A 459249-nucleotide genomic window follows, 5' to 3' on the forward strand; every position below is an offset into this window, starting at 1 on the left:
GGGGCAGGGCCCGCGCCTCGTGTCATCCGACACGAAACAGGACGCGACACACACCCCGCCGTGGCCCCGATGCCCGGTCGCACGATGACGCTTGCGTGGAAGACAGGCGATGGCCGTGAACCGGGCGCCGACCCGTTAGGATGCGATTTCTAATCCAACGTCCTAAATCCTCATCATGAACAAAGCCGCGCGATGGGTCGCTGCGGTTCAAGTGCAAACCAATGTCAGGACCATCATCATGGCCAAAGCCAAAACCCCGAAGAAAACCGCCCGGAAAACCACCCGGAAAACCACCAAGGCATCCGAAACGTCCACGCTGCGCAAGGGCGCGCTCGCCTATGTCGGTCTGTACGGTCTGGCCTATGAGCGGGCGCAGTTCCGTGCCGATCAGTTGAAAGCCAAGTCGGGCGAACTGTTCGACACGCTCGTCAGGAAAGGCGAGACGCTCGAGGCGCAAGGCCTCGAGCTGACGAAGGACGCGCGCGCCAAGGCGTCGGACCTGGTCGAGGACGGGGTCGAGACCGTGCGCAACGTCGTGCCGTTCGGCGGCCGCGACAACCGCGTCGAGGAGCTGGAAGCCGAAGTGGCCGCGCTCAACAAGAAGATCGCCGCCCTGTCAAAGAAGGCGTCGACGCCGCGCAAGACCGTGAAGACCGAAAAGACGGACGCGAAGGCAGGCGAGAAACAAGCCGCCTGAGCGTTCTTCCACTAGACATCGATCACCGGACACCGATCCGGAGCGCCGCGCCCGCCCTTCCGGCGGATGGCGTCGCGATCGCCGACATTCTGCGGCGCATGCGGCTCTCCCCGCATGCGCCGTTTTTCGTGGGCGGATGGCTGTGGCCGGATCGACGACCGGACCTACGACCAAGGTCCGTTTGTCACCTGCGCCGTCTCTGTCTAAGGTGGGTCCATAACCGGCAAAAGCCGGACGGCCCGGAGAGAACGGGCGGGTGGAACCGGGAGAGGCGCATTCATGGCCATGAAGAAGGAAAAGGTCGCCGACCGGGCGGCCGAGAATACGGTGGCGGTCAATTCACTGGTGGGGTTCCGTCGCTCCGAAGTGGTCAAGAGCCTCGGCATCATGGCGGGCTATATCGCCAAGCAGCCCAAGCCGTTCGCCAAGCATGTCGGCGCTTACGGGCGCGAGCTGTTCGACATCGTCAAGGGCGACAGCGATCTGGCGCCCCATCCCAAGGACCGGCGGTTCCAGGACCCGACCTGGTCCAAGAACCCGCTCTACAAGCGCGGCCTGCAGAGCTGGCTGGCGATGCGGCGCGAGCTCAACGGGTGGATCGCGGAGAGCCAGATGCATCCGGCCGACAAGGCGCGGGCCAGGTTCGTGACCGATCTGATCGGCGACACGTTGGCCCCGACCAATTCGCTGCTGGGCAATCCGGCGGCGATGAAGAAGCTCTACGAGACCGGCGGCCTGTCGCTCGTCGCGGGCTTGAAGAACGCCTATGACGATCTGACCAAGAATGGCGGCATGCCCAGCCAGGTCGATGGCCGCCCCTTCAAGGTCGGCGAGAACATCGCCAACACGCCCGGCGCGGTCGTGTACAAGACCGAGATGCTGGAACTGATCCAGTACCGGCCGATGACCGAACAGGTGTCCAGGACGCCGCTGATGATCATCCCGCCGCAGATCAACAAGTTCTACGCCGTGGACATGGCGCCGGACAAGTCGATGATCCGCTTCCTGCTGGGCCAGGGGATCCAGGTCTTCGCCGTCTCGTGGCGCAATCCGGGGCGGCAGCATTCCCATTGGGGCCTGGAGGCCTATGTGGAGGAGCTGATCGCCGCGTCGGACGTGGTGCGCAAGATCACCCGGACCAAGCGGCTCAACCTGTCTGGCGCGTGTTCGGGCGGCATGACGATGGCGCTCATGCTGTCGGAACTGGCGGCGCGCGGCGACGACCGGATCAATGCCTTCACGCTGATGGTCAGCGTGCTGGACGGCAAGAAGTCCGATAGCGAAATCGGCCTGTTCGTGACGGACTCCGCGATCGAGGCGGCGCGGCGGCATTCGAAGAAGAAAGGCATTCTGGCCGGGGACGAACTGGCGCGCAGTTTCGCCTGGATGCGGCCCAACGACCTGATCTGGAACTATGTGGTCAACAACTACCTGCTGGGCGAGGATCCGCCGCCCTTCGACGTGCTCTATTGGAACAACGATTCCACGAACCTGCCCGCGCAGCTGCACAGCGATTATCTGGACACGTTCCAGCTCCGGTCCTTCCGGCCGGACAAGTCCGAAGTCTTCATGGACCACATCATCGACCTGAGCGCCGTCACGCAGGACAGTTTCATGGTCGCGGGCGTGACGGACCACATCACGCCGTGGAAGGCGTGCTACCGCAATGTGCGGCTGTTCGGCGGGGAGACCACCTTCGTGCTGTCCAATTCCGGGCACATCCAGTCGCTGCTCAACCCGCCGGGCAATCCCAAGGCGCAATATTTCGTCAATGAGGATTTCCCGCCCCGGGCCGACCGCTGGCTGGAAGGGGCGGAAAGCTTCGGCGAAAGCTGGTGGCTGCGCTGGGCCGAATGGCTGGGCGAACGGTCGGGCGAGACGAAGGCGGCGCCGAAATCGCTCGGCAACAAGGCGCATCCGCCGACGGTGCAGGCGCCCGGAGAATACGTCTTCACATAGGCGTCGGGCGCGCTTCGTTGACGTTCCAGACGAGGCCCATGCGGCGCAGGGCGCACAGCACCCACCAGCCGGGATCGGGCTGGCCCGGCAACAGCCCGAGGCGGGCGCTTTCCGGAAAGGCGTGGTGATTGTTGTGGTAGGCCTCGCCGAAGGTGATCAGGCCGAAACCGCGCACATTGCGGCCCTGCGTGCAGTGCCCCGCATTGTGGAACCGGCCGCTCTGCCAGCGTTGCGGCGTGGGATTATGCGCGACCCAGCCGACCGCCCAATGGCCGAAGATGCCGAGGCTGACCCGTCCGCACACCGCCCAGGCGACCCAGCCGGGCCCGCCGATGAGAAACAGCGCGGCCGCGACGGGCAGTTGCTGCGCAAAAGCGCCGGCCTGCAGGAATTGCAGGGCGCGGCTGTCGCGGTAGAGCGCGCTTGGTCGGAAACTGGGCGGGCTGTCCAGAACCAGGCGGCCATGCACTTGCCACCAGAAGTCCCGCCATGGTCCGTGACCATGACGTAGATAGGGATGGCAGTCGGGCTGCCGCTGCGCCCAATCGCGCAGGTCGTGGGTGTGCATCATGGTGCGCGGTCCGCCGAGCCCGACCAGCGTGCCGAGCCAGGCGCCTGCCAGCGTCAGCCAATGCGGACAGTCGAAGCTTTCATGGATCAGCCGCCGGTGCATGCCGAGCGAATGACCGCCGCACAGCACGACGGCGCAAGCGACGAGAAAGGCGCCGACCGCGCCCCAGCTGAACCGGAGCGCGCCGCCGACGATCCAGCCCGCCGTCATCGCGCTCCACCAGAGCGATTTGACCGGATCCCATCGCACGCACCCGGCCACCGGATCGCAGCCGGGCGTCACCCGGATGCGCTCCATGATGTCCCTCATCCGTCTGCGCTCCGACCCGGATCCGGATCTGCGCCGAGAATGTGCGCCAGCGCGTAATCCAGCCCATCCGACATGGCCCGGCGCTGCAACGGGCCGAAATACCAGGACGGCGCGAGGCGGCGCTCATAGCCGACGCTCAGCGTGGCCTGCGTGCGCCCGTCGGGCTGCGGCGCGAGATCCAGCGTCCAGCTATCGAAACGCATGTAGTGCGACAGATAGCTGTCGTCGCGGACGAAGCGCGCATGTGCCGGCCCAGCTTGGCCCAATATCCGCGTCCCTCGGGCTGCGGGATGACGACATAGATCAGGATGCCGATGAGGAAGGGCACGAGCATGTAGAGTATCGCACTTTCGCGCAGCCAGCGCGTGTCGAGCGATAGCCGGACCAGACCCGTCGCCAAGGCGATCAGCAACAGATAGCGCAACCAGACTGGATTGGGATTTTTGCTCATCCACCCTCGCAACCGGGTCACGGCTTTAGCTCTTGCTCAGGCCGAGCAGGGCGACGATGCGGTCGCCGAGGCGGACGAGGCGCGTCAACGTCTTGACCGGCAGGCCCTGCATCTGGCTGTACCAGCGGTCCATGTCGGCGGTGAACGCATGCATTTCGCGCAGGCGGCGGCGCTGTTCGTCGCTGACCTGCAAGTCGCCTTCGGCATCGGATAGACAATGGGACAAAGTCTCCAGAGCGGGATCGATTTCCCGCGCCTTGCGGATGGCGGCGATACGCCGGGCCAGTTCCCAGACGTCGGTCTCGGCCGTGAAATGATCGCGCCGCTCCCCGGCGACAGGCACGCGTTGCACGATGCGGAAGGACATGAGCTCTTTCAAGCTGTTCGACACGTTACTGCGGGCGATGCCCAGCGTCTCGCTGATGACATCGGCGGGCAGAGGGCGTTCGCTGATATAGAGCAGAGCGTGGATCTGCGCGATGGACCGGTTCACGCCCCATTGTTGGCCCATATCGCCCCAATGGAGAATAAAACGCCGCACGGCCTCCGGCATGACGTTGATAGTTTCGGTTCTTTCTGTCATGACAGAAACATATGAAACTCCATGGTTCGATGCAAGCGTCTTCGGAGACATTGAATCCGAAGGATTTTGGAGAAGCGAGCTTGAGAGCAAGCTTTCGCAGTAAGTGAAAAGCTGTGGGGTGACAAATCCGCACGATGCGGGTAGACAAATATCAACAATCGCCGATTGTCGGGTTCAACCTCGATGGGTCGGTCAGTGCTCGCCAGACAGCGGAGGAGCCATGCCAGTATCCAACAGAGGAACCGGACTGCGGTCGAATGCGACTCCATCCATTCTGAATGGCGACGCAAAGGCGACGGCTGTCGCGACCGCCGAAATCGAGGCCGAACGCGCTCCGGCCCCTCCCAAACGTGCCGCGCCTCAATCCGAGAAGGCCCTATCCGCCTCCAAGCGCGATGCGATCTGGCTTCAAGCCATCGCCCAGAACCGCGACGCCAAGGCCCTGACCGATCTGTTCGACGTCTACACGCCCAAACTCAAAGGGTGGCTGATGGCCCGCGGCGCAGGCGGTGCGACGGCCGAAGACGTGGTCCAGGACGTCATGCTCAAGGTCTGGACCGGCGCGAAGATGTTCGATCCGGCCAAGGCGTCGTTTGCGACCTGGGTCTACCGCATGACCCGCAATCGCTGGATCGACCATCAGCGCAAGCACGGACGCATGGATGTGCGCGATCCCGACGCGATGAAAGTCATCGCCGACGACGAGGTTCCGAGTGCCGAACAAGGCTATGTCGACCAACAGGACAGTCACTGGCTCAATGCCGAGATCGACCGGCTCACCCCATCACAGCAGGTCGCCATCCGCATGGCCTACATGCAGTTCAAGACGCACAAGGAAATCTCCCGGGAAACGGGACTGCCCCTCGGCACCGTCAAGACCCGCATCCGCTCCGCCATGCAGGCGTTGAAAGCCAATATGGGAGAGCGGGAACCAGGCTGAGAAGGTTTCCCGGCGCGGCGGACCGTGAAGTTCGAGTGTTAGGGGCCATGACTTTGGTCGCGGCTATGCATTCGGATCAACTGTGCATCCGGGTTCAATTCGTCTCCGGCGATGATGTCCGGAAACGGCCCTGGGTCGGAGTCCCACCCAACATTCAGATCTCTCCGGGGCGCGGGTAATTCACTCCTCATCCTCCGCCTTCTCCGGGTCATACTTTTCGAACCAGCCCATGATGTTGTCCACCTTGGCGATCAGGCGGCTCGGGCGGCTGGCGATGGAATGCGACGAGCCTGGAATGCGGATCAGCGCCGTGTCCACGTCGTTCATCTTCAGGGCCGTATAGAACTGCTCCGCCTCCCAGGTCGGGGTGCGCCAGTCCTCTTCGCCGACCATCATCAGGGTCGGCGTGGTGACATTGTCCACCAGCATGATCGGCGAAAAATCCAGATAGGCTGCCGGATCTTCCCACGGATCGGCGCGGATCCAGTGGCGCCGGACGAACTGTCCGATATCGGCGGCCAGCGCCATCGTCATCCAATTGATGACGGGCTTGACGGACGCCGCGGCTGCGAAGCGGTCCGTCTTGCCGACCGTCCAGGCGGTCAGAATGCCGCCGCCCGATCCGCCAGTGACGAACAGGCGGTTCGGATCGGCGTAGTTCTTCGCGACCAGCGCGTCGACGACATCCATCAGATCCTGGTAGTCCTCGCCCGGATAGGCCAGGTCAATTTCCTGCGCGAAAGCCTCGCCGTAACCGGTGGAGCCTCGCGGATTCACATAGACGGTGACGTAACCTTCCGCGGCGAAGCGCTGGATCTCGCTGGCGAAGAAGGGCGCGTACATGGTGTTCGGCCCGCCATGGATTTCCAGGATGAGCGGGAAGCTGCCATCGGCCTCGAAGTCCGGCGGCAGCGCCACCCAGGCTTCGATCTCCAGCCCATCGATGGAGGACGGCACCTGGATTTCCTCCAACGGCGCCATATCGAGGAACGGCAGGATGTCGCCGTTCAGATCGGTCAGAACGCGCGGCTGCGCACCAGGGCGCTGTACCGCGATTTCGGCTGGGCGGTCCTTGAACCCGGCCGTATAGGCCAAGGTCGGTGTGGCGGTGCGCGAGGCGCTGAAGCTTCCCGACGCATAGGGCCGCCCGATCGACGTGCCGCCCAAGCCGGTTGCGACCCTGCTGACGCGGTTGGCGTTTGTGTCGACGCTCAGCACGTCTATGGCACCGGCATTCTCGACTTGCGTGTAGAGCGTGCGGCTGTCCGGACCCCAGACGAGGCCGCCGAAGCTGAAGTCCTGGTCCGCTGCCAGCTGGCGCTTGTTCGCGCCGTTCGCGTCCATGACGTAAAGGCGCGATTGCTGGTAGGCTTTAAGCGCGTCGTCATAGCCGACATAGGCGATCCGTCGTCCGTCCGGCGAAACGGTCGGGCCGCCGTCCGGGCCGTCGCGGTCGGTCAGGGCGCGCATGGACAGGTCGGACAGATTGACCGCGTAGATCTCGCTTTCGATCGGATCCATGTCACGGTCCTCGGCCTGATTGCCGACGACCAGCAAGGTGCGATTGCCCAGCCAGGCCGGGCTGCCGTAATCGACCTCGCCGGACGTGATCTGGCGCGGCGATCCGCCGTCCGCGGAGATGGTGAAGACGTGGGTTGCACCTTCGCGCAAATAGCCCGCGCCGTCGAAGCGGAAGGTCAGGTCGTCGAACACGCGCACAGGATCCGACCATTCCGCCCCTTCGGGTGTCGCGGGCGCTTGGGCGAAAGCGGGGGTCTCGCCGGGCACGAAGCTGGTGAAGGCGATAGTGCGGCCGTCCGGTGACCAGACTGCATTCCCCGGCCCTTCGAAGAACTGCCCGAGCGAGACATCGCTGCCCGTATCCAGGTAGTGGACGCGCATGTCGGGTTTGCCGTCCGTCGTCGTGGTGTAGAGCAGACGCGTGCCGTCCGGAGACCAGCGCGGATTGCCCTTGGACGCCTCGCCCACGATCAGCGGGCGATGCGCGCCCGAAGCCACGTCCAGCCGCCACAGATCGCCGCGGTTGGTGTCGGATTTGCGGTCCATCGACCGGCGGACATAGACGACACTGCGCCCGTTCGGCGATATCTGCGGGTCGGACGCATATTCGATGTCGAAGACACGCTCGGCGGTGAAGCGTTTGGACATGTCGTCCGTGTCCTGCGCCAGGGCCGGGGCGGCCAGCAGCATCGCTAGTCCGCAAGTCGCTGTCAGCAGAGTTTTCATCGTATCAATCCCTTATTCAACTCAGTTCAATCCGCACGGATCGTCCGGCGTCAACTCTTGCCCTCGCGCCGTTGAGCCAGCTCGGTTTCCAGCGTTTCGCGCAACAAGGCGCGCGCTTTCTCGGCGCGTTCCGCCAAGGCACCGAAATCGCCGCGCAGATGATAGGTTTCCTGGATGTTCTGATAGTCGAGTTCCAGGAACTTCTGCGCGAGCATCTCCGATTCCTCTTCGCTATAGCCCATCGAGGTCAAGACGGATTCACCCAAAGCGAGCGCGCCACGCACGGTTTCGCGTTCGGCGAAATGGACCTCCTCGGCCAGCAGGTCGAACAGCTGCACCCGGCCCTTGGCACGCACGATCAGCTTGGCGTCCGGAAAGGTCTCCTTGATCTGGCGGACAAGTTCCACATTGTCGGCGATGGCGACGACGATGATGCAAGCGCTGCCCGCGCCGGCTTGGCGGAGCAATTCCATATCGGTCGCGTCGCCGTAGAAGACGCGGTGGTGGAACTGTTTGAGGAACTCGATGTGATCGCCATTATTGTCGATCAGCGTCGTCTTGATGCCTTGCGCTTCCAGCAAGCGGCCGATGATCTGCCCGATCCGGCCATAGCCCAGGATCAGCACCGGATGGCGCTGATCGAACGGCGCTTCGCCCGTCGTGACGGATCGGGTGACGAGACGCGGCAGGACGAACTTGTCGAAGACCAGCAGAATCAGCGGTGTGAGCGCCATGGAGAGCGCGATGACCGCCGTCAGGATTGCGGCCGTTTCAGGCCGGATCGCACCTTCGGTCGTGGCGAAGGTGAAGATGACGAAACCGAATTCGCCCGACTGGCAGAGCAGCGCCGAAAAGAACAGGCGGGCGCGGCGTTTCAGCCCGGACATCTTGCCGATCAACATCAGGATGACGAACTTCAGACCCATCAATCCGACCACCAGACCAGCGACGAGGGCGGGCTGGGACGCGATGAAGGCCAGATCCAGGCTCATCCCGACGGAGATGAAGAACAGGCCGAGCAGCAGCGCCTTGAACGGTTCGATATCGCGTTCGAGCTGATGGCGATATTCGCTATCGGCCAGAACCATGCCGGCGATGAAGGCGCCCAGCGCGGCCGACAGGCCCAGCCACGCCATCAACAAGGCGGCCCCGACGACGAGCAGCAGGGACACGGCCGTGAACGTCTCGCGCACATTGGCCCTGGCGATCAGTCGGAACAGCGGGGCGAGCAGGTAGCGTCCGCCCAGGAACATGCCGACGAAGACAGCCAGAGCCGCAACGGCGCGCCAGATGCCGGTCGGCGCGAACGGCGCGCCTTCATCCGCGCCGTAATCGCTGATAACGCCGTCGAACGGGGTCAGGGTGGCCAGAATCGGCATGGCGGCGATCATCGCGATGACGATGACGTCCTGGAACAGCAGGACGGAAAATCCGCTTTGTCCTTCCGGCTCGGCCATCAGGCGGCGGTTCTGCAGGATCTGCAGCGCCATGGCGGTCGATGACAGGGACAAAGCCATGCCGACCGCCAGCGCTTCGCCGGTGGACAGGCCGATCAGCAGGGCGATTCCGGCGATCGCCAGCATCGTGATCGCGACCTGCGATCCACCCAGGCCCAGCAACTTGCCCCGCATCGACCAGAGCTTTCGCGGTTCCAGTTCCAGGCCGATAAGAAACAGCATCATGACGACGCCGAATTCGGCAAAATGCAGGATGGTGATCGGGTCGGAGATGAGGCCCAGCACGCTAGGCCCGATTAGAATGCCCCCGATCAGATAGCCGATGACCGAGCCGAGGCCCGACAGTTTGCTGATGGGGACGAGCAGGCAGGCGGCGCAGAGGAAGACGAATACGGAAAAGAGGAAGCTGCCATCCATATGACATGCCTAGGGGGTCATCGAAAAAATGGCCAGACAGGATTAATCGAGTATTGCCGCCAATCCGCCCAGGGTCGCCGTTTCCGTCCGCAGGGCCAGACGCGCGGCGAAAGCCTCTTCGTCCCGACCCCAGATTTCCTCGCGGTGGAGCTCTTCCAGGCGCGACAGATCGAATGCATCTTCCGGGGGCAGCGCACCTTCCATCACGGCCATGGCCAGAACGGCCGATCCGTAAACGGCAACAAGATGTACGAAGAGCGTAAGGGCGAAATCGGACAGGTCGCGCGCATACTCGGCTACCGCATCCAGGCTGGCGTCCGGTTGATCGACGGCGCGAATGGCGTCCGTCGTCTCCAGCCGCACCCCCCGCTCCGCCGCCCAGTCCAGCCAAGGATTCCAAGCCGCTGCCTGCCGCGCGACATATTCAACCGGATCGGGCGCGCGGTAGGAAAGCAGGTCGGTTCCGGCATAGTTTCTCGCTTCGCCGATCAGCGCGTCGCGCCGGTCGGCGACGCGCTCGCTGGCGACATTGGCCAACCGCGTGACCGGCATGGTCGTGGGGTCGATCTCTCCGTCTTCGGCCGCCGGAACGGCGTCCCACTCATGCTTCAACTGGGCCGCGATAGCCGCACTGGGCACCCGGACCGGCCGTTTGCCGGGTGTCTTCAGGGCGCGCCCGTCCAGCCGGATGAAATGACCGTCGTCGTCGCTATCGAGCGTCACATCCGCCCAGAACCGCTTCGCCATCACATCAACGCGTCCCAATCCACCTGCGCCTCGGCCGGGTCGAATCCGAACAAGTCGAAAGCTCGCTCCATATGGTCGGGCAGAGGTGCGCTGAGCGAGAGATCGGGCCGCCCTTCACGCGGGATGGTGAGCGCCCTGGCGTGCAGGTGCAGCTGCTTGTTCAGTCCGCCAGGCAGGGGGCGGTCCGTCATGTATTTCGGATCCCCCGCCAGCGGCGCGCCCAGAATCTGCATGTGCAGGCGCAGCTGGTGCGTGCGCCCGGTCAGCGGTTTCATGACGACGAAAGCCGATTTCGCCCCGGCCGTCGCGACCGCCTCATAAAGCGTGCGGGCATGCTTGGCGTTGGGCGTGCCGTGACGGACGGCCATCATGACTTCCTTGCCCATGTGGATGTTGCCGAAGCGGTTATCGAGTTCGCCCTTGGCCATATAACCGGCGATTTCGCCGGAAAGGGGTCTCGGCACGCCGTTCGTCACACCCCAGTAGATCTTCTCTGCCTTGCGGCTCTGGAAGGCGCGCCCAGCCCATTTGGCGGACGCCGCCGACTTGGCGATCAGCAGTACGCCGGACGTATCCCGGTCGAGCCGGTGGACGAGGCGGTAGCCATCCGGCAGCATCCCGTCGATATGGTGCGTCGTCTTCGATCCGCCCTGAACGGCCAACCCCGCAGGCTTGTTGATGGCCAGAAGCTCGTCATCCTCGTAGAGCGCGATTTCACCCAGCTTGTCCCGATCGCGGCGACTCGCCGTGCGCTTGATCTCGGCAGGGTCGGGCAAAGGCGGGATGCGGACCGTTTGTCCGGCTTCCAGTCGCAGACTACCCTTAGCGCGTTTGCCGTCCACGCGCAGTTGGCCGGTGCGCAGCAGTTTCTCGACCTTGCCATGCGCGATGTGCGGGAAAAGCCGCTTGAACCAGCGATCGAGCCGCTGTCCGGCATCGTGATCCGGCACGTCGAGTTGCTGGACGCCGCTCATGCGAAAGCCTTTCTGGCGACCATCAATCCGAAACCAAGGGCAATGACGGCCAGCAGGACCGATCCGCCGACATAGGCGGCCAAGGCGCCGTAGCGGCCCTTTTCCAGCATCAGCCACGCTTCCAGCGAAAAGGCCGAGAACGTGGTGAACCCGCCTAGCAGGCCGACGCCCAGCAGGAGCCGCAGATCATTGCCGCCGTCCTTGGTCGCCAACCAACCAGCCAGCACTCCCATCAACAATCCGCCCAGCACATTGGCCGCCATCGTGCCGACCGGGAAGCCGGGACCGAAGGCGCGCAAGGCCAGCTGTCCGAGACCGTGCCGTCCCACGGCACCGATCCCGCCACCGAGCGCGACGAGCAGATAGGTTTGCATGGGCGCGGCTATAAGCCCCCTGCACGAGGAGGCAAGATCAAGTCGGGTTAGGCAGCGCCCGAACGGGCAGAAGCGCGATCCGGCCCTGTCGGTCGATCTCGATTTCCCACAGATCCGCACCCCCTTCAGCATCCAGTACGCGTTCGGCGTCGCGCGTCGTTCTGATGGCCCGGTCATTGACGCTGACGATGATGTCGCCGGGGCGAAGCCGGTTGTAGTGGGCGGCGGCGCGGCGCTGCACCTTCATGACCATCACGCCGCTCAGATAGGGATCGAAGCCGAGCTCCTCTCCCAACGCGGGGCTGAGATTGACGACGGTCGCCCCGTCCAGCGGGTGCATGCCGAGCAAAAGCCGTTCGTCGCGCGGCGGATCTTCCTTGGGCGTGTCGATACGGACATTGGCGGTGCGTTCACGGCCGTCGCGCATATAGGCGATACGCGTGCTGTTGCCGGTGCGCAGGGTCGCGAGTTTGAATCTCAGCCCGTTATCGTCGTTGACCGGCGTGCCGCCGACCGAAAGGATGACATCGCCCTTGCGCAGGCCGGCTTCGGCGGCCGGACCAGCGTCCAGCAATTCGTTGATGACGGCGCCGCGTGCCCGGTCGAGGCCGAGCGCGGCCGCCATGGTCGCATCGACGGCATCGGTCCGGGCGCCGATCCAGGGCCGGACGATCTCACCGGTGGACAGGGCGCTGTCCACGGCGCGGCGGACCAGTTCGGCCGGAATGGCGAAGCCGATGCCGTTGGAGCCGCCGGAGCGCGAGAAGATGGCCGTGTTCACCCCGATCAATTCGCCCGAGAGATTGACCAGCGCGCCGCCGGAATTGCCGGGATTGACCGCCGCGTCGGTCTGGATGAAGGAACTGGAATTCGACACGTTGGTCCGGCCGAGCGCGGAGATGATACCGCTGGTCACAGTCTGGCCGACGCCGAACGGATTGCCGATGGCCAGCACGATGTCGCCGATCTCACGGTCGCTATCCTGTTGCAGCCGCAAAGTCGGCAACGGCTCGCCGTTCGTATCGATCTGCAATACGGCGATGTCGAGGTCTTCGTCCTGCGCCACGACCTTCGCGTCGAATTCTCGCCGGTCGTTGAGCACGACGCGCAATTCGTCCGCGCCGCGGATGACGTGGGCGTTCGTCACGACCGTGCCGTCGGAGCGCACGATCACGCCCGAGCCGAGCGAGTTCTCGACCCGCTCCTGCGGCGCGCGGCCCATGCCGAACATGCGGTCGAAGAAGTCCGATCCCGTCGTCTGACGCCGCCGCACGGTGCGCGACGTGAAGATGTTGACCACGGCCGGCGCGGTCTCCGCGACGACCGGCGCGTAGGAAAGCTGCACCTCCATCTGGGAAGACGGCACTTGCCGCATCTGCGTGGAAGGCGACAGCGGCACTTGTGCGGATGCGCCGATGGGCAGGGCGAGTGCGGCTGTGGCGAGAGCGGCGGTCAGCGATCGTTTCATAGACGCGCTATAGGCGATGCCCCGCCTGCGGTCCAAGCGGGACGTGCCGGTCATGGTGAAGAATTAAGACGGACGCCGCATCGCTACGCCCGTTTGGGCAGATCTACTCGCCGGCGCTTTTGGTGATGGCGGCTTTGGCCTTTGCCAGTGCCTTGCGGGCCTTGGCCAGTTCGCGTTCGGCGTCGCGCAGGTCGCGGTCTTTGCCCCCGTCGGCAGTGCTGCGCAGATCGGAGACCATGCGGTCGGTCGCCTCGATCATGGACTGGGCGGAGCGCAGCCGGGCTTCGGCCAAGGCCGCAGGCGCCGGGTCCCCGGATCCGAGCCATAAAGCCTGCCCCTCTGCGCCCGGCATCCTCTCGAACCGCTCGGAGACGTCGAAGCCTCCAAGCGTCTCACTCTCGGGCAGTTCGAAGGAGATGGTCCCGTTTCCCGCTTTGAGGTGCTCGAAGATCTCCTGTGCGGATCCGCTGCCTTCGGCGAAGAAACGGCGCATGGCGGCGTCGGCTTCGGCGTCGCCCTCACCCGACAGGCGGTGCCTCAGGATGAAGGTCTTCACGCCTTCATTGTCCTCACCTTCCTGCAGGGCGCTCAGGCCCGGCTCCCCGTCCACACTTTTCCGGGCGCGCAGTCCGTCGATTAGGGCGGATAGGTCGGCGGTGGTCGAGGACGAGACCGCGTCGACATCGATGCCGTATTCGGCCTTCACCTGCTCGCGGGTCAGATGTTCCCGCGTGCCGTCCGGCGATGTGCGCAGATAGACGCGCTCGCCATTCTCGTCGCGGATCTCCAAGTGCTTTGTCTCACCGTCGGCCTGCGTGATGACTCGGACGGTAGACACGTTCTCGACCTGCGGAGCGGGGGCCGGATCGGCGAGGCTGAGCGGCGCGCACAGGGCGGCCCCGCTCAGCAGGCTGGCGGCCAGCGCCCAGCGAGCTGTGTCGCGGCGGCCTTCGGGATTGGATCTCAGGGTCATCAGTCTCTCCTTCACGGGATGATGCAGGGACAGGCAAAGGGCCGTCCCCTGGGTGGGTGTCGTGTCTTGCCGCGCGGCGACCAGTAGCGTCTCGGCATAGTCGGCGCGGCAGGCCTCGCCCGTCAGGCGCAGCACGGCGGCGTCGCAGGCGGCTTCCTGGTCGGCGCGGAAGCGCGGCCAAGCCCAGTGAACCAGCGGGTTGGGCCAGTTCAGCAGGCGGAAGCCCAGCATGGCACTGGCCGCCCACAGGTCGCCGCGGCGGATATGGGCCATTTCGTGCAGCAAGGCGAAGCGGCGCTGCGCCGGGGTGAACCGGGCTTCGAAGTCCGCGGGAAGCAAGATGACGGGCTGCAAGAGGCCGGATACGGCCGGGCCGCTCCCAGTGCGGCCGATCCGGACGTCGGGTGCGCGGTACAGGCCGGCCAGGTGGGCGGCGCGGTCGATATCGACTTGCAACGCCGAGGGCGCGGCCTGCGTCTCGCGCATCAAAGCGGCGCGGTAGGCGCATTGCCGCATCCAGACCAGCATCGTCCCCGCGACGATTCCGGTTAGCCAGACCCAGACGGCCACCGTGGGCAGGACGTCTAGCCAAGCGGTCTCGACAGGACCCGGCGCCGGCGGTGCGGCGATCCAGTCGCTCGGCGGCAAGGAGTCGAAAGCGGGCGGCGCGGCAGGCGGCGACGCTTGTGGCAATAGCGACCGGATCGGCGCTGTCAGCGCGGCGGGCAGGACGATGGCGGGTGTGAACAGGCGCAGCACCGGCAGCGCCCAGAGCGCATAGGCGGCGCGCGGCCCGAAGCGTCGCGCGACTGTTCGACGGCTCACCAGAACCAGGACGAGCAGGGCCGTGACGGCGAATGCGGTCGATGTAACAGTGTCGAGGAGGTCGGATGCGGCCAGATCAGTCACGGGACTTCAGCTCCCGGATGATGGCTTCAAGTTCGGCGATATCGTCATTCGACAGTCCGTTATCTTCCGCGAGATGGGCAACGATCGGTGCGGCCCGGCCGCCGAACAGCCGATCGGAAAAACGGCGTGTGGCACTGGCAGCATAGTCGTCACGGGTCATTGTCGGATGGTAAAGATAGCGTCGGCCTTCGGCTTCGGTCTGAAGCGCGCCCTTGTCCACCAGTCGCGACAAAAGGGTCTTGATGGTCTGCAGGGAACGCGTGTCGGTGTCGGAAAGCCCAGCGTGAACCGCACTGGCGGCAAGTCCAGGCCGGTCCCAAAGGATGCTCATGACATCGAGTTCCGATTTTGCGATGTTTCGTTTCATGGACGCCCCAAGACTGATTACGTTTGTAGCCGATAACGCCGATTACAACTGTAGTCAACTATCTTCCGAGTCTGTCCGTCACTGCAGAATGTAGAAGAAGAAACCCGAGTCTCAGTTGTTGAGGCTGGCAGCGTGGGGCATGTCGTTGAAGATCGGATCGAGATAGGCGACACGGTTGCCCGCTTCCCATCCCGTGATGTCCTTGATGCAGAAATGAGCGATCATCGGATCCGCGCCTGCGGCTTTCGCCTGTCGTTCGGCGGCTTCGAAAGTCCTGATTTCATCGAGCGTCGCAGCCTGCCCCGTGGCGCAGGCACCGACCAGGGAGTCGGGCGTCGTATCGTCGATCTGGATGAATTCGGAACGGTTATAGGCCTTGTAGGCAACGCTCACGGTCTCGCCGTCGAGATATTTCACGAACACCATGCGGCGGTAATCGGGATTGTCGCTCGGCCCGGTCTCGATCAGCAGGACGGGTGAGAGGTCCGAGGATTGCGCGGAGGCTGGCGCCGGTCCGCCTAGAGCGGCGGCCAGACAGAACAAGGCCATGGTCGTCATCGCGAATTTCATAACGGTCTCCATTCTCCCCCGCCCGCGCTCATAGCATGGCGCATGACACCGTATCGGACCGGATGCAGTTGCCCGGAAGCGGAAGCCCTGAAAGTCAGATCAGCAACAGGATGGCGGCGAGAACGGCGACCACGGCAACGGCGATAGCGATGGTCGTCGGGCTGAAGCGCCTGTGACGCGCCGCACCCTTGTGCGCGTCGCTGGTGCGAGTCTGAAGATGGTCGGGCATAATGGTTTCCTTTGCAACGGAACGTTTTCGCTATTCGCGCGGTTCCGTTAGTCGGATGGTTCGTAGGGGATCACCGCAGCTGGGATGTCCGCACGTGATCGAAACCATTCTGTCCAATCCTATCGCCTGTTTTTATGCGGTGATCGGATTCGCCCTGTTTGGACTGACGTTGCAGCCCGGATTGGCGCGCCGTTACCATGTCAATCTTCCGGCCGTTTATATTGCGCTCGGAGCGGTGGTCACGTTGCTGGGATTTCCGCACATCTCCCCGCTCGGCTCCGAGCTCCAGGCCAACATCATCACCCATGCCTCCGAATTGATCGTCATCGTCAGCCTGACGGCGGCAGGGCTCGCCATCGATCTCAAAGCCGGCTGGCGGCGCTGGAACGCGACCTGGCGCTTGCTCGGCATCGCCATGCCGCTGACCATTCTCGCCTTGATTTTCCTGGGTCAGTGGGCCGGATTGGGATTGGCAGGAGCCGTCCTTCTGGGCGCATCGCTCGCGCCGACGGATCCCGTGCTCGCTCGTTCGGTCCAGGTCGGCGGGCCCGGGGAAGAGGAAGACCCCACCCGTATCGCCTTGACGGCCGAAGCGGGACTGAATGACGGGCTGGCCTTTCCCTTCGTCTGGGCGGCGATCGCCTTGGCGGCGGGCAGCTTCGACTGGACCGGCTTCCTGACCTATGACGTACTGTACCGCGTCGGCATGGGTGTGGCGATCGGCTGGGGCGTCGGCTGGGTCATATCGCGCCTGGTGTTCTCGAAGGTCGGCGACGCAACAAACGAACGCAGCAACCCGCTCATCGTGATGCTGGCGGCGACATTCCTGGCTTACGGTCTGGCCGAGTTCGTCCATGCCTACGGTTTCCTGTCCGTTTTCATCGCCGCCCGGTCGGGCCGACGCCACGACCAGGACGCGGAGATACGGGGGCATGACGACGAAGCCTATGCCACGGAAGCGCACGAATCGGCCGACCAGTTCGAAGGCATATTGATGGTCCTTCTGCTGCTGTGGTTCGGCACGTTCGTCGCCGCCGAACTCTGGCATCAATGGCGCTGGAGCGACCTTCTCATCGCCATCGCCCTGCTCTTCGTGGTGCGACCCATAGCCGGATGGCTGGCGCTGACGGGCATGCACTGTGCGGCATCGGAACGGTTCAAGATCGCATTCTTCGGCATTCGCGGCATGGGGACGATCTTCTATATCGCCTACGCGCAGACCCATGCACCGTTCGACGACATCGATGCGGTGTGGCGGATCGCGGGTCTCTGCATCCTGATTTCCGTGCTGATGCATGAAAGCCTGGCCGGATGGCTGTTCAACCGCTCCAAGGTCGCCATACCGGCGGGCGGCACGACGGATGCGGACACGCACAAGGTCTAGCGTCGGTTGCCCGTCTCGAACCCGAAAAGGTTCGCCAGATGGACGACCAGCATGAAGCCGACCGCGACGGACACCAGTGCAATGATCATCCAGGGCATGCGGTAGGGACGGATATCCGTCTTCTCGGTGAAGCGGAAACGGATGCCGAGGGCCGCCAGAACCGCGCAGACGGCGACGCCCGCGAGCGTAAGGATCAGGTCGAGATTGGCATCCATGGCACCGGCACGTTCAGTCGCCCGCAGTCGAGGGCGGCGCGCCCGTAACACCATGCTCCGTCTTGTGCCAGTGGAACGGACGGATCTGAAGCTCGATCAAGGCCTGGATCAGAGGCGGGAACAAAATCAGCCAATAGATCGGCATGAACGGTACGGACCAAAGCAGTCGCCTGCGCCCGGACCGGACAGCACCCAACGCGCCGACCGCCATGCCGCAAAAAAGGCTGAAGCCAAGGGCGATGAGATAGATTGCCGGTATGGCGGCGTCTGTCACGCCGATGAGCTTCGCCAAGCCAAGCAGGCCCAGACCCAGCATGACAGGTGCGAAGAAGGCGACGGAGAGGAGTGAGAGACCCAGCGTGAGCTGTAGCATCAGCGCCCGACGCCAGCCGCCCGTGACCGGCGCGTTCATGTGCACCATCCAAGTCTGGATATAGCCTTTCAGCCAGCGCGAGCGCTGCTTGAACCAGGGATGCAGTCGGGACACGGCCTCTTCGCCTGTCGGCAAATCGATCCATCCGACCGTGCCGCCCTGCGCGCTCAATCGGAACGCGAGATCCGCATCTTCCGTGACATTGTGCGGATCCCACCCGCCGGCCTGCTCGAGCGCGTCACGGCGCATGTGGTTGGACGTCCCTCCAAGCGGGAAAGGCAGCCCGAGCCGGTCGAACAGCGGCAGCATGACATGGAACAGACCTGCATATTCCAATCCGAACTGCGCAGCGAGCCAGCAGTCGCGCGTATTGAAATAGTCCAGCGGTGCCTGCAGCGCCGCCCAATCCGGATGCGCGGCAAAGGCGCTGGCCGCTTGCCGGAGCTGCTGCGAATGCGGGCAGTCTTCCGCATCATAGATGGTGACGAGCGTACCGCTCGATCGTTCCAAGGCATAGTTGAGCGCCCTCGGTTTGGTCTGGGGCGGACCGCCCGGCACGGTTGGAGGCACGACCAGGACTCTAAAGGGCGGTTTCGCCAAGGCTTCGGCTGCGGAGACCGTGTCCGGATCGTCGCTTTCGCAGACGAGGATGATGTCGAGCCGGTCGGGCGGGTAATCCAGGGCCGAGAGTGATCGTATCAAGCCGGCGACCATATGCGCTTCATGGAAAAGGGGCAGGATGACGGTATAACGTGGCAGGCGATCACGGGGCAGGAGCGCCGGCGAGTGGCGCGGCGGGGTCATGCAGGCCAAGAGCCGCAATCCGCCCAGCGCCACGCTGACCCATGCGACCATAACGGTAAGGTTGAGCAGAAAGGTGCCAATACTGAATTGGGTCGTGACGCCCGCCCCGAACAGCAGCGCCACAAAAAGAGCAAAACCGCTGCTGGTGACGGCCGAAGCCGGCCTCAGCCTATCAGCATGTCCCAGGACGGATTGTCCATCTCGATCTTCCTGTTCGTTCCGATGCATACCCGATACCTCCTGATGCATCCGCGATACCTCCCGACCGGGAGACAAGAAGCAGTATGCTGTATTCGCAACGCCTAGTTGGCCCGACTTAACCGATTGCAGGCCCATTCGGCCGCATTTCTGACGACCTCCACATCACTGTGCGTGTGTTCTCCAGCAACTTCAATCAAGGCGGGTGTTCCGGAATTGCCGATCGCGTAGAGAACATTGCGCAGGAATCGCGGCCAGCCGATACGCTTGATCGGCGATCCGGCGAAGTGGCTGCGGAAACCCGCGTCGCCGAGCGCGGCCAGATCGGCGAGAGCGGGAGCGTCGAGATCGTTCCGGGCGGCGAGTTTGGCCTCCCGTCCGGCTTGGGCGAATTTATTCCACGGACAGACGGCGAGGCAGTCGTCGCAGCCATAGATCCGATTGCCCATCAGCGGTCGCAAGGCTTCGTCCACCGGCCCCTCATGTTCGATGGTCAGGTAGGAGATGCAGCGTCTCGCATCCAATTGGTACGGGGCCGGGAAGGCGTCGGTCGGACAGGCATCCAGGCAAGCACGGCAAGTTCCGCAATGGTCCGCTTCCGGCAGTGTCGGCTCCAGCTCGGCCGCGCTCAGGATCGTACCGATGAAAAGCCAGTTGCCCCATTCGCGCGACAGCAGATTGGTGTGCTTGCCCTGCCAGCCGAGACCGGCCGCCGCGGCCAACGGCTTTTCCATGAGCGGAGCCGTATCGACGAAGACTTTGACGTCCTGCCCCGTATCACGGGCCAACAGGCCGGCCAGTTCCTTCAACCGGCCTTTCATCACATCGTGATAGTCGCGGTTCCGGGCGTAGACCGAAATGGTCGCCCGATCGGTTTGCTCCAGCGTTATCAGCGGATCGGTTTCAGGGCCGTAGTTCAACCCGAGCACGACCGCCGACCGGCCCTCCGGCCATAGCGTGTTCGGATGGCCGCGACGCTCCAGCGTGGCTTCCATCCACGCCATCGTGCCGTGACGGCCCTGCGCGACGAAATCCTGCAACCGCGCACCTGGCCTGGTGCCGATGTCGGAAAGCCTGGCGACATGCGGCGCCGTGAAACCGAGTTTCCGGGCGCGGACGGACAAAGCCGATAGCGGGTCGGGGCGAATCTCGCTCATGAAAGCAAACTGATAAGGCGGGCGGACACTCCCCAGCCATATCGCGCCGGGTTTCTAGAAGTCCAGATCGCCGTAGTGGCGCGGCGGGCGGAGGCCCGGCACCCGGTCCTTGAGCAGCGGCTGGAAAGCGGGGCGGGACTTTATGGTCTGGTACCATTCCTGGACGTCCGGAACTTCGCGCCAGGGGATCTCGCCCAGATAGTCGAGACACGACAGATGCGCCGCCGCCGTCAGATCCGCCAGCGTGAAGGCCGGACCGGCCAGCCCGTCGCGGATGCTCAAAAGCCAACCGATGTAGGACAGATGATCGCGCAGGGCTGTCCGTCCCTCGCGAAGTGCATCCGTATCGGGCGTTCCGCCCAGAATGACGGTTTCGAGTTTTTCCGGAAGGATGAATGCGTTGACCTCCTGGTCGAAGCGCTGGTCGAACCAGTTGCAGAGCCTGCGGATTTCGGCCCGGTCGTGGCGTTCGCCCGGCAGGAGCGGATTGCGCGCGCTCGCTTCGTCCGCATATTCGCACAAGGTCTGGCTGCCGACGACCGTCACGGTTCCGGCCTGCGTGACGTCCGTCATGACGGGAGGAACGTTCTCCACGGACAGGGACAGGAACTTTTCGTCCGGTGTCCACGGATCGATCACGACCTCGCGCAGTTTGAGCTTCTTTTCGGCAAAGCACAGCCTGACGGCGCGGCTGCCGGGGTGAAGCGGGTAGTGGTACAATGTCCGCATGTCGCAGCGCCTACGATGGGCATGGAAAATGAAAGTTTAAGGAGCAGGGTTAAAACCTGCTATCCCGTGTTGAACCGGGCATTTCCATGCATTTGCGCACATCCGGCCGGGTGAGGATGTATCAATATGTCTGCGGCCGGGAAGGTGGTCATCAGACGGGCTTCGGCCGCAACGACGATATCGTGGCTTTCCGACAGCGAAAGACCGGGGTCCAGGTCGAGCCGCATCTGCATGTGCAGATGCGGTCCGGAGGCCCGCGTGCGCAGGTCCGTCACGGCGCGGATCTGTGGATCCGACATGACACGTCGGGTGATCAGTTTGCGTTCGTCCTGCGTCAGCTCCCGGTCCATCAATTGCGCCCAAGCCAGCCGGGCGACGCGATAGCCGGTATAGAGCAACCACGCCGCCATCAGCATGCCGACGGCTGCATCCGCCCAGTAGGCCTGTGTCCATGTCGACACGGCCAATCCGAGCATGACGAACAGGTTGCCCAGAAAGTCGGCTGTATAATGAGCGCGGTCCCCACGCACGGCGATCGAACCGGTGGCCCTGATCGCCCAGCTCTGCGCGATCAGAAGCCAGAGCGTCAGGACGGAAAAAACGCCCATGACGACGATGGCCGTGGTCGATCCGTCGATGGCATGAAGATGGCCATGACCGCCACCCGCACCGTTATGGACACTGTGATCATGGGACGGATCGTAGACTGGCGCGAACGCAGGAGCGTCCGAGGCAAGACCGCCACTGTCCAGCAACGCTTCGCCGGCGGCACCGAAGAGATGAAACGCCGCGAGGCTCACCAGGCAGACCTGGAAGACGGCCGAAAAGCTTTCGGCCTTGCCGAACCCGAAGCGGTAGGTTCCAGTAGGGCGTCGTGCGGCGAAGCGGACGGCGATGAACGAACTCGCCGCCGCGACCATGTCCAGCGCGCTGTGGACCAGCGACGACAGGATCCCGACCGATCCGGTCAGCTGGTAGAGCCAAAGCTTGCCAAGCGCCATGAACACGCCGAGCGCGAGCGCCACAGCGGTGATGCGGCGCGTGATGACGGCCGAGCCTTCGGGGGCGAGCCGTCCGGGACGGCCGCGGCGCATCGATTCATCCGGCTGGTCTTCCGACCCGACCGGCATGAACGGCTCTTCTGTCTGACCCATGACGGACATGGAGTCTCTCTAACATGAAAAAATCGTTATACCATCACCGTGATCGCAAGGGTCGCTGTTCGTTATCAGATTGGCCATGCGTAATCCAAATGGATCGCCAGACGCTTCGCAATGTCAAAGCCTCGCCATCCTGCCGTTTCCCTCCGGGCCGACTTGTGTCAGGGGAGCGCCAGAGGAGGGCGCATCGCTCTTCTCCGGACTCCATTCGCGATAGGCGCCGACATGACATGGTGGCAGGCACTCCTTCTGGCCCTCATTCAGGGCCTGACCGAATTCCTGCCCGTTTCCAGTTCCGCTCATCTGATCTTGCCTCAAGCCGTGTTCGGCTGGACGGAACAGGGCGTGCTGATCGATGTGATGGCGCATTTCGGAACGCTTTTCTCCGTCCTGCTCTATTTCCGTCGCGATGTGGCGGAGATGCTGGCCGGGCTGGGCGATCTGTTGGCCCGCCGGTTGACGCGTGGGGCGGTCCTGGCGCTCAATCTGATCGTCGCTACGCCGCCCGCACTCCTGATCGGTGTCCTGCTCGCCAGCGGCGGCTGGGACGAAGCGCTGCGCAGTCCCTGGATCATCGCCGTGGCGACCATCCTCTTCGGCGTCGTGCTGTGGCTGTCCGATGTGATGGCCCGACAGGACCGCGACATGGATACGCTGAGCTGGCGCGGGGCGTTCATCATGGGGGCGGCGCAGGTGCTGGCCTTCATTCCGGGAACGTCGCGGTCGGGAATCACCATGACGGCTGGCCGGGCTATCGGTCTGTCTCGCGACGCGGCGGCGCGCTTTTCCATGCTGATGAGCCTGCCCGTGATCGGGGCGGGTGGTGCCTACGCACTGGTGAAACTCGCCACAGGCGAAGAGACAGGCGGCGCGACGCTGGGTCAGGGATTGCTTGTTGCGGCCCTGTCCTTCATCGTCGCCTACGCGGCGATCGCGCTTTTCCTGCGTTTCGTGACGCGCATCGGTTTCCTCCCCTTCATGATCTACCGCGTGCTGCTCGGCGTCGCGCTTATCGTCTGGTTGGTGATCTGAGGTATCTGTAATGCACCTTACGGGCGAGCGGCCTCGACAGTCCCCTGCGATCCGCCTATCGCCGATTGCATGGGAATTCGGCTGATACTGCTTTCGATCATGGCCTCGACGCTGTCCGCGCTGCCGCTGGCGGCCGCGGCACAGACACCGCCGCACCCCCAGCTCAAGCCTCCAGCGCAACGTCAGGTCCAGCCCCAAACACAAACCCAAGCCCAGGTTCCAGCCCAAGTCCAGGCTCAAGCCCAAGCCCAAGCCCAAATCAGATCCCAATCGCGCATCGACCTCCGCGAGATCCACGACCGCGCCGTCCGCTTGATGCAGAAGGAAAAAGGGATGACCGGCCTGGCGGTGGCGGTCGTCGAAGACGGCAAGATCACCTTTGCGCGCGGCTACGGCGAAACCGTCAAGGGCAGCGGCCAGCTTGTGGACAAGGACACCGTTTTCCGTTGGGCGTCCGTGTCCAAAGGCGTGGCGGCGGCGGCTCTGTTGGGGTTGGTCGAACAACGGCGCGTCGATGCCACCCTACCGGTCGAAGTGCTGGCCCCGTCGCTGGTCCTGCCGCCGACCCCGGTCAAGCACGACATCGTTGATCTGCTGTCCCACCGGATCGGCGTGACGCGTAACGCCTACGACTACAAGATCGAGGAGGGTGGGAACGCCCATCTGCTGCGCGCCAGGCTGAGCGAGCTCGACTATGTCTGCCCGCCGCGCACTTGCCACACCTATCAGAATGTCGCCTTCGACGCGGCCGCCGAGATCATCGAGGAGGCGACCGAACTGCCCTACAAGACCGTCGTGCAGCGCGAGATCTTTGATCCGCTGCAAATGCGCACGGCAACGCTGACGCTCGAAGGCATGACTGGCAGCCGCAACTGGGCACGCCCGCACGGTCGTCGCGGCCAGCGCATCAGCCGCGTCAAGCCGACTTATTACCGCGTTCCCGCCGCCGCCGGGGTCAACAGCTCGGTCGAGGATCTGGCCCGCTGGATGGTGTCGATGATACCGCCCCAACCCGGTCAGCCGCTCAATACGCCGTTTCCGGCCGAGCGACTGGAAGCGATGCAGACGCCGATCGTCGCGACCCCGCGTGAGCAGCGCTATCTGAATCGCCGCCTGCCGGCCTTGCGCAACAGTCATTACGGCCTCGGACTGCGGGTCTACGATTTCGAAGGCCACAAGCTGGTCGGCCATCGCGGCGGCGTCCAGGGTTACCGCTCGCTGATGCTGTTCGACCCGGCCGAGCGCTCCGGCATCGCCGTAATGTGGAACAGCCCGCACAGTCGTCCCGTCGGCCTTCAGCTCGAATTCATGGATCAGCTGCACGGCCGCCCCAAGCGTGACTGGCTCCGCCTGAGCGAAAACGGCCGCAGCTGATTGGCGCTAGCGTGCTGTCGCGCGGAGCATCCAAGCCGTCTTTATACTTTGGCGTCTCCGCCGGCTCGTTGTTGGCTGATCCTTAGCAAGGTCAATCGGCGCAAAATGCCGCGATGCGCGAACACGCCTGTGTGAGCGTCTCCATCGAGGCCGCATAGGACAGACGCAGATGTCCCGGTGCGTGGAAGGCCGACCCCGGCACAGTCGCGACTCCGGCCCGGTCCAGGATCGCCATGGCGAGGTCGGCATCCGTCCCGACGCCTTTGGCGGCCATGATATCCCGGCAATCCGCGAAGATGTAGAAGGCGCCGTCCGGCAGGCTGCAGGACAGGCCTGCCGCATTCATGGCCTCCGTCATCATCGCGGCGCGGGCGCGGTATTGCGCGCGCCAACCGTCCAGGAAATCCTGCGGTCCGTTCAGGGCGGCGAGCGCGGCCCATTGGCTGGGCGCGGCCGCGCATGACGTCGTCTGGCCCATGAATTTCCGCATGGCATCGATCAGCCAGACCGGCCCGCCCGCATAGCCGATGCGGAAACCCGTCATGGCGTAGGCTTTCGACACGCCGTTCATGGTCACGATCCGGTCAGCCAGATCGGGCGCCACTCGCGCCATCGTCGCGAAGCGGACGTTGCCATAGACCAGCGCTTCGTAGATGTCGTCGGACAGCACCATGACCTGCGGATGACGGCGCAGCACATCGGCCAAAGCGCCCAGGTCTTCAGCCGAATAGACGGCGCCTGTCGGGTTGGACGGAGAGTTCAGCATCAACCATCGCGTGCGCGGCGTGATGGCGCGCTCAAGCGCTTCGGCCGTGATCTTGAAGTCATCGCCACCTGCCAGCATAACCGGCGTTGCGCCCGTCAGTTTGACCATGTCGGGATAGCTGACCCAACACGGCGTCGGGACGATGACCTCGTCGCCGGGTCCGACGCTCACGGCCAGCACGTTCCACAGTACGGCCTTTCCGCCTGGCGATACATTGATCTGGTCCGTCGTGAATGCCAATCCGTTGTCGCGCTCGAATTTGGCCGCGATCGCTTCCTTGAGTTCCGTGATGCCGTCTGCGGCCGTGTAGCCGGTATGGCCGTCCGCCATCGCCCGCTCGGCGGCCGCGATGATATGGTCCGGGACGGCGAAATCCGGTTCTCCGACGCTCAGGGAAATCACGTCCCGTCCCGCTTCGCGCAGGGTGCGCGCCGCTTGCGTCATGGCCATGGTCGCGCTGGGCGCGACGCGTCGGATACGGTCTGAAAGCTGCATGGTCGCGGCGCTGCTAACGTCCGGTCGGCGGCGCGGCAAGCCCGGCGCTCTAGAACCGGCCGGTGCGCAACTGTACCAAATCGTCACGCCCCTGCCATAGTCCGACCATGTGCCGCGGCTATGAAGATGGCATGACCATCCAATCCGGCTCCTTTTCCCGACGGCGGATCCATCCGGGCGCAAGCTTCGAACGCACCGTGTTCTGGCTCAGCCTGGCTCTATCGGCCGTCTTGCTGCTCGCACTCTGAAAGCCTGCCCTGCCGGTGACAATCCGGTAAGCGGTGCAGCGCGCGGCTTGGCGTGGGCGCGAACCCTGCTAAGCGGGCAGTGCGACTTGAGACGCGCGGGCGGCCGCGTTGCCGGGGGAGGGCCGATCTCGCGTGACCGCGTATTCCGCATATGACCCCGGCTTTCCGAGCCCGTCCGGCCGCGGCGGTTTTTCGCCCTATCACGATGCCGATCCGGTCGCGGACTTCTTCGAGGACGATGCCCAGCGCGGCACGGGAACGGTGCTGGCCGCGCTGCTCGTCCACAGCGCATTGTTCTTCGCCCTGTCGTCCAATTTCGTCGTCCCCGACCTGAAACCCGACGAACCGGAGATCGTCCCGGTGCGGATCGTCTCCTACGAGGCGCCCCAGCCTCAGCCAATCCCGGAAACCGAGCCGGTGCCGGAGACCCAACCGGTCGAAGCGCCGCCGCCGGTCCCGACGCCCGCTCCGTCACCACGCCCGGCCCCGGCTCCCCCACCCGTTCCGGAACCCCAACCCCAACCCGAGCCCCAATCCGACCCAGAGCCCCAACCTCAACCCGAACGTGAATCCGAGCCAGAGCCAGAGCCCGCTCTTGAGCCTACGCCGGTCCCGCCTCCGCCGGAGATCCTGTCGCAGCCCGTCGTCGACCCGGAGCCGGACGTCTTGGCCCTTCCCGACCCTGAGCCGATTCCCGAACCGATACCCGAAACGGTTATCGATCCCGTTCCAGAACCGGCCCCTATCCCCGAACCCGATCCGCAGGCCGTGATCGAAACCGCTCCGCTTCCCGACATCATGCCCGATCCGGTCATCGACCCGGCCCCTATCGTCCCGGAGCCGGCCCCCATCGTCATGCCCGATCCCCTGCCGAAACGTTCCATAGAGACATCGCCTATCCCCGAGCCCGATCCGCGACCCCAAACGGCTATCATGCCAGACCCTGTTCCGGAGCCGGAACCGCTCGTTGCCGAGCCACTTGTCGCCGAGCCGCTTGTTCCGGAGCCGATGGAGCCGGACGTGGTCACCGTCCCGCAAACCATTCTCGCCTCGCCCGAAGCGCCGGAAACGATCACCGAACAGCGCCGTGCCGTCTCCGAGGACGAGGCCGACCCGTTTCTCGACCTGATGCGGCGCGACCGCCCGCTCGGTCCGGCCAACCCGGCACCGGTCCAGCCGGCGCCGCAACGATCTCTCTCCGGCCCGGCGACGGGCGGCGGCAATATCGGCGATCCGCCCGGTGGCGGCACGCAGCGGGCCACGCCTGGAGCCGGTGGCTGGACGCTCGCCCCTGGCAGCTACGGCAACTCGCCGGGCGCCGGCTATGACGGTATCAATCTGGATATGCGCTGCCGAGAAGCGAACAAGACGCATTTGGAATGCCCGGAATATATTCGCACTTTCCAGGGTCGCGACGCGGCCGGGTTCGAAGATTACGACCGCTACCGTCCGCGTGGAACCGACCGGGGCCCGCAGGACGAAACGCGGGCCACGGGCCGGGGCATTGTCAGTCGCCGGGCCGTGGGCGAATTCGGCTCCACGCCGGGTTCGTCCATGAGCAATATCGATGATGGACCGGAAGTGGATTTCAGCCGCGAGTTCCTCGGCAATCCCGTCACGATCCGGGACGACCCGCGCCGCTTGCGCGACCTCTTGACCGAACCGGAAGACGATGAGGACGTCATCGAGATCGAGGAATTCGTTCAACCCGATCCGGAAGACGGGCCCTGACATCCGGTTGTGCCGACCGGCCTGCATCCCTAAACGCCAATTCATGACCGATTTTCCTTCCGGGCACCGGATCGACCCGTGCTGGCTCGACCGCGAGCTCTATCACGCGCACATCGCCGTGCGGCCGCGATTCCAGGATCTGGACCCGCTGAACCACATCAACAATGTCGCTATGGCGGCGATGTTCGAGGATGCGCGCGTGCGCTTCAACCATCCGATGCGCGACCATTTCCAGACGGATACGGTACGCACCATGGTGGCGGGGCAGACGCTGAACTACGTCAAGGAATGCCACATGCGGCCGGACCTCGATTTCCACATCGGCATCGGCCGGATCGGAACGTCGTCCTGGGTGACGCAGGCCTGTGCCTGGCAAGGCGACACGCCGGTCCTGCTGGCTGTGGCAACGCTGGTCGCGACGCGCAGCGGCCGGGCCTGCGCGATTCCGGAAACGCTGCGCGACATGCTGGCCGAGCGACGCATGAAACCGTTATCATGAGGCCGCTCTACGGCGTGTTCGGCGCGGTCGGGACCTGGCCCGATTGGCAGCGCTTCTTCGATTTGTCGCGCGCCGGCGTGGTCCGGTCCTTTCTGGCGTTGCTGGTCTGTTTTCCGGCGCTTTGGCTTGTCATGACCGGTCTGGAGACGCGGCGCGCGGAACTGGCCGGAACAGCGGCGCCGGATTTCCAAGTTGGTCCGTTCATCCTCATCGTCGGCCTCTGGCTGCTCTCCTTTCCGGTCACGTCCGCGCTGGTGGCGATCCTGATGAGCCAAACGGACCGGCTGGCCACCTGGTGGGTCGCGCGGAACTGGGCGCTGGCCTGGCTCTGCATCGCGCTCGGCCTGGTCTTCCTGGCGGTCGTCTTTGCAGGCCTGCCGACGATCATGGGCTACGGCGCGCTGTTGGCCGCCTATCTGGGACTGTTGCCGATCGATATCCGCCTGGCGCAACGGGCCGGAGGATTCCCGCTGACGACGGCGATCCTCGTCGGTTGCGTCGTCGTCTCGACCGGCATGATGGTGCTGCTCAGCGGTCTGTTGCAGGTGATCCAGCCCTAAGCTGCCGGGTAGGCGACGCTGACCAGATAGAGCCCGTCCGGCGGGCTGACGGGACCGCACATCTGCCGGTCGCGCGCCTCCAGCGCCGCTCTCATATCGCGCGCGTTCCACTTGCCCCAGCCGACTTCGACCAGGCTGCCGACCATGGAGCGCACCTGCTTGTGCAGGAAGGACCGTGCGGCGAACTCGCAATGGATTTCCGCCCCGATGCGGGCCACCCGCGCCATATCCAGCGTCTTGACCGGATCCTTGGCCTGACACTGCGTGTCGCGGAAGGTCGTGAAATCGTGCCGCCCGATAAGCGTCTGAGCTGCCGCATGCATGGCGTCCGCGTCCAACCGTACCGGCACGCGCCAGACGCGCCCCCGGTCCAGCGCCAGCCGCGGACGCCGGTCGATGATGCGGTAGAGATAACGCCGTTCCGTGGCGTTGAACCGCGCATGCCAATCGTCGGGCACGACCGCCGCCTCGAGCACGCTGATCGGATGATCGCCCAGATGATGGTTCAGCGCGTCGCGCACCTTGTCGGCACGCAGATCCTTGACCAAATCGACGTGCGCCACCTGGGCGAGCGCATGCACCCCGCTATCCGTCCGCCCGGAGCCATAGACCTCCGAGCCGTCTGGATCGAGACGGCCCAAGGCCTCTTCCACCGCGCCCTGAACGGACGGGCCGTGGTTCTGCCACTGCCAGCCCATATAGGGCCCGCCATCATATTCGAGGGTGAGCTTGTATCGCGGCATCGGTCAGGCGTCCGGGCACGCCAAGGCCCGGCGGCGCAGGGCTAGGTCGTCGAATATTGCTCGACCGCGTCGGCCAGTTCCTGATGCAGGATCCACTCGCCGCTGTCTTCGTCGGTGCGCGCGACGGCGTTGATTTGCGCCTGCGCATCGTCCGCGTCGATATCCAGGGCGAGCTGTTCGGCCAGACGGCGGCCCAGCTTGCTGTAATGGGTCTTGGCGGAGCTGTCGCGTTTCCAGCCGACCAGGTCGGCCAGCGCCTGCGCGCTCATCCGCCGGTCCGGCGCGGCGGCGTGCGCGCTCAACATGGTGTATTCCTTCTTGTTGGGCGGTTGCGTGGTCAGCGCCTCGAGATAGCCTTCGACCGTGCCGATATGGCCGGCGCGGCGCTCGCCCTTCAGCTCGGACAGATGGGTGTCGATCCACGCTTTGGCGCTGTCCAGATCGTCGAACGTGTCCGGGTGGGCGAGGCTGCCGTCCCCGGTCAGCAGGCGGGCCCCCGTCTTGTTGTAGACGATGGAATAGCCGTGATAATCTTCGAATTGTCTGCTCATCGCCTTGTCTTACGACAGCTTTTCGCCTTTGGCCACTCTTGTTCCTTGCAGGAAGGCATCCGCCGGCATTTTCGCCTTGCCCGCCGGTTGCACGGACAGCAGTCTTAGCGCGCCTTTTCCGTCATCGGCCTTGGAGCCGCAGGCGATCAGCAACGCGTCGTCGAGCACTTCGCCGGGCCGCCCTGCGCCCGTTTCGGGTCTGGCCAGATGGACTTTCACGCGCTTGCCGCCGATCTCGCACCAGGCCCCAGGGAAGGGGGCCAGGCCGCGAATGTGGCGGTCCAGTTCCGCTGCCGGCCGGCTCCAGTCGATCCGCGCTTCCGCCTTGTCGATCTTATGCGCATAGGTCGGCTCGCCCGTCTGCGCCGCGGGCCGGGTCGCGCCGCGCTCCACCGCGCCCAGCACGCGCGGCCACATTCCCGCACCGACGCGCGACAGCCGGTCCGACAGGCTGGCCGCCGTGTCGTCCTCGTGGATATCGACCGTTTCGGACAACAGCACGTCGCCCGTATCCAATCCCTTGGCCATCTGCATGATCTGAACGCCGGTCTGCGCGTCGCCCGCCATGATGGCGCGCTGCACCGGTGCCGCTCCGCGCCAGCGCGGCAGCAGCGAAGCATGCAGGTTCAGGCACCCGTCGCGCGGTGCGTCCAGGGCCCGCTGCGGCAGGATCTGCCCATAGGCGACGACGCAGACGACATCCGCCTGCAACGCCTCCAGCCCGTCGATCACCGACGGCTTGCGGAAGCTCTCCGGCGTTTCCACGGGCAGGCCCATAATTTCGGCGAATTGATGAATCGGCGATTTGGTCAGGCTCTGCCCGCGCCCCGCCTTACGCGGCGGCTGCGTATAGACGCGCCGCACCGTATGGCCGTTCGCCACGATTTCGGCGAGGCTCGGCACGGCGAAGTCCGGCGTGCCCATGAAAACGAGGTTGAGCGGCAAGGGTCGGATCCTTTCAAACGGGGATGGGCGGAAATAGGGCAGTGAGGGGATTGTTCAAGTGGAGAGCGGCGGTGCGGACCGGGCAGGGTGCAATAGCGTGCCTCCGCTTGCCTCCCCTTCTCGGTTTCATCGTCTTGAATGGATGCCGATAAAACCTCTTCTCAATCCTCATCCTGAGACGAGCCGGGGCGCAAACTTGGGCGTCTGGCCGCAAGGCATGCTTGCATCCCACATGCATCCTCGGCATGGCGTCCGGCGATGAATCGGGTCTCTTCGACATCCGCGCCGCGGCGCCGTCTTCCGCCCGAAGCGCGGCGGGCGCAATTGCTGGACATGGCGGTGGACGTGTTCGCCGAAATGGGGTTGGAGCGGGCCGGGCATGGAGACATCGCCAAACGGGCCGGGGTGTCGACGCCGACCGTGTTCAACTATTTTCCGACGCGGGACGCGCTGGTCGCTGCGGTGCTGGAACGCATCTCTGGCGTCGTCGAGGAGATGTTCGACCGCATTCCGGCGGACGCCGACGACCGCCGCCATCGCATCCTGCAATTGGCCGCCGCCTTCCAGCGCATGGTCGAGGCGCGTCCGGCCGAAACCAAGACGTTCCTGAAGTGGGGCGTGTCCTTCGATCCGGCGCTGCGGCCCGCCTATCTGGCGTTTCAGGACCGGATGGTGGAGCGCCTGATCGCCGTCCTGCCCGCCAATCCGTCCGACCCGGCCAAGGCGCGCGCCGAAGCGCGCATCCTGCTGGGCACGTCCAGCCTGTTCGCAGCCATGACGTTCGACGACTACCAACCCGCCGAGCTGGTCGATTTCGTCGGCCGCATCGCCGACGTGCTGAGCCCATCCGAATGATCCGACACATTCTTCCGACATCTGCCGCCCTGCTCGCGGCAACGTCCGCTCTGGCGCAGCAAGCGGACGTTCCGGTCTATGAAGACGACGCCGTTATCTTGCCCCTCCAGGTCGGTGCGCAGGGCGAGGACGTCATCACCGTGATGGACCGGATCCGATCGCCCGCAAACGGACCGGAGAGCGTGGACATCGTTCCCGCCGCCGAAACCCACGTGCTGGTCCATCCGTCCGAGGCCCTGAACGTGGTGGCGGGCGTCAATATCCACCGCGGTTCGGGGCAGGAGCATCTGACCGCGATCCGCTCGCCTGTGCTGACGGGCGGGGCGGGGGCAGGCAGCTTCCTGTTCCTGGAGAACGGCGTGCCCCTGCGCGCGGCCGGTTTCGCCAACGTCAACGGCCTGTTCGAAGCAGGCACCGAGTTCGCGCGGCAGGTCGAAGTGCTCAAAGGGCCGGGCCCGGCGGAATACGGCTCCAACGCGGTGCACGGTCTCGTCAATGTCGTGACGCCAGCGCCCGGTTCCGGCAGCATGGCGACCATCATCGGTAGCACGGACGGCTATGGACGGATGACGCTCGGCCATGACGTCACGGACGCTCTTCGCGCTTCGCTGAGCCTGGCGCATGATGACGGGTTTCGCGACGAGAGCGGGTTCGACCAGCAAAAGGCGGAGTTGCGCTACGTGACGCAATTTGGTGCGTGGGACGTGGACGCCATCGCCGCGCTGAACAATCTCAATCAGGAAACCGCCGGGTTCATCCAGGGGCAGGACGCCTACCGCGACGACGATGTGCGGTTCGACAACCCCAATCCGGAAGCCTTCCGCGACGGGCGGAACTACCGCGCGCAGGTCAATCTGTCGCGCGATCTGGAAGGCAAACGCCTGGTCCTGACGCCCTATGCGCGGCGGGCCGAGCTACGCTTCCTGCGCCATTTCGTGCCGGGCCAGGCGCTAGAGAAGAACGGCCATACGTCGGTCGGCTTGCAGACGGCGCTGATCGGCGACGACTGGTCGGTCGGGGTGGACGCGGAATATACGGATGGATTCCTCTATGAATTCCAGGAAAATCCCTCCCGCTTCAGTTTCGTGCAGGGCCTGCATTTCGACTATGAGGTCGGGGCGGTCGTGCTGGCGGCCTATGCGCAGCGGAGCTTCGAGTGGGACCGCCTGCGCCTCGATCTGGGCGCGCGGGGCGAATACACCCATTACGACTATGACACCCAGGCTGCGCCGGGCCGGTCGGGGCGCTTCCTCCGCGCGCCCGACCGGACGGATGACTTCTTCACCCTGACGCCCAAGCTCGGCCTGACCTATGCGGCCGCGCCGGGCGTGACCCTGTTCGGCCGCGCCGCCCGCGGATCGCGCGCGCCGCAGACGACCGACCTCTACGCCGTGGTGCAGAACCAGGAGCCGGGCCAGGCCGACGTGGAGACGCTCGACAGCCTGGAAGGCGGGGTGCGCTTCGCCGCCGGCCCGGCGCGCTTCGCGGTGACGGGCTACACGATGTGGAAGGACAATTTCTTCTTCCGCAACGCCGCCGGGTTCAACGTCACGGACGGAAAGACGCGCCATACCGGTGTGGAATTGTCCTTCACCGCACCCTTGCTGGATTGGCTGAAGGCGTCCGGCGAATGGGCGGTCGCGGACCAGCGCTACGATTTCGCCGACGCCGCCAGCGGCATTCGCGACGGGGCACGCATGGACAGCGCGCCGGTCACGCTGGGAACGATGCGGCTCACCGGCGATTGGGGTCGCCTCGGCGCGGAGGTCGAATGGCGCCATGTCGGGCGCTACCTCACCAACGAGGCCGGGACGCAGTCCTATCCGGGTCACGATATCTTCGTGGCCCGCGCCGGTTACGACCTGTCAGACAGCCTTCGCCTGTTCGGCCGGATCGATAACGTCTTCGATGCGAAATATGCCGACAGGGCGGATTTCGCCTTCGGGAACGAGCGTTATTTTCCAGGGCGGCCGCGCACTCTGTTTGTCGGTTTGACGGCGAACTATTAAAGCCCTACCTGCCGCGTCCTATGCATATTCCCGACGAGAAACTCCGCCAGGTCGTCGACCGGTTCGAACAGATCGAGGCCCGCATGGGTGCGACGACGGACGGGGAAGAGATCGTGCAGCTGGGCAAGGACTATGCCGAGCTGAAACCCGTCGCCGAAGGGGTGCGCCGACTGCAGGAAGCGCGGACCGAGATGGCCGATCTGGAGGAAATGGCGGCCGATCCCGAAATGGCGGCCATGGCCAAGGACGAGCTGCAGGCCTTGAAGGACTCCTTGCCGGAGCTGGAGCGCGAAGTCTCGCTGCTGCTGCTGCCCAAGGACAAGGACGACCAGGCGGCCGTCGTGCTGGAAATCCGGGCCGGGACCGGCGGCGACGAAGCCGCGATCTTCGCCGGCGACCTGTTCGCCATGTATCAGCGCTACGCGTCGCTCAACGGCTGGAAGGTGGAAGTTGAGACGGCGGCCGAGGCCGATATGGGCGGCTTCAAGGAGATCAGCGCGTCCATTTCCGGCACGGGCGTGTATGGCCGCATGAAGTTCGAGTCCGGCGTCCACCGCGTCCAACGCGTGCCGGTCACGGAAACGCAAGGCCGCATCCACACATCCGCGGCGACCGTGGCGGTGCTGCCGGAGGTCGAGGACATCGACATCGACTTCAACATGAACGATGTGCGCGTCGACACGATGCGGGCGTCGGGCGCGGGCGGGCAGCACGTCAACAAGACGGATAGCGCCGTGCGCATGACGCACGAACCGACTGGCGTGGTCGTGCTGTGCGACGCCAAGTCCCAGCATCAGAACCGCGCCAACGCCGAACGGCTGCTGAAGATGAAGCTCTACGACATGGAGAAGGCGCGGCAGGAGTCCGAACGGGCCGAAGAGCGCGCGGGGCAGGTCGGCTCCGGCGACCGCTCCGAACGCATCCGTACCTACAACTATCCCCAAGGCCGCGTCACCGACCACCGCATCAACCTGACGCTCTACAATCTCGACAAGATCGTCGCCGGCGACGCGCTGGACGAAGTGATCGGCGCGCTGGTGGCCGAAGACCAAGCGGCGAAGCTGGCGGAGATGCAGTGAGCGGGAGTGGTTTTTGCTTCATTCTCGCGCCATCCTCACCCCGGACTTGATCCGGGATCCATCTCCCGACCGTCGACCTGGTGCCGACGTTCCGTGATGGACCCCGGATCAGGTCCGGGGTGAGGGAAAGAGCGGGAAAAACTCGTCATTGTGTCAGGATCGCGGCACCCCGAACGTCTTATTCATGGACAGGCCATTCCGGCCCGTCGAAAACGAGACACGGGAGACCGACATGCAATACATGCTCGCCATCTATGAAGACCACGCCGCCTATGCGGACGAACGGGCCATGGCGGACATCATCCGCGCGCATGGCGCCTATAGCGAAATGCTGGCCAAGGCCGGGGTGATAAGGGGCGGGGAAGGGCTGGCCGGGTCGGAGGACGCGAAAACGGTCCGCCGCACGGGCTGCCGCAATGCTATTCACGACGGCCCCTATGCCGAAATGCAGGAACAGCTCGGCGGCTTCTACATCATCGAGGCGGACTCGATGGACGAGGCGCTCGATTGGGCCGCGAAGATGCCCATGGTCGGCGACGGCAGCGTCGAGGTCCGGCCTTGCCTCGATGTCCCGTCCGACTGAGAGATCCGACGGGGCGCCCGCGATCCTGAAGGCGGCCTGGGCGGACCACCGCGTTCCGCTCATGGCGGCCCTGACGGCCAAGCTCGGCGATCTGGAAACCGCCGAAGACGCGCTGGCCGAGGCCGCGTTGCGCGCCCATCGCAGCTGGACGGCGGCGATCCCTTCCAACCCGTGCGGCTGGCTCTACCGCGTCGCGCTGAATGCGGCGCGGGACGGGCAGCGCCGCTCCGCGCGTCATGCGGGCGCGTCCCCAGCCCTGAAACACCATCAAAGGACGACCCAGCTTGACGGTCTCGACGTTTCTCCAGACGCCAGGCTTGCCTTGTTCCGACGCTGCGCCGACCCCAGCCTGTCATCCGAACAGCGGATCGCCCTGATGCTGTTCCATTTGGCCGGACTGGACTGCGCGGCGATCGCCAAGGCGTTCCTGGTCCGGGAGGTCGCCATCCATCAGCGGTTGTCGCGGGCGCGCAAGAAATTGAAGGGCGAGAAGGGGAACGACGGCGGAACGGCAGATCTGTCCGCCGTCCGGTCCGCGCTGGAGGTGATCTACCTGCAGAGCTACCGCAATATCGGCGGCGGCGTGGAAGCCGAAGCGCTGGGCCGCGACGCGCTGCACCTCGCCGGCGCTTTGTGCGAGGCCGGGCCCGACGAGCCGGAGAGCTGGGCGCTGCTGGCGCTGATGCATCTGCTGGAGGCGCGGCGTCCCGCGCGCCTGACGGACGAAGGGGATTTCGTCCCGTTCGACCGGCAGGACGTGGGCGACTGGTCCGCGCCGCATCTGCGCGCCGGGGCGGCCGCGATGCGCCGCGCCGCGTCCCGGGCGGAGCGGGCCGAGCCCTACGGCCTGCGGGCTCAAGTCGAGCTGACGCGCATAATCGCGCGCCAGAAGGGTGAGCCCTGCGACGCGGCGCTGCTGGCGCTGCATGACCGGCTTGTCGCGCTGACGACGTCCCCGTTCGCCGCCGTGGACCGCGCGCTGGTGCTGGCGCGTCTAGACGGGGCGCGGGCCGGATTGGACGCGTTGGACGGGATCGACGCCGACCTGTCCGGCCATGCGGGCTGGCATCTGGCGAAGGCGGAGCTCCACACCCGCCTGGGCGAGGCGCCGCAAGCCCGGCTGCATCTGAAGGCGGCGCTGACGCTGATGGAGGAGGGGGCGGAAAAGGCTTTCGTCGCAACCAAGCTCGATTCGCTTCCGGCTTGACGGGCCCGCCGTCGGCCGTCACTTGAAAGCCATGCTGAAATATATCGCCGCCGCCCTGATGCTGTCCGCCGCCACGCCCGTTTTCGCGCAAGGCTCGCCCGCCTGCGACGCGCAGGAGACCTTCGCGATCATCGTCCATGGCGGCACCTCGTCCGGAGAGGTTCGGCAGGAGCGGCTCGATTTCATCGAAACCATGCTGGCCGAACGCCGCGCGGACCTGGCGGACGGGGCGAGCGCACTGGACATGGTGGAAGCCGCCATCGTCGCGATGGAGGACAGCGGCCTGTTCAATGCGGGCAAGGCGGCGATCACCAACGCGCAAGGCTTCGTGGAAACGGATGCGTCCATCATGGACGGGCGCGACCTGGATGCGGGCGCGGTGGCGTCGCAGCTGCGGATCAGGAACCCGATCCGGGCGGCGCGCCTGGTGATGGAAAACACCCGCCATGTCATGATGGTCGGCGACCGGGGCGAGGCGGCCGTGACGGCGCTGGGCGCGGAAACGGTGGTGCCGGAGGAGTATTTTACCCGCGCCATCGAAAAGGTCAAAGAACCGAAGGAACACGGCACCGTCGGCGCAGCCGTGCTGGACCGCTGCGGCGATCTGGCGGCGGGCACGTCCACGGGCGGCTATGATAGCAAGATCCCGGGCCGGGTCGGCGACAGCCCGATCATCGGGGCGGGCGTCTATGCCGCCAACGGCATCATGGCCGGGTCGGCCACGGGCCACGGCGAGTATTTCATTCGCCACACGGCAATCCGGTCCGCCGCCGCGCGCATGGAGTATGGCGGGCAGTCTCTCACGGAGGCCGTGCGGGCCAGTATCGATACGATGGACGCATCCGGCACCGGTCGCGACGGCCGCGATGGGCGCGGCGGCATCGTCGCCGTCGATGCGGACGGTAACTTCGCGGCCGTGCATTCCACGGTCGGCATGATTCACGGTATGGCCAGCGATGAAATGGCGCCCACGGCCGACATGACGAACGACTATCGCGGCAAGCCGTAGGATCCGTTCGCGGGGGCGGGGCCCGCCATTCGAAAAGGCTGGACGCGTTTGGCGGAGTTGCTAGGGACCGCAGCGTTGTGACGCGTCCCGCTTCGAATATGCTGCGCTGCCTCTTGGCGGCCGCTCTGCTGGTCCAGCTGGCCATGCGCCCGGCGGTCGCGACACCGGATATGTCCGGCTATCTCTGTTCGGAAACGGGACGGGCATCGGCCGAGGCGGTCGCGGCTGTGCGCGACCTGCTGGCCCTTGTCGGTGAAACGGAAAACGACAGCGATCCAGCGCCCCATTGTCCGGATTGCATCGCGCCGAACATCATCGCCGGGGCTCCGCCGCACGGTCTGCTCGTCCCGGCCTCGCGTCCCCGCTCCGACCAGACGTTCCCGGCACAGGCGCATGCTCGCCCTTGTGTTCGCGGACCGCCTTTGGGATCGCGCGCACCCCCTCTTTCGTCCTGAAGACACGCATCCGAATTCCTTCGTCTTTCAGAACGGACACCTCCAATGACACATCCCTTTCGCGCTGCGGCCCTCGCCGCCGGCGCTCTTTTCGCCTTGCCGCCAGCCTTCGTCCAGGCTCACGACACGGACCCGACCGCACCTCACGCGCTGGACCACGCCCCGATCGGGGTGATGGCCGATCACCGACACGGCGCCGGGGAGTTCATGCTCTCCTACCGCTTCATGACCATGGACATGGACGGCAACCGGCAAGGCACGGACCCGATCTCGCCCGAAGCCATCGCCACGACCGTGCCCAACCGTCTGGCGGGCCAGCCGATGCAGCCGCCGACCCTGCGCGTCGTGCCGACGGACATGCGCATGGACATGCATATGGTCGGCGCCATGTACGGCCTGTCCGACCGCATCACGCTGATGGCGATGGGAAGCTATCTCGACAATTCCATGAACCATCTGACGTTTGCCGGTCCCACGGGTCCGACCGTGCGGGGCGGGTTCGAGACCGGATCGCGCGGCTTCGGCGATACGACCCTGTCCGCCATCGTCGGACTGGACGACGGATCGCATAAGAGCCGTCAGGTCAATCTGGTGCTCGGCCTGTCCGTCCCGACCGGGTCGAACACGCAAACGGACCAGGTCCTGGCGCCGACCGGCATGACCCCGACGCTGCGCTTGCCCTATCCGATGCAACTGGGCAGCAGCACGTGGGACGCCAAACCCGCGATCAGCTATCTCGACCGGAACGGCCGCTTCGGCTGGGGCGGGCAGCTTTCGGCGCGCGTGCCGCTCGAGCGGAACGCGAAAGGCTACCGCTTCGGCTCGCGCGGCGAGGCGACGGCTTGGGTCGCTTATGAACCTGCGCCCTGGATATCGGGCTCGCTGCGGATGAAAGGCGCGACGCAAGGTCGGATCAACGGCGAAGATCCCGTGCTGCGCGCGCCGGTCCAGACGACCGATCCCCGCAATCAGGGCGGCGAGACGCTGGATCTGCTGTTCGGCGTCAATCTCGCCGCTCAGACCGGAGCCTTGCGCGGACACCGCCTGGGCGCCGAGCTGGGCCTGCCCCTTCACCGCGACCTGAACGGGGTGCAGCTGGAAACCGACATGACGCTCACGCTGGGCTGGCAATACGCCTTCGGCGGCTAGGCGGAACGTAAGTACGAAGATCCGTCCTGACGGGCGGGTCTTCGCCGGCGTATCGGGTCGTTTGACAGCGTCTTCAGTCCCGGCGTAGCGTGCATTCATGCGCACCGCTCTTGCGATCATCCTCCTGCTCCCATTCGTTCCGCTTTCGGCCGCGGCCGGATCACGCGGACACTGGTCGCCGCCCAAGAGCCAAGCGTCGATGGAGCGATGGGCCGACCGGAAATTGTCGAAAGCCGAAGCCTCCCGCCTCGAGCGGGTCAGGGAAACGCATCCCGATTTCAGTTTCGCGCGATTCGCGGCGGAGGGCGCTCCCGAATTCGGCGCGACGCGATTGATCCATTTCGAGGCCAGAGCGTCGCTTGTCGGCCAAGCCAAGCCAGACGCCGTCCTGTCCCTGCATGACGGCGTGACCGGCGCGTTTCTGAAATCCTGTCGATTGCCGTGCGGGATTCCGACCTTGCCGGACCGGGACTATCTGCTGGGAATCACGGCTCCCGGTTACTATTCGACGACGCGCCGCCTCAAACGCAACCGTAGCGCGGACAAGCCGTTCGTAATCCGGATAGGCAAGGATCTGCACCGCTATGCGCGCGACGTATGGACCTGCTGGTCGGATCACGAGAAGGCCGGTTTCCCGGACACCGAGGCCACGCCTTGCCTGCGCTTGCCGCCGAAAATGCCGAGAGAGGCGAAAGAATCCGGCCATTGCCAGGTGCAATTCGATGTCTCTGCCGCCGGATGGCCAGACAATGTCCGCACCTTGCGCTGCAGCGACCCCGTGTTCGCGAAACCGACCATCCGGTCCGTCGAGCAGTGGTATTACGTTCCCGAAACGCAACGCGGTCAGACGCTCGTCAGACAGGGTGTCACATCGAAAGTCACGTTCCGCCTGACCGATCGTGACGGAAACATCATTCCGGAAAACGGATGGGACAATCCCTAGCGCAGGTCCATATCCACAATGCAGCGCCCCGATGCTTGATCGCGCTCGCAGTTCGCCTATCTTCGGCCCATGTACTGCATCGTCTATCGTTTCAAACTGAGCGACCCGTCGAAAGACACGGAAGCGCGATTCGTCGAGACCTGGTCCGGCATCACCGACTATCTGAAACGCGAATGCGACGCGCTGGGATCGCGCCTGCACCAAGGCTCGGACGGCGTGTTCTTCGCCTATGCGCAATGGCCCTCCATCGAGGTGTTCGAGCGTTCCGCCGCGCACGAACCGAAGCTCGAATTCGTGGAGATGCGCCTGGACTGGGCTGATCTGTGCGAGCCGACGGAGATCGTGTTCGCGGGATCGTTGCTGGCGGACCTGTCCAGCTAGCCTCGGACCCTATCCACGAGTGCGCGCGCGCCGTCCCCGATCTCCGGATGGTCCAGCGCGTGGGCCAGCACGGCCTCGAAATAGCCGAGCTTGGACCCGCAATCGTAATCGTCGCCTCGATAGGCGAAGGCATGGAAAGGCGATCCGGCGTCCATGGCACGGGCCATGGCGTCGGTCAGCTGGATTTCCCCGCCCGCGCCCGTTTCCTGCGTTGCCAGCAGGTCCATGACTTCGGGTTGGAGGATGTAGCGCCCCGTGATCTTGTAGCGTGAGGGGGCGTCTTCCATGGCCGGTTTCTCGACCATGCCGGACATGGCGATCAGGGGTCCGTCCGGAGGGCTTCCAGGATTTCTGGCTGGCGCGATCACGCCGTATTTGCTGACGTCGCGTTCGGGCACTTCGTCCACGGCGATGATATTGCCACCGGTTTGCACGTAGGCGTCCATCATCTGTTTCAGGCAGCCGGGCTCAGACGGACCGAGGGGCTTGACGATCACATCGGGGAGCAGCACCGCGAACGGCTGGCCGCCGACGATGTCGCGGGCGCACCAGACGGCATGACCGAGGCCGCGCGCCGATTGCTGGCGCACGAAGCTCATCGTGCCTTCCTTGGGGCGCAGGCGCTTCAGCTCGGCGGCGATATCCGTCTTGTTCCTGCGCGCCAGCGCCTCCTCCAGTTCGAAGGCTTCGTCGAAATAGTCCTCGATCGCGTTCTTGTTGCGGCCGGTGATGAAGACGATATGCTCGATCCCGGCCTCCAGCGCCTCGTCGACGACATATTGCAAGGCCGGGCGGTCCACGACGGGCAGCATTTCCTTCGGGATGGTCTTGGTGGCGGGCAGGACGCGCGTGCCGAAACCCGCGACCGGCAGGACGGCGGTCTTGATCGGGGCGCTCACTGCGCGGCCTCGGCTTCCGCAGGCGCCGGATACCCGACATTGGTGTAGGAAAAGCCCAGATCGCGCATCCGCTCGCCGCGGTAGATGTTGCGCAGATCGATCAGGTTCGGGGCGTTCATCAGGCGTTTGACGCGGTTCATGTCGAGGGCGCGGAACTCGTTCCATTCCGTGATGATGACGACGGCGTCCGCGCCTTCGATGGCTGCAAAGGCGCTTTCGGCATAGTCGATGTCCGGCATGTGCTTGCGCGCTTCCTCCATGGCCTCCGGATCATAGGCGACGATGTCGGCGCCCTTGTCCACCAGGCGCGGAATGATGGTGAGCGACGGCGCGTCGCGCATATCGTCCGTGTTCGGCTTGAAAGCCAGGCCCAGCACGCAGAGGCGCAGGCCGTGCACGTCCCCGCCCAGCGCGGCGACGATCTTGTTCGCCATGCGCCGCTTGCGCGCTTCGTTGGCGTCGATCACCGATTCCACGATGGACAGCGACACGTTCGCCTCTTCGGCGGTGCGGGCCAGCGCCAGCGTGTCCTTGGGAAAGCACGACCCGCCATAGCCCGGTCCGGCATGGAGGAACTTGGCCCCGATCCGCTTGTCCAGCCCGATGCCCCGGGCCACTTCCTGCACGTTGGCGCCGACCGCCTCGCACAGATCGGCGACCTCGTTGATGAAGGTGATCTTGGTCGCCAGGAACGCATTGGCCGCGTATTTGATGAGCTCCGACGTGCGGCGTTCGGTGAAGACGATCGGCGTCTCGTTGAGAAAAAGCGGGCGGTAGAGTTCGCGCATCACGCTTTCGGCGCGGCTGTGCTTGGTGCCGACGACGACCCGGTCGGGTCGCTTGAAATCGTCGATGGCCGCGCCCTCGCGCAGGAACTCCGGGTTGGACACGACCTCGAACGCGTCGCGCGGGGCATGTTCGGCCATGATGCGTTCGACCTCGTCGCCCGTGCCGACGGGCACGGTGGATTTGGTCACCACGACCGTGAATCCGTCCTTGGGAATCAGGCCCGCAATCTCTTCGGCGGCCGCATAGACATAGGACAGGTCGGCATAGCCATCGCCGCGGCGCGACGGTGTTCCGACCGCGATGAAGACCGCATCGGCGCCGTCCATGGCATCGGCCAGATCCGTGGTGAAGGACAAGCGCCCCGCCGCCATGTTGCGTTCGATCAGCGCGTCCAGCCCGGGCTCGTAGATCGGCACGCCGCCCGCATTCAACGTTTCGATCTTGTCCGGATCCTTGTCCACGCAGACGATCTCGTGACCGAAATCCGCAAAGCAGACCCCGCTCACCAGACCTACATAACCCGTTCCGACCATCGCGACTTTCATGCTCACCTCATAGGGCCGCGACTGCGATGCGTCACGTGTGACAATTGACAAATTTTTTGTGACGGTGTGGGGTCGCGTCCGGATGGAGACCGATCTTTCATTTCCCTTGGTGCTGGCCTGGGCCGTGCCGTTCTTCGCGGCGACGGTGGCGCTGGAATGGGCGATGGTCGCGCAGGGGCGGGCGCGCGGACGCTATGAATGGCGTGACGCGGTCACTTCCATGACGATGGGACTGGGCAATCTGGCCACGGACCTGCTGTTCGGGTTTCTCAGCCTGGCCGCTCTGATGTGGCTCTGGCAGTTCCGTCTGTGGGATCTGGGGGTGAGCCTGCCGATCATCCTGCTGGCGCTGGTGGCGCAGGATTTCGTCTATTACTGGAAACACCGCGCCAGCCACCGCATCCGCTGGTTCTGGAGTGCCCATGTGGTTCATCATTCCAGCGAACACTACAATCTGACGACGGCACTGCGCCAGCCCTGGACCGGTCATTTCACCGGCTTGGTGCTGCTCTCGACCCCGCTGGTCCTGATGGGTTTCCATCCGTTGCTGATCGGTTTCGTCGGATCGCTGAACTTGCTCTACCAGTACTGGATCCACACGGAGGCGATCCGCAAATTGCCGCGCTGGGTGGAAGGGATAATTAACACGCCCTCGCACCACCGCGTTCATCACAGTACCCATCCGACGCATCTAGACATGAACTATGCGGGCATTTTCATTGTCTGGGACCGGCTGTTCGGCACATTCATCGAAGAGCGCGACGACGAAGCCATGACATACGGGCTGGTCGAGAATGTCGGCACATTCAACCCGCTACGGGTCGCTTTCGCCGAATGGATCGCGATTTTCCGCGACGCCGCCGCGCCGGGCCTGACCTGGCGGCAGCGTCTGGCCTATATGGTCGCGCCGCCCGGCTACAGCCATGACGGGTCGCGCCAAGGCAGTGACGCGATTCTCGCCGCTTGGCGGGCCAGGCCGGAATCATCGACCGACATGTCCGCACCAGGCCCTGCACCTTCATCTGCGCCTGCCGAGGGGTGAAAACCGCGTCGCTTCCTTCCAAAGCTGCAAGCCTGTCGCAACTGGCTGCGGCCAAAGTGCGCCGCGTCACAAATTGCGGCGGAATGACGCCATTCCCGACTGGTCATCGTCATTATATGACGTTAGAGACGCGGCGCACGCAGGAGCCGCCGGACGGTTCCATCGGGCGCGTGCCGCACAATGTGCGCCAAGGGATTGCATAGAGGTTTTACCGATGGCCGAGATTGGCTTGATCCATCACGACGACATCGTCGAAGACGACGGAAAACGCGATTTCATCTTCCTGCTGGCCGGTGCCGCCGGCGCGGTCGGCGCCGCGTCGATCGTCTGGCCGCTGGTCGCGCAGATGGGCAAAGCGGCCGATACGCTGGCTTTGGGCTCTATCGAGATCGACATCGGTCAGATCGCCGAAGGCGAACAACTCAAAGTGCTGTGGCGCGGTGCGCCGGTCTTTGTGCGCCACCGCACGGCCGCCGAGATCGCCGAAGCCGAAAGCGTGAACCTGGCAGACCTGCCCGACCCGGCGACCGACGCCGACCGGCTGGTTCCGGGACCCGACGGCGCGCTGAAACCCGAATATCTCGTCCAGGTCGGCGTCTGCACCCATTTCGGTTGCGTCCCCGTGGGAGAAGCGGGCGACTATGACGGCTGGTATTGCCCGTGCCACGGCAGCCATTACGACACGTCCGGACGCATCCGCAAAGGCCCCGCACCGCGGAACCTCGACGTGCCCCCTTACGAATATCTCTCCGACACCGTCATCAAGGTCGGATAAAGAGGCAAGCAGAAGAGACGACGATCATGGCCGGACCGAGTACATACGAACCCAAGGGCGCGGTGATGCGCTGGATGGATACGCGCCTGCCCATCGTGCGCATGGGCGCGGACTTCATGACGTTCCCGACGCCGCGCAACCTGAACTATTGGTGGACCTTCGGCGGCATCCTGCTGCTCTGCCTGATGATCCAGATCGTCACCGGCGTCATTCTCGGCATGCATTATGTCGCCCATATCGACCACGCTTTCGACTCGGTCCAGCGCATCCGCCGCGACGTGCCTTATGGCTGGTTGATGCAATCGGCCCATGCGGTCGGGGCGTCCATGTTCTTCTTGGCCGTCTACATGCACATGTTCCGCGCGCTCTATTACGGGTCCTACAAGGCGCCGCGCGAAGTGCTGTGGATCATCGGCTGTCTAATCTACCTCGTCATGATGGCGACGGCTTTCCTGGGCTATACGCTGCCTTGGGGCCAGATGTCCTTCTGGGGCGCGACCGTGATCACCGGCTTCTTCGGCGCCGTTCCGGTCGTGGGCGAGGGCCTGCAGCAATGGCTGCTGGGCGGCTACGCCGTCGACAACGCGACGCTGAACCGCTTCTACAGCCTGCACTATCTGTTGCCCTTCATCATTGCGGCCCTGTCGGGCCTGCATGTCTGGGCGCTGCACGTGACGGGGTCCTCCAACCCGATCGGCGTGTCGTCCAAGGTCAAGACGGATACGCTGCCCTTCCACCCCTATTTCACGGTCAAGGACATGTTCGCGGTGACGGTCTTTTTGATCATCTTCGCCTTCTTCCTGTTCTATCTGCCCGACGCGCTCGGACATGCGGACAACTACATCAAGGCGGATCCGCTGAAGACGCCGCCGCACATCGTGCCGGAATGGTACTTCCTGCCGTTCTACGCGATCCTGCGCGCCGTGCCGGACAAGCTGGCCGGAATCCTGCTGATGCTGGGCGCGATCGCCGTGCTATTCGTGCTGCCCTGGCTGGATACGTCGCGCGTGCGCTCCATGCGGTTCCGCCCCATCGCCCGCTGGTTCTTCTTCTTCTTCGTGATCTTCTGCTTCATCCTCGGCTGGTGCGGCGCGGGCGTGCCGGACGATTATGCGATCAAGATCGGGGACGGCGGGATCACCTTCTACCGTCTCGGTCAGATCAGCACGCTCTACTATTTCGCCTATTTCATCGTGATCCTGCCCATTCTCGGGCTGATCGAGGATCCGGTGGAGCGACCGGCCTCCATCACCCAGGCCATCCTGGATTACGGCGACAAACCCGAACCCGAAAAGGTGCTGGTGCCCGCCGAATAGGCGTGCCGGCCCTGACGACCCCGGACTTCAAGAGCGAGCGGTAAAGACGACCATGGCATTCAAGACCGTCAGAAACTTCCTCATCGCGGGCGGCGTCGCCGCCGCGTCGCTGACCGGTATCGCGATCGCTGCCGGCGGCAGCGGCCCGGCCGACGGCTATGAGATGATCCACAAGCACTGGCATTGGCAGGGCATGACCGGAACCTATGACAAGGAAGCCATGCAACGCGGCTTCAACGTCTATGCCAATGTCTGCCGGTCCTGCCACAATCTGGACCATCTGGCCTTCCGCCATCTGGGCGACGAAGGCGGGCCGTTCTATGACGAACGCTTCCCCAATCCGAACGACAATCCGCTCGTCAAGAACATCGCCGCGGAATACGAGATCACGGATCTGAACCCGGAAGACGGCTCCGAAATCACGCGCCCCGGCATTCCGGCCGACTATTTCCCGCCCATCTACCGCAACGACTCCGAAGCGCGCTTCGTCAATAACGGTGCTTTGCCGCCGGATCTGTCCGTCATGGTCAAGGCGCGCAACAACGGCGCCGATTACATGTACAACCTGCTGCTCGCCTACGAGCATCCGCAACCCGATACCGTCTCGCTGAGCCCCGGCCAGTACTACAACCCGGTCATGGAAGGCTCCAAGATCGCCATGCCGCCGCAGTTGCAGCCGCAGGAAGGCGTATTCGAATATCAAAGCGACACGGAAGGCCAGAACCCGCCCGAAGCCACCGTCGAACAGATGGCGGCGGACCTGACGGAATTTCTGGCCTGGTCGGCCGACCCGAAGCTGGCCGAGCGCAAGTCCGCCGGTCTGATGTCCATGGTCTATCTGCTGATCCTCGCCGTTCTGCTGTGGCTGGCTTACAAGCGCATCTGGCGCCGCCTGAAGCAACCCGTCGGCGGCTAGGCCGGATCGCCGGACCCGTTTTCGAGACCCGCCCTTGTTCGGCGGGTCTTTTTTTTGCGGTCTTCATCGCGGGGAAAGCCCTGTCATTGTCGGCCTGCAGACCCTATCGTTTCCCATGGGCTCGACGCGACTCATCGGCATTCTGGCGACCCTTGTCGCGATCCTGATCGCCGCCGTGGCAGGTACGGCGCTCTATACCTCCGTGCGCTTCGCGGATGCCGAACGGGAAGCTCGGACCGCGATCGCCGAGGCAACCGCCTATTCGCGCGTCCTCGACCGGTTGAAGGATGCCGTGCTGGATGCCGAAACCGGCCAACGCGGCTACCTCCTGACCGGGGAGCGCGATTATCTCATCCCCTATGTCGAAGCGCGCGCACTGATGGGCGATTCCATCGACGATGGATGGGTTCTGCAAGCTCTGCGCGGCGGCGAGGACGAGGAACTGCGCCGGCTGATCGACTTCAAGATGACCGAGTTGGACGAGGTTCTACGCCTGTTCGACAGCGGCAATCCGAATGCGGCGCTCAGCATGGTGCAAACTGATCGCGGCCGCGAACTGATGCGCGATATCCGCATCGCCATCCGCATCCGCCAGTCCGAGGCCCAGGCCTTGGCAGACACGGCCGCGGCGCGGTCGCAGAACTATAGCGACCGGTCCGGCGTGGTGTCCACGCTGTTGGCCGCTCTGCTTGGATTGGCCACGCTCATGGGGGCCGTGACGCTCTATCTCTGGAGCCGGACGGACCGCGCCGTGGCGGAAGCGGAGGAAGCGACCGATACGGCCGAGCGGATCGAGATCGTCGCGCGCGAGCTCAACCACCGCATGAAGAACCTGTTCGCCGTCGCCCAGGGCATGTTGCGCCAGAGCGCGCGCGGCCGCGGGGAGGGGATCGAACGGTTCGCCGACGAGGCGTCCGCCCGGATCACCGCCATGTCCCACGCCTACTCCGCGACGCGCGATCTGGGCGATCAGCGTACCTTGTCGTCGGACGAATTGTTCGACCGGGTCGTGCGCGTGCAACTCTTGGACGGACACCGGTTGAGGACGTCGGGCGCGTCGCGCGACCTGCCGGAAGAGGCGATTACCCCGCTCGCCCTGATCCTGCACGAATGGACGACGAACGCCCTGAAATACGGGGCCTGGAAAGAGGATGCGACGCCGACCCCGGAGGCCCAGGTCACCGTCACGCTCGGTGAGACGCCGGACGGCGATCTGGAATTGCTCTGGGACGAGCGTAGCGAACGCCGCGGCCTGCCCGTTCCCGAAGGTCGCGGATACGGCTCCAAACTCATCAAGGCCTGCGCGGCGCAACTCGGCGGATCCGTCGATTACGATTGGCACGATGAAGGCGTGCGTATCCGCCTAACGGCCGATGCTGCGCGGCTGGCGGTCGTTCCACAAGCCGAACACGCCGACTGAAAGACACGGTCACCGATCTTGTGGGGCCTGTGGCGAGCCCGGCGTTATGAAGGTGACATGACTTTCGACTTCCAGCCCGTGCTTTCCGATGACCTCGTCCGTCTGCGCCCGATGCGGCAAGAAGATTTCGAACCGCTCTTCTCCGTGGCCTCCGACCCGGCGATCTGGGCTCAACATCCCGCCAGCGATCGCTATCTCGAACCCGTCTTCCGCACTTTCTTCGATGGCGGAATGCAAGGAGGCGGCGCGTTTGCCATCCTGGAGGCCGATGGGAGCCGGATGATCGGGTCCACACGCTACCACGGATATGATCCGGACGCCTCGGAAGTGGAAATCGGCTGGACATTCCTGGCCCGGTCCCACTGGGGCGGGCCATGGAACCGCGCCGTGAAGCATCTGATGCTGGATCATGCCTTCCGTTTCGTGGACCGCGTCATCCTCCATGCGGGGCCTGACAACCACCGCTCCTGGCGCGCCATCGAAAAGATCGGCGGCCGACCCGTCGGCGAACGATCCGGAGACGATGGCAGGGTCAGCCTGCGCTATGCCGTGACGCGTGAGACGCTCGCGATCTGATCAATTGTCCAGCTCGAACCGGTAGCGCTTGCGGATGCCGCGCGTTTCGACGGGAACGCCGTTCACGGTGCGCGGGTGGAAGCGTGTCCGCATCGCGGCGCGTTCGGCCTCCCGGACGAAATCGTTGGTGTATCGGTCGGCTTGCACATCGATCACATCGGCGCGCGAAACGCGGCCATCCGCATCGATCGTCAGCGACAAGGTCACGACGGCCTCCTCGCCCCGGCGCATGGCCCGGCGCGGATAGCGTGGGGTGGCGTTGCGGCGCACCTGCGGTGCGGTTCGGTCGCCGCTCACCGGCGATCCGCCCCGCATTCCGTCGCGCGCATCGTTGCGTGAAGGACGGAAGATGACACTCGGGGAGAAGCCGTCTCCGAACCGGCTGGGGCCGCCGGCCAGCCGGTCGTCGGGGACTCCGGCATATTGCGCGGAGTCGCGCTCGCGCGTGCGCTCCGGCAGACCCTCCAATATGGCCGTTTCTTCGATGTCGGCGCGCAGGGCGGCAATCTCTTCGTCGCGGGCACCCAAATACTGGCCCCACTTCTGCTGATAGGCTTCGACGGCGGCCCGTCGCCGGACGACGCTGTAGCGCGGATCGTACACGGTCGTCAGCGTCGCCTGCCAGTCACGGTCCGCCGCGCCGTCCAGCACGTCCAACTGCGCACGCACGGCGTTCCGGCGCGGATGGTCGGGGTGTTGCGTCAGGAAATCCGTCAACCGGGCCCGCCGCAGGGCGGGATCGGTTTCGCCCAGAGCGCGAAGATAGGATTGCCGGGCTTCGGGCATGGGATCCACGGTTTCGGCTTGTCCATGGGGGGCCACGGAGCCGGACAGGCTCCACCAGACTGCGATGAGCACCAGCAGGCCGACGGCCGACACGGCGAGCCACAGCGCGGGGCCGGCATCGGAAACGGCATTTTCGCCTAGGGGTTCGTCTTCGATCGATTGATACACGGGTTCGCTTATAGGGCGAATGGGCATGCGCGGTATAGACAGGATGCGCGGCGCATCGCACAAGCCGCTCCATGAGCGAAATCAAGCCCGTCACGCCGCAGTCCCATGTCGTCCTCGTGGACGGGTCCGGCTATATCTTCCGCGCCTTTCACGCGCTGCCGCCCCTGACCCGCAAGTCGGACGGCCTGCCCATCGGGGCGGTCGCCGGGTTCTGCAACATGCTGTTCAAGATGCTGAAGGACCAGAAGGACGAAAACCGCCCGACCCACTTCGCCGTCGTGTTCGACAAGGGCAGCCATACCTTCCGCAACGACATCTACGATGCCTATAAGGCCAACCGCGGCGAGCCGCCCGAAGACCTGGTCCCACAATTCCCGCTGACCCGCGACGCATCCCGCGCCTTCGGTGCCCCGGCGGTGGAGATGGAAGGGTTCGAAGCGGACGACCTGATCGCGACCTACGCCCGGCAGGCGGAAGGGTTCGGGGCGCGCGTGACCATCATCTCGTCGGACAAGGACCTGATGCAGCTGGTTTCGGAACGCATCTCCATGCTCGACCCGATGAAGAACAAGCCCATCGGCCCCAAGGAGGTCGAGGAGAAGTTCGGGGTCACGCCCGACAAGGTCATCGACGTGCAATCCCTGGCGGGCGATTCGGTCGACAACATACCCGGCGTGCCCGGCATCGGCGTGAAGACGGCGGCATTGCTGCTCGAGGAATATGGCGACCTCGAAACGTTGTTGGAGCGGGCCGGGGAGATCAAGCAAAAGGGCCGGCGCGAAAAGTTGATCGAGCATGCCGAAAGTGCGCGCGTGTCCAAGGAATTGGTGACGTTGAAGACCGATGTCGCGGTCGATCCGCCGCTCGAGGAACTGGCCGTGACCGATCCCGATGTGGAGGTGCTGTTCGACTTCCTCGAAGCGATGGGCTTCCGCACGCTGACGGCCCGTGTCCGCCAAGCGCTGGGTGACGGCGAGAGTGACGGTCTGCGCTCGGACGACACCAAAGAGGCGGTCGTCTCGCCCGCCCTGCGCGATACCTATCCCAACGTGACCTTCGATCACACGCAATATGAATGCGTCCAAAGCGAGGACCGGCTGGCGCACTGGATCGAACGCGGGTTCGAAGAAGGCGTGATCGCGGTCGATCTGGAAACGGACAGCCTGGACAGCCGCGCGGCCAATCTGGTCGGGGTCTGCCTGGCGGTGGACGATAATGAGGCGTGCTACGTGCCGCTGGGCCATAAGGGCGAAGGTGACCTGCTGGGCGAAGAGGCACCGGAGCAGCTTGGCATTGAGAGGGCGCTCGCCATGTTGCGACCGCTGTTGGAAGATCCGTCGGTGCTGAAGGTCGGGCAGAACTTCAAATACGATCTGGGCGTCTTCCTGCGCCACGACCTGGAGCCGGCCCCCTATGACGATACCATGCTGATCAGCTACGCCATCGAGAACGGCGTGACCGGTCACGGCATGGACACGCTGTCCGAAACCCATTTCGGCCACAGCCCCGTGCCGTTCAAGGAGATCGCTGGGACGGGCAAGAACAAGAAGACGTTCGACCAGATCGGCCTGGAGGACGCGACCCGCTACGCCGCAGAGGATGCGGACGTTACGCTGCGTCTGTGGAAGTTCCTCAAGCCCAGGCTCGCCCCGATGCAGGTCACGCGCGTCTATGAGAACATCGACCGCGACATGCCGCACGTCGTCGCGAAGATGGAAAATGAAGGCATCAAGGTCGACCGGGCCGAGCTGGCGCGCCTGTCGGGCTATTTCTCCCAGAAGATGGCCGGGCTGGAAGCCGAAGCTTACGAGACGGCGGGCGAGACGTTCAACCTCGGCAGTCCCAAGCAAATCGGAGAAGTGCTGTTCGACAGGATGGGGCTGAGCGGCGGCAAGAAGACCAAGACCGGCGCCTGGCAGACCGGCGTCGACATCCTCGAACAATTGGCGGATGACGGCGAGACCTTGCCGCGCACGATCTTAAACTGGCGGCAGTTCTCCAAGCTGAAATCGACCTATACGGACGCGCTGCAGGCGCAGATCAATCCGGACACGGACCGGGTGCATACCAGTTTCAGCCTCGCAGCGACCACGACGGGACGCCTGTCCTCATCCGATCCGAACCTTCAGAACATTCCGATCCGCACCGAGGAAGGCCGAAAGATCAGGGACGCCTTCATCGCCGAATCCGGCCATCTGCTGGTCGCCGCCGACTATTCGCAGATCGAATTGCGCCTGCTGGCCCACATGGCGGACCTGCCCAGCATGAAGCAGGCTTTCGCCGACGGGATCGACATCCACGCCTTGACGGCGAGCGAGATGTTCGACGTCAAGTTGGACGAGATGACGCCCGACATCCGGCGTCAGGCCAAGGCGATCAATTTCGGCATCATATACGGCATTTCCGCTTTCGGGCTGGCCAAGAACACCGGCGTGGACCGCGGGACGGCCGCCGACTTCATCAAGACCTATTTCGAGAAGTTCCCCGGCATCCGTGCCTATATGGACGAGACCAAGGCGGAAGCGCGGGAGCGGGGCTACGTCACGACCCTGTTCGGCCGCAAGTGCCATATCGGCGGCATTCGCGAGCGCAATCCGCAGCGCCGCGCCTTCGCCGAGCGCCAGGCCATCAACGCCCCGATCCAGGGCACGGCCGCCGACATCATGCGCCGCGCCATGATCCGCATGCCGGGCGCCATTCACGCGGTCGAAGGCGCGCGAATGTTGTTGCAGGTCCATGATGAGCTGGTCTTCGAGGTGCCGGAAGGGCGGGAGGCGGCGCTGATCGGAACAGTGCGCGAGGTGATGGAACACGCGCACGAACCGGCGGTGAGCTTGAGCGTGCCGATCGACGTGGAGGCGCAGGCGGCGAAGAACTGGAACGATGCGCATTGAAAGGGCGCGCTTCGCGCGGGTTTTGGATTTGTCCCCCTCCGACCTCCACCGGATCAAGTCCGGTGTCTGCCACCTCCCCCTCGCGGGGGAGGATCTTGTTTCGCTGGCATCTCTGACCTGAGTTCCTCCCCCGCAAGGGGGGAGGGGACCGCCGCAGGCGGTGGAGGGGGGCAAGCAGATGAGCCCGCCGCTAGGCGGTCGTGACCCACTCCGGGATCGGACAGCTCACCCCGTCGGGCCATAGTTGCAATAGCCGTGCGGGCCCTTTGCCAAATATTGCTGACGGTAATCCTCACCAGCCTCACCCCGGGCTTGACCCGGGGTCCATCACAGGACCGACAGGCTGGCCGCGCCTTCTGGGAGATGGATTCCGGGTCGAGCCCGGGACGAGGATATGGCTTGGCCTAAGCTGTGACCCTCTCCGGGATCGGACAGCTCACCCCCGTCGGGCCGTGGTTGCAATAGCCTTGCGGGTTCTTCGCCAGATATTGCTGATGGTAATCCTCCGCCGGATGGTATTTCGGCGCGGGCGCGACTTCAGTCGTCACGGTGCGGCCGTAAGCCTCCTCGTAGCGCTCTTTCGCCTCTAGGGCCGCGTCGCGCTGATCGTCCGAATAGGTGTAGATGACGGACCGGTATTGCGAACCGACATCGTTGCCCTGCCGGTTGCCTTGCGTCGGGTCGTGGTTTTCGAAGAAGACCTTCAGCAGCGCGTCATAGCTGATCTTGCTGGGATCGAAGACGACATGCACGACTTCGGCATGGCCCGTCCGGCCGGAGCAAACGCTCTTGTAGTTGGGCGCGTCGTCCGTCCCGCCGGCATAGCCGACGCTCGTCACGTGGACGCCGTCCAGTTTCCAGAAGATGCGCTCCACGCCCCAGAAGCAGCCCATGCCGAACAGGGCGTCTTGCATGCCGGCGGGGAAGTTTCCGAACATGTCGGCACCGTTGATGTGATGTTTGTGGATCGTGGCGAGCATGGAAATCTCCTAGAGTAGCGGGCGGATCGCGCGGGCGAGCCTGTCGGCCATTCTTACGGCGTCCGCCTCCGTGCCGATGTGGTCCTGGCGCAATTCGATCGCAAGATGGCGAAGCCCGCGCGGCACGACATTGTGATCGACCGTGTGGTTCAGATCGAAGGCGGAATAGGGCTCGTTGACCTCGACCAGGAAGTCCGGCGCGATGTCCCGCATCGCCGCGATGAAGGCGACGGCGGTCTCGCTGTCATCCTTGACCAGCAGGCCGATATCGGTCCGGCGCGGCGGTTGGCCGACCAGCTGCGGCGTGAAACTGTGGATCGACAGCGCCAGACAGCCAGGCCGGTCGTCCAGCGCCGCGCCGAGCGCGGCGTGATAGGCGTCGTAGAGCCGGGACGCCCGTTCATCGCGCGCGACATCCGACAGTTCGTGATTGCCCGGAATGTCCGTGCCGTCGCTGGATTCCGGAATCAGGCCGGGCGCTTGCGCGTCGCGGTTGACGTCGATCACCAGCCGGGAAAAGGCGCAGACCATGCCGGCGCAGCCCAGCCGGTCGCACAGGGCGCGCGTCACCGCTTCCGTGCCGATGTCCCAAGCGATATGGCGGGTCATGTCGGCCTCCGGCACACCCAGATCGCCGACCCAGTCGGGGACATGGTTGGACGCGTGATCGGCGAAGACGAAGGCCGCGTCGTCGCGGCCGGAAATGGTGATGAAAGCGCTCAAGATGAGGGGTGCATTAGGCGCAATCGCGCGATTGCGAAAGCGGTCTTGTGTCGCTATAGCGCCGCTCCGCTTGGCAAGCCCTCTGGAGTGAGGGGGCCGAGCGGTCGAAGGCGTCCCCCTGTGAAGCGGGAGGGCCAAAAGCTTTGCTTTTGGCCGATCTGTGTCTAAGAGGCGCGCGCCTCGGTCGGCTCATGCCGAACCGGGGCGCAAAAGAGTCTAGCAGGCCCTCCTGGAGTGAGGTGGCCGAGTGGTTGAAGGCGCACGCCTGGAAAGCGTGTATACGGTAACCCCGTATCGAGGGTTCGAATCCCTTCCTCACTGCCAGAGGCCTGCTAGGACGCATCCCTGACCTATCCGCCCGATCTGCCCAGCCCGTAGAGGCGTTCGGCGGACAGCGACCTCACATCCATCGGCTCCGGCGGTGTGGTGAAGTCCGGGACGCTCTAGCGCGGCCGTTCCAGCGTGCCGAAGCCCGGACAGCGGTGCGACCGGCCCAGCCCGACGAGATAGCCGATGCGGTAGCGCGCCCGGTCGGACGCGCGGTCGGCCCGCTGTTCGAACTGCGCCGCGCCCGATGCTTGCCGCACCACGCTGCGGAACGGGATCGGGCTGCGCGCCAGGGCGGCGATACCGGCATCGCGCAGATTGCCGGTCCGGCCCTCGAACGTCTCATTGTCGCGGCGAAAGCCCACGCGCCGACCTTCGTTCCGCGACAGGGCCGCTTCGAGGTCGTCGATCTCGCGCGACCAAGCCGGACAGCCGCTCCGGCCGATGTGGCCAAAGGGCTGGTGCAGCGCGTCGAGCTGCCCGGGGATGGGCGACTGGGCCAGGTTGAGGTCGCGCAACGGCGCGGTCGCGGCAAAGCCGAAATGATCCGTTTCTTCCGGAAAGCTGGCGCAGGAGGACAGCAGCGCGGCGCACAGGGCCAGGACGAAAGAGGCCTTCCACATGCCGGGTGTCCTTCCTGTCCTGTCGCGCCGATGTCGCGGTGCGGCCGGGATTGCGACGCCGGTCCCGCTCGCCTAAGCGCGCCGTCGTGAACGACGTTTCCCGATATGATTTCGATGTGGTCATCGTCGGGGCCGGGGCCGCCGGCCTGATGGCCGCCATCGTCGCCGGACGGCGCGACCGGCGCGTCCTGCTGATAGATCATGCCGAACGGCCGGGAGAGAAGATTCGCATTTCAGGAGGCGGGCGCTGCAATTTCACCCATCTTTTCTCCTCCCACGAGAATTTCATCAGTGCGAATCCGCATTTCCACAAGAGCGCCCTGTCCCGCTACACGCCCCACGACTTTCTGGAGCTGGTCGAACGCCACGGCATCGCGTGGGAGGAAAAGGCCAAGGGACAGCTGTTCTGCCAAGGCAAATCGACCCAGATCGTGGACATGCTGGTCGCCGAATGCCGGGAAGCGGGCGTGGAGCTGCGGCTCGGCACGGACGTGCTGGGCGTGTCCAAGCCCGGCCCCGGCTTCGCCGTGACGACGCCGACCCAGACCGTCTCCTGCGAAAGCCTGGTCATCGCGACAGGCGGGCCGAGCATCCCGAAGATGGGCGCGAGCCGGTTCGGCTACCGCGTAGCGGAGCAGTTCGGACTGGACATCGTGGAGACGGTCCCGGCGCTCGTGCCGCTGACGTTCACGGACGAGGCCGCGGCGCCGCTCAAGGCGCTGTCGGGCGTCGCGGTGGATGCCGCCGTCGTCAACGAGCGCATCCGCTTCGACGAACCTCTCCTGTTTACCCATCGCGGCCTGTCGGGCCCGGCGGTGCTGCAGATCAGTTCCTATTGGGAACCGGGCGAGGCGTTCATCGTCGATCTGGCGCCGGGCACGGATGTGCTGGCGACCCTGAAGCAGGACCGGGAGGCCCGGCCGCGCCTGTCCCCGTCCGCCTGGCTCTCCGAGCGACTGCCGGCGCGGCTGGCGGAGCATCTGTCGGCCGGACTGCGTTACGACCGGCTCGCCGACATGCCGGATACGGCGCTGCTGAACCTGGCGCTGCAGGTCAGTGAATGGCGGGTCAAACCGGCTGGCAGCGAAGGCTACCGCAAGGCGGAAGTCACGCGCGGCGGGATCAGCACGGACGAACTGTCGTCCAAGACGATGGAAACGAAATCCGTGCCGGGCCTCTACTTCATCGGCGAGGTCGTGGACGTGACCGGCCATCTGGGCGGGCACAATTTCCAATGGGCCTGGGCAAGCGGGGTCGCGTGCGGCGAGGTGTGTTGAGCGGGCTCATCTTGCGCTTTCTCGCTCTTACGCCTTTCCGCCTACTTCCCTCCCGCGACGAACCTGCTACAGCCGGTTCGATGAAGACGATCGACCTCAACGCGGATATCGGCGAAGCCGACACGCCTGAATGGGCGGCGGCCGAGGCCGCGATCTTGCGCCACATCAGTTCCGCCAACATCGCTTGCGGCGGTCATGCCGGGGACGACGAAACGATGCGCCGCACCGTCCGCGGCGCTTTGGAGAACGGCGTCGCCATCGGCGCGCATCCGGCCTATCCGGACCGTGAGAATTTCGGTCGCCGCTCGCTGGTGCTGGACGAAGACATCGCCGAAGACGATCTGGTCCAGTCCATACGCGCGCAGATCATGCGCCTGTGGGAGATCGCCGAAGAGGAAGGCGGCCGGATCGCCTATGTCAAACCGCACGGCCAGCTTTATAACGACGCGGTCGGGGATCGTCGCAAGGCGGATCTGATCGCGCGGACCATCGCGGAGACCGACCCCGGCCTGATCCTGCTGGGCGGGCCGAACTCGCGCATGGGCGAGGCGGCCGCCGCGCAGGGCCTGGCGTTCGTCGCCGAAGGGTTCATCGACCGGCTCTATTCCGATGACGGTCATCTGGTCCCCCGCGGGCAGCCCGGCGCCGTGATCGCCGATGCCGACGCCCGGCTGGACCAGGCGCGCCGCCTGGCCACGACCGGGGAAGTACGCACCGTGTCGGGGCGCATGCTCGACATCGAAGCGCGCTCGCTCTGCGTCCACGGCGACAGTGCGGGCGCGGTGGAAACGGCCCGTCAGGCGCGCGCCGCGATCGAGGCCGAAGGCGTGACGATCGAAGCTTTTTCGACCGGAGACGCGACAGCATGAGCGGGCCGAATTTGCGCGAATATGGCGACCATGCCGTGCTGGTCGAATGGGAAGCGGACGGCTACGACGCCGATGTCGGCGACGCGGTCCATGCGCTGGCCGCGCGCCTGCGCCGCAAGGGCGGCTTCACCGAAGTCATGCCGGGCTATGACAGCCTGGTCGCCGCGTTCGACGCGGCGCGCCTTGACCAGTCCGTGGCGCTGGAACGTATCCGCGACGCGCTGTCGCGTGGGCCGTTGAAGGCCGACGAAGGCGATAGCCGCCTGATCGAAATCCCTGTCGCTTACGGCGGAGCGGACGGACCCGATCTCGACGCCATGGCCGAGCGGATCGGCCGAAGTGCGGACGAGGTGATCGCCCTGCATTCCGGGCGCGACTACCGCGTCTGCATGATGGGTTTCATTCCGGGTTTCGCCTTTCTGTCGGACGTCGATCCGGTCCTGCGGCATCCGCGTCATGAGACGCCGCGGGCCAAGGTTCCGGCGGGCAGTGTCGGCATCGCCAACTGGCAGACCGGGATCTATGGTCTGGAAAGCCCCGGCGGGTGGCAGATCATCGGCCGCACCGATGCGCTCATGTTCGATGCGGATCGCGACCCGCCCTTCCTGGTGGAGACCGGCGACCGCATCCGGTTCGTGCCGCGATGAGCGCGAAAGCCGCGATCACGGTCCTGAACGGCGGCACGCAGACGACCGTGCAGGATGCCGGGCGGCCGGGCCACCGCCATCTGGGCATTCCGCGTTCGGGTGCGGCGGACCGGCTGTCCTTCGCCGTGGCCAACCATCTCGTCGGCAACGCCTGGGACGCGCCCGCGCTGGAATGCGCGCTGGGCGGGCTGCATCTGCGGTTCGAGACGGAGGCGACCATCGCCATCACCGGCGCGCATATGGGCGCGCAGGTCCAGGGCATGAATGTCGAACGCAACCGCGCCGTCGGGGTTGACGCGGGCGACATCCTGACCCTGTCCTATGCGCGCGAAGGCTGCCGGGCCTATGTGGCGATCGCGGGCGGGCTGGCGGCCACGTCCTTCCTCGGCTCCGTTTCGACCTACATGCCCGCCGCGCTGGGCGGAATCGAAGGCCGCGCGCTGAAGGCCGGGGACGGCCTTGGCCTCGCCGGACCGGCCCAAGGCCCGGCCCGGACATTGCCCAAGGGCTATATTCCGTCCCTGTCCAGCCATGCCGTGCTGCGCGCGCGGGCCGGCCCGGAGTTAGACCGGTTGAGCGCCGAAAGCCGCCGCTACCTGTTCAACACGCCCTTCATCGCCACGCCCGCGACCGACCGGATGGGATCGCGCCTGCGCGGCGACCGGATCGTGACGGATGAGCCCTTGTCGATGACCAGCGGACCCTTGCTGCCCGGCACGCTGCAATGCCCGCCGGACGGCCAGCCCATCCTGGCATTGGCGGACGGGCACTGCACGGGCGGCTATGCGCGCGGCCTGCACGTGATCCAGGCCGACCAATGGCTGCTGGGCCAGATCGCGCCGGGCATGCAGATCAGCTTCCGCCGTGCCTTGGACGGCGAGGCTCCGGACATATTGCAGACGCGCAACGCCGTCTGGGGCACTCTGATCCCGGGGTTCGGCTTCTAGCCCGTGTTCGTCCTGCTGGATGATCAGGCGACGCATCGGCAGCTTCATTTCACGCAAAGCCGTGGCCTACTCACATATCGCATGGGCGACCCGGTCGAGCCGTTTTTCGAGGCCATGGAGACCGCGCTTGCCGACGGGCAATGGATCGCCGGATCCTTCGCCTATGAATTCGCCGCCGCGCTGGAGCCAAGACTCGCCCATTTGGCCGCACCCGGCACCGAGCTGGTGCGGCTCGGACTGTTCGATGCGCCGTCCGGCCATCCGCCTGCCGATTTGCTCTATCGGGCGGCGCCGCCTGCCGTGGACCTTTCGCCCGATTGGTCGCAGGCGGACTATCTCGAGCGGTTCGACGCCGTGCAACGCTACCTGCGCGCGGGCGACGCCTACCAGATCAATCTGACCTTTCCGATGCGCGGCACGACCGATGCGGGCCCTGCCGCACTCTATGCGGGGTTCCGCCGCCGCCAGCCGGGACGCTACGGCGCGGTGCTCAGCCTGCACGGGGACGAGGGTCCGGACATCGTCAGCTTCTCGCCCGAACTGTTCTTCGAACGCCGCGGCACGGACATGCGGATGCGCCCGATGAAGGGCACCCGCCCCAAGGGCTCGACCGACGACATGCGCGACGACGCCAAGTCCCGCGCCGAGAACCTGATGATCGTCGATCTCTTGCGCAACGATTTGTCGCGCCTGTGCGAACCGGGCAGCGTCGCGGTGCCGGAGCTGTTCGCGGTCGAGGATTATCCGACGCTGACCCAGATGACGTCATCGGTCACCGGGCGGCTGCGCCCCGATGCGCGCTGGTCCGATATCTTCCGCGCGCTGTTCCCCTGCGGCTCCGTGACGGGCGCGCCCAAGATCCGCGCCATGGAGATAATCGCCGACCTCGAAGCCGGGCCGCGCGGCGCCTATTGCGGAGCGGTCGGATTCATCGCGCCCGACGGCGACGCGGCGTTCTCCGTCGCGATCCGCACCGCCGTCCTGCAGGACGGAACGCTGCGCTACGATGTCGGCAGCGGTGTCGTGCTCGATTCGGACGGTCCCGACGAATACCGCGAATGCCTGCTCAAGGCCGCGCTGCTGACGCCCCAGCCGGAACACGCGATCGAAACGCTGCGCCTGGATCCGGACGGAACCCGCGTTCGCGACGCCCGTCACGCGGCGCGCTTCCATCAGGCCCGGCCCAACGGATCCTTCTACAAAGCCATGGACACGCTTCCCAAGTCGGGCGTCCCGATGCGGGTGCGGGTTTCCGCCGGGACCGACGGCGTCACCCATTGCGGCCTGGAGCCCCTCCAGCCCATGACGGAACCCGTCCGCCTGGCCCTGTCGCGCTATGCGCTGACCGACGCGGTGCAGCGCACGGACATCAAGACCTCGCGCCGCGATTTCTATGACGGCGAACGGGCGCGCCTGCACGTGCTGTGCGGCGCGGACGAAGCGCTGTTCCTCGGCCCGGACGGCGATCTGCGCGAAGGCTCGTTCACGACCCTGTTCGTGCAGAGCGGCGAACGCCTGCTGACCCCGCGCGCGCCCGGCCTGCTGCCGGGCGTGCTGCGCGCCGAGCTGCTGGACCGCGGGCTGGCCGTCGAAGCGCGGGTGAGCCTTGCCTCCCTGCTGGCCGCGGATGCGGTTTTCGTCGGCAACAGCCTGCGCGGGCTTCTGCGCGCGGAATTGATCTCGCCGGAGCCGCAATGAGTCCGATCGGGCTAGGCGCTTCGCCCCATCCGCGTTAAGGCCGGGCTCATGAGCGGCATTCTCCACGCCTGGACGATCGACGAAGCCGGGCAGGCGAGTCCGGCGCCGACGGACGTTTTCGGCGATCCGCTGGACGCAGGCTATGCGTGGTACCATTTCGACCGCAACGATCCCGAAACGCACGCGCTGTTCACCGCCGACGAGGGCGTGGACGCCATCGCCACGCGCACTTTGCTGGCGTTCGACACGCGCCCGCGCACGATTGTGCGCGGCAAGGACGTGCTGATCAATCTGCGCGGCGTGAACTTGAACGAGGGCGCCAATCCGGAGGACATGATCCCCTTGCGCTTCTTCATCCAGTCCGGCCGGGTGGTGAGTTGCAACGGCAAGCCGATGAAGGCGATCGGCGACATGGTCGAACGGCTCGGCAGCCAGACCGTCTCGCGCACGCCGGGCGGGTTCATCGCCTCCTTCGCGCTGGCCCTGATCGAGCGGATGAGCCCGACCATCACGGACCTCAACGAGCGGGTGGACACGCTCGAGGAGCTGCTCGAAGGCAAGGACCCCTCCCAGCGCGACGCGGCGCGCGGCAAGGTCGCGGAACTGCGCCGCCAGGCCATCATGCTGCGCCGCTACCTCGCCCCGCAGAAGGACGCGCTGACCGCCCTGTCGCAGCAGCAGCTGCCCTGGATCAACGGCGACGACCAGCTGCGCCTGCGCGACGCCGCCGACCAGGCGACCCGCGTCGCCGAGGAGCTCGACGCGGTCCGCGAACGCTGCGCCGTGGTCAAGGACCAGCTGACCGACATGCGCGCCGAGGAGATGAACCGCAACATGATGGTCCTGTCCGTGGTCGCGGCGATCTTCCTGCCACTGGGCCTGGTCAGCGGCATGATGGGCATCAATGTGGGCGGCATGCCATGGGTCGAGGACGGGAACGGCTTCTGGTACGTGACCGGCATCATCGTCGTCATCGGCATCGTCCAGTTGGCCGTGTTCCGGCTGGTGAAATGGATCTAGGCATGGCAGGGCGGGCGGAGCCGTCCGCCTCAGGCGGCGCGTAAGGGAGGTTGAAGCGCCGTGGACCTGCTTCTCGATTTCGCCAACAGTTTCGTCACGCAGCTGCGCTCGCCGACCCTCGCCTTCCTGATCGGCGGGGCGTTGCTCGCCGCGCTGGGCTCCAAGCTGACCGTGCCGGACGCGATCTACCAGTTCATCATTTTCGTCCTCCTCATGAGCATCGGCCTGCATGGCGGGATGGAGATCCGCGATGCGGATCTGGCCGCGCTGGCCCTGCCGGCGCTGATGGCGACCCTGACGGGGGTCGTCTGCGTGCTGCTCGGCTGGCTGACCCTGGCCCGGCTTCCCGGCATCCGGTTCGACGACGCTATCGCCACGTCCGGCCTGTTCGGCGCGGTCAGCGCCTCGACGCTCGCCGCCGCCATCGTGGTGATGCAGCAGGAAAACGTCGCCTACGAAGCGTGGGCGCCGGCGCTCTACCCGTTCATGGACATCCCCGCGCTCGTGCTCGCCATCGTGATGGCCAGCCTGCACAAACAGAAGGCGAAGGCCCGCGAGGCCGCGGCGGCGGGCGGCGAAGTCGTCGCGGTGAAGCGCGAACGCGTCAAGGTCGGCAAGATCGTCAAGGACAGCTTGCGCGGCTCCGCCCTGTCGGCCCTGATCCTGGGACTGGCCATCGGCCTGCTGGCCGAACCGGGCCGCGTCTACGAGGAATTCTACGAGCCGCTGTTCCGCGGCTTCCTCTCGATCCTGCTGCTGATCATGGGCATGGAAGCCTATTCGCGACTGTCGGAGCTGCGCGGCGTGGCGCACTGGTTCGCGGTCTATGCGCTGATCGCGCCGATCGCGCACGGGCTGATCGGGTTCGGCCTAGGCTATGTCGCCCATGTGCTGGTCGGGTTTTCGCCCGGCGGGGTCGTCATCCTGGCGATCATCGCGGCGTCCAACTCCGACATTTCCGGACCGCCGACCTTGCGCGCGGGCATCCCGTCGGCCAATCCCGCGTCCTTCATCGGGTCGTCCACCAGCATCGGCACGCCGATCGCCATCGCCGTCTGCATCCCGCTCTTCCTCGCGCTGGGCGAGATGGTATTCGGCGCGACATAGGAAAGGCCCGCCATGTTCTCGAACGCCACCAAGCTGACCGTCATCGCCGAACGCCTGCTGCAGGACCGCCTGATCGACATGCTCTATGCGGGCGGGGCCAAGGGCCACACTCTGTTCGACGGCAGCGGCAAGGGCGAACACGGGGACCGCGTCGGCGACCGCGCCTCGGTCATCCACGACTTCACCATCGTGCAGATCGACGCCGTCTTCGGAAAGGACCACCAGGCCCGCAAGGTGGCCGAGGAGATCGCCGAAGACGTCTTCATCGACTATGCCGGGATCGTCTATCTCTCGCCTGTCGAGGTGATCCGCGCCAAGCGGTTCTGAGGACGCGGGCGGAGCTTCCCGTTTCCCTCGATCCGGGATCCATTTCCCAGCCGTTCCGGTCATCCCGGCCGGCCTGTGACGACCCCCGGTCGAGTCCGGGGTGAGGAGCGTGTCGTCATTCCGGACACGGGGTGCCGGGGGTGGAATTCCGGGGCTGTTCGTCGAGGTGGACGCGATACTGTCATTCGCGCACGCCTTCGCGTGCGACCGGACCGCCCCGTCCGGCAAGGAGTGCTGCGTGTCTTGCGCCGCCGGCGATGGGCGGCACGAGGCGCAGGCCCTGCCTCCCGCGACGGGAAGGAAGGGAAGATACCGTTTCTCACGAGGGCAGGGCCCGCGCGGGGAAGTCCGGCCTTTTCGCCGTCACCCGTGGCCGCCCCTTCGTCCCCCGGCTTGCGCCCCGTTGGGGGCGACCGCGGTCTCGGCCGGGGAGTCCGCGTAAAACGGCACGGTCCCGGCGTCCAAGGCGCGCGCGGCCCGGTCGGACCAGCGGCGGCACACCGATGAAGCGTCGGGGGAGAGATGCGGCGTGTACGACGCGCGGACCTCTCACCGGTCTGTCCCGGTCCCCCTACCGTCCGCCCGGCCGGTGGTCTGCTACACCACGGTCCGAAGCGACAGCGAAGGATCGGCGCGGACGAAGGGACGGGGTCGCCCGCCTTTTCGTGTTTTCCCGCTCGGACCGACCAGCCCTGGCTTCCGGTCCCCGCCGTCCGAAGGGTCGTACACCCCCCTCGTGCCTGGCGAAGAACGGGCCCAACATACCGCACATTCGGGTAGTTAGGATATAATTCCCAAATTAATTTCGCAAACCCAATGATTTCAACGCCGAGCGCGGGCCGATTAAGGGGCATAAACGCGGATGGATTGCATTCGGCCCCGTTTCAGGGCCCTGCTCCGTTTCAGGGCCGTATTCCGTTTCAGGGGCGTCGAACGCTTCGACGCGCCATCGCGCCGTGCGCCGCGTGAACACCGCCGGGCCGGGCCGCATCGCTCGCGTCAACAGGTCGTGCACCCGGGCCGGCCGGCTCGACGTGTCGGCGAAATCGACATGGTGGTGCGCCAGCACCAGCCGCCCACCCGGTGCCAGCCGCAACCGCCGGCCGAGCCGGGCGATCTCCCGCGGCGTCAGGTAATAGAGGACTTCCGCGATCACGATCAGGTCGAACGGCGTATCCGGCGCGCCGTCCGGCAACAGCGCCCGTTCGATGCTGACGCGCGGACTGCCGGCGCGCGCCCGGGTCAGGGCCACCGCGCTGGGCGCGCCGTCCAGCGCGTGCAGGCGCAGCGCCCGCGCCGCGAGCAGGCGCGTGTTCGACCCGTTCCCGCAGCCCAGTTCCAGCCCGCGCCCGCGCGTGCGGCCGCAGGCGTGGGCGACGGCGCGACGCTTCACCGCTTCGTCGCGGCGCTCATACGTTCCCCACGGGTCGGGATCGGCCCGGAACACGGCCTCGAACCCGTCGATGCGGATCGGGGCGCTCACAGGTGGAACCGTTCCACCGGCGCGGTGAAGCGCTGGAACAGAGGCTGGTCGATGGCGAAATTCCAGTCCGCATCCGTGATCGCGCCCAGCTGCGTGGCGTAGTGCAACAGCGCTTCGGCCTTGCGCACGCGGTAGGGCGCGATGTCGATCGCCAGCTCGGCATCCGGCGGCGGGCGGCGGCCGTCTTCATGCGGCCAGACCAGATAGTTCAGTACCCGCGCCCGCGTCCGGCCCCGGCATATATGGTGCGCCGCGCGGTGGTCGGCATGGTTGTCGAAAGGCGACGGCAGGGCGACCGCGTCGAAGGGCCGGGACAGCAGCGCGTCGAGCCGGTCCGGCCGGTCCCACCGGTCCGATCCGCCGTCCGGCAGGTCCATGAAATGCACCCGGTCCCCGGCCACGCCCAGATGGGCCAGCGCGGCCCGGCTTTCGCGGCGGCGCGCGGCGCGCAGGCGGTGCGGCGGATAGGCCGCCGATCCCGGATGGGACGCCGCGCCGTCGCTGACGATGGCGACCGTGACCCGCCCGCCTTGCGCGCGAACGTGCTGGATCAACCCGCCGCAGCCGATCACCTCGTCGTCCGGATGCGGCGCGACGACCAGCAGGTCGCTGATGGTCGCAGGGTTCATGCCGTGTTGAAGTCCAGACCGCCCGTCGGTCCGTTCGCCAGCACGGCTTCGGCGACCGCGTCCAGACTGCCGTCCGGGTTGGGCTGGCGGATATAGACGGCCAGGTCAGACAGGTGCGTGGCCAGCGGATGCGGGTGCATCAGGCCCGACAGGCCGACGGCGCGCTGCACGCGCATGATCTGGCGTTCCGCGCACTCCAGCACGCGGTGCCGCGCCGCGTCCACGCGCGGCAGCAGGTCCGGATCGGACGGCTCGTAGGCATGGGCGGCCATCATCACCGCGTCGATGGCGGTCTGGGCCTCCGAGAAACTTTCGGCGATGCGGCGCCGTTGCACCGGGTGCCCGGCGCGTTCGCGTTCCGTCAGCGCCGCCACCAGCCGGTCGTGCAATCCCGCCACCGCGCCCGCCTGCACGGCGGCGAAACGAAGCCCGCCGCCGGAAAAGTGCGGCTGGCGCTGATACAGCCCCGGTCCGCCCACGGGACCGGCGCGCGCCGGGCGCGCTCCGTCCCAGCTTACGATATGGGTTTCCGAACGCTGCATCCCGACCGGCTGCCACCAGCTGCGGTCCGTGCGCGATGTCGCCTCGTCCAGTTCCACCAGCCACATCCGCACATGGTCCGGACTGTCGGCGCGGGTCGTGACCAGCGCGTGGGTCAGCAGCCCCGCGCCCGAGGCGAAGCTCTTGGCCCCGCGCAGGCGGCCCTCGTCCTCGCGCAGCGGATTGCCGCGATGGTCGTTGTTCCAGACCCCCGCGCGGTGGCCCCGGCGCTGGGCGGTTTCGGCCCAGCCGCGCTGGTCTTCGCTGCCATAGAGGCGGACCAGTTGCAGCGCGTTGACATGGCCTTCGAACAGGCGGCCAAGTGCGGCGTCTTTTCGCCCCGCCGCGATCATGCGGCGGATGGTGCGCGCGACGCTGGCGGGATCGTCATAGGTCAGGATGTCGTCCGTGCCGAGCGCGGCGAAGCGGGATTGCAGTCCCTCCGGCGTGAACGGCAGGCGCGGGTCGTCGGGCCTGTCGTCGGCCAGTTTTCCGGCTGGGGCGGAGTCCGCGTCCGACGACCTGTTGCGAAGATCGGGCATCAGACCGCCGCCATCTGCCGGGCGGGCGCGTCCATTTCGCGCGCAAGGATCGCGCGCGCCTGATCCAGCGCCATGTCGGGGGTTAATTGCGGATCGGGCAGGGCCTGCGTGACAAAGGCGTCGGCGGAACGGGCCCGGTTCCAGGCCCGCTGCACGGCCATCCGGTCCAGCCCGAGCCGGTCGGCCGCCCGCGCGACCCGGCCGGCATCGTCATGGGCGAAGCCCCGGCGCAATTCCGCCGACAGCTGGTAGAGGTGCAGATAGCGGCGCGGATCGACGACCTTGAAAGGCTCGCCGCGCGCGGCCTGTGCGTCCTCGCGCACCAGCGCTTCGGCCAGCCCGCCGCACGCCCGGCCGGTGCGGCGCGAACTGGTCAGCACGCGCACGGACCGGTCCTGGCGCACGCGGTAGCCCCAGCGGCGGGCCTCGGCGACCATGCGCGTATCCTCGTCGCTGGGAACGGACGGGCAGCCGCCGATGGCGTAGTAGACGTCGCGGCGCAGGGCGATCGACGCGCCGTAGCCCTGGGGGTGGGGATCGGGACTGTCATGGGCGACCGGGTCGATGCGGCGGCGCGCCCGGTGCAGGTCGTGGTAATGATGCTCGTGCGGGGCGCGGATGACGTTGCCCTGATTGTCGTCGCGCCAGATGTCGCCGCAGACCATGTCGGCCTCGCCCATCAGGGCGCGCGTTGCGCTCAGCCAATGGCGGTCCACCAGCGTGTCGGCGTCGGTCGTGAACAGGATCGCCTCCTCGACGGGAAAGGCGCGCGTGCCTTCCTGCAGCGCGGCCCGGCGCACCCGGCCGGCATGCGGCTGCGGATGGGCGGGCAGGTCCAGGATGCGGATCTCCACCGGGAAATGGCGTTTTCGTTCTTCGAGGATGTCGCGGCTGTCGTCGCCGTTTCCGTCCAGTGCGACGACGAGGCAGCCGCGCGGGTCGCGCAGGTCCCGGAACGCCGTCGCCAGCGCCGACAGAAAGCCGGGCAGTCGGCGCGCCTCGGCCTTGGCGGGCACGCAGACGATGCAGGGCGCGCGGTCATAGGCGCGCGGCCCGTAGCGGCCCGTGCGGGGCGGGACGAAGTCATATAGGTCGGCGTCGTTCATGATCCGGCTCTCCCATGTTCCTGTCCGCAGGCGGTTTCCCGGACAGTTTCTCAGTCAGACAGTTTTCGGGCGGTCCGCCCCGACCGGGAGCCGGACGGATGTCGCCACCTTGTATTACGAACGAGGCGGCGATCCGTTCGCGGCCAAATCCGAACCGAATGCCTGCGGTTAAGCGGTCGCGTTCGAAAACAGCCGCGGACTTATCAACGCCTTCGAAGGATTTTGCGATTATGACGGCGCGCGCGGGGGAGAACGGGATAGACCGTATGAAAGCCTTGATTGCACGGTGGGAAGCGTTTCTCCGCCTGGACCGCCTGACGACCGCGTCGGCGAAATTCCGCGCGCGCACCGTCTATGTGACGGCGCTGGCCTTCCTGGCGACGCAGATCGTCAACGCCGTCCAGATGTATTTTTCCTATGGCGGGTGGATCCTCGACCATACGCTGCTGGTGCTGGCCGTGACAGGGCTCAGCGGATCGGCGCTGACGCTGCGCTACCATGCCGATTTCGATGTGTTCGCGGTGCTGTGGGGCGGGATCATCCTGATCGGGGTCGGCGGCACGGCCATTCCGGCCGGGGTCGGCATCAATTCGGCCCTGCTGTCCAACATGGTCGTCGGCATCGTGCTGGTCGCGATCCTGGGATCGCGCAGATCGTTGCTGCTCTACTGCCTGGGCGCGGTCGTGCTGACGGGCTGGCTCCACGTCAATGCGGCCGGGACCGACATCGCCGTATGGTCGGACCCGGACTATGTGGCGTTGCGCAACACGCAGCGCACGATGCAGACCGGCATCGCGATCGTGCTGGTCGGGGTGGTGATGGCGCTGCTGTCCGTGTCGCTGAACGGCCTGTTCCGGTCGCTGGAACGCAGCCTGGCGGCCGCCCGCGCCGCCGAAGCGGCCAAGACGCAGTTCCTGGCCGATATGAGCCACGAGCTGCGCACGCCGCTCAACGGCGTGCTGGGCATGAACCAGCTGCTGCTGCGCAGCGATCTGGACGACCAGCAGCGCGGCTATGCCCGCATCGTCGACGAATGCGGCAGCGGCATGATCCACGTGATCGACGACATTCTCGACCTGTCGCGGCTGGAAGCCGACCGCATCACGCTCAAGCCGACGCCCTTCAATCCCGCCAAGATGCTGGATTCGCTCGTCGCGCTCCACCAGGCCAATGCGCGCGCCAAGGGCTTGCGCCTGCACCTGTCCGTCGAACCGGGCCTGCCCGACATGTTCGTGGGCGACCATGGCCGCCTGCGCCAGATCGTCGGCAATCTGATCGGCAATGCGGTGAAGTTCACCGACGCAGGGTTCGTCGCGGTGAGCCTGCGCGGCCAGGCCATGGCCGATGAGCGCTGGTGGCTGAACGTCTTCGTCCAGGACAGCGGCATCGGCATCACGGAAGACCGCCTCACGCGGATCTTCCACCGGTTCGAACAGGCCGAAGACGGGCTGGCCAACACGGTGCGCGGCTTCGGTCTGGGCCTCGCCATCTGCCGCGAGCTGGCCGATCTGTTCGGCGGGGAGATCACCGTGCGGTCCGAGCCGGGGCGCGGCTCGCTGTTCTGCGTCGCGGTCCCGCTGGAGGTCATGCGCCGGGAAGACGGCGCCCCGCCGCTGATCGAGGATGCCGCCGCGCCGCCAGGCGAGCGCCTGACCGGCTAGGCGCCGTCCAGGATGGCGGCGACGGCATTCGACAGCGACGTGTCGTCGATCGGCTTGGTCAGCACGCGGGTGCCGTCGAGCTCCGCCGGAATATCCAGCCCGGAGCCGTAGCCCGTGACGAACAGGAACGGCACGCCGTCCGTCTTCAGGCGGCGGGCGATGTCGAAGGACACGACCCCGCGCAGGTTCATGTCCAGCACGGCGAAGTCGAACGTCTCCCGGTCGAGCATTCGCATCGCTTCCTTGACCGTGCTGCAGGTCTCGACCACCTCCGCGCCCAGCTCGGTCAGGCTCTCCACCATGTCCATGGCCAGCACCAGATTGTCCTCGACCAGCAGCACGCGGCGGTCGCTGGCCGCCATCTCGACCTTGCCGATCATGCCGACGACGCCGCCGTCCGGCGCGGTCTCGTCCTCGCTGATTTCCGTCAACGTATCGGGCGGCAGGGTGAAGTCGAAGGTCACGCCGCCTTCCGGGTAGGCCAGATCGGCGGTGCCGTCGAATTCGTAGGGTATGGCGCGTTCGATCAGCGACCGGCCGAAGCCCTGGCGCTCCGGTTCCGTCACGCGCGGCCCGCCCAGTTCCTGCCAGTTGAAGGCCAGCCCGGCGTCCGAAAGCGACCAGCGCGCCCGCACCAGCCCGTCCGGCGTGCTGAGCGCTCCGTATTTGGCGGCGTTGGTGACGACTTCGTGGAAGACGAGCGCGACGATCGGCGCGACATCCGGGCGCAGGCCGATGCGCGGCCCAGCGAGCAGGTATTGCGCGCCGTCCGGGCTGGCATAGGGTTTGAGCTCGGTTTCCAGGATGCGGCGCAGCGAAACGCCCTTCATCGTGTTCGACACGGCCAGGTCGTGCGCGGCGGCCAGGGCCGCGATGCGCTGCTCCAGCGCCTGCGCGTAGCTTTCCAGCGAGGCGGACGAGGACTTGGCCTGCCGCGACAGCGAACGGATCAGGGCGAGGATGTTCTTCACCCGGTGATTGAGTTCGGCGATCATCAGGTCCTGCTGGCGCTGGTGGTTGACCAGGTCCTTGTGGCGCAGCATCTGCGCGCGCTCGCCCTTGGCCGTGATCTGGGTCAGCAGGATCTGCAGTTCGCGCCCGGCCTCCTTGTCGAAGGCGGACCAGTCCATGCTCCAGCCGTCCTGTTCTTCCAGATAGGCGGCGAAGCTCTGGCGCGGGTGCAGGCGGGCGCCAAAATGGCCGGTGACGATGGTCTTTTCCGGCTTGCCGGCCCAGTTGACCTTGCGGGTCTTGCCGTCCCGGAAGAACATGAGCTGCAGCGGGTAGGCCGCCGTGCAGCGGATCAGCATGCAGCCGGCCGAATGGCCGGCATCCGCGTCGCCCACCCATTTCCCGTGCACCAGCGACGACGTGCTCTCGATCAGGTCTTCTTCGTCGGGCTTGCGCGCCGCGATCACGCGAATGAGGTCGGAAGACGGTGTGGAGCCCAGGACCTGCACCCGGTCGTCGCGGATGACCGCGACGCCGTCGCTTTCGACGACACCTTGCAGGATCGGGCCGAGGTCCGCGAAGGCGTGCAGCAGATCGGTCGCCGCGTCGGTTTCGGCCAGGATCCGGCTGCGGCTCTGGCCCGCCATGGCCCGGGCCGAGGACCGTTCGACCTCGATCTTCTGCTGGATGACGAGGGAGATGAGCTGCCCGAACAGTTCGACCGCGATGCGCAGGTCCGATCCGATCGTCTTGTCGCTCATATGGTGGCAGGCGAACATCCCCCACAGGCGTCCCGCGACCACCAGCCCGATGGTCAGCGTCGCGCCGACGTTCATGTTCTTCAGATATTCGATATGGATGGGCGAAACGCCGCGCAGATGCGCCAGGCCGAGGTCGAGCGGCGGCAGGTCATCGGTCACGGCCAGCACGGGCACGGGGTCGGCCGCGACGTCCGTCAGGATGCGGACGGGGTTCTTGATCTGCAGCGCCCGCGCCTGGACCGGCACGTCCCAGGCCGGGTAACGCAAGCCGAGAAAGCTGTCGGCCTTGGCGGCACGCGATTCGGCCACGACTTCGCCGTCGCCATTGTCGGCATAACGGTAGGCCTTGACGCGGTCATAGCCCGTCAGATCCCGCAGGCCGTGCGTGCAGACCTTCAGCAGGCCCTGGATCGTGCGCTGGTGGCTGGCCTTGTCGAGCAGGACGCGCATGCGTTCGACCGGCGAGCGGCGGTCCTCGCGCGGCGGCTCGGCCGGCTCGAATTCGATCACGGCGAGCTTGTCCGGGTTGCGGTGCGCGAACAGCTCCACCCGGACGCCGTCGCGCATCATCGACCCGACACGTTCGCGCTGGCGCGCCGCCGTGGACATGCTCAGCATGTTGCGGATGTCGTGGACGAGCTGGCGCCCCAGCAATTCGACGAAATCCGTGCCCAGCAGGGTGCGCGCCGGAAGGCCGAGCACGTCGGCCGTGTTCGCGCTCGCATAGTCGATGCGGACCATGTCGAGATCCCCGGCCAGCAGGCAGCCGAACGGCTGGATCTGTCCGGGCGTATGGATCGGTTCGGCGTCGCAATTGTCGAGCGCGAGCTGTTCGTCCTGACTCAGAAAGGCTTTGGCCATCCGTTCCTCGATCTATTGGGCCGCGCCGTCCATCGCAGACTTGAGCGCGCCTGTTAACAAAGCGGTCCGGCGGGCGATAGGGCGCCATCGCAGCCCTTTCCTACGGGCTCTGAAGCGGAGCGTTATCCTCTGGCCACACGCCCGCCAAGCGCTATAGGCCACGGTCGTGAGCGAATTGAGACAAAGATTGCGCCGGGACACGGCGGACAGCCACAATCGCATCGATGCGCGCATGGGTTCGCTCGACCTGACGACCGTGGGCGGCCTGTCGAAGCTCCTGTCGGCGCATTACCTGGTGCAAAGCCTGTTCGGCGCCCTGGCGGACGAGAGGTTGGAGTTCCTGCCGGAGCTGAGGCGCGATCTCGATGCGCTCGGCACGGCCCGTCCGGTCTGGACGGACCCGCCGGGCGCGCAGGGCGTCCATCCGCTGGGCTACCGCTACGTCGTGTCGGGCAGCCATATGGGGGCGCGGCTGCTTCACAGAGACTGGATGCAAGCACGCGACCCGCAGGTCCGTGCCGCCGGACGCTACCTGCAGGCCAATCTGGACAGTCGCGCCTGGCCGGACCTGCTGGCGGAAATGAAGGCGGCGGACCCGGCCGCCATCGACGCCGACCATGTCGTGGCGTCGGCGAACCGGGTGTTCGAAGCCTATGACCGGGCCGCGACGGAGCTGGGGATCGGTCGGGGCGGGGGTGGCCGTCCGGCCGCTCCGCCTCAGTCCGCCGGGGTCGGGCCGAAGACGAGCGACTGATGAGCGGATCCCCCTGCCGCGCTGCCGGTGCCCCTAGCCATCGGCACGTTGACGGGCGGCGTGGCAAGGGGCTGAGCGATATCGAGAGGATCGACATGGAGCCGCACCTGCGAAACTGATACGCGGCCTTCCTCGCCCGGCCGAGCATGCCCCGTCACAGCTATCCGACCATGATGAAGGGCCTCGCCAAGGAACTTCCCCGCACATCGCAAGTCGACTGGGCGGCTTGAGATAGCTTCCGGACGCGCCCGCCGATCTCGCGGAGTTGGCTTTTCGGATCGGTTTGCGGCGTCGCCGGTCAAGCGACCGGAAGCGCCGGGCTGTCTCACACGAATGACTGCCGGACCGCCAATCCATTACGGCGTGAGCCCATGCGGGAATTAAACTTACGACAGGCGTCGTTATGGGGTTTACATCACGACACCTGTCGTCTAACAGGCGGGCATGACATCGATCGCCAAACCGTCTCCGGCCGAAACCGCCATCCTCCAAGTGCTGTGGGAGCATGAGCCCTGCAGCGTGAAGGCCATTCACGAACGTCTCAGCCAGACCAAATCCGTCGGATACACGACGACGCTCAAGCAGATCCAGCGCATGCACGACAAGGGCCTCGTCACCCGCGTGCCGGGCGAGGGAAAATCCTACGATTACAGCGCGGCCGTGGACGAGGCGTCCACCAAGTCGCGGCTGTTCGACCGCTTCGTCAAGACGGCGTTCGAGGATTCCGTGCCCGATCTGGTGATGCACGCGCTCGGCACCGACAAGGCCAGCCCGGACGATATCGAGAAGATCCGGGAGTTCCTCGAAAAGCTCGACAAGACATAAGCGCATCGCGCTCTAGAACCGCCCGAAGGACCGGGCGGACAGGACATAAGGGGAAGACGCCATGTCGCTCAACATTACCGCACTTTGGGACGCGCTCGGCTGGGCAATCCTGCACAGTCTCTGGCAAGGCGCGCTGATCGGGCTTGTCGTCTGGCTGCTGCGGACGCTGGCGACGCCGCGTCGCGCCTGGCTCGGCTATCTGATCGGCATGGGCGGTCTGGTCGCGACGCTGGCCGCCTTCCTGGCGACCTTCGTCGTTCTGACCTACCGCCACGCCGCAAGCTGGACGCCCATCACGTTTGCAAGCCCGGCCGGGGCGGGCCCAGCCGACATGGGCCCAGCCGATATGGGCCACGCCGGTGCAGGCCTCGGCGACGCCGCATCGGTCGGCATGACCGGCATGAGCTTCAACGTGTTGCCCGTTGCTGGACCGCAGGGCGACCTGGCCGCGGCCATCGTGCCGTGGCTCGGCATGATCTGGGCGGTCGGTTTCGTCTTTCTCGGCCTGCAGGCCTACCGTGCCTGGGCGCTGACGCGCGAACTGGCGACGCAGGGTCTGCGCACGCCCGGCGACCGCTGGACCGCGCGGTTCGACGCTCTGATCGCCCGCAGCCGGGCGACCGCGCGTGTGCGTCTCTTCGTGTCGGACCGGGTCGCGGGGCCGATGACGGTCGGCGCCTGGCGTCCGGTCGTGCTGGTGCCGCTCGGGTTCCTGACGTCGCTTCCGCCCGCGCAGGTCGAAGCCATATTGCTGCACGAACTGGCGCATATCCGCCGACACGACTTCCTGATGGGACTGATCCAGACGGCGATCCGCACCGTGCTCTATTTCAACCCGGCCGTGATCCTCATGTCGCGTCAGATCGACGAGGACCGCGAACAGGCCTGTGACGACGTGGCGGTGTCCGTCACCGGCGCACCGGACGCGCTGGTGCGCGGGCTCGCCGCCTTGCGTCTGGGCGCAGAACGGCCGATGGCGCGCGACATGGCGCCGAACGCCGCGCTGGCCATGGCGGCCGATGGCGGCGCCGGGGCTGGCGGACCGGGGGCAGGTGGATCGGGGGATGGTGGCCCGTTGCTGGCGCGCCTGAACCGCCTGATGGGACAGCCAGCGCCGCGCCGCGCCTCCAACCGCCTGTCGGCCGCGGCCGTCTCGGCCCTGATGCTGGGCACGGCCGCCTGCGGCACCGTGTCGATGGCGCAACCGCAAGCCGACGCCGCGGCGACCGGTCAGTCCGCGCAAGGTCTTTCCTCCGAGGGCCACTCCGCCGAAGGTCTGCCCGACACGGTCGTGCTGGCCGACGCCGCGAACGCGGTCGTCTCGACCAGGACCGACGCGCCGAAGGTCTGGACCACCCCTCCGAGCGTCGTTCCGCCGGTCGTCTCGGTCGGAAGTGACTCCCAGAACGTGTGGATCGCCCCTCCGGGCGTCATTCCGCCGATGCCGGTCATGCCGCCTATGCCCGATATGCCCCCCATGCCGCAAATGCCCGACGTTCCGAACGAGCCGGCCCCGCCCGCGCCCGATTTCGCCGACTATGGCAGCGAAGTGGCGTTCGAAACCGCGATGGAGGCTTGGAGCGAGAAGATGGAAGACTGGTCCGAGCGGTTCGAGGACAGCTTCGACGCCGACTGGGAATGGCGCATGGAGGCGTGGGAGGACGAGGTCGAGGCCCGCTTCGAAGGCGACTGGGAAGCGAAGATGGAAGCCTGGGGCGAGAAGATGGAGGACTGGGCCGAAATCGTCGAGACCGTCTCCGAAGATCATGCCGAGGCGATGGTTCGGAAATGGGTGAATGTGGACACTGACGCCATCCGCGAGCAGGCCCTGCGATCGGTCGAGCAGTCGCTTGACCATCTCAAAGGCGAAGCCGACCGGGCCAAAGCCCAGGTGGACCGCGAAGCCGACCGGGCCAAAGCCCAGGTGGACCGCGAAGCCTCCCTTGCCGAAAGGGCCAGGGACAGGGCGCAGCACGAAAAGGCGCGCGCCGAACGTGCCAAGGGCGAAGCAAAGCGCGAGAAAGCGCGGGCCCAGCGTGCCAAGGACAGGGCGCAACGCGAGAAAGCGCGGGCCCAGAGCAGGGCGCGGAAGACCCAGGCGAAACATATCGAGGCCTCGAACGGCACGCTCATGATGAACGGCCGCCAGATGGACATGGAATCGTTCCATGCCGACTTGGTCGAGGCCCTGGTGTCCGACGGCTTGATCCCGAACAGGAACAGCGCAGCCAAAGTGTCTCTGAGCGACGGGGTCTTCGAAGTCCAGGGTCGCGAGGTTGGTCAGGCCGTGTCCGCTCGCTATGCGGAGATATTCCGGCGGGCCGGCTTCCGTCTCGAAGACTGCATCGACATCCGGTTGCGACCGGGTACGATGAGCACGACCTTTTCCGGCAATGCCATCGAGAAAACCCACGAAGACGGGGTAACCATCACGGTCTCCACCGCCGGTTACAAACACACCCAGTAAGGCCCTTTCCATGTCCATCTTCAACAGGCCGCTTCTGGCGGCAACGGGATCCCCTTGCCTGATTTCCGGGCTTTTCGCGGGCCTGATCGTTTCCCAAGCCGTTTCAGTCACCGCCGCCGCGCAGACCGTCGATACCCTTCAGGCCGATGCGCGGACGACGGAGGGAGGCACGGGTCAAACCGTGCCTCCCGCTCCGGCGGACAATGCCTACCCGGCGGATTATTTCGCGCTCTACGTCCCGCGGACTGCGCTGGACATGGTGCGGCGCATTCCGGGCTTCCAGATCACGCGCGGCGATACGGGTCGGCGCGGCCTCGGCCAGGGCGGAGCGAACATCCTGATCAATGGCGAGCGGCTGACCGGCAAGACCGATCCGTTCGACCAGCTGTCCCAGATCCAGGCCGAGAGCGTGGTGGAGATCCGCATCCGCGACGGCGCGACCTTGTCCATCCCGGGACTCTCCGGCCAGGTGGCCGACGTGACCGTGGAGCGCACGCGCGCCCTGAAAGGCACTTGGGAGTGGAACCCGCAATTCCGCCGCAGGCTGGAACCCAATCTGACCAATGGTGAGCTGACCTTGTCCGGCGAGCTCGGCGAGGCGGGCGGCCTGACCTATGCGCTGACCTTGCGCGACTATGGCTTCCGGTCCGGCGCGCGGGCGACGGAAACGCTGCGAAACGCGGACGGCGTTCTCTTCGAGACGCGCGACGAAGACTTTCAGAACGGCGCGCCGCAGCCCGGCGCCGCGCTTAATCTTGGCTGGACGCCGAGACCCGACCACAAGGCCAATCTGAACGCCGAATACTGGCAGTTCAATTTCAGCCGGTCCGCGCGCGCGGTCCGCACGCCGGTCACGTCGGCTGGCGACGACACGCTGACCTTCTCCGGCCGGGGCGAGGACGAGTGGAACCTGGAGATGGATGCGGATTACGAATTTCCGGTCCTGTCGGGCACCCTCAAATTCATCGGCGTGCTGGACCGGGAAAGTTCGCCCACTTTCAACAGCTTTTCGCGCACGAGCCCTCGAACCGGCTTCCTCGGCGCCAGCCGGTTCGACCAAGAGGCCGAGGAAACGGAGGTGATCGGCCGGGCCGAATATGGCTGGAGCCCGTCGGAAGGGCGCGATTGGCAGATCGCCGCGGAAGGCGCCTTTAACGAGCTCGATGTCGAGCAGCAGCTCTTCCTGCGCAGACCAGGCGGCGTTCTGGAGGGCCAGGGCCTGTCGGCGTTCAACGTCAGCGAGGACCGGGCGGAAGCGTCTTTGACCCACAGCCGCCCGCTGGGGCCGCGCCTCGACCTGCAGGCGTCGGCCGGAGTGGAATATTCCAGCCTGTCGCAGTCGCGCCTCACGGGTCCCCAGACGGAAGCGCGCGAATTCGTCCGGCCCAAGGGCTTCGTGTCGTCCACCTATAAGGTGGACGACAGTTTCGACATCCGCGCGCGGCTGGAGCGCGAAGTCGGACAGCTCAACTTCTTCGACTTCGTCGCGGCCGTGGATCTGGAAGACAATCTGAACCGGACGTCGAATTTCGACCTGGTCCCGTCGCAGAGCTGGCTGGGCAGCGTGGAATTCGACAAGGACTTCGGCGACGGCAACACGTTCCGGATCGAGTTCTACGGCGCCGTGATTTCCGACACGGTCGACCGCATTCCGGTCGGGACGGACGGCGATGCGGTCGGCAATATCGGCAAGGCCCATCGTTATGGCTTCGATATCGTCTCCACGATCAAGGGCGACCGGTGGGGCTTGCCGGGCACGGAGTTGAACATCGAGTTCGACTGGCGCGACTCCTCCGTCGACGATCCGCTGCTGGGCTTTCCGCGACGCCTCAACGGCGACAAGGAAATCGCCTATGACGTGGAATACCGCCATGACGTCACCGGGACGGACTGGGCCTATGGCGGGTCCGTGTCGCGTTTCATCTCGGCGGAGCGGTTCCGGCTGTTCTCGATCGACCGCAACGGCGTGGACGGGCCGAATTCCAGTCTGTTCGTCGAACACAAGGACGTCGCCGGGCTGACCTTGCGCGCGACACTATTCAATGTGCTGGGCAATGAGGAGTTCTTCGAGCGCACGCGGTTCGACGGTCGCCGCGACGCCGGGATCGTGCGGCAGACCGAAGAGATCAAATACAATTTCGGACCGATCTTGAGCCTGTCCGTCGAGGGCAGCTTCTAGCGCGGACCGCCCAGACCGCCCAGACCGCCCAGACCGCCCAGACCGCCCAGACCGCCCAGACCGTCTGCGTCATGCAATCCCTACGCCTGAATCCGGAACTGTCCCATGGCGTCCGCGCCGGGCCTGCTTTATGAACGCGCGAACGCGCCAGTCTGGCAGGTAGGGCAAGAGGTCGGGATGAAGACGTTGCTGATCGCGGGCGGCAGCGCCTCCGGCAAGACGTGGCTGGCGGAACGCGTGCGCGAAGCCCTGCCGGCTGCCACACTGGTGCCGCAGGACGCCTTCTACCACGACCGGCCCTCTGGCAGCGCCGCCGACCGACACGCTTTCGATTTCGACCAGCCTTACGCCATCGACTGGGCGGAAATGGCCCGCGTCGTGACCACGCTGCAGGCGGGCCGCACGGCCGACATTCCGGTCTACGACTTCTCCGTCTCCGCGCGCCGGGGTTACGAACCGCTCGAGCCACAGGGCGACACGCTGATCGTGGACGGGACGCTCGTGCTGACGCAGCCCTCCATCGTCGCGCTGGGTCATGCCAGCCTCTATGTGCGCTGCCCCGAAGTGCTGCGCCAGGCCCGGCGCGAACGCCGCGACGTGGAAGAGCGCGGGCGCGATATCGCTTTCGTGCGTCAGCAGCTGACCGGGCAGGTCTTTCCCGCGCACGAGGCGCATGTGCGCCCGTCCGCCCGTCATGCCGATCTGGTGATGGCGGCGCAGGATATTCTGGCCGATCCGGACGGTGCGGTGGAACGGGTTCTGGAACTGGTCGCCGGGAGCGGCTAGGGCACGCCATCGATGCGTGTCCTGTCCGGCCGGACGGTCGCGGCGCAAGGGGATATGTTCATGGATCATCCTGCCTTCGGGCTGTTCGGCGTCGTCGTGCTGTTCGCCATCGCGGTGCTGTTTTCCAGCGACCGCCGCTCCATTTCTCTGCGCATCGTCGGAGCCTGTTTCGCGCTCCAGGTCGCGATCGCGGTGCTGGTCCTCTACATCCCGTTCGGGCAGGCCGCACTGGCGACGGCCGCGAACGGAATGAGCACGCTGCTGTCCTATTCGGACGCCGGGATCATGATGATCTTCGGGCCGCTCGGCGATCCGGACCAGTTGGGCTTCATCTTCTTCACCCGCGTCCTGCCCGTCATCATCTTCTTCGCCGCACTGATGGAGGTGCTGTACCATCTGCGCGTCATGCCCTTCATCGTGAAATGGGGCGGTCGCTTCATCCGGTTCGTGACCGGCACCCGGCCGATCGCCAGCCTGAACGTGGTGGCCAACATCTTCGTTGGGCAGGTCGAGGCGCCGCTGTCGCTCAAGCCCTATCTGGGCAAGATCTCACGCTTCGAGCTGTTCACCATCATGGTGTCGGGCCTGGCCTCCATCGCCGGGTCCGTCATGGCGGGTTACATCGCGCTGGGCATCAGCGCCGACTACCTTATCGCCGCCGCTTTCATGAGCGCGCCCGCCGGATTGATGATGGCCAACATCTTCATGCCGGAACCCCGCGCATTGGCGGCCGGACCGGTCGAGGACCCGGAACCCGAAATGGACAAAGGGCACGAGCGCGAATATTCCAATGTCTTCCTGGCAGCCGCGAACGGTGCGCAGAACGGCGTCCAGATCGCCATTGCCGTCGCGGCCATGCTGATCGCCTTCGTGTCGCTGATCGCGATGGTCAATGGCATGCTCGGCTGGGCGGGCGGTCTGTTCGGCGCGGACGATCTGAGCCTGCAATCCATTCTCGGCGTCCTGTTCGCACCCTTGATGTGGTCGATCGGCGTGCCGTGGGACGAAGCGCGCATCGCCGGATCGATTTTCGGCGAAAAGATCGTGCTGAACGAATTCATCGCCTATCTCAGCCTGGCCGACGTCCAGGACGGTTTGTCGGAACGCACGCAGACGATCATGACCTTTGCGGTATGCGGCTTCGCCAATTTCGCATCGATCGGCATCCTGCTGGGCGGTCTGGGCACCATCATTCCGGAGCGCAAACCCGAGATCGCGCGCATGGGCCTGAAGGCGGTCTTCGCCGCGAGCCTCGCCAATCTGATGAGCGCCGCGCTCGCCGGGATCCTGGTCGGGCTTTAAGCCGGTTTACGCTTTCGCCAGCCCGATCTCGCGCAGCCGCTCGTCCAGATAGCCGCGCGCCGTGATGGGGTCTTTGGCCTTGCCGCCCATCTCCAGGCACGAGGGCAGCGCCTCCAGCGGAAAGTCGTTGGCCGGATGCAGGAAGAACGGCATGGAATAGCGCGAATGGGGCGAACGGTCCGTGGTCGGGTTGACGACCCGGTGCGTGGTCGAGGGGATGACGCCGCCCGTGAGCCGGTCGAGCATGTCGCCGGCATTGACAACCAGCGATCCGGCCGGCGCATTGATCGGCAGCCACACGCCGCTCCGGTGCTTGACCTCCAGCCCGGCCTCCTCGGCGCCCAGCAACAGCGTCAGCAGGTTGATGTCCTCATGCTCGGCCGCGCGGACGGATGATCCCGTAGCGGATCCGGGGCGCTCCGGCATGGGCGGATAGTGAAGCAGCCGCAGGATCGAATTGCCGTTCTCCAGCGCCGCGCGCAGCGCTTCGGGCGTCATGTCCAGCGTCTTGCCGATGGCGACCATCAGCGTGCGGGCGAAATCGTCCATGGCGTCGAACAGGGTCCGGCCGGCCGAATCGAACTCCGGCACTTCGCCGACGGACGGCGTGCCGGGCAGGCCGGGAATGGTGGACCGGCCGACATGCCAGAACTCCTTCAGGTCCGGCGCGTCGCGCCCCTTGGCGGACTCCTGGCCGAACGGGGAATAGCCGCGCTGGAAATGATGCTCCGGCAAGGCGTAGCGGGTCTTGGCGGCCTCAGGCAGGGCGAAGAAAGTCTCGCTGGCCGCTTGCGCGGCTTCGATCGCGGGCTGGGGAAGCGCATGGTTGCGGATGACGATGAAACCCGTCTCCCGCATGCCGTCCACCAGCCTGCGCCCGAACGCCGCAGGGTCGCCGGCATGGTCCCGGAAATCCAGTTCCGCGATCCGGGGTTGGGTCATGGGAGGCGTCCTTTCGGTCTTGAATCCGCGCGTTTCGTCCTCCCATAGCGCCCCGCACGCGAAAGGCCAGCCGCGACTGTGGCCTTATTGCAACATCGAAACGTTTCTCCCGATACATTGCAGCCCTGTCATATAAGTGTTGGAAAGCGCTGCTACGGGCCGCCGCAATGCGAGGCGGGATCCTCCCGTTTCGCCGCAACGAACAACACGCTTCCACTTACAAAAACAGACCTTCGGAGTGTCTTCCAATGTCCACACGCCTCTCCCTCGGCGCAGCCTTCCTGCTCGGCACCAGCACCCTCGCCGCCACCGCCCTCATCCCGACGATCGCGCAAGCGCAGGTGACGGCTTCTTCCGTGAATGGCGTCGTTCGTACGAACACGGGTCTACCCGTAGCAGACGCGAACGTCACGATTACCTACCTGCCAACAGGCCGTGTCGATCGCGCTACGACATCGGCCAATGGAACCTTCTTCGAGACTGGCCTGTTGGTCGGTGGACCCTATACGATCAGCATTACGTCTGCGGAAGGCAATTTGCTCCGGGAGAACGTGCGTCTCCTACCATCGACGAATTCGTTCCAACTCGTGGTATCGGGTCTGCAAGATGAAGTCGTCGTCACGGGCACACGTGTAGACACGACCGACATCGGAGATGGGTTGGGCTCTGCGTTTTCCAATGAAGAAATTATTGGCCAGCCTTCCGCTACGCGAGATCTGATCGCGACATTGGTGCGCGACCCGCTCGCTAACTCGACAGGTGTGGGAATCCTTTCGATCGCGGGCGCCAATCCACGCTTTAACGCCCTTTCTATCGACGGCTCGCTTCAACAGGCCGATTTCGGTCTTGGTCAATCAACCTATGCCACACGGCGCTCTCCCATCTCTTTGGATGTGATAGAAAGCGCAACCGTCGTGGCGACCGACTATTCTGTCACCCAATCCGGCTTTACGGGGGGACTCGTCAACGTCGTGACGAAGTCCGGCACCAATGAGTTCGATGGTGTCCTCTATTTCTATAAACAGAATGAGGATTTTTTCGGTGATGAGACGGAAAACGACGAAGGCGAGCGCGTAACCGTTCCCGTCATCCCATTCGATGAAGAGGAATATGGCTTCGTTCTTCGCGGCCCCATCGTTAAGGACAAGCTATTCTTCCTAGCTTCTTACGACGAGTTCAAATCCGCATCAGGTGCAGAATTTTCTCAAAATGATAGAAATACGGGTCTTGACCCGGCCATCTTCCCTGCGTTGGCAAATATCGTTCAGACAGGCCTTGGCTACGACATTGGGGAAAGGCCATTGAGTCTATCGAACCCGGTCAAGTCGGAACGCATGCTTGGAAAGATAGACTGGAATATTAATGATTTCCATAGGGCTGCCTTCACATATCAAAATACGCAGGAAGATCAGGTCAATAATGTCGGAAGCCGGACTTTCAGCACAGCCTATTACGATTCTCCGAGCGAATTGACGGCTTATTCCGGGCAGCTCTTCTCTGACTGGACCGAGGATTTCTCGACGGAGTTGCGTGTTAATTACAAGGAATTCGACCAAGAGCAGAATTGTCGGGCGGGATCCGGCGTGGGTGCTGTAACGATCGAGCTGTCTACCGCCGATCTGGTTGGAACGTCTCTAGAAGGTTTCATCGAGGACACCGCAGGCGAAGTGGAATTTGAAGGCGGATGCGATGAATTCAGGCAGGGCAACACATTTTCTGACGAACGCCTGCAAATTCAGGGCGTAGGCCGCCTGACAGCTGACGATCACTTGCTCACATTCGGTGCGGAATTCCAGAACTACCAACTGGCAAACCTTTTCGCGCAAAACTCTGTTGGCACGTTTTTCTTCGACAGTATTGACGGACTGCAGAACGGCATCGCTCAGACGGCTTCCGTTCGTCTGCCCCAATCCGGAAACCGCGCCGATACCTTGGCCGAATGGGGCTACGATCAGATTGCCCTGTTCCTTCAGGACAGCTGGCAGGTCACCCCGAATCTCCGCGTTGACGGCGGTGTGCGGTACGAACGCATCATGCAGGACGACATTCCGGCAGAACGTACGTTCGTTCAGCAACTCTACGGCATTCCCAACACGTTGAACCTGGATGGCAACGACCTAGTCATGCCACGCTTTTCGTTCGAGTGGAATGCGCTCGATCGCACGACGCTGACCGGTGGTTTCGGCGTTTATGGCGGCGGCGATCCGAAAGTCTGGACCTCGAACGCATTCACTCCGCCGGTTTTCTTCTCGCGCTTGAACAATTTCGCCGTCGGAAGCCCCGCCGATGGAACGCCCCAAGCTCTGATCGATCTCGCAACGGCCAACGATGCCAATGACCCTGGCCCCATCGACATCATTGCGCCAAACTTCAAGACCCCGTCCGATTTAAAGGCTAGTCTGCGTCTGGATCAGGGCTTTAATCTTAACTTCGGCGATTTCAATCTCGGTGACGACTACACATTCAGCGCACAAGTGCTGTATACGGACAGCCAGAACGGTTTTGGCTGGCAGAACATCGCACAAATTCGGAATCCCGAAGCACTACCGACAGGAACTGCGCCTGACGGACGTCCGATCTATGCGGATCTCGACGCACTTCGTCTGAACAACGTCATCGCCTTGACCAATGTCGATCAAGGCGAAAGCTGGGTTTATACGGCATCACTGGCAAAGGATTGGGACTTTGGACTTAGCGGTTATATATCCTACGCTTACCAGGATATTGAATCCGCAACGCCTGGTAGTTCCTCACGGGGCATATCGAACTTCAGGGGCACACAGGACATTAACCGCAATTTCCCAGTTCCGGGACGTGCAGTCTATGAGACCGAGCATGCCTTCAAAGTGGGTTTGACATTTCAACGCGATCTAATCGCGGGCCTGGAGTCCCGTTTCTCGCTGTTCGGCAATATTACGTCGGGTGAGCCTTTCAGCTATACATTCGATGTCGATCGCAGCAATGCGTTGTTTGGGCGCTCTGGCGACCGTGAAAGCCCGCGTGACAACGACTTGCTGTATATTCCGGCGATCTCTGGCGGTGCCATTAACGACCCGAACGTCGTCGTGGCATCAGGCTTCAACCAGGCAGACTTTATCGACTTCGTAAATCGGGAAGGGCTTTCGGCTGGATTGCAAGACAAGAACGAAGGCAATTCGACATGGAACCAGCAATGGGATTTCCAGTGGCAGCAGGAAATTCCGTTCTTCAATAAGCAAGCCGAAAAGTTCCTCGGCGAGAATAAATTGAAGTTCGTTCTCGACATCAACAATATTGCCAACTTGCTGAACAGTGATTGGGGAACGCAGTACAATGGCCCCCGCTTCGATGCGAACGGCGTCGTTCGCGCGGATCTAGTGAGTGCGACAGACGTCGCGGCCAATGGTGTTGATGGTGCAACCGCGCTTGAAGGCGATGCGCCACGCACGACCTGTATCAACGCCGGAGATTGCGTCTATCGTTACAACAGCTTCCGTGACCGGGATGCCAACTTCCAGCAGTTGTTCAGATCCGTTTATGAGATTCGTGCTGGTATCCGCTACGAATTCTAGCGACCCTCCGCACATCTTTACCAAGGCCCGCCTTTCCGGAGGCGGGCCTTTTTGTTAGCGGGTGAGCGACTTGCCCGAAGGACCGTCCATGACATTCGATCGTCGCACACTTCTCGCTTCGCTGGCCGGGACGGCCGGTTTGGCGGCTTGCCAGACGACGGGTTTGGCGGCTCCGGCGAAGCTGTCTCACGGGCGCGGCTCCCTGGGCGAGGACACGCTGTTCCCGCTCGGCGTGGCGAGCGGGGATCCGCTGTCGGACGGGTTCGTGATCTGGACGCGGCTCGTGCCGGACCCGCTGGCGCTGGACGATCCGTTACCGGGCTCGATCGACGTCGATTGGGAAGTGGCGGAGGACGAAGGGTTCTCGCGCATCGTGCGCCGCGGCCGGCGCCGCGCTGTCGCCGACTGGACGCATAGTGTGCATGTCGAAGTGGCGGGCCTGCGACCCGGGCGGCCCTATTTCTACCGCTTCATCGCGGATGGCCAGAAAAGCCCGACCGGACTGTCCCGGACCGCGCCGACCTATCTGGCGCCGGTCGACCGCGCGCGTTTCGGCGTCGTCACCTGCCAGCATTTCGAGCAGGGCTTCTTCAACGCCTATGACGATCTGCTGGAGATGGATCCCGACTTCGTCCTGCACATGGGCGACTATATCTACGAGGCCAGCTGGGGTCCGCAGGTGCGCCGCCAGGTCGAGGTCGAAGCGCTGAGCCTCGGCGACTATCGCCGCCTGCATGCGCAGTACAAGCTCGACCCGTCGCTGCAGGAGGCGCATCGCCGCGCACCCTGGCTGATGATCTGGGATGATCATGAGGTCGTGAACGACTATGCCGGGTTCAACGACGAAAACTACATGGCGCCCGAGGCGATGCGCGCGCGCCGCGCCGCCGCCTACCAGGCCTATTACGAACACATGCCCGTGCGCGCCCGGTCTCGTCCCCGCGGGGCCTTCATGCATTTCCACGACCAGTTCCAGTGGGGCGACCTGCTGTCGATCACGTTGACGGATGCGCGCCAGTACCGCGACGATCAGGCGTGCCAGATGCCCGACGACGGCGGCGCGCAACTGGTCAGCTGCGACGCGCTTCTCGATCCGGCCCGTTCAATGTTCGGCGAGGCGCAAGAACGCGACATTCTGCGCGCCATCGGCCGGTCGGGAGCGCGCTGGGAAGTGCTGGCCCAGCCGACCCTGTTCGGGCGGCTGAACCAGTTCGACCGCGACGGCAACCCCGGATCGTGGAGCGATGGCTGGGACGGCTATGCGCCGACGCGCGAGCGCTTGCTCGACATGGTGGAGCGCCGCAAGCCCGACAATTTCATCAGCATCGGGGGCGACATGCACAGCTGGTGGGTCGGCGATCTGAAACCGCGCTTCAACGATCCGGCCTCGCCGGTCGTGGGTTCGGAATTCGTGACGACATCGATCACGTCGCACAGCTATGCCTATGGCCGGTTCAGCCGGATGCTGCCGGACAATCCGCACATCAAGTTCTTCGACGACCGCGAACGCGGCCATACTGTCATGGACGTCACCAAGGACCGCTGGACCGCGACCCTACGTGCCATGGACACGGTCTACGACCCGAAATCCCCGGCCACGACACGCGGAACATGGGTCGTAGAAAACGGCAAGCCCGGCGTGATCGAAGCCTGAACCCGCCAGAGACGGAAACATTTCAATGCGCAAGACAATGATTTCGGCAGGCGCCGCCGCGCTTCTCCTGGGCGGTTGCGCCACGACGCAAACCGCATCCCCCTATGAAAGGGCGCAGGGCGTTCTGGCCGAACGCATCGACTATCGGCCAGTGAAAAGCCCGGCCAAGAACGTCATCCTGTTCATAGGCGACGGCATGGGCATTTCCACGGTGACGGCGGCGCGCATTTTCGAAGGCCAGCAGCGGGGCATGACCGGCGAAGAGAACCAGCTATCCTGGGAGGCCTTTCCACACACAGCCCTGTCCAAGACCTACAACACCAACCAGCAAGTGCCGGATTCCGCCGGGACCGCGACGGCCATGTATACCGGCGTGAAGACGAGCGCGGGCGTGCTCGGCGTCGGTCCCGAGGTCGCGCGCGGCGACTGCGCGGCGGTTAAGGCTGGGGAACTGGAGACGTTCTGGGACGCGGCGCGGGCGCACGGCCTGAAGCTCGGCCTCGTCACTTCCACCCGCATCACGCACGCGACACCGGCCGCGGCCTACGCGCATTCCTCCGAACGCAATTGGGAATATGACGGCGAGCTGTCGGTGGATGCGAATGCGGGCGGATGCCGCGACATCGCCGCCCAGTTCGTGGAGACCAACATCATTGACGTCGCCATGGGCGGCGGCCGGCGCGGCTTCCTGCGCGATGCCGACGAAATGCCCGACTATCCGGGCGAGATGGGCCGCCGGATGGACGGGGTCAGCCTGATCGATGTCTGGAAGGACAAAAATCCGGACGGCACGGTCGTGTTCGACCAGGCCGGGTTCGATGCGCTGCGTCCGGGACAGGCCTCGCGCGTGCTCGGCCTGTTCGAGCCCAGCCACCTGAAATTCGATTCCATGAATACAGGACCCGGCAAGGATCCGTCGCTGGCGGAGATGACCCGCAAGGCGATCGAGCTTCTGTCTCGAAGCGGCGAGGGCTTCGTGCTGATGGTGGAAGGGGGCCGCATCGATCATGCCCATCACGGCGGCAACGCTTTCAACGCCCTGTCCGACACGGTCGCCTTCGCCGAAGCCGTTGCGGTCGCCGACCGGATGACTTCCGATGCGGACACAACCCTCCTCGTGACCGCAGACCACAGCCACGTCTTCACCATGGCGGGCTATCCGACGCGCGGCAATCCGATCCTCGGTCTGGTGAAGGGCAACGACAAGACGGGGCGTCCGACCGGCGAACCCTATCTGGCTCGGGACGGAAAACCGTACACCACGCTGGGCTACGCAAACGGTCCAGGCGCGATGGAGGGTCCGCGTCCGTTCCTGTCCGACGACGATGTCGCCGAACACGACCACCGCCAACAATCGCTCATCCCGCTGGGCAGCGAGACCCATGCGGGCGAGGATGTGGCGATCTACGCCAAGGGGCCGCGCAGCTTCGTCGTTTCGGGCGTCGTGGAGCAGACCTTCGTCCACGACGTGGTCCGCTATGCGCTCGATCTGGACTAGGGCGCGCCCATCAGGCCGCAATGCCCAGAGGCGAGAACAGCAGGTAGATGCCGATCACCATGGCGACCAGCAACATCGCCACGGGCCGCGCGTAGCGCCAGGGGGCGAGGTCCACCTGGTGCGCGTCGCGCGGTTTCCCCGGATTTCCGCGTGGGGCCAGCCAAGTTGCGATGGCCAGAATGCCGATTTCGATCAGGAACAGCACCGCATAGAGATGAAGGAAGTGCAGCGTGACGATGTCCGCGAAGACGAACCGGGTCAGACCGTAGGCGACGACGTGGAAGAGGATGACCGCTTTGGCCCCGACGGCCGGAACACGCGTTGTGAACAGCCCGGCCAGCACGATGGTGACGATCGGGATGTTGTAGAAACCGGTGAAGATGCGGATGATCTGCCACAGCCCTTCGGGCGCGCGGGAGAGCATCGGTGCGACCGCGAAAGAGAAGACGGCGATGACCGCGCCGACGATCATGGCGACACGCACGATCCGGGTCTGCGACGGCGGCGTTTTACGGGTCGGCATCCACACATCCAGCACGAACAGGGTCGCCGCGCTGTTGAGCAGCGAGTTGAACGAGGAAAACACCGCGCCGAGCAGCACGGCTAGGAAGGCGCCCATCAACCATATCGGCAGGAGATCCTGGACCAGGGTCGGGAAGGCGAGGTCGATCGTCGCCAGGCCGGGGCCGTAGAGGTGATAGGCGATCACGCCCGGGATCATCATGAAAAGCGGCACGAGGATCTTGAAGAAACCGGACAGCAGCACGCCTTTCTGCCCTTCGGCCAGGCTGCGGGCGGCCAGCGTGCGCTGAATGACATATTGATTGGTGCACCAGTAGAATAGGTTGGCGATGATCATGCCGGTGAAAAGCGTGCCGAACGGGGTCGGCGCCTGAGCGTCGCCGATGGCGTTGAGCTTTTCCGGATGGTCCGTCAGCAGGCGCCGGATGCCGCCGCCCATGTCGCCAGCGCCGAGTGCGTGCAGCCCCAGGCCGAGCACCAACCCACCGATCAGCAGCAGTCCCAGCCCGTTGATCGTATCGGATACCGCGACTGCTTTCATCCCGCCCAGCACCGCATAGAGCGCGCCGACGCCGCCAATGACCCATATGGTCGCGACAAGACCGCCGAACTCGCTCAAGCCCAGCAGCGCCGGCACGTCGAAGATCTTGATGACGGCCAGGGAACCCGAATAGAGCACGGACGGAATGGTCACGAGGCCGTAGCCGAGCATGAACAGGATGACGGACCAACGGCGCACATCCGCATCGAACCGCTCGGCGAGGAACTCCGGCAGTGTGGTGAACGCGCCCTTCAGGTAGCGCGGCAGGAAAATCATCGCCATGGCGATGGTGGAGATCGCGGCCGTGACCTCCCAGGCCATGGACGACATGTCGTGGCCATAGGCCGAGCCGTTCAGTCCGATCAGCTGTTCCGCCGACAGATTGGTCAGCAGGAGAGACCCGGCGATGAACAGCCCGCCAAGGTTCCGGCCTGCGAGAAAGTATCCGTCTGCCGTGTCGACCTCGCCCCGCGCCGACCGGTAGGACAGCCACGCCACCGTCGCCATCACGGCGAGACAGCTCAGCAAGACGAAGGCGAGGTCGGCGCCGCTCACGGCGGTTTACTCCGGCGCGCCGTATACAATCTCGACCAGATCGGCGAAATAATCGCGCACATTCCCGCCCAGCACTTGCGTCATCAGAACGCCCGTCGTGTCGGTTTCCGGATCGATCCAGTAATAGGTCGAGGCCGCCCCCGACCAGTATAGCCCGCATTGCGGGAAGGTGGCCCTGTCACGGGTCGGGTCGGTGCGCAGGGCGAAGCCCAGACCGAAGGTCCGCTCGTCAAGCCATGTCGCGCTGCGGTCCACGGTCTCCGGCAGCTGGTCCGTGCGAACCTGCGCCCACATGTCGTCCGAGATCAGCCGGCCGTCGAGCAGAGCATTGGCGAACGCCAGATAGTCGTCGGCGTCGGACACAAGTCCCGCGCCCCCGAACTCGATGGGTTGGGGCAGAAGGTAGAGCGACCGGTTCCACGGATCGACGCGCTGCGGCGTGATCGCCTCGAACGTCTCGACCGGGTTGGATTCGTCGATCTTCAGATCCAGCTGCCCCTGACCTTCCGCCGTGTAGAGGCTGGTGAAGTCCGACGTGCGGGCCGGGTCGAGCTGGAACGCCGTATCCGTCATGCCGGCGGGCGCGAAGATGTTCTCCGCCATATAGTCCCCCAGCGATTGTCCGGTGACTTCCGCAACAATGATTCCCAGCACGTCGGTGGAGTTGGAGTAGGTGAAGGCCGTGCCCGGATCATGGACGAGCGGGGCCTGCACGATGCGGTCGATGAAAGCCTGATTGCCGACGACCGGTTCCATACCGTTGGCCGGAGCCTCCGTTAATCCCGGTCCGCCATGCACGCCCAGTTGCAGATAGAGATCGGCAACGGGGCCGGAACCGACCCCCGTACGATAGGTCAGACCCGATATATGGGTCACCAGGTCGCGTATGGTCGGTGCGCGCGCCGGGGCGCGGGTCTCCGTCGCCTCGGCGTTGGCGCGGACCTGCACGGTTTCGAACGCCGGCAGGTAGGTGCTAACCGGCGCGTCGAGATCGATCCGGCCGTCCTCGACGAGTTGCAGCGCGGCGACCGTCGTGATCGCCTTTGTCATGGAATAGATGCGGAAGAGCGAGTCTTCCTTCATCGGCTTTTCCTCTTCCAGATCGGCATGGCCGTAAGCGCGGCTGAACACCGTCTGCCCGCCCTGGTCGATCCGGACGACCGCACCGGGCGCGATGTTGCGCTCTACCATGTGCGCCATGAGGGCATCGATGTCGGCTTCGAAGTCACTGTCGAATTTCGTCGTCCGGAACGGCTCCGTGACTTGGCACACTTCCGACGACAAGGGTGCCTCTGGGGATGTCTGGCAGGCGCCTAGGACCGCGACGGCAAGGCCCGTCGTCAATACATGCTTGGTCTTCATCCCTGTGTCCCCTGCAGTTGTTCCGGTTCGGCCTATCCGCCGCGCCCGCTGGAGTCCAACGACGCGGACCGCGCCCCGAACGGGAAATTAAACCCCGTTCTTGGGTCCTGACGAAACAGGTGCGGCCCACGAGGCCCATTGTAAGCTTGTAACTGTGTTATCGTTTTGCGATAAGGTGCCCGCATTCATACTCAGGAGACGCCCGTGACACGACCCGCAAACCGACCCCTTCTGCTCGCCAGTTCCATGATCGCGCTGGCCGCCGCGCCGGCCGCCCATGCCGTGGAAGGCATGTTCACGCCGGACCAATTGCCGGAGATCGCCGCCGATCTCCGCGCCAAGGGCCTGCAACTTGCGCCGGAGCAGATTTCGGATTTGACCGGCTTTCCCATGGGTGCGGTCGTGTCGCTGGGCGGTTGCACGGCCTCCTTCGTTTCGCCGCAGGGGCTGGTCGTGACCAACCATCACTGCGCCTACGGTTCGATCCAGTACAATTCGACCGAGGAGAACAACTATCTGGACGAAGGTTTCCTGGCCGCCAGTTTCGATGCCGAACTGCCCGCAGCGCCCGGTTCGCGCGTCTATGTCACCGTCGATCTGGACGATGTGACGGACGACGTCACGGGCGGTCTGTCCGACAGCCTGACCGGCGAAGCGCGCTTTGCGGCCATCGATTCGGCGCGCAAGGCGCTCGTGGCCGAGTGCGAAGAAGACGAAGGCCATCGTTGCCGCGTCGCGTCCTTCCATGGCGGATTGCAATACAAGCTGATCAAGCAGCTGGAGATCAAGGATGTCCGCCTTGTCTATGCGCCCGCCGGTCCGGTCGGCAAATATGGCGGCGACATCGATAACTGGATGTGGCCGCGCCATACCGGCGATTTCTCCTTCTACCGCGCCTATGTCGGTTCGGACGGCAAGTCGGCGGAGTATAGCGAGGACAATGTCCCGTTCGTGCCGCCGCATACGCTGAAGGTCTCCGGCGCGGGTCTGGACGATGGCGACTTCGTCATGGTCGCGGGCTATCCCGGCAGCACGTCGCGCTACACGCGGCTGGCCGAAGTGCGCAACACGTTCGACTGGGGCTACCCGACCTATCAGAAACTGATGGAAGACTGGATCGGGGCGATCGAAGGCGCGTCCGAACCCGGCAGCGACGCCCGGATCAAATACGAGTCGCGTCTGGCAGGCCTCAACAACTATATGAAGAATCTGGGGGGACAGATCGACGGGGCGCGCCGGGTCGGCCTGGTCCAGCGCCGCGCGCAGCGCGAAGCGGCGCTCAATAGCTGGATCGCGGCCGAGGCGCCCGATGCGGGTTATGCCGAAGCCATTCGCGCGCTCGACGCGCTCAGTGCGGAAAGCGCCCGGGCGCAACGGGCGAACTATTGGTACAACAACGCCACGCGTCCGCAGCTGCTCGGCGTGGCCCAGCGCCTCTACCGCCTGTCGCAGGAACGGCTGAAACCCGATGCCGAGCGCGAGTCCGGCTATCAGGAGCGCGACATGGACCGCATGCGCGAATCGCTGACGGCGCTGGACCGCCGTTACGATCCGACCGTGGACAAGGCGGAATGGATGACGTTCCTGCGCGGCTATCTCGCCCAGCCTTCCGCGCAACGCGTCGCCGCGCTCGACAATGCGTTGGGTCTGCGCGACGGGATGAGCGATGCCGCCCTGTCAGCGGCGCTCGACCGCTATTACGCGTCGAGCCGTCTCGGCGATCTGGACACGCGTCTGGGTCTGATGGACGCAACACCCGATGCGCTGGAAGCCAGTGCCGATCCGTTCATGCGCTTGGCCGTCGCACTCTACGATCACGAACTCGCGATGGAAGCGGCGTCCAAGGACCGGGCCGGCCGCCGTGCGGTCTTGCAGCCCAAATATATGGAGGCGATCATCGCCTGGCAGAAGGACCAGGGCTTCACCGCCTATCCGGACGCCAACTCCACCCTGCGCGTGACCTACGGCAACGTCATGGGTGGCTCGCCCAAGGACGGGATGCGCTACGATCCCTTCACCAAGTTGGAAGGCATATTGGAGAAGGATACGGGCGAGGATCCGTTCAATTCCCCGGCCGAGCAGCTCGCGCTGATCCGGGCAAAGGATCATGGACCCTACAAGCTCGACTCCATCGATTCCGTCCCCGTCAACTTCCTGACGGATCTGGATTCGACCGGCGGCAATTCCGGTTCGGCCACGCTCAATGCGCGCGGCGAACTGGTCGGCCTGCTGTTCGACGGCACGATCGAGAGCGTGAACTCCGACTGGGACTTCGATCCGCGCACGACGCGGTCCATTCATGTCGATAGCCGCTACATGTTGTGGGTGATGGACAAGCTGAACGATGCCGATCACCTGCTCGATGAAATGGACATCGTCGGCGCGCGTGGACAGTCGATGCGTTAGGGCCCGGTCATCAACGAAGCAAGAAAGCCGCCCCTCCGGGCGGCTTTTTCTTAGCGGAACAGCGGTTCGTCGAAGGACCGCAACTTGCGCGAATGGAGCGTGCCGGCGTCCGATTCCTCGCGCAATATGTCGATCGCCCGCAAGCCGATCTGCAAATGCTGCTCGACGCGTTCCTGATAGAAGGCGTCCGCCATGCCGGGCAGCTTGATCTCGCCGTGCAGCGGCCGGTCCGACGCACACAGCAGCGTTCCGTAGGGCACGCGGTAGCGATAGCCGTTCGCGGCGATGGTCGCAGACTCCATGTCGATGGCGATGGCGCGCGACTTGTTCAGATCGACGGCGTAATCCTCGAAGGCCAGCTCCCAGTTGCGGTCGTCGGTCGTCACGACCGTGCCGGTCCGCAGCAGCGCCTTCAGCCGGCTTTCATCCACACCCGAGACGTCGCTGACGGCTTCGGACAGCGATAGCTGCACCTCGGCCAGGGTCGGCAACGGGATGTGCGGCGGCAGGACGTGGTCCAGCACCTTGTCCTTGCGCAAGTAAGCGTGGGCCAGCACGTAGTCGCCCAGCCGTTGCGTCCGGCGCAGCGCGCCGCAGTGGCCGATCATCAGCCAGACATGCGGTCGCAGCACGGCGAGATGGTCCGTGATCGTCTTGGCGTTGGACGGACCCACGCCGATATTGACCAGCGTGACGCCGCGATGGCCGTCGCGGACCAGATGGTAGGCGGGCATCTGCGGCACCTTGGCGATGGGATCTTGGCTCGGCACGCCGTCGGCCGCCGTTTCGCGCCCGCCCGGTTCGACCAGCTTGCTCGCCCGTCCCGCCTTCACCTCGTCCACCGCCCAATCGACGAACTCGTCGACATAGCGCTGATAATTGGTGAACAGGATGAAGTTCTGGAAGTCTTCGGGGCGGGTCGCCGTGTAGTGGCGGATCCGGTGCAGCGAATAGTCGGTTCGTTCCGCCGTGAACAGCGCCAGCGGCATGGCGGTGCTGCGGTCCAGAATGTCGCGCCCGTCCACGATGTTGTCGTTCGTCGCGACCAGGTTGGGCGTGTAGAAATAGGTCGGCAGGGCTTGGCGGGCTTCCAGGTCCAGCCCGGCCGTCGCGGATTCCAGCGCGAAATTGAGCGGGATCGGGCTGTCGGACAGGCCGACCTGCACCTTGGCGGAGAACTGTTTCAGCACCTTGGCGATCTGCAGTTCCAGATAGGGGCGGAACAGATGCGGCTGGGTGATGGTGGTGGAGAATTCGTGGCGGCTGGCGACGCGGCCCAGCGCCAGATTGCTGGTCATGACCGCTTCTTCGGCCGGGATCGAAACGGTGATTTCGGGATAGACGGCATGGACGGTGTCGAGGCTGTCGATGCGTCCTTCGGCATAAGCGTCGAAACGGGCCCGCAAAAGCGAGACCTGCTGGTCGTACAGCTCGACGAGCCGGTCCACGGCATCGCTGGGTTGGGTGTCGGTATGGGTATCGTCTGACATATTGGTCGCCTTTTTCTTGTTCTTATGGCTTGGGATACGAATAAAATTCGCCGTCCTTAACGGGACGGACCGGCTTTGCCAAGCAAGCGTGACGGCGGCGTGTCAGTCTGATGAGGCGTCTGCGAAGCGCGGCACGGAGACCTGACGCGCGCCCGCGTCGCGGATGGCCCCCTTGCCGCGTTCGGTCATGTCGCTGACGAATTTGAATTGGTCGCGCATGTCGAACGGGTAGGCCTTGAGGCTGTATTTGGTCGCGAACTCCGTTTCCTTCAGCACGACCAGCACCGGTTTGCGGTAGTCCAGATAGGCGCTGGTCAGGGCGACATCGACCAGTTCGCGGCGCACATCGGCCGCGTCGTGGTCCGGTTCCAGATAGAAATCGGCGACGCACATCAGCGTCTGCGACCCCGTATTGGCATTGGAGATGTTGTGCGACCAGATCATATCGTGCGGGACGGTGATCACGTCGTCCGCCGCCGTGCGCAGCCGGATGGCGCGCATGCCCAGGCTGATGACCTCGCCGTAATCGCCTTCGATTTCGACCCAGTCCCCGGGCCCGTAGGGCCGTTCGAAAATGGCGACGATGCCCGCGATCAGGCTGCTGACATAGTCCTTGAAGGCAAAACCGATGGCCACGGAGGCCGCGCCCGCAATGACCAGGAAGTTCTGCAATGTGATGTTGAAGATCAGCGGCGTGATCCACAGGATCGCCGTGACGATGATCGCCATGCGCAAGATTGGCACGGCCCGCAGCAGATAGAGGCGCAAGCGGCTGGGCGCCCGGTCGGCCAGGAAGGGGATGATGCGGCGCACAAGCCAGACCGCAGCGAAGCTGAACAGCAGGATCAGCGCGATCTGGACGAAGCTGATCTCCTGCAGGTCGTTCAACAGGTTGGCGGCCCGCTCCCGTGCCATATCGGCCTGTTCTTCCATCTAGAGCACGTCCACCGGATAACCGTTGTTCTTCAGCCCGTCGCGCACGGCCGGGTAGGCGGCGGGGTGGCAACGGTAGAGCCCGTCCGTTTCATCGATCAGTCCGCCCCGCAGAAGCGATGACAAAACGTTCGTGTAGGTGACCAGTGGGACGGTCTGCACGATCTGGTCGTCCGTCAGCCCGCCATGGATCAACAGCGCATGCAGGATCAGCAGCGCGTTCTGGTCGCTGCGGCTGGGCACGGACGGGCTTTGCAATTCGGCGACCCAGAGTGTGTTCGGCTTGCAGTCCCGCATCGCGTCTTCGTCGTCATGGATCGGTATTTCTGTCCGCAGGCTGTCGCGCCAGAGATGCCATGCGACCCAGGGAATGCCGAGGCTGCGCTTGGCCAGATCGGTCATGAAGCTCGACACTTCCGCCTCGCCGTCGCCGTTGCCGAACACGTCGCGGCCTGTCGCGGCGGCGCGGAAGCACAGGGCGGTCTCGTCAGCCGGCGCGTGGGCCAGCGTGCCGAGCCAGGCGCGCAGCCGTTCGCGGTCATAGGCCCGGAAAGTCACGGGATCGCTGAACACCAGGTCGATCTCGCAGCTTTTGCGCAGAAACTGCCACGCCCAGCTGTTGCAGCCGACGATGAGGCTGCGTTCCATCCGCGCCATGCGGTCGATTAAGATGCGCATGCGCACCAGTCCGTCGCGCGTGCGCAAGAAATGACGTTCCAGCTTCGGCACGACGAGCGGTTCGGCGGAAGCTGTGTCCAGCGCGTCGAGTTCGCCGACGCCGCGGTCGAGCCCGAAGACAGGCAATCCGCGGTCTCCGGCCCAGCGTCCGAGCAGGTCTTCGCGGTCGCAGGGCGGCAGGACGATGGTCTGGTGGCGGGGTCCGTTCTCCGGAGCGTCCAGCCATCCGCTCAGCGTTGCGTCCAATTCCGAAACGACGGGCTGATGCGCCGGCGGTTCGGACAGGTCGTCCAGAAGCGCCTGTGAGGGCCGTTCCAACCGGCCTGTATCGATCCCGGAGGCATCGCCGCGATTCAGCAGGGGTCGAACGGCCTCGCGCAGCCGGTCCAGCCCCCTGTTCACGGGCGTGCTGGGCCAGTCATATTTGCCGAGCGATCGAAACGGGATGGTGTTCATCGAGCCAAACCCACCCCCATGTCGTGAAAGCCTTGCATGTTCGAAAGTCTTACTGCCGGTTCGAGCGTCTGTCGCCTGCAATCCCGGACCCGCGGGAAAAAATTTTCCCGTGAGCCTAGAAGGTCTGGCCGAAACGGAAGAAGAATTTTAGGTCTTCATTGCTGCCATAGGCCGTGCCGAGGAAAACCGGGCCGAGCGGTGTCTCCGCACCCAGGTAGAGCGACCCGGAATACACATCCCTGTTGGCAAGCCCGAAGTCATCCGCCTCGACCCTGCCATATTCGGCCAGAGCCCCGACATAGACCGGTATGTCAAACAGGAAGCCCGTCTCTGAAATGCGGTGATACGCCTCGACGGAACCGAATGTCAGCGTCTCCATCTGCAGCGAATCTTCCAGGAATGCGGTGAGTTGGCGAAAGCCGCCCAGTTCGAAAGCCGAATCCGTTCCGAGGACGACATCGTCTGCAATCAGATCCCCATAGCGCGCGTTCAGCAACATACCGATTTCGCCGATCTCGAAGGCATAGAGCAGATCCGTTTCGAGGCGGATGGAGTCGATGTTGAAATCGCCGGCTTCAGCGGTATCGAATTCTTCCATGAACTGCTGGCCGCGCCCGCGAAGACGCAGTCCCCGCGTCGGCCAGTCCAGGCGATCCAGCGTGTCGACCGCGACATAGGCACCGACCGATGCGCTGCTGTAGGACAGGGTTTTGAAATCGGTGAGGGAGGTGACGATGTCGCTCACGGAATTGTGGCGGTATTCGGCTTCGAGCGCAACCAAACCCCATTGGGAAAGTTCGCGGCCCAAGCGGGACCGCGCGCCGTAACTTTCGATCTTGAAATCGCCTATCCTCTTTTCGCCTTCGTTGATCGTCTTGAGTTGCGAGACCGCGAAGATTTCCGGCTGGAAGAAATAGCGCGTATGGCGGCCGAAGGGCTGGTAGAATTCCAGACTGACCCCATTGTCCGTTCCGATTTCGGTCGAGAGCGTCAGATCCGCCCCCAATCGGTTCAGGGGTTGGCGCGTGACCTGCGCCAGAAGCGAATAGGTCGACCCGCCTTGGAAGTCGTTCGTCGCGTTGACGCCGATCCGCGCCCGGTTGCGCCCAAGCGGGTGCCGTCCGACACGCAAGGTGGGCCGTCCTTCATTGTAACCCAGATCGACTTCGCCGACGCCGCCGAACGAAGCGAGCTCGCGCAAGCGACGTCGGACGATTTCCGGATCCGGGTCCTCGGCATCCAAGGCCGAAAGGCGCGAAATGAGGACGGTGTCGTCCAGCTCGCTTTCGTTGCGGATGTCCGCTGCGATCCGGGCGACCCGTTTTTTCGGCGCCGCGCGATCGCGTGCCGGAGCGGCCCTCGCCTTGATGGCCAGCAATGCGTCGGCATGGTCCTGCCCGACCGCACGGCCGGCTTCCAGGCCTTCCTCCGCCCGGTCGTAGCCGGCCGTGGCGATGCCGAGCGTATTGGCGAAGATGTAGAGGTCATCCTCGCTCAGCTTGGCTTTGTCGGCTTGGGCGTTGTTGTAGATCAGCAGGGTCGTGATCTGGCGCAGCGTATCCACGACCGTCCCCAGATTTTCGGCGGATTGGGGCAGGCCGGTCGTATCTATGGCTATAACGATGTCCGCGCCCATGTCCTGGACCGTCTGGACCGGCAGGTTGGATGCCACGCCGCCATCGACATAGGTGACGCCGTCGATCCGGCGCGGTGCGAAGACCCCGGGAACCGCCATGCTGGCCAAGATCGCCTCGACCAGGTCGCCGTCCTTGAATGCGACCGCTTCGCCGGTATCGAGCCGGGTGGCGACGACTCGCAAGGGAATGCCGAGCGCATCGAAATCCGTGTTCAGGGGAACGCCGCGAAGAAGGCGCCTGTAGAGGCTCTTCAGGCCCTGCATGGACCGCATTCCGCCGGGAACCACGATCTTACCTTCGTTCAGTCCCAATATGTCGCCGGAAAAATATTCTTCTTCCCGTTCCTTTTCGATAAAGGACTTGTCGCGCCTCGCCAGGTCGCTGCGGAAAATCGTGCCCCAGTCTTCCCGCTCCAATATGTCGGCGATTTCATCGGCGCTGTAGCCGGCGGCGTAAAACGCTCCCACGACGGCGCCCATGCTCGTGCCGGCGATGCAGTGCACCGGGATGTCGAGGTCTTCCATGATCTGCAGCACGCCGACCTGCGTGCTCGCCTTGGCGCCGCCGCCGCTCAGGACCAGTCCGACATCCAAACCGTCCCGGTCGTCATCGTCGCAGGCCAAAGCCGGGAAGGCGGAGGCCAGCCAGGCGCATGCCGTCAAGGCGATCGCACGGTGCCCTGTTCGTCTCAGGAAAGAAGAGGTCATATCGGTATGGCGTTGTGCGGAACGGAACGGGGTCGCGTCAACACCTGCAATGTCGCCGCATCGAGCGGACGTTTGAATTTCAGCCCTGCATAATGGGCGTTGGTCCAGCGGACCTGCGCCTTGTGCCAGTTGCCGCCCAATTCGATACCGATCTCGGCCCCGTCGGTGATCGTTCCTCCGTGCCCGAGTTTGGCGCCGTTCATCGACACATCGATCAGGCGCATGGCCTGGGACGAGCCGTTCATGAAGACCATGACCGGCCGATCCAGCATCCGGCGCGCCTCCCGTACGGTGCGACGGCGTAGCCTGCGTTGCGCCAGAAAGAGGAAAGCGGCCAGGAGCACGCCCAGCACGGCCATGACGAAGACCATCATGTCGGCACGAACGATGGCGCCCCGGCCGAAATAGGCGCCTGTCCCGCTCGGTTCGGACGCTGTGGGCCGGTTGCGTCCCGGTGTGCCCGACGCGGCCGGATTGGCGGCTTGTCCAAGCGAGGAAGACGGCCCGCCATTCTGTCCGCCCTGCATACCCTCTGACGCCCTTGCGCCGAGACTGGAGCCGAGATCGGAATTTGGATCCATAGCCTCTGGCGCGTCCGTGCGGCAGCTCCAGCGGGCTTCCAGCGACGACAGGCTGGCGAACAGCTGCGGGGTCACGCGACCGTCCAACGCCAGACGCGCATGGGCGTCATGGCCGTTCTGGATATTGGCGGCGGCTTCCCGCAGCCCCGAAACGTAGCCGGTCAGGGCGCGTCTCTGGTCGGTGGGCAAGGCGTCAGGCCCGCCGGGGATAAGGTCGGGAAGGGAGAGCCCGGCAACGACCCTGTCAAGGCGCGGCGCCAGGTCCGGCGTCGGTGCGCCGATCTCCAGCGCCTGTGTCAGCGACAGGCTCTCGACCAGACCGTCCAGCTGCCCGCAGACGTCCTGCGCGAAGGCATGGGGCGAAACGCCCGCGACGGCGGCGAGCCCGAGCATGGCGGCTTGGATGGTGCGGTGCGGAGACATGATGCGCCGTGTGTCGCCGGACACGGTTAAATTAGGCTTTATACCGGACCCGGTTCACAGCGGGTCCGGCATGGACGCGTCGGGCTATTTGGCCTCGTAGGTCCGGATCAGCTCGTCCATGAACCGCACGCCCCAGCCGGCATGGCCCTTGGGCGCGGTCGGCGTGGCGCTCTCGCGCCAGTCCACGCCGGCGATGTCCAAGTGGACCCAGGGCTGGTCTTGGGCGACGAAGGTGCCGACGACGGCGGCGCCGATGGACGCGCCCGGCGACCCGGCCGTGGATTTGATGTCGGCGATGTCGGAGTCGATCTGGTCGAAGTGGCTGTCATGCAGGGGCAGAGGCCAGACTTCTTCGCCGGCGCGCTTGCCGACCTCCATCATCTCCATGGCCAGGTCCCAGTCGCGCGTCAGCATGGCGCCGTAGTCGTCGCCCATGGCGCGGGCCGCGGATCCCGTCAGGGTCGCGATGTTGACCAACAGTTCTGGGTCGTATTTGGCTTGAGCATAGGCGACGGAGTCGGCCAGCAACAGGCGCCCTTCCGCATCGGTGCTCATCACTTCGATCGTGGTGCCGTTATAGGTGGTCAGCACGTCGCCCGGACGGATCGCGCTTGGACCCGGCATGTTCTCGGCCAGCGGCATTAGCCCGACGACATTGACGTCCGCGCCGCGCTTGGCCGTCGCCAGCAGCGTCCCGGCCACGGCGGCCGCGCCGGACAGATCGGACTTCATCAGCCATTGCCCCGCATTGGGCTTCAGGCTGATGCCGCCTGTATCGAAGGTGATGCCCTTGCCGACGAGGGCGATCGGCGCGTCGGACGCCGGCGCGCCGCGATATTCCAGGATCAACAGGCTCGGATCGTGAACGGACCCCTGACCGACGCCGAGAATGCCCCCCATGCCTTCGCGTTCCAGTTCACGCAGACCCAGCACGGTCAGGCGCAGGTTCGGCACGCCGCGCGCCGCCGCCTGAACGCGCTTGACGAATTCCTCGGGATAGACGCTCATGCCGGGTTCGTTGCCCAGATCGCGCGTCAGGGTGACGCCGTCGATCAGGGCAGTGTATTCGCGGTCCATGCGCGACTGGTCCGCCGCCGGATTGGACACGATGAACTTGACGTCGCGGTCGTCGTCCGGCCGGTCGATCACGCCCTTCTGCCCGGTCATGCCGGTTTTGTAGGTCGTGAACGTGTAGTCGCCCAGACCGTAGCCGACGGCGATCTCGGATGCCGGGGTCGGCACCGACGTGTTCAATCCGGCCGTGACGACGGCCAGGTTGCCGTCGCCGGGTGCGGCTGCGGTGTGGCCGCCCAGATCGTGCAGCTGGCGGCGGGTCAACGGCCCGTCGCCCGTGCCGATCACCGTCACCGCGTCGAAGTCGCCCAGCCCGTAGAAGGTCTTGTGCGTGCCGAAGCCGCCGTCGAAGCCGGAGGCGCGGATCGCGCGGTTCAGCGCATTCAGATCGGACGTGCCCATCATGTCGCCGATAGCGGGCAAGGACAGGCCGTCATTGAGGTAGAGGACGACATTGTCGGCCTCCGTGCCCTTGAGCGACCCGAAGGTGACGGTGTCGGCGGCCATTGCAAGCGGGGCGGCGGAGAGGGCGAGCGCCAGCGATCCGGCGATGATTGATGTGCGTTTCATGGAAGAGCGTCCTTTCTTTGGTCTTTCCGGCAGAATGACGCGTCAATGGCGGTCTGCCAACCTATACGGTCTATAGGCTGTCCCTTTCGGCGGTCGGGCCCGGCTCCAGCACGTCGGCGGCGGCCTGTGTCAGCAACTCGCCGATCGTCTGGAATTTCTCGGACAGAGGCGAGGTCGGCCGCCAGATCAGGGCGATATCGCGTTCGGCTTCGGGCGCGTCGATGCGGCGCACGGCCAACCCGGGATCGTCATAGGCTTCGGAGCGCATGTAGAGGCTGGGCATGATCGCGACCGACCCGCCCATCGCGGCCATCTGGCGCACCGCATCCAGGCTGGTACCCTCATACTCCGTGCTGATCTTCGCCCCCGCCATATCGGCCAATCGGCGCACGATGATCGATAGCTTGTGGCCGTAGCCCAGCGTCAGCAGATCGCGCCCGGCCAGATCGGCGGCCGGGACGGGTCCGGATATGCGCGCCAGCGGATCGTCCGGCGCCACGCCGAGATAGAGGTCTTCGTGGAACAGGGTCATGATGCGCATGCCGACATGGTCCTCCGGTGTGGAAATGATCACGTCGAGGCGGCCGTCCTCCAGATGGGCGTGCAGATCGACCGTCCGTTCCTCGCGCACGACGATGCGCAGGTCCGGATAGAGCCGGTGCAGGCGCCGGACCGCCAACGGCAACAGGTAGGGCCCGATGGAGGGCAGGGTGCCGAGCCGGATGCGCCCCGCCAGGGTCTGCCCGGCTTCGCGCGCCGTGGTGCGGAAGGCGTCCATGTCGCGCAGGATGATGCGCGCCCGGGCCGCCAGCTCTTCGCCGATCGGGGTCAGCGGAGCGCCGCCGCGGCCGCGTTCGACCAGGACCGTGCCCAGTACGTCCTCCATGTCGCGAAGCTGCGTGGACAGGCTGGGCTGCGAAACATGGGCGAGCTTGGCTGCACCGGAGAAGGTTCCGGCTTCGTCGATGGCGACCAGATATTGCAGCTGGCGCAAAGTCGGTTTCATGAAAGTGCACGCCCCTCGAATACGGGCGAGACGCCCGGATTGCGTATAGGCTTGGCCTATAAGCTATATTCGATACTTATGCTAACCCTAAAACCGATCCATGCGTATCTTTGTCGAGCGAACACGAAAGGAGATCAGACCATGTTTCGCCTGACATCTGCAACCACCCCCGTTCCGGGCCATGCCGGGTCCGCCCCGTCCTGGCGATCACACCCGGCCGACCGGGTGGGTTTGCCCGATCGCTTCGAAAACGTTCCCTTGCGTCTGTCGAGCCGGCGCCGCAAATCCCGCGTCGCCGTTCAGGTCAACGGCCTCTGATATCCGCTTGTGTCGAGCAACGGAAAAGGGCCGGGGCCGGCTTCGTCGCACCATGGGCGCGACGGCATGATGGCCCCATCCTTTCCGGGCGCGAAGATGCCACCCTCATGCTTCGCGCCACTTTCCAAGACCGTGTCCGGCATCCCTACCGGACGCGGTCGTTCGCTTGTTTGTGGACCTGTCGCTTAACTCCGGATAAGTCATTCACAAGCTCCATTTGAAATCATAGCAAAAGTTAAGTTCAGCGGTTCTCTCCTGTCGCCCGATCGACTAGGCCTATGCCGTAACGTTTACAGAAAGCCCCGTCATGAGCGACAATCCGGCCCTAAGATCGCCGTCCCGCACGATCCGTACACGCGTCATGGATTTCATCCATCTGGAAGCGTCGGGCGGCATCGTGCTGATGTTCACCGCCTTGCTGGCGCTGATCGCCAACAATTCGCTTCTGGCATCGGGCTACTCCGGCATCCTCAACACGCCGGTCGTCGTGCAGTTCGGCGCCTTCGAGATCGCCAAGCCGTTCCTGCTCTGGATCAATGACGGATTGATGGCGATCTTCTTCTTCCTCGTCGGGCTGGAGATCAAACGCGAGGTGCTGGACGGCGAACTGTCGTCCCTCGACAAGGCGTCCCTGCCGCTTTTCGCCGCCGTCGGTGGCATCGCCGCTCCGGCGCTGGTCTATCTTTTCTTCAACTACAACGATCCGGTGACCGTGTCGGGTTGGGCCATTCCGGCCGCGACCGACATCGCGTTCGCGCTGGGCATTCTGGCGCTGCTGGGGCCGCGGGTCCCCGCGTCGCTGAAGATCTTCCTGCTGGCCGTGGCCATCATCGACGATCTGGCGGCCATCATCATCATCGCGCTCTTCTACACCGAAAACCTGAGCCTGGTCGCCCTGTCCTGGGCGGCGGCCGGCACGGTCGGCCTGTTCGCCCTGAACCGGTTCAAGGTCATGCGCATCCTGCCTTACGCGCTGATCGGCATCTTCGTCTGGGCGGCCGTGTTGAAGTCCGGGGTCCACGCGACCTTGGCGGGCGTCATCACCGCGCTGGCCATTCCGCTGGCCCGGCCGAACCCGGACGAGCCGTCACCCTTGCGCCGGGCCGAACACGGTCTGCACATCTGGGTCGCCTTCTTGATCCTGCCGCTCTTCGCCTTCGCCAATGCGGGCGTTTCGCTGGCCGGATTGTCGTTGGCCGACGTGCTCGCCCCCGTGCCGCTCGGCATCGCGCTGGGCCTGTTCTTCGGCAAGCAGATCGGCGTGTTCCTGCTGTCTTTCGTGGCCGTTAAAATGGGGCTGGCCAAGCTGCCGCAGGGCGCGAACTGGATGCAGGTCTACGGCGTCGCCTGCCTGACCGGTGTCGGCTTCACTATGTCGCTCTTCATCGGCACGCTCGCCTTCGACGATGCCTATCTGCTCAACGGCGTGCGCCTGGGCGTGCTGATGGGGTCCATCGCGTCCGGCCTGCTGGGTTACTTCCTGTTACGGATGTCGTGCAAGGACTGCCCGACCGACGATTCCGTCGTGGACGCGATCGAGGAACTGGGCGAAGAGGTGCGCGAAGCGACAGGCAGTTCGGCTTAGGCCGGATTCGCGTCGGATACGCACTGGAGACATGATGGCAAGTTCTGCGGAAACCCCGTCCATTGACGTGGTCGACACCGGGGCCGGCGAAGGGACGGCGGGCGGCAAGAAACTCGCCCGCAATCTCGGCCTGTTCGACGTCTATTCGATCTCGACCGGCGCGATGTTCAGCTCGGGACTGTTCCTGCTGCCGGGCATCGCGGCCGCCGCGACCGGCAATTCGGTCTTCCTGGCCTATTTCTTCGCCGGGTTCCTGATCCTGCCCGCCATGTACTGCATGGCGGAACTGGCGACCGCCATGCCCAAGTCTGGTGGAACCTACTATTTCCTCGACCGGGCCATGGGTCCGCTGGTCGGAACGATCGGCGGGTTCGGCTCCTGGATCGCGGTCGTGTTCAAGGCCGCCTTCGCCCTGGTCGGCATGGGCGCCTATATCGGCATCTATCTCGACCTGCCATTTTCCATCACCGCCATGGTCCTCGCGATCGCCTTCGGCTTGATCAATGTTTTCGGCGCGAAGGAGACAACCAGGCTGCAACGCTGGCTCGTCACCACGCTGGTCGTCATCCTGCTGGGCTTCACGCTGCTGGGTCTCGTGGCCGCCTCGCGCGGGCCGGAGCCGTTCCTGCAGCTCAATGCCGATTACGGCGACTTCTTCCTGTCCGGCACGGTCGGCTTCGTCTCGACCATCGGGCTGGTCTTCGTGTCCTATGCGGGCCTGACCAAGCTCACCAGCGTGGCCGAGGAAATCAAGGATCCGGACCGCAACATCCCGCTCGGCATGACCCTGTCGCTCCTGACGGCGACGGTGCTCTACACGCTCGGCACCTTCGTGCTGATCAAGGTGCTGGAACCCGAAGCCCTGTTCGGCAGCCTGACGCCGATCGCCGATGCGGGCCGGGTCTTCATGGGCAACTGGCCGCTCGACCTGGGCGTGATCCTGATCGTCGTCGCCGCCATCGCCGCTTTCGCGTCGACCGGCAATGCCGGGATCATGAGCGCGTCGCGCTACCCCTACGCCATGGCCAAGGACAAACTGCTGCCGGACCGATTCGGCACGCTGGGCAAGTTCAAGACGCCGACCGTATCGATCATCTTCACCGTCCTCGTCATGATCGCCGTCATCGCCATCTTCGACGTGGCCGAGGTCGCCAAGCTCGCCTCCGCCTTCCAGCTGCTGCTGTTCATCTTCGTCTGCATCGCCGTCATCGTGATGCGCGAAAGCCGCATCCCGACCTACAAGCCGGGTTTCCGCACTCCGCTCTATCCGTGGGTGCCGATCGCGGGCGTGCTGATCGGGTTCTGGCTGATCATCGAGATGGGCGTGCTGGCCATCGGATTCACGGGCATGCTCGCGATCCTGGGCGTGCTCTGGTACAATTTCTACGCCTCCAAGCGGGTCGAGCGCCGCGGCGCCATCTTCCACGTGGCCGACCGCATGGGCCGCAACGTCTATGAGGGGCTGGAACATGAATTGATGACCATCATCAACGACCGGACCCAGGGCGAGAACCTGTCCTACGAGGCCGTCATCGCGCGGTCCCTCGTCACGGACTTCCGCTACGGCCGCTACGATTTCGACCAGCTGGTCGATCTGATGGCCGAGGAAGGCGAAGATCGCTACGGCATGGCGCCGGATCTGACGCGGGCCATCATCGCGACCTTCCCGCCCGCCTTTCGCCCGATCAGCGACGGGGTGCGCCTGACCCGTTATGTCGATCCGCGCGTGACCGAACCGGAACTGTACATCTTCCGCTTCGGCCCCAAGGCCCGGATCGAGATCGACCTGCCCGACACGGACGATATCCACACATTGATGGTGCTGATCGCGCCGGCCAAGCCGGCCGGGCTCGACATGCGCATCGCCGGTCACCTGGCCGAGATCGTCCAGGGCGAAGGGTTCGAGCGCCGCTGGCTGTCCGCCCAGTCCGAAGCCGAGCTCACCGATGTCCTCGTCCGTGACGACCACTTCCTCCACGTACCGGTCGAAAAGCTGCCACGCGTCAAGGCACAGATCGGCAAGACCGTCCGTGAACTGACCGGCATGGGCGATGTCGTCGTGGCGTTGATCGAACGGGGGTCCAAGACCATGATCGCGACGCCGGACAATGTGCTGATGGCGGGCGACATCGTTGCGCTGGTCGGCGAACCGGACGATCTGATCCGACTGCGCCGCGCCCCGGCCAAACAGACCCCCGAAGAGGAATAGACCGCGCCTATGGGCGCGGATGAGAGGGGAGGCTCATGACCGCACTCGACACGCTTCTCTCGCCGGTCGTGATGTTCTTCGCGCTCGGTCTGGTCGCCGCGCTGCTGCGCTCGCCGATGGACGTGCCGCAGGCCTTCGCCAAGGGTCTGGCCGTCTATCTGATGATGGCGATCGGGCTGAAGGGCGGCGTGGAGATGTCCAAGACCGCGATGGACGCGCAGGTCTTCGCCGTGTTCGGCGCGGGCATCGGTCTGTCGTTCGGGCTGCCGCTGATCGCTTATGCCGCTCTGCGCCTGACTAGCGGCCTGTCCAAGACCGATGCTGCCGCCACGGCCGGCCATTACGGCTCCATCTCCATCGTGACGTTCGTGGCCGCCATCGACGCGCTGCGCATCGCGGACATCCCTTCTTCCGGCTATCTCGTGGCCGTCGCCGCGCTCATGGAAACGCCCGCCATCATCACGGCACTCTGGCTCGCCCTGCGTGGGTCGAAAAAGGACGCGGCGGAGGATGCGGTGCGCGACCGGGGCGAGTTGGCCCGCGAAGTGCTGCTCAACGCGTCCATCGTCGTGCTGATCGGCGCGCTGTTGATCGGACTCACGGCCGGAGAGGACGGCTACGAACGGCTCGCGCCTTTCTTCACCGCGCCGTTCCAGGGCATTCTCTGCCTGTTCATGCTCGATATGGGTCTGAACGCCGGACGGGGCCTGCGCCGCGGCTGGCGCAAGCTGGGCGTCGCGCCGATCGCCTTCGGCCTCTATATGCCGCTGATCGGCGCCTCCATCGGTGCGGGCCTGGCCGTGTTGATCGGACTGCCGCCGGGCGACATGGTGCTGTTGATGGTGCTCTCGGCGTCGGCGTCCTACATCGCCGTGCCCGCGGCCATGCGGCTGGCCTTGCCGGAGTCCGATCCGTCCGTCTATCTGACACTCTCTTTGGGCGTGACGTTCCCGTTCAACATCGCGTTGGGCATCCCGCTCTATATCGGCGCCGCGACCCTATTGGCGGGAGGATGATGCCATGCCCCTGACAGCGAGCGGCAACGACAAGCTCCGCCTCGAACTGATCATCGAACGCCCGGCCTTGCGGCGGGCCGAAGACCTGCTGCGCGAAGCGGGCGTGACCGGCTGGACGGTCGTTCCCGCCATGAGCGGCTTCGGCGGCCAGACGCGCTGGTCGCGCGGCACGGACCTCAGCGGCTCGACCGACATGGTCGTGCTGATCTGCATCGCGGACGAGGATGCGCTCGAACCCGCACTCAAGCGCATCTTGGAGCTGCTCGACAAACGCATCGGCGTGGTCAATGTTTCCGACGTGCGCGTGCTGCGGCCGGGGCTGTTCTGACCTATTTGCGGTGCTTCTTCAGAAAAGCGGCGAGGTCGTCATAGAGCCCGTCGCGATTGGCGTGGGTGGCATAGGCGTTGGCTTGGCTGAACCATTCGCCGGTCGACGGCCGCACTTCCGCCAGCCCTTCCTTGAAATGTTCCGCGTTCAGCGGGACCAGATCGCCCGCCGCGTCGCTCTCCTCGATGGCATAGTCCAGTGCCGTATCGACCACGTCGATCAGGTCGGCACCCGAAAAGCCCGACGTGCGCGCCACGACGTCCGACAGGTCCAGCCCGTCCGCGACAGGCCGCCCGACCAGCGCGCGGTTCAGGATGAAGCGCCGCGCCACCTTGTCGGGCGGCGGCACGAACAGGGTGCGGCCGAACCGGCCCGGACGGCGGAACGCCCCGTCCAGCGACCAGGGCACATTGGTCGCTCCGAGCAGCAGCACGGCCTCGTTCTGGCCGTCGAACCCGTCCATTTCCGTCAGCAGGGCCGAGACGCCCGTATTGACGCGCGCATGGCTGTCATGCTGGCGCTTCTGGGCGATGGCCTCGACCTCGTCGAAGAACAGCACGGTCGGCGCGCGGCGGCGGGCCTCGTCGAAGATCTCGACGATGCGGTTTTCCGTGCCGCCGATGTAACGGTCGAGCAGGTCGGCGGCTTTGACATTGAGGAAATGGGCGTTGCACTCATGCGCCAGCGCGCGCGCCATCATGGTCTTGCCGCACCCGGGGGGCCCGTACATCAGCACCCCGCCGCCGGACTTGCGCTTGAAGCGCGCGAACAATTCCTGTTTCAGGAAGGGGTTGATGATGCGGCGGCGGACCTGTGTCTTGACGTCTTCCAGCCCGCCAATATCGTCGAAGCCGATGACCGGTCCCTTCGCCTTGGCGCGTCCGCCGGAGACCGGCGGCAAGGGCCGCGGCGCGCCGCCCGAAGACAGATGGGCCATGACCGGATCCCACGCGCCCGCCATCTCCAGCGCGCCCGCATCGCGCAACAGCCCGGCGACCTTGGTGCGCAGCTCGTCATCGGAATAGGCGTCCGGGTCGATCCCGGCCAGCCCGTCCACGATCAGCGCGCTGTCCGGCGCGGTCTCCAGCAACGCGACATAGCCGGCCAGCAGGCCGTCCGTTCCGGGGCTCGCATCGAGCGCGGCGCGCAGTTGGGCCACGCTGGCATTGAAACTCTCCGACATGATGCTTGGCCTCAATAATCCTTGGACAGTCCGACGGGGCGCTTGCGCGCCCGCCAGCGTCCGAAACTGCCGAACCCCCAGATGACGTAGAGCGCCCAGGCGACATTGGCCAGAACCAACACGCCGCCGATCCTGTTCGCCGTCACTTCCGACACGCCCGGGATCGCCCTGATCGGTGCCAGGATCGCGCCCAGAACGGCAATGGACAGAACGGCCAACAGATAGTTCGTGGCGATGCGGATGAACCACGGAAAGCGCGAGGTCAGCGATCCGGTCAGCGTGATGAAGAGCTGCGCGCCCCAGAAGGCCGGGATCAGGCCGAGAGTCGCCGCGAACCGTGTTTCCGCATAGACCGGACGGCGCGCCGGATCGACATCGATGGCTTGGCCCGCCAGCCGCCGCGCGGAGATGAGCCGCCCTTGCAGATAACGCACGACGGCCTGGTCGTGCAGCGTGTCGCCATCGACGCGGCCCGCTTCCAGATCCTGCTGCTGCAACTTGCCGAGCCGGTGGATATGGCCGGAGCCCGCGCGCGCCGTCTGCTCCAGCCGGTGCAGGTCGAACACGCCCCGATAGCCGTTCTTGCGGACTTGCCGGATGCGCTTGATGACGGCGCGGTTGCGGCTCGTCGTGGCGTCGAACATGAAGTTCGCGTCGTGGACCATCATCGGGTCGTCGGGGAAGTGGGCGATGGTCTGCGCCCGCGCCTGTTTCGCCAGCCCCGCCCGCCCAAGCCCGCCCAGCGCCCTGATCAGTTGCAGATGCGCCCAGCGGCAGTCCGGCACGCGGTTCAGACGCTCTTCGGTGATCCGCACGGCTTCGACCAGACGGTTCTTGTCGTGCAGGAGGTCGTTCTGCAGCTCATAGGCGTCGACATGGTCGGGCGCTATGTCGAGCGCGGCCTTGCAATGCCGGACCGCCGCATCGAGATTGCCGGCCCGGCGCATGGCGGCGCCGGCCGCGATCTCGCGGTGGAAATGGTCCATTGTCGCCATGCGCGTTGTCCCTTCGGAGCGAAACGGTAACGCGCCGCCGCGTTCCGCTCAATCCTGCATGCCAGAGAGGGCCAACAAAAAAACCCGCCACAAGGGCGGGTTTCTCATCTCGTAGCGGCGTGGGGACCTAGTGGTCGTCGCGGCGCTCGAACTCGGTCGCGGCGGCACAGGCTTCGGCGTGGGCTTCACGCAGCAACGTGGTGCCGGCGGCGTCGAGCTGGCCGTCTTCGATGCAATCCTCGATGCGGCTGGCCAGGAAGCGCTCGCCATTGGCGACGCTGCTCATCGCGCCGTGCTCGTCGTCGCGGAACACATTGGCGAAATTGACCCAGCCGCGATGGACTGCGCCGCGGGCCGTGCCGTGGGTGGACGGCTCGCCGCCCAGTTCGCGCACATGGTTCTGGACTTGTGCGATCAGTTTGGAGCGGTGCTCGGCGCGGTTGGCGAACTCGCTCTTCAGGGCGAAGCTGTCATCGGCTTCGTCGGCCGCTTCCTTGTAGCCCTTGTAGCTGTCGATCATCAGGCGCGTGACGTCGTTCAGCTCTTCGATCGTGTCTTCCTTGGTCAGAACGCCAGGGGTCGGTGTGTTGGTGATATCCATTTGGGGAAATCCTTTCTCTTTTCAGTGTGCGCCATTGCAACGGAAAGACCGGCGGGAATGTTCCGAAAACGGTTTTCAGCCCTGCAGGCGCAACCATCCGGAAAACGCCTCGCGCTCCGCCCGGTCCATGTGCAGGCCCTGTTTCGTGCGGCGGAACAGGATGTCGTCCGCGGTGCGCGCCCACTCATGTCTCAAGAGATAACGCGCTTCGGCCTCGCTCAGCTGTGCGCCGAATCGCCGCCCCAGTTTCGGGCTCGGACCGTCGCCCAGAACCAGCGTGATGCGCGTGCCGTAGGCCCGGCACAGATGGCGCAGCACGTCATCCGGCACGTCCGGATAGCGGGCGGCCTGGTCCCGTACGAAGCCGTCGAAATCGTCCGCCGGAATGTCGCCGCCCGGCAATTGCGCCTGCGCCGTCCAGTCGCCGCCCGCTTCGCCGTAATAGTCCGAGAGCTTTTCCATCGCATGTTCGGCCAGTTTGCGCGATGTTGTGATCTTGCCGCCATAGATGGACAGCACCGGCCGCTGTGCGGACAATTCGTCGATGTCGAGCACATAGTCGCGCGTGACGGCCGACGCGTTCTCGCTCTGGTCGTCATAGAGAGGGCGGACCCCGGCATAGGACCAGACCACGTCGCTCGCCGCGATGTCGCGTGCGAAATATTCGCTCGCCGCCGCGCACAGATAGTCCGTTTCCGCCGGGCTGACGTCCATCGGACCGGGCGCCGTATCCCACGGCACGTCGGTCGTGCCGATCAGGGTGAAGTCGCGCTCATACGGGATGGCGAAGACGATGCGGTTGTCGGCGTTCTGGAAGATGTAGGCATGATCGCCGGGAAAGAGCCGTTGCGTCACGATGTGGCTGCCCTTGATCAGGCGCAGCCCCGCCTCGTTGCGGTCCCGCTTGATCTTGAACAGCACCGCGTCCACCCAGGGCCCGGCGGCGTTGACGACGCCGCGCGCGATTACCTCGGTCCCGTCGGACAGCACGGCCCGGTAGCCTTCCGGATGGGCGGACAGCGCCGTCACTTCGACGCCGACGCGTATGTCCGCGCCGCGATTATGCGCATCGACCGCGTTCAGCACGACCAGCCGCGCATCCTCGACCCAGCAATCGCTATATTCGAACCCGGTCTTCAGCCGCGGGTCCAGCACGCCGGCATGGGGCGGCTCGTGCAGATCCACGGATTTCGTGCCGGGCAGCAACTCACGCCCGCCGAGATTGTCGTACAGTAGCAGGCCCAGCCGCAGCATCCAGGCCGGCCGCATCCCTTTTCCGTTCCGGCCCTTGTCATAGGGAAGGACGAAGCGCATCGGCCAGATGATGTGCGGCGCGGCGCGCAGCAGCACTTCACGCTCGATCAGGGCTTCGCGCACCAGGCGGAACTCGCCATATTCCAGATAGCGCAAGCCGCCATGGATCAGCTTGGTCGATGCGCTCGACGTGTGCCGGGCCAGATCGTCCTTCTCGCACAGCACGACGCTCAGCCCGCGACCGGCCGCGTCGCGCGCGATCGCCGTTCCGTTGATGCCGCCGCCGATGACCAGCAGGTCGCACGGTGAATGACCCGAAGAGCTCATGGGGGCGCGCATAGCGCAGGGGCGGGCGGTGGCAAGCGGGCGCGCCCACAAGACGCGCCTGATGGGTGCGCCGGACCGGTCAGGCGGCGGACGCTTCCAGATCGGACAGTTTCGACAGCATGGCGGCCGCGGAATCCTTGATTTCCTTGGCATAGGTCTTGAGGTCGCGGGCCTGGCCGCTGTCGCACACGCTGAGGATCAGATCGGCGAGAAGCTGGTTTCGGGCGATGTCGCCGCGCAGGCCGTCCACCGTGGCCTGTGCGTTATCCGCCATGGCGCAATTCTCCTCTTCCAGTTTGCGCCGGGCCTCGCGTTCGGCGACCTCCGCCGTGATGTCGCGCGACGAGGCGATGATCATGCCGTTCAGCTGTCCGCCCTTCACGGCGCTGACCTTGACGCGCCAATGCTTCATCGTGCCCTGGGCCGTCGGGCAAGGGGCTTCGAAGGTTGCACCCATGCCGCGCCGCGCCGCGTCGACCGCATCCTTCAGGGTTTCCTTGAGGTCCGTGGGCCAGAGGGCCCACCACATCTGGCCCTCGACCTTATCAAAATCCTCGATTTCCATGACCGTCATGCCGTTCTCGCTCATGAAACGCAGCTCGCCCGTATTGTCGAGCAGCTTGACGCATTCCGGCGATTGGCGAAGCATCGCCTGGGCGACACCGCCGTCGATGCCGTCGTGGATGGTGGATTTCTGAGCGGACATGCAGACCTCGTTCGCTGGGTTTCAATACGATCTAGTTTAAAACCGTGAATCAAATCCTGATGAGGCTCCGATAAGGCGAAGAGGGCTCGAAAGATTTTCCCGGTCCGGCGGCCCGCCTGAATTTCCGCCTGAAACGCCGCCCATGCAAAAGAATGGTAAAAAACGTCCGCGTCCATCCGCCCCGCAAACGCCGCCGCCATGGCGCTTTTGCGTCGCCCCATCCGCGGGAATGCGGAAATATCGCCGAATCGATCCGCGCCAATGCCGGGCGGCCCTATAACGGAATGGTCCGCAACAGACACGAGGGGGAAGCCTGTTCCTTCGGCGTTGCGGGCGGTGGAGTGCGGTTTCCGGATGGGGCGAACGACCCATCCGCCGCCGGACGTGCCGGGGAAGATCCGGCCGCCTGGCGCGCGGAAACATCCGGAGGCGGACGAGGCGCGGTCGCAGGCTGATCGCATCCCGTCCCGAGCCGCGCACCGCCGCAAAGCCGTCGGGGCGACCCGTTGGCGGAGCGTGCGCCTTGGAGCCTCCGACGGATGCGTTGTCCGAAGGAGGGGAGACCGTTCCAGCCAATGAACCGACCCCGCCGACGATGCGGCGCGTGCGCCAGCACGCTCCATCCGCGCGGGCTCCGGCCTGTTGTAAATTAGTGTGTTCTTGCTTCCATCCATCAACGGATCGGAGCCCGCGCCTCGTGTCCCTTCTATCGGGACGATGACCCATGCCGGACCGGGCCCAAAGCCCGCAACCCGGTCGCACCGTCCCGCATGAGTAAAGCACGATCACCCTCATCCCGGACCCGATCCGGGGCCCTCGCGGGGCGGCCATGACGGCCGAAACGTTCGGGGGATGAGGAACGAAGGAAAACAGATCCGGCGATATGCCGGACCGACAGAAAGCAGAAGGAAACCCATCATGCGAGTCCCCAATGACGACGATAACCGCCCCGTACCCTACAATGCCGCGCGCTGCCGCGAGACGCGGCGGATGCGCAACAAGGTGGACGAGTTGCTGGACCGGATCCGGGCCTTGAAACGGGAGCTGGCGGAGACGCGGGCCGACTTTTCGGACGAACGCGAGGCGATGATCGCGCAGCTGGAAAGCCCTGAGACGACGCGCGACATCATGATCGTGGCGCAGCACCTGCTGCGCGAGGAAGTGATCGCGGCGATCGGCCTGCTGGCGCCGCGCGGGCTGTGTCCGCAATGCGGCGGGCTGGGACGCGGCATGACGAACGGGCTGCTGGTGAAACGGATCAACGACTATTGCGCCGCGCACGGTCTGCCCGAAGACAGCGAACCGGTGGACGACTCGTCCTGGCCGCATGTCGGGGCGGGCTACCCGCGCATCAATGACTGGCTGCGCCAACCGGAGCGGCCGCGGCTGGAATCGTCGGGTCTGATCTGGTGACCGCGCGGTGCGCGTCAGCTCGTCCCGGCAAGCGGCAGGTGTGCGGGTCGCACGGCCGGGGCGGCTTTCGGTCCGGCTAGCTCCGGGACCAGATCGACGACGGTTTTCGCTTCGGCCTCTTCATCCACCGCGTCCAGCCAGAAATGGGCGACGAAGCGGCTGCCCTGTCCGGGTCGGCTTTCCACGGTCAGGTCGCCGCCCATGGCGCGTGTCAGGCCGCGGCTGATGTTCAAGCCCAGACCGATGCCGCCATGTTCGCGCCGGATGCTGCCATCGGCTTGCGTGAACCGTTCGAAGATCAGGGACAGCTGGTCGCGGTCGATGCCGGGGCCGGTATCGGTCACGGACAGGGCGACGACGTGGCGCCCCTCGTCCTGGCTGGCGGCGATGCGGATCTCGACGCGGCCGGTGTCCGTGAACTGCACGGCATTGTCCAGCAACTCGCAGACGAGGCGGACGACGCGTTTGCTGTCGCCGATCGCGCGGCCGGGCAGCTGCGTCGAGAGCCTTTCGTCGAAGACGAGGCCCTTGGCGCGCGCGGCCAGTGCATGCGGGGCGATCGCCTCGCGCAAAGCCTCGATCAGCTCGAACGGGCTGTGATCGAGCTTCAGCCGGCTGGCATCCAGCAAAGCGTAGGTCAGCACGTTGGAAATGGTGCGTTGCAGCATTTCGCCCGAATGGCCGATCGTCTCCACGAAGGACCGCTGTTCGTGGCCCAGCGGCGTGCGCCGCAACGCATCCGACAGGCCGACCACGGCGTTGAGCGGGGTCAGCAATTCATGGCTGATGGTGGAGAGGAATTCGGTCTTGGCCCGGTCGCTGTCGCGCGCGCGCCGCAGCGCGGCTTCGAGCTTGGCGAAGGCGCGGTCCATGTAGCAGGCGAACAGGGCGCTGGCGCCGGTGACGCAGACGATGGCCAGCGTGGTCTGCATGGCGCGTTGGAACAGGCGGATGTCCGCCCGGTCGACGAAGATGGTCGGGGAATGGGCATGGTTGCTGTGCCAGTAGAGCGCCCAGGTCAGGGCCAGGGCGATCGCGCCGAAGCCGAGCGCGGCGCGCCAGCCCGCGACGAAGCCGTTCAGCACGATGGCCAGGATCAGCATGGGCAGCAACGACGTGTTGATGCCCAGCCCGGTCGGCCAGGCCGACGCGATGATCCCGCCGACGACCATGACGGAATAGATGCTGGCGACCAGCCACATGCGCTTGCTCCAGCGCAGCGACACGATGGTCGCGCCGACGACGAGGATGGCCTTGACCGAGATGAGGTGGTCGGCCGTGAGCGTCCGGTAGGCCCAGCTCATGTTCACGAGGTTGATCAGCTGCGTGACGATGAACATCAGCCCGATCAGGTAGCAGGCGCGCGCCCGCATGAGTTCGCTCTGCGTGTGCGGCGCATCGTGCAGGCGCAGGAAGTTCTCGAAACGTCTGAAGGGAGCGGCAAACATGCTGGCAGAAATCTTCCGGTTGCGCACGCCCGGATCCGACATCCCGGCCTGCTCGTTAGAATTTCCCACCTGTCTTCCATGATGACAAAGCGTTTAGATTTCCTGAAAGGGACAGGCCCGGATGGACCGTTGTGCCGCCCCGCATCGATGATAGGGTCCGCGCCATGAGCAGCCTGTTCGAAGCCGCCGGCCTGTCCGACGCCGCGCCGCAACCGCTGGCCGAACGGCTGCGCCCGTCCGATCTGTCCGACGTGATCGGGCAGGATCACCTGCTCGGTGCGGACGGTCCGATCGGGCGGATGCTGGAGCGCGACCGGCTGTCGTCCTGCATCCTGTGGGGGCCGCCGGGCGTGGGCAAGACGACGATCGCGCGCCTTCTGGCCGGCCGGGCCGGGTTGGATTTCGTGGCCCTGTCGGCGGTGTTCTCCGGCGTGGCGGACCTGCGCAAGGTGTTCGACGCGGCCGAGGCGCGGCGGCAGGCGGGGCAGGGGACGCTGCTCTTCGTCGACGAGATCCACCGTTTCAACAAGGCGCAGCAGGACGGCTTCCTGCCTTACGTCGAGGCCGGGACGGTCACGCTAGTCGGAGCGACGACGGAAAATCCGTCCTTCGAGCTGAACGCCGCCTTGCTGTCGCGCTGCCAGGTCTTCGTGCTCGATCGGCTGGATTCGGACGCGCTGGGCGGACTGTTGGCGCGGGCGGAGCGCTTGCTGGACCGCAAGCTGCCGGTCACGGGTGCGGCGCGGGCGCAGCTGATCGATTTCGCCGACGGTGACGGGCGCTATCTGTTAACGCTGGCCGACGAGGTGTTCGCGCAAGACGCCGAGCTGGACGAGACGGCTCTGTCGAAACTGTTGCAGAAGCGCGCGCCGGTCTACGACAAGTCGGGCGAGGCGCATTACAACCTGATCTCGGCGCTGCACAAATCGATGCGCGGATCGGACGTGGACGCCGCGCTCTATTGGCTGGCGCGCATGATCGCGGGCGGCGAGGATCCGCGCTACATCGTGCGCCGCGTGATACGCTTCGCGAGCGAGGACATCGGCGCCGCCGATCCGGTCGCGCTGATGATCAGCATGGAAGCCGCGCGCAGCTATGAGCGGCTCGGCTCGCCGGAAGGGGAACTGGCGATCGCGCAAGCCGTGGCGCATTGCGCGACCGCGCCCAAGAGCAATGCGGTCTATATGGCATGGAAGGCGGCGCTTGCGCTGGCGAAGACGACGGGTTCGGTCGCGCCGCCCAAGACCATTCTCAACGCGCCGACCCAGATGATGAAGTCGCTCGGCTACGGCGCCGGCTATGAATATGACCACGACAGTGCGGACGGCTTCTCCGGCGCGGATTACTGGCCGGACGAGATGGACCGCGTCGCGCTGTACGCACCGAAGGGGGCGGGCCGGGAAAAAGCGATCGCGGAACGCCTGGAACGCTGGACGGAATTGCGGGCCGCCAAGCGTGGGGGTGCGGGATCGTGACGCTCCTGTATCGCGCATCTCTGGAATCGATGCCGATCAAGCCGGCGACAGCGGACAGGGTGTTGGACTGGGAAAAAGCCCTCAGCGCAGATTGGATGACGTTGCGGCCTTCGTGGACGCCGTAGAGCAGGACGGCTAGGCGGTCATGCAACCGAAGAAGGAAACATGATGAGCGAAACTGACGACATCGTCCTGTCCGGACGCGACGCCGACGTCGGCTCCGTCGCCATCGTCACGCTGAATCGGCCGGGCGCGCTGAACAGTTTCAACGCCGCTGTCTTCGAGCGCATGCTGGCGATCTTCGACGACTTGGAGCGCGACGATAGCGTACGCGTCATCGTGTTGACAGGGGCGGGGCGGGCTTTCTGCGCGGGGGCGGACATTTCGGACGGGTTCGGGTCGGCTGGCCTGGATGTCGACGCGGAACGGGTGGACGGTGTGCCGCGTGACACGGGCGGCGTGCTGAACCTCGCAATCTCAAAGCTGGACACGCCGGTGATCGCGGCGATCAACGGGGCCGCCGTCGGGGTCGGCCTGACGATGACCCTGCCGTGCGACATCCGCATCGCGGCGCGCGGGGCCAAATATGCATTCCCCTTCGTGCGGCGCGGCATCGTCTTCGACGGAGTGGCGTCGTTCTTCCTGCCGAAACTGGTGGGCTTTTCGAAAGCCGCGCAATGGTCGCTGACGGGACGCTATATCGATCCGGAAGACGCCTTGCGGTCCGGTCTGTTTGCGGAACTGCACGACGCGGCCGACATTCTGCCGCGCGCGCTGGAGCTGGCGCGCGACATCGCGGTCAATTGCTCGCCTGAAGCCGTGGCGCAGAACAAGCGCCTTCTGCGGCGCACGATGCTGGGACACGGCGCGCTGGACGGTGAACCCTTCGCCGCGCATATGGAAGAGAGTGCGTTGTTGGAGACCGCCTTCGCCGCGCCGGATTGCGAAGAAGGGGTGCGGGCCTTCCTGGAAAAACGCGAGCCGCGCTTTGCGGACCGAAGGACCCAAAAGCCGTGACCGATAGGAAACCGACCCTGATGACATCGACCCGCCGCACCGTTCTGCTGTCCCTGTCCGCCCTGCCGCTCGCCGCCTGCGAGACGCTGGATCCGGCGCTGATCGAAGGCGTTCTCGGCGCGGGCACATTGAGCGAAGGCGATGCGGCGCTGGGCATCCGGGCCGCGCTGGACAACGGGGTCGGCAACGCCCTGTCCAAGCTGGGGCGGCGCGACGGTTTCTTCGGCAATCCGGTCGTGCGCATTCCGCTGCCGGCCGTGCTGCAGGATCTGCAAAGCTATCTGGCGCCCGTCGGGGCGGACGGGTTGCTGGTGGAATTGCAGCAGCAGCTCAACCGCGGTGCGGAAAAGGCGGCGCCGGTCGCGCGCGACATCTTCATCGGCGCGGTGCGCGACCTGACCATCCGGGACGCGATCGGGATCGTGCGCGGATCGGACACGGCCGCCACGGACTATCTGCGGACCCGCACGTCCGCCGACCTCACGACATTGTTCGCGCCGATCCTGCAGGACGCCCTGGCCGATACGGGCGCTCTGCGCCTGATCGACGAGGTGGAAAGCCAGATCCCCGTCGCGCTTGTCACGGGCGCCGATGTCGATCTGAAACGCGACCTCGTCCGACACGGCGTGGACCATGCCCTGCGCGGCGTGTTCCATTACATCGCCGAAGAGGAAGTGGCGATCCGGCGCGACCCGGCCGCCCGGACTTCAGCGATTCTTAAGCGTGTTTTCGGATAGGTTTTCCGCGATTTACATTTTTTCATGAATTTCATGAAAGTTTCGCTTTGCCCGCGTTGGTATTTGTGCTGACGAGATAACCGGGATTGCGAGGTCGGGCTTGGGCCGGTTTCGAAATTCCGATTGTGGGGGCGGACTGTCAGGGGGAGTCCGATGGTGTTTCGAGGCTTTTTCAGAAGAGTGCATCCGGTCGCCGCCGTGGCGACATTGGATCATGTCGTGGAAGATGCGGATCGATGTCCGCAATCCATTTCCGGTCAGTTCGTGACCAGCGGCCTGCGCGCCGCGCGCGGGGCGCAGGCCTCGCACCGCCGCTCGATCCTGAAGGACCTGGCCGACGTGCTGGGCTGCAGCGCCGACGAACTCGGCTTCCTGTTCCTCGATCCCGTGATTGCCGCCAATGACAGCCGGCCCGTCGAGATGCCGGATTACAGGACGCGCCTGCACGAAGACATGCGCGCCGTCGCGCTCTAATCCGCCTTAATTGGCCGACCGGCCTCATTCCGACCGGAACATGGCCTCGCCGTCGCTGGACTTGCGGCATCGTCCGGCCACAAGCTCCGGTCATGGCGTCTTTGATGATCACTGATAGAGACGCCTCATGACCGACCCCACCCCATCGACCCGACTGCTGCCCGGACCGCGCGGCGGCCTGCCCCGCTCGCTCGGCCTCAAGCTGATCGCCATCCTCGTGCTGACCGTGTTGATGGCGGTGCCGGTGATGTTCATCTCCGTCGTCAGCTTCGAACGCTCCTCGCGCGCCGACGAGGTCACGCGCGAGGTCAGCCAAATCTATGGCGGTCAACAGCGCCTGCTCGGCCCCGTGCTCGTCGTGCCCTACCGGGAAACGCTCGCCAACGGCCGCATCCGGGAAGGCGATTATGTCGTTTCGGCTCTGAGCGGCACGGCCGTATTCGACGATGTCCGCGTGGAGGAAAAGAGCCGCTCGCTCTACAAGGTGCCGATCTACACGGCGTCGGGCGAACTCTCCGCGACCCTGCCGTCGCTCCGCGATCTGCCGCGCGAAGGGGGCCTGTCTTTCGATGTGGACCGCGCACGGATCATCGTCGGCTTGGGCGACGTGACCGGCTTGCAATCGGACGTCACGCTCGACACGCCAAGCGGGACGCTGACATTCGAGCCCTATGCGGCGTCGTCGCGTTTCGCCGGGGCCGCGGTCGACCGCGATATCGATATCGAAGTGGCTTCCGAGCCGACGCGTCGCGTCAGGTCCGGTCCCGATATCGTCTATGACCGGCTCGACCGCGGCGCGCTGACGCTCCTGTCCGTTCCGGCCGGCGAGTTGATCGAAGCGGGCGAACAGGCGGTCACGGCGCGGCTGTCCTTCACGGGCGCAAGCGCTCTATCCGTCATTCCGTTTGCCAAGAGCACGGAGGTGCGGATCGCATCCGACTGGCCGCATCCGGGTTTCGCGGGCCGTTTCCCGCCATCGTCGCGCGATATCGGCGATGCGGGTTTTTCCGCCGACTGGTCCGTGCCCTATCTGCGGCGCGGCATTCCGGACAAAGGCCGGGCCATGCAGATGGGGGAACTGGTGCATGGGGGACCGGGGGCGATGACGGTCAATTTCGTCAGCCCGCTCAATCCGTACCAGACCGTCAACCGGGCGCTGAAATATGCGGTCCTCTTCATCGGCCTCGTCTTCCTCGCCTATTTCCTGATGGAAACCCTGCTCGGCGTCCGCGTGCATCCCGCGCAGTATCTGCTGATCGGCATCGCGCAGGCCGTGTTCTACCTGTTGCTGCTGGCTTTTGCCGAACATGTCGGTTTCACGCCCGCCTTCGTCTTGAGCGCGGTCGCGACCGTTGCCTTGACGGCCGGTTACGCCGGGGCCGTGTTCGGGCGCGGGCTGATCCTGAAATCCGCGCTTGTCTTCGGCGCCGTCTATGCGCTGCTCTTCGTGCTGATGCGGATCCAGGACTTCGCCCTGATGGTCGGCGCGCTGATCAGCTTCGTCGCCATCGCCGCCACGCTCTACCTGACGCGGAACATGGACTGGTACGGCGACAAAATGCCTGACTCGCAATAGCGCAACCGGCTGACTAAGTCCTTCGTTTCTGAAACGAACCCCGCTATAGGGCGGGGTTCGTAAGGAAAAGAGGACGTCCAGATGGTTCAGCTGACGCTGCCCAAGAATTCGAAAATCGGCAAGGGCAAGGTCTACAAGGCCGCCCGGTCCGGTGCGAACCTCCGCACCTTCAAGATCTATCGCTACGATCCCAGCGACGGCGGCCTGCCGCGTTGGGACAGCTATCAGGTCGATCTGGACGATTGCGGGCCGATGGTTCTGGACGCGCTGTTCAAGATCAAGAACGAGATCGACCCGACGCTGGCCTTCCGCCGGTCCTGCCGCGAAGGCGTCTGCGGCTCCTGCGCCATGAATATTGGCGGCCGCAACACGCTGGCCTGCACCCGCGCCATCGAGGACGTGCCGGGCAGCGGGGACGTGACGATCAGCCCGCTGCCGCACATGCCGGTCGTGCGAGACCTCGTCCCCGACCTGTCGCAATTCTACCAGCAATACGCTTCCATCGAGCCCTGGCTGCACACGACCGAAGCCGAACCCAAGGAAGAGTTCCGCCAGAGCCCGGACGACCGCGAGAAGCTGGACGGTTATTACGAGTGCATCCTGTGTGCCTCCTGCTCGACCTCGTGCCCGTCCTATTGGTGGAACGGCGACCGCTATCTCGGGCCGGCGGCCCTGCTGCAGGCCTATCGCTGGTTGGTGGACAGCCGCGACGACGCGACCCATGCGCGCCTCGACGAGCTCGAAGACCCGTTCAAGCTCTATCGCTGCCACACGATCATGAACTGCGCCAATGTCTGCCCCAAAGGCCTGAACCCGGCCAAGGCCATCGCCGAAATCAAGAAGATGATGGTGGAGCGGGCCTAGATCTTTTCGCCAGAGAAGTGCCTGTTCATTGGACAGATGCAAAAGGCGTCGACGTTCTTTTTTTCGCGTCTCGGACGGCCCTAGAGACTGAAAGCCTTCTTTCGCAATAGCGCCGTTGCCGCGTCGGCATTGTCGGGCAGGGTCTCGGGCGCGACGGCCTCGCCGAATGTCAGCCTGAAGAGGCGGTGTTTCTTGTTCAGCATTTCCCGGAACAGGGTGATGTCGCGCAGCTCGGGACTGATCCGGTGGAAAGTGTAGTAGAGCGGGGAGTTCCTCGCCTCTATCCGCAAGGGAATGACCGGTACGCCGTATTTCTTCGCGACCATGGCGGCGGAGCTTTCCCACGGCTGTTCGCGTAGACCGCGCCAGCTTATCCGGGCCAGCCGTCCAGACGGAAATATGACGATGCATTGTCCGGCCTCGATGGCCTTGCGCATGGCCAGCAAGGTTTCGCGCGTCTTGGCGAGGCTGCGTTTCTCCGGCACCCATTCGACCGGAATGATGATGTCGTCACCCTTTGGAACGACGCGCAACGCGTCGGCATTGGCGAGGAAGACGTGATCGCGGCGGCGGTCGCGGATGGCCTGGAAGACAGCCAGCCCGTCGGCCAGTCCCGTCGGATGGTTCGCGACCACGATGCAGGCCCCCTTGCGCGGGATATGGTGCAGCCCTTCGACGGCAGTGCGCGGCGAGATGTGGTTGGCGACCATCCGGAACGCCGCGTGCCCGCTCATGGGCCGGACGGCGTCGGCCAGGAAAACGGCGGCATCGTAGGCAAGCAAACGGTAGAGGAGGGGGCGCACCGTGCGCCAGAGGCGGGGACGGCCGATGAGCTTGGGCGCTCGCTCTTGGATCAGCTGTTCGACGATATGCACGGCGGATCTCTTGTCTGTCCGCCCGGGCGTTGGCAAGCGCCGCGCCGTGTCCGGTCCGATTGGAGGCCTGTTCCTCCACACAGGCAATTCCGCCCGCAGCGCTCTTAAGGCGGACACGAAAAAAAGCCGCCTCCGGAGAGGCGGCTTTCATAATCCGATACGGGTCGGCCTAGACCTTTGGCGGGGTCTTGCGGCGGACCGGCACCTTGCGCGCCGCCGGTTTTGCAGGCGTCTTTTCGACCGGCTTGCTCATGTCCTTGGGTGGGAAAAGCTTCTGCAGAACCTGTCCGGCCCAATCGCGGCCGCCAAGGCCGAAGGCGAGCGAACCTGCCACGGCCGTGCCGATGACGAGCGCACCGAAAGCGGTCGGGATGATGTCTCCGGCCGGGTCGAGCGAAGACAGACCCAGGAAGACGAAGATCAGGATCGCGACATAGCGGAACAGTTCCGCGATGCGCGGGCTGATCATACCGGCCATGATGCGGCTGATGAAGTTCGCCAGGAACACGCCGATCATGATGAGCACGGCGGCACGCAGCAACTGTCCGCCGAAGGCGACGATGTCGTCGAAGGTGGCCGACAGGAACTCGATGCCCAGAATGTCGAGCGCCGCCGTCAGGCCGAGCACCGCGATGATCAGGAAGGCCAGATTGCCGGCGACGACGGACGGGGCGAAACGCAGGCCCTTGCCGTCATCGATCGACATCAGCGTGTTGATCGAATTGTCGAAACCGAGCGTCGGCAGCAACCCCTTGAGGAAGTTCGACACGAACCGTCCGATGAAGATCGCCAAAGCCAGCACCACGGCGGCGCTGATCAGTTCGGGGATGAAGTCCAGGAAGTCCTGCAGCAGGTTGCTGAGCGGTATGGAAATCTCGTCGATGTCCAGCACGCCGAGCGCCCCGATCAGGACCGGCACGATAACGAGAATGAAGATGAGCGTGCCGGCGGCCGATGCAAGCGAACCCTGCGATCCCGTCGCATCTGTAACGCCGAAGCGCGTCATCAGATTGTCGATCTGCATGGCTCTGAGCGTCGTCGTCGTGGCGTTCTGCGCGATCTTGGCGATGACGTAGCCGATGCCGAGGATCAGGGCCGCACCGATCAGGTTCGGCAGGAAGCCCCAGATGTTGCGGAACATGTCGTCGATCGGTCGTCCGTATTCACCGAGTTCGAGGAAGCCGAGGAACGGTGGGACGAAGAACAAGAGCGTCAGCCAGAAACCGGCCCGTCCCAAGGCGCTGCCCAGATTGCCGCCAGTCGTTCTGGCTTTCGCGCCGAGACGCGTCTTGTTGACGATCGTGGTGATGACGATCTTGACGATGAAGGCGATGACGATCGCCACGACGGCAGTGATGACGGCGGCAAGCCAGCCCGGCATCTCCGCCATGAATTGGTTGATCTGGTCCATCTTGTGGAGTCCCCTTTCAAAAGCCTGGTGGTATCAGCCCGTTGCATAAGACGCCGAGATGCGCCCCTTCCACCTTACCAGAAATTTAACGTCGGCCGACCGATGTAGTTCCCGGCAAAAGACGACCGCCGGCGCTTGACGGTCCGCACCTTTATGAGGGATGGCGCGCGCGTGACGCGACTTCCCGATCCGAAGCCAGATGACGGCCCCGCCGTGCCGCCGATCCGGCGACCTGTCCTGTTCTACGCGACTGTTGCCGTGGCTTACGGCCTGCTGGCGGCCGCCATCCTCGTCCTGGCCTTATGAGCGCGTCGCCCCGCACGATGCGTGGCTGGCTGCGCGACAAGGTCGAAGCCGGGGCCCTGACGGCCGATCCGGTCCAGGAGAGAGCGGCTGCGGCGCTCGATGACACGCTCGACCGGTTGTCGGGCTACGACGCCGATCCGGGTTTTCTCGGCCTGTTCGGCCGTGACGAGACTCCCAAGGGATTATATCTGTGGGGCGGGGTGGGTCGCGGCAAGTCGATGCTGATGGATGTCTTCTTCCGCTTCGCGCCGCTGCAACGCAAACGCCGCGTCCATTTCCACGCCTTCATGATCGACGTGCATGCCCGCATCCGCGATTGGCGGCGGCTAGACCGGGCGGGCCGCCGGGCCAGCCCGCACCACAAGCGTGGCGACGGCGACGATCCGATCCCACCCGTCGCCCGTTCCATCGCGGCAGAGGCGGTACTGCTCTGCTTCGACGAGTTCCAAGTCAACGACATCACCAACGCCAGCATTCTGGCGCGACTGTTCGAAGCATTGTGGGAGGAGGGAGTCGTGGTCGTGGCGACGTCGAATCGCGCGCCGCGCGATCTCTACAAGAACGGCCTAAACCGGTCGCTTTTCGAACCTTTCATCGCGATGATGCCGAACCATCTGGTGATTTTCGATTTCGACGGAGAGACCGACCATCGCTTGCGCCAGCTGACGGCCGCGCCGGTCTATCACTGTCCGTTGGGTCCTGGAACCGACACGGCAATGGACGAAATCTGGACGCGCATCACTGGCGACGCCAAGATGAGGCCGACGACACTGAGCGTCCAAGGCCGGGAAATCGATCTGGACCGGACAGGCAGCGGCGCCGCCCGGGCCGGCTTTGCGGAACTCTGCGACCGCGCTTTGGGAGCTGCAGACTATCTCGGAATCGCTGAGACGTTTCACACGCTTATGCTGGAAAACGTTCCCATCATGGGGCCGGACATGCGCAACCAGGCCAAGCGTTTCGTGGCGTTGATCGATGCGCTCTACGAGACGAAAACGAAATTGATCGTCAGCGCGGCGGCTGAGCCTGCGGACCTCTACGCCTCCGGAGACGGATCGTTCGAGTTCGAACGCACGGCGTCGCGCCTGATCGAAATGCGCTCGCAAACCTATCTGGCCGAAGCCCGGCGGGTCGCGCCCGAAGAGGGCTAATCCCAGTAGGCGGATTTCTGATTGGACCGACGGGCCTTGCCCCAATCCTTGCCCTTGGGGCGCTTGCTCTTGGGTGCTTCATAGCCTTCGAAGCCTGTCTCGATGACAGGATCGTCGAACATCCGGGTTTTCCGGCGGCGCTTTGACATACGGGTCTCCATCAAAGCCGTTGGACCTGAGACACCCATTATCGCGGAAACCGGCCCGTCCCTAGACAAAATTTCGTGACGAGCTCCACGCCAGGTTTCATGCCAGGTTCAAGCCCGGAGTTTCAGGGCGCGAAGGCGTCTCGGAACGCGCTCACGAAGCGCGGCAGGTCGTTTTCCGCCAAAGCGTCGATGCCCGCCGCGGCCGTGCGGCCGCCGCCGCCAAAGGCCGCCGCCAGATCGGCGGCCGAGCGCGTGGTACGACCTTTCGGCGCCCGAATGGAGACGCGGTATTGCACGCCGTCGGATAGTTCCGTCAGTACGGCGAAGGCATGCTGCGGATCCTCGTCCACCAGCGCGTTTCCGAACAGTCCGGCGATGCGGTTGGACGGCGCACCCGTCGGCAGTGACAGGATTTGTCCCGCCTCGCTCACATCGACCTCGCGCGCACTCTGCGCCACGTCCCAATCCTGCTTGTGACCTGTCTGCAACGTTTCGAAGATCGGATGTCCGTCATCCAGGAACGCGACGGGATCGGGATAGTCGAGCAGGACGGCGTATAGCGCGGCAGGATCGATATGCAGGTCCTCCACGGTCGTTCCGTAGGCATTGTAGTTGACCAATTCGCCCAACTCGCGCAGCCGTCCGAGCGGCAGGGTCAACCCGCGGCTTTCGGCGATGCGGGCGGCCAGCGCCTGGAAATTGTCGCCATAGGCGCCGCACACGGCCCAGGCGGCCTTGGCCCCGTCCAGATGGCGGTCGATCAAATAGGCGGTGCAGGTTTCCTTGGCGTCGTCAGTGATGACGCTCAGGCGGTCATGATCGAGAATGTCCCCGGTCTGGTGGTGATCGACATAGAAAACGTCCGCTCCGTCCGAGATGACACGCTTCAGCGCATTCGCGTTCTTGGCCATGCTGATGTCCAGTGCTGTTACGCGGTCGCCATGACCGGCGCGCCCTTCGATCCGTTGGAACAGCTTGATATCGCGTTTGACGCCCGTCACGCGCTCCGCATCCGGACGCGGGTCGACCTGCCGCAGCTGCAGCAGGGAGAAGATGCCGTCCGCGTCGCCGTTGAACAGGTCGAAGTCTGCCATCAGATACCACCCCCGTCGCCAACGACATTGGCAGGGTCGTCCAGACGGTAGCGGCTGCGCAGCAGTTCCAGCACCCGGTCGGCGGCGTCTTCGGGCGACAGTTCGGTCGTATCGATTCGCAGGTCTGGGTCGTCCGGCGGCTGATATTCGGAGTCGATGCCGGTGAAGTTCTTGATCTCCCCGGCGCGTGCCCGCTTGTAGAGACCCTTTACGTCCCGTTCCTCGGCGACGTCGAGCGGCGTGTCGATGAAGATCTCGAAGAATTCGTTTTCGCCCAGCATGTCGCGTACCATACGCCGCTCGGCGCGGTAGGGGCTGATGAAGGAGCACATGACGATCAGCCCGGCATTGCTCATCAGCTTGGCGACTTCGCCGATGCGGCGTATGTTCTCGATCCGGTCTTCTTTTGTGAAGCCAAGATCGCGGTTCAGCCCGTGGCGGACATTGTCGCCGTCCAACGTGTAGGTATGGTGTCCGCGCTCGAACAGCGCCTCGTCGACCAGATTGGCGATGGTCGATTTGCCGGATCCCGACAGGCCCGTGAACCATAGCACGGTCGGTTGCTGGCCTTTCTGGGACGCGCGCGCAATCCGGTCCACGATCAGGTCCTGCCGCACGATATTATGCGCGCGGCGTAGCGCGAAATCGATCATGCCCGCGCCGACCGTGCGGTTCGTCGTTCGGTCCACGACGATGAAGGCGCCGGTTTTGCGGTTTTCCGTATAGGGATCGAACGGGATCGGTTTGGATAGGGACAGGGTGACGACGCCGATTTCGTTGAGGTTTAGCGTCTTGGCTGCCGCTTCGGACAGGTCTTCGATGTCGGTCCGGTGCTTCAACGACGTAACGGATCCGGACGCCGAACTATTCGCCGTGCGGATGATATATTGCCGTCCGGGGAACAGACGCTTGTCGTCCATCCAGATGAGATGCGCTTGGAACTGATCGGCGACTTCGGGCGGGCGGTCCGTCCCGCACAGCATGTCGCCGCGCGATACGTCGATCTCGTCCTCCAATGTCAGCGTGACGGACTGCCCTTGGCGGGCGTGGTCGAGACTGTCCGTATGCAGGAGGATGTCCTTGATGGCGGACCGCTTGCCCGAGGGCAGGGTGATGACCTCTTGGCCTTTGGACACCGTGCCGGACGCGATGGTTCCCGCAAATCCGCGGAAGTCGAGGTTGGGACGGTTGACCCACTGCACCGGCAGGCGGAATGGCGCCTCCAGGCTTTCGCGGTCCACTCGGACGTCTTCCAGAAAGCCGAGCAGACTCGGGCCCTTGTACCAAGCCGTCTTGTCGGACGACGTCGTGACATTGTCGCCGTCCAGCGCGCTGACCGGGATGGTCATGATGTCCGCAAAGCGGAGCTCGGACGCAAAAGCACGAAACGATACATCGATGTCGTTGAAGACGCTCTGGTCGAAACCGACCAGATCCATCTTGTTCACTGCGACCACGACCTGCGGAATGCCCAGCAAGCTCGCGATGAAGGCATGGCGGCGGGTCTGTTCGACCACGCCGTAACGCGCGTCGATCAGCAGGACGGCCACATCGGCCGTGGAAGCCCCGGTCGCCATGTTGCGCGTATATTGCACATGGCCGGGCGTGTCGGCGATGATGAATTTGCGCTTGTCGGTCGAAAAGAAACGGTAGGCGACATCGATGGTGATGCCTTGTTCGCGCTCTGCCGCCAAACCATCGACGAGCAGCGCTAGATCCGGTTTTTCGCCTGTCGTGCCGGAAGTCTTCGAATCCTTCTCGATCGCCGCCATCTGATCTTCGTAGATCAGCTTGGAATCGTAGAGCAGCCGCCCGATCAAGGTGGACTTGCCGTCATCGACGGAACCGCAGGTAAACACGCGCAGGAACGACTTGCGCTCTTGCGCGGACAGGTAGGCCGCGATGTCTTGGGCAATGAGGGGGTCGTGATGAGCCATCAGAAATACCCTTCCTCTTTCTTTTGTTCCATCGACGCGCCCGAATCCGAGTCGATGACCCGGCCTTGGCGTTCGGACGTCGTGGCAAGCAGCGTTTCCTGAATGACCTCTTCCAGCGTATCGGCTTCGGACTCCACCGCGCCGGTCAACGGATAACAGCCCAGCGTGCGGAAACGCACGGAACGCATTTCCGGCTCCTCGCCCGGCTTCAGTGGCATGCGGTCGTCGTCGCGCATGAACCAGATTCCGTCGCGTTTCACGACGGGACGTTTCGCCGCCAGATAGAGATCGGGGATCTGGATCCGTTCGCGATGGATGTATTGCCAAATATCGAGCTCGGTCCAGTTCGATAGCGGGAAGACCCGCATGCTCTCGCCCGGCTTCACGCGCGCATTATAGATGTCCCAGAGTTCCGGGCGCTGGTTTTTGGCGTCCCAGCGATGGGCATCGTTGCGGAAGGAAAAGATACGCTCCTTGGCACGGGATTTCTCCTCGTCGCGGCGGGCCCCGCCGAAGGCCGCGTCGAACTTCCCGGCGTCCAGCGCCTGTTTCAACCCCACCGTCTTGGTGATGTGTGTGTGCTCGGCGGAGCCATGTGTGAACGGGCCGACATCGTCGGCGATCGCATTCGGATTGACATGGACGATCAGTTCCATGCCGACCTCCTTGGCGCGTCGGTCGCGGAAGGCGTACATTTCCTTGAACTTCCAGCGCGTATCGACATGCAGCAATGGGAAAGGCGGCGGCGCCGGATAGAAGGCCTTCACCGCCAGTTCCAGCATGACGGAACTGTCTTTGCCGACGCTGTACAGCATGACCGGGTTGTCGCACTGAGCGACGACTTCGCGCATGATATGGATGCTTTCGGCTTCCAGCCGGTCGAGATGGGTCAGGTCGAGCCCGAGCGGTCCAGCCGCCTCGCATTTGAGCCGATCTAATGCGTCGCGGGCTTTCTCCAGCGTACGAGGGGTCAATTGCCCGCCCTTCTTCAGACGCGACAGTGTCTTGCCGTCGTTGAAGACCTTGCGCGACAAGGTCGACGCCGATTGGCCGGTCCTGTCGGCGAACTGTTCGATGTCCGAAATGAGCGTTTTCATATCCATGTGGGATAATTCCCACGAATGATCCGGGGGGTCAATCGATATGTGGGGTTGACCTGGCGAGATTGCGCGACGCGCCCGCTATACAGGCGCGGAACCTTCGGACATGATGCTGCCATGACGGACACCACACCGCGTGAGCTTCCTTTGATGGATATGGACGATCTGGTCGGTCGCATCACGACTTTCGTGAAGCGCAGTGGGCCGATCCAGGGCAATCGACTATCCGAAAAATTCTCAGACGTGGCGCCGATCCAACTTTGGCGGGCCTGTTACGTCTCGCGGCAAATCCGGATCCGCAACTGCGCACGCTATTATCTCCGCTATGACGTGACGCGTGACAACGTCTTGCGTCTGTCCCCTTCGATCCTCCGAGACTTCCTGACGTTCAGCCTGATCTATCTGCCCGATCAATCCGTGATGGCTGTGGAAGACGGGACGATCATGGCCAATAAATTTCGAAACATCTCGTTGCGCAAGCTCAGCCGCGCCCGACAAGCCCTGCTCGCACTCCAACCCGAACTCAGAGCCGAGATCAATGCGCATTGCGTCGTATTCCTGTCCGGCGACATCGCCTATTTCCTCGCTCACGACACGCCGCGCCAGCACAAGACGCTGGACGTTCCGATCCTGGGGTCGGACATCGATCTCGTCATCGTCACCAACAACGAGGCCGATCCCGAAATCATCGCCGCAGCGGAGAACGAGTTGTTGAAAATCAAACGGCAATTCCTCCTATCGCCGTCCATCCGGGAAGAGCTCGACTTCATCGTCAAGCCGGTGGACCGGATGATCGAACAGCTCGCCTATGGCGATATTCACGAGAAGATCGCTTCCAAGATTCTGTATGAAAGCTACTTCTTGATGGGACGCGTCGACGTGTACGAGTCGCTGATGAAGAACCTCGAAATGCGGGGCACGCGGGCGCTGATCGAACAGGATTTCGAAATCGCCTTGTCGGAACGCAAGAACACGATCCGCAAGATCCTGTCCCTGTCGGCCGATGAAAGCGTCAAGGATCCCGAAGTGGCTTCGCTTTTCTTCGCGTCGCAGGAACGTCTTGAGTTCCAGTAGTCCCTAGGCGGCACCTTGGCTGAGTCGCATATTGACCACGTCAAGCACTTCCAGAGCGGCTTCGGGGATGTTCGTGCCGGGCGGAAAGACCGCCTTGGCGCCCATCGACTTCAACGTCTCGATATCTTCGGGCGGGATCACGCCGCCGACGATGATCATGATGTCGCTGCGTCCATGCGCGGCGAGAGCGTCGCGCAGTTCCGGAACGAGCGTCAGGTGCCCGGCCGCCAATGACGATGCGGCGATGACGTCGACATCGTTGGCTATGCCCAACTGCGCGGCTTCGTCCGGTGTCTGGAAAAGCGGGCCGATCGTCACGTCGAAGCCCAGATCGGTGAAAGCTGTGGCGACGACCTTCTGACCCCGGTCATGGCCGTCCTGACCCATCTTGGCGATCAGGATGCGTGGCTTGCGCCCTTCCAATTCGGCGAATGCTTCGACCCGTGACAGCGCATCTTGGTAGGCCGGATTGCGCGGATCGAAAGCCGACGAATAGACGCCGGTCACGCCGGCGGGTTCGGCTTCGAACCGGCCATAGACCTTCTCCAGCGCGTCGCTGATCTCGCCGACGGTCGCCTTCTTGCGCGCTGCGTCGATGGCAAGGTCCAGCAGATTGCGCCCCTGTCCAGAGCCCGTACCGGCTGCGTGCGTCAGCGCATCCAGTGCATCGGCGACGGCGTCCGGGTCGCGGTCGGCGCGCAGCTGCCGCAGGCGCGCGATCTGACCGTCCCGCACGGCGGCATTGTCCACCTTCAATATCGGAATGTCGTCCGCATCGTCCGCCACGTATCTGTTGACCCCCACGACCGTCTGCGCACCACTGTCGATGCGCGCTTGCGTCCGGGCAGCGGACTCCTCGATGCGCAGTTTGGGAATTCCGGCCTCGATGGCCTTGGCCATGCCACCATAGGCTTCGACCTCGCGGATATGGGCGAGTGCCTTGTCGGCGAGCTGATGGGTCAGCGCCTCGACGTAATAGCTGCCGCCCCATGGATCGATGGTCTGGGTGTGGCCGCCCTCGGTCTGCAGGAAGATCTGCGTGTTCCGCGCGATCCGCGCAGAGAAATCGGTCGGTAGGGCCAGCGCTTCGTCGAGCGAGTTGGTGTGCAGGCTTTGCGTGTGACCGTCCACGGCCGCCATGGCCTCGATATGGGTGCGGCCGACATTGTTGAAGACGTCCTGGGCGGTCAGCGACCAGCCGGACGTCTGGCAATGGGTGCGCAACATGGTCGATTTCGGATTTTCAGGACCAAATGGCGAAATCAGTTTGGCCCAGAGCAGGCGCGCGGCGCGCATCTTCGCCACTTCCATGAAATAGTTCATGCCGATGGCCCAAAAGAAGGAGAGCCGCGGGGCGAAGCGGTCAATGTCCATTCCGGCGGCCAAGCCGGTACGGACATATTCCAGCCCGTCGGCGAGCGTGTAGCCCAGCTCGATATCCGCCGATGCGCCCGCCTCCTGCATGTGATAGCCGGAGATGGAAATGCTGTTGAACTTCGGCATGTGCTCGGACGTGTAGGCGAAGATGTCGCCGATGATCCGCATGGAAGGCCCGGGCGGGTAGATGTAGGTGTTGCGGACCATGAACTCCTTCAGGATGTCGTTCTGGATCGTCCCGGCGAGCTGTTCGGGCTTTACGCCCTGTTCCTCTGCCGCCGCCACGTAGAGCGCGAGGATCGGCAGCACTGCGCCGTTCATGGTCATGGACACGCTCATCTTGTCCAGCGGGATTTGGTCGAACAGCACGCGCATGTCGTAGATCGAATCGATCGCGACGCCTGCCATGCCGACATCCCCGGCCACGCGCGGGTGGTTCGAATCATAGCCCCGGTGCGTCGCCAGATCGAAGGCGACCGAAAGGCCTTTCTGCCCACCCGCCAGATTGCGACGATAGAAGGCGTTGGAATCTTCCGCTGTCGAGAAGCCCGCATATTGCCGGATGGTCCAAGGGCGCTGGACGTACATGGTTGGATAGGGTCCACGGACGAACGGGGCGAGGCCGGGATAGGTGTTCAGATTATCAAGATCCGCCACATCGCCGGGGTCGTATGCAGGCTTGATCTCGATGCCTTCGGGCGACGTCCAGGCCTGTCCCGTCCGAGGCCGGTCTGGCGCGGGGCCGAGAGGCAACGCGGTAAAGTTGGGGAATGTCATCTAGCGGACCTCCGGCACGGGCGCATTGTCGCTGGCATGCAGCGTCACGCCGAGAACCGGTTCCGCCCTATCCGCACGGGCTTGTCGGTCGGCGGCTACCGCGCTCTCCAGGTCACCCCTCTGCCGGTAGGGTTCGATCCCGCCTGCAGCTTCGATGATCTGGAACGTCGACCAGGCAGACTGTGCCAGGTCTTCCGTCATACGCTCATGGAAATAGCTGCCATAGGCCGCATCGCGGACTTGTCCCAGATGGCTTTCCTCCATCATCAGCAGCTGCTGATTGCGCGCGATTCGGTAGCCGAACGGTGTGGCGTTGCCGAGGCGGCGGTGGTCGGGCGTGTCGGTGAAAGGGCGGATTGTCACATAGTCCGCGCCACCGATCACGGCACCGAATCCCGCGCTGGTCGTGCGCAGCATGTTGGTCCAGCCATCCTCGCTCTGCATCATGCGCTGGCTTGTAACGGCATGGATCGGCAGGGCCGGATCATCGATGCCGAAAGCTCCGGCGACCGCGGCATGCAGCCGTCTTGCGGCTCGGATCTTGACGATGCCCATATGCGCATCCGTTCCCAGTGCGAAGAGGGCGCTCATATGCGGCTGGGCACCGGACCCGTGCCGCCTGAACGTTTCGGCCAGGGTTGCCGCGAAAACCGCCAGTTCGGTCCCGTCGCTTCCGCCCGCTTCAAAAGTGGCCGCCGCATCGATCGTGAAAGCGCGCCATCCTGCCGGGATATCGGGCTTGTCGCCGAGCGGGTCCAGGCCGAGCGTGACCGCCGTGCCATAAAGCTCATCCAGACCCGCAGCATGGATTGCCGCGCTGCTGCCCGGCGCGAAAACGATCGGAACGAGATCCAGCAAAACGCCTTCGAGCAAGCGCCGCAGGTCGGCGCGTCTGGTGATCGGGAGACTGCCGATGCGAATGGCGCTAGCGCCGCCCTTCAAGTCATCGAGCAATTGCATGTTAGCGAAATGAAGGTCGGGATCCGTGACGGGCGCGCAGACATGCCACGGCCTTCCGGCCAGAAGCGGCGAGTCGGGACCAGTCAGTGCGGCATGTGTCTGCGGTCGTTGCGCAGCGTCGAATAACGGCCCGCGTTGCAAGCCGTTCTCGGTCCGACTGATGAGTGTTTCGAAATCGGCGCCGCGCAAGCCCTTGTCGGCGAGTGCGCGCCAATCACGACGGTCGTGGTCCGGAAAGTCGTCCTGCAGCTTCATCTCACTCATCCGGCTTGCATAGAAGATGTCGGCGCATGCGTCTTGAGGCATATCACCGAAATTGCGGGACGAACCTATCGAAAAACATGGTTGCCAGAGATCGACGCCGTTCTATATAAAGAACACTCGTTCTGTATGTCGGTAGTTGAAAGCCAAGCCGGGGCCCGTTAGAGGCCCGGCGCCGCGATAGGGCGGCCAAAGAGGAAGTCCCTTCGAATGTCCAATGCGCCCACCGAAGAAACGGTGCTCGAAGTCGAGCATTTCACCGACCGCCTCTTCGCCTTCTCGATCACGCGTCCGTCGTCCTTCCGTTTCCGCACCGGCGAATTCATCATGATCGGTTTGCCCAAGACCGAGGAACAGAAGCGTCCTGTCATGCGGGCCTACTCGGTCGCCAGCCCGGCCTGGGACGACAAGCTGGAATTCTACTCCATTAAAGTGCCGGACGGCCCGCTGACCTCGCGGTTGCAGGCAATCAAAACGGGCGACACGGTTCTACTGGGGCGAAAGCCTGTCGGCACGCTGGTGCTCGATGCCCTGTTGCCGGGCAAGCGTCTGTGGATGTTCAGCACGGGCACCGGCTTCGCGCCGTTCGCCTCGCTGATCCGCGATCCGGAAACCTATGAGCGGTTCGACGAGGTCATCGTGACGCATACCTGCCGCGAAGGGGGCGAGTTGCAATATTCGCAGCGTCTCGTGGCCGATTTGGTCAACGATCCGCTGGTCGGCGAAATGGTCGTCGGCGAGGACGGCTCGCCCAAGCTGAAGCTGATCACGTCCCTGACGCGCGAGGATCATGCGCTGAAAGGACGGATCACGACGCTGATCGAAACCGGCAAACTGTCCGAGATCGCCGGCACACCGCCGCTCGACCCTGCCCATGACCGCGTCATGATCTGCGGCTCCAAGGACATGATCGACGATACAGCCGCCCTCGTCGAAGGCTTCGGACTGCGCGAGGGCTCGAACTCCGAGCCACGCGAATTCGTTATCGAAAAGGCGTTCGTCGGTTAGCCTTCCGCACGGGCCTCGGCGAGGTCCAGCACTTCCGTCGCGCTCATTCCGCTGTCGCGCAAGGACCGGATCGTTTGCGATCCCGTTCGCTTGCTCATCTTGCGTTCCGCCGTTTCCATCACCAACGGGTGGTGATGATAGCGCGGTTCCGGCCAGCCCATCAGTGCCTGGATCAACCGGTGCACGCCAGTCTCGGAAAACAGGTCCGTTCCGCGTACAATATCCGTGATGCCCTGCAGAGCGTCGTCATGAGTGACGGCCACATGATAGCTGGTCCCGATGTCGCGGCGCTCCAGCGTGGGGTCGGGCAGGGCTCGAAGATCGACCGGAATGTCGCGTCCGCGATCCGAAAAGGACAGGCTCGCCGCGCCGAGCACGTCGATGCAGCGATCGACCGATAGTTTGATGGCGGGCGGGCGGCTCATGTCGGCTTCGCCTCTCCGGGTCGTGTAGTCGTCATAGGTCAAGTCCCGCGCCCCAAGTGCCGCGACGACGCCAGCATAATCCGCAAGATGGCCACTCTGGACACGGACCGGCTCGGGCCAGTCGAAACCCAGCCATCTCAGATCCCGAAAGATAGCGTCGCGGAAGCGCGGGCGACTGCGCGTGTGATCGATGTCCTCGATCCGCAACAAGCAGTGCCCGAACTCGAAGGCGCGCGCCGCGGCATAGGCGTGGCCAAGATGCAGATAGCCCGTTGGCGACGGGGCGAAACGGGTCAGCATCGAGCCGACCTAGCGCCGCATCATTCCGCCCAGAACGCCGCGCACGGCGTTGCGCATGGCACGCCGCATGATCAGTCGGCCTTCGCGTTTCAGTTCGCGGGTGACTTCGCGCATGATGACGTTGTCGGACGATTTGGTCGTGCGGGTTCGGCTCGACGCTTTGGGTTTCGCCTTTTCCCTTTCGGTCCGTTTGGCTTCGGCGGCATCGCCTTTGTCGCGGGCCTGGGCGCGGCGTTCCAGTTCTTCATAGGCGCTGTCGCGGTCCACGGCCGTGTCGTATTTCGCCCCCACCGGACTATCGTCCTGGACAGCGCGGCGTTCGGATGGCTTGGCCGGGCCGAGGCGCGATGCGGGTGGGCGGATCAGGGTGCGCCCGACGATGGCCGGTGCGCCGCGTTCGTCCAGCAAGCTGACCAGGGCTTCGCCAACACCCAGATCCGTGATGACGTCTTCCGTGTCGAAGGCGGGGTTTTCACGAAAACTCGTGGCGGCGGCGCGCACGGCGCGTTGTTCGCGCGGCGTATAGGCGCGGAGCGCGTGCTGGATGCGGTTGCCGAGCTGTCCCAGCACGCTGTCCGGGATGTCCATCGGAGTCTGGGTCACGAAAAACACGCCCACGCCCTTGGACCGGATCAGGCGGGCGACCTGTTCGATTTTCTGGATCAACGGCTTGGACGCGTCGTCGAACAACAGGTGCGCCTCGTCGAAGAAGAAGATCATCCTCGGTTTGTCGGGATTGCCGACCTCGGGAAACTCCTCGAACAATTCGGACAGCAGCCACAGCAGGAAGGTGGCATAGAGCGCCGGGCTGTTGATCAGCGTGTCCGCCGCCAGGATGTTGATCATTCCCATGCCGCCTTCATCGACGTGCATGAAATCTTCGAGCTCCAACGCGGGTTCTCCGAAGAATGCTTCCGCGCCCGCGCGCTCCAGCGTCAGCAGATTGCGCCGGATCGCGGCCACGCTCTGGCTCGTGACATTGCCATAGTCGCGGCTGACCGCTTCGCGGTTCTCGACCAAGTGGTTCAGAAGGCCGTTCAGATCCTTCAGGTCCAGCAGCAGCATGCCGTTGTCGTCGGCATATTCGAACGCGATCGTCATGATGCCTTCCTGCGTCTCCGTGAGACCCATCAAACGCGACAACAGGACGGGACCCATTTCGGAAATCGTCGTGCGGACCGGATGTCCCTTTTCGCCGTAGAGATCCCAGAAGATAGTCGGGAAGGCGCGGTAGGCGTAATCGTCCAGCCCGATCTTTGCGGCCCTGCTCGACAGTTTCTCGTGCAGTTTGTGGTCCGCCGAGCCGGACTGGGAAATGCCGGACAGGTCGCCCTTGACGTCTGCGGCGAAGACAGGAACGCCGTTGGCTGAAAATCCTTCGGCCAGGATTTGCAACGTGACTGTCTTGCCCGTTCCGGTCGCTCCGGCGATCAGACCGTGACGGTTGGCCTTGTCGAGCCGGAGGTTTTGACGTCCGCCATCCGTGTCCGTGCCGATGAAGATCGTTCCACTCATATCCATCCTCGCTCGCATGCCGGAAAATGCGTATGGGTCTCGGATATACAATGCAATAAGGGGCTCAGCATGACGTCCGATACCACCATCCGTTCCGCGCTGTTGCTGATCGCGGCGATCGCCTTGTTCTGGACGCTCTATGTAACCCGGCATCTGGTCGCGCCGTTCGCGCTGGCCGTGTTCTTCTGGCTGGCGATCGATGCCTTTGCGCGCTGGATCGACGGTCTGTCGAAGCGCATCCCCTACTGGTTCGCTCTGACCATCGCGATCCTGGTCACGGTCGCGGCCCTGATCGGACTGATCGTAGTCGTGGCCGACACGGTCGGTGACGTGGTTGATCAATCGCCGCGCTACAACGCCCGCATCAACGAAATCTTCGCCTGGATCGGCAGCGTAACGGGCCAAGAGGATCTGTCCTATGCGTCGATCAACGAACGGTTCGGTATCGGCGAACGTCTGCAGGGCGCGATCGGCGGCTTCGCCCAGACCATTCAGGCCGTGCTATCGGATTTCATGCTGATCGCCATCTACGTCGTTTTCCTGTTCGTCGCGCAGGCGAGTTTTCCGGATAAGATGGACAATCTGTTCCCCGACCCGGTCCGGCGGGCCAAGGCGATACGCATTGGCACCTCCATCCGCCATTCCATCGAACAATACATCACCGTCCAGACGCTGGTTTCGCTGATCCAGACGGTCATCAGTTATGTTGCCATGGTTGCGTTGGGGCTGGACAATGCGCTGTTCTGGGCGCTGGTCATCTTCATTCTCAACTACATCCCAATCGTGGGCGGGTTCGCGGCGGTCGCTCTGCCGGTCATGTTCGGTCTGGTTCAGTTCGAAAGCCTGACCCGGGTCCTGGTGCTGGGCGGCGTGCTGTTCGGCGCGCAGTTCGTCGTGTCCAACACGGTCCAGCCCAAGATGATGGGCGACAGCATGAATATGAGCGCACTGGTCGTGGTGCTCAGCCTGACGGTCTGGGGCGCGCTATGGGGTGGGGTCGGAGCGTTTCTGTCCGCGCCCATGACCGTCATTCTGATGATCATCCTGGCGCAGTTCCCGACCACACGTTGGATCGCGGTCTTGCTATCGGCGGATGGCGATCCGGACATGGACGGCGATGGGAAGGCGGACAAAGCGCCGGTACCGTCGCTGTGACGCGCCTGACGTTCACCGCAACGTGATGCAGCCGTTGTTGGTGCGTTCATTTCCGTTTCTGTAGGCAAAGGTTATGCAATCGACCTTTTCTCGCAGGGCCTTGCCGGCCGCAGCGTTTCTATTTGCCGCGACCGCACCGGCGATGGCCGAAACCCTGACGCAGCCGACCACCGTCGTGGAACTGTTCACCTCGCAAGGCTGCTCGTCCTGCCCGTCCGCCAATGCAGCGCTGGTGAAGCTCGATCAGCAGCGTCCCGCAGCGCTGACCCTGACCTATGGCGTGACCTATTGGGACTATCTGGGTTGGGCCGATACGTTCGGCGATGTGAATTTCACGAAGCGTCAGCGCCAGTATGACGCCGCGCTGAAGTCGGGCGTCTATACGCCCATGATGGTTGTGGCCGGGCGGAGACATGCCTCCAAATTCAAGCGCGACATGTTGCAACGAGCCTATGTTCCCGAAACGGTGTCGCTGGTCCGCGAAAGCGGCGAACTATGCATCGAAGCGGATTTGCCACGCGGGGCAAAGCTCGCGCTCGTGGATTACGAACCCGGCATCCAGATCGTCCATGTCGAAAAAGGCGAAAATAGCGGCCGCAAGCTGACCTTGGCCAATGTGGTCAGATCCATCGATTACCGCGACTGGGACGGGCACATGATCTGCGGTCTGCACCCGACTTCCGCGCTGGCGGTTCTGGCGCACGATCCGGACACGGCGGCCATCATCGGCGCGGCGCGATTGGAACCCTGATCATTTAGGAAATGGTGCCGAGAGAGCAAAGACGTTTTCGACATGGGGGCTGGGGGGCTGAAAAGAACCAGGTCGGTCCCGCTCCACTCTCTCGACAAATCCTGTTTCGCGTCGGAACAAGTCTGTGGAAGGGCCGGAATAAGGCAATTTCGTGGCGCTTCGTTTATAGAGGGTTAACGCGTGTCCCGACGGACAGTGCGTAACGCTTTGCAACTCCGGTGCGGGTCGGTCTATATCGGTTCCGATGAACAAGGTTGTGCGCATCGGCAATGGCCATAGGGCTCCGTCACAGGTCAGCTTCGACCGGCACGAACTGTCCCAGATCCTCAACGTTTACGGCCAGATGGTCTCCAAGGGCGATTGGAAGGATTACGCCATCGATTTCCTGCCGGACCGGTGCGTCTTTTCGATCTATCGCAAGGCGTCCGAACACGCGCTCTACCGGATCGAGAAGGTGCCGGCCTTGCGCAACCGCCAAGGCCAGTTCGCTGTCGTTGCGCCGGGCGGATTGATCCTGAAACGCGGACATGATCTGTTGCAGGTATTGCGCGTCTTCGACCGCGCCCGCTTCCGCAGCGTCTGAGCCTATTCGACCGTGACGGACTTTGCCAGATTGCGCGGCTGGTCCACATCCGTGCCCAGCGCTACCGCCGTGTGATAGGCCAGTAGCTGCTGGCCGATCGCTTGAACGATGGGCGCTGTCAGCGACGGCGCATCCGGTAAGGACAGGATCGTGTCGGAAAGCTCCGAAGCGGCTTCCGCGCCGGCCGCATCGGTGAACAGCACGATCCGTGCGCCGCGCGCCGCGACTTCCTGAAGATTGGACACCGTCTTCTCAAACAATGCGTCTTCCGGGGCGACGATGATGACGGGTGTTCCGTCCTCGATCAAGGCGATGGGACCGTGTTTCAGCTCGCCCGCCGCATAGCCTTCGGCATGAATATAGGAGATTTCCTTGAGCTTGAGCGCGCCTTCCAACGCGATCGGCACCATTGGGCCGCGGCCCAGGAAAAAGATGGACCTGGCCTGCGTCAGTGTTTGGGCCGTCCCACGGATCGCCTCGCTTTGTTGCAGCGCTTCGCTGACACGCTGCGGCAGGACGGCCAGATCGCGGCAATGTCGTCCGGCCTCGTCCGTGTCGATACGGCCGCGCTGAACGGCCGCGCCAACGGCCAGGGCGGCCAGGGCGCAGGCCTGCGATGTGAAGGCCTTGGTCGACGCCACGCCGATTTCGGGTCCGGCCTTGATCGGCATGGCCACGTCGGCTTCGCGCGCCATAGTCGAACTCATGACGTTGACCAGCGCGGCCGTCTTCAGTCCGGCTTCCTTAGCGTAGCGTAACGCCGCCAGCGTGTCGGCCGTCTCGCCCGATTGAGACACAACGATCATCAGGCTGTCGGGACTGAGCACGGGATCGCGGTAACGGAATTCGGATGCGATATCGATATCGGTCGCCAGGCCTGCCACCTGTTCGAGCATGTATTTGCCCAGCATCCCGGCAAGATAGGCCGTGCCGCAGGCCACAATCACGACCCGGTCAACGCCTGCAAAGTCGAGGCCCTTGGGCATGTCCACGCGCATTTCGCCCAGATCGAGATAGTGCGACAGCGTCTGCGCCAATGTCTCGGGCTGCTCGTGTATCTCCTTGAGCATGTAGTGCGGAAATTGTCCCTTGTCGGCGATTTCGTCCACGCCGGAGACTTCCGTGATAGGGCGCTCGACCGGGTTGTTGTCCTTGTCGAAAATCTCGACCGCGTCGCGGCGTAGAACCGCCCAGTCGCCTTCTTCCAGATAGACGAGCTTGTCGGTGAGGGGCGCGAGCGCGAGCGCGTCGGAGCCGAGATACATTTCCCCGTCGCCGTAACCGATGGCGAGAGGCGAGCCGTGCCGGGCGCAGTAGATCTCGTCTTCCGCCCCTTCGATCAGCACACCGAGTGCATAGGCGCCGCGGAATTGCGACAAGGCATGGCCGACCGCCGCGCGCGGGGAGAGGCCGCGCTCCAACGCATCATCGATCAGGTGGGCGGCAACTTCCGTATCGGTTTCAGTGACGAAGTCGCGATGCGGCAGGGCTTTGCGGATTTCGTCATAGTTTTCGATGATGCCGTTATGCACGACGGCAACCCGGCCCGCCCGGTGCGGGTGGGCATTGATCTCACTCGGCGCGCCGTGCGTCGCCCATCGGGTGTGTGCAATGCCGGACGGTCCGTCGATCGGGTCTTTTCCCAGGCAGGTTTCGAGGTTGGCGATCTTGCCCTTGGCGCGGCAGCGTTGAATGGCGCCGTCGGTCATGACCGCGATGCCCGCACTGTCATAGCCGCGATATTCCAGGCGTTTCAGGCCGGAAACCAGACGCTCCGTCACGCTTTTGCGGCCGATGATGCCAACGATTCCACACATAGATGATGCCCGAGAGAGTGCTCTTACTGTGGCGCGGGCGACTAACAGCCGGTAGCGATGCCGACAAATGGATTATCATGACGGTTTGCAGCGTTCGGTTGAACCGCTGAAACTCGTCCTTGAAGATGACGGGATCGCCGTAGTGGGAGGGAGACTTGAACTCCCGACCTCAGGATTATGAGTCCTGCGCTCTAACCAGCTGAGCTACCCCACCACGGCAAGGCGCGCCCTATAAGGCGCGCGTTCCTGGGCGGCAAGCCTTGTTTGACCGCTAAGCCGATCCCGATGCAGATGGACTTTCTAGGCCAGGAACATCTCCATCGGATCCTGAAGACGACGCTTGATGTGCTGCACCATCTGCGCGGCGTCGTAGCCGTCGATGACACGATGATCGCAGGAGACGCTGAAATTCATGACGAGTCGTTCGACCACTTCGCCGTTTCGCATTTCCAGCTTGGGCCGGATCTTGTTGGGGCCGAAGATGGCGACCTCGGGCTTGTTGACGACGGGTGTGGTGACGATGCCTCCCAATGGTCCGAGCGAGGTCAACGTGGTCGTCGCACCCTGGAAGTCCGCGGGCATCAATTTGTTGTCGCGCGCGCCGTTGGCGAGTCGGGTGATCTCCTCTGCCGTCTCCCACAAAGTTAGTGTCTGCGCCTGTTGGATCACGGGGACCACGAGGCCGATATCGGTTTGCGTAGCGATGCCAAGATTGATGTCGGCGAACTGGGAGACGAACCCGCCGGGCCGGCCATCGGAGCCATCCTGATAATGCGCATTGAATTGCGGCCAGTCCTTCAACGTCGCGGCCAAGGCGCGGATGATGAAGGGCAGAACGGTCAGCTTCGGGCGCTCGTCCTTGTGTTTGTCGTTGGCGCGTTTGCGAAGCGCCTCCAATGCCGTCACATCCACCTCGTCGACATAGGTGAAATGGGCGATGGTGCGCTTGGACTCGGCCATGCTCTGTGCGATCTTGCGGCGCAGGCCGATGACCTTGATGCGGGTTTCGCCCTCGACCGGCTCCAGCGCGGTTTCGAGCTTGTCGAGATCGGCATGGGTGACGTTGCCTTGTGCGCCGGTCGGTTTGGCGGCGGACAGGTCCAGCCCGGCATCCTTTGCGCGCTTACGCACGGCGGGGGAGGCGAGGGGACGATTGCTAGGGGTCACGACCGGGACCGGCGCGACAACGGAAGGCGTGGATGTCGGAGCAGCCGTTTTCACCCGTTCGACTGGGGTAGACTGTTCGATATTGCCGCCACCTTCGACCGCGAAGCTGACCAGCGTCGCTCCGACGGCGACGGTGTCGCCTTCATCGCCCGCAACCGACTTGACCGTCCCGCTGACCGGGCTGGTGAGTTCGATGGTGGCCTTGTCGGTCATGGCGTCCGCGACCGGATCGTCTTCTTCTACCGCATCGCCAACGGCGACATGCCAAGCCGTGATCTCGGCTTCGACCACGCCTTCGCCGATGTCGGGCAATTTGAATTCGTATGTGCCGGATCCGGTGGAGGCTGGCGTTTCGGCGGCAGGCTCGCTTTCCGTCCCGGCCGGTGCGGTCGCTTCGCCGCCATCCGTGTCGAACACGACCAGGTCGGCGCCGACGGCGACCGTCTCGCCTTCTTCGCATGCAACCGTGCGCACGACGCCGTCCACCGGGCTAGTCAGCTCGATCGTGGCCTTGTCGGTCATGGCGTCGGCTAGCGGCTGGTCCTCTTCGACCGTCTCGCCGGGGGCAACGTGCCACGCCGTGATCTCCGCCTCGACGACGCCTTCGCCAATATCGGGAAGCTTGAAACTGTACGTGCCCATCTACGCGGCCTCCAGAACCTCGCGGACCGCATGGGTCACGCGTTTCTGACCCGGAAAATAGGCCCATTCCTGGGCGTGCGGATAAGGCGTATCCCAGCCGGTGACGCGCCTTATCGGGGCTTCTAGATGGTAGAAGCAGCGTTCCTGGACCTGGGCCATGAGTTCCGCACCGAAGCCGGATGTGCGCGTCGCCTCGTGCAGGATGACGCAACGGCCGGTCTTCTTCACACTGGTCTCTATGGCGTCGAGATCCAGCGGGACAAGCGAGCGCAGATCGATGATGTCCGCACGGATGCCGAGGTTCTTGGCCACCGCTTCGGCAACCCAGACCATGGTGCCGTAGGCGATGAGGGTCAGGTCGGACCCCTCGCTGATCATGCGGGCCTTGCCGAGCTCGACAGTATAGTGGCCGTCCGGCACCTCGCCTAGGTCATGACCTTTCCAAGAAACGGACGGAGTTTCATGGTCGCCGTCGAACGGGCCGTTGTAGAGGCGCTTTGGCTCCAGGAAAAGGACTGGGTCGTCGCTTTCGATAGCGCTGATCAGCAAGCCCTTGGCGTCATAGGGATTGGACGGGATGATCGTCTTCAATCCGGCGATGTGCGTGAACAGAGCTTCCGGCGATTGGCTATGCGTCGGGCCGCCGAATATGCCGCCCCCAACGGGCGTGCGGATCGTCAGCGGGCAGATGAAGTCGCCGTTGGAGCGGTATCGCAGGCGCGCGGCTTCCGACGCGATCTGGTCGTAGCCGGGATAGATGTAGTCGGCGAACTGAATTTCCGCGACAGGGCGCAACCCGTTGGCCGCCATGCCGATGGCGATGCCGACAATGCCGCCTTCGGAAATCGGCGTGTCGAAGCAACGGTGCAGCCCGTGCTTTTCCTGCAAGCCGGCCGTGCAGCGGAACACGCCGCCGAAATAGCCGACATCTTCGCCAAAGGTCAGGACGGATGGGTCCTGGCTCATCTTGACGTCCATCGCATCGCGGATGGCTTCGATCATGCTCATTTGCATTATTCGTCTCCAATTCCGGGCCTGGCTCGGCACGAAATAGAATGATGCCGCGCGCTACTGCGCACGGTCAGATATAAGATATCCGAGCGCAGGGAGGCCATCCTATCCCAGCTCCTTCCGGAACATCTCGCGTTGCTCCAGCAGCAGTTCCGGCGGATCGGCATAGACTTGTTCGAACATGGTAAAGTCGTCCACTTGCGGTCCGGTTTCCACCGTCCCAAGCGCTTCGGCCTTCTTGTAGGTTTCGCGCACGAACAGCTTGGCTTCCTTTTCATAGGCCGCGTGCCGCTCGTCGTCCCATTCGCCGATATGGACGAGGTGCGTCTTCAACCGCTCGACCGGATCGCCGAAGGGCCAGACTTCGGCCTCGTCCTTGGGACGGTATTTTGACGGATCGTCGGAGGTCGAGTGGCCTTCAGCCCGGTAGGTGAAATGTTCGATCACGGTTGCGCCGCCGCCTTGGCGTGCGCGCTCCGCCGCCCATTTCGTGGCCGCATAGACCGCCAGCGCGTCGTTGCCGTCCACGCGCAAGGTCGCCAGACCGTAGCCCGTGCCTCGCGCCGCGAAGCTTTCCCCTTCGCCCATGGCGATGCCCTGGAAGCTCGAGATCGCCCACTGATTGTTGACGACATTGATGATGCAAGGCGCGCGGTAGGTGGACGCGAAGTTCAGCGCATAGTGGAAGTCGCCTTCCGCCGTCGCGCCTTCGCCTGTGAAAGTGGACGCGATGCCGTCCTCGTTTTTGTAGGCTTCGGCCATGGCCCAACCGACCGCCTGGATCAGTTGCGTGCCGAGATTGCCGGAGATCGAAAAGAAGCCGTGCTTGCGGAAGGAATAGAGCACCGGGATGTTCTTGCCCTGGAGCGGGTCGCCGGAGTTGGACAAGCACTGGTTCATCATCTCCAGCATCGACGCGCCGCGGCTGATCAGGATGGCCTGCTGGCGGTAGGTCGGAAACACCATGTCGGTATCGCGCAAGGCTTCGGCATGTCCGACCGAGACGGCCTCCTCGCCGCGCGACTTCATGTAAAAGCTCATCTTGCCTTGGCGCTGCATGGCGAACATGCGGTCGTCCATGGCGCGGGTCAGCATCATATCGCGGAGCATCTTGCGCTTCACTTCCGGTTCCAATCCCGGCACCCAGTCGCCGGCCGTCTCTCCGTTGAAGCGCATCACCCGGATCAGTTTTAGCGCATGTTCGGCCGTCTCATAGTCATCGCAGAGCGGATCGGGACGGGGCGGCGTGTGATCGGTCGGGACGGCGATATGACTGTAGTCCGGCGTGTCGCCCGGCCGGAAAGGCGGTTCGGGCACATGGAGGCGGGACTGATTGCTCTGTTGTTTCGCCATGAAGAGATAAGCCTTGAAGGGGGAGGGCGTTCCGGAGCGCCCAATCGCTGCTCTCCTAAAGCTTTGCCGCAGATTTTGCATGGCGGCAATGGCAAGATTATTGGCAAATTATTCCAGAACCGGTTAAAGGGTAAGGAAAGTTAGCCGCAGTAGCCTGCGACAATGGTGACTTGGGGATTCCATCATGAAGAATAACGGCCAGATCGACAATATTGACGCCAAGATCCTGCATCTGCTGCAAGGCAATGCCAGCCTGTCCGTCGCAGAGATTTCCGAACAGGTCGGCCTGTCGTCTTCGCCCTGCTGGCGCCGCATCAAGCGAATGGAGGAACTCGGCCTGATCGACCAGCGCGTGACCCTGCTAGACCGGCAGTTGCTGGGTTTGGACTTCGAGGTTTTCGTCGCCGTCAAACTGTCATTGCCCAACCGCGACAATATGGAAAAGTTCGAACGCGAAGTCGCGCGGATGCCCGAAGTCGTCCAATGCGCCGTCGTAACCGGCGCGGTCGATTTCATGCTGCGCATCGTCACGACGGACATGCATGCCTACGAGACGTTCTTGCGCGAAACGCTTCTGTCGATCGATCTGATTAGCGACGTTCAAAGCCGCATCGTCCTGCGCCAGGCCAAGGACACGACCGCCCTTCCGCTCAACCTGATCAGCCCGGCGATCCCGCGTTACTAGCGTCAGCGGTAGGCTGGTCGCCAGCTCAGCGCTGCGACGGCGAACCACAGGAAAGTCACCAGAGATGCGAGGCGCTGCGTCAGGCCGCGCCAGGCTTCCGGGTCGAACCCGAAGATAAGCGCCCAGATGTAGAGCAGCCCGATCAGGGATGTCAGCAGCGAGTAGCCGACGAAAGCGGGAAAGGTCGAACCGGTGCCGAACTCTGCCGCGTAAAAGGTGGGCACAAGGACCAGGAACACCGCCAGCCCGTGAAGCCCGTGCATGGGCGTTCCTGTCGTGAACACGCCGTTGGACAGCATGGCCAGACCGAAGACCAGCGCGGCGACGAACGTCCATGAAAAGCGGAAACGACCCGTCCCGAACAGGCAGCCGATAGCGAACAGGCTGACCGATAGTCCCGTCACGACCGTACTGTAGCGGGAGATGGTCGGCAGCAAACCGTCCGTCGCCTCGTATTCGCTCATATGTTGCGTCAGCGAATTGTGATCCGCATCCAGCAGGCTGAAGATAATGGGTACGAGCATCATCACGGCCGCGATCCACCCCTGCCGGATCATCCAGTTCTTTCGCATCCCGCTTCCCCCTGATGGCCGTTTGCAGTCGGTCAATGGCACAGTCCGTGCCGCCTTGCAGCCCCTATGTGAAAAACGGGCCCTTCGATTGCCACCCCGCCTGCGCTTTGGCAGGGGATGGATCCCAACGGCGAAAAGGAAACCCGACATGATCGGTTATGTAACGATCGGCGTTCGCGACATGGATGCCGCCAAAACCTTCTACACGACCCTGACGGGCCAGCCCGTCCAGTTCGACGGCGGCCGGATTGCCTTCATCGGCGAAACCATGGGTGGGCCAATGATCGCCGTCTGCGTGCCCTATGACGAAAACGACCCTCATCCCGGCAATGGTACGATGATCGCGCTGCGCGGCGGCAGTCAGGACGGATGCGACGCGATGTACAAGAAAGCGCTGGAATTAGGCGCGAGCTGCGACGGGAAACCGGGGTCCCGCATTCCGGGACAGTTCTACGGAGCCTATGTCAAGGATCCGGACGGTAACAAGCTCTGCTTCTACGATTTCAGCTAGGACAATTGCCGCAAAGAACGACATCCAGGACTGGCCCGTACTTCCCATGACCGGTAGCAGCCGACCGGGGCTGCGCTAGACGTTACTGCGATCCCGGCCAGCCGGGCGTGCCAAGACGGTTCGGCTAGACACTGGCGGCTTCGCCCTTGAGCTGAACGAGTTCGTCGCGCAAACGCGCAGCTTCCTCGAACTCCAGATTTTCGGCCGCCTCGAACATGCGTTTTTCCAGATCGGCGGCGACGGCGATCATGTTGCCGCCCATATAGGGCTCCTGGCCTTCGGCCGCCTCCAGCACGCCGCGTCGGGCCTTGCCGGCGGAGCCGCGCTGCTTCTTGCGGCCGGACGGCGTGTAGCTGTCGCGTTCGTCCTTGATCTTCTGGGCCGCTTCGCTGTCACCGACCATGTCTGCGACACCACGCAGGACGGTCTGCGGGATGATGCCGTGTTCCTGGTTATGGGCGATCTGACGTTCCCGGCGGCGGCTGGTTTCGTCCATGGCCCGCTTCATGCTGCCGGTGATCTTGTCGCCGTAGAGCACGACACGGGCTTCGCTGTTGCGCGCCGCCCGACCGATCGTCTGGATCATGGACGTCTCCGAGCGGAGGAAGCCTTCCTTGTCCGCATCCAGGATGCCGACGAAGGCGCATTCCGGGATATCGAGCCCTTCGCGAAGCAGGTTGATCCCTATCAATACGTCGAACACGCCCAGGCGCAGGTCGCGGATCAGTTCGATCCGTTCCAACGTATCGACATCGGAGTGCATGTAGCGCACGCGGATACCCTGATCGGCCATGTATTCCGTCAGGTCTTCCGCCATCTTCTTGGTCAATGTCGTGACGAGCGAACGATAGCCTTTCTCGGTCGTCTTGCGGACTTCGTCCACGACATCGTCGACCTGGTTGTGGTGCTCGCCGGATACCGGCCGGACTTCGACAGGCGGGTCGATCAGACCGGTCGGTCGGATCACTTGCTCCACGAACACGCCGCCCGTGCGCTCCATTTCCCAGTCGGCGGGCGTTGCGGAAACGTGGACCGTCTGCGGCCGCATCGCGTCCCATTCCTCGAACTTCAGCGGGCGGTTGTCGATGCAGGACGGCAGGCGGAAGCCGTGATCGGCCAGCGTCGATTTGCGGTTGAAGTCGCCTCGGCTCATGCCGCCGATCTGCGGCACGGAAACGTGGCTTTCGTCCATGAACAGAAGCGCGTCTTCGGGGAGGTATTCGAACAGCGTAGGAGGCGGCTCGCCGGGCGCGCGGCCTGTCAGGTAGCGTGAATAGTTCTCGATACCGTTGCAGAATCCCGAAGCGGCCATCATCTCCAGATCGAACTCGGTTCGCTGGGCCAAGCGTTGCGCTTCCAACAGCTTGCCTTCGCTCTCGAACAGGTTCAGCGTCGCATCCAGTTCCGCCTTGATGCCCTTCATGGCGCTTTGCACGGTCGGGCGCGGCGTGACGTAGTGACTGTTGGCATAGACACGCACGCTCTCGATGCTTCGGCCCGTCTTGCCCGTAAGCGGATCGAATTCGGTGATGGTGTCGATCTCGTCGCCGAAAAAGTCGAAGCGCCAAGCCGTGTCGTCATAGTGAGCGGGAAACAGTTCGATCGTATCGCCGCGCACGCGGAACGAACCGCGCGCGAAAGCCAAGTCGTTGCGCTTGTATTGCAGCCCGACCAGCTGCGCCATCAATTCGCGCGGATCGATGGCCTGCCCGCGCGACAGGTCGATGGTCATGGCCGTATAGGTCTCGACCGACCCGATGCCGTAGATGCAGGACACCGAGGCGACGATGATGCAGTCGTCGCGCTCCAAGATCGCGCGGGTCGCGGCATGGCGCATCCGGTCGATCTGTTCATTGACGCTGCTGTCTTTCTCGATGAACGTGTCCGTGCGCGGAACGTAGGCTTCGGGCTGGTAATAGTCGTAATAGGACACGAAATACTCGACCGCGTTTTCGGGGAAGAAGGCTTTGAACTCCGAATAGAGCTGCGCGGCGAGCGTCTTGTTGGGTGCCATGATCAGCGCCGGTCGCTGCGTCTGTTCGATGATCTTGGCCATGGTGAAGGTCTTGCCGGATCCCGTGACGCCGAGCAGCACCTGGTCGCGTTCGCGTTCCGATATGCCGTCCACCAGCTCCGCGATCGCTTTGGGTTGGTCGCCCTTGGGTTCGAAGGGCGAATTCAGCACGAAACGCTTGCCGCCTTCCGATTTGCTAGGGCGGGCGGGCTTGTGTGGCGTCCAGAGAGCCGGGGCTTCGCGGACGGTGATTTCGGCGGTGTCGGGCATGAGGGATAGATAGGGGAACGGACCGCGAACGCCAAGGGTTCCGGACGCGTTTCGGACAGCCTCGCGGCTCGCGTTGCAACGGCTTTGTCAGAAAACCGACACGAAAACATGATGCGGACGGGCGGCGATCTTAGGGGTCTCGTAACGGACGGATGAAAAAGGATGTTCACCAGGTCGGACGAAAGTCCGGCGTCGTTTCGGAAATGGCCCCATAGCCCATGACTTTCATCGATGACGCTTCGGCAGACCGGACGATTGCGCGGCGCCCCGGCAGGCCGACATTGAGAGAGTTGAGCGCGGCAGCGCCCCACGGCGACGACTGGGTCGTCAAAGCGTGGCGGATCCTGCGCTACCGGATGTTGGACCACGCGTTCCTGCCATTGCAACACCGGCCGGCTGCGGCATCTGCGACCCTGTTGACCGGTATCGACGCAGCAGACGCGCCGATGCGCAATGCGGCCGGTACGGCGCCGGACGACCCGTCCGGAAAACCGTGGGACTCGTTGAAAGACGTGTTCACCGGTCGATTAATGCTGACCTATGCCGCGGTCATCTCGGCGATGGTCGCGACCTGCGTGGTCGTACTCGGCGCTTTCTACTACATGCAATTCCGCGAACTCGTCACCCGGAACGACGTGGCGGTCCGGCAGATCGTGCTGGCTCAGCTCGAGGATTTCGAGATGGGGCGCGGCTACGGCTTGGCCGCCGCTGCGCAGCGCATCGCAGTGCCGCCGCTCCTACAAGGCGATATGGACAGGTTCGAAACGGGATTGAAAGGGTTGATCGAGCGGCAGGACATGACCCTGCTGCGCATCATGAACGCGACGGGCGAGCCGCTGTTCGAAGGCGGGTCCGGGCTGGGGCTCGAAAAGCTCCATGGTCTGGAGCGGACAGGCGTAGTCGATATCCGGCTGGACGGCGACATGCTGATCGGGACAGGTCCGCTCGTTCATGACGGGCGGTCCATGGGCGATTTCGTCTTCGCCCGGCGCATGGGCGAAGTGGACGCAGCGTCCGCCAAGATCGATGCGGCTTTCGACCGTGCTTTGCATGACAATCAGCGCCGCATCCTGACGGCCATCGTACTGGCGGGCCTGCTTGCGCTGCTCGGCGGTATGATCGCCGCGATCCGCATCGCGCGCCGTCTCAGCCGTCCGATCCGACAGTTGGCTAACGCGGCCGGTCATATCAGCCGCGAGGAATTCGGGCATGAACTGGTCATCGACCGCAATGACGAAATCGGCGATCTTTTCGACGCCTTCAATGCGATGAGCCGCAGTTTGCAAGCTGGTCGCGAAGCCCAGCTCAAGGCGAGCGAAGCTGAGATTGCCCGTCTGGAGGCGGAAAATGCCAGTCAGGCCAAATCGCAGTTTCTGGCCAATATGAGTCACGAGATCCGCACGCCCATGAACGGCGTGCTGGGTATGGCGCAGATCCTATCCGACAGCGGTCTGAACGCCTCGCAGAAGCAGCAGGTCGACATCATCCTGCGTTCGGGCGAGGCATTGATGACGGTCATCGACGACATTCTGGACATCTCCAAACTCCAATCCGGTCAATTGCGCCTGGATCCGCAGCCGTTCCACTTGCGAGACCTGGTTCGGGATGTCGCTGCGCTGCTCGAACATTCGGCGCAGGACAAGGGACTGAACCTCATCATCGATGTGCCGGGCGACGTGCCGACGCACCTAATCGGCGACCAAGGGCGCATCCGCCAGATTTTGATCAACCTCATCGGCAACGGGCTGAAATTCACGGAAAGCGGCCATGTGAAACTGTCGGTCCGCCGCGTGCAGACCGAAGTGGGTCTGGACCCGTCCGATGTCGACTTGCGCTTCGATGTCGAAGATACCGGCATCGGTATCCCCGCCCAGAAGCTGGATCGCATCTTCAACCAATTCGAACAGGCCGACAACACCATGACGCGACGTTTCGGCGGCACAGGCCTTGGCCTGTCAATCAGCCGCCAGCTGGCGGAGACGATGGGCGGAACGATCGGCGTGACCTCACAGCTAGGTCAGGGGTCCACCTTCACTTTCGCGGTTCGTCTGCCTCTCTCCAACGACAAGGAAAGCGCCAAACCGGCGGGTTTGCCCCGTCTGACACGCAAGACGCCGATCCTGGTGGCAGCCGCCACGAGGGCCGACCGCGACCGGTTGATGGAACAATTGGGTCACATGGGGGCCAGTCCCGTTTGTGTGCCCGATGGGACTGCGGCGATCGCCCTTATGCGGCAGGCGCAGGCTCGGCACGGCTTCCGCTTCCCGCTCGTCATTTCCGACAACGCCATGCCCGGCATGGACGGACCGGACTTGCTGCGGCACGTGCGCGCCATACCGGAAATCGCCGACACGCCTTTCATGATATTGAGCGCGGTGGCTGTGGAAACCATGACTACAGACGACAAACCGTGCGGCGTGGTCGACGTCATTGAAGAGCCTTGGGACGCAGCGCGATTGCGCGATGCCGTCATGGCCCATCTGGCCGAGACATGGCTGGCCTTGCCGGGACCGGACGCAACGACGGAACGCCGCGCGGCGGCTTGAAACTTCAGCCTGCGATCACAGGCCGCATACATCGGGCGGAGCAGGATCCGCTTGCACTCTATCGGTCGCAAATGACGCTTCGCTTTGCGGTGGAGCGTGAAAGACAAGGGTTTCGTAAGGCGCGCGCCTCATGGCTGCGCTTGCGCCTGGATGCAGTCCAGTGACGCACACTCTGCGACCGCTGATGTGAAGCGACACGTGGTGATCGCCATCCGTTGATGCCGGTGAGGCTATAAGACCTGGCTTCCCTTCGACGGCCGCAAGATGGTCGAGCTGCGAGCGCATAGCTGCTTCGAAATCCGGCTCGCTCGCGGCGACGGCGCCGGGAAAAACGGCCACGAAAGGCTTCAGGCCGAACTTGGCGAGATGACAGGTCAGATCTGCGTAAAGCTGCGCGGTCTGCGCATCACCGCCCAGTACATCGTAAAAGCGAACGGCTTGACCGTTCCGGCCGCTTGCTCCGAGGGCTCCTAGCGGCGGAAGGAACGCGTCGCGCAACAGGCCGCGCGGGTAAGCGATGGCTTGGGCCTCATCGGTATTGGACGGGATCGTCATGCCGCCACCGTGCCAGAGACGGCAGAAACAAGTCTTATCCGATGTTAACGCATCGGTCCGCCGGTCAGCCCGCCTCGAGATCGGGCGTGTCGATCAGACCGGTCCGCGCTTGCAACCCTTCGGGGTCGAGGATCGTGATGACGTTGCGATTGAAAGTGACCAGTTTGTCCCGACCGAATTTCGTGAAGATCCGGCTGACCGTGACGTTGGAAAGACCCAGCGCATCGGCGATGTCGTATTGTGTCAAAGGCAGGCGCAACACGTTGGGGTCGTCGAAACCGTTGCGCCTCTGCTTGTCGCGGAGTCCCAGCAAGAAGCTGGCGATCTTGGCCGGAGCGCTGGCGAAAGCGAAGACCGACATCTGGCGCTGCAAGGCGATATATCCGCCGGCCAGCGTCTTCAGAACGGCCACCGACGCGGTTTCGTTGCGGGCCAGCGCTGCGGCGAACGGCTCGATCGGAATGCGCACGATCCGAGACGGTTCGAATGCGATCAGGCTCGACTCCGCGCGACGTTCGGCGAGGAACTCCAGGCCTGTCAAATCCACGGGCACGTGGAAATCCAGCAGCAGGCGTTGCCCGTCCACACGATTCATGACGGTCGTCAGCCAACCTTCCAGCACGATATAGAGGCTGTCGACATCGTCCCCGGCATGATGGACGGCTTGCTTGGCTTTCAGCCGCGTGCTGCTGAGCTCGATCCCCTGCAGCAAGGTCCGGCCTTCGCCTTGCAGTCCGAAATTGTGATCGAATGCCTCGAAGGCGAAATCGAGATTGCTGGCTTCCACGGCGGTTCCTCCTGACTCGTTTTGGCGTCTAGGCAGGCTGGACGGCGATCACAAGGGACTCGGGCCGTACTGTCGGCTTGCCGGATCGATGGCCTTCCGCCTTGCTCTTCGGGGCCAGCTTTGCCATTGCGCGCAATCCACATTTCTCCGGACTGCTGCTCCCATGCCCACGCTGACTTTCCCCGACGGTGCCTCCCGCGACTTCGATCCCGGCGTGACTGCGCTGGATGTCGCCAAGTCCATCTCCAAAAGCCTGATGAAAAAGGTGCTGGCGGTGAAGCTGGACGGCGAGCTGCATGACGCGACCCGCCCTATCGAACAGGACGCCAGGATCGAACTCGTCACCGCCAAAGACCCGGAAGGGCTGGAACTGATCCGCCACGATGCTGCCCATGTGATGGCTGAAGCAGTGCAGGAATTGTTCCCCGGCACTCAGGTCACGATCGGGCCGGCTATCGAAAACGGATTCTACTACGACTTCCACCGCGACGAACCCATTTCCGCAGACGACTTCGCTGCCATCGAGAAGAAGATGGCCTATATCATCAATCGTAACGACAAGTTCGAGCGCCAGGAGATGGACCGCGACGAAGCGATCGCCCTGTTTCGCGATATGGGCGAGGCCTTCAAGGCGGAGCTGATCGAAGACCTGCCCGAAGACGAAACCATCACCGTCTACAAACAGGGCAAGTGGTTCGACCTCTGCCGCGGCCCGCACCTGCCCAGCACGGGCAAGATCGGCAAGGCGTTCAAGCTGATGAAGGTGGCCGGGGCCTATTGGCGCGGTGATTCCAACAATCCGCAGCTGCAGCGTATCTATGGCACGGCTTGGGCGACGCAGGAGGATCTGGACGCGCACCTAAAGCAGATCGAGGAAGCCGAAGCGCGCGATCACCGCCGTTTGGGACGTCAGCTCGAATTGTTCCACTTCCAGGAGGAAGCGCAGGGTCAGGCCTTCTGGCATCCGAACGGCTGGACGCTCTACACCACGCTGATGGCCTACATGTCGCGCCGCCAGAAGGAATATGGCTATCAGGAGATCAAGACGCCGCAGATGATGGACCGGAAGTTCTGGGAACAGTCCGGCCATTGGGAGAAATATCGCGAGAACATGTTCGTCGCGGAGATCGCGGACGAGGACAAGGTGCTGGCCTTCAAGCCGATGAACTGCCCGTGCCACGTGCAGGTCTTCAATCAGGGCATGAAGTCCTATCGCGACCTGCCGCTGCGCTATGCCGAATTCGGTTCCTGCCATCGCTACGAGCCGTCGGGCGCGCTGCACGGGCTGATGCGCGTGCGCGGTTTCACGCAGGATGACGGCCACATCTTCTGCACGCTGGAACAGGTGACGGACGAGGTGAAGGCGTTCACGGAAATGCTCAAGAGCGTTTATGCCGATCTTGGCTTCGACGACGTAAAGGTGAACTTCTCGACCCGCCCCGAGACGCGTGTCGGCTCGGACGACTATTGGGATGTGGCCGAGGAGGCGTTGGGCAAAGCCGCAGATGCGTCTGGTCTCGAAGTCGTGCTGAACGAGGGCGACGGCGCGTTTTACGGTCCGAAGCTCGACTTCGTTCTGCGCGATGCCATCGGGCGCGAATGGCAGGCGGGCACGATCCAGCTCGATCCCAACATGCCGGAACGCCTCGACGCCAGCTATATCGGTGCGGACGACCAACGCCACGCCCCGCTCATGCTCCACCGCGCCGTGTTGGGCAGTTTCGAACGGTTCCTCGGCATCCTGATCGAAAATTATGCAGGCAAATTCCCGCTCTGGCTGTCGCCCGTGCAGGTCGTCGTCGCGACCATCACGTCCGACGCGGACGGTTATGCCGAAGAGGTCGCGGCGAAACTCAAGGCGGCGGGCCTGCGCGCCGAGCTTGATACGCGCAACGAGAAAATCAACTACAAGATCCGCGAACTGTCGGCCGACCGCAAGATCCCGGTCATCGCCGTGGTCGGCCGCCGCGAGGCCGAAGAGGGCAAGCTCGCCTTGCGCCGGCTTGGATCCAAGGGACAGCAGATCGTCACGGTCGAGGACGCCATTGCCGATCTCACCCATGAGGCCATGCCGCCGGATCTGAAGCGGTAGCGCCCCGCGTGTTACTTCGTCGTCTATTGGACGCGTTTGCAAGCGGTTGGCTGCTCTTCTGGCTAGCCTTGATCGCCGTCTATATCCATTTCGGCGCGCTCGCCTTCGCCGGTCTCGTCATATTGCTGGGCGCAGTCGGCTGGCCCGTCTGGCTGCTGCATCGAAAGCACCTGCCGGTCACGACTTGCAATCTGTTGATGCCAATGGCGGCATTCGCCGCCTTTTTCATCTGGTTGGCCGCGACGAGCGGCTGGAGCGATCACGGCCCCGATACAGCGCTGCGCCTAGGTGGTCAGATGGCGCTGGCCGCCGCGGTTCCGGCCTTGATCGCCACGCGTGCCGTGTGGACGCGCATCTTGCTGTCGCATCTGTTGATGGCGATGGTGATCGGCGGAGTCGCCGTGCTGGCGATGGATGTGGCGTCCGGCTACGGCATCAATATCTTCCTCAGCCCGATCGACGAAGGTGCCGACCTCAATCAGCGCCAAAGCGAAGCGGAGATGAATATCGGTCGCGGTCATGTCGCCTATGCGGTTCTGGCGCCGCTGGTGATCGCGCTCTTCGCGACCCGCTTGCCGCAGGGCCGGGCCGGACCCGTGGCGATCGGGTTCGTGGCGCTTCTGCTGGTCGGAACCCTGTTGAACCGGTTGGCCATCGCCCCGATTATTTTGGTCTCCGCTTTGGCGTTTCTCTATATCGGCTATCATCGGCCGACTGCCGGGTTGCGTTTGTCGCTAGGTGCACTTGTCGGATCCGTTCTGTTCGCGCCGCTGGTCGGGATCGCGGCGCGATTGAGCGGCGAAGGCCTGATGGCGCGTTTGCCGATGAGTTGGGACCACCGCCTGCGTATGTGGGATTATAGCTTGTCGCGCATTGGCGAAGCGCCTTGGTTCGGGCACGGGCTCGACCGGTCGCGCACCATGGCAGGCGATTTCACGACACGCATCGGCGTGGATATCCCCTTCGTATCGTTGCATCCGCATAATGTTGGCTTGCAAACCTGGATGGAGACGGGACTGGTCGGCGCGTTTCTGCTCACCCTTGCGCTTGTGTCGCTTTACAGGCCTCTGAAGACGTTGGCGGGCGGCTCGCCATGGCGCGCGGGGGCCGTGTCCGGCCTGCTGATGGGTGCGACCGTGGGCGGCGCCGTGACGGTCGGGGCGTGGCAATATTGGTGGTGGGGCCTGATCGTGTTGGCGCTATCGCTTGTTTTGCTGATCCCGGCCGGAGCGCGGCTAAGCGAACGCGACATCATATCCGCATGAACGGCAAACCGCGCATCAGCGTCGTCATGGTCTCCTACCGGACCGGACCGGCTCTGTTGGACGCGGTGCGCGCAATCGGTGCCGATCCAGACATCGCCGAACTGATCGTCGTGGATAACGGCAATAGCGCCGCAGACCGCGTGGCCCTCCTCGGAACGGCCCAGACGACGGGAAAGGCGCGCCTGTTGCAGGGCCACGGCAATGTCGGCTTCGCCCGGGCCTGCAATTATGGCGCGCGGCTGGCGGGCGGGGACTATCTGCTGTTTCTCAACCCCGATGCAGTGGTCGAACATGGTGCGGCCTGCAAGCTTGTCGAAGCGGGCAGGGACTGCGCGCGTCCCTGGATTGCAGGGGCGCTGATATTGGACGCGCAGGGCCGAGAACAGCGCGGCGCCCGCCGCGGCGCGCTGACGGTCGTGTCGGCTCTAGCAGGTTTCACCGGCCTGCACCGCTTGCCGGGTTTGCCTTCTATTCACCGTCATGCCGAACCGATGCCGGTAGGCCCCGTGCCGATGCCGACCGTTTCGGGAGCGGCAATGATGATGAACCGCATGGGCTTCGAGGCCGTCGGCGGGTTCGACGAAGGCTATTTCCTGCATGTCGAAGACATCGCCCTGTGCCGCACGGTTCGGCAGGCGGGCGGGACGGTTCTGTTCGTCCCCGGCGCACGCGTAATGCATCATGGCGCGACATCGGACGTGGCGCACTGGCGGGTGGAACGGCACAAGCTGCGCGGTTTTCTGCGCTATTTTCGCACGGCCGGTCCGGGGGCGGGGCCGCTAATCGCCACAGTCCTACTCGCTCCATTGATCGCCGGGGCGATCACGGGACGCCTGATCTGGACGGCGTTGCGTCGGCGATGAGTATGCCCACTCGGTCAACGCTGCGGCCGAACACTCCGTCGTGTCGAACATTGTCAGCGTCATCTGTCGTCCTTTGGCGTAGTTCGTTCCGGATACGCTCTCGCCCGCACCGGCACAGGCGGGTGGCGGCGTGCCGGATGCCAGCACCAACACATCGCCGGGACGAGCGCCGCGGGTCAGCTGCGTATCGGTACCTGCCATGAAGACCAGTGAAGGTTCGCGGTAGTCGGGGGACACGATGCGTGCGCCAGCCGGCGATTGCGCGACCAGGCGCGGCGTCAGGTCCAGCAACGGGCTGCGCGACAGGGCGGTAAAACCCAGTCCGACGAACAGGGCGGCCAAGGCAAGCGCGACCCGGTCGCGTGCTTGCCGGACAAACCAGAGAGCGGCGACGGAGAGTGCGGTCAAACTGGCCGCCACGCTGACAGACAGGACCGGACCGGCGCGCTCCCAAATCGCTGCTCCTGTGCCGACCGACAGCAGGGCGGCGACGAAAGCGGCGACCGCGAGTCCCGCTATACGCGTTCGCCCCGCCTCCGTCAGGCGAACCCAACCCGCTCCAGCCAGCAGCGCCAGAGCCGGATAGAGCGGCAGCGTGTAATGCGGCAATTTGGTCGGAACGAATTCCAGCAAGACCCACATCGGCAGCGTCCAGGCGACAAGCAATCGCACAGTTGCATTTCGCCGCTCCCGCCAGGCGAACATTGCCGCGACGGGCAAGGCGAGCACGCCTGGCCAGAACATGGCCAGCGTCGTCAGGGCGTAGTAGCCCGGCGTCCCGCCATGCGTTTCCTGTGCGCCCGCGATCTTGCCGCCCAGGTCGCGGCCCAGCGCTTCGGCGAAAAACGCGCCGTCCGTCTCGATGCCGATGGCGATGAACCAGGGCAGGGTGATACCCAACGCGACGAGGATCGGTAGCGGCCGGGCCAACGCGCGCAAACGTTTCGCCGAACGGGTCCAGAGCGCGTCGGTCAGCAAGGCAAGCCCGCCCACGCCCAGCAGGATAGGACCCTTGATCAGCGTCCCGACTGCGATAGCGAACCAGGTCTGCCAAGCCTTGCGCGCCGCGATCCCGTAGAGCGCGACCGCTGCCGCGCCCGCCAGAAGGGCATCCGTTTTGGCGATATGCGCTTCGAAAGCGAGCGAGACCGACACGGCGATCCATCCTGCGCCGAGCAGGGCTTCGCGCCGCCCGAACAGAGCCGCACCCGTCAGATAGGTCGCCCAGACGGCGATCAGGGCGCCGATCACGCTGGGCAGGCGGTGCGCCCAGGCCGCGCGCTCGCCGCGTCGCACATCGTCCAGTTGACCCGTTGCCGTCAGACTCGCCAGCTGCGCCCAGTACGCACCCGCCGGTTTCTTGTAACGCGCCTCGTCCTGGAAGCGGATGTCGATCAGATCGCCTGTCTCCGCCATCTGGACGGTGGCCTGCATATAGCGGGCCTCGTCCCGGTCCACAGGCGGCAGGGCGGCCAGGCCGGGCAGGTAGGCGACCAGCGCGATCAGTGCCAAGAAGGCGAGGTCCAGCCATCTATGCGCACGCGTCTGGGTCACGAACGGCGCATGGACCGATGGGCGCGCCAGGGCAAGACTGCAGGCCGCCGCTTGCCTGCACGGCACGCGCCTGCCAAAGCGCGTTCATGTCAGAGGAAGTGGAAACTGCGGAAACGAAAACCGCGCCGGATCTGGCGGTCGTGCTGCCGGCTTATAACGAATCCGGCAATCTCGGCACGCTCATCGCGGAGATCGACGCGGCGCTCGCGCACGTACCGCACGAAATCGTCGTGACCGACGACGGCTCCACAGACGACACACAGGCCCGGCTGCTGGCGCTCAAGGCCGACTATCCACAACTGCGCGTGCTGTCCCATCGAAGGAATGCCGGGCAGTCGCGCGCCCTCAGGACCGCGATCATGGCGGCCCGCGCACCGGTCATCGCCACGATGGATTCGGATGGCCAGAACGTGCCCGCCGACATTCCCGCCCTGTACGCGCAGCTGAGCCGGTCCGACGCGCCTGATACGCTTGCCATGGTCGGCGGGCGCCGTGCCAAACGCCGCGATACCGTCGCAAAGCGGCTCGGTTCGCGCGTCGGCAACGGCGTGCGCAAACGGCTGCTCCACGACGAGGCGGACGATACGGGTTGCGGATTGAAGGTCTTCCGGCGGCAGGCCTTCCTGGAGCTGCCCTATTTCGATCACATCCACCGATATTTACCGGCATTGATGCTGCGCGAAGGTTACACCTGCGAATATCGCGACGTTGACCACAGGCCGCGCGGCGAAGGCGAAAGCAAATACACAAATTTTGGCCGCCTCAAGGTCAGCCTCGCCGATCTGCGCGGCGTCCGGTGGCTCAATAGCCGCGCACGGCAGTCGGGCGGTTACGACGAATTATAAGCGCGCGCGCCGGACCCTCAGATCCAGAACGGAAAGTTGCGTGAATGAACGTGGAACGGTTGCACTTCGGGCGGACAAGCGTCCAACTCCTACACCTGAAGAAAGGATGCATCGGGACGCTTCACAACGAATGCATCGCTTTACCCGACTTTAACGCGTCTACCCTTATCGTTAGCGCTGGTTAACCACATTTCGCGAGGGCTGCCATGGGCGCTCTGTCCGTTTTCCCGCTCATGATCATCCCGGTGGTCATCTACAACCTTCTGGCCCTAACGGGTCAGGCTTTGACGACCGTGGATCAGATGCGCCTGAGGCTCGATACGGACTTTCTCAGCGTGCCCATGTCCAGCGGCGTCGTCTGGTCGATCACGCCGGGCCATGCGCTGACGGGACTGGCGCTGGTCTGCCTCTTCTTCGAACTGATCAAATCGACCGGCACGGGCCGCGCCGCCGTGATGAACCATGCCTTCTCGCTCGTGCTGTTTGTGCTCTGCCTCGTGCAGTTCCTGCTCATGCCCGCTTTCGCCACCTCGGTCTTTTTCCTGATCGGGACGATGGCGCTGCTGGATGTGCTGGCCGGCTTCATGGTGACCATCGCCTCGGCGCGTCGGGACATCGGCGTCGATGGCGCCTTCGCCGACTGAGCCCGTGGACAGCGCCCCCATCGTTGCGGAGGTAGTGGACCGTAAAGCCCGCTCCCCCTTGCTTGAACCCGCATTGCTGTCCGATGCTTTGGCTCTAGCCGGGGCCTTTGCTTTCGACATGGATGAAGATGGCCGCATGGACTTCGCCGACACGGCGCGGTTGGAGGCGTTCCTCGTCGAACGCCCGGGCGAGGCCGCCACCGGGCAGGCGGACTGGGAAGCCCGGATGCGGCCCGAAGACGTCCGCGCCCGCCGTCGGGCGGTCGCCTCGCTGTCGTTCGACGGGGCGCGCTACCGGCTCGATTATCCGTTGCGCGACGCGATGGGCGAAGTGCACCATGTGCGCGAAATCGCCCAAGCCGTGGCTAGCATCGATCAGCGCGCGACTTTGGTCCGCGGTGTCCTGATCGATCGCACGGACGATGTCCATACAGACGAAGCGGTCATCTGGCGCGCGCGCCACGACCCGTTGACGCGCCTGCCGAACCGCGTCGCCTTGGCCGAAGCCGGAACGCAATTGGCGGAATTGGGCGAACGGATCGGCATCCCGGTTCACCTGCTCCGGCTTCGCCTGCGCAATCTGGACAGGCTTAGTGCGACTTTCGGCGAGGATTTGCGCGATCGGATGCTGCGTCAGGCAGGCGAACGGATGCAAGCGGCCTTGCGCGCGCCGGATCTGGTGGCGCGGCTGGACGGGGCGGATTTCGCCGCCGCGACCTTGAATTCCGATCCCGATACGCTGGGCTTGCGCCTGCGCGCGGCCGTGACGGCAGAACCCTACATGACGCCGTTCGGGCCATTGTCGCTGGAACTGGATGTTGCGCGCGCGCCGTTGGAGACGGTCGCACATGCACTGGACGCAACGCGACAAGACCTTTCGGGGGACGAAGCGGACACTCATCCCGAAGAAACCTTGCCGAGTGTGGACGAAGCGCTGGCCGAAGACAGGCTGAGCGTCGCGTTCCAGCCCATCGTCCATGCGGACGGCCATGCATTGCACCATTATGAAATGCTGTTGCGTCTGCGCGGCCTGGATGGTCGGCCCGTCAGCGCGTTTCCCTTCATCGTCGCGGCCGAGGATGCAGGCGAGGTCCACCGGCTCGACACCCACGTGCTGAGCCTCGCGGCAGGTCTGCTGGATGAGGACCCGGACCTGCGTCTGGCGGTCAACGTCTCGGCCGGAACGGTCGGCGATCCGGGCCACAGCGACGCCTATGTCGCGGCGATTCAGACCATGGGCGCGGCGGCCCAGCGGCTGACGCTGGAATTGACCGAGACGCTTGCCGTGGACGATCCAGCGAAGGCGGCGCATTTTTCCGCCGAAGTGCGCGCGCTGGGATGCCGCTTCGCGGTGGATGACTTCGCGTCCGGACATACGAGCTTCCGCAATCTTCTGGCGGTCGAAGCCGATTGCATCAAGATCGATGGCTCGCTGGTGCGCGGCGTGGCGCTAGACGCCCATAAGCAGGCCTTTATTCGCATGATGGTCGATCTGGCCGCGACCTTCTCCGTCGAAACCGTGGCCGAGATGGTCGAGGACCGCGCCGACGCGCTGGTTCTGACGCGTCTCGGCGTGACCTATCTGCAAGGCTACCATTTCGGCCGCCCTGGTCCTGTTCCGGTCTGGGAGGGACCTGTCGGATAGGCTGGGCGGCGCAATAGCCATGACGTGTTGACGCGTCCGTGCTAGCGCCCGCCTCATGCGAGAAACCGCCGACCAGCTGGAGAGTTTCTACGCCGCCCCGCTGGGACGCATGGCGTGCGACATGGCGATGCGGCGCCTGCATACGCTGTGGCCCGATCTGGCGGGCAACAATGCGATGGGGTTCGGTTATGCCGCGCCCTATCTCGATGCGTACCGCAAGAGCGCCAACCGCATCGTGCTGGTCAACCCGGCCGGGCAGGGGGCGATCGCGCATCGGTCCTCTCGCGGCGTGATGGGCTGCGTGGCCGACGAGACGCAGCTGCCCTTCTCCGACGCGACGTTCGACCGGGTGCTGTGCGTCCACGCGGTCGAAGAAGCCGACGATCTGCCGGGTCTGTTGCGCGAACTCTGGCGCGTGACCCAACCCGAAGGGCGCATCGTTGTCATTGCGGCCGGGCGGTCGGGACTTTGGTCGCGCATGGACCATCTGCCTTTCGGGGCGGGGCGGCCCTTTTCGCGCGGACAGCTGCGGGCGCGGTTGCTCAAGGCCGGTTTCACGCCCACGGTCGGGGCCGGGGCGCTTTACGGGCCGCCGGTCGCGCGCCTGTCGGGGCCGAAAATCTCTTATGGGTTCGAGCGCTTCGGAGAAACGGTCTGGCCGGGCTTCGCCGGCTTGGTGATGGTCGAAGCGATCCGGCGTCTCTATGTCGAACCCGACCGGCTGGAAACCGCCAAGGTGCGCGCGCCCCTGTTCGGCGCGGCGACGCGGCCGACTGTCGAGAAAAAGGCGAAGGCGGAAAGAGTGGAATGAACGGCAATTCCGATCTGGAGCGTGTAAGGCGGGATATCGACCGGGTGGACCGGGCGATGCTGGACCTGATCGCCGAACGGCTGGCCCTGTCTGCGGATGTGCGCCGCGCCAAGGCTGGATCGAGGCTTTGGCGCCCTGCGCGCGAAGACGGCCATGTCGCCGATCTGGCCCGTATGGCACAAGACACAGGCACGCCGCCCGCGCTTATCTCGCGCATCTGGGCGGAATTGATGAGCGCCTCGATCTCTGTACAGGGTTCGACCCGGATTCATGTCGCTCTGGAGGGCGACGGCCGCGCCAACCTGTCGCTGATCCGCGACCGTTTCGGCGGCAGCTTGCCTCTGCTATCCTACCCGACCAGTTCCAATGCGCTCGCCGCCGCCTACGGCGAAGACGAAGGGATTGCCGTGCTGCCGGCGCCTGGCGGCATGACGCGCTGGTGGACGGCACTCGCCCCGGGCGGGGCCATGCCGGAGATGAAGATCGTCGCGCCGCTGCCGCGTGTCGACGCGGATGACTGGCCTCAGGCTGTTGCGGTCGCCGCCATCGGTCTCGACATGCCGGTTGCCAAGGGCGGGCGTATCCTGTGTGCGGTGCGGGGCGACATGACCGGGACCCTGCGCGCCGAAAGCGCCGATCTGCGTCTCTACGAAGTCGCGGAGGCGGAAACGGTGGATATGGAAGACGTCATCGGCTACCTGCCGCCGCCTGTTAGCGCATAAGGCACGATCCATGGCGTTCAAAACCATCCTCATCATCGGTTCCGGCCTGATCGGCAGTTCGGTCGCCCGCGCCGCGCGTGCCAAGGCGGGCGTCGAGACCGTCTGGATGGCGGACCGGTCTGCGGTGGTCATTGGAACGGTGGACCGGCTCGGCATTGCCGACGGAACGGTCGAGGGTGCGGCCCACCACTATGCGTCCCAAGCCGATCTGGTCCTGCTCTGCGTGCCGCCTGCCAAGATCGCGGAGGTCGCTGCGGATGTGCTGCCCGTCATGAAGGCGGGTGCAGTCCTGTCGGATGTCGGGTCGATCAAGGCCTCTGTCATCGAGGCGGTGCGGCCATACTTACGCGACGACGTCTCCGTCATTCCCGGTCATCCCATCGCAGGAACCGAGTTCTCCGGACCCGAAGCCGGATTCGCCGAGCTGTTCGAAAACCGGTGGTGCGTACTGACGCCCATCGACGCGGACGATCCGGCCTTGCCTGCGCTGACTGCCTTCTGGGAAGCGCTGGGATCGCGCGTGGCCGTCATGGACGCCGCGCGGCACGACACGGTGTTGGCCACGACCAGCCATGTCCCGCACCTGATCGCCTATACGCTGGTCGGGACCGCCGTGGACATGGAACAGGTGACGGGCGACGAGGTGGTGAAGTTCTCCGCCGGAGGTTTTCGCGACTTCACCCGCATCGCGGCTAGCGACCCCGTCATGTGGCGCGACGTTTTCCTGAGCAACCGCGACGCGACGCTGGAGGTCGTGGACCGCTTTATCGAGGATCTGACGGCATTGAAGCGTGCCATCCGCTGGTCGGATGGCGAGACGCTGCTCGATCATTTCGCCAAGACGCGCGACATTCGTCGCCGCATCGTGGAGAGCGGTCAAGACGAACCGAATTTCGGACGCGACGATTAATCAGCCGCGGCCTTTGTCGGCGTTGCCAACCCTTCTTCCGGCAGGACCGGTTCGCGCGCCGCCTCGCTCTCGGACCGGCCGCGTGCGAGGGCGAGCAGGTATTTGCCATATTCGCCCAGCACGCGCTCAAACCTGTCGCGGTCTTTCCACCAAGGCGTGTGAGCCTCGCTGCGCACTGGGACGGGGGTGATGCGCAGGGCCGCCATCTCGCTGCCGATTTCGACCTGGGCACGCGGCATATGATAGGACGAGGTCACGAGGATGACATGGCGGTAGCCCAGCGCCTCGGCCCAGTCGGCGGTTTCGCGCGCATTGCCGCGAGTATCCAGCGCGGCATAGTCCACATCCATGCAGCAACCGGCTTTGCGGGCCGAAAGCCCGACTAGATCCGCGACATCATCCTCCGACAGGCTCGTGTTGACGCCGGAGACGAGCAGGCGTTCGCCCAGTCCGCGTTCGAGCAGATCCCCGGCCTTTTCAAGTCGTCCGCCGCCGGGCCCGGTCCAGACCACGATGCCGTCGGCTTCCAGCGGATCGGCTGGTGCGTCGAGACCGTCCACATGGCTGGCGAAGGCGATGAAGCCGCCGACGAAAGCGCCGATCAGGAGCAGCAGGAGGAAACCGAACAGCCGTCGCCGCCCGCTGGCACGCTTGCGCGCCCGGCTGAAGCGCAAGGCCATCAGGCGCGGCGCCTTTCATAAGCGAGCTGGCGCATTGCCGCCCATCCGGCCGACAGAGCGCAGATCAGGCCGAACAGGGCGCACAGCCCGACCAGGACGGCTGCGTCCAACGCTCCGTCGCCAAGTCCGGCCCACCCGACCGTGCCGCGAGCCGGGCCGAACGACACGACGGCCCAGAGCATCACGGCAAGCGCGGCGCCGACCGCTCCCCCCAGCAATCCTCGCTGCGCAGCTTGGCCGACGAACAGTTTGGCGATGAAACCGTCGGTCGCTCCGGCTTGCACCAGAACATGGATGATGTCGCGTTGGGCGGACAGACCGGCACGCGTGGCGAACATACTGACAGCGGTGGCGGCCACGCCGATCATGACAAGCAGGCCTAGCCCCAGCAGGACGAGACGCTCGACTGTCCGTTCGAGCTGGCCGGAGAAGCGCGAATGGTCGTCCATGACCGTCGTCAGCCCGGCTTCGCCGAACCGGCGTTCCAGCGTTTCCCGGGGCAGAGCGACCGGCGAATCGACCCGGATCACGCCGGGTATGGGCAGATCGGGCGGCAAGTCGCCGTCGCCGAGCCACGGTTGGATCAGCGCGCCGGACTGCGCCCGCGATAGGGACGTCAGCGCTGCTTCGGGCAGAGTGTCGCGCAATATGTCGCGCGCGGTGCTCATCTGTGCCTCGCGCGCACCCTCGTCGCTCAGCAGGATCTGGACGGTCGAGCTTTGCGACAGCTGTGCGCTCCAGCGATCCGAGAGCCGGTCGGCCCCGCGTGAGAACAGAAGGGCCAGCGCGGCCAGGAAAGCCATGACGATTAGAACGGTCAACAAGGCGCGACCCTGTTCCGGGCGGGCCGGCAGAAGGGTCTGCGGCGCAGGCGGCGTCGTTCTGACGGGAATGTCGGTCATGCCGCGCGCAAGGGACCGAGCCCCTCTCCCAACTTGCCGTCGGCCAGATGGACCGTGCGGGCGCTGACCTCGTCGATCAGGCCGAGATCATGCGTCGCGATCAGCACGGTCGCCCCCATCCGGTTCATTTCAGCGAACAGGCGCAACAGGCGCGCGCCGATGGCTGGATCGACATTGCCGGTCGGTTCGTCCGCGATCAGCAAGTCCGGTTTGGCGATGATGGCGCGGGCGATGGCGCAGCGCTGTTTCTCCCCGCCTGAGAGGGTCGGCGGCAGCGCGTCGACGCGGTGGCCGAGCCCGACCCAGCTCAGCAATTCGTTCACATCGGTCAGATAATCCGCCCGCGCCCGTCCGGCGACGCGCAGTGGCAACGCGACATTTTCCCAGACCGACAGATGGTCGATCAGACGAAAATCCTGCAGCACGACACCGATGCGCCGCCGCAGAACCTGCAACTGTGACGGTTTGAGCGTGGAGACGTCTTGCCCGAACAGATTGATCAGCCCGCGCGACGGCTTGAGCGACAGGTAACAGAGTTTCAGCAGGCTGGATTTGCCCGCACCCGATGCGCCGGTCAGGAAGGTGAAACTGCCCGGAGCAAGGCGCAAGTCGACGCCGGACAGCACTTCGGGCCCGCGCCCGTAGCGAAGGCCGATCCGCTGCAGGTCGATCGTCGGCGCGGTCTCGGGCATCACGCGGAGCGGCCTCTGAATTTCTGTAATGTTTGTAAGGTCTGACTGATCATGATCCGGCAATAAGGCTGGCTCGTTCGCTGGACAATCCCGGCGCTCTGGTCAAGAACATCCGCATGGTTGGGATGCAGCGATTTGCCGTCGGGACGGAAGGCGCGTGCCTGTGAGCGGCGCGATCATAACTTGTCCGGAGTGCGGAACGCGTTACAGCGTGACACCGCAAAGCCTGGGTCCGGCCGGGCGGATGGTGCGCTGCGCCCGCTGCAAGACGAGCTGGTTCGCCGTTGCGGAACCGGCCGAGACCCTGATGTATGATCCGGACGCTCTCTTCCATGCCGACAATCTGCGCGATGCGGGCGTGTTGGACGCGCGGACGGACGATGCGGTCGAACCTGTTCCCGAAGCTGACGCGCCCGTGATGCGGCCCACGGCGCGAATCGGTGCGGATGCGATGATGCGCGATCACGTCGATGCCGCGCGGTTAGCGCGCCGCCGCCGCACGATCCAGCTCATCTGGGCCGTGCCGGTCCTGCTGGTCGTCATCGGTGCGGTCATCGCGGTGCTGAACCGGCAGGATATTGTGAACCGGCTTCCGCAAATGGCGTCGGTCTACAAGCTGGCCGGAATCGATGTGCGTGTCGGCGGGCTCGATATCGATCCGCCCGAGGCGCGCACCATCCTGGTGGATGGAGTGCCGATGATTCGGGTAGACAGCGTCGTGCGCAACCTGACACGCGAGACCAAGATCGTGCCCCTGATCGAGCTGACCCTGCACGATGCGAACGGGCAGGGACTTCTGCAATGGTATGTGGAAACGCGGCCCGACCGGATCGAGGGGCAAGGAAGGCTGGCTTTCACAACGGAGATCGCCGATCCGCCTGAGGGCGCCGTCGGCCTGCGCTACCGATTCTTCGAAGACGACAAGTTCGCGCAAGGCTGACCGGTCAGCGGATGATGGCCAGGCCGACGCCCTGCCGCCCGGCGGACAGGCGGCGCAATAGTTCCCCGCTTTCGAAATCCACTTCCGCAACGGTATCCGTGCCGGTTTCCGCAATGTATAATCGCCGGCCATCGTCGGAAAACAGGATCGTGACCTGCGCGCTTTCCGGCCCGTCGCCGACGGCAATGGTGCGGACCGGTTCGCGCGTCTTGACATCGATCACCGACAGGCTGGCGTCCTCTAGACTGGAGGTCACGGCGTAGCGGCCGTCGGGCGATATCTGCAGGCGCAGGGAAACTGTCTGACGGCGAGGTCGGCCAGCCGCTCCAGCGTATCGGCGTCTTAGACGATCACTGTGTCCGCTTCGCGGTTGCTGATCCACAATTCCCGCCCGTCGGGCGTCAGATCGATCCCTTCCGGGCCCGCACCGGTCCGGGCCGCATTAATGAGCCGGTCTGCCTCCAGATCGATGGTCTCGACGATGCGTTGGCTATCCAGGTCGAAAATGTTGATATGGTGGTCACCGTAATTGACGACCGCCGCTTGCGTGCCGTCTGGCGACGGCGCGATCTCGTGCGGCGAACGATGGCTGGTCGGCACGCGGGCCAATTCCTCGCCGCTGTCCAGATCGATGAAACTGACGGTGTCCTCGCTCTTGTTGCCGACCAGCAGGATCGGGGCATCCCCGTTTGCAAATGGGTCGGAGCTGCAAGCCGAGCGTAGAAACAGGCCAAGCAGACCCAAGCCAGGCAGAATTGGTCGTTTCACAACCCCGCTTTTTTCCGCGGGCGCCGCTTCGCTTTCGGGCGCCGGGGTACGCCTTCGCGGGCGAGCGCATCGGCGCGTTCGTTGCCGGCATCCCCCGCATGGCCTTTAACCCAGCGCCAGTCGATCTCGCGCGTCTGTGCAAGCGTGTCGAGTTCGCGCCAGAGATCTTCATTCTTGACCGGTTTCTTGGCGGCCGTCTTCCAGCCGCGGCGCTTCCAGCCCGGCAACCATTCCTGTAGTCCCTTCAGCACGTAGGTCGAGTCCGAGAACAGGACGGTCTTGCCGCAGAAACCGGGTTTGATCGCTTTGAGCGCTTCGATCACGGCCTGCATTTCCATGCGGTTGTTGGTCGTCGCCGGGTTTCCGCCCTTGAGTTCCTTCTGGCGCTTGCCGTGGAACATGACCACGCCCCAGCCGCCGGGACCGGGATTGCCGGAGCAAGCCCCGTCCGTATAGATCACGAGCGCGTCCTCGAGGTCGCCCGCCGCGGACCCGTTGGCGCTCATTCCGCCGCTTCCGGCGCGGCTTTCTCGGGCAGGAGCTGGCGCGGCAGACGGAAGACGACCCTTTCTTCCGTAACGCGGATTTCGCGGATTTCGATCTCGTAGCGCGACCGCAATGCGGCGAGCACGCCGTCCACCAGATATTCGGGCGCGGACGCCCCGGCCGACAGGCCGATCGTGTCGGCGCGGTCCACTGCCGCCCAGTCGATCGATGCGGCGGAACTGATCAGATAGGCTTCGTCGGCGCCGACCTTTTCGCCCACTTCGACCAATCGTTTGGAATTGGACGAGGTCACGGACCCGATCACGAGCATCAGATCGCATTCCGCCGCGATGGCCTTGACCGCCGCCTGGCGGTTGGTCGTCGCGTAGCAGATGTCTTCCTTGTAGGGCAGGGCCAGGTTGGGAAAGCGCGACTGCAGGATGGCGATCAGATCGGCCGTGTCATCGACGGACAGGGTCGTCTGCGTGACGAGGGCCAGATTGTCCGGATCGCGCGGCGCATAGGTGCGCGCATCGTCTTCGGTTTCTATCAGCGTGATTTCGCCGGGCGCAAGCTGTCCCATCGTGCCGACGACTTCCGGATGGCCTTCATGCCCGATCAGCAGGATGTGCTTGCCCGCACCGTGGTGGCGTTCGGCTTCGACATGCACCTTGGAGACGAGCGGACAGGTCGCATCCAGGAAATTCATGTCGCGGGCCGCCGCCGCCTTGGGCACGGACTTCGGAACGCCGTGCGCGGAAAAGACGACCGGACGATCGTCGGGGCATTCGTCCAGCTCCTCGACGAAGATCGCGCCCAGACCTTCCAACCGGGTCACGACATGGCGGTTATGGACGATTTCATGACGGACATAGACCGGCGCGCCGTATTTCTTCAGACTTTCCTCCACGATCTGGATCGCCCGGTCCACGCCGGCGCAAAAGCCGCGCGGGCTGGCCAGCAGAACCGTTTTCGTCTTGCGGGAGGCGGTCATGGGATCCTTGTCTTAAGCTTACGTCACATCCAGCCTATCGGCGTGCGCAATTGTTGCGCGGACACGGCGCGGCGGTTAAGCAGCGCCCTAACAGACGCGCCGCGATCCTGCCAAGGTCTATACTGAGATGGGGTTTCGTCGGTTGCGGCGATCGGCGGCGGCGCTATCCGGCACGCCCAGCATGATGGTTGAACACGCTCGATGAAAAAACTCATTACATTCGCATTGCTCGGCGCGCTTGCCGTGACAGGCTGCCGGTCCACTCAGGAAGCGCTGGAAATCGGCGAGGCGGGCGAGCGCAACGCCGGCCCGTGCCCGCGCGCCTTCGCCCTCTTCGATGCCTCGCGGATCGTGGAAATCCGCGGTGCCGAAGAAAAGTACGACAATGTCGGTTTCACCGGAGAGATCGCCGCCGTGCGTTCTCTTTGCCGGTATGTCGGAGATAATCCCATCACGGGTGATGTGGACATCACCTTCGATTTGGGCCGCGGTCCGGCGGTCGCAGGCCAGTCCGAGGCCGTCTACCAGTACTTCGTCGCCATCACGCGCAAGAATGTCGCCGTGATAGACAAGCAGACCTTCCCGCTGCAGGTCAGCTTCCCCTACGGGCAGGACCGGGTCCGGATCACAAAATCGATCGAGGATTTCTCCATCGCCCGGGCGTCGGATACGACATCCGGCGAAAACTTCGAAATCGTGGTCGGTTTCGAACTGACGCCGTCGCAGCGCGCTTTCAACCGCGAAGGACGCCGCTTCCGCGTGAATGCCGGCCAAGGGTAGCCCCATGCCGCTCCAGGACAGGCTCAGCGACGCCTTCGGCGAGGCTTTTGCCGCGCTCGGTCACGAGTCGGCTCTGGGAGCCGTGGTGGAGAACCTGAAAGGCGATGCGCCGTTTCAATGCAACGGCGCCATGGCTGCTGCGGGGGCGGCGAAGAAACGCGGCGAAAAAGCCAATCCGCGAGAGATTGCAACGGCGGTGGCCGCCCGCTTGTCCGATCACCCTCTGATCAAGGCCATCGACATCGGGGGGCCGGGCTTTCTGAATATCGTGCCGTCCTCCGAAGCGCTGACCGAAACCGCGCAGGCAATTATGGAGGGTCCGGTGAGCGGCCTGAAGGCCGGCGCGGAACTGACCATCGTCATCGATTATGGCGGCGCGAATGTGGCCAAGCCCATGCATGTCGGCCATCTGCGCTCCGCTGTGATCGGCGAGGCGATCAAACGTCTGATGCGCGCGCGGGGCCATACCGTGATCGGCGATGCCCATCTTGGGGACTGGGGTCTACAGATGGGCCACCTGATCAGCGAGCTGGAGAGCGAGCAGCCGGGTCTGGTCTATTTCGATCCCGATTATGACGGGAACTATCCCGATGAACCGCCCGTCACGATGGACGATCTGGGGCGGCTTTATCCGCAGGCGTCCAACGCCGCCAAGTCGGACAAAGCTCGCATGGAGCGCTCCCGCGTCGCCACGGCCGAGCTGCAGGCCGGACGGCGCGGCTACCGCGCCTTGCTGGATCATTTCATTGCCGTCTCCGTCGCTGTGCTGAAGGAAGGCTATGGTGCGCTCGGCGTGGAATTCGACCTATGGAACGGGGAGATGTGCGTCGACCCGCTCATCCCCGGCATGATCGAGGATCTAGATGCACAAGGCCTGACGCGCGAGGATGACGGAGCGCTGATCATCGACGTCGATCCGGACTACGACCAGGATAAGCGCAAAGGCACACCGCCCCTGATGGTCAAGGCGCGCACGGGGGCAGTGCTCTACGCGACGACGGATCTCGCCACACTCATCGACCGCAAACGCGAAATAGACCCGGACCTGCTGCTCTATGTGGTGGACCAGCGCCAGGCGAACCACTTCGAACAGGTCTTCCGCGCCGCGGCCCGTGCGGGCTGGTTCGAGCGCGACCAGATGGAACATCTCGGTTTCGGCACGATGAACGGCAAGGACGGCAAGCCGTTCAAGACGCGCGACGGCGGCGTGCTACGCCTGGAAGACCTGCTGGAGACGATGCGGCAGGCGGCCGAAGCTCGCTTGGCCGAATCCGGCATGGGTGCCGGTTTCGACGATGAAGAACGCGCCGATATCGCCCGTCTTGTCGGGCTGGCGGCGCTGAAATTCGCGGATCTGCAAAATGCGCGCCTGACGAATTACGTTTTCGACCCGGAGCGTTTCACGGCCTTCGAAGGGAAGACCGGACCGTATCTGCTCTATGCGGCGGTGCGGATCAAATCGATCCTGCGCAAGGCGGAAGCGGCGGGCGCGGAATTCGGACCCGTCTCACCCGATCACGAAGACGAAGCCTCCCTGGTCCTGGCGCTGGACGCCTATCCCAAAGCGGTCGCGCTAGCCGCGGAAAAACGTGCCCCGCATATCCTCTGTGATCATGTCTACGGCCTAGCCCAGACCTTTTCGCGCTTCTACACCCATTGCCCGATCCTGGCCGACGATGTTTCGCCGGAGGTAAAAGGGGCTCGCCTGTCGCTGGCGAAGGCGACGCTGGAACAATTGGAGCATGGGCTGGATATTCTGGGAATCGAGGTGCCAGAGCGGATGTGAGGTCTGACTTTGGTCCGGAGAACCAAATCAGACCGAACCGCGCACCCGCGCGGCAAAAGAGTTTATCGATAAGCGATCGTATTTGGACATGCGGACCGGGTCGCTCCACTGGCCGGTCTTCCCTTGACTGGCCGTTCTTCCCATGAATAGCTTTCGTCATGACGGTTCGTGTCTTGACCACCATGTTCTTCGCTGCGTCTCTTATAACAGGGTGTGGCGCGTCGATTGATGTCAAAGATAACGTACTGGCCCACGAAACGCCCGTGATACCCGAACTCGCGGTGAGCCTCTTGCCCGATGGCGAGACCGTCCGGGTAGACTACCGCGCTGCACAGCCTGTCTCACGGATCGATTTCCGCCGTGTCGCCGGTCCCGCGCGATCCGAGGATTGGGAAACACCCGACGGCTTCGCTCTCATTCACGATAGCGATGCAGGGACTGACGTCCTGAGTCGCGTCGACGGCAAACCGTTCTCGGACGTCCGTCTCGTCGTTCCGGCCGTCTACAGAAACCTGCCCAAGGACTACGCGCCTTTCTCACCCTTCAGCGATGCGGGGCTGCTCATCCACAGTGGTCGATTCCAGGCCTGTCCCAATACATGTCCCGAAGACGATACAGGCTGGAGCCAGCATATGAGTCTGATTGTTCCGGACGGCTCCCATGCGATCGTGGACGGCGAAGTCGTCCATGCCGAGGTTGCGAATTGGGTGGACCGGCAAGACGGTCAGATGGTCTATCTCGGCAAGGCGGTTCCTGTGGAAACCGAGCAGGTGATCGGCGTGATCGATCCGGCATTGCCGCCTTCTGTGTCGGTGCCCCTATCCAGACTGCTTCCGCAATTGATCACGGCCTATTCTGCACGGTTCGGCGCGCTGCCTGTCAAACCCCAGCTCTTCGTCTCCATCGAGCCCCCTCCGATGCTGCCGGAGGGCCAAATCTCCTTTTCGGTGCAGGGCGGAACGCTTCCCGATCAGATATTCATGCATCTCATGGGAAATTTCTGGGCGCTTCCCGTCGAGGAGTGGGGAGAGGACCACAAGCGATTCCTGCCTGTATTCTTCGCCCATGAGGCCGCACATCTCTACCAGCGAGTGGACGGAGTGGAGCGCGAGCCCGACGATAGCTGGATCCATGAAGGGGGCGCCGACGCGCTGGCGCTTGTTGTGCTACGCGACCTCGGTGAGCTGTCCGACGCCGGGCTAATGGCCGAGACGGACACCCGACTGAAAAGCTGTGCAGAAGGTCTGGCCGACATGCCATTGCACCGCGCCGTGGAAGAAGGCCGATTCGATCTTCACTATTTCTGCGGTATGGCCGTCATGCTCTCGGCGGTCGCCGAGGGGGCCGACCTGTATGCGGTTTGGAACGCCTATCTATCCAAATTGCAGGACGGCAAGCCTTATGGGGGTGACACGCTGCGATCGGTCTTTGGGGACTTCGGTGCAGAGCAAGCCGAGAAACTCTCTGAGCGGATCAATGCCGATGCCGAGCGTCCCGACTATATAGAACTGCAGCCACTTGTCGACGAATGGTGGAAGCAAGCCGGCAGGCCAAGTCCGGCCCGAGATACCCTGTCCGACAAATAACCGTTTTCCCAGAACTTTCCTGATTCGCGAACCCCCTTCCACATTGCAGCCGATTGACTCCGCCTCTGATCCGTCGCATCTGCCTGCCAATCCCGACCCGTGGGAGAGAGCGCGAGGACCCGTCCCGCGCCGCCGAAGGCGCAAGCGCCGCCGCTAAACGCTCAGGCACCCCGGACCACGGGCCGGTCAAATCGCTGGAAAGAGGCGCGGTTGGTGAAACGCGTCCGCCGACGGAGTAAATCTCTCAGGCCCTCGGAGACAGCAGGTGGCACATTCGCGGGCGCGACCCGCAAGCTGGATGTGCGAATATGACCGATACGCTCAAGACAACCGCGTTGCACGATCTGCATGTCGATCTGGGTGCCAAGATGGTGCCGTTCGCGGGTTACGACATGCCGGTGCAATACCCGATGGGCGTCATGAAGGAGCACCTGCACACGCGCGCGGCCGCCGGACTGTTCGATGTCGGCCATATGGGCCAGTGTTTCATCACGGCGCAGGACGGCACGTGGGAAACGGCAGCGACCGCGCTCGAAGCGCTGGTGCCCGCGTCGATCACGGATATTCAACCGGGGCAACAGCGATACACGCAGCTGCTGGACGACGATGGCGGCATCCTGGACGACCTGATGGTCAGCCGCATCGACATGCCGGGCCACGAACACATGCTCTATCTGGTCGTGAATGCAGGCTGCAAGACGGCCGACTATGCGCATCTGGACACGCATCTGCCGGATGATGTGACCCTGTCGGTCAAGGACGACATGCTCTCCCTCGTCGCGCTGCAAGGGCCGAAAGCGGTGGAGATCGTCAGCGCCATGAACCCGCTGGTCGGGAAGCTGACCTTTATGACCCACGGAGAATTCGAACTGATGCTCGATGACGGGCCGATCTTCGCCCACGTCTCGCGTTCCGGCTATACGGGCGAGGACGGCGTCGAGATCAGCGCCAAGCATGACGACATGAAGCGCCTGGTCGGACAGCTGCTGAGCCATCCGGACGTCAAGCCCATCGGTCTGGGCGCGCGCGACAGCTTGCGCATGGAAGCCGGGCTATGTCTCTATGGCAACGATATCGACACCACGACCAGCCCCATAGAAGCGGGCCTGATCTGGTCGGTGCAGAAGCATCGCCGCACGGGCGAAGGCTATAAGGGCGCGCACCGCGTGGCGGGCGACCTGAAGACGAAGACGCGCCGCCTTGTCGGCCTCAAGCCCGAAGGACGCGCCCCGGCCCGCGCGCATACGGAAATTCAAGATGAAGACGGCAACCGCATCGGCGAAGTCACATCCGGCGGTTTCGGCCCCAGCGTCGGCGGGCCGGTCGCCATGGGTTATGTCGACGTCCCGCACAATAAACCTGGCACGTCCGTCAATCTGATGATCCGCGGCAAGACGAACCCGGCGACGGTCGTCAAACTGCCGTTCGTTCCGAACAACTATTTCAGGGGAGAGTAGAATGCTCAAATTTTCCAAGGACCATGAGTGGATCAAGGTCGAGGGCGACACCGCCACGGTCGGTATTAGCGATTACGCACAAAAACAGCTCGGCGACGTCGTCTTCGTGGAACTGCCGCAGGTCGGCGACGAGGTGGATGCCGGCGGAGAACTGGCCGTGGTCGAGTCCGTCAAGGCGGCGTCCGAAGTCTACGCGCCTGTTTCCGGCGAAGTGACCGCCGTGAACGACACGCTCGAAGGCGCGCCGGAAACGGTCAACGCCTCGGCCACAGGCGAAGGTTGGTTCGTGAAGATGACGGTCGCGGACGCCGCCCAGCTCGATGCGTTGATGGACGAGGCGGCGTACAAGACCTATTGCGACGGGCTCTAGCCTTGTCCGAGGAGCGTTTTTCCGCCGACGGGTCGCACATCGCCCTGGCCATCTGTGCCGGGAGCTTCGTCTGGCTTGTCTTCGACTCGCTCGTCTTCGGTGCTCTGGCGAGCGTCGCCACCTTCCTGCTCCTGATCCGAGACGCCAAGGCGGACGGCGAGGGTGGCGAAGAGTGAGCCTGCGCGCGCACAGGATCGGCTGGGCCGGGGCTTGCGCTGTGGCCTTGCTCGCGCCTCTGGCGATCTCGGCATTCCACGGAAGCTTGGACGGTTTCACCGAAGGGCTTGGCGGGACGGCGGGGTGGCTTCAGGAGGCCGCCGCCTTCGCTCTCGGCACCCTGTTCACCGTCTGGATCGTCATGGCCGTATCCGCTGCCCTCGCGCGTCGCCGCAGACGGATGAGTTGAGACTATGAAACGGCTTGTCCCATTCCGCGACGACGTGCCCGACGCCAAGGGTGGCGGGCTGATCCTCATCGCCTTCTTCGTGATCCTGGGCCTCGTCGTCAGGCTGGACCTGGTGAAGTCCGCCTGGCTCGATATGCTGCTGGGCGGGCTGATCGGGGCGGCGGCGATGCTCCTCGTGCTTTGGCTTGTCAAACGGCTGGGCTGGACCCGCCCGCGCCGCGACGGGGAGTGGCTCTGACATGGCGGACGAGCCGACAAAACCTCAATTTTCGGCGGTCGGTTTCGCGATCGGCCTGCCATTGGGTCTGCCCATCGCGATGGCCCTGGACGATCTGGCCCTGTTTCCGGCTTTCGGGATCCCGTTCGGCCTCATCTTCGCCTATGCGTTGACGCCGGAAAAACCGAAATGACCAGATTCCCGCCTATCTTCTTCGGCCTGCGCCCCGTCGCCCTGCTCCGGGCCGTGTCCATCACTGCGACACGTTGGCCCGTGCTGATCGGCGCGGCTATGTCGAAGGGCAGGTCCGGTGTAATCGCTGCCCTGCGGGGCGGGCCGTGCGGAGCCCCAGGCTCCGAAATGATCGCCGCCGCGCGTGCGGCTCTTCCCTGGAAAGGCTAACCCGATGCGTTATCTTCCCCTCTCTGAGTCCGACCGCACCCAGATGCTGGATGTGATCGGCGTGGCCTCGGTCGACGCCCTGTTCGAGGACGTGCCGAAATCGGCGCGCCTGTCCGATCTCGTCGACCTGCCCCAACACGCCTCCGAACAATCGGTGGAACGCCACATGGCGAAGTTGTCAGCCAAGTCGGTTTCCGCCGGGTCTGTCCCGTTCTTCTGCGGCGCGGGCGCCTATCGCCACCACATTCCGGCGACCGTGGACCATCTGATCCAACGCTCCGAATTCCTCACCGCCTACACGCCCTATCAGCCCGAAGTCAGCCAGGGCACGCTAATGAGCCTATTCGAATTCCAGAGCCAGGTTGCCGCCCTGACCGGCATGGATGTGGCCAACGCGTCCATGTATGACGGCTCCACCGCCTGCGCCGAAGCCGTGGTTATGGCGCACCGCGTCGCGCGCGGGAAGAAGGCCAAGGCCGTCCTCGCGCCCGGTCTGCACCCGCACTACGCGGCCGCGACGCAGACGCTGGCCAGCACGCTGGGCATCGAGATCAACGAACGCGACTGCCGCCCCGGCCGCGACGACAATGTCATCAGCCACCTCGACGGCGACACGGCCTGCGTCGTCGTGCAGTCGCCCAACGTCTTCGGCGAGATCGTGGACCTGCAACCCATCGCCGACGCCGCGCACGAAGCGGGCGCGCTCCTCATCGCCGTGTTCACGGAACCCGTCGCGCTGGCCGCCATCACCCCTCCGGGAGAGCAAGGCGCGGACATCGTGGTCGGCGAAGGACAGGGGTTGGGTGTCGGCCTGAACTTCGGCGGACCTCACGTCGGCCTGTTCGCCTGCACCCAGAAGCTGGTGCGGCAGATGCCGGGCCGCGTCTGCGGCGAAACGGTCGATGCGAACGGCGAACGCGGTTTCGTCCTGACGCTGTCGACGCGCGAGCAGCACATCCGCCGCGAGAAGGCGACGTCGAACATCTGCACGAATAGCGGCCTCTGCGCGCTGGCGTTTACGATACACATGACGCTGCTCGGCGAAGCCGGGATCACGCGGCTGGCCGCGCTGAACCACGAAGCGGCCTGCGATCTGGCGGAGCGGTTGGAAGCCATCGACGGTGTGGAGTTGGTCAATGACACCTTCTTCAACGAATTCACCCTGCGGCTGAACAGGCCTGCAGCGGATGTCGTGGACGCGCTGGCCGACAAGGGCATCCTCGGCGGCGTCCCACTCACGCGGATCCAGCCGGATGGGGACGAGCACCTGCTGCTGGTCTGCGCGACGGAGACGAATGACGAGCATGATTTTGAAGCGTTTGAGATGACGCTTGCTGAGGTGTTAGCGTGATACGGCCCATTCACGCAAAAGACCGTCCGGACTGGAGCAGTCTTTGGGAAGGTTATCAGGCTTTTTATGAGGCGGAGCTGAGCCGCGAGCAAAGTGAATTGACGTGGACCCGCCTATTGGATCCGTCCGTACCGCTTTACGGAACTGTGTATGAGCATGATGGTAAAATTGTTGGGTTTGCGCATGCTCTGGTTCACCTGTCCTCATTCTCCAAAAATGGCCAAGTCTATCTGGAGGATTTGTTCGTTTCGCCTGATTTTCGGGGAAGGTCGATTGGACGCGCGCTTATCAATGCCGTGATCGCCTTTGCTCACGAGCGGAAATTAAGCTGTGTCCATTGGGTCACCGGCAGCGATAACCCGGCCCGCAAACTCTACGACAGTGTCGCCGATCTCCGCGACTATGTTCAATATCGTCACGTCTTGGAGCTTTCCGAATGACCGACCCCGTGAACACGCAACTCCGCTCCGCGCTGAACAACCAAGGCCGACCCACCCGCCCCGTTAAGAACGCCGCCTCTGTCGCGCCCGTCACCGCGTCCGGCTCCTACGCGCTGGACCAGCAGGCGAAGCTGATCTTCGAAATTGGCGATCTGGAGACGACAGGTGTGGACTTGCCGGAACCTAAAGGTGGCAAGAGCCGCCTCGGCACCCACGCGCGCAAGGCCCCCATCGGTCTACCCGGCCTGTCCGAGCCGGAAACCATGCGCCATTATGTGCGGCTGTCTCAGAAGAATTACGCCATCGACCTCGGCGTCTATCCGCTCGGTTCCTGCACGATGAAGCACAATCCGCGCTTGAACGAGAAAGTCGCGCGCATGCCGGGCTTTGCGGACGTGCATCCGCTGCAGCCCGTTTCCACCGTGCAGGGCGCGCTGGAGCTCATGTCCGAGCTGTCCCACTGGCTGATGACGCTGTGCAACATGCCCGCCGTCGCGCTGACGCCGAAAGCCGGAGCCCACGGCGAGCTGTGCGGCATGATGGCGATCCGCGCGCGCCTGCTCGCCGATGGTCAGACGCAGCGCACCCGCGTGCTGGTGCCCGAGTCCGCCCACGGCACCAACCCGGCGACCGCTGTGCAGTGCGGCTTCACCGTGGACCAGATCCCGGCCAGCGGGAACGGCCGCGTCGATCTGGACGCGCTCAAGGCCCGCATCGACAGCAATCCGGACGACGTGGCCGGCATCATGCTGACCAACCCCAACACGTGCGGCCTGTTCGAACGCGACATCATCGAGATCGCGGACGCCATCCACGCGGCAGGCGGCTATTTCTATTGCGACGGGGCGAACTTCAACGCGCTGGTCGGCCGGGTACGCCCGGGCGATCTGGGCGTGGACGCCATGCACATCAACCTGCACAAGACCTTCTCTACCCCGCATGGCGGCGGCGGCCCCGGCTCCGGCCCGACCGTGCTGTCCGAGGCGCTTATGGATTACGCGCCCTTGCCTTACGTCGTGAAGGACGGCGAGAGCTTCACGCTCGTGGAGAATGCCGACGACAAGTCCTTCGGCCGCATGTGCGCCTTCCACGGCCAGATGGGCATGTACACCCGCGCCCTGACCTACATGATGAGCCACGGCGCCGACGGCCTCAAACAGGCGACCGAGGACGCGGTGCTCAATGCCAACTATGTCCAGGCGAGCCTGTCCGACGTCATGACCCCGGCCTTTGGCGGCGTCTGCATGCACGAAGCCCTGTTCGACGACCGCTTCCTCAAGGACACGGGCGTGGAGACAATCGACTTCGCGAAAGCCATGATCGACGAAGGCTACCACCCTATGACCATGTACTTCCCCCTCGTCGTCCACGGCGCTATGCTGATCGAGCCGACCGAGAGCGAGAGCAAGCAGGAGCTGGACCGCTTCATCGGGAGCGTGCGGCATCTGGCGGAGCGCGCCCAAGAAGCGAGAGAGACGGGCGACACGGATATGTTCAAACAGGCGCCAGTCTATGCGCCAATGCGTCGGCTGGACGAAACGCAGGCAGCACGGAAGCCGGTTTTGCGATGGATAAAGACAAACGAAGATCTTAAGTTGATTAGCTTTTGATCTTCTAGTTTTACACTTTGTGTGATATGGTTGAAATATGTTTAAAAAAATACTAATTGCGCTTTCATATCTTCTGATCTCAATTAATACCTACGCGAAAAATGCTTCTAATTACCTGTCAGAATTTGCAGCAGGTAATTTTATAATTGCCGAATTTGTTGACGATTATGCGGCGGCTTTTGATGCTGGTGATCAAATTATTATGGGTCTCTCCGGGGGCGAGAATCATGTGAAGCTAATGGGCTCTGTGAAAGCAGTTGCCTATCCAAACACAAATTTCGAGGTGCTAAGCTCGAAAGTCGTCTCGATTTGGGGCGCTCGATTTACTGTTGAGGATCGGCCGGACGGCTCCGTATGCCTGGTTTTGTACAATCACTGCTACGCGGTAGTTAAAGGGATTGTTTTTGACTCTGATTATACAAAGGCGGATTTCTATAATATTGTCAATTCGTCTATTAAGGAGCTGAGACGTAATCGTAGACCTGGTCCTGTTTCTGGGGCTTGCAACGTCACTCAAGACTTTGTGAGCTATCGGAAGACCGGCGAAGCGTTGTTCCGTGCCGCGCAGTTGTTAGATGCCATACCGTTTGAAACAACTAATAATGTTTATGTAGCTGAGCTTGAGGCCGCGGTAGACTGGCTCATGAGTAATTACAGCTCAGATTTCCACAAGACAGAATATTATACATGTTTTGGCTCGTCTGAATTCATGACGGCACACCTTGTCGTAAGAGGTATTTATGAGTACTACAAATATAGACCCAAGACTATTTACCGCACCTACCTTGCAAATGTTTTGCAGCATGTCGGGAAATCTGACCACGCCAAAACTATTATTGCTAGTGCCGCCGTCGCCCCTGATCAAACTCAAAAAATATATGCGAACATGCATGCGCAATATATCAGCGCTATGGTTATTGCGGACGAGTTAAAAGTTTTACCTCTTCCCTCTCATGTTGATGGTGTCTTTCGAAACATTCTCTCTGCCCAGTCGCTTGCTGATTCCCGTCAAATTTGCACAGAGAAAAGAATTAAAGGTATCGGCACTAAAGATTATTTGCACGTTTTCGGAGGGTGGGCGCACAGTGTAAACTGGTCAGCTTTATCTGGACCGAGTGATGCAAAAAAATGTCGCCAAAGTATGGGTTATCATGTGCTCACAACTGACGCACTGTTGATCTTTGAGAAATGGTTGAATGCTGCATCCCCGTCTCAACTCACGAATTTCCCTCTGTCGTCTAGCCAGCTAAAATGGAGCCTTAGAGCCTCCATGGCATATTTTAAGTCTCCGTTCGTTGTCGAAGATAATCCACAATCGATAGACTTCGGCATGTATTTTGGTCATGCAGAAGGGAGTGTCGATCCTATCATGTTTTCTGAAGGAAACGCTTTCGGCGGCACGTCACAGTTTGCTATTGATTTTCTCTATCGCGCTTTCGTTACTGCAAATTGGAATAGCACTCCTAGTGGTACTCATGGAGAACGAGTGAGTATGTCTGAGCTCAAAGTCAAGTCGCAGAATGCTCGATCCTATGTTGAAGGTGAGTTAGGAAGCCGTTTTGATTTCTGGTTGGCGTCCTATGTAAATTGGAAAATTAGAATGATTGCTGACTCTTGATTGTATTGCCATAAGTTGACTGTTGTTCGCTTTCATTCGACAGTTTTAATTTCAGCAAAAGCGCAATTTTCGAAAATGTTTTCACTCTTTCAAATATTGTAATTCTTCGCCCCATTCCATTGCCGGTCACGAGGTGGTTGCATGACCGTGGTGGGAGTGGGGGTTTTTTTTCCGGAAGGTCCGGCAGGCGGGTAGGTTGGCAGCAGCCTGACTCGAGGCTCGCAGGAGCGTCGTGACAAACTCTCTAGATGGCTAAACGATATTTATGCAATGTACTGATCGACCGACCTTCAGTGTGGAGAGCAAACCCCCGCCCCCGCCCGGCCAGACCGGACGCGACCTTTGCGGGCGACCGCATCCGCGACCCGACGCGCAGGCTTTCGTCCGTCGTAAATTGATGTGTTTTTCTTTCATCCATCGAGGGATGAAAGCCCGCGTCTCGTGCATCTTCCATTGAGATGCGCTGCCCTTGGAGAGCCGGGCCGCTCAGTCGCACGGACAGGCGTGCGCGATTATCAATTCCAACCCTATAATCCCAACTCTCACTCCGGACCTAGTCCGGGGTCCATCACCCAACTGTCGAGGCCAGCCCGACCCGCAGGAGATGGATCCCGGGTCGAGCCCGGGATGAGGTGTGGAGAAGACAGACATTACTAAAAGAACCGTCCCGGCACGTGTTGCCGGGTCTGTTGTCGGGCTTTTCCACAAGACGAGGGTAAGCGGAATGACGGCGGCTTATGGACCCAGAAGAGGCCAGACCCCGGCAACATGTGCGGGGACGGGTATGTGTGGAACTCGAGGAGTGCCGAGGATCGGGTTTATAGGGGGCTCGATCAATGCCGGGACCGGAAGAGTGAGGCGGCGAGTATGGGGGGTCCAGCCATCTGGGCGAAGCGGCAGGGGCACCGTTTTCCGGGTTCCGAAGGCCCGGTTTGGACTTCCGGCATGGCCATTAGGTCGCAAATTCTAGTGCCGGTCCCCATATCCGGTCCGTTATGCGATCGTTTCGCCCATATGATCTTCGGCGTCTGCCGGGATTTAACCTTTTGCAAACCTCGGTTAACGCAATACTGTCACCTGTGAGAGACGGATCGGGGCGCAAGACCTACGACCGCGGGGGAGACGGCCGGACGAGACGTCCGGCCGGGAAAGACCAAAACATGAGTTTCCAGCCCAACCTGCCGCGCATCTTCTTTTCGAAGATCGGCAACCAGCAGCTTCGCACCGCTATCTGGACCGGCACGGACAAGGGATTCGGCAAGCGCACGCCGTTGCTGTTCTTCAACGGCATCGGGGCGAACCTCGAAATCGCGCAGCTCTTCGCCGACACGTTTACCGGCCGCGACATCATCACCTTCGACATGCCGGGCGTGGGCGGTTCGCCCGATCCGAAACTGCCTTATCGTCCCTGGTGGGTGGCCAAGGCGGCCAAGCGGATCTTGCGCGACAACGGCTATCACCGCGTGGATGTGCTGGGCGTGTCCTGGGGCGGTGGGCCGGCGCAGCAATTCGCCTGGCAGAACAAGTCGATGACGCGCCGCCTGATCCTGTGTGCGACATCGCCGGGCTGGACGATGGTGCCGGGCAATCCGAAGGCGCTGTCCAAGATGATGAGCCCGAAGCGCTATATCGACCGCGACTTCCTGGCCAAGAACTTCGAAACGCTCTACGGTGACGCGTCCGACAAAGCCGGCGACTTCGCGGTCAACATGGTGCCGCCTTCGATCAAGGGCTATCTGTACCAGCTCGGCGCCATGGCGGGCTGGAGTTCGCTTCTCTTCGCGCGCCGCATCCGGGCGCGCACGCTGATCATCATGGGCGGCAACGACCATATCGTGCCGCCGATCAACGGCCGCATCCTGCACGCCGTCTACCGCCGCTCGCGGCTGGAGATCCTGCCGGATGCGGGGCATCTGTTCCTGCTGACGCGCCGCGACGAAACGGTGGCGCTGATCCGCGATTTCTTCGGCGAACCGGACATGCCGGTGCCGCATGCGGAACCGGCCGAAGTGCCGTCCGTCGCCGCCAGTTTCATTCACGCCAACGATCGGCATTCCGCCGTCGCCTAACCCGAAGGAGCCCCGACCATGTCAGACGACAAGAAAACCGACGACAACAAGGCGTCCCGCAAGACATCCGACATGGCGCGCCGCATCTGGCTGGCGGGGATCGGCGCCTACGGCAAGGCGTTCGAGGAAGGGCGCGACATGGTGCGCGGCTTATCGGAAAATCTGTCCGACAGGACGTCGGACACGTTCGAAACGCTGGCCGAGAAAGGCGAGAAGATCGAGACCGCCGCCAAGGTGCAGGGCGCGAAGCTGGCCGGCCGGGCGTCCGGTCTGACCGAAGAGCTGCAATCCACCCTGGCGATCGACGAGAGGATCGCGGCGATGCGCGAACGGCTGTCCGGCAATGCCGAGGATCGCCACGACGTCATCGAAACGCGCCTGGACGCGATCGAGGCGAAGCTGGACAAGCTGCTGAAGGCGCAAGAGGCGCCGAAAAAGCCTGCGGCGAAGCGCACGACCACGACTCGGACGAAAAAAGCACCGGCTAAGAAACCCGCTGCGAAGAAGCCCGCCGCGAAGAAACCCGCGGCGAAGAAGTAGAAAGCCTCATCCCGGGTTCGACCCGGGATCCATGACGGGAGGACCGGTCTTGGCAGCACGGTCGGGAGACGGACCCCGGGTCGAGCCCGGAGTGACGGATGTAGTCGGGTCCGAGGGCAGGGTCTCATGACCGAGCGTTCCGAGACCAAGAAGACCATTCTGCGCACGGCGCAAGCGCTGTTCAACAATGAGGGCGAGCAGACCGTGTCCTCCGTCGATATCGCCTCGGTCATCGGAATTTCGCCCGGCAATCTCTATTATCACTACAAGGGCAAGGATCCGATCATCCGCGAGCTGTTCGCGGATTTCGAGGTCGAGCTGCGCCAGGTGCTGAGCGCGCCGATCAACGAGCCGCTCGCTCTGCAGGACAATTGGGTCTATCTCTACATCATCTTCGAGGAGATCTGGGATTTCCGCTTCTTCTACCGCAACCCGGCCGAATTGGTCGAGCGCGTGCCGGAGCTGCGCGGGCCCTTCTCCAGCCTGCTGACGCTGAAGGAACGTACGGCGTTTTCGCTGCTGTCCGATCTGGAAGAGGACGGGCATCTTGACTTCGGCGAAGGCGAAAAGGCAGCCCTGTCCGCGCGGCTGGCGCAGCATTTCACATTCTGGCTCCAATACCATCAGCTGCGCGAGGGCGACGTGCCGACCAAGGCCCTGATCGACCGCGGCGTCTATCAGAGCCTGGCCATGATCACGCCCTACTGGGCGCATGGCGAAGGCTTCGCCGAATTGCTGCGCGAGGTGGTGGACGGCGAATGATGCGCTGACCGATCCGTGATCCGGTTTGGCTTCCGATTTGCGCCATGTTGCCCTAAGGACGCGAGCGAGAAAAAGAGCCAGTTCGGGAAATCATATGCTGTCCACCTTCAAGCGCGAAGCCGGTTACCTGTCGGGCATGTTGCGCATGCTGAAATCGGTCAAGGACGTGGACGCGGCGTCGAACCACCTGCTGGCCGACGAGCTGGAAATGCGCGTCGATGCGTTCGGTCCCAACATCGCCTTCATCGAGGACGAGCGCGAATGGACATACGACCAGACGGAGGATTACGCCAACCGGGTCGCCGGATGGTGCGAAAGCCTCGGCGTCGTCAAGGGGGACACGGTCGCGGTTTTCGTGCGCAACCGGCTGGAATATGTCGCGCTCTGGTTCGGGCTGTCCAAGCGGGGCGTCATTCCGGCCCTGATCAACTTCCAACTGGCGGGGCAGGCATTGGCTCATTGCGTCAATATCAGCGACGCCAGCCACGTCGTGGTCGATGTCGACCTCATCGACAGCTGGAAGAGCGCGCGCGAGCATCTGGATGACGGGCTGACCGAATGGGCCGCTTTCGGCGAGGTCCCCAAAGGCCATAAGCGCAAGATGAAGAGCTTCGACGCCGCCCTGTCCGACATCGTTCCAAACCGCCCGCCCAAAGCCGTGCGGGAAGGCCTGACCGCCGGAGGCCAGGGCATGAAGATGTTCACCTCGGGCACGACGGGCCTGCCCAAGGCGGCCAAGGTCACGCATGTGCGAGCGCAGAACTACATGCGCGGTCTCGGCGCGGGCGCGAAGGCCGGGCCGAAGGACAGGATGCTTCTGGTTCTGCCGCTCTATCACGCGACGGGCGGGCTGGTCGGCATGGGCTCGGTTTTCTCCAATGGCGGAGCCTGCATCATCCGCCCGAAATTCAGCGCCTCGACCTTCTGGGACGATGCGGTGCAGTACGGGGCGACCATGTTCACCTATGTGGGCGAACTGTGCCGCTTCCTGCTCTCGACGCCGCCGCACCCGCTGGAGCGCGATCACAAGATCGAGTGGATCATCGGCAACGGCCTGCGTCCGGAAGTGTGGGAGAGTTTCACGGCGCGCTTCAACATTCCGCACGTCATCGAATTCTACGGCGCGACCGAAGGCAATGTCAGCCTGATCAATCTGGACGGTCCCGTCGGCGCGGTCGGCCGGGTGCCGTCCTATCTGAAATGGAAATTCAACATCGACATCATCCGCTACGATGTCGAAACGGGCGAGAACCCGCGCGGGTCCGACGGCTTCGCACTCCGCGCCGATGACGACGAGGTGGGCGAAGTGATCGGGGAGATCCGCGAAGACGATCCGCGGTTCCGCTTCGACGGCTACCAGACCAAGGAAGCGACGCAGAAGAAGATCCTGCGTGACGTGTTCAAGCCGGGCGACGCCTGGTTCCGCACGGGCGACCTGATGAAGCGCGACGGCCACGGCTATTACTATTTCATCGACCGGGTCGGCGACACGTTCCGCTGGAAGGCCGAAAACGTCGCCACCAACGAGGTGGCGGGCGTGCTGTCCGGATTCGAGGGCGTGACGCAGGCCAACGTGTACGGCGTCGAAGTGCCGGGCTATGACGGGCGCGCCGGCATGGCGGCCCTCGTCTCAGACACGCCGCCGGATTTGGAAAAGCTGAAGGCCTATCTCGACACCGAGCTGCCGCACTATGCACGCCCGGTCTTTCTGCGCTTGAGCGACGAGTCCGAGACGACCTCGACCTTCAAGTTCAAGAAGACGAACCTGGTCAAGGCGGGGTTCGACCCGAACCGGATCAGCGAACCGGTCTATTATTGCGACCCGCAGACCGGGGCCTACGAGCGGGTCGATGCGGAAACGTTCGAGAAGATCAACAGCGGAGCGATCCGGCTGTGAGGATGAAGACTCCTCAGGACATTCTTGACGTCTGGTTTTCCGACTCGGCTCGCCCTCGCTGGTTTGACAGTACGCCCGACTTCGACGCCCGCATCCTGCAGCTGTTCGAGGATACAGCGCGAACTCTTGCCAAGGGACCGTTCCCGTATCCGGAATGGGAAGAGGAGGCGGAGAGCGCACTGGCTCTTGCCATCGCGCTCGACCAGTTTCCACGCAACATGTATCGCGGCACGCGCCAGGCGTTTGCGTGGGACCGTCACAATCTGGGCGTGGCGGAGAGGGCCGTGGACCGGGGCTTCGATCTCGAACTGGACGACCCGGACCGACGCAAGTTCCTCTACATGCCCTTCATGCATGCCGAAGACCTGGCGGCGCAGAACCGCTGCGTGGAACTGACGGGCTCGCGCCTGAACGACGGTGGCAGCACGCTGCGCCATGCCAAGGCGCACCGCGACGTGATCGAACGGTTCGGCCGGTTTCCGCACCGCAATTCGGTGTTGGGACGCGACAGCACGGAAGAAGAAGTCGAATTCCTCGCAAGCGGAGGCTACGACCCGTCCTGACGCCCTAGCCGCGATGAAAATCCACCTAGCCGCGATGAAAATCGACGCGCCGCGTCAAATCTCTGCAATATCATGGTTCCGCGACTTACGCCCGGTGCGCCGAGACGCTATCATGATACGGTATGACGCCGAAAACCCTCATTGTGTCGCTGTCGGAAACGATTTCCGAACAGGTCTCCAAGCTGACTCCGGACGATCAGTTCCTGGATAGGTTCCAGGACAATTTCCGCCGCATGACGCGGCGCTTCGACTCACCCGGACCGGAAGTGCGGATGACCGAGAGTTTCGCCGTGGACGGCGTGAAAGTGCAGCTTTTCGTACCTTTCGGACCTCTGCCGGATGTCGGACCGACCCTCATCTACGCTCATGGCGGCGGGTTCGTGACCTGCGATACGGAAACGCATGAAGGCATCATCCGCCGCTTGGCGAATGCGTCGCTCTGCCGGGTGCTGTCGGTCGAGTACAGGCTCGCGCCGGAGCATCCGTTCCCGGCCGCGCCGGACGATGTGAAGACGGTGCTCGACTGGGCATTGTCGGGGCAGGGCGAACCGCGCGGCATCGACGCCGGTCAGCTGGCGCTGGCGGGTGACAGTGCGGGCGCCAACATCACGGCTTGGCTGTCCCAGGTCTATCGCGACCGCATCAAGGCGCAGCTGCTGTTCTACCCACTGATGCAGCTCAAGGACGTCAAGCCGGCCAATCCCGGACCGCAGGATTGGCTCAACATCGGAACCGTGGCGCTGAAATACATCCAGGACCATTATGTCTGCGGGGCGGATCCGATGAACCCGAAAGTCTCGCCTCTCTTCGAGAAGGATCTGGATGGCCTGCCACCTGCCTTCGTCCTGACCTGTGGGCTCGATCCGTTGCGCGACGAAGGAAAGCTCTACGCGGACAAGATGGAAGAGGCGGGCGTGACGGTCCAACACTGGTACGAAAAGACCATGCCGCACGGCTTTCTGAACTTCGCCAAGGCTTTCCCGAAGGCGCAGACCCTGCCGATCGAGGCGGCGGAGTTCCTCCGTGCGCAATTCCCGTCCCTGCCGCAATCCACGTCGCGTCCGTGATCGACCGTCTGCACGGTGCGGAGGCGCGGCCATAGACTTCCGCCCCGACAAGGCGATTCTCGAACTGGGCGCGGATTTCTACGATCCGGTCGCTCCGGCCGAGTTTCCGCAGGCAGCGCTTCGCTATGCGGACGATCACAGCGCACGGGCGATCGGGTTGCAAGACGTGGACTGGATCCGGCGCTTCGCCGAATTCGAGCCATTCGAAGACTCGCTGCCGGATCCGCTGGCTCTACGCTATCACGGACACCAGTTCCGCAGCTACAATCCCGAAATCGGAGACGGGCGCGGTTTTCTCTACGCGCAATGCCGGGACGCGGCGGGACGATTGCTCGACTTCGGCACGAAAGGCTCCGGCCAGACGCCTTTTTCACGCCGCGGCGATGGACGGCTGACCCTCCTTGGCGGGGTGAGGGAAGTGCTCGCCACGCGCTATTTGGAGCATCTGGGCGTGAACACGTCGCGCTCCTTCTGCCTGATCGAGACGGGCGAGGCGCTGCAGCGCCATGACGAACCGTCCCCGACCCGGTCCGCCGTGCTGACGCGGTTGCAACACAGCCATATCCGCTTCGGCACGTTCCAGCGGCAGGCCTTTTTCGGACGAACCGACAATCTGGACGCGCTGGTCGACTATTGCCGCCGCCATTTCTACCCGGAAATCCAGCGTCCGGCCGATCTCCTGCGCGAGGTCGCGCTGCGCAGCGCGGACCTGGTCGCCAGCTGGATGGCGGCAGGCTTCGTCCACGGCGTGATGAACACGGACAATATGAACATGACGGGCGAGGTGTTCGACTTCGGCCCGTACCGTTTCCTGCCTCATTACGATCCGGCCTTCACGGCCGCCTATTTCGACCATGGCGGTTTGTACGCCTTTGCACGGCAACCCGAGGCGATGGGCTGGAATCTCGGCCAGCTGGCGCAAAGCCTCAGCCTGATCGAGGAGGACGACGTGCTGATCGCCGCGCTCCAGGCCTATGCGGACACTTATGAAGCCGCGCTTGTCGGGCACATGTTCCGGCGTTTGCGCCTGAGGCAAGCGGACGGGGCCTCGGCCTTCGTGAAACTGACTTTCGACACGTTGCGGGACAGCCGCGCCAATTGGCCGTTCTTTTTCCACGATTGGGCGGGCGGCGCATCGCCGGCGCCGTTGCAGGATTATCCGGATGGCCGATGGTCGGAATGGAAGCGGATCTACGCGCAGTTCGAGCCGTCGGGCCCGCGCCCGTCGACCGACCGGCCCGCGACACTGCTTTACGACGAAATCGGCGCGCTCTGGGCGCCGATCGCCGAAAGCGACGATTGGTCAACTTTTCGCGACACACTGGAAAGCTTCGACAGACACGACTACGGAGAGGGCTGAACGGCAAACTGAACTCGGAGTCCTCCCATGAAAAAACTGCTTCTTCCCGCAATCCTCGCGATCGCCCTCTCGGCCGGAGCGCAGGCGCAGACACCGGACGATGCGGCTGCACCTGAGACATTCGACTTCTCCACCATCCCGGCCGGAACCTACACGGACGACAACGGGCACGCCTACATCCAGTTCTCCTACGATCACCAGGGCTATTCCCGCCCGATCCTGCGCTGGAGCGAGTTCGACGCGACCGTCGAGTTCGATCCGGAAAACCTGGAAGAGTCCACGCTGAACGTCGTCATTCCGGTGGATTCCATCGACTCCATGGTTCTGGACTTCGACGATCACCTGAAGAGCGACGATTTCTTCGATGTCGAAACCTATCCCGAAATCACCTTCCGCAGCACTTCGCTGGATATCGCGCCCGACGGGACCGGCACGATCACGGGCGATCTGACCATCAAGGACATCACCCGCCCGATCACCTTCGACGGCCGGATCAACAAGGCCGGGAAGCACTTCATGAACGGCAAGGACATGTTCGGCATTTCCGGGACGGGAACCCTGCTGCGTTCCGACTACGGTGTCGGCAAGTACGCACCGAACGTCGGCGATGAAGTCGAACTCGTCATGGAAGTCGAATTCCAGAAAGCCGACGAGTAGAACCATGGCAATGGCGGCCGCGTCCGACCGCTATACGCGGGTCGCGGTCGCCCTGCATTGGCTGATCGCCCTGATGGTGATCGGCCTAATCGTTTTCGGCTTGTTGATGACGAAGGAGTGGATGCCGAACCGTTTCGCCGTCTATCAGCTGCACAAGAGCTTCGGCATCGCCGTGCTGGTCCTATCGCTGGGGCGGCTGGTCTGGCGGTTGCGCCATCGCCCGCCGCCGCTTCCGACCGCCATGCCGGTCTGGCAGATACGCATCAGCCATGCCACGCATTGGCTGTTCTACGGGCTGCTCGTCGCGATGCCGCTATTGGGCTGGGCCATGGTCAGTGCGTCCACCTTGCCGGTGCCGACCCTATTGTTCTGGCTGGTGCCGCTGCCGGACTTGCCGGGGATCGGGGAGTCGGAAGCGGCGGAGGCGTTCTTCAAGGACCTGCACGAAATCGGCGCCTACCTGTTCATCGCCCTGATCGCCTTGCACATCGGCGCGGCCTTGAAGCACCAGTTCGTGGACCGGGACGGGTTGCTCCGCCGCATGTCGTGGCGGCGGTCTCCAGCTAAAGCGCCTCGACCCTGACTTTGATGATCTCGCTGACCCGTTCGACCGGGAATGCGTCGTTTCCCGTTCTGAGCTGCATGATCAGACTATCGCCGAGCACGCAGAGCTGTTTGCGGGTGAACGGCAGGTCGCGCTCCAACAGGCGCGCGCCGAGCGACAGGCGGAAAGCCGCGAAGCGTTTCCGGTCGGGCCGCATGTGCGGTTCGCGAAAATCGAGCGCCAATGTGCAGATTTCGGCCAAATCCGCCTTGGTGGCTGCGATCTGGAAGCCGTGCCACGACAGGGACCGGCCGATGGGAAACCCTCTCAGCAAAGGTCCGAATTCGCGCATTTCGCGATAGACGCGCGACAGGAAATCTTCCCGATGAAACGGATTGATGGAACGAACGCGTATGATTGCCATGATTTTGACCCTCCCCGTGACAACCCTGTGACGACAAGGTTAACGGAAGGTCAATGGATTTGACATGAACGGACGACCTGCGAGGCCGTAAACGCCCGATATTTATGCAGATCAGGTCCCGATCGGGGCATTGTCCGCGCGTTTCAGCGCCATGACGGACGGGCGCGGCGGCACATCGGACTGAAAGTCCGGCCAGCGAGTCGTCGGATTCTCGAATGTCGCATCCTCGCCGTCGCCTGGATGCTGCACGGCGACGAACAGCGTGCGCCCGTCCGGGGCGAATTTCGGCCCGCAGACTTCCGCGCCGATGGGCGCCCTGAAGAAAGCCTTGCCCGTTCCGCGGCGCTCGCCAGTCGTTTCCATCGCCCAGACGCCGTCGGCGGCACCCGTCCGTTCATTGCCGTCGGTGGCCACCCAGAGGCGACCGGACGGATCGACCGCGCAATTGTCGGGGCTGCCGAACCAGCCATTCTCGCTGGTCAACGGATTCCAGACAGCGCCGACGGAGGGATCCGACGGATCGCCGCAGCGCACCAGGATCTCCCAGCGAGACTGTGTCGCCGCGAAATCGCCGTCCGGTTCTTTGATCTCTATGATGTGACCGGTGCGGTTTTCCGCGCGCGGATTGGCCGGTCCGACCTGGTCCGCTTGGCGGCGGTGATTGTTGGTCAGCATGACCCAGACGGAGCCGGAGGCCGGATCGGGTTCGACATCTTCGGGCCGGTCCATCGGCGTGGCTTCCAGCAGGTCGGCGGCGCGGCGGGTTTCGATCAGGACATCGGCTTGGGAGGCGAAGCCGTTTTCCGCCGTCAGCGGTCCTTGCCCGTGGATCAGCGGCATCCATTGGATGACACCGTTTGCATCGAACCGGGCCACGTAAAGCGTGCCGTGATCCAGCATGTCGCGATTGGCGTTCCGGTCGGCAGGGTCGAGCCTGTCGCGCGTGACGAATTTGTAGACGTAATCGAAGCGCTGATCGTCGCCCATATAGATGACGACCCGGCCGTCAGGCGCGACGACCGTTTCTGCGCCTTCATGCTTGTAGCGGCCGAGCGCGGTACGCTTCTTCGGTGTCGATGCCGGGTCCATCGGGTCGACTTCGACCACCCAGCCGAAACGGTTGGGCTCGTTCGGTTCCCGGCCGACATCGTAGCGGTCGACGAACCGGCCCCACTGGTAGCGGCGGCCCGGTACGCCGTAACGGTCGTGGTTTTCGGCTTCCGGATGCCCAGCGGGCACGTCGCCCAGGAAATTGCCGTTGAAGTTCTCTTCCGCCATCAGGTAGGTGCCCCAGGGCGTGATGCCGCCGGCGCAGTTGTTCATGGTGCCGGCCACCGTCCGGCCGGTCGGATCTTCCGTGGTGACGAGGCGCGGCGACCCGGCCGCCGGGCCGGTCAAGGTCATCGGCGTGGCGTGGGCCGTGATGCGGCGGTTGTAGCGGCTGCCCACGACCGGCTGCCATCCGGCTGTCGTTTCGCTGATCTCGACGACCGTGCCTCCATGCGCCGCCATTTCGATCCGGCACAGGTCTTCGGTCATGGATTCGGGATAGGCCTGCATTATACCGGGGAACATCAGCCGGCCCGTCGTATATTCGTGGTTGACGCAGAGGAGGCCGCGCTTCGTTCCGTCCGCCGCATCCGGCAAGGCGACGAAACCAATATAGTCGTTATTGTAGCCGAATTGCCGCAACTGGCTGGCTTCGGACTGGTTTTTCGGATCGAAGGCCGGGCTGTCGGCGAACAGCGCATCGCCCCAGCGCAGCATCACATCGGCTCTGTAGCCGCCGGGCACGTGATGCGTGTCGTCCATGCCGCGCTCGATTTCCGCGAACGTGAAGGCGGGCGCCTCCGTATCCCGGGACCGCAGGCCGGACGCGCAACCCGTCACCGTTAGGGCCGACACGGCCGCCAGACCGCCGAGCAGGCCGCGCCGGCTCAACCGGGCATCGACGATGTCGGAGATGGACGGCGTTCCTGTTGCCATCCGCGGATTGCTGGTGATGTTTTCGGAATCGTTCATGTCTCTGATCTTCTCACGTTGTCGAGGCTGTGTATGTGAGGCGTGCAACGGTTTCATTACGCACGCTGAGAAAAACTGGCGATCCCGGCGCGATTCGAACGCGCGACCTACAGATTAGGAATCTGTTGCTCTATCCTGCTGAGCTACGGGACCGCTTGCCTGCCGTTAGCGAAGCGTTCGAGCCGCGCCAAGACGGATTCGACAGTGCGTCCGGTCCGGCCTAGCATCGGGCTTGTGAGGCGTCCCGTTCATATCACGCGCCGGGCCGGGATCATCGGCGGCGGAGCCTTGGCCCTCTCCCTTGCCGGGGCGATGCGCGCATCCGACCTGACGGCCGGAGAGACCGGCCGCGTCGCGGCCGTCACGAGCGGTCAGACGTTCACGCTGGACTCCGGGTTGCGCGTGAAGCTGGCCGGGATCGCCGCGCCGCGCCGGGCGCAAAGTTGGGGCCGGGAGGCGCATGAGGGCTTGGCGGGCCTGCTGCGCGGACGGCGGGTGCGTCTGTCCTATGGCGGCGATAGCCGGGATCGTTACGACAGAGCGTTGGCGCAGGTGCATACGCTGAGCGCTGACGGCTCGGAAGACCTTTGGGTCCAGGCCGAACTCGTCCGTCTGGGCTTGGCGCGCGTCTATACTTGGCCGGACGAGTATATCGACCACGCGCCTCTCTACCGTATCGAGACGGAAGCGCGGGCGCGAGACCGCGGTCTCTGGAGCGATGCGAGTTATGGCGTTCGCGACCCGGAGCCCAATGCGCTGGCCCAGCATGTGGACAGTCTGCAACTGGTCGAAGGCATCGTGACGAGCACGGCGGATGTGCGCGGGCGCGCCTATCTGAATTTCGGCGCGGATTACCGGACGGATTTCACGGTTGCGGTGGCCAAGAAGCACCGCAAGCGCTTCACCGCCTACGATCCCGTATCGCTCGAAGGCGCGCGGGTCCGGGTGCGCGGTTGGGTCGAGCTGATCAACGGCCCCATGATCTGGGCCAGTCACCCGGCCCGGATCGAGGTGCTGAGCTAGCGGTCGAGTGGAACGCAGTCCGACGTGTCGGGCAGACGCAGGGGCGGCACGCCGTCTTGGTCAGCGACCAGATGACAATGCTCGGCGCCGTCTATCGAAACCAGTTCCAGCCGGAACGTGACATCCGGAACGAGCTTGGGCTGACCCGTCACTATGCCGCGACCCCTATCCTTGGCGATCATGCGGCCATTCCGGGCGAGCTCCCCCGGATCGGCGATGTAATCGTCTCCGATCGTGTCGAACAGATGGGTCCTGACGAAGTCCCGGAACTGTCCGCCCGGATCCTGGACAAGCCGGGCGGGACGCACACTGTCCGGCTCGGCTGTCGCCGTCGTGCAGGATGCCGTCATGGCGGCCGCGACGATGGCGAAAGACCGAACGATCACTCCGGCAATCCGTAATCCATTGCGACACGGTCCATTTCCATGGCCTGGACGCGTGGATCTTTCAGCAGATCGAGCTTCGGATCGTAAGCGAACGAAAAGGTGTCGGCCTTGGCGGACGCAACAGCCACCGTGTTCGCCGGGCAGGCGCCCGTTTCGGCATAGGTCACGGCGGACGACAGCAGAGCTTCGCTCGGATCGCCCAACGCATTCCCGAAATCGTCAGGGACCTGGCAACCCGGCATGACATCGCCGGCCGTGCTGATGACCTGGCCCGGCGCGAAACCATCCGCATACTCGCCGAAACCCTTGGCGTTCACGCTCTTGAACTGGATCGTGTGGTAGGTCGTGCCGCAATTGTCCGTCCCGTAGAAACCGAACGGCTTGCCGCAGGTTCGCGTGCCGATCTGGATGACTTCCACATCGATCCCGCGCAATCCGTTCATGACGGCTTCCGAGGCAGAGCAGGTCCGGCCCGTCGTCAATACGAAAACGCGCGGCTTGTTCACGCTCGGCGCATCGACACTCGTTGCGACGGTGAAATCGACGCCCGTCTTGTAGAAGGGCGTGGGCCGGAGCACGGCTCCCGTAACGGGATTGATGCCATTGGCCTTGTTGTTGAACACCTGCTCGCTGAACGTCTTGTTGTTCGTCCGGTCGGCACCGGCGATCATGTAGGACAGCTGTGAGGCGATCGCGAGAAAACCGCCGCCATTGTAACGCAGGTCGAGCACGATGTCGTCGATGTTCTGGGATTGAAGATCGGCGAAGGCATCGAACAGCGCCTTTTCGGCCGGTTCGGAACCGAAGGTGGTGAAGTGAACATAGCCGTATTTGCGGCCGCCTCGTTCGAAGGTCTTGGACTCGTTGACAGGCGCCCGTGTGACTTCGGCCGATGTCACCGATACCGTGGATTGCGTACCGTCCAGAGCTTCAATCCCTAGAGTATGCGTTTCGCCCGTCGCATCCGGGAACAGACCCCCGTTCAATTTGGCGACATTGGTGCCGTTTTCGACATCTTCACCATCGACCGAGATGATCTTGAGACCGCGCGTGAGGCCCGCAGCCGCTGCAGGAGAGTTCGGTTCGACATAGGCGATCCGGATTTCGCGCGGCGGCGCGCTCCGGATGAAAGTGAGCGCGATCCCGTAACCGGCGCTTGTCGCGGTCAGTCTGTTCTTGAGGTCTTCCGCCGTATCGCGGGTGAAGTGGAACTGGTCCTTGTCGTTGCCATTGACGGTTTTGGCATTGGTCTTCAACTCGTCGAAGTAGGTCTGTGTGCTGCTGAAATTATTCGGGTTCTGGTCCGTGATTTCATTGTACCAAAGGTATGTTTCGTTGGACCAAGAGCGGAGCCAGAACAGCTCGTCGGACAGCGTGCCCTTCGTGTCGGGGAAGGCTCTTCCCGCAAGGTCGGTTCCGGTTCGCGGGGAGGCGCACTGATTCTTGAACGACGACGCGGGCGCGAACTGTCCCTGCGTCCAAGTGTTATCCGTCGACGGAGGCGGGGGCGGCGGCGGAGTTGTCAAAACGGGCGGTGGAACAGCCGCTGCGGGTGGCGGAGAATTTCCTCCGCCACACGCTGCAAGCGTGCAGGCTGCCAAGGCGGCTGTGACCAATGTCTGCTTCGAGTTCATGATACCTCCCATATCGTTCCCCATTATCTTTTTTTACGACCTTATAACGAAAAAACCTCCGCACAAGCGGAGGTTTCATAACATGTGAAGGTTTCGTGAGGCGACGCCAAGGTCTAGGCTGCGGCTTCGTTCTCGCCATTGTCGTTGTCCTCGGCCTGCTTGGCGGCCTTGGCTTCCTGGCGCGACCGGGCCTTGGTCAGCGTGTCGAGAATGTCGTCCATGGCCGCGTCGCGCGAGATTTTGCGGATGGCGGCGACTTCCCGGACCATGCGGTCGAGCGCGCGCTCATAGAGCTGGCGTTCGGAATAGGATTGTTCCGGCTGGGCTTCGGTGCGGTGCAGGTCGCGCACGACTTCGGAGACCAGGATCAGATCGCCGGAATTGATCTTGGCTTCGTATTCTTGCGCGCGGCGCGACCACATGGTGCGCTTGACGCGGGCGCGGCCCTTCAGCGTGGTGAACGAATCCTTGAGGATCAGATCGTTGGACAGGGCGCGCATGCCGGAATTGCCGGCCTTGGTCGTGGGAACGCGCAAGGTCATCTTGTCCTGCTCGAACTTCACCACATAGACTTCGATGTCGAAGCCCGCGATCACTTCCTGTTCGATGCCGATCACTTCGCCGACGCCGTGGGCCGGATAGATGACGTGCTGTCCGACCTTGAAACTGACGGGTTTCTGCTTCGCTCTGGATTTCTTTTTCGTCGCCATAAGGGGAGGAGCCTCGTTTTGCTGCCCGGTCCGGCGCTGCGGTCCGTCGGGCTGTTGATCGCCAAAAACAACGGCGCGAGCGCCCCCGCCAAAAGGTTCGGGAGAGACGCTCGGCGCCGTGTATGACGATAGTATAACACAAAAACGTCACGGATGCGAATCCGTATGCAGGCCGCTCTTCCGTAGGCAGTCCGCCCGGGGCTGGCCTCCGACGGCTACCCCTCGATATGGCCGAGCGACGTGACGCTTTTCTCGGAAAGGCGTTTGCGGTCCCCGGTCTCGTCTATGGCCGATCCCATCGAATTGACGAAATCGATGGTCACGACCGTGCCCCTGTCCGACGAAATGACATGCAGTTTGGCGTCGATCGAGCGCGCCAAGTTGCGGACCAGCCGTGCGCCGAGATTGCCCTCGTTCGGCCAGTCCGTGTCGCCCATGCCGACACCGTCATCGGAGAAAGTCATCCTGAAATTGTCTTCGCCCTGTTCCTTCAGCCTGACTTCGAGAATGCCTTCCTCGCGGCCCTCGAACGCATGCTGGAGAACGTTGGACATGATTTCCGACGTGAGCAATCCCAACCGCGCGGCCCGTTCCGTGGGCATGTAGACCGGATCGCAATCCGTATTGACGCGGATACCCGTGCGGCCGTCGAGCGAGGCGATGGTCGCGACGACGCGGCTGACATAGGCGCCGGCCGAGACGACGTCGTAATCGAAGTCCCGGTTCGTCGGCGGTTGCGAAAACTCGTCGTAGAGCAACGACAGCGCCTCGACCCGGTTGGACAGCTGCTTGAACATGTCCGTGGCGGACACGCCGTTCTTGGCGCGTTTGCCCTGCAGCCGGATGAGACCGGCGATCATGGACAGATGGTTTTTCACCCGGTGCTGCGTTTCCTGCAGGACGGCTTCGAGCTGCCCGACGGTCCGGCTTTCGGAAGCGATCACCGACTGAATGCCCATGAAGGCATAGATGTCACCGCTTTCGGGCGGATCGTCCCATTCGCTCCAGACGTCGCTATCGATCTGCGCTTCCGAGGCGCGGAGCGGCGTGACCATGAGACGGTTCCTGAATGGTGTGCCGTCCAAGCGGTAATTGGTCAGATCGACCGTGACCGGCTCCCCGGCCTGGATGGCCTTGCGCAGTTCCTCGAGCTCCGGCTGGTCTTTATCCTCGCCTTGCAGGAACCGGCAGTTCCGCCCGACGGCATAGCTTGCTGCATAGCCGGTCGTCTTTTCGAAAGCGCGATTGACATAAACGATCGGATTGTCCGGCAAGGCCGGGTTGGAGATGACGATCGACAGGGGAAAATCGGAGACCAGTTCGCGGTGCGTGGCTTGGACGACTTTATCGTTATCTGGTTGTTTCATGAGCGCGCCTGGTTCGGATCATCTGTCGAAAGACTGCGGTCGCAGCCCTATGATCGACCGACATTATCATCGTTGCGGTCTTGCTATTGCAGATTTTAAGCTGCGGCGCATCCACCGAAGTCCGGAAAACGGGCAATCCGTTCATGGGCTGCTTATTCGTCGCCCGTACCGGGCTTTTCCGAAAAGTACTTCTCGAACTTGCCGGTCTCGTCTTCGTACTTCTCGCGGTCTCCGGGCGGGTCCTTCTTGACCGTGATGACGGGCCAGAGTTCGGCATACTTGCTGTTGATGGCCAGCCATTTGCCGTCCGGATCGTCTTCCGTGTCGGGCACGATGGCATCGACCGGGCATTCCGGTTCGCACACGCCGCAATCGATGCATTCGTCCGGATGGATGACGAGCATGTTCTCGCCCTCGTAGAAGCAGTCCACGGGACACACTTCGACACAGTCCATGAACTTGCATTTGATGCATTCGTCTTTGACGATGTAGGTCATGCGCGGCGCTTTGGCGGCGGCGGCCATGGGTGTCAACCGGAGGGCTGAGGTCCGTCGCCCTGGGTGAGATCAAGATAGAGTGAGCGGGCTTCGGACGCGGGTCCGCGGCGCGTGCCTGGCGCGATCATCTCGACATGGACGAGGGCGCGGTGGCGCATGAACGAGACCCGGTCGCCCGGCCGGATCCGGAAATGCGGCTTGCCGATCCGCAGCGTCTCCGCCCCGCGCGTCAGGCGCAGCCGCTTCTTGCCGATGATGGCCTGCGCCTCGGTGCGCGTCTTGGTCAGTCGCGTGCGGAACAGCCAGACATCCAGCCGGCAGGTCTGCTCGTCCGGCTCGCTCAGGACTTGTCGTCCGGCGTGCCGCCGGTCTTCAACGCGGCCAGCGCGGCGAAAGGCGAGTTCTCGACGGAACGGCGCGGCGCTTTGTCCGGCGACCGCTTCGGTTTGCCGCCGGGCTTGCCGCCTTGTCCGCGCGGCGGCTTGGATCCGTGCGGCTTGCGGTTGTGATGCGGCTTGCCGCCGCGGCCGCCCTTATGGCCGCGCGGTTGGCGGGCCGGCAGCGTCCAGTATTCCAGGCTCGGCACGTCGCGCGACGTGCCGTCTTCGAGCTGTTCGCGCGGCACATAGACCGAAAGCGGCGCGCGCTGGCGGTCGCGCATGCGCTTGGAGGGTTTGGGCGCTTCCGTCGCCGGAGGGTCGGTCTTGATCGTATCGGTCTTGGTCGCATCGGTCTTGGTCGCATCAGCCTGGGGGATATCGATCTGGGGCGCATCAGCTTGGAGGACATCGGTCTGGGGGGCGTCAGGCGCGCCGCCCGGTGCGGTCTGCGTCGCGACCACGGCATCTGGCGAGAGGCCCGCCGCCGGTTGCGGCACGCCGCCGTCCGGAACCGACGCTTCCCCGGAGGCTGCATCCGGCACCTGGGCGGGGTCGGGCGCCGTTGGCGGTTCGGGCGTCGCCCCGCCTTGATCCCGCGCGGCCACTTGATCCCACGCGGCCGGTGTCTCGTCTTGGGCTTCGGGCCTTTCCGCTTCGGGCGCTTGCGCCTGCGCTGTCTCGAGCGGCGCGTCGGCCGTGAAGGATTTGAAGCCCAGCGCGGCCAGCACGCCGCGCGTCTCCTCGTGCGAGGCGCCCAAAATGGCGAGCATCTCGCTCATGATCTGGAAGGTCGGACGGCCGGGCTTGTCCTGCGCGACTTTCTCGAACTGGCCTTGCGCGTCGCGGATCTGCGTCGCCAGCCGGTTGAGAATGTCGAAACGCACGATGCGCGGGCCGACCGCCTTGTAGCCCGCCAGCGACAGCGCCTGCGGCGCGAAACCGTCGGACTTCAGATCGCCTTCGTTCGGGATGGAGGTGACGCCCGCGAACGGGACGAAGGGCTTGCGGTCGCCGCCCGCCCCGTAGGCGACCAGCAGCGAGAGCAGCCGCGCGGGTTTGGGCTTCATCAGTTCGGGCATGAAGACGTTGTACTGGCCGAACACCACGCCGGCGCTGCGGAGGTCGCGGCGTTCCTGCTGGCCCAGATCGCGCACGATCTTGCCGTGCTGGCGCCGGTCGAGCGAGCCGTGATGTTCCAGCAGCGTATAGGCGAAGCCCTTGGAGGCGGGCAGCATGTCGTCGCGCTCCTGAAGATCCTTGAGCTTCTTGAGCGGCGCCAGATGGGTCTGCACTTCGGCGCGCAGGAATTCGCGCATCCGGTCCTCGGCCAGCTGGCGCAGCGTCGGATTGCCCAGCTCCCCGCCGATCACTTCGACGTCCGGGGTGAAGACCGACCCGCTCTTGGCGATGCGGCCCACGGCCATGCCGCCCCACAGGATCTCGCCCGCGTCGGACAGGGTGAAGATGGCGTGCTGGCCAGACGATAGCGACGTCAGGCGGCGGTCCACTTCGGGCGTGACGGCCTTCACGGCCGCCGCTTCCAGCGCCTTGGCTTCCAGGTCCGACGCGTCCGCGTCGCGCGTGAAGCGCAAGCCTTCGAGCTGGCCGATGAGGTGGCCGTCGACGAATACCGATCCATCGTCCTTGATTGACGCGTCCATGGGAGCTCCTGATCCGATCCCTTTGAGCAGCTGGGAGGTGCGGCGATCGACGAAACGGGCGATGAGGCCCTCATGCAGCGCGTCGGACAGGCGGTCCTCGACCGCCCGGGCCTGCTGCGCCCAATGTTCGCCGTCATGCATCCAGCTGGCTTTGGCGGCGCAATACGTCCAAGTGCGGATGTTCGCAAGCCGTGCCGACAAGGCATCGACGTCGCCGGACGTGTCGTCGCAGCGGGCGACCCGGCGCGCCATGAAGTCGTTCGACAGCTTGCCGCCCCCGGATACGAGCGTGCGGTAGATGTCCTGGAGCAGCCGCACATGCGCGTCGATGGTCAGATTGCGGAAATCCGGCACCTGGCAGACATCCCATAGCTGCTTGACCTGCACGGGCAGATTGATGCCTGCCGCGATCTCCGGAATGGCCATCATCCGTTCCAACGACAGCTCGTCTTCCGTGCCCTTGATCCGGCGCAGCCGCTTGGTCGGGCGCGGCGCGTGCAGGCTCTCGACCAGCGCGGCGAGCGAGGCGAAATCGAGGTCGGAATTCCGCCATTCGGCGTAGTTCAGCATCTCGAATTCGTGGCCCACGATGCGGTCCACCAGCGCGTCGTCCATTTCCGGGCAGTCGCCGGTCGTGCCGAACGTGCCGGCCTGCCGGAACCGGCCCGCGCGGCCTGCGATCTGACCGGCCTCCATCGGGGTGAGGTAGCGCCGCCGGCGCCCGTCATATTTGGACAGGGACGCGAACGCGACATGGTGCGTGTCTAGGTTCAGCCCCATGCCGACCGCGTCCGTCGCGACCAGGAAATCGACATCGCCGCTCTGGAACAGCTCGGCCTGCGCGTTGCGGGTGCGCGGGCTCAGGCCCCCCATGACGACCGCCGCGCCGCCGCGCAGGCGCCGAATCGCTTCGGCCAGCGCATAGACCTCCTTGGCGGAGAAGGCGACGATGACCGAGCGCTTGGGCAGGCGGTTCAGCTTGGTCGGCCCGGCATAGGACAGCTCGGAGAAGCGCTCCCGCCGGTCGAACCGGATGTCCGGGACCAGGGTGCGCAACACGTCGCGCGCCGTTTCCGCGCCGAGGAACAGCGTCTCTTCGTAGCCGCGCGCATTGAGCACCCGGTCGGTGAAGACGTGGCCGCGTTCGTGATTGGCCATCAGCTGCACTTCGTCCACGGCCAGGAAGGCGAAGCGTTTTTCCACCGGCATGGCTTCGACCGTGCAGACGTAATAGCGCGCATGGGGCGGGACGATCTTCTCCTCGCCCGTGACCAGCGCGACACTGTTCGCGCCGACACGCGCCACGATGCGGTCATAGACCTCGCGCGCCAGCAAACGCAGCGGCAGGCCGATCACGCCGGAGCTGCGCCCGAGCATGCGCTCGACCGCATAATGCGTCTTGCCCGTATTGGTCGGGCCTAGGATGGCCCGGAGAATGGGTGAGAGAATCGGCTGGACCGCCATGGGCGCTATGTTGGGGGAGGGCGCGCGAAAGGCAAGGCGGCGATCCGTCCGGGCGCTGTCGTCCTCGGTCCCGGCTTCTGTGAAGATGACGTTGATCTGAGAGGAGGATTGGCCGGGCCGGCCGAGTGAACTCATGGGTCCGGCTGACTGCCCGGTTTTTTTCGGGGCCTTGTTGTTCGCCCATGCCTTCAGGTGCGACCGGGCGGCCTGGCCCGGCAAAGGTCTCATATCGTGTCCCGTTTCCCTTTTCGGGTGGCACGGGGCGCGGGCCCTGCCCGGCGATGGACAGGGAAGAGGATTACCATTTCACGCTCGGGCAGGGCCCGCGCGGTGAAAGCTCGGCCGGTCGCCGCCGTTCGCAACGCCCGCACACCCGCCCCATAGGGGGGGATCGCGGTCTCACCCGGTGTCCGGCCGGAACTCTGGCCGGGACCGGGGTCCAAGGCGCGCGCGACCCGGTTTGCAGGCCAGCGGCACGTCGCGAACGAAGCTCGTGAGGCCGGAACCGTGCGGTACGACGCACGGGCCCAGGCCGCCCGGTCGGGGGTGGCGGCCGCCTGGCACCGGGATGGCCGGGTCGGTGGTCTGCTACACCACGGTCCCGCCCTCCAGCGCCGCTGCGGCCTTCCCGGCGACGAGAGGCGCGGCCATCGCCGGATGGCCTTGCCCGTTCCTGTTCGTCGCCGGACCCGTCCGGGCCCTCGCTTCCGTCCGCTGACATCCAGGTGGTCGTACTCCCCCCGTGCCTGCAGCGGACAGGTCCAGCATAACCCGCCTTTCCGAAAGGGGGGATACGATTTCCGATTCTCGCGGATTGATTTGGCGGGAAGTCCGGTGCGGTGGGGGATTGCGGCGCGGATAAGCGCGGATGGGGCGAGGGATTAACGAGGATGGCCGTCCGGAACCGCCTCCCGGTTCTCATCCATACTTCCCTCATCAATCCGTGCCACAAGGCCGTCATGCGGCGCCTGCTTCTCGTCCTAACCGTTCTGCTCCTCTTCGCCGCGCTCGCGGTGGGGGGTCTGCTCGCCCGCGGCTTCCATATTGATGAGGGCGTCGTGTTCCTGCCGGTGCAGCGGCCGGACCGCACGGAGCTGAACATCCGGGGCGAGGCTTCGCTCGACCGCGTCCGGCACGAACGGTTGTCCTTGGAAAGCGGCCATCAAGATCGCGCCGTTCGGACAGGTCCTGCTGTGGGACTATCCGGGTTACGGCGACAGTTCGGGCGTGGCCGACGTGGCGTCCGTCGAACGGGCGGCGGCCGCGCTGGTCCCGCTGATCGAGGCGCGCGCCGCCGGGCGGCCGCTCGTTTATTGGGGGCATTCGCTGGGCGGCTTCGTCTGTTCCAGCCTGGCCGCGCGGTCGGCCCGCGTGGATGCGGTCGTGCTGGAGACCACCGCGCCGAGCGTGCGCGCGGTGGCGGAGGCCTGGACGCCGGGCGGGTTGCCGCTGCGCGTGACTTACGACGAGGCGTTGTTGGCCTACGACATCCCGGCCGCGCTGGCGGATGTGGACGCGCCGGTCCTGATCCTCGGGGGCGGGCGGGACCGCGTCCTGCCCGTAGGGCTGTCGCGCCAGCTCGCCGCCGCCCTGCCGGAGGCGACCTATCTGGAACTGCCCGACGCGACGCATTTTTCCACCGGGTTCCATCCGGACGCGCGGGCGGCGGTGGCGACGTTGCTGGCGCGCTAGCTCACGCCTTTTCGTGGACGACCGTGCCGTCCGGCGCGATCAGCACCAGTTCCGACATCTTGATGATCGCCGTGAACCCGCTGACCTTGTAGGAAAACCGCACCGGCACATGCAGGTCGGCGGACGGATAATAGCGGAAATACACGTCCACGGGCGTGCCCGCCTCCTCGGCGTCGGGCAGGTCTTCCGGGTCGAAGCCGGCGACCGGTTCGTAGAAAGCGTGGCAATGGATGGCGGGCTGGGTGTCGCCCAGGAACTTGGCGCGTCCGTCGCCGACCGGTTCGAGCCGCAGATTGTAGTGCTGTTTGGAATCGAACACCGGCACGCGGCCCCGGCACAGATCGGCCGCGTCGCCGCGCCCGCGCCGCGCCATGTGGAGCAGCGTCGTGATCGTATCGAATGCGCCGTAACGCTGTTCCGGGCTGGCGGGGGGCACACCCTGGCTGCCGAGCGGCGGCACGATGGCGACGTCGATGGTCCGGGCCGCATTGTCGTAATTCATCTCGACGCGCCGGTTCTTCTTGTCCGTGTTCTGCTGCACATGGAAATCGGGGCGCATCGCTCCGTCCGGCGCGATCCGGCCGCGCGTCACCGCCCAGATGTCCATCTTCTTCAGCAGCGCGCCGAGGCCCGACGTGCGCATATCCGTATAGGCGGCGTAGGTTCGGTCCGATTCGTACCCCAGATAGCTCGCCTTGATGAGGCGCAGGCCGAACACATAGCCTTTCAGCGTGAACGCGAACTGCGTCGCCCCGTCCGGCGCGGGCGGCACGACGTAAGTCCCGTCGCCGAAGGTCTGGTCGTTCAACGCGGCCATGTGGCGGCCCTGATCGATGACGTTGACCGGGGCGGGCGGCGGCGATTGCGTCAGCGCCGGGGTCGGCAGGGCCAGGACGAGGAGGCCCGACAGGAGGGACAGGGTCTGTTTCATCCGCTCCCTATAGGCCGGAAAGCCTGTGGCTTGCATGAACAAGGCGCAATTCGCGCAAGGGCCGGAGCTGGGGCTTAGGCGCTGGGGCTTGTGCGCTGGGGGTTGGGCCAGGGGGGGCAGAGGGCGAAGGGATGCGAGACGCGCTTGACGGGCCGCGCCAGTCCGACTAACAGCCGCGCCTGATCGCCCGCGCCTGCGGGCCTTTTTCGTTTTCCGACGCTACGAACCTTTTGAGGCAAGCATCATGTCCCGCACCTGCGACCTTCTGGGCACCGGCCCGATGAGCGGCCACAATGTGTCCCACTCCAACATCAAGACCAAGCGCCGCTTCGACGTGAACCTGTGCAACGTCACCTTGCGTTCCCAGGCGCTGGGCCAGGACTACCGCCTGCGCATCGCCGCCAAGACGCTGCGCACCGTCGACTTCAAGGGCGGTCTGGACGGCTTCCTGATGGGCACGAAGAACCACAAGCTGACCGACAAGGCGCGCAAGCTCAAGAAAAGCGTCGCCGCCAGCCTGGAAGCGACGGGCGAAGCGGCCGCGTAGGCCTCACGACCGGCCAAACGTTCCGAGCCCGCCTCTCCTGGCGGGCTTTTTTGCATCCAGGTCCAAGCGGGCCTATGACAGATACATGAAGCGGCGCGACCCCCTCATGGCTGCCTTCCGCTGCAGTTCGGGCGGACACATCGTCTTCCGCCCGTTGGGACTAATCTCGCCGCTTTCGGTGGTACTGGAGTCGGCGGACGACATCCCGATGGCCAGACGCATCTATTGGACCGTGGGAGCGGTGACGGTGCCGCTCTTAGCCTTGTATGCCAAACTGGCCGAGACCGGGCCGGCGATGACACTGTTGGTCACGCTATTGGTGATCTACGGCGCGAGCCTGCTGATGCTTCTGGGCGTCAGTCTCTATATTCCGGGTCATGAAATCTATAGACCGAAACGGCATGGCAAGCTGACTGGGCCTTATCGGTCCTAGACCTCCACCTCCGCGAACTGCGCGTGTTCCTGGATGTATTCGAACCGCAGATCCGCCTTCTTGCCCATCAGCGTGTTGATCAGGCTTTCCGTCGTGACCCTGTCGTCGCCGTCGATGACGACGCGGGCCAGCGTGCGGGTGGCAGGATCCATGGTGGTGACCTTCAGCTGCGACGGGTTCATCTCGCCGAGGCCCTTGAAGCGGCCGATATCGACCTTCTTTCGGTCCTTGAATTCGGTTTCCATCAGCTCGGCGCGTTGCAGATCGTCCAGCGCGTACGCCGTCTTGCCGCCCGCGCTCAGCTTGTAGAGCGGCGGCATGGCCATGTAGAGCCGCCCCGCCTCGATCAGGCCGGGCGTCATGCGGAAGAAGAAGGTGATGAGCAGCGCGGCGATATGGGCGCCGTCCACGTCGGCGTCGGTCATGATGATGACGCGTTCATAGCGCAGATCGTCCAGATCGAACTGCTTGCCGAGGCCTATGCCCAGCGCGGTGCACAGATCGCCGATCTCGTTATTGGCTGCGATCTTGGCGTTGGTCGCGGACTCCACATTGAGGATCTTGCCCTTGAGCGGCAGGATGGCCTGCGTCTTGCGGTCGCGCGCCTGTTTGGCCGACCCGCCGGCCGAATCGCCCTCGACGATGAATAGTTCCGTATTCTCGCTGCCTTTCTGCGAGCAGTCGGCGAGCTTGCCGGGCAGGCGCAGCTTCTTGGTCGCGCTCTTGCGTTTGACGTCGCGCGCCTTGCGGCGGCGCAGCCGTTCGTCCGCGCGCTCGATGGCCCAATCCATCAGCTTTTGCGCCTCGTTGGGGCGCGAGGCGAGGAAATGGTCGAACGGATCGCGCATCGCGCTCTCGACTAGGCGCGCGGCCTCGGAATTGGACAGGCGGTCCTTGGTCTGTCCCTGGAATTCCGGCTGCTTGATGAAGGCGGACACCAGCGCGCCGGCGCCGAACATGACGTCGTCGGGCGTGACGCTCGACATCTTCTTGCCCATGCCGGTGAGCTCGGCGTGAGCGCGCAATCCCTTGGTGATCGCGGCGCGCAGACCCTGTTCATGCGTGCCGCCGCCGGGCGTCGGGACCGTGTTGCAGTAGGAGCGCACGAAGCTGTCGGCTTCGCCGTAACCGGCCGGCGACCAGGTCACGGCCCATTCGACGCGGCCATGGCCGCTGTCCGTCTTGGACTTGCCCGCGAAGATTTCGGTCAGGGTCGGTTTTTCGCCGAGGGTCTCGCCCAGATAATCCTTCAGCCCGTCCGGGAAGTGGAACACGGCCTGCTGCGGGATCGGGCTGCCCTCTTTGAGTTTGGCCGGATCGCAGGACCAGCGGATTTCCACGCCGGGCTGAAGGTAGGCCTTGGCGCGCGCCATCTGGAACAGGCGCGGCGCGCGGAAGGCCGCCGTCTTGCCGAAGATCTCCGGATCGGGATGGAAGCGCACGGTCGTGCCGCGGCGGTTGTTGACCGGACCGAGTTTCTTGAGCTTGCCCTGCGGCTTCCCGCGCGAAAAATCCATGCGGTAGAGCTGCTTGTTCTTGGCGACCTCGACCGACAGGTCGTCCGACAGGGCGTTGACGACGCTCACGCCGACGCCGTGCAGCCCGCCGGAGGTTTCGTAGGCGCCTTCGGAGAACTTCCCGCCGGAATGCAGCTCGGTCATGATGACTTCCAGCGCGGTCTTGGGTTTGTGCTTGGGGTGGACGTCCACCGGGATGCCCCGGCCGTTATCCGTGACCGAAATGTAGCCGTCCGCGTCCAGATGGACCTCGATGCGCGTGGCGTGGCCCGCCACGGCCTCGTCCATGGCATTGTCGATTACCTCGGCGAAGAGATGGTGCAGCGCCCGGTCGTCCGTGCCGCCGATATACATGCCGGGCCGCAGGCGGACGGGCTCCAGCCCTTCCAGCACCTGGATGTCCTTGGCGGAATAGCCGCTTTCGGCCTTTGCGGCGCCGGAATCGGACAGCAGGTCTTTGCGGGCAGCGGGCATGGAGGCGTCCAAGTGGGGAACGAAGCGTGAATCAGTGTGGTTGATATGGGCGTTCGCGTCCACCCGGCAAGCGCATTCGGCGCGGGATAACAGATCGGAAACAGTGGTGATTCAGGCGATTACCGCCAGCGGACGGGGCGCATGTCGGCGCTCGGTGCCGTGTCCGCGTAACGGGCGACGGCCATGCGGACGCGATCTTCAAGCGCGGCCTGCCGGGTGGGCAGGTCGCCGGGCATGAATTCGGCGTAGGCGTCGGGGACGGCCGCGACAGGCAACCCCGTAAGGCCGAGCAGCCGTTCCCAATAGAGCAGCTCGGTCCAGCCGTCCTGTGCTTGCGTCAGGCGCGGCCCGTCTGCGAGCCGTCCGACGGCGCTCCAGAAGTCCGCCATCATCATGCCGCCGTCGCGCAGCTTGGTGTCGAACCGGTCCGCCGGAACCGGGTGGATGCGTTCGGAGACCAGCTTGCCCCACATGTAATGGGCGTCGGCGACGAACTGGTCCGGATCGCGCGGCCGGTCGAGGATCCGCGCGACCAGCGCGTCCACCTTTTGGACAAGCGCCGGATCGCCCGCCACCGTCCGGGCGGGAACGAGCGCGATATGCTCCCAGCTTCGCGCCGTGGTGTCGTGGTGGCGGCGGAAGGCGGACAGGGTGACGGCAGGCGGCCCGGACCGGCCGGACGGGCGCAGCCGCATGTCGAGGTCGTAGGCGATGCCTTCGCGCAGCGGCGTGCTGAGAATGGTGGTCAGACGGCGCACGGCCTTGGACGCCAGATCCCGGTCCGCATCGTCCCCGAACAGGAAGACCAGATCGATATCGGATTGCGGCGCCATGCGCGCCTGGCCCAGCTTGCCGAGTCCCAGCACGGCGATGGGCAGGCCGGGTGCGTCCAGATCGTCGCGCGTGATCGAGAGCGCGGCCTCCAGCACCGTTTCGGCCTGCGCGGTCAAGGCGGCGGCCAGCGCCCGCCAATCCTGCATCCCGGTCAGGAAGGCATGATAGTTCTGGAATAGCCCCTCATTGACGTAGCGGCGCAGCCGTTCCAGCCGCGTCTCATAGTCCGGCTCGGCCAGGACGAAACCGATGTCGCCCGGCGCCGGGTCCAGGAAGGTGTCGATGATGTGCGGGCTCTGCTTCAACAGGACGGACATGTGCGGGCTGTGGATCAGCGGCCCGACCAGCGCGTCGAGCAGGGCCGGATTGGCGGCCAGCAGCGACAGATATTGTTCGGACCGCGACAGGCTGCCCAGATAGGCATCGACCCGGCGGATGGCGTCATCCGGCGACTCCGAGGCCATGACCCGGCGCGACAGGGCCGCGCCCAGCGGCTTGAGGCGTTGCCGTTTGGAAACGCGCACATTGTAGCGGCGGAACCCCGACAGCCAGTCATCCACGATGCGCTGCGCGTCCGCCCCCAAGGCGGGCATCGCCGCATGCACCGGATCGACGGGACCGGCGATGTCGGGCGACGTGTCGAACATGGCGGAAAACCGCCGGCTGACTTCGCGTCGATGCCGCGTCGTCTCGTCCATCAGCGCGTCCGCCGGCCGGCCCATCAGGGCGGCGATACCGGACCAGTCCTCCGGCGTGCTGGGCAAGACATGTTCGTGGCCGTTGCGCATCATCTGCAGCGCGTTTTCCAGGCTGCGGTGATGGCGGTAGGCCCGGCCGAGGGCCTCCGTGTCGGGGTCCTCGAACTGGTCCTGCGCCCGCAGCGCGTCGAGCGCGTCCAGCGTGTTGGTCGTGCGCAGCGCGTAATGCTTGCCGCCCCAGATCATCTGCAGGGCGTTGGCGATGAACTCGACCTCGCGGATGCCGCCCGTGCCGAGCTTGACGTTGAAGCCCAGCGGCTGTTCGCCGATCGGGTCCTTGGCCTGCCGTTCCAGCTTCAGGCGCGGATGCTCCAGATTGATGCGGGTCTTCAGGTCGGCGAGTTCGTCGATCGTGCGGAAGTCGAGGTTCTGCCGCCAGATGAAGGGCGACAGGTCGGCGATGAAGGCGTCGCCCGCCGCCCGGTCCCCGGCCACGGGGCGCGCCTTCAGCAGGGCGAGCCGGTGCCAGGACAAGGCCCGGAAGAAATAGAAGTCCTGCGCGCGCGTCGTGCTCATCGCCAGGCCGGACACGGACGCTTCGGGGCGCAGCCGCCAATCGACGCGGTAGACGAAATCCGGGTCGTTGGGCGGCATCAACGTCCTGGCCAGACGCTTCAGCACGCGACCGGCGACATAGGACTGGCCCTTCGCGGCGGGCACGGGCAGCGTTTCCGGGTCGTAGTAGGAGATCAGGTCAATGTCGGAGGAGAAGTTCAGGTCGTGGCCGCCCAGCTTGCCGAGACCCAGGATGAAGAGGCCGACGGGCTTGCCGGGCAGTTTTTCGGCGCTCCAGGCGTCCCACAAGGCGAGATCGACCGCGCGGTCGGCGAACGCGCTCTGCAGGCGGCCCAGCGCGGGGAAGGACCGGCGCTCGCCCAGCGCCAGATGCGCCCAGCCCAGATTGAAACGCGCCTTGAGGTCGGGCAGGTCGGCCGCGCCTGCGCCGGCCAGCGCATCGATTGCATCTTGCGCCGTGTCGTCGCCGGGCGGGCCGAACCGTTCGGCCAGCCGCGACAGATAGGGGCTGGTCTCCAGGGCGCTCGCCTGGCGCGTCATGCGCGTCCGGCCGGGTCGGCGCGGATCAGAACAGCAGCCGCACCACGACGCGCCCCGTATGGCGGATGAACCCGTCGCGGATGTCGCTGTCGAAATCGAAGGCGACGGACGAGAAGCCCGACCCGGCCGCGACCGAGAAGCCGAGCAGCATGCCGGAGGTCGGGAAGTCCGCCGACTGGGTCCGGGCCATCGCGGCATTGGTGATGCCGGAGAAGCTGTAACTGGTCAGCACGGGGTCGGACAGGAACTCGTTGCGGTAGCCGATGCGGATGGACGGCCGGATCCAAGTGCGTTCGCCGGTGAATTCGGCCCCGAAATTCAAGATGCCGGAGACGGCGCCCATTTCGGACGTGCGGTCTTCGACGCTCAGCGCCACGCCGACATCGCCGGTTTCCTGGTAGCCGTCTTCGCTGAGACGCACATAGTCGAGGCTGACGACCGGGCGCGCCCAATAGCGCTTGCCGAAATCCATGTCGTAACCGGCGCGCAACGACCCGGACAAGTGCGTGCCGTTCCAGTCGCCCGAGCTGCGGCCGGAAAAGTCGCCGATCCGCACACGGCGGTTCTGTTCGAAATCGTTAAAGCCGCCGCCCAGATAGGCGTCGATGCCGAGCTTGCCGGACATGTAGCCCGCATAGATGCCGGCCAGCACGGACGTCACGTCGAGCGGTTCGTCCACGCCGACCACGTCCTCGATTTCCGTCGAGGCGAAGCCCAGATTGACGCCGACCGCGTGGAACGGCCCCCAGGCCGTGTCCAGACCGCCAGTGAAACCGAAGCCTTCGCCGCGATATTGTTCCGACAGGCCCGCCTTGTCGCGATCCGCGAAATAGGCGAATTGCTGGATCCAGGCGCCGCCCGGTTTGTCCGGGGACCGGCGAGCCGCGTCCAGATGGTTGCCGACCGCGCCGATCGCGCCGTCGGAATTGGCGATGACGAATTGGCGCGCGGCGGCCGCGAATTCGGGCAGCAGCTGGTTGTAGGCCGAATAAAATTCGTCGGCCGTGGCCAGGTTGGCGATTTCGTTGCCCAAAGCGGTATTTGTCTGAAGCGCCTGCAGGGTCGCGCCATAGGCCGATTGGTCCAACCCGGTCTGCGTCCGGTCGAGGCCGAGCTGTTCGGCGTTGCGCAGATCCAGCGTGATGAACAGCGTCTCGCCCGTGACCGAATAGTTGGTGTCGAACAGGAAGCTGCCGTCGTCGACCGCGTTGAGCGCGCCGAGATCGCCGATGGTCAGGTCGCTGGCCGACGCAAGCGCGAAGGACGCCGCCTCGCCGCCGACCACGCCGGTATTGACGGCATTACGAAGGACGGGGGTGATCTGCGCGCCGTTGGCGAAGCTGATCGCGCCGGTGGCCTGCAAGGTGGCGGCCTGACCCGAAGCGCCGTCCACGAGCGGGCGGAAGGTCGATCCGGAATCGAAACTGGCCGATGTGATGCCGACGGGGCCTTCGGACAGGACAGTCACGGTCGAATTCACGGCCTCGATGGCCAGGCCGCCCTGGTTGGCGATGGCGCCCGAGAATTCCGTATTGGTCAAGGCCAGCCGGTCGTCGCCCGCGCCGAAATCGACGTTGCCCGCGATGGTTCCGGCCGTGCTCGTCAGCGTATCGTTGCCCGACCCGAAACGGATGTCGCCGCGCAACGCGGGCGGGTTCGGCGTGGCGGTGTCCGTCGTGTCCGGATCGGGCCGCTGTTCCTGCAGGAAGGTCACGCCGGACGTGTTGGCGGACAGGTCCAGTGCTACGAGCGTGAAATCCGTTTCCTGCGCGCCGGTGGCGTCCGAATTCCGACCGACGGCGGCGATGCTGCCGCGATTGACGATGTTGGACAAGCTGCCCGACGCATCGTTGACCACGGTCGCCGTGCCGTTGCGTCCGATCAGGATGGCCGACAGCGTACCGTCATTCTCGATCGAAGGAAGGCTGGCATTGGCGCCGATGTCGATGGCGGTCGCGACGACGGGGCGGGGCGCGGGAACATTGTCGCTGTCGAAATAGACTTCATCCGTCGCTTCGGAGACCTGCGCGATGATCAAGCCGCTATTGTTGAGCCGTTCGACGATGGCGTTGTCGCCCAGAACGAGGACGCGCGCCAGACCCGTTCCGAGGTCGACGCCGTCGATCGGGCGTCGCACGGATCCGACGAAGGTTTCGGCCTGGATCGTGCGTGCATTGCGGATGCCGCCGTCCAGCGTGGCATCGGAAATCGACACTGCGGTCGCGTCGAAATCGTTGTAGATGCCGTTGGCGCGCACCGTGCCCAGATTGATGAAGGCGAACAATTCGTCGGCGTCGTAGCCCGCGGCGGCAGGATCGGTGATGGCCGAGACCGTTCCGATCATCAGCGGGGTGCCGTCGCCGTCGATCAGGATGGCGGGCGCGGATCCGGACTGCGTCACGGCGCTGCGCGATGCGACGGTTGTGACCGGATTGCCCTGTGCGTCATTGGCCGTGGTCGTCCGTTCCGTCAGATTGATGCCGCGTGCGATATTGGCGCGCACCGCGATGGCCGAAGCCGCCTGGCCGAGATCTTCGGCTCCCAGATCGGTCCGGTCAGCGGCCGCATTGGGATTGAAGGCCGGGCGTGTTCCAAACCGGAAACCGTTGCTGGTGACCGAGCCGGTGGAGGCGAACCCGCCGCCAATGTCGGCCCCGATATCGAACGCCCCGCTACCCGCTCCGACCACTTCGACTAAGCCGTCGCTGGTGAGGTTGCCCGTGATCGCGCTGCCGACGCGTACGCCTGTACTGTTGTTGCCCCGTACGGATGTGCGCCCGTTCAGCGCAAGATTGCCGTCGAGCCCGGCCCCGAGCGGAGTGTTGGACAGATCGACGCCGGCGCTGTTGTTGCCTTCGATGATGATGTTGGACGTTTCCGCCAGCGTGATGTTGCCCTGGAACGGCGAGGCGCCGGACACGAGGATGCCCGTGCGGCCGGTGCCGGACGCGAACGGCGTATCGGCGAAGGGATCGGCGTCCGTGTTGGCGTCGTCGAAATTCTCGTCGATGCGGATCGTGCCGGAATTGGTGAAGTTGCGGTCCGCGCCCCCTTCCAGCGACACGCCGGTGGCGTTGTCCACATCGGTGATGCGGATCTGCCCCGCATTGGTCAGGTCGTTGGCGGAATCCAGCGTGACGGCTGGACCGGCCGTGGTGAGCACCACGGATCCGTCCGAGGTGATGGTGACGTCCGCCGGGGCGCCGCCGTCTCCCGCCGTGGACGTTCTGACGGGCGCGGTGCGGTCGTCGGCGATCTCGACCTGGGCGAAGGCGGGCGTGGCTGCGAGGAGCGCGGCACTGCAAAGCAGGAACGGCCGGATCGAGATCGGGCGGGTGTGGCGAACCATGATAATGTCTGTCCCTGCAAAGTTTCGGCCCATCGCGACCGTCCATCGCCGTCAGGGCGTGCGGACATCTCGGCCTTGTCGTTTCACCGGCTTTAGCCTGCGGCCCCGTCCCCGCCAATGAAAGAATGGTCATCAACGCAGTTCGGCCGGCGCGCCGTCGGCACGCCTGCTTGCCGTCGCGCAACAAGCGTGGCAGTCGCGCCCGCATGAGCCTGCCCGCCACAATCCGACACGCGATCCGCCGCATCCCGCCGCTTTGGGGCCTGTGGGTGCCCGCGGCCATCGTCACGGCCGACCAGCTGAGCAAATGGGCGGCGACGCGGGCCTTCGACCGGCCGATGAGCGTCTGCGCGCACGATCCCTACATCACGGTCACGCACGAGATCAGCCCGGTCGTGGATCTGACGCTGCTGTGCAACCAAGGCGTCAGCTGGGGGCTGTTGCAAGGCGATTCGGCAATCAAGCGCTGGGGATTGTTGGCCTTCGCCGTCGTGATGGTGTTCGTCCTGCTCGGCGCGCTGTCCGGCGCGCGCGACGCGTTCACGCGTCTATGCCTGTCGCTCGTGATCGGCGGGGCCGTCGGCAACGCCATCGACCGGGCGCTGTTCGGCGCGGTGACGGATTTCGTCAACGCATCCGATATCGGGTTCAACTACGTGTTCAACCTGGCCGACTCGGCGATCACGATCGGCATCGCCGGCTTGCTGCTGGCGACGGTGCGCGACTGGATGGCGGAGAGCAAAGCGGCGCGCCAAGGCCGATGACATCAGGGCCGCTGACATCCGGGCCGCTGATAAATGACGATCTGCTCACTTGGCGGCCCGCGACGGGGCCGTTAAGGCGTTGCCGCAACATGTCCCTCTCTTCTATAGGACCGGGATCAAAGCAACGGAACACCTTCATGCCGACTTTTCCCAACGCTTCCCGTCTGAAAGCCTGCACCCCGTCCCTGACTGCGGTTCTGGCCGCGGGCCTGATGCTGTCGGGTTGCGCGTCCGCCTCGCGCACGCTCGGCCTGACCAAGGAAGCGCCCAACGAGTTCAACATCCTGACCAATGCGCCGCTGATCGTGCCGCCGGAGTACAATCTGCGCCCGCCCGCCCCGGGCGCGAGCTCGCTGGACGATAATTACTCGCAAGCCAGCGCGCGCGAAGCGCTGATCGGCGACATCGACGCGGCCGAGCCGAGCCAGGGCGAGATCATGCTGCTGACCCGTGCCGGGGCCGCCCGCGCCGACCAGGAAATCCGCCTGAAGATCGACGGTCAGAACTCGGTGGAACGCAAATCCGATTCGCTGACCAACCGCATCCTGTTCTGGCGCGACGGCCAGCAGTTCGACGGCGACGGCAATCCCGTTCCGCTCGATGCGGACGGCGAGCGACGCCGCCTGGAATCCGTGCGCAACGTCACGGGCGGCGGCGAAGTCACGGTCACGCGCCGTCCGCCCCGCGCCAAGCTGCCGGGGCTCTAGCCATTCGCAGCCTGGGCATGCCTCCCCACTGGTGCGCGCCCGTCTCCTGACCTAGGGTCGCGCTCGTGACCTCCCGCCCATCCATCCGGAAACTGCCCGCCCAGACCGTCAACCGCATCGCGGCGGGCGAGGTGGTGGAACGCCCGGCGTCGGTCATCAAGGAGCTGGTCGAGAACGCCATCGACGCGGGCGCGGGCCAGATCGACATCCGCTACGAGGATGGCGGCCGGACCCTCATCGTCGTGACCGATGACGGCCACGGCATGGGCGCGGACGACATTCCCGTCGCGCTGGAGCGCTACGCCACGTCCAAGCTCAGACCGACCGACGCGGGCGAGTGGGACTTGCTGAACATCGCCAGCTTGGGCTTTCGCGGCGAGGCGCTGCCGTCGATCGCGTCCGTCTCCCGCCTGACCCTGATGAGCCAGACGGCGGACGCCGACGAGGCGGCCGAGATCAAGGTCGATGCGGGCGCGGCGTCCCGCGTGCGTCCCGCGCCGCGCCAGGGCCTGCCGGGCACGCGCATCGAGGTGCGCGACCTGTTCCACGCCACGCCGGCGCGGCTGAAATTCCTCAAGTCCGAGCGGTCCGAAACACTGGCCATTTCCGACATCGTCAAGCGCCTCGCCATGGCCAATCCGGGCGTCGGCTTCACGTCCGGCACTCAGGCACGGACCTCGCTGAAGCTGGTCGGACGAACCCACGACGATGACGGGCGGCTGGCGCGTCTGGCTGATGTGCTGGGGCGGGCGTTCGGCGAAAACGCCGTGCCCGTGGACCAGACGCGCGACGAGATCCGCCTGTCCGGTTTCGCGGGTCTGCCGACCTTCTCGCGCGGCAACACCCAGCACCAGTTCCTGTTCGTCAACGGCCGGCCCGTGCGCGACCGGCTGCTGCTCGGCGCGATCCGGGGCGCCTACCAGGACTTTCTCGCCCGCGACCGCCACCCGGTCGCCGCGCTCTATCTCGACGTTCCGCCCGAAATGGTGGACGTCAACGTCCATCCGGCCAAGACCGAAGTGCGCTTCCGCGCCCCCGGCGTCGTGCGCGGCCTGATCGTCTCGGCCCTGCGTCATGCCCTGGCCGAAGCGGGCCACCGCGCCAGCACGACCGTGTCGGATTACGCGCTCGGCAAGATACAGGCGGGGCAGGGACAATATGCCTATCAGCGCGACTACCGCGCTCAGCCCCACGCCGCGCCGCCGCCGGACATGCAGCGGCTGCTGGACGGGCAGAGCGCCAAGGTCGAGGCCCATGACCCGCTCCAAGGCTATGACGCGCCACCCGCCTTCGATCCTGAAACCGGCGAAATCGCCCCGCCGCCGCAGACCTCCGACCATCCGCTTGGCCTCGCCCGCGCGCAATTGCACGAAACCTACGTCGTGGCGCAGACGGCGGACGGCATCGTCATCGTCGATCAGCACGCCGCTCACGAACGGCTGGTCTACGAGGACATGAAGCGCGCCATGGCCGGGCAGGGCGTGACGCGCCAGGCGCTGCTGATCCCCGACATCGTGGAGCTTGGCGAGAGCGACGCCGCGCGCGTCCTTGCCCGCGCCGATGAGTTCGCCGAGATGGGCCTGATCCTCGAACCCTTCGGCACCGGCGCCGTGCTGGTCCGCGAAACCCCGGCGTTGCTGGGCAAGGTGGACGCGGGCGCGCTGCTGCGCGACCTCGCCGACGACCTCGCGGAATATGACGAGGCGCTGAGCCTGAAGGAACGGTTCGAGCACGTCTGCGGCACCATGGCCTGCCACGGCAGCGTCCGCGCCGGGCGAAGGCTCAACAGTCAGGAAATGAACGCCCTGCTACGCCAGATGGAAGCCACGCCCCATAGTGGCCAATGCAACCACGGCCGCCCGACCTATGTCGAGCTGAAGCTGGCGGACATAGAGCGGCTGTTCGGGCGGCGTTAGGGGGCGGGCTTATTCTTGGCTCTATTCAAAGCGCTGAGCAATTGCTCGGCGAGCAAGGCTTCGAACAGGTTCGACATTGCAGCCACATCGATGTCGCCTGTGGCCTCGAGCGCTGCATCGGCAGCTTCCAGGGCCTCATAATAGGGTGTCTTGTTCCGTTCGATCAGTTCGGGAATGGTCGTCGTTCCCGATAGCCGTTCCCTAGCCGCGACGTTCAGGACGAGATAGGAAAGCGCCCGAGCCGTTCTGCCGTTTCCATCGGTGAAGGGATGGATCCAGCACATGCGCCAAAGTACGTAGGCTCCCAGTTCGATCGGACTCCAGTTTTGCCAATTGTCGTTGACGGTGTCGCACATCTCTTCGACCAGTTCCGGCACCAAGGCGGCCTCTGGCGGAACATGACGGCTTTTCGTGATCTTCACGGGTCCGGGCCGGAAGGCTCCGGCGAAGGCTTCCAGCCCATCTACGGCCAGACGGTGCAAAGCGAGGATCGTGGATAGGCGCAACCTGTACGCGCCGCCGCGTTCCAGTTCTGTTTCGATCTCTGCTAGGGTCGCTTCCCACTGGCGGAAGCCGTTTTCGACCTCGCGGCGGGCAATCTCCGAGTCATCGTCGAGCAGTTTCGGCGCTTCGGCCTGTGATGACCGATCGTCACCCATGGTGAAAAATTCCGAGAGCTAGGAGGCGCGATCCGCCATATCTTCGGCGATTTCGTCCACCATGTCACGCGTGATGTGCGAGTTCTCGATGCGCGTATTGCCGTAAACGAAACTGCGACGTTGCGCCTCCGCATCGGCAGGAGACATTTCTAGCTTCGACGCGGCGGCCATCAGGTCTGTCAGGGCTTGGCTCATCTGTCTTGTCCTCATGCCTTGCATATGCCGCTCCTCTCTTAACAGGAGCCTATCGTGCCGGATCCGGATTCGTCAAAGCGAATCTGGATCGTCATGCGAGTGCAAATTCTCGTGACAGGCGAACAACGCCGCCGCCCTATGGGCGTTGCGTGGAATGCGGCCTGTGCGACAGTCTGACTCAGATGAAGAGGGGCGTGTCCTCGTCCTCGTCCGAAGCCGGTTGTTCGGCCCGGAGCTGGCGCTCGGCCAGCATCAGCAGGGTCGCCTGTTCGATCAGATCGTTCATCGTTCAGCCCTCCTTGTCGTCGAAGCTATCACGCAAACGCAACAAACTCCTTAACGGGCCTGCGACATTTTATATCTGTTGAAGGAACAGCACCCGCGAGGCGCCCCAGACCTTGTCGGCGCGGACTATCCAGCCGCGCGGCAGGATGTCCGTCTCCGCGCTTTCCTCCAGTATGATGACGGCGTCCTCGGAGAGGTAGGGCGGCAGGCGGCGCAGCACGGGCGCCCACAATCCCTTGCCGTAGGGCGGATCCATGAAGACGTGGGTGAACGGCGCCGGACGATTGGCCGGGGCGAGCTTGAGGCGGGTCGCGTCGAACCGGTGCAGGCGCGCCTCGTCGCCCAGGCCGAAATGGTCGATGTTCCGGCGGATCGCTTTGAGCGCGTCGGGATGGCGTTCCACGAAGACGCAGAAGGCCGCCCCGCGGCTGATCGCTTCCAGGCCCAGCGCGCCGGATCCCGCGAAGATGTCCAGCACGTGCGCGCCGTCCAAGGGCGGCGCCCAATCGGCATGGTCGAGGATGTTGAAGATGGACTCGCGCGTCTGGTCGGACGTGGGGCGCGTATTGCGCCCGTCGGGCGTGGCGATGGTGCGCCCGCGATGGGTGCCGGAAACGATCCTCATTTCAACAAGGTCCGTCCCCGGCACCTGTTGCCGGGGCCAATGAAATGCCAGGGCCAATGAATGCCGGAGACGAGATCGGGTTGGAGCGGGGACTCATTTTCGGCGCCTCGGTGGTCCTTTCTTCCGCCCGCCTTGCGCCTTCTTCGGGGGCGGGCGTTTCGCGTTCTGCGCCGCGGCGTCCTTGGCGGCCGCCTGTTTGCGCGCGCCGGGCTGGGCATCCGTCTTCGCCTTCTTGCTGGCATGCGTCCCGCGCTTGGGCGGCCTGCGCTTGTGCCGGTCCTGCTCGCGCGGAATGTCGACCAGGTGGCCGACCTGGTCGCGCATCTGCTTGCGCCCGACTTCCTCGACCGCGCCGCGTTGCAAGGTCAGCAACTGGAACGGGCCGTAGCTTGTGCGGATGAGGCGGTTGACCTTGAGGTCGAGCGTTTCCAGCGCGCGGCGCACCTCCCGGTTCTTGCCTTCGCGGATCATCACCTCGATCCAGACATTGTCGCCTTTTTCGCTCTCCAGCGTGGCCTCGATCGGCCCCGTCCGGCGGCCGTCGATCTCGATGCCCTCTTTCAGCCCGTCCAGTTTTTCCTGGGTGGTCTTGCCATAGGCGCGGGCGCGGTAGCGGCGGCTCCAGCCCGTGCTGGGCAGTTCCAGCTGGCGGGCCAATTCGCCGTCATTGGTCAGCAGCAGCAAGCCTTCGCTGGTCAGGTCGAGCCGACCGACACTGATCACGCGCGGCAGGGTTTCGGGCAGGGCGTCGAACACGGTCTTGCGGTCGCGCTCGTCGCTATGGGTCGTCACCAGGCCCGGCGGCTTGTGATAGCGCCACAGGCGCGGCGGTTCCTTGGCGGCGAGGGGCTGGCCGTCCACCTCGATCGCGTCCCGGGCCGTGACGGTGAAGGCGGGCGTGTCGAGCCGCTTGCCGTTGACGCTGATCCGGCCCGCCTCGATCATGCGCTCGGCCTCGCGGCGGGACGCGACCCCGGCCCGGGCGAGGCGCTTGGCGATGCGTTCGCGGTCGTCGGTCATGCGGCCAGCCTGACGGGCAGGGACTTCAGGGCGCGGTGGCCGGCACGCTCATGATAGGCGGGCCGGTCGTCCGTCAGGCGCAGGTCCGGAAAGCGGGCATAGAGGCGCTGCAGCGCCACGCGCAGTTCCAGCCGCGCGAGCTGGTTGCCGAGACAGAAATGCGGGCCCGCCCCGAACCCCAGATGCGGGTTGGGCAGGCGGTCCAGGACCAGTCTTTTGGGGGCGTCGAACATGGCCGGGTCATAGTTGGCCGCGATCGGCAAGGCCATGACCAATGCGCCCGCGGGCACGGTGATTCCCTGCACGACGGCCTCGCGCGCGGCGAAGCGCGGTTTCGATCCGGCGACGGCGCTGACATGGCGGACCAGTTCCTCGATCCCGCGCGGATGGGGATCGGCCAGCCAAGCCGCCTTGGCGGCCGGATTGCGTTCCAAGGCCAAGACGCTGCCGGAGATCAGGTTGGTTGTGGTCTCGAACCCGGCGAACATCAGCAGGAACACCATGGAGACCAGCTCGGCCTCGCCCAGCGGGTCGTCGTCCGACAACAGGTCGCGCAGCAGGCCGTCGCGGGGCGTCTTCCGCGCCTCCCCCACCATGGCGCGCACGAAACGCACGAACCCGCCCGTGCCGAGGACGGAAGACAGGGTCCGCATCGGGGTGGACGTATCGGCGAAACCGGCGGCGCGGGCGACGAAGGCGTCGCGCCGCGCGGCCCCCACACCCAGCAGGTCCGCGATGACGTCCGCGGGGAAAGGGCGGGCATAGTCGGCGACCAGGTCGATCTCGCGCCGCTCCGCCAATGGACCGAGCAACCGGTCGGCCCAGGCCGCAACCCTGGGCTCCAGCGCTTCGATCCCGCGCTTGGCGAACGCCCGGTCCACCTTGCCCCGCAAGCGTCTATGGGCGTCGCCGTCGCGTCCCAGCATGTTGTCGGCCAGCAGCCGCACGCTGCGCGGCATCCACCATTGCAGCCCGGCGGGCCGTTTTCCGGCCTTGGTCATGCGGAAATCCTCGTCGCGTTTCAGCACGTCCTTGGTCGCCGCGTGGGTCGTCGTCACCCAGGCCCGGCCGATGAGGGGCAGCCGGATCCGAACCAGCGGGCCTTGGGCCTGCAGGGCGAGCACACCGGCGGCGGGATCGCGCAGAAACACCTGGCTCGCAATGTCGGGCGTGGCGATCTGCTTTGCAGCCATGGCGGTTGACCTGCGCCAAGCCCGGCGCGATGGCAAGCCATGACGGGTCGAGCCATGACGGACGAGGAGGGGATGCGGCGCGCGCTGGGGCTCGCCGAAGCCGCCGCCGCGGCCGGCGAAGTGCCGGTCGGCGCGGTGATCGTGGACGCGGACGGCCTCGTCGTGGCCGAAGCCGCCAACGCGCCGATCCGGCTCAGCGATCCGACCGCCCATGCCGAGGTGCTGGCGATCCGCGCGGCCTGCGAGGCCGCCGGAAACTACCGCCTGCCGGGCCACACGCTCTACGTCACGCTGGAACCCTGCACCATGTGCGCCTCCGCCATCGCCCATGCCCGCATCGCGCGGCTGGTCTACGGGGCGTCCGATCCGAAAGGCGGGGCGGTGGAGAGCGGCGTGCGGTTCTTCGAACAGCCCACATGCCACCACCGGCCGGACGTGGTGTCGGGGCTGGAGGCGGAGCGGGCGGGTGATCAGTTGCGGAATTTCTTCCGGGCGCGGCGACGCTCGTGAAGTCGTCCTTTCGCGAAGTGCAAGGCGCGGCGGCGCTGAACGGGAGCGACCCGCGCCTCGACGGGGCCGGTATCGCGCTGGGCATGATCGGCGCGGTGCTGTTCTCCATGAAGGCGATCCTGGTGAAGATGGCCTACGACGTCGTGCCGGACCTGCCCGCCGTGACGCTGATGGTGCTGCGCATGGGGTTGTCTTTGCCGGCCTATGTGCTGATCCTGCTGATCGCGCGCCGGGCCGGGGAAGGGCGGATCGGGACGAGGGAAACCCTGGCCGCGATGGCGGCGGGCGTGCTCGCCTATTACGTCTGCACTTTCCTCGATTTCCAGGGGCTGAAATACATCACGGCGCAGCTGGAGCGATTGCTGCTGTTCACCTATCCGGCCTTCGTCGTGATCTTCGGGGCGCTCTTCTTCGGCGGGCGGATCACGCGGGCGGGGCTGGCGTCGGTCGTGCTGGCCTATGGCGGGTTGGCCGTCGTGTTCCTGCGCGGGGACATCACGCAATCGGACAATCTCTGGCTCGGCGCCGGGCTGATCCTGCTCTGCGCGGCGCTGTTCGCCCTGTTCCAGCTGATCGCCAAGGGGTTCATCGACCGGATCGGGGCCCGGGTCTTCACCTGTCTGGCAATGATCGGCGCGGCGACGGCCTTGTTCCTCCACTTCTTCGTGTCCAGCGGCGGTCCGGCGGGCATGGTCGCCGCCTTGCGGCTGCCGCGCGAAATGTGGGTCATCGCCGCCGCCTTGGCGGTCTTCTGCACGCTGGTTCCCAGCTTCTTCATCAATATCGCCATCGGGCGGATCGGGGCGCAGGCGGTGGCGATCCTCGGCATGGTCGGGCCGCTGGCGACCATCGTCGCGGCGATCGTGGTGCTGGGCGAGCCGTTCGGTCTCTGGGATGGGATCGGCACGGCGATCACCCTGCTCGGGATCGGACTTTACACTTATAGCAGCGCCAGATCCAAGAGAGAGAGACCGCGCCAGACATAGACCGCGCCGATCCCGGTGACCAGCCAGCGCGTATAGCGTTTGAACCCCATATCCGAAAACCGCCGCAGCAACCGCGTGCCGACATAGGTTCCTGCGATGGAGACCGGCACGGCGGCGACGAAGAACCAGAGCGGCGGCAGGCCGGACAGCCCGGCGCTCTTGGCCAGCGGCACGCCGAAATAGACGATCTTGACCAGATGCGACGCGAACATGGTCACGGCCTTGGTCGCGACGATCTGCTGCCGGGTGAGCCGCGTCTTGACGTAGAAGAAGTCCAGCGCCGGACCGGCCACGCCCGCGCTCAGGTTCAGCCCCATCACCATCGCGCCGCACAGCACCGCATGGCCCGGTTTCTCCGCATCGCCCGCCAGCCAGCCGCGCGGCAGCCACAGCAGGAGCGGCAGCAGTCCGAGCGCGAGATAGAGCTGCGCTTTCGAGGGCAGGAAGGCCACCGCCAGCATCAGTCCGGCCGCCGGGACCGCGCCGACCGCCGTCCAGCCGAGGATGTCCCAGCGCACGTCGCCGCGCAGCATCCAGGCGCGCGACGAATTGGAAACGGACTGCACCGCCCCGTGCACCACCATGGCTTCGGCCACGCCGAGAAAGACGGCGATGACCCCCATGAACACCAGCCCGCCCGCCATGCCGAACAGGCCGGAGATGACGGCCGTGAAGAAGGCGGCGGCGAGAATGAGGGCGAAGGGGTTCACGTTGGAAAAAAAGACAGCATAGTCAACAATATCCGCTCATCCCGACGAAAGTCGGGATCCAGGTCGGAGGTCAGGGACGGGATCAAGCCTGGGGCAAAGGACGCGCTTGCGCGGTCCTGTTTGCCAGGACGAGCGGAAAGGAACGTAAGGGAAGGGAAGGGCCGCACTACTTCTCGTGCTTGTAGACCACCCCGCCCTTCATGACGAAATCCACGTCCATGAGGGCCGCCACGTCTTTCAGCGGGTCCTCGTCCACGGCGATGATGTCGGCATGCTTGCCGGGCTCCAGGCTGCCGATCATGTCGTCCATGCGGATATGCCTGGCGGCGACCGTGGTGGCGCTCTGGATCGCTTCCATCGGGCTCATCCCGGCGGCGACCATGTATTGGAATTCCTTGGCGTTGTCGCCGTGGGCGGACACGCCGGAGTCGGTGCCGAACGCGATGGTCACGCCGTTGCGCCAGGCCAGCGTGGCCATGTCCTGCATGGCCGGGCCGACGGCGCGCGCCTTGGCGACCTGGAAGGGCGACAGGAACGTGTCGGGATCGGCCGCCCATTCGGCGACCGTCATCCCGGCCAGCACGGTCGGGACCAGCACGGCGTCGTTGTCGCGGAACAGGCGCGCCGTCTCCTGGTCCATGAAGGAACCGTGTTCGATCGAATCCACGCCCGCGCGCAGGGCCGCGTCGATGCCGCCCTTGTCGTGGGCGTGGGCCGTGACCTTGCGGCCCATCGTGGCGGCGGTCTGGACGATGGCGTCCAGCTCGTCATCCATCAGCTGCTGGCCGGTGCCGGCATTGGTGTTGGACAGCACCCCGCCGGTGGCCGTGATCTTGATGACGTCGGCGCCGTTCTTGACGGCCTGGCGCACGGCGCGGCGGCAATCGGACACGCCGTCGCAGATGGTCGGCGAGCGGAACATGTGCAGCACGTCGCCGCGATAGCCGTGGAAATCGCCGTGCCCGCCCGTCGCGCTGATCGCGCCGCCGGACGCCCGGATATGCGGCCCCGGGACGAGGCCTTTGTCGATGGCCCGGCGCAGGGCGAAGATTTCCGGCGGCCCGCCCACATCCTGCACGGCGGTGAAGCCCGCCATCAGCGTGGTGCGCGCATGGGCGGCGGCCTGCAACGCCACGTCGCCCGCTTCCAGCTTCACGACGTCGTCGGGTTTGCCGGTCGCCCTGTCGCCGCGCAGATGGACATGGCTGTCGATCAGGCCGGGCAGGACGGTCATGTCCTTGAGGTCCACCACGTCCGCGCCGCGTTCGGTGATGAAGCCGTCCGCGATGCGTTCGACCTTGCCGTCGCGCACGACCACGGTCTTGTTGCGCAACGGCGTCTCGCCCGGCACGGCGATCAGCGTTCCGGCGTGGATGAGGGTGTGGTCCGTATCGTCCGCCGTGGCCGACAAGGGCAGGGCCAGCAAGGCGGCGGTCGCGAGTAGCAGTTTTTTCATGATGTCTCTCCCTGTCCGGAAAGTGACGCAAACGCTCGGGGAGGTCCAGAGCGTTATGGCCGGAACTCCGTGCAGGATGGACCGCTCGACTCCTCCACCCCCGGCATTCGCCTAAAGCGCCCGGTGCGCGATGTCCGTGCGGTACTGCATGTCCGGCCAGTCGATATCGTCTTCGATCGCGCGGTAGGCCAGATCGACCGCGTCCTTGAGCGTCTCGCCCGACGCGGTCACGTTCAGCACGCGCCCGCCATTGGCTTTCAGCTTGCCGCAATTGCGTCCGCGCCGCGTTCCGGCGTGGAAGACGACCACGCCGTCGCGCGCGTTCGCGGCCTCAACGCCCTCGATGACCGTGCCTTTGTCGTAGGACCCCGGATAGCCCTGGGCGGCCAGCACGACGTTGACGACCGGGTCGGTCAGCCAGCGCGGCGGCTCGGCGGTGGACAGCTCGCCGGCTTGGGCGGCGAGCATCAGCTCCAGCAGGTCGCTTTGCATCCGGCGCATCACGACCTGGCATTCCGGATCGCCGAAGCGGACATTGTATTCGATCAGCTTCGGGCCTTCCTCCGTGACCATCAGCCCGGCGAACAATATGCCGGTGAAGGGGCGTCCATCCGCCGCCATGCCGAGCAGGGTCGGCTGGATGATGCGCGCCATCGTCTGCTCGAACACCTCGTCCGTGAAGACCGGCGCGGGGCTGTAGGCGCCCATGCCGCCCGTATTCGGCCCTTCGTCGCCGTCGAAGGCGCGCTTATGGTCCTGCGCGGCGATCAGCGGCACGGCGGTGGTGCCGTCGCAGATCGCGAAGAAGCTCGCTTCCTGGCCGCGCATGAACTCTTCGATCAGCACGGTCGATGACGCCTCGCCGAACTTGCCGGAGAAGAAGGCGTCCAATTCGCGTTCCGCCTGGTCCAGCGTTTCCGGAATGACCACACCCTTGCCCGCCGCCAGCCCGTCGGCTTTCAGGACATAAGGCGGCTCCATCGTGCGCAAGTAAGCCTTGGCCTCGCCCGCGTCGGTGAACACGCCGTAGCGCGCCGTGGGAATGTCGTGGCGGTCGCACAGATCCTTGGTGAACGCCTTGGAGCTTTCCAGCTGGGCCGCCGCCTGGGTCGGCCCGAACGCCCGGATGCCGCGCAGGGCGAGTTCGTCCACCAGCCCCAGCGCCAGCGGCTGTTCCGGCCCGACCACGACCAGATCGTACCGACCGCGCTGCGCCAGCGCGACGATGCCCATCACGTCGTCGGCGGGCACGTCCGCGATGTTGGCGATCTCCGCGATGCCCGCATTGCCCGGGGCGACGGTCACGTCCGAGACGCGCTCGCTTTGCGCCAGTTTCCAGGCCAGCGCATGTTCGCGGCCGCCCGATCCGATGAGAAGAATTTTCATGGCGCCGCCCTTAGCCGGGCCGTCCGGCAGGGGCCAGAGGAAAGAAAAAGGCCGCCCCGAAGGGCGGCCGGGTCGGTCTTGGATCGACGCTTGTTGTTCTGTTATTTCCGTTCGGCATGGGCGCCGACGAACCAGGCGTCCTTGTCCACGGTGCGGCTGATTTCGGTGAACAGGTCGGCCGTGTCTTCGTCACCGGCTTCGCTGGCCTTTTCCATGGAATCGCGCATCAAAGCGCCGAAGGCCATCAGGCGGTCCATCAGGGCTTCGACATGTTTGCCCTGCCAGGTGATGTCTCCGGGATAGGGCTCGACGCTCGATCCGTCCGCGACCTGTTCGAGCGTGCCATGCGTATGGCCGCCCAGAATAATGCAGCGCTCGGCCAGCATGTCGGCGGCGTCGCCCATGCGGTGTCCGACCTCGTCCATCAGCTCGTGCAGCCCGATGAAGCTCGGACCCTTCAAGGTCCAGTGCGCCTGCTTGATGGCCAGGCCGAGCGTGATCGCGTCGGTCAGCGCCTTGTTGAGCAGGTCGATGGAGGTTTTGCGCGTCTCCGCATCCAGACGCGAAACGTAAGGAGTGTGAGTGGTCATTCGGTGTCTCTCTTGGTGTCAGGTTTCTGTTCGGGCGACGGTAGCGGCGATCTCCCGCTAGGGTCGACCTATCTACGCGGCACACCCGTCATGTGTTTCAGGACTTATCCGGCCAGCGGGTTGGAGACGCCAGAACTTAGGTGCGCGGGCGCCCCCTTCGAAAAAAGTCCTAACCGTAATTAACCAAACTTTACCGAATCGTCGCATGGACGAAACATGCCCGACACGGGGGCGTTGTCGGGAGGAACCCGCCGGAATCACTCCGGCGCCACATGTGAGGGCCTATGCGCTGCGCCTACGGGCAACATGCCTTTCGACCGCCAACCCGGAATGCCGGAGGATTGCGAGGGAGGATGGCCAAGCTGCGCCGGGCCTGTTCGCGCAATTCCGACAGGCAGAGGGCCTATTGCCGACCGTGAGTGAATGAGGGCCGCCCGTGGGGCGGTCTTTTTCGTTCGTGCGCTTGCAGCCGTTTCACGCAGGAAGCGGCAAAGCCTTTTTCCGACTGCGCGTCCCTACTTCCCGGCGACCCGCAGGAACCGGTCCTGCAAAGCGGGGTTCGTCTTGAATTCGCCCGTGAACTGCGTGGTGATGGTGGACACGTCGGGATGGTGCACGCCGCGCGTGGTCATGCATTGATGCGCCGCGTCGATCATCACGGCGACGCCGCGCGGGCGTAGCGCGCCCTCGATCGCGTCGGCGATCTGAGCGGTCATGGTCTCCTGCGTCTGCAGGCGCTTGGCGTAGGCATCGACGACCTTGACCAGCTTGGAAATGCCGACCACCTTGTCCGTCGGCAGGTAGGCGACCCAGGCCTTGCCGAGGAACGGTGCGATATGGTGTTCGCAGTGGCTCTCCACGTCGATGTCGCGCAGCACGACCATGTCCTCGTAGCCCGATACGTCCTCGAAGGTGCGCGACAGCAATTCGGCCGGGTCTTCGTCATAACCCCGGAACCACTCCTTGTAGGCATTGACGACGCGCTTGGGCGTGTCGCGCAGGCCTTCGCGGTCCGGGTCGTCCCCGGCCCAGGCGATCAGCGTGCGCACCGCCTCCATCGCCGCTTCGGGCGTGGGGCGTTCGGCGGCGGGAACGGGTTTGAGGGTCGCAGCCTGCTTGGCCGGATGGATCGAAGGATGGGTCATGGCGGGCATATAGGGGGTGCCCCGCATCCGCGTAAGGGCGAAATACCGCCGGTCGGCCATGCGCTCGCCGCGACGATGGGCGTTCGAAGGGCGGGAGCGCGATAGGGTTTTTCGGAACATGTGCCGCCCGGTTCCGTTGATCGGATACGGAAATGACGGGCTTTCGGTCGCATGTGAATGCGCGAAAAAAGCGCGTCGTCCCGACCACGAACCGATATTCGCGTATCCATATTCAAGGACCGACCATGACTTTTCTGAAAACCGCTCTCGCCAGCGCCGCCGCTTTGGCGCTCGCCGCCCCCGCATTCGCCGGCCCCGACCCGGTCAAGGTCGACCATGACGCCGAAGCCAAGATGATGCAGTCGGATAGCGTCGCGGAAAGAAAGGCCAGGATGAAGGCCGAGATGGACGCCCGGGTTCGGGCCGAAATGGGCATCAAAGCCAACATGAAGGACGGGATGCATCCGTCCAAGGTCAACGATACGGTCGGCGAGATCCTGCAAGCCGACGGAGAGCCGAGCATGCAGTCCGACGACGACATCATCGTCATGGACGATACGGTCGACGAAGCCATTTTCCGCGCCGCCGACGATGACGGCATGATCGCCGACAATGCCATCGTCGTTCCGGGATCGAACGACACACTGTCCACCGTCACCTGCCCGGCGGGCACGACGGCCCAGCCCGACATGACCTGCATGATCACCGGCGACTACACCCCCGACTTGACGAACTAGACGATCCCGAAACTCCCATTCGACCCTTAAAGGGGAGGAGTGGAGGCCCCTGGCACTTCGGTGCTGGGGGTTTTTTCGTTTTCGCTACCGGCAATCGACCGGCGCGGTGGCCACGCGCCAGCGCTCGATCTCGTCCGCGCTCAACCAGTGCATCTCGTCCGTCCCGGCCGCCTGGGTGCGGAAATCGTAGAAGTCCGGGTCGATGCCCATGTCGGACAGGAAGCCGCGCGAATGGCGACGGTGAGTGTCCCAGACCGCGTCCTGCGCGTCGAACCCGGCCCCGCCCCAGGCATGGACGCCGACCATCGCGCCGCAGGCGACGATGCGCTCCGTTCCGGCCAGGAACAGATCGACCGCCCCCGACGCGATGCGCGAATCAGGCCGCAACTCCGTGTTCAGCCCGGCGCGGCGGATGTCGCGCGCCAGCCGGTAGTTCGACGTCACGTCGCGCGTGCCGGGCATGTCCACGAAGACCAGCGTATCGACGTCCGGGTGATCGCGCCGCAACCGGTCCACCACGCCCTGCGACCGGCCGTCCGTGAACCCGTAGCCATAGGCGCGCTCGCCCTCGACCTCGAAACGCAGCAGGTCCGGATTGGGCCGCTGCGTCAGCAGGGCGATAAACAGCACGACGATCACGCCGCCCAGGGCCAGCCAGTCCCAGCGCATGTCGCTAATCCCACCCGGGCAGGAAGCCGAACCAGTCCGCCGGTTCGCACGCCCCGTCCGTCAGCAGGCCGAACCGTTCCAGATCGTCGCGCGACAGGAAATAGAGCGTGCTGTGCGGCGCGGCGTCGCGCGCGAACGCATAGAAGTCCGGATCCACGTCCAGCGAGGCGTGGAAGCGCTCCATCCGGTCCTGGATCGGATCGTGGCCCAGCGTGCGCGGACTCTCGCCGTGCTGGTTCTGCCAGCTATGCACGCCCAGCCGCGCGCCGCACTCCATCGTGCGTTCCCGCCCGGCCAGGAACAGGTCCACCCCGCCCGACGCGATGAAGCTGGTGGACTCCAGATGGGTGTTGAGGCCGCGGGCGCGGATCATCTGCGCGATGCGGGTATTCTCGCCCAGATGGGTCGTGCCGGGCACGTGTTTTAGAACGATCGTTTCCAGCTGCGGGTTTTCGTCCAGCTGGCGGCGCACATCGGCGAAGCTGTGGTGATCCGTGCCGCCGTAGGCGTAGGCGATGGTGTCCTCGACCACCAGGTTGAAACGCGCATCCGGGTCGGGCCGGGGCTGCACCGCCTCCCACATGAAGATGACCGCGATCAGCAGGCCGATCAGCAGCCCGACCGGTGAGCGCTTGCGGCGCGGCATCGGCTCGGTCCAGCTGTCCGTCCAGTCGTCGGCGTCACGGCGGGCATGGAGGGTCTGCACGGGGCGTGGACGGCCGGAATGGCGGCGCGGACTGTGTCCGGGGCGGCCGTCCAGGCTGCGGGGGCGATCATCGGGGTTCCAACTCATACCGACCCCATATAGGGAGGGTCGCCATGTCAGACCAAGAGCACCCCTTGCGCCTCTACGACTCACTATCGCGTGATGTCCGCCCCTTCGTACCCCAGGACGCGTCGCGCGTGACGATGTATAATTGCGGGCCGACCGTCTATTCCTACGCCCATATCGGCAATGCCCGCGCCGCCGTCGTCGCCGACGTGCTGTTCCGCGTGCTGCGCCACATCTACGGCGAAGAGGCCGTCGTCTATGCGCGCAACATCACCGACGTGGACGACAAGATCATCGCCGCCGCAATAGAACAGGGCGTTCCGATCAGCGAGATCACGGAGAAATACGCCCGCATCTACAATGAAGACCTCGCCGCGCTGAACTGCCTGCCGCCGACGCACCAGCCCAAGGCGACGGAACACATCCAGCAGATGGCCGACCTGATCGTGACGCTGCTGGATAAAGAGGTCGCCTACGAAATGGACGGCCACGTCTATTTCGACGTGACGAAGGACGAGGATTACGGCGACCTTTCGGGCCGCCGGCTGGAGGACAATCTCGCCGGGGCGCGGGTCGAAGTGGCCAGCGTCAAGCGCAACCCGGCCGACTTCGTGCTGTGGAAGCCGGCCCGCGACGGCGAACCGGGCTGGAGCCAGCAGGAAAGCTCATCCAGCTACCGCGTCGATTGGCGCAATCACGCCAACAAGCCCTTCGCCAACGTGCCGGGCCGCCCCGGCTGGCACATCGAATGCTCCGCCATGATCCGCGAGGTGCTGGGCGAGACCATCGACATCCACTGCGGCGGCATCGACCTGAAATTCCCCCACCACGAGAACGAGATCGCGCAAAGCGAATGCGCGACCGGGGAAAAACTCGCCCACTGGTGGGTCCACAACGAATTCCTCAACATGTCCCGGCCCGACGGCAATAAAGAAAAAATGTCCAAGTCGCTGGGGAACGTGGTGCTAGTGCACGACCTGCTGAAGGACTGGGACGGGGAAGTGATCCGGCTGGCGCTGTTGAAGGCGCATTACCGGAATGAGCTGGTGTGGAGCGAGGATTTGTTGCGGGAGAGCAAGACGCAGTTGGATGGGTGGTATCGGGCTAAAATGCTAATTCATGAGGCCGCTTCGAATTCGGGTGTACAATTGAATGAATTTCATGACCCCATGGAGTTTGCAACCAAAACCAAAGTTTTGAGAAATAATGATGGGGAAATTTTGAATCCCGGAGAAATGGATAAAATCTACACGCAGTGGTCAACTACATTTCTCTTCGATGACCTGAATATGATCGGGTCTGCAATGCTGTTGGAACAGAAGTTACAAGGACTCCGGAAATTCTACTCTATTGACCGAAACTGGTCCTCAGATGAGGAGGCTTACAGCTTTATCAAAAGGGCAATTGGCCAAATCTTGTTTGTAAATGAGAATTTCGGCCTCCTCCAACGCGACCCAGAGGACTGGTTCCGCGGCAACGCCTCCACCGACGAAACCGCCGAGTTCGAAACGCTCGCCGCCGCTCGCCAAGCCGCTCGCCAAGCCAAGGACTGGGCGGAGGCCGACCGCATCCGGGACGAAGGCACGGCGCGGGGAATCGTGTTCGAGGACGGGCTAGACGGGACGACGTGGCGGAAAGCCTGAAAGGGCGCGCTGGCGCGCGGCTGATTTGGCTGTCCCTCCTTCGCGGCGACTCATTCTGTCCGCGGGGCATCGAGAGTGACCTACCGTCGCCGGTCCATCATTGAGACGTGCTGAAAGATCCCCTCTCGTCCTCATCCCGGACTTGATCCGGGGATCCATCACGGAACGCCGCCGCCAGCTCGACGGGCGGGAGATGGATCCCGGATCAAGTCCGGGATGAGGGATGTGGATAGGTCGCTCCGCGCGATAGCGCGTCGGTCCTTAATCCGGCGTCACGCAATCCCCGGCCAGAGCCACCGTGCCCAGCGGACAGGTGATCGGCACGTCCTTTTCCACCTGGCCGGGCTTTTCCAGACGCGGGGCGACGCCCATCGTGCGCTTGCGGTCCAGCTCCGCCAGATCGTCGTCGTCGATGTCGTTGAATTCGGTCGCTTCGCGGTTGGCCCGCTTCAGCAGGGCGGATTCCTCGCGGGCGGTCAGGTCGGGCGCCGGAGTGTAGCGGTCGGGACGGATGGCCGTCTCGTCCTGGTCCTCGAAGAAGTCGCGCAGCTCCTCTTCGGTCTCTTCCAGCTCTTCCATCACGGCGGCATTGTCGGTCTGCACGTCGAAAGTCGGGTCGGGCTCGACGATCTGGCCGTGCGCGGAACCGGCGAACAGCGCCAGGATCAGCGCGAGCGAGGAGGAGGTGAGGCGGGTCAGTTTCAGCATGGGAGTAGAACGCATGAGCGCGTCATTTGGTTCACGCGCCCGGCTCCGCTAGGGTCCGGCCATGGCCGATATCGACATCCACCTCTTCCCCTGCCTGAACGACAATTATGGCATCCTGGTGCATGACCGCGCCTCGGGCCGCACGGCCGTGATCGACACGCCCGACGGCGAGGAGATCGCGCGCCAGGCGGACGCCAAGGGCTGGCGGCCGACGGAGATCTGGAACACGCATTGGCATCCCGACCATACGGGCGGGAACATCCTGCTGAAGGAGCGCTACGGGCTGACCATCTACGGCCCTGGCCGGGTCGACGGGCGCATTCCGGGGATCGACGTGAAGCTGGGCGAGGGCGACAGGTTCGACTTCGGCGACCATCCGGTGCGCGTGATGGAAACGCCGGGCCATACGGAAGAACACATCGTCTTCCATCTGGAAGCCGCGACCGCCTGTTTCGTCGGCGACACGCTGTTCACGCTGGGCTGCGGGCGCCTGTTCGAAGGCACGCCGGAGCAGATGTGGGAGAGTTTCGGCAAGATCCTGGGCCTGCCGGAGGAGACGAAGCTCTACTGCGCGCACGAATACACGCTGAGCAATGCGCGGTTCGCCCAAAGCGTCGATGGCGGCCTGCCCGCGCTTGAAGAGGCGGTGGCGCGGTACGAGGCGATGCGCGAACGCGGCGAACCGACCGTGCCGACGACGGTCGCGGTGGAACGGGCGACGAACCCGTTCTGGCTGGCCGGCAGCGCGAAGGAGCTCGGCCGGCGGCGGGCGCTGAAGGACGCAATGTAAGGGAACGGTCTGCGCTTCGCGCGACATGGTTCTAGTCTTCTCACCCCGGACTTGACCCGGGGTCCATCACCCAACAATCGAAAGCATGGTCAAAGGCTATGTCTACATTCTCTGCAACCGCAAGAACGGCACGCTCTATGTTGGTGTGACCAAGGATATCTTTGCGCGATTGTCCGAACACAAGGCACAGGCCGACCCCGATAGTTTCACCGCGAAGTACGGCGTGACGCGTCTGGTCCATCTGGAAACCTACGACTTCGTCAGCGAGGCGATCGCGCGCGAGAAGCAGATCAAGAACTGGAAGCGCCAGTGGAAGATCGCGCTGATCGAAGAAGGCAATCCCGACTGGGAGGAAATCCGTCTGGATTGGCGCGACGTCAGGTGATGGACCCCGGGTCGAGCCCGGGGTGAGGGTGCTCGAGGGGTTTGGAGTGTGCGCTTCGCTCTTCGACTACAGTCCGCCATCCCGCAGCTCCCATCCACGTTCATCTTCGTTCCCAAAGGCACGGGGAAAGGGATTGCGTGTGAGGACGGGTCGGCGTGACGAAAGGCCCGAATTGCTTCCTTTCTCCCTCATCCCGGACTTGATCCGGGATCCATCTCCCAACGGTCAGGTCGGCCTAGAGGGTTCGTGATGGACCCCGGGTCAAGTCCGGGGTGAAGGAAACAGTAACCAGAAAACGCAAAAAAGCCCGCGCTACGCGCGGACCTTTCATTCGGGACCGACGCCTCGTCCGAGGCGCGCCGGGCTGCCTTATGTCTTCGCGCGGCCCTTTTCCATGCCGCGGCCGGTGGTGCGCTCGGCGATGCGGGCGGATTTGCCCCGGCGCTCGCGCAGGTAATAGAGCTTGGCGCGGCGGACGCGGCCGCGGCGCTTGACTTCGATTTCCTCGACCAGCGGGCTGTAGAGCGGGAAGACGCGCTCGACGCCCTCGCCATAGCTGATCTTGCGCAAGGTGAAGCTCTCATGCAGGCCGGCGCCCGACCGTGCGATGCAGACGCCTTCGAAGGCCTGCAGGCGGGTGCGGCTGCCTTCGGTGATGCGGACCTGCACGACCAGCGTGTCGCCGGCGGAGAAGTCGGGGATGGTCTTGCCCGACGACAGGAGGCGTTCGGTTTCGGCCTTTTCCAGCTTTTCAATCACGTTCATTGTCTTCACTCCGTAAGGGGCTTTCGCCCTTTCGTTCCAGATGCGCGTCCCACAGGTCGGGGCGGCGCGCCTTCGTAATCTCTTCCATCTGCGTCCGCCGCCAGCGATCCACGGCCCCGTGGTCGCCGGACGTCAGCACGGCCGGGATCGCCCGGCCTTCGAACTCGCGCGGACGGGTGTAGAGCGGATACTCCAGCAAGCCGTCCTCGAAACTCTCATCGAGCGCGCTTTCGCTGTTGCCCAGAACCCCGGGCAGCAGACGCACGCACGCCTCGATCATGGCCTGTGCGGCGACTTCGCCCCCCGCGAGCACGAAATCGCCGATGGAGACTTCCTCCATGCCGCGCGATTCGATGACGCGTTGGTCGAGGCCTTCGAACCGTCCGCAAAAGCAAACAAGACCCGGCCCGGATGCGAGCTGCCGCACGCGGTCTTGCGTGAGCGGCCGGCCCCGGGGGGTCATGTACAATAGCGGGCGGTCGTCACGGACCACGCTGTCGATGGCCTTGGCGGAGATATCGGGCTTCAGGACCAGTCCCGCGCCGCCCCCCGCCGGAGGGCCGTCGACAGTGCGGTGCCTATTAACGGCAAAGTCGCGAATATCAACCGTTTCCAGCTGCCAGAGTCCGTTTTGTTCAGCTGTGCCGATGACGGACGTTCCCAGCACGCCCGGAAAGGCGTCGGGGTAGAGGCTCAGCACGGTGGCGCGCCACGTTATTTTCGCCGCATCGGTCATGGGAGGGGCGCTGTAGGCGCAACGCGACGTGGAGGGAAGAGTGGGAAGGGCGAAGCGGGACCAAACGGGGGAGGGAAGTCGGGCTTCGCCCTTCCGGGATGTGGGCGGCCTCGGAAGAAGGGGAGGAACCGGGCCGCTCGCGACGGCTCTTAGCGCAAATCCGCATCCTGTCCCATGACATCTTGGTCACGGCTTCGTCAGATGGATTGCCATGTCGTTAACATCCTCCGGAGCGTGTGGACGCAGGGGCGGATGTTAAGGCCCGGTTAACCCTGATCGGCGATTGACGCAGCCATGCGCGCCCCGGCGGTCCTGATAGCGTGGACGGCGATGTCCCTGGTTGCCTTGTCCTTGGTTCCCTTGGCGGGTTGCGCGTCCGGTCCGGCCGCGACCCCTGCGGCCTTCCAGCCCCGGCCCGCTCAAGCCCAAGGGCAGTATGTCCGCCCGGACTGGCTGCGCCCCGCCGCGACCCCGCGCATCCCGGCGGCCGACCCCTGCCGCTCGCAACTCTACGCCGCCTTGCTGGGCGTCAATGAGGGCGCGATCTACATTCCCGGCCTGCCGGGCCGCAAGCGCATCATCCGCCCGGCCGTGTTCGAAGGGCCGGACAACGACTTCCTGAACGGCGAGATGATGTCCGAAACCTATGTGCAGGTGCAGACCTACCAGGCCGGGCAACAGCTCTACGCCCCGTCCATCGGCACCATCACCGACCGCATCACGATCGGCCCGGAGGATACGGACCGGCTGACCCTGACGCTCGACCGGGACGGTTACGTGCAGGAGGTGAGCTGCGGGTGAAGGGCTGCGCTTTCCCCGGGGATCGGACGGCTGCCAAAAAAGGAATCCGTTTTCTTTCCTCATCCCGGGCTTGACCCGGGATCCATCGCCGAACCGATAAGGTCGGTCCGGCCCTAGCGTGATGGTCCCCGGGTCAAGCTCGGGGTGAGGGGAAAGAGACCCGAGCTTCGGGACGTGCCGCTTTCCGTTTCCCCCTCGCCTCTTCTATCCTCGCCTCTTCTATACAGGCTGCCAAGCGCCCCTCACCGGCCCGAAACTCCGCCGGTGCACCGCGCACGGTCCCAGCCGGATCAGCGCTTCGCGGTGCGCCTGGGTGGGGTAGCCCTTGTGACGCGCGAAGCCGTAGCCCGGCCAGCGCCGGTCCGCCTCGACCATCAGCCGGTCGCGCGCGACCTTGGCGGCGATGGACGCCGCTGCGATGGCCAGGCTGCGCGCGTCGCCCTTGACCACCGCTTCGCCGGGGCATGTCAGGCCGGGCGGCAAGCGGTTTCCATCGATCAGGGCGTAGTCGGCCTGCAGGGCGCCGACGGCCCGGCGCATTCCGGCCAGACTGGCCCAGAGGATGTTCATCGCGTCGATTTCGACCGGTTCGATAACCGCGATTGCGATTTCGGCGCGCGATTCCAGCGCGTTCAGGAGTCGTTCACGGCGCGTGGGCGACAAGGCCTTGCTGTCGTTCAGACCTTCCGGGACGGACGCCGCATCCAGGATGACCGCCGCGCAGACCACTGGCCCCGCCAGCGGCCCGCGACCGGCCTCGTCCACGCCGCAAATGCGCGAAAACCCTTTCGCGCGGGCGGCGTCCTGGTGCGCGTGGTCCGGCTGGGTCGGGATGGGCGGCCTCGAGATCCGGCACGGACCCTGCACATGATTTCCATGATTGCAGGGCTTTGCGTGCCGCGTTAAACTTTCTAATAGGGGCCTAACCGGATTCCCGCAGGAGACAACCATGCCCGACTTCAAATTCACCGCCATCATAGCGGCCGCCGCCCTCGCCCTCTCGACCGGCGCCTTCGCCCAGACAACCGATGTCGACGCGACCGTCGACGCCGACGTCGAGATCCAGGCCGATGCCGAAACCCGCGCCCAGGCCCAGCTGATCCAGGCGCCGTCCACCGAAGGCGTCGTCACCGACCGCACGTCCTGCGAATATGAAGGCGGCTCCATCGCCGAACTGCGCGAAGGCACGGTCTGCTTCATCCAGATCCGCGGCGAAGAGGCCTCGACCAAGATCTATGACGGCCAGGGCCTCGGCGTGATCCGCTGCGCGGGCAACGGCGCGTTCCCCAACGAAGTGTCCGCCACCACGCCGGGCTTCTGCAACGTCTATCTGACGGAAAAGAAGAAGCTCAAGACGCGCGCCGAACTCGAAGCCGAACTCGAAGCCATGACCCAGGCGGAGCTGGAAGGCACCAACTAGGGCGCGGTTGCGCACTCGACAGTCAAAGCCCGGTCCCGGCGACCGGGCTTTTTCGTGGGCGCTCTACAACGTCCAACCCATCCTTATCCCGGGCTCCATCACCCAACCGTTTCAGCCGGACGAAAGCGCAGGAGATGGGCGGGCCGATCAAGTCGGCCTGAGCGGGAAACGAGAGCATAGGGCAAGCCTGTAGGGGCGATGGAGGCCATGGCGTTTTCTCCGCTCTCGCCGGCCTGACCGGCGAGCCCATCGCCCAACCGTTCCGGCCGACTGAAACGGCAGGAGGGAGGCAGCCCGGTCGAGCGGATTTGCAGGACCGAGGGTGTCGTGCCTGCCTGTTTCCCGTCCTCGGACTTGTCCGGAGCTGTGCACCGATCCTTCACCTCATCCCGGACTTGATCCGGGATCCATCTTCCGACGGTCTCGGCCAGCCTGAAGGTCCTGCGATGGACCCCGGGTCGAGCCCGGGGTGAGGGATTGGGAGATAGGGCAAGCGATCGAAACGCCGATCAAGTCGGCCTGAGCGGGAAGGGGCAAAAGGTCGTGCCACGGTCTTTTCCTTTCTCTCACCTCATCCCGGACTTGATCCGGGATCCATCTCCCAATGGTCTCGGCCAGCCTGACGGTCCTGTGATGGACCCCGGGTCAGGCCCCGGGTGAGGGGATTGGGGGACGGGGTTGTATGGATCGTGTTTCAAGACCGGATCCGGGCGGGTAGCGAAGCGACCCGGCTGCAAGCCGCTTGACCGGATGCAGCACAACCCTAATCGCATCCGCGTGCTGCACGTCGTCATTCCCACCTACCGAGCCGAAGCCGGTCTTGCCCGGTTGCTGCCGCAGCTGTCGGGCGACCGCGTGATCGTGGCGGATGGCGGCTCGGATGACGGGACGCTGGGTGTGGCCCTGCGCCACGGCGCGGTGCTGGCGGTCGGCGCGCGCGGGCGGGGGGCTCAGCTCGCCCTTGGCGCGAGGCTTGCCGGTCTGTCGGGACGTGCTGAGGACTGGTTCCTCTTCCTGCACGCCGATTCGCGGCTGCCCGAGGGGTGGCGCGAGGCCATAGACGCCGCCATGGGCGACCGCGATCCGCGTTATTTCGGTTTTCGCGCGGATGCGGACGGTCCCAAAGCCCGGCTGATGGACGCGATGGTCGCTCTGCGCTGCGCCGCGCTCGGTCTGCCCTATGGCGACCAGGGGCTGTTGGTGTCGCGCGCGCTCTATGAGCGGGTCGGCGGCTATGCCGACATGGACCTGTTCGAGGATGTGGAGCTGGTCGAACGGCTGCGCCGCGTGGCGCGCTTGCGGCCGCTGCCGCTGGCCCTGACGACCGATATCTCCGAACATGAGCGCGACGGGATCTGGCGGCGCGGGGCGCGCAATCTCGGCCTGCTGTGGCGCTACAAGCGCGGGGCGGAGGTGGCCGACCTTCTGGCGCGGTACAAGCGGTGACCCCGGACCTCTATGTCTTCGCCAAGCGGCCGGCCATGGGCGCGGCCAAGACGCGGCTGGCGCGCGATATCGGGCCCGCCCACGCGCAGCGCCTCTACCGCGCCATGACGGCGCGGATCCTGCGCCAGGTGCGGGATCCGCGCTGGAACACGGTCGTCTATGCCGCGCCCGCTAACGCCATCGGCACGGTCCCGGCGTGGGACGGCTTCGACCAGCGGCCGCAGCCGGGCGGGTCGCTCTCGCCGCGCCTGGCGGCCGCCTTTTCCGGCCCGCGCCGCCCGGTCTTGGTCATCGGCACGGACTGCCCGCAGGTCGGCGCGCGCGACATCGCCGACGCGCTCGCCGCCTTGCGTCGCGCGCCTTTCGTTTTCGGTCCGGCCCGCGATGGGGGCTTCTGGCTGATGGGCGCGGTCGCGCCGCTGCCGCCCGGCACGTTCGACGGGGTGCGCTGGTCGAGCGAGCACACGTTGGCCGATCTGGAAGCGCGGCTGGACGGGCCCATCGCGCGGCTGCGCACGCTGAGCGATGTGGACGACGCGCAAGGGCTGGCGGCGTGGCGGGCCGGGAGACATTGAACCCATAGGGCCGCTCCCGAAAATGAACGTCGGGGGCCATGAACGACAGGGACGATGAGATCGTTCAGTCGGTCTCTTGCGCCGCCAGCCGTGCATCGATCATCGACACGGTCGCATCCAGCAGCGCCATCCCGCCGCCCTTGCCGTGGCCGGGGACGACCATGTCGGCGTCGGGATAGGTGGTCTTCGTCCAGAGCATAGCCTCGCGCCATTCGTCCAGATCGGCATCCGCGATGTTGCCCAGCGAGCGGGCTTCGCCGCCGCGCACGGCGCAGCCGCCGAACAGGATCTTCTCGTCCGGGAGCCAGGCGACCAGATTGTCCGGCGCGTGGCCGTGGCCGGGATAGGCGACCTCGATGCGCCCGACGCGAGTGCGCGCGCCCTTTTCCTTCAAGGCGGCGACCGACGTGTCGGGAACGGGCTGGCCGATGGCGACGGCGAGGCGCGGCGTGTCGGGATGGGTGAAGACCTCGATGCCTTCGCGCTCGGCCACGTCCACGCCGGCATTGCGGTCGGCATGGTGGTGCGTGACGATCAGGCGCGTCACCGGCTTGCCGGTCTCGGCCCGCACCGCCTCCAGCAGCGACAGGGTCGCGATCTCGCCCCAGGCCCCGTCGATCAGCGTCACCGCCTCGCCGTCCACCACGACCAGCCCGTTGGACGAATAGGGCATCTGGCCGGGGAAGACGTAGACGGAAGTGTGGACCCAGACGCCCTCGGCGATGGGCGACAGGGTGACGGGGTAGTGGACGAGGAGGTCGGAGAGGGAGGTGTCCGCCTGTTCGCTTGTCGTGGGTTCCGGCGTAACCGGCTCGGGTGGCGCGGCGTTGCAGGCGGCGAGGAGGAGGGTGGTGGCAAGAAGAGCGCGAGTCATGGCAGGGGCGTTAGCAAAGGATGCGGGGCGGAAAAAGGACCGCCTTCGGCGGACTTGTTCAATCGGGTCCCCCTCCGACCTCGCCTATGGCTCGGCCACCTCCCTCTTGCGGGGGCACGGAGTGGCCGTGGGCGGCCCGGGGGGCCGACCGCAACGCAGTGCCGCACGGCTTGGGCCGTGCGGACCGAAACGCATCCGCGTTTCGGCACTCCGCTATCGTCCGTCCCCCGGACGGCCGATCGAAGACGCTCCGTGCCCCCGCAAGGGGGAGGTGGCACGAGCGTCAGCGAGTGACGGAGGGGGACGCAATAAGAAAGCCCGCCGCAGGCGGCCCTACCCCTCCGCCAAGCGCTCCCGCAGCGTCAGCAGATCCTGCCAGGCTTCCGCCTTCAGCGCAGGCTGGCGCAGAAGGAAGGCCGGGTGGTAGATCGGCAGGGCCGGGATGTCGCCCGTGCCGACATTGACGCTCTGCCACTGGCCGCGGTTCTTCATGATCCCGCTCACGCCCGTCATCACCTGCATCGCCGTGCCGCCCGCCAGCAGGATGACCTTGGGCCGGGCCAGTTCGATGTGGCGGTGGACGAAGGGGCGGCAGAGCTCCAGCTCCGCCGGGTCGGGCTTGCGGTTGTTGGGCGGCCGCCAGAAGCAGACATTGCCGACATAGACGTCGTCCTCGTCGCCGCCGCCGGAGGCCAGCCCGATCGCGCCCAGCATCTTGTCGAGCAACTGTCCCGATCGGCCGACGAAAGGCAGGCCCTCGCGGTCCTCGTCGCGCCCCGGCGCTTCGCCGATCACCATCAGGTCGGCGTCCGGATTGCCGCGCGCCAGCACGGCCTGCCGCGCGCCGTCCGACAGCGGGCCCGCATCGAACGCGTCCAGCGCGGCCTTCAATTCGGCGATGGTCTTGCAGGCGGCCGCGACGGGCGCCGGGTCGGCGGCGGTGAAGGCGGTCGGTTTGGGCGCGGGCGGAGGCGGGGCCTCGGCCTTGACGGGACGCACGCGCCGCACCGACCGCGCCGGCGGCAGGTCCGGCACATCGACGCCGGCGCGCTCGTACCAGTCGAGCAGGGATCGGAGGGATTTCTCCATAAGGGCCGTATAGAGGCAAAGCGGCGCCCGCGCTCGCCACTTATGCACAGGCTGAGATGCGACGCCATCGGGCACGGCGCGGCGGCAAATCGCCTTTACAGGCGGGGGCGGCCTGGCGATAGGAGCGAAGGGAGAGGGCGAGAGGAGGCGGGACATGAGACGGGTTTCCATCGCGATTGTCGCAGCGATCTGCATCCTGCGCCCGATGAGCGGCTCTGCCGGCGAAATGACCTTCGGTCCGTTGGAGGTGGGGGCCACCTCGTGCGACGATGCGGTGCGGATGTCGGAGCGCGACGCGGTCGTTGCCAACCGCAGCGTCGATGCCTTCACGGGCGGCACCCAGCTCGACCTGGGAGAGCGCCCGTTCGGCGTGGACTATGCCGAGCGCGTCCTCCTGTCGTGCGACGGCGACGATAGCCGGGTCGAATCGATACATGTCGTCGTCCCCCACCTCGATGTCCCCAGCGCGGTAAGGGAGCTCGAGGCGGCGCACATCGAGACCGACCGGTCCCCGCTGGACCGCGGGCAGGGCAATGCAACGTTCTTCTCTTCGTCGGGCCGATCGCTCGGCGTCCTGCTCTATCAGGGCGAGGCGCCCGGCACGGCGACGCTGTCCCTCATGTCGCGCTACTATCTGAACATGACGAATGGCGGCGAATATCTCGCCCTGAACCCGGCGCAGGACACCGGCGAGATCGCGCTCGGCCCCATCGAAATCGGCGTGACGTCCTGCGACGACGCCCTCGACCTGGCCGGACGGACGGGCGTCCTGCAGGAGACCGGCACCAGCGAGGTCTCGGGCGCGCGCAAGGCCACCCTCGGCGCGGCGCCGTTCGGGCAGGACCATGTGACCGGCGCCGAACTTCACTGCGACCCGACGGACAGCCATGTCGACGCGGTGCTCATCCAGGTGGACGATGCGGACCTCGCGCGCCTCGTCGAGACGTTCGACCGGGCCTATCGGCGCGTCCGCTTCGAGGTCACGGATACGGGGCAGTTCATAGCGGCGCACTGCTCGGACACGCACGAAAGCTGCACCAGCCTCATCCGGTCGCCGGGTTCGAACGGTTTCAGCGTGATGCTGAGCACGATGGACCACGCCAAGCGCGGGATGGAAGCGTCGCAGGCGGGCCGCTGAGTTCCAATCGGGGACGGACGCAAATCCCGCTTAATCCATGACTTTCGGCGCAAACCCCCTTTCCGGCCTGACGGCGGTTCGCTAAGCGGCTATCGATGTTGCGTTTCGCCACCATCCTCCTGTTCGCATTGGCGGCCACCTGGTGGGTCCTGTCGGGCTATACCAAGCCGCTCTTGCTGAGTCTGGGCGCGATCAGCCTGGCGCTGGTGCTGGTCATCTGCGCGCGGATGCGGATCCTGGACCGCGAAACCGCGCCCTACATGACCGTGCCGCAGACGCTGGCCTATTTCGGCTGGTTGTTCGTGGAGATCATCAAGGCCAACATCGCCGTGGTGCGCCAGATCGTCTCGCCGGACATGGAGGTCAGCCCGACGCTGACGCGGATCCCGGCGCGGGGCAAGACGGATCTGGCCAAGACCATGTTCGCCAATTCCATCACGCTGACGCCCGGCACGGTCTCGCTCGACGTGGCCGACGATCATATCGTCGTCCACGCCCTGCTCGAAGAGATGAGCGCGCCGGAGGATTTCGCGGAGATGAGCGACCGCTCCGCCTGGGCCGTCGGCGAACCGGACGACCCGCACGTGCGCGAGGGGCTCTAGCATGCGCGACCCCATGCCCTACATCATGCTCGGCGCAACGCTGTTGCTGGTCGTGGCGATGGTGCTGATGCTGGCGCGGCTGATCGGCGGCCCGTCGCTCTATGACCGGCTGCTGGCGGTCAACAGTTTCGGCACCAAGACGGTGCTGTTCCTCTGCGTCTTCTGCTTCATCATCGACCGGCCGGACGGGATCGACATCGCGCTGCTCTATGCGCTGATGAACTTCATCGCGACCATCGCCGTGCTGAAATTCTTCAATTACGGCGCGCTGACCGTGGACCTGCGCGACGTGGACACGGCGCGCGAGGCGCCGGATGCGGAGGGGCCGCCATGAGCCTGGCGACGCTCATCCTGGCGGCCGAACCGGTCGCGGCGGACGCCGTCCGCGCCGGGCTGGACTGGGCCGTCCTGGTGGAGAACGCGCTGGACGTCTTCACCGTCGCTTTCCTGCTGGGCGGGTTGTTCTTCGTGCTGGCCGGGTCGATCGGCGTGCTGCGCCTGCCGGATTTCTACACGCGCCTGCACGCGGCGGGCGTGACCGACACGCTGGGCGCGGAACTGATCCTGTTCGCCCTGATCCTGCAGGCCGACAATTGGCAGGTCGTCGCCAAGCTGCTGATGGTCGCCTTCTTCCTGTTCGTGACCTCGCCCACCGCCACCCACGCCGTCGCCCACGCCGCTTGGCGCGCGGGCGAAAAACCGCGTCTGGGCCGCTGGAAGGCACCGGCGCTGGAGGACGAAGGGTGAGCGCGATGCGGGGGAGTGTATCCATATCTTCGTCCCCGGGAATGAATGCCGGGGACGGGTTTTTCGGAGCTGCGGAATGATCTTGATATCCGAGCCGCTTTCATCCTGTTACCTGGCACTGGTTGAAGAGTCCGTCATCCGGTCGGCCCTGTTCTGTCGGCCGATCAGCTACGTTTTCGACGGCCGGTTCTTTCCCGCGATCGAATGGGTGCCTGCGGTGGCGGCGCTGGCGAGCGTTTTAGTGGTGAAGCCCGGTTGGGTCTGGCGCAAGGATTTCGATCGGGCCGACGATCCTTTCACAGTACCGGACGAGCTGCCCGCATGATCCTCGCGCTTCCCATCCAGGCCGTCCCCACATCCCCCCTGATTTCCACGCTCTTGCTCGATCTGGCGCTGCTGAGCCTGCTCGTCATCGTCGCCTTCGCCATCGTTCGGATGCGCTCGCTGTTCGCCATCGTCATGCTGCAGGGCGTGTTCAGCCTGGTCGCGGCGGCCTGGTTCGTGACGCTGGACGCGGTGGACGTGGCCTTCACCGAAGCGGCCGTCGGGGCGGGCGTGTCGACCGTGCTGATGCTCGCCGCGATCCTTCTGGCGCAGCGGCGGACCTCCTACGTGCCGATGAAGCAGCAATGGGGGCCGCTCGTCGCGGTGCTCGTCGCCGGGGCGGCGCTGCTCTACGCCGTGCCGGACCTGCCGGCCTACGGCGACGCGGACAGCCCGGCCAACGCCTATGTCGGGACCGACTATCTGGCGCGCACGGCGGTCGAGGTGGACATTCCCAACGTGGTGACGGCGGTGCTCGCCTCCTACCGGGGCTACGACACGTTCGGCGAGGTGGTGGTGATCTTCGCGGCCGGGCTGGGCGTGCTGCTGCTGCTCGGTTTCGACGGTCTGGCCGGAACGTTCCGCGCCCGCGTCATGGGCCGCCGCCTGTCGGATCCGTCCGCGCCGTCGGGCGTGCGCAAGCGCGACGCCGGCACCGAAGTCGTGCCGCGCGAAAGCGATGCGAGCGGGGAGGGCGCGACATGAACGGCGATCCGCATGTCCTGCTGCGCGTGATCGCGAAGTTCCTGATCCCGCTGATCGCGCTGTTCGCCTTCTATGTGCAGTTCCACGGCGAATACGGCCCCGGCGGCGGGTTCCAGGCGGGCGTGATCCTGTCGGCCTCGGTCATCCTCTATTCGCTGATCTTCGGGCTGAACGCGGCCAAGCGGGCCTTTCCGCCCGTCTTGATCCGCATCGGCATGAGCCTGGGCGTGCTGCTCTATGGCGGCACGGGCGTGCTGACCTGGATCCAGGGCGGGGAATTCCTGAACTATTCGGTGCTCGCGCATGACGCGATCCACGGCCAGCACTGGGGCATCATCGCCGTCGAGCTGGGCGTGTTCGCGACCGTGACATCGGTGATGCTGGCGATCTTCTACGCGTTCGGGTCGCGCCAGCCCTCGATCGAAGACCAGGACTGGTGAGGGGCGGCTGAGCGTGGATTACCTGTTTTCGCACTTCAACTATGTCGTCGTGATCATCCTGATGATGACGGGGCTCTATGTCGTCTTCGCCTCGCGCAACCTGATCAAGAAGCTGGTCGGGCTGTCCACCTTCCAGACGTCGGTCTTCCTGTTCTACATCACGCTGGGCAAGATCGCTTCGGGCCAGCCGCCCATCCTGGAATACGACCCGGCGACCAAATCCGGCTATGACGAACATACGGCGTATGTCGACCCGGTCCTGCTGGCGGCGTCGGGCAAGTCCTACGCCTTGCCGGGACAGGGCAGCGAAATCCTCTATTCCAACCCGCTGCCGCACGTGCTGATCCTGACGGCCATCGTCGTCGGCGTCGCGACGCTCGCCATCGGCCTGGCGCTGATCGTGCGCATCCGGGAAGTCTACGAGACCATCGAGATGGACGAAATCGACGCGCAGGACCTGCAGTACAATCTCGAAGGGCTGGACGAAGATGCGCTGCTGGCGCTGATGCCTGAGCGCGGGACATGAGTGCGGCACGGTTTCAGGGGCGGGTTTCGCGCGGCGAAGGCGGGTTTCGTGCGGTCTCGCACGGGGGCATCCCGAACCAGGGGGACATGCTGAACGAAGACCGCGCCGCCGCGCGGACATCCCCGGATCGGCCAGCTTCGTGAGTTGGCTGTTCGAACACGGCGTCGCCTTCGCCATCGTCCTGCCGCTGCTCATGGCGGCGGCGGTCGCGATGCTGCCGCGCTCGCGCTACCTGGCCTGGACGGTGGCGCTGGCCGTCGTCACGGCCGTCACCATCGCGGCCATCGCCGTCCTGCTGACCCAGGCCGACGCGGGCGAGATCGTGTACCGCATGGGCGGATGGGAACCGCCCTACGGCATTTCCTTGCGCATCGACGCGGTGAACGCGCCGATCCTGCTGCTGATCGCGGCGATGGCGCTGGCGAGCTTCCTCTATGCCGAACCGGCGGTCGCGGCGGAAATCGCGCCGGAGCGACGGGGTCCGTTCTACGCCGCGCTGCTGCTCTGCGTCGCCGGGCTGATGGGGATGGTGGTGACGGGCGATGCGTTCAACGTCTTCGTCTTCCTCGAAGTCAGCTCGATCTCGACCTACACGCTCGTCGCGATGGGGGCGAACCGGGACCGGCGGGCGCTCTCGGCGGCGTTCAACTATCTCATCCTCGGCTCCATCGGCGCGACCTTCTTCGTCATCGGCGTCGGCTTCCTCTATGCCGAGACCGGGACGCTCAACATGGAAGACATGCGGACCATCCTCGCCGCGATGGAGGGCGGATCGCGCGTCTCGCAGGTCGCCTTCGGCTTCATCGTCGTCGGGCTAGGGCTGAAGCTCGCCTTGTTCCCGCTGCACACCTGGCTGCCGGGCGCCTATGCCTACAGTCCCACCGTGGTGACGGCGTTCCTCGCCTCGACCGCGACCAAGGCGGCGCTCTACCTGCTCTACCGCTTCTGTTTCACCGTGTTCGACCCGAGCTTCGACTATGTCGCCGTGGTGCTGGGCTATGTCGTGACGGGGCTCGCGGTGACGGGGATGATCTTCGCCTCGCTGCAGGCCTTCTTCCAGACCGACGTCCGCCGCACGCTGGCCTTCTCCTCCGTGGCGCAGGTCGGCTACATGCTGCTCGGCATCGGTATCCTGACCACGGCGGGCCTGGCCGGATCCTATCTGCACCTGATCAACCATGCCGTCATCAAGGGCGGGCTGTTCCTGGCGCTGGGCGCCATGTGGTACCGCTTCGGCATCACGCGCACCGCCGACCTGGCCGGGATCAGCAAGACCATGCCGGTCACGACGGCCGCCTTCACCGTGCTGGCCTTCTCGCTGATCGGCGTGCCGTTCACGGCCGGGTTCGTCTCCAAGGTCGCGCTGGCCGAAGCGGCCGCCGAACGCGGCTGGTGGTGGGCGGTCGGGGTCATCATGATCACCTCGATCCTGGCGCTCTTCTACATGGGCCGGATCATGATGGTCGCCTATTTCAGCGACCCGCCCGCCAGCTGCCGCCGTGCCGACGGCACGGTCGAACGCCGCGAAGCCCCCGCCCTGATGCTGATCCCGATGGTCGGACTGGCGGCGGTTTCCGTCCTCATCGGCATGCGCGGCAATGTGGTGCTGACCCATGTCAGCGAAACCGCCGCGCAGGTGCTCATTCCGGGGGCGGGGCTGTGACGATGTCCGCGGAACTCCTCATCCTGTCGATGATGCTGATCCCGCTGGCGGCGGCCGCGCTGATCCCGTTGGTCGGCCGCCGGGCGCCGAACCTGCGCGAAGGGGTGACCTTCGCGGCCGGCCTGGCCTTGCTGTTCGTCGTCGTGCAGCTCTGCATTCTGGTGGCGGGCGGGGCGCGGCCGGAGCTGCTGATCGGCAGTTTCGCCGGCCTGTTCGAGATCCGCTTCCGGCTGGAGCCGCTGGGCGCGACGTTCGCCGCCATCGCCAGCTCGCTCTGGATCGTCAATTCCATGTTCACGCTGGGCTATATGCGTGGCAACAAGGAAGCCAACCAGACGCGCTTCTACACGTTTGTCGCCATCGCCATCGCGTCCGCCATGGGCATCGCGGCGAGCGCGAACCTCATCACGCTCTTCATCTTTTACGAAGCGCTGACGATTTCGACCTTCCCGCTGGTCAGCCACAAGGGCGACGCCAAGGCGCGGCGCGGACTGACCATCTACACGCTGATCCTGATGGGCACGTCGCTCGGCCTGCTCCTGCCCGCCATCATCGGCGTGCAGGTCGTGGCGGGCACGACCGATTTCGTGCCGGGCGGCGTGTTCGGGCCGGACGTCTCGCTGACGGCGACGTCGATCCTGCTGGTGCTGTTCGCCTTCGGCATCGCCAAGGCGGCGTTGATGCCGGTCCATCCCTGGCTGCCCAACGCCATGGTCGCGCCGACGCCGGTCTCCGCCCTGCTGCACGCCGTCGCGGTGGTGAAGGCGGGCGTGTTCACCATGCTGAAGGTCGTGGTCTACACGTTCGGCACGGACGTGGCGTCGATCACGCCGTCGTCCGACTGGTTGGCCTGGATCGCGGCGATCTCCATCGTGGTCGCGTCCATCATCGCGCTGCGGCAGGACAATCTGAAGAAGCGGCTGGCCTATTCGACCGTCTCGCAGCTTTCCTACATCACGCTGGGCGCGATGCTGGCGACGTCGTGGGGCGTGCTGGGCGGCGGACTTCAGATCGTCATGCATGCCTGGGGCAAGATCACGCTCTTCATGGTGGCGGGCGCGATCTACACCATCGCGCACCGGGACAGCGTCTCTCAGCTGGACGGGCTCGGACGGAGCCTGCCTTGGGTGTTCGGCGCGTTCCTGGTCGCCAGCGTCAGCTTGATCGGCGTGCCGCCCTTCGGCGGGTCCTGGCCGAAATTCTACCTCATGTGGGGCGCGCTGGAGAGCGGGCAGGCGGTGCTGATGGCGGCGCTGATCGTGTCGTCGCTGCTCAACATCCTCTACCTCATGCCGATCGCGATCCGGGGCTTCATGAAGGCGCCCGCCGATCCGGCCCGGGATGCCGCCCTCGCGCTGGAGGCGCGCAACCATCGCTGGGTCGTCATCCCGCCGGTCATCACCGCGGTCGGCACGCTGGTGCTGTTCTTCGCCGCGCCCTGGATCATCCGCTTCCTGGAGCCGATCTTATGACCGACACTCCAAGACGCCGCGCGTCCGACGATCCGGACTATGTCCACCCGGCCGCCCGGCCGTTCCTGTTCCTGGGCGAGGCCAAGGTGAAGCGGAACTTCATCTGGCTGCCGTTGGCCGGGCTGGTCATCGCGTCGGTCCTGGGCGTGTTCCATCCGGCCAAGCATCCCGCGCCGTGGGAAACGATCGGCGGCACGCCGATCCCGGGCAGCTGGGCGATCTTCGGCTTCCTGGCCTATTCATTGATCGTGTTCGCGGCGGGGCCGCTATTCCGGCTGCTCGGCCGGCGCGAAGACTTCTACGGCGAAGGCGGCCTGCCGGACCCGGACTATTCGACCGACCCGATGCTGGTCCCGCCGGCAGGAGACGCGCCGGTGGGCAAGAACGCAGAAGACTTCCCGCCGCAGCCGCTGAGCGGGAAAGCGCACAGCGTGGACGATCTGCCGGAGGACGGACGATGACGGCTTCCCATGAAGTCCTCATCCCGGACTTGATCCGGGATCCATCTCCTGTCCCATCGGCTAGCCGAGACATCCGGAGATGGATTGCGGATCGAGCCCGCAATGAGGGAGTGTTTGAACGCGCGCCCTGTCATGAAGGGACCGCCGCATGACCGACGCGCTTCCCCTCCTCGCCCAGATCAACCCCGGCCTCTGGGTCATCCTCGCGGGGCTGCTCGCCGCGCTGCTGCCCGTCGGCCCGGCCCGCAAGGCGCTGGCCATCGCCGCGCCGCTCTTCGCGGCGGTCATGATCTTCGACATCTACGACAGCACCGAAGTGCTGGCCGGGCAGTTCGAGATCATGGGGGTGGAGCTGACGACCCTGCGCATCGACAATCTGTCGGTCGTCTGGGGCTATCTGTTCTGCCTCGCCGGGCTGATCAACGCCATCTACGCATTGCACGAGGACAGCTGGATCACGGACAGCTCCGCGCTCGTCTATACCGGCGCGGCGATCGCGGGCGTGCTGTCGGGCGACATGCTGAGCCTGTTCCTGTTCTGGGAGCTGACGGCCATCTCTAGCGTCTTCCTCGTCTGGCAGGGGGGCGACCGGGCCTATCACGCCGGGATCCGCTACCTCGTCATCCAGGTGCTGTCCGGCGTGTTGCTGCTCGCGGGCGCCGTCATGTTCGCCAATTCGCGCGGCGGCGATTTCATGTTCGACTATGTCGGGCTGGACGCGCCGGGCGGCTGGCTCTTGCTCATCGCCATGGGCATCAAGGCGGGTTTTCCCATGCTGCACATGTGGATGCAGGACGCCTATCCGAAGGCCTCGATTACCGGCACGGTCATCCTGGCCAGCTTCACGACCAAGTTCGCCATCTACGCGCTCGCCCGCGCCTTCCCGGGCACGGACATATTGATCTGGATCGGCTGCATCATGACGATGTTCCCGGTCTTCTTCGCCGTGGTGGAGAACGATCTGCGGCGCGTCCTGGCCTACTCGCTCAACAACCAGCTCGGCTTCATGGTGGCGGGGATCGGCATCGGGACGACCTTGGCCATGAACGGGGTGGTCGGGCAGGTCTTCGTCCACGTCATCTTCAAAGGGCTGCTCTTCATGTCCATCGGGGCGGTGATCTACCGCACCGGAACGGCCAAGGCGTCCGAGCTGGGCGGGCTGTTCCGGTCCATGCCCTACACGACCGTGCTGTGCCTGATCGGGGCGGGCTCGATCGCGGCCTTCCCGCTGCTGGCGGCGTTCGTCACCAAGGCGATGATCCTGAGCGCGGCGCTGGAGGAGCATCTCTGGGTTCCGTTCGCCATGATGCTGTTCGCGTCCGCGGGCGTGATGGAACATAGCGGCATCAAGGTGCCGCACTTCACCTTCTTCGCCCACGATAGCGGGCGGCGCGTGCGCGAGGCGCCGTGGAACATGCTTCTGGCGATGAGCCTGGCCGCGCTGCTCTGCATCGTGCTGGCCTGGCCGTGGGGCGGGTACGAGCTGCTCTATTCGATCATGCCGTACCCGACGGACTACAAGCCCTACACCTGGGACCATGTGGTCTTCCAGATGCAGCTGCTGTTCGCCGCCATCTTCGCCTTCACGCTGCTCAAGCGGTTCCGTCTCTACCCGGCCGAACGGCGGGCGGAGATCGTCGATATGGACATTCTCTACCGAAAGATCGGCCGGGGCGCGGCGGTCTGGGCGGACGCGGTCTGGACGCGCCTGTCGGCGCGGATGTCGCTCGGTCGCGGCAAGGCCGCGCGGCGGCTCGGGCGGCGGCTCTACCAGGCCTTCTCGCCGGCGGGCGCGCTGTCGCATGCCGCCCCGTCGGGACTGGCGTCGGTCATGACGGTGACGGTCCTCGCCCTGGTCCTGGTGTTCGCCTATGTCGCCGGACGATAGGCACGACCCGCTGCTGGGCGCGGTGGCGCGCGTCCTGGCGGCCTATGTGCGCAACCACGAGGTCGCGCCCGACGCGCTGCCCGGACTGGCGCGCACGATCCGGCGCGCGCTGGCCGAGGCGGCGGACGCCCCGCCCGCCGCGACCGGGCAGGCGCCCGCCGTGCCGATCGGCGAGTCGGTCACGGACAGCCACCTGATCTGCCTGGAAGACGGCAAGCCCTACCAGTCGCTGAAACGCCATCTGCGCGTCGCCTACGGCCTGTCGCCGGAGGACTACCGCCGGAAATGGGGCCTGCCGCCGGACTATCCGATGGTCGCCCCGGCCTATGCGCGGCGGCGCAGCGCGCTGGCGAAGCGCGCCGGACTGGGCAAGACCGGTCGGAACCGGCCATGATGGGCAAGTGTCGGATCGGCGGCTTTTAAAAAAAGATAGCCCTGAAACCGCAACCGCCGTTATCGAATTTATCGCATTTTAAAGGTTTGGCGCCTCCGAAGACCGCGTCGCCCCCGGAACGAATCGCCCCCGAATCGAAAAACCCGGCCAATCGCTGTGTTTGCATCCCGATATGGTTAACGAACCCTTGCTGCGGAGTCCCCGAACCCTGATGGTCTGATTCGTGGGGGCCGTGCGATAATCGGGACACAAGGGGAATGGCGTGATCAATGACGGATCGCTGCGGCACCAGATGGTGCTTCCGCAGCAACAGGAATTCTACGATATGTGGCGGGCCAAATGCGTCGGCGGGCGATTGCCCGCCCGCAGCGACATCGACCCGCGCGAAATCAAGGCCCAGCTTCCCATGATCACGCTGACGGAGCGCCGGGCCGCGCCGGACACGACGGCGGGCCATCGCTACAAGTTCCGCCTCGCGGGCACCGGCTTCTGGCGCTTCTACAATGACGAGATCCAGGGCCGCCATGTGGACGAGCTGCCGATCGGCTGCCGCGCGGATTACTGGCACCGCGTGCTCGACATGGTCGTCGACGAAGCCCGGCCCTTCTGCGGCGTGACCAAGCCCAACACGCCGATCGGCTCGCACATGGCGCAGTTCTGGATTCGGCTTCCGCTCTCCTCCGATGGTCGCAATGTGGACACCATCCTCGGTTACGATCACATCTGTCCGCTGGAATCCGCCGCCCAGACCCAGGTCGCGCGCCAGAAAATCTACGCGTAAATCAATCCGTTCCACTTTTGTTCTCACGTGCGACATGAGATGACTCGCCATGCGCGTGCAAAAGATATAGGAATATAATCCTCGCTATCCGCTTTGTGGGCTATGATGCCCTCAAATGGAATTGGAGGATGACTTGGCCCGTAAACGAGAGATCAACCCGCTGGATCCGGCCTGCGCCCGGCTGGCGACCGCCGCCGTCGCGCTGGAATTCGGCGTTCCCGAACTGGCCCTGAGCCGGCCCGGCACGCGAAGTCCGCTGTGCGACTTCGCCCGGCAGGCGGCCATGTATCTGACCTATTGCAGCTACGACATGAACAAGGCGCGGGTCGGCGAACTGTTCGGGCGCCACAGCAGCACCGTGCGCCACGCCATCGAGGTGATCGAGGAGAGCCGCACCGATCCGGTGCTGGACGAACAGCTCCACCGGCTCGAACGCTGGCTCGGCCAGGCGGTGCGGCCATGAATGGCGAGCAGCACCGGCTGCACACCGAACAGCTGATCCGCAGCCTTCTGAAAGGCCGCGCCCTGATCCGGCGCGAAGCCGGGGCCGCGCTCTGGCCGGCCTACCGGGGCGGCGACCGGCGCACCCGCGCGCTCTTCTGGGTCAACAGCGCCGACGTGGAGGATCTGATCCGGGACGGGGTCCTGGTCGTGACCGATCGCGGCGTCGATCTGGCCCCGCCGACCCGGCGCCGCCTGCTCTACGGCCAGTCGGCGCGCGAAGTGGTCGAACGCACCGAATATGTCCGCGGCGGGGCGGAACGCCCCGTGCGGCGCAATGTGCGCGGCTCCGTCGTGCTGCGGCTGGCCAGGCGGCAGGACCGGGACGGCACGCCGCTGCTGAGCGACGCGCAGATCACGGCCGCCCACCGCTACACCGCCGATCTGATGCGCGCCGGGGAAGGCCGTATCGGCACGTCGGACGTCGCCGCGCCCCGGGTGGACGGCACGCGCCGGCATGACGCCGCCGAAGACGCCGCCATCGCCCGCATCGACGGCAGCCGCTCGCTGCGCGCGGCCCGCCAGATGCTCGGGGCGCGCATGAGCCGCCTGCTGAACGCCGTCTGCGGCGCGAACGAACGGCTGGAGGCGATCGAACGCGCCGAAGACTGGTCGCGCGGCACCGGGTTGACCGTGTTGCGCATCGCGCTGGACCGGCTCGTGGTCCATTACGGCACGGTGCCGGGCGAAGCGTCGCCAGTCGACGCGCTGCCAGTCGACGCGCCGCCAGTCGACGTGCCGCAAGCCCTGGCGCAGCGCCGGGCCGGGTGAGGGGAGACGATCATGTCCGACACGACGACACCGACGCCCGATGTGGGCGACATCATCGGCCAGCTGCAAGGCAAGCTGATCGCGCTGGGGCGGGCAGTGGACACGCTGCCCGCCAAGGAGATCGAGGCGACCGCCAAGTCGATCAACCTACTCATCACCAGCCTGGAGAAGGCGGACGGCTATCTGCGCCGCCACGCCCCGCCCGCGCCGGGCGGCGGACTCAGCGCGCCGTCGCGGCTGGACCTGCTGCGCCGCATCAAGCGCATGGTGGAGAACGGCGTGCTCCGGGAATTGGACGAACCGGGGCGGACCGATGCATAGCGGCCTTTCGACCCGGCGGTTCCGGACCTCGGACCTGTCCCCGGAACACCGCGCCTATGTCGCGTCCAACTGGCACGGCTCGGCGCGGCCCGACCAGGTCGAACCGGACGACCCCGACTGGGCCGTCTGGCTGGTGCTGGGCGGGCGCGGGTCGGGCAAGACGCGCACCGGCGCCGAATGGGTTCTGGACCGGGTCCGGCGCGGCGCGCGCCGCATCGCCCTGGTCGGGCCGACCCTGCACGATGCGCGCGAAGTCATGCTGGGCGGGCAGAGCGGGCTGATGCGCGTGGCGCAGGCCAATCTGCGTCCGCGGTTCGAGCCGACCCGGCGGCGCGTCGTCTTCCCCGACGACGACCACGGCCCGGGCGCCGTCGCGCACCTTTTTTCGGCGCATGAGCCGGACAGCCTTCGCGGCCCGCAATTCGATTGCGCCTGGGGCGACGAATTCTGTGCCTGGAAGGATCCGGACGCGGTGCTGTCCAATCTGCGGCTGGGCCTGCGCCTGAGCACGAAGACGGGCGCCAGGCCGCGCCTGTGCCTGACGACCACGCCCAAGCCGGGCACCGCGCTCGACCGGCTGGCGGCGCAGTCCGGAACGCGGCTGGTGCGCTCGCGCACGCGCGACAATGCGGACCATCTCGCCCCCGGCTTCGTCGAACGGATGGAGGAGACGTACGGCGGCACGGCGCTGGGGCGCCAGGAACTGGACGGCGAGATCGTGCGCGACCATCCCGGCGCGGTCTTCGCCCGGACCGACATCGACGCGCACAGGGTCGCCGAAGCGCCGCCGCTGGACCGCATCCTCGTCGCGCTCGACCCGCCCGCCACGTCGGGCCCGAAGGCCGATGCGTGCGGGATCGTCGTCGCAGGCGCCGCGGGCCGGGGACGCAAGGCGCAGGCCTACGTCCTGCACGACGCCAGCGTGGCGGGCGCCACCCCGCAAGCCTGGGCGGAGCGCGCCGTCGCCGCCTACCGCGAATTCGGCGCCGAAGCGATCCTGGCCGAAACCAATCAGGGTGGGGAGATGATCGAAGCGGTGATCCGCGAAGTCGGTCCCGACGTGCCGGTCCTGCGCCGCCATGCCCGCCGCTCCAAGCGTGGCCGCGCCGTGCCGGTGGGATTGCTCTATGCGCGCGGCCGGGTCCGTCACGTCGGCCGGATGGACGCGCTGGAGGACGAGCTGTGCAGCTTCGGCGGCCCCCACGCGTCGGGCAGTCCGGACCGGATGGACGCGCTGGTCTGGGCCGTGAGCGAGCTGTTGCTCGACCGGCCCGCGCCCAAGGTGCATCTGTTCTGACGCGACCCCCCGTCCCGGGTCGGACCCGGGATGGGAACGGACCGCTGTTTCGAGAGGGGACGGTCGCGCCCTGAACTTTCCGCCCGTCTCCTTATTAACGTCGCATTTACGCTGTTCGTGCAGGGCTGGACCGCATAAGGGGCTGGCCGCAGGATGCGTCCGGTAAGCAGGCATGGGGAGGCAAATCATGATTGCACGCAAACGCAAGACGGCGGGGACCACCGACACGCGGCGGCAGATGGCCGAATTGCAGATCGAGCTGCGCGAGACCGACCGCGAGCTGGGCAAGCTCAACTGGGATCTGGCGACCGAACTGATCCGCCTGTCGGACGAAACGAATGACCCCGCCGCCCTGATCGAAGCCGTCGAGGCCCTGCGCTCCGCCACCCGCTACTACACGTTCGAGGATGCGCCGCGCGAACACGCGCTGGTGCAGAAACGCCTCGCCGACACGTTGCTGGTCCTCGGCCAGCGCACGGACGACCGCGACGCTCTCGCCAGTGCCCGCGACGCCTATCGCGGCGCGATCACGCTGGCCTCGCTGCTGTCGGACGACGCGCTGCGCGAAGACCTGCGCGCGACCTACAAGATCACGCTGGCCCTGCTCGGCGACGCGCCCAAGACGGCGCCTCTGTTCCGGGTGGCGTAGCGATCCGGCAAAGCCGCCGCGAGCGCCCCTGAGCGCTCTGAACACTCCGAATAAACGGACGGTGCGGACAGACGGCACATGCCCGGTCCGATGAACCGACCCTCCTCCGCGGCCTTGTCTCCAGACCTCATCCCGGATCAATCCGGGATTAGGGGATGAGGGGGCGCGGGGCCGGGACGCGGGTCCGGCCCTGTTTCCACACAAGCGAAATGCTCTGACTGCTGGAGACGGCCGGTCGTCGGTCGGCTTTGCCGCGTGTCCCTTTTGATCCTGCTGGCGCTTGTCGCCGCTCGCAGCGTCCCTTCGATAATCCATCCTCGTTAATGCGTTTGGAAAATCCTGCGATAACAGACGCATGACGAAAAAACCGGGAAAAAGATCCGGGTTATAGGAAAGTGGTCCTATAAAGAGTTTATCGCTGCTCAAAAGGTTTGGGCACGACAGGAACCTCTCTCATGAAACTTCCCTTCACCGGGCGCGCCAGCGCGTCCGCGCCTTTTCCGCTGCCGGACGGACGAGCCGGCGAAACCAAATCCACCCCGCTGGTCGCGCTGGAACTGGCGCGCCAGGCGTCCTTCACCGCGCCGGACTTCGCCTCGCTCTGCCGCGAGGGGTTCGCGAACAATCCGGTCGTCTATCGCTGCGTGCGCATGATCGCCGAAAGCGCGGCGTCCGTCCCGCTGACCGGAGCGCAATTGCCCAATGGGGCGATGGAGGCGCTGGAGCGCTTCCACGGCTACCTGCAGGTCGCGGGCGCCGCCTATCTGCAGGCGGTGGTCCTGGACGGCGACGTCGTGGCGCTGCGCGCCCTTCGGCCGGACACGGTCAAGGCGCTTGGCGACGCGCAGGGCCGCCCGGCCGGATACGAGGTCGCCGCCGACCTGTCCCGATCCAACAGGGGCCGCGCCGTTCACCGCCGCGATCCCCTGACCGGGCGCTGCGCGGTGATGGGGCTCGCCCTGTTCAATCCGATGGACGAGGCGAACGGCCAGTCGCCCCTGCGCGCCGCCGCGACCAGCGTGGACCTGCACAATCAGGGCACGCGCTGGGCCAAGGGGCTGCTCGACAATTCGGCGCGGCCGTCCGGGGCGCTCGTCTATGACGGGGCGGGGACGCTGACCCGCGAACAGCTGGAGTCGATGAAGGCCGAGCTGGAACAGGGCTTCACCGGTCCGGCGCGGGCCGGGCGGCCCATGGTGCTGGAAGGCGGGCTGGACTGGAAGACGATGGGGATGAGCCCGTCGGACATGGACTTCACGCAAGGCCGGCGGGAGGCGGCCAGAGACATCGCGCTGGCCTTCGGCGTGCCGCCCATGCTGCTCGGCATTCCGGGCGACAACACCTACGCCAACTATGCGGAGGCCAACCGCGCCTTCTGGCGGCAGACCGTGCTGCCGCTGGTCGCGCGCACGGCGCGGGCCCTGTCGGTGTGGCTGTCGGCGTTCGGAGAGGAGGCGGCGCTCTCGCCGGACCTCGACGCCGTGCCGGCCCTGTCGGGCGAACGCTCGGCGCTGTGGGCGCGGCTGGAGGCGGCGAGCTTCTTGGACGAAGACGAGCGCCGCGCCTTCGCGGGGCTGCCGCCTCATCCCAAACATAATGGGGGAACGATCCAATGAGCGGCGTGCGTCTGGAGCGCACGGTGACGCTCGGCCTGATCGCGACCGTCTTCCTGCAGACGGCGGGCGCCCTGATCTGGGTCGGGGCGGCGGAAGCGCGCATCGAGCAGCTGGAGCGCGAAGTCGAGACCAGCTGGGCGATCAGCGAACGGCTCGCCCGGCTGGAGGGCGAAACGGCCGTCATGGCGCACACGCTGCGCCGCATCGAGGAGGCGCTCCACGATGCGGATTAGCGGTTACGCGTCTCGCTTCGACGAGCGCGACGCGGGCGGGGACACGGTGCGGCGCGGGGCGTTCGCCGCCTCGCTGCTGTCGCGCTCCGGGGCGCTGCCCATGCTGTCGGACCATCAGCGCCGGGTCGGCACCTGGACCCGCGTGGTCGAGGACGAGACGGGCCTGCGCGTCGAAGGCGAGGTCGAGGATGCCGCGCTGGCCCGGCTGATCCGGTCCGGCAAGGTCGGCGGCCTGTCCATCGGCTACCGCACGCGGCGGTCGAGGGACGGCCGGGCACGAGCCCGCCCACGCGCGAGCTGCTCGACCTGGATCTCTCCGAGGTCTCGGTCGTGGCCTTCCCGATGCTGGGCTCGGCCCGGATCGACAAGATGGTCGCGGCTCGCGCTCGGCGTCATGACGTCTCCGCTTCCGTCGCTCGCTGACGCGCGACGGATCGCAAGGGGACACCACAAGACATGTCCGCGCCTGAAGGCGCGGGCCACTCATCACACCCACACGCAACATAAAGGATATCCGCGTGACACATATCGAAACCAAAATGGCGACCCCGACCTTCTCGGAGGACTTCGCCGCCACGTTCGCCGCCTTCCGGCGCGCCAATGACGAACGCCTCGACGAGATCGAGAAGAAGGCCGCCGCCGATCCCTTGCTCGACGCCAAGGTGGACCGGATCAACAAGCGGCTGGAGACGCTGTCCGTCAGCCTCTCGGCCCCGGGCGGGGCGCCCGCAGCCGAGCCTGAGTCCAAGACCGCCTGGTCGCGCTTCATCCGCACCGGCGACGAGGCCGCGCTGGGCGAATTCAAGTCGCTCTCCACGGCGGACGGCCAAGGCGGCTTCGTCGCCCCCGTCGAGACCGAAAACCGCATCGACGCGGTGCGGCGCGATGCGGGGACAGGCTCAGCCTGGATAGCGGGGCCAACCCCGATCGCCGGACCGCCGCCCTCCTATGCGGGCGCGGCGCAGCTGCTCGCCTTCGACCTGCCGGACCGGGCCGGGATCACGGTCGGCGCGCTGCTGGATCCGTTCGAGCCGGTCACCGTGCGTTGGAACGGCCGGGAGGCGACGCTGGACGCGCCCGTGCGCATCGGCGCGACGCTGAGCGACCTGCCCGCCCGGCCCCCTCATCTTCGCGACCGCGGCACCGTTTTGGAGGTGCGCCTTCCAGGACTGGCCCTGGCCTCGCTGGAGGACGACGCCTTCCTGGCGGGCGGCAACCGTTTCGCCGTGGAGACCGCGACCGGATGGGAGATAATCGCCGCGCGCGACGCCGTGCTGAGCGCCCCGCAGACCTACCGCCTGTCGCATTTGCTGCGCGGTCTGGACGGCAGCGACGCGTTCATGGACGGCGATGTGCCGCCGGGCGCGCGCATCCTCTGGCTGGTCGCGGGTCTGGTGACCCTATCGGGGGCGGACGACTGGCGCGGGAGCACTGTCGAAGTCCTCGGGAAGACGGACCGGCGGGAGGCCCGCCCGGCGGAGCTGGTCTGGACGGACCGGAACGGCTGGCCGCTTTCGCCCGTTCATCCGCGCTGGAACGGCGCGGCGCTGTCCTGGACCGGGCGCGATTCAAGCTTCACGGACTGGACAGAGGACGCATCGCATCTGCGCTACCGCGTGCGCCTGGTCCGTGGCGGCGTGACGGAAACGATCGACACGGCGCTGACCGCACTGAGCGTTCAGCCGTTCGACCGGGCCGAAATCGTCCAGCTGGCACCGGATGGCCGCGAGAGTCTTTTCCCGGCGGCGTTGAATGTGACGGGCGGGTGACTAAATAGGCCCCCATGGCCACGAAGAATCCCTATGACCTGCTGGGCGTGAAGAAGACCGCGACGGACAAGGAGATCCGCTCGGCCTATCGCAAGCTCGCCAAGAAACTGCACCCGGACGTCAATCCCGATGATGAGGCCTCCGCCGAACGCTTCAAGGAGGTCACGGCCGCCTACAACCTGCTGTCCAACGAGGATCTGCGCAAGCAGTACGATACGGGCCAGATCGACGAACAGGGTCAGCAGAAGAACCCGTTCGCGGGGGCCGGCGGCTTCGGCCAGAGAGGGGGCAGCGGCGGGCCGGGGTTCGATACCGGCTTCGGCGGGTTCGAAGGCTTCGGCGCACGCGGCGGCGGCGGGACGCAGATGGGCCAGGACGAGATGTCGGATCTGTTCGGATCGCTGTTCGGCATGAATACGGGCCCGTTCGCGGGCGGAATGCGTGGCGGCATGAACCGGCCGCGCAAGGGGGCGGATGTCCAGTACACGGTCGCGCTCGACCTGTCCGAAGCGTTAAAAGGCGGAATGCGCCAATTGCCCAGCGGCACCAAGGTCCGAATCCCGGCCGGCGTGCGCGATGGCCAGAGCCTGCGCGTGCGCGGCAAGGGCCAGCCCGGCGCGGGCGGCGGTCCGGCGGGCGACGCGTTGGTCAAGGTCTCGGTCAAGGACCATCCCAATCTGACGCGGCGCGGCGACGATCTGCATCTGCGCCTGCCGATCAGCCTGCACGAGGCGCTGAGCGGCGGCACGGTCCGGCTCGACATGCCCAGCGGAGCGGTCAAGCTGAAGATCGCACCGGGCTCCAACACCGGCAAGAAGATGCGCCTGAAAGGCAAGGGTGCGCCCAGTGCGGGCAAGGGCAAGGCCCGCGGCAACCTGATCGTGGAGCTGGTCGTGACCTTGACGGAGGCCGAGCTGGACAAGGCGTCCGATATCGCCGGATCCCTGCCCGAAGAGGGCGGCGAGGGCCTGCGCGACGGGCTGATTTGACGCGCGCGGACAGGGTTTGTCCCACGCAGATAGGGGTTGCTCAACACGGGGTAAACACCGCATTCAGTCTTCGTTCAGAGGCCCGGTCCTACAGGCAATTCCCATGACTCGCTCGACCTTCATAACCGCCGCGTTGCTGGCTCTGCTGAGCGCGACTCCCGCGCTGGCGGCCCCGCAATGGGACCGCCCCGGCGAACGTGCGTCCGCGCCGGCGGCGGCCAGCTGGCATGAAGCCCAGCGCGAGATCAGCCCGCAGGAGGCGCGGGCCATCGCCCTGCGCCGCGTCCCGGGCGGCGAAGTGGTCGATATCCGCCGTCTGCCGGACGCCTACCGCGTGCGCATCATCACCCGCGACGGCCGCGTGGTCGATATCGTGGTTGACGCCCGGACCGGCCGCGTCCGATAGCGGAGCCGGTGGGCGCCGACCCATCCCAACGCGGAGACCGTACATGCGTATTCTCGTCGTCGAAGACGATCCCGACCTGTCGCGCCAGCTCAAGCAGGTGCTGAAGGAACAGGGCTATGCCGTGGACGTGGCGACGGACGGGGTCGAAGGGCATTTCCTGGGCGATACCGAACCCTATGACGCCGTCGTGCTGGATCTCGGCCTGCCGCAGATCGACGGTGTGTCGATCCTTCAGAAATGGCGCGCCGACGACCGCAAGATGCCGGTGCTGATCCTGACCGCGCGCGACCAGTGGAGCGAGAAGGTCGCCGGGTTCGACGCCGGGGCCGACGACTATCTGACCAAGCCGTTCCACACGGAGGAATTGCTGGCCCGCCTGCGGGCGCTGCTGCGCCGGGCGGCCGGGCATACGACTGATACGATCGAGCTGGGCGACCTGGTCGTGGACAACCGGGCGGCGCGGGCCTTCGTCGGGGGCATGGGCATCAAGCTGACCAGCCATGAATTCCGCCTGCTGGCCTATATGGCCGCGCATAAGGGCCGGGTGATCTCGCGCACCGAGATGGTCGAACATATCTACGACCAGGATTTCGACCGCGACAGCAACACGATCGAGGTCTTCATCGGACGGCTGCGCAAGAAGATCGGCACGGACCGGATCGAGACCGTGCGCGGCCTGGGCTATAGGCTGGTCGATCCGGACGCGCCGGACGACGCGCCTGCCGCCGGATAGGGTGCCGGACGGCCCCAATCCGTCGCTCGTCTCCCGGCTCGTCCGGGCGGCGCTGTTATGGACCGTCCCGGCGCTGCTCATCACATTGCTTCTGCTGACCTGGTTCTATCGCAATACGGTCTACAGCTCTTTCGACGATCCGCTGGAATCGGCCGTGACGGCGCTGATCGCGTCGGTCGAGGTCTCACCGGACGATGGCGGGCTGACGCTGACGCGCCAGCCGCTCGACCCGCGCTATCAACGCGCCTTGTCGGGACGGTACTGGCTGATCGGGCGGGTCGGCTCCGACGGGACGGTCGTGCCCGTCATCGCCTCGCGGTCGCTCTACGGCGAGAGCGTGCGGTTGGCGGCGGACGCGCGGGCCGAACTGGCCGCCTCCAGCGGCGAACCCGTGCGCGTCTCCGCGCAAGGCCCCAATGCGGACGAGCCGCTCCGGGTCGTGGCGCGCGAAGTCTTCCTGTCCGGAATGCCGGCGCCGGTCGCGGTGCTGGCGGCGGCCGACCGCCGCCCGGCCACCCGTTCGATCCAGCGCTTCGCCGGGGCGGCGCTGCTGCTGATGGGGCTGCTGACGGCCGGACTGCTCGCGGCCGTCTATGCACAGGTGCGGCTGGGATTGCGCCCGCTCTTCGAGCTGGCTAGTCGCGTGGCCGCCGTGCGCGAAGGGCGCGTGACCAGTGTCGGAGGCCGCTACCCGGCGGAGATCGCGGGCGTCGCGGACGAGCTGAACTCCCTGATCGCCCATAACCGCAACGTGGTCGAACGGGCGCAGACCCATGTCGGAAATCTGGCGCACGGGCTGAAGACCCCCATTGCCGTATTGCGCAACGAAGCCGGGCTGGAACCGACCGTCGCCGCCGACGTCGTGCGGCGCCAGACCGAGGCCATGTCGGCGCAGGTCGATCATCATCTGCGCCGTGCCCGCGCGGCCGCGCGCGGTCAGGCCATCGGCCTGTCCTGCGAGGTGGACGACGTCATCGGCGCACTGGCCCGGACCTTGCCGCGTATCCACCGCGACAAGGACTTCATCATCGAGGTGGACGGCCAGGCGGGGTTGCGCTTCCGTGGCGACAAGCGCGATCTGGAAGACATGGTCGGCAATCTGATGGACAATGCGGCGAAATGGACCGGATCGCGCATCGACGTGGTCCGTCGAGGGGACGGTCCCGATCTATGCATTTCCATCGACGATGACGGTCCCGGCATTCCGGAGGAAGAGCTGGAAACGGCGTTGAAGCGCGGCGCGCGGCTGGACGAAGCCACGCCCGGTTCCGGCCTCGGCCTGGCCATCGTCAGCGATCTGGCCGAAGCCTATGGCGGGACGCTGTCGCTGCGGCGCTCCATGCTGGGCGGCTTGCAGGCCGAACTGCACCTTCCCCGCGCCTTGAAGGACGGACGATGACGGATAAGCCGATCGCGCTGGAAAATCGCGCGCAGGAGGGGAACCGGCTGTTCTCGCCCAGCGCGGGCCGCAACAAGGCGGTCATCGCGGACTGGTTGGCGGCGCAGCTGCCGCCCGCTGCGCGCGTGCTCGAAGCCGGGTCCGGCACGGGCGAACACGGAGCGGCGCTGGGCGAACGACGGCCCGACATCACCTGGCAGTATAGCGATCCGGACGCCGCGTCGCGCGCCAGCCAGGAAGCATGGGCGCGGGAGGGATGGCCTAAACCGCTCGCGCTCGATCTGGCGCAGGAGGCGTGGTGGTCCGGACTGGGGCGGTTCGATGCCGTCTTCTGCGCCAACATGATCCACATTGCGCCGATCGAGGCGGCGCAGGGCCTGGCGGCGGGGGCGGCGCAGCTGACCGACACGGTCATGCTCTACGGGCCGTTCCTGTTCGGCGGCGACAGCGCGCCGTCCAATCTGGAATTCGACGCGTCGCTGAAGCGGCGCGACCCGCGCTGGGGTGTGCGGGAGTGGGAAAGCGTTAAGCATATCTTTCGGAATGCGGGCTTTAATCGCGCCGAACGCCATGACATGCCCCGCAACAACCACATTGTGAGGCTATCGCGGCATTGAAAACTCACGGAGCCCGCGATGCGCCATTTCCGCAAAGCCGCCTTTATCGTCGCCGCCAGTCTCATCGGCTGGGCCGGGCCGGGCCACGCCCAGACCGTCCCGACGATCGACATCCGCACGCCACCCGCGCCGCAGGCCTATGAGCCGTTGCGCGACGGGGCCGGCGGGGCCGTCGCGGCGCCGCAGACCGTGCCGCAAGCGCTGACCGGGCAGCCGCAGATTCCGCAGTCCCTGATGCAGACGCCGATCTCCGGCCTGCCGTCCATTGCCGATCTGGTCGAACGGGTCAGCCAGTCCACGGTCAACATCATCGTGACCACGGCGACCGGCGAGATGCTGTCCGAAGGGCAGGGGTCCGGCTTCATCATCAGCGCGGACCGCGAAGTCGTCACGAACTACCATGTGATCGAGGGCGGGGAGACGATCGAGGTCGAGTTCAATGACGGCCGCCGCTTTCCGGCGCGCATCCTCGGCACGGACGAGGAGACCGATCTCGCACTGCTGACCTTCGATGCGGCCGGGGCCTTTCCCCATGTCGCCTTCCACCGCGGGGCGCCGACGCGCATCGGCGACTGGGTCGTGGCGATCGGCAATCCGTTCGGCATCGGGCAGAGCACGTCGCTGGGCGTCATTTCCGCCATCGGGCGCACGCGCGTCGATAGCGGGTCCTTCGTGGACTACATCCAGACGGACGCCACCATCAATCGCGGCAATTCCGGCGGTCCGCTGTTCAATCTGGACGGCGAGGTCGTCGGCGTGAATTCGGCGATCTATTCGCCGACCGGCGCATCGGTCGGGATCGCCTTCGTCATTCCGCATGAAACGGCCGAGACCGTGGTCACGGCGATCCGCCGCGACGGACGGGTGCGCCGCGGTTACATGGGGGCGGGGCTGCGCGACGCCGTCTTCGAAATGGACGGCCGTCCCGGCATTTTCAAATCCGGCGCCATGGTCAACAATCTCGTCCCGGGCAGCCCGGCGGAAGTCTACGGCCTGAAGATCGACGACATCATCCTGCGCATCGACGACGCGCCGGTGCGCAACTCGGTCGAGGCGACCCGCGCCATCGGCAAACTGGCTCCGGGCGACGTGGCGACGATCATCTATGAGCGCGACAAGAAGACGTACGAAGTGCAGGTCGCCATCGGCGAACGTCCGGAAAAGGCCGATGTGGAGCGCGCCGCCGCGCTGAGCCGCGGCCTGCCGCCGCCCGCGCCCAAGGCCGCGCCCCACGCCAAGGTCAATATCGACACGGGCGTGCACGTGCTGGACATTTCCGAAGAATTCCGCACCGCCATCGGCATGAGGGCGAACCAGACCGGCGTCTATGTCGAAAGCGTCGATCCGGGGTCGGAAGCCGAAGCGGCCGGGTTCAAGATCGGGCAGGTCCTGCTGGCGGCGGAGGCCGCGCCGATCGCGGATGCGGATGCATGGCGCTCCATCGTGCTGAATGCGAAACTGGCCAAGAAAGGCGGGCTCCGCATCCGCCTGCGCCGCAAGGAAGGCGGCGAGGCGACCCTCAACCTGCCTTTATAGGGTCTTTGCCGCTCGCGCTGGCCGAGAGGGCCGGATTGCCGATTTTACATCTTGGCGGCCCCAACCTTACCGAATGGTCGTTATCTTTTTGCCGAGGCGTGCTTTACCCACATGGACAAAGCATTACCGGGCATTGGCGTCCGGAGGGTAGATGGAGACCGTCCGATGAGGATTTTGGTAGTCGAAGACGATGAGGTCGCGGCCGAATACGTCAAGAAAGGCCTGACGGAGGCCGGGCATGTCGTCGATCTGGCCGGCGACGGAGAGGTCGCCCTGGAAATGGCCAACGCGGCGGATTACGACGCGCTGATCCTGGACCGGATGCTGCCCAAGCGCGACGGGCTGGAAGTGCTGTCGGACTTGCGCGAGGCGGGCGACGCCACGCCCGTGCTGATCCTCTCCGCGCTCGGCGAGACCGACCACAAGGTCGAGGGCTTGCGCGCCGGCGGCGACGACTATCTCGCCAAACCCTATTCCTTCACCGAACTGTTGGCCCGCGTCGAGGCGATCGGCCGCCGGTCCGACCCGACTGCGGCCGTGACCAAATTGAAGGTCGGCGATCTGGAAATGGATCTTCTGGCCCGCACGGTCCACCGCGCCGGACAGAAAGTCCTGCTGCAACCGCGCGAATTCCGCTTGCTGGAATGCCTGATGCGCAACGCAGGGCGGGTCGTGACCCGGACCATGCTGCTGGAGAAGGTGTGGGATTACCATTTCGACCCCCAGACCAATGTGATCGACGTCCATATCTCCCGTCTGCGCGGCAAGATCGACAAGGAGTTCGACACGCCGTTGCTGCACACGGTGCGCGGGGCGGGATACCGCCTGCAGCCCTGAGGCGACGTCCGGATTGCCCAAGCCTGACAATCGTCACGATACCCGGACGTCCGGCGGTTTCGCCCGGACGCTCGGGCGTCTGTTCCGCAATACGGTCTTCCGGCTTACTCTGGTCGGGTCGTTGCTGTTCGGCGTGTCGCTGCTGGTCGCGCAACTGATCGTCTACGACCGGATCGTCACGTCGGAACTCCGTCTGGTCGATGAAGGGTTGCGCGACGATCTAGCCGAGATCGACCGGCTATTCGTCATCAGCTCGCAAGTGGCCATCCAGAGAGCCAAGGAGCGCGGACTCCTTCCCGCAGACGCTACATTGCAATCGCCGGAAGCCCAGGAAATCTCCGGACGGATCGCGCGCGAAGTGGTTTCGGAGAGGCTGACCCAGCGCGATTTGGCTGAGGACAGATACTCGATGTTCGTTCTGGACGAAGTCAGGGTCGGTAAACTCATCACGGACGAGATCCTGGAAGAAGGGATCGAGGCCGATGTTCTCGAACAGTTCAAAAGCGAGAATCCCTTTCGCTACCGGGCAGTGTCATCCAATATGAATTTGACGACGGGTGAGATCGAGGACAGCCGCATCCAGGTGCTCGGACTCGTGCTTTGGAACATGGACCAGCGGATCGGCATCCTCATGGTCGGCCGCGACATCGAGCCGATCCTACGGAGCGGCGAGCGCATGCGCGCGGCCATCACGACCTCCTCGCTCATCGCCGTGCTGCTCGGCATCCTGTCCTCGATCTTCGTCGCCCGCCGTTTCGCCCGGCGCGTGGACAGTCTGAACAAGCTGGCCCGCGACGTTCAAGCCGGTCATCTGGACCGCCGCGCGCCGCGCACCTATTCCGAGGACGAAATGGACCGGCTGGCCGGGCACCTGAACGGCATGCTCGACCATATCGACCGGTTAATGCAGGCGATGCGATATGCCGGCGACTCGGTCGCGCACGATCTGCGCACGCCCCTGACGCGCCTGCGCACGCGGCTGGAAACGGCGGCCGTCGAAGCGGGCGAAGGGCGCGAATCCGACGTCCTTTACGCCGCCGCCGCCGATGCGGACGAACTGCTCGGCACATTCGACGCCGTCCTGCGCATCGCGCGGCTGGAGGCGGGCGAACGCCGCGAATTGCTGCAGCCGCTCGATCCGAAGCCGGTTCTGGACGATCTGGCCGAACTGTACGAACCGGCCTGCGAGGACGCCGGACTGACGTTTTCGCACGATATCGGCAGCGGGCTGACGATCCTGGCCGATCGCGGGCTCTTGTCCCAGGCCGTGTCCAACCTGCTCGAAAACGCGATCAAATATGCGGGCGGCGGAGGCGGCACCCATATCGCCCTGATCGCGCGCAAGGGTCCGCGCGGGCAGGTCGAAATCGCCGTGGCCGATGACGGTCCCGGGATCCCGGCCTTCGAACGCGAGCGGGTGCGCGAACGTTTCGTGCGCCTGGACAAGAGCCGGACCCTGCCCGGTTCGGGCCTCGGCCTGGCATTGGTCGATGCGGTGGCCGAATTGCATCAGGCCGAGCTGCGGCTGGATGCGGGTCTCGGCACCACGGACGAACAGCCGGGGCTGAGCGTGCAGTTAATCTTCCCGAAGGCGAAACCGGCCAAGGCGGGCAGCGCCCGGGAGACTCAGCCAGCGGACCGCTAGGCGGCTTCGTCAGCCGGGCCGGGCCGGATCGTCCCATTCCGCATCGGCTTGGGCGGCACCGGTGAGGACTGGCTGCCCCTTTGCTTTCTGGCAACCTGTCCATTGTCCCCTGGCCGACTGTCATGGCCGCTTGGATGGTCGCCTTGTCCCAGCACGTTGGCGATATCCTGTGCCAGCCGGGTGATCTCGTCGCCGACTTCCGTCTGCTCGACGACCGTTTCGCGCCTGACCGGCTGGTTGGGCAGGGTGAAGGTGACGGTCGTGCCCTGGCCCAGATCCGACGAGATGCTGAGATCGCCGCCATGCAGTTCGACCAGCGACTTGGACAGGGCCAGGCCCAGTCCCGTGCCTTCGTGCTTGCGCGAATGCTGGCTGTCGATCTGCTCGAAGGGCTGCGCCAGCCGGGCGATGTCCTCTTCGGAAATGCCGATGCCCGTATCGGACACGTGCACGACGATGCCTGCCGATCTCTCTTCCACCGACAGGGTCACCGTGCCGCCTTCGGGCGTGAACTTGATGGCGTTGGTGGTGAGGTTCAGCAGCACCTGCTTGACGGCGCGCGGGTCGGCCTCGATGTCGCGGGCCTCGATGTCGTCATAGACGAGCTTCAGCCGGTTTTCGTCCGCGCGCCCGCGCACGATGCGCAAGACCTGGGTGATGATGTCGGAAATGGAGAGCGTCTCTGCATTCATCGACATTTTACCCGCCTCAATCTTGGACATGTCGAGAATGTCGTTGATGAGGCTGAGCAGGTGCTGGCCGGAGAACAATATGTCGGAGATGTATTCGCGGTAGCGCGGATCGCCCAAGGGCCCGAACATCTCCTTTTTCATGATGTCCGAAAAACCGTTGATGGCGTTGAGCGGCGTGCGCAGCTCGTGGCTCATATTGGCGAGGAATTCCGACTTGGACTGGTTGGCTTCCTCGGCGCGGATCTTTTCCTGCTCGTAGTTTTCGGCCAGCTCGACGATGCGGGTCTGGGATTCGCGCAGGATGTCGATCGTGGATTGGAGCCGGTCGCGATTGGCTTCGAGTTCGGTTTCGCGCGTCCGGATCGCTGTCACGTCCGTGCCCATGGAGACCCGGCCGCCGTCGACGGTGCGCGTTTCGATGTAGCGCAGCCAACGCCCGTCGGCGAGCATGATCTCCTGCCCGGTGCCGTCCTCCGTCTCGCGGCTGGCTTCGACCGCCTGCAGGGCGTAGTGCGCGACGACGGCGTGATCCATGCCGGGCTGCAGGTTGCCGGCCTCGAACCCGAAAAAGTCCTCGAACTTGCGGTTCCACAGCACCAGCCGGTCCATCTGGTCCCAGATCACGAAACTGTCGTTCATCGAGCGCAAGGCATCGAACAGGCGCGCTTCGGCCGCCTGCAGCCGTCTTTGCGTGCTGCGGGCTTCGGTAACGTCGATGGCCATGCCGATGATGATCTTGGCTTGGTCGTAGCCGCGCGTGGACGGCACGCCCCGGCAGGCCACGATCATGTCGCTGTTCTCCAGCGACAATTCCATGTCGAACGCGCCTGCGACATGGGCGCGGCGGATCGTGTTGTAGAGCCGGTCGCGGTCGGAGGCCTGGAACAGGCAGAGGAATTCCGACAGGGTGATGAGCTTTTCGCGGTCGCCCGTATCGAGCAGCTTGCCGAGCGAGGTGCTGACATAGGCCATGTTCCGCGTCAGGTCGATTTCCCAGACCCCGCCGCCCGATCCTTCGACGGCGGCCTGGTAGCGCTGTTTGGAGATTTCGTCTTCGTTGCTGCGTTCCTTCAAGGCGCGCATCTGGGCCAGCAACTGGTCCACCAGCATCCAGCCGAGCCAGACCAGCCCGGCGAACAGCAGGCCGAACATCAGGATGTTCTGACCGAGGAAATGCGGCATGCTGCGGTCCTGCTGGTCGAGCAGGAGCATCGATCCGCCGGATTTGGGAACCGGGGTCGCGCCGAGCCAGACCGGCGCCCCGGCCCGTTGCGCCTGCAGCACTTCGGTGCCTTCCAACCGGGCATAGCGGTTCATGCTGGCCGGGCCGAGACCGAAGTGAGAATAGGCGCCGACCTTGCCGATATGGGCGGGCGCGTCGATCAGCCGTCCGTTGGAAAGCACGAGCGCGCCGTCGCGGGCCGACGGCCCGATCAGCGTTCCGGGCTGTAACGCCGCCAGCACGTAGAGATCGCGCGCGCGTTGCACGATGACGGGCGTCGTTTCGCCGCTTTCCGGCTGGATCAGGGAGGCGATGCGGGTCTGGCCCGCGCCGATGCCGTTCAGGTCGATCTGTGCCAGCGCCGGTCCGGCCCCGTCCGTCTCGGCCAGCACCTCGCCTTGCGCGTTCAGCACGGCGACGCCGCGGACCGTCTGGGACTGCCGCACCAGCTGGGCGATGACGGCCGGGTCGCCGGTCATGGTCAAGGCGAGGGTCATCAACCCCGTCTGGGCGTCGATGGCGGCGGACACGCCTTGCGCCCTGACGTCCAGATCCGACGTCAGGGCAGCCTGCGTCTGATTGTTGTAGCGATTATAGTCGGTCAGCGTCTTGGTGGTGAACAGGATAACGAAGAGCAGGGCAAACGCCGCCGCCGCGATCATCAATCGCCGCAAGCCGCGCCCCCCGCCGATCGTGTCGGACAGCTTGTGCTTGATCGTGGCGTCGCCGGTCTCGGGCGTCGTGGGCGCGAAGGTGCGCCGACCGCCGACCGGCACCTGGCTGCGCACGGGAACGCGTTCGGTAGGACCCTGGCTCGCAACCCCCGGCGCGGTGGCATAGGGCTGCGGAAAATGGTCCGGCCGGTCTTCGCCCGGCCTATCCGGACCGGCACCGCCTGCGGATTGGATCGCCAAGCCGGTGCGGGCCGCATAGGGATTGGGCGGGCTCGTGTAAGGAGGCGGGGTATACGGAGCCTGCGGGGCTGCGGGGCCGGATGAGGGGCGCGCAGAGGTTGGCGGCGCATGGGCGTCGGCCGTCCGGCCTGCGGGTTGGGCGTCGCTGGGGGCGTTTCGTGGGGCGGGGCCCGGGGGATATGTGCGGTTGGCCGCTGTCATTGGATACAGTGAGCCTCCCCGTGCCGAATCACCCCAAATGAGTAACGGGCCGCCATGGCACTGTCGAACCAAAACAAGGTTAACAGTCCGGTAAGTCCGGCGGCCGGGCGCCGCAACCGACGGCTCAAATGCGACGCGCTCAGATGCGGCTTTCGATCTCCGGTGCGCCGATGGCGTAGCCCTGCGCCGCATCGATGCCCAATGCGCTGACGAAATCGAGCAGGTTCTGCGTCTCGATGCCTTCGGCGATGAAACGCACGCCGAGCGGTTCGCGCAGGGACAATAGCGCTTTCAGGATCGCCAGATCGCGCGCATTCGCGCTGGCGGCGGCGACGAACCCGCCGTCGATCTTCAGCCAGCTGGCGGGCAGGGCGCGCAAGTAACGGATCGAGGCGGCACCAGCGCCCACATCGTCCAGGCAGACGGGATGGCCGCGTTTGATCAGTTCGGACAACAGGCTTTCGGCCAGGTCCAGCCGGTCCATGTCCCAGCTTTCGGTCAATTCGATCAACAGTCGCGACGGATCGGCCGTCAGCGCCGTCAGGCAGGCCATGACGGACGGCATGAACGTCTCTCGGTCCACGGACGCCCCCGACAGGTTGATGGCGATGCCGGGACCGCTGGGGTCGGCGTTCAGGACGAGGATGGCCTGGGCCAGCATGGACAGGTCGAGATCGCGGATGACGCCCGAAATCTCCGCCGGGCGCAACACCCCCGGCGTGCCTTGTCCCTGGAACCGGACCAGCCATTCGTAATGATGCACATGGCCATCACCGAGATCGACAATGGGCTGGCGCATCACGGTATAAAGCTGTTCGGACACATGGGCCCGAAAGCCCGCAGCGGTCAGCACATTGGAACGTTCGGGCATTCCGGCACTGTTGACCGGAAGAGGCTAAAATGTGGTGAACGGTATAGATGCCGGCCGGGTCGTAGGCGAAGGGCGGTCAGAGCGCCGCCATTCCGGTGACAAAGCCATCCAGGAAGGCTTCGCCGTACAGTGAAAGGAAGCCGTACACCGCCAGGCCGATGACGAAGCCTTTTTTGCTGAACGTCTTCCAGATCGCATTCAGAGATTTCATCGGTCGTGCTCCGTCAGATCGGAAAAGCGGATGTTGCTTTTCCTATCGTTTTGCCCTTCACATGGCAATGAGGGCGGCGACGGACAGAGGCGAGGTCCGGTGGTGCAGATCGCCGGACAGGCTCGATGGGGAGACGCGAACCATGACACGGAAAGCCCGCTTCCGCTTCCCGAAGTTCCAGACCGTCGGGTCGATCAGCGCCATGGTCGTGGCGGTCGCCTCGCTCTTCGTAGCATGGGACGAGGCCAACAGCGTGCGGCGCCAACAGGCGGCCGCAGTCCTGCCGATCATCAAGATCGCGACGCCCTTCATGAACGATGCGTCCGACCGCAGTTTCCGGATCAACGTCTCGAATGTCGGCGTCGGCCCGGCCTTCATCGACAAGGCCGACATTCGCTGGAACGGCCAGTCTCTCCAGAGCATCGAAGCGCTCCGTCCTCTTATCGCCGACACCGCCGGTGACGCAGCGTTCTGGACATCGAGACTCGAAGGGCAGATCCTGGGTGGCGGCGAAACATTGCTGATGTTCGAAGTGGATTGGGATCCGGTTCGAGACGGGGCGGCAAGGGCGGCGGCATCGACGGCCACGTCGGTCTGGGATGATCTGACGATAACCGCCTGCTATTGCTCGGTCTATGACCGCTGCTGGGTCACGGAAATGAACCGGACCGGTCGGCCGGACCGCGTGGACAGCTGCGATAAGCCCTGAGGAGCTATTCGCGGCTTAGCCGGTCCGCGCGTTGCAGATAGGGCAGCACCGGCTCCAGCCGGTAGCCGTCCATCTCCTCGATGATGTGCCGCAGCCAGTGCCCGTGACCCGCGCCGTAGACCATGACGATGCGGTCGCCCGGCTCCGCGACCTGCACCAGCTTGTTGACGATCTTGGCGTTGCGCAGGAACCAATAGGCGGCCAGCTCGGGCCCGGGTTGTCGCTCGCCCGCGCCGAGCTTGATGGCGTTCCAGTAGAAATCGTCAGTGAAGGCCGGGCCGTTCATCAGCATCAGCAGGGCCGGTATCGTGCCGGTTTTCTGCAAGGCCTCGAATTCCGCATTGAAGCCGTCCCAGTTCGACAGGGCCGACAGTTCGGCCTCGCGATCCGCGTCCTTGGCGAATTCCGACAAAGGGCCGTAGGGAAAATAGTCGGGTTCGCCGTCCACAGGTTGCTCGTCGACGGCATAAACCCGTTCGATGCCGGTCAGGGCCGCCAGGCGATGGCCGATTTGGATACGCTCGTTGCGCACGCTCGACAGTTTGGACGGCTCGTACTCGGCCCAGACCGGATCGTCATAAGGCGGCTCGGCGACACGCTCCACCGCGATGGCGGTCGGCTCGAATTCGGCCAGGACGTCCGCCAAGATTGCAAGTTCCGCCTGCCGCTTTGGCGCCAGAACGTCCTCGGCCTCCAGATTGTTCAGATCCCGTCCGGGATTGGAGAAATGGTAGGTGCCCAGCACCATGACCGTGACATCGTCCGTGCCGGACTGCGCCGACGCCGGACCGGCTGCGCCGACAACCGCCCAGACCAGCAGCAGCCGGAGCCCGGCCTTGAGGCGCGCGGCGATGAAAGGTGTTTGCGCTTTGGTCATGGACATGTCCCGCAAGTGTCTGATCGGCATGAAAGCTCATCGCCTCTGCAAAGAGACAAGCGGCAATCGCCGGGCGAGCCGGACTCCGTCATCGTGACCGGCAAGCGGCCGAACCCTTGGCGGGCGGTCGCGATCCCTAGAACTCCGCGATCGCCTCCGTCACGCCCGCGATGACGCCATCAACCAAAGGGACGCTGTAATGGAAGAAGAAGGCGAAGATCAGCCCCATGATCGCAAGATCTTTGTTGCTATAGATCTTCTTGGACCATTTCGACTTCGACATGGGGCATCTCCCGGAATTGGCTATCGTCGACCCTGACCTATCACCCCAGCGTCCGTTGTGCAATTTCCAGCACGTTCTTGCTCGGCTCGGCGGCGACGATGCGCTCCAGCTCGGCGCGGATGAGGGCCTGGCGCTTCGCATCCAGCTTGCGCCAGATTTCGAAGGCGCCGAGCAGGCGTGCGGCGACGGACGGGTTGCGGTCGTCCATGTCCAGCACCTGGTCGGCGAAGAAGCGGTAGCCCGACCCGTCGATCTTGTGGAACAGCTTGGCATTGCCCATCGAGAACCCGCCAACCAGGGCGCGCACCCGGTTGGGATTGCTGCGCTCATATGTGGGGGTTTCGGCCAGGCGCGTGATGGCGTGAATGCCGTCTGCATGATGGCGCATCGCCTGGACGGAATACCATTTGTCGAGCACGAGGGGTTTGTCCTTCCAGCGTGCGAAAAAGGCTTCCATATTCTGTTCCACGCGCTGGCCGCCAAGGCGCGACAGAATGACGAGCGCGTTCATTTCGTCCGTCATGTTGGTGGCTTCGTCCAGCTGCTGCGTGGCGAGTGGCGCGGCGAGCGGGTCGAACCGCGCGGCGAGCAGCGCCAGGCAGCGGCCCCTCAGCGCGCGTCGTCCCGCAGCGTGCGCATCGGGAGAGAAGGCGCCGTCGGCGCGCATCGCCTTGTAGGTCGCGACCAGATCGTCGCGCAGGCCGTCCGCGACGGCGCGGGACAGCCAGTTGCCCGCTTCGTACACGGCGATGGGATCGACCGGCGCGGCCGCCATCAGCACTTCCATGGCGCCCGGCGGCGTCAGCACCAGCGCCTTGAACGCGTTGTCGAAGTCCGGGTTCGCGAGCGTCTTGCCGAGCGCACGGACATAGTCGCGCAGCGCCGTATCGCTGTCGGGCATCGCGCCGGATTCCAGCGCTTTGGCGAAATCCGTCAGCAGGCGGCGGGCCAGGGTCTGCCCGGCTTCCCAGCGGTTGAAGGCGTCCGGGTCGTTGCCCATCAGGCGGACCAGGTCGGCCGTCGAAGCATCCGATTTCAGGATCACCGGCGCGGAAAAGCCCTGCAGGACCGACAGCGAATGCGGCACGTCGAAACGCGGATAGGACACGTCTTCGTCCGCCGTCGTCATGACGGTCAGCTGCGACTCCATGAGCGGGCCGTCATCGCCTATGGCCTGCCAACGGACCGGGATGAGCAGCGGCTCCTTGTGCGCCTGCCCGGGCGTGGGCGGCGTGTCCTGATGGAAGGAGACGACCTGGCTGATGACGGGCGTGGTCGGCGTCTGGTGACGGCGCACGGTCAGGCGCGGCGTCCCAGCCTGGCGGTACCATTGCATGAACTGGCTCATTTCCTCGCCGGATGCCTCTTCGAAACAGGCCAGGAACTGTTCGACGGTCGCCGCCGTGCCGTCGAGCCGGTCGAAATAGACGTCGCAGCCTTTGCGGAACATCTCGTCGCCCAGCCACGCCTTGAGCATGCGGATCAGCTCCGCGCCCTTTTCGTAGATGGTGGCCGTGTAGAAATTGTCGATCTTGAGATATTCGGTCGGGCGCACCGGATGGGCGAGGGGGCCATTGTCTTCGGCGAACTGGCGCGCGCGCAGGGCGCGCACGTCCTTGATGCGCTGCACCGCCGCGCCCCGCTGATCGGCGGAGAACTCCTGGTCGCGGAAGACGGTGAAACCTTCTTTCAGGCAAAGCTGGAACCAGTCGCGGCAGGTGATGCGGTTGCCGGTCCAATTATGGAAATATTCGTGCGCGACGACGGACTCGATGCGCTCGAAATTCAGGTCGGTCGCGGTTTCGCCGTCCGCCAGCAACAGGGCGGAGTTGAAGATGTTCAGCCCCTTGTTCTCCATCGCGCCGAAATTGAAGTCCCGCACGGCGACGATCATGAACCGGTCCAGGTCGTATTCGCGTCCGAACGCACGTTCATCCCACGCCATGGCGCGCTTGAGGCTGTCCATGGCGTAGGCCGCCTTGGGCGCGTCGCCCGGATCGACGTAGATCTCCAGCGGGATGTCGCGCCCGCTCATCGTGGTGAAACTATAGTCCAGCCGGTCGAACTCGCCCGCGACCAGGGCGAAAAGATAGCAGGGCTTGGGGAAGGGGTCGTGCCAGACGGCGTAGTGGCGCCCGTTTTCTGTTTCGCCCGACTCGATCAGATTGCCGTTGGCCAGCAGCGTCGGATAGGCCGTCTTGTCGGCTTCGATCCGCACGGTGAAGACGCTCATCACGTCGGGCCGGTCGGGATAGTAGGTGATGCGGCGGAAGCCTTCCGCCTCGCACTGGGTGCAGAACCGCCCGCCGGAGACGTAAAGGCCCATCAGGGTCGTATTGGCGCTGGGATCGCAGACGGTCTCGACGGTCAGGGAAAACGCGTCCGGCACGTCTTCCAGGATCAACTTGTCCTGGGTCAGGCGGTATTCCGTGCGCTTGAGCGACCGTCCGTCGATCTGGACGGAAACCAGGTCGATGGCCTCCCCATCCAGCACGAGCGGCCCAGGCGCGGTACGCGTCAGCTGCAGCGTGGACCGAACTCGGGTGCGTTTGGGATCGAGCCCGAAATCCAAATGTGCGCTCGCAAGGTCGAAATTGTACGGCACATAGTCGGACAGGCGAGTCGGCGCAGGAGCGGCATCGGTTTTCATGGCCAAGGCTATGCGGCTTCGCGCGCGGGCTGGCAATGACCGCAAGCGGCCCTTTGCGGCGCCGCTTGGAGATCGGCCAGAGCTGGCGCATCGGGCGGGACGCCGGGACGCCGGGACGCCGGGACGCCGCTGCCGCCGGACGGCCGGCACGGCTTCACGATCGTCGCACCGCACGGCTGGGCCCTCCATGACGGGTACGCGGAACAGTCCGGACAATAGGTGCTTCCGCAACATGACCGGAAAGATTAATTGAGTTTGATAGGCTGCTGTTTAATCAGTATTTTTCGGAACACTTGGCCGTTCTGACCATTGATCTGGCAAGACGAGCGCATTTTATGGCTCGCCGCGACGACAATAGCGCATTTCCGAAAGGCTGTGCGCCGCGGTTGAAATAGACGACCCAGGAGTACCATGACGAATTTAAACGAAAAGACCATTCTCATCATCGCCGCCGACGGCTTCCAGCAGGAAGAATTCTTCGAGCTGATGGACCACATGCGCAACGAAGGCGCGACGGTTCATGTCGCTTCGATGACGACCGAGCCGATCAAGGCCGATAGCCAGGAACGGCGCGAATATACGCCGGAGCTCACTTTCAGCGACGTCAAGGTCGGTGAATACGACGCCCTTATCATTCCGGGCGGTTTGAAAAACCCCGACACGCTGCGCCAACAGGACGATGCCGTGAAAATCGTGCGTGACTTCGCAGAAAGCGGTAGGACGATCGGCGCGATCTGCCACGGTCCGTGGTTGCTCGCCGAAGCCGATATCGTCCAGGGACTCAACATGACGTCCTATCCTTCGATCAAGACGGATATGCGCAATGCCGGGGCGAACTGGTTCGATAGCGAGACCGTCACCGACAATGGCATTGTTACAAGCCGCAAACCTAGCGACATTCCCGCCTTCAACAAGAAGTTGGTCGAAGAGATCAAGGAAGGCCGTCACGAACGCAGCTTCAAAACCGATATGAAACGCGCTGCGTAAACACAAATGAGATTGAGCGTCTGGGCAACCCTCAAGGAGGAGCCCGGCCGTTTGATACGAAAGCCGTCATCCGGACCGTCCCCGGATGACGGCTTTTTTGTGGGCGAAATCACGCCTCGGCTCTCGCCGACGTGACTTTCCCTGCCGATGCCCGTCCGTTACTCGCGCTCCATGACCGATCAGACACTTTCAGACTGGACCCCGCCCGCAAGCTGGAGCTGGGACAAGGAAAGCGGCGGACGCTTCGCCAACATCAACCGCCCGATCAGTGGTGCGACCCATGAGAAGGACCGGCCGGTCGGCGATCATCCGCTGCAGCTCTATTCGCTCGGCACGCCTAACGGAGTGAAAGTCACGATCATGCTGGAGGAGCTGCTCGCCGCCGGTCATCCCGGGGCGGAATACGATGCCTGGCTGATCAATATCGGGGAGGGGGATCAGTTCTCCTCCGGGTTCGTGGAGGTCAATCCCAACAGCAAGATCCCCGCCTTGATGGACCATTCGGAAGATCCCCATTTGCGCGTCTTCGAGTCCGGCGCGATCCTCACCTACCTGGCGGAAAAATTCGGCGCGTTCCTGCCGAGCGACCGCGCGGCGCGGGCGGAATGCCTGTCCTGGCTGTTCTGGCAGGTCGGTAGCGCGCCCTATCTGGGCGGCGGGTTCGGTCATTTCTATGCCTATGCCCCGGTCAAGATCCAATACGCCATCGACCGCTTCGCCATGGAGACGAAGCGCCAGATGGACGTGCTGGACAAACGCTTGGCGACGTATGAATTCATCTCCGGCGACGATCTGACGATCGCCGATTTCGCCATCTATCCCTGGTATGGAGGCATGGCGCGAGGACTGCTTTACGAGGCGGCGGACTTCCTGCAGGTCGAAACATACGAGAACGTGCAGCGCTGGGCCAAACAGCTGTCCCAGCGCCCAGCCTTCCGGCGCGGGCAACTCGTGAACCGGACGTGGGACGACAAAGGGATCGCCGAACGGCACAGCGCCGACGACTTCCAGGGAAAGCTTTAACCGCAAGGCCGCTTTCGCCGCGTTCCGCCCTTGTTGACGGGTTTGATTTTTTCCGTCCCGGATCAGAGTCTCGCAAGAAGAGCGCACGAATATCCGCGCCCTGCCGGGGACGGAACCATGATGTCTTGGGAGGCAAAAAAAAACCCGGCACTGCGGCCGGGCCTTCTGTCATATCGCTGAGCTTTACGCGGCTTCCAGCCAGGTCTCGGCTTCGGCTAGTTCGACGATGCCGAAACTGTCCACTTCCATTTGCGGGATGGCCGTTCCTTCGATCTTGGCGGTCGAGCGCAGGAACGGGCTGTCGGTGACGACAGCGCATTTCCCGCAATCTTCGAGCCCGCGCATGATGTTGGCGAGAGACAGGAAACTATTGCGGATGGATCCCAGATCGGGGAAATCCATTTTCGCCAGTTCGAGATAGAGTTGGTATTCGTCCTGGCTTTCGCCGAGTTGCTTGAACCACTCCAGAGCGGCGGTGCTCTCGGTCTCGCTGATCGGACCGTTGACGGTCATGCGGACAATGGGGTCTTCGAATTTGGCTGTCAGATGGGCAGTGTTCAAATCATTCATGAAAAAAGGGATCTCCTGTTGCTGGGACAGGTGCAACGGGACCCGGAATGCTTCCGTTCCAAGAAAGGCGGCGGAATCAACTTCCATCATCGCATACCGTTCCAATCGATCGGCATCGGTTGGCGGCCAGGCAAAAATCAGCCTCGCTAGGCTCTAAATCGCTTTTGCGAGTCTCGTCGGAAATTCGCTGGATGCCAGTTGCACGAAGCTCCGGAACCGGTGCGCGATGTTCTTGAGGCCCACGCCGAGAGACCCCGGCGGTATGGAAGGGGTCTCTTACGCGCGTTCGGGGCCGCGAAGGAAGACGCCTCGGTTCAGCTTTCGGTTTGGTCCGCGCCTGGCACATCCAACGCCGTGACATTGTCGCCAATGTTGCGCTCGATCAGGTAGCGGTGCGGATCCAGCACGACATGGCTCGGCCGTTCGTCCACCGTGATCGTGACGGTATGCTGCGCTTTATCGAGGCGCACGGTTTCCTGGTGCATCGGTTGCGCGCCGAGGTCGTCCTTCGGGTCTTCGCCATAGACGCCGACCACGATCCATTCGTCGAGCGACGCATCGTCGATTTCCGACACGGACGTTTCCGCGCCGTCTTCCTCACTTGCATATTTCTTGTCGAGCTCGATCGGCAGGGCAATCTCGTAACGGCCATCGGAGAGGGGCGTGACGACGGGATCGCCGTCGAAGGACAGCTCCCAGAAGGTGATCGCGTTCCAATAGTCCTCGATGAGGCCGTGATAGCGCGGATCGATCTCCTCGCGGAACTTCTCGATCAGTTCGAGCGTCGTCGGATAGGGCGCACCTTGGCTGGAATGATGTTCCAGCAGGAAGCGGCGCACGGCGCGCAACACGGCGTCGTCTCCCATGATGCCGCGCATACCCCAAAAGACCCAGCTGGCTTTGTTGTAGTCCAGATAGCTTTGGCCTTCGGCCTCGGCGAGGACGGGTTCGTCGTCGCGGTCAGTCGTGCGGTCCATGAGATAGCGCTGGGTGGCACGCACCTCGTGCATGCGCCGCGCTGCCGGAAAACCGAACGCTTCTTCATAGGCGAGCATGGTCGCATACTCGGTCAGCCCCTCTGACAACAGGTTCGAGCCTTTGGCATAGGCGCCGACGACTTGGTGGGCGAACCACATGTGCCCGATTTCGTGCATGGTGATGTAGCTGGCGAAATCGACCGTCTTGGGATCGTCGCGGCTACCCGGATCTTGCACGAAGCCGATATTTTCCGAAAACGGCACCGTTCCGGCGAAAGCCTGCGCGAAGGCTCTGTAGGGGAACTCCATGATGCGCAGCTGCGCATACTGATAGGGGCTGAACTTCTCGGTGTAGACGTCGAAGGATGTCTGCATCGCCTCCATCATCAGATCGACATTGTAATCATGTTCGGGATGATAGTAGATCTCCAGCGCGACGTCCGCTCCGGACGGATCCGGATTGTCCCACATATCCTCGGCCTTGGCGTAGTCGGCCGTCAGGAAGCTGAAGAAGTTGTGGATCGGGTTGATAGCCCGGTATTCGCGGCAGCGCTTGCCGTCTTCTTCATATTCGCGAACCAGCTTGCCGGGCGCGACGGGGATCTGCGACGGGTCGGTGCAGATCCGGGCGTCGAAATCGACATAATCGCTATAGCCGGAGAACGAGGTCAGCAAGTGGTAGCGCCGTGCGGCTTCGTCGTCGCGTTCGGGCCACTCCAGACGCTCGCCGAGATCGTATTTGCGGCGGGTGTCCGGATTGTTCAGAAAGGCATTCTCCAGCCCGCCGAAGCGGATCAGGGCGGAGGCGTTGTCCACGAATGTGCCGTTGGCCGCAATGGCACTGCCACTGGTTATGGTCGGGGCGGTGTAGCGCGTGCGGAACCGAACGTCGCGGCTTTCCCCGGGCGCCAATGGCGGATCGAAACGGAATTCCGTGACATCGTATTCGGCTCTCAGCGTGTCGACGAGATCGTCGCCCTCGATTGGTGTGGCGCCTTCGATCTCCAGCAGCAGGACATCCTCGAGCTCGCGTCCGGAAGAGACATGCACCCGCTCGATCGCGCGGTCATAGGGATTGTCGATCGTGTAGCGGCCTTCGAATTCGGCCGTGCGGGCGCCTGGGTCGAAGTCGGCGTCGACCGATACGGTCGTGATGCGGGGCAGGTCGCGATCATAACTGTCGCCAACAAGGCGTTCGAATTCCGCCAGATGGGCTTCCCGTTGATCGGAGTTCATGTAGTCGCGCGCCACATAGTCCTGATATCCGAGAAAGCCGAGACCGATGAAGGCGGCGAGCGACAGGGCGGCGACCGCGCCGGTAACAGGCGTCAGGCGGCTGCCCATGCTGCGCAGACGGTGCAGCAACCCGGCTTGCAAGCCGCGACGCCAGAGCCAGATCGACAGCACGGCCAGCAGGACGATCAGGCTGAACCAGTAGCCGAATTCCCAGACGAAGCTCTTCATGTTCGAGAACCCCGACATTTCGGAGAATTGGCCAGGTGACGCAGAGCCGAACCCCATGAGCGGATGGTAGAAGGGCAGTTGCGGCAGGCCGACGGCCAGGCCGATCAGGACGCCAGCACTGACCAGCATGCCGATGACGCGGCCCGGCATGAAGTTCTGGACAAACATGACCAGCATGCCCTGGAAGAAAAAGACGATGAAGAAATTCATGATGCCGAGCGCCAGATAGGTGCGTGGCACCACACCGGTCTCGCCGAAGAAAAGCTGCGTGGCGAACGCCATCACCAGGCCGATCGCAATCAGGCTGAGCAGGAGCAACGCAAGAGCGCTCCACTTGGCGATCAGCAAGGCGGTGCTCTTGACGGGCGTGGCGTCGATGATGCCGTGCATGCCCGCCGTGCGGTCGCGCCAGACGATGTCGCTGCCGAAGAAAACCATGACGATGATGATCGACAGGGTGAAGGATCCAAGCGCCAGGTTGACGACGGTGCTGGAGGTTTGCAGCGTCGGGCTTGGGTTGAACATGTCGCCGAAGACCATGTTGATGCCGAAGATCACCACGGCCAGGCTGACCAGGATGATGATCGCCACGCTCTTCATCGTCGCGGTGAATTCGAACCAGGACCGACGTCCGATCGAGGCCATCATGTGTCCGAAGCCGAGCCGTGGGGACACGGGGTCGACGCGCATCGGCGGAATGCCGGCCGGCACATCGTTGCGGCGCTTGGTGCCGCGGTCGACGATGCCGCGTTTGGACAGCACGAAGCTGAGCGCAAACAGCCCCAGTCCGATGATCGTGGCCAGCAGTCGGTTGACGCCGAACCAATTATCCACGGGGACCAAGCGCGTGTTTTTTTCCGCGGCTGGCCAGAATTCCGTTTCGACCAAGAAGCCATCGCCGCCGAACGGCTCCAGCAAGGCGCGCGCCCAGTCCGGGGCTTGTGTCGTGAGGATGGCCGAGATGGTGATCGACACGATGAACAGGCCGACGGCGCTGACATAGACGATGGCGCGGTTGCGCGTCGCCATGGCGACCAGCGTGTAGAAGCCTGTGACCAGCAAGGCGTTGACGACGATGAACAGGAATGTCGGCTGCAGATAGTGCAGAAGGTTGAACGCTTGGTACTTCTCCGCATCCACCCAAGGCATGAACTGGCCCAACGCGTAACCGACGACGGCCGCGACCGCGCAAAGGACTGTCGTCAGCCAGACGATCAGCATCCGGCTGGATATCATAGATGCGGTGGAAACGGGCGTGGCGTGGATGATTTCCAGCGACTTGTGCAGATCGTCCCGCATCATGCCGGTGACGACGAAAACGGCCGCGAAGAAGATGGTCAGCACGCTCATCGTCGAGACGAAAGTGGCGATGACCCACGGGCTGTTGGTCTTGATCCGCTCGCCGCCCTCCACGCCGATCGTAAGGGAGTCCGACGATCCGGCCAGTACGCCGATGAGGACCAGAATGCCGATCGTGACCCAGAAACCGATCTGGCGGAACTGGAGTTTCGCCTCGAAGGCGAGAAGATTACGCAGCACGGCGCACACCTTCGTTCATCAGGCCGTTGAGGTGGGCGAAATAGGCGTCTTCCAACAGGGTATCGCGCCGCTCCCAGCCTGGGCCGGGGCTACCGTCGGACAGGACCGCGACGAAGCTCGTTCCGCGCAGGCGGCGCGTTGACAGGACCGGCAGGGTTGCCTTGACGCGCTCCACCTCCTCGTCTGTGTCGAAGGGGCGGATCCAGACCCGGCCGTCGATCTCCTCGACCAGCGTTTCGGGTTCGCCGCGCACGATCAGGCGGCCGTCGCCCATCACGCCCATGTCGGTGCAGAGATCGCGCACATCCTCGATGATGTGAGTGGACAGGATGATGATCTTGTCGTCGCCGGCGCGCGACAGGATGTCGAGGAAGCGCTGGCGCTCCAGCGGGTCGAGACCCGCCGTCGGTTCGTCCACGATGATGAGCTGCGGATCGCCGAGCAGGGCCTGCGCCACGCCGAAGCGTTGCCGCATGCCGCCCGAATAGCTGGCCACGCTGGCCGTGCGGTGGGTCCAGAGATTGACCATGTTGAGCAGCGTCTCGACCTGTTCCTTGCGGGCCGCCTTGTCCGTCAGGCCTTTCAAAACCGCGATATGATCGAGCAGGTTCAGCGCGCTCATGCGCGGGTAGACGCCGAAATCCTGCGGCAGATAGCCCAAGACCGAACGGATCGCGTCCGGATCTTCCGTGATGTCCACGCCGCCGTAGTGGATCGTCCCGGCGCTCGGTTCCTGCAGTGTCGCGATGGTGCGCATCAGCGTCGACTTCCCGGCGCCGTTGGGGCCGAGCAGGCCGAATAGGCCCGGGCCGAGCGATAGCGAGACATCGTCGAGCGCTTTCAGATCGCCAAACTGTTTGGTCAGGTTGCGGATTTCGAGCATGATCATGGGTCCCTTCAGCGCGGTCACAGACCGTTTCATCTCGTTAAAGCATAACACATATCGAATAACAATGCGAAATATCGATATTCGATAATGCCCATAGGCTGAGCCAATAGCGATGCGGGTATGGCGATCGGGCGAGATCGGCTAGGCGAGCCTCATGCCCCGGCTCTTTTCATACGGCACGCTTCGGATCCTGCGCGTGCAGCGCGACCTGTTCGGGCGTGAGCTGGTATCAGAGCCCGACGCCTTGGTCGGCTACGCACGGACGCAGGTCGAGATCACCGATCCGGCCGTGCTTGCGCTGAGCGGCGAACGCTTCCATCCGGCCGTGATCCGAACAGGCGATCCGCATGACAGGGTGGGCGGGACCGTGTTCACATTGAGCGATGCGCAATTGGCCCGTGCCGATGCCTATGAGGTGGACGAGTACGAGCGCGTCGCCGTGACGCTCGCCAGCGGCCGCGGAGCGTGGCTCTACGTCTTAGCGGACTGACCGGGCCGGGGAGGGCTTTTAGTCCGGTCGCGGCAGAGACCAGCCGAAATGGATCGCGCAGCCGCGTATGGCGAAGGCCATGGAAAACCCGACTAGGGTGCAGACTTCGAACGACAGTCCGGCCCGCGACGACACGGCGTATCCCAACCCGCCCAGCAGGGCCGCCGTGGCGTAGATGTCCTGTTTGAGCAGCAGCGGTTCGCGGTTGGCGACGATATCGCGCAGCAAGCCCCCGGCCGAGGCCGTCACCCCGCCCATGATCACCGCGATGGTGACGCTGTGTCCCAGTCCCAATGCCTTGGCCGTACCGGCCACTGCGAACAGGGACAGGCCGATCGCATCGGCCCAGCGGATCGGCTTGGACATTTCCATGCGGGTTGTGAACAGGGCGGCGAGGATTGCGCCGAGCAGGACCATCAGCAGCGATGTCGTGTCGGTCAGCCAGAAGATGGGTTCATCGAGAATCAGGTCGCGCAGCGTCCCGCCGCCCAGTGCCGGCAGGAAGGACAGGACCAATATGCCGAGCCAGTCCATCTTGGCGCGGACCGCGACGATCCCGCCGGAGACGGCGAAGACGAGCACGCCGAAGCGGTCCAGGAAAGCCAGGGCGACATCGAGGCTGAGCGCATTGAATTCCATGGATCGCCCATAGCGCCGCATTCGCGCCTGTCACCTTTCAATATGCCACTTCCCAACATGTCGCCCGTTTAACGTCCTGCCGCCTTGCCAGTCCTTGAAGCCAGGTCCTAAGGATGGGTTCATAAACCGGGACATAAGGTCATAGCGGCGCAACCCGCGCCCGGCTGACGCGTAAGCAGGAACCATGGCCTCTACTGAAACCGACAGACAGGGTGCGTCCGTTCTCTCGGCCTGTGCCGACCGCCGCGACCTCGCGGTCCTGGCGCGCGCCCTGAGCCCGCATCTGGGGGCGGATGACCAGCTCGTCTCCCCCACTCAAGGCGGACGCGAGGCCGCAATGGACAGGATGGCCTCGATCGACCCGGTCGCCTATGCGCGCACCCGCAACCATCTGGACGGCGCCGTGACGCTGCTCGGTCCCTATATCCGCCACGGCGTTGTCGCCCTGCCGGACGTGCGCGACACCGCGCTGGCCACCGTCGGTCATCCGACGGATGCGGAGAAGCTCGTGCAGCAGCTCGCCTGGCGGGACTATTGGCGGCGCCTCTACGGCGATTACGGCATGCGCATCTGGGACGATCTGGAAGACTACAAAACCGGTTTCGGCCCCGAAGACTATGCAGACACCTTGCCGGACGACATTAAGGCCGGGGCGACCGGCGTGGCGGCGATCGATGCTTTCGTGGAGGAGCTGGTGACCACGGGGTGCCTGCACAATCATGCCCGCCTCTATCTGGCGGCCTATGTCTGCCATTTCCGGCGCGTCAAGTGGCAGGCGGGCGCGCGTTTCTTCCTGCGTCATCTATTGGACGGCGATCCGGCGTCGAACAATTTATCCTGGCAATGGGTCGCTTCGACCTTTTCCAACAAGCCCTACTACTTCAACCTCGAAAACCTGCAGCGCTTCGCGGACGGCGTGGTGGATACGCGCTATGAGCACAACGTGGTTCTGGCGGGCAGCTACGAGGATCTGCATTTGCGTCTGTTCCCCAATCTCGACCCGCCCGAACCTCGAAAGCCGGCGCGCCCGCGCCGCGGGAGCCGACGATGAGCGCCATGATCTGGGTCCATTTCGACGCGCTGTCGATGGCGCATCCCGTCTTCGCGGCGGCGCCCGACGGTGCGCGCCGCATCCATGTATGGGATCCGGAGGAGCTCGCCCGCCGCGACTGGTCGCTGAAGCGCTGCGTCTTCGTCCTGGAGTGCCTCCAGCAGATGGATGTGGAGCTGGTGCCGGGCGATCCGGCCGACGTCCTGGATGCGGACGACGTATTTCTGGCCGCGTCGCCCGATCCCTACATAAGGGGCGTGGCGGAACGGTTGTCCGGACACGTCCGGATCGTGGATGACGAACCGTTATCCGTCGTGCCGGACGATACCGACATGACCCGGTTCTTCCGCTTCTGGAACAAGACGAGACGGTCCGCGCTGCGTCTGGACGAAGTGTCGGGCGGCTAACTTCGCGTGACTGGATCATGACCGATGGACATGGGGGCGGCATGAAGATCGCGATCATCGGGGCCGGGATGGCCGGTCTGGCGACGGCCCGCCGTCTTGGCGATGCCCATGAGGTCGTGCTGTTCGACAAGAGCCGGGGCGTCGGCGGACGCATGAGCACGCGCTATGCAGGCGAGTACGAGTTCGACCACGGCGCGCAATATTTCACCATCACCGATCCCGCTTTCCGTGAGGCGGTCGCCACCGCCGGCCAGGACGCCTCCGCCGTGCTGTGGGACAGCCGCGGCTTCTACATGAAGGCCGGCAGAGCCGGGCCCGATACCGGCCGCCCGCGCTGGGTCGGCGCACCGCGCATGAACAGCCTGCCCAAGGCTCTGGCCGCTGGACTCGACATCCGTCTCGGTCGCCGTATCGCCAGCGTCCAGGGAAGCGCGGGCGCCTTGCAACTGCAATTCGAAGACGGCGCGACCGAAGGCCCGTTCGACCGCGTGATCTGCACGGCACCCGCCCCGCAGGCGGCGGCGCTGTTGCCCGACGGTTCGCCTCTGCAAGCCGATCTTGCCAGAGTGCGCATGCACGCCTGTTTCGCCTTGATGGTCGGCTGGCCGGAGCCGTTCGATCCTGACTGGGACACGCTACGCGCGCCGGATTTGCCGGTCAGCTGGATCGCGCGCAACCAGGCCAAGCCGGGCCGTAACGCCGACATTTCAAGCCTGGTCGTCCACGCCGCTCCGGATTGGTCGGACGCTCACGTGGAGAGTGACCGGGACCATGTTCGCGCGCTCATGCTGGATACGGCCTCCACGCTTTGCGGTCGCGCATTGGATGGTGCGCCGCATATCGACCTGCACCGCTGGCTTTACGCCTATGCCGAAGGCGGTGTCGGCCGGGACTGCCTGAGCGACGACGCATCGGGCATTCTCCTGGCCGGAGATTGGTGCCTGGGCGGACGCGTGGAGGGCGCTTTCCTAAGCGGTCGCGCGGCAGCGCGGCGCGTCCTCCAAGGTTGAACCGGCGCGCAGGGTCGCCAATTCATAACCTCGATCAAATTCTGATCCTTTCATCTGTGTTATTTTTCATTTGGGGCACGGAGGGGATTGGCGATGGAGTTCAGGCAAGCGACTGCGGAGAGCTTCGCGGAGCATGCGGTATCCTCGCCCGCGCAGAGCAGATCGGCGGTGCCGCCGAACGGGGCGCTGTCGTCGACCTCCATATCCGCCCTTGTTGCCGTCCTGAACGCCCATCCCGACTGCGCCATGCTGATCGAGCGCGACCGCACCGTCTCCTTCGTTTCCGCCAACGGACGCTGTCCGAAGACGCTAGCCCCCCTCGACATCATGGCGGGCACGGATTGGCTGGAGCTCTATCCCGCCGCGTGCCGGAATCCCTTGTCCGAGAGCTTTGCCTCCGCCCTGAACGGCACGATGCGCGCGGTCGAGCGGCGCATCCGTTCCGAAGACGGCAGCCATCGTGACTGGTTGTTCCAGCTCTCGCCCGTGCGGGGGGAGGACGGAACGGTCGAGCGCGTCTTGTGTCTGTCCAGACCCGTTTCCGCCACGCGCCCGATCGATCTGCCGGGCCGTGAGGCAGACCACCGCATCAAGAATTCGCTCGCTTCGGTCTCCAGCCTGCTGAGCCTGCAGGCCCGCCAAAGCGACAACGGCTCTGTGCGCGACGCGCTGGAAGCTGCGTCCCGGCGCATCATGAGCGTCGGGCGCGTGCATGAAAACCTGCGAAACCTGGGCGATGGCCCGAATGAGCGACACGTTGCGCTCCGGCCTTTCCTGAAGTCCCTGACCGTCGATCTGGTCGATAATCTGGGCGGCGAACGGATTACGCTCCTGCATGAAATCGACGATGTCGTACTCCCCGCCCGTCACGCAACGGCTCTGGGTCTCATCGTCACGGAAGCCGTCATCAATGCGCTACGCCATGCCTTCCGGGACTGTCCCGAGGGCGGGATGATTCATGTCGGTTTGCAGCAAGATGACGGCCGGCTCCGGCTTGTCATTTCCGATTCGGGGTGCGGCATGCCCGACGGGTTCGACTGGCGCGCGGCCAAGGGGCTGGGCGGCCGCATCATTGCGCTTTATGCACGCAGCCTTGGCGGCGAAGCGAAGCTCATCCTTGGCGATATGGGCGGTACGTGTTTGGTGCTCAACAGTCCCATGTTCGAAACGCCGAAGCAGAACGCAAGGTCTAGAACCGGGCCTTGAAACCGAGATTGATCGCATGGGCGACGGTTTCGTCGTTCGACACCTGCTGCGGGGCGACGAAGGGGATGAAGCCGCGATTGTAGACATATTCGGCGCCGATATCGAGGAAGTCGCCGAGCGGATATTCCACGCTGAGCGCATGCTGTTCGTTGTCCGCGAAAGTGGTGCGTTGTCCGCGTCGGCTCACATTGCCCGTATCGTCGCTGAGATTGCCCCAGGACCCGGACGCCGCGATCGACATGCGGCGACCGTTGACGATCGGTTTGATCCGTAACTGCGCCACCAGGACGGAGAGGTTTTCGTCAAAGGCGATGTTGTCCCGGTCCGTCGTGGATTCGGCCGGATCGACCAGGAATTGCGGGAAGGGGACGCCGTCCACCGTCTGGGGGATCGCGGCCGCCCAGGGTTCCGTGGTCGTCGTATATTCGACCATCGCGTCGAAAACGGGGCTGTTATACTCGGCGAACCCGTTCACTAGGCTGTTGCGATAGCGGATGAAGTTGGTCGGCGGCCTGCCGGTCGAGCGGCCGAAGAAGGTATGGGCCGTCCAGTTGTCGCGATAGATCGTGTCGTGCAGGTAGCCGCCGCCGACCGTGAACGCCCCGCCGCGCGGCAGGAGGAATTCCTTCTCGGCCGAGACCGCATAGTTGGCGATGTTGTTTTCCTCGTCGGCCAGGGCGACGCGCAGCTGGCGCCCGCCGGAAAAGGCCGAAGCGGCGAATTTCCAACCCTGATTGTAATAGCCGATTTCGCCGACCGGCTGGTCGGATACGGCCCAGAAATAGTGGTGGCCTTCATTGTTGGTGAACGCGTTGTAGCTGTCGAAATTGCCGAAATCGATCGTCTTGCGGCCGAAGGCGGCATAGAAGGGCGAGCGCTGCAGATTGCCGAAGACGACGAAGGCCTTGCGCAATTGGAATTCGTCCTGTTCGCGCGGATATTCCGTCTCGGAATATTCGGGTTGCAGGAACAAGGTCGTCCAGTCGCCGAACGTGCTGGTGAATGTCAGGGCGGCATGGTTGATCGCGAATACGCCGGCTTCGTCGTCCGTGCGGTTGGAGAAGAAGGGGAAGCGCGAGAGCAGGGGGAACTGCCCGTCCACTTCGGTCTTCTGGTACATGAACGCACCTTGGACCGCGCCGCCCAGATAGAGCGAATTGGGTTGCAAGACGCCGTTGGCACGGTTGACCAGCAGGGTTAGCGTGCGCCCGGTCGTGTTTTCCTGCCAATCCAGCATGTCGCGGCTGTTGCGCACCGACGTACGTATGTTGAAGCCGCCGAAATCGAGATTACGGTCGCGGTAAAAGGATTGCGCGGCGGCCGGGGAATAGGTGACGGCGTGCGCATCGCCGTAGCCGCGCAGGCCGAGGCCCGCGACCGGTCCGGCCGCCGGAGCGTAATGGGGTCCGGATTGCGCATATTGGTAATGGCCGCCTTGCAGGCGCTGTCGCTGCCAGCTTTGGGATGATAGATAGACGCCCTGGCTCGCACCGGACGATTGGAACATGCCGCGCAGGGGCTGTTCCTGACCGTAACCCGCCAGAACCGGCAGGCCGGCCGCACCGATCGCGGCGCATGCCAGCAAGCCTGTCTTCAGCTTTCCCATCATCTTCCCCACAAGATTCCATGCCGCCTTGACGCATAAGCGTAAGGATTCCGTTAGGCGGAGCGCACTTGCTCCACGTTCAGCGCATGTTCGCGCACCTTGCGGTAAAGGGTCGATCGGCCGATCCCGAGCCGTCGGGCGACTTCGGACATGTGTCCCTGATAGGTCTCGATGGCAAACGCGATGAGGTCGCGCTCGATATCTTCGAGCGTGCGCAGATGGCCTTCCCGGTCCATGACGGACACGGCCGTGCGGTCCTCGCTCTCATTGGCCGGGACGAGCCGGTCCAGCGGATCGCGGTCGAGCGGATCGGGCTGCGGTGCCAAGGATGGCGACAGGCCGGAGATCTGCGGAAAATCCTGCGGGCGCAGCTGATGGCCGTCGGACAGGATCATGGCGCGGAAGATCATGTTCTCCAACTGGCGGACATTGCCTTTCCAGGCTTCGCCGCGCAGCATCTGCAACGTTTCAGAGGTCGCGCCGGACACGGACATGTTCTCTTGCGCATTGAAGCGCGCGATGAAGTGTTCGGCCAAGGCGGGGATGTCCTCGGCGCGGTCGCGCAAGGGTGGCACCGCGATCGGAAAGACGTTGAGGCGGTAGAACAGGTCTTCGCGGAACGTCCCGTCCGCCACGCAGTCCGACAGGTCGCGGTTCGTCGCCGAGACGATGCGGACGTCGACGGGGACGGGGCGCTTGGATCCGATCGGGTCGACTTCGCCCTCTTGGAGCACGCGCAGCAGTTTAACCTGCATGTCGAGCGGCAGTTCGCCGACTTCGTCGAGGAACAGCGTCCCGGTATGGGCTTCCTGGAACTTGCCGAGATGTTTGGAGTTGGCGCCCGTGAAGCTGCCCTTTTCATGGCCGAACAGGATGCTTTCGACCAACGTTTCGGGAATGGCACCGCAATTGACCGAAATGAACGGCTTGTCGGCCCGGTCGGACGCGCCCTGGATGGCACGGGCGATGACTTCCTTGCCGACGCCGGACTCGCCGGTGATTAGGATCGGAATGGTCGCTTTGGCGCCGCGTTCGCCCATGGCCACGACGGGCCGCATGGCCGTACTGCTGCCGATCAGATCGTCGAAGGTCAGGCCGCCGCTCGATTCCTTTTTCAGGCGCGTCACTTCGCGCGACAGCGTCTTCATCTCCAGCGCGTTGCGGATGGATACGACGATGCGTTCCGGCGAGGCCGGTTTGACGACGAAATCGCGCGCCCCGGTCTTCATCGCCGACACGACGGCTTCGATCGATCCCTTGGCGGTCAGCACGATGACGGGCAGCTCCGGGCGCTGTTTCGCCAATTCGGTCAGCACGTCCATCCCGCCGCGGCCCGGCATGATGAGGTCGAGCAACATGATGTCCACGGACGGGCCGTCGGGTCCGGTCGCCATGCCGAGCGCCGTGTCGCCGTCCCCGGCCTGAAGCACCGAAAAGCCGCTTTTTTCGACGACGGCTTGCAACAGTCGACGCTGGGTCGGATCGTCGTCGACGATGAGAACGGTCTTGGACATGGGACTCCTGCGGATTTGCTAGCCGGTGCAATCGCGGCCTGGCTTGTTTCGATCCATCTGTGCCGAAAAGGGATGAAGGCCGGGTCAGCAAAGAGGGTAAAGGGAGGGTGAAGTTCAGTCCGGGCCGGATGAACCGGCCATGACGACCGCGATGCCAGCAGAGCAGTGATGACGATCGGAGAGTTGAACCCGGCCGAACGCTTTGATAGGTGGCGCGGGACAGGACCGGGCGGCGGGCGTTGCACGCTCCGCGCCCTGCATGACAAGGATATGAGCGCTATGGCTGGTTCGAATTACGATCGTGGTGCGATGGAAATCGACGATCACAAGGAAACCTTTTCGGGCTTCATGAACATGTCCGTCTATGGCGGCGCGTCGATCATCGTGGCGCTGCTGTTCCCGATCCTCGTGTTCGGCGTCAATCTGTCTTGGCTGACAGCCTTGATCGTCACCGTCGTGCTGGGCGTCATCATCGGCGTCGTCATGAAGTTCAAGGCGCAATGGTACGCGATCCTGATCGGTGTTTCGGTCCTGCTGGCCGTCATCGTCGGGTTGTTGACGCTGATCTTCTAGAGCGTCTGCACGCGCCAGACCGCGGCATATATATTCATCCGAAGCCCGTATTCGGAAAAAAGTTTTCCCGAACCCTGCCTTCCGATTGCGGATGCGTCCTCGTTCCGTCTAACAGTCGTACCGACTCGATGACGCAATCGCGAGGGGGAGTGTCGTGAAGATCACCGTGCTGAAAGACGCATCCGGGGCCGAGGCCCGCGTCGCGGCTACCCCGGATACCGTCAAGACCTATGTCGAGGCCGGCCACGACGTCACGGTCGTGAAAGGCGCCGGCAAAGCCGCGACCTACGCCGATGCCTTGTATAAAGAGGTCGGCGCGAGCTTGGCCGCATCGAACAGTGCGGCCGTCAAGGCGGCGGACCTCGTTATGTCCGTCACGGGAGGCACGGCGAAACTGCTGGCCGGAATGAAGCGGGGCGCGGCCATCACCGGACTCCTCGCTCCGACGGACCGGCTGGATTATGTCGAGGCCGCTGCCAAGGCCGGAGTGATGGCCATCGCGCTAGAGTGGATTCCGCGCATCAGCCGCGCGCAGAGCATGGATGTCCTGTCGAGCCAGTCCAATCTGGCAGGCTACCGGTCGGTCGTCGAAGGGGCGGGTCTGTATGGCCGCGCCCTGCCGATGATGATGACGGCCGCGGGCACCATCGCCCCGGCCAAGATCTTCATCATGGGCGTCGGCGTGGCGGGACTGCAGGCCATTGCCACGGCGCGCAGGCTGGGGGCGGTGACGACGGCGACGGATGTGCGTCCCGCCACCAAGGAGCAGGTCGCCTCGCTCGGCGCCAAATTCATTGCCGTGGAAAACGACGAGTTCCGCGAAGCCGAAACGGCGGGCGGCTATGCCAAGTCGATGAGCGAGGATTACCAGCGCCAGCAGGCGGCACTGACTGCCAGCCACATCGCCAAGCAGGATATCGTCGTCACCACAGCGCTGATTCCGGGCCGCGACGCGCCCATACTGGTAACGAAGGCGATGCTCGACACGATGCGGCCCGGTTCCGTGCTGGTCGATCTGGCGGTCGAACGTGGCGGCAATGTCGAGGGTGCGAAGCCCGGCGAGATCGTCACCACGAAACACGGGGTGCACATCGTCGGCTACCTCAACTGGCCGTCCCGCATGGCGGCGGATGCGTCCAGCATGTTCGCGCGCAATCTCAAGGCGCTTCTGCCTCTGTTGACTGCCGACGATGGATCCTTCGCGCCCGACTGGGACGATGAAGTCATTCGGGGGGCGGCGCTCACCCGCGACGGCTCCGTCGTGAACGACCGATTGAAGGAGTAGGGCAATGACCCTCGCAATCATCTTGGCAGGCGGCGCGGCCGTCAGCCCGCTCGTCTTCCAGCTCGCCATCTTCGTGCTGGCGATCTTCGTGGGCTACTATGTCGTCTGGTCGGTGACGCCCGCGCTGCACACCCCGCTCATGGCCGTGACCAACGCCATCTCTTCCGTCATCATCGTCGGCGCGCTCATCGCGGTGGCGGCCGGGACGAAAGGCGGATCGCCCATCTCGACCTGGACTGGCGTGATCGCGGTCGCGCTCTGTGCCGTGAACATCTTCGGCGGATTCCTCGTCACCCAGCGCATGCTGGCGATGTACAAAAAGAAGGAGCGCTAGGATGGAGCGCTTTCCCGAATATACCGGTCTGTTGCTGGCCATTGCCGGCGTTGTCTGGCTTCTGTTGTACTGGCGGCGAGGGCTGCTCCGACTCGCGCCCTTCGCCGTGACGCCTGTATTGGTTGCGCCTTTCATGTCCGCCTACGCGACCAACGCTGGCGCGAGACCTCTCGATTTGACCGATCTGCTTCTCATAGGTGTGGGGACCATATTCTTCGGTTTCATTGTTCCGGTCACCGGATATCGCACCGAAGGGAGGTCGGCATGACTCTCTCCGCCGATCTAGCCGCGGTTCTCTACACCGTCTCCGCCATCCTCTTTATTCTCGCCTTGCGCGGGCTCAGTTCGCCGGAAACGTCCCGGCGCGGCAATCTCTACGGCATGGTCGGCATCGGCGTCGCCATCGTCACGACCATACTGGTCGCCGGATTGGGCGGCCAAGGGCTGCTGCTCGTCGGGGCCGGTCTTGCGGTCGGTGGAGGCGTCGGGGCGGTGATCGCGCGCAAGATCCCCATGACCGACATGCCGCAGCTCGTCGCGGCCTTTCACAGCCTGGTCGGGCTGGCGGCGGTCCTGGTCGCGCTGGCGGCGTTCTTCTCGCCGGAGAGTTTCGGCATCGTCGGCGACGGCGGATTGATGAAGCCCGGCTCGTTGCTCGAACTTTCGCTCGGGGCAGGCATCGGCGCGATCACCTTCACGGGCTCGCTGATCGCCTTCGCCAAGCTGAACGGCAACATGTCCGGCGCGCCGATCCTCTTGCCGGCGCGGCATCTCATCAACATCGCGCTGGCGGCGGCCTTCTTCTTCCTTGTCGGGATGATGATGAGCACGGGCGGCGCGGATCCGTGGATGATGTGGGCGCTGATCGGCTTGACGCTGATTCTTGGCTTCACGCTCATCATCCCGATCGGCGGCGCGGACATGCCGGTCGTGGTATCGATGCTCAACAGCTATTCCGGCTGGGCGGCGGCGGCGCTGGGCTTCACGCTGGGCAATCTGGCGCTGATCATCGTCGGCGCGCTGGTCGGCAGTTCCGGCGCGATCCTGTCATACATCATGTGCAAGGGCATGAACCGCAGCTTCGTCTCCGTTATTCTCGGCGGGTTCGGCGGCGACGCGGCCGCCGCGGTCGGCGACCGCGAAGAGCGTCCGATCAAGCGCGGAAGCGCTGAAGACGCGGCCTTCATCATGAAGAATGCGTCCAAGGTCATCATCGTGCCGGGCTACGGCCTGGCCGTGGCGCAGGCGCAGCATGCCACACGCGAAATGGCCGATACGCTCAAGGAGGCGGGCGTCGACGTGGCCTACGCCATCCATCCCGTCGCGGGACGGATGCCAGGCCACATGAATGTGCTGCTGGCCGAAGCCAACGTGCCCTATGACGAGGTGTTCGAACTGGAAGACATCAACAGTGAATTCTCCAACGCCGATGTGGCCTTCGTCATCGGTGCCAACGACGTGACAAACCCGGCCGCCAAGACCGACCCGCAAAGCCCCATCGCCGGAATGCCGATCCTGGACGTGGACAAGGCTGCGACCGTTTTGTTCGTGAAGCGGTCTCTGTCGCCCGGCTATGCCGGGATCGACAACGACCTGTTCTACGAGGACAAGACGATGATGCTGCTGTCGGAGGCCAAGAAGATGGTCGAGGAGATCATCAAGGCTTTGTAGCGAACCGGTGCAGCCGGAAATCTCGCGAGCGCTGCGAGCGGAGGATGCCGCAGTTTTATGGTTGCTGAAATCAGGTGAAGGCCTCAGCGAAAGGGCCTGCCATAACCTTGTGAAGAACGCCGTCGGAAGATCCTGTCAATAAATGCCGGGGTCCGGTACTTGCGAAGATCACATGATGCGGCGCCCATTGACGTTTCTCCAGACGATCAAGCCTTGGTAGGTTTCATCCCCTGCCGCTCCAGCGCCAGCTGCACGCTCTCATCCTTTTCCATCTCGCGCTGATGCTCCGCCAGTTTCGGATAGTCTTCCAACTTGAGCGGAGTGCGTTCGATCCAGCGCATGACGATGTAGAGATAGGCGTCGGCGTAGGAGCGTTCGGGCAGCAGCCACGGGCCGTCGCTCTCTGCGACCCAGTCGTTCAGCCGTTTGAAGTGGCTGTCCAATCGGGCGTAGGTCTTGTGACGCACGATCTTTTCGCTCTGCGGTGTCTCTGCGAAGGTGCCGGGGGAGAAGTGGCCCTTGAAGGCGGCGTGGACTTCGGATGATAGGTAGGAGAGGGCTTCGGCCTCGCGATAGCCAAGCGGTGTATCGCGCGCGAACGCGTCTCCGCCGAACTTCGCGCCGATGAAGGCCAGGATGGCCGCACCTTCCGTCAGGACCGATCCGTCGTCGAAGACCAGCGCCGGCACCTGGCCGCGCGGATTGACGGCGAGATAGGCGTCGCTCTTATGATCGCCATAGGGCAGGTTCACGATCTCGATCGGAGCGTCTTCCCAAGCGACCGCGATATTCGGAGCCAGGGCGCAAGTGCCGGGCATGGTGTAAAGTTTCATGACTGTCTCCATTGGGGTCGTGGGTCTTCCGATGATCGCGGTCACGCCTTTATCAATGCCGGGGCGACGTCAATCGTTTCCGGCGCTATGCGCGCCGGATGACGGCTCGCGCGACTATCCTGCTGACCGGCTTCGCCCTGTTTGCGTTTGCGGGAAATTCCGTATTGGCGCGTGCGGCGCTGATCGACGGTATGATCGGGGTCGTTCCGTTCACGGCGATCCGCATTCTGTCGGGCGCGGTCGTGTTGGCCGCTTTGGTCGGCGGCGCGTCCGGACTGCGGTCCGGCAGCTGGGGCGGAGCGGCCTCACTGCTCGGATACGCCGCCCTATTCACATTGGCCTACTTGAAGCTCGATACAGGCATGGGCGCGCTGCTCCTGTTTGCGAGTGTGCAGATCACGATGATCGGATGGGGGGCGAGATCGGGGGAACGGCTCGGCCGCATTGCCGGTGTGGGTGTCTTGTTGGCCTTTGGGGGTTTGGTGGGATTGCTGCTGCCGGGTCAAGCACGGCCGGACATTCTGTCCGCCCTTCTGATGATCGCGTCGGGCGTGTGCTGGGGCGTCTATTCGCTGTTGGGGCGAGGTCCGGGTCGAGCGCTTCACGTAACGGCCGGAAATTTCATGCGGGCCAGCCTTCTCGGCGCGCCGCTCGTCGGGCTCGCTCTGTATACAGGAAGCGACACGAGCCTGACTGCGACCGGCGTCGGCCTGGCCGTGCTTTCCGGAGCTGTCACGTCCGGCCTTGGCTATGCGGTCTGGTATCGGGCGCTGCAGGGTTTGACGGCCAGCCGCGCCGGGATCGTGCAGCTCGCCGTTCCGCCGATGGCCGCGCTGGGAGGGGTCGTCCTGCTGAGCGAACCTCTTACGATGCGTTTGGTTGCGGCGAGCGCGATCATCCTGGCCGGGATCGCGCTCGCTATAGTCGGTCGCCCTCACTCGAACTCGAAATAGAGCAGCTCGGCGTCTTCGGCTTCGCGGAACTCCAAACGCCCGTTCTCGCGGATGGCCAGACCGTCGCCGCGGCGCAGGGCCTGACCGTTCACCGTGATGGACCCGTCGGCCACCTGCACCCAGCCGCGCGACCCATCGCCCATCGCGTGGTCGAGTGTCTGGCCGTCACTGAGCGTCGCGGCGTAGATGTCGGCGTCGGCGCGCATCGCCATGGATCCGTCCCGACCGTCCGGCGACAGGAATAGAGCGAGCTTTCCATCCTTGTCGTCCGGCGCGATGTCGAGCGTGTCGTAACGCGGCGCGGCGCCCGACACGTTCGGGATCAGCCAGACCTGCAGAAAACGCATCGGTTCGTCTTGCGACGGGTTGAACTCACTGTGCGTCACGCCGGAACCGGCACTCATATATTGCACGCCGCCGGCCCGGACGGTCGATCCGTTGCCCAGGCTGTCGCGGTGCTGCAACCCGCCTTCGAGGACATAGGAGAAGATTTCCGCGTCCCGGTGAGGGTGCATCGGAAAGCCGCCGCCACCCGCGACCCAGTCGTCATTGATGACGCGCAAGGCCTCGAAGCCCATATGGCCGGGATCATGATAGTTGGCGAAGGAGAAGCTGTGCGCGGAGCGCAGCCAGCCGTGATCGGCGGTGCCGCGGGCTTCCGCCGGGCGTAGCTTCAGGCCCCCGGCGAGTCCGGTTTCGATCATGTGCGTTCCTTTGCGGGCCGTGTTGGATAATCGTGTCATGGTCGTCTCCTGATGGTCGGAGGGTCAAGCCGCAAGCGCGCGGACTTGTTCCTGGGTTCGTTGCAGCTTGTCGGGCGGACTGGTCTTGAGTGCATCGGCGGCGACGATCTCCACGTCGGTGATGCCGATGAAGCCCAGGATGAAACGCATGTAGGGCGTGAGGAAATCGACCTCGCTGCCCATTTCCGTGCCGCCCGACGCCAGCAGCACGACGGCGCGCTTGCCGTGCAGTAGGCCTTCGAAACCCTGTTCGCCGTAGCGGAAGGTCCGCCCGGCGAAGACGATCTGATCGATCCAGAGCTTCAGCGAAGCCGGGATGGTGAAATTATAGACCGGTGCGCCGATGACGAGCACGTCGCTACGCTCGATCTCGCCGATGAGTGTCTCCGAGATGGCGATCGCGGCGCGGTCTTCCGCCGTGCGGCCTTCAGGCGCAGTGTGGGCGGCGCGGATCCACGCTGGTGTGACGACGGGCAAGGGCTCGCTCACATCTCGCGTCTCGACCCGCACGGGGCCGGTTTTCGCCAGATTGTCGATATAGAGATCCGTCAGACCCCGCGTGACCGACCCGTCCTGCAAGGCGGAGCTGTCGATCCGGAGTATGTTGAGCGGTTGGGTCATGGCTGGCATCCTTTGAAGAGATCGGAGAAGGGGTGGGTCCGATGATGGCGATTTAGGTGTTGCCGGTTTCATGCATAAGGGCGATTGATCTCAAGTCATCGTTGCATTAATCGCAACGCATGGATCGTTTCACCGAAGCCGAGATGTTCGTCCAGACGGTCGAGGCGGGCAGCATCACGGGCGCCGCCAAGGCCTTGTCGGTGGACAAGTCCGCGGTCTCGCGCCGACTCAAAGCTTTGGAAGCGCGGCTCGGCACGACGCTGATGAACCGCTCCACCCGCACGCTGTCCCTGACCGAAGCGGGACGGACCTATCATACCCGCGCTCAGGAATTGCTGCGCGCCTGGCGGGAGATGGAAGACGATGCGAGCGGCGCGGATTGCGCATTGGCCGGTCCGATCCGGATTGCAGCGCCGCTCTCCTTCGGTCTGTCACAGCTCGGCCCGGTGCTGATCGACTTCCAATTGGACCATGCGGATATCCAGCTCGACGTCGATTTTTCGGACCGGAAGGTCGACCTCGTCGCCGAGGGGTTCGACTTGGCCGTGCGGATCGGGCGTCTGGATGACAGCGCGCTCATCGCGCGCAAGCTGGGCGATGTACGGATCATCTGTGCGGCATCGCCGGACTGGCTCGCGGCGCATGGCCCGGTGCGCTCGATCGACGAACTGAACGGCGCGCCCGGCCTGCTTTATGGGCTGCGCCAAGGGCAGGGCTGGGCCTACCGTATGCCGGACGGTGCGACGGGCATGTTGCAGCTCGACCCCGTCATGCGCGCGGGCAATGGCGACTTCCTGCGCGATGCGGCGATCCGGGGTCTTGGTGTCGTCGTCGAACCGGATTTCATCCTTTGCGACGCCGTCCGGTCGGGACAACTGGTCGTGCTCCTGCCCGATCATGTTTTCGAAGCACCGTCCGTCTATGCCGTCTGGCCGCCGACGCGGCACTTGCCGCGGCGTGTCCGGGCGCTCGTCGAGCGGCTGTCCGACCGCTTCGGAGGCCGGGCGCCCTGGTCTTTGGACCTGTGACAGTGAGGAGATTGGCACAAAGCAAAAAGACAGAGCAAAAAAAGGAATGCATCGGTGCAGATCCAGCGGACGTTCGGTCTGTCCGGCTCCAGTCCCCCATCCCGGTCTTGATGCGGATGAGCTCCAGAGGAGACATCAGTCCTAGCCTCTATCTCCGGGGATGGCCATGAGGGCAGTCTCTGGAGGCCCTGCATTCGATAAACACCGCAATGAGGCGATTTGCGGAAACTGCATCCGGCTTGCGCCGAACCGGATCAGGCGAGGAGGGTTTCGACATCCTCGACGATGCGCTGGATCTGTACTGGCTTGTTGCGGATCAGCGGATCGTGATCGGCCAGCGCGTCGCGTACATCGGCGGCATTGCCGGTCAGGAACATGAAAGGCACGCCCTGGCGCGCCAGTTCGCGGGCGACGAATTCGGACGTGCCGCCGGTGACGTAGAAGTCGAGCAGAGCGCAATCCGGCGCATTGTCGTTATCGTTGAGCAGCTTCAAGGCTTCGGGAACGGAGGCGACAGGGCCGACAATGTCAAAGCCTGCGTCTTCCATGACACCTTCCATGTCGAGCGCGATGAAGGGATCGTCCTCCAATATCATCACGCGGTACGCCATGGGATGCCCGTTCGTCCTGGTTCGTGCCGGAAGTGACACAATAGCGAAATACCTGCCGATCTGACTCCGTTCCGGATTACTTGCCCAGAGATAACATCAATCAGGTTAATCTTCGGTTCCGTGCGGCGCCGAAGTCAGAATGCGGGCGGACGCTTTTCCATGAAAGCCGTATAGCCCTCCCGGAAATCGGTGCTGGAAAAGCCGTTCCGGAACAGGGTGCGCGTCTCGTCGCTCTGCTGCCGCTGGCCGGCGGCATAGGCGGCGAACAGCCGTTTCATCGCGCGGGCGCTCTGCGTCGATTGCGCGGCGAGCCCGGCGGCATATGTCGCGACTTCGGTCTCCAGCTCGTCAGGCTTGACCACCTTGTTGACCAGGCCCGTCTTCTCCGCCCGCTTCGCCTTGATGGTCCGCGCGCTGAACAGCATGTCCTTGGCATGGGGCGCGCCGATCGCCTCGACCAGACGCGCCAGATCCGAAAACGGATAGACGAGGCCGAGCCGCGCCGGCGTGATCGCGAAGCGCGCGGTATTGTCCGCGAACCGGATATCGCAGGCCAGCGCCAGTCCCAGCCCGCCGCCGACACAGGCGCCGCGGATCGATGCGACCGTCGGCACGGGGAAGGCCGCCAACGCGTCCAGCGCGGCCAAGATGTCGGCACTGATCCGCGCGCTCGACTCGGGCGTGGCATAGAGCGTGCCGAACTCGCTGATGTCGGCCCCGGCCGAAAAGTGCGCGCCCTCGCCCTGGACGATCAGGACCTTCGGCCCGGCGCGTTCCAGGTCGTCCAGCGTGCCGGGCAGGGCCGCCCACATGGCGGCCGTCACGGCATTGCGCCGCGCCGGTTGCGACAGGGTGAGGCGGGCGATCCGATCGTCGCCTATCTGAATGTCGAGCATGTCCGTCATGGGTTTGCGTCCTTTGGAAACGGAAGGGGGAAGCGTCTGCGTCGCTATAGAGGCTGCACCGGATTTTGCGATGCGATGTTTGGAGTTCGGCCAGACCGAAGGCGCTTAAAGGGAGCCGAAAAGCCTATCAGTAAAACTTATAAGCTGAGATAAGAAACTTATAGACCAATATAAGACAATATTCTAGATGGAATACCTCATGTAATATCCTGTCAGTGTGATTTGTGCCTGACAGTCGGCGTCATCCTTTCGGACGCGCGCTTCATGCATCTCGTACGGTCCCATATTCCGGTGTCACCATGCGGTTTTCGGCGGTGGCAAATCGGATGTTCCGTGAGGTTTCGCCGGCCTGGGAAAGCGCCCACTCTCGCCATTCGCCGACTGACAAGTCGGTCCCGACCCGCTAGCGGCGGACCGGGGAGGAACGCTCATGGACGGGAACGTCGTCATCATCGCGACACTGGTCGCCTACAAGATTTTGCTGCTGGGCATTGGGGTCTGGGCCAGCCGCCGGGTGGGGAGCGAAGGCGACTTCTTTCTGGCCGGGGAAGGCGGGCTGGGCGCATGGACGGCGGGGCTGTCCTACGCCGCCTCGACCTCCAGCGCCTGGGTGCTGCTCGGCTTCACGGGGATGGTGTTCACGCAGGGCCTCGTCGCGCTCTGGCTCGTGCCGGGGATCTTCGGCGGCTACGTCATGACCTGGCTGGTCATGGGGCCGCGACTGAATGCGGAGACGCGCGAGCGCGGCCATATAACGATCGTCGATTTCCTGACGTCCGATGCCGGGCGCTGGGCGCGTCTGATCGGCGGGGTTGCGGCTGCGTTGATCCTCTTCTGTTTCGTCTTCTACATCGCCGCGCAGTTCCAGGCGGCGGGCAATGCGCTCACCGAAGTGTTCGGGATGAGCGCTACCGAAGCCATCCTGCTCGGCGCGGCGGTGATCGTCGCCTATTGTCTGCTTGGCGGTTTCCTCGCCGCCTCGATCACAGATGCGTTGCAAGCGAGCGTCATGGTGATCGCCTGCCTGATCGTGCCCGTCGCGACCGTCACGGCCGCAGGCGGGCTGGGCCACGTGATCGACACGCTGCGCACAACCGAGGCGCCGGCCTTCTTCAGCCTGAGCGGCGGATCGATCGGCATGGCCGGGCTGGGCCTATCGATGGGCTTGCTCGGGACGGGTCTCGGCGCGCTGGGCCAGCCTCAACTGCTCAACCGGATCATGGCAGTGCGCAGCCAGACGGAGCGCCTGCGCGCGGCGTCCATCACAATGGGTTGGGGCGTGCTGATCTATAGCGGTCTCGTGGCGTTGGCGCTGTCGGGCCGCGCTATGGCCGTGGATACGGGCGGCGAAAGCCTGTTCTTCGCCGCCGCGCGCGAATATCTCCCGCCCGCCATAGCAGGCGTGGTCATCGCCGCCGTCCTGTCGGCCGTCATGTCCACGGTGGACAGCCTGCTGCTGGCGGCGGCATCCGCCGTGTCGCACGATAGCGGCCTGCGCTGGCGAACGCCGGGCCGGGCCCTGCTGATGGGACGCCTCGCCATGGTCGGAGTGGCGATGCTCGCCGTCGCGCTGACCGTGTTCGCGCCCAAGGACATCTTCACGCGGGTGCTGTTCTCGTGGGTCGCGCTGGGCGCGGCGTTCGGGCCTAGCTTGCTGACGCGCTGTCTCGGCTGGCACGTCAAGGGCGGCGCGGTCCTCGCCGCCATCGTCGCGGGCTTCGCGGTCGCCGTGATCGCCTACAACATCCCCGGACCTGTCGCCGAGATCGCGGAGAAATGGGTCAGCTGGGCCGTCGGCCTGCTCATCCTAGCGTGGGGCCGGAGGCGCTAGGGGCCATTACCCTTCATGCAGGGGTCCGTCATGTCGGGGTCTGTCGTGTGAGTGGCCGTGATGGGCGTCCGGACCGTGTTCGCTCATCGCATTGATCCGGGCCTTCTGCGCCGGGCTCAGCACCGTGTCGTAGGCCCGCGAATAATCGTCCCACGCCCGCAAGGCGGCCCCGTCCAGCCGTTCGGGCGACGGGCCGCCCGCAAGCACGGCGCGCAAACGGCCGGCGGCGTCGCGGCAGGCGGACATGATGGTGCGGTTCTGCTTACCCGACGTATCCGCGACCCAAGCCTTGGCTTCGTAGGTCTGTTCGCACCCGTCCGGTGTGGCGAGGTGCAGGCCGCGCGCCGCGGTGACGGACCGGCCCCGCCAATGGTCCGCCGTCAGGCCCAGCTTGCGGTAGGGGATCGTGCGGTCGTAATCGGCGAACAGGCCGTCCGGATTGTCCGTTTCGGTCCAGACATGGACCATGGCCAGGCGCGCCCGGTCGTCACCGCGCTTGAAATAGCGGTCCTTCAGCCAACGCTGCGCCAGCCCTCGGATGAAGGGACGTTCCTCCGTCGCGGCGTTGATGATGCCCACCATATCGTGCACGTGCCAACGGTCCTGCGGCCCGGCAAACCCGGCCGGAAGGGCATCGTCCGGTCCAAGCCGCACGACATAGGCGACGCCCGTCAGGGTCGGACCGGCGCCGAAATCGGCATAGATGAGATTGTTCGGACGGGAGAAATCGATCGGCTCGCCCGCGACGTAATCGTAGGCCGGATTCTCGATATAGTAATGGCGGCCCATCAGCGGTTCCTCGTCACCGAACGGTTTCCAGCCGTCGCGCTGGGCGACGTCGAAGTCGCGATAGCGGGCGGCCGCAGCGCGGACCTGCTCGATCTGGTCCGGCAGCAATTGCCGCCAATTCGCGGGTTCCGGTTCGGCCGTGACCGGCGCGCGCGGCGCGCTCGGCAACTGGATCGGGGCGCTCTGGCAGGCTGCCAGACCGAGTGCGACAGCAAGGCTGAGAAGCGGGGTTTTCATGTTGGATCTCATCGGGTGAAGGTAGAGGGCAAGGCAAAGATCATGACCGGCAATTCGCCCGGGACGCCTGAACGGTCCTTGAACGAACACTGAATTGTTGCTCCGGAACCGCTTCTGCGCCAAGTCGTTGTTTTGCGGAAGTTAAAATCCGGAGCCTGAATGGACGATCCTTCAATGCCTGCCGCCCGATACCGCGTCGGCGTGATGCGCGCGCAATTGGGCGAAGGCGACCCGCAGGGCTTCACCGAACTGGTGGACGGCGCGCTGAAGCGTTTTTCGCGCGATATCGCCGACCAGTTGCCGGACCTGTCCGTCGAGACCTCGACCTTCTCCACGCCGCACCTGGTGCCCGAAGGCGGCGGCTACAATGCACTGGATTTCGTGCAGCTCGGATTGGGCGAGAAGGCCGAGCGCGGGCTTTCCTTCCTGATCATCGTCACCGATGTGGACCTGTCGCCATCCAAAACGTCATATACTCTGGCTCTGCCATCGCGCATCACCAATATCGCGCTGGTCACGACACGGCGCCTGAACCCGGATTTCTGGGGCGAGACGCGCGACACGGACCGGGCGCGCGAGCGCCTGTCCACCGTGCTGATCCATGCGTTCGGCCATTTGCTAAATCTGAACCACTCCGATGAACCGAACAATGTCATGGCGCCGATCAAGGGCGTGGAGACGCTGGACCGGATGACCGAATTCACATCGGAACAGCTGAGCGAGATCCGCGAGACCCTGCCGCGCGAAGCTTTCGACCAATCCACGCGGTCCAGCAAATTCGGCTTTGCGGCGGCTACGATCGGTCGCCGCCTGCCGTCCATCCTGCACGCCGTATGGCGGGCCAATCCGATCAAGCTGGTCGGGCGGATGCCGACCATGTTGGCGACGGCGTTCTCGGTGATCGCGCTGCTGCTGTTCGGTGCCGAAATCTGGGACTATGCGGCGATGGCCAGCACCGCCCAGGTCACGGGGTTGACGTTGATCAGCTTTGCCATCGGCACGTTCGTGCTCTACCGCGCCTTTTCTTTCGCGCCCGTCTCCGCGCGCGACGGGCGCACCATGGAATCGACCATCGTGACGTCGGCGGCGACCCTGATCACCCTGTTCCTGACTCTGCTGGTCATGTTCGCCCTGTTCGCCGGGCTGATGTTCTTCTTCGCCGCGACCATCTTTCCCGAACCGCTGATGGAAAGCTGGCCGACGGTGGAGGATGCGAGCTCCCTCGGCGATCACCTGCGCCTGTCGGCCTTCCTCGCCGGGCTCGGCGTGCTGTCCGGCTCGCTCGGCGGATCGGCGGATTCGCGCTCCGTCGTGCGCCGCGTCCTGTTCATGTCCGATGAAATCTGAGCCTCAGGACGCCGAACAGGTCGCGACCGAGCGGCCCGACGTCACCGGACAGGTGGACGCCAACCCGTCTTTGTTCACGGAGAAGCTGGACGGCTGGCTCGACGCGTTGACCTACGCCCTGCCCAATCTGGCCTTCGCGCTGGTTCTGCTGTTGTTGGCTTGGCTCCTCGGCAAGGGGGTCGACGCGCTCGTCCGGCGCCGTCTCGCCGCGCGCAACCGCGAAGATCTGGGCCAGCTGATGGGAAGCCTGCTGAAATGGGGCCTGATCGCCGGAGCGCTGGCCTTCGGCGCGACCCTGGTCTTCCCCAGCTTGATGCCGGCCGACCTGTTCGCCGGGCTGGGGCTGGGGTCGGTCGCGGTCGGTTTCGCCTTCAAGGACATCCTGCAGAACTGGCTCGCCGGTCTGCTCCTGCTGGTCCGCCGCCCGTTCGAGCCGGGCGACCAGATCGAGGTCGGCGACTTCGAGGGCACCGTCCAGCATATCGAGACGCGATCGACCATGATCCGCACCTATGACGGCCAGCGCGTCGTCATTCCCAACAGCGAAGTCTACGGCGACGCCGTGCTGGTCAAGACCAATGCGGATCTGCGCCGAAGCGAGGTCGATTTCGAGGTCGGCTTCAAGGAAAGCGTCGGTGATCTGCGCGAAATGCTGATGGCGGCGATGCAAGGCGCGGACGGCGTCGTCGCCGAACCTGCACCGGACGTGCTGTCCTGGAACATGCAGGCGACCGCGCTCGTCATCCGCTGCCGCTGGTGGAGCCGGGCTTTTCGCGCCGACGTGGTCGAAACCCGCGCCCGTGTCATCGAAGCCCTGCACGACACGCTGATCGAACACGGCGTCAGCCGACCGCTGGAGGTGGAAGTGCATCTGGACGGCAAGGCCGGAGCCGCGGACATTCCGATCGGTCTGCGTGGGGAGACGCCGAACCGCTCGCGCTAGTCGCTGTTGGATGATCGTGCGGGGTCTTCCGAACTAATATTGGAGATCGCCCGCAACTCCGCTCCCTCATCCCGGATTTGCTCCGGGATCGATCTTCGAGCGAAAGCCCGCTCAGGCCGCGTCCATGCCCACATCGAAGTTCGGCGCGCTGTGCGTCAGGGCGCCGACGCTGATGATGTCCACGCCGGTTTCCGCAATGCCGCGCACCGTGTCGAGATTGACACCGCCCGAGGCTTCCACGGTCAGCCGATCCATGTCGAAGCTGCGCAAGACGAGCTGGGCTTCGCGCAACGTGTCCAAGTCCATATTGTCGAGCAGCACCACATCGGGGCGGTAGGTCAGGACTTTCTTGAGCTGGGCGACCGTGTCCACTTCGACGCTGACCATGCTCATATGGTCGCGCCGCTCCATCACCGTGGTCAGAGCTTCGTGGATGCCGCCGGCCAGCGCGATGTGGTTGTCCTTGATCATGATGGCGGCAGACAGGCTTTCGCGGTGGGCGTAGCCGCCGCCGGCCAGCACGGCGCGCTTTTCCAACGCGCGCAGGCCCGGCGTGGTCTTGCGCGTCGCGGCGATGCGAGCGCCGGTGCCCTCGACCGCAGCGACATAACGCGCGGTCAGCGTCGCGACCCCGCTCATCCGGCCGAGGAAGTTGAGCGCGACCCGTTCCGCCGACAGCAAGGACCGGCTCGGCCCGTCCACGCGCGCGACAATATCGCCCGCGCTCACCGCGCCGCCGTCACTGATCTGGACGCTGAAATCCATGGCCGGATCGACCAGACGATAGGTCAGTTCCGCCGCATCCATTCCGGCGATCACCCCGTCTTCGCGCGCGCGCATCATGAGCGATCCGGTCGCGGCTTCAGGCACGAGCAGGTTCGCCGTCACGTCCCCCGACACACCGAAATCCTCGGCCAGCGCGCGCCGGACGATGGGTTCGATGACGGTGCGGGGCAGGGGCGGTAGGTTCGGCATGAGCGCGTCCTATCCGGTCGGAAAGGGCACGTCGAGGCCGACCGCGTTCAGCACGCTCCAGCCTTCCAGCGCGATCAGCAGCTCGGTCGTGCGCGCCGGATCGTTCAGCCGCGCCGCGACCCAGTCGCGATAATGCTCCGCGATGGCCTGTCCGATCTCCCGCGACAGGGCGTCGCCGCGCAGCGCATTGGCGGCGAGTTCCAGGAACACGGCGACGGAACTGTCGAACAGGCCGTTCTCCATGGCCATGCCGATCACGGCCATGAGCCGTTCCGCCGCGACCGGCTCCGCCGGCAGGGCGCTGTCGAGCATTGCCATGTTGCGGTCCGCGATCTCGCGCAGGGCCGCCTCCATCACGCCCGCCTTGGAGCCGTAATGATAGACTAGCATGCGGTCGGACGTGCCCGCCGCCTTCGCCATCGGCCGCAGGCTGGACGCCGCCATGCCGTGCGCCAGCACATAGTCGGCCAGCGCGTCCGTATGTTGGCGTTTCTCTATGGCCGAGCACTTTCAGGATTGACGTGTCTGTAGCAGGCGCTACATACGTAGCACCCGCTACATATGGAGGCTCTCATGGATCGCAAACTGACATTCATCGTCTATGGCATCATTGTCTGGCTGATCGGCGTGGCGCTGATCCGGTTCCTCCATCCTATAGCCTATCCGAACCTGGCATTGCACCTGCTGATGCTGGCGGTCGCCGTGCTGGCCGCGCCGCCGACCCTGATCGCCATCGCCAGGCTTACGGGTCGGACGCGCCACGACATGCTGGTCCCGATGGCGATCATGGCGATGCCGTCCATGATGATGGACGGGCTTGCCATCACGTTCGACGCGATGGGGGTGAGCCACATCTATGCCGAGACGCCGCTTTACAGCGCCTATTCAGGCGGGGTGTTGTTGGTCGCGTTCTGGGCGTTGTTCCTGTTCTCGCTGCTGTGGCATCGGAAGGCTGTGTGAAGCCTCGCAAAGCGAGACTACCCTTCACTCCAACCTCTCATAGGTCAGATAGCTCGACCGGCTCGCCGCATCCGCGTCCGGAAAGTCCTCCCGGAAATGACCGCCACGACTTTCCTCGCGCGCCAGGGCGGCGGCGGCGATCATATGGCTGGCGATGAGCGGGTTGGCGCGGCCGACCTGGTCGATCAGCCCGCCGATGATGTCGATCAGCCGGTTCAGACCTGCCGCATTTCGGCGCACGCCGCAATGTTCGGTCATGGAGTGTCGAAGCGACTGGCTCACCTCCGGTCCCATAGACAGCCAGGGCTGGATCCGAACCCCTTCGGCCCGGCGTTCCACCGGGTCGGCCTCGTTGATGTGCGCAGCGGCGCGGCCCCCGAACACCACGGCTTCCAGCAGGCTGTTGGACGCGAGCCGGTTCGCGCCGTGCAGCCCGGTCGCCGCGCATTCCCCAACCGCGTAAAGGCCGGGCAGGGAGGACCGCCCATCCTCGTCCGTCGCCACGCCGCCCATATGGTAATGCACGGCGGGCGCGACGGGGATGAGGTCGGTGCGGGGATCTATCCCGGCGCTCATGCAGCTCTCGAACACGGTCGGAAACTCGTCCGGAAAGTGTGCGCCGATGCTGTCGCGGCAATCGAGGAAAGGTGGCCGGCCGGCCTGGATCTCGGCGAAGATGGCGCGGGCGACATCGTCGCGCGGGGCCAGTTCGCCCTGCGGGCTGTAGCGGTCCATGAAGCGCCGCCCGTCCGCATTGACGAGGGTCGCGCCTTCGCCGCGCAGTGCCTCGGTCGCCAGCGGGGCCGGATCGCGGCCGATGTCGATGGCGGTGGGGTGGAACTGCACGAATTCCATGTCGCGCAAGGTCGCTCCGACGACCGCCGCCATGCCCAGCGAATCGCCTCGGGCCGTGCGCGGATTGGTCGTGACGGAAAACAGCCCGCCGATCCCGCCGGTCGCCAGCACGGTCGTGTCCGCCTCCACGGACAGCAGGGCGCCGTCGTCGCGCCGCGCCAAAGCGCCTGCGATCCCGCCTTGCGCGTCCAGCAGCAGGCTTTCCGCGCGCCAGCCGATCAGCCCTTCGACATGGTCGGCGTCCTGGGCGCGCCGCACCATGACGTTGATGATTTCGCGCCCGGCCGTGTCGCCTTTCACGCGCGCCACGCGCGGCAGCGAGTGGGCGGCTTCGAGCGACAGATAGAGCTCTCCGGCATCGGAGCGGTCGAACGGCACGCCCATCGCTTCCAGATCGCGCACCCGCGCCGCGCCTTCACCGGCGACCAGACGCGCAATGGCCGGATCGACCAGACCGTCGCCTGCCGCGACCGTGTCCAGGGCGTGGCTTTCCGCGCTATCGTCGGATGACAGGGCGGCCGCGATGCCGCCCTGCGCCCAGGCCGACGCCGCCCCTTTGGACGACCGGCGCGAGGTCAGCACATAGACGGGCCGGGGTGCCAGCTTCAGCGCCAGGTAAAGCCCGGCCAGCCCGGCGCCGACGACCAGCACCGCGCCGGCGGGCAGGCGTTTGCGGTCGAGTGATCCGATAGCGGTGATCAAGGCGGTTCCTTCAAGAATCTGTCATCGCCGCCTAGACGATGGCTGCTTGCGAGGAAAGCGCGATGCCCTACACGGGGCCCATGCAGCTTTACGACTATCTCCCGTCCGGCAACGGCTACAAGGTCCGCTGGGTTTGCGCGCAGCTAGGCCTGGACCATGCCCGATGCGAGGTCGATATCCATGCGGGCGAAACCCATACGGAGGAGTTCCTGGCGATGAATCCGGCTGGTCAGATCCCGCTTCTCGTCCTGGATGACGGCCGCACGCTGTCGGAGAGCAACGCCATCATCCGCTATCTCGCCGATGGAAGCGATCTGGTGCCGCGCGATCCGTACGACCACGCGAAGATGCTGCAATGGCAGTTCTGGGAACAATACCGTCACGAGCCCGCCATCGCCGTGGCGCGGTTCATCGTGAATTATGAGGCGAAAGGCCGGGCCAACGAACTGGCCGCCCTGATGCCCAAGGGCGAGGCGGCCCTGTCGGTGATGGAGACGCATCTGTCCGGTCGCGACTGGTTCGTCGGCAGGGATTGTTCGCTCGCCGATGTGTCGCTCTATGCCTACACCCATGTCGCGGAAGAAGGCGGGTTCGACCTGGGCGATTATCCGGCCGTGCGCGCCTGGTTGGACCGGTTTGCAAGACGGCCCGGACACATCGCCATCACGGACACGCCCAACACTTGACGCCTTTTATGCGTAGATAGCCTATGATGACCCTGTTTTCCCAAAAACGACTCGGATTTCTGACCCTGCCGGGGATGGCCGTGATCCTGCCCCTGGTTCTGGCTGGCTGCTCGGCGGCCGGGGTGCTCAACGGCGTCACGCCGTCCTCGACTTTCGACCGCGATCGGAACGTCGCCTACGGCGAGGCGGAACGGCAGGTGCTAGACGTCTACCGCGCGGAGGACCCGGACGCCGAAGCGCCCGTCATCGTCTTCGTCCATGGCGGCGGATGGACGCGCGGGTCCAAGGACATGTACAAATTCGTCGCCGAGGGCTTCACCAAGGACGGTTTCGACGTGGTCGTGCCCAATTACCGCCTCTATCCCCAGGCGACCTATCCCGACATGATCGCGGATACGGGGTCGGCCATACGCAAGGCCACGGACCTCTTTCCCGGACGGATGCTCGTGCTGACGGGGCACTCGGCCGGAGCCTACAATATCCTGATGGCCGCGCTGGCGCCCGATCTGTCGGGGCTTGCCGTCTGCGACCGCGTGGCGGGGCTGGTCAGCCTGGCGGCGCCGACCGGGGCCTACCCGATGACCGATGCGCCCTATACGTCGATATTCCCCGAGCGCTTCACCGGACGGGACGCGCCATTGGCGCGTGTGGAAGACCGGGTCGCCCTGCCGCCGGTCATGCTAGTCAATGGCCGCGCGGATGAGACGGTCGGGTACCGCAACGCCGAAGCGTTGGCGGCGGCCATCGGGGCGGTGGGCGGATCGGTCACCCTGTCGCTCTATGACGGCATGAACCATATCGATCCGGTACGGGTCCTGTCGCGCCATTTCGATGATGACAGCCCATTGAAGCGCGACATGATGCGTTTCATCGACGGGCTCGGTTCGGACCGCGGCACATGCGCGCCCTGATCGGCATTGCCGTCGGTCTGGCCGCCTGCCGGGCAGACGCGACCGAACCGGTTTGCAAACGCATCCTGTTCGAAGACGTGGCGCACATCGTCTGCGACGTGGCGCGAGACGCCCGCATCAGCCTGCATCTGCGTGGCGAAGACGGCGAAACGCTGGGCCGGTTCGACGCGGTCGCCGCGCAGCTGGACGGGCCGGCTCTCATGATGATGAATGGCGGCATGTACCACGCGGATCGTGCGCCCGTCGGTCTTTACATCGAGGATGGAGACACCGTCACGCAACTGGTGACACAGGCGGGGCCGGGCAATTTCGGACTGCTGCCCAATGGCGTGTTCTGGAACGACGGAGAACGAGCCCATGTCACCGAAACGCTGGCGTTCGACGCGACGGACGCGGAGCCGGACTTCGCGACGCAGTCGGGACCGATGCTGGTGATCGACGGGGCGCTGCATCCACGCTTCCTGCCGGACAGCGACAGCCGCAAGCGCCGCAACGGCGTCGGCATCGCCGGGGAGCGGGTGGTCTTCGCGATCAGCGACGCCCCCGTGACGTTTTACCATTTCGGCCGGTTGTTCCGGGATGCGTTGGGCGCGGACAATGCGCTTTATCTGGACGGATCCATCAGCCGGATCCGCGCGCCGGAGCTGGGCCGGGACGAGGGGGGCGGCATGCTGGGACCGGTCATCGCCCTGACCGCCGAACCCGATAGGCCTTAGCCGGCGAGCCGCATCTGTTCGGCAGCGCCGATATCGTAGGCTTTCAGCCCGTCCAACAGCCGGTTCAGATCACAGGCGTGCCCGTCGTCGGCGATGCAATAGCCCATCGGATGTCCGGGGAAGCTGCGAAGGCGCGTATGCCGGGCCATCACCATGTCGCAGCGCACATGTCGGGTGTCGCGCAGGATGCGCTTGTAGAGGGCGCGAACGGTTTCCTCGTCGCCTTCGAGGAATTGGAGGATCGTTTCGCCGGACAGGACAAGCACGCCGGTCAGGGCGCGTTCCCGATTGAACCGGCGGGACCGGACCGCGATGTCGCGCACGCCATCGCGCGTCAGTCCGGTCGCGGGGTTGGATAGATAGATGAGCTGGAACACGATGTCTCCCACGTTCGAACGACCGGATCCCCCTTACAATCTCCGCTTGCATTGTTGTGAGTCCAGTCTTGCCACGGACTCCTTGATGCGCCGTTAATCGCGTGAGCATGGATTATTAAGCTAACACCTTCCCTTTGCGGGACACGCCCGTTAGCGCCGGACGCGTGAGCATCGAATCCACACCCGGCCCGGTACGGTTGCAATCGCTGCAGGCCTTGCGCGCCGTCGCGGCCCTGCTGGTTGTCGTCTTCCACGCCGCCGCGATCTGGCGGGAGGCTGTCGGTGCGGATGTTTTCCGCGGACCTTGGGACCAGGGCTGGGCCGGAGTCGACCTGTTCTTCGTCATCAGCGGCTTCGTCATGGTCTGGGTGGCGGGCGAGCGGCCGGCCGGGCCGCGCATAGCCGCGCGTTTCCTGTTCGACCGCGCCACGCGGGTCTATCCGCTCTGGTGGGTCTTCTGCGCGGTGATGGCGGGATATTTCCTGTGGGTCTACGGCCAGCCCGCCGCACCGGCGCCCGCCGCTGCGACGACAGCCGGGCCAGGATGGCTGACCTTCCTGCGCTCCATGGCGCTGTGGCCGCAGGGGCAGATGCCGGTGCTGCCGGTCGGATGGACGCTGAGCTACGAGCTGGCTTTCTACGCCCTGTTCGCGGCCCTGTTGTGGCTGCCGCCGCGTTGGCGGCCCTGGGCGCTGGGACTATGGGGCGCCGTGCTTGCCTTGCGCTGGGGCTGGGGGGCGGTGGCGCCGGGATTGCCGCATGATTGGCTCGGCACGGTCCTCGACCCGCTCTGCCTGGAGTTCCTGTTCGGCGCGGGTGTGGCCTACTGGCTGCGCCGCAGAGCCTTGCCCGCACCCGCCGCCATCGGCGCCCTGGCCGCCGGGACCGTTCTGTTCGCGGTCGCCATGACGGTGCTCGCCGATACGGGCAGCGGCCTGACCCAGACCGCCCGCATTCTCCATTTCGGCGTGCCGTCCGCCCTGATCCTGCTGGGCGCGGTCGGATGGGAGCGGGTAGGGCGCGCCCGGCAGCCCGGCTGGCTCCTGCGCATCGGCGATGCCTCCTACACGCTCTATCTGGCCCACTTCATCCTGCTGCTGGCGCTCAAGCGCGCCTGGATCGCGGCCGGATGGGGCGAGGTGACCGGCCCCGCCGCCTTCGCCGCCTTCGTGCTGATCGGCACGGCGCTCAGCGTCGCCGCCTCGCTCCTCCTCTACCGCGCGTTGGAACGCCCGCTGCTGCGATTGGCGCGCGCGCCCCTTGCCAAACGCTCGGCTGCACGTCAGATGTAGAGCCATCCGAGGGGCACCGCGGCGGTCCGGCTTCATCTCCCAGAAGGGGCCGGAATTTTCGATGAAATCGAAAATAGCGAAGGTGCCGCGACTTTCAGATTGCGGATCGCGCATAGCGCGACGACGCGGCAGGGAACGCGGCACTCCAGACTCCGCCACGGTCGAGACGCACCCTTTGAACTTGATCCCCGATGAAGGGGCGGAAGGACGGATATGGAACGGGTGGCCGACCCCGGAAACGATGTTGACCCGTCCGGATGGCCGGAGGGTATCGACCTGCATCTGGGTGAGCGCATCGTGTGGGCGCAAACCGGATCCGGCAATGCCGCCATGCCGTCCAGGCGCACAGTCGATATGCCCTTGTGGCAGCAGAACCTGTCCCCTCTGACGTCCGCCGTGCTCGTGCTTGTGGGTCTGGCCGCGGCCTTGACCATACGCGTCTTCGAGCTGACCGGACTTGCGCAAAGCGTCGTCTCCGTCGTGGCGTTTACCGCCATATTCCTGGGCGGAGGCTATTTCATCGAACGCCTTTTCCAGGTTTCGGGACTCGCCACGGCACTGGTCGGCCGAACCCGCACTTTCCTGTCCTGCGTCATCACCGACCGGCGCATCCTGCTGATCAACGACGACAAAGGTCACACGGTGTCGCTGCCCCGCAACCGCGTGACCTCGATCAAGCCCGGCTATGCCGAAGGCGCGCCGGCCCTTCTGTTCCGCCGCGACGGCTCGCGCGACACATTCGCCTTCATCAGCCCCATCGACTTCACGCCTGCGCTCCGCGCGCTCGACCGCTAGAGGATACCCCATGAACAAGCCCATCGACCAGTCCCAATTCGTCACGCCGACCGTCACGACCGGACCGCTGCCCGCGTCCGAGAAGGTCTACACGGCACCCGCCGCCGATCCGACCTTGCGCGTCCCGCATCGGCTGATCTCGCTCCACCCGACGGCGGAAGAACCGCCCGTGCCGGTCTACGACACGTCCGGGCCCTACTCCGATGCCAATGTCAAAATCGACGTGGAAGCGGGCCTGTCGCGGCCCCGGACGGAATGGGTCAAGGCCCGCGGCCATGTGCGCGAATATGACGGCCGCGACGTCAAGCCCGAAGACAATGGCAACGCCACGGGCCGCTATCTCGCCCGCGAATTCCCCGTCCGCCATCGCCCGCTCGTCGGCGACGGCACGGGTCCGGTGACGCAATACGAATACGCCAAAGCCGGGATCATCACGAAGGAGATGATCTACGTCGCCGAGCGCGAGAACCTGGGCCGCCAGCAGGCCGTGGACGGCGCGCAAGACCGCGTGGACGCTGGCGAGAGCTTCGGCGCGGATATTCCCGCCTTCGTCACGCCCGAATTCGTGCGCGACGAGATCGCGCGCGGTCGCGCCGTCATCCCCGCCAACATCAACCACGCCGAGCTGGAGCCGCAGATCATCGGCCGCAACTTCCTGGTCAAGATCAACGCCAATATCGGCAACTCCGCCGTGGCCTCATCCGTCGAGGAAGAGGTCGAGAAGATGGTCTGGGCGACCCGCTGGGGCGCGGACAATGTCATGGACCTGTCCACGGGACGCAACATCCACAATACGCGCGAATGGATCATCCGCAACGCGCCCGTTCCGATCGGCACGGTCCCGATCTATCAGGCGCTGGAGAAGGTGAACGGCGTCGCCGAAGACCTGACCTGGGAAGTATACCGGGATACTTTGATCGAGCAGTGCGAGCAGGGGGTGGACTATTTCACCATCCATGCCGGTGTGCGGTTGGCCTATATCCACCTGACCGCCGACCGCGTCTGCGGCATCGTCAGCCGGGGCGGATCGATCATGGCGAAATGGATGCTCGCCCATCACGAGGAGAGCTTCCTCTACACGCGGTTCGAAGAGATCTGCGACATCATGCGGTCCTACGACGTGACGTTCAGCCTCGGCGACGGCCTGCGCCCCGGCGCGGTCGCGGACGCCAATGACCGCGCGCAGTTCGCGGAGCTGGAAACGCTGGGCGAGCTGACACAGATCGCCTGGAAGAAAGGCTGCCAGGTCATGATCGAAGGGCCGGGCCACGTGCCGATGCACAAGATCAAGGTGAACATGGACAAGCAGCTGCGCGAATGCGGCGAAGCGCCCTTCTACACGCTCGGCCCGCTCACGACCGACATCGCGCCGGGCTACGACCACATCACGTCGGGCATCGGCGCGGCGATGATCGGCTGGTTCGGCACCTCCATGCTCTGCTACGTCACGCCCAAGGAACATCTCGGCCTGCCCGACCGCGACGACGTCAAGGTCGGCGTCATTACCTACAAACTCGCCGCCCACGCCGCCGACCTCGCCAAGGGCCACCCCGCTGCGCAAGTAAGGGACGACGCGCTCTCCCGCGCCCGGTTCGAGTTCCGCTGGGAAGACCAGTTCAACCTGTCACTCGACCCGGAAACCGCCCGCGACTACCACGACCAGACCCTCCCCAAGGAAGCCCACAAGACCGCCCACTTCTGCTCCATGTGCGGCCCGAAGTTCTGCAGCATGGAGATCACGCGCGAAGTGCGGGAATATGCGGCCGGGCTGGGGGAGAATGAGCGAAAGGCATTGGGACTGGAGAATGAGGCCGGCAAGACCGCGGAGGAAGGGATGTGGGAGATGTCGGAGCGGTTTAAAGATAGAGGTGGAAAGCTGTACAGTTGAGCTATCAGCAAAACCTTTTTGTGTTTGCTCGAAATGCAAGTTTAAATCAAACATAACTCTAGAGGTGTTCAAACGTAAGTATTTTAAATGTTATTTGAGATTTTATATTATTAAATAGCTTCGATCTTAGTCGAAGTTGGTGTCAAATATGAGTTAACTGACTCTAATTCTAAAGTTAATGTGGTCAGTAAGTCTGATCAACGCGTTTGTTGTCTCTTGAAGCTTCCATGTCGCTGACTAGAATAATATTCAAAATGATAGTTACCTGCTATTAGCGCGATATGAGTAGAAAAAATATATCCAAAAGGTAAAAGAAGCAATGTAAGTCGTCCTATCCAATTAACCTGATCGTTCCATATGAAATAGTGTGCCAGTGCGAGTATAATAGTTAAAGAGCCCGTTATTTTATAAACTTTACGGGCATATAGTTCGGATTTCGGATCACCCATAACATAACTTATTGGAGATAAGATTCCTAAGGGTTTAAAAACAGTAAATTCTTTATCTGTAGTTTTAAATGCCGTATTCATAATAAATATCTAATATATAGCTAATTTCTATCTTGGCCTATAGACATTTAAGAGCCATTGATCAAAAGATACGATTGCGTTCCCCGTGTATTCAATTGCGCGAGTTACATCTCCAGGGATTTGAGCTATTTCTTCAAGCGTTGAATACAATTCGAACTCTTGAGTAATGGCTACAGATAGCACTACTGCACCAGGCAGCTGTATAAAAGGAGAGGTCAAAGCAATCACGCCGGCTCCGACTATAATATCCCCTAAGGCATTAATAACGTTTTCTGCGCTTCCCGAATTTAAAGCAACGAGCACGTCTGCAACATCACCGGCGGAATTTATTGTTTTTAAAGCTTTAAGTACATCAGTTGTCTTAAAGAATCTATCTCCTATTTTGATCTCGGAAACTTTGTCTTTGGCCGTTTCGACAATGGCTTCGAGTACCTTGGCAAGATTTTTAGCATCGCTCAGGTCATGATTATCTTTTTGCGGGGGGCTTTCATAATACCAGTCACCCGATTCATAATCTAGCGTGTCTAAACCGGTGTCCCAATTTATGAACAAGCTATGCGTTCCAGCATATCCACCATATGTTCCTGTTGCGATTACAGCATCGCGTTCCATGTCTACAAATGCTTGAAATTCCTCGTCGCTCCAGCGACCATCCGCGTCTGTGTCAGCGGCGGCAAAGGTATCTTCAGAGATAGAAGGGAAACTCGCTTGCAGCTCTTCAAAAGATACATATCCGTCGCCGTCTGCATCGAGATTTCCCATAGCAACACCTTATAATGTATCCTTGTAGTAGCTCATTATACAACATCAGTAATGTTTTGAAAATAGCTAATGTCTGATGCTGGGCTCTAAAGATGCTTGTCTTAGAATTTTAAAGGCTGCTTTATTTTAAAGGCATCGTTCCGTTGATGCTATCTATTGAATATTTTATAGTTTTTGCTGGAGCAGTAACTTTTATCATGATCCGTCACCCTATCACTACCTCGTTTGTCTATCATGATAGATGTCTGCGACTAAGCCTTATAGGTTTTGTCGATAGCGATTGTGAGCGGAGTCCAGATAGCTGCCAAGCAACCTTTCTGGCTTTTTAGAGCTCCACCTTAATCAGGTCTTGATCCCGACTTTCGTCGGGGTGAGCGGAGTAGGGATGGGATATCGTTCTAAATCTTCCGCTCATTCTGGCGGACGCCGGAATCCAGGATTACCCTCTTCATGCTGACCTCCGGCTTCTGCACCTACATCGCCACGAACAAGCGGAACGGCACGCTCTATACCGGTCACACCGACGATATCGGGATGCGGGGTCTCCAGCATTTGCACGGCACGTTCGACGGGTTTTCCAAGCGATATGGGTGCAGGCATATCGTCTGGTTTGAGGAGCATGTGTCGCGGGACGAGGCGTTCGTGCGCGAGCGGCGGATCAAGGAATGGCGGCGGAGCTGGAAGCTGGAATTGATCGAGCGTTTCAATCCGCATTGGATCGATGTGCTGGCGTCTCCGGTTTGGCCGCTGCCGGATGCGCAGGTGTTTCCGGAGTTTTATGAGCGATGTCTAACGTTTGCGCTTCCCCGGTAGCTGGATCCCGACTTTCGTCGGGATGAGCGGGAAATAGATGCGCTTATCTTCGCTTTCGACCGTCCGTCCATAAACCCATCCTCGCCTATCCACGCGAAGGGGCGGGCGTAGCCTCTTGTTTCTCCCGCCTTTCCGAAAAAGTTCGACAATCATATCCTTGCCACCGCCCTTTGCCCCTATTTTCACTCCCGTCCACTGCGCGGCACGGGGAGAGGTACGAGCTCTTCGGGTGCGGTGGATGGATGAGCGAGGGCTTCGGGGCCCGTGGCGGACGAAAATGGAGGACGGGACGCTCTGGGTGCGTATTTCCGGCCTCTTCCGCATCGCTTCCCGGCTGAGGCGCGTGGACCGTGGTGTAGCAGACCACCGACCCGCACCCCGGTCGGGGCGGCGGATCCCCGGGGCGGGACTGAGGTGCGATCGTACCGCGCGGATGTCCCTTCCGATCCTCGTCGACCCTGTCGCTGGCCGGTTTCGACCGCGTTAGCGCTTAAGATCCCGGGGCGGGTTTCGTTTTCGAACCCGATCCGGGGGAGGCCGCGGCGCCCCCAAAAGGGGTCAATCGCGACCGGCGTGAGACAGGGGATCGGCGACAGAGCGGAGCTTGGTTCGTTCGACCGCGCGGGCGTCGTCCCAAGCGTAAAACGGTAACTCTTCTGTTCTTCCATCGCTGGGAGGACGCCCGCGCCCCGTGCCACTCCCGATGGGAGCCAAGGCACCGACCGCACTCCCGCCGGGCCAGGCCGCCCGGTCGCACCTGAGGTCGTGTCCGATGATAGCATGTCGCAGACCACACACCACAAACCACGCACCACCGAGTGCGGGCGACGCGCCGCCCGTCCAACCTTACCCATCCTGTAAGCCCTCACCCCGGGTCGAGGAAAGGGAGACAGGGGAATGATGGGGCGTCGTGCACATACTGAACGATTGTCATCTTCGTCGGTGCCTTTAAGGTTGGCGAGTTCAAGAAAAGGGGATTTTGCATGACCAGATCATTCATGCTCGGCGCGATGATCGTCGGAGCGATGGCGACCTATCCGCTGGCGGCGGCGGACGAGACCGAGGCGGCCGACGCACCCGTCCATCCGGTCGTGGCCGCGATGGCGGAACTGAAGCCGCTCATGGGCGAATTCGTCGTGACCGGGACGCAGAACGAGGCGGACGGGTCCGTCACCCCCCACGTGCCGAGCCGGGCCACGGGCGAGGCGACGGTCGGCAAGGTGGGGCTGTTGCTGAAGACGGCGGTGAATGCGGGCTATGGCCAGCCCATCACGACCCATGTCACGCTCGCCTACGACCAATATCGGAATGTCTACCGGATCGCCGTGCTCGACAATATGAGCGGCCTGCTCGACATCTATGAAGGCACGGTCGAGGACGGCGTGCTCAGCGCGGACAATCTGCGCACCGATACCTATTACATGAACGGCGACATGAAGGTCCATTTCCGCCTGGTCTGGGACATGACCGGGCCGGTCATCGACTATGACGTCGATGCCAGCATCGATGGCGGCGAGACCTGGATGCCCTACATGATGATGGAAATGACTCCGACCGACACCTAACCCAGCGCGATCCGTCCGCCGGTCGGCGTCAAGGTCGTCGTGCGGATGACCGTGGAGCGCCGGGACGGGGCGAGCACGTCGCCCGAGGCGACGAAGTCGGCGCGGCCTGTCTCCCGGGTCAGCACGACGCGGACATAGCCCTGGTGGAAATTGTCGGTCCAGACGACTTCGGGCAGCGCGGTTTCGAAGTGCCGGTCGAGCGCGGCGGAGAGTGCTTCGCCGTAGCCGCTCTCCACGAAGTCGCCGGGTGAGGACACGCCCGCCGTGCCCAGCTCAACGCCCATCGGTGTGCCCGAGGCGTCGGACAGATCGTTGATCCAGAAACTGTGGCTGTCGCCCGTCAGGAAGACGAGATCGCGGGCGCCTGCGCCTGCGGCCAGATCGTAGACCCGCTCGCGCGCCGCCGGATAGCCGTCCCACGTGTCGGTGTAGAAGGGCAGGCCCCAGCGCCCCTTCCAGGCCACATGGGCGAAGGCTTTGCGGGCGGCCTCGGTCTCGAATGTTGACGGTTTGGCCGCGAGCGGGGTTACGTCCGGGACCAGCATGCGCGCGATCGGGCTGGCATTGCCGATCAGGCGCCAAGGCTGGCCGTCGCGTGTGGACGCGGTGAGCGCGTCGCCGAGGAAGGCGTGCATCTCGTCCGACAGCATGCGGCGGTCGGGGTCGTTGACCACGTCGGCCATGAAGCGGTCGCGCGACGCGGCGTCGGTGATGCGGTCTTCCCAGTCGCCATAGTCGATCTGCTCATGGCGGCCCGTATGGCGCGATTCCAGCGTGACGAGTGTCGCCAGATCGCCGAAGCGGTAGCCGCGCCAGAAGGCGCGTCGGCCCAAATCGGTGCCAGGATCGCGGACCGGCAGCCACTCGTAATAGGCCTGGAGCGCCGCCGCTCGGCGGGCTTCCCAGTCGCCTTCCTCGTCAGGCTGGTGGTTCTGCGCTCCGCCGGTCCAAGGGTTGTTGGTGACCTCGTGATCGTCCCAACAGGCGACGAACGGGTGCGCCGCGTGCATGGCCTGGCTTTGCGGGTCGGATTTGTACTGGGCGTGGCGCGTGCGGTAATCCGCCAGGGTGATGATTTCACCCGCCGGTTCATGCACGCGGCCCAGCACCTTCGCCGTATCCGCGCCCCAGCCGTCCGCGCCATATTCGTAGATATAATCGCCTGTATGCAGGACGATGTCGATCTCCGGGTCTTCGGCGATCAGCCCGTAGGCGTTGAAATGCCCGAACGCATAGTTGGAACAAGAGACGAGCGCGATGCCGAGCCGTTCCACGCGGCCGTCCGGCAGCGTGCGGGTGCGGCCGGTGGGCGAGGCTTCGCCGCGGCAGGTGAAGCCGTAATGGTAGCGGCGGCCCGGCTGCAACCCGTGCGGGACGGCCTTGACCGTGAAGTCGCGCGACGCGTCGGTCGTGACGGTTCCGCGCTGGACGGGTTGGGTCAGGGCGGCGTCCTCGGCGATGATCCACTCAACCGTCTCGCGCACAGAGCTTGGCTCGACGCGTGTCCAGAGGACGAGGCTGTCGGTCTGCGGATCTCCGCTGGCGACGCCGTGGCGGAAGACTTGCGGGGCTACAGGCGCGGGTGTTCCGGTGGTCGTCGCGCAGGCGCTGAGCGTCCCGGCAGCGAGAAGGGCGACGCCTTCGCGGCGGTTGAGGGTCGGCATGGGGCGCTCCTTTGAAAGAGGATGAGGGCAGGCCGGAGCCTGCCCTCATGGACGTGGATTAGAAGTCGGCGGTGGCCGTGAAGGTGACGGTGCGCGGTGCCGAGACCCAGGCGCCATTGCCGGAAATGCCGGCCAGCCAGTCATTGTCGAACACATTGTTCACGACTAGCCGCAGGTCGAGCGCGTCCAGTTCCGACGAAATCCGCCCCGCATTGACCCCGATATACAGGTCGCTATCGACATAGCCGTCCGCTTCCCATGTGTTAGACAGATTGACGGCGCGGTCGCCGACGAACTTGGTCGAAAAGCCTGCGAAGATCGTGTCGCTCGCATAGTCCAGGCTGACCACGCCCATCGTCTCGGCAATGCCCGGCACGCGGTTGCCCACGAAGATACCCGCCGCCCGGTCGAGCGTGGCGTCACCCGTGCCGAGAACGCTCGCGTCGATATAGGTGAACGAGGTGTAGAGGCTCAGCGTATCGGTCAGCCTGGCGCCGCCCGCGAATTCGATGCCGCTCGATTCGATGCCGCCGCCATTGATGAAACCTCCGTTGGACGCTTCGAGGTAGTCGATTCCGTCCACGGTCTCGGTCGGCGCCGGGAACAGCCGATTGTCGAAATTCGTGTCGAACCAGGTCAAGGCGGCATTGAACCGCTCGCCATCGTAACGGCCGCCGATCTCGATGTTCTCGGAGGTTTCGCTCTCGGGCACGCCGGCCGCCGAATTGATGACTTCCAGCACCGTATCCGGGATCGCCTTGAAGTTTTCGGCATAGCCACCGAACAGCTCGACTCCTTCGATCTGACTCGGCGCGTAGGTGAAGCCGCCGGAGAACAGCACGTCGCTCTCCACATCGATCGAGAAATTTCGGTCCGCCCGGCCGGGCTCGAAGACATCGGAGCGTTCGAGCTCGTTGCTGAACTGCTTGATGCCGCCGCGCAGGGTCAGATCGCCGAAGGTGACGACGTCCTCGATATACCATTTGAAGGTCGTTTGCGGAAAGACGCGGTTGTATTGGGTCCAGTAAGCCTGTTCGTCGAACTCGAAGCCCACGCGCGTGTCGATGATGCGGTGCCAGTCGCGATATTCGAACCGGGTCGCGTCCTCGTACCAGATGCCGCCGCGCAACGTGTTCAGGAACTGGCCAAACTCGGCCTCCCATTCGGCGTCGGCGGTGAAGCCGGTCCGCTCCTTCTGGTAATGGGTGTGGCGGTAGGATTGCACGGGTATGGCGCCAGCCGGATAACAGGCCGGATCGTATTCCGGACCCGCGCCGCCATAGGGAAAGGTGATCGAGCTGACACAGCCGTCGCGCGGGCTAAGCGCGACGCCCGCCGCGTTGACGAAATAGATGCGGCCGAGCGCGGCGCCGCCCTGGACCGATCGGTCGGTCAGTTCGCTCTGCGGCTGTCCGTCGCCGTCCGCCGTGACATCGACGATGTAGGGTGGCACCCAGTCGCCGCGGCCATCATTGTCGTGACGATAGACGGACGCTTGGAGCAGCAGGCCCGGCACGACTTCCTTGTCGGCCTTCAGATAGGTGAAGAAATTCTCGCGCAAGGTGGACCAGCCCTTGCGGTAGAGCTGATCGACGTAGGGCAGGCCGGTCCATTCGGCGGTTAGCTGGTCGCTATTGGGATTGGACGCGAAGTCGGCTGCGGAGAAAAGGCGCTGGTAATTGTCCTCATGGCTGTCGTCGAACGAGGCGTAGGCCGTCAGGTTCACGCCCACGACTTCGGAAGTAAGCTTCGCGGCAATATGGTCGCGACGGTTTTCCGCCGACTGGTTGACATGATCGGTCGCCGTCTGGCTCGACAGCGAAACCCAGAGCTTCGTTGTATCGTCGAGGAACAGCCCGGTATCGTAGCGCGCATAGAAACGTTGAGCATCGAAGTCGCCGAGCGTGCCCGACAAACGCAGCCGCGAATCGTCTAGCGGATCGGAGGTCATGAAGTTGAGCGTGCCACCCAGTGCTTCGTTGGACCGCGTGGCAATGTCCGCCGTGCCCTGGAAAACCTCGATCCCGTCCAGGTTCTGCGTGTCGATGAAGCGGTTGGCTTTCGAGCCGCCGCCGTAGTTCGACCCGCCATTGGGCATGCCGTCGACGGTGATGCCGATCTCCTGCGATCCGAGATTGGTCTGGAAACCGCGCAGGGCGACACCGGTGGACCAATCGTCGAAGCCGAACGTGTCGCCTTCCTGGACCAGCACGCCGGGCAGACTGTCGATCTGCGACAGGACGGAGGTGACGGGCGATTGCTGCAGCGCCATTTCCTCGGTCGTGTCGGAGGATGAATAGGTCTGGGCCGTGCCGGTGACGATGATCTCGTCAGCTCCGGCATCCAGATAGATAGTCTCTGCCGGCGCCTGAGCGGTGGCCAAGGCCGGAAGAAGAGAAAGAGCGGCTACGCCGAGGCATAGTTTCGTTGTGGTGGTCATTGTGTTCCCTCTGCGGTGCGATTTGCAGGGCGCCGCTAGTGGGGATGAGCAACAGCCTTATGATGCTGATGCGACCGATCGGTCATAAAAGATGGCCGGATTGTCACATTCGGGGTCTGAAAAGCCTGAGGGGTTTGTCCCCAAGCCAAATCCATACCGCTCTTGCAAGACAGGAATAAATTCCTTAGGGCACACAACTGCCTCCTTTGGGCCAATGGGAGCGTTGCGAAAGAGAGCGCCATGGCCCGTCACACCCTATTGCCCTACCGCCAGCCCAAGCGCGATCTGCGCTTGCGGGAAAAAGGACGCGGGGCGCGCAGCAATGCGACGGGACGGTACGAGCCGCTGACCCGCGAGCAGACCGACGAGGATTGGGACGCGCTGCCGGACGAGGACCGACGGGCGCGGCGCACGACGGTCACGGTGGAGCGGCCCCGGACGATCATCAACAAGGTCGTGTCGCCCTATGTCGGCTTCACCCGCTCGATCAATCCGTATCGGGGCTGCGAACATGGCTGCGTCTACTGCTTCGCCCGGCCGACCCACGCCTATCACGGCCTGTCGCCGGGGCTGGACTTCGAAACGCGGCTGTTCGCCAAGCCGGACGCGGCGGACATGCTGCGGCGCGAGCTGTCGGCCCCGCGCTACCGGCCGGTCCCGATCATGATCGGGACCAATACGGATGCCTATCAGCCCGAAGAGCGGGAGCGGCGCATCATGCGCGGCATCCTGGAGGTGCTGGCCGACTTCCTTCATCCGGTCTCGATCCTGACCAAGTCGAACCTGATCACGCGCGATATCGACCTGCTGGCCCCGATGGCGCAGCGCGGCGTGGCGCGGGCGATGATCTCGATCACGACGCAGGACCGGGGGCTGGCCCGCGCGATGGAGCCGCGCTGTCCCACGCCGGAGCGGCGGTTCGAGGCGATCGCCGCGCTGGCCGCGGTGGGCGTTCCGACCGGCGTCATGCTCGGCCCGATGATCCCGGGGCTGAACGATAGCGAGCTGGAGAGCATCATGGCGCGCGCGGCGGATCTGGGCGCGACCTACAGCGCCTATACCGTGCTGCGGTTGCCGCAGGAGGTCAGCCTGATCTTCCAGGAATGGCTGGCGGCGTTTGCGCCGACCCGCGCGCGGCGGATCATGCACCATATCCGGACCATCAATGGCGGCCGGGACTATGATCCCGCCTGGGCGCGCGGCGAGGATAGCGAGGTCAGGACGCCGTTCCGCAAGCTGATCGCGCAGCGCTACTACATGGCGCAGAAGCGCTTCGGGATCACGGCACGCGAAGACCGGGTGCCGCTGGACGGCTCGCAGTTTCGCGTGCCGGAAAGCGTCACCGGGCAGGGGGACCTGTTCGGCTGAAAGAGACTTCGGATACCGCATACCCCTCCCCAACTTGGATCGAGTCCGGCAGAAGGCTGGGGTTGAGGGGAGGGGAATGCTAGCGTGCCGGAGACCATGACAGAGACACCGCAATGACCGACATCACTTTCACCGTCCAAGACACCGAAACCAAAGGCCGCATCGTGGCCCATGTTCCGGGTCATGACGACACGGCGGAGATCACCTTCTCCAAATCGAGCCCGACCTTGGTCATCGTGGACCATACGGGTGTGCCCGATTCGATGAGCGGCGAGGGCGTCGGCCTGGCGCTGGTGGAGCGCATGGTCGGATTGGCGCGCGAACGCGGGTACAAGACCGTACCGCTCTGCCCTTTCTACAAGGCGATGATCGCGCGTCATCCCGACTGGGCCGACGTGATCCCTTAACCGGCGGCATGTCACGGTCGCGCAAAAATAGCGTCACGCAGACTTCACTTGCTATTGCGGGGCGCAGGCCCCATTTACGGCCTATCGACCAAGGGCCAGAATATCGGCCTGCCGCTTGCCTGTCGTTCATCGGCGGACCGGCGCAGAATGCTTTTCCTACCAGACGTCGAGAGTGGCTCTTTTGCATCATAGCGAAGGAGCGTCCGTTCGGCACGTCGTCGAACGGGAACCGACGATCAAAGGATTACATTATGTCGGATATGAAAACAGGTACCGTTAAGTTCTTCAACGCCACCAAAGGCTTCGGCTTCATCGCCCCCGAAGGTGGCGGCGACGACGTCTTCGTCCACATCACGGCGCTGCAGCGTGCCGGCCTGGACAGCTTGAACGAGGGCGACAAGGTCCAGTTCAACACGGCCGTCAACGAGCGCTCTGGCAAGACAGCCGTCGACTCGATCTCGATGGGCTAAGGCTCACGCCTCACACTTGCGAAAAGCTCCCTTCGGGGAGCTTTTTTTATGCGGGAAGATCTTTTGCAGGAGCGGCAAATCCCGCTGCCGTTCGGCGCCTCATTGTGCAGGCTGGTCCTCCGCCTGCGGCGGAGATCCTATCGGGAAGATCGGCCGTGCAAGGCGTCCTACAATCGCGTTGATGTCTTGGGGGAAATGGCGCGAGTGACGGGACTCGAACCCGCGGCCTCCGGCGTGACAGGCCGGCGCTCTAACCAACTGAGCTACACCCGCTTAGAAGCGAGAGCGGCCAGATAGGGGAGCGGTTGCGGGCCGTCAACGCGAAAAGGAACAAGAAATCAGTCGAGGCCGAATTTTTTGCGCGCGGCTTTCGTCAGGCTGGCCGCACAGAGCGAATGGGAGGTGGCGAGACGTTCCTCCACATCGTCGCGCTCCAACCGGTCCGGCAACAGCATGACCCAGCTGCCGCGCGGCATATGGGTGTGCCGTTGCGCCACGCCCGCCTCGATCAGGACATTGGCCGTCTCGCGGTCGGGTGTCTTGATCGTCAGCTGGCTCTTGCCGGGATTGAGGATGGCGAACATCTTGAACGTTTCCGGATCGCCGATCTTGTAGACATGGCTGCCCATCCATTGCTCGGTCATGAAGACGCAAGGCAAGGCGGTCGCGGCCATGTGGATGTCAGCATCCGTCATCATTGTCTGAACGTCCCGTTTGCCATCCGCGCGGAAGCTTGGCATAGGCGCCGACCATGTGGAAGGGCGGTTAGCTCAGCTGGCAGAGCATCTCGTTTACACCGAGAGGGTCGGCGGTTCGATCCCGTCACCGCCCACCATGTCCCACGACATCGACAGTCTCGAACGCGGAAGGACCAGCGGTTTGCTGCTGGGTAGAGCCTGCGCCTCCCGAGCAGAGCGCGAAAGGCGCATTGTCGGATGCCGACTGGTCAGGCGCGCGTCTCATCGTGCCTTGCGGTCTCAGAATGATGCGGGGCATATGCATGACAGTTGACGTCTAGGCGCTAAACATTGACATTTGGCGGATGCCCGCTATCTTCGCCCCATGATGCTCGAACTCGTCGAACCCACGGACTCCACGCCTTTGGTCCCGCTCGATCTCGACAAGGACCAGGACCGTGTCGCCAAACGGGCCTTCGTGCGCTTGATGGCGCTGTGGGGGCTGCGCGACAGCGACGCGTCGACCTTGCTCGGCCATGCGGCGGTCCGGACCTATCAGCGCTGGAAAGCGGGCGAATATGGCCGCCCGCTCACGATCGACACGCTGGAGCGCATTTCGAACCTGCTGGGCATTCACAAGGCGCTGGGCATCCTGTTCGAGGAAAAGAGCCAGCGGGATGCCTGGATCGGCAAGCCGAATGCGGCATTCGATGGGCGCAGCGCGCTGGAGATCATGCTGGAAGGTCGCCTGATCGGTCTGATGCGCGTGCGCCGCTATCTCGACGCCGTGCGCGGCGGATAGCGGACGCGGCCGCCCGTTTCTTTATGAACCTGTCCCCGGACGATCTGCCGAAAGTGCGCCTGCGCTGGTCGCGCTGGCACAGGCTCGTGCCGAGCCAATTCCCGCCCGTAAACCTGTTCGAGGATCTGGGCGACCCGGAGGACTGGGAAACGCTGGCGTCCATTGCGAGCCTGACCAATCCGCGCCTGGACACGGCATTGGGCGATCTGGCGAAGCTGCCGCCGGATCATCGGGCGAGCGGGCCGGGCGCGTCCTATCTGGTGTCGCCCTTCCTGCATGCCACGCCCGACCGGCCGGGCCGTTATCATGCCGATGGCTACGGCGCGCTCTATGTCGCCAAGACGTTCGAAACGGCGCTGGCCGAAGTGGCTTGGCATCAAGGCGTGTTCCTGCGCGCCACGGCCGAACCGGCCGGATGGACCGGAACTTTCCGGATCCTGGTCGGGAGTTCGGACATGATCGTCCGCGATGCGCGCGGACCCGGTGCGGCGCTGGAACTGCTCAGGCAGTTGGAAGACTATGCGGCCCCGCAAGCCCTGGCCGCAGAGATGCGCGCCCGGGACGAGCGGGGCATCGTCTATCCGAGCGTGCGGCGCGACGGCGGGGAATGCGCGGCCTTTTTCCGCGTGGACGGCATGACCGGCCCCGTCCAGACGGACCATCTGCGCTATCACTGGAACGGCGAGCGCATCGACATCGTGGAACGGGCGTCGGGCACCGACAAATCACAGCTTTTTCGGATTTGACATGGAGGAAGGACAGGGTGTCCGGACCGCGCAGCCATGCTATCGGGCCGCCGTGTCCGATTCCGACCTGAAACCCGACTTCGCCGTTTCCGTCGCGCCCATGATGGACTGGACGGACCGGCATTGCCGCCTGTTCCACCGGCATCTGTCGCGGCGCGTGCGGCTCTATACCGAGATGGTCGTCGCCGATGCGGTGATATACGGGCCCCGCGACCGGCTTCTATCGTTCGATGCGCTGGAGCACCCCGTCGCGCTGCAGCTGGGCGGGTCCGACCCGGACAAGCTGCGCGAGGCGACCGGGATCGGCGCCGCCTATGGCTATGACGAAATCAATCTGAATGTCGGCTGCCCGTCAGACCGGGTCCAGTCCGGACGGTTCGGAGCCTGCCTCATGGCCGAACCCAGTCTGGTGGCCGACTGTTTCAAGGCCATGCGCGACAGTGCAGGCGACGCAGCGGTGACGATCAAGTGCCGGCTCGGAATCGACGATCAGGATGTGGAGCGGACCTTGCCGCACTTCATCGAAACCGTCTCGGGCGCGGGCTGCCGCACCGTGATCGTGCATGCGCGCAAGGCGTGGCTGCAAGGCCTGTCGCCCAAGCAGAACCGCACGGTCCCGCCGATCGACTACGCTCTGGTGACCCGGATGAAAGAGGCGTTTCCGGACCTCGGCATCATCGTCAACGGTCAGATCGAAACCGTTTCGCAAGGGTTGGACGTCGCGCAAGATCTGGACGGCTTCATGATGGGGCGTGCGGCCTATAACGATCCGTGGAGCCTGACGGCGGTGGATCCGGCCTATGGCGACCCGCCCGCCGCGACGGACCGGGCTGCCGTCGCGCGCGACATGGTCGCCTATCTGGAACGCGTGCAAGACACGGACCGGACGGCCAAGGCGCTCATCCGGCACATGATGGGCCTGTTCGCGGGGCAGCCAGGCGCCCGCCTTTGGCGCCGGACCCTGTCGGAAGGACTGACCGCCAAGCTCGCGCCGTCCGATATTCTGGCCTCGGGGCTTGGTGTGATGACGACGGGGCAGGCGGCTTGACCGAATTGTTGCCGCTGGTCGCGCTATTGCTGGGGGTCGGCGCGCTGGCGGGGTTCACCGCCGGGCTGTTCGGGATCGGTGGCGGCGCCGTCATGGTGCCCGCTTTGTTCTACGCCTTCACTGCGTTCGGTGTCGATCCAGACGTGATCATGCATTGCGCTGTCGCGACCAGTGCGTCGGTCATCATCGTCAATGGCTACCGCTCCACGCGGAGCCATCTGGCACGGGGCAGCGTGGATATGGATCTGCTCTGGCCGCGGGCCTGGTGGCGCAGTTACGGCCTCTGGATCGGGGTCGGATCGTTTGTCGGGGCCTGGTGGCTGGCACCACGGCTCGGCTCCGACATGTTGACGCTCATCTTCGCCGTCGTGGCATTCATCGTCGCGTTGCAATTCGTGATCGGTCGTCCGGATTTCACTCTCAGGGAGACGGTCCCCGGCGGGGCCGCGCCGCCGCTGGTCGGCGGATCGGTCGGCGCACTCTCGGCGATCATGGGGATCGGCGGCGGATCGCTCAGCGTGCCGCTCTTGACCCTGTGCGGCGTACCGGTCCACCGCGCCGTGGGCACGGCCGCCGGGTTCGGACTGGCGATCGCCGTCCCGGCCACGGCCGGCTTCGTCTTGTCGGGCTGGGACGTGGCGGGTCGGCCGCCGCTGTCGCTGGGTTATGTCAACCTGGCGGGTTTCGCGGTGATTGTGGCAAGTGCCTGGTTCACGGTGCCGCTGGGCACGGTGGCGGCGCATCGGTTGAAAGCCGTGCCGCTGCGGCGCATTTTCGGGATCTGCCTCGCCCTCGTCGCGCTCAACATGGCGCGCAAGGCCGGCCTGTTCTAACGGTGCCCATCGGACCAGCGCGGAGCAGAGAGGCCAACGCGGGCCTGACAGCAATATACGGCGCCAAAGGACGAGCGGGAGGCCTTGGAATTCACCCTCTTGCCCAGCCGGGCGGAACCTGTCCGCCGTCACATAATTTTGCGGTGACGCCTGCGCCGAACGCGCCTATGTGGCGCTCATGACCGAACGCCGCCCTTTCGACGATGTGCGGGATCTGGCCGGATCCGTTCCCGGCCGCGATACCGATCTTTATGCCGACATCATGACGCGGGCGGATTGTCTGGGGCATGATCTGTGCCCGCTGGGATCGCTCGCCGCCCCGCTCGCCCGGATCGCTTCCATACAGGGGCAGTCGTCGCCGAACGTGACGCGGCCTCTCGTCGCCGTCTTCACGGGCAGTCATGCTACGGTGGCCGATGCCTCAGCCCGCGTCGCGGACCGCGTCGCCGCCCTGTCGAGCGGTCGCGCCGCCGTGCGCGGCGCGGCGCAGCAGGCCGGCGCGGCCTTCAAGGTCTATGAGTTCGGCAACGATCATCCATCGGATGACTTCCGCCAGGGACCGTCCCTCTCGGAGCGAGACTGCGCCGGCGCGATCGCGTTCGGCATGGAAGTGGTCGCCGAAGGGGCTGATGTCATCGTGCTGGGCAATGCCGGCTACGGGTCGGCGACGGCGGCCGCGGCGATTGCGCGCGGACTTTACGGCGGCGCGGCGGATTACTGGGCCGGTGGTCAAGGCGACAAGGCGGCGGTGCGCATCGACACCGTCGCGGCGGGCGCGCAGGCCAATGCGGAGCTTCTGTCGGATCCGCTGGGCGTGTTGCGCGCCTTTGGCGGGCGCGATCTGGCCGGAACGGTCGGGGCCATCCTGGCTTGCGCGCATCAGCACATCCCCGTCATCCTGGACGGTTACGTCGTCTGCGCCGCAGCGGCGGTCGTGCATGCGCTCAACCCGGACGCGGTGGCACACTGTATTGCGGGACACGCCACGGCGGAGCCCGCCCAACGCGCCTTGCTCGACCGGATGGATCTCGATCCGGTGCTCGACCTGGATATCAATATCGGCGACGGAACCGGCGGTGTGTTTGCCTTGGGTCTGCTGCAATCGGCCAATTCGGGACTGTCCAGCCTCGATGGAGGCTAGATAGGGCAAGCCATTCCAAAATCTTGCCGCTATGACGGCGGACATACGAGTTTGCGGCCCCCATCATCACGATCGACGTCATGAGCATTTTCTCCCATCCCGATTTCGACGGCCACGAGGCCGTGCATGTCTTCTGCGACGCGGCCTCCGGCCTGCGCGCCATCATCGCCGTGCACAACACCAATCGCGGCCCGGCCAGCGGTGGCACGCGCTTCTGGCACTATGCGAGCGACGCCGACGCGCTGGCCGACGTGCTGCGCCTCTCCCGCGCCATGAGCTACAAGAACGCCATGGCCCGGCTGGATCTGGGCGGTGGGAAGGCCGTCATCCTGAAACCGGACGAACCCTTCGACCGCGATGCTCTGTTCGCCGCCTATGGCCGTGCCGTGGACACGATCAGCGGCACCTACATCACGGCCGAGGATGTCGGCGTGTCGCCGCGCGACATGACGACGATCAAAACGCAGACCGACCATGTGGCGGGTCTGCCGGAAGGGAAGAACGCGTCGGGCGATCCGTCGCCGGTAACGGCGGAAGGCGTCTTCCGCGGCGTCCGCGTCGCGGCGGAGCGTCGGTTCGGCACGCGCGACCTGTCCGGGATGACGGTGGCCGTTCAAGGGCTGGGCAGCGTCGGCTACGCGCTGGCCGGTCATCTGGCGAATGCCGGTGCGACGCTCAATGTGGCCGATATCAATCCGGACATCCTGCGCAAGGCGGAAGCGGAACTCGGCGCGACCGTCGTGCCGGTGGAGGCCGTCCATTCCGTTGATGCCGACATTTTCGCACCCTGCGCGCTGGGCGGGGCGATCAACGACCGGACCCTGCCGGAGCTGAAGGCGAAGGTCGTGGCGGGCGCCGCCAACAACCAGCTGGCTAGTGAGGATATGGATAACGCGCTCAAGGCGCGAGGCATTCTCTATGCGCCGGACTATGTCATCAATGCGGGCGGGATCATCAACGTCGCCGCCGAAGTGGCGGGCGATTACGATCCGTCTTGGGTGAACGCCAAGCTCGACCAGCTGGAGGAGACGCTTGGCGAGGTGTTCGACCGCGCGGTGGCGGAAGACCGCACGACCGCCGAAGTCGCCGACGAAATGGCGCGCGACCGCATGGCGGTCACGCGCGACTGGCGCTGACCGACGGTCTGAGCCGTCTCCGACGTCATGTGGGAGCGCATTCGTAGAATGCGACCCTGAGTCCCTAAAGACCCGGGTTTCAAGAAATAGATCAACTCATGACGAGTTCGCCCGCCACCGGCTCCGGCTTCGGCGTGCCGCAAGCCAAGCAGTAATGGTGGAAGGAGATGTTCTTCTGCCCGCAGGCGGCGCATTGGTCCTGCAGCCGGATGCCGCAATGGACGCAGAAATCCGTCGCCACGCCGTCGCGTTCGATGATGGCGCGGTCGCAGCCTGGGCAGGTCTTGGCCGCGATCTTCTTCAGCGCGGTCTCGTATTCGATGGATTGCCTGCGTTCGACTTCGGACCGCGCTTCTTCGGCGCGTTTGCGGTCCAGATAGCGCCGCATGCCGCGGATCAGGAAATGCCCGGCGATCAGCACGACGACGATGCCGACCGCATATCGCACATAGCCGCCATAATGGGGAAGATAGGGCACCAGCTCCACGAAGAAGGCGAAGGCCGCGAACAGGGCGAAACCGCGATAGAGCGGCCAATAGGCCGATTCACGCTTGCGCAGGATCAGCCATCCCGCAACCAGCAGGAGCGGCAGGGTCAGGGCCAGCCGGTAGAGAAACACCCGGAGCTCTTGCGCCCGCTGGGCCCGTTCATAATCGTCGCGTCCCGCGTCGAGAATCGCCGTCCGCGCCTGCCGCTGATCGGACAGGTCCCTTCGGGCTTCGGTCATGGCCGATTGCGCAGCTTCGACTTCGCCCAGTGCGCGCCGTTGCGCCAGGCGGAGGTCGTCGAGCGCCCGGGTGCGACGGACGACTTCCGGATTCTGGGCGTCGCTTTCGGTGGCGTTGCGCGTGCTGATCCAATTGTCGAACGCGCCTTTGGCCGCCAGATAATCCGCCGTGGCCGATTGCGACTCCGCCATCGCGTCCTCGACATTGCGCTGTAGTGGCGTCAACGCATCGTCCAGGGTCTCGATCCTGGCATCGACGGCGTTCAGGGCGTCGGGGGCCACGAACTCTTCCAGCATGAGCGGGCGGTCCACCTTGGGCAGGTCGCGAATGACCAGATTGCCGAAGCCGATGAGGAAGCCGGCGAAGACGATCGACAGGACCCACATCAGGATTTGGTAGATGCGTTGCGGGCGGCGGGCGGATTTCGACATGGCGTTCGTCCTTTTCGCGGGGCGGTCCGTCCGGATCATGCCGCCCTTCCGGGTTGCCGACAACCACGGATTGTCGCCGTCGCGCGATCCGGCTGTGCGGTGCGGCCGGTCTGTGCTAGAGACGGTCTATGAGAACATTCCTCATCGTCTTGTCGGCCATGCTGAGTGCCTGCGCCACGCAGGCCCCGGAACCAGCCGTCTGCTCCAATCTGCCGTCCGGCGACTATTGCGCCTTCGACGCGACCCGCGATGCGGGAGAGGATGTCCGCATCGCCCAGGAGGTCGCGGCGCGAGAGGATTTGAAGACGCTGATCGTGATGGGCGCGAACTGGTGCCATGACAGCCGCGCCCTGGCCGGAACCCTGCGCGGGGACCGGTTCACGCCGTTGCTCGCCGAGCACTACAGGTTGGTCTATGTCGATGTCGGTCGGAAGAACCGCAATCTGGACATCGCGCGCCGCTTTGGTCTGGACGATATCCTCGGCACGCCGACCGTGATCATCGCGGACAGCGACGGCACGGTGCTGAACCGCGACACGGCGCCGACTTGGCGCAATGCCGCCAGCCGGACCGAGGACGAGATCTACGACGAACTGGAGCGCTTCGCCGAGATGGAATGAAGCGCGACGAGGCAAGCAACTCCGCCTTTGTCGGATATCACGCTCCGGCGACCCTTGCCGCCGTCTGATCGATACAACCGTGGCGGTTTGACCGGCCCAGACGTCCGACGGGCCTACAACTGATCGTCCCTGATCTTGCCGGGCAGGGAGGTGGCTTGGCTTTCCTTGGCGCGGGCCAGGCGCAGGCCGCGGCCCGTGAGCACGGCGTCCGCGCCGAAACGCGCGCGGGCGATGTCGGAGGCGCGTTCGGCCTTGCCGCGCTTGGCAGCCTTCATGTCCAGCAGGTCGGCCGCGTCGCCGATTGGGGCGCAGAGCCCACTGATCCCGGCACCGATCAAGCGGTAGGGCCGCCCCTTCGCCTCGTTTTCGAGCAGAGGTTCCAGCGCGTGGAACAAGGCGTCGGCGAGCTGGATCGGCTGCGGCAGGGTGCGGCGGCGCGTGACCGATTTGAAGTTCGCGGTCTTGAGCTTCAGCGTTACGACCGACCCGGCCATGTCCTTGGCCTTGCTGCGGTCGGCCGTTTTCAGGCAGACCTGCCAGAGCTTGTCCTTCAAGGCTTCCAGTTCCTCGATATCCTCTGAAAAGGTCGTCTCGGCGCTGATCGACTTGCGTTGGTGGACCGGATCGACGCGGCGGTGGTCCTCGCCGCGCGACAGGCGTGCCAGCCGCAGACCGTGGTCGCCGAACCGTTCGGCCAGTCGCTTGTCGCTCCATTGGCGGACATCCGCGATGGTGCGCAATCCGGCCGCTTCCAGCTTGGACGCAAAGGCCGGGCCGATGCCGTAGATGAAGCCGACCGGCTGCCGCGCGAGAAAGTCCGGCGCGTCCGAGCGGCCCAGAACGGCGAAACCGTTCGGCTTGTCGAGATCGGACGCCGTCTTGGCGAGAAACTTGTTATAGGACAGACCGACGGAAACCGTCACGCCGACTTCGTCCATGATGCGCGACTGCAGCGCGATCAGGCTTTGCGCCGGGCTGCGGCCATGCAGACGCCGCGTGCCCGACAGATCGAGGAACGCTTCGTCGATGGAAAGCGGCTCGACCAGCGGCGTAAGCTCCGTCATCAGCATCCGGATGCGCCGCCCCTCAAAGGCGTACTTGTCCATATCGCCTTTGACCACGACGGCGTCGGGGCAGAGCTTCAGCGCCTTGAACATCGGCATGGCCGAGCGCACGCCGTAGATCCGCGCATGGTAGCAGGCCGCCGAGACGACACCGCGCCGCCCGCCGCCGACCAGGACGGGCTTGTCGCGCAAGGACGGGTCGTCGCGCTTCTCGACGGAGCAATAGAAGGCGTCGCAATCGACATGGGCGATGGACAGGTCCGCAAGTTCCGGATGGGACAGAAGGCGCGACCCGCCGCAGGCGGGGCAAGGGGCAGGGCGGGGAGCGTTCTCGCAACCCTGGACGATGTCGCGCGCCCGTCCGCAATCGCGGCACAGGGCCGGTGCGTATCTATGCGGAACGTCACTGGACAAACTTTAGGGACTCCTTAATGTGTTCACCTTATGTTCCATAGTCGCCGGAGCAGCATGGTTAAGTCAAGCTGAAGGCCGGTTCCATGGTTCCTTAAGGATGGTCTGGCAGGAAGCGTGGCATCAGACAAGACACCGGCCCGCCGCATGTTCACCGAACGTCCGGCGCAGGACCGGCGCCACAGGTGACGGGAAGAAATGCTGCAAGTGATGCCCAAGAAGGTCCTGATCGTCGAAGACAATGAGCTGAACATGAAACTGTTCAGCGATCTTCTGGATGCGCATGGCTACGAGGTCCGTCAGACGCGCGAGGGTCTGAAAGCGATCTCCATCGCCAAGGAATTCGAACCCGATCTGATCCTGATGGACATCCAGCTGCCGGAAGTGTCCGGACTGGAAGTCACCAAGTGGCTGAAGGACGAACAGGGCCTGTCCGAAATCCCGGTCGTCGCCGTCACGGCGTTCGCCATGAAAGGCGACGAAAAGCGCATCCGCGACGGCGGCTGCGTCGGCTACATCGCCAAGCCCATCACGGTCAGCAACTTTCTCGCCACCGTGAGGAAGTACAGCCAGGCCGCGTAGGGAAGGACCGCCATGTCCGCCCGGATCCTGGTGGTCGACGATCTCGCCCCCAACCGCAACCTGCTCGGCGTCAAACTCGCCGCCGAATATTACGACGTTCTGACCGCCGCCAGCGGCGAGGAAGCCTTGGAGATCGCGCGCCGCGAAAAACTCGACCTCATTCTCATGGATGTCGTGATGCCGGGCGGAATGAACGGGTTCCAAGCCACGACAGCGCTCAAATCCGATCCGGCGCTCTATCACGTGCCCGTCATCATGGTCACGGCGCTGGAGGAGGCGCGCGACCGCGTGCGCGGACTGGAAGCGGGCGCCGACGATTTCATCACCAAGCCGATCGACGATTTCAACCTGACGGCACGGGTCCGCTCGCTGCTGCGTCTGAAGATGACGACGGACCAGATCATGACCCATACCGGCCACACGGCCGAGAATTGCCGTCCCGTCTTCGACCGGATAAAGGATCGGCGCGGTCGTGTCATGGTGGTCGGCGATGCGGGCGGGCAACCGGCGCGCATCCGGCGCATGATCGGCGACAGCCACGATGTGCAGGTCGAAAGCGACCCGTCCGCGGCCATTCGCAAGGCCAAGGCCGGTTACGACCTGATCATCGTCAGCCTTGTGGCCAAATCCTTCGACGGATTGCGTCTTTGCGCCTCGCTGCGGTTCAACGCGGAATCACGCGACACGCCGATCCTGATCGTCGGCGATCCGGAAGACCAGTCCGGCTTCGTCCGCGCCTTCGACCTGGGCGTGAACGATTCGATCATGCGACCTATCGAAAGCCAGGAACTGCACGCGCGCATGACGACGTTGCTGCGGCGGAAATTCTACGCCGACTCGCTGAAGGAGAATTTCAACGAGGATCTGGAAATGGTGATCGCCGATCCGTTGACGGGGCTCGGAAACCGCCGCTTCTTCGACCGGCAGGTGGGTCCGCTGTTCCAGCAACTCTGCGAAGAGGGGCGGGACTTTTCGATCCTCGTCTTCGACATCGACCACTTCAAGCGCGTCAACGACATGCTCGGCCACGATATGGGCGACCAGATCCTCAAGGAAATCGCCGCGCGGCTCGTCACGAACATGCGCGCTGTCGATGTCGTCTCTCGCTATGGCGGCGAGGAATTCATGATCGCCATGCCGGAGACGCGACAGGACGAAGCCTTGCGGGCGGCCGAACGGGTGCGCGCCTCCATCGCCGGAACGCCGATCTTCGTGGACGGGCAGTGCCTGTCGGTCACGATCAGCTGCGGCGCGGCGCAGGTGCGGGCGGACGAACAGCTACGCGACGTCTTCCGGCGCGCGGACGGAGCGCTCTACGAGGCCAAGCGGGGCGGACGGAACAAGGTGGTCGGCGCGGTGATGCAAGGCGGGGCGGCATCGGCGGACGCGGCGTGAAAAAGCCGCCCGGAGAGGCGGCAGGGAAAGGGTGGCCTGGCTGACGTAGCGCTTCCTTTTCGTCCTCTGGGACGAGCGCCGTTGCGGCGAGGTTTGCGACGAACGGGATCGCCGTTCTCAAGGTCCCGACGGGAGATCTGAACCGATAGGCCGGCTTACTTGATCTTGCCTTCCTTGAACTCTACATGCTTGCGCGCGACGGGGTCGTATTTCCGCTTGACCATCTTCTCGGTCATGGTGCGGGCGTTCTTCTTGGTGACGTAGAAATAACCCGTGCCAGCAGTGCTGTTCAGGCGGATCTTGATGGTTGTCGGCTTCGCCATGGGACTCGTCCAGTATAGGGGTGGTAATTCGAAGCGCGGCGGATAGGGGCGGGGGCGATCCAAGTCAAGCATGCGCGGCACTCAGGCGATGCGCCGTTTCACGGGAAACGCTCTTCCCGGTATGTGCCGTGTTTGGCGCGCGAAAAGAAGATGGCCGGGTCCGGAGTGTCGCGCCGGACATGATCCCGGAACACATCCATCATCATGACGGTCGCGCGTTGCAGTTTCAGTGTCTTGATGTCTTCGAACGAAAACCAGCCGACATTGAGCAATTCGTGACTGTCATTGACCTCCGGCGGGGTTTCCGGATCCAGTGAGTCGCCGAGATGTCGGTGGAAGAACCACGCATCGAAGCGTTTGTGCCGGTGCGGCGGGGTGATGGCGCGTCCGAACACTTCCAGTCTGGAAATGTCCGGCAACATCCCGGCCTGGCGGAACGCGTCATAGGTCGGATTCTTCATGTTGCGCACCTGCCCGTCCGCGGGCGTGCCGATCATCAGTCCCGTTTCCTCATAGGTTTCCCGGATGCAGGACAGGGCGATGGCGCGGGCCTTGCGCGGACTGACGGCGGCCTCCAGGACGCGCTCGGTCCGCGCCGACAGATCGCCTGCATAAGGCGCGTAGCTGTCGATCCGGTCCACCCGCCCGCCGGGAAAGACATAGACGCTGGGCATGAAATCGTGCCGTGAACTGCGCTGGCCCATCAGGATCTTCGGGTCCCGCGGATCGCCGATCGTCAACGCGACGGTCGCGGCGATACGCGGGCGCGGCGCGCGGTCCAGCGTCTTCCGGGCGGACCGCTCCCGGTCCGTCAGGTGCAGGCTGGAGACTTTGGCGGGGCGAACGGGAACGGTCACGGGCCGAAAGCGTGTGTCGGGCAAGTTCGTCGCGAAGAGACCGGCACAGCCACTTTGGTCCGGAGTGATTCCATCCGCGCAATCAGGTTGCACCGGCTGTCATCCGACCCCTGTCTCGCCGTCCTGTCGGCTCGGACAACCTGGCCACGACAGGGATCGCTGCGAAAGCTGGAGGGATATGGCTGTCCGCGATGCCAGCACATGTCCCTCAACGATCCCTGCGATGCAACGCCGTCGGGATGATCTCGTCTGCGGAAACCCTGTAGTCGCCGACGGTGATCCGCCCCGCTGCGATGGCCGCCTCCAGTTCCGCGCCTTTGCTCATCGTCAGAAATTCGACCGATCCGTCTCTCATGTCGATGCCGAAGCTGACATTCTCTAGGCCGACCGCGGCGAGTTCGTGCCGAAGCCTGTCGGAAAACCGCTCGAAGTCTCTGTTCGACAGCGCCATCCGCCTGACGGTCACGTTCGACAGACCAGCCGGTATCAGAGGCGTAATGTCTATTCCGGGTTCGGACAGTCCGACGATGACGCTCCGGTCGGGGCCGAGTTCGACATGCGTGAAGGCATTCGGATAGGCGGTCTCGACCCTGCGGGAGAGGAGGTTGATCCGCTCCGACGCCGCCGCATCGATAGCGTAATCCGGATGGAGATGGATCCCGCCGGTTTTACCGGCAGCCGCACCGGCAGCCACACCGCGCACGCCAATCCGGTCATCCGACGGTTCAGACGGCGTCGCACACGCCGCCAAACCGGCACAGAGGCATAGGGCGAGGCCGAGGGCTTTCGAATCCATTCGGAACGGACTCATCCCTTGCGCCGCCGCTTGTGCTTCGCGCCACGACCGCCCTTTTTCCCGGACCGGTTTCCGCCGGATGCGCGCCCGCCCTTGGGCGGCTTTCCCGGTTCGCCCTTGCTGACCATGTCGAAGATCAGCCCGCCCGTCACCGGCGTCGCTTCCTTCAGCTTGACCTCGACCTCGCGGCCGAACTTGAAGGTCGCACCGCTTTCCGTGCCGATCACGCTCTTCGTCCGCTCATCGAGCGCGAAATATTCGCGGCCCAGCGAACTGATCGGGATCAGTCCGTCGGCGCCGGTTTCGGCCAGCGTCACGAACAGGCCGAACTTGGTCACGCCGGTGATGCGCGCCTTGAAGGTCGCCCCGACGCGGTCCTGCAGATATGCGGCGATGTAGCGGTCGACCGCGTCACGCTCGGCGACCATGGCGCGGCGCTCGGTCGTGCTGATATGTTCGGCCGTCTCGCTCAGGCGGCTTTCCTCTTCGCGGGTCGTGCCGCCTTCGCCCAGCTTGAACTGCTTGATCAGCGCGCGGTGGACGACCAGGTCCGAATAGCGCCGGATCGGGCTGGTGAAGTGAGCGTAATGGGTCAGGTTGAGGCCGAAATGCCCCATCCGCTCGGCCGAATAGATCGCCTGCGCCTGGGTGCGCAGCACCGCCATGCCGACCGTCTCGGTCAGGTCCTTGTCCTCGGCCTGACGCAGCAATTTGTTGAACCGTGCGGGCGTGATACGTTCGCCGGCGGAGAATTTCAGGTCCAGCGCGGGCAGAAATTCCGACAGATCGCTGACACGCTGGCGTTCCGGATTGTCGTGGAACCGCATCAACGTGCGCACGGCCTTGCCGGATTTGGGCATGGCGAGGGCCTCGGCGGCGGCGACATTGGCCTGCACCATGAATTCCTCGACCAGCTTGTGCGCGTCGAACCGGTCGCGCACCGAAATGTCGACCACATCGCCGGCCTCGTCCACTTTGACGCGGCGCTCCGGCAGCTCGATCTCCAGTGGTTCGCGCTGGGCGCGGGCGTTACGCAGCGCCTTGTAGCAAGAATAGAGGTTGCTCAGCTCACCCAGCACGTCCTGGCTCTCCGGCCCGTTCTGGCCCTCGAACGCATCCTGCGCCTGGCGATAGGTCAGTCGCGCGCGCGAGCGGATGATGCCGCGGTGGAATTTGTGGCTTTGCTTGTTGCCGCCACTGTCGAACGTCATGCGCACCAGCATCGAGGCCCGGTCCTCGTCCGGGCGCAGGCTGCACAGATCGGAGGAGAGTTCGTGCGGCAGCATCGGCTCGACCCGGTCGGGTAGATAGACGCTATTGCCTTTCTCCCACGCCGCCTTGTCGAGCGGACTGCCCGGCGTGACGAAGGCGGCGACGTCGGCGATGGCGACCCAGACGGACCAGCCGCCGGGGTTCTTCGGATCGTCGTCCGGTTCGGCCAGGATGGCATCATCGAAATCCTTGGCGTCGACCGGGTCGATGGTCAGCAGCGGCAAATGGCGCAGATCCTCATGGCCGATCTCGCCGACCTTGGGCATGGTTGCCTGTTCGGCCTGTTCGATGGCGGCAGGCGGGAAGCCCAGAGGGATATCGTTTTCGTGCAGGGAGATGAGCGAGGCGGAGCGCGCCTCCTTGATGTTGCCGATGGTCTCGCGCACTTCCGCCAAACGCAGCTGGCCCCGGTTCTTGCGGGTCGAACGGAACATGACGATGGCGCCGTCTTCCAGCGTGTCGGGGACATGATCGACACCGTAATCGTGGCGCGCCTTCTTCGACACGGGCTGAATCCGCCAGCCCTTATCAGTCTTGTGCAGCACGCCCATATGCGTCTGCGCGCCCGCGCCGAGGCGCTTCATCACCATGCCGACGGCGGTGCCGTCCTCGCGCTCCTTGATGCGCACCAGCGCGCGGTGGCCAATGCCCAGCGCCCCCCCATCGTCGCGCTTGCCGCCTCTCTTTCCGTCCACGGTGTCCCGGATCAGGATGGAGCGCTGCACGCCGCCTTTCAGCTCGCGCTCCGGATCGGCCCACATGTCGCCGTCTTCGTCGATATGCACGACATTGACGACCATCACGCCGGGCAGGGCGTCGGCGATGCGGTAGGTCTTCTCCGGCGTGTAGACCAGTGCCCCGTCATCGACGAGTTCGCGCAAGGTCTGACGCAGGGTCCGCCGATCGTCGCCCTTGACCCCCAACCGCCGCGCCAGCCGTTTGCGGTCGTAATGGTCGGGCCGCTCGCGCACGGCGTCGAGGATGGAATCGCGGGATAATGTCATATGTCGTCAGCTATATATGTTTTGGGGTGCAATGGAGACCCAATGCGCGACACGCCAAAAGGTTGGGACAGGGCCGCGTCTGAACCCTGCGCCTGTCCGCCGCAGGCCGGGTTGATGGGCGCGGTCCCACGCGGTTCATTGCCGGACAACCGGGCGAGCCGGGGCGGGGCTTTGCGGCGTCGATCCGGACTCCGGCTTGAGTCGGGGTGAGCGGGAGGAACGAGGACGGTCGGGCTTGGGCTGCAAGCCTTACCTGTTCGTCCCACGAAGCGAACGTCGCGCCGGACCTACTTCTTCGCTGGAGCTTTCTTTTTTGCGGCCGGCTTCTTCGCGCCAGACTTCTTCGCTGCCGGTTTCTTCTTTGCCGGAGCCTTCTTGCGCTTCGCCGGGGCTTTCTTCTTGCCGCCCTTGGCTTCCTTTTCGGCGATATATTCCAGCGCCATGTCGATATTGACGTCCTGCGGATCCTGGCCGTTGGGGATGGTGGCGTTGATCTTGCCCCATTTGACGTAGGGACCATAGCGGCCGTCGAGGATCTGCACCGGGGCCTCGTCGCCCGGATGCTTGCCCAGATCCTTCAGCACGGTCTGACCGCGCCCGCGGCCGCGCGGATTGCTCTTCTTCTCTTCGATCAAGGTCACGGCGCGGTTCAGGCCGACGTCCCAGACCTCCTGCACATCGTCCAAGGACGCGAAGGTCTTGCCGTGGACGACATAGGGGCCGTAGCGGCCGATGCCCGCCTTGATGGGCTCGCCGTCTTCGGGATGGTTGCCGATGGGACGCGGCAGTTCGAGCAGGCGGAGCGCCTTTTCCAGATCGATGGATTGCCAGCTCCAGCCTTTGGGCAGGCTGGCGCGTTTGGGCTTTGGCCCCTTTCTATCTTTCTGGGGTTTGGCGTCCGGATCCGTGTCGGCGGGAAGCGCTTGTTCGACATAAGGGCCGAAGCGGCCGGTCTTGAGCCAGATCGCATCGCCCGTTTCCGGGTGTTTTCCAAGCTCCGCATCCTGCGCCTCCGTGTCCTCGCCGTCCGCTGCCCCAAAGGGACGGGTGAACTTGCATTCCGGGTAGTTGGAGCAGCCGATGAAGGCGCCGAACTTGCCGAGCTTGAGGCTCAGCACGCCGTCCTCGCAGTTCGTGCATTGGCGCGGGTCGGAGCCGTCTTCCTTCTCCGGGAAAGCGACCGTCTTCAGCGCGACGTTGAGCGCGTCGAGCACATGGGTGACGCGCAGATCCTTGGTGCCGTCGATCGTGGCGGAAAACTCGTTCCAGAAATCATGGAGCATGCGCTTCCAGTCCAGATCGCCCGCGCTGATCTTGTCGAGCTGTTCCTCCAGATCGGCGGTGTAGTTGTATTCGACATATTTGGAGAAGAATTCCTCCAGGAATGCCGTCAGCAGGCGGCCCTTGTCGCTGGGCGTGAAGCGGCGCTTGTCGAGCGTGACATAGTCTCGGTCCTGCAAGACCTTGAGGATGGAGGCGTAGGTGGACGGGCGACCGATGCCGAGCTCTTCCATGCGCTTGACCAGGCTGGCCTCGGAATAGCGCGGCGGCGGCTGGGTGAAGTGCTGCTCCGCGGTCACTTTCCTGGCGGTCGCATCCTGGCCCTGCTTGAGCGGCGGCAACACCTTGCTGTCGGCCTCGTCGTCGGATTTGGGTGTCGTCGCCTCGTAGAGTTTCAGGAAGCCGTCGAAGCGCACGACCTGGCCGGTGGCGCGCAGGGCGAGCCGGTCGCGATCATCGACCACGGTAACGGTTGTGCGTTCCAGCTTGGCCGAGGCCATTTGCGAGGCCATGGCGCGTTTCCAGATCAGCTCATACAGGCGCGCTTCGTCGCCGGAAATGGGCAGGCTGCCGGGTGTGCGCGAAAAGCCGGTCGGGCGGATCGCTTCGTGCGCTTCCTGCGCGTTCTTGGCCTTGGACTTGTAAAGGCGGGCCGAACCGGGGAGGTAGTCGTCGCCGTAATCCTTGGCGATCGTGGCGCGGCAATCGCTGACCGCCTCGCCGACCATGGAGATGCCGTCGGTCCGCATATAGGTGATCAAGCCGACCGTTTCCGAGCCGATATTGACGCCCTCATAGAGCTTCTGCGCCGTCTGCATGGTGCGGGTGGCGGAGAAGCCCAGCTTGCGGCTGGCTTCCTGTTGCAGGGTCGAGGTCATGAAGGGTGGCTGCGGGTTGCGCGTGATCGGCTTGGCTTCGACCGACTTGATGGAGAGCGAGGCCGCCTTGACCTTGGCTTCCGCATCGCGGGCCTTTTCCTCGTCGTTCAGGCTGAACTTGTCGAGCTTCTCGCCGTCCAGCCGCACCAGATTGGCAGAAAACGCACCGGACGCCGTTTCCATGTCGGCGGCGACCGACCAGTATTCGCGCGGATTGAACTGCTCGATCTCGGTTTCGCGTTCCGTGATCAGGCGCAGGGCGACCGACTGGACCCGGCCGGCCGAGCGTGCGCCGGGCAGTTTACGCCACAAGACAGGGCTCAGCGTGAAGCCGACCAGATAGTCGAGCGCGCGGCGGGCCAGATAGGCGTCGACCAGCTCCTGGTCGAGCTGGCGCGGATTGTTGATCGCGTCGATGACGGAGGATTTGGTGATGGCGTTGAACACGACCCGCTCGATCGGCATGTCCTTCATGATCTTCTTCTTGCCCAGCACGTCGAGCAGGTGCCAGCTGATCGCTTCGCCTTCGCGGTCCGGGTCGGTCGCGAGGATCAGCTTGTCGGCGGTCTTCAGCGCGTCTTCGATGTCCTTGATGCGTTTGCGCGAGCGCGTATCCACGGCCCAGCTCATTGCGAAATCATTGTCGGGATCGACGGACCCGTTCTTGGAGGGTAAGTCGCGCACATGGCCGAAGCTGGCCAGGACACGGTAATCACGTCCTAGATATTTCTCGATGGTCTTCGCCTTGGCGGGCGATTCGACGACGACAAGGTTCATGGAAATCCGTTCAGTGATCAGGGCGAAAGCGGCGCGCCATTTGGGCGGTCGTCCCGGTCATGTCAATCGGACCGTCCAGACGCTTAGCCGGGGGAACTCTTTTAACGATGATAATCGTTTGCAACTTCAAGGCGTTTGATCAAATAGTTTTCTACTTTTACGGGATGTGTCAGGCTGGAGGAAACCCGTGTTGAAGAACAAGACTGTCAATGATTTCGACGGCGCATCGGACGCCGATATCGCCAACCACATCGCGTCATCGGCGCGAGAGCTGTCCGACATGGCCATGTCGGCCGGCAAGGCGGAGGCGGCGGCGTTGCTGGTCGTTGTCGCCGGCATGCTGAGCGAAGGCCCCGACGCCGACTAGGCGCTCATCCCGCGCGTCCGACGCGTCCGTCCGGCTCCACCAGGATGTCGGCATTCAATTCCATTTCGAGCAGCGCCGCCGCGGCGAGGCCGACCGGCACGCCCGACGCGCGGATCAGGTCGTCGCGATGGGTCGGCGTGAACGACAAGGCGCGGCTCAGTTTGTCCTTGGCCCTTGCCATTTCCGCCGCCTGCCTGTCCGGGTCGAAACCGGGCGCGTCGAACCCGCCCGCCGGGTCGAACAGGCTGGACGGCACGGCGTCGCGACGCGCCCCTTCCAGACAATCCATGACGTCCTGCGCCGTCTCGACCAGGGCGGCGCCCTGCCGGATCAGGCGGTTGCAGCCCTTTGTGCGCGGGTCCAGCGGACTGCCCGGCGCGGCCATGACCTCGCGGTTCTGCTCCAGCGCGTAGCGTGCCGTGATCAGCGTGCCGGAGCGCTCCGCCGCCTCGACCACGACGACGCCGAGCGACAATCCGGAGATCAGGCGGTTGCGCCGCGGGAAGTCCCGCGCCGTGGCGCGGTAGCCCAGCGGCGATTCGGAGACGAGCAGCCCGCGCTCGCGCATGGCCAGATGCAACTCCGTGTTCTGGCGCGGATAGATGTGGTCCACACCGCCGCCCAGCACGCCGACCGTGCCGGTCTCCAGCGCCGCCGCATGGGCGGCCGCATCGATGCCGCGCGCCAGCCCGGAGACGATGGTGAAGCCCGCCTCGCCCAGCTCTCCGGCCAGCGTGGCGGCGAATTTCTGCCCGATGGCGGACGCGTTGCGCGACCCGACCATGGCGACGCAGGGCCGGGTCGCCAGACTCGGATCGCCCCAGACGCTGATCAGCGGCGGGACGGGGTCGAGCGCGCGCAGCAGGTCGGGATAGTCCGGTTCCACCGCGCAGAGGATGCGTACGCCCGCCTGCTCGCTCGCCTCCATCTCGGCTTCGACCTGTTCGGGGGAAGGCGGGCAGATGTCCTTCTTGCGGATCAGGCCGGGCAGAGCGTCCAGCGCGTCGCGTGCCGATCCGAAACGCTGCATCAGGCCCCAGAAGGCGACAGGGCCGACCGTGCGCGTGCGGTAGAGCCGCAACCAGTCGCGCCGCTCCGCGAAACTCAGTTCATGCGTCTGCATCGCGCGGCGGTCAGGCTTTCCGGCCGATGCGCGACTCGGTCCCGGCGCGCAGACGGCCGATATTCTCTCGATGGCGCCAGACGATCAGCACCGTCATGAAGGCGATCATCGCCGTGACGGGCCACGGGAAGAACAGCAGCGACACGGCCGTGGAAAACAGCGCTGCGCAAAGCGCCGCCGCCGAACTGTAGCGCGTGGTGAAAGCCACCAGCAGCCAGGTTCCCGCCGCGACCAGCCCGATCGGCCAGACCAGGCCCAGCAGCGCGCCGAAGAAAGTCGCCACGCCCTTGCCGCCCTTGAAGCGCAGCCAGACCGGATAGCAGTGTCCGAGCAGCGCCGCCGCGGCCGCGACGAGGTGAAAAGGCGCGCCGAACAGCGCCATCGCCAACCAGCCCGCTCCCGCCGCCTTGCCGGCATCGAGAAGCAGCGTCAGCGCGGCGATGCCCTTGTTGCCGGTGCGCAACACATTGGTCGCCCCGATGTTTCCCGAGCCGATTTCGCGTATGTCAGGACCGCCGGTCGCGCGGGTGAGCAACAGGCCGAACGGGACCGAGCCGAGCAGATAGCCAAGAAGAAGGGCGAGGGCAAAGTCCATGCGGGCGGTGTAGCGGCGTGGGTGGGGAAGGGGAAGGGCGCGCTTGGCGCGGAATCCTGTCATGTCTGTGACGGGCGGGAAAGCTCCGGTGGTGATCGGGAGCCTTGTCTGGCTTGGAGGTACCACCCGGAATCGAACCGGGGTTCACGGATTTGCAATCCGGTGCGTCACCACTCCGCCATGGTACCGTCCAAGCGAACGCGCCTCTATCAATAGGAGGGGCGGTTGCGCAATGGGGAATGTCGGCGCGACCCTGCCGTAAAATCGTTTCGGCGTCGATCCGCGCATGGCGGTCTTGCGCGCAACGACCGTTGCGGGGCGCGCACAGCAGGAGTAGGGGTCGGGCCGACGCGCGCCATCCGCGCCGACCCCGATGCCAGAGGACCGCCTTCCATGCCCCAATTCGATTTCGGCGCCGCGCGCGAAACGATGGTCGAAAGCCAGATCCGCACCGCGGATGTCACGGACCTGAATTTGCTGGTCGCCTTTCGCCGCACGCCGCGCGAAGCCTTCGTGCCGGCCTCCAAGATGGCGCTGGCTTATGGCGACGCCGTGCTGGATTACGGCGAAGGGCGCGCTTTGCTGCGCCCGCGCGACTTCGCCAAGCTGGTGCAGGCGGCCGAGATCGAACGCGACGAGGTCGTGCTCGATCTCGCCTGCGCCCGCGGCTATTCGACCGCCATCCTGGCGCAGATCGCCGAAACGGTCGTCGGGCTGGAAACGGATGACGAAACGGTGGACCGCGCGACCGGCCTGCTGACCGATCTGGGTGTGCTGAATGCCGCCATCGTCAAGGGCGACCTGAAACGCGGCGCGCCGGAACACGGCCCGTTCGACGTGATCGTCGTCGGCGGTGCGGTGGCCGACGTTCCGCAAAGCTGGTTCGACCAGCTGGCCGATGGCGGGCGTCTGGCGGTGATCGTCCGGTCGGGGCCTGTGGGCCGCGCCACCCTGTTCACCAAATCCGGCCAGGCGATCGGCAACCGGATCGAATTCGACGCTCATGCGCCTTTCCTGCCCGGTTTCGAGCCGGCGCGGAGCTTCGCCCTGTAGCACCGGGCGCGGGGGAGAAAGCCACGCATGACCTTGATGCCCAAATCCAGCCGCGCCTCTGCCGCCGCGGTCTGTGCCGCCCTGCTATGGAGCGCGGGCGCGACCCTTGCCGCTGCGCAGACCCAAACCGTGCCGCAAACCCAAACCCAATCCCAAATCCTGCCGCAGGTTTTGCCGCCCGAGGCGGGCGATACGCTGCAAAGCGTGCTGGCCAGCGTCTATCGCGGCAATCCGCAGCTGCTGGCCGAACGGGCGCGCTTGCGCGAGGTGGACGAAAACTACGTCCAGGCCCGCGCCCAGGGCCGCCCCAATCTGAGCCTCAGCGGGTCGGCGTCGCTGCAAGCGGATAAAGGCGTCGAAGGCGACACACCCAACCCGTTCAATCCGAACCAGGGCGAATGGGTCGGCACGGAACCGCGCTCGGCGCAGTTCAACGTGTTGCAGCCGATCTATCAGGGCGGCCGGGTCAAGGCGTTGAAACGCCAAGCCAAGGCCGGCATCCTGGCGGCCCGCGCCGGGCTGGACGGGGCGGAGAACAACGTCTTCCTGTCCGCCGCCCAGGCCTATGTGGATGTGTTGCGCGACGAGGAAGCGGCCCGCATCCGGCGCAACAATGTCCGCGTGCTGACACGCCAGCTCTCGGCCGCCGATGCGCGCTTCGAAGTCGGCGAAGGCACGCGCACCGATACCGCCCAGTCCCAGTCGCGCCTGGCCGCCGCCGAAGCCGGTCTGGCCCAGGCCGACGCCCAGCTGGAAACGAGCCGGGCGCGCTTCGTGCGCCTAGTCGGACGCATGCCGAACCGGCTGCAGCCTGTGCCGGAGGTCGCCCTGCCGGGGTCGCTGGAAGCGGCGACGGTCCTGGCGCTGGCCAACAATCCGCAGCTCCTGGCGGCCTACTATAACGAGTTGAGCGGCGAGGCGGCGATCGACGTCGCCAAGGCGGCGGGACGGCCGACGGTCAACCTGCAGGGATCGGTCGGCCGGTCGCGCGGGTCGCTGCTCGGCTTTTCCGACGGCGACCAGGCCATCCTGGGCGCGCAGCTCAGCGTGCCGATCTTCAGCGGCGGTGCGAACGCATCGCGCGTGCGTCAGGCCCGCCACGCCCGGACACGGCTGGGGTTCGAAGCGCGCGACACGGAACGCGCCGTCCACGAAGCCGTGGCGCAGGTCTGGGCGCAGCTGGAAGCGTCGCGCCGGATCGTGGAAGCCGGGCGCCGCCAGGTCGCCGCGGCCGAGACCGCGTTCGAAGGGGTGGAACTGGAACAGCAGGTCGGCACGCGCACGCAGCTGGACGTGCTGGATGCGGAGCAGGAGACGCTGGACGCGCGCCTGACCTTGATCGATGCCCAACGCGGCTTCGACACCGCCGCTTTCCAGTTGCTCGCCACGATCGGCGTGTTCGATGTGGACGGGCTGAACCTGCCGGTCGCGGAGTACGATCCCGACATCCATCTGGCGGTGGCCGTCGATGACGGTCTGAAGCGCGTCGCGGACCGGATCCTGCCCGAAAGGCTGGGCGGCGGCACGACGATCGCCGGCGACCTGCGCGCGATCGAAGCCGGGATCGCCGCTCCCGCCGACGAACCCGTCATCCTGATCGAGACCCCCTGACGGGCGGGCGGCCCGATCCGAATCAATCCGGCGTTGCATTCCGCAAGCGGAACGTATCGCCTCCGGCCCGACAGGCGCTGAGCTAGACGGGACTCCCCGGGCAGCGTGGCGACGGTCAGGCGCGCGCTTTCAAAATATGACGCAAGCCATTACAACTACAGTGTTTTGCCTAGGCCGTTTTCGCGGTTTCGTCCGGTTTCCATATCCGCGGTGGATTGTCCGCGCGCTCGCCTAGACAAGGGGCGAGCCTTCGCTTAACCCTCTGTTAAGTGTAACGGATCGCCGATCCGCGCACGATGATTGGGGATTTGAGAGTCATATGTCGGAGCAGACACCGGATTCCAGCGCGAGTGCCGCCGAGAGCGACATCTTCGCCGACGGCGATACAGAGCCGAGCATGGAAGACATTCTGGCGTCGATTCGCAAGATCATCGCCGACGATGCCGATCCCGTCCCGATGGATGGACCGGGCGGGGCCTACGGTCCCATGGACGATCCCGCCGCCGTTCCGGCGCTGCCCCAAAGCGGGTCGGAGATGCGCGGGGCCGAGATGGGCCCGTCTGGACGGGTCGTTTCGGGAGACGGCGATTTCGACATCGAGTCGCTGCTGACCGATTTCGACGTGATCGAGCCCGTGCCCGACGCGGCTGCGGTGGGCGAGGACGATCTCGCCATTCCGGCTCCCGATCCGGTCCTGTCCCCCGATCCGTCCTTGTCCGAAGTGTCCATGCCGGACATGTCCCTTCCTGGAACTGCCGAGACTGAATATGCTGGCACCGGAAGTTCCGGCGCGGTTTCATCCACGGCGATGGACCGCGATGTCGGCGGCAGCGCCGAAGACGATATGGACCAGCTGATGAACGCCCTGATGATCGGGATGGACGAGGCGGACGACGCGCCCGTTCCGGACGGCCCGCTCGCCGCCGCCACGCTGAGTCCGGACGCCGGCCTGGATGAAGCGCCAGCCGCGCCGGTCGATGGTCCGATGTCCGAGACGGCCTCAAGTCAGACGGCCCAGATAGAGGATGCGGACGACATGGATCTGGTCCGCGCCCTGATGGAAGACCTGACCGACGCGGATGAGGGCGACACGGACATGGCCGCTGCGCCGGACGAGCTTTCGGCTCGGCCCGATCCGTCCCACTCCGGCTCCACGGTGCCGCAGGCGATCGCACAGCCCGATTCCGGTCGGGACACGGCGCCGGTCGATCCGCTCGACGCGATGGAAGAGGATATCTTCGACACCATCCTCGACATGACGACGGACGACGAAGCCCCGGCCCTCGACACGGACGGGCTCGCCATCCCGGATCCTGATCCGGAACCGGCTGCCATGCCGGACGAGGAGCCCGTCTCCGACACTCACTCAGGCGGACCGTCCCTGGCGGACATCGCCGCAGCGGCCGAAGCCGATGCGGTCGCGCCGTTCGCTCCGCCCGAGCCTGTGGACGATGTCGAACCTGTGGGCGATACCGAGAGCGTGGACGATCCCGCGCCCGCCGCGTCGTCCGAAGACGGACTCGATGACGCACGATCCGACCACGACGCTCCCGGTGCCGACGGACCCGTCAATGATGCCGCCTTGCATGCGTTTTCCGACGCCGCTGCGCCGGCCAATCCCGAACCTGCCTTGCCGGCGCCCGCTCTCGTCACGGCGCCCGCCCCTATGCCGACGACCCCAGCACCCGCTTCCGCCCCCTCTGCCTCTGCCCCGACCTCAATGGAGACTTCCATGCCGCGAGCCGTCCGCTCCGAAACCATTCTCGACGACGTGACCGAGGAGGCGACGATGACCGCGTTCGCCGAACTCAACCAGGTCGTGGAAGACAAGGCGATCCTGTCCGAACGCGGCCCGCGCGTCGGCGACCTGGTCCACGAAGCGCTCAAGCCGATGATCAAGGAATGGCTCGACGAAAACCTGCAAGGCATCGTCGAACGCGCCGTCGCCAAGGAAGTCAAACGCATCGCCAACGGGAAGTAGCGGGCGATCCATCCGCGCCGAACCGCTTTAGCATCATCTTCCAACGCGTTGATGCGCAAGGCCTTCGGGTTTCATACCGGCAATCATATCCGCGCCGGGGCGAAACGGGGCCATAAACAGGGTGTCATCGCGAAAACCCCTTCACGCCGACCCGTCTTGGTTCTTCCGTCCGGCCCGCGATTGACGCTTCGCCGGACGCCGCGCTAAGGCTTGACCCGTCCTTCCCGCCCGTCTCCCGCAGAGGCGGGCCTTTTGTTTTGAGCCCCCCATGTCCGACCCGACACCCGAACACCCAGACGCTCCGCCGCCCGGACCGCTCCCCCCCGGAACGCTCCCCCCCGGCACGTTGCCCAAGCATTTCGACCCGACCGAAGCGGAAGGTCGCCTCTACGCGGCGTGGGAGGCGGCGGACTGTTTCCGGCCGGACATGGACGAGGCCAAGCCGCCTTTCTCCATCGTCATCCCGCCGCCCAACGTCACGGGCAGCCTGCATATGGGTCACGCGGTCAACAACACGATCCAGGACATCCTGGCGCGCTTCCACCGCATGCGCGGCTACGACGTGCTGTGGCAGCCCGGCACCGACCATGCCGGGATCGCAACCCAGATGGTGGTGGAGCGAAAGCTGGCCGAGGAACAGCGCCCGCGCTCTTCCATGAGCCGTGAGGATTTCCTGGACGAGGTCTGGGCCTGGAAGCGCGAGAGCGGCGGCATCATCACCGAACAGCTCCGCCGTCTGGGCGCGAGCTGCGACTGGAGCCGGGAGAAATTCACGCTGGGCGATCCGGACGACCCAAGCGACAAGATGGCCGAGGCCGTCACCAAGGCGTTCGTGGAGATGTACGAAGCCGGTCTGATCTACCGCGACAAGCGGCTGGTGAACTGGGACCCGCATTTCCAAACCGCGATCTCTGACCTCGAAGTCGAGAACCGCGACATGGACGGCCATATGTGGCACTTCAAATATCCGCTGGAGGGCAGGGAGAGCTACACCTACATCGAAAAGGACGCGGACGGAAACGTCACGCTGAGCGAGGAGCGCGACTATATCTCCATCGCCACGACCCGGCCCGAAACCATGCTCGGCGACGGGGCTGTGGCAGTCCATCCGGACGATGACCGCTACGCGCCGATCGTGGGCAAAAAGGTGCGCCTGCCGCTCGCCGACCGGCTGATCCCGATCATCGCGGACGACTATCCGGACCCGGACTTCGGCTCCGGCGCGGTGAAGATCACCGGCGCGCACGACTTCAACGATCATGAGGTGGCGAAGCGGCACGACCTGCCCATGTATGCGCTGATGGGGACTAAGGGCGAGATGATCGCCAGCGACATCATGCCGGAAAAATATGTCGGGATGGACCGGTTCGAGGCGCGCAAGGCCGTCGTCGCCGACATCGACGCGGAAGGCTTGCTGATCAAGGTCGAGGACAAAAAGATCATGCAGCCCTTCGGCGACCGCTCCGGCGCAGTGATCGAGCCCATGCTGACGGACCAATGGTTCGTGGATGCGGAAAAGCTGGCGGGCGAGGCGATGGCGGCGGTGGCTCGAGGACATGCCTCTCCTCCCTCCGCTCATCCCGACGAAAGTCGGGATCCAGTCGACGGCGATGGCAAGCAGCCTAGATCCCGGATCAAGTCCGGGATGAGCGGAGGGAAGGGGGAAGGCATCAAGCCAGCTCTGACTTCTTCCCGCTCAGGCCGACTTGATCGGCCTGCCCATCTCCCAACGACCGATGGTTCAGGTGATGGGTTCGCCCCCGAATCAAGTCCGGGGCAGGCTGTTCAAGTCGGCGAAGGCGGGAATGAGGGAAGCACCCGCTTCATCCCCGAAAACTGGAAGAAGACCTACGACCACTGGATGGAGAACATCCAGCCCTGGTGCATCTCCCGCCAGCTCTGGTGGGGGCATAGGATTCCGGCTTGGATTTTCGCTTCGTTGTCTGGTCCCGCAACCGAGACTGGATCAGAAGAACATAAAAGGATCATACTTGAACTAGATCAGCTTTACGATCTGCTTACAGCAACTCCATTTGTGGTTGGAGATGAAACAGAACTTGAGGTCAAGTTTCGAAAACATCTTGATGAGTTATCCATCATTTCAAAAGTTATTGATGTTAGTCTGAAGCAAGGGCCAACAGAAGTTGGTGTTTATACGTATTTAAAAGCACAAATTCTTCTACGATCAGGAAGTCGATTTACATTTGATTACATTCGCGACCCCGACGTCCTTGACACCTGGTTCTCCTCCGGCCTCTGGCCCTTCTCGACGCTTGGATGGCCGGACGAAACCGAATATCTCGAAAAGTTCTACCCCACCTCCGTCCTCGTCACGGCGTTCGACATCATCTTCTTCTGGGTGGCGCGGATGATGATGCAGGGGTTGTACTTCATGGACGAGGTGCCGTTCCGCGACGTCTATATCCATGCGCTGGTGCTGGACGAGGCCGGCAAGAAGATGTCCAAATCGATCGGCAACACGATCGATCCGCTCGACCTGATCGACGGCGTGTCGGTCGAGGAACTGGTTGAGAAACGCACGCGCGGGCTGAAGAACCCGGAGACCGCGCCGCAGGTCGCCAAGGCGACGCGCAAGGCCTATCCGGACGGGTTCGAGGCGTTCGGCGCGGATGCGCTGCGCTTCACCCTGGCGGCGATGGCGGGGCAGGGACGCAACATCAAGCTCTCCGTGGATCGGGTGGCGGGCTACCGCAATTTCGGCACCAAGCTGTGGAACGCGGCACGTTTTGCGCAGATGAATGGCTGTCGCGGGGGTGGGGACTTCGACCCGGCGCGCGTCGAGTCCGCGCTCAATCGCTGGATTGTAGCCAAGACGGCTGAGGCGGCGGCGACGGCAACGGAATACATCATCGCCTACCGATTTAACGATGCGGCGGACGCGGTCTACAGCTTCGTCTGGGGCACGGTTTGCGACTGGTATATCGAACTGGCCAAGCCGGACCTGAACGGCGCCGACCCGGAAGAGACGCAGGCGACGCTGGGCTGGGTGCTGGACCAGAGCTTCAAGCTGCTCCACCCCTTCATGCCGTTCATCACGGAAGAACTGTGGGCGCAGACGGGGGATCGTGACGGCTTCCTGATGCTGAGCGACTGGCCGGAGATCGAGCCTTTGGAAGTGGGCGACGACATCGACTGGCTGATCCGGCTGATCTCCGCCCTGCGTTCGGTCCGGGCCGAGATGAACGTGCCGCCTTCGCGCAAGGCGCCGCTGGTCGTGGTGGGTGCGCAGGACGAACGCTTCGAGACGTTCGGCGAGGCGCTCGGGCGGCTCGCGCGGGTGGACGGGGTGACCTTTGCCGAGGCAGCCCCTGACGGCGCGCTGCAGACGGTGGTGGACGGGGTTTCCTATGCCATCCCGCTCGACGGCCTCATCGACGTGGACGCCGAGCGCAAGCGACTCGACGCGTCCATCGCCAAGGCGGAAGGCGAGGTCGCCAAGATCGACAAGAAGCTCGGCAATGCCAACTTCACCGACCGTGCACCGGCTGCCGTGGTGCAGGAGCAGAAGGACCGTCGCGCGGGATATGCGGACGAGCTGGCCAAATTGTCGGACGCGCGCGCGGCGCTCGGATGATGCATTCCTTTCGATCCAAACATGCGGAGTTTGACGGGTTTTCCGAATATTTCGCACGTGACGTTCGACCCATATTGAAGGACCGCGACGCGGTGCGACAGGCTGCCGTGCGCAAGGGCCTGATCGGTGCGGTCCTGTCGACCGCCGTCCTATTGTCCGTCTCCTCGCTCATCATTCTCTACTTCGACAATCCGATGTTCGGCATATTCCTCGTCGGCTTGGCCATGATGAGTGGTTTCGTCGTTTTCGGGGCTTCGACGAATTCCATCCGCAAGGAGACCAAGGGTCGGATCGTCTCGTCCGTCGTCGAATATATCGGCTGGACGTTCGACGCGGATGTCATAAACTACGACATACGCCCCTTTGCCGAACTGTTCCTGATACCGAACAGGATCGACCGGTCGTCCTTCGAAGACCGGTTGAGCGGGCAGGCGCATGGCGCGCAGTTCCACGCGGTCGAAGCGCATTTCGAACGGCGCACGCGCGACAGCAAAGGCAAGACCCGGTGGTCCACGATCTTTCGCGGACAGTTGATGCAGATCCAGTTTCCGACCCGCACTTACGGCCGCACGATCGTGTTGCGCGAAAAAGGGCTGTTCCAGCGCAAGAAGCGCGGCGACATGAAACGGATCGGGCTGGCCGACCCGGTGTTCGAGAAGATCTTCGAAGCCTATGGGACCGACCAGGTGGAAGGGCGCGTCATCCTCGATCCGGCCTTCATGCAGCGCATGGTCGATCTGGAAGCCGCCGTGTCGGGCAAGAACATTCGCTACGGGTTCGATGCGGACACGCTGTTCATCGCGGTGGAAACGCGCAACCAGTTCGAGGCTGGGTCGATGTTCAGCCCGCTCGCCCGGCCGGAGCGCACGCAGGCGATCCTGGACGAGGTCGGCGCCGTATTCGACATCGTCGATGCGATGCTGGCCGCGGCGTAGCGAAACGCCGCACTTCGGAACCGGGCGGACGCGCAAGCCGTTGCGCGGGTTCATCCCCTAGATACAAGGAGCCGCCCCATGAGCCAGTCCGCCGAAACATTGTCCATCGAAAAGCTGTCCAAGATGATGGCCAAGCAGGACATCGCCATGCTGGTGACTCGCCACGGCGACGACAGCGCGGTGCGGCCCATGTCCAACAACCGCGAGGTGGAGTTCGACGGCGACACCCATTTCTTCACCCGCGCCGACACGACGACGGTGGACGACATCAAGGCGCACGATCGCGTCAGCGTGACCTATCAGGACACGGAAGACGACACCTTCATCGTCCTGACCGGCACGGCGAGCCTGCACACGGACCGCGACACGCTGGAGGAGCACTGGAAGGACGAGCTGTCCAACTGGTTCGAGGACGGGCTGGAGACGGACGGGCTGACGCTGGTCCGCGTCGACGCCGACCGGGTGCATTACTGGATCGGCCGGAAAGAGGGCGAGCTGACGCTCTAAAGCGCCCGGCTGACCAACCAGGCCAGATAGGCGGCGTAGCCCGCCAGCATCACGGCCGCTTCCCACCGCACGACCTTGCGGTGGGTCACGGCGAAGACGAACATCAGCGCGGTCGCGGCCAGCAGCACGACGCCGTCGAGCGCGGAGAAGCCGGCCGCACTGACGTCGAAGCCGAGCGGGAAGACCAGGCCCGTCACGCCCAGGATGGCCAGCCCGTTGAAGATGTTCGACCCGACGATGTTGGCGAAGGCGAGCGTGTTCTCGCGCTTGATCGAGGCCAGTATCGAGGCCGTCGCTTCGGGCAGGGACGTGCCGATGCCGACCACCGTGATGCCGATCAGGGCTTCGGAGACGCCGAAGCCGCGCGCGATGGCGCCGGCCCCGCGGATCAGCCCTTCCGCGCCCGCCACCAGCAGCGCGACCCCCGCCAGCGCCATGGCCAGGGACAGCAGGACGGGCTTCGGCGTGGCCGACGCGTCCGCCGCGTCTGGCGGAAGGGCGAGGTCGGCGCGGATCGACAGGACCAGATAGGCGGCGAAGGCGGCCACGAGCGCGGCGGCGCCAAGGGTCGGGATGCCGCCGACCAGGATCCAGGCCATGCAGCCCACGGAACTGGCCATGACGAAGACCGCGTCGCGGCGCACTTCGCGCATCTGCGTCGCGATCGGCAGGATCAACGCCGACACGCCCAGGATCATCAATATGTTGGCGATGTTGCTGCCCAGCACGTTGCCGAAGGCGATGTCGTCCGCACCCTTGGCCGCCGCGCCAAAGGTGGCGACGAATTCCGGCATGGACGTGCCGAAACCCAGCAGCAGCACACCGATCAGGGCGCGCGACAGTCCGAACCGTTCGGCGATGCCGACGCTGCCGCGAATGAGGACCTCCCCGCCGGCGACCAGCAGGGCGAGCCCGCCGACGACCAGAAGGTAGTCCAAATTACTGGCTTTCGGGCGTCGTGATCTCTATCCCGTCGAGCTCGTCCGTCAGAAGGATCTGGCAGGACAGGCGGGAGCTGTCCTGCACGTTCTCGGCGAAGTCGAGCATGCTGTCTTCCATGTCGTCCTTGGGCTTGAGCTTGCCGACCCATTCGGGGCCGACATAGACATGGCACGTCGCGCACGCGCAGGCGCCGCCGCAATCGGCGTCGATCCCGGGGATCATGTTGGAAATGGCGGCTTCCATGACGGAGGTGCCGATCTTGGCCTCGACTTCCTTAGTATTGCCTTCATGGTCGTGGAAGATGACTTTGGCCACGCTTGCTCCTCGTCACTTGGGTGGGATGTCCGTTCGGACTGCATTGCAGGGTAGTTAAGCGCTTGCCCTCAAAAGGCAAGGCGCTAGATGATGGCCCCGGTGAAGCCTATCCCGTTGAAATCCGAAGCGGACACGCTGGCGCTCGGCGCCCGTCTCGCGGCCGTGTTGCGGCCGGGCGACACGGTGCGCCTGTCCGGCGGGCTGGGCGCGGGCAAGACGACGCTGGCGCGCGGGCTGATCCAGTCGCGGCTGGGCGCGGTCGAGGTGCCGTCGCCGACCTATACGCTGGTCCAGGCTTACGACTGGGGCGAGGAGGAACTGTGGCACTGCGACCTCTACCGGCTGGAGCGGCCGGACGATGCCTATGAGCTGGGATTGATCGACGCGATGGGCGAGGCGGTCGTGCTGCTGGAATGGGCGGATCGGCTGGGCCCGCTCTGTCCCGCCGACGCGCTGTCGGTCGAACTGGACTTCGAAGGCGATGGACGCGCGGCTCTGCTGAGCGGATGGGAGGGACGCGATGTCTGAGCGACAGGCCGCTATGGACGCTTTTCTCGCCCGGGCCGGGTGGGCCGATGCGGCGTGCACGCCCGTTCCGGGTGATGCCTCCACGCGCCGCTACACGCGGCTCGAACGGGGCGGTATCCAGGCCGTGTTGATGGACGCGCCCAAGGGCGAGGAAGCGCCCGGCGAACCGGAAGGCGCGACGGTCGAACTGCGTCGACGCCTGGGCTACAATGCCATGGCCCGGGTCGCGGGTCCGAATATCGAAGCCTTTCTGACGGTGGCGGAGCAACTCTACGTTCGCGGTTTTTCCGCGCCCCGGATCATTGCCGCCGACCCGGAAGAGGGTTTCGCGCTGCTCGAAGATCTAGGCCGACGCGACTACGCTTGTCGGCTTGACGAAATGCCAGAGCTGGAAACCCCGCTTTACGAAGCGGCCGTCGATGTTCTGGCTGCGATCTATCGCAGCACGATTCCACGACGGTCTTCGTTCGACGACAGAGTTTGGACAATTCGCGACTATGACGAAGCTGCCTTGATGGCCGAAGCCGATCTGCTGATCGATTGGTTCGCGCCAGACATCGGTCGGAGCGTAGACGATGCGGCCCGATCGGATTGGCATCACCATTGGGGCAAGGCGATCGCGGCACTGCGGGCGCACACACCGGGCCTAGCCTTGCGCGATTACCACGCCCAGAACCTGTTCTGGCTGCCGGACCGGACCGGACAGGCGCAAGTCGGCCTGATCGATTTCCAAGACGCGTTGTTTGCGCATCCGGCCTACGACCTGGCCAGCCTGCTGGAAGACGCACGGCGGGATGTCTCGCCCGAGCTGCACGATCCGCTCATCACCCGCTTCTGCGCGGCGGCGGGCCTGGCGCGGGACGACGCGTTCGATGCCGCCTATGCCGTCACGGCGGCTCAGCGCAACGCGAAGATATTGGGCATCTTCGTCCGTCTGGCCAAGCGCGACGGCAAGCCGCACTACCGCACGCTGATCCCGCGCGTGCGCGCCCATTTCAAGCGCGATCTCTCCCATCCCGCCTGCGACGGGCTGCGCGGCTGGTTCGCGACCCACGTTCCCGAGGTGCTAGAATGATCGAAACGGCGATGGTGATGGCGGCCGGGCACGGCACGCGGATGGCGCCTCTGACCGACGACCGGTCAAAGGCGATGGTCGAGGTCGGGGGCAAGCCGCTGATCGACCACACGCTCGACCGGATGGATGAGGCGGGCGTGAAGCGCGCCGTCGTGAACGTCCACGCTTTCGCCGACGATCTGGAAGCCCATCTGAAGGCCCGCACCACGGGGCCGGAGATCGTCATATCCTGCGAACGCGACCGGCTGCTGGAGACGGGCGGGGGGGTTGTGAAAGCGCTGCCTCTGCTCGGAGACGACCCGGTCTTCATCTGCAACATCGATGCGGTGTGGATCGAATTCGCGCCGGTGCTGAAGGCCATGTGGAACGCATGGGATCCCGACGAAATGGACAACCTGTTCCTGCTGGCGCCCAAACCGCGCACACTCGGCTATCCGGGCGTCGGCGATTTCGACATGGACCGCGACGGCCGCCTGTCCTGGAAATCGGGCGACAAGGCATTCTGGGTCTATGCGGGCGTGGAGATTTTCACCCCGGCGCGCGCCGCAGGGTTTCCGCTGGAAAAGTTCTCCCGCACCCGCATCTGGGACATGTCCATCGATCACCGCCGCGTCTTCGGCCTGCCCATCCCCGGCTATTGGATGCATATCGGCGATCCGCGGGCACGGGAAGCGGCCGAAGAGATATTGTCGGGTCGCGTGGACGTTCCCGTATGACGGCTGCCTTGTGAAAGCGCGCACGCCGTGAAGACGGTCTACAACATGCCGTCCGGCGTGCCGTTCCTGCGTTCGCTCGCCCACGGACTGAATGAACGCTACGGCGACGCTTTGCAGGACGGGCTGGTCCTGCTGCCGACGCGGCGCGCGGCGCGGGCGCTGGAATTCGCCTTCGTGCGTCAGGCGGCGGAGCGCGGCCTGTCGGCGGCGCTGCTGCCGCGCCTGCGCCCGCTGGCCGATGTCAATCCGGACGAACCGCCCTTCGAGCCCGGCGAGCTGGCGGGCCGCGTGGCACCGGGTATCGATCCGGTCCAACGGCGGTTCGAAATCGCCCAGCTGGTCGCCCGCTACCACGAACGCACGTCGGACATGCCCCTCGACCCGGCCGCCGCGCTGCACATGGCCGATCCACTGATCGAGATCATGGACGATGCGGCGCTGGAGGAAGTCGGCATTTCCGACCAAGCGGAATGGAAACGCGTCTGCGACGAGGCCGCGACCCACTTCCAGCATGCCGGGCGCCTTTACCAGATCATCGAAACCCATTGGCCGGAGCGGTTGGCCGAGATCGGCATGATGGAGCCGTCCGCGCGCCGGGTCGCTCTTCTGGATGCGCTGGCCGGGATATGGGCCGAGACCCCGCCCGGCTACCCCGTCATCGTCGCCGGATCGACCGGGACGCTGAAGGCGACGGCGCGGTTGATGGATGTGGTCGCCGGCATGCCGGACGGCATGGTGGTGCTGCCCGGTCTGCAGGAGGAATTTCCAGACCGAGTGTGGGACACGATCGATGCGCGCCATCCGCAAAGCTCGCTCAAGGGCCTGTTGGAAACGATGGAGGTTCCGCGCGATGCCGTGCCGGTCTGGCCTTGGGTTGTCGGAGGTGCCGACCGGACGGTCGCGAAGAAACGCCGCCGCATCCTCGCCGAAGCGCTCGTCCCGGCGGACGCGACGGGCGACTGGCTCGGCCGTATCGCGGCGCTGACGGGGGGCGAGGGCGCGGACGTATTCGACACCGCCCTGTCGGGCCTGTCGCTCATCGAGGCGCGGACCGATGCGGAGGAAGCGCTCGCCATCGCTCTGATCCTGCGCGAGGCGCTGGAAACACCGGACCGGACCGCCGCCTTGGTGACGCCGGACCAGTTGCTGGCCCAACGCGTGCGGGCGCGCCTGTCGCGCTGGGACGTGGACGTGGCGATGAGCCAGGGCGTGCCCGTGGAGCAGACGCCCGTCGGCGTCTTCCTGACCGCGTTGCTGGACCTGGCGCGCGACCCGGGCGGGCCCGTGGAGATCAGCACGGTGCTCAATCACGATCTGTGCGCGCTGGATCGCCCCGAAGGGCAGGTCAAGACAGTCTGGCAAACGTTGGAGCGACAGACGTTCCGGGGGCTTCGTCCGGCAACCGGTGCGGAGGTCTATCGCGACTCGGACATATTGGTCGATCTGGCCGCCTTGATCCGGCCCTTGCGCGAAGACGGCCTGATCGCGCGACCCGACGGATGGGGTTCGTCGCTGATCGCCGCGGCCGAAGCGGTGTCCAGCACCGACACGACGCTCGGCGCGTTCCGCCTGTGGGGCAGCGATGCCGGACGGCAGGCCGCCAACATCCTGGACAGTATCGCGACCCATGGCGGCACCTTGCCCGAAACCGATGCCGAAGGATTCTCCCGCCTGCTCGGTTCGCTGCTGCAGGGCGCAGTCGTGCGTCCCGCGCAGGGCGTGCATCCGCGCTTGTCCATCCTCGGCCCACTCGAAGCCCGTCTGCTGGAAGCGGATGTGATCGTGTTGGGCGGCCTGAACGAAGGCACGTGGCCGGGCGGCGTCGAAACCGGTCCGTTCCTGTCGCGCGGCATGCGCAAGACGATGAAACTCTCCCTGCCGGAACGCCGCTACGGCCTCGCGGCGCACGACTTCGCCGAGCTTGCCGCCAACGGCACGGTCTATCTGACCCGCAGCCGCAAGGACGATAGCGGCCCGACGGTCGCGTCGCGCTGGGTCTGGCGACTGAAGACATTGCTGCGCGGGGCGCTGCCCGAAGCGCAGATGGAGGCGCTGCTCGGCACCGGCCAACGCTATCTCGACTGGGCGCGCTCGATGGACCGGATCGGTCAAGCCCGACCCGTCGATCGTCCCAATCCGAAGCCGTCCGTCGAAAAGCGTTGGGCGCGGCAGGGGCGGGAGATTTCGATCACTGGCGTTTCGACCTGGATCCGCGATCCCTACAGCCTGTTCGGGCGCGAAGTGCTGCGGCTCAAGCGCCTCGATCCGCTTGATGCACCGATGGACGCCCGCCATTTCGGCACGGCCATGCACAAGGCGGTGGAAGACTATCTGAACGCGGTGGACGTCCCGGGCGAGGCGGCCAATCGGAACCGGCTCGAGCGGTTCTTCGCCGACGCTCTGCTGGATGCCGGTCTGACCGAAGCCGAAGTCCACAAGGAAAAGGCTCGCCTTAACACTCTCTCTGGGCAGTTGATCGACTGGTTCCGCCAGCGTGCGGCCTTGGGTTACGACGTCGTGGGGACCGAAGTGGAAGCCCGCCACCGGATCGACGATCTCGATTTCTCCCTGAAGGGCGTGCTCGATCTGGTGGAGCGCTCGCCCACGGGCTACGCGTTCCATGATTTCAAGACGGGCAGTCCGCCGACGGCCAATACGGTCGCGGCCGGGTTCGACCTGCAGCTGCCGCTGGCCGGATGGCTGGCGGGCGAGGGCGCCCTGGAAGGTCACGGCCCCGGCGCAACCGAAGCGATGGGCTATGTGCGGCTCAAGGGATCCAATGACGACTTCAAGGCGGTTTCGGCGGTCAGCCGGCGCAAGGACGCCAAGTCAGTGGACGCGCTGATGGAGGATGCGATCGAGACGCTTCGCGCGCTGATCGACACCTTCGACAAGCCGGAGACCGGCTATCCCAGCCAACCGCGCGCGCAATACACCCATGATTACGGGGAATATGACGATCTGGCCCGCCGCGCGGAATGGTCGTCCGTCACGCCCGGCGCGGGCGAGGCATGAGCCGCCCGACGCTCAATATGACGCTGGAGGAGGCAACCCGGCTGCAACGCATCGCCGCCGACCCGTCCGCGCCGCGCATGGTCAACGCCAATGCGGGATCCGGCAAGACCAAGGTGTTGGTGGATCGAGTGTCGCGCATCCTGTTGCAAGGGACCGATCCGGACAAGATCCTCTGCCTGACCTATACCCGCGCGGCCGCGTCGGAGATGCAGGAACGGCTGTTCGACAAGTTCTCGGAATGGTCCATCGCGCCCGATGCGGTGTTGAAGGCGGCGCTCGGCGAATTGCACGGCATGCCCTATCCGGATGTCCGTCCGGCGCTGGATATCGACCGGGTCCGGACCTTGTTCGCCCGCGCGCTGGAGACGCCGGAGGGGCTCAAGGTGATGACCATCCACGCCTTCTGCGAACGCATCATCGCGCGGTTTCCCATCGAAGCGGGGATCATGCCGGGCTTTTCGCCGCTGGACGATGCGGACGGCCGGGAGATGCTGGCCGAAAGCCGGATGCGTCTGCTGGAGCGCGCGCGCGAAGACGACGGCTTGTCCGCCGCGCTGCATCGCCTGACGCGGCTCAAGGCCGACTCCACGCTGGACGATCTGCTTTACGGGGTCGCGCGCGACTTCGACCGGACGAAAGCCTGGCAGCGCAGCGGCGGTCTTTCGAACTTCCGCCGTAGGGCGGGACTCGAAGAGAGCGACACGGAAGAGAGCCTGTCCGCTTTCGCCTGGACCGGCATGGATCACGATCATCTCGCGCTTTATGCCGAAGAGGCGATCGATGCGGGCGGTCATGCGAAGAAGTTCGGCGAAGCCATACAGGCCGCCTTGCTGGCCGACGATCCCGTCACGGCGTTCGCGCTCTACAGCCAGCCGTTCTTCACCCAGAAGGGCACGCTGACGAGCCAGTTGCCCGCCAAGGGATTCCAGGAGCGCGATCCCTTCATCGGCCCGGACAGTCCGGAACAACGGCGCGTGGCCAGGATGCGCGCCCTGCTGCAGGCGGCGCGGCTCGCGGACAGGACGGAGGCTGTGCTGAGCCTCGGTTACGCGCTCGGCGCGGATCATGCGCGGGCCAAGCACCAAGCGCGCGGGCTGGATTTCAACGATCTGATCGTCAAGACGCGCGACCTGCTGCGCCGCAAGGACGTCAGCGACTGGATCGCCTACAAGCTGGACGGCGGGGTGGAGCACGTCCTGCTCGACGAGGCTCAGGACACCTCACCGACCCAGTGGGAGATCATCGACGCCGTCACCGCGCCGTTCGCGCATGACGCACCCGACCGGGACGCTCCGCCGCGCACCTTCTTCGCCGTGGGCGATCCGAAACAATCCATCTACCGCTTCCAGGGCGCGGCGCCGTCCATCTTCACCGAGAGCATCCGCACGCGCGGCGGGGAGGAAGGCGAAGTTCGGCTGCGCATGTCCTTCCGGTCCGCGCAGGACGTGCTGGACGTGGTGGACGCGCTGTTCGTGGACCAGGGCGGGATACAGGCCATGTTCGATGCGCACATCGTGCCGGATGCGGCCGATCCGGTCCGCCATGTCGCCCACCGCGACGATGCGGGGCTGGTCGAACTCTGGCCGTTGGCGCCCAGGGCCGAGCCATTGGAAGACAAGGCGCCCTGGGACACGACGCCCGTCGACCAGCGCAGCGACGGGGATCCGCGCATCGTGCTGGCGCGGACGATCGCGGAGCAGATCGCGCATTGGCTGGAGCGCGCGGAACCCGTCTTCGACCGCAAGGCCGGGACGCACCGCCCGATGCATGCGGGCGACATCCTCATCCTTGTGCAGAAGCGCGTCGGCGGTCTGTTCGATGCGCTGATCAAGGCGCTGAAGGAGGAAGGGCTGCCGGTCGCGGGGGCGGACCGACTTGTCCTGCAGGACGCGACCATTGTGCGCGACTTGCTGGCGATCACGCGCTTCGTCCTGCTGCCCGGCGATTGCCTCAGTCTCGCCGAAGCGCTGAAATCGCCGCTGTTCGGATTGACCGACGACCAGCTTTTCGCGCTCTGCGTGGACCGGGGCGACATGACGCTGTGGCAGGCCGTGCAGGCACGGGCGCCCCAACTGGCAACGCATCTGCAAGCCATGCGCAACGACGCGGCGCTGGCGCCCTACGATTTCTACGCTCGCCTGCTCGACCGCCGCAACCCGGCCGGTTCGACCTATCGCGAGGCGCTGTTCCGGCGGCTGGGCATGGAGGCGAACGAGGCGCTGGAAGCCTTCCTGGCCACTGCCCTGTCGCACCAGCAGCGCCAGGCGCCCGGCCTGCAGCGATTCCTGCAGGCCTTCACGGCGGACGAGATCGAGATCAAGCGCGACAAGGATCCGGCGGGCGGCGAAATCCGCGTCATGACGGTTCACGGCGCGAAGGGGCTCGAAGCCCCGGTCGTGTTCCTGCCCGACACGACCCGCGTGCCGACGGCCCGGTCCGGCGGACTGATACCGGACGGCGAGGACGGGTTCATCCTTGCGCCCAGCCAAGCGGAGAGCTTCGATCTCGCTGACACGCTGAAACGGGAGGATCATGCGGAAGCGATGCGTGAATATATGCGCCTGCTCTATGTCGCCATGACCCGGGCCGAGAGCCGCCTCGTCCTGTGCGGTCATGCGCACGGCAAGGCGGAGGAGGGGTTCGCGGAAGGGTCCTGGTATCACTGGTTCCTGCGGACGCTCCCGCATCTTGACGGGGTGACGGCGTTCGCGACCGCTTTCGACGGTGAGGGGCGGCAAGGCCTGCGCTACGGGCGGCGTCCGGACCGCGCGGAGACTCATGCATCGGACCCGGTCGGGGTCGCCGCCTTGCCTGACTGGATCGACGTTCCGGCGGCGCCGGAGCGCCGGATCACGCAAACCGCCACGCCCAGCGCGCTTCTGGACCGGGCGGAGCCGATGGGGCGCGGCCCCGGCGGCGGGCGGTTCCTGCGCGGCATCCTGATCCACAAGCTGCTGGAGATGCTGCCGGACCATCCGCCCGCGCGCCGTCCCGATCTGGCTGCGAAGATCGTCGGCGACTATCCGGATTTCGTGCAAAGCGAGCGCGAGGCCATCCTTCGCGAAGTGTTCGGCGTGCTGGACGATCCGGACTTCGCGGACGTTTTCGCCGAAGGATCGCGCGCCGAGGTCAGCCTGGCCGGACGAGTGGAGACCATTCGCGGCGGCGATGTCTTCCTGACGGCGCAGGTGGACCGGCTGCACGTCACGACCGACACGGTCTATCTGGTGGACTACAAGTCCAACCCGTCGCCGCCGGACCATGCCGACGATGTGGACGACGCCTATCTGGCGCAGATGGCGGCCTATCGCGAGTTGGCGCGCGCCATCTGGCCGGACCGCCATGTGCGCTGCGGTCTGCTGTGGACGGACGCGCCGTCGCTGATGTGGCTTCCCGATGACGTGATGGACGCCGTCTTGACGCAGGTGAACGGCCTTCCTACCTCCGGACCAACCGAAGAGAGAGGCCCATCATGAGCACTATCGCCGTTACAGACGACACGTTCCAGACCGAAGTCCTGAAATCCGACACGCCCGTCCTGGTCGATTTCTGGGCCGAATGGTGCGCCCCCTGCAAGGCCATGACACCCGCGCTCGAAGCCGTGTCCGAGGACATGGCCGGCAAGGTCAAGATCGCCAAGGTCAATATCGACGACGCGCCGGATACGCCGATGCGCTACCACATCCGCAACGTGCCCACGATGATGATCTTCAAGAACGGAGAAGTCGTCTCCACCAAGATGGGCGCGATGACCAAGACCAAGCTGGCCGAGTGGCTGGCCGAGCATGCCTGAAGCGCGCTGAGCGGCGCGCTGAGAGACGCGCCATTTCTTTCGGAACGGCGCGTCGCATCCATGAGTTCCTCTCCTTGAAACAGGAGAGACCCATGCCCGACCTCGACCCCCGAAACACCACCCTGGCCGTTGACACGCAAATCGACAGCGACGGCTACATGCCCGGCCTGGCCAACCCGGTCACGGCCGACGAAATCACCGACCTCTATTCCAATCCGCAAGTGCCGCTGGCCGGGCGCATCGAAGCCCTGCAGAAGCTGCGTCAGGAAATGGTCGCGCGCGACAGCGCCGATACGCTGGACGACACCCAGGCGTTGATCGCCAAGATCGACGAGGGGCTCGCCTATCTGAATGAAGACGGCGACGGCTTTGCCGACCCGGACGTCATGCGCCTGCAGGACACGGCGGTCGATCCGGACAACCTCTAATCCGCTTCGCGCAGATCCCGGGCCAAGGCATGCCCTTGGCGATGCAAGACCTGGGCAATGCATCCCTGGACGATGCAAGCCCCAAGAGAACACAGATACAGGACAAATCCGCATGACCAACCTCATGACTCCGAAGTCGCGCATCCCCGAATTCGAGCTGCCGCTGATCGGCGGCGGCGCGTTCGACACGAGCGACATCGTCGCCGAGAATTTTCAGATCATCGTCGCCTATCGCGGCGTGCATTGCCCCAAATGCAAAGAGCAATTGGAGGCGATCGAGCCGATGGTGGCCGACATCCGCGCCGACGGGCACGACATCGTCGCTCTGTCCATGGATACGGAAGAGCGCGCGCGGAAAGCGCATGAGGAATGGGACGTGAGCGAGCTGCCTATCGCCTACGATCTGGAGCTGCTGGACGCCAAGGCGCTCGGCCTGTTCATTTCGGACGGCATCTCCGACAAGGAGCCGCACATCTTCACCGAGCCGGGCCTTTTCGTCGTGCGTCCGGACGGCACGCTCTATGCCCAGATCGTGCAGAACACGCCGTTCGGCCGTCCCGACGTCAAGGACCTGGTGTCCGGCCTCAACTACGCGGCCAAGAACGATTATCCGGTGCGCGGAACGTCTATTGCCTGAGCGGAGTCCACTGGCGCGAATACGACCGTGACCGGATTGGGAGCCAGGTTCTTGTTCGCGCCGGTCGCCATGTCCAACACGGCGCCCGTTCCGAAACTGAAGATCGCCCCGGTCACGACCCGGCTGCCCGACGGGATGCGGTTGAGCAGGTCGGCCTTGCCGGCGTAGACATGGGTGCCGGGCGGCAGTCCGGCGACGAGCGATCCCGCCCGGACGGCGCTGGATCCCGTCGCCACGGTCGATGTCACCTTGAACTTGATCGGTTGATAACCATCCATGGAGACCGTGACGATGGGTTCGCGTTTGCGCGGAACACTGATGGAGCACGGCGTCGGACGGCATCCGAGATATCCGTTCACCGCATTGGACCCCGACGCGCGTATATTGGTCACAGCCGTAGCCCCGGGCGGTTGGGATTCGACCCGGATTCCTTCCTTCGACCCCTGGGTCATCGTGGCGCAACCGGCGAGACCGCCGATGAGCGGCAGGCATAAGAAAATTCTTTTGATCATGGGTCTAGCCTTTCCGGGCTTCGTCGCGCGCGGCCTTGGCCGTTTCGATGATGAAATCCTCCATCTCCTTCTTGCGCGATTTGAAGGTGGTTTCGCTTAGTTCCATTGCGCGCTTGGCCGTTTCGCAGTCCGGCTTGGATCGATTGCGATGGCACGCCTCCGCCATATTGTTCTGGGCTCTCGTCAGGTTCCAGAAAGCGGTCGCCATATCGTCTTCGATGACGGTGGTGCCTTTCGGCGCGAGCCCGAGAACAGCCGGATTGGGAAACAGGTTCAGATTGGCGCCCGTGCCCGCATCGACCAGCAGGCTCGCTGCCGCAACGCCCAGACCGACGCCGGTCCCCGCCGCAGTCGCTCCGGATGCGCCGACCGTCGGAGTCGCGCTTAACGTCAGAGCCGAGAAGAAGCCGCTCACCATCTGCTGCACGGCAATGATGCCGAACGTGGTGATCGTGCCGACGGCGACGCCCGTCGCAGCCGAAGCAGCCGCCGTTTTCACCACCGATGTGCCAACGCCGCCGCGGAGTTTCGACGGGCCGACATAGTACTCGACCGGTTCGAACCCGTCCGCCTCCACCCTTACGACCATGTCGGTGCGGCGCGGAACCTCGATCGCGCAGGGCGTGGCACGGCAAACGAGTGTCTGGTTGTCGTGCAGATACCCTTTCGTGCCGGAGACCTTGCGGCCTTGACGATCGACCCGGTTCAAGGTCGTAACCGTGACTTGCGCGCCTTGCGGAACGCTATCGACGCGGACGTGATCGTTCGTGCCCCGGTCGATGGTCGAACAGGCGGACAGCAATGTGGCGGCCATGAGTGCGGAAGAAAGCTTTTTCATGGCGGCTCTGTCGTTCGCGATGTTATAAAACAACAGTTACGACTTCTTCAGATGTCGATCATTTCACATTCGCCGCGAGCACTTCGCCCGCCAAATATAGTGAACCGCAAATCAAAATACGCGGTGGCACCGTGGGTTGCTCCGCCGTATGGCGCGACAAGGCCTCGCCCATATTGACGGCCTTCTGCATGGCGTCCGTCAGATTGTCCGCGGCGACAGCGGCCAGACCGCGGATGTCCGCCAACTCCATCAATACGTCCGGCGACAGGCTGGCGTGATCCGCGATGTCGATGGCGACGAGCCCGGCCGCCAGACCTTGAAAATAGTCCAGAAACGCACCGGCGTTCTTATTGGCCAGAATGCCCATGACGAGAATGAGCGGTCGCGGCGCCCGGGCTTCCAGGCTGGCCATATGGGCCGACAATGCCTGCGCGGCATGAGGGTTGTGACCGCCGTCGAGCCAGACTTCGGCTCCAGCCTCGCCTGCAAGGTCCACGAGCGGGCCGTTCCGCAAAGGCTGCATCCGTGCGGGCCAGACTGCGCGTTCGAGACCGGACGATATGGCGTCCGGCGACAGCCCCAGCCGGCGGGCGACCGCCACGGCCAGCCCGGCATTGAGGATCTGGTGTTCACCCGCCAGCGCGGGCAGGGACAGATCGAGCAATTCGGTCCCGGTTTCGAACACCAACCGCCCTTGCTGGCGATAGGCGCGGAAGTCGCGGCCCCAGCGGTGCAGCGGTGCTCCCACCTTCGTGGCTTGCCCGTCCAGAACCGCATCGGCGGCCTCCTGTTGCGGGGCGGCGAAGACCGGGACGGCAGGCTTGATGATGCCCGCTTTCTCACGCGCGATCCCGGCGAGTTCCCGGCCCAGGAATTCTGCGTGATCATAGTCGATCGGCGTTATGGCGCACACATCCGGCTCGAACACGTTCGTGGCGTCGTAGCGTCCGCCCAATCCGACTTCGATGATTGCATAGTCCGCCTCAGTTTCGGAAAACGCCAGGAAAGCCGCCGCCGTCGTCGCTTCGAAAAAGGACAAAGGACGGCCCGCATTGGCGTCCCGCACGCGGTTCAGCACGTCGATCAGCGCTGCATCGTCGATCTCCCGGCTCGCCAGCACAATGCGTTCGTTGAAACGCACGAGGTGAGGAGAGGTATAGACATGGACGCGGGCCCCGGCTGCTTCCAGCATGGCGCGGAGCAATGCGACCGTCGATCCCTTGCCGTTCGTTCCGGCGACATGGACGCTTGTCGGCAGCCTGTCCTGGGGCCGCCCGAGCGCGTCGAGGACGCGTTCGATCCGCGACAGGCCCAGGTCGATCTTGCGGGGATGAAGGCGCCGGAGTTCCTCCAACGCAGTTTCGATGTCGCTCACGCCGGGACGGGCGCGGGGGCAGGGGTGTCGGGGATGGCATGATCCGTCTGCATCAGAACGGATAGCAGACGCGCCAGCGTCTCGCGCAGATCCGCGCGCGGCACGACTTTGTCGACCATGCCCTTTTCTTCGAGATATTCCGCGCGCTGGAATCCTTCGGGCAGCTTTTCGCGGATCGTCTCCTCGATCACGCGGGGACCGGCGAAGCCGATCATGGCGCCGGGTTCGGCCAGATGGACGTCGCCCAGCATGGCGTAGCTGGCCGTAACGCCGCCCGTCGTCGGGTCGCACAGCACGACGATATAGGGCAGGCCCGCTTCGCGCAGGCGCTGAACGGCGATGGTCGTGCGCGGCATTTGCATCAGGCTCAGCGCGCCTTCCTGCATGCGGGCCCCTCCGGCAGCGGTGAAGGCGATCAGGGGCAAGCCCTTCTGCACGGCGACTTCGGCGGCCGCGACGAAGCCTTCGCCCGCCGCCATGCCGAGCGAACCGCCCATGAAGGCGAAATTCTGGACCAGGACCGTCGCTTCGACGCCGTGGATCCGGCCGACGCCGATGCTCATCGCGTCGTCGTTTCCGGTCTTGGCGCGCGCTTTTTTCAACCGGTCCGTATATTTCTGGTCGTCCTTAAACTTCAGCGGGTCGGTCGCGACGCCGGGCGTCGGGAACGTCTCGTAGGCCCCGTCGTCGAACGTGTAGGCGAAGCGCAGCTCCGGACCGATGCGCATGTGATGCCCGGCCGGGGTGACATGCAGCAGGCCCGGCAGATCGGCGGTGAAGATCATCTCCCCGCTCTTGGGGCACTTCATCCAAAGATTATCGGGCGTGTCCCGCTTGGTGAAGATGGATTTGACGCCGGGCGGCGTAAGCTTGGTGAGCCAGTTCATGCCAGCGCTTATGGTCCGCTTCGCCGGACCGGGCAAGACGGTGTGGCGGTTATCGGTGCCCGCCCGGTCTTGCGCCCCGGTCCGGATCGCCTAAACCGGGCCCATGCCCGGATTGTTGAAAGGTATGATACCGCTCCTCGTTTTCGCCGGACTCGGCGTCTTTTTCGCGATCGGCCTGACCCGCGACCCGACCATTCTGCCCTCGGAACTGATCGACCGGCCCTTGCCGGATTTCGAGATCGAAACGCTCTCGGGGAATATCGTCACGACGGACGACCTGTTGGGCGAGGTGGCCTTGGTGAACGTGTTCGGATCCTGGTGCGTGGCGTGTCTGACCGAGCATCCCTTGTTCATGGAACTCGCCGCGCGGCCGGATGTGCGCATGATCGGGGTGAACTGGCGCGACACGCGCGAGAAGGCGGAACGATGGCTGCGCCGTCATGGCGATCCCTACGACCTGATCCTTTTCGATCCCGATTCGCACCTGGCGATCGATCTGGGCGTGACCGGCGCGCCCGAAACCTTCGTCATCGATGCGGCAGGGCGGATCCGCTACAAGCATACAGGCGTGGTGACGCAGCAAGTCTGGGAAGACCGTCTGGAACCGCTGATGCACGATCTGCGTGCCGAAACTCCTAGCCGTGCGCGTCCATCGCCGTTATAGCGCGGCTCACCGGCACCTGTAGCTCAGCTGGATAGAGCGCTGCCCTCCGAAGGCAGAGGTCACAGGTTCGAATCCTGTCAGGTGCGCCATTTCTTACATGAACGCCGGACTCAGCTTCCAGCGCCGGGCTCCGGCTTCAGGCGGACGTGGCGGTCTTCACGTCGCTTCTGTCCAGCCCGCTCGGCGGTGACGTGAAGCGCGACTTGCCGGCCTTGCGGGCCTGCTGCTCGACTTCGGCCCACTCGGCGACCTGGTCGTAGGTGCCGATGGTCTTCGGCTCATAGGTTCCGGCGCGAAGGCGCGGAATGACTTCCGCCTCTCCGCGTTCGTCGGACCGCCACAGGATCGACAAGGCGGGAACCTCCAATTCGACCACATGAGGCGCGGCGTCGCGCAAGTCGGCGCGGCGCATGGCGAACCAGGCGGCGGTGTTGCGGTCCAGCGACCAGGACAGGTCCAGCCGCCCTTCCTCCCACGGCGAGGCGAGGCCACGCCAGATGGTGACGGTTTCGCCCAGATCGGTCTGGCGCGGAAAGTCCGCGGCGATCAGCAGGCAGCGCAACGGATCGTCGCCCCAGACCATGCGTTGGGCTTCCATCTTCGCAATCCGGGCCGCCAGCGCTTCGGGCGCGCTGTCATGGTTCAGATCGAAACGGTCATAGACGAAAGCGGGTTTGTGGGCATAGGTCATGCGCCAAGCATCGCGCAGCAGCGCGGGCCTGTGCGGATCTTCCAGGAACAGCTCCAGCGCGGCATCGGCCCGCGGCCCTTCGGCCAGCTTGAGCATATGCGTCAGCGCATTGACTTCGTTCCAGTCGGAAACGGGCGGAAAGAAAGTCGTGTTCAACAAGGGGGAGGTCCGGGGTTTCTGGTCAGTACGGCAATCGCGAATGCCGTCATGTGCGGATTTCAGCACATGAAGTCAAAGCTCATCCTGCCCTAACGCTTATCAACCCGTTTACGATGCAAGAAGTGCGGGGATTCGTTCAGGTTTCTGTGAGCGGGCCTCTTCAATCCCCGCGATCGCGCTGTCCGTCTCCCATATCGCTGAAACCGGCAGCCGGATAGACGACCGGCGAATTGAGCATCAGGAAGTCGTTGAAGGCTTCGACAAGCGAGGGGTTTGCGGCGGGTCTGACCGTTTTAGAGATTCGGATTTCCGTCCCGAAGCTTTCCGCTTCCGGCACGGCGACGTGGCGCAGCCGCTCCGGCCAGCGATCGGCGTAGAAGGCCGCCAAATGGGTGAAGACGATCCCGACGGGCGCGATGTCATTCATCACCGCATGGGGGATGTCGCGATGCTGAATGGCGATACGGCCTGGAAAATCCGAAACTTCTCGCGCTTGCAATCTTTCGGTCCGTGCGCGGCCGATCAAGCTTTTCAGCGTTTTCAGATATTGCGCACGGGCGCCGCGTTCGCGCGGGGTCGCCATCACGTATTGCAGATCCGATGCGGCAAAGGTTTCGAGACTGTCGATCTCATCGCCGACGCCGCGACGCACCAACAGGCCGAGGCCTTTGTGACGGGCGAAAACCTCGCCCGGACCGCTGGCGATACCGGCTTCGCGCAACCGGTCCATTGGTCCGGCGCCGAGCATCAGCAGATCGGGATAGACGGCACTGTCAGGACCGACGGGCAAGACGGCGTTGCCGAAGCGAAAGCCCCACCCCGTTCCAGACCGGCGACGATCATGACCTGGGGCAGAGTGACGACAAGGATGTCTTCCGCCGTCACGTCGCACAGTCCCGTATCGGCGCAGTGGGCGGGAAACGCCTCCAGCAACAACGGCAGCAAAACCGGATAGTGGTTGCCTTCGGTGAAGATGGTCAGCGCTGCGCTGCCGTCGACCGGGCCGACGATGTCCGGGACCGCATTGGTCAGCCCGTCATTGCGGTCCAGTCCCGCATCGACGCGCAAGACGCCGGTGTCCGGTCCGTATGCGGGCCAGGAAAGCGACCCGGGCGTTGCCCGGTCGTACGATGTCGTGCAGCTCGCCAAGGCAAAGCTGGCCATCCCAACCGCCATGATTCGCGTCCAGGCCTTCATCAAAGCGAACGCGACATGTTGCGTGCGATGTCCGGGCAAAGGCGAATTTGCACGACCAATGCATCGGTTTCCATATCGCAACTCCATCGCATGGCGGTTCCGCTCTACCAGACAAGATTGCCTTGGCGGATGAATTTTCTGCGATCATATCCATCCGTTGCAAGTCGGCGTTCCCATGATCGGTCAGGGGCGCTATTCACGCCGGATGCGCCTTCTGCTTGTCGAAGACCATGCCTCGCTGGCCGATGCCATGAGCCGCGCCTTGCAACGGGCGGGATTCGCCGTCGACCATGCCGCCAACGTTGAGGCAGCCCAAGACTTCGCGGCCGTCGCCGATTACGACCTCATCCTGATGGATCTCGGTCTTCCGGACGGAGACGGGCTTGACCTCCTTGGCGAGATACGCCGCGACCATGACTGGCCGGCGATCATTCTGACGGCGCGCGATGCCTTGCCGGACAGGCTGGCGGGACTGGACGGCGGGGCAGACGACTATATCGTCAAACCGGTGGACATGCTCGAACTCGTCGCGCGTTGCCGGGCCGTCATGCGCCGTCCGGGCGGGCGTCTCGGCACCGTCCTGGAAACCGCCGGGCTGACGCTCGACACGACGCAGAGGCGGGTCGCTCATGCGGGCCGGACGATCGCATTGGGCCGGCGCGATATCGGTGTTCTGGAGCAACTCATGCGCCGCAAAGGCCAGGTCGTGCCGCGCGCCGTCCTTGAAGATGCCGTCTATGCGCTCGACGACGCGGTCACGCCCAATGCGCTCGAAGCCGCGGTCTCGCGCATCCGCAAAGGGCTGTCGGAAGCCGGATGCGCGGCGAACATCCACACGGTGCGCGGCGTCGGATGGCTGTTGGACGACACTGCGGATGCATCCGGATGAGGCGTAACGGGCTGCCCATGGCGCGATTGCTGACGCGCCGTCTCGCCTGGATCGCGCTTGCAGTCCTGCTCGCCAATCTGGTCCTGATCTGGGCCTATTACGGGTCCGACCCGGAAACGTTGCAAGACCATGTGGTCGAGACGCGAATGTCCGACATGGAAGCGGCGCTGACGGGCTCGAGTGCGCCGGACTACCGGATCGGTGACGACGCGCGCGATCTGTTCGAAGCGCATCCGGGCGCCTACGGTTTCGTCCTGGCCGGGCCGGACGGAACGCCGCTCGATGCGATGAATGCCGAACTCGTTCCGCCGGCCGCCCTGACCAGCGGTCGCTTTGCCGACGACTGGATCGTGCGCGACCCTCAGGACAAGCCGCCGCGCTTGCTGGCCTCGCATGCCGTCGGTCCGGCGGATGCGGGCTTGCGGCTCGTCTTCGCGGCGCGGGGCGATCCGGCCAATCTGCTAGGGCGGGCCGTGGTCGAGGAATTCGTCAGCCATATCGCCGTGCCGCTCATCCCGGCGATCCTGCTCTTGCTCGGAATCAACGCGCTGATGGTGCATCGCAGCCTGATGCCGGTCGGTCGGGCGGCCGACTGGGCGCGCAGACTTCGCCCGGGCGCGCGCCGCACTTCGTCGCCGCCTGAGACCGGTCTGCGCGAAATCGACGACCTTCTGGACGCGACGCGGCGTGCGCTCGATAGTCTGACGGCGGCCCTGTCGTCGGAAACGCGCCGCGCGGCCGAAGCGGCCCACGCCTTGCGCACCCCGTTGGCGGCCCTGGTGGCGCGTTTGGACGACCTGCCCGACGGCGAGGCGTCTCGCGCCTTGCGAAAGGACATGGCGCAATTGTCGCGCACCGTGCGTCAGATCCTGGACTCCGCCAAGGCGGACATGATCGCCATCGAACCGGACAGCCATGTCGATCTGAAAGCCGTGGCCATGTCCGTCGTCTCCGCCTTGGCTCCGGTCGCGATCCGTTCGGGCGCGGAATTGGAGCTGGATCAAGACCGGTCCGTTCCCGGCATCCGGGGCAATAGGGATGCCGTGATTCTCGCCCTGACGAACCTGGTCGAAAACGCCATCATTCACGCAGGCGGACGGATCACGGTGAAAGTCGGCCCAGGCCCGCAACTCAGCGTGCATGACCGCGGGCCGGGTTTGCCGAACGGCGATCCGGGGATTTTGTTCGAGGCCTTTCGCCAAGGTCCGGACGCACCCGCCACGGGCGCGGGTTTGGGCCTGTCCATCGCGCAACGGGTCCAACGGGCCCATGATGGCCGGCTAGCCGCGCGCAATCATCCGGATGGCGGAGCGGAATTCAGCCTGATCTACGGCGAAAACTGATTTTTTCATCTCGTCAGCGTTCCGTCAGCTTGGCTCGCTACGAAGAGACATACACCGCTCATGCGTGGATGTGCCCATCGCCGCGCCGGAGCCTTTTAAAAGGAGAAATGTGATGGATGTGACTGAAACCAAGACCACGAACGAGGATCACCGTCCGCTCAGTCAATGGCTGAGGGACGAGATCAAGCTGACCGTGCCGCGTTACGGCCTTGTCGGTGCGGCGTTTGTCGCAGCGGCGCTATTGCTCGTTGCGATCGATTAGGAGGACGGACAATGACGATCAGATTAGCCATTCCGGTGCTGTTCATTGCCGCATTCGCTCTGCCGGCCTGTGCCCAGACCGCGTCCGTTTCGGAGCCGCATAGTGTCGTGAAGACCCCGTCGGGCGAAACCGTGACGCCGATCCGCAGCGTTCAACGCGGGACGTCCGTCGTGTTGCAAGGCACGGTGGACCGCATTCTCGACGAGGATGAATTCCGCCTGCGCGACGATAGCGGGCACATCAAGGTCTATGTCGGGCCGAACCTTGTCCCGGCCCAGACCGGCGACCGGGTAACGGTGCGCGGCCTTGTCGATGACGATAACCGGCGCGAGGTCTATGCCCGCGAAATGGTTCTGAGCGATGGATCGACCGTGGTTTTCGATCGCCGCTACGAGTAGCCGCCACCGCGCATGAGCGTTTGCAGGGCGCGGCGCATCCGGTCCGGAATGGGGACGGGGCGCCGTGCTTCCGCGTTCACATAAACATGAACGAAATGGCCGCGCGCCGCCGTGGTGTCGTTCTCGCCGAACAGGCCGATCTCATAGCGTACAGAGCTCGTCCCGACATGGCCGACGCGCAGACCCGCCGTCACGGCGTGAGGAAAGGCGAGAGGTGCGAAATAATGACAGCCCGTCTCGACGACGAGGCCGATCGTGTCGCTTTCGCCTAGGTTGAGAAGGTCGGTGTCGATTAGCCAACGGTTCACGACCGTGTCGAACAAAGCGTAATAAACGGCATTGTTGACATGGCCGTAAATGTCGTTGTCATTCCAGCGCGTCGGCAGAGCGTGCTGGTGCGGGTAGTCGGCGCGGCTGTCGGGGGCGAGGCGGCTCATGCGATCGACTTGTAAATCTTCACGATGTCGTCGCGCGTCATCTCGCGCGGATTGTTGCGCAAGACACGGTCTTTCAGGACGGCGTCGTCGGCCATCATGGGGATGGCGTCTTCGGCGATATCCACGTCGCGCAGGCGGCGCTGGACGCGGGTTTCGTCCTGCAGGCGCAGGATTTCGTCGATCAGCGCGGTTGGAGTTTCGCCGACGCCGAGGTCGGCTGCGATTTCGCCGTACCATCGCCTGGCGCGGTCCTCCTGTGCATTGAATTTCATCACTTCGACCATGACGAGCGAATTCGACAGGCCATGGGGTACGTGAAAGAAACCGCCCAGCGGGTAGGCGAGTCCGTGGACGGCTCCGACGGGTGCGTTGCTGAACGCTTGCCCGGCCAACATGGCCCCGATCAGCATGTCGTTTCGGGCGTCCACATCGTCCGGCGTGTTGACCGCTCTGCCGATGGCGCGTGTCAGCTTACGCAGCGCGGACAGGCCGAGCGCGTCGCTGATCGGGTTCTTGCGGTGGACGGAGGTGTAGGCTTCGATGGCGTGCACCATCGCGTCGATGCCGGTCGCCGCCGTGATGTGGCCCGGCAAGCCGAGCGTCAGATCGGCGTCCAGCAATACCCGGTCGGCATAGAGCGGATCGGACACGACCGCATTCTTGCTGCCCTTGCCCGTCGTGATGATGGCGACGTTGGTGACCTCGCTGCCCGTGCCGGAAGTCGTCGGGACCAACAGCAGCGGCAGGCGCGAGCCCTGCGCCACGTCCACACCATATATGTCGTGCAAGGCGATGTCGTGATCGGCCAGGAATGCGATGACCTTGGCCGTGTCCATGGGCGAACCGCCACCGAAGCCGATGACCAGGCTCGCCCCGAATTGCTTTACCGTTTCCACGCCGCGCATGACGATGTCTTCGGGCGGGTCGGCGACGACATCGTCAAAAACCATCAGTTCGTATCCCGCATCCCGCAGAGCAGCGAGGCCAGCATCCATCAGTCCGAGCGCGCGCACGCCCTGGTCGGTAATAATGGCAATGCGCTTGTTGCGCGGCAGGCCTTTCACGTGAGCATCGAGCCGCGCAGTGCCGCCCGGTTCGATGCGGATGTCGGAAACGGTTCTGAAGCTATGCATCGACTTTCCTCCGCAGGCCGATGGCGGGCGGCGTTTCGGGCGGCCCGGCGAAACATTGCGCAAGACGCATCCATTGCTGCGCCGTCTTTCCGGTCATCTGCAAATCCACATCCGCGTCGCCGATATTGCGGCACTGTGTCACGACCTGGCAGAAATCCTCCGCCGGTCCCTCGATGCGATTATCGGTTTGCGGCGCGTTCCATTCCCAGACCGCGCCGCTGGGAGCGACGAGCCGGACATAAGGTTTGGGGCGAGGGGACTCCAGCCCGTTGACCTTGAACGACCAGCTGTAGGTCGTCACGCCGATGTGGGCGACATTCTTCAACCGGTCCGTATTGAGGCGGGCCACGCCGAGCCGGTCGTAGATGGCCTGGGCATGCGCCCAATGTTCCATCTGTCGCGCGATGACGCAGGACCGGGCCGACATATCCGGGCCGAACCATTTCAGCCGCGCCTCAGGGTCGGATTGGGCGAAGCGCTGCGCCGTACCGGGATAGAAGTCCCGCCAAGCCTTGTAAGTCTGCGCGGGTGGCGTGCTGCCAAACCAGGACCGCTGCAGCGCCCTGTGCCCCTGGTCCATACCGGGCAGGATCCTCTGGCAGAAAGCCGCGAAGGCCTCGGCGCCCTTCAGGGCTTCGTCGGCAGCGATGTTGAAGAGGTGCAGATGCTCTACGATCTCGCCGACGGTCCATCCCTTAAAGGCCGTGGGTTGGCCGAAATTCCGAGGCGTCAGATCGGACAGCAATGTGTCGATCGCGTCGCATTCGTCCTGGAAATCGTGGGCGGCTCGCATGGTATCTGTTTGACGGGCCCTTGGATGCGGGTCAATCGGAGCAGGCTGCGCATCGGACATGTGCGGTGCGCCGTACCGTCCGGATGGTTGAAACAGGCGGTGCAATCCCCACATCCGTGGTACGGCAGGCCGGGATCCGCCCGCCGGATCTTCTTTGCAAAGGTGGCACATGGCCGGTCCTTCCGTATCGCCTGAAATCGACCGCCTGATCACGCTGTTGGCGCGGCTTCCGGGGTTGGGTCCGCGGTCCGCGCGACGCGCCGCCTTGCATCTGCTCAAGGCGCCCGACCGGTTGATGACGCCCTTGGCCAGTGCGATGAACACGGCTGCCGAACGCATTGCCACCTGTTCGGTCTGCGGCAATGTCGATGCGACCGACCCGTGCAATATCTGCCGTGCGCCCGGACGGGACAGAACGTCCATTTGCGTCGTGCAGGACGTGTCCGATCTTTGGGCAATGGAGCGGGCGGGGGCTTTTCGCGGGACCTACCATGTGCTGGGCGGAACGCTGTCAGCGTTGGACGGAATCCGCCCTGAAGACCTCAACATCGCGTCGCTGATCGGCCGGGTCGCCAACTCGCGAGAGCAGGAGACCGGAGTCGAGGAAGTGATCCTGGCCATGAACGCGACGGTCGATGGTCAGACCACGGCGCATTACATCACCGAACATCTGGAAAAGACCGGCGTGAAAGTGACGCGGCTCGCGCATGGCGTGCCGATCGGCGGCGAGCTCGACTATCTGGACGACGGCACCATCGCCGCCGCCATGAAGAGCCGACGTCTGCTCTAGACTTCCTCGAGCACGCTCGTGCCCCGCCGGCCCTTGCCGGAACCGGTTGTCCATTCCCAACGTTCATGCAGCCGGATCCGGCCCGAAGGCAGGACTTCGGGGCGGCTTTCGCATCGACCGGACCGTAGCGCGCCGGACTTGGTCATATGGTGATAGAGGAAATCGAGGCAGCCATCCGCTTCGACGCGGCCTAACAACGATCCATATTCCACATCGCCGCCGCTGTAAGTGCCGATCAGGATCTGGTCGCGTTGGTCGTAGCGAAACACGGTGTCGCCACCGACATCGCCGTCGCCTTCGGTGCGGACGGCTCTGAACAGACGCTCGCCGTAATGGATCATGCCAGCGATCCGGCCGGATGCGGCGGCTCGACCGCGCTTACGTCATCTTCATCCATGTCCAGCTGATCGATCCGGTCGGCGCGCCGCGTGATCTTGCCTGTGCTGATGCGCGCTTGCCGCATCATTTCCGCGCTGCCTTCGTGATGGGACTGCAGTTTGGCGATGCGCTCATCCAGACGCCTGACATCCTCGCCGATCTTGCCGACCTCGTCAAGAATGACCGTGGCCTGTTCGCGCATGGCCGCATCGCGCAGAACGGCTTTCATCGTGTGCAACGTGGCCATGAAGGTCGTGGGCGACACGATCATGACCCGTGCCGTGAAACCGCGTTCCACCACTTTGGGAAAGCGGCCGTGCAGCTCGGCATAGATGGCCTCGGACGGCAGGAACATGAGCGCGACTTCGTGGGTTTCGCCGGGCAGCAGGTATTTTCCGGCGATGTCGCGGATATGGCGCAGGCAGTCGGCGGCGAACTGACGCCGGGCAAGATCGTTTCCCAGACTTTCTTCCGTCTCCGCAAAGCGGCGCCATGCCTCCAGCGGAAACTTGCTGTCCACGGCGACGTCCAAATGATCCCCGGGTAGATGGATCAGCGCATCCACGCGCCCGCCATTGGAAAGCGTATGCTGGAAACTGTAGCTGCTGGGCGGCAGGAACTGTTCGATCAGGGACTGCATCTGCGTCTCGCCGAACGCCCCGCGCGCCTGCTTGTTGGACAGCACGGCCTGCAAGGATGAAACCTCGCCTGCCAGCTCGCGGATATTGGTCTGCGCGCGGTCGATGACCTCCAGCCGCGTGTCGAGCTTCTTCAAATTTTCGGTCGAGCGGTCGGACTGTTCCGACAGGCTTCGCCCCAGCCGCTCCGTCATAGCGGACAGGCGTTCGTCCAGGCTCTTTTGGAAGAGGTCGCCCCGCGTGGCCTGTTCCTCGGATAATTGTGCAATCCGCCCCTGCAGCTCAGCCTGCTGTCCGCGCATCGCCATAAGCTCAGCTTGCGCCGAAGGGTCCCGGCGCCGCAGTAGAAAGCCCGAAACAATCCCGACCAGTAGGACGAGCAACCCCATGACGAGTTCGAGAACCGTCAGTTCGGCGCCGGCAAATGTCAGAACAGGTTCCATCTTTGTTCTGGTGCCACGTGTCGTGCGGAAAGGAAAGCCGCAAGGGTCCGTGATTGTGTAACGGTTATGACAGGACCGCCATGAAAGCGTGATAAAAGCGAATCCCAACCATCTTCGAACCTTCGGCGAGCTGTCATCCCGCTGCGAACGAAGTGTCAAACTGGACGGTTAACACCCGTTCACGATCGGCAGAATCGTCACTGAAGGGAAGTCACATGTCACGTCTTGTCTATGCGGCTAGCGCGATCGCGCTGTTGACCGCCGCGGAATCGTTCGCCCAGAGCGCGGTCCTTCCGGCGAACCAGACCGGTAGCGGCTGGTACACCGATGCGCGCGCCAAAGTCGATGCGAAGGCCGCGCAGATGTCCGCCTTCCAGCCCGAACGCGCGCGCAACGTCATCCTGTTCGTCGGCGACGGCATGGGCATTTCGACCCAGACGGCCGCGCGCATCCGGCAGGGCCAGCTCGCCGGTCAACCGGGCGAAGAAGGGCTGCTGTCTTTCGAAGGCTGGCCGAACACGGCGCTGGTCAAGACCTACAACGTCAATGCCCAGACGCCTGACAGCGCCGGGACGATGACGGCGATGATGAGCGGTCTGAAGACCGATGTCGGCGTGATCGGCGTCGATGCCGACGTGGAACGCGGCGACTGTGCCAGCGCCAAGGGCAATGAAGTCGTGACGGCTCTGGAACTGGCGGAAATCCGCGGCATGAGTACGGGCATCGTGTCAACGGCGCGCATCACCCACGCCACGCCGGCGGCGACCTATGCCAAGTCGCCCGACCGCAATTGGGAAGATGTGTCCGACATGTCCGATGAAGCCGTCGCTGCAGGCTGCATCGACATCGCGACACAGCTTGTCGAATTCGAAACATGGCTGGAGAAACGCTATCCCGGCATCGATGTGGACGGGATCGAAGTCGCCATGGGCGGTGGTCGGCGTCACTTCCTGCCCAAGGAGGCTTCCGCCAATTCGCCGGACGCGCGCAGCGAAGTCGAAGGCGACCGGACGGATGGCCGCAACCTCACGACCGAATGGGCGGAGCGCTATGCGGATGGGGTCTACATTTTCGACAAGGCCGGTTTCGACGCGCTGCCTGCGGATGCCGGACGGGTTCTCGGCCTGTTCAACGAAAGCCACATGCAATATGCGGCCGATATCGCCAACGATGTGTCGGGCGAGCCGTCCATCGTCGACATGACGATCAAGGCCATCGACATTCTGGACGACGATCCGGACGGGTTCTTCTTGATGGTGGAGTCCGGCCGCATCGATCACGCCCATCATGCCGGCAACGCCGCCGGTGCCTTGTCCGACACGATCGCGTTCGCCGACGCCATCGAGGCCGCCGTGAACGCGACCGATCCAGCGGAAACGCTGATTCTTGTCACGGCCGACCATGGCCATGTCATGACGATCGGCGGCTATCCCAAACGGGGCAATCCGATTCTCGGCAAGATCGTGCTGGTCGGACAAACCGACCCGGCGACAGCGGAAGACGGGCTGCCCGTGACGACATTGCTCTACAATAACGGTCGAGGCTTCCGCGACCTGGGGGCGAATACGAACTCCGACGCGTCCTACGGCCTGCCGGTCGATGCGGGACGCAAGGATCTGGCCGCGATCGACACGACGACACCGGGTTACCACCAGGAAGCGCTCGTGCCGCTATCGTCCGAAACCCATTCCGCCGAAGACATAGGCCTGTTCGCAACCGGTCCCGGATCGCAACTGGCACAAGGCACGGTCGAACAATCCGTGGTCTTCCACATCATGAACGAAGCCCTCGGGCTGGTCGAGTAGGGAGCGTGATCATGAGAAAATTGCTGATAACGACGGTTCTGGCGTCTGCCGCGACCCTCGCGGGTTGCGACGGCGACGACGGTGCTCCCGGCACGCCTGGCGCCGACGGTGCGCCGGGGCAGGTCAGCCTGGTGCGTCAGGACGCACTGACTGTCGGCGATGCGAATTGCCCCAATGGTGGCACGGCGATCAATTCTGGAATCGACACGGATAGTGATGGCGCTCTGGCTGACTCCGAAGTTACCGCGACGAATTTCAACTGCCGTCCCGGCCGTACTGTGCTGACATCCGCGGAACTGAACGCGTCATTATCGAACAGCTATTTTTCAGGCGGTCGGAAAACGGTTGCCGCGACCCGCGCCGCCGTCGATGCGCGCGCCGGATCCAACCGCCGGGCCAAGAATGTGATCCTGTTCGTCGGGGACGGGATGGGAATTTCAACCGTGACGGCGGCCCGCATCCTGGACGGCCAGGACAAGGGCATGCCGGGCGAGGAAAACCAATTGTCTTTCGGCCGCTTTCCTTTCACCGGCCTGGCCAAGACCTATAATGTTGATGCCCAGACGCCCGACAGCGCCGGGACGATGACAGCCATGGTGACCGGCGTGAAGACCGATGTCGGCACGATCGGGTATGACGAGGATGTCGTGCGCGGAACCTGCGAAGCCACGCAGGCCAATGAGCTCGTCACGGCGCTGGAGCTGGCCGAACTAGCGGGCATGAGCACGGGCATCGTGTCCACGGCGCGAATCACCCACGCCACACCGGCGGCAACGTACGCCAAGGCGGCGAACCGGAATTGGGAGGATATTTCGGACATGCCGGCAGCGGCCGTCACGGCGGGATGCAAGGACATAGCCGATCAGCTCGTCAGTTTCGAAGCCAATCTGGAATCGAAATTCCCCGGGCGCGACGTCGACGGGATCGAGGTCGTCATGGGCGGCGGACGCCGTCACTTCCTGCCGCGCGACGCGGCCGCCAACTCGCCGGACGCCCGCAGTTCCGTCGAAGGCGACAGGACGGACGGCCGCAATCTGGTGACGGAATGGCAAGCGGCCTACCCGGCCGGTGAATATGTGTTCGATCAGGCAGGTTTCGATGCGCTGAACGTCGAGACGGCGGACAAGATTTTCGCGCTCTTCAACGAAAGCCATATGCAATACGAGATCGACCGGGCCAACGACGTACGCGGCGAGCCGAGTATCGCCGAAATGACGGCGGCGGCGATCCAGCGGCTCGACAACGACCCTGACGGTTTCTTCCTTAGCGTGGAATCAGGACGCATCGACCACTCCCACCATGCGGGCAACGCCCACGGCGCGTTGCGCGACACGATCGCCTTCTCCGAGGCGATCCAGCGAGCCGTCGATCTGGTCGATCTGAACGAGACGTTGATCATCGTGACGGCCGACCATGGCCACGTCATGACGCTTGGCGGATATCCCAAGCGCGGCAATCCGATCTTGGGAAAGGTCGTGCGAGTCGGCAAGACGGACGCGCATCTGGCCGCCGACGACCTACCGCATACGACCGTGACCTATTCCAACGGTCGGGGTTTCCGCGATCTGGGCAACAACACCAATCCGGACGCGTCCTATGGTTTGCCGATCGACACGGGCCGAAAGGACCTGACATCGGTCAACACGCTGGCGCCGGGCTTTCATCAGGAAGCGCTCGTGCCGACGGGATCCGAGACCCATTCCGGCGAAGATGTCGGGGTTTACGCGACCGGTCCGGGTGCAGAGTTGGTTGCCGGAACGCAGGAGCAGAACGCCATCTTTCACGTGATGGACCGGGCCGCAAACCTGGTAACGCGGGCGGGCGGCTAAACGCTAGCCGACAAGACGAATGCACGAATTTTCTCCCCTCATGAAATCCAACCTGTCCGCAGTCTTCGCAGTTCTGATCCTGACGGCATGTAGCGAAGCTGACAGCCCGGCGGCGGTCGGCAATGCTCCTTTCGTGCTGCCCGCGTCCGTCGGTGTGCCGTCCGTCTGTCCGGACGACAGGGCGTTTCTGCATGCCCGCTACCGGATCGCCGCAGGCGGGGAGACCCGCATGCTCGATCTCTACCGCCGCGCGAACGAAGTCCTGCATGTAGGGCGCGAACCTGATCTGGCCGAATATTGGCGGCGTTTGCCGAATGACCGCATCGTGCACACGCGTTTCTTCGACGATTACGGACGCGGCATCGAATATGAGCCCTCGGATCTGCTCAGTGTCACAGGCGCGCAGAACTGGGCGGCTCTGTCGGGACTCGCGCCCGTTCGTCCCGACGCGGAAGCATCGGGCGAAGGGTGCACTGCCTTGGCCGACCGTCATACGGTATTCGGCCGGATCGCCTATCTGACGGAACTCGACCTCATGGCCTACCGCCGGACATACGGGGCAACCATCAGCCTTGTCGCGCTGGATTTCGACAGGGATGCCATCGATGCGGCATTTCGGGAACGGGACGATTACCCGCTCGTCGATTTCGCGGATGTGGGCGATATGGAGAATGACGACGAATTGGCCAGGATGATGGCCAAGTCATTCATGGAGCGCAGGGATCACGGCCACGCTCATTGACGGTCAATCCGGCTTTGCCGAACGTTCCAGGCGCCGCCATCGCCGCAAGAGCCATCGCAGCAGTAGCAACCCCGGCAGGATCACGAAGACCAACCAGGGCAGGGCGACCGCGATAAATCCGATCACGGCAGCCAATCCTTGCGACACTGTGCGCACGAAGTTGCGCAAGGAATCGCCGATGGGCGAGACGGCCGATGTCGAGACGGCGCGCTTACGGCTTTCATAGCGCAGATCGAGCACGGACATGGAAACGCGCTGGCGCAGCGTCTTGAGCAACGCCGTCGCGCTTTCGATCTGGGCTTGCACTCGAGCCAGCTCGCGTTCGACCGCGAGCAGGTCTTGCAGCTCGCCGTCGCGCGTTTCCAGCAGGGTGAGCAACCGTTTGCGCAAGGCCGTCTGTGCTTTTAGACGCGCATCGGCATCGACTATCTGCCGGGTCAGGTCCTCGGCGGATACGGAAGAGCTTGAGATGCGACCATCGGAGGCTTGCACGGACTCTTCCAGACCGTTTCGAAACGCATCCAGCCAGCCCGGCGCGGCGCGCAGGGACAGGAAGGCGCTAGAATAATCTTCCGAACTGTCTTGCGACGATGCGTTGAGCACCTGGCAGGTCGCCGGTCCTGTATCGAGGCAGCGCTGCATGTGCGCGCGCATGGCGGGTTCCACGGCCGGCGCGGGCAAGGTAACGCCGTACGTATAGCGATAGGCAAGCATGGAGGCCGAGCTATCGATCTCCCCGCCGCCTATTTCGTCAACCTGCCGCCGCCCGCGCTTCACGCTTCGAACATCGCTGGCTTCTAGATCATACATGATTGCCGCAGGTGGCGGCGCGGGACTGTCTGACTCCACATTCAATCTGCCATCGCCGCCGCTGCACGCGGCAAGGCATATCAGGGCCGGAAACAGGATAATGATCGAGGTCGTTCGCATGGGGCGGCCTTGCCTGGGTGTGTCTGAACCTTCACTAAACGGCTATCGCCGTTCCGACCAGTCAAGCCCCGTTAGGGAAACCCTTGAGCGCGCAATGAAAAAACCCTGCCAAACGGCAGGGTCTTCGTGTCGTGATGTGGCGACGATGGATTTACGCGCTCATCTTGTCCTTGGCCGGATCGCGCAGCACGTAGCCGCGGCCCCAGACGGTTTCGATATAATGCTCGCCTTGCGTCGCGGCGGCGAGTTTCTTGCGCAGCTTGCAGATGAACACGTCGATGATCTTGAGTTCGGGTTCGTCCATGCCGCCGTAAAGGTGGTTGAGGAACATCTCCTTGGTCAGGGTCGTGCCCTTGCGCAAACTGAGCAGCTCCAGCATCTGGTATTCCTTGCCGGTCAGGTGAACGCGGTGATCGCCGACTTCGACGGTCTTGGCGTCGAGGTTCACCTTGATGTCGCCCGTGGTGATGATGGACTGGCTGTGCCCTTTGGAGCGGCGGACGACGGCGTGGATGCGGGCCACGAGTTCGTCCTTGTGGAAGGGCTTGGTCATGTAGTCGTCGGCGCCGGTGCCGAGGCCGCGGACCTTGGTTTCGATGTCGTTGGTGCCTGACAGGATGAAGATCGGCGTCTGGACCTTGGCGAGGCGAAGTGTCTTGAGCACTTCGAAACCCGGCATGTCAGGCAGGTTCAGGTCGAGCAGGATGATATCGTAGTCGTAGAGCTTGCCGAGATCGACCCCCTCTTCGCCGAGGTCGGTGGTATAGACGTTAAAGCCCTCGGACTTCAGCATCAATTCGATGCCTTGGGCCGTCGCCATGTCGTCTTCGATTAGAAGAACCCGCATTGTGTACCCTCCCAGGCAATTCACTTAACCCGACTGCCTTTGAGGCTCATGGTTAATGGAGCTTCATCGCTAATGGAAACGGGTAAACCGGAAGTTAACGCCACTTATCCCTTCTCATGCAGCATAATCCGAACCGCTTCCGGGACGATTCAGTCCCGCTGCAGTCCTCCTAACGCAATCCAAACGTGCGAGCCCGTGCGTTCGAAACGCTTAACCCTGTTCCTTCACGCGACCGAAAGCCTGCTTGTGTATCTGACGATCAAACGCGTCCCGGCAAGGGACGGAAAAAAGTGGGTAATGGAGTGAGACATGTCACAGGCGTCTGAAAAACAGATCCAGCGCACGCGGTTCCGCGTGGGGGAATTGCAAAAGCGCATCGCGGTTCTGGAAGCCACGCGCGAAGACCTCGAGCGGCAGATCCGAAAATTGGCGGACAGCGTGCCGGAGGACCGCGTCGATGCGAGCGAACACCGCGAAGGGTATGTCGCCTACGGCAGCTACGCGCAGTCCGTCATCTCGCGCAAAGACAATTTGCGGCGTTCGCTGGACGATATCGTGTCGCAGACATCGGACATCGCCGTCGAGCTTCGCAACGAACTGGATTCACTCGACAGCTATGAGCGCATACGCGCCCGCCGGTTGGCGCAACAGGCCGAGCGCCGTCAGAAACGCGCCAGCTGACACGCGAGGAACGCTTCAGTCGACCGCTTCGAAAGCGTAGCCCGCGCTTCGCACCGTGCGGATCGGATCGGGCTTGCCCGTTTTCTTGAGCGCCTTGCGCAGCCGCCCGATATGGACATCAACGGTGCGCGCTTCGACATAGACGTCCCGGCCCCAGACGGCGTCGAGCAGTTGCTCGCGCGAGAATACGCGGCCGGGATGGCGCGCGAAATGGTCGAGAAGCCGGAATTCCGTCGGGCCCAGATGGATGGATTCGCCGTCGCGTTTGACCCGGAAGGCCTGGCTGTCCACCTCGATATCTCCGACCCGGATGATGTCTTCCAGCAAGCTCGGCTTGGCGCGGCGCATCAGCGCGCGAGTGCGGGCGAACAGTTCCGGCATCGAAAACGGCTTGATCATGTAGTCGTCGGCGCCGAAATCGAGACCGGTGATCCGGTCCGTTTCGTCGCCGCGCGCCGTCAGCATGATGACGGGCGTCTTGGACGTTTCCTTGCGACGGCGCAGGCGGCGGCAGACCTCCACACCCGAAAGCTTGGGCAGCATCCAGTCAAGGACGATCAGATCGGGCGTGCGTTCCGAAGCGAGCAATAGCGCTTCCTCCCCGTCCATGGCCAAGGCGGTGTCGTAGCCTTCCTTGCCGAAATTATATTCCAGCAAAGTGGCCAGCGCGTCCTCGTCCTCGACGATCAGTACAAATGGCTTCATGGCGATTACTCTCGGCTAGGCTTGTCGATGGGCGCCGTCACGCGGGCTTGTGAAGGGCGGGTCTGACCGTGTCGTCCTCGATCAGCTGGCGCCCGTGACGGGTGAAATAGATGACCTCGCAGACGTTGGAGGTGTGATCGCCGATCCGTTCCAGGTTCTTGGCGGCGAAGAGCAGCGCGGTCGATGCGTTGATGCGGTTGGGATGGCCGGCCATTTCGTTCAGCAAGCCACGCAGGATGACATTGTACATCGCATCGACGTCGCGGTCGGCCATCCAGATCTGGAGCGCCGCCTGCGTATCGTCCTTCAGGAAGGCGTTCAACGCGGCGGAAAGCTGCGTCTTGACCTGCCGGCCCATGCGCTGGACGCCGTCGGCCATGTCGAGCCGGGTTTCATCGTTCAGATTGATCGCGCGTTTGGCAATGCCTTCCGCCAGATCGCCGATGCGTTCGAGATCCGTTGCGACACGGATCGCCCCGATGGTGCGGCGCAAGTCGGTCGCCATGGGGTTGCGCAGCGCAAGGATGCGCATTGCGTCGCCATCGATCTTGGCCTGCAATCGGTTGGCCGACACGTCGCGTTCGATGACGGAGCGCGCGAGGCCGTCATCGCGACGGCCCAAGGAGCGGACGGCATCCGCCACCATGCTCTCCGCCAAGCTGCCCAGATCGGACAGGCTGGTGGCCAGCTCGTTCAGATCGCTGTCATAGCCACTGACGATATGGTCTGCCATGCTGTTCATTCGGACGGATCCTTTCGGCGCGTCCTGCCGGTACCGCGATTCGCGTGCCAGCCTATGGTCCTCGCCTGTGACAGCCCTGTGACTGTCGCGTGACTATCGTGTTTCGCTTGTCGCAATCGACTGCGGTTCGGGTGTCGCGGTTTCTGACGGGGCCTCTTCGCTCTCCTGATAGATGATGCAGAATTCGGTTCCGGCGCCGTCTTGCGTGCGGACGTAAAGTCCGGCCCGGTGGCGCCGGGCGATGTGTTTGACGATGGCAAGACCCAACCCCGTGCCTTTTTCCTTGGACGATAGGTCGCCGGCGACGCGGTAGAACCGCTCCCCGATCCTAGGCAGGTGGGCGCGGGAAAAGCCCGGCCCCTCGTCCGATATCGTGATCGTGTAGAGCGGCAGGGGACGTGTCGGCGCCGTATTGATCGTCCGGGTCAGGGCCGTGTCCGGGAGCCGGCCGTCGGCGAACGGAATGCCTGGCTGCCATTGTTCGAAGCGTGACAGAACGATATGGACGATCGAACCCTTTGGCGACAGCTTGGTCGCATTCTCGATCAGGTTGAGGCAGAGCTGAATCGTTTCGTCCTGGTGACCCGGCACGATGGCGCGTTTTTTCTTCTTGTATTTCAGTTTCACGCCGCGCCTTTCGGCCAGGGGAGCGACCGATTCGATGGCAGCGCGGACCGACAGGTCCAGATCCGCGGTTTCGGATGGCGGAATGTGTTCTTCTTGTTCGATCCGGCGCAAGGACAGCAAATCCTGGATCAGGCGCTGCATCCGCTCCGCCTGCTGCGCCATGATGGCGAGGAAGCGCTCCTGCGCGTCCGGATCGTCCTTGGCATGGCCGCGCAAGGTCTCGATGTAACCGAGCATAGACGCCATCGGCGTCTTCAACTCATGGCTGGCATTGGCCAGGAAATCGGCGCGCCGCTGGTTGCCCAGCACCAGTTCCGTTACATCGTTCATCACGACCAGCACGATCGTTCGGCCCGACCCGTCCTCGACCGGCGTCACGGCCGAAAAAAGCAGGGAAATGTAGCTTTCCGTCGGCACTTCGCGGTGCACCATCAGCGGCTCGGGCGTATAACCCGCCAGCGCCCGGGCCAGGCGGTCCGTGATTCCGGCGTCGCGGACATAGACGCTCAAGGGGCGGCCCAGCGTTTCGATATCGACAAGCTCACGCGCCAATGGGTTGGCATGGATGACGCGCCCGTCCCGGTCCAGAACGGCGATCGCTTGCGGCAGGGCATCCGTCAGCGTGACGGCGAACTGCGCACCGGAGAGAAATTCGTTCTGCGCATCCTGCCGGTCGGGTCGCGACGACCGGATCGCCCGGCTCAGCTTGATGAAGAGAAGAACGGCCAACCAGAAACCGGCGAGTGCCGCGAGTCCGGCCAAGACCGGCACCCGGGCGAGCGCGCCCAAACCCGCGATCGCCACGATCGCGAAAACCGACATGATAACGACATCGGACTCGCGTAACGCATCGCGTCTTTCGTCTTCGGTCGCATCCGCTCCGGCCATGGATCCTTTGTGGCCGAAACGGCTCAGAGCGTCCAGCGCAGGATCGAAACGGCTCGTTGACGATGGCCGTCATACACAAAGGCTTGATCAAGATGACCAAATGCCCACTCGTAATTGTTGCGGGCCGGTTTAACCTGAACCAAGAGGGATCCAGAACGAATTATCGTTTTTCGATAATATTTCATTGACTCGCGGAAAGTAATTCGCTCTACAGGTGCCGGTCCGTCACCTACGGCATGCGGAGCGGGCCTAAGGTTGCAATCCAGCATCCGCGAGTCGGGGTCAGGGAATGAGGATGACACGCGTCATGAAAGCTCGGCGGAACACATCCAAAGCGGCCATCGCATCGCTTGCCCTGGGCCTGAGCGCCTGCGCCAGCATCATCGACCCGGTCGATCCCACCGTCGTCGATCTCGGCACTGTCGTGCCTGTGCGGGCGGATTGGGCCGAACCGGCGCCGGATGGTCTGCCGCAAACCGACTGGATCGAAAGTTTCGACGATGCGAGCCTGTCAGCGCTGGTCGCCCGGGCGCGGGCCGACAACCCATCGCTCATCCGCACGCTGGCCCAGCTCGACCAGGCGCTCGCCCAGCGCGGGATCAGCCGGTCCGAACTCTATCCGGATTTGGGTTTCAGCGCATCGGTCCGCCGGACCGAAGGCGGTGTCGGCTTCAATGCCGGGACGACGAACTACAATATCGGCGTGGCGTCGAATTGGGAAATCGACGTAGTCAATCGCGTTCGCGACCAGGTGAACGCAGACGGCGCCGGGGCGCAGGCTTCGGCTGCCGATGTCGCTGCGTTGGAACTCAGTGTGGCAAGCCGTGTCGCGACAAGCTGGTTCGATGCGGTTCAGGCCGGATTGCTGGTGCAACTGTCAGCTGATGACATCGCCACGCAGGAACGATCGTTGCGGCTGACACAGCGTCGGTTCGAGTCAGGTTTGACGGGATCATCCGACGTGCGTCTGGCACGGTCCGCCGTCGCCAACGCGCAAGCATTGGAACAGACGCGGTTGCAGCAACGCGATGCGACACTGCGGTTGATTCAGACGCAAATCCGCGCCTATCCCGACGCCGATATCGCCTTGCCGGACGATCTGCCGCGCCTCCCCGATTTCGAAGGGGCGGGAAGCCCTGTCGACATGCTGGCGCGCCGCCCGGATGTCATAGCCGCCGAACGCCGCATCGCCCAAGCCGGACTGAACGTCGATGTCGCGCGCAAGGCGCTCTATCCGCGCCTGTCGATCGACGGCACGCTGGGCGATCAGTCCTTGAACTCTTTGGGCAACGTGCTCGACCTCAAGAGCCTGGCCTACAGCCTGACGGAATCGCTGACCGCGCCCATCTTCCAGGGCGGGCGCCTGCGCGCCCAGGTCGAGTCGCAGCGGGCCCAGCTCGCAGTGCAGGTCGAGAACTATGCGCAGACCGTGCTGACCGCCTATGAGGAAGTCGAAAACGCGCTGGACGCCGAGCAGCGACTGGAAGCGCGCGAAGCCGCCTTGCGTGTCGCGCGCGATGAAGCCGTCATGGCCGAAGAGCGCTTGGAATTGCGTTATACGGAGGGGCTGGCGACGATTCTGCAATTGCTGGATGCCCAGACCCGGCGCCTCAATGCGGAAGGTCAGTTGATCGCCGCCCGGGCCGAGCGGCTGGCCAATCGCATCCGCCTTCACGTCGCGCTAGGGGGGTCGGGATATGCCGAACCGCCCGGACTTTTGGACAGAAACCCGGTCCGCGTCCTTGGAATCGAATTGCCATGACCCCTCCCGCCCGCACTCTCGGTTCCGCCGACCCTGCGCCCGCCCTCCACACCGATGGCGGGCGTCAGCGTTATCCGATCTTCAGGACCGTCATCTTCTCGTTGCTCGGCCTGGCCGTGATCGGCGGCGGCACGTTCGCCGTCATCAAGGCCAATGATAAACCCGAAGAACAGCGCCGACCCTTCACGCCTCTTGCGGTGATGGCCGATTATGCCAAGCGGCAGGATGTCCGCCTGACCGTCACCACGCAAGGCGAGGCGCGGCCGCAGACCGAAATCGATCTGGTCCCGCAGGTCGGCGGCAAAGTTGTCTACGTCTCCCCGAATTTCGTCGAGGGCGGCATCTTCCGGCGCGGCGAGACGCTGGTCCGCATCGATCCGAGCGACTACAATGTCGCCGTGGTGCGCGCGGAAGCCGGCGTGGCCCAGGCGCAGCAAGTGCTCGACCGTGAAATCGCCGAAGGCGAGATCGCGCGCCGCGATTATGAAGACCTCGGACGCGGGGAGCCCAGCGCGTTGGCCTTGCGCTTGCCGCAACGCCGTCAGGCCGAAGCCGCGCTCCAGGCGGCCCAAGCCGATCTGGACAATGCCAAACTGCAATTGACCCGGACATCCGTGACGGCGCCGTTCGCCGGCCGGGTGCGGAGCAAATCGTCCGATCTCGGGCAATTCGTTTCCCCGGGTGCGCGTCTCGGCCAGATATTCTCCATCGACATCGTGGAGGTCCGGTTGCCTTTTACAGATGCCGATCTGGCAAAGGTCGATCTTCCAATCGCCTATGTGGCGAAAGACCGCGACAGCGCGCCCAAGGTCAGGCTTTCGACCACGATCGGCGGCGTGCGGCAGGTCTGGAACGGCGAAATCATGCGCACCGACGCTGCCTACGACACGCAGACGCGCGCCTTGTTCGCGATCGTCGAAGTGGCCGATCCCTACGGGTCCGGTGCGTCGGACAATGGCGTGCCCTTGGCGCCCGGCCTGTTCCTCGATGCCGAAATCGAGGGGCGTATTTTCGAGGATGCGCTGGTGATTCCGCGCGACGGCTTGCGCGTGGACGACGAAATCTATGTCGTGGACGATAAGGGTCAGGCGGAAATCCGCACGGTCTCGGTGATCGACGCCAATCCGCAGCGGGCCGTGTTGTCGGCGGGGGTCGAAGCAGGCGAACTGGTCGTGCTGTCGCCGATGGAGCGTTCGCGCGTCTCCATCCCGCTCAAGGTTCTGGACGTCAACGATCCCAAGACCGTTCTGGTCGAGCCGGAACCACCGGCCTGGATGAAGAACCGCGATGGAGACGACACGGAAACGTCAGATGACACCGACGGCGAGACGTCGGACACTGCAGGTGAAAGCGGAGGATCTTCAGAATGAAGAAGCTCATCGCCTATTTCGTCCGCAACCCGGTTGCGGCGAACCTGCTCATGTTCCTGATGGTCGTCGGGGGCATTTTCGGTTATTTCAACCTGCAGCGCGAGTTCATCCCGCAGACCACGATCAACGGCATGTCGGTCACGGTCTCGTGGCCAGGGGCCAGCCCCCGGGATGTCGAACAGCAGTTGGTCGTGCGCATCGAGGAGGCTGTCGATGGTCTCGACGGGATCGACTATATCGAAAGCAATGCGCGCGAAGGCGCGGCGAACGTCAATGTCCGCACCAAGATCGGGATCGATTATGAAAAGATGCTCGACGAGGTCAAAGCCCGCGTCGATGGTATTCAGAACCTGCCGCCCGATGCCTTCCGGCCACAGGTTTTCCGCTGGGACGCCCGCAACGACGATTTCTACCTGGCCCTGTATGGAGACATGGATCGGCTGACCTTGCAGCGTGAGGCAACCCAGCTCAGGCAGGAGCTGTCCAAACTGCCCGGCCTGCAATTGACCAGCCAAGTGTCCAAGCAGGAAGAACAGGTCACGATCGAAATTTCCGAAGAAGCGCTGCGGCGTTACGGCATGACGTTCACCCAGGTTGCGCAGGCGATTTCCGGCGCATCGGTCAATCTGTCGGCCGGAACCGTGGAAACGACCGGCGGGAGATTGCAGCTCCGGGCCCGGAACCTGGCCAATTCCGCGGACGAATTCCGGGACATCATCGTCCGTCAGACCGCGAATGGCGGCACCGTGCGGGTGCGCGACATCGCCAACGTCATCGACGGTTTCGACACTGACGATTTCGATGCCCGCTTCAATGGCAAACCGACGGCGATCTTTCTCGTCGAGTCGCCGGATACGATGAACATCACCGAGTCTGGAGAGGCGGTCCGCCAGTTCGAAAAGGACGTTCGCGAGCTGCTTCCGCCTGATCTCAATTTCGCCATCTGGTTCGACGGGTCGACCATGTTCGACGACCGAATGGATCTGATCGGCGGGAATGCCATCACCGGCATGATCCTCGTGCTCATCATCCTGATGTTGTTCCTGCGCCCGAAGGTCGCCATCTGGGTGACGATCGGCATCGGCGCAGCCTTCATGGGTGCCATCGCCATCGCTCCGTCCCTGGGCATCACGCTCAACATGATTTCGCTGTTCGCCTTCCTGCTGGTGATCGGCATTGTCGTGGACGATGCGATCGTGGTCGGCGAAAGCATCCATCTGCACAATGAAAACGGTATCGAAGGCGAACGCGCGGCCGTCGGCGGCGCCTACATGGTCGCCAAGCCGGTCTTCTTCGCGGTTGTCACGACCATCATCATGTTTCTGCCGTTCCTGTTCATGAGCGGTCCGATCCAGGCGATCTTCAGTCAGATCAGCCTCGTCGTGATCGCCGTTCTCGTCTTCTCCCTGATCGAGGCTTTCTTCATCCTGCCGGCCCATTTGCGGCATTTGCAGCACGTCGAACCGAGTTCGAACAAGCTCCTCGCCATGCAGAACCGTATCGCGGAGAGCCTAGTGACATTCGCCAAGACGGTGTTCCGGCCGTTCGTGGCGACATTGATCCGTTGGCGCTATGTCACGCTGAGCGTCTTCGTCGCGCTGCTGGCCTCGGCTTTCGCCTTGTTGCAATCGGGTGTCGCACCGACCGCGTTCATCCCGGAAGTCGAAGCCGACATGATTCAAGTCAGTGCGCGCTTTCCGGAGGGCACATCCTTCGAACGCATCAAGCAAGCCCGCGCTCAGGTCGATGCCGGCATCGAGCAGTTGAACGCGAATGCAATGGCTGACTTCGATATTCCCGGACCGATCATCGACAAGCCCGGGACCATTGCCGAAGGCACGCGGGTCGAAGGCTATCTGGGACTGGCTGCCAGCGATGAAAGGCGTCAGATTTCATCCAAGGATATCGCCGACAAGCTCGAAGAATATGTCGGGCCGATCCCGGACGCGTTCCGGGTCAATTACGGTTTCACGGAAGGGGGCGGGCAAAACCGCGGCGGGTTGTTCTACGGTGTCGCGGCTTCCAACGAAGACGACTTGCGCGCCGCCCTGCTGGACCTCAAAGCCCAGATCGAAAGCTATCCCGATATCACCAATGCGTGGGACGGGCTGGAAAGCTCGGCCAGCGAAATCCGCTTCACCTTGAAACCGGGTGCAGAAACGCTCGGCATAACGCTGCAGGATGTCACGCGACAAGTGCGCGAAGCCTTCTTCGGCCGCGAAGTGCAACGCCTGCCGCGCAATGGCGAAGATGTGCGCGTCATGGTCCGTTATCCGGAGGCGGCGCGGGAAAGCTTCGACAGCCTCAACAATCTGCGCGTCCGGGCTCCGAACGGTGTCGAAGTCCCGCTTTATTCCGTCGCGAATGTGGAGATCGCGGAAGGCATCGGCCGCATCAACCGGCGCGATCGGAAACGGGTCGAATATACGGGCGCGCGCGTCCGGGGCGAACAATCCCGCGTCGCTGAGATCCGCAAGGACATGGATGAAAACTTCTTCCCTCAATGGGAGATGCGCCATCCACGGGCGGGCAAGGTCAATGTCGGTGACGACGAGATCGAACAGAACTTCATGCGAGAACTCAAGATCAGCCTGATCGCGATCGTCATCGCGACATATGTGCTGTTGGCGATCGCCTTCCGGTCCTACGCGCAGCCTTTTCTGATCCTGATCGCACTTCCCTTTGCCTGGGTCGGCATGATTTTCGGCAATATCGTCACCGGGGTGCCGTTCGGCATGTTCTCGATCTTTGGCTTCCTCGCCGCGACGGGGGTGGCGATGAACGACAATCTGGTTCTGATCGATTACGTCAACCGGCTGCGCTCCAAGGGTGTCGGCGCCTATCAGGCCATGCTGGACGCTTGCGTGGCGCGCTTCCGGCCGATCTTGCTGACTTCGGTCACGACCTTCGTCGGTCTGGTCCCGATCCTGTTCGAGACAAGCCCGCAGGCCGAGTTCCTCAAGCCCATGGTCGTGGCGTTGGCTTTCGGCGTCCTGTTCGACTTCTTCCTGACCTTGATGCTGGTCCCGGCCATGTACGGCATCGGGGTCGATATGAGCCGTTTCTTCCGCGGTCTCTGGAACGGAACGAAATATCCGCCCCTTGGAACGCGTTATGACCCGGAACTGGCCCTTGCTCTGGACGATTTCGAACTGGAAAAACCCCCGGCCATCGGCAACACGTCTGCAACGCCAAGGCCCGCCGAATAGAGGCCGCATTCGCAGAAGGACCCCCCATGAGACATTCCCTTGCCGCAGGCGCCAGCCTGTTTGCCCTCCTCCTTGTCGCTTGCGGAGATGCTGCGCCTGTCGCCGATGACCGAACCGTAGCGGAGGTTCCGGCCGCCGAAGTGCCGGAACCCGTCGTGCAAACGGCACAGCTGGGGACGTTCGGCGTGTCGCTGGACAATATGGATACTAACGTCGATCCGGGTGAGAACTTCTTCGAATATGTCAACGGCACATGGCTCGAGACCACGGAGATCCCGGCGGACCGGTCGCGCTACGGTGCGTTCAACGTGCTGAGCGACCGGGCCGAGAAGCGCGTGCGCGGCATCATCGAAGATGCAGCGTCCAGTGATAATCCCAGTGCCGACGAGAAGCGCATTGCCGACCTCTACAACGCCTTCATGGACACTGACGCCATCGAAGCCGCCGGGCTTGACCCGATCCGCGCCGATTTGGACCGCATCCGCAGTGCGGAAACGCGCGAGGACATCATCGACCTCATGTCGGACGCCGAACTGGGCCTGTCCGCGCCGGTTTCGCCCTACATCTATATTGACGCTAAGCAGAACGACGAGCACCGGGTCTATCTGACCCAGTCCGGGCTCGGCCTGCCCAATCGCGACGCCTATTTCGAAGAAGGCGAGCGGGCGGACACCATCCGCGCGGCCTATGTCGACTATATCGAAACCATGCTGACCGAAGCAGGGGCGGACAATCCGCGCGAGCGCGCCGAAGCCGTGATGGCGTTCGAAACCGCGCTGGCCGAAGGTCATTGGACCCCGGTCCAGCGCCGCGACCGCGATGCGGTCTACAACAAAATGACCAAGTCCGAACTGTCCGACATGGCCGGTGGCATGCCGTGGGACCGTTTCTTCGCCAATCTCGGTCTGGACGGTGAAACCGAACTCATCGTGCGCGAAAACACAGCGGTCGAGAATGCGGCTCGGGTTTTCGCCGACACAGATGTGGATGTGCTGTCCGATTATCTGACCGTGTCGCTCCTTTCGAACAATGCCGCCTATCTGCCCAAGAGGATCGACGATGCGCAATTCGATTTCTACGGCCGGACGCTCAACGGACAGGAAGAGCAGCGTCCGCGCTGGAAACGGGCCGTTTCGCAGATCAACAACCGCCTCGGCTTCGTCGTCGGCAAGGTCTATGTCGACCGTTATTTCCCGCAGGAATCCAAGGACCAGATGGACGATCTGGTCGAGAACCTGCGCGCCGCCTTCAAGGACGGCCTCGACAATCTGGAATGGATGGGCGACGAAACCAAGGAACAGGCGCAATACAAGCTCGCCAAGTTCAATCCGAAGATCGGCTATCCGGACGTGTGGGAGACTTATGAGGGTCTGCAGATCGACCGCGACGATCTTTACGGCACGGTCAAGAGCGCGCGCGCGTGGGGGTGGAACGACCAGCTTTCGGATCTGGGCGCACCGATCGACCGCGACGAATGGGGCATGACCCCGCAGCGCGTGAACGCCTACTACAATTCGATTCTCAACGAGATCGTCTTTCCGGCGGCCATTCTCGACGCGCCCTTTTTTGATCCGAATGCCGACCCGGCCGTCAATTATGGCGGCATCGGTGCGGTGATCGGCCATGAAATGGGGCATGGGTTCGACGATCAGGGCCGCAAGTCGGACGGCGACGGCGTGCAACGCGATTGGTGGACGGTTGAAGACGCCGAACGTTACGAGGAGCGCGCCGCCAAGTTGTCCGCGCAGTATAGCGAATTCGAACCGCTGCCGGGTGAGTTCCTGAACGGCGATTTGGGTCTGGGCGAGAATATCGGCGACCTGACCGGCGTGACCATGGCTTACGATGCCTACAAGCGTTCGCTGAACGGCGAGGAAGCGCCCGTCATCGACGGGTTCACCGGCGATCAGCGCTTCTTCATGGCCTGGGCACAGGTCTGGGCCATCAAGTGGCGGGAAGAAGCACTGTCGCAGCAGATCAAGAACGGTCCGCACAGCCCCGGCGAATTCCGCGCCAACGGCATCGTGCGCAATATCGATGCCTGGTACGAGGCGTTTGATGTCGGCCCGGACGATGCGATGTATCTGCCGCCGGAAGAGCGCGTGAAAATCTGGTAGCAGGACGCCGCGCGTATGATCCCATAATGAAAGCCCGCCATGTTGGCGGGCTTTTTCGTATCAGCCCGCATGATCGCGCAGCGTGTCGGCCAGCGCTTCGACATCGGCGGCCGGCGTGTAGCCATGCAGGGAAAAGCGGAACCCTTCGTTCCGGACATCATGACGGATCGCCGCCTTGTCGAGCCTTTCGATCAGGCCGTCGCGATTGGGTGGATCCATGACGAAGGTCGCGCCGCGCTGGTCGCGGTCGGTCGGCGAGACATGCCACTCTTCCGGCACGGCGGCCGAAAGCCGATCCAGCCGGTCCTGAATGCCGGTCTGCAAATCCGTCAGGTCGAGTGTGTCCCACTCTGCCATTGCCGCATTCGCGCAGATCAACGGAGCCGGGGACGGCGTCCCACCGAAGAAACGCATGGCGTCGTCGGCATAGCGGAAATCCGCAATATCCATCTCGAACGGGTTTTCATGGCTGAACCATCCCACATCCAGCGGCCGCATGTCGGACATGCGGTCTTGCCGGACATGGAGAAAGCAGGCCCCCGGTCCTGCGCAGAGGAACTTCACGCCCGTGCCGATCACGAAGTCCGCGCGCCAATCGGTCACGGCAGTCGGCACGGCGATTAGGGACTGGGCGATATCGACGATGGAGGTCGCGCCGGATTGACGCGCCAGGGCGCAGATCTCCTCAACGGGTAGCAGACCGGACGTGTTCGACAGAGCGTGCGTGACATGGACGATGGCCGTCTTGTCGCCGATCATCTCCTGCCACCGGGCCGGATCGGTCGGATCGCCCTCCACGAAACGCATGCGGTATCCAACGCGTTCCGCCTGTTTCAGGACGAAGCCGATGGTCGGGAAATCCTGTCGCGACAGGACGATTTCCGGCCGGGCCGCGTCGAAGGGCAGGGCATGAACGATCTTGGTCAGCGCGCTCGACACGTTGGTCTGCGGGCAGATCGTGGCCGCATCCACGCCCAGCAATCGCCCCAGACCTTTGCGGAAACCGTCGAGCTGCGGCATCCAGTCCGACCAGCTCGCCCCGTTGCGCCACGATTCCAGATAGTCCGCGCCCAGCGCGGCCGCCGTCGCCTTGGGCAGGCATCCGACGCTATGCGACAAGAAATAGCGGGCCGGAGCGTCGAACCGGTCTCGGATGCGATCCTCAGCCATGCGGGCTGACGGGCAGCTTGTCGCGCACGGTTCCGTACTCCGCGCCCCACCGGTCGGTCATGTCGGCGCGGACCTGCCAGAGTTCGGGAAACATCTTGTGGCGCAGCCCTTCGTTCAGGATTTCGACCGGACGCCCCTTGAGCGAGTTCGCTCCGACCCCGATGGAGCGGTAGATCAGCTGCATGTGATCGCTGCGGAACTTCTGGAACTGTTCGTCGAACTCCGCCAGCGCTTCGGCGATCATGTAGGCGTCGTCGTGGCGGTAATCCGTGTCGTAGACTTGCTCTAGCGTCCGGTCGTCGCCTTCCAGATAGATGTCGGTGAATGTCCTCCAGAGATCTTTCGGCATTTTCAGCAGCACGCGGAATCCCGGGCTTTCCTGGCCCGACCCGTTGCCGAGGAACAGGCGGATTTGCTGGTAGTCTTTGGGCGACATGGTCTCCAGCAGGGTCAATTGCTTGGACATCAACTCTTGGCAGATATGCACCCGCCGGAACAGGGTCAGCGCCTTGAAACTGTTGCGCGCGCGCATCTCGTCATCGATGTCGAGCAGCGTCGCCGCCATCAACTTCATCCACAATTCCTCAATCTGGTGCACGACCATGAATTGCAGCTCGTCCGGATGGCAGAGCGTGTCCGTGTCCTTCTGCAAGGCAAGCAACTCGCCTGTCTTCAGGTAGATTTCGTAGTCCAGGCGGCCATCGCCGCGCATCATTTTCTCGTAGGCTTGTCTGTCCATTGCCGTCACTCCTCTTAATCCAACGTTTCCGAAAGGGAACGCGGGCTCAGGCGTGACCGGTTAGCCAGCGGCGCAGGACATGCTGCGCGAGTTCGATCTCCAAAAGGACCATGGGCCAACACTGGCTCTCAGTCCTGTATTTGTAAAGCATGGGCTGAGACGACGCTCCGACACTCTGACGCCCGGCCTTCCTCGAACAGAAGGCCGAGCCTTCCGCAGCGTTAGGGAGGCGTCACGACCGGTCGCAGCAAGCGGCGTGTCAGCTCGACCTGCAGCGGGCTGAGCGCCAGCGACAGGGCGATGACCGATAAAGACATTTGGTAGCCGACGCCGGTGATGATGCCCGCGGTCGCGCCTATCGCCGTCAGCACGAAGCTGAATTCGCCGGGCTGGGCCAACAATGCGCCCGCATAGACCGATTGCCGCCAACCATAGCCGGCGACGCGGTAGATCAGCGAATTGAAGACCATGCTCGACAGCAGGACGAGCGCGACCAGCAGCGCGATCGGCAGGATGCGTTCGGCGATGAAGGACAGATCCAGTAGCAGGCCGACCGACACGAAGAACAGGCCGAGGAACACGGTTCGGAACGGGGCGAGCGCGCCGGACGCCCATTGCGTCGCGCGCGCCGCACCGACGATCAGCCCGCCCGCGAAAGCGCCGAGCGCGGTCGAGAGCCCCAAGGCGGAGCTGAGCCAGCCCAGCCCGAAACAGAGCGTCAGCGCGCCGAAGACCTGCAGCTCCGGCGCGTCCGTCAGACGGTCGGCGAAAGGCAGCCGCACGGGCCGGTCGAGCGCGATCCAGACGATCAGCGCGATCAGGGCGAGCCCACCGATCAGTTGCGCCGCGACCGCCTGCGGCGAGAGCGCCGCGCCGCCGCCGACGAATATCCCCAGCGCGATGATCATGCCGATGGCCGCGATGTCCTGGACGACCAGGACGCCGATCGTGTCCTGTCCGAACTGGCTGCCGGTCAGGCCGTGCGCTTCGAGCAGTTTCAGCGCCACCGCCGTGCTGGACAGGGAAATGACGAAACCCAGCAGCAGCGCGCGTTCGGCCGGCCAGGCGAAGAGCTGCCCGATGCCGAAGCTCAACGCCACGCAGATTCCGATCTGCATCAGCGTTCCAGCGACCGACACCCGCCACCCGCGGATCAGCCGGCTCGGCTGCGTCTCCATGCCGACGAAGAAGAGCAGCAAGGTCACGCCGAGCGCACCGAGCCGCTCGACCGGTTCGCCGTTTTCGATCAGGCCCAGCCCCGAATGGCCGAGCAGCACGCCGGCCACGACATAGGCGATGACATGCGGCTGCCGGATCAGGTGGAGCAGCAATCCGGTCGCGAAGATGATGGCCAGGGCCAAAGCCGTCGGGCCGAGATAGGGCTCGATCGTCACTTGGCGGCTGCGGCCTTCGCGGCGGCTTCGAGAATGTAGACCGTGATCTCGCCTTCGATGGCGGCGGCCCGCGCGGTCGCGCAGAACACCGTGACGACGAAGGCCACCTTACCGAGCAGCGTGGTCTCCACGCCGGCTTGCGGCTCGCGGCTCGGCAGTTCGGTCTGCAGCCTCTGCCGGACCATGGACCAATAGCGTTCGCCGAGTTGTTCCGTGTCCTCGCAGAGCGCGGGCAGGCGCTTGCGGATGCCCGCCAGGATCGGCATCGGGTCCACCCCCGCTTCGACCGTGACGGTGAAGCTGTGGTGGAGATATTTCTTGCGGTAGGATTCGTTGAAGATGGTGTGGGTCAGGAAGACGGAATTGGGCACGACCAGGATGCGGCCCGTATAGTCGGCTTGGCGCGTGCCCGTGCCGAGTTCCTGCAGCCGGGTGGACAAAATGCCCTCCAGCAATACTTCGCCGCGCAGGCCCTGCACCTCGATCCAGTCGCCGATGGTGAAGGGCGAGGCGGTGGTGCGGTAGAGCCCGCCCATCAGGCAAAGCAGATATTCCTTGGTCGCGATCACCGTGGCCACGGCGAAAGCGGTCAGGGACAGGGCGAAAGTGGAGAGCTGGGGCGACCAGATATAGACCAGGCCCAGCAAGGCCAGCAGGATGGTCGTGTTCTGCACCACCGAGACCCAGCGGCGGCGGCTGTCCGACAAGGTCTCGCTTTTGCCCCGGATCATCCGCACCAGGAGGAAGCGCGCGACGATGGCGATCAGGATCAGGCTGAGCGTGTTGATCACGCTGGGATTGTCGAGCCAGGTCAAGCCGGAGAGGTCCATGCCGCGCTCATGCGTCAGGGCGGGGATGTTGGCAACGCCGGAAACGGGCACGACTGGTGCGGAAATGCCGAGGCCTATTCTGCCGCCAAAGACGCGCTTCGATGAGCTTCTGCCCGGTCTTCCTTGATCATGTCCGCCGCCTTTTCGCCGATCATGATGGACGGCGCATTGGTGTTGCCGGACACGATTTGCGGCATGACCGATGCATCGACAACGCGCAGGCCCGTCACACCCCGCACGCGCAGGCGTGGATCCACGACGGCCAGCGGATCGGTATCCAGATCGCCCATCTTGCACGTCCCGACCGGGTGATAGACCGTATCGGCGCGGGCGCGGATGTCGGCGACGATCTCGGCGTCGTCGTCGGAGTCCGTGGCGTAAAGTGGCTTGCCCTTGACGCGGTCGAAGGCTGGCGCGCGCAAAAGGCGTTGCAACATTTTGGCTCCGCGCAACAGCGTGTCCAGATCGCGCTCGTCTTCCAGGAAGGCCGGATCGATCAGGGGCGGATCGCCCGGCTCCGCGCTGGCCAGTTCGACGGTGCCGCGGCTTTTGGGCCGCAGCACGCAGACGTGACAGCTATACCCGCCGCCCGCATGCATCTTGCGGCCATGGTCGTCCACGATGGCGCGGACCATGTGAAGCTGAACATCGGGCGCCGGTTCGGACCGGTCCGTATAGAGGAAACCGCCGGACTCGGCGAAGTTCGTCGTCATCATGCCGGTGCGGTGCTTGCGGTATTCGAACATCGCCCGAACCGTGCGGATCGTCCCGCCCAGCCCGGTATTCATCAGATCCTTCAGTTTGGATCTGTAGCCCCAGATAATGTCGATATGGTCGTGCAGGTTTTCGCCCACGCCCGGCACGTCGGCGGTCTGTTCGATCCCGTGCGGCGCGAGCTTGTCGGCCGCGCCGATGCCCGACAGCAACAGGATCTGCGGCGAGCCGAACGCACCGCCCGACAGGATCACTTCGCGGTCGCACAGGACGTTGCGGCTCTGCGCTTTCCGGCCCTTGCCGGTCCGGTAGCGCACGCCGACGGCATGGCCGTCCTCGATCAGCACGCGCTCGACGAGCGCTTCCGGGATGATGGTGAGATTGGACCGGTCTTCTGCCGGGTCGAGATAGGCCCGCGCCGTACTCCAGCGCTCGCCATCCTTCTGCGTCACCTCATAATAGCCCAGGCCCTCCTGTTCCGCGCCGTTGAAATCCTCGTTGCGCGGCAGCTGCAGCTGGTCGCCTGCCTCCAAAAAGATCTCGTTGATCTCCGACGGGCTGCGCAAGGGGGCGACATTGAGCGGGCCGCCTTGGCCATGATAGTCGTCCGCGCCCGCCTCGCGGTGCTCGGCCTTCTTGAAGTAGGGCAGGACGGACTCGTAATCCCAGCCTTCGGCCCCCATTGCCGCCCAATTGTCGTAATCGTATCGGTGACCGCGAATGTAGATCATGGCGTTGGAACCGGAGGACCCGCCCAGCATCTTGCCGCGCGGCTGGAACCCTTGCCGTCCGTTCAGTGCCTTTTGCGGCACGGTCTCGAACGCCCAGTTGCGCGCCTTCAGGATCAATCCGGCAATGGTCGCCATGGGGATGCGCACGGTCCAATGGCGATGGGTCGGCCCCGCTTCCAGCAGCAACACCGAAATATCCGCATCTTCCGACAGGCGCGCCGCGATCGTGGCCCCTGCGGAGCCGCCGCCGACGACGATGTAGTCGTAGCGGCCCGTCACCTATCTTACGCCCGCGAACCGTTTGGCCCGCACGACGAGTTTCTCGGATTTTCCGTCATGAGGGGCCATGATCGGGGCCATCATCCTAGCCTTCAGCCTGGCGAGAAAGCCGTCAGTCTGCTGATGGAAAACGCTCTTCATGTGGCTGAAGGTCTCGAAACCCTTCTTGCCGTGATAGGCGCCCATTCCGGACGGGCCGACGCCGCCGAAGGGCAATTCCTTCTGACTGATGTGCCACATCGTGTCGTTCGTCGTGACACCGCCCGCATGGGTCTCGAGCAGGACGCGGTCCGTCTTGGCGTCGTCCTTGGTGAACAGGTAGAGAGCGAGCGGACGGGCGTGACGCTGCACGTAATCGATCTGGTCGTCCAGCGTATCGGACGCCACGACTGGCAGGAGGGGGCCGAATATTTCCTCCTGCATGATCTTCATGTCGGGATTGACGCCCGTGACGACCGTCAGCGGGATGCGCCGCTCTTGGGCGAGCTGCTGCTTGTCGTCATCGCCGGCCGTCCTGACCGTCGCGCCCTTGGCCTCGGCATCGTCCAGCAGATCCTGCAGACGCGCATAATGGGCGTCGGCGATGATGGTCGTGTAATCGTCGTTTCCGGCAAAGGCCGGATACATGGTTTCGGCCTGCCGGATCATGGCCTCTGAAAAGGCGTTGATCTTGGCTTGCGGCATCAAGGCATAGTCCGGCGCGATGCAGGTCTGTCCCGCGTTCATCAACTTGCCCAGCGCGATGCGGGGTACGATCTCCTCGATCTCGGCATCATCCTGCACCAGGACGGGCGACTTGCCGCCCAGTTCCAGCGTGACGGGCACGAGGTTCTCGGCCGCAGCCCGCATGATGTGACGGCCGACCGAAGTCGAGCCGGTGAAGAGCAGATGGTCGAAACCGAGGCCGGAGAAAGCCTGGGCCACCTCGACGCCGCCGGTCGCGACGAAGACTTCTTCCGGCGTGAAAGCTTCCGCCATGATGCGCTTGAACAGGTTCGAGAATTTCGGCGTGTATTCGCTCATCTTGACCATGACCGAATTGCCCGCCGCGATCGCGCCGATCATGGGCGAGACGGCGAGGAAGAGCGGGTAGTTCCACGGCACGATGATGCCGACGACGCCCAAGGGTTGCGGAATGATCTCGCCCTTGCCGGGTTTCTGCGCCAGCTCGATGCTGACCTTGCGCCGCGCCATCCACTTTTCACCGTTCTTCAGATAATCGGCGATCTCGTTATAGCTCGACACGATGTCGGCGAAGTCGGTCTCGATCAGCGAGCGGCTGCCGAAATCCTCACTGATCGTTCGCTTGATGTCGTCCTCGTGCGCGCGGATGACGTCGCGCAGCTTTTCCAGTCGCACTTTGCGCTCGGACCAGGCCGGATAGGGATTGCGCAGAAATGCATCCTTCTGGACGGTGAGCGCGGCCTGCAGATCGTCTTTCGTCAGATCGCTGTCTATTTGAGGCTTTTCCGGATTGATGCGGACCATGTCGCGCTCCCCTGAAGTCTTATTGATTGATTTGTTAATACCTTAGACCAAACGACGGAGGCCCGCAAACATGCTGCAGGCGGGGCCTCCATGCAGTTATGAATTTTGCGCATTGTCGATGCGGCTTCGGCTCAGGCGGAGCGACCGCCGAAATGACGGGCGATGGCGATCGCCAAGGCGCGCGACCGCGCGGCCGGATGCGGTTCGCAGGCGGCGATCTGGCTGTAACGGCGGCGCAGCTTTCCGAGCGCGTCGTGCGTGTGCTCGCGCAGGGCGTCTTCCATCCGGTCGTAACCCGTTGCCAGGCGTCCGGACGGGCGGGGCAGGGCGATGACACCCGCGCCCACACGGCGCGGATGGGTTGCGTAATGACGTTTGTAGCCGTCCGTCTCTGGACCCAGATCGATGACCCGGTAGCCGATATCGGGCGCGGCATCGATCAGCCTTTCCAGCAATTGGATGCCGGGCGCATAGGCTTGCAGATCAGGGTCGTAACCGATGATCCAGCTGTGGAAGACGCGGCCGTCCGTCAGGCCGAGATCGCAAGCCGCGATCCGGTCGCCGAAATACAGCACGTGCAGATCCGCCCGCAGCCCGGCCTCCGGTCCGCGCTCCCATAACGCGCGCAGCAGACCGGACGTGCCGGGATTGCCCAGCACGTCGAACTTGCCCGTTTCGTCAAACTTGTCGCGTTTCCATCGGATGAGGGTCCGGTAGGCGTCGATGTTCCGGCTCTGGAACACGGTGCAAGGCGCGCCGATCTCGTCCTCGGTCTTGCGGATGCGGCGGCGCGTGGATTTCAGATGGCGGCGATAGCTGCCGTCGCGCGCGTCGCGCCAGTCCTTGGAACTCGCGATCTCCAAACGTGCCGTGTCCCGCCCGTCCTTCCTCGGCATGGCTGCATAATGAAAAGCGCCGATTTTTTGTCCGGACAAGAGCGAGGCAGCGTCTATGTCTGCGCACTGCTTCGCGATGACGGCCTGATAGTCGGATAAAGGCGCGCCGGAGGGCCGGGCAAAGACGCGGCCCTGCCAGGGCAGCAAGGCGACGATCTCGCCGTCTTGCCGTGCCAACGTTACCTTCACACCGCCTTGGTGATCGTCGACCATCGCGTGATAGTCCGGGTGGTGATAGGGGCTTTCAAGGGCTGGATCGCCCGCACGCAGCGACAACCACTGCGCCCGGTCTTCATCCGACAAGTCGCCGAAAGCGACCGTCTCATATGTCAAGGCGGCATCCATGCGGGCCGGATCCTAGCGTGCAACCGCTAAGGCGTTCTTAAATCAAGCCGTCATCCGAACGGGCTTGCGCTGCATTGCACATGACGCGAAACGAGACCATGACGACGCAATACTCACCCGGTCATGATCACGACCACGATCACCATCACGGTCATAGCCACAGCCATGCGCCGAAAGTGGATGCGGCCAATCGTCGGCGGGTCGGGCTGGCGGCGTTGCTGACCGGTCTGTTCGTCGTCGTGGAAGTGGTCGGCGGGATCGTCTCCGGATCGCTGGCCCTGCTGGCCGATGCCGGACACATGGTGACGGATTTCGCCGCGCTGGCCATGGCGTGGGGCGGGTTCGTCATCGCTCAGCGCCCGGCGACCTGGCGGCACACATTCGGCTATGACCGCGTCGCCATCCTAGTCGCCTTCGTCAACGGTTTGACCCTGTTCGCCGTCGCGGGCTGGATCGTTTGGGAAGCGGTCGAGCGATTGTCCGAACCCGGCAACATCCTGGCGGGGCCGATGCTCTGGGTTGCCGTTGCCGGTCTGGTCGTCAATGTGCTGGTCTTCTGGATCCTCATGGGCGCGGACCGGGCAAACCTGAACATTCGCGGTGCCATGCTGCACGTGCTCGGGGACCTTCTCGGCAGCGTGGCCGCCATTGCGGCGGCACTCATCATCCTGATGACGGGTTGGGTCGCGGCCGACCCGGTCCTGTCCGTGTTGGTCGCGTTGCTGATTTTGAAATCTGCGTGGGGCCTGATCAGGGACAGCGCGCATGTGCTGTTGCAAGGGGCGCCGAAAGGCGTGGATGTCCGGGCCGTCGCCCAAGACCTGGTCGCGGCGATCGACGGGCTGGACGCGGTCGATCACGTCCACGTCTGGAGCCTGACGCCCGAACGCCCGATGCTGACTCTCGATGCCTATGTCGGCGAAGGCGTGGAGCCGGTGTCGATCGGTCGTGCGCTGAAGGCCCGGCTCGGCGAGCGGCACGGCATCGAGCACGCCACCGTCAACGTCATGCGCGTCTCCGGCGAAAGCGCTAGCCGATGCCCATACGCTCGCGGTAGCGCCGGATGAAATCCTGCTGCTCATGCGTCCGGCCATGGGTTTCGGCGACCGCGTGCATCATGCCGGACAGCCGCCGGGCATCGTCCTTGCCGATGGCGCCCAGCAGGATATCCACCATGGGAAAAAGCGCCGATTCCGGCAACACGACGTCGTGATGGACCATTTCCATCTGCCGGATCAGACCGTCCGCATCGTCCTTGTCCAGCTGCATGTGGACGACCAGCTCCCGCTCGATCCGGGCGCGCTCCTCATCCGACAGGCGCCGGTCTTCGCTCATGTGGGCATCGGACAACATCAGCACCGTCGCCGCTTCGGCCGGCGTTTCGACCAGCGCCAATCCGCGGCGATTGACGGCGCGGCGGTGCCGGTTGCGCCGGGGCAGGTTGGACAAAGTCTCGGCCGCATCGGCGATCTCGCTCGCGCCGCGGCCCAGACGATTGATGATGAAGAAAAGGCCGACGACCGTGCTGAGGATCAGGGCGATAATGTGCATGGCTGAAACCTAACGCCTCATCGGCAGCTCGTATAGGGCCCCATATCGAGGTGGAAATGGTCGGCATGGGCGGCGTTGTAATCCGGTGACAGCACGACGTTGAACACGCGGCAGGCCTCTTGCCGGACGTCACGCAGGAAGCGGCGGTCGTCCTTGTCCTCACCGTCCCAGCCGCTGAGTACCCGGATCAGTCGTCCATCCGCCAGTTCGAATGCCGCCACGTCCCAGGCATTGGCGAAGGCGTGTTCGCTCCACCGGCCGGAGCTGTTGCCGCGCACGCGGCGGCAGGAAAAGCTGCCCATGTGATGCACTTTTACGAGTGGCTGTCCGAACCGGTCGCGGGCCAACGCATCCACTTCGCGCAGCCACAAGAAGGTCGCGACCGAAAGCGGGCATTGCATGTTGGCCTCGCCCGGGCTCAGCACCGTGGCACCGCTGCCGTAGACCAGCCGCGCCACGTCCCAGCCGCACGGCTCGGTCGCGGTCTTGGGCTCGGACGGAATGCTGCGGAAGGCCTCGATGTCACGCGCCAGATCCATGCAGACCTCGGGCGGGGAGACGGACAGGCGCAGGAGCTGCCCGCGCGTCGCCATGCCGATCGGCGCATCCGGATCGAGCGGGCGCCAAGGCAGATGCTGGTTCGGAATGATCCGGTTGAACGTCCACAGAACCGCTATCAGGATCCAGAGGACCAAGGCAGCGCGGAGCCAGCGCCCGATGCGGTCCCAATCCTTATCGTCCCCGCCCCAGCGCACGGGCTCAGCCGGAGTCGTCGTTCAGGCAGATCACCTGCGCGATGCGCCGGTCGCGCCGCAGCCGGTCGGCCTGCAGTGCATAGTCGCGCAGATCCAGCGGCATCGCGCTTCCGTCCGTGGCGCCGACCACGCGCCGCAGATTGGCGGGCGAGACGGTATAGATCCGTCCCCGGCGCGGGGTTTCCGCTGCAACCACCCCGATCAGCTCGCCGTCGGCATCCAGCACGGGCCCGCCCGACAACCCGCCCAGCGACCCCAGCAGCCCGCGCGACCGGGTCAACTCCGACCAGATCAGCACGCCTTCATCCGTGTCGTAGCGCCCGCGCACCTCCATCCGTCCGCGCGACAGCAGGGAGGCGACGACTTCGCCGGGCTGACCCTGCGGATAGCCGAAGAAATAGCCCGTCTCGCCGACCGTGCGCGGTCCGTCCAGATCGGTCGGCAGAGGGTCGCGCGGCCAGGGTGCGGTCAGCCTCGCCAGATCGGCATCGGGAAAGATCTCCGCCTGTTCCATGCGCAGCAGCTGGCGCGCCGACACCTTGATGCCGATCGTGTCGCAGCTGTCCACGACGTGGCGCGCCGTGACCCAATCGCCCGTATCGGAACTGGCGAACGCGGTGCCGATGCCGGAGCGCGGCGCGTCGATCTGCACCAGGATGCGTTCGTCGCGCGGGCTCTCGGACGGCAATAACCCGCCGAGATCGGGCAGGGGCGGAGCAGGCGGCAGCACGGGCCGGTCGCGGTTGGCGTAGATCAAAAGGGCGGCGACGATGCCGCCATAGACCACCCAGTCCGGAATGAATGACCTCACCGCTCAGCCTGCAATGGCGAAGGCCAGGATGATCGACCCGGCGATCTTGAACGCGGCCAGCACCAATGCCGGCGCGGCCACGTCGCGTTCGATCAGGTCCGGAATGCCCCGGAAGATCATATCCGTCATGCGGAACAGGAACAGCTGCAGGGCCGTGGACACGACGCCCCAGACGGCGACATCCAGGAGCGACACCTTGTTGATGAGACAAGCTGCCAGCGGCAGGGCGAGAGCGACGATGAGCGCGGACAGATGGATCGCCGCCGCCATGTTGCCCTGCCCGACGAGGGCGAATTCCCGGTGCGGCGTCAGCTTCACGTAAGTGTAGAGCGCGACGACGAAGATGGCGGTCACCGCCAGCAGATAGAAGACCAGCACGGGAAAGCCACGCGCCAGACTGTCGAAAACGGACTCCATATGGCCCCATCCCTCATGTCAAAGCCCCTCGGCGCGCCGTGTCGCGAATGGCGCGGCGCGGCGCAAGGGGAAAAGTGGAACGAACGCCGCTCCGCTCCCGGCAAGCCGTTTTACAACGGCCCGGCACGGCGCTATGGGGCGGCCACATTCTACCCACATTTGGAGACAGTCTATGGCCCGCGCCAAAATCGCCCTCATCGGAGCCGGCATGATCGGTGGCACGCTCGCCCATATCTGCGCGCGCGAGGAGCTGGGCGACGTCGTCCTGTTCGACATTTTCGAAGGCACGGCCAAGGGCAAGGCGCTCGATCTGAACGAAGCCACGCCTGTGATCGGCAAGGACTCGAAACTGGTCGGAACGGATGATTATGCCGATATTGCCGGCGCCGACGTCTGCATCATCACGGCGGGCTTTCCGCGCAAGCCCGGCATGGACCGGTCCGAGTTGATCGGCAAGAACCTGGGGGTCATCAAGCAGGTCGCCGAAGGCATCAAAGAACATGCGCCCAAGGCCTTCGTGATCTGCATCACCAACCCGCTCGACGCCATGGTCTGGGCCTTGCAGAAATTCTCCGGCCTGCAGCCGCGCAAGGTGGTCGGCATGGCCGGCGTGCTGGACAGTGCGCGGTTCCGCTATTTCCTGGCTGACGAGTTCGGCTGTTCGGTCGAGGATGTCCACGCCTCTGTGCTGGGCGGGCATGGCGACACGATGGTGCCGCTGGTACGCTATTCCACGGTAAACGGCGTGCCGCTGCCGGACCTGATCAAAATGAAATGGACCACGCAGGAGGCCATCGACGCCATCGTCGAGCGCACCCGCAAGGGCGGCGGCGAGATCGTCGGCCTGCTCGGCAACGGCTCCGCATTCTATGCTCCGGCCGAGAGCGCGATCGAGATGGCCAAGTCCTATCTGCGCGACAAGAAGCGCATCCTGCCCTGCGCCGTGAGGCTAAGCGGCCAGATCGCCGGCGTGCGCGGCCTTTACGTCGGCGCGCCCGCCATGATCGGTTCGCGCGGGGTTGAGAAGGTGATGAACATCCGCCTGAAAAAGGACGAGCGCGACATGTTCATGAATTCCGTCGCGGCCGTGGAGAAGATCATCGCCGACTGTCAGGAGATGGAGCCGAGCCTCCGCGACTAGCGTCCGCTCGAAATTCCCGACCTGTGAAGCCCGGCCCCGTGCCGGGCTTTTTCATGTCCAGTCGGGCGCGAAGATGAAGACCTCGTCGACGCGCTTTTCCAGCACATGCGCGATCCGGAAGGCGAGTTCTAGCGAAGGGCCGTAGCGTTCGGCCTCGATCGTCAGGATCGTCTGCCGCGTCGCGCCGACCGCATCGGCCAAGGCCTGCTGCGACAGACCGGCTTCCTTGCGCAGCGCCTTGACGGCATTGGTGATGGTGGTGGCTTTGCCGCCCATGTCAGTCGGCGCTCTCTTCGAGCCGGATCATGTCGAACTCGTCCGCCGCCGCCAGCAGCAGCCCCGCGCCGAAAGCCAAAATTGTGGCCGTCACGACGATGGCCAGGTGCCAGCCTGATTGCAGGCCGATGGTCAGCGCCAGAACGTTGCCGAACAGCAGGATCCAGAAGCCTGCAGTCGCACTCTTCGCCGCCAGCTGCCGTCTGCGTTCGTCCTTGCGATGGATCTCCCGCTCTCGCGCCGGACGGCGCAATTGCAATCCCATCACGATCGCGATCCAGACCCCGACGGGGATTAGGAACGTCTGCGAAAAGATATGGAAGGCCGCCAGAGCGTTCTGCGTCGGATCGGCGGCGCCGAAGAACAAAGGCACGATCCGCATTAGCGCGATGACATAGAGCACCCACATTCCGATGATCGTGTAACGGGTCAGATTGGGTAGAGACATGGCAACACTCCCTGTAAGATATTTCTTACATAGAAGGGCACGGCGTTTTGTAAAGTATTTTTTACAAACCTATCGGGTCGCCCGTTGGCCGAAGCGTAGTTTCTGGTCGATCGTGACCGGCGCGACGTTGCCATTCCGGCGGGCCTCGTAGACCTGCATGTTCTCCATGACTCGCATGACGTAGTTGCGGGTTTCGGAGAACGGGATCTTCTCGACCCAGTCGATGGGGTCGATCTCGCCGGTGCGGGGGTCGCCGTTGCGTTCGATCCACTGGCCGACGCGGCGCGGGCCGGCATTGTAGGCGACGGCGGCCATGATGTAGTTGCCGTCAAAATCCTCCAACAGGTCGTTCAGGTGCAACGCGCCCATCATGGCGCCGTAATCGCGGTCCGTGATGAGGCGGTCGCGGTCATAGGGGATGCCGTGCCGCCGGGCCGTGGCGCTGGCCGTGGCGTTGATCATCTGCATCATGCCCATGGCGCTGGCCGTGGAGACGGCATTGGCCGAGAATTCGCTTTCCTGACGCGCGATGGCATAGACGAAGGGAATGTCGAACAGGGCCGGGTCGAGCCGTTCGATCGGCCCGACGATGGGATAGCCCGCATCCGTGAGCATGGAGCGGAAGCGACCGGACTGCTTGGCCGCCCGGATCGAGGCGCGCATCTGGCCGTAATCGGCAGCGAGCTGGCTCAACAGGGCGAGTTCGTCCAGCGATTCCAGCTGATCGTCCAGCGCGTAGGAAAAGGTCGAGAACAGCCGTTCCTCGCCCGCTTCGCCGAGCAGGCGCAAGGCGCGCACGCGGCGGTCCGCGTCGAAGCGTTGCTTGGCTTGTGCCGAGATGGTCTGCGCGGGCAGGGACAGCCGGGCATCGGTCCCGTTCAGCCGTTTGGTGGCGAGCTGCCCGTAATAGGTGTTCGGATATCGCGACGCCGCCTGATAGGCCTCCGCCCGCGCCGGGGCATTGTTCATCGCCTCGTGCGCACGGCCTTGCCAATAAAGCGCGCGGGCCAGGCTGATCGGTGAATTCACGCCTGCTTCAAGGCGGCGGAAGTGTTCCAGCGCGCGGGCCGGTTGGCCCAGCTTCGTCAGGGCGATCCACCCGCCGAGGAACTCGGACTCGTAAAACGGCGCGCCTTCATCCGCGCCGATATTCTGTACCATGCGGTACGCGTCGCCCCATTGCTTTTCCGCGAACAGCCAATAGGCCATCAGCCGCTTTTCGGTCCACATGCGCTCGCGCCCGCGCTCGGTCGCGGCCGGGGCGCCGATCTGCAGATAGACCGGCAGCGCCTCTTCGCGGGTGCGGTTCTGGCGCCTCCAGCGTGCGCGTTCGTACAGAAATCCCGGATCCTTGGCGCGGCTGGCCGGGATGGCGTTGATGGCCGCCGTGATGCCCGAGCCGTTGGAGGCGAGCTTCATGCGCGCATCCATTACGGCGCGGTCGGCCGCGCTCATGTGGGGCAGCAAGGCGCGCGCCTTGCCGAAATGGCTACGGCCTAGCCAGATCAGATGGTCGGCACGCACGGAGTGGTCCTGCGCGTTCAGGCGTGACCGGTGCTGGGCGAACAGGGTCTGCTGGCGGTCGCGGGTCAGGCGCGCCTCCCGCCAGGCGGATTTCAGCCATCGGTCGCCTTGGGTCGGGTCGCCCAGCGCGTAGAAGGCGTTGGCCAGCACGGCGCGCCCCTCGCCGGAAACGGGCTCTTCGCCGCGGAACCAGGCGACGGCCTCGCGCGGATTGACCGGTTCGTCGAACAGGCGGCCTTCCGCCTTGGCGCGGATCGAGACCATGCGCGGCCAATCGGGCAGATCATGCACCACATTGGTCAGCCAGGCCGTCGGCACGTTCGGATCGCGCGCGGCGCGCAGCCAGCGCAGCAGATCGCGCGCGGTCGGATCCTGGATCGCGCTCATCGCCTGCGTCATGGCCTGCCAGTCGCCGCGTTCTGCGGCGGAGAACCCCTTGCGCAGCTGCAGCGAATCCTGCGTCCCGATATATTCGGACAGCACGGCGGGCGGAGGTTTCAGACGAGGTAGGGGTGCGACGCCTGTCTGTGCCTGGGCCATCACGGCCGGAACGGGTGACAGGAGCGCCGCGCCTGCCAATAGAGCCGTAAAAACCGTTTTCACCCAGATCGCTCCATTTGCTAACGCGCGCCGCGAAGACCGGGCTTGTGCCATGCTTGCAAGACCGGAGACAATGGGTCAAAGCCCGCGACGACCGGCCATGATTAAATTTTGGCTATGAGAAAGGCGATTATGCTGAAAGGCGCAATAACAGCCCTCGTCACTCCGTTCATGGAAAACGGGCTCGACGAGCAGGCGTTCCAAGATCATGTCGAATGGCAGATCGGATCGGGCATTCACGGGCTCGTACCGTGCGGCACGACCGGCGAAAGCGCGACGCTGGGCCATGAGGAACATAAGCGCGTCATCCGGCTCTGCGTCGAAGTCGCCGCCGGGCGCGTGCCCGTCGTCGCCGGAGCCGGATCCAACGAGACCAGCGTCTCCATCGACTATGCCCGGGTCGCCAAGGACTGCGGCGCGGACGCCGCGCTGATCGTCACGCCCTACTACAACAAACCGAGCCAGGAAGGCATCTACCGTCATTTCGAAGCCATCTCGGACGCCGTCGATCTGCCCCTCGTCGTGTACAACATTCCGGGGCGCAGCGTGGTGGACATCACCAATGAGACGATGGGCCGCCTGTCGCAGTTGCCGCACGTCTTCGCCTGCAAGGACGCGACCGGGGACGTCGCCCGCGTGCAGGGGCTGACGGATCGGTGCGGGGCGGATTTCATCCAGCTGTCGGGCGACGATCCGACGGGGCTCGGCCACTTCGTTCATGGCGGGCGCGGCACGATCAGCGTCGGCTCCAATATCGCGCCGAAGCAATATGCCGCGTTCCACGACGCGATGATGCAAGGCGATTACGACCGGGCTAGGCAGCTCAACGCCACGCTCGACCGGTTGCACAAGGACCTTTTCCTCGATCCCAGCCCGGCCCCGGCCAAATACGCCCTGTCCCTGCTGGGCCGGATGGCACCGGATGTGCGCCTGCCGATCACGCCGTGCCGTGAGGAGACGAAAGAGCGCGTGCGATCCGCCATGGTCCGTGCGGGGATCGCGTTCTAGGTGGCGAAGAAGAAAGCAGAACTGGGCGAGAACGGCGCGTTGATCGCCGAAAACCGCCGCGCGCGCTTCGACTATGCCGTTGAGGAGACGATGGAGGCCGGCGTCCAGCTGCAAGGCACGGAGGTCAAGTCCCTGCGCGCCGGTAAGGCCAACATCGCGGAGAGCTATGTCGATGTGGACGGCAACGAAGCCTGGCTCATCAATGCCAACATCCCGATCTACGAGCCGGCCGCGCAGTTCAACCACAGCCCGACCCGAAATCGCAAGCTGTTGCTGAAACGCAAGCAAATCAACCAGCTGATCGGCGAGACCCAGCGCAAGGGCCGCACCATCGTGCCGCTGCGGATCTATTTCAACAAGGACGGCCGGGTGAAGCTGATGATCGGCGTCGCGACCGGCAAGCAGGCCCACGACAAGCGCGACGTGAAAAAGAAACGCGACTGGCAAAGGGACAAGGCGCGGATCCTGCGGGAGCGCGGGTAGGGCAGAGATTTTTCGTATCGCTTTCCTATACCACCGTCTCCGGCAACAGGTGCCGGGGACGGTGAATGGGACCGCTTTTCGATTCCATCCTCGCCGACATGACTCGCAAACGCCACTCTGAGCGCAATCCCGACAATCGTATCCGCGCCTTCCCTCTTCGGCCCTATCTTCCTCCTCGTATCTTCGGTCATGCAGAGGGCGGGACAGGCGCGCTATCCTGACTTTTTGAGCCGAAGATCGCGATGGGTCCAGACCGGGGGTAGCACCCCAGTCCGGACCAGTCCGGACCGCTAGACACACCTTTGGAGAAAGAGGGTGGTCCGGACCGTCACCATCGCGCCGCGGGGCACGGAGCGACCGCACAAACATCCCTTCGGATGTTTTGCAGCGAAGTGCCGCACCGCATCGCGGTGCGGACCGTGCGCAAAGCGCACGGCGCTACGCTATCGTCCGTCCCCCGGACGGCCGATCGAAGACGCTACGCGCCCCCGCGGGCGCCCTCCGCGCTCATCTCCTCCGCCGCAGGACACGCGGTCGCACATGGGCGGCTGCGCAAAACGAAGGCTGGCCTTCCACCAAGTCCCGCGCCCGTGCGAACACCTCGAAGAACATCGCCTCCGTCAGCCTCCCCGTATTCGTATTGTAGCGCGAACAGTGGTAGCTCGACAGGACCGTATAGCCGCCCAGTTCGTACTCGCTGCCATGAGCGAATTTCTCGCGAGCGACCTTGCCGCCCAGCCCTCGAACCACACTGTCATGGGCGATCTTTCCAAGGCAGAGCAGGACTTTCAGATGGGGCAGGGCCGCGATCTGGCCAATCAGAAAGTCCCGGCACGTGTTCACTTCCGCGCCGATGGGCTTGTTCTGCGGCGGGACGCACCGTACCGCGTTGGTGATCATGGCGCGGCGGAGCGCCAGCCCGTCGTCGATCCTCGCATCGAAACGGTCGTTGGAAAAACCGAACTTCGCCAGGGCCGGATAGAGCAAGTCTCCGGCCGCATCCCCGGTGAAGGGACGTCCCGTCTTGTTCGCCCCGTTCAGTCCCGGCGCCAGGCCCACGACGAGCAGCGCCGCGTCGCGGTCGCCGAAGCTCGGTACGGGACCGTTGAAATGACGGGGCAGGCGGTCGCGGCACTCTTCCAGAAAACCGAACAGACGTGGGCAGCGGCGGCAGAAATAGGGCGGTTGCGATCCCGCGATAGGCTCACTCATAACCGTAATCGTCGTCGCCATCCTCGTAATCGTCATCGTCGCGGGGCGCAGGCTCGCGCTTGGGCCGTCCGACCTCGCGCTCCAGATCGTCGATCTCGATGAAATGGTCGGCCTGGCGGCGCAGCTCGTCAGCTAGCAGGGACGGCTTGACCGCCATGGAGGACACGACGCTCACCCGCACGCCTTGCTTCTGGACCGCTTCGACGGCGGCGCGGAAGTCGCCGTCACCGGAGAATAGCAGGATGTGATCGACATGCGGCGCGAGGTCCAGCATCCCGACCGTGATCTCGATATCCATATCGCCCTTGATCCGGGTCCGGCCGTCCCGGTCCGTATAGGTCTTGGCCTTCTTGGTGACGATGTGAAAACCGTTATAGTCCAGCCAGTCGAGCAGCGGGCGCAGGGGCGAGAAGTCGTCGTTTTCGCGCAAGGCCGTGTAGTAAAACGCCTTGATCAACCGGCCCTTGGCGCTGAAATGGGTCAGCAGGCTCTTATAGTCGATGTCGAAATCGAGCGATTTGACGGTAGAGTAGAAATTGGCGCCGTCGATGAAGATGGCGATCTTTTCGCCGGGGTGAAACGTCATTTTTGGAAGTCCGTGTCTGAAACGCAGGAAAATATGAATCGCGCCTATATCGCGTTCGGCGCGAACTTGTCCAACCCGCGCGAGACTTTGATGCAAGTCGTCACGAAGCTGGGCGAGGCGGGCGTGGTGATCGACCGCGTCTCCAATCTGTGGGCCAGTCCGGCCTGGCCGCCGGGGACCGGGGCGCCGGACTATCGCAATGCGGTGCTGGCCGTCGGGACTATGCTGGAGCCCGAAGCTCTGATGGCGCTGTTGCTGGACATCGAAACGGCCCTCGGCCGGGTCCGCACGGTTCGAAACGCCCCGCGTGTGTGCGATCTCGACCTGATCGACTATGCCGGGCGTCTCAGCGACAACCCGCGCTGCATCCTGCCGCATCCGCGCATGGCAAGACGGGATTTCGTCCTGCGGCCTCTGGCCGAAGTGGCCGGCCCGGACTGGCGCCATCCGGTCGGCGGGCAAAGCGTGGAGGCCTTGTTGGCCGCATTGGAAACGATCCCGGCGTGAAGCCGTTGCAGGCTTGATAGCCAAGGATACCGACATGCTCGAACACCGCTCGCTTCTGCTCGTCCCCGGAAACCGCCCCGAAAGTTTTGCGGAAGCCTGCGCGTCCGGCTCGGACCTGGTCTGCCTCGATCTCGAAGGAGCGGTTCCCGCCGCGGACAAGCCTGCCGCGCGCGACGCGGTGACGGGCTTTTTGAGGAGCACGGATCACGCGCATGTGGGTTTGCGCATCAACGGTCCCGCCTCCGGTTTTTTCGCCGACGACGACGAGGCCGCCGCGGCGCTGGACGTGCCCTTCGTCATGGTGCCCAAGATCGACCGGGCCGGACAGCTGGATGCCGTAACCGCCGATGCGCCGCTGATGCCCGTGATCGAAAGTGCGCGCGCCGTGCTGGCGGCCGAAGCCATCATGGCGCGCGGCGATGTCGCCATGGCCCTGTTCGGCGGCGGCGACTACACTGCCGACATGGCCATCCCGATGGCGTTCGAAAGCTTGCTGCACGTGCGCAGCCATCTGGCGATCTGTGCCGTCGCGCATGGCGTGCGCCTGTTCGACGTGCCTTATCTGGACGCAGGCGATGTGGCGGGCGGCGAGGCCGATACGGCCCGCGTCGCGGCGCTCGGCATCCGGGCGCGGGCGGCCATCGACGCGGGACAGATTCCCGCCATTCATGCCGCGCTGGACCGTATCGGCGGGCCTGTCGATCAGGCCGAACGCCTGCGCGCGGCCTATGCGCAAGAGCGGTGAGCGACGCCTAGGAGCCTTTATGAGACCGAACTACACGCTGCCGCGCCTCTATCTCGACCGTGCCCTGTCCGGCGACATCGAGCTGAGCCGCGAACAGGCGCATTATTTCGGCGGCGTGTTGCGCAAATCGCTGGGCGACCGCGTCAGGCTTTTCAACGCGGGCGACGGCGAATGGGCGGCGGAGATCGTCCAGAAGGGCCGCAAAGCGATGCGGCTGACCGTCACGGAACAGTTGCGCGCGCCGCAGCGCGTGCCGGACATCCGCTTGCTTTTCGCCCCGCTGCGCAAGCACCGCACCACGATCGTCCTCGAAAAGGCGACCGAACTCGGCGTGCGGACGCTGCAACCGGTCATCACCCATCACACGCAGTTCCCGGCCTTCAACGTCGAACGCGCGGAAGCGCAGATCGTCGAGGCGGCCGAACAGACGGAGCGGTTGGACCTGCCGGTCGTGCGCGCACCGGTCCCGCTGGAGGACGCGCTGTCGGGGACAAGAACGGTCGTCTTTGCGGACGAGTCGGGCGGTGATTGCGTCGTCGGTGCGGTGTCGCGCATCGACCTGCCGGTCGACATCCTGATCGGGCCGGAAGGCGGCTTCAGCGCGGATGAGCGGGCGCAGATCCGCGCGCGCCTCGATACCGTTCCCGTTTCGCTGGGCCCGCGCATCCTGCGCGCCGACACGGCCGCCGTCGGCTTGCTCATGATCGTGCAGGCGACGATCGGGGATTGCCGATTGGCGTATCTGTCTGGAGGCTGATGACGGGTCCGAAGCCGGCTCCGAGGTCTCACCATAGAGAACCCTGGTTGCGATCATCATTTTCAATTGGATGGCCACAAGGGCTGTAACTATTAAACTCGACATCGCGTCAGGGAGTGCGGCCTCGAAGCACAAATCTGAATGGCGGTCGGTGCAGGCGCGAGGGCTTTATTCATCGGCGCATGTTGATAAGGCTGTCAGCATGACAGCCCCGCTCGATCTCGTCATCATCGGCGCGGGCCTCTCCGGGATCGGGGCGGCCTGCCGCTACGTCACGGCCTTCCCAGACGGCCGTTTCACCATCCTGGAAGCGCGGGACGCCATCGGCGGGACGTGGGACCTGTTCCGCTATCCGGGCATCCGGTCGGATTCCGACATGCTGACGCTGGGCTACGATTTCCGGCCCTGGCCCGGAGCGAAGACGCTCGCCGACGGTCCGGCCATCCGCGACTACGTACGCGACACGGCGGCCGAGTACGGTGTGGACGAACGAGTGGAGTTCGACAGCCGCGTCGTCGGGCTTGATTTCTCGACCGGTGACGATCTCTGGACCGTCGCGGTCGAAACGGACGGGCGGCGGCGCAAGGTGCGCGCCCGCTTCGTCCTGTCCTGTGCGGGCTACTACCGCTACGACAAGGGGCACGATCCGGCGTTCGAAGGCCGGGAGGACTTTGCGGGCGACATCATCCATCCCCAATTCTGGCCGGAGGAGCTTGACCATTCCGGCAAGCGGATCGCCGTGATCGGGTCCGGCGCGACCGCCGTGACCTTGGTGCCCGAACTGGCCAAGACCGCCGCCCATGTCGTGCAGGTCCAGCGCACGCCGTCCTATGTCGCGTCCATCCCGTCTGAAGACCCGGTCGTCAAACTGACGTCGAAGATCCTGCCGTCCGACTGGTCATACAGGCTGAACCGCTGGAAGAACGTCAAGCTGACGGGCTGGTTCTACCGCCGCGCCCAGGCGGACCCGCAAAAGGCACGCGCCAATCTGCGCAAGCGCACGCTGAAGGCCGTCGGCGCTGACTATCCGGTCGACGTGCATTTCAACCCGCCTTACAATCCATGGGACCAGCGGCTCTGCATGGTGCCGGACGGCGACATGTTCGCCGCGCTCAAGGCAAGGCGCGCCAGCATCGCGACCGGTCGTATCGAGCGGTTCACGACGGACGGGATCCTGATGCAGGACGGCACGTCGGTCGAGGCCGATCTGATCGTCACCGCAACGGGGCTGGAGCTGAATTTCGGGACCAACTATCCCATCGCCATCGACGGCGCGCCGCGCGATCCGAGCGAGGGGTTCACCTACAAGGGTGTGATGGTGTCCGGCCTGCCCAACATGATGGCGGTGTTCGGCTACACAAACGCCAGCTGGACGCTGCGCGCGGATTTGATGACGCGCTATATGATCCGGCTGATGCGGCATCTGCAGAAAACCGGCATGACACGGGTCGTACCGGTCGCGCCCGAAGGCATGGAACGGCGGCCGATCCTCGATTTCCAGGCCGGTTATCTGCAACGCGCGATCCACACCATGCCCGCCCAAGGCGACCGCATGCCTTGGCTGAACGTCCAGGACTACCGCCATGACTGCCAGGTGCTGATCGAAGATCCGCTGGCGGACGAGGCGCTGCGCTTTTCGCGCGTGGAGGCAAAGGCCGCCTTGCCGGAGCCCGCCGAATGAAGACGTTGCCGCACTATGACGGAAAGGTCTGTGTCGTGACCGGCGCGGCATCGGGCATCGGCCGCGCTGTGGCCCGCAAGCTGGCGGCATCCGGCGCGACGCTGGCCTTGTCCGACATAGACGAACATGGGCTGACGGAGACGGTCGAGATGATCGGTGGGGCCAACCGGCACAAGGTGGACAGGCTGGACATGGCCGACGCCGACGCCATCGCGGCCTACGCGCCCGCGGTGCAGGCAGCGCTTGGCCCGGCGGATTACGTCTTCAACATCGCCGGTCTGACGCGGGTCGGCGATTTCAGGAACACACCGGCTGCGAGCTACGAAAAGATCATGGATGTCAATTTCTACGGCGTCGTGCGCATGTCCAAGGCGTTTCTCGAACAGCTGATCGAAACGCGCGGCGGACTCGTGAATGTCAGTTCCATCTTCGGGATCGTCGGCTGGCCGGGGCAGGCCCACTACTGCGCGTCCAAGTTCGGCGTGCGCGGCTTTTCCGAATCGCTGTCGATGGAAATGGAAGAACACGGCGTCAGCGTGACGTGTGTCCATCCCGGCGGAGTGAAGACCAATGTCGCCCGCAATGCTCAGGTCGATCACATAGGCGATCCAGGCGTCACCAAGGCCATGATGGACGAGAATTTCGACAAGCACACGCCAACGAGCGCCGAGCGAGCCGCCGAGATCATTCTGGACGGCGCGGCGCGGCGCAAACCCCGCATCATCGTCGGCCCGGACGCCCGCTTCATGCAGTTCTGGAACCGTCTGTTCCCGACGCGCTACCGCAAACTTGTGCGGAAACGCGCGCGATCGCTCACGGACGGTTGACCCGAGACGTGATCGCTACGGCCTTGCGTGTCGGTGCGGCCAGGCCTAGGCGGCGTTTGTGAGCGGCCCGTCTTCCCCAAATCCCCAACCGATCGAACACCACGCGCAGATGGTCGAATATCTCGCCGAGGGCTGCAAGCCCAAGGCAGATTGGCGCATCGGCACGGAACACGAGAAGATCGCGTTCGCGACGGCAGATAACGCGCCGCTGACTTATGACGGCGAAACCTCGATCCGCGCACTGCTGCAAGGGCTGCTCCGCTTCGGCTGGCATCCGGTGGAAGAGAACGGCCTGCTGATCGCGCTCAAGCGCGACGGGGCCTCGGTCAGCCTGGAACCGGGCGGGCAGTTCGAACTGAGCGGCGCCCCGGTCGAACATGTCCACCAGACCTGCGCCGAGGTCACGCGCCACCTGCGCGAGGTCAAGACGGTGGCCGACGAGATCGGTGCGGGCTTCCTGTCGCTCGGTTTCCGGCCCGACACGCGGTTGGAGGACGTGCCGGTCATGCCCAAGGGCCGCTACAAGATCATGCGCGCCTACATGCAACGCGTCGGCACGCTGGGCCGGGAGATGATGTTCCGCACCTGCACGGTGCAGACCAACCTCGATTTTTCGTCCGAGGCCGACATGGTGCGCAAATTCCGCGTCAGCCTCGCCCTGCAGCCCATCGCCACGGCGTTGTTCGCCAATTCGCCTTTCACCGACGGCACGCTGAACGGCTTTAGATCCTACCGGTCGCGCGTCTGGATGGACACGGACGCTGACCGGACCGGCATGTTGCCTTTCGTGTTCGAGGACGGGTTCGGGTTTGAGCGCTATGTCGATTACGCGCTCGATGTGCCGATGTATTTCGTCCACCGGAACGGCACCTATCTAGACGCGTCGGGCAAGAGTTTTCGCGACTTTCTGGACGGCAAGCTCGACCTGGTGCCGGGCGAGCGCGCGACCCTGTCCGATTTCGAGGATCACCTCTCGACCATCTTTCCGGAAGTCCGGCTGAAGCGTTTCCTGGAGATGCGCGGCGCGGATACGGGGCCGTGGGACGAGCTTTGCGCGCTGCCTGCCTTCTGGGTCGGATTGCTCTATGATGACGGCGCGCTGGACGCGGCGTGGGATCTGGTGAAGGGCTGGACAGAGGCAGAGCGCCAACAATTGCGCGAAGATGTGCCCGCACAGGGGTTCGACGCCGTCATTCGCGGCCGGTCCGTGCGCGATCTGGCGGAAGCGACGCTCGACATCGCCCGCGAGACGCTGAACAAACGTGCGCGCATGAACGGGCACGGCGAGAACGAAAGCGTCTTCCTCCAACCGCTCGACGCCATGGTCCGCACGGGGCAGTCCAACGCCGACCGCCTGATCGCGGCCTATCTGGGCGACTGGAACGGCGACATTTCGCGATGTTATACGGAGTGCATCTATTAGCGTGACGCCACACACGACGCATGTCTTCGTCGCAGCAACGCCGACGAAATCAGCGCTGCGCCGCTGGCGGGTCGGAAGCCCGCCATGAACGTTTTTTGGGCTTCATTGCACCGAAGCCGTCCAATTCCGGGGCTTGCATATCGCCATGTCTGTCTTGCAATTATGACTGGCCGGGTTTTCGGCAGGCCCGTCATTTGCGTCCAGCGGGCAGGACGAGCGTCACCAGCCCCGTAATCGTTTGAAGTTTCACCCCTTTTGCCGACGCGTCCGTCCTGCCATCAAGGATGCGTCATACAGGATCATGCAGCCCAGTGTCGCTTCATTCATTCCTGCATGGCCTCATGTGACCCATTTCGCGGCGCGTGCCGGGTAGGGCGCGGGCGTGGCGACTCCCCCGCCATACCGTCAACGCACCTGTTCTGAACCCGAAAGTCCGATCCATGAAAACCCTGACTCTCCTTGCCGCCGCCGCCCTGATCGTCCTGCCCGGCGCCGCCCTCGCCAGCACGTCCACCGCCGACAACATCTCCGCCTGCAAGGCCGAAATCGAGAGTCAGTTGGACGCGACCCAGACCGATCTCGACTTCAAGACGGTCAAGGGCAATTCCCGCGTCCAGACCCTGTCATTCCGCATCGAAGCCGACGGCGAGAAGGACAAAGTGACCTGCAAGGTCCGCCGCGACGACACGGTCGAAGTCGTCTGGGGCAAGACCGTGAAGCCTGCCGAGAAAGTATTGAGCGTCGAAGCCGACGTCTCGGCCAGCGCCGGCAAGTAACGCATGTCCAAATCCGGACGCGCTTCATCGCGCGTCTCCCTTCTTGACGCCTCCGCCGATGCGGGGGCGTTTTCGTTCCGGCTTGACCCGGACCGCCCCTGTGCCCGATGGATCATGCCATATCACGCATGGAGGCTGCCTTGACCCGTTCCCGCTTTTTCCTCTCCGCCGCCTGTCTGGCGCTCGTGGCCGGGGCGCTGCCGTCTCAGGCGGCCACCCCTCAGGAGGTGCTGGCGTCCAAGCTGCGCGCCGTGGAAACCATCATCGACGCGCAATTGGCCAAAGAGGCCGTCCCCGGCGCGGCCTTTGCCATCGTCGCCGACCAGGACACGGTCTGGAGACACACTTACGGCGTTCAGGATCTGCAGACCCGGCGCAGCGTGACGGACGATACGGCGTTCAGCATCTGCTCGGTTTCCAAGCTGTTCACCGGAATTTCGGTCATGGATCTGGTCGAAGACGGCCGCATCGATCTGGACGCGCCCTTGTCGCGCTATCTCGGCGACGATGCGGGTGAGGGCGCAGACGATGTCACGGTCCGCAACCTGCTGTCGCACGTATCGGGACTGCCGCGCGAAAACGCCGATTTCTGGTTCAACAATGCATTTCCGGACGACGGCACGCTGCGCGCCAATGTGTCCATGCGCGAGGACTGGTACGAGCCCTACGACCACTGGCAGTATTCCAATCTCGGCATGGCGGCGCTGGGCCAAGTGATCGAAGCGGCGAGCGGGCGGTCCTTCCACGATTATGTCCAGGCGGAAATCCTGAACCCGCTCGGCATGGAGAACACGACGACCGACATGCCGTTCGACAGGGTCGGGCAGGGATTCGCGCGCGGCTATTATGTCCGCGACGGACGCGGCCAGCGCCAACCGGTCGCGCCGCACAGCTTCGACGCTTACGCGTCCGCCGCCGGGGTCGCGTCCAGCATCGACGACATGGCCGACTTCATGGCTTGGCATTTCCGCCTGCGCGATGCGGACGACGCCGAGATCCTCGACCCCGCCACGCTGAAGACGATGCAGCGGGTCCATTGGACTGGTGAGGACTTCGACGAACCGGCCTGGGGCCTTGCCTATGCGACGCGCCGACTGGACGGCAAGACCCTCTGGGGACACGGCGGATACTGCCCCGGCACGGTGACCGAATTCATGATGCGCAATCCGGACAGGATCGGCGTGATTGCCATGGCGACCGCCAACGATGTCAGCGCGGGCGGACTGGCGCGCATGATCTACGCGATGACGTCGGAGGACGTGAAGGCCGTTCACGGCGAGGATGCGCAAGACGCGGCGTCGGACGAGTCCCGCGACCTGACGGATTATGAAGGTCATTACAGCCGGCCCAATTATGACTGGGACGTCTATATCGGCCTGGCTGGGGACGGGCTGTTCCGCGTGCCGCTGCATGACGACGAACCGCAGGACGAGATGGAAACGTTCGAGCCTGTCGAAGGCGATCTGTTCCGCCGCCAGCGCGAGGACGGTTCCGACGGCGAACCCCTGCGCTTCGTGCGCGACGATGCGGGCCGGGTTATCGAAGTGGTGAGCGGCGGCTACAGGCTCCGCCGCGAATGATCGGCCGCATTTGCGCCACATTGTTGCGAAAACGAGGCGGCGTTCCGCCTCACTCCTGCCAAACCCCGGCGTTAGGGTTCTATCAATCGCAACACACGCTGGGGTTTTACACATGCAGACATTGAGCCTAGTCAAAGACCGGAACTACACCTCCCGCCGCGTCGGAGCCCGGTCCATGGCCACAATCTTCCTTGTCGATGATGACGAGAACATCCTGACCTCGGTCTCCATGTATCTGGAAGGCGAGGGCTACGAGGTCCGCAAGTTCCATGACGGGGCGAGCGCGCTCGACGCGTTGCGCGCCAGCCCGCCGGACCTGGCCGTGTTCGACGTGAAGATGCCGCGCATGGACGGGATCGAACTGTTGCGCCGCTTGCGCCAGACCTCCAATCTGCCCGTGATCTTCCTGACCTCCAAGGATGACGAGCTAGACGAGGCAATCGGCTTTTCCATGGGCGCGGACGACTACATCACCAAGCCGTTCTCGCAGCGTCTGCTCGGCGAGCGCATCAAGGCCATACTGCGCCGCGCCAAGCTGACGTCCACGGCCGATCCGATGCCCGAAGCGGGCGACGACAAGGTCATCCGCCGCGGCAAGCTGCTGCTCGATCCGAATCGCCACGCCTGTTCCTGGAACGGCGACCAGGTGCGATTGACGGTGACGGAGTTCCTGATCCTGGAGGCGCTGGCCAAGCGTCCGGGCTACGTCAAATCGCGCGACCAGCTGATGGATGCCGCCTATGACGACCAGATCTATGTCGATGACCGGACCATCGACAGCCACATAAAACGGCTTCGCAAAAAATTCCGCAAGACGGACAGCACCTTCGACGGTATCGAAACGCTCTATGGCGTCGGATACAAATACAAGGAAAGCTGAGACGCGAACCGTTTCCGGACGAGCGTCCCGTCCCCGTTTCCGTCCCTTGCGCCGTCTCGGCCTACGGGCGGCGCGGCGGAAAAGAGAACGCCGGCGCTTCACGCCCCGGCGTTTTCTGCTGTCCTCGAGACTGACGCAGCTGATCCTGGCAGCCAATCTGGTTGGCCTGGCGATCCTCGTGGCCGGCGCGCTGGCCATGAACCGGTTCGAGGACGGGCTGATCCAGGGCAAGGTGGACAATCTCGCCTCGCTCGCCGCGACCATCACCACGGTGATGGGCGAACGCGCGACCGGGCAGGGACAGGCGTCCGAACTCGACATCGACAATGCTCGGCAGGTTCTGCGCGGGGTCAATGTGCCGCGCGATTGGCGCGTGCGACTGCACGACCGGTCGGGCCAGGTCGTGGCCGACACGGCGCAGCTGGACGACGATATCGAAGTCGGCGCGCTCGACCCGATCCAGACCGAGGAAACGCCGCCCGCGCCGCGTCGCGATCGCTGGCGCGATTCGGCCGACGCTTGGCTGCAATCCGTCTTCCAAGACTTGCCCTGGCGCGAGGCCCGGCGCAACCGCATGCGTCGCGACCTGAAGGCGGACGTTCGCACCGCCCTGACCGGGGACCCCGTGACCGGCGCGCATTACGACGAGGCCGATACGCTGGTCGTGTCGGCCACTTTGCCGGTCACGCGCGTGCAACAGGTCTTGGGTGCGGTGACGGTGGAAAGCCGGGACGTCAGCGGCATCGTCAATGCGGAGCGACGCGCGCTGGCGCCGATCATCGGACTGGCGCTCGCCATGGCGCTGCTATCGTCGTTCGCGTTGATCCTCTTCATCACCCTGCCGATGCGTCGTCTGGCCAAGGCGTCGGAACGGGTGGCGCGCAATCCGCAGAATTACGACGTCATTCCTGACCTGTCCTACCGCCGCGACGAGATCGGCGATCTGTCCGTGGTCATGCGCGACATGACGCGCGGGCTCTACAACCGGGTGGACGACATCGCCAATTTCGCCGCCGACGTGGCGCACGAGATCAAGAACCCGCTGACGTCTTTGCGGTCGGCCGCCGATACGCTGCGCGTGGCCCGCACGGATGCGGACCGCGAGAAGCTGATCGCGATCATTTCCCAGGATGTGGCGCGCATGACCCGGCTGATCACCGATATCAGCGACGCCTCCAGGGTGGATGCCAACCTGGCCCGCGATACGGCGCAGACCCTTGATGTCGGCGAAGTCGTCGGCAACATCGCCGCCTTCTATCGCCAGACCCGCTCGGGCACGGGCCCGTCGGTGGTCGATGAAAGCGCGCTCGGTGCGCCCGTCTATATCCGCGCGTTCGAAACGCCGTTCGCGCAGGTGCTGCGCAACCTGATCGACAATGCGCTGACCTTCTCGCCAGAGGGCGGCACGGTGCGGATCGGGGCCAGCGCGGACGAACGGACCGTGAGCATCTCCGTCACGGACGAAGGCCCCGGCATCCCGCCCGGCAATCTGGAAACCGTGTTCGAGCGATTCTACACGCAGCGCCCGGAAGGCGCGACGTTCGGCTCGCATTCCGGGCTGGGACTGGCGATCAGTCGCCAGATCGTGGCCGCCCACAAGGGCCGCATCTGGGCCGAAAACCGCATGGATGCGTCCGGCAACGTAGTAGGGGCGCGTTTTACCGTGGAGCTTCCGCGACAGACACAGGGCGGGGGACCGTCCGCACCGCGGCGCATGCGGAGTTAGCGTGCCGGAGCGGCAGACGCAGTTCCACGTCAGAAAGCGCTTTACGCGGCGCGAAAATCCGGTTTTACCCGGCAGATGCATTGCCGGATTGTCATATGATCGGACTGGTCATCGTCACCCATGGCGAACTCGCCATCGAGCTGAAGCGCGCGACCGAACATGTGGTCGGGCCGCAGGACGCGATCGAGACGATCTGCATCGGCCCCGATGACGATATCGAACGCCGCCGCGACGATATCCGCAAGGCGGTGGACAAGGTCGAGGCGGGGCGCGGCGTCATCCTGCTGACCGACATGTTCGGCGGCACGCCGTCTAATCTCGCCATTTCCATGCTCCGCGACGACAAGGTCGAAGTGCTGGCCGGGGTCAATCTGCCCATGCTGATTAAGCTGGCCGAAGCCCGCCGCACGGCGACCCTGTCCGAAGCTTCGCAGAAGGCCAAGGACGCCGGGCAGCGCTATATCGCCATCGCGTCGCGCATCCTGGCCGGCGAAGGCTGATGCCGCTCGGCTGCGGCATACCCGAAGCCGACGGTGCTCCCACGGCGTCCACCACGCTGCAGCTTCGCAACATGCGCGGCCTGCACGCGCGGGCGTCCAACAAGTTCATGGATGTGGTCAGCCGGCACGACGCGCGCGTCTGGGTGCGCAGCCACAACGACGTCTGCGCTGAAACCGTGGAGGCGGACAGCGTGATGGAACTGCTTCTGCTCGGCGCGGCCTGCGGGGAGAAGATCACCCTGACCGCGCAAGGCCGGGAGGCCGAAACCGTGATCGAGGCGCTGAGCCGGTTGGTCGGCGAACGGTTCGGGGAAGGCGAATGAGACGCGCGGCGATCATGGCGTTAGGCCTGAGCGCCATCGGGCTCGCCGGGTGCGGCTCGACGAGCGTCTTCAACCCGCAGAGCCAATATCCGCCCGATCCCTATGTGAAGGGGTATGCCGACCCTGACGACTGCATCGGCGGCGAAGCGCTGGCGGCGATCGATCTCGACCTTCCCGAATACCCGAAACGCCCGTTCCGCACCGGCCGTCAGGGCTGGGTCCTGCTGCGCCTGGACATTGCACCGGACGGCTCGGTCGCCGCGGCCGAAACGGAACGCGCCCTGCCAGTCGGATTGTTCGAAGCCTCGGCCGAGAGGGCCGTCCGGACCTGGACGTTCGAACCGCCGCGCGGCGGGGCGCTGACGGATTGCCGGGTGCTGGTCCGCTACCGCATGGGCGCGGTCAGCTTGGGCGGGTAGGCTCCAGCCATGCGGATCCTTCCCGTCATCGTGAGCGGCGGTGCCGGCAGCCGCCTTTGGCCGCTGTCGCGCCAATCGGCGGAGAAGCAGTTCCTGGCCCTGTCGGGCGAACGCACCATGATCCGCGACACCGCCGACCGCTTCCGCGACGACGATTTCCTGCCGCCCGTCTTCATCTGCAGCGAAAGCCACATTCCGGCCATCCAAGCCCAGATCGACGATATCGGCACGATCATCGTCGAACCGGAAGGCCGCAATACGGGGCCGTGCGCCATGGTGGCTGCGCTGCACGCTTCGACCCACGGACCGGACACGCTGCTGCTGCTCTGTCCGGCCGACCACGTCATCCGCAAGCCGGACCGGTTGCTGGACGCCGTACGCACGGCAGCGCCCATTGCGGCCGACGGTCATCATGTCACGTTCGGCATCGCGCCCGACCGGCCGGCGACCGGGTTCGGCTATATCCAGCGCGGCGAGGCGTTAGCCGACGAAGCCTTCAGGGTCGCGTCCTTCCGAGAAAAGCCGGACGAAGCGACGGCGCGGACTTATCTGGCCGAAGGCGGCTACTACTGGAACAGTGGGATATTCCTGCTCAAACCGTCCCTGGTGATCGAAGAGATGCTGCGTTTGGCGCCGGACTGTGCCAATCCGGCGCGCAAATCCTACGTCAAGGCAATGCGCGACGGTCAGACCATTACGCTGGATGGGGCCGCGTTTGCGCGCTGCAAGCCCGAACCGATCGACATTGCGCTGATGGAACGGACCAGCCTCGGAGCCGTCCTGCCCTGCGATCTGGGGTGGCGCGACATCGGCAGTTTCAAGTCCTATCGCGCGCTCCATGCGGACGGTACGGACACCGTCATCCTCGGCGACGGCTACGCCCATGGCAGCCAGGACAGCCTGATCGACACAGACGGACCGCTCGTGGCGTTGGTCGGGCTCGACAATGTGGGCGTGATCGTGCGCGACGGCCGCATCCTCGTCGTCAATCTGGACGCTTCGCAGGACGTCAAGGACATCGTGACCCAACTCAAGGCCGACGGCCGGATGGACAAGCTCTGACATGACACGGTACTTCGGAACGGACGGGATCCGCGGCCGCGCGGGCGAGGGCAAGCTGTCGGCGGCGTCGGTCGCCGCCATGGCCGACGCCATCGGCGCGCATTTCGGCCCGGGCTCGCAGGCGGTGATCGGCCGCGACACGCGCGAATCCGGCCCCGGCCTGGAGGCCGTCATGACGGAACGGCTCGTCCGGCAGGGCGTGGACGTGACCGCGCTCGGCGTCTTGCCGACCCCGGCGGCCGCCATGACGGTCCCGCATCTGGACGCGGATTTCGGCCTGATGATCACGGCGTCGCACAATCCATGGCACGATAACGGCGTGAAACTGTTCGGCGCCGACGGCCGCAAGATCTCGGACGCCGATCAGGACGCGATCGAGGCTTTGATCAGGACAAGCCTGTCGGACGGACTCCCCGCTGCAAGCAGGCCCGGTGAGCACCGAACGGATGACGGGCTGGGTGACGTCTATGTCGAAACCCTGCAGAAAGCCTACCGCGCCGTAGGCGGTGCGGACCTGTCCGGCTTGTCCATCGTCGTGGATGCGGCCAACGGGGCGGCCTACAGAACGTTGCCCGCCACCTTGCGCGCGCTGGGCGCCGATCCGGTTCTGATCGGCACGGCGCCCGACGGCCGCAACATCAATGCCGGTTGCGGCTCCACCCACACAGACGCGCTTGTCGCCCAAGTCCGGCAGGCGAAGGCGGATGTCGGCGTGGCGCTCGACGGCGATGCGGACCGCCTGATCCTCGTGGACAGTGACGGCGCCGTCGTGGACGGGGACCAGATCATCGCACGGCTCGCCACGGATTGGCAGGCAAGCGGCCGGCTGCGCGGCCGGGCCGTCGTGTCCACCGTCATGTCCAATCTCGGCCTCGAACATTATCTCGACCGGTTGGGACTGGCGCTCGAACGCACGCCCGTCGGCGACCGTCACGTCGCGGCCCGCATGGCGGAGCTGGACGCCAACCTGGGCGGGGAGCCGTCGGGCCACCTGCTCATGACCGATCATGCCGTGACGGGCGACGGCAGCCTTGCGGCGTTGATGATTCTGGCTGGACTCGCCGCATCGGGCGCGACGAGCGCGTCCTGGCTCCGCCTGTTCGATCCCTTGCCGCAGATCCTGCGCAATGTGCGCTATTCCGGCCCGTCTCCGCTGGAAACCGACTCCGTCAAGGCTGCCATCCGGTCGGCGCAGGACAAGCTCGCCGACACGGGCCGCCTTCTGGTCCGGGCATCGGGCACCGAGCCGCTCATCCGCGTCATGGCGGAAGGCTCCGACCCGCAGCTCGTTTCGGCTACGGTCGAAGAAGTCTGCAAAGAGGTGGCTTCCGCCGCCCGATAGTCGCGCTCGGCGCTTTTCATCCCCGATTCAGGCGGCTAACGCTATGGCTCAGGGATGAAGGCCCCCGGCGATCCGGCCGGGCTCATACGGGAAGAAGGTTGCACGACCGTGCCGCTGCAGTTTGTCGATATCCACTTGGCCGTGACGAGCGTGGCCGTCGGGCTCGCCCTTTTGATGGGCGGGCTGGTCGTCATATTGCTGCGGCGACTTGGCCTGTCGGAACTGCGCTGGAAAGCGCGCGCGCGCGAGCTCGACCGCCAGATCGGCGGTTATGATTCCGTGTTCGGCGCCTATCCGGGCCTGGTTCTGGTCTGGGAGAACAAGGCGGGCGCATTCGCTTCGGACGGGGAATTCGGCCAGCCGCGCATTTTCGGCAGCCCGGCCGCGTTGGCCTCGATGATGCGCTTTTCCGAACCCGGACCGGCGCGCGCCCTGCCGATGCGCATCCTGTCCGGCCTGGCGGATCTGGACACCATGTCCGACAAGCCCAAGCCGCCGACCTTGCGCACCCTGCTGGCCGCGCTGCGGGCCAGCGGCGGGGGCTTTTCCGCCTCGATCGTGCTGCCAGAAGGCGAGATCATCGAAGCCGACGGCCGCGTCGCGGGGTCGCAGGTCGTCCTGTGGCTGCAGGATGCCTCGATCCGAGGCGAGGACGAGCGCGAGGCGATCTCGCGCTTCGAAATCAGCCGCCTGACGGCGGAAGTCGAACCGGTCGCCTTCGTCGAGATGATGAGCCGCGCGCCCCATCCGGTCTGGCGCCTGTCCAGCACGCGCAAGATCAATTGGGCCAATCCGGTCTATGTGCGCACGGTCGGCGGGCGCGACCTGGCCGACGTGATCGACCGCCAGCTCCACCTCGACGCCGCCGCCCAGGCGGAGGCGATGAACGTGCTGGAGACCGGCGAGCCGACGCGCACGGTCCGGCCCATCGTCACCGGCAAGGGCCAGCGCATGGCCATGCGCATCGACCTGTTCCCGGTCAGCGGCGGGGTCGCCGGCATCGCCATGGATTCGTCCGAAGCCGATACGCTCAAGCGCATGCTCGACCGCCACGTCGCCGCCTATGAAGCCTGGCTCGGCAAGACGGGCGAGGCCGTCATCTCGTTCGCCCCCGATCAGGTTCTGCGGAGCTACAATCCGGCGTTCACGAACCTGTTCAAGTTCGACGAAAGCTGGCTGCAAAGCGGGCCGAGCCATTCGGCGCTGCTCGACCGGCTGCGCGAGAGCGAGCAGCTGCCGCAGAAATCCGACTACCGCCAATGGAAGGCGGACGAACTCGATCTCTATACGGAATGGCCGGCGGAAATACCCGAAGAGACGTGGACCCTTCCCAATGGCAATCTCTATCGCGTGGTGCGGATGCGCGATGCCGAAGGCGGGATCAGCATGCTGTTTTCAGACATCACCGACAAGATGACGCTCAAGAGCAAGCTCGGCACGCTGATCAATGTGCAGCGCGCGACGCTGGACAAGCTGCGCGAAGGCATCGCCGTGTTCGGCACGGACGGGCGGCTGCGGCTGCATAATGCGGCTTTCTCGCGGCTCTGGAGCCTTTCGGAGGACGAATTGAAGGATCATCCGCGTTTCTCGGAGATCATCGAGATGTGCCTGCCGCTCTATCACGACGCCGAATTCTGGTCGGATCTGAAAGCGCGCGCGACCGACCCCGACCCGGATGTGCGCCGCCAGGTGGCCGACGAGATCACCTGTTCGGACGACCGTATCCTCAGCTGGCTGTCGCGCCCGCTGCCCGACGGGGCGACCCTGATCGCCTGGGACGACATCACCGCGTCCAAGCGCACGGAGCGGGCGTTGCGCGAACGCGCCGAAGCGCTGGAGGAAGCCGACCAGATGAAGAGCGAATTCGTCGGCCATGTCTCCTACCAGTTGCGCACGCCGCTGACGACCATCGCGGGCTATTCGGACTTCCTGCAGAATGGCGGGGCAGGCGAGCTGTCCGACAAACAGAGCGAATATGTCTTCGCCATACAGAGCGCGTCGGAAGACCTGGCCAAGGCGATCGACGACATTCTCGACATCGCCGCCATCGAAGCCGACAAGCTGGATCTCGAACTGGGCGACGTGGACATATTCGCGCTGCTCGACCATGCGCTCGACTATGTGGCGACCAAGGCCGAAGACACTCGCGTGACGCTGGACCTGATCTGCGACCCGGCCATCGGCATGGTGCGCGCGGACGAAACGCGGCTCAAGCAGGTCGTGTACAATCTGCTGGCCAATGCGCTGCGCTTCACCCGGCCGGGCGGACTGATCGAACTGGGCGCGGAGCGCTCGGCCGCAGGCGGCATCCGGCTCTGGGTGCGCGATACAGGGGTCGGCATTCCGCTCGACCGGCAGGCGGCCGTGTTCGAAAGCTTCGAGAGCTCGCGCGGCGGGGTCGGGCTGGGCCTGACCCTGGTGCAGCGCATCATCGACCGGCACGGCGGTTGGGTCGAGTTGGACAGCGTCGAAGGGCAGGGCACGCATGTGTCCTGCTACCTGCCCAAGGAAGCCGACCCGGCCAGCGCCCAGCCGGAACTTTTCGCCGTCGTGGACGGCTGACCGTTCGGCTTGATTTGCCCGGCGCGTGCGCCTAAAGGCCGTTCTTCCGATTTCCACACATGTTTCGAGCTCCCTATGGCCCGCGTTACCGTTGAAGATTGCGTCGAGAAGATCCCGAACCGGTTCGATCTCGTCCTGCTCGCCGCCCACCGCTCCCGCAACATTTCGGCCGGTGCCGGACTGACCGTGGATCGAGACAACGACAAGACGCCCGTCGTGTCCTTGCGCGAACTGGCCGAAGGCAATCTGGACCTGGACGATCTGCGCGAAAGCCTGGTTTCCAATCTGCAGCGCGTCATCACCGATGACGACATGCCGGACGAGACTCCCGACGAAGCGGCGCCCGTCCTGGCCATCGAGCAAGGCGACAGCCAGCCCAAGGAAATGTCCGAAGCCGACTTGCTGCGCGCGCTGCAAGGCGACCGCGACAATGACAGCTCGACCCGCTTTTAGGGTTTCGACGACATAGCCGCCTTGCAAGCCATCGGTCCTCGCCGGTGGCTTTTGCGTATGGGCCGCTCTATACGGCGATCGTGAACGACCATACGCCGATCATGCCCGCGCCGCAGAGCGCCCAGCAGAGCTATCTGCGCCAGTTCGAGCTGGTCGAGCGGGTCAAGGCCTACGACCCCTCCGCCGACGAGGCTTTGCTTAACAAGGCCTACATCTTCACGGTCAAGGCACATGGGGAGCAGAAGCGCCATTCCGGCGATCCCTATTTCGCCCATCCGATCGAGGTCGCGGGCATCCTCGCCAATCTGCATCTGGATGTCGCATCGATCTGCACCGCATTGCTGCACGACGTCATCGAGGACACGGACGTGACGCGCGAGGAACTGGCCGACATGTTCACGCCGGAGATCGCCGAGCTGGTGGACGGGGTGACCAAGCTGTCGCAGCTGGAACTCAGCCCCAGCGCGACGAAAGAGCGGCAGCAGGCGGAAAATTTCCAGAAATTCGTCCTCGCCATGAGCAAGGACGTCCGCGTGCTGCTGGTCAAGCTGTGCGACCGCCTGCACAATATGCGCACGCTGCAATACCATCCCAAGAAGGCGTCGCGCGAGCGGATCGCGCGCGAAACGCTCGACATCTACGCTCCGCTCGCCCGGCGGATCGGTGTGGACCGCATCTGTTCGGAACTCGAAGACCTGTCCTTTCGCCACCTCAACGAGGCCGCCTATGAAGGCATCATGCGGAGGCTCGAGGACTGGCGCACCAGCCAGGGCGAGGCGATCAGCGAAGTGTCCACGGCGCTGCGCGACCTGTTCGACCGTGAAGACATCAATGTGCGCATCTACGGCCGGGAAAAACGCCCCTTCGCCATCTGGCGCAAGCTGCAGCGGCAGAACATCAGCTTCGACGATGTCGCCGATCTCTATGCGTTCCGCATCCTGGCGGAAGACGAGGCGGATTGTTACCGCGTGCTGGGCATCTTGCACCGCACCTACCGCGCCGTCCCGGCCCGTTTCCGCGACTTCATCAGCGTGCCCAAGCCGAACGGCTACCGCTCGCTGCACACGACCATCCGCACGCCGGACAATCGCCGCGTCGAAATCCAGATCCGGACCGAATTGATGGAAGACGTGGCCGAACGGGGCGTGGCCGCCCATTGGGCCTACAAGGACCAGTCCTACGCCTACGATCCGGAACGTGCGCAGGCGGCAGGCGGCGATCCGCTGCGGCGCATCCGGCCGCTGGTCGAGATGATGGAGCAGAGCGGCGACGCGGCCGAATTCCTCGAACATGCCAAGCTGGAGATGTTTTCCGACCAGGTCTTCACCTTCACGCCCAAGGGCGATCTGATCTCCCTGCCGCGCGGGGCGACGCCGCTGGATTTCGCCTATGCCGTCCACACCAAGGTCGGTGACACCTGCATCGGCGCGGTGGTGAACGGCCGCCGCGTGCCTTTGCGCACCCGGCTGGACAATGGCGATGTCGTCAAGATCGTGCGCGGCGGCACGGCTGAGCCGCAGGACGGCTGGGAGCACATGGTCGTGACCGGCAAGGCGCGATCGGCCTTGCGGCGGCTGACGCGCGAAGGCGAAACGGAGGAGTTCCGCCGCATCGGTGCGATGCTGGCCGACCACGCGTTCACGCGCGAAGGCCAGACCTTTACCGAAAAAGCCCTCGACGATGTGGTCAAGCGCATGGGCCTGTCGGATGTGGGCGAAATCTACGAACAGCTGGGCCGCGGCGACCTGTCCATGAACGTTTTCATTCAGTCCGTCTTCCCGGCCATGAAGGACCGCGACCCCGACACGGAAATGGCCAATCGCGACCTGATCAGCGACGGCACGGCGCGCCTCTATATCAAGGGGCGGGGCCTGCGGCCTGGCATCGGGCTGCATCTGAAGTCCTGCTGCTCACCCATTCCGGGTGACCGCATCATCGGCATCCAGTCGGCCAAGGGCGGCATCGACGTTCACACGATCGACTGCGAGGAACTGGCCGACCACGAATCGGACCCGCAGGACTGGATCGATCTGGGCTGGCGGCAGGCGGCGGACAAGACGGCGTCCACCGCGCGCGTCACCGCCACCGTCGAACACGTCCCAGGCGCGCTGGCCGACGTGACGCGCATCATCGGCGAGAATGCAGGCAACCTCATCAACATCCGCACGCTGCAGCGCAGCCCGGCCTTCTTCGACATGCTGCTGGACCTCGAAGTGCGCGACAACCGGCATCTTCTGGCGATCATTGCCGCGCTGCGCACTTCGACCTATGTGGTCGCCGCCGACCGGACCCGGTCGCATCATGACAAGGACGACGATTAGATGAAGACCGACGACGTTCTGGACGTGTTCCGCGAAGCGGGCGCCCTGCTGGAAGGCCATTTCATCCTGTCGTCGGGGCGGCGCAGCCCGGTCTTCCTGCAAAAGGCGCTGATCTTCAAGAACCCGGTCCTGACGGCGAAGCTTTGCGCCGCGCTGGCCGACACGGTGCGCGACCATCTCGGCGCGCTGCCGGATGTCATCGTCGCCCCGGCCATGGGCGGGGTCATCCCCGGCTACGAAATGGCGAGACAACTCGGCCTGGAGTCCATGTTCATGGAACGGGAAGGCGGCGACTTCGTCCTGCGGCGCGGTTTCGCGCTGGAGCCCGGCCAGACCGTGCTGATGGTGGAAGACATCGTCACGACCGGCCTGTCGTCGCGCGAAACCATCGCCGCCATAACGGCGGCGGGCGGGCGGGTCGTGGCAGGCTGCTGCATCTTCGACCGTTCCGGCGGAGAGGCCGACATCGGCGTGCCGCTCATCAGCCTCGCAGCCAAACGGTTCCCGGACTACGACCCGAACGACCTGCCGGACGACCTGGCGCGCCTGGAGGCGGTCAAGCCGGGTAGCCGGGGGCTGGCGTGACGCCCGTTCACGACAAGCCGGTGAGATTGGGCGTGAACATCGATCACGTCGCGACGCTGCGCAACGCGCGGGGCGGAACGCATCCCGATCCGGTCGATGCGGCGATGGCCGCCATCGAGGCAGGCGCCGACGGCATCACGGCGCATCTGCGCGAAGACCGGCGCCATATCACGGATGGGGACATGGACCGGCTTGCCGCGCTTTGCGAGGACCGCGACGTCCCGCTGAACATGGAACTCGCCGCGACGGAAGAGATGGTGGAAATCGCGGCTCGGCTGAAGCCTCACGCCGCCTGCCTGGTCCCGGAACGGCGCGAGGAGCGCACGACCGAAGGCGGCTTGGACGTGGCGGGGCAGCATAACCGCCTGGTGCCCGCCATCGCCCGCCTGGCTGACGCGGGATGCCGGGTCTCGCTGTTCATCGAAGCGGCTCCGCACCAGATCGACGCCGCCGCGTCCACGCGGGCCGAAGTCGTGGAGTTCCACACCGGCGCTTACGCTCACGCGCTGGACGACGGCAACGAGGACAAGGCGCAGGCGATATTGGAGCAACTGCGCGACGGGGGCCGGTCGGCCGATGCGGCCGGGCTGGAAGTCCATTACGGCCACGGCCTGACCTTTGACAATGTGCGGCCGGTCGCCGCCATCCCCGAAGCGCGAGAACTCAATATCGGCCACTTCATCATCGGCGAGGCCGTGTTCCTGGGACTGGGCCCGGCCATCCGGCGCATGGCGGACATCATCGCCGACGCGCGAGCGGCCGCATGATTCTCGGCATCGGCACAGATATTTGCGACGTCCGCCGCATCCGCGCGCTTCACGACAAGCATCCGGAGCGTTTCGCCGCCAAGGCATTCACGCCGCGCGAACGCGAAGTCTGCGATGCGCGGCCCGATCCCGTGCCGTGCCTGGCCAAACGTTTCGCCGCCAAGGAAGCCGTGGCCAAAGCGCTCGCCACGGAATTCAGCGGCGCTCTGTCCTGGCACGATGTGGAAGTGATCAATGCCGCGTCGGGCCGTCCGGACGTGCTGCTGCATGGCGGCGCGGCGGCGCGGTTGCGCGACCTGCTGCCGGAGGGCCACGCGGCCCGCATCCGGATCAGCCTTTCGGACGAGCGGGACTACGCCGTCGCCTTTGCGGTGGTGGAAGCGCGGCCCGGCTGCTAGGGCGCAACGATGTTGACGCGCAAGGCCAAATCGGACGCAGTCCGCGAAGATGCCGACAAGGCCGAAAAGAGCGGTGTGTGGGAGATCCTCTCCACCATCGCTTGGGCGATCGGCATCGCATTGGTCCTGCGCACCTTCGTCTTCCAGCCTTTCACCATTCCGTCCGGGTCCATGTATCCGGGGCTGATGGAGGGCGACTATGTCATCACGTCGAAATATTCCGTCGGCTATGGCCGCTACGCCGCCATGCCGTTGCCTTTTCCGGACGTGGACGGGCGCCTGTTCGCGCGCGGGCCGGACCGCGGGGACGTCATCGTCTTCCGGCCGGACGGGATAGACCAGAACTACATCAAGCGCGTCGTCGGCCTGCCCGGCGAACGCCTGCAGATGATCAACGGCGTGTTGCACATCAATGGCGAAGCGGCCGGGATGGAGCTGCTCGGCACGGAAAACTACACGCACCGCCGCGCAGGCCGGGTGCTGGGCAGCTACGAGGCCGCGCTCTATGCGGAAACCCTCCCGGGCATGTCGGAATCCCATCTGATCTATGATGGCATCGAGAACAACGGCGCCGACAACACGACCGTCTTCACCGTGCCTGCCGGGCACTATTTCATGATGGGCGACAACCGGGATTTCTCCGGCGATTCGCGCGTGCCGGTCGTGCGTCAGGGTGCGGGCTACGTCCCGGCGGAAAACATCATCGGGCGCGCGGAATTCGTGCTGGCGTCGGTAGATGAGGATTTCGTGCTCTACAAGCCCTGGACCTGGGGCAATTTCCGCGGCGGCCGCTTTTTCATGGGGGTTGGGTGAGCGCGCTGGACGCACAGCGCTACCGCCGGGTCGAGAAGCTGGAAGAGCGCATCGGCTACCGGTTCGAGGACCGGGCGCTCGCCATGCGCGCCATGCGCCACAGCTCCTATGGCGACGGGCAAGGCAGCGAACCCAACAATGAACGGCTGGAGTTCCTCGGCGACCGCGTGCTCGGCCTGATGACGGCGCATGCGCTGTTCGACCATTCCGGCGAAGCCGAAGGCACGCTGGCGCGTCGGCTCAATGCGTTGGTGCGCAAGGAGATGTGCGCCAAGGTCGCCCGCAAGATCGGATTGGGCCAGGCCGTGATGATCTCGCCGTCCGAAGACAAGCATGGCGGGCGCGACAAGACATCCATTCTCGGCGATGCGTGCGAGGCGCTGATCGCCGCGCTCTATCTCGACGGCGGACTGGCGGCGGCGCAGGCTTTCTATGACCGGTTCTGGATGTCGGAGCTGGACGACGTGTCGTCGCGGTCGGCCAAGGACCCGAAAACGCTGTTGCAGGAATTGGCCATGTCGCGGGCCTGCGGTCTTCCGGACTACACGGTCGTCGAGCGCAGCGGGCCGGATCACGATCCGGTTTTCAGCGTCGAAGTCGCCGTGACAGGTGCGGGATCGGCGCGGGGCGAAGGTAAAAACAAGCGCGAGGCGGAACGTCTCGCCGCGCAGGCGCTTATCGATATATGGCAATAGAGGTCACACGCAGCGGATTTGCCGCCATCGTCGGCGCGCCGAACGCCGGCAAGTCCACCCTGACCAATCGGCTGGTCGGCGAAAAGGTCTCCATCGTCACCCACAAGGTGCAGACGACGCGGTTCCAGATCCGCGCCATCGCCATGCTCGGCAACTCCGCCGGCACCCGCTCTCAGGTCGTGCTGGTCGATACGCCCGGCATCTTCGCCCCGCGCAAGCAGGACCGCCTGGCCAAGTCGATGGTCCATGCTGCCTGGTCCGGCGCCGACGACGCCAACGCCGTCATCCATGTCGTGGATGCGGGCGCCTGGCACCGGCGCCAGAACCAGACCGGCTCGGCGCAGGACCGGCTCGCGTCCGAGGACACGGAACGGGTGATGGCGGGTCTGGCGCAGCGCGAGCGCAAGGCGGCGCTGGTGCTCAACAAGATCGACACGATCCCGACCGATCTCGTCCTGCCCATGATCGCCCATTTCGACCGCACCGCTCACTACGACCGCATCTTCGTCGTCTCGGCCACGTCGGGCGACGGGGTGGACGACCTCGCCACCTATCTGGCCGATGCCATGCCGGAAGGCCCGCTGCTCTATCCCGAAGATCAGGCCGCCGACATCCCGCTGCGCCTCATGGCGGCCGAAATCACGCGTGAGAAACTGTTTCTGCGCCTGCATGACGAATTGCCCTACCATTCCATGGTCGAGACGGAGAAATGGACCGAGAAGAAGGACGGCTCCGTGCGGGTCGACCAGGTCGTCTATGTCCGGCGCGGCACGCAGAAAGGCATCGTGCTGGGCAAGGGCGGCACGACGGTCAAGGAAATCGGCGCGTCCGCGCGCAAGGAGATGGAAGACTGGCTCGGCCGCCGCGTCCATCTGTTCCTGTTCGTCAAGGTTCGAGAGAACTGGATGGACGATCCGGCCCGGTACCGCGAAGCCGGTCTCGAATTCGACGTCTGAGCCGTGGAGTTCACCTCCGAAGCCATCGTGCTACAGGCCCGCAAACACGGCGAGACTTCGGCGATCCTGGAGACTTTCACGCGTGAGCAGGGCCGTCATAACGGTCTGGTGCGCGGCGGCGCGGGACGGCGCATGCGACCGCTGCTGCAGCCCGGCAATATCGTCGAAGTCGAATGGCGCGGCCGGTTGGAAGAACATCTCGGCTACTACACGGTCGAGATCCATCAGGCGCTGGCCGGAACCTTCATGGAGGACCGGCTCAGCCTCGCCGCGCTGAACGCGGTCGCCGCGCTTCTGCGCGAGATGCTGCCGGAAAAGCAGCCTTTGCCCGACCTCTACGCGGTCACGAAGATCGTGCTGGAACGGCTGGACGATCCGCAGGTCTGGCCCGCCCTCTATGTGCGCTGGGAAAGCGTGCTGCTGCAGGCGCTGGGCTACGGGCTGGATCTGTCGGCTTGCGCGGCGACGGAAACGACCGAAAACCTGACCCATGTCAGCCCGCGGTCGGGGCGCGCCGTCAGCGCCGAGGCGGCGAAACCCTACACCGACAAGCTCTTCGCCCTGCCGCCCTTCCTGCGCGGCGAGCCGGTCGCGTCGCCGCAAGACATCGCCGACGGCCTGCGCCTGACGGGGCATTTCCTTGAGACGCGCGTGCAATGGGAGCGCAACAGGACGCTGCCGGATGCAAGGCGGGTGATGGTGGAACGGCTGGTAGCGGACGGATTGGCGGCGAGTTAGGTCTTCGTCCCCGGCAATGAATGACGGGGACGGTCCAAACGTGTGACGGACCGTTCTTCTGCTTGGCCGCTCTCACACTTTCACTGTTTGTTCCGCTAGGCATCGGGACGGATTTGCTTAGACATCCTGCTCATGGCCCGCACCAAGACACCTCCGAAGACGAAAAAGGCTCCGCCGCCCAAACCGGTGATCGAGGAGCATATCGATAGCGCGCTGTCCAACCGCTACATGGCCTACGCCCTGTCCACCATCACGCAGCGCGCCCTGCCAGACGTGCGCGACGGGTTGAAGCCGGTCCACCGCCGCATCCTCTACGCCATGCGCCAGCTGAAGCTGAACCCGGACGGCGCCTACAAGAAGAGCGCGCGCATCGTCGGCGACGTGATGGGCCAGTACCACCCGCATGGCGACCAGTCGATCTACGACGCGCTGGTCAAGCTGTCCCAGACCTTCGCCACACGCTATCCGCTGGTCGAAGGGCAGGGCAATTTCGGCAATATCGACGGCGATAGCCCGGCCGCCATGCGCTACACCGAAGCCAAGATGACGCCGGCCGGGATGCTGCTGCTCGACGGGCTCGACGAAGACGCGGTCGATTTCAAGGACACCTACAACGAGGAAGACACGGAGCCGGTGGTCCTGCCCGCCGGGTTTCCGAACCTGCTGGCGAATGGGGCGCAGGGCATCGCGGTCGGCATGGCGACCTCCGTTCCGCCGCACAATGTTGCCGAAATCTGCAACGCCGCGCTGCATCTGATCAAGACGCCGAACGCGCGCGTGGAGACGCTGCTGAACCACGTGCTCGGCCCGGACCTGCCGACCGGCGGCATCATGGTCGAGCCCAGGGAGTCGATGCTGGAGACCTACCGCACGGGGAAGGGGAGTTTCCGCGTGCGCGCCCGATGGGAGAAGGAGGATCTGGGCCGCGGCCAGTACCAGATCGTCGTCACCGAAATTCCCTATCAGGTGCAGAAGTCGCGCCTGATCGAGAAGCTCGCCGACGTGATCGAGAGCAAGACGGCATCTGGCCTGACCGATATCCGCGACGAATCCGCCGAGGACATCCGCATCGTGCTGGAGCCGAAATCCAAGACCATCGACCCGGCCGTGCTGATGGAAAGCCTGTTCAAGATCAGCGAACTGGAAAGCCGCGTCAGCCTGAACATGAACGTGCTGGACGCCGCCGGGGTGCCGCGCGTCATGGATCTGCGCGAGGTCATCCAGGCCTGGCTCGACCATCTGCGCGAGGTGCTGCTGCGCCGCACGAACCAGCGCCTGGGCAAGATCGCCGACCGGCTGGAAGTGCTGGACGGCTACATGATCGCCTTCCTGAACCTGGACGAGGTGATCCGCATCGTCCGGTTCGAGGACAAGCCCAAGGAGGAACTGATCCGGGCTTTCAGCGTAACGGAGCGTCAGGCGGATGCGATCCTGAACATGCGGCTGCGCGCGCTCAACAAGCTGCAGGAAATCGAGATCAAGTCCGAGAGCGAGGCCCTACGCGCCGAGCAGTCGGACCTGACCGAACTGGTCGGATCGGATGCGCTGCAATGGGAGCGGATCTCGGGACAGATCCGCGACTTGCGCGACCTTCACGGTCCCAAGACGGAAGAGGGGCGCCGCCGCACCACTTTCGCCGAGGCGCCGGACCTCGACATCGACCTGTCCACCGCCTTCATCCAGAAGGAACCGATCACGGTCGTGCTGTCGAAAAAAGGTTGGATCCGCGCGTTGAAAGGCCGGGTGGACGATCTGGATTCGCTGAAGTTCAAGGAAAACGACAGTCTCGCCTTCGCCATTCCGGCCGAAACGACCGACAAGATCATCCTGTTTGCCTCCAACGGCAAGGCCTACACGCTGGCGGGTGACAAGCTGCCGGGCGGGCGCGGCAACGGCGAGCCGATCCGTCTTTTGCTGGACCTGGAAAACGACCACGTACCGATCGCCTTGTTCGTCCACGATCCGGACCGCACGCTGCTCGTCGCCTCGAGCGAAGGCTACGGCTTCCAGGTCAAGGAAGCCGAGGTCGTCGCCTCTACCAAGACTGGCAAGCAGGTCCAGACCCTCAAGGGCGGGGCCGAGACCGCCCGCGTGATCGACGCGCGCGGCGACCGCGTCGCCGTCATCGGCGACAACCGCAAACTGCTTGTCTTCGATCTGGAAGAAGTGTCCGAACTGACGCGCGGCAAGGGGGTCAAGCTGCAGCGCTACAAGGACGGCGGCATGAAGGACGTGATCACTTTCGCGACCGAAGACGGCCTCGCCTTCATCGACAGCGCCGGCCGCCGCAAGGACGTCCCCGACTGGCCCCAACATGTCGGCATCCGCGGACAGGCCGGGCGGTTGGCGCCGAGAGGGTTTTCGAGGCAAGGTCTGTTCAAGCCGATAATCTAGTCGCAGTTCGATACTAGCCCGCAGGTTTGCGTCCCGCGTGCGGGTCTAAGATTGACACCGGCAATCGTCGCAAACCTAATCGGCCCGAAGTTTGTCCCGAAGGATAAAAGGGGAACGCTGCGCCGTAAGTTCTGACGATAGCTTTCCCAACCATCTCCACACACCCCTCATCTCGGACTTGACCCGGAATCTATTGGCTAACCATATAGGCTAACACAGTAATCCTCTGATGAACCCTGGGTCGAGCTCGGGATGAGGGAGAAGACAAATGGAAGTTGCAATAAACAAAGATGACAGAGACGAAATTATGTGAAACGCCACTCAACACAACCCACCATAAAAGCATCGTCCGCCCGTCTTGCCAAACGGCTTTGCCCGGCGGGCGATTGCCCTTACACCCGGACGCGTGAGCAATGCCCCCGAATTCACCGTTTCCGAGCTGGCCGGGAACATCAAGCGCACCATCGAGGAGAGCTTCGGGCGCGTGCGGGTGCGGGGCGAGCTGGGGCGGGTGACGATCGCGCGGTCGGGGCATGCCTATCTGGACCTCAAGGACGACCGCGCCGTCATCAATTCGATCATGTGGAAAGGCACGGTGTCGCGCCTGTCGATCCGTCCCGAAGAGGGCATGGAGGTTATCGTCGAGGGCAAGATGTCAACCTATCCGGGGCGGTCCAACTATCAGCTGATCATCGACCGGATGGAGCTGGCGGGCGAGGGCGCGTTGATGGCGCTGCTCGACAAGCGCAAGAAGGCGTTCGCCGCCGAAGGGCTGTTCGCGGCGGACCGCAAGCGGGCGTTGCCCTTCATGCCGCGCACCATCGGCGTGGTGACGTCCCCGACCGGGGCGGTGATCCGCGACATATTGCACCGGATCGAGGACCGCTTTCCGGTGCATGTCCTGGTCTGGCCCGTGCTGGTGCAGGGCGACAAGGCGGCCGCCCAGATCGCGGCGGCCATTACGGGCTTCAACCATGCGGACGGGTTTCCCCGGCCCGACGTGCTGATCGTGGCGCGCGGCGGCGGATCGCTCGAAGACCTCTGGTGCTTCAACGAAGACGTGGTCGTCCGCGCGGCCGCCAGTTCGGACATCCCGCTGATCTCCGCCGTGGGACACGAGACCGACACGACCCTGATCGATCATGTGTCCGACAAGCGCGCGCCGACGCCGACGGGCGCGGCGGAAGTGGCCGTGCCGGTGCGCGAGGATTGGCTGGAAACGGTGGCCGAGCTGGGCCTGCGGGCGGTGCGCGGCCTGCGGCGCAGCGTGAACGACCGGGCGATCCGGTTGCGGGCGTCGCGCCTGCCGTCGGTCAGCGTCCTGCTGGGCCCGGTTTCGCAGCGGCTGGACGCCGCGCGCCTGCCCGGTCCCGCTCGCCTGCTGGACGGCAAGCGGGGCCGGTTGGCGGCGCAATATCTGCCCACCCCGGCGCGGCTGATCCAGGCCAAATCCGCGCGCCTGGCGGGGCTTCGCCTGCCGCCGACGGGGCGTCTGACGCAGGCCGGGCGGTCCCGGCTCGACGGTCTGGTGGATCGGCTGGCGGCGGCAGGCCGGTCGCGACTGACGCGGCGATCGGACCGATTGGCGTCGGTCGGCGCGCGTCTGTCGCCTGTGCCGTTGCGACGCGGGTTGAGCGATCGGTCGGTGGCGCTGGACCGCGCCGCATCCGGTTTGGCGCGCGCCGGGCAGTCCCGGCTGGAAACCGAGCGCGCAAGGCTCGACCGGGCGGCCTCGCTGCTCGACGCCTACAGCTATCAGGGCGTGCTGGCGCGCGGCTACGCTCTGGTGACGGATGCGGACGGGGCGGTGATCCGCTCGGCGGAGACGCCCGACCTGGGACAGGCCGTCACGCTCGCCTTCGCCGACGGCAAGCGCGCGGCCGTGATCGACGGCGCGACGGCGCGGCGCAAGCCCGCCCGCAAGAAAGCCTCTCCCTCCGACACACCGCAGCAGAGCCTGTTTTAATCCGGGCCCATCCGTCCTATGTCGAGACCATGAACATGTTCTTCCAGCAGCAGGGCGAAGCGAAGCTCCATTACGGATCGTCCGACTTCACCATTCTCGAAGGCGGCGCCTATGTCGTCTGTGCCGTGACGCGGGAGAAGATTCCGCTGGAGGAACTGCGCTACTGGAATGACGACCGCCAGGAAGCCTACCGGGACGCGGCCGCGGCGCTGGAAGGCTTCAAGCGGGCGGGGGCGGTATGAGGGCGGCCTCATTGATTGCGGCGTTTGGAATTGCCGCCTGTGCACAAAGTAGTGAGTCGCTCGCGCAGGCGGACGACTCAAAGGCCGAGATTGTTCAATCTCATGTCGAGACCGAGGTCGTTGAAGCGCCGACTAAAGTATTGTCGAACGCTCAAGCTGTCAGTTCGGACGAGTTGAAAGTCGAGTATGTCGGTAAAGTCAACGGTATCGAAACATTCGGTATAAGACGCGATTGCGAAGGCAAGACCGATTGCAAACCATTGACACAGGACGAACTGGATGAACGCTTGCGCTCGACCTTTGCAATATCGCACGCCGAAGTCTTGGGCACTTCAACTGAAGCCAAAATCGACTGCCACGGCGTCACCAAACAGGGCGGCATGGTGATCTGCCGGACGGCGCCCAATGCGGCCGTGGAGATCGGCCGGGCGGAAGACGACACCTACGTCCAGCGCGCCGACGATGACGGCGTCATCATCATCGGATTCGACCGCGACGAACCGGCGGCGTTCGCGCGCGTGGACGGCCACCGGGTCAACTTCGACATCGAGCCGCGTGAGTACGATATTTCGCGGATCGACGGGCTGCCGTCCAATATGGTCAACGACTATACGGAGGAAGAGCTGGCCCGCATCCGCGCGGCAACGGCGCGCAAGAAGGTCGGCTTCGCCTCGCGCGTCGAGGAGATCGGCTTTCGCGACGGGTTCATCTATCCGGTGCAGCCCCATCGCAAGACGACCAATTTCGGGGCGCAGCGCATTCTCAACGGCGAGCCGAAGCGGCCGCATTTCGGGGTCGACCTGGCCGCGCCCAAGGGCACGCCCATCGTCGCACCGGCGGACGGGATCGTCAGCCTCGCCGATGACGACATGTATTTCGAGGGCTCGCTGATCCTGATCGATCACGGGCAGGGGCTGATCAGCTACTACCTTCACAATGAGGACGTGCTGGTCGAGGAAGGCCAGCGCGTGAAACAGGGCGAACAGATCGCGACCGTCGGGTCGCGCGGACGCTCCACGGGGCCGCATCTGTGCTGGCGCCTGAAATGGCGGGGGCGCAATCTCGATCCCGAACTGCTGACGGAGTGGCCCGGTCGCGATGGTTAAATCACCGCAGGATTGCCGGACCATGGCCGAGGTGCGCGAGGGCGTGGATGCGCTCGACCGCGAGCTGGTGCGCCTTCTGGTCCGCCGCCAGGGCTATATGGACGCGGCGGCGCGCATCAAGCCGAGCCGCGAGGCCGTCTATGACGCGGACCGCATCGAGGATGTGGTGAGCAAGGTGCTGGTCGAAGCGCGCGCACAGGGACTGTCCGCCGATATCGCCGAGCCGGTCTGGCGTCTCCTGATCGAACGCTGTATCGCGCACGAGTTCGACAGGTGGGACGCGACGCGCGAAAAGCGGTCCGCTTGAACGAAAAACGCCCCCGGCGCGAAGCCGGGGGGCGTCATGATTTGCGGGGTCGAGACGCTTACTCTTCCGGTGCCCACTCGCCGGTGATCATGCAGCTGCCATCGGCTTGGGCTGCGGTGCCTTCGGGACAGGTGACTTCGGCGTCCGCAGTCACCTCGGCATCGGCATCGACATCCACGCTTTCATCGATATCGTCGGCGGTTTCCTCGACCTCGTCGGCCGCGTCGTCCATGGCCTTCTCGGTTTCGTAAGCGGCGTCTTCCACGGTCGCTTCGGTTTCGTCGGCCGCCTCGTCCAGAGCCTGCTTTGTCTCGTAAGCGGCGTCTTCAGCAGCCTCTTCGGTCGCGTCTGCCGCGGCATCGGCGGCCTCGGCCGTTTCGTCGGCGGCGTCATCGATCGCGTCCATCGCCTGCTTGGTCTCGATCTCGGCCTGCGTGTCGGCATCGACCTGCGGGTCTTGCGCGAAAGCGGGTACGGCGAACGCGAACGTGGCGGCGGCAACGCCGGAAAGTAGTGTCTTGGTCATGGATTTCTCCGAAATTTAGCCCCAGCTCGGGCGAACTGGCCACCGGAATAGGGCGAGATTTTGTCCGAAATGCAAGTCCGATGTTTCGAAGTCGGGCCTTCCGGAGTGGTCTAATCCGTGGAATCTTGCCTGTAGAGCGCTTTCGGCCAACGGCGATGGACCCAGAACCATTGCGCCGGATTGTCCCGGATCCGGTCTTCGATGAAGGCGGTGACGGCGCGCACACCGGCTTCGACGTCGGTGTCGCGGTCCCCGGTCCGGGTCCAGTCCAGCGGTGGAAAGAACCGCACATGAAAGCGCGCGCCGCGCCGCACGACGACCATGGGCAGGATCGGCCGTCCGGTCTTCAGAGACAGCCGCACCGCGCCCTGCGCCGTCATGGCGTCTTCGCCGAAAAACGGGATTTTCAGCCCCGTATTGAATTTCTGGTCGTTCAGAATCGCGATCGATTCGCCGCTTCGCAGCGCCTGGAACAGTTCGCGTCCGCCGCGATGGGTCGATTTCTGGACGAGGAACTTCGTGCCGTAGGCTTCGCGCTGTTCGCGCACGCGCCGGTCGATCAGCGGATTGTTGATCTTGCGATAGGTCACGCGCACCGGCTCCGGCGACTGGGTCAGCACGGTCGCCATCACCTCCCAATTGGCGAAGTGGCCGGAAACAAGGATGCCCGGCGCATTGTCGAGGAAGATGTCGAGGCCCTCCACCGTCACGGTCGTTCCGTTCATCGGCGGCGTGTCGTCGAATGCGCGGATCCGGTCGGTCAGGGCGAATTCGGCGAACGTCCGGCCTGTATTGTCCCATTGGTCTCGCAACAGCTGCGCAATCCGCTCTGCGTCCGCCTCCGGGAAGGCGATCCGCAGATTGGTTTTCGCGATATGGTGCTTGGACGTCAGCGGGCCGATCAGCCGCAACAGCGCCCCGCCGAGCCAGGACACCAAGCGGAACGGCAACAGGCGCAGCAGACCCGTCAGCAGGTCGTACCCCGCCGCCTCGATCCGGTGCGTGAAACCGGTGCGTTCGCTCACAGCTGTTTGCCCGGCTGCGACGCGGCGCTGCGCATGATGGGGTGCAGCAGGCGCTGCAGCGTCAGCTCGTCTTCGAACCGGACTTCGACGGGAAACGCATACACGCCCTTGCGATATCTGGGCGGCAGACGAACATGGTCCTTTTCCGTCGTGATCAGCGAGGCGCCATATTCAGCGGCCAGGGTGAACAGGCTTTCCACTTCCGTGTCGGTGAATTTGTGATGGTCGGCGAACGGGATTTCCTCGACCAGGTCCGCGCCCATGCGACGGAGCTGGTCGAAGAACTTGTTGGGTCGGCCGATCCCGGCGAAGGCGTAGAGCCTGCCGCGCGGCGGCTCGGCTCTCGGCGCGAGATAGGCCGGTATGACCAATTGGTTGGCGAGCTGTCGCGCCAGCACGGCGCCGATGTCATGATCGGGCGACGGCTTCATCAGGATCACCGCATCGGTGCGGGCCAGCGCGTCCGTCAGGGGTTCGCGCAAGGGCCCGGCCGGAAAGACGCAGCCATTGCCGAACCCGACTTCGGCATCGACGACCAGCAGAGACAGCGTCTTGGCGAGCGCCGGGTTCTGATGGCCGTCATCCATGACGATGGCGTCCGCCCCTTCGGACACGGCCGCGACGGCGCCTTCGTTGCGCGCGGCAGCGACCCAGACCGGGGCGGACCGCGCGATGAGCAGGGGTTCGTCGCCGACTTCCGCGGCCGTATGGCGCGGATTGACCGGCACAGGCCCTTTGAGTTGCCCGCCATAGCCGCGCGTCAATCCATGCGCATTCACGCCCATGCGGCGCAGGCTCTTGAGCAGATAGATCGTCACGGGCGTCTTGCCGGTGCCGCCGAGCGTCGCATTGCCGACGCAGATGACGGGTATGCCGGGGTCGAGCGGGTCGGCTCGACGTCGCCGTCGCCGACCGGCCCAGGCATAGAGCGCTGCGAGCGGACGCAGCAATGTGCGGATCACCGGCGCACCGTCGCGGCCCTCTCGGATATTCCAGAATTCGGGCGGTCTCATCCGGGCGAACTCATCTGCGCCGTCTTAGAAGCTGTTCCAGCTCGCGCACCGTCCGGTCGAGCGTGCCAGAGCTTTCCGAGGCAAAAGTGCGGGCACTGGCAGCCATGTCGTCCAGCTCTCCCGCCAGACCCCGTCGGATGAGATCGGGCGCTTCGGCTTCGTCGGCGATGGCCACGGCGTCGATATCGCTCATCTTGCGATACAGATCGACGAAGCTTGCATGATAGGGTCCGGTGATGACCGGAACGCCGGCCCGGGACGCTTCGAGCGGATTGTGACCCATCAGGGCCGGGTCGAACGATCCGCCCAGCACGCAGACCTGCGCCAGCGACAGGGCCAGCCCCATCTCGCCCATCGTGTCCATGACATAGGCGCCGCCTGTCGGCTGTCCGCCCGCGGAACGCGCCGCCGTGCCGAGCCGGTCCGCGATGGCAGGGCCGCGCGACGGATGGCGCGGCAACCAGATCATGTAGGCGTCGGGCAGGGCATCGTGCAGGCGATGGAAGACTTCCTCTTCCGCCTCATGCGTGGAAGCGGCGAGCCAGACCGGCCGGTCGCCGATGGCCGCGCGCAGGGCATCACGTTCCGCCGCATCGAAATCCAGGGCGGGCGCATCGAATTTCAGGCTGCCCACGTCCGGGACGCTGCGCATGGTTAGCTTGGCCAGACCGTCTGCCGTGCGGCGGTCGGCGGCCAGGATGGTGTCGAACGACCCGATCACCGATTGCGCCATGGGCAGGCGTCCGGACCAACCCTCCAGGGACGTATCGCTCATCCGGGCATTGATCAGCGCCAGCGGAACGTTGGCGCGCCGGGCCGTTCGGATCAGGTTCGGCCACAACTCGCTTTCGGCAAAGACGGCGAGATCCGGATGCCAATAGGCGATGAACCGCGCCGTGGCCCGCGCCGTGTCGAGCGGAACATATTGATGGAGCGCCCGTTCCGGCAGCTGTTCGACCAGCAGGTCGGCCGATGTGACCGTGCCACTGGTGATGAGCACGTGCCGGTCCGGCTTTTCCAGCAAGCGGTCGATCACCGGGCGCAGCATCTGAGTTTCGCCGACGCTGGCACCGTGCAGCCAGATCAGTTCGCCTGGCGGACGGACCGCCTGCGCGCGCCCGAACCGTTCGCGGTAGCGCTGCGGGTCTTCCTTGCCGGTGCGGATGCGGCGCTTGATCCATAGCGGCAGGAACGGCGCCAGCAGGGAGACGAGCGTCCGATAGGCGAGCAGCGATTTGAAGGGCGAGGTCACGCCGGGGCCACCGCCACGTGGCCGAGCGACTCGTCGGCCTCGGCCATCAGCGCGTTCATCTCGGTCTCCACGCCTAGGCGGCGGACTTCCAGATCCGCGTCCGTCGCATCCGCCGGAATGCGCTGCGGCGTGCCCCAGACGATGCGGCCGCGACCGAAGGGCAGGGGCAGGACGAACCGGTCCCAGCTGTCGAACTGCTTGCGGTTGGCGACGGCGAACGTGCAGGGCAACACCGGCGCGCCGCTCATCCGGGCAAGGCGGAACGGCCCGATCGGCACGCGCTGGCGCGGACCCCGGGGGCCGTCCGGCGTGATGACGATGCATCCGCCTGCCTCCAGCGCGTCGAGGATTTCGCGCCCCGCCTTGCCGCCGCCCTTGGCCTTGGTCTTGGCGGCGTTCCTGGCCGATCCGCGCACGGTGGACAGGCCGAGCCAGCGGCAGGTCCAGTCCACGACGGCGCCGTCGCGCGAGCGCGAGATCAGCACGTGCGGGTGCTGGAAGCGCCGCTTCCAGGCGCTGGTCAGCAGCAGGAAGCGCGAATGGAAGGTCAGGGCGATCAGCCCTTCGCCGCTATCGATGACAGGCGCGGCGCGTTCTGAGTGGCGCACGTCCCAGCGGGTCGTGTATTTGACCAGCGTCATCCACAGCGCGACCAGCCCGCCAATGACGGCCTGCATGGCACTGGAGCGCATCAAGCGTTTGAACACGTTGGCCCTCCCTGATAACGGCGCAGCCTTATGGCGGACCTAGGCGACAAAGCACTCGATCTCAACGATCCAAAGGACAGAAAGCAGGCGCGGTACGACCTGACCTGGGGCGATCACGGCTTCTTGCGCAAACGCTTCGCCAACCGGCACGACATCGGCGGCGGCATGTACCGGGAAAACCAGCCCTCGCCGGAGCGCATCGAAGTGCTGGCCGACGAAGGCATCAAGACCATCGTCAATCTGCGCGGACCCAGCCCCAAAGGCTTCTACCTGCTGGAACAGGAGGCCTGCGACCGCCACGGCATCGCGCTGGAAAATTACCGCATGTATTCGCGCGACGTGCATTCCAAGGAGCGTCTGCTGGGCACGAAGGATCTGTTCGACCGGATCGAATATCCGGCCGTGATGCATTGCAAGAGCGGCGCGGACCGGACCGGAATCATGGGCGTGCTCTACCGCCACTTCCGCATGGGCGATTCGATCGAGGAAGCGATGGAGCAGCTTTCGTTCAAATATCTCCATGTGCGCCACGGCAAGACGGGCATGCTGGATTTCTTCTTCGAGGACTATCTTGCCTACAAGTCCGACCATCCGGATGTCAGCTTCGAAGACTGGGTGCGCGGCCCGTACGACCCGGCGGATGTCAAAAGCCGTTTCATGAGCCACTGGACCGGCAACGCCCTCACGGAATGGATCCTGCGGCGCGAATAGCCGTCTCTCCCAGTTCGGTCGCAGCCAACGCATCCCGTGCATACGCAATGCGCGGCGTGCGCAAGCGGCTGCGCTTCCAGACGAGATAGAAGGGATTATCCACGGTCCGCCGATCGATGACGGCAAGCCGGTCCTCAATCCTCAGCGCTGTCGTCAGATAGGCCGGAAGAACGCTCCAGCCTCTCAGGGCGACGACCAGATCCCGCACGCTGCGCAGGTCGCCGACGATGAGTTTCGGTCGGGGCGGATTATCGTCCGGGCGATGCGCCGCGAACCACTCCGCGACCAGGGAGAGGTCGTCGTCATAGGCGATCAGCGGGCCGTCGGCCTGCCCGATGAGCTGCAGTTTTTCCGCCCCGATCCGCTTCGCGCCGAAGGAAGCGTTCTTCGGTCTGGATGCCGTGACCGCGAGGTCGAGCGATCCGTCGGACAGGCCGCCATGCAGAGCCGAACGGTTGCCCAGCCGGACGCGAATGTCCAGTCCGGGATGATCCAGCGCCGTCATCAGGACGGGACCATAGACGGAGAAAAGCTCGGGCGGCGCGCCGATATGCAGGCTTCCGGCGATATCCGTGGTGCGGGCGACACGGCGGGCGACGGATTGCTCCAGCCTGTCGATCCCGGCCGCGACATCGCGCGCCAGTCCGTTGGCGGCATCGGTCGGGACGA

General features: G+C 64.6%; 433 protein-coding genes, 7 tRNA genes and 1 riboswitch (1 of these 441 only partly in view). Of the genes, 253 read left to right on the plus strand and 187 right to left on the minus strand.

The features are described from left to right. Window positions 1-238: 238 nt before the first annotated feature. Both Q0718_RS02520 and Q0718_RS02525 read left to right on the plus strand, forming a co-directional pair. Window positions 239-697: a hypothetical protein gene (locus Q0718_RS02520; RefSeq protein ID WP_298912977.1), complete on the plus strand. Its 459-nt coding sequence runs from the start codon at window positions 239-241 to the stop codon at window positions 695-697. A gap of 279 nt (window positions 698-976) precedes the next feature. Beyond that, on the plus strand, window positions 977-2656 hold the full coding sequence (locus tag Q0718_RS02525) for an alpha/beta fold hydrolase (protein ID WP_298912980.1): 1680 nt from the start codon (window positions 977-979) through the stop codon (window positions 2654-2656). Here the strand turns inward: Q0718_RS02525 and Q0718_RS02530 are convergent. From Q0718_RS02530 to Q0718_RS02540, 3 genes are all read right to left on the minus strand, one after another. Continuing rightward, window positions 2649-3536: an acyl-CoA desaturase gene (locus Q0718_RS02530; RefSeq protein ID WP_298912983.1), complete on the minus strand. Its 888-nt coding sequence runs from the start codon at window positions 3534-3536 to the stop codon at window positions 2649-2651. The two genes, Q0718_RS02525 and Q0718_RS02530, sit on opposite strands and share 8 nt — an antisense overlap. Then, complete coding sequence (locus Q0718_RS02535; RefSeq protein ID WP_298912986.1) at window positions 3533-3802, minus strand: hypothetical protein; 270 nt, start codon at window positions 3800-3802, stop codon at window positions 3533-3535. The genes Q0718_RS02530 and Q0718_RS02535 overlap by 4 nt, the downstream gene beginning before the upstream one ends. A gap of 210 nt (window positions 3803-4012) precedes the next feature. Then, a complete protein-coding gene (locus Q0718_RS02540) occupies window positions 4013-4570 on the minus strand; it encodes a MarR family transcriptional regulator (protein WP_298912989.1) in 558 nt (185 codons plus the stop codon). Window positions 4571-4790: 220 nt separating this feature from the next. Between Q0718_RS02540 and Q0718_RS02545 the strand changes: the two genes are divergently transcribed. Continuing rightward, entirely contained in the window at window positions 4791-5510 is a 720-nt protein-coding gene (locus Q0718_RS02545; protein ID WP_298912992.1) for a sigma-70 family RNA polymerase sigma factor, read from the plus strand. A gap of 180 nt (window positions 5511-5690) precedes the next feature. Here Q0718_RS02545 and Q0718_RS02550 read toward each other — a convergent pair whose 3' ends face one another. The 10 genes from Q0718_RS02550 to Q0718_RS02595 form a co-directional block, all read right to left on the minus strand. After that, window positions 5691-7757: a S9 family peptidase gene (locus Q0718_RS02550; RefSeq protein WP_298912995.1), complete on the minus strand. Its 2067-nt coding sequence runs from the start codon at window positions 7755-7757 to the stop codon at window positions 5691-5693. 50 nt (window positions 7758-7807) lie between these two features. After that, the gene (locus Q0718_RS02555; protein ID WP_298912998.1) at window positions 7808-9631 is read right to left on the minus strand and encodes a monovalent cation:proton antiporter-2 (CPA2) family protein; all 1824 of its coding nucleotides are present in this window, start codon (window positions 9629-9631) and stop codon (window positions 7808-7810) included. A 42-nt stretch (window positions 9632-9673) separates the two neighbouring features. Further along, window positions 9674-10396 carry an ATP12 family protein gene (locus tag Q0718_RS02560; protein WP_298913001.1) on the minus strand — a complete coding sequence of 241 codons (723 nt, stop codon included), beginning with the start codon at window positions 10394-10396 and terminating at the stop codon, window positions 9674-9676. Next, on the minus strand, window positions 10378-11352 hold the full coding sequence (locus Q0718_RS02565; protein WP_298913004.1) for an RluA family pseudouridine synthase: 975 nt from the start codon (window positions 11350-11352) through the stop codon (window positions 10378-10380). Before Q0718_RS02565 ends, Q0718_RS02560 begins: the two co-directional genes overlap by 19 nt. Continuing rightward, window positions 11349-11726, minus strand: coding sequence for a fluoride efflux transporter CrcB (crcB, locus tag Q0718_RS02570; RefSeq protein ID WP_298913007.1), 378 nt, complete (start codon window positions 11724-11726; stop codon window positions 11349-11351). The genes Q0718_RS02565 and crcB overlap by 4 nt, the downstream gene beginning before the upstream one ends. Before the next feature lie 37 nt (window positions 11727-11763). Next, window positions 11764-13194: a Do family serine endopeptidase gene (locus tag Q0718_RS02575; RefSeq protein ID WP_298913009.1), complete on the minus strand. Its 1431-nt coding sequence runs from the start codon at window positions 13192-13194 to the stop codon at window positions 11764-11766. A 103-nt stretch (window positions 13195-13297) separates the two neighbouring features. Further along, the gene (locus tag Q0718_RS02580; protein WP_298913011.1) at window positions 13298-15076 is read right to left on the minus strand and encodes a M56 family metallopeptidase; all 1779 of its coding nucleotides are present in this window, start codon (window positions 15074-15076) and stop codon (window positions 13298-13300) included. Next, on the minus strand, window positions 15069-15443 hold the full coding sequence (locus tag Q0718_RS02585) for a BlaI/MecI/CopY family transcriptional regulator (protein ID WP_298913012.1): 375 nt from the start codon (window positions 15441-15443) through the stop codon (window positions 15069-15071). Before Q0718_RS02585 ends, Q0718_RS02580 begins: the two co-directional genes overlap by 8 nt. A gap of 111 nt (window positions 15444-15554) precedes the next feature. Continuing rightward, window positions 15555-16013 (minus strand): hypothetical protein, encoded by a 459-nt coding sequence (locus Q0718_RS02590; RefSeq protein ID WP_298913015.1) that lies wholly within the window; start codon window positions 16011-16013, stop codon window positions 15555-15557. Window positions 16014-16107: 94 nt separating this feature from the next. Beyond that, window positions 16108-16242 carry a hypothetical protein gene (locus Q0718_RS02595; protein WP_298913018.1) on the minus strand — a complete coding sequence of 45 codons (135 nt, stop codon included), beginning with the start codon at window positions 16240-16242 and terminating at the stop codon, window positions 16108-16110. A gap of 94 nt (window positions 16243-16336) precedes the next feature. On the opposite strand from Q0718_RS02595, the gene Q0718_RS02600 reads away from it, so the two are divergent. Further along, entirely contained in the window at window positions 16337-17626 is a 1290-nt protein-coding gene (locus Q0718_RS02600; RefSeq protein WP_298913021.1) for a cation:proton antiporter, read from the plus strand. Here Q0718_RS02600 and Q0718_RS02605 read toward each other — a convergent pair. The 5 genes from Q0718_RS02605 to Q0718_RS02625 all read right to left on the minus strand — a co-directional run bounded on the left by Q0718_RS02605 (window position 17623) and on the right by Q0718_RS02625 (window position 22265). Continuing rightward, window positions 17623-17841, minus strand: coding sequence for a hypothetical protein (locus Q0718_RS02605; RefSeq protein ID WP_298913024.1), 219 nt, complete (start codon window positions 17839-17841; stop codon window positions 17623-17625). The two genes, Q0718_RS02600 and Q0718_RS02605, sit on opposite strands and share 4 nt — an antisense overlap. A 13-nt stretch (window positions 17842-17854) precedes the next feature. Beyond that, window positions 17855-19141 (minus strand): glycosyltransferase family 2 protein, encoded by a 1287-nt coding sequence (locus Q0718_RS02610; protein WP_298913027.1) that lies wholly within the window; start codon window positions 19139-19141, stop codon window positions 17855-17857. A gap of 179 nt (window positions 19142-19320) precedes the next feature. Further along, window positions 19321-20373, minus strand: a complete 1053-nt coding sequence (gene queG / locus Q0718_RS02615) for a tRNA epoxyqueuosine(34) reductase QueG (RefSeq protein WP_298913030.1) — start codon at window positions 20371-20373, stop codon at window positions 19321-19323. Between the two features lie 54 nt (window positions 20374-20427). Further along, on the minus strand, window positions 20428-21102 hold the full coding sequence (locus Q0718_RS02620; protein ID WP_298913033.1) for a glutathione S-transferase family protein: 675 nt from the start codon (window positions 21100-21102) through the stop codon (window positions 20428-20430). Window positions 21103-21161: 59 nt separating this feature from the next. Further along, window positions 21162-22265 (minus strand): cation diffusion facilitator family transporter, encoded by a 1104-nt coding sequence (locus Q0718_RS02625; protein WP_298913035.1) that lies wholly within the window; start codon window positions 22263-22265, stop codon window positions 21162-21164. 222 nt (window positions 22266-22487) lie between these two features. Between Q0718_RS02625 and Q0718_RS02630 the strand changes: the two genes are divergently transcribed. After that, window positions 22488-23294: an undecaprenyl-diphosphate phosphatase gene (locus tag Q0718_RS02630; protein WP_298913038.1), complete on the plus strand. Its 807-nt coding sequence runs from the start codon at window positions 22488-22490 to the stop codon at window positions 23292-23294. Between the two features lie 99 nt (window positions 23295-23393). Beyond that, window positions 23394-24668: a serine hydrolase domain-containing protein gene (locus Q0718_RS02635; RefSeq protein WP_298914274.1), complete on the plus strand. Its 1275-nt coding sequence runs from the start codon at window positions 23394-23396 to the stop codon at window positions 24666-24668. A 91-nt stretch (window positions 24669-24759) separates the two neighbouring features. Here Q0718_RS02635 and Q0718_RS02640 read toward each other — a convergent pair whose 3' ends face one another. Continuing rightward, complete coding sequence (locus Q0718_RS02640) at window positions 24760-25968, minus strand: pyridoxal phosphate-dependent aminotransferase (protein WP_298913041.1); 1209 nt, start codon at window positions 25966-25968, stop codon at window positions 24760-24762. A 341-nt stretch (window positions 25969-26309) separates the two neighbouring features. On the opposite strand from Q0718_RS02640, the gene Q0718_RS02645 reads away from it, so the two are divergent. Genes Q0718_RS02645 through Q0718_RS02655 form a run of 3 tightly spaced genes read left to right on the plus strand, consistent with a single transcriptional unit; the run spans window position 26310 to window position 28967 of the window. Continuing rightward, window positions 26310-27908, plus strand: coding sequence for a hypothetical protein (locus Q0718_RS02645; protein WP_298913044.1), 1599 nt, complete (start codon window positions 26310-26312; stop codon window positions 27906-27908). Window positions 27909-27951: 43 nt separating this feature from the next. Next, entirely contained in the window at window positions 27952-28407 is a 456-nt protein-coding gene (locus Q0718_RS02650; RefSeq protein WP_298913047.1) for a thioesterase family protein, read from the plus strand. Then, window positions 28404-28967 (plus strand): hypothetical protein, encoded by a 564-nt coding sequence (locus Q0718_RS02655; RefSeq protein WP_298913050.1) that lies wholly within the window; start codon window positions 28404-28406, stop codon window positions 28965-28967. Before Q0718_RS02650 ends, Q0718_RS02655 begins: the two co-directional genes overlap by 4 nt. On the opposite strand, the gene truA is transcribed toward Q0718_RS02655, so the two are convergent. Genes truA through fmt form a run of 3 tightly spaced genes read right to left on the minus strand, consistent with a single transcriptional unit; the run spans window position 28964 to window position 31206 of the window. Continuing rightward, the gene (gene truA / locus Q0718_RS02660) at window positions 28964-29710 is read right to left on the minus strand and encodes a tRNA pseudouridine(38-40) synthase TruA (protein WP_298913053.1); all 747 of its coding nucleotides are present in this window, start codon (window positions 29708-29710) and stop codon (window positions 28964-28966) included. The two genes, Q0718_RS02655 and truA, sit on opposite strands and share 4 nt — an antisense overlap. A gap of 41 nt (window positions 29711-29751) precedes the next feature. Further along, window positions 29752-30261, minus strand: coding sequence for a hypothetical protein (locus Q0718_RS02665; RefSeq protein ID WP_298913055.1), 510 nt, complete (start codon window positions 30259-30261; stop codon window positions 29752-29754). Window positions 30262-30270: 9 nt separating this feature from the next. Next, the gene (gene fmt / locus Q0718_RS02670; RefSeq protein ID WP_298913058.1) at window positions 30271-31206 is read right to left on the minus strand and encodes a methionyl-tRNA formyltransferase; all 936 of its coding nucleotides are present in this window, start codon (window positions 31204-31206) and stop codon (window positions 30271-30273) included. 258 nt (window positions 31207-31464) lie between these two features. Here fmt and Q0718_RS02675 point away from each other — a divergent pair, with 258 nt between their 5' ends. From Q0718_RS02675 to Q0718_RS02720, 10 genes are all read left to right on the plus strand, one after another. After that, a complete protein-coding gene (locus tag Q0718_RS02675) occupies window positions 31465-32061 on the plus strand; it encodes a TetR/AcrR family transcriptional regulator (RefSeq protein WP_298913061.1) in 597 nt (198 codons plus the stop codon). After that, a complete protein-coding gene (locus tag Q0718_RS02680; RefSeq protein WP_298913064.1) occupies window positions 32058-34070 on the plus strand; it encodes a TonB-dependent receptor in 2013 nt (670 codons plus the stop codon). The genes Q0718_RS02675 and Q0718_RS02680 overlap by 4 nt, the downstream gene beginning before the upstream one ends. A 20-nt stretch (window positions 34071-34090) precedes the next feature. Further along, window positions 34091-35149, plus strand: coding sequence for a peptide chain release factor 1 (prfA, locus tag Q0718_RS02685; protein ID WP_298913068.1), 1059 nt, complete (start codon window positions 34091-34093; stop codon window positions 35147-35149). Window positions 35150-35333: 184 nt separating this feature from the next. Further along, entirely contained in the window at window positions 35334-35732 is a 399-nt protein-coding gene (locus tag Q0718_RS02690) for a YciI family protein (RefSeq protein WP_298913071.1), read from the plus strand. Beyond that, window positions 35716-36939 (plus strand): DUF6596 domain-containing protein, encoded by a 1224-nt coding sequence (locus Q0718_RS02695; RefSeq protein ID WP_298913074.1) that lies wholly within the window; start codon window positions 35716-35718, stop codon window positions 36937-36939. The genes Q0718_RS02690 and Q0718_RS02695 overlap by 17 nt, the downstream gene beginning before the upstream one ends. A 31-nt stretch (window positions 36940-36970) precedes the next feature. Continuing rightward, window positions 36971-37948, plus strand: a complete 978-nt coding sequence (locus Q0718_RS02700) for an isoaspartyl peptidase/L-asparaginase (RefSeq protein WP_298913077.1) — start codon at window positions 36971-36973, stop codon at window positions 37946-37948. 77 nt (window positions 37949-38025) lie between these two features. Next, window positions 38026-38403 (plus strand): hypothetical protein, encoded by a 378-nt coding sequence (locus Q0718_RS02705; RefSeq protein ID WP_298913079.1) that lies wholly within the window; start codon window positions 38026-38028, stop codon window positions 38401-38403. A gap of 45 nt (window positions 38404-38448) precedes the next feature. Next, window positions 38449-39552, plus strand: coding sequence for a hypothetical protein (locus Q0718_RS02710; protein WP_298913082.1), 1104 nt, complete (start codon window positions 38449-38451; stop codon window positions 39550-39552). A 97-nt stretch (window positions 39553-39649) separates the two neighbouring features. Then, complete coding sequence (locus Q0718_RS02715) at window positions 39650-40495, plus strand: energy transducer TonB (protein WP_298913084.1); 846 nt, start codon at window positions 39650-39652, stop codon at window positions 40493-40495. Between the two features lie 69 nt (window positions 40496-40564). After that, window positions 40565-40876 carry a hypothetical protein gene (locus Q0718_RS02720; protein ID WP_298913087.1) on the plus strand — a complete coding sequence of 104 codons (312 nt, stop codon included), beginning with the start codon at window positions 40565-40567 and terminating at the stop codon, window positions 40874-40876. Here Q0718_RS02720 and Q0718_RS02725 read toward each other — a convergent pair. After that, the gene (locus Q0718_RS02725; RefSeq protein WP_298913090.1) at window positions 40873-41775 is read right to left on the minus strand and encodes a UTP--glucose-1-phosphate uridylyltransferase; all 903 of its coding nucleotides are present in this window, start codon (window positions 41773-41775) and stop codon (window positions 40873-40875) included. The genes Q0718_RS02720 and Q0718_RS02725 overlap by 4 nt on opposite strands. Next, the gene (locus Q0718_RS02730) at window positions 41772-43109 is read right to left on the minus strand and encodes a UDP-glucose/GDP-mannose dehydrogenase family protein (RefSeq protein ID WP_298913093.1); all 1338 of its coding nucleotides are present in this window, start codon (window positions 43107-43109) and stop codon (window positions 41772-41774) included. Before Q0718_RS02730 ends, Q0718_RS02725 begins: the two co-directional genes overlap by 4 nt. An 82-nt stretch (window positions 43110-43191) precedes the next feature. Between Q0718_RS02730 and Q0718_RS02735 the strand changes: the two genes are divergently transcribed. The 6 genes from Q0718_RS02735 (at window position 43192) to Q0718_RS02760 (ending at window position 49154) form a co-directional block, all read left to right on the plus strand. Next, a complete protein-coding gene (locus Q0718_RS02735) occupies window positions 43192-44151 on the plus strand; it encodes a sterol desaturase family protein (protein ID WP_298913096.1) in 960 nt (319 codons plus the stop codon). Window positions 44152-44365: 214 nt separating this feature from the next. Then, complete coding sequence (petA, locus tag Q0718_RS02740; protein WP_298913098.1) at window positions 44366-44926, plus strand: ubiquinol-cytochrome c reductase iron-sulfur subunit; 561 nt, start codon at window positions 44366-44368, stop codon at window positions 44924-44926. Window positions 44927-44952: 26 nt separating this feature from the next. Then, window positions 44953-46242: a cytochrome b N-terminal domain-containing protein gene (locus tag Q0718_RS02745; protein WP_298913101.1), complete on the plus strand. Its 1290-nt coding sequence runs from the start codon at window positions 44953-44955 to the stop codon at window positions 46240-46242. Window positions 46243-46294: 52 nt separating this feature from the next. Continuing rightward, window positions 46295-47158 carry a cytochrome c1 gene (locus Q0718_RS02750; RefSeq protein ID WP_298913104.1) on the plus strand — a complete coding sequence of 288 codons (864 nt, stop codon included), beginning with the start codon at window positions 46295-46297 and terminating at the stop codon, window positions 47156-47158. Window positions 47159-47273: 115 nt separating this feature from the next. Then, on the plus strand, window positions 47274-48578 hold the full coding sequence (locus Q0718_RS02755; RefSeq protein ID WP_298913107.1) for a CHASE3 domain-containing protein: 1305 nt from the start codon (window positions 47274-47276) through the stop codon (window positions 48576-48578). Window positions 48579-48635: 57 nt separating this feature from the next. Further along, on the plus strand, window positions 48636-49154 hold the full coding sequence (locus tag Q0718_RS02760) for a GNAT family N-acetyltransferase (protein WP_298913110.1): 519 nt from the start codon (window positions 48636-48638) through the stop codon (window positions 49152-49154). Here the strand turns inward: Q0718_RS02760 and Q0718_RS02765 are convergent, their stop codons facing one another. After that, complete coding sequence (locus Q0718_RS02765; RefSeq protein WP_298913113.1) at window positions 49155-50108, minus strand: energy transducer TonB; 954 nt, start codon at window positions 50106-50108, stop codon at window positions 49155-49157. Between the two features lie 71 nt (window positions 50109-50179). On the opposite strand from Q0718_RS02765, the gene polA reads away from it, so the two are divergent. Next, window positions 50180-53002: a DNA polymerase I gene (gene polA, locus Q0718_RS02770; RefSeq protein WP_298913116.1), complete on the plus strand. Its 2823-nt coding sequence runs from the start codon at window positions 50180-50182 to the stop codon at window positions 53000-53002. 404 nt (window positions 53003-53406) lie between these two features. Here the strand turns inward: polA and msrA are convergent, their stop codons facing one another. Further along, window positions 53407-53982, minus strand: coding sequence for a peptide-methionine (S)-S-oxide reductase MsrA (msrA, locus tag Q0718_RS02775; protein ID WP_298913119.1), 576 nt, complete (start codon window positions 53980-53982; stop codon window positions 53407-53409). Window positions 53983-53991: 9 nt separating this feature from the next. After that, a complete protein-coding gene (locus Q0718_RS02780) occupies window positions 53992-54705 on the minus strand; it encodes an N-formylglutamate amidohydrolase (RefSeq protein ID WP_298913121.1) in 714 nt (237 codons plus the stop codon). A 233-nt stretch (window positions 54706-54938) separates the two neighbouring features. Here Q0718_RS02780 and Q0718_RS02785 point away from each other — a divergent pair. Further along, a tRNA-Ser gene (locus tag Q0718_RS02785) sits at window positions 54939-55029 on the plus strand. A 119-nt stretch (window positions 55030-55148) separates the two neighbouring features. Here Q0718_RS02785 and Q0718_RS02790 read toward each other — a convergent pair. Further along, window positions 55149-55655 (minus strand): hypothetical protein, encoded by a 507-nt coding sequence (locus Q0718_RS02790; protein WP_298913123.1) that lies wholly within the window; start codon window positions 55653-55655, stop codon window positions 55149-55151. 86 nt (window positions 55656-55741) lie between these two features. Between Q0718_RS02790 and Q0718_RS02795 the strand changes: the two genes are divergently transcribed. The 8 genes from Q0718_RS02795 to Q0718_RS02830 all read left to right on the plus strand — a co-directional run bounded on the left by Q0718_RS02795 (window position 55742) and on the right by Q0718_RS02830 (window position 63547). Further along, window positions 55742-56932 (plus strand): NAD(P)/FAD-dependent oxidoreductase, encoded by a 1191-nt coding sequence (locus Q0718_RS02795; RefSeq protein ID WP_298913126.1) that lies wholly within the window; start codon window positions 55742-55744, stop codon window positions 56930-56932. Window positions 56933-57012: 80 nt separating this feature from the next. Further along, the gene (locus Q0718_RS02800; protein WP_298913129.1) at window positions 57013-57801 is read left to right on the plus strand and encodes a 5-oxoprolinase subunit PxpA; all 789 of its coding nucleotides are present in this window, start codon (window positions 57013-57015) and stop codon (window positions 57799-57801) included. Beyond that, entirely contained in the window at window positions 57798-58448 is a 651-nt protein-coding gene (gene pxpB / locus Q0718_RS02805) for a 5-oxoprolinase subunit PxpB (RefSeq protein ID WP_298913131.1), read from the plus strand. The genes Q0718_RS02800 and pxpB overlap by 4 nt, the downstream gene beginning before the upstream one ends. Beyond that, a complete protein-coding gene (locus tag Q0718_RS02810) occupies window positions 58445-59395 on the plus strand; it encodes a biotin-dependent carboxyltransferase family protein (RefSeq protein ID WP_298913134.1) in 951 nt (316 codons plus the stop codon). The genes pxpB and Q0718_RS02810 overlap by 4 nt, the downstream gene beginning before the upstream one ends. A gap of 3 nt (window positions 59396-59398) precedes the next feature. Continuing rightward, the gene (pabB, locus tag Q0718_RS02815; RefSeq protein ID WP_298913136.1) at window positions 59399-61093 is read left to right on the plus strand and encodes an aminodeoxychorismate synthase component I; all 1695 of its coding nucleotides are present in this window, start codon (window positions 59399-59401) and stop codon (window positions 61091-61093) included. Window positions 61094-61141: 48 nt separating this feature from the next. Further along, window positions 61142-62113 carry a zinc transporter ZntB gene (locus Q0718_RS02820; protein WP_298913139.1) on the plus strand — a complete coding sequence of 324 codons (972 nt, stop codon included), beginning with the start codon at window positions 61142-61144 and terminating at the stop codon, window positions 62111-62113. 60 nt (window positions 62114-62173) lie between these two features. Further along, complete coding sequence (locus tag Q0718_RS02825; RefSeq protein ID WP_298913141.1) at window positions 62174-63220, plus strand: sodium-dependent bicarbonate transport family permease; 1047 nt, start codon at window positions 62174-62176, stop codon at window positions 63218-63220. A gap of 12 nt (window positions 63221-63232) precedes the next feature. After that, a complete protein-coding gene (locus Q0718_RS02830) occupies window positions 63233-63547 on the plus strand; it encodes a DUF3240 family protein (protein WP_298913144.1) in 315 nt (104 codons plus the stop codon). 799 nt (window positions 63548-64346) lie between these two features. Here Q0718_RS02830 and Q0718_RS02835 read toward each other — a convergent pair. The 4 genes from Q0718_RS02835 to Q0718_RS02850 are packed head-to-tail and all read right to left on the minus strand — an operon-like array spanning window position 64347 to window position 67847. Further along, window positions 64347-65030, minus strand: a complete 684-nt coding sequence (locus Q0718_RS02835) for a class I SAM-dependent methyltransferase (RefSeq protein WP_298913147.1) — start codon at window positions 65028-65030, stop codon at window positions 64347-64349. Then, window positions 65027-65659 carry a PIG-L family deacetylase gene (locus tag Q0718_RS02840; RefSeq protein WP_298913150.1) on the minus strand — a complete coding sequence of 211 codons (633 nt, stop codon included), beginning with the start codon at window positions 65657-65659 and terminating at the stop codon, window positions 65027-65029. The genes Q0718_RS02835 and Q0718_RS02840 overlap by 4 nt, the downstream gene beginning before the upstream one ends. Beyond that, the gene (locus Q0718_RS02845) at window positions 65656-66741 is read right to left on the minus strand and encodes a hypothetical protein (RefSeq protein WP_298913153.1); all 1086 of its coding nucleotides are present in this window, start codon (window positions 66739-66741) and stop codon (window positions 65656-65658) included. Before Q0718_RS02845 ends, Q0718_RS02840 begins: the two co-directional genes overlap by 4 nt. After that, window positions 66741-67847, minus strand: a complete 1107-nt coding sequence (locus Q0718_RS02850) for a hypothetical protein (protein ID WP_298913156.1) — start codon at window positions 67845-67847, stop codon at window positions 66741-66743. The genes Q0718_RS02845 and Q0718_RS02850 overlap by 1 nt, the downstream gene beginning before the upstream one ends. A 266-nt stretch (window positions 67848-68113) precedes the next feature. On the opposite strand from Q0718_RS02850, the gene Q0718_RS02855 reads away from it, so the two are divergent. Further along, window positions 68114-69508, plus strand: a complete 1395-nt coding sequence (locus Q0718_RS02855; protein WP_298913159.1) for an ATP-binding protein — start codon at window positions 68114-68116, stop codon at window positions 69506-69508. On the opposite strand, the gene Q0718_RS02860 is transcribed toward Q0718_RS02855, so the two are convergent. Continuing rightward, entirely contained in the window at window positions 69505-72081 is a 2577-nt protein-coding gene (locus Q0718_RS02860; protein ID WP_298913162.1) for an HWE histidine kinase domain-containing protein, read from the minus strand. The genes Q0718_RS02855 and Q0718_RS02860 overlap by 4 nt on opposite strands. A gap of 166 nt (window positions 72082-72247) precedes the next feature. Here Q0718_RS02860 and Q0718_RS02865 point away from each other — a divergent pair, with 166 nt between their 5' ends. The 6 genes from Q0718_RS02865 (at window position 72248) to Q0718_RS02890 (ending at window position 80394) form a co-directional block, all read left to right on the plus strand. Then, entirely contained in the window at window positions 72248-72835 is a 588-nt protein-coding gene (locus Q0718_RS02865) for a biliverdin-producing heme oxygenase (protein ID WP_298913165.1), read from the plus strand. Window positions 72836-73279: 444 nt separating this feature from the next. Beyond that, window positions 73280-73660 carry a BlaI/MecI/CopY family transcriptional regulator gene (locus Q0718_RS02870; RefSeq protein WP_298913168.1) on the plus strand — a complete coding sequence of 127 codons (381 nt, stop codon included), beginning with the start codon at window positions 73280-73282 and terminating at the stop codon, window positions 73658-73660. Window positions 73661-73721: 61 nt separating this feature from the next. Further along, a complete protein-coding gene (locus Q0718_RS02875; protein ID WP_298913171.1) occupies window positions 73722-76127 on the plus strand; it encodes a M56 family metallopeptidase in 2406 nt (801 codons plus the stop codon). A 10-nt stretch (window positions 76128-76137) separates the two neighbouring features. Further along, window positions 76138-78306: a hypothetical protein gene (locus Q0718_RS02880; RefSeq protein WP_298913174.1), complete on the plus strand. Its 2169-nt coding sequence runs from the start codon at window positions 76138-76140 to the stop codon at window positions 78304-78306. A gap of 105 nt (window positions 78307-78411) precedes the next feature. Beyond that, complete coding sequence (locus Q0718_RS02885; RefSeq protein ID WP_298913177.1) at window positions 78412-79092, plus strand: hypothetical protein; 681 nt, start codon at window positions 78412-78414, stop codon at window positions 79090-79092. Between the two features lie 60 nt (window positions 79093-79152). Continuing rightward, window positions 79153-80394 (plus strand): nucleoside transporter C-terminal domain-containing protein, encoded by a 1242-nt coding sequence (locus Q0718_RS02890; RefSeq protein ID WP_298913180.1) that lies wholly within the window; start codon window positions 79153-79155, stop codon window positions 80392-80394. Window positions 80395-80400: 6 nt separating this feature from the next. Here Q0718_RS02890 and Q0718_RS02895 read toward each other — a convergent pair whose 3' ends face one another. After that, window positions 80401-81336, minus strand: coding sequence for a 2-oxoglutarate and iron-dependent oxygenase domain-containing protein (locus Q0718_RS02895; RefSeq protein WP_298913183.1), 936 nt, complete (start codon window positions 81334-81336; stop codon window positions 80401-80403). A 248-nt stretch (window positions 81337-81584) separates the two neighbouring features. Here Q0718_RS02895 and Q0718_RS02900 point away from each other — a divergent pair, with 248 nt between their 5' ends. From Q0718_RS02900 to Q0718_RS02910, 3 genes are all read left to right on the plus strand, one after another. Then, on the plus strand, window positions 81585-84887 hold the full coding sequence (locus Q0718_RS02900) for a TonB-dependent receptor (protein ID WP_298913186.1): 3303 nt from the start codon (window positions 81585-81587) through the stop codon (window positions 84885-84887). An 88-nt stretch (window positions 84888-84975) separates the two neighbouring features. Further along, the gene (locus tag Q0718_RS02905) at window positions 84976-86541 is read left to right on the plus strand and encodes an alkaline phosphatase D family protein (protein ID WP_298913189.1); all 1566 of its coding nucleotides are present in this window, start codon (window positions 84976-84978) and stop codon (window positions 86539-86541) included. Between the two features lie 25 nt (window positions 86542-86566). Then, window positions 86567-88039: an alkaline phosphatase gene (locus Q0718_RS02910; RefSeq protein WP_298913192.1), complete on the plus strand. Its 1473-nt coding sequence runs from the start codon at window positions 86567-86569 to the stop codon at window positions 88037-88039. A 10-nt stretch (window positions 88040-88049) separates the two neighbouring features. On the opposite strand, the gene Q0718_RS02915 is transcribed toward Q0718_RS02910, so the two are convergent. Both Q0718_RS02915 and Q0718_RS02920 read right to left on the minus strand, forming a co-directional pair. Next, window positions 88050-89657: a solute:sodium symporter family transporter gene (locus Q0718_RS02915; RefSeq protein ID WP_298913195.1), complete on the minus strand. Its 1608-nt coding sequence runs from the start codon at window positions 89655-89657 to the stop codon at window positions 88050-88052. 6 nt (window positions 89658-89663) lie between these two features. Continuing rightward, window positions 89664-91019, minus strand: coding sequence for a serine hydrolase domain-containing protein (locus Q0718_RS02920; protein WP_298913198.1), 1356 nt, complete (start codon window positions 91017-91019; stop codon window positions 89664-89666). A 246-nt stretch (window positions 91020-91265) separates the two neighbouring features. On the opposite strand from Q0718_RS02920, the gene Q0718_RS02925 reads away from it, so the two are divergent. Beyond that, window positions 91266-93425 carry a S46 family peptidase gene (locus tag Q0718_RS02925; RefSeq protein ID WP_366523814.1) on the plus strand — a complete coding sequence of 720 codons (2160 nt, stop codon included), beginning with the start codon at window positions 91266-91268 and terminating at the stop codon, window positions 93423-93425. Between the two features lie 50 nt (window positions 93426-93475). Here the strand turns inward: Q0718_RS02925 and Q0718_RS02930 are convergent, their stop codons facing one another. The 7 genes from Q0718_RS02930 to Q0718_RS02960 all read right to left on the minus strand — a co-directional run bounded on the left by Q0718_RS02930 (window position 93476) and on the right by Q0718_RS02960 (window position 102980). Further along, the gene (locus Q0718_RS02930; protein ID WP_298913204.1) at window positions 93476-94915 is read right to left on the minus strand and encodes an AMP nucleosidase; all 1440 of its coding nucleotides are present in this window, start codon (window positions 94913-94915) and stop codon (window positions 93476-93478) included. A gap of 102 nt (window positions 94916-95017) precedes the next feature. Continuing rightward, window positions 95018-95848, minus strand: a complete 831-nt coding sequence (locus Q0718_RS02935) for a mechanosensitive ion channel domain-containing protein (RefSeq protein ID WP_298913207.1) — start codon at window positions 95846-95848, stop codon at window positions 95018-95020. Beyond that, window positions 95849-96982 carry a hypothetical protein gene (locus Q0718_RS02940; protein ID WP_298913210.1) on the minus strand — a complete coding sequence of 378 codons (1134 nt, stop codon included), beginning with the start codon at window positions 96980-96982 and terminating at the stop codon, window positions 95849-95851. A gap of 115 nt (window positions 96983-97097) precedes the next feature. Further along, a complete protein-coding gene (locus Q0718_RS02945) occupies window positions 97098-99281 on the minus strand; it encodes a patatin-like phospholipase family protein (protein ID WP_298913213.1) in 2184 nt (727 codons plus the stop codon). Window positions 99282-99322: 41 nt separating this feature from the next. Then, the gene (locus tag Q0718_RS02950; protein WP_298913216.1) at window positions 99323-100354 is read right to left on the minus strand and encodes a hypothetical protein; all 1032 of its coding nucleotides are present in this window, start codon (window positions 100352-100354) and stop codon (window positions 99323-99325) included. Window positions 100355-100414: 60 nt separating this feature from the next. Next, entirely contained in the window at window positions 100415-101974 is a 1560-nt protein-coding gene (locus Q0718_RS02955) for a leucyl aminopeptidase (protein WP_298913219.1), read from the minus strand. Between the two features lie 70 nt (window positions 101975-102044). Next, window positions 102045-102980, minus strand: a complete 936-nt coding sequence (locus Q0718_RS02960; RefSeq protein WP_298913222.1) for a hydrogen peroxide-inducible genes activator — start codon at window positions 102978-102980, stop codon at window positions 102045-102047. A gap of 141 nt (window positions 102981-103121) precedes the next feature. On the opposite strand from Q0718_RS02960, the gene Q0718_RS02965 reads away from it, so the two are divergent. The 5 genes from Q0718_RS02965 (at window position 103122) to Q0718_RS02985 (ending at window position 108436) form a co-directional block, all read left to right on the plus strand. Further along, window positions 103122-103298, plus strand: a complete 177-nt coding sequence (locus tag Q0718_RS02965; protein ID WP_298913225.1) for a hypothetical protein — start codon at window positions 103122-103124, stop codon at window positions 103296-103298. 361 nt (window positions 103299-103659) lie between these two features. Next, window positions 103660-104883 (plus strand): Na+/H+ antiporter NhaA, encoded by a 1224-nt coding sequence (nhaA, locus tag Q0718_RS02970; RefSeq protein WP_366523815.1) that lies wholly within the window; start codon window positions 103660-103662, stop codon window positions 104881-104883. A 31-nt stretch (window positions 104884-104914) separates the two neighbouring features. Beyond that, a complete protein-coding gene (locus tag Q0718_RS02975) occupies window positions 104915-107092 on the plus strand; it encodes an amino acid permease (RefSeq protein ID WP_298913231.1) in 2178 nt (725 codons plus the stop codon). A 35-nt stretch (window positions 107093-107127) separates the two neighbouring features. After that, the gene (locus tag Q0718_RS02980) at window positions 107128-108108 is read left to right on the plus strand and encodes a sodium-dependent bicarbonate transport family permease (RefSeq protein ID WP_298913234.1); all 981 of its coding nucleotides are present in this window, start codon (window positions 107128-107130) and stop codon (window positions 108106-108108) included. 4 nt (window positions 108109-108112) lie between these two features. Next, window positions 108113-108436, plus strand: a complete 324-nt coding sequence (locus Q0718_RS02985) for a DUF190 domain-containing protein (RefSeq protein WP_298913237.1) — start codon at window positions 108113-108115, stop codon at window positions 108434-108436. Window position 108437: 1 nt separating this feature from the next. Here Q0718_RS02985 and Q0718_RS02990 read toward each other — a convergent pair whose 3' ends face one another. From Q0718_RS02990 to Q0718_RS03010, 5 genes are all read right to left on the minus strand, one after another. Continuing rightward, the gene (locus tag Q0718_RS02990) at window positions 108438-109619 is read right to left on the minus strand and encodes an ATP-binding protein (protein WP_298913240.1); all 1182 of its coding nucleotides are present in this window, start codon (window positions 109617-109619) and stop codon (window positions 108438-108440) included. 11 nt (window positions 109620-109630) lie between these two features. Then, entirely contained in the window at window positions 109631-110614 is a 984-nt protein-coding gene (locus Q0718_RS02995) for a hypothetical protein (protein ID WP_298913243.1), read from the minus strand. Window positions 110615-110741: 127 nt separating this feature from the next. Then, window positions 110742-111215, minus strand: a complete 474-nt coding sequence (locus Q0718_RS03000) for a PA2169 family four-helix-bundle protein (RefSeq protein WP_298913246.1) — start codon at window positions 111213-111215, stop codon at window positions 110742-110744. 75 nt (window positions 111216-111290) lie between these two features. Next, on the minus strand, window positions 111291-112796 hold the full coding sequence (gene glpD, locus Q0718_RS03005; protein ID WP_298913249.1) for a glycerol-3-phosphate dehydrogenase: 1506 nt from the start codon (window positions 112794-112796) through the stop codon (window positions 111291-111293). 79 nt (window positions 112797-112875) lie between these two features. Next, window positions 112876-113502, minus strand: a complete 627-nt coding sequence (locus tag Q0718_RS03010; RefSeq protein ID WP_298913252.1) for a PAS domain-containing protein — start codon at window positions 113500-113502, stop codon at window positions 112876-112878. A 918-nt stretch (window positions 113503-114420) separates the two neighbouring features. On the opposite strand from Q0718_RS03010, the gene Q0718_RS03015 reads away from it, so the two are divergent. Then, window positions 114421-114915, plus strand: a complete 495-nt coding sequence (locus tag Q0718_RS03015; RefSeq protein ID WP_298913255.1) for a hypothetical protein — start codon at window positions 114421-114423, stop codon at window positions 114913-114915. Window positions 114916-114929: 14 nt separating this feature from the next. Here the strand turns inward: Q0718_RS03015 and Q0718_RS03020 are convergent, their stop codons facing one another. Continuing rightward, window positions 114930-116432 carry an ATP-binding protein gene (locus Q0718_RS03020; RefSeq protein ID WP_298913258.1) on the minus strand — a complete coding sequence of 501 codons (1503 nt, stop codon included), beginning with the start codon at window positions 116430-116432 and terminating at the stop codon, window positions 114930-114932. A gap of 95 nt (window positions 116433-116527) precedes the next feature. Here Q0718_RS03020 and Q0718_RS03025 point away from each other — a divergent pair, with 95 nt between their 5' ends. The 6 genes from Q0718_RS03025 to Q0718_RS03050 all read left to right on the plus strand — a co-directional run bounded on the left by Q0718_RS03025 (window position 116528) and on the right by Q0718_RS03050 (window position 122506). Further along, complete coding sequence (locus tag Q0718_RS03025; protein WP_298913261.1) at window positions 116528-117838, plus strand: replication-associated recombination protein A; 1311 nt, start codon at window positions 116528-116530, stop codon at window positions 117836-117838. Window positions 117839-118006: 168 nt separating this feature from the next. Beyond that, window positions 118007-118855 carry an enoyl-CoA hydratase-related protein gene (locus tag Q0718_RS03030; RefSeq protein WP_298913263.1) on the plus strand — a complete coding sequence of 283 codons (849 nt, stop codon included), beginning with the start codon at window positions 118007-118009 and terminating at the stop codon, window positions 118853-118855. Further along, complete coding sequence (locus tag Q0718_RS03035; RefSeq protein WP_298913265.1) at window positions 118852-119592, plus strand: DUF4197 domain-containing protein; 741 nt, start codon at window positions 118852-118854, stop codon at window positions 119590-119592. Before Q0718_RS03030 ends, Q0718_RS03035 begins: the two co-directional genes overlap by 4 nt. 198 nt (window positions 119593-119790) lie before the next feature. Beyond that, complete coding sequence (locus Q0718_RS03040) at window positions 119791-120066, plus strand: hypothetical protein (protein WP_298913268.1); 276 nt, start codon at window positions 119791-119793, stop codon at window positions 120064-120066. Window positions 120067-120193: 127 nt separating this feature from the next. After that, window positions 120194-121642 (plus strand): cell envelope integrity protein CreD, encoded by a 1449-nt coding sequence (creD, locus tag Q0718_RS03045; RefSeq protein WP_298913270.1) that lies wholly within the window; start codon window positions 120194-120196, stop codon window positions 121640-121642. 81 nt (window positions 121643-121723) lie between these two features. Next, entirely contained in the window at window positions 121724-122506 is a 783-nt protein-coding gene (locus Q0718_RS03050) for a succinate dehydrogenase iron-sulfur subunit (protein ID WP_298913272.1), read from the plus strand. Between the two features lie 80 nt (window positions 122507-122586). On the opposite strand, the gene Q0718_RS03055 is transcribed toward Q0718_RS03050, so the two are convergent. Continuing rightward, the gene (locus tag Q0718_RS03055; protein WP_298913274.1) at window positions 122587-123381 is read right to left on the minus strand and encodes a 1-acyl-sn-glycerol-3-phosphate acyltransferase; all 795 of its coding nucleotides are present in this window, start codon (window positions 123379-123381) and stop codon (window positions 122587-122589) included. A 169-nt stretch (window positions 123382-123550) separates the two neighbouring features. Further along, complete coding sequence (locus tag Q0718_RS03060; protein ID WP_298913276.1) at window positions 123551-124792, minus strand: mechanosensitive ion channel; 1242 nt, start codon at window positions 124790-124792, stop codon at window positions 123551-123553. A gap of 171 nt (window positions 124793-124963) precedes the next feature. Here Q0718_RS03060 and Q0718_RS03065 point away from each other — a divergent pair, with 171 nt between their 5' ends. Next, window positions 124964-125098, plus strand: coding sequence for a hypothetical protein (locus Q0718_RS03065; RefSeq protein WP_298913278.1), 135 nt, complete (start codon window positions 124964-124966; stop codon window positions 125096-125098). Beyond that, on the plus strand, window positions 125095-126249 hold the full coding sequence (gene zapE / locus Q0718_RS03070) for a cell division protein ZapE (protein WP_298913280.1): 1155 nt from the start codon (window positions 125095-125097) through the stop codon (window positions 126247-126249). The genes Q0718_RS03065 and zapE overlap by 4 nt, the downstream gene beginning before the upstream one ends. Here the strand turns inward: zapE and Q0718_RS03075 are convergent. The 4 genes from Q0718_RS03075 to cysD form a co-directional block, all read right to left on the minus strand. Beyond that, window positions 126246-126398 carry a hypothetical protein gene (locus Q0718_RS03075; RefSeq protein WP_298913282.1) on the minus strand — a complete coding sequence of 51 codons (153 nt, stop codon included), beginning with the start codon at window positions 126396-126398 and terminating at the stop codon, window positions 126246-126248. The genes zapE and Q0718_RS03075 overlap by 4 nt on opposite strands. A 122-nt stretch (window positions 126399-126520) precedes the next feature. Continuing rightward, a complete protein-coding gene (locus Q0718_RS03080; RefSeq protein ID WP_298913284.1) occupies window positions 126521-127492 on the minus strand; it encodes a hypothetical protein in 972 nt (323 codons plus the stop codon). Beyond that, the gene (cysN, locus tag Q0718_RS03085; protein WP_298913286.1) at window positions 127492-129429 is read right to left on the minus strand and encodes a sulfate adenylyltransferase subunit CysN; all 1938 of its coding nucleotides are present in this window, start codon (window positions 129427-129429) and stop codon (window positions 127492-127494) included. Before cysN ends, Q0718_RS03080 begins: the two co-directional genes overlap by 1 nt. Continuing rightward, complete coding sequence (gene cysD / locus Q0718_RS03090; RefSeq protein ID WP_298913288.1) at window positions 129429-130526, minus strand: sulfate adenylyltransferase subunit CysD; 1098 nt, start codon at window positions 130524-130526, stop codon at window positions 129429-129431. The genes cysN and cysD overlap by 1 nt, the downstream gene beginning before the upstream one ends. Window positions 130527-130646: 120 nt before the next feature. Between cysD and Q0718_RS03095 the strand changes: the two genes are divergently transcribed. Next, the gene (locus tag Q0718_RS03095; RefSeq protein ID WP_298913290.1) at window positions 130647-131603 is read left to right on the plus strand and encodes a hypothetical protein; all 957 of its coding nucleotides are present in this window, start codon (window positions 130647-130649) and stop codon (window positions 131601-131603) included. A 3-nt stretch (window positions 131604-131606) separates the two neighbouring features. On the opposite strand, the gene scpA is transcribed toward Q0718_RS03095, so the two are convergent. Further along, window positions 131607-133757: a methylmalonyl-CoA mutase gene (gene scpA, locus Q0718_RS03100; RefSeq protein ID WP_298913292.1), complete on the minus strand. Its 2151-nt coding sequence runs from the start codon at window positions 133755-133757 to the stop codon at window positions 131607-131609. Next, a complete protein-coding gene (locus tag Q0718_RS03105) occupies window positions 133758-134981 on the minus strand; it encodes a methylmalonyl-CoA mutase family protein (RefSeq protein WP_298913295.1) in 1224 nt (407 codons plus the stop codon). 207 nt (window positions 134982-135188) lie between these two features. Between Q0718_RS03105 and Q0718_RS03110 the strand changes: the two genes are divergently transcribed. Beyond that, complete coding sequence (locus Q0718_RS03110; protein ID WP_298913297.1) at window positions 135189-135986, plus strand: ferredoxin--NADP reductase; 798 nt, start codon at window positions 135189-135191, stop codon at window positions 135984-135986. On the opposite strand, the gene Q0718_RS03115 is transcribed toward Q0718_RS03110, so the two are convergent. Continuing rightward, window positions 135983-136711: a glutamate--tRNA ligase family protein gene (locus Q0718_RS03115; protein ID WP_298913299.1), complete on the minus strand. Its 729-nt coding sequence runs from the start codon at window positions 136709-136711 to the stop codon at window positions 135983-135985. The genes Q0718_RS03110 and Q0718_RS03115 overlap by 4 nt on opposite strands. A 9-nt stretch (window positions 136712-136720) precedes the next feature. Continuing rightward, a complete protein-coding gene (locus Q0718_RS03120; RefSeq protein WP_298913301.1) occupies window positions 136721-138226 on the minus strand; it encodes a helicase HerA-like domain-containing protein in 1506 nt (501 codons plus the stop codon). Window positions 138227-138295: 69 nt separating this feature from the next. Between Q0718_RS03120 and Q0718_RS03125 the strand changes: the two genes are divergently transcribed. From Q0718_RS03125 to Q0718_RS03135, 3 genes are all read left to right on the plus strand, one after another. Continuing rightward, on the plus strand, window positions 138296-139381 hold the full coding sequence (locus Q0718_RS03125; protein WP_298913305.1) for an AI-2E family transporter: 1086 nt from the start codon (window positions 138296-138298) through the stop codon (window positions 139379-139381). Between the two features lie 73 nt (window positions 139382-139454). After that, on the plus strand, window positions 139455-140132 hold the full coding sequence (locus Q0718_RS03130) for a DUF1223 domain-containing protein (RefSeq protein WP_298913308.1): 678 nt from the start codon (window positions 139455-139457) through the stop codon (window positions 140130-140132). A 244-nt stretch (window positions 140133-140376) separates the two neighbouring features. Beyond that, on the plus strand, window positions 140377-140715 hold the full coding sequence (locus tag Q0718_RS03135) for a DUF2794 domain-containing protein (protein ID WP_298913311.1): 339 nt from the start codon (window positions 140377-140379) through the stop codon (window positions 140713-140715). A gap of 2 nt (window positions 140716-140717) precedes the next feature. On the opposite strand, the gene glmS is transcribed toward Q0718_RS03135, so the two are convergent. From glmS to Q0718_RS03160, 5 genes are all read right to left on the minus strand, one after another. Beyond that, window positions 140718-142532, minus strand: a complete 1815-nt coding sequence (glmS, locus tag Q0718_RS03140) for a glutamine--fructose-6-phosphate transaminase (isomerizing) (RefSeq protein WP_298913314.1) — start codon at window positions 142530-142532, stop codon at window positions 140718-140720. Window positions 142533-142672: 140 nt separating this feature from the next. After that, window positions 142673-142746 (minus strand) — tRNA-Met (locus Q0718_RS03145). Between the two features lie 86 nt (window positions 142747-142832). Then, the gene (locus Q0718_RS03150; RefSeq protein WP_298913317.1) at window positions 142833-144341 is read right to left on the minus strand and encodes a 2-oxo acid dehydrogenase subunit E2; all 1509 of its coding nucleotides are present in this window, start codon (window positions 144339-144341) and stop codon (window positions 142833-142835) included. Then, window positions 144342-145358, minus strand: a complete 1017-nt coding sequence (locus Q0718_RS03155) for an alpha-ketoacid dehydrogenase subunit beta (RefSeq protein ID WP_366523816.1) — start codon at window positions 145356-145358, stop codon at window positions 144342-144344. 99 nt (window positions 145359-145457) lie between these two features. After that, complete coding sequence (locus Q0718_RS03160) at window positions 145458-146705, minus strand: thiamine pyrophosphate-dependent enzyme (protein WP_298913324.1); 1248 nt, start codon at window positions 146703-146705, stop codon at window positions 145458-145460. A gap of 184 nt (window positions 146706-146889) precedes the next feature. On the opposite strand from Q0718_RS03160, the gene Q0718_RS03165 reads away from it, so the two are divergent. Continuing rightward, window positions 146890-147390, plus strand: coding sequence for an Lrp/AsnC family transcriptional regulator (locus Q0718_RS03165; protein WP_298913326.1), 501 nt, complete (start codon window positions 146890-146892; stop codon window positions 147388-147390). A 2-nt stretch (window positions 147391-147392) separates the two neighbouring features. Here Q0718_RS03165 and Q0718_RS03170 read toward each other — a convergent pair whose 3' ends face one another. Beyond that, window positions 147393-147962, minus strand: coding sequence for a DUF998 domain-containing protein (locus Q0718_RS03170; RefSeq protein ID WP_298913329.1), 570 nt, complete (start codon window positions 147960-147962; stop codon window positions 147393-147395). Window positions 147963-148110: 148 nt separating this feature from the next. Here Q0718_RS03170 and Q0718_RS03175 point away from each other — a divergent pair, with 148 nt between their 5' ends. After that, window positions 148111-148473: a VOC family protein gene (locus Q0718_RS03175; protein WP_298913332.1), complete on the plus strand. Its 363-nt coding sequence runs from the start codon at window positions 148111-148113 to the stop codon at window positions 148471-148473. Between the two features lie 124 nt (window positions 148474-148597). On the opposite strand, the gene uvrB is transcribed toward Q0718_RS03175, so the two are convergent. Continuing rightward, window positions 148598-150757, minus strand: a complete 2160-nt coding sequence (uvrB, locus tag Q0718_RS03180; protein WP_298913335.1) for an excinuclease ABC subunit UvrB — start codon at window positions 150755-150757, stop codon at window positions 148598-148600. A 218-nt stretch (window positions 150758-150975) separates the two neighbouring features. Here uvrB and Q0718_RS03185 point away from each other — a divergent pair, with 218 nt between their 5' ends. Further along, window positions 150976-153303 carry an ATP-binding protein gene (locus Q0718_RS03185; protein WP_298913339.1) on the plus strand — a complete coding sequence of 776 codons (2328 nt, stop codon included), beginning with the start codon at window positions 150976-150978 and terminating at the stop codon, window positions 153301-153303. 15 nt (window positions 153304-153318) lie between these two features. Here Q0718_RS03185 and Q0718_RS03190 read toward each other — a convergent pair whose 3' ends face one another. Together Q0718_RS03190 and Q0718_RS03195 are read right to left on the minus strand one after the other, a co-directional pair. Beyond that, window positions 153319-153858, minus strand: coding sequence for a hypothetical protein (locus Q0718_RS03190; RefSeq protein WP_298913342.1), 540 nt, complete (start codon window positions 153856-153858; stop codon window positions 153319-153321). Window positions 153859-153922: 64 nt separating this feature from the next. Then, on the minus strand, window positions 153923-154645 hold the full coding sequence (locus tag Q0718_RS03195) for a Crp/Fnr family transcriptional regulator (RefSeq protein WP_298913345.1): 723 nt from the start codon (window positions 154643-154645) through the stop codon (window positions 153923-153925). 163 nt (window positions 154646-154808) lie between these two features. Here Q0718_RS03195 and thrS point away from each other — a divergent pair, with 163 nt between their 5' ends. From thrS to Q0718_RS03210, 3 genes are read left to right on the plus strand one after another with little or no spacing between them, the layout of a single operon-like run. Continuing rightward, complete coding sequence (thrS, locus tag Q0718_RS03200) at window positions 154809-156737, plus strand: threonine--tRNA ligase (RefSeq protein WP_298913348.1); 1929 nt, start codon at window positions 154809-154811, stop codon at window positions 156735-156737. Window positions 156738-156745: 8 nt separating this feature from the next. Beyond that, entirely contained in the window at window positions 156746-158002 is a 1257-nt protein-coding gene (locus Q0718_RS03205) for an O-antigen ligase family protein (RefSeq protein WP_298913351.1), read from the plus strand. After that, window positions 157999-158865, plus strand: coding sequence for a glycosyltransferase family 2 protein (locus Q0718_RS03210; RefSeq protein WP_298913354.1), 867 nt, complete (start codon window positions 157999-158001; stop codon window positions 158863-158865). The genes Q0718_RS03205 and Q0718_RS03210 overlap by 4 nt, the downstream gene beginning before the upstream one ends. Here the strand turns inward: Q0718_RS03210 and Q0718_RS03215 are convergent. Beyond that, a complete protein-coding gene (locus Q0718_RS03215; RefSeq protein ID WP_298913357.1) occupies window positions 158797-160419 on the minus strand; it encodes a glycosyltransferase family 39 protein in 1623 nt (540 codons plus the stop codon). The genes Q0718_RS03210 and Q0718_RS03215 overlap by 69 nt on opposite strands. A gap of 86 nt (window positions 160420-160505) precedes the next feature. On the opposite strand from Q0718_RS03215, the gene Q0718_RS03220 reads away from it, so the two are divergent. The 6 genes from Q0718_RS03220 to Q0718_RS03245 all read left to right on the plus strand — a co-directional run bounded on the left by Q0718_RS03220 (window position 160506) and on the right by Q0718_RS03245 (window position 165996). Beyond that, window positions 160506-161264: a glycosyltransferase family 2 protein gene (locus tag Q0718_RS03220; protein ID WP_298913360.1), complete on the plus strand. Its 759-nt coding sequence runs from the start codon at window positions 160506-160508 to the stop codon at window positions 161262-161264. A gap of 206 nt (window positions 161265-161470) precedes the next feature. Further along, the gene (locus Q0718_RS03225; RefSeq protein WP_298913363.1) at window positions 161471-161908 is read left to right on the plus strand and encodes a hypothetical protein; all 438 of its coding nucleotides are present in this window, start codon (window positions 161471-161473) and stop codon (window positions 161906-161908) included. Window positions 161909-161966: 58 nt separating this feature from the next. Next, window positions 161967-163553, plus strand: a complete 1587-nt coding sequence (locus Q0718_RS03230) for an EAL domain-containing protein (protein ID WP_298913366.1) — start codon at window positions 161967-161969, stop codon at window positions 163551-163553. 55 nt (window positions 163554-163608) lie between these two features. Further along, complete coding sequence (locus Q0718_RS03235; RefSeq protein ID WP_298913369.1) at window positions 163609-164364, plus strand: class I SAM-dependent methyltransferase; 756 nt, start codon at window positions 163609-163611, stop codon at window positions 164362-164364. Continuing rightward, a complete protein-coding gene (locus Q0718_RS03240) occupies window positions 164361-165086 on the plus strand; it encodes a chorismate mutase (RefSeq protein ID WP_298913372.1) in 726 nt (241 codons plus the stop codon). Before Q0718_RS03235 ends, Q0718_RS03240 begins: the two co-directional genes overlap by 4 nt. A gap of 10 nt (window positions 165087-165096) precedes the next feature. Beyond that, on the plus strand, window positions 165097-165996 hold the full coding sequence (locus Q0718_RS03245; RefSeq protein WP_298913375.1) for a prephenate/arogenate dehydrogenase family protein: 900 nt from the start codon (window positions 165097-165099) through the stop codon (window positions 165994-165996). Here Q0718_RS03245 and Q0718_RS03250 read toward each other — a convergent pair. The 3 genes from Q0718_RS03250 to ftsE are packed head-to-tail and all read right to left on the minus strand — an operon-like array spanning window position 165993 to window position 168270. Then, entirely contained in the window at window positions 165993-166676 is a 684-nt protein-coding gene (locus Q0718_RS03250) for a YdcF family protein (protein ID WP_298913378.1), read from the minus strand. The genes Q0718_RS03245 and Q0718_RS03250 overlap by 4 nt on opposite strands. Then, complete coding sequence (locus tag Q0718_RS03255; protein ID WP_298913380.1) at window positions 166676-167578, minus strand: hypothetical protein; 903 nt, start codon at window positions 167576-167578, stop codon at window positions 166676-166678. The genes Q0718_RS03250 and Q0718_RS03255 overlap by 1 nt, the downstream gene beginning before the upstream one ends. Further along, window positions 167575-168270, minus strand: coding sequence for a cell division ATP-binding protein FtsE (gene ftsE, locus Q0718_RS03260; protein WP_298914276.1), 696 nt, complete (start codon window positions 168268-168270; stop codon window positions 167575-167577). The genes Q0718_RS03255 and ftsE overlap by 4 nt, the downstream gene beginning before the upstream one ends. A 163-nt stretch (window positions 168271-168433) precedes the next feature. Between ftsE and Q0718_RS03265 the strand changes: the two genes are divergently transcribed. Beyond that, a complete protein-coding gene (locus Q0718_RS03265; protein ID WP_298913383.1) occupies window positions 168434-169210 on the plus strand; it encodes an MJ0042-type zinc finger domain-containing protein in 777 nt (258 codons plus the stop codon). Window positions 169211-169214: 4 nt separating this feature from the next. On the opposite strand, the gene Q0718_RS03270 is transcribed toward Q0718_RS03265, so the two are convergent. From Q0718_RS03270 to ispH, 4 genes are all read right to left on the minus strand, one after another. Continuing rightward, complete coding sequence (locus Q0718_RS03270; RefSeq protein WP_298913386.1) at window positions 169215-169466, minus strand: hypothetical protein; 252 nt, start codon at window positions 169464-169466, stop codon at window positions 169215-169217. A gap of 86 nt (window positions 169467-169552) precedes the next feature. Next, window positions 169553-169978 (minus strand): hypothetical protein, encoded by a 426-nt coding sequence (locus tag Q0718_RS03275; protein WP_298913389.1) that lies wholly within the window; start codon window positions 169976-169978, stop codon window positions 169553-169555. Next, window positions 169975-170484 carry a ribonuclease HI gene (gene rnhA, locus Q0718_RS03280; protein ID WP_298913392.1) on the minus strand — a complete coding sequence of 170 codons (510 nt, stop codon included), beginning with the start codon at window positions 170482-170484 and terminating at the stop codon, window positions 169975-169977. Before rnhA ends, Q0718_RS03275 begins: the two co-directional genes overlap by 4 nt. Then, the gene (ispH, locus tag Q0718_RS03285) at window positions 170481-171458 is read right to left on the minus strand and encodes a 4-hydroxy-3-methylbut-2-enyl diphosphate reductase (RefSeq protein WP_298913395.1); all 978 of its coding nucleotides are present in this window, start codon (window positions 171456-171458) and stop codon (window positions 170481-170483) included. Before ispH ends, rnhA begins: the two co-directional genes overlap by 4 nt. Window positions 171459-171659: 201 nt before the next feature. On the opposite strand from ispH, the gene Q0718_RS03290 reads away from it, so the two are divergent. The 22 genes from Q0718_RS03290 to Q0718_RS03395 all read left to right on the plus strand — a co-directional run bounded on the left by Q0718_RS03290 (window position 171660) and on the right by Q0718_RS03395 (window position 192979). Beyond that, window positions 171660-172238 carry a hypothetical protein gene (locus Q0718_RS03290; protein ID WP_298913398.1) on the plus strand — a complete coding sequence of 193 codons (579 nt, stop codon included), beginning with the start codon at window positions 171660-171662 and terminating at the stop codon, window positions 172236-172238. Between the two features lie 4 nt (window positions 172239-172242). After that, complete coding sequence (argS, locus tag Q0718_RS03295) at window positions 172243-174024, plus strand: arginine--tRNA ligase (protein WP_298913401.1); 1782 nt, start codon at window positions 172243-172245, stop codon at window positions 174022-174024. 158 nt (window positions 174025-174182) lie between these two features. Further along, a complete protein-coding gene (locus Q0718_RS03300; protein ID WP_298913404.1) occupies window positions 174183-175610 on the plus strand; it encodes a hypothetical protein in 1428 nt (475 codons plus the stop codon). 90 nt (window positions 175611-175700) lie between these two features. Beyond that, window positions 175701-175798, plus strand: a riboswitch (glycine riboswitch). 120 nt (window positions 175799-175918) lie between these two features. Then, the gene (gene gcvT / locus Q0718_RS03305) at window positions 175919-177067 is read left to right on the plus strand and encodes a glycine cleavage system aminomethyltransferase GcvT (RefSeq protein ID WP_298913406.1); all 1149 of its coding nucleotides are present in this window, start codon (window positions 175919-175921) and stop codon (window positions 177065-177067) included. A gap of 1 nt (window position 177068) precedes the next feature. After that, window positions 177069-177437: a glycine cleavage system protein GcvH gene (gene gcvH, locus Q0718_RS03310; protein ID WP_298913409.1), complete on the plus strand. Its 369-nt coding sequence runs from the start codon at window positions 177069-177071 to the stop codon at window positions 177435-177437. Between the two features lie 2 nt (window positions 177438-177439). Continuing rightward, window positions 177440-177613 carry a hypothetical protein gene (locus Q0718_RS03315; RefSeq protein WP_298913410.1) on the plus strand — a complete coding sequence of 58 codons (174 nt, stop codon included), beginning with the start codon at window positions 177440-177442 and terminating at the stop codon, window positions 177611-177613. Then, entirely contained in the window at window positions 177610-177843 is a 234-nt protein-coding gene (locus Q0718_RS03320) for a hypothetical protein (RefSeq protein ID WP_298913411.1), read from the plus strand. Before Q0718_RS03315 ends, Q0718_RS03320 begins: the two co-directional genes overlap by 4 nt. A gap of 4 nt (window positions 177844-177847) precedes the next feature. Beyond that, on the plus strand, window positions 177848-178081 hold the full coding sequence (locus Q0718_RS03325; RefSeq protein WP_298913412.1) for a hypothetical protein: 234 nt from the start codon (window positions 177848-177850) through the stop codon (window positions 178079-178081). A gap of 1 nt (window position 178082) precedes the next feature. Further along, the gene (locus Q0718_RS03330; RefSeq protein WP_298913414.1) at window positions 178083-178253 is read left to right on the plus strand and encodes a hypothetical protein; all 171 of its coding nucleotides are present in this window, start codon (window positions 178083-178085) and stop codon (window positions 178251-178253) included. Window positions 178254-178466: 213 nt separating this feature from the next. Then, the gene (gene gcvPA, locus Q0718_RS03335) at window positions 178467-179813 is read left to right on the plus strand and encodes an aminomethyl-transferring glycine dehydrogenase subunit GcvPA (RefSeq protein WP_298913416.1); all 1347 of its coding nucleotides are present in this window, start codon (window positions 178467-178469) and stop codon (window positions 179811-179813) included. Continuing rightward, a complete protein-coding gene (locus tag Q0718_RS03340) occupies window positions 179810-180253 on the plus strand; it encodes a GNAT family N-acetyltransferase (RefSeq protein WP_298913418.1) in 444 nt (147 codons plus the stop codon). The genes gcvPA and Q0718_RS03340 overlap by 4 nt, the downstream gene beginning before the upstream one ends. Then, window positions 180250-181863, plus strand: coding sequence for an aminomethyl-transferring glycine dehydrogenase subunit GcvPB (gene gcvPB / locus Q0718_RS03345; RefSeq protein WP_298913420.1), 1614 nt, complete (start codon window positions 180250-180252; stop codon window positions 181861-181863). The genes Q0718_RS03340 and gcvPB overlap by 4 nt, the downstream gene beginning before the upstream one ends. 37 nt (window positions 181864-181900) lie before the next feature. Next, window positions 181901-183481 (plus strand): hypothetical protein, encoded by a 1581-nt coding sequence (locus tag Q0718_RS03350; RefSeq protein ID WP_298913423.1) that lies wholly within the window; start codon window positions 181901-181903, stop codon window positions 183479-183481. 1160 nt (window positions 183482-184641) lie between these two features. Then, window positions 184642-185550: an alpha/beta fold hydrolase gene (locus Q0718_RS03355; RefSeq protein ID WP_298913426.1), complete on the plus strand. Its 909-nt coding sequence runs from the start codon at window positions 184642-184644 to the stop codon at window positions 185548-185550. Between the two features lie 18 nt (window positions 185551-185568). Continuing rightward, window positions 185569-186090, plus strand: a complete 522-nt coding sequence (locus Q0718_RS03360; protein ID WP_298913429.1) for a phasin family protein — start codon at window positions 185569-185571, stop codon at window positions 186088-186090. A gap of 126 nt (window positions 186091-186216) precedes the next feature. Further along, on the plus strand, window positions 186217-186852 hold the full coding sequence (locus Q0718_RS03365) for a TetR/AcrR family transcriptional regulator (protein WP_298913432.1): 636 nt from the start codon (window positions 186217-186219) through the stop codon (window positions 186850-186852). 94 nt (window positions 186853-186946) lie between these two features. Further along, window positions 186947-188749, plus strand: a complete 1803-nt coding sequence (locus tag Q0718_RS03370) for a long-chain-acyl-CoA synthetase (RefSeq protein ID WP_298913434.1) — start codon at window positions 186947-186949, stop codon at window positions 188747-188749. 2 nt (window positions 188750-188751) lie between these two features. Continuing rightward, window positions 188752-189312: a DUF924 family protein gene (locus tag Q0718_RS03375; protein WP_298913437.1), complete on the plus strand. Its 561-nt coding sequence runs from the start codon at window positions 188752-188754 to the stop codon at window positions 189310-189312. A gap of 122 nt (window positions 189313-189434) precedes the next feature. Continuing rightward, window positions 189435-190379, plus strand: a complete 945-nt coding sequence (locus Q0718_RS03380) for an alpha/beta hydrolase (RefSeq protein WP_298913440.1) — start codon at window positions 189435-189437, stop codon at window positions 190377-190379. Beyond that, entirely contained in the window at window positions 190336-191739 is a 1404-nt protein-coding gene (locus Q0718_RS03385) for a protein adenylyltransferase SelO family protein (protein ID WP_298913443.1), read from the plus strand. Before Q0718_RS03380 ends, Q0718_RS03385 begins: the two co-directional genes overlap by 44 nt. Before the next feature lie 27 nt (window positions 191740-191766). Beyond that, entirely contained in the window at window positions 191767-192396 is a 630-nt protein-coding gene (locus Q0718_RS03390) for a YceI family protein (RefSeq protein WP_298913446.1), read from the plus strand. A 4-nt stretch (window positions 192397-192400) separates the two neighbouring features. Then, the gene (locus Q0718_RS03395; RefSeq protein WP_298913448.1) at window positions 192401-192979 is read left to right on the plus strand and encodes a cytochrome b; all 579 of its coding nucleotides are present in this window, start codon (window positions 192401-192403) and stop codon (window positions 192977-192979) included. Here the strand turns inward: Q0718_RS03395 and Q0718_RS03400 are convergent. The 3 genes from Q0718_RS03400 to Q0718_RS03410 all read right to left on the minus strand — a co-directional run bounded on the left by Q0718_RS03400 (window position 192960) and on the right by Q0718_RS03410 (window position 195539). Then, window positions 192960-193364 (minus strand): hypothetical protein, encoded by a 405-nt coding sequence (locus Q0718_RS03400; protein ID WP_298913451.1) that lies wholly within the window; start codon window positions 193362-193364, stop codon window positions 192960-192962. The genes Q0718_RS03395 and Q0718_RS03400 overlap by 20 nt on opposite strands. 111 nt (window positions 193365-193475) lie before the next feature. Further along, a complete protein-coding gene (locus Q0718_RS03405) occupies window positions 193476-195386 on the minus strand; it encodes a PhoX family phosphatase (RefSeq protein WP_298913454.1) in 1911 nt (636 codons plus the stop codon). A gap of 76 nt (window positions 195387-195462) precedes the next feature. Next, window positions 195463-195539, minus strand: a tRNA-Arg gene (locus tag Q0718_RS03410). 81 nt (window positions 195540-195620) lie between these two features. Here Q0718_RS03410 and Q0718_RS03415 point away from each other — a divergent pair. Next, the gene (locus Q0718_RS03415; RefSeq protein ID WP_298913457.1) at window positions 195621-196409 is read left to right on the plus strand and encodes a thermonuclease family protein; all 789 of its coding nucleotides are present in this window, start codon (window positions 195621-195623) and stop codon (window positions 196407-196409) included. Here Q0718_RS03415 and Q0718_RS03420 read toward each other — a convergent pair. From Q0718_RS03420 to Q0718_RS03450, 7 genes are all read right to left on the minus strand, one after another. After that, window positions 196406-196795 (minus strand): hypothetical protein, encoded by a 390-nt coding sequence (locus Q0718_RS03420; RefSeq protein WP_298913459.1) that lies wholly within the window; start codon window positions 196793-196795, stop codon window positions 196406-196408. The genes Q0718_RS03415 and Q0718_RS03420 overlap by 4 nt on opposite strands. Beyond that, entirely contained in the window at window positions 196792-198051 is a 1260-nt protein-coding gene (locus Q0718_RS03425; protein ID WP_366523805.1) for a S41 family peptidase, read from the minus strand. The genes Q0718_RS03420 and Q0718_RS03425 overlap by 4 nt, the downstream gene beginning before the upstream one ends. 491 nt (window positions 198052-198542) lie before the next feature. Continuing rightward, window positions 198543-199139, minus strand: coding sequence for a CarD family transcriptional regulator (locus Q0718_RS03430; RefSeq protein ID WP_298913464.1), 597 nt, complete (start codon window positions 199137-199139; stop codon window positions 198543-198545). Window positions 199140-199354: 215 nt separating this feature from the next. Beyond that, window positions 199355-200506, minus strand: a complete 1152-nt coding sequence (locus tag Q0718_RS03435) for a PAS domain-containing protein (protein WP_298913466.1) — start codon at window positions 200504-200506, stop codon at window positions 199355-199357. 152 nt (window positions 200507-200658) lie between these two features. After that, window positions 200659-201003, minus strand: coding sequence for a ferredoxin FdxA (gene fdxA / locus Q0718_RS03440; RefSeq protein WP_298913469.1), 345 nt, complete (start codon window positions 201001-201003; stop codon window positions 200659-200661). Window positions 201004-201343: 340 nt separating this feature from the next. Further along, window positions 201344-204643: a helicase-related protein gene (locus tag Q0718_RS03445; protein WP_298913472.1), complete on the minus strand. Its 3300-nt coding sequence runs from the start codon at window positions 204641-204643 to the stop codon at window positions 201344-201346. An 845-nt stretch (window positions 204644-205488) separates the two neighbouring features. After that, window positions 205489-205644, minus strand: coding sequence for a hypothetical protein (locus tag Q0718_RS03450; RefSeq protein ID WP_298913474.1), 156 nt, complete (start codon window positions 205642-205644; stop codon window positions 205489-205491). A gap of 55 nt (window positions 205645-205699) precedes the next feature. Here Q0718_RS03450 and Q0718_RS03455 point away from each other — a divergent pair, with 55 nt between their 5' ends. Continuing rightward, complete coding sequence (locus Q0718_RS03455) at window positions 205700-206200, plus strand: alpha/beta fold hydrolase (RefSeq protein ID WP_366523817.1); 501 nt, start codon at window positions 205700-205702, stop codon at window positions 206198-206200. Window position 206201: 1 nt separating this feature from the next. On the opposite strand, the gene Q0718_RS03460 is transcribed toward Q0718_RS03455, so the two are convergent. Further along, window positions 206202-207131 carry a DUF3108 domain-containing protein gene (locus tag Q0718_RS03460; RefSeq protein WP_298913477.1) on the minus strand — a complete coding sequence of 310 codons (930 nt, stop codon included), beginning with the start codon at window positions 207129-207131 and terminating at the stop codon, window positions 206202-206204. Window positions 207132-207375: 244 nt separating this feature from the next. Here Q0718_RS03460 and rpmB point away from each other — a divergent pair, with 244 nt between their 5' ends. Continuing rightward, window positions 207376-207678, plus strand: a complete 303-nt coding sequence (rpmB, locus tag Q0718_RS03465) for a 50S ribosomal protein L28 (RefSeq protein ID WP_298913479.1) — start codon at window positions 207376-207378, stop codon at window positions 207676-207678. Between the two features lie 85 nt (window positions 207679-207763). Beyond that, window positions 207764-208111 (plus strand): hypothetical protein, encoded by a 348-nt coding sequence (locus Q0718_RS03470; protein WP_298913481.1) that lies wholly within the window; start codon window positions 207764-207766, stop codon window positions 208109-208111. Here Q0718_RS03470 and parE read toward each other — a convergent pair. From parE to Q0718_RS03485, 3 genes are all read right to left on the minus strand, one after another. Next, on the minus strand, window positions 208108-210102 hold the full coding sequence (gene parE / locus Q0718_RS03475; RefSeq protein WP_298913483.1) for a DNA topoisomerase IV subunit B: 1995 nt from the start codon (window positions 210100-210102) through the stop codon (window positions 208108-208110). The genes Q0718_RS03470 and parE overlap by 4 nt on opposite strands. Before the next feature lie 119 nt (window positions 210103-210221). Beyond that, complete coding sequence (locus Q0718_RS03480; RefSeq protein ID WP_298913485.1) at window positions 210222-212750, minus strand: hypothetical protein; 2529 nt, start codon at window positions 212748-212750, stop codon at window positions 210222-210224. Between the two features lie 25 nt (window positions 212751-212775). Further along, entirely contained in the window at window positions 212776-216099 is a 3324-nt protein-coding gene (locus Q0718_RS03485; protein WP_298913488.1) for an autotransporter outer membrane beta-barrel domain-containing protein, read from the minus strand. Between the two features lie 206 nt (window positions 216100-216305). Between Q0718_RS03485 and lspA the strand changes: the two genes are divergently transcribed. The 3 genes from lspA to mutL all read left to right on the plus strand — a co-directional run bounded on the left by lspA (window position 216306) and on the right by mutL (window position 219486). Further along, window positions 216306-216863: a signal peptidase II gene (gene lspA, locus Q0718_RS03490; protein ID WP_298913490.1), complete on the plus strand. Its 558-nt coding sequence runs from the start codon at window positions 216306-216308 to the stop codon at window positions 216861-216863. 137 nt (window positions 216864-217000) lie between these two features. Continuing rightward, on the plus strand, window positions 217001-217570 hold the full coding sequence (locus Q0718_RS03495) for a DUF3035 domain-containing protein (RefSeq protein ID WP_298913493.1): 570 nt from the start codon (window positions 217001-217003) through the stop codon (window positions 217568-217570). A 65-nt stretch (window positions 217571-217635) separates the two neighbouring features. Then, the gene (gene mutL, locus Q0718_RS03500) at window positions 217636-219486 is read left to right on the plus strand and encodes a DNA mismatch repair endonuclease MutL (protein WP_298913496.1); all 1851 of its coding nucleotides are present in this window, start codon (window positions 217636-217638) and stop codon (window positions 219484-219486) included. Here the strand turns inward: mutL and Q0718_RS03505 are convergent. From Q0718_RS03505 to Q0718_RS03525, 5 genes are all read right to left on the minus strand, one after another. Beyond that, window positions 219483-220145, minus strand: a complete 663-nt coding sequence (locus tag Q0718_RS03505; RefSeq protein ID WP_298913500.1) for a Fic family protein — start codon at window positions 220143-220145, stop codon at window positions 219483-219485. The two genes, mutL and Q0718_RS03505, sit on opposite strands and share 4 nt — an antisense overlap. A gap of 18 nt (window positions 220146-220163) precedes the next feature. Continuing rightward, window positions 220164-220340: a hypothetical protein gene (locus Q0718_RS03510; RefSeq protein WP_298913503.1), complete on the minus strand. Its 177-nt coding sequence runs from the start codon at window positions 220338-220340 to the stop codon at window positions 220164-220166. Between the two features lie 355 nt (window positions 220341-220695). After that, the gene (rsmD, locus tag Q0718_RS03515; protein WP_298913506.1) at window positions 220696-221250 is read right to left on the minus strand and encodes a 16S rRNA (guanine(966)-N(2))-methyltransferase RsmD; all 555 of its coding nucleotides are present in this window, start codon (window positions 221248-221250) and stop codon (window positions 220696-220698) included. A 93-nt stretch (window positions 221251-221343) separates the two neighbouring features. After that, complete coding sequence (locus tag Q0718_RS03520; protein WP_298913509.1) at window positions 221344-222270, minus strand: pseudouridine synthase; 927 nt, start codon at window positions 222268-222270, stop codon at window positions 221344-221346. Continuing rightward, window positions 222267-223463, minus strand: coding sequence for a cytochrome P450 (locus tag Q0718_RS03525; protein ID WP_298913512.1), 1197 nt, complete (start codon window positions 223461-223463; stop codon window positions 222267-222269). Before Q0718_RS03525 ends, Q0718_RS03520 begins: the two co-directional genes overlap by 4 nt. A gap of 54 nt (window positions 223464-223517) precedes the next feature. Here Q0718_RS03525 and tadA point away from each other — a divergent pair, with 54 nt between their 5' ends. Continuing rightward, window positions 223518-223973 carry a tRNA adenosine(34) deaminase TadA gene (tadA, locus tag Q0718_RS03530; RefSeq protein WP_366523818.1) on the plus strand — a complete coding sequence of 152 codons (456 nt, stop codon included), beginning with the start codon at window positions 223518-223520 and terminating at the stop codon, window positions 223971-223973. After that, complete coding sequence (locus Q0718_RS03535) at window positions 223970-224959, plus strand: DMT family transporter (protein ID WP_298913518.1); 990 nt, start codon at window positions 223970-223972, stop codon at window positions 224957-224959. The genes tadA and Q0718_RS03535 overlap by 4 nt, the downstream gene beginning before the upstream one ends. Here the strand turns inward: Q0718_RS03535 and Q0718_RS03540 are convergent. The 5 genes from Q0718_RS03540 to folE all read right to left on the minus strand — a co-directional run bounded on the left by Q0718_RS03540 (window position 224914) and on the right by folE (window position 230246). Beyond that, window positions 224914-225669 (minus strand): sulfite exporter TauE/SafE family protein, encoded by a 756-nt coding sequence (locus Q0718_RS03540; RefSeq protein ID WP_298913521.1) that lies wholly within the window; start codon window positions 225667-225669, stop codon window positions 224914-224916. The two genes, Q0718_RS03535 and Q0718_RS03540, sit on opposite strands and share 46 nt — an antisense overlap. Before the next feature lie 166 nt (window positions 225670-225835). After that, window positions 225836-227125 carry an amidohydrolase family protein gene (locus tag Q0718_RS03545; protein ID WP_298913524.1) on the minus strand — a complete coding sequence of 430 codons (1290 nt, stop codon included), beginning with the start codon at window positions 227123-227125 and terminating at the stop codon, window positions 225836-225838. A gap of 111 nt (window positions 227126-227236) precedes the next feature. Next, a complete protein-coding gene (gene purD, locus Q0718_RS03550) occupies window positions 227237-228511 on the minus strand; it encodes a phosphoribosylamine--glycine ligase (RefSeq protein WP_298913527.1) in 1275 nt (424 codons plus the stop codon). Window positions 228512-228612: 101 nt separating this feature from the next. After that, entirely contained in the window at window positions 228613-229101 is a 489-nt protein-coding gene (gene dps, locus Q0718_RS03555; protein ID WP_298913530.1) for a DNA starvation/stationary phase protection protein Dps, read from the minus strand. A gap of 515 nt (window positions 229102-229616) precedes the next feature. Then, entirely contained in the window at window positions 229617-230246 is a 630-nt protein-coding gene (gene folE, locus Q0718_RS03560) for a GTP cyclohydrolase I FolE (RefSeq protein WP_366523819.1), read from the minus strand. Window positions 230247-230491: 245 nt separating this feature from the next. Between folE and Q0718_RS03565 the strand changes: the two genes are divergently transcribed. Then, a complete protein-coding gene (locus Q0718_RS03565; RefSeq protein ID WP_298913536.1) occupies window positions 230492-230983 on the plus strand; it encodes a hypothetical protein in 492 nt (163 codons plus the stop codon). 84 nt (window positions 230984-231067) lie between these two features. Here the strand turns inward: Q0718_RS03565 and Q0718_RS03570 are convergent, their stop codons facing one another. Continuing rightward, window positions 231068-231652, minus strand: a complete 585-nt coding sequence (locus Q0718_RS03570; RefSeq protein WP_298913539.1) for a hypothetical protein — start codon at window positions 231650-231652, stop codon at window positions 231068-231070. 4 nt (window positions 231653-231656) lie between these two features. Beyond that, the gene (locus Q0718_RS03575) at window positions 231657-232445 is read right to left on the minus strand and encodes a hypothetical protein (RefSeq protein WP_298913541.1); all 789 of its coding nucleotides are present in this window, start codon (window positions 232443-232445) and stop codon (window positions 231657-231659) included. Window positions 232446-232471: 26 nt separating this feature from the next. Between Q0718_RS03575 and cysS the strand changes: the two genes are divergently transcribed. Further along, complete coding sequence (gene cysS / locus Q0718_RS03580; protein WP_298913544.1) at window positions 232472-234067, plus strand: cysteine--tRNA ligase; 1596 nt, start codon at window positions 232472-232474, stop codon at window positions 234065-234067. 261 nt (window positions 234068-234328) lie between these two features. Here cysS and Q0718_RS03585 read toward each other — a convergent pair whose 3' ends face one another. Then, window positions 234329-234790, minus strand: a complete 462-nt coding sequence (locus Q0718_RS03585; protein ID WP_298913547.1) for a hypothetical protein — start codon at window positions 234788-234790, stop codon at window positions 234329-234331. Window positions 234791-234836: 46 nt separating this feature from the next. On the opposite strand from Q0718_RS03585, the gene gloB reads away from it, so the two are divergent. Both gloB and Q0718_RS03595 read left to right on the plus strand, forming a co-directional pair. Beyond that, on the plus strand, window positions 234837-235565 hold the full coding sequence (gene gloB / locus Q0718_RS03590; RefSeq protein WP_298913550.1) for a hydroxyacylglutathione hydrolase: 729 nt from the start codon (window positions 234837-234839) through the stop codon (window positions 235563-235565). 85 nt (window positions 235566-235650) lie between these two features. Next, on the plus strand, window positions 235651-235950 hold the full coding sequence (locus Q0718_RS03595) for a GIY-YIG nuclease family protein (protein WP_298913553.1): 300 nt from the start codon (window positions 235651-235653) through the stop codon (window positions 235948-235950). A 369-nt stretch (window positions 235951-236319) separates the two neighbouring features. Here Q0718_RS03595 and rplS read toward each other — a convergent pair whose 3' ends face one another. Both rplS and trmD read right to left on the minus strand, forming a co-directional pair. Next, window positions 236320-236715, minus strand: coding sequence for a 50S ribosomal protein L19 (rplS, locus tag Q0718_RS03600; protein WP_298913556.1), 396 nt, complete (start codon window positions 236713-236715; stop codon window positions 236320-236322). Then, the gene (gene trmD / locus Q0718_RS03605; protein WP_298913559.1) at window positions 236702-237451 is read right to left on the minus strand and encodes a tRNA (guanosine(37)-N1)-methyltransferase TrmD; all 750 of its coding nucleotides are present in this window, start codon (window positions 237449-237451) and stop codon (window positions 236702-236704) included. Before trmD ends, rplS begins: the two co-directional genes overlap by 14 nt. Window positions 237452-237781: 330 nt before the next feature. Between trmD and Q0718_RS03610 the strand changes: the two genes are divergently transcribed. Further along, window positions 237782-238252 carry a hypothetical protein gene (locus Q0718_RS03610; RefSeq protein WP_298913562.1) on the plus strand — a complete coding sequence of 157 codons (471 nt, stop codon included), beginning with the start codon at window positions 237782-237784 and terminating at the stop codon, window positions 238250-238252. A gap of 219 nt (window positions 238253-238471) precedes the next feature. On the opposite strand, the gene Q0718_RS03615 is transcribed toward Q0718_RS03610, so the two are convergent. Further along, the gene (locus Q0718_RS03615) at window positions 238472-239119 is read right to left on the minus strand and encodes a ribonuclease HII (RefSeq protein WP_298913565.1); all 648 of its coding nucleotides are present in this window, start codon (window positions 239117-239119) and stop codon (window positions 238472-238474) included. An 82-nt stretch (window positions 239120-239201) separates the two neighbouring features. On the opposite strand from Q0718_RS03615, the gene Q0718_RS03620 reads away from it, so the two are divergent. The 3 genes from Q0718_RS03620 (at window position 239202) to Q0718_RS03630 (ending at window position 241693) form a co-directional block, all read left to right on the plus strand. Beyond that, window positions 239202-239672, plus strand: a complete 471-nt coding sequence (locus tag Q0718_RS03620; protein WP_298913568.1) for a hypothetical protein — start codon at window positions 239202-239204, stop codon at window positions 239670-239672. Between the two features lie 750 nt (window positions 239673-240422). After that, entirely contained in the window at window positions 240423-241118 is a 696-nt protein-coding gene (locus Q0718_RS03625; protein WP_298913571.1) for a glycosyltransferase, read from the plus strand. Continuing rightward, entirely contained in the window at window positions 241115-241693 is a 579-nt protein-coding gene (locus tag Q0718_RS03630; protein WP_298913574.1) for a DUF2064 domain-containing protein, read from the plus strand. The genes Q0718_RS03625 and Q0718_RS03630 overlap by 4 nt, the downstream gene beginning before the upstream one ends. Window positions 241694-241757: 64 nt before the next feature. Here the strand turns inward: Q0718_RS03630 and bla are convergent, their stop codons facing one another. Both bla and Q0718_RS03640 read right to left on the minus strand, forming a co-directional pair. Continuing rightward, on the minus strand, window positions 241758-242567 hold the full coding sequence (gene bla / locus Q0718_RS03635) for a subclass B1 metallo-beta-lactamase (RefSeq protein ID WP_298913577.1): 810 nt from the start codon (window positions 242565-242567) through the stop codon (window positions 241758-241760). A 333-nt stretch (window positions 242568-242900) separates the two neighbouring features. Further along, window positions 242901-243656: a uracil-DNA glycosylase gene (locus Q0718_RS03640; RefSeq protein WP_298913580.1), complete on the minus strand. Its 756-nt coding sequence runs from the start codon at window positions 243654-243656 to the stop codon at window positions 242901-242903. 154 nt (window positions 243657-243810) lie between these two features. On the opposite strand from Q0718_RS03640, the gene Q0718_RS03645 reads away from it, so the two are divergent. From Q0718_RS03645 to Q0718_RS03795, 31 genes are all read left to right on the plus strand, one after another. Further along, on the plus strand, window positions 243811-244794 hold the full coding sequence (locus tag Q0718_RS03645; protein ID WP_298913583.1) for a hypothetical protein: 984 nt from the start codon (window positions 243811-243813) through the stop codon (window positions 244792-244794). A gap of 95 nt (window positions 244795-244889) precedes the next feature. Next, on the plus strand, window positions 244890-245396 hold the full coding sequence (locus Q0718_RS03650; protein WP_298913586.1) for a Na+/H+ antiporter subunit E: 507 nt from the start codon (window positions 244890-244892) through the stop codon (window positions 245394-245396). A 1-nt stretch (window position 245397) separates the two neighbouring features. Beyond that, window positions 245398-245730, plus strand: coding sequence for a monovalent cation/H+ antiporter complex subunit F (locus Q0718_RS03655; RefSeq protein WP_298913589.1), 333 nt, complete (start codon window positions 245398-245400; stop codon window positions 245728-245730). Further along, entirely contained in the window at window positions 245727-246143 is a 417-nt protein-coding gene (gene mnhG / locus Q0718_RS03660; protein ID WP_298913591.1) for a monovalent cation/H(+) antiporter subunit G, read from the plus strand. Before Q0718_RS03655 ends, mnhG begins: the two co-directional genes overlap by 4 nt. 76 nt (window positions 246144-246219) lie before the next feature. Next, on the plus strand, window positions 246220-246468 hold the full coding sequence (locus Q0718_RS03665; protein WP_298913592.1) for a hypothetical protein: 249 nt from the start codon (window positions 246220-246222) through the stop codon (window positions 246466-246468). After that, window positions 246465-247172 carry a DUF4040 domain-containing protein gene (locus Q0718_RS03670; RefSeq protein WP_298913594.1) on the plus strand — a complete coding sequence of 236 codons (708 nt, stop codon included), beginning with the start codon at window positions 246465-246467 and terminating at the stop codon, window positions 247170-247172. Before Q0718_RS03665 ends, Q0718_RS03670 begins: the two co-directional genes overlap by 4 nt. Continuing rightward, a complete protein-coding gene (locus Q0718_RS03675) occupies window positions 247169-247612 on the plus strand; it encodes a Na(+)/H(+) antiporter subunit B (RefSeq protein ID WP_298913596.1) in 444 nt (147 codons plus the stop codon). Before Q0718_RS03670 ends, Q0718_RS03675 begins: the two co-directional genes overlap by 4 nt. A 13-nt stretch (window positions 247613-247625) precedes the next feature. Further along, window positions 247626-248138, plus strand: a complete 513-nt coding sequence (locus tag Q0718_RS03680) for a cation:proton antiporter subunit C (protein WP_298913598.1) — start codon at window positions 247626-247628, stop codon at window positions 248136-248138. A 139-nt stretch (window positions 248139-248277) separates the two neighbouring features. After that, on the plus strand, window positions 248278-249801 hold the full coding sequence (locus Q0718_RS03685; protein WP_298913600.1) for a monovalent cation/H+ antiporter subunit D family protein: 1524 nt from the start codon (window positions 248278-248280) through the stop codon (window positions 249799-249801). 2 nt (window positions 249802-249803) lie between these two features. Beyond that, window positions 249804-251273, plus strand: coding sequence for a proton-conducting transporter membrane subunit (locus tag Q0718_RS03690; RefSeq protein ID WP_298913601.1), 1470 nt, complete (start codon window positions 249804-249806; stop codon window positions 251271-251273). Then, window positions 251270-251734, plus strand: coding sequence for a hypothetical protein (locus Q0718_RS03695; protein ID WP_298913604.1), 465 nt, complete (start codon window positions 251270-251272; stop codon window positions 251732-251734). Before Q0718_RS03690 ends, Q0718_RS03695 begins: the two co-directional genes overlap by 4 nt. A 148-nt stretch (window positions 251735-251882) precedes the next feature. Next, the gene (locus tag Q0718_RS03700; protein ID WP_298913607.1) at window positions 251883-253622 is read left to right on the plus strand and encodes a Na(+)/H(+) antiporter subunit D; all 1740 of its coding nucleotides are present in this window, start codon (window positions 251883-251885) and stop codon (window positions 253620-253622) included. Further along, window positions 253606-254016: a MucR family transcriptional regulator gene (locus tag Q0718_RS03705; RefSeq protein ID WP_298913611.1), complete on the plus strand. Its 411-nt coding sequence runs from the start codon at window positions 253606-253608 to the stop codon at window positions 254014-254016. Before Q0718_RS03700 ends, Q0718_RS03705 begins: the two co-directional genes overlap by 17 nt. Window positions 254017-254278: 262 nt before the next feature. Further along, window positions 254279-254797 (plus strand): PAS domain-containing protein, encoded by a 519-nt coding sequence (locus Q0718_RS03710; protein WP_298913614.1) that lies wholly within the window; start codon window positions 254279-254281, stop codon window positions 254795-254797. 133 nt (window positions 254798-254930) lie between these two features. Next, window positions 254931-255260 carry a helix-turn-helix domain-containing protein gene (locus Q0718_RS03715; RefSeq protein WP_298913617.1) on the plus strand — a complete coding sequence of 110 codons (330 nt, stop codon included), beginning with the start codon at window positions 254931-254933 and terminating at the stop codon, window positions 255258-255260. After that, on the plus strand, window positions 255257-256069 hold the full coding sequence (locus tag Q0718_RS03720) for a DUF6456 domain-containing protein (protein ID WP_298913620.1): 813 nt from the start codon (window positions 255257-255259) through the stop codon (window positions 256067-256069). The genes Q0718_RS03715 and Q0718_RS03720 overlap by 4 nt, the downstream gene beginning before the upstream one ends. A 12-nt stretch (window positions 256070-256081) precedes the next feature. After that, window positions 256082-256390 (plus strand): hypothetical protein, encoded by a 309-nt coding sequence (locus tag Q0718_RS03725; protein ID WP_298913623.1) that lies wholly within the window; start codon window positions 256082-256084, stop codon window positions 256388-256390. Further along, window positions 256383-257687 (plus strand): terminase family protein, encoded by a 1305-nt coding sequence (locus Q0718_RS03730; RefSeq protein ID WP_298913626.1) that lies wholly within the window; start codon window positions 256383-256385, stop codon window positions 257685-257687. The genes Q0718_RS03725 and Q0718_RS03730 overlap by 8 nt, the downstream gene beginning before the upstream one ends. Window positions 257688-257874: 187 nt before the next feature. Then, on the plus strand, window positions 257875-258336 hold the full coding sequence (locus tag Q0718_RS03735; protein WP_298913629.1) for a hypothetical protein: 462 nt from the start codon (window positions 257875-257877) through the stop codon (window positions 258334-258336). A gap of 455 nt (window positions 258337-258791) precedes the next feature. Then, a complete protein-coding gene (locus tag Q0718_RS03740) occupies window positions 258792-259952 on the plus strand; it encodes a phage portal protein (RefSeq protein ID WP_298913632.1) in 1161 nt (386 codons plus the stop codon). Beyond that, entirely contained in the window at window positions 259949-260185 is a 237-nt protein-coding gene (locus tag Q0718_RS03745; RefSeq protein WP_298913635.1) for a hypothetical protein, read from the plus strand. The genes Q0718_RS03740 and Q0718_RS03745 overlap by 4 nt, the downstream gene beginning before the upstream one ends. Further along, window positions 260175-260789, plus strand: a complete 615-nt coding sequence (locus Q0718_RS03750; RefSeq protein ID WP_298913638.1) for an HK97 family phage prohead protease — start codon at window positions 260175-260177, stop codon at window positions 260787-260789. The genes Q0718_RS03745 and Q0718_RS03750 overlap by 11 nt, the downstream gene beginning before the upstream one ends. Then, complete coding sequence (locus Q0718_RS03755) at window positions 260704-261954, plus strand: phage major capsid protein (RefSeq protein WP_298913641.1); 1251 nt, start codon at window positions 260704-260706, stop codon at window positions 261952-261954. Before Q0718_RS03750 ends, Q0718_RS03755 begins: the two co-directional genes overlap by 86 nt. Before the next feature lie 14 nt (window positions 261955-261968). Then, window positions 261969-262943: a DnaJ C-terminal domain-containing protein gene (locus Q0718_RS03760; RefSeq protein WP_298913644.1), complete on the plus strand. Its 975-nt coding sequence runs from the start codon at window positions 261969-261971 to the stop codon at window positions 262941-262943. Window positions 262944-263046: 103 nt separating this feature from the next. Continuing rightward, the gene (locus Q0718_RS03765; protein WP_298913647.1) at window positions 263047-263349 is read left to right on the plus strand and encodes a PepSY domain-containing protein; all 303 of its coding nucleotides are present in this window, start codon (window positions 263047-263049) and stop codon (window positions 263347-263349) included. Between the two features lie 43 nt (window positions 263350-263392). After that, window positions 263393-264082 carry a response regulator transcription factor gene (locus Q0718_RS03770; RefSeq protein WP_298913650.1) on the plus strand — a complete coding sequence of 230 codons (690 nt, stop codon included), beginning with the start codon at window positions 263393-263395 and terminating at the stop codon, window positions 264080-264082. A 1-nt stretch (window position 264083) separates the two neighbouring features. Then, entirely contained in the window at window positions 264084-265481 is a 1398-nt protein-coding gene (locus tag Q0718_RS03775; protein WP_298913653.1) for a HAMP domain-containing sensor histidine kinase, read from the plus strand. Further along, window positions 265478-266098: a DUF938 domain-containing protein gene (locus tag Q0718_RS03780; RefSeq protein WP_298913656.1), complete on the plus strand. Its 621-nt coding sequence runs from the start codon at window positions 265478-265480 to the stop codon at window positions 266096-266098. Before Q0718_RS03775 ends, Q0718_RS03780 begins: the two co-directional genes overlap by 4 nt. Before the next feature lie 18 nt (window positions 266099-266116). Further along, on the plus strand, window positions 266117-267634 hold the full coding sequence (locus Q0718_RS03785) for a trypsin-like peptidase domain-containing protein (RefSeq protein WP_298913659.1): 1518 nt from the start codon (window positions 266117-266119) through the stop codon (window positions 267632-267634). 165 nt (window positions 267635-267799) lie between these two features. Continuing rightward, window positions 267800-268471 (plus strand): response regulator transcription factor, encoded by a 672-nt coding sequence (locus Q0718_RS03790; RefSeq protein WP_298913662.1) that lies wholly within the window; start codon window positions 267800-267802, stop codon window positions 268469-268471. 13 nt (window positions 268472-268484) lie between these two features. After that, window positions 268485-270116, plus strand: a complete 1632-nt coding sequence (locus tag Q0718_RS03795; RefSeq protein WP_298913665.1) for a HAMP domain-containing sensor histidine kinase — start codon at window positions 268485-268487, stop codon at window positions 270114-270116. Here the strand turns inward: Q0718_RS03795 and Q0718_RS03800 are convergent. The 3 genes from Q0718_RS03800 to Q0718_RS03810 all read right to left on the minus strand — a co-directional run bounded on the left by Q0718_RS03800 (window position 270113) and on the right by Q0718_RS03810 (window position 274227). Then, a complete protein-coding gene (locus tag Q0718_RS03800; protein WP_298913668.1) occupies window positions 270113-272944 on the minus strand; it encodes a PAS domain-containing sensor histidine kinase in 2832 nt (943 codons plus the stop codon). The genes Q0718_RS03795 and Q0718_RS03800 overlap by 4 nt on opposite strands. Window positions 272945-273284: 340 nt before the next feature. Next, the gene (locus Q0718_RS03805; RefSeq protein WP_298913672.1) at window positions 273285-274016 is read right to left on the minus strand and encodes an EAL domain-containing protein; all 732 of its coding nucleotides are present in this window, start codon (window positions 274014-274016) and stop codon (window positions 273285-273287) included. A gap of 76 nt (window positions 274017-274092) precedes the next feature. Beyond that, window positions 274093-274227, minus strand: a complete 135-nt coding sequence (locus Q0718_RS03810; RefSeq protein ID WP_298913675.1) for a hypothetical protein — start codon at window positions 274225-274227, stop codon at window positions 274093-274095. Window positions 274228-274369: 142 nt separating this feature from the next. Between Q0718_RS03810 and Q0718_RS03815 the strand changes: the two genes are divergently transcribed. Continuing rightward, the gene (locus Q0718_RS03815) at window positions 274370-274936 is read left to right on the plus strand and encodes a hypothetical protein (protein WP_298913677.1); all 567 of its coding nucleotides are present in this window, start codon (window positions 274370-274372) and stop codon (window positions 274934-274936) included. Between the two features lie 4 nt (window positions 274937-274940). Here Q0718_RS03815 and Q0718_RS03820 read toward each other — a convergent pair whose 3' ends face one another. The 3 genes from Q0718_RS03820 to pepN all read right to left on the minus strand — a co-directional run bounded on the left by Q0718_RS03820 (window position 274941) and on the right by pepN (window position 278746). Beyond that, window positions 274941-275813: a DUF5694 domain-containing protein gene (locus Q0718_RS03820; protein ID WP_298913679.1), complete on the minus strand. Its 873-nt coding sequence runs from the start codon at window positions 275811-275813 to the stop codon at window positions 274941-274943. A 136-nt stretch (window positions 275814-275949) separates the two neighbouring features. Then, the gene (locus Q0718_RS03825) at window positions 275950-276096 is read right to left on the minus strand and encodes a hypothetical protein (protein WP_298913682.1); all 147 of its coding nucleotides are present in this window, start codon (window positions 276094-276096) and stop codon (window positions 275950-275952) included. 40 nt (window positions 276097-276136) lie between these two features. Next, window positions 276137-278746 carry an aminopeptidase N gene (gene pepN / locus Q0718_RS03830; RefSeq protein ID WP_298913685.1) on the minus strand — a complete coding sequence of 870 codons (2610 nt, stop codon included), beginning with the start codon at window positions 278744-278746 and terminating at the stop codon, window positions 276137-276139. 411 nt (window positions 278747-279157) lie between these two features. Between pepN and Q0718_RS03835 the strand changes: the two genes are divergently transcribed. Further along, window positions 279158-279733, plus strand: a complete 576-nt coding sequence (locus Q0718_RS03835; protein WP_298913688.1) for a type 1 glutamine amidotransferase domain-containing protein — start codon at window positions 279158-279160, stop codon at window positions 279731-279733. Between the two features lie 171 nt (window positions 279734-279904). Beyond that, window positions 279905-280756: a glutathione-dependent disulfide-bond oxidoreductase gene (gene yghU / locus Q0718_RS03840; RefSeq protein ID WP_298913690.1), complete on the plus strand. Its 852-nt coding sequence runs from the start codon at window positions 279905-279907 to the stop codon at window positions 280754-280756. Window positions 280757-280939: 183 nt separating this feature from the next. Here the strand turns inward: yghU and Q0718_RS03845 are convergent, their stop codons facing one another. The 3 genes from Q0718_RS03845 to Q0718_RS03855 all read right to left on the minus strand — a co-directional run bounded on the left by Q0718_RS03845 (window position 280940) and on the right by Q0718_RS03855 (window position 286189). Continuing rightward, window positions 280940-281326 (minus strand): STAS/SEC14 domain-containing protein, encoded by a 387-nt coding sequence (locus Q0718_RS03845; protein WP_298913693.1) that lies wholly within the window; start codon window positions 281324-281326, stop codon window positions 280940-280942. A gap of 314 nt (window positions 281327-281640) precedes the next feature. Beyond that, window positions 281641-285306, minus strand: coding sequence for a hypothetical protein (locus Q0718_RS03850; RefSeq protein WP_298913696.1), 3666 nt, complete (start codon window positions 285304-285306; stop codon window positions 281641-281643). Continuing rightward, window positions 285296-286189, minus strand: a complete 894-nt coding sequence (locus Q0718_RS03855; protein ID WP_366523820.1) for an ATP-binding cassette domain-containing protein — start codon at window positions 286187-286189, stop codon at window positions 285296-285298. The genes Q0718_RS03850 and Q0718_RS03855 overlap by 11 nt, the downstream gene beginning before the upstream one ends. 160 nt (window positions 286190-286349) lie before the next feature. Between Q0718_RS03855 and Q0718_RS03860 the strand changes: the two genes are divergently transcribed. After that, window positions 286350-286685, plus strand: a complete 336-nt coding sequence (locus Q0718_RS03860; protein WP_298913702.1) for a gamma-glutamylcyclotransferase family protein — start codon at window positions 286350-286352, stop codon at window positions 286683-286685. A gap of 18 nt (window positions 286686-286703) precedes the next feature. Here the strand turns inward: Q0718_RS03860 and Q0718_RS03865 are convergent, their stop codons facing one another. Beyond that, the gene (locus Q0718_RS03865) at window positions 286704-287324 is read right to left on the minus strand and encodes a trimeric intracellular cation channel family protein (protein WP_298913705.1); all 621 of its coding nucleotides are present in this window, start codon (window positions 287322-287324) and stop codon (window positions 286704-286706) included. Between the two features lie 184 nt (window positions 287325-287508). On the opposite strand from Q0718_RS03865, the gene Q0718_RS03870 reads away from it, so the two are divergent. The 4 genes from Q0718_RS03870 to Q0718_RS03885 all read left to right on the plus strand — a co-directional run bounded on the left by Q0718_RS03870 (window position 287509) and on the right by Q0718_RS03885 (window position 290998). Further along, the gene (locus Q0718_RS03870; RefSeq protein ID WP_298913707.1) at window positions 287509-288375 is read left to right on the plus strand and encodes an FAD-binding domain-containing protein; all 867 of its coding nucleotides are present in this window, start codon (window positions 287509-287511) and stop codon (window positions 288373-288375) included. Beyond that, window positions 288372-288782, plus strand: coding sequence for a hypothetical protein (locus Q0718_RS03875; protein WP_298913710.1), 411 nt, complete (start codon window positions 288372-288374; stop codon window positions 288780-288782). The genes Q0718_RS03870 and Q0718_RS03875 overlap by 4 nt, the downstream gene beginning before the upstream one ends. A gap of 41 nt (window positions 288783-288823) precedes the next feature. Next, on the plus strand, window positions 288824-289792 hold the full coding sequence (locus Q0718_RS03880) for an FAD-dependent oxidoreductase (protein WP_298913713.1): 969 nt from the start codon (window positions 288824-288826) through the stop codon (window positions 289790-289792). Window positions 289793-289885: 93 nt separating this feature from the next. Further along, the gene (locus tag Q0718_RS03885; RefSeq protein ID WP_298913716.1) at window positions 289886-290998 is read left to right on the plus strand and encodes a PAS domain-containing sensor histidine kinase; all 1113 of its coding nucleotides are present in this window, start codon (window positions 289886-289888) and stop codon (window positions 290996-290998) included. Here Q0718_RS03885 and Q0718_RS03890 read toward each other — a convergent pair. Both Q0718_RS03890 and Q0718_RS03895 read right to left on the minus strand, forming a co-directional pair. Further along, a complete protein-coding gene (locus Q0718_RS03890; protein WP_298913719.1) occupies window positions 290982-292607 on the minus strand; it encodes a hypothetical protein in 1626 nt (541 codons plus the stop codon). The two genes, Q0718_RS03885 and Q0718_RS03890, sit on opposite strands and share 17 nt — an antisense overlap. Window positions 292608-292657: 50 nt before the next feature. Beyond that, window positions 292658-294118 (minus strand): sigma-54 dependent transcriptional regulator, encoded by a 1461-nt coding sequence (locus tag Q0718_RS03895; protein WP_298913724.1) that lies wholly within the window; start codon window positions 294116-294118, stop codon window positions 292658-292660. A gap of 279 nt (window positions 294119-294397) precedes the next feature. On the opposite strand from Q0718_RS03895, the gene Q0718_RS03900 reads away from it, so the two are divergent. The 5 genes from Q0718_RS03900 to Q0718_RS03920 all read left to right on the plus strand — a co-directional run bounded on the left by Q0718_RS03900 (window position 294398) and on the right by Q0718_RS03920 (window position 297981). Continuing rightward, window positions 294398-294691, plus strand: coding sequence for an aa3-type cytochrome c oxidase subunit IV (locus tag Q0718_RS03900; RefSeq protein WP_298913726.1), 294 nt, complete (start codon window positions 294398-294400; stop codon window positions 294689-294691). A gap of 154 nt (window positions 294692-294845) precedes the next feature. Then, complete coding sequence (locus Q0718_RS03905) at window positions 294846-295976, plus strand: Re/Si-specific NAD(P)(+) transhydrogenase subunit alpha (RefSeq protein ID WP_298913729.1); 1131 nt, start codon at window positions 294846-294848, stop codon at window positions 295974-295976. A gap of 4 nt (window positions 295977-295980) precedes the next feature. After that, window positions 295981-296310 carry a proton-translocating transhydrogenase family protein gene (locus Q0718_RS03910; protein ID WP_298913732.1) on the plus strand — a complete coding sequence of 110 codons (330 nt, stop codon included), beginning with the start codon at window positions 295981-295983 and terminating at the stop codon, window positions 296308-296310. Window position 296311: 1 nt separating this feature from the next. Beyond that, window positions 296312-296578 (plus strand): hypothetical protein, encoded by a 267-nt coding sequence (locus Q0718_RS03915; RefSeq protein ID WP_298913735.1) that lies wholly within the window; start codon window positions 296312-296314, stop codon window positions 296576-296578. Then, on the plus strand, window positions 296575-297981 hold the full coding sequence (locus Q0718_RS03920; RefSeq protein WP_298913737.1) for an NAD(P)(+) transhydrogenase (Re/Si-specific) subunit beta: 1407 nt from the start codon (window positions 296575-296577) through the stop codon (window positions 297979-297981). Before Q0718_RS03915 ends, Q0718_RS03920 begins: the two co-directional genes overlap by 4 nt. A gap of 206 nt (window positions 297982-298187) precedes the next feature. On the opposite strand, the gene Q0718_RS03925 is transcribed toward Q0718_RS03920, so the two are convergent. Further along, window positions 298188-298814 (minus strand): glutathione S-transferase N-terminal domain-containing protein, encoded by a 627-nt coding sequence (locus tag Q0718_RS03925; protein ID WP_298913740.1) that lies wholly within the window; start codon window positions 298812-298814, stop codon window positions 298188-298190. Window positions 298815-298912: 98 nt separating this feature from the next. Between Q0718_RS03925 and Q0718_RS03930 the strand changes: the two genes are divergently transcribed. After that, window positions 298913-299767: a DMT family transporter gene (locus Q0718_RS03930; RefSeq protein WP_298913743.1), complete on the plus strand. Its 855-nt coding sequence runs from the start codon at window positions 298913-298915 to the stop codon at window positions 299765-299767. On the opposite strand, the gene Q0718_RS03935 is transcribed toward Q0718_RS03930, so the two are convergent. After that, complete coding sequence (locus tag Q0718_RS03935; protein WP_298913746.1) at window positions 299749-300510, minus strand: pirin family protein; 762 nt, start codon at window positions 300508-300510, stop codon at window positions 299749-299751. The genes Q0718_RS03930 and Q0718_RS03935 overlap by 19 nt on opposite strands. A 24-nt stretch (window positions 300511-300534) precedes the next feature. Continuing rightward, window positions 300535-301131 (minus strand): NAD(P)H-dependent oxidoreductase, encoded by a 597-nt coding sequence (locus Q0718_RS03940; protein ID WP_298913749.1) that lies wholly within the window; start codon window positions 301129-301131, stop codon window positions 300535-300537. Between the two features lie 119 nt (window positions 301132-301250). On the opposite strand from Q0718_RS03940, the gene Q0718_RS03945 reads away from it, so the two are divergent. Continuing rightward, on the plus strand, window positions 301251-302159 hold the full coding sequence (locus Q0718_RS03945) for a LysR family transcriptional regulator (RefSeq protein ID WP_298913752.1): 909 nt from the start codon (window positions 301251-301253) through the stop codon (window positions 302157-302159). Between the two features lie 254 nt (window positions 302160-302413). Here Q0718_RS03945 and Q0718_RS03950 read toward each other — a convergent pair whose 3' ends face one another. Continuing rightward, window positions 302414-302758 (minus strand): hypothetical protein, encoded by a 345-nt coding sequence (locus tag Q0718_RS03950; protein ID WP_298913755.1) that lies wholly within the window; start codon window positions 302756-302758, stop codon window positions 302414-302416. Window positions 302759-302904: 146 nt separating this feature from the next. Next, entirely contained in the window at window positions 302905-303675 is a 771-nt protein-coding gene (locus Q0718_RS03955) for an enoyl-CoA hydratase-related protein (protein ID WP_298913758.1), read from the minus strand. 430 nt (window positions 303676-304105) lie between these two features. Here Q0718_RS03955 and Q0718_RS03960 point away from each other — a divergent pair, with 430 nt between their 5' ends. Further along, window positions 304106-305506, plus strand: coding sequence for a sodium/proline symporter (locus Q0718_RS03960; RefSeq protein ID WP_298913761.1), 1401 nt, complete (start codon window positions 304106-304108; stop codon window positions 305504-305506). A 6-nt stretch (window positions 305507-305512) separates the two neighbouring features. Here the strand turns inward: Q0718_RS03960 and Q0718_RS03965 are convergent, their stop codons facing one another. Beyond that, window positions 305513-306532, minus strand: a complete 1020-nt coding sequence (locus Q0718_RS03965; RefSeq protein WP_298913764.1) for a hypothetical protein — start codon at window positions 306530-306532, stop codon at window positions 305513-305515. Window positions 306533-306706: 174 nt separating this feature from the next. Between Q0718_RS03965 and Q0718_RS03970 the strand changes: the two genes are divergently transcribed. Continuing rightward, window positions 306707-307879 (plus strand): matrixin family metalloprotease, encoded by a 1173-nt coding sequence (locus Q0718_RS03970; protein WP_298913767.1) that lies wholly within the window; start codon window positions 306707-306709, stop codon window positions 307877-307879. Continuing rightward, a complete protein-coding gene (locus tag Q0718_RS03975; protein ID WP_298913770.1) occupies window positions 307869-308822 on the plus strand; it encodes a mechanosensitive ion channel family protein in 954 nt (317 codons plus the stop codon). Before Q0718_RS03970 ends, Q0718_RS03975 begins: the two co-directional genes overlap by 11 nt. A gap of 111 nt (window positions 308823-308933) precedes the next feature. Here Q0718_RS03975 and nadC read toward each other — a convergent pair whose 3' ends face one another. Together nadC and Q0718_RS03985 are read right to left on the minus strand one after the other, a co-directional pair. Continuing rightward, window positions 308934-309797 (minus strand): carboxylating nicotinate-nucleotide diphosphorylase, encoded by an 864-nt coding sequence (gene nadC / locus Q0718_RS03980; protein WP_298913775.1) that lies wholly within the window; start codon window positions 309795-309797, stop codon window positions 308934-308936. 9 nt (window positions 309798-309806) lie between these two features. Further along, window positions 309807-310241, minus strand: a complete 435-nt coding sequence (locus Q0718_RS03985) for a TetR/AcrR family transcriptional regulator (RefSeq protein ID WP_298913778.1) — start codon at window positions 310239-310241, stop codon at window positions 309807-309809. Between the two features lie 129 nt (window positions 310242-310370). Between Q0718_RS03985 and Q0718_RS03990 the strand changes: the two genes are divergently transcribed. Continuing rightward, a complete protein-coding gene (locus Q0718_RS03990) occupies window positions 310371-310757 on the plus strand; it encodes a hypothetical protein (RefSeq protein ID WP_298913781.1) in 387 nt (128 codons plus the stop codon). Between the two features lie 24 nt (window positions 310758-310781). Here the strand turns inward: Q0718_RS03990 and Q0718_RS03995 are convergent, their stop codons facing one another. Then, window positions 310782-312314: an L-aspartate oxidase gene (locus Q0718_RS03995; protein ID WP_298913784.1), complete on the minus strand. Its 1533-nt coding sequence runs from the start codon at window positions 312312-312314 to the stop codon at window positions 310782-310784. Window positions 312315-312394: 80 nt separating this feature from the next. Between Q0718_RS03995 and Q0718_RS04000 the strand changes: the two genes are divergently transcribed. The 3 genes from Q0718_RS04000 to Q0718_RS04010 are packed head-to-tail and all read left to right on the plus strand — an operon-like array spanning window position 312395 to window position 314627. Next, window positions 312395-313000, plus strand: a complete 606-nt coding sequence (locus Q0718_RS04000) for a glutathione S-transferase family protein (RefSeq protein ID WP_366523821.1) — start codon at window positions 312395-312397, stop codon at window positions 312998-313000. 23 nt (window positions 313001-313023) lie between these two features. After that, window positions 313024-313911: an alpha/beta hydrolase gene (locus Q0718_RS04005; RefSeq protein WP_298913791.1), complete on the plus strand. Its 888-nt coding sequence runs from the start codon at window positions 313024-313026 to the stop codon at window positions 313909-313911. Continuing rightward, a complete protein-coding gene (locus tag Q0718_RS04010; protein ID WP_298913794.1) occupies window positions 313899-314627 on the plus strand; it encodes a phosphodiester glycosidase family protein in 729 nt (242 codons plus the stop codon). The genes Q0718_RS04005 and Q0718_RS04010 overlap by 13 nt, the downstream gene beginning before the upstream one ends. Here Q0718_RS04010 and Q0718_RS04015 read toward each other — a convergent pair. Next, a complete protein-coding gene (locus tag Q0718_RS04015; RefSeq protein WP_298913796.1) occupies window positions 314624-315004 on the minus strand; it encodes a BLUF domain-containing protein in 381 nt (126 codons plus the stop codon). The genes Q0718_RS04010 and Q0718_RS04015 overlap by 4 nt on opposite strands. Window positions 315005-315168: 164 nt before the next feature. Between Q0718_RS04015 and Q0718_RS04020 the strand changes: the two genes are divergently transcribed. The 3 genes from Q0718_RS04020 (at window position 315169) to thiC (ending at window position 318979) form a co-directional block, all read left to right on the plus strand. Further along, window positions 315169-316296, plus strand: coding sequence for an acyltransferase (locus Q0718_RS04020; RefSeq protein ID WP_298913799.1), 1128 nt, complete (start codon window positions 315169-315171; stop codon window positions 316294-316296). Window positions 316297-316518: 222 nt separating this feature from the next. Further along, window positions 316519-317091 (plus strand): hypothetical protein, encoded by a 573-nt coding sequence (locus Q0718_RS04025; protein WP_298913802.1) that lies wholly within the window; start codon window positions 316519-316521, stop codon window positions 317089-317091. 10 nt (window positions 317092-317101) lie between these two features. Beyond that, window positions 317102-318979 carry a phosphomethylpyrimidine synthase ThiC gene (gene thiC, locus Q0718_RS04030; RefSeq protein WP_298913805.1) on the plus strand — a complete coding sequence of 626 codons (1878 nt, stop codon included), beginning with the start codon at window positions 317102-317104 and terminating at the stop codon, window positions 318977-318979. A gap of 197 nt (window positions 318980-319176) precedes the next feature. Here the strand turns inward: thiC and Q0718_RS04035 are convergent, their stop codons facing one another. Next, window positions 319177-319509, minus strand: coding sequence for a hypothetical protein (locus tag Q0718_RS04035; RefSeq protein WP_298913808.1), 333 nt, complete (start codon window positions 319507-319509; stop codon window positions 319177-319179). Between the two features lie 27 nt (window positions 319510-319536). Beyond that, the gene (locus tag Q0718_RS04040; RefSeq protein ID WP_298913811.1) at window positions 319537-320271 is read right to left on the minus strand and encodes an EF-hand domain-containing protein; all 735 of its coding nucleotides are present in this window, start codon (window positions 320269-320271) and stop codon (window positions 319537-319539) included. 450 nt (window positions 320272-320721) lie between these two features. On the opposite strand from Q0718_RS04040, the gene Q0718_RS04045 reads away from it, so the two are divergent. Continuing rightward, complete coding sequence (locus Q0718_RS04045) at window positions 320722-321084, plus strand: GIY-YIG nuclease family protein (protein ID WP_298913814.1); 363 nt, start codon at window positions 320722-320724, stop codon at window positions 321082-321084. 983 nt (window positions 321085-322067) lie between these two features. Next, complete coding sequence (locus tag Q0718_RS04050) at window positions 322068-322649, plus strand: DUF1579 family protein (protein ID WP_298913817.1); 582 nt, start codon at window positions 322068-322070, stop codon at window positions 322647-322649. Here Q0718_RS04050 and Q0718_RS04055 read toward each other — a convergent pair. Together Q0718_RS04055 and Q0718_RS04060 are read right to left on the minus strand one after the other, a co-directional pair. After that, complete coding sequence (locus Q0718_RS04055) at window positions 322646-324313, minus strand: alkaline phosphatase D family protein (protein WP_298913820.1); 1668 nt, start codon at window positions 324311-324313, stop codon at window positions 322646-322648. The two genes, Q0718_RS04050 and Q0718_RS04055, sit on opposite strands and share 4 nt — an antisense overlap. A 58-nt stretch (window positions 324314-324371) precedes the next feature. Next, a complete protein-coding gene (locus tag Q0718_RS04060; RefSeq protein WP_298913823.1) occupies window positions 324372-326753 on the minus strand; it encodes a TonB-dependent receptor in 2382 nt (793 codons plus the stop codon). Between the two features lie 240 nt (window positions 326754-326993). Between Q0718_RS04060 and Q0718_RS04065 the strand changes: the two genes are divergently transcribed. The 3 genes from Q0718_RS04065 (at window position 326994) to Q0718_RS04075 (ending at window position 328998) form a co-directional block, all read left to right on the plus strand. Next, on the plus strand, window positions 326994-328121 hold the full coding sequence (locus tag Q0718_RS04065) for a PA0069 family radical SAM protein (protein WP_298913826.1): 1128 nt from the start codon (window positions 326994-326996) through the stop codon (window positions 328119-328121). Between the two features lie 113 nt (window positions 328122-328234). Further along, complete coding sequence (locus Q0718_RS04070) at window positions 328235-328528, plus strand: GNAT family N-acetyltransferase (RefSeq protein WP_298913828.1); 294 nt, start codon at window positions 328235-328237, stop codon at window positions 328526-328528. A 260-nt stretch (window positions 328529-328788) separates the two neighbouring features. After that, the gene (locus tag Q0718_RS04075) at window positions 328789-328998 is read left to right on the plus strand and encodes a cold-shock protein (protein ID WP_298914280.1); all 210 of its coding nucleotides are present in this window, start codon (window positions 328789-328791) and stop codon (window positions 328996-328998) included. A 196-nt stretch (window positions 328999-329194) separates the two neighbouring features. On the opposite strand, the gene Q0718_RS04080 is transcribed toward Q0718_RS04075, so the two are convergent. Then, a tRNA-Asp gene (locus Q0718_RS04080) sits at window positions 329195-329271 on the minus strand. Window positions 329272-329336: 65 nt separating this feature from the next. Continuing rightward, the gene (locus Q0718_RS04085; RefSeq protein ID WP_298913831.1) at window positions 329337-329696 is read right to left on the minus strand and encodes an MmcQ/YjbR family DNA-binding protein; all 360 of its coding nucleotides are present in this window, start codon (window positions 329694-329696) and stop codon (window positions 329337-329339) included. 61 nt (window positions 329697-329757) lie between these two features. Between Q0718_RS04085 and Q0718_RS04090 the strand changes: the two genes are divergently transcribed. From Q0718_RS04090 to Q0718_RS04120, 7 genes are all read left to right on the plus strand, one after another. Then, a tRNA-Val gene (locus Q0718_RS04090) sits at window positions 329758-329833 on the plus strand. Between the two features lie 227 nt (window positions 329834-330060). Next, window positions 330061-330477 carry an MbcA/ParS/Xre antitoxin family protein gene (locus Q0718_RS04095; RefSeq protein WP_298913834.1) on the plus strand — a complete coding sequence of 139 codons (417 nt, stop codon included), beginning with the start codon at window positions 330061-330063 and terminating at the stop codon, window positions 330475-330477. Between the two features lie 23 nt (window positions 330478-330500). Then, window positions 330501-331223, plus strand: a complete 723-nt coding sequence (locus Q0718_RS04100; RefSeq protein ID WP_298913837.1) for an RES family NAD+ phosphorylase — start codon at window positions 330501-330503, stop codon at window positions 331221-331223. Window positions 331224-331275: 52 nt separating this feature from the next. Beyond that, entirely contained in the window at window positions 331276-332271 is a 996-nt protein-coding gene (dusA, locus tag Q0718_RS04105) for a tRNA dihydrouridine(20/20a) synthase DusA (protein ID WP_298913840.1), read from the plus strand. Continuing rightward, on the plus strand, window positions 332268-333104 hold the full coding sequence (locus Q0718_RS04110) for a sulfite exporter TauE/SafE family protein (RefSeq protein WP_298913843.1): 837 nt from the start codon (window positions 332268-332270) through the stop codon (window positions 333102-333104). Before dusA ends, Q0718_RS04110 begins: the two co-directional genes overlap by 4 nt. Before the next feature lie 178 nt (window positions 333105-333282). Then, window positions 333283-334245 (plus strand): nicotinate-nucleotide--dimethylbenzimidazole phosphoribosyltransferase, encoded by a 963-nt coding sequence (locus Q0718_RS04115; protein ID WP_298913845.1) that lies wholly within the window; start codon window positions 333283-333285, stop codon window positions 334243-334245. An 80-nt stretch (window positions 334246-334325) separates the two neighbouring features. Then, window positions 334326-335381, plus strand: coding sequence for a Glu/Leu/Phe/Val dehydrogenase dimerization domain-containing protein (locus Q0718_RS04120; RefSeq protein ID WP_298913848.1), 1056 nt, complete (start codon window positions 334326-334328; stop codon window positions 335379-335381). A gap of 91 nt (window positions 335382-335472) precedes the next feature. Here the strand turns inward: Q0718_RS04120 and Q0718_RS04125 are convergent, their stop codons facing one another. Beyond that, window positions 335473-336540, minus strand: a complete 1068-nt coding sequence (locus tag Q0718_RS04125; RefSeq protein ID WP_298913850.1) for a zinc ribbon domain-containing protein — start codon at window positions 336538-336540, stop codon at window positions 335473-335475. Between the two features lie 128 nt (window positions 336541-336668). Between Q0718_RS04125 and Q0718_RS04130 the strand changes: the two genes are divergently transcribed. After that, window positions 336669-337160: a thioredoxin family protein gene (locus Q0718_RS04130; protein ID WP_298913853.1), complete on the plus strand. Its 492-nt coding sequence runs from the start codon at window positions 336669-336671 to the stop codon at window positions 337158-337160. 113 nt (window positions 337161-337273) lie between these two features. On the opposite strand, the gene Q0718_RS04135 is transcribed toward Q0718_RS04130, so the two are convergent. After that, the gene (locus Q0718_RS04135; protein WP_298913855.1) at window positions 337274-338638 is read right to left on the minus strand and encodes a DNA polymerase IV; all 1365 of its coding nucleotides are present in this window, start codon (window positions 338636-338638) and stop codon (window positions 337274-337276) included. Window positions 338639-338845: 207 nt separating this feature from the next. Between Q0718_RS04135 and Q0718_RS04140 the strand changes: the two genes are divergently transcribed. Together Q0718_RS04140 and Q0718_RS04145 are read left to right on the plus strand one after the other, a co-directional pair. Next, window positions 338846-339217 carry a response regulator gene (locus Q0718_RS04140; RefSeq protein WP_298913858.1) on the plus strand — a complete coding sequence of 124 codons (372 nt, stop codon included), beginning with the start codon at window positions 338846-338848 and terminating at the stop codon, window positions 339215-339217. Between the two features lie 12 nt (window positions 339218-339229). After that, on the plus strand, window positions 339230-340612 hold the full coding sequence (locus tag Q0718_RS04145) for a PleD family two-component system response regulator (protein WP_298913860.1): 1383 nt from the start codon (window positions 339230-339232) through the stop codon (window positions 340610-340612). 155 nt (window positions 340613-340767) lie between these two features. Here Q0718_RS04145 and rpmG read toward each other — a convergent pair whose 3' ends face one another. The 5 genes from rpmG to topA all read right to left on the minus strand — a co-directional run bounded on the left by rpmG (window position 340768) and on the right by topA (window position 347800). Further along, entirely contained in the window at window positions 340768-340935 is a 168-nt protein-coding gene (rpmG, locus tag Q0718_RS04150; RefSeq protein WP_298913865.1) for a 50S ribosomal protein L33, read from the minus strand. Window positions 340936-341033: 98 nt separating this feature from the next. Then, window positions 341034-341792, minus strand: coding sequence for an NUDIX hydrolase (locus tag Q0718_RS04155; protein ID WP_298913868.1), 759 nt, complete (start codon window positions 341790-341792; stop codon window positions 341034-341036). Between the two features lie 208 nt (window positions 341793-342000). Further along, complete coding sequence (locus tag Q0718_RS04160) at window positions 342001-342588, minus strand: hypothetical protein (RefSeq protein ID WP_298913871.1); 588 nt, start codon at window positions 342586-342588, stop codon at window positions 342001-342003. Between the two features lie 11 nt (window positions 342589-342599). Beyond that, complete coding sequence (rnr, locus tag Q0718_RS04165) at window positions 342600-344864, minus strand: ribonuclease R (RefSeq protein WP_298913874.1); 2265 nt, start codon at window positions 344862-344864, stop codon at window positions 342600-342602. Between the two features lie 287 nt (window positions 344865-345151). Next, window positions 345152-347800, minus strand: a complete 2649-nt coding sequence (gene topA, locus Q0718_RS04170; protein ID WP_298913877.1) for a type I DNA topoisomerase — start codon at window positions 347798-347800, stop codon at window positions 345152-345154. 187 nt (window positions 347801-347987) lie between these two features. Between topA and Q0718_RS04175 the strand changes: the two genes are divergently transcribed. Beyond that, window positions 347988-348167: a hypothetical protein gene (locus Q0718_RS04175; protein WP_298913880.1), complete on the plus strand. Its 180-nt coding sequence runs from the start codon at window positions 347988-347990 to the stop codon at window positions 348165-348167. A 4-nt stretch (window positions 348168-348171) separates the two neighbouring features. On the opposite strand, the gene dprA is transcribed toward Q0718_RS04175, so the two are convergent. The 3 genes from dprA to Q0718_RS04190 all read right to left on the minus strand — a co-directional run bounded on the left by dprA (window position 348172) and on the right by Q0718_RS04190 (window position 350073). After that, entirely contained in the window at window positions 348172-349290 is a 1119-nt protein-coding gene (gene dprA, locus Q0718_RS04180) for a DNA-processing protein DprA (RefSeq protein WP_298913883.1), read from the minus strand. A gap of 10 nt (window positions 349291-349300) precedes the next feature. Continuing rightward, complete coding sequence (gene plsY, locus Q0718_RS04185; protein WP_298913886.1) at window positions 349301-349885, minus strand: glycerol-3-phosphate 1-O-acyltransferase PlsY; 585 nt, start codon at window positions 349883-349885, stop codon at window positions 349301-349303. 114 nt (window positions 349886-349999) lie between these two features. Then, window positions 350000-350073, minus strand: a tRNA-Cys gene (locus Q0718_RS04190). A gap of 205 nt (window positions 350074-350278) precedes the next feature. Between Q0718_RS04190 and Q0718_RS04195 the strand changes: the two genes are divergently transcribed. The 6 genes from Q0718_RS04195 to Q0718_RS04220 all read left to right on the plus strand — a co-directional run bounded on the left by Q0718_RS04195 (window position 350279) and on the right by Q0718_RS04220 (window position 359567). Continuing rightward, window positions 350279-350938, plus strand: a complete 660-nt coding sequence (locus tag Q0718_RS04195) for a protein-L-isoaspartate O-methyltransferase (RefSeq protein ID WP_298913889.1) — start codon at window positions 350279-350281, stop codon at window positions 350936-350938. 27 nt (window positions 350939-350965) lie between these two features. Further along, a complete protein-coding gene (locus tag Q0718_RS04200; protein WP_298913892.1) occupies window positions 350966-352549 on the plus strand; it encodes a TolC family outer membrane protein in 1584 nt (527 codons plus the stop codon). Window positions 352550-352868: 319 nt separating this feature from the next. Beyond that, window positions 352869-354530 (plus strand): DUF2497 domain-containing protein, encoded by a 1662-nt coding sequence (locus tag Q0718_RS04205; protein ID WP_298913895.1) that lies wholly within the window; start codon window positions 352869-352871, stop codon window positions 354528-354530. Window positions 354531-354876: 346 nt separating this feature from the next. After that, window positions 354877-358125 (plus strand): valine--tRNA ligase, encoded by a 3249-nt coding sequence (locus Q0718_RS04210; protein ID WP_298914282.1) that lies wholly within the window; start codon window positions 354877-354879, stop codon window positions 358123-358125. Next, a complete protein-coding gene (locus tag Q0718_RS04215; protein WP_298913898.1) occupies window positions 358122-359060 on the plus strand; it encodes a DUF3137 domain-containing protein in 939 nt (312 codons plus the stop codon). Before Q0718_RS04210 ends, Q0718_RS04215 begins: the two co-directional genes overlap by 4 nt. 78 nt (window positions 359061-359138) lie before the next feature. Then, entirely contained in the window at window positions 359139-359567 is a 429-nt protein-coding gene (locus Q0718_RS04220; RefSeq protein WP_298913901.1) for a pyridoxamine 5'-phosphate oxidase family protein, read from the plus strand. On the opposite strand, the gene Q0718_RS04225 is transcribed toward Q0718_RS04220, so the two are convergent. Both Q0718_RS04225 and Q0718_RS04230 read right to left on the minus strand, forming a co-directional pair. Further along, window positions 359564-360505 carry a calcium/sodium antiporter gene (locus Q0718_RS04225; RefSeq protein ID WP_298913904.1) on the minus strand — a complete coding sequence of 314 codons (942 nt, stop codon included), beginning with the start codon at window positions 360503-360505 and terminating at the stop codon, window positions 359564-359566. The genes Q0718_RS04220 and Q0718_RS04225 overlap by 4 nt on opposite strands. A 1-nt stretch (window position 360506) precedes the next feature. Beyond that, on the minus strand, window positions 360507-360824 hold the full coding sequence (locus Q0718_RS04230; RefSeq protein WP_298913907.1) for a 2Fe-2S iron-sulfur cluster-binding protein: 318 nt from the start codon (window positions 360822-360824) through the stop codon (window positions 360507-360509). A gap of 87 nt (window positions 360825-360911) precedes the next feature. Here Q0718_RS04230 and tsaE point away from each other — a divergent pair, with 87 nt between their 5' ends. The 8 genes from tsaE to Q0718_RS04270 all read left to right on the plus strand — a co-directional run bounded on the left by tsaE (window position 360912) and on the right by Q0718_RS04270 (window position 371016). Continuing rightward, window positions 360912-361352 (plus strand): tRNA (adenosine(37)-N6)-threonylcarbamoyltransferase complex ATPase subunit type 1 TsaE, encoded by a 441-nt coding sequence (gene tsaE, locus Q0718_RS04235; protein ID WP_298913909.1) that lies wholly within the window; start codon window positions 360912-360914, stop codon window positions 361350-361352. Beyond that, on the plus strand, window positions 361345-362427 hold the full coding sequence (locus Q0718_RS04240; protein WP_298913911.1) for a phosphotransferase: 1083 nt from the start codon (window positions 361345-361347) through the stop codon (window positions 362425-362427). The genes tsaE and Q0718_RS04240 overlap by 8 nt, the downstream gene beginning before the upstream one ends. Beyond that, window positions 362424-363143: a nucleotidyltransferase family protein gene (locus tag Q0718_RS04245; protein ID WP_298913914.1), complete on the plus strand. Its 720-nt coding sequence runs from the start codon at window positions 362424-362426 to the stop codon at window positions 363141-363143. The genes Q0718_RS04240 and Q0718_RS04245 overlap by 4 nt, the downstream gene beginning before the upstream one ends. Before the next feature lie 27 nt (window positions 363144-363170). Further along, window positions 363171-366158, plus strand: a complete 2988-nt coding sequence (locus tag Q0718_RS04250) for a PD-(D/E)XK nuclease family protein (RefSeq protein WP_298913916.1) — start codon at window positions 363171-363173, stop codon at window positions 366156-366158. Continuing rightward, on the plus strand, window positions 366155-369634 hold the full coding sequence (addA, locus tag Q0718_RS04255) for a double-strand break repair helicase AddA (protein WP_298913919.1): 3480 nt from the start codon (window positions 366155-366157) through the stop codon (window positions 369632-369634). Before Q0718_RS04250 ends, addA begins: the two co-directional genes overlap by 4 nt. Continuing rightward, a complete protein-coding gene (gene trxA / locus Q0718_RS04260; RefSeq protein ID WP_298913924.1) occupies window positions 369631-369951 on the plus strand; it encodes a thioredoxin in 321 nt (106 codons plus the stop codon). The genes addA and trxA overlap by 4 nt, the downstream gene beginning before the upstream one ends. Before the next feature lie 92 nt (window positions 369952-370043). Further along, window positions 370044-370379 carry a hypothetical protein gene (locus tag Q0718_RS04265; protein ID WP_298913927.1) on the plus strand — a complete coding sequence of 112 codons (336 nt, stop codon included), beginning with the start codon at window positions 370044-370046 and terminating at the stop codon, window positions 370377-370379. Window positions 370380-370491: 112 nt separating this feature from the next. Further along, a complete protein-coding gene (locus Q0718_RS04270; RefSeq protein ID WP_298913930.1) occupies window positions 370492-371016 on the plus strand; it encodes a peroxiredoxin-like family protein in 525 nt (174 codons plus the stop codon). Here Q0718_RS04270 and Q0718_RS04275 read toward each other — a convergent pair. The 4 genes from Q0718_RS04275 to accD all read right to left on the minus strand — a co-directional run bounded on the left by Q0718_RS04275 (window position 370986) and on the right by accD (window position 374628). Next, window positions 370986-371408 (minus strand): hypothetical protein, encoded by a 423-nt coding sequence (locus Q0718_RS04275; protein WP_298913933.1) that lies wholly within the window; start codon window positions 371406-371408, stop codon window positions 370986-370988. The genes Q0718_RS04270 and Q0718_RS04275 overlap by 31 nt on opposite strands. Window positions 371409-371532: 124 nt before the next feature. Further along, the gene (locus Q0718_RS04280) at window positions 371533-372366 is read right to left on the minus strand and encodes a hypothetical protein (RefSeq protein ID WP_298913936.1); all 834 of its coding nucleotides are present in this window, start codon (window positions 372364-372366) and stop codon (window positions 371533-371535) included. A gap of 58 nt (window positions 372367-372424) precedes the next feature. Then, window positions 372425-373741, minus strand: coding sequence for a folylpolyglutamate synthase/dihydrofolate synthase family protein (locus tag Q0718_RS04285; RefSeq protein WP_298913939.1), 1317 nt, complete (start codon window positions 373739-373741; stop codon window positions 372425-372427). Beyond that, window positions 373738-374628 carry an acetyl-CoA carboxylase, carboxyltransferase subunit beta gene (gene accD / locus Q0718_RS04290; protein ID WP_298913942.1) on the minus strand — a complete coding sequence of 297 codons (891 nt, stop codon included), beginning with the start codon at window positions 374626-374628 and terminating at the stop codon, window positions 373738-373740. The genes Q0718_RS04285 and accD overlap by 4 nt, the downstream gene beginning before the upstream one ends. Window positions 374629-374752: 124 nt before the next feature. Between accD and Q0718_RS04295 the strand changes: the two genes are divergently transcribed. After that, complete coding sequence (locus Q0718_RS04295) at window positions 374753-375292, plus strand: DsbE family thiol:disulfide interchange protein (RefSeq protein WP_298913970.1); 540 nt, start codon at window positions 374753-374755, stop codon at window positions 375290-375292. Window positions 375293-375304: 12 nt separating this feature from the next. Continuing rightward, window positions 375305-375381 (plus strand) — tRNA-Arg (locus Q0718_RS04300). A gap of 47 nt (window positions 375382-375428) precedes the next feature. Here Q0718_RS04300 and Q0718_RS04305 read toward each other — a convergent pair. The 3 genes from Q0718_RS04305 to Q0718_RS04315 form a co-directional block, all read right to left on the minus strand. After that, window positions 375429-376208, minus strand: coding sequence for a hypothetical protein (locus Q0718_RS04305; RefSeq protein ID WP_298913973.1), 780 nt, complete (start codon window positions 376206-376208; stop codon window positions 375429-375431). Between the two features lie 94 nt (window positions 376209-376302). Beyond that, on the minus strand, window positions 376303-376932 hold the full coding sequence (locus tag Q0718_RS04310) for a substrate-binding domain-containing protein (RefSeq protein WP_298913976.1): 630 nt from the start codon (window positions 376930-376932) through the stop codon (window positions 376303-376305). Then, window positions 376890-377306: a hypothetical protein gene (locus tag Q0718_RS04315; protein ID WP_298913979.1), complete on the minus strand. Its 417-nt coding sequence runs from the start codon at window positions 377304-377306 to the stop codon at window positions 376890-376892. The genes Q0718_RS04310 and Q0718_RS04315 overlap by 43 nt, the downstream gene beginning before the upstream one ends. Window positions 377307-377544: 238 nt before the next feature. Between Q0718_RS04315 and Q0718_RS04320 the strand changes: the two genes are divergently transcribed. From Q0718_RS04320 to Q0718_RS04335, 4 genes are all read left to right on the plus strand, one after another. Beyond that, window positions 377545-378228 carry a response regulator transcription factor gene (locus tag Q0718_RS04320; protein WP_298913982.1) on the plus strand — a complete coding sequence of 228 codons (684 nt, stop codon included), beginning with the start codon at window positions 377545-377547 and terminating at the stop codon, window positions 378226-378228. After that, on the plus strand, window positions 378225-379571 hold the full coding sequence (locus tag Q0718_RS04325) for a HAMP domain-containing sensor histidine kinase (RefSeq protein WP_298913985.1): 1347 nt from the start codon (window positions 378225-378227) through the stop codon (window positions 379569-379571). The genes Q0718_RS04320 and Q0718_RS04325 overlap by 4 nt, the downstream gene beginning before the upstream one ends. A gap of 112 nt (window positions 379572-379683) precedes the next feature. After that, the gene (locus tag Q0718_RS04330) at window positions 379684-379833 is read left to right on the plus strand and encodes a hypothetical protein (RefSeq protein WP_298913988.1); all 150 of its coding nucleotides are present in this window, start codon (window positions 379684-379686) and stop codon (window positions 379831-379833) included. Between the two features lie 11 nt (window positions 379834-379844). Then, window positions 379845-380231 (plus strand): NirD/YgiW/YdeI family stress tolerance protein, encoded by a 387-nt coding sequence (locus Q0718_RS04335; RefSeq protein WP_298913991.1) that lies wholly within the window; start codon window positions 379845-379847, stop codon window positions 380229-380231. Here Q0718_RS04335 and Q0718_RS04340 read toward each other — a convergent pair. From Q0718_RS04340 to Q0718_RS04350, 3 genes are read right to left on the minus strand one after another with little or no spacing between them, the layout of a single operon-like run. Continuing rightward, window positions 380222-380668 carry a thioesterase family protein gene (locus tag Q0718_RS04340; protein ID WP_298913994.1) on the minus strand — a complete coding sequence of 149 codons (447 nt, stop codon included), beginning with the start codon at window positions 380666-380668 and terminating at the stop codon, window positions 380222-380224. The two genes, Q0718_RS04335 and Q0718_RS04340, sit on opposite strands and share 10 nt — an antisense overlap. Further along, window positions 380665-381801, minus strand: coding sequence for an iron-containing alcohol dehydrogenase (locus Q0718_RS04345; protein ID WP_298913997.1), 1137 nt, complete (start codon window positions 381799-381801; stop codon window positions 380665-380667). The genes Q0718_RS04340 and Q0718_RS04345 overlap by 4 nt, the downstream gene beginning before the upstream one ends. Next, a complete protein-coding gene (locus tag Q0718_RS04350; RefSeq protein ID WP_298913999.1) occupies window positions 381794-382594 on the minus strand; it encodes a TIGR03084 family metal-binding protein in 801 nt (266 codons plus the stop codon). The genes Q0718_RS04345 and Q0718_RS04350 overlap by 8 nt, the downstream gene beginning before the upstream one ends. Before the next feature lie 169 nt (window positions 382595-382763). Between Q0718_RS04350 and recR the strand changes: the two genes are divergently transcribed. Beyond that, the gene (recR, locus tag Q0718_RS04355; RefSeq protein ID WP_298914002.1) at window positions 382764-383384 is read left to right on the plus strand and encodes a recombination mediator RecR; all 621 of its coding nucleotides are present in this window, start codon (window positions 382764-382766) and stop codon (window positions 383382-383384) included. On the opposite strand, the gene Q0718_RS04360 is transcribed toward recR, so the two are convergent. Both Q0718_RS04360 and rmuC read right to left on the minus strand, forming a co-directional pair. Further along, window positions 383381-383725 (minus strand): hypothetical protein, encoded by a 345-nt coding sequence (locus Q0718_RS04360; protein ID WP_298914005.1) that lies wholly within the window; start codon window positions 383723-383725, stop codon window positions 383381-383383. The genes recR and Q0718_RS04360 overlap by 4 nt on opposite strands. Next, complete coding sequence (rmuC, locus tag Q0718_RS04365; RefSeq protein ID WP_298914009.1) at window positions 383722-384843, minus strand: DNA recombination protein RmuC; 1122 nt, start codon at window positions 384841-384843, stop codon at window positions 383722-383724. The genes Q0718_RS04360 and rmuC overlap by 4 nt, the downstream gene beginning before the upstream one ends. A 215-nt stretch (window positions 384844-385058) precedes the next feature. Here rmuC and Q0718_RS04370 point away from each other — a divergent pair, with 215 nt between their 5' ends. From Q0718_RS04370 to Q0718_RS04380, 3 genes are read left to right on the plus strand one after another with little or no spacing between them, the layout of a single operon-like run. Then, window positions 385059-386648 carry an alkaline phosphatase gene (locus Q0718_RS04370; protein WP_298914012.1) on the plus strand — a complete coding sequence of 530 codons (1590 nt, stop codon included), beginning with the start codon at window positions 385059-385061 and terminating at the stop codon, window positions 386646-386648. 11 nt (window positions 386649-386659) lie between these two features. Further along, the gene (locus Q0718_RS04375) at window positions 386660-388477 is read left to right on the plus strand and encodes an alkaline phosphatase (protein ID WP_298914014.1); all 1818 of its coding nucleotides are present in this window, start codon (window positions 386660-386662) and stop codon (window positions 388475-388477) included. A 19-nt stretch (window positions 388478-388496) separates the two neighbouring features. Further along, window positions 388497-389219 carry a hypothetical protein gene (locus tag Q0718_RS04380; RefSeq protein ID WP_298914017.1) on the plus strand — a complete coding sequence of 241 codons (723 nt, stop codon included), beginning with the start codon at window positions 388497-388499 and terminating at the stop codon, window positions 389217-389219. Window positions 389220-389222: 3 nt separating this feature from the next. Here Q0718_RS04380 and Q0718_RS04385 read toward each other — a convergent pair whose 3' ends face one another. Further along, on the minus strand, window positions 389223-390029 hold the full coding sequence (locus tag Q0718_RS04385) for a DUF4349 domain-containing protein (RefSeq protein ID WP_298914019.1): 807 nt from the start codon (window positions 390027-390029) through the stop codon (window positions 389223-389225). Between the two features lie 271 nt (window positions 390030-390300). After that, window positions 390301-390996 (minus strand): response regulator transcription factor CtrA, encoded by a 696-nt coding sequence (ctrA, locus tag Q0718_RS04390; protein WP_284370134.1) that lies wholly within the window; start codon window positions 390994-390996, stop codon window positions 390301-390303. Window positions 390997-391305: 309 nt separating this feature from the next. On the opposite strand from ctrA, the gene Q0718_RS04395 reads away from it, so the two are divergent. Then, window positions 391306-391677, plus strand: a complete 372-nt coding sequence (locus Q0718_RS04395; protein WP_298914030.1) for a flagellar export protein FliJ — start codon at window positions 391306-391308, stop codon at window positions 391675-391677. A gap of 15 nt (window positions 391678-391692) precedes the next feature. On the opposite strand, the gene phoB is transcribed toward Q0718_RS04395, so the two are convergent. The 3 genes from phoB to Q0718_RS04410 form a co-directional block, all read right to left on the minus strand. Further along, complete coding sequence (phoB, locus tag Q0718_RS04400) at window positions 391693-392382, minus strand: phosphate regulon transcriptional regulator PhoB (protein ID WP_298914032.1); 690 nt, start codon at window positions 392380-392382, stop codon at window positions 391693-391695. A gap of 37 nt (window positions 392383-392419) precedes the next feature. Continuing rightward, on the minus strand, window positions 392420-393124 hold the full coding sequence (phoU, locus tag Q0718_RS04405; protein ID WP_298914035.1) for a phosphate signaling complex protein PhoU: 705 nt from the start codon (window positions 393122-393124) through the stop codon (window positions 392420-392422). Window positions 393125-393217: 93 nt separating this feature from the next. Next, window positions 393218-394639 (minus strand): histidine kinase dimerization/phospho-acceptor domain-containing protein, encoded by a 1422-nt coding sequence (locus tag Q0718_RS04410; RefSeq protein WP_298914038.1) that lies wholly within the window; start codon window positions 394637-394639, stop codon window positions 393218-393220. A gap of 295 nt (window positions 394640-394934) precedes the next feature. Here Q0718_RS04410 and Q0718_RS04415 point away from each other — a divergent pair, with 295 nt between their 5' ends. Genes Q0718_RS04415 through Q0718_RS04430 form a run of 4 tightly spaced genes read left to right on the plus strand, consistent with a single transcriptional unit; the run spans window position 394935 to window position 403097 of the window. Further along, window positions 394935-396401 carry an efflux transporter outer membrane subunit gene (locus Q0718_RS04415; RefSeq protein ID WP_298914041.1) on the plus strand — a complete coding sequence of 489 codons (1467 nt, stop codon included), beginning with the start codon at window positions 394935-394937 and terminating at the stop codon, window positions 396399-396401. Next, window positions 396398-397771: an efflux RND transporter periplasmic adaptor subunit gene (locus tag Q0718_RS04420; protein WP_298914044.1), complete on the plus strand. Its 1374-nt coding sequence runs from the start codon at window positions 396398-396400 to the stop codon at window positions 397769-397771. The genes Q0718_RS04415 and Q0718_RS04420 overlap by 4 nt, the downstream gene beginning before the upstream one ends. After that, complete coding sequence (locus Q0718_RS04425) at window positions 397768-400980, plus strand: efflux RND transporter permease subunit (RefSeq protein ID WP_298914050.1); 3213 nt, start codon at window positions 397768-397770, stop codon at window positions 400978-400980. Before Q0718_RS04420 ends, Q0718_RS04425 begins: the two co-directional genes overlap by 4 nt. A 26-nt stretch (window positions 400981-401006) precedes the next feature. Further along, window positions 401007-403097: a M13 family metallopeptidase gene (locus Q0718_RS04430; RefSeq protein WP_298914052.1), complete on the plus strand. Its 2091-nt coding sequence runs from the start codon at window positions 401007-401009 to the stop codon at window positions 403095-403097. A gap of 60 nt (window positions 403098-403157) precedes the next feature. Here Q0718_RS04430 and Q0718_RS04435 read toward each other — a convergent pair whose 3' ends face one another. From Q0718_RS04435 to Q0718_RS04465, 7 genes are all read right to left on the minus strand, one after another. Further along, window positions 403158-404267 (minus strand): aminotransferase class V-fold PLP-dependent enzyme, encoded by a 1110-nt coding sequence (locus Q0718_RS04435; protein WP_298914055.1) that lies wholly within the window; start codon window positions 404265-404267, stop codon window positions 403158-403160. Then, complete coding sequence (locus Q0718_RS04440; protein ID WP_298914058.1) at window positions 404260-405006, minus strand: tryptophan 2,3-dioxygenase family protein; 747 nt, start codon at window positions 405004-405006, stop codon at window positions 404260-404262. The genes Q0718_RS04435 and Q0718_RS04440 overlap by 8 nt, the downstream gene beginning before the upstream one ends. A 221-nt stretch (window positions 405007-405227) precedes the next feature. Continuing rightward, a complete protein-coding gene (locus Q0718_RS04445; RefSeq protein ID WP_298914063.1) occupies window positions 405228-406400 on the minus strand; it encodes a cation:proton antiporter in 1173 nt (390 codons plus the stop codon). Continuing rightward, window positions 406397-407230, minus strand: a complete 834-nt coding sequence (locus Q0718_RS04450) for a mechanosensitive ion channel family protein (RefSeq protein ID WP_298914066.1) — start codon at window positions 407228-407230, stop codon at window positions 406397-406399. The genes Q0718_RS04445 and Q0718_RS04450 overlap by 4 nt, the downstream gene beginning before the upstream one ends. Window positions 407231-407304: 74 nt before the next feature. After that, window positions 407305-408954: a GMC family oxidoreductase N-terminal domain-containing protein gene (locus Q0718_RS04455; RefSeq protein ID WP_298914069.1), complete on the minus strand. Its 1650-nt coding sequence runs from the start codon at window positions 408952-408954 to the stop codon at window positions 407305-407307. Further along, window positions 408955-410442: a coniferyl aldehyde dehydrogenase gene (locus Q0718_RS04460; protein WP_298914071.1), complete on the minus strand. Its 1488-nt coding sequence runs from the start codon at window positions 410440-410442 to the stop codon at window positions 408955-408957. 131 nt (window positions 410443-410573) lie between these two features. Next, window positions 410574-411683 (minus strand): GNAT family N-acetyltransferase, encoded by a 1110-nt coding sequence (locus Q0718_RS04465; protein WP_298914074.1) that lies wholly within the window; start codon window positions 411681-411683, stop codon window positions 410574-410576. A gap of 80 nt (window positions 411684-411763) precedes the next feature. Between Q0718_RS04465 and Q0718_RS04470 the strand changes: the two genes are divergently transcribed. Beyond that, complete coding sequence (locus Q0718_RS04470) at window positions 411764-412750, plus strand: cation diffusion facilitator family transporter (RefSeq protein ID WP_298914087.1); 987 nt, start codon at window positions 411764-411766, stop codon at window positions 412748-412750. Here Q0718_RS04470 and Q0718_RS04475 read toward each other — a convergent pair. From Q0718_RS04475 to Q0718_RS04490, 4 genes are read right to left on the minus strand one after another with little or no spacing between them, the layout of a single operon-like run. After that, window positions 412713-413234 (minus strand): hypothetical protein, encoded by a 522-nt coding sequence (locus tag Q0718_RS04475; RefSeq protein WP_298914090.1) that lies wholly within the window; start codon window positions 413232-413234, stop codon window positions 412713-412715. The genes Q0718_RS04470 and Q0718_RS04475 overlap by 38 nt on opposite strands. A gap of 17 nt (window positions 413235-413251) precedes the next feature. Next, the gene (locus Q0718_RS04480; RefSeq protein WP_298914093.1) at window positions 413252-413989 is read right to left on the minus strand and encodes an extensin family protein; all 738 of its coding nucleotides are present in this window, start codon (window positions 413987-413989) and stop codon (window positions 413252-413254) included. Between the two features lie 4 nt (window positions 413990-413993). Continuing rightward, window positions 413994-414800 (minus strand): serine protease, encoded by an 807-nt coding sequence (locus Q0718_RS04485; RefSeq protein WP_298914096.1) that lies wholly within the window; start codon window positions 414798-414800, stop codon window positions 413994-413996. 3 nt (window positions 414801-414803) lie between these two features. Beyond that, on the minus strand, window positions 414804-415217 hold the full coding sequence (locus tag Q0718_RS04490; protein ID WP_298914099.1) for a DUF350 domain-containing protein: 414 nt from the start codon (window positions 415215-415217) through the stop codon (window positions 414804-414806). A 172-nt stretch (window positions 415218-415389) separates the two neighbouring features. Here Q0718_RS04490 and mdh point away from each other — a divergent pair, with 172 nt between their 5' ends. After that, window positions 415390-416358 (plus strand): malate dehydrogenase, encoded by a 969-nt coding sequence (gene mdh, locus Q0718_RS04495; RefSeq protein ID WP_298914102.1) that lies wholly within the window; start codon window positions 415390-415392, stop codon window positions 416356-416358. Between the two features lie 51 nt (window positions 416359-416409). Here the strand turns inward: mdh and Q0718_RS04500 are convergent, their stop codons facing one another. The 3 genes from Q0718_RS04500 to Q0718_RS04510 all read right to left on the minus strand — a co-directional run bounded on the left by Q0718_RS04500 (window position 416410) and on the right by Q0718_RS04510 (window position 419209). Then, window positions 416410-416634 carry a helix-turn-helix transcriptional regulator gene (locus tag Q0718_RS04500; RefSeq protein WP_298914106.1) on the minus strand — a complete coding sequence of 75 codons (225 nt, stop codon included), beginning with the start codon at window positions 416632-416634 and terminating at the stop codon, window positions 416410-416412. A 1-nt stretch (window position 416635) separates the two neighbouring features. Beyond that, window positions 416636-417082, minus strand: a complete 447-nt coding sequence (locus tag Q0718_RS04505) for a hypothetical protein (RefSeq protein ID WP_298914109.1) — start codon at window positions 417080-417082, stop codon at window positions 416636-416638. A gap of 69 nt (window positions 417083-417151) precedes the next feature. After that, window positions 417152-419209, minus strand: coding sequence for a lytic transglycosylase domain-containing protein (locus Q0718_RS04510; protein WP_298914112.1), 2058 nt, complete (start codon window positions 419207-419209; stop codon window positions 417152-417154). A 129-nt stretch (window positions 419210-419338) separates the two neighbouring features. On the opposite strand from Q0718_RS04510, the gene dapA reads away from it, so the two are divergent. Together dapA and smpB are read left to right on the plus strand one after the other, a co-directional pair. Continuing rightward, on the plus strand, window positions 419339-420214 hold the full coding sequence (gene dapA / locus Q0718_RS04515; protein WP_298914117.1) for a 4-hydroxy-tetrahydrodipicolinate synthase: 876 nt from the start codon (window positions 419339-419341) through the stop codon (window positions 420212-420214). Window positions 420215-420235: 21 nt separating this feature from the next. Next, a complete protein-coding gene (gene smpB / locus Q0718_RS04520) occupies window positions 420236-420697 on the plus strand; it encodes an SsrA-binding protein SmpB (protein ID WP_366523822.1) in 462 nt (153 codons plus the stop codon). 507 nt (window positions 420698-421204) lie between these two features. On the opposite strand, the gene Q0718_RS04525 is transcribed toward smpB, so the two are convergent. Continuing rightward, a complete protein-coding gene (locus tag Q0718_RS04525) occupies window positions 421205-421909 on the minus strand; it encodes a uracil-DNA glycosylase (protein ID WP_298914122.1) in 705 nt (234 codons plus the stop codon). Further along, window positions 421902-422495 carry an NYN domain-containing protein gene (locus Q0718_RS04530; RefSeq protein WP_298914125.1) on the minus strand — a complete coding sequence of 198 codons (594 nt, stop codon included), beginning with the start codon at window positions 422493-422495 and terminating at the stop codon, window positions 421902-421904. Before Q0718_RS04530 ends, Q0718_RS04525 begins: the two co-directional genes overlap by 8 nt. Before the next feature lie 33 nt (window positions 422496-422528). Here Q0718_RS04530 and folK point away from each other — a divergent pair, with 33 nt between their 5' ends. The 30 genes from folK to Q0718_RS04680 all read left to right on the plus strand — a co-directional run bounded on the left by folK (window position 422529) and on the right by Q0718_RS04680 (window position 453346). Further along, window positions 422529-423002: a 2-amino-4-hydroxy-6-hydroxymethyldihydropteridine diphosphokinase gene (folK, locus tag Q0718_RS04535; protein ID WP_298914127.1), complete on the plus strand. Its 474-nt coding sequence runs from the start codon at window positions 422529-422531 to the stop codon at window positions 423000-423002. A 34-nt stretch (window positions 423003-423036) separates the two neighbouring features. Next, window positions 423037-423747 (plus strand): aldolase/citrate lyase family protein, encoded by a 711-nt coding sequence (locus tag Q0718_RS04540; protein ID WP_298914130.1) that lies wholly within the window; start codon window positions 423037-423039, stop codon window positions 423745-423747. A gap of 19 nt (window positions 423748-423766) precedes the next feature. Further along, window positions 423767-424504 (plus strand): 16S rRNA (uracil(1498)-N(3))-methyltransferase, encoded by a 738-nt coding sequence (locus Q0718_RS04545; RefSeq protein ID WP_298914133.1) that lies wholly within the window; start codon window positions 423767-423769, stop codon window positions 424502-424504. A gap of 202 nt (window positions 424505-424706) precedes the next feature. Continuing rightward, the gene (locus Q0718_RS04550) at window positions 424707-426185 is read left to right on the plus strand and encodes an NAD(P)/FAD-dependent oxidoreductase (RefSeq protein WP_298914136.1); all 1479 of its coding nucleotides are present in this window, start codon (window positions 424707-424709) and stop codon (window positions 426183-426185) included. Then, the gene (locus Q0718_RS04555; protein WP_298914139.1) at window positions 426182-427012 is read left to right on the plus strand and encodes an SDR family NAD(P)-dependent oxidoreductase; all 831 of its coding nucleotides are present in this window, start codon (window positions 426182-426184) and stop codon (window positions 427010-427012) included. The genes Q0718_RS04550 and Q0718_RS04555 overlap by 4 nt, the downstream gene beginning before the upstream one ends. Before the next feature lie 58 nt (window positions 427013-427070). Next, entirely contained in the window at window positions 427071-428435 is a 1365-nt protein-coding gene (locus Q0718_RS04560; RefSeq protein ID WP_298914141.1) for a glutamate--cysteine ligase, read from the plus strand. A gap of 440 nt (window positions 428436-428875) precedes the next feature. Continuing rightward, window positions 428876-429211 (plus strand): hypothetical protein, encoded by a 336-nt coding sequence (locus Q0718_RS04565; RefSeq protein ID WP_298914143.1) that lies wholly within the window; start codon window positions 428876-428878, stop codon window positions 429209-429211. Window positions 429212-429351: 140 nt separating this feature from the next. Beyond that, window positions 429352-430791, plus strand: coding sequence for a serine hydrolase (locus Q0718_RS04570; RefSeq protein ID WP_298914146.1), 1440 nt, complete (start codon window positions 429352-429354; stop codon window positions 430789-430791). A gap of 175 nt (window positions 430792-430966) precedes the next feature. After that, window positions 430967-431671, plus strand: coding sequence for a response regulator transcription factor (locus tag Q0718_RS04575; RefSeq protein WP_298914149.1), 705 nt, complete (start codon window positions 430967-430969; stop codon window positions 431669-431671). Next, entirely contained in the window at window positions 431640-433397 is a 1758-nt protein-coding gene (locus Q0718_RS04580) for a stimulus-sensing domain-containing protein (RefSeq protein ID WP_298914152.1), read from the plus strand. Before Q0718_RS04575 ends, Q0718_RS04580 begins: the two co-directional genes overlap by 32 nt. 95 nt (window positions 433398-433492) lie before the next feature. Then, window positions 433493-433897, plus strand: a complete 405-nt coding sequence (locus Q0718_RS04585; RefSeq protein ID WP_298914155.1) for a PTS sugar transporter subunit IIA — start codon at window positions 433493-433495, stop codon at window positions 433895-433897. Continuing rightward, window positions 433897-434220, plus strand: a complete 324-nt coding sequence (locus Q0718_RS04590; protein WP_298914158.1) for an HPr family phosphocarrier protein — start codon at window positions 433897-433899, stop codon at window positions 434218-434220. The genes Q0718_RS04585 and Q0718_RS04590 overlap by 1 nt, the downstream gene beginning before the upstream one ends. Beyond that, window positions 434217-434639: an energy transducer TonB gene (locus tag Q0718_RS04595; protein ID WP_298914160.1), complete on the plus strand. Its 423-nt coding sequence runs from the start codon at window positions 434217-434219 to the stop codon at window positions 434637-434639. Before Q0718_RS04590 ends, Q0718_RS04595 begins: the two co-directional genes overlap by 4 nt. Window positions 434640-434648: 9 nt before the next feature. After that, a complete protein-coding gene (locus Q0718_RS04600; protein ID WP_298914163.1) occupies window positions 434649-435701 on the plus strand; it encodes a sugar phosphate nucleotidyltransferase in 1053 nt (350 codons plus the stop codon). A gap of 1 nt (window position 435702) precedes the next feature. Further along, complete coding sequence (gene glmM / locus Q0718_RS04605; RefSeq protein WP_298914166.1) at window positions 435703-437043, plus strand: phosphoglucosamine mutase; 1341 nt, start codon at window positions 435703-435705, stop codon at window positions 437041-437043. A 54-nt stretch (window positions 437044-437097) separates the two neighbouring features. Then, window positions 437098-439605: a PAS domain-containing sensor histidine kinase gene (locus tag Q0718_RS04610; protein WP_298914169.1), complete on the plus strand. Its 2508-nt coding sequence runs from the start codon at window positions 437098-437100 to the stop codon at window positions 439603-439605. Window positions 439606-439680: 75 nt separating this feature from the next. Further along, window positions 439681-440058, plus strand: coding sequence for a DNA-directed RNA polymerase subunit omega (rpoZ, locus tag Q0718_RS04615; RefSeq protein ID WP_298914172.1), 378 nt, complete (start codon window positions 439681-439683; stop codon window positions 440056-440058). A gap of 44 nt (window positions 440059-440102) precedes the next feature. Further along, on the plus strand, window positions 440103-442379 hold the full coding sequence (locus Q0718_RS04620; protein ID WP_298914175.1) for a bifunctional (p)ppGpp synthetase/guanosine-3',5'-bis(diphosphate) 3'-pyrophosphohydrolase: 2277 nt from the start codon (window positions 440103-440105) through the stop codon (window positions 442377-442379). Next, complete coding sequence (gene pyrE, locus Q0718_RS04625) at window positions 442380-442964, plus strand: orotate phosphoribosyltransferase (protein WP_298914177.1); 585 nt, start codon at window positions 442380-442382, stop codon at window positions 442962-442964. Then, window positions 442961-443731 (plus strand): pyridoxine 5'-phosphate synthase, encoded by a 771-nt coding sequence (locus tag Q0718_RS04630; protein ID WP_298914180.1) that lies wholly within the window; start codon window positions 442961-442963, stop codon window positions 443729-443731. The genes pyrE and Q0718_RS04630 overlap by 4 nt, the downstream gene beginning before the upstream one ends. Next, window positions 443728-444129: a holo-ACP synthase gene (acpS, locus tag Q0718_RS04635; RefSeq protein ID WP_298914183.1), complete on the plus strand. Its 402-nt coding sequence runs from the start codon at window positions 443728-443730 to the stop codon at window positions 444127-444129. Before Q0718_RS04630 ends, acpS begins: the two co-directional genes overlap by 4 nt. Before the next feature lie 9 nt (window positions 444130-444138). After that, window positions 444139-444942: a signal peptidase I gene (lepB, locus tag Q0718_RS04640; RefSeq protein WP_298914186.1), complete on the plus strand. Its 804-nt coding sequence runs from the start codon at window positions 444139-444141 to the stop codon at window positions 444940-444942. A 5-nt stretch (window positions 444943-444947) separates the two neighbouring features. After that, on the plus strand, window positions 444948-445637 hold the full coding sequence (rnc, locus tag Q0718_RS04645; protein ID WP_366523823.1) for a ribonuclease III: 690 nt from the start codon (window positions 444948-444950) through the stop codon (window positions 445635-445637). Further along, window positions 445628-446593, plus strand: a complete 966-nt coding sequence (gene era / locus Q0718_RS04650) for a GTPase Era (protein WP_298914190.1) — start codon at window positions 445628-445630, stop codon at window positions 446591-446593. Before rnc ends, era begins: the two co-directional genes overlap by 10 nt. A gap of 3 nt (window positions 446594-446596) precedes the next feature. Continuing rightward, window positions 446597-447331 (plus strand): DNA repair protein RecO, encoded by a 735-nt coding sequence (gene recO, locus Q0718_RS04655; RefSeq protein ID WP_298914193.1) that lies wholly within the window; start codon window positions 446597-446599, stop codon window positions 447329-447331. A gap of 132 nt (window positions 447332-447463) precedes the next feature. Next, a complete protein-coding gene (gene parC, locus Q0718_RS04660) occupies window positions 447464-449725 on the plus strand; it encodes a DNA topoisomerase IV subunit A (RefSeq protein ID WP_298914195.1) in 2262 nt (753 codons plus the stop codon). 406 nt (window positions 449726-450131) lie between these two features. Further along, on the plus strand, window positions 450132-451691 hold the full coding sequence (gene xseA, locus Q0718_RS04665; protein WP_298914198.1) for an exodeoxyribonuclease VII large subunit: 1560 nt from the start codon (window positions 450132-450134) through the stop codon (window positions 451689-451691). A gap of 29 nt (window positions 451692-451720) precedes the next feature. Beyond that, window positions 451721-451933, plus strand: coding sequence for a DUF2093 domain-containing protein (locus Q0718_RS04670; protein WP_298914201.1), 213 nt, complete (start codon window positions 451721-451723; stop codon window positions 451931-451933). Window positions 451934-452073: 140 nt separating this feature from the next. Then, a complete protein-coding gene (locus Q0718_RS04675; protein ID WP_298914204.1) occupies window positions 452074-453039 on the plus strand; it encodes a M23 family metallopeptidase in 966 nt (321 codons plus the stop codon). Continuing rightward, the gene (locus Q0718_RS04680) at window positions 453032-453346 is read left to right on the plus strand and encodes a chorismate mutase (protein WP_298914207.1); all 315 of its coding nucleotides are present in this window, start codon (window positions 453032-453034) and stop codon (window positions 453344-453346) included. Before Q0718_RS04675 ends, Q0718_RS04680 begins: the two co-directional genes overlap by 8 nt. Window positions 453347-453404: 58 nt before the next feature. Here Q0718_RS04680 and Q0718_RS04685 read toward each other — a convergent pair whose 3' ends face one another. The 5 genes from Q0718_RS04685 to Q0718_RS04705 form a co-directional block, all read right to left on the minus strand. Then, entirely contained in the window at window positions 453405-453872 is a 468-nt protein-coding gene (locus Q0718_RS04685; RefSeq protein WP_298914210.1) for a hypothetical protein, read from the minus strand. Between the two features lie 110 nt (window positions 453873-453982). Beyond that, the gene (locus tag Q0718_RS04690; protein ID WP_298914213.1) at window positions 453983-454897 is read right to left on the minus strand and encodes a lysophospholipid acyltransferase family protein; all 915 of its coding nucleotides are present in this window, start codon (window positions 454895-454897) and stop codon (window positions 453983-453985) included. After that, window positions 454894-455910 (minus strand): tetraacyldisaccharide 4'-kinase, encoded by a 1017-nt coding sequence (lpxK, locus tag Q0718_RS04695; protein WP_298914215.1) that lies wholly within the window; start codon window positions 455908-455910, stop codon window positions 454894-454896. The genes Q0718_RS04690 and lpxK overlap by 4 nt, the downstream gene beginning before the upstream one ends. Before the next feature lie 10 nt (window positions 455911-455920). Continuing rightward, on the minus strand, window positions 455921-457162 hold the full coding sequence (locus Q0718_RS04700) for a 3-deoxy-D-manno-octulosonic acid transferase (RefSeq protein WP_298914218.1): 1242 nt from the start codon (window positions 457160-457162) through the stop codon (window positions 455921-455923). Further along, window positions 457159-457869 carry a lysophospholipid acyltransferase family protein gene (locus Q0718_RS04705; RefSeq protein ID WP_298914221.1) on the minus strand — a complete coding sequence of 237 codons (711 nt, stop codon included), beginning with the start codon at window positions 457867-457869 and terminating at the stop codon, window positions 457159-457161. The genes Q0718_RS04700 and Q0718_RS04705 overlap by 4 nt, the downstream gene beginning before the upstream one ends. 30 nt (window positions 457870-457899) lie before the next feature. On the opposite strand from Q0718_RS04705, the gene Q0718_RS04710 reads away from it, so the two are divergent. Then, window positions 457900-458580 (plus strand): tyrosine-protein phosphatase, encoded by a 681-nt coding sequence (locus Q0718_RS04710; RefSeq protein ID WP_298914224.1) that lies wholly within the window; start codon window positions 457900-457902, stop codon window positions 458578-458580. Here the strand turns inward: Q0718_RS04710 and Q0718_RS04715 are convergent. Then, window positions 458552-459249, minus strand: the 3' portion of a protein-coding gene (locus Q0718_RS04715) for a LysR family transcriptional regulator (RefSeq protein ID WP_298914227.1). The gene runs 163 nt beyond the window's last position; only the last 698 of its 861 coding nucleotides appear in the window; the start codon falls outside the window, past its right edge; its stop codon occupies window positions 458552-458554. The genes Q0718_RS04710 and Q0718_RS04715 overlap by 29 nt on opposite strands.

Source organism: uncultured Algimonas sp. (assembly GCF_947498175.1).
GTDB lineage: Bacteria > Pseudomonadota > Alphaproteobacteria > Caulobacterales > Maricaulaceae > Litorimonas.

Coding starts and splice junctions, on each gene's coding strand:
- Q0718_RS04200 (WP_298913892.1), top strand. CDS start 350,966: ATGACCTTGATGCCCAAATCCAGCCGCGCCTCTGCCGCCGCGGTCTGT.
- Q0718_RS04555 (WP_298914139.1), top strand. CDS start 426,182: ATGAAGACGTTGCCGCACTATGACGGAAAGGTCTGTGTCGTGACCGGC.
- Q0718_RS04215 (WP_298913898.1), top strand. CDS start 358,122: ATGATGCATTCCTTTCGATCCAAACATGCGGAGTTTGACGGGTTTTCC.
- Q0718_RS03890 (WP_298913719.1), bottom strand. CDS start 292,607: ATGATGGGAAAGCTGAAGACAGGCTTGCTGGCATGCGCCGCGATCGGT.
- accD (WP_298913942.1), bottom strand. CDS start 374,628: ATGAACTGGCTCACCAAGCTTACGCCGCCCGGCGTCAAATCCATCTTC.
- Q0718_RS03325 (WP_298913412.1), top strand. CDS start 177,848: ATGAAACGGCTTGTCCCATTCCGCGACGACGTGCCCGACGCCAAGGGT.
- Q0718_RS04205 (WP_298913895.1), top strand. CDS start 352,869: ATGTCGGAGCAGACACCGGATTCCAGCGCGAGTGCCGCCGAGAGCGAC.
- Q0718_RS03945 (WP_298913752.1), top strand. CDS start 301,251: ATGGATCGTTTCACCGAAGCCGAGATGTTCGTCCAGACGGTCGAGGCG.
- rpmB (WP_298913479.1), top strand. CDS start 207,376: ATGTCCCGCACCTGCGACCTTCTGGGCACCGGCCCGATGAGCGGCCAC.
- ispH (WP_298913395.1), bottom strand. CDS start 171,458: ATGACCGCCTCCCGCAAGACGAAAACGGTTCTGCTGGCCAGCCCGCGC.
- Q0718_RS03235 (WP_298913369.1), top strand. CDS start 163,609: ATGCGAGAAACCGCCGACCAGCTGGAGAGTTTCTACGCCGCCCCGCTG.
- Q0718_RS02680 (WP_298913064.1), top strand. CDS start 32,058: ATGATCCGACACATTCTTCCGACATCTGCCGCCCTGCTCGCGGCAACG.
- Q0718_RS02620 (WP_298913033.1), bottom strand. CDS start 21,102: ATGCGGACATTGTACCACTACCCGCTTCACCCCGGCAGCCGCGCCGTC.
- Q0718_RS04420 (WP_298914044.1), top strand. CDS start 396,398: ATGACCCCTCCCGCCCGCACTCTCGGTTCCGCCGACCCTGCGCCCGCC.
- Q0718_RS02955 (WP_298913219.1), bottom strand. CDS start 101,974: ATGAAACGCACATCAATCATCGCCGGATCGCTGGCGCTCGCCCTCTCC.
- Q0718_RS02690 (WP_298913071.1), top strand. CDS start 35,334: ATGGACAGGCCATTCCGGCCCGTCGAAAACGAGACACGGGAGACCGAC.
- Q0718_RS02925 (WP_366523814.1), top strand. CDS start 91,266: ATGATCGCGCTGGCCGCCGCGCCGGCCGCCCATGCCGTGGAAGGCATG.
- Q0718_RS03370 (WP_298913434.1), top strand. CDS start 186,947: ATGCTGTCCACCTTCAAGCGCGAAGCCGGTTACCTGTCGGGCATGTTG.
- Q0718_RS04315 (WP_298913979.1), bottom strand. CDS start 377,306: ATGGCCAGCTTTGCCTTGGCGAGCTGCACGACATCGTACGACCGGGCA.
- Q0718_RS03645 (WP_298913583.1), top strand. CDS start 243,811: ATGAGACGGGTTTCCATCGCGATTGTCGCAGCGATCTGCATCCTGCGC.
- Q0718_RS03655 (WP_298913589.1), top strand. CDS start 245,398: ATGCGCGACCCCATGCCCTACATCATGCTCGGCGCAACGCTGTTGCTG.
- era (WP_298914190.1), top strand. CDS start 445,628: ATGGCAATAGAGGTCACACGCAGCGGATTTGCCGCCATCGTCGGCGCG.
- Q0718_RS04000 (WP_366523821.1), top strand. CDS start 312,395: ATGCAGCTTTACGACTATCTCCCGTCCGGCAACGGCTACAAGGTCCGC.
- Q0718_RS03545 (WP_298913524.1), bottom strand. CDS start 227,125: ATGAAAAAACTGCTACTCGCGACCGCCGCCTTGCTGGCCCTGCCCTTG.
- Q0718_RS03975 (WP_298913770.1), top strand. CDS start 307,869: ATGAAATCTGAGCCTCAGGACGCCGAACAGGTCGCGACCGAGCGGCCC.
- msrA (WP_298913119.1), bottom strand. CDS start 53,982: ATGCTCGCCACGATCCACAAACATCACATCAACGGTGCCGACATGTTC.
- Q0718_RS02555 (WP_298912998.1), bottom strand. CDS start 9,631: ATGGATGGCAGCTTCCTCTTTTCCGTATTCGTCTTCCTCTGCGCCGCC.
- Q0718_RS03770 (WP_298913650.1), top strand. CDS start 263,393: ATGCGTATTCTCGTCGTCGAAGACGATCCCGACCTGTCGCGCCAGCTC.
- Q0718_RS04435 (WP_298914055.1), bottom strand. CDS start 404,267: ATGGCTGAGGATCGCATCCGAGACCGGTTCGACGCTCCGGCCCGCTAT.
- petA (WP_298913098.1), top strand. CDS start 44,366: ATGGCCGAGATTGGCTTGATCCATCACGACGACATCGTCGAAGACGAC.
- Q0718_RS03130 (WP_298913308.1), top strand. CDS start 139,455: ATGCAATCGACCTTTTCTCGCAGGGCCTTGCCGGCCGCAGCGTTTCTA.
- Q0718_RS02935 (WP_298913207.1), bottom strand. CDS start 95,848: ATGGAAGAACAGGCCGATATGGCACGGGAGCGGGCCGCCAACCTGTTG.
- Q0718_RS03245 (WP_298913375.1), top strand. CDS start 165,097: ATGGCGTTCAAAACCATCCTCATCATCGGTTCCGGCCTGATCGGCAGT.
- Q0718_RS02575 (WP_298913009.1), bottom strand. CDS start 13,194: ATGAAACGATCGCTGACCGCCGCTCTCGCCACAGCCGCACTCGCCCTG.
- Q0718_RS04010 (WP_298913794.1), top strand. CDS start 313,899: ATGCGCGCCCTGATCGGCATTGCCGTCGGTCTGGCCGCCTGCCGGGCA.
- Q0718_RS02700 (WP_298913077.1), top strand. CDS start 36,971: ATGCTGAAATATATCGCCGCCGCCCTGATGCTGTCCGCCGCCACGCCC.
- Q0718_RS04245 (WP_298913914.1), top strand. CDS start 362,424: ATGATCGAAACGGCGATGGTGATGGCGGCCGGGCACGGCACGCGGATG.
- Q0718_RS04680 (WP_298914207.1), top strand. CDS start 453,032: ATGGTTAAATCACCGCAGGATTGCCGGACCATGGCCGAGGTGCGCGAG.
- Q0718_RS02930 (WP_298913204.1), bottom strand. CDS start 94,915: ATGTCAGACGATACCCATACCGACACCCAACCCAGCGATGCCGTGGAC.
- Q0718_RS03985 (WP_298913778.1), bottom strand. CDS start 310,241: ATGGCGGCGTCCAGCCTGCGGCCGATGGCGAAGGCGGCGGGCACGTCC.
- Q0718_RS03380 (WP_298913440.1), top strand. CDS start 189,435: ATGACGCCGAAAACCCTCATTGTGTCGCTGTCGGAAACGATTTCCGAA.
- trmD (WP_298913559.1), bottom strand. CDS start 237,451: ATGACCGATGCGGCGAAAATAACGTGGCGCGCCACCGTGCTGAGCCTC.
- Q0718_RS03495 (WP_298913493.1), top strand. CDS start 217,001: ATGCCGACTTTTCCCAACGCTTCCCGTCTGAAAGCCTGCACCCCGTCC.
- ctrA (WP_284370134.1), bottom strand. CDS start 390,996: ATGCGGGTTCTTCTAATCGAAGACGACATGGCGACGGCCCAAGGCATC.
- Q0718_RS03860 (WP_298913702.1), top strand. CDS start 286,350: ATGCCCCGGCTCTTTTCATACGGCACGCTTCGGATCCTGCGCGTGCAG.
- Q0718_RS03050 (WP_298913272.1), top strand. CDS start 121,724: ATGGTTCAGCTGACGCTGCCCAAGAATTCGAAAATCGGCAAGGGCAAG.
- Q0718_RS03485 (WP_298913488.1), bottom strand. CDS start 216,099: ATGGTTCGCCACACCCGCCCGATCTCGATCCGGCCGTTCCTGCTTTGC.
- Q0718_RS03735 (WP_298913629.1), top strand. CDS start 257,875: ATGATTGCACGCAAACGCAAGACGGCGGGGACCACCGACACGCGGCGG.
- lspA (WP_298913490.1), top strand. CDS start 216,306: ATGAGCCTGCCCGCCACAATCCGACACGCGATCCGCCGCATCCCGCCG.
- Q0718_RS04035 (WP_298913808.1), bottom strand. CDS start 319,509: ATGAATACGGCATTTAAAACTACAGATAAAGAATTTACTGTTTTTAAA.
- phoU (WP_298914035.1), bottom strand. CDS start 393,124: ATGAACAGCATGGCAGACCATATCGTCAGTGGCTATGACAGCGATCTG.
- Q0718_RS03955 (WP_298913758.1), bottom strand. CDS start 303,675: ATGACGGACATGCTCGACATTCAGATAGGCGACGATCGGATCGCCCGC.
- Q0718_RS04040 (WP_298913811.1), bottom strand. CDS start 320,271: ATGGGAAATCTCGATGCAGACGGCGACGGATATGTATCTTTTGAAGAG.
- pepN (WP_298913685.1), bottom strand. CDS start 278,746: ATGAAAACCGATGCCGCTCCTGCGCCGACTCGCCTGTCCGACTATGTG.
- rnr (WP_298913874.1), bottom strand. CDS start 344,864: ATGACATTATCCCGCGATTCCATCCTCGACGCCGTGCGCGAGCGGCCC.
- Q0718_RS04360 (WP_298914005.1), bottom strand. CDS start 383,725: ATGATCCATTACGGCGAGCGTCTGTTCAGAGCCGTCCGCACCGAAGGC.
- Q0718_RS04600 (WP_298914163.1), top strand. CDS start 434,649: ATGCGGATCCTTCCCGTCATCGTGAGCGGCGGTGCCGGCAGCCGCCTT.
- cysN (WP_298913286.1), bottom strand. CDS start 129,429: ATGGCTCATCACGACCCCCTCATTGCCCAAGACATCGCGGCCTACCTG.
- rpmG (WP_298913865.1), bottom strand. CDS start 340,935: ATGGCGAAGCCGACAACCATCAAGATCCGCCTGAACAGCACTGCTGGC.
- Q0718_RS03520 (WP_298913509.1), bottom strand. CDS start 222,270: ATGACCGACGACCGCGAACGCATCGCCAAGCGCCTCGCCCGGGCCGGG.
- Q0718_RS03470 (WP_298913481.1), top strand. CDS start 207,764: ATGAAGCGGCGCGACCCCCTCATGGCTGCCTTCCGCTGCAGTTCGGGC.
- Q0718_RS03360 (WP_298913429.1), top strand. CDS start 185,569: ATGTCAGACGACAAGAAAACCGACGACAACAAGGCGTCCCGCAAGACA.
- Q0718_RS03175 (WP_298913332.1), top strand. CDS start 148,111: ATGATCGGTTATGTAACGATCGGCGTTCGCGACATGGATGCCGCCAAA.
- Q0718_RS02710 (WP_298913082.1), top strand. CDS start 38,449: ATGACACATCCCTTTCGCGCTGCGGCCCTCGCCGCCGGCGCTCTTTTC.
- Q0718_RS04380 (WP_298914017.1), top strand. CDS start 388,497: ATGCACGAATTTTCTCCCCTCATGAAATCCAACCTGTCCGCAGTCTTC.
- Q0718_RS02810 (WP_298913134.1), top strand. CDS start 58,445: ATGAGCGCGAAAGCCGCGATCACGGTCCTGAACGGCGGCACGCAGACG.
- Q0718_RS03820 (WP_298913679.1), bottom strand. CDS start 275,813: ATGACCAAAGCGCAAACACCTTTCATCGCCGCGCGCCTCAAGGCCGGG.
- Q0718_RS02885 (WP_298913177.1), top strand. CDS start 78,412: ATGGCGTCCGCGCCGGGCCTGCTTTATGAACGCGCGAACGCGCCAGTC.
- Q0718_RS03480 (WP_298913485.1), bottom strand. CDS start 212,750: ATGACGCGCCAGGCGAGCGCCCTGGAGACCAGCCCCTATCTGTCGCGG.
- Q0718_RS03170 (WP_298913329.1), bottom strand. CDS start 147,962: ATGCGAAAGAACTGGATGATCCGGCAGGGGTGGATCGCGGCCGTGATG.
- Q0718_RS02860 (WP_298913162.1), bottom strand. CDS start 72,081: ATGGCCAAAGCCTTTCTGAGTCAGGACGAACAGCTCGCGCTCGACAAT.
- Q0718_RS02650 (WP_298913047.1), top strand. CDS start 27,952: ATGACCGATTTTCCTTCCGGGCACCGGATCGACCCGTGCTGGCTCGAC.
- dprA (WP_298913883.1), bottom strand. CDS start 349,290: ATGCAGACGCATGAACTGAGTTTCGCGGAGCGGCGCGACTGGTTGCGG.
- pxpB (WP_298913131.1), top strand. CDS start 57,798: ATGAGCGGGCCGAATTTGCGCGAATATGGCGACCATGCCGTGCTGGTC.
- rsmD (WP_298913506.1), bottom strand. CDS start 221,250: ATGAGGATCGTTTCCGGCACCCATCGCGGGCGCACCATCGCCACGCCC.
- Q0718_RS03720 (WP_298913620.1), top strand. CDS start 255,257: ATGAATGGCGAGCAGCACCGGCTGCACACCGAACAGCTGATCCGCAGC.
- Q0718_RS03000 (WP_298913246.1), bottom strand. CDS start 111,215: ATGGATATCACCAACACACCGACCCCTGGCGTTCTGACCAAGGAAGAC.
- Q0718_RS03115 (WP_298913299.1), bottom strand. CDS start 136,711: ATGCTGACCCGTTTCGCCCCGTCGCCAACGGGCTATCTGCATCTTGGC.
- Q0718_RS03210 (WP_298913354.1), top strand. CDS start 157,999: ATGAACGGCAAACCGCGCATCAGCGTCGTCATGGTCTCCTACCGGACC.
- Q0718_RS04120 (WP_298913848.1), top strand. CDS start 334,326: ATGAGCATTTTCTCCCATCCCGATTTCGACGGCCACGAGGCCGTGCAT.
- folE (WP_366523819.1), bottom strand. CDS start 230,246: ATGACCCATCCTTCGATCCATCCGGCCAAGCAGGCTGCGACCCTCAAA.
- Q0718_RS04465 (WP_298914074.1), bottom strand. CDS start 411,683: ATGGATGCCGCCTTGACATATGAGACGGTCGCTTTCGGCGACTTGTCG.
- zapE (WP_298913280.1), top strand. CDS start 125,095: ATGAGCGCGTCGCCCCGCACGATGCGTGGCTGGCTGCGCGACAAGGTC.
- Q0718_RS03135 (WP_298913311.1), top strand. CDS start 140,377: ATGAACAAGGTTGTGCGCATCGGCAATGGCCATAGGGCTCCGTCACAG.
- Q0718_RS03935 (WP_298913746.1), bottom strand. CDS start 300,510: ATGACACGATTATCCAACACGGCCCGCAAAGGAACGCACATGATCGAA.
- Q0718_RS04065 (WP_298913826.1), top strand. CDS start 326,994: ATGGCCCGTCACACCCTATTGCCCTACCGCCAGCCCAAGCGCGATCTG.
- rpoZ (WP_298914172.1), top strand. CDS start 439,681: ATGGCCCGCGTTACCGTTGAAGATTGCGTCGAGAAGATCCCGAACCGG.
- Q0718_RS02550 (WP_298912995.1), bottom strand. CDS start 7,757: ATGAAAACTCTGCTGACAGCGACTTGCGGACTAGCGATGCTGCTGGCC.
- Q0718_RS03620 (WP_298913568.1), top strand. CDS start 239,202: ATGCCCGACTTCAAATTCACCGCCATCATAGCGGCCGCCGCCCTCGCC.
- Q0718_RS03705 (WP_298913611.1), top strand. CDS start 253,606: ATGTCGCCGGACGATAGGCACGACCCGCTGCTGGGCGCGGTGGCGCGC.
- Q0718_RS03010 (WP_298913252.1), bottom strand. CDS start 113,502: ATGTCCGCTCAGAAATCCACCATCCACGACGGCATCGACGGCGGTGTC.
- Q0718_RS02655 (WP_298913050.1), top strand. CDS start 28,404: ATGAGGCCGCTCTACGGCGTGTTCGGCGCGGTCGGGACCTGGCCCGAT.
- uvrB (WP_298913335.1), bottom strand. CDS start 150,757: ATGCCCGACACCGCCGAAATCACCGTCCGCGAAGCCCCGGCTCTCTGG.
- Q0718_RS03375 (WP_298913437.1), top strand. CDS start 188,752: ATGAAGACTCCTCAGGACATTCTTGACGTCTGGTTTTCCGACTCGGCT.
- Q0718_RS02800 (WP_298913129.1), top strand. CDS start 57,013: ATGAAGACGATCGACCTCAACGCGGATATCGGCGAAGCCGACACGCCT.
- Q0718_RS03610 (WP_298913562.1), top strand. CDS start 237,782: ATGTCCCTGGTTGCCTTGTCCTTGGTTCCCTTGGCGGGTTGCGCGTCC.
- Q0718_RS03785 (WP_298913659.1), top strand. CDS start 266,117: ATGCGCCATTTCCGCAAAGCCGCCTTTATCGTCGCCGCCAGTCTCATC.
- Q0718_RS04265 (WP_298913927.1), top strand. CDS start 370,044: ATGCCCGACCTCGACCCCCGAAACACCACCCTGGCCGTTGACACGCAA.
- Q0718_RS02920 (WP_298913198.1), bottom strand. CDS start 91,019: ATGAAGACCAAGCATGTATTGACGACGGGCCTTGCCGTCGCGGTCCTA.
- Q0718_RS03900 (WP_298913726.1), top strand. CDS start 294,398: ATGGCTGGTTCGAATTACGATCGTGGTGCGATGGAAATCGACGATCAC.
- Q0718_RS02850 (WP_298913156.1), bottom strand. CDS start 67,847: ATGAACGACGCCGACCTATATGACTTCGTCCCGCCCCGCACGGGCCGC.
- Q0718_RS03895 (WP_298913724.1), bottom strand. CDS start 294,118: ATGTCCAAGACCGTTCTCATCGTCGACGACGATCCGACCCAGCGTCGA.
- Q0718_RS03365 (WP_298913432.1), top strand. CDS start 186,217: ATGACCGAGCGTTCCGAGACCAAGAAGACCATTCTGCGCACGGCGCAA.
- Q0718_RS03190 (WP_298913342.1), bottom strand. CDS start 153,858: ATGACGATCCCGTCCAATACCGATGAGGCCCAAGCCATCGCTTACCCG.
- Q0718_RS04375 (WP_298914014.1), top strand. CDS start 386,660: ATGAGAAAATTGCTGATAACGACGGTTCTGGCGTCTGCCGCGACCCTC.
- rmuC (WP_298914009.1), bottom strand. CDS start 384,843: ATGGAACCTGTTCTGACATTTGCCGGCGCCGAACTGACGGTTCTCGAA.
- plsY (WP_298913886.1), bottom strand. CDS start 349,885: ATGGACTTTGCCCTCGCCCTTCTTCTTGGCTATCTGCTCGGCTCGGTC.
- queG (WP_298913030.1), bottom strand. CDS start 20,373: ATGAGCGAGATTCGCCCCGACCCGCTATCGGCTTTGTCCGTCCGCGCC.
- Q0718_RS03430 (WP_298913464.1), bottom strand. CDS start 199,139: ATGGCGACGAAAAAGAAATCCAGAGCGAAGCAGAAACCCGTCAGTTTC.
- Q0718_RS03015 (WP_298913255.1), top strand. CDS start 114,421: ATGCGAGTCCCCAATGACGACGATAACCGCCCCGTACCCTACAATGCC.
- Q0718_RS03225 (WP_298913363.1), top strand. CDS start 161,471: ATGGGCGCTCTGTCCGTTTTCCCGCTCATGATCATCCCGGTGGTCATC.
- Q0718_RS02895 (WP_298913183.1), bottom strand. CDS start 81,336: ATGACCCAACCCCGGATCGCGGAACTGGATTTCCGGGACCATGCCGGC.
- mnhG (WP_298913591.1), top strand. CDS start 245,727: ATGAGCCTGGCGACGCTCATCCTGGCGGCCGAACCGGTCGCGGCGGAC.
- Q0718_RS03030 (WP_298913263.1), top strand. CDS start 118,007: ATGAGCGAAACTGACGACATCGTCCTGTCCGGACGCGACGCCGACGTC.
- topA (WP_298913877.1), bottom strand. CDS start 347,800: ATGAACCTTGTCGTCGTCGAATCGCCCGCCAAGGCGAAGACCATCGAG.
- Q0718_RS04415 (WP_298914041.1), top strand. CDS start 394,935: ATGACACGCGTCATGAAAGCTCGGCGGAACACATCCAAAGCGGCCATC.
- Q0718_RS03355 (WP_298913426.1), top strand. CDS start 184,642: ATGAGTTTCCAGCCCAACCTGCCGCGCATCTTCTTTTCGAAGATCGGC.
- Q0718_RS04050 (WP_298913817.1), top strand. CDS start 322,068: ATGACCAGATCATTCATGCTCGGCGCGATGATCGTCGGAGCGATGGCG.
- Q0718_RS02760 (WP_298913110.1), top strand. CDS start 48,636: ATGACTTTCGACTTCCAGCCCGTGCTTTCCGATGACCTCGTCCGTCTG.
- Q0718_RS03060 (WP_298913276.1), bottom strand. CDS start 124,792: ATGGACCAGATCAACCAATTCATGGCGGAGATGCCGGGCTGGCTTGCC.
- Q0718_RS03220 (WP_298913360.1), top strand. CDS start 160,506: ATGTCAGAGGAAGTGGAAACTGCGGAAACGAAAACCGCGCCGGATCTG.
- yghU (WP_298913690.1), top strand. CDS start 279,905: ATGACCGATCAGACACTTTCAGACTGGACCCCGCCCGCAAGCTGGAGC.
- nhaA (WP_366523815.1), top strand. CDS start 103,660: ATGGATTTCATCCATCTGGAAGCGTCGGGCGGCATCGTGCTGATGTTC.
- Q0718_RS03250 (WP_298913378.1), bottom strand. CDS start 166,676: ATGGCCTTGCGCTTCAGCCGGGCGCGCAAGCGTGCCAGCGGGCGGCGA.
- Q0718_RS03445 (WP_298913472.1), bottom strand. CDS start 204,643: ATGAGTTCACTCGGCCGGCCCGGCCAATCCTCCTCTCAGATCAACGTC.
- Q0718_RS03880 (WP_298913713.1), top strand. CDS start 288,824: ATGAAGATCGCGATCATCGGGGCCGGGATGGCCGGTCTGGCGACGGCC.
- Q0718_RS03675 (WP_298913596.1), top strand. CDS start 247,169: ATGAACGGCGATCCGCATGTCCTGCTGCGCGTGATCGCGAAGTTCCTG.
- Q0718_RS03460 (WP_298913477.1), bottom strand. CDS start 207,131: ATGAAACAGACCCTGTCCCTCCTGTCGGGCCTCCTCGTCCTGGCCCTG.
- Q0718_RS03185 (WP_298913339.1), top strand. CDS start 150,976: ATGACTTTCATCGATGACGCTTCGGCAGACCGGACGATTGCGCGGCGC.
- Q0718_RS02730 (WP_298913093.1), bottom strand. CDS start 43,109: ATGAAAGTCGCGATGGTCGGAACGGGTTATGTAGGTCTGGTGAGCGGG.
- Q0718_RS02995 (WP_298913243.1), bottom strand. CDS start 110,614: ATGGCGACAATGGACCATTTCCACCGCGAGATCGCGGCCGGCGCCGCC.
- Q0718_RS04075 (WP_298914280.1), top strand. CDS start 328,789: ATGAAAACAGGTACCGTTAAGTTCTTCAACGCCACCAAAGGCTTCGGC.
- Q0718_RS04395 (WP_298914030.1), top strand. CDS start 391,306: ATGTCACAGGCGTCTGAAAAACAGATCCAGCGCACGCGGTTCCGCGTG.
- Q0718_RS04270 (WP_298913930.1), top strand. CDS start 370,492: ATGACCAACCTCATGACTCCGAAGTCGCGCATCCCCGAATTCGAGCTG.
- Q0718_RS03835 (WP_298913688.1), top strand. CDS start 279,158: ATGACGAATTTAAACGAAAAGACCATTCTCATCATCGCCGCCGACGGC.
- Q0718_RS04425 (WP_298914050.1), top strand. CDS start 397,768: ATGAAGAAGCTCATCGCCTATTTCGTCCGCAACCCGGTTGCGGCGAAC.
- Q0718_RS04385 (WP_298914019.1), bottom strand. CDS start 390,029: ATGTATGATCTAGAAGCCAGCGATGTTCGAAGCGTGAAGCGCGGGCGG.
- Q0718_RS03990 (WP_298913781.1), top strand. CDS start 310,371: ATGGATCGCAAACTGACATTCATCGTCTATGGCATCATTGTCTGGCTG.
- Q0718_RS02870 (WP_298913168.1), top strand. CDS start 73,280: ATGACATCGATCGCCAAACCGTCTCCGGCCGAAACCGCCATCCTCCAA.
- Q0718_RS03695 (WP_298913604.1), top strand. CDS start 251,270: ATGACCGACACTCCAAGACGCCGCGCGTCCGACGATCCGGACTATGTC.
- gcvPB (WP_298913420.1), top strand. CDS start 180,250: ATGACCGACCCCGTGAACACGCAACTCCGCTCCGCGCTGAACAACCAA.
- Q0718_RS03330 (WP_298913414.1), top strand. CDS start 178,083: ATGGCGGACGAGCCGACAAAACCTCAATTTTCGGCGGTCGGTTTCGCG.
- Q0718_RS03725 (WP_298913623.1), top strand. CDS start 256,082: ATGTCCGACACGACGACACCGACGCCCGATGTGGGCGACATCATCGGC.
- Q0718_RS03825 (WP_298913682.1), bottom strand. CDS start 276,096: ATGTCGAAGTCGAAATGGTCCAAGAAGATCTATAGCAACAAAGATCTT.
- Q0718_RS04540 (WP_298914130.1), top strand. CDS start 423,037: ATGCTCGAACACCGCTCGCTTCTGCTCGTCCCCGGAAACCGCCCCGAA.
- Q0718_RS04525 (WP_298914122.1), bottom strand. CDS start 421,909: ATGAGTGAGCCTATCGCGGGATCGCAACCGCCCTATTTCTGCCGCCGC.
- Q0718_RS04100 (WP_298913837.1), top strand. CDS start 330,501: ATGAACCTGTCCCCGGACGATCTGCCGAAAGTGCGCCTGCGCTGGTCG.
- Q0718_RS03805 (WP_298913672.1), bottom strand. CDS start 274,016: ATGCCCGAACGTTCCAATGTGCTGACCGCTGCGGGCTTTCGGGCCCAT.
- Q0718_RS02520 (WP_298912977.1), top strand. CDS start 239: ATGGCCAAAGCCAAAACCCCGAAGAAAACCGCCCGGAAAACCACCCGG.
- prfA (WP_298913068.1), top strand. CDS start 34,091: ATGCATATTCCCGACGAGAAACTCCGCCAGGTCGTCGACCGGTTCGAA.
- Q0718_RS03110 (WP_298913297.1), top strand. CDS start 135,189: ATGTCCAATGCGCCCACCGAAGAAACGGTGCTCGAAGTCGAGCATTTC.
- Q0718_RS03290 (WP_298913398.1), top strand. CDS start 171,660: ATGAAAAAACTCATTACATTCGCATTGCTCGGCGCGCTTGCCGTGACA.
- Q0718_RS04070 (WP_298913828.1), top strand. CDS start 328,235: ATGACCGACATCACTTTCACCGTCCAAGACACCGAAACCAAAGGCCGC.
- Q0718_RS04685 (WP_298914210.1), bottom strand. CDS start 453,872: ATGACCAAGACACTACTTTCCGGCGTTGCCGCCGCCACGTTCGCGTTC.
- Q0718_RS03105 (WP_298913295.1), bottom strand. CDS start 134,981: ATGAGTGAGATGAAGCTGCAGGACGACTTTCCGGACCACGACCGTCGT.
- addA (WP_298913919.1), top strand. CDS start 366,155: ATGAGCCGCCCGACGCTCAATATGACGCTGGAGGAGGCAACCCGGCTG.
- Q0718_RS03700 (WP_298913607.1), top strand. CDS start 251,883: ATGACCGACGCGCTTCCCCTCCTCGCCCAGATCAACCCCGGCCTCTGG.
- tadA (WP_366523818.1), top strand. CDS start 223,518: ATGACGGACGAGGAGGGGATGCGGCGCGCGCTGGGGCTCGCCGAAGCC.
- scpA (WP_298913292.1), bottom strand. CDS start 133,757: ATGACATTCCCCAACTTTACCGCGTTGCCTCTCGGCCCCGCGCCAGAC.
- Q0718_RS03025 (WP_298913261.1), top strand. CDS start 116,528: ATGAGCAGCCTGTTCGAAGCCGCCGGCCTGTCCGACGCCGCGCCGCAA.
- Q0718_RS04565 (WP_298914143.1), top strand. CDS start 428,876: ATGAAAACCCTGACTCTCCTTGCCGCCGCCGCCCTGATCGTCCTGCCC.
- Q0718_RS03625 (WP_298913571.1), top strand. CDS start 240,423: ATGCAGCACAACCCTAATCGCATCCGCGTGCTGCACGTCGTCATTCCC.
- Q0718_RS03255 (WP_298913380.1), bottom strand. CDS start 167,578: ATGACCGACATTCCCGTCAGAACGACGCCGCCTGCGCCGCAGACCCTT.
- mdh (WP_298914102.1), top strand. CDS start 415,390: ATGGCCCGCGCCAAAATCGCCCTCATCGGAGCCGGCATGATCGGTGGC.
- Q0718_RS02750 (WP_298913104.1), top strand. CDS start 46,295: ATGGCATTCAAGACCGTCAGAAACTTCCTCATCGCGGGCGGCGTCGCC.
- Q0718_RS03730 (WP_298913626.1), top strand. CDS start 256,383: ATGCATAGCGGCCTTTCGACCCGGCGGTTCCGGACCTCGGACCTGTCC.
- Q0718_RS03595 (WP_298913553.1), top strand. CDS start 235,651: ATGGTCAAAGGCTATGTCTACATTCTCTGCAACCGCAAGAACGGCACG.
- Q0718_RS04345 (WP_298913997.1), bottom strand. CDS start 381,801: ATGCATAGCTTCAGAACCGTTTCCGACATCCGCATCGAACCGGGCGGC.
- Q0718_RS04460 (WP_298914071.1), bottom strand. CDS start 410,442: ATGGTCCGCATCAATCCGGAAAAGCCTCAAATAGACAGCGATCTGACG.
- recR (WP_298914002.1), top strand. CDS start 382,764: ATGGCCGGTCCTTCCGTATCGCCTGAAATCGACCGCCTGATCACGCTG.
- gloB (WP_298913550.1), top strand. CDS start 234,837: ATGGCCGATATCGACATCCACCTCTTCCCCTGCCTGAACGACAATTAT.
- Q0718_RS03970 (WP_298913767.1), top strand. CDS start 306,707: ATGCCTGCCGCCCGATACCGCGTCGGCGTGATGCGCGCGCAATTGGGC.
- glmM (WP_298914166.1), top strand. CDS start 435,703: ATGACACGGTACTTCGGAACGGACGGGATCCGCGGCCGCGCGGGCGAG.
- Q0718_RS02855 (WP_298913159.1), top strand. CDS start 68,114: ATGAAAGCCTTGATTGCACGGTGGGAAGCGTTTCTCCGCCTGGACCGC.
- Q0718_RS03640 (WP_298913580.1), bottom strand. CDS start 243,656: ATGGAGAAATCCCTCCGATCCCTGCTCGACTGGTACGAGCGCGCCGGC.
- gcvH (WP_298913409.1), top strand. CDS start 177,069: ATGCTCAAATTTTCCAAGGACCATGAGTGGATCAAGGTCGAGGGCGAC.
- rnhA (WP_298913392.1), bottom strand. CDS start 170,484: ATGAGCGCCAACGGGTCCGCGGCGGGCGACCTCGAGGACGCGCTCGTG.
- Q0718_RS02585 (WP_298913012.1), bottom strand. CDS start 15,443: ATGAAACGAAACATCGCAAAATCGGAACTCGATGTCATGAGCATCCTT.
- Q0718_RS03915 (WP_298913735.1), top strand. CDS start 296,312: ATGGAGCGCTTTCCCGAATATACCGGTCTGTTGCTGGCCATTGCCGGC.
- Q0718_RS03940 (WP_298913749.1), bottom strand. CDS start 301,131: ATGACCCAACCGCTCAACATACTCCGGATCGACAGCTCCGCCTTGCAG.
- ftsE (WP_298914276.1), bottom strand. CDS start 168,270: ATGCCCGAGACCGCGCCGACGATCGACCTGCAGCGGATCGGCCTTCGC.
- Q0718_RS04220 (WP_298913901.1), top strand. CDS start 359,139: ATGAGCCAGTCCGCCGAAACATTGTCCATCGAAAAGCTGTCCAAGATG.
- Q0718_RS04490 (WP_298914099.1), bottom strand. CDS start 415,217: ATGGAGTCCGTTTTCGACAGTCTGGCGCGTGGCTTTCCCGTGCTGGTC.
- pyrE (WP_298914177.1), top strand. CDS start 442,380: ATGAAGACCGACGACGTTCTGGACGTGTTCCGCGAAGCGGGCGCCCTG.
- Q0718_RS03565 (WP_298913536.1), top strand. CDS start 230,492: ATGACTTTTCTGAAAACCGCTCTCGCCAGCGCCGCCGCTTTGGCGCTC.
- Q0718_RS03780 (WP_298913656.1), top strand. CDS start 265,478: ATGACGGATAAGCCGATCGCGCTGGAAAATCGCGCGCAGGAGGGGAAC.
- gcvT (WP_298913406.1), top strand. CDS start 175,919: ATGACCGATACGCTCAAGACAACCGCGTTGCACGATCTGCATGTCGAT.
- Q0718_RS04595 (WP_298914160.1), top strand. CDS start 434,217: ATGAGACGCGCGGCGATCATGGCGTTAGGCCTGAGCGCCATCGGGCTC.
- Q0718_RS02845 (WP_298913153.1), bottom strand. CDS start 66,741: ATGCCCGATCTTCGCAACAGGTCGTCGGACGCGGACTCCGCCCCAGCC.
- purD (WP_298913527.1), bottom strand. CDS start 228,511: ATGAAAATTCTTCTCATCGGATCGGGCGGCCGCGAACATGCGCTGGCC.
- Q0718_RS03240 (WP_298913372.1), top strand. CDS start 164,361: ATGAACGGCAATTCCGATCTGGAGCGTGTAAGGCGGGATATCGACCGG.
- Q0718_RS02905 (WP_298913189.1), top strand. CDS start 84,976: ATGACATTCGATCGTCGCACACTTCTCGCTTCGCTGGCCGGGACGGCC.
- Q0718_RS03080 (WP_298913284.1), bottom strand. CDS start 127,492: ATGGCAGACTTCGACCTGTTCAACGGCGACGCGGACGGCATCTTCTCC.
- Q0718_RS03570 (WP_298913539.1), bottom strand. CDS start 231,652: ATGCGCTGGGACTGGCTGGCCCTGGGCGGCGTGATCGTCGTGCTGTTT.
- acpS (WP_298914183.1), top strand. CDS start 443,728: ATGATTCTCGGCATCGGCACAGATATTTGCGACGTCCGCCGCATCCGC.
- Q0718_RS03405 (WP_298913454.1), bottom strand. CDS start 195,386: ATGAACGATTCCGAAAACATCACCAGCAATCCGCGGATGGCAACAGGA.
- Q0718_RS03925 (WP_298913740.1), bottom strand. CDS start 298,814: ATGAAACTTTACACCATGCCCGGCACTTGCGCCCTGGCTCCGAATATC.
- Q0718_RS02940 (WP_298913210.1), bottom strand. CDS start 96,982: ATGAACACCATCCCGTTTCGATCGCTCGGCAAATATGACTGGCCCAGC.
- Q0718_RS03435 (WP_298913466.1), bottom strand. CDS start 200,506: ATGAAACAACCAGATAACGATAAAGTCGTCCAAGCCACGCACCGCGAA.
- Q0718_RS03845 (WP_298913693.1), bottom strand. CDS start 281,326: ATGAATGATTTGAACACTGCCCATCTGACAGCCAAATTCGAAGACCCC.
- Q0718_RS02540 (WP_298912989.1), bottom strand. CDS start 4,570: ATGACAGAAAGAACCGAAACTATCAACGTCATGCCGGAGGCCGTGCGG.
- Q0718_RS03150 (WP_298913317.1), bottom strand. CDS start 144,341: ATGGGCACGTACAGTTTCAAGCTTCCCGATATTGGCGAAGGCGTCGTC.
- Q0718_RS02590 (WP_298913015.1), bottom strand. CDS start 16,013: ATGAAATTCGCGATGACGACCATGGCCTTGTTCTGTCTGGCCGCCGCT.
- gcvPA (WP_298913416.1), top strand. CDS start 178,467: ATGCGTTATCTTCCCCTCTCTGAGTCCGACCGCACCCAGATGCTGGAT.
- Q0718_RS04475 (WP_298914090.1), bottom strand. CDS start 413,234: ATGCACATTATCGCCCTGATCCTCAGCACGGTCGTCGGCCTTTTCTTC.
- cysD (WP_298913288.1), bottom strand. CDS start 130,526: ATGAAAACGCTCATTTCGGACATCGAACAGTTCGCCGACAGGACCGGC.
- Q0718_RS03575 (WP_298913541.1), bottom strand. CDS start 232,445: ATGAGTTGGAACCCCGATGATCGCCCCCGCAGCCTGGACGGCCGCCCC.
- Q0718_RS03740 (WP_298913632.1), top strand. CDS start 258,792: ATGAAACTTCCCTTCACCGGGCGCGCCAGCGCGTCCGCGCCTTTTCCG.
- Q0718_RS02530 (WP_298912983.1), bottom strand. CDS start 3,536: ATGAGGGACATCATGGAGCGCATCCGGGTGACGCCCGGCTGCGATCCG.
- fdxA (WP_298913469.1), bottom strand. CDS start 201,003: ATGACCTACATCGTCAAAGACGAATGCATCAAATGCAAGTTCATGGAC.
- Q0718_RS02820 (WP_298913139.1), top strand. CDS start 61,142: ATGAGCGGCATTCTCCACGCCTGGACGATCGACGAAGCCGGGCAGGCG.
- Q0718_RS02720 (WP_298913087.1), top strand. CDS start 40,565: ATGTACTGCATCGTCTATCGTTTCAAACTGAGCGACCCGTCGAAAGAC.
- Q0718_RS02990 (WP_298913240.1), bottom strand. CDS start 109,619: ATGTCGGAGAGTTTCAATGCCAGCGTGGCCCAACTGCGCGCCGCGCTC.
- Q0718_RS03760 (WP_298913644.1), top strand. CDS start 261,969: ATGGCCACGAAGAATCCCTATGACCTGCTGGGCGTGAAGAAGACCGCG.
- lepB (WP_298914186.1), top strand. CDS start 444,139: ATGTTGACGCGCAAGGCCAAATCGGACGCAGTCCGCGAAGATGCCGAC.
- Q0718_RS04335 (WP_298913991.1), top strand. CDS start 379,845: ATGACGATCAGATTAGCCATTCCGGTGCTGTTCATTGCCGCATTCGCT.
- Q0718_RS02755 (WP_298913107.1), top strand. CDS start 47,274: ATGGGCTCGACGCGACTCATCGGCATTCTGGCGACCCTTGTCGCGATC.
- Q0718_RS02960 (WP_298913222.1), bottom strand. CDS start 102,980: ATGAAACCGACTTTGCGCCAGCTGCAATATCTGGTCGCCATCGACGAA.
- Q0718_RS03920 (WP_298913737.1), top strand. CDS start 296,575: ATGACTCTCTCCGCCGATCTAGCCGCGGTTCTCTACACCGTCTCCGCC.
- Q0718_RS02880 (WP_298913174.1), top strand. CDS start 76,138: ATGTCCATCTTCAACAGGCCGCTTCTGGCGGCAACGGGATCCCCTTGC.
- dapA (WP_298914117.1), top strand. CDS start 419,339: ATGCTGAAAGGCGCAATAACAGCCCTCGTCACTCCGTTCATGGAAAAC.
- creD (WP_298913270.1), top strand. CDS start 120,194: ATGACCGACCCCACCCCATCGACCCGACTGCTGCCCGGACCGCGCGGC.
- tsaE (WP_298913909.1), top strand. CDS start 360,912: ATGATGGCCCCGGTGAAGCCTATCCCGTTGAAATCCGAAGCGGACACG.
- Q0718_RS04410 (WP_298914038.1), bottom strand. CDS start 394,639: ATGGCCGGAGCGGATGCGACCGAAGACGAAAGACGCGATGCGTTACGC.
- Q0718_RS02975 (WP_298913231.1), top strand. CDS start 104,915: ATGATGGCAAGTTCTGCGGAAACCCCGTCCATTGACGTGGTCGACACC.
- truA (WP_298913053.1), bottom strand. CDS start 29,710: ATGCCGCGATACAAGCTCACCCTCGAATATGATGGCGGGCCCTATATG.
- Q0718_RS03300 (WP_298913404.1), top strand. CDS start 174,183: ATGACGGTTCGTGTCTTGACCACCATGTTCTTCGCTGCGTCTCTTATA.
- Q0718_RS04320 (WP_298913982.1), top strand. CDS start 377,545: ATGCGCCTTCTGCTTGTCGAAGACCATGCCTCGCTGGCCGATGCCATG.
- Q0718_RS04325 (WP_298913985.1), top strand. CDS start 378,225: ATGAGGCGTAACGGGCTGCCCATGGCGCGATTGCTGACGCGCCGTCTC.
- Q0718_RS04095 (WP_298913834.1), top strand. CDS start 330,061: ATGATGCTCGAACTCGTCGAACCCACGGACTCCACGCCTTTGGTCCCG.
- Q0718_RS03585 (WP_298913547.1), bottom strand. CDS start 234,790: ATGCGTTCTACTCCCATGCTGAAACTGACCCGCCTCACCTCCTCCTCG.
- glpD (WP_298913249.1), bottom strand. CDS start 112,796: ATGAGCTCTTCGGGTCATTCACCGTGCGACCTGCTGGTCATCGGCGGC.
- Q0718_RS04585 (WP_298914155.1), top strand. CDS start 433,493: ATGATCGGACTGGTCATCGTCACCCATGGCGAACTCGCCATCGAGCTG.
- Q0718_RS03400 (WP_298913451.1), bottom strand. CDS start 193,364: ATGGCAATCATACGCGTTCGTTCCATCAATCCGTTTCATCGGGAAGAT.
- Q0718_RS04430 (WP_298914052.1), top strand. CDS start 401,007: ATGAGACATTCCCTTGCCGCAGGCGCCAGCCTGTTTGCCCTCCTCCTT.
- Q0718_RS03075 (WP_298913282.1), bottom strand. CDS start 126,398: ATGTCAAAGCGCCGCCGGAAAACCCGGATGTTCGACGATCCTGTCATC.
- Q0718_RS04330 (WP_298913988.1), top strand. CDS start 379,684: ATGGATGTGACTGAAACCAAGACCACGAACGAGGATCACCGTCCGCTC.
- Q0718_RS02900 (WP_298913186.1), top strand. CDS start 81,585: ATGTCCACACGCCTCTCCCTCGGCGCAGCCTTCCTGCTCGGCACCAGC.
- Q0718_RS04505 (WP_298914109.1), bottom strand. CDS start 417,082: ATGTCTCTACCCAATCTGACCCGTTACACGATCATCGGAATGTGGGTG.
- Q0718_RS04580 (WP_298914152.1), top strand. CDS start 431,640: ATGGCGTCGGATACAAATACAAGGAAAGCTGAGACGCGAACCGTTTCC.
- lpxK (WP_298914215.1), bottom strand. CDS start 455,910: ATGAGACCGCCCGAATTCTGGAATATCCGAGAGGGCCGCGACGGTGCG.
- Q0718_RS02745 (WP_298913101.1), top strand. CDS start 44,953: ATGGCCGGACCGAGTACATACGAACCCAAGGGCGCGGTGATGCGCTGG.
- Q0718_RS02605 (WP_298913024.1), bottom strand. CDS start 17,841: ATGGATGCCAATCTCGACCTGATCCTTACGCTCGCGGGCGTCGCCGTC.
- Q0718_RS02840 (WP_298913150.1), bottom strand. CDS start 65,659: ATGAACCCTGCGACCATCAGCGACCTGCTGGTCGTCGCGCCGCATCCG.
- Q0718_RS03910 (WP_298913732.1), top strand. CDS start 295,981: ATGACCCTCGCAATCATCTTGGCAGGCGGCGCGGCCGTCAGCCCGCTC.
- Q0718_RS04140 (WP_298913858.1), top strand. CDS start 338,846: ATGCCCAAGAAGGTCCTGATCGTCGAAGACAATGAGCTGAACATGAAA.
- folK (WP_298914127.1), top strand. CDS start 422,529: ATGAATCGCGCCTATATCGCGTTCGGCGCGAACTTGTCCAACCCGCGC.
- Q0718_RS04145 (WP_298913860.1), top strand. CDS start 339,230: ATGTCCGCCCGGATCCTGGTGGTCGACGATCTCGCCCCCAACCGCAAC.
- Q0718_RS02525 (WP_298912980.1), top strand. CDS start 977: ATGGCCATGAAGAAGGAAAAGGTCGCCGACCGGGCGGCCGAGAATACG.
- nadC (WP_298913775.1), bottom strand. CDS start 309,797: ATGCCGAACCTACCGCCCCTGCCCCGCACCGTCATCGAACCCATCGTC.
- Q0718_RS04500 (WP_298914106.1), bottom strand. CDS start 416,634: ATGGGCGGCAAAGCCACCACCATCACCAATGCCGTCAAGGCGCTGCGC.
- Q0718_RS02635 (WP_298914274.1), top strand. CDS start 23,394: ATGGCCTCGACGCTGTCCGCGCTGCCGCTGGCGGCCGCGGCACAGACA.
- Q0718_RS04160 (WP_298913871.1), bottom strand. CDS start 342,588: ATGGATTCGAAAGCCCTCGGCCTCGCCCTATGCCTCTGTGCCGGTTTG.
- Q0718_RS02965 (WP_298913225.1), top strand. CDS start 103,122: ATGTTTCGCCTGACATCTGCAACCACCCCCGTTCCGGGCCATGCCGGG.
- Q0718_RS03665 (WP_298913592.1), top strand. CDS start 246,220: ATGATCTTGATATCCGAGCCGCTTTCATCCTGTTACCTGGCACTGGTT.
- Q0718_RS04590 (WP_298914158.1), top strand. CDS start 433,897: ATGCCGCTCGGCTGCGGCATACCCGAAGCCGACGGTGCTCCCACGGCG.
- Q0718_RS02910 (WP_298913192.1), top strand. CDS start 86,567: ATGCGCAAGACAATGATTTCGGCAGGCGCCGCCGCGCTTCTCCTGGGC.
- Q0718_RS03395 (WP_298913448.1), top strand. CDS start 192,401: ATGGCAATGGCGGCCGCGTCCGACCGCTATACGCGGGTCGCGGTCGCC.
- cysS (WP_298913544.1), top strand. CDS start 232,472: ATGTCAGACCAAGAGCACCCCTTGCGCCTCTACGACTCACTATCGCGT.
- Q0718_RS02675 (WP_298913061.1), top strand. CDS start 31,465: ATGAATCGGGTCTCTTCGACATCCGCGCCGCGGCGCCGTCTTCCGCCC.
- Q0718_RS03810 (WP_298913675.1), bottom strand. CDS start 274,227: ATGAAATCTCTGAATGCGATCTGGAAGACGTTCAGCAAAAAAGGCTTC.
- Q0718_RS04350 (WP_298913999.1), bottom strand. CDS start 382,594: ATGCGAGCCGCCCACGATTTCCAGGACGAATGCGACGCGATCGACACA.
- Q0718_RS03505 (WP_298913500.1), bottom strand. CDS start 220,145: ATGGGTGACGATCGGTCATCACAGGCCGAAGCGCCGAAACTGCTCGAC.
- crcB (WP_298913007.1), bottom strand. CDS start 11,726: ATGCAAACCTATCTGCTCGTCGCGCTCGGTGGCGGGATCGGTGCCGTG.
- Q0718_RS02695 (WP_298913074.1), top strand. CDS start 35,716: ATGTCCCGTCCGACTGAGAGATCCGACGGGGCGCCCGCGATCCTGAAG.
- Q0718_RS03875 (WP_298913710.1), top strand. CDS start 288,372: ATGAGCGCCATGATCTGGGTCCATTTCGACGCGCTGTCGATGGCGCAT.
- Q0718_RS04530 (WP_298914125.1), bottom strand. CDS start 422,495: ATGACGTTTCACCCCGGCGAAAAGATCGCCATCTTCATCGACGGCGCC.
- Q0718_RS04450 (WP_298914066.1), bottom strand. CDS start 407,230: ATGGACCTCTCCGGCTTGACCTGGCTCGACAATCCCAGCGTGATCAAC.
- Q0718_RS03865 (WP_298913705.1), bottom strand. CDS start 287,324: ATGGAATTCAATGCGCTCAGCCTCGATGTCGCCCTGGCTTTCCTGGAC.
- Q0718_RS04195 (WP_298913889.1), top strand. CDS start 350,279: ATGCCCCAATTCGATTTCGGCGCCGCGCGCGAAACGATGGTCGAAAGC.
- Q0718_RS03960 (WP_298913761.1), top strand. CDS start 304,106: ATGGACGGGAACGTCGTCATCATCGCGACACTGGTCGCCTACAAGATT.
- Q0718_RS04125 (WP_298913850.1), bottom strand. CDS start 336,540: ATGTCGAAATCCGCCCGCCGCCCGCAACGCATCTACCAAATCCTGATG.
- Q0718_RS03750 (WP_298913638.1), top strand. CDS start 260,175: ATGCGGATTAGCGGTTACGCGTCTCGCTTCGACGAGCGCGACGCGGGC.
- Q0718_RS03390 (WP_298913446.1), top strand. CDS start 191,767: ATGAAAAAACTGCTTCTTCCCGCAATCCTCGCGATCGCCCTCTCGGCC.
- Q0718_RS02980 (WP_298913234.1), top strand. CDS start 107,128: ATGACCGCACTCGACACGCTTCTCTCGCCGGTCGTGATGTTCTTCGCG.
- Q0718_RS04670 (WP_298914201.1), top strand. CDS start 451,721: ATGAACATGTTCTTCCAGCAGCAGGGCGAAGCGAAGCTCCATTACGGA.
- Q0718_RS04440 (WP_298914058.1), bottom strand. CDS start 405,006: ATGGACAGACAAGCCTACGAGAAAATGATGCGCGGCGATGGCCGCCTG.
- bla (WP_298913577.1), bottom strand. CDS start 242,567: ATGACTCGCGCTCTTCTTGCCACCACCCTCCTCCTCGCCGCCTGCAAC.
- thiC (WP_298913805.1), top strand. CDS start 317,102: ATGAACAAGCCCATCGACCAGTCCCAATTCGTCACGCCGACCGTCACG.
- Q0718_RS02890 (WP_298913180.1), top strand. CDS start 79,153: ATGGATCATCCTGCCTTCGGGCTGTTCGGCGTCGTCGTGCTGTTCGCC.
- Q0718_RS03855 (WP_366523820.1), bottom strand. CDS start 286,189: ATGCTCGAAATCCGCAACCTGACCAAACAGTTTGGCGATCTGAAAGCG.
- trxA (WP_298913924.1), top strand. CDS start 369,631: ATGAGCACTATCGCCGTTACAGACGACACGTTCCAGACCGAAGTCCTG.
- Q0718_RS02790 (WP_298913123.1), bottom strand. CDS start 55,655: ATGTGGAAGGCCTCTTTCGTCCTGGCCCTGTGCGCCGCGCTGCTGTCC.
- Q0718_RS03095 (WP_298913290.1), top strand. CDS start 130,647: ATGACGGACACCACACCGCGTGAGCTTCCTTTGATGGATATGGACGAT.
- Q0718_RS04280 (WP_298913936.1), bottom strand. CDS start 372,366: ATGAAAAAGCTTTCTTCCGCACTCATGGCCGCCACATTGCTGTCCGCC.
- Q0718_RS04085 (WP_298913831.1), bottom strand. CDS start 329,696: ATGATGACGGATGCTGACATCCACATGGCCGCGACCGCCTTGCCTTGC.
- parC (WP_298914195.1), top strand. CDS start 447,464: ATGGCCCGCACCAAGACACCTCCGAAGACGAAAAAGGCTCCGCCGCCC.
- Q0718_RS03930 (WP_298913743.1), top strand. CDS start 298,913: ATGACGGCTCGCGCGACTATCCTGCTGACCGGCTTCGCCCTGTTTGCG.
- Q0718_RS03815 (WP_298913677.1), top strand. CDS start 274,370: ATGACACGGAAAGCCCGCTTCCGCTTCCCGAAGTTCCAGACCGTCGGG.
- Q0718_RS03120 (WP_298913301.1), bottom strand. CDS start 138,226: ATGAGTGGAACGATCTTCATCGGCACGGACACGGATGGCGGACGTCAA.
- dps (WP_298913530.1), bottom strand. CDS start 229,101: ATGACCACTCACACTCCTTACGTTTCGCGTCTGGATGCGGAGACGCGC.
- Q0718_RS02715 (WP_298913084.1), top strand. CDS start 39,650: ATGCGCACCGCTCTTGCGATCATCCTCCTGCTCCCATTCGTTCCGCTT.
- Q0718_RS04575 (WP_298914149.1), top strand. CDS start 430,967: ATGGCCACAATCTTCCTTGTCGATGATGACGAGAACATCCTGACCTCG.
- Q0718_RS03790 (WP_298913662.1), top strand. CDS start 267,800: ATGAGGATTTTGGTAGTCGAAGACGATGAGGTCGCGGCCGAATACGTC.
- Q0718_RS04710 (WP_298914224.1), top strand. CDS start 457,900: ATGGCGGACCTAGGCGACAAAGCACTCGATCTCAACGATCCAAAGGAC.
- Q0718_RS03165 (WP_298913326.1), top strand. CDS start 146,890: ATGAAGAATAACGGCCAGATCGACAATATTGACGCCAAGATCCTGCAT.
- Q0718_RS04130 (WP_298913853.1), top strand. CDS start 336,669: ATGAGAACATTCCTCATCGTCTTGTCGGCCATGCTGAGTGCCTGCGCC.
- Q0718_RS02625 (WP_298913035.1), bottom strand. CDS start 22,265: ATGTCCGTCATGGGTCAGACAGAAGAGCCGTTCATGCCGGTCGGGTCG.
- Q0718_RS04550 (WP_298914136.1), top strand. CDS start 424,707: ATGACAGCCCCGCTCGATCTCGTCATCATCGGCGCGGGCCTCTCCGGG.
- Q0718_RS02985 (WP_298913237.1), top strand. CDS start 108,113: ATGCCCCTGACAGCGAGCGGCAACGACAAGCTCCGCCTCGAACTGATC.
- Q0718_RS04060 (WP_298913823.1), bottom strand. CDS start 326,753: ATGACCACCACAACGAAACTATGCCTCGGCGTAGCCGCTCTTTCTCTT.
- Q0718_RS03510 (WP_298913503.1), bottom strand. CDS start 220,340: ATGAGCCAAGCCCTGACAGACCTGATGGCCGCCGCGTCGAAGCTAGAA.
- Q0718_RS02595 (WP_298913018.1), bottom strand. CDS start 16,242: ATGCCCGACCATCTTCAGACTCGCACCAGCGACGCGCACAAGGGTGCG.
- Q0718_RS03160 (WP_298913324.1), bottom strand. CDS start 146,705: ATGGCGAAACAACAGAGCAATCAGTCCCGCCTCCATGTGCCCGAACCG.
- Q0718_RS04115 (WP_298913845.1), top strand. CDS start 333,283: ATGACCGAACGCCGCCCTTTCGACGATGTGCGGGATCTGGCCGGATCC.
- Q0718_RS02735 (WP_298913096.1), top strand. CDS start 43,192: ATGGAGACCGATCTTTCATTTCCCTTGGTGCTGGCCTGGGCCGTGCCG.
- Q0718_RS03870 (WP_298913707.1), top strand. CDS start 287,509: ATGGCCTCTACTGAAACCGACAGACAGGGTGCGTCCGTTCTCTCGGCC.
- glmS (WP_298913314.1), bottom strand. CDS start 142,532: ATGTGTGGAATCGTTGGCATCATCGGCCGCAAAAGCGTGACGGAGCGT.
- phoB (WP_298914032.1), bottom strand. CDS start 392,382: ATGAAGCCATTTGTACTGATCGTCGAGGACGAGGACGCGCTGGCCACT.
- Q0718_RS04370 (WP_298914012.1), top strand. CDS start 385,059: ATGTCACGTCTTGTCTATGCGGCTAGCGCGATCGCGCTGTTGACCGCC.
- Q0718_RS04055 (WP_298913820.1), bottom strand. CDS start 324,313: ATGCCGACCCTCAACCGCCGCGAAGGCGTCGCCCTTCTCGCTGCCGGG.
- Q0718_RS04610 (WP_298914169.1), top strand. CDS start 437,098: ATGAAGGCCCCCGGCGATCCGGCCGGGCTCATACGGGAAGAAGGTTGC.
- rplS (WP_298913556.1), bottom strand. CDS start 236,715: ATGAACGTGATTGAAAAGCTGGAAAAGGCCGAAACCGAACGCCTCCTG.
- thrS (WP_298913348.1), top strand. CDS start 154,809: ATGCCCACGCTGACTTTCCCCGACGGTGCCTCCCGCGACTTCGATCCC.
- Q0718_RS04045 (WP_298913814.1), top strand. CDS start 320,722: ATGCTGACCTCCGGCTTCTGCACCTACATCGCCACGAACAAGCGGAAC.
- Q0718_RS03670 (WP_298913594.1), top strand. CDS start 246,465: ATGATCCTCGCGCTTCCCATCCAGGCCGTCCCCACATCCCCCCTGATT.
- polA (WP_298913116.1), top strand. CDS start 50,180: ATGAGCGAAATCAAGCCCGTCACGCCGCAGTCCCATGTCGTCCTCGTG.
- parE (WP_298913483.1), bottom strand. CDS start 210,102: ATGCCCGCTGCCCGCAAAGACCTGCTGTCCGATTCCGGCGCCGCAAAG.
- Q0718_RS02875 (WP_298913171.1), top strand. CDS start 73,722: ATGTCGCTCAACATTACCGCACTTTGGGACGCGCTCGGCTGGGCAATC.
- Q0718_RS02665 (WP_298913055.1), bottom strand. CDS start 30,261: ATGAGCAGACAATTCGAAGATTATCACGGCTATTCCATCGTCTACAAC.
- Q0718_RS04470 (WP_298914087.1), top strand. CDS start 411,764: ATGACGCGAAACGAGACCATGACGACGCAATACTCACCCGGTCATGAT.
- Q0718_RS04545 (WP_298914133.1), top strand. CDS start 423,767: ATGAGACCGAACTACACGCTGCCGCGCCTCTATCTCGACCGTGCCCTG.
- Q0718_RS03125 (WP_298913305.1), top strand. CDS start 138,296: ATGACGTCCGATACCACCATCCGTTCCGCGCTGTTGCTGATCGCGGCG.
- Q0718_RS03765 (WP_298913647.1), top strand. CDS start 263,047: ATGACTCGCTCGACCTTCATAACCGCCGCGTTGCTGGCTCTGCTGAGC.
- Q0718_RS02545 (WP_298912992.1), top strand. CDS start 4,791: ATGCCAGTATCCAACAGAGGAACCGGACTGCGGTCGAATGCGACTCCA.
- Q0718_RS03525 (WP_298913512.1), bottom strand. CDS start 223,463: ATGGCTGCAAAGCAGATCGCCACGCCCGACATTGCGAGCCAGGTGTTT.
- Q0718_RS04295 (WP_298913970.1), top strand. CDS start 374,753: ATGATACCGCTCCTCGTTTTCGCCGGACTCGGCGTCTTTTTCGCGATC.
- Q0718_RS04005 (WP_298913791.1), top strand. CDS start 313,024: ATGATGACCCTGTTTTCCCAAAAACGACTCGGATTTCTGACCCTGCCG.
- Q0718_RS03885 (WP_298913716.1), top strand. CDS start 289,886: ATGGAGTTCAGGCAAGCGACTGCGGAGAGCTTCGCGGAGCATGCGGTA.
- Q0718_RS02630 (WP_298913038.1), top strand. CDS start 22,488: ATGACATGGTGGCAGGCACTCCTTCTGGCCCTCATTCAGGGCCTGACC.
- Q0718_RS04240 (WP_298913911.1), top strand. CDS start 361,345: ATGTCTGAGCGACAGGCCGCTATGGACGCTTTTCTCGCCCGGGCCGGG.
- Q0718_RS02565 (WP_298913004.1), bottom strand. CDS start 11,352: ATGAGCGGCGTCCAGCAACTCGACGTGCCGGATCACGATGCCGGACAG.
- Q0718_RS03965 (WP_298913764.1), bottom strand. CDS start 306,532: ATGAAAACCCCGCTTCTCAGCCTTGCTGTCGCACTCGGTCTGGCAGCC.
- Q0718_RS02830 (WP_298913144.1), top strand. CDS start 63,233: ATGTTCTCGAACGCCACCAAGCTGACCGTCATCGCCGAACGCCTGCTG.
- Q0718_RS03350 (WP_298913423.1), top strand. CDS start 181,901: ATGTTTAAAAAAATACTAATTGCGCTTTCATATCTTCTGATCTCAATT.
- argS (WP_298913401.1), top strand. CDS start 172,243: ATGCCGCTCCAGGACAGGCTCAGCGACGCCTTCGGCGAGGCTTTTGCC.
- Q0718_RS04340 (WP_298913994.1), bottom strand. CDS start 380,668: ATGAGCCGCCTCGCCCCCGACAGCCGCGCCGACTACCCGCACCAGCAC.
- Q0718_RS03690 (WP_298913601.1), top strand. CDS start 249,804: ATGTCCGCGGAACTCCTCATCCTGTCGATGATGCTGATCCCGCTGGCG.
- Q0718_RS03745 (WP_298913635.1), top strand. CDS start 259,949: ATGAGCGGCGTGCGTCTGGAGCGCACGGTGACGCTCGGCCTGATCGCG.
- Q0718_RS03650 (WP_298913586.1), top strand. CDS start 244,890: ATGTTGCGTTTCGCCACCATCCTCCTGTTCGCATTGGCGGCCACCTGG.